This is a genomic window from Palaeococcus pacificus DY20341, from assembly GCF_000725425.1.
Taxonomy (GTDB): Archaea; Methanobacteriota_B; Thermococci; order Thermococcales; family Thermococcaceae; genus Palaeococcus; species Palaeococcus pacificus.
In genome coordinates this window covers 281103-724616 of sequence record NZ_CP006019.1, presented here as the reverse complement: position 1 = coordinate 724616, position 443514 = coordinate 281103, and the positions used below count along the sequence as shown (strand labels likewise).

Genomic DNA, 443514 nt, shown 5'->3' with positions numbered 1-443514 from the left:
TATTCACTGGAACTACGATGGAGTGAAAATTGAGGTCTATAAAAAGGATGAAGAAGAAAAGCTTGCTAGAGCTATGGAAGAAGTAGAAGAGCGTGAAAAGGCTTTAGAGATAGCAATTGAAGAGCTAAGCAGGCTTTCTAATAAATTAAAAGAACTCAGTGAAGAGATAACCAAAGTCGTGGAGCGTATTAAGAGAGAGCATACTGGATTAGAGCTCAATTTTGAGAAAGAGTGACTGAGAGGCTTTTATTTATTGATCTTGAACTTAACTATATGTAGGTTAGCCCGAATGCAATAGAGACCAGAAACACTAATATACGTGCTGAAAGGGATTTAAGATATTCACGGCAAGATTATTATATGTGGGCTGCGTTTTAAGTTTATCAAGGTCAAGGTGATGAAGATGAGTGAAGTCAAAGAAGTTAAAATCCTTGAAAAACCGTGGGTTGAGAAGTACAGGCCTGAAAAGCTCAACGATATCGTAGGTCAAGAGCACATAGTCAAGAGGTTAACGCATTATGTTAAAACAAGTTCCATGCCCCATCTTTTATTCGCCGGGCCCCCCGGTGTTGGAAAGACAACTGCAGCTTTATGCTTAGCTAAAGAGATATACGGCGAGCACTGGAGGCAGAACTTTTTAGAGCTAAATGCCAGCGATGAAAGAGGTATTAATGTTATTAGAGAAAAAGTAAAAGAGTTTGCGCGCACTAAACCTATTGGAGGGGCAAGCTTTAAGATAATCTTTCTCGATGAGAGTGACGCTTTAACACAGGACGCCCAGCAAGCCTTAAGGAGAACCATGGAGATGTTCTCGAACAACGTTCGCTTCATCTTAAGCTGTAACTACTCCTCAAAGATTATAGAGCCTATACAAAGCAGATGCGCTATTTTTAGGTTTAGGCCCCTCAACGACGAGGACGTCGCGAAGCGCTTGAGGTATATAGCTGAGAACGAAGGACTTGAACTTACAGAAGACGGTCTTCAAGCACTCCTCTACGTTGCCGAAGGCGATATGAGAAGGGCAATAAACGTTCTCCAAGCTGCTGCTGCATTGGACACTAAAATAACTGATGAAAACGTCTTTATCGTTGCAAGCAGGGCTAGGCCAGAGGACGTTAGAGAGATGATGGTGCTCGCTTTAGAGGGCAACTTCCTTAAGGCAAGGGACAAGCTCAGGGAAATACTCCTCAAGCAGGGCTTAAGCGGAGAGGATGTTCTAATTCAGATGCATAAGGAAGTGTTTAACTTGCCAATAAGCGAACCCAAGAAGGTTAAGCTCGCGGATAAAATAGGTGAGTACAACTTTAGGCTTGTTGAAGGGGCGCACGAGATGATTCAGCTTGAAGCCCTTTTGGCGCAGTTCACGCTTTTGGGGAAGTAATTAGGTGAGCGAAATGCTACCATGGGTGGAAAAGTACCGTCCAAAACGGCTCAGTGAACTTGTGAATCAAGAGAAAGCCCTCCCCAAGGTTAAGGCTTGGGTAGAAGAGTGGCTAAAGGGGAGACCTAAAAAGAAAGCCATCCTCCTATACGGTCCTCCGGGAGTAGGAAAAACCGCTACAGCTTATGCTTTGGCTAATGAATATGGATTTGAGGTTATAGAGCTTAACGCAAGTGATGAGAGGACTTACGAAAAGGTGAGCCGATACATCCAAGCGGCATATACAATGGACGTCTTTGGACGAAAAAGGAAGCTTATTTTCATGGATGAAGCCGACAACATGGAGCCAAGCGGGGCATATGAGATAGCCAAGCTTATAGAGAAAGCGAGGAATCCAATAATACTCTCTGCGAACAAGTATTGGCAAGTCCCCCAAGCCATTAGAAGCAAAGCAGAGCTCATCGAATACAAAAAGCTCACTCAAAGGGATATTATGGCCGGACTGTGGCGCATTGTTAAGGCCGAGCATCTTGAGGTGCCAAAGGAAGTTATAAAGCTAATAGCCCAAAGGGCGAACGGTGATTTAAGGGCCGCTATTAATGATTTGCAGACAGTAGCAGTTAGTCCCGAGGATGCAGAGCAGCTTTTGGCTTATAGAGATGTTGAAAAGAGCGTTTTCCAAGCATTAGGTGGAATATTCGCAAGCGACAGCACCAAAAAAGCGAGGATGGCAATGTGGAACGTGGACAAAACACCAGATGAGCTTTTGCTTTGGATAGATGAGAACATCCCCTACATATACACTAAGCCCGAAGAGATAGCCCAAGCTTACGAAGCCATAAGCAGGGCCGATATATACTTTGGAAGAGCCAATAGGAGCGGGAACTACGGCCTTTGGAAATACGCTATAGATATGATGACAGCGGGGGTAGCTGTTGCGGGCACCAAGAAAAAGGGCTTTTTGAGGTTTTATCCACCGAAGACACTTAAGATACTCCGTGATTCCAAGGAAGAGCGCGGGATTAGGGATTCAATAATCAGGAAGATTATGAAAGGGATGCACATGAGCAAGCTGGAGGCTATTGAGACGATGGCTATTTTCAAAGGAATATTCCAGTACAATCCAGAAAAAGCCGCACACATTGCTGTTTTCTTAGAGCTTGGAGACAAAGAAATTGAGTTTTTAACGGAAGATAAAGAAAAGGCCAAGAGCATAAAGGGCAAAATGATGGTCATACATAAAGAGCTCAAAAAAACCGAGCCGGGAGAGGAGGTAAAAGTCGAGAAAGAGGAAAAAGAGCAAGAAAAAGTCAAAGAAGTCGAGGAAACCCAAGAGACCGTAGGAAAGAAAGAGCCTAAAGAGCCCAAAAAGGAGATTGAGGAAGAAAAACCCAAAGAAGAGGAAAAAAGCGAAGAAACAGCAAAAGAAGAAAAGAAGCCAAAGCAGGCCACGCTCTTTGACTTCATCAAGAAGAAGTGACGCCATTTTTCATTTTATATTCTGGGGAATATAAATCTCGACTAAATTTATATTCTGTAGAATGCAAATCCTCTGGGGTGAGAGGGATGAAGACTGAGATGAGTAGCGTTGACATAAAGTATATCGTGGAAGAGCTGCAGTCACTCGTAGGTGCGAGAATTGATAAGGTCTATCACGATGGAAATATTTTAAGGGTTAAACTCCACAAGGCAGGCGAGGGGAGGAAAGATTTGCTCATTCAAGCTGGCAAGAGGGTTCATCTAACGACATACATCAAGGAGAGCCCTTCCCCTTCATCGTTCGCGATGCTTTTAAGAAAGCACCTGAGCGGCCGCTTCTTAGATGGAATAGAGCAGTACGACTTCGATAGGATTGTTAAGCTCAAGGTTGGTGAGTACACACTCATAGCGGAGCTCTTTAAGAGGGGAAACGTTGTTTTAATTGATGGTGAGAGCAAAATTTTGGGAGCTTTGAGGTATGAGGAGTTCAAAGATAGAGCTATAAAGCCCGGACACGAGTACAAGCTTCCTCCGGCTAGGGAGAGCCCTGTAGACGTGGAATGGGAGCGCTTTAAGGAGCTGCTCCTCGAAGAAGAGGTGGAGGTAGTAAGGGCCCTCGCCAGAAAGTTTAACATGGGCGGCCTTTTTGCGGAAGAGATTCTCCTCAGGGCTGGAATTGAGAAGACGAGAACGGCCAAAGAGCTAAGCGAGGAGGAGCTCAAACTCATCTTTGAGAAGATGAAAGAGGTGTTCAGCGCCCCCAAAAAGGCCCAGATAGTCTACAAAGATGGTGAGCTCTTTGATGTCCTCCCAATCGAGCTGAAGCAGTACGAAAGCCTGGAAAAGAAGTACTTCGAGACGTTCAGCGAGGCATTGGATGAATACTTTGGAAAGATCACCGTTGATGAGGCAAAGAAAGAGCTCACAAAGAGGCTTGAGGATAAGAAGCGCTCTCTTCTGCACACACTTAAGCGCCAAGAAGAGATGATGAAGGGCTTTGAGGCACAGGCTGAGAAAAACCAAGCCCTTGGGGACTTAATATATGCAAACTTCATGCTCGTTGAGAACCTCCTCAGTGAGTTTAAAAAAGCCGTTGAAAAGCTCGGCTGGGACGAGTTTAAGCGCAGAATAGAAGAGGGAAAGAAGGCGGGCAACAAAGTGGCCATGATGGTGAAGGGCGTTAATCCCAAGGACAAGGCCGTAACCATAGAGCTCAATGGTCAAAAAATCACGCTCTATCTCGACAGGAGCATAGGGGAAAATGCGGAGCTCTACTACGAAAAGGCTAAAAAAGCAAAGCACAAGCTTGAAGGTGCCAAAGAGGCATACAAGAAGACGCTCAAGAAGATTCAGGAGGTCGAGAAGCTCATAGAAGAGGAGCTTAAGAAGGAGATAAACGTCAAGAAGCTCGAAAGGAGAAAGAAGAAGTGGTTCGAGAAGTTCCGCTGGTTCATAAGCAGCGAAGGCTTTTTGGTGATAGGTGGAAAAGATGCCACGACCAACGAGATGGTGGTTAAAAAATACATGAGCGAAAACGACTGGTACTGTCACGCCGACGTTTACGGTGCTCCCCATGTGGTTATTAAAGAAGGAAAGAAAGCGAGCGAAAAAACGCTTTTTGAGGCCTGTCAGTTTGCTGTTTCAATGTCAAAGGCATGGTCGAGGGGAGTGTTCAGCGAAGATGCCTATTATGCAGACCCGAGCCAAGTAACAAAGCAAGCGCCGAGCGGCGAGTATTTGGGTAAAGGGGCCTTTATGGTATACGGCAAGAGAAATTGGATGCACGGACTTCCCCTAAAGCTCGCCGTCGGGATAGTGAAGTATGAAGATGAGGAATTACCAATGTGCGGGCCCGTTGATGCCGTGAAAGCTCACACGAACCGCTATATTGTGATAAGGCCCGGCCGCCTGAAGAAGAGCGAGCTCGTGAAGAAGCTCAAGCATATTTTGGAGAAGTGGGGCTACAAGGTGAGCGAAGAGGACTTGATGGCCATTCTACCGCCGGGGAATGGGGATGTGGAGGAAATCAGGGAGTAAAACACTCTCCTCTTGCCCCAAGCATCTCTTTTACCTTTTTGCACGCTTCTCTAAGCTTTTGGGCGTTCTCCTCGGGAATCCCATCGTAAGTGAACTCCCAAGTACCCATTTCAATTCCAGCCGCATATTTAAGCTTGTCTTTGTCCCTCAGCATGGGATAAAACTCGATGTGCAGGTGATAAAAATTATACTGGCCCTTAAACGGTGCTTGAAAGATGTTCATAACATAGGGCATCTGCCTGTCAAAGAGAGCGTTAAGTGTTGCCGTTGCAACCCTCAAAACATCCGCTAAATCTTCAATCTCTTCTTTATTCAATTGTGTCAGCCACTGTATATGACACTTAGGATAAATGTGCACCTCAAAAGGCCAGTTCGCATAGAATGGCATGAAGAGAACAAAGCTTTCGTTCTCGTAAATAACCCTCTCCCCTTTCATCTCCTCCTCCAGGATGCGGCAAAAGAGGCACTCGTTAAAGCGCTTGTAATGTTTCCTTGAGTTCTCAATTTTCAAACGAACCTTTAGAGGGATGAATGGCAAAGCATAGAGCTGGCCGTGAGGGTGAGTTAAGCTCACACCAATTTCTTCGCCTTTATTTCGAAAGATGGCAAGATAAGCAACGTGGGGATTATCCTTTAATTCCATAGTTACACTTTTCCATAATTCAACAACCTTAACCATCTGCTCAGGAGAAAGCTCGTCCAAATCCCTCAAATTATGCTCCGGCGTTTCCACTATAACGCTGCACTGCCCAATCGCTCCCGCTTTTTTGTAAAAACCTTCATTTTGAGGCTTTTCCGCTTTGAAATCAAGCATTGGGAATCTATTTGGCAAAAGCAGAACTTCCCAGCCAAAGCCCGTTTCTTCACTTCCCGGACAAAAAGGACAAAAATTCTTAGGGCGCCAGGGTCTCTTTTTTCTCACAGCAGAAACCATTATCCATTGGCCTGTTAAGGGGTTATAGCGGAGCTCTCTCATTCTCTCACCAAAGAAAAAATATTGGCTCGGGCTTAATTTTTCTTTCGGTGCAAAATAAAAAAGTCAGCCAAAGAGGTCTCCTATGACCTCCACTACTCTGTACACTTTTATGACTATCTTCACTGCAAAAACTCTTAGAGTTCTCCTAAATCCAACGCCGCTGTATCTTATCTCGCCCATTTTTAGGGCGTTTACTCCCGTGCTCACGGGGTCTTCAGAGTTTATGATCCTCCTGGCAACATCTTCGCTTGTCCATGCCCTCATCGTCGGCTCTGAAATTTTGCCTTTTGAAAATTCCACTATGCGGCCATTTTCCGTCACGACGCCTATGGTGAGGATGCTTTCGTTTTCAAGCGTTATCTCGAGGTCTATCCTCTCATTTCCAGCTATTCTTTTGATAAATCCTGGCAGATTATCGGCATTTTCATTGTATATGGGCACATATTCTCTCAGAAGGTCAAAGAGAGTTTGCTCCTCAACAACTTCAATGAGTTCAGGTTCAAGCTCATTTATGCCTCCTGTGCTTATCATGAGCCCCATTATATTGTACTCAACGAACATTTCTGCATCCCCTGACCATTCAACCTCAATGAGGTTTTCTTCTCCCAGAATCCTCTCATCCACAAGATACACAAGTTCATAGGCATCCAAATCCGGTTCCTCATCATATGCAATGATGGGCTCGATTAGCTCTAACTCCAACTCGTTCTCATTTACGTAGAGTTTTATATTCTCAAGGAAATACTCTCCATATTCAATAACCACAGGAGTTGCTTCAACGAGTATGCTCACATAAGGCTGGTTGTTCGGATCGAGCTTTATCACTTTTAAAAATTCCTCATCCAGATCCCAAGAAATTTGTCCGGTTCTTTTGGCAGTCTCTCTTGGGGGCACCGTCTGCTTTACGGGATCTTTTATCGCTTTATCAAGGGCTGTTTCTGTCCTTTCTCTATTCCCATGATCAGAGACCCAAAATATGAGCTGCTCGTTTTTGTTCATTTTTTTGCTTACATTTATAATAGCCTCAAAAAGGGCCTTTTTTGTACCTGGTCCATCCACATAGTTTGGGACATTTGTACCGTCTGGCATGGTTTTCCCATTTCCAGCCAGAGCTATTATGTCTCCATCGGTGAAACCCTGCTTTTTAAGTGCTTTATATGCCCTATCTAGATTGTTCCAGTGTCTTTTGCTGTCAGCATCTCCAGCAAAAAGGATGGCATGCTTGCTTGCAACATCTGAACCATCAACTTTCTTTCCTATCTTAATATTATCTCCATTTCCCACCGAAGTGTACTGAGGGGTTTCCTTGAAGCCCAACCCGTAAGGGCCACGTGCATCCTGTTGCTCGGCTCTTTTGGCCATCTCTTTCATTGTGGGGGCATCTTTACCTGTCCTTTCTAACTCCTCTCCAACTTCCTTTGGGTAGTAGCCTTCGGGCCGGGTGAATCCCCTTTTCCCCATTTCAGGCCAGCTGGCTGGTGTGTAGCCATCAGCAAGACCCCAAGATGTTTCATTATGCTTGGAAGCGCTCAAAAAGGCCGCATCCCCCGTCCCTTTTAGCTTTTCTTTAAGGTCATCAATCATTCCTCCGCCAAAGCACTGGTTGAAGATGAAGACCATATTCGCATAGCCCGTTCTGTTGGCTATCCACATCTTCATCATGTTTGCAAGTTGCCAGTCGTAAACATACCCCCCAGAGCTTGTCACAATGCTGCTCGCATAGTCCTCTGGCTGGTCGTAGAAGTAGGAGCATTTTTCAGAGTACAGAACCGCAGGAGTCACTTTGACCTCTATGATAGCCTTCCCCTTATCCAGTTTTATCTCATATATTCCAGGTTTTGTGATCGTTATGGAGCCCGAGCCGAGCTGTGTGTTTGAAAAAATGGTATTGTACTCCTCCATGCTGACCTCAACATTTATCGGCGTCACTGGGGAGCATTCCTTATGGCTGTACAACAGCTGCTTTTTTATATAGCCCGCCTGTCCCTTCAATGTGTCCCAGTCGTAGTAGAACATGCTGATTTTTCCGTCTCTGGTACTGTGCCCGCTGTGCGTGACCTTATATCTGCCGATTATGTCCGCGTATCCGTTTGCACCGTCGTCCATATCCTCGCTCAGGGACATGCCTATAAAGTACACATTTACCTGAACCGCAGGCTGACCGGGCGGGTCAAAGTGGGCCTCCATAAAAGGCGCCGCCACCACAAGACCAGCCAGAACGGCCAGCAGTATCAAACCTCTTTTCAACCTTCTCACATCCAAAATTTTCCATAGAACAATTAAAGTCCCCAAAACTATTGACTAAAGCAAAGTCAATGGTTTCTATTTGTTTATATTCCTGTGCCAAAGTTTATTAATATATCGCCACATATCTGGGTAATGGGTGTCATGCATGTTCAGATTTCCCCGGAGTTTCCTTTTTGGGACTGCAACCTCCTCCCACCAAATTGAAGGGAACAATATCTTCAATGATTGGTGGTTTTATGAGCAGAAGGGAAAGCTAAAATACAAATCTGGAAAAGCCTGCAACCATTGGGAGCTCTACAAAGAGGATATTGATCTTATGGCCATGCTCGGCTACAACGCTTATCGCTTCTCCATAGAATGGAGCCGTATCTTTCCGAAGGAGAAGGAGTTCAATGAAAAAGCCCTCCAGAGATATCAAGAAATTGTAAATCTGCTCAATGAAAGGGGCATTACTCCAATGGTTACACTCCACCACTTTACAAGCCCAATGTGGTTCATGAAGAAAGGTGGCTTTGCGAAAGAGGAGAACTTGAGGTACTGGGAAATCTATGTAAAAACAATAGCCGAGAACTTGGAAGGTGTTGAGCTAATAGCAACCTTCAACGAGCCTATGGTATACGTTATGATGAGCTACATCCAAGGGTATTGGCCGCCTTTCGTTAAAAATCCCCTAAATGCTGGAAAGGTTGAGGCAAATCTGCTTAAAGCCCACGCTATAGCTTATGAAATTTTGAATGGGCGAAACTTCAAAGTTGGAATCGTTAAGAACATTCCGATTTTCATTCCTGCAAGCGAAAGCGAGCGTGACAAGAAAGCGAGAGATAGAGTAGATAATCTCTTCAACTGGAACTTTCTCGATGCGATTTGGAGTGGAAAAGTGAAAACCCCTCTAAAAACTTATGATGTCCCGAAGAGCGATGTCGACTTCATCGGAGTTAATTATTATACAGCATCAGAAGTCAAGCATAGCTGGAATCCCCTAAAGTTCTTCTTTGAAGCCAAATTGGCCGATTTAAGCGAGCGCAAGACGTTGATGGGCTGGAGCATCTATCCAAAAGGCCTCTATGAAGCGATAACAAATGTTCAAAGCCGCTATAAGAAGCCTATTTACATAACTGAAAATGGCATAGCTACACTCGACGATGAGTGGCGCATAGAGTTCATAATTCAGCACCTTCAATACGTCCACAAAGCTTTAAAAGAAAGCTACGATGTTAGAGGTTACTTCTACTGGTCGCTCATGGACAACTTCGAGTGGGCAGAGGGCTTTGAGCCGAGATTTGGGCTTGTTGAAGTTGACTACAAGACTTTTGAAAGAAGGCCGAGAAGGAGCGCATATATTTATGGAGAAATAGCAAAGAGCAGGGAAATAAGTGATGAGCTGATTGAAAAGCATGGATTGGAGAATCTTTAGCTCTTTATTATTCTCTCTATTTCCTCGATATCCCTCTCGTCAAACTGAGGCAGCATATCCAAATGAACCTTCATCAGCTCAGCCATCGCCCTAAGTCCATTCTCCGCATTGTTCACGACAGGGTCGAGAAGAACTGCTTTAGCAACTTTTTCTATGCTTCCCTCGCCTGCAGCTTCTGCGCTAAGTTTTTGAATCTCTGCTTGTGTTCTCAATAAGGCTATTATCTCCCTTGGGAGCTCAACTCTAAGGGGCTTTACCCCCTTAGGTGAGGTTTTAGCCGGAACTTCAACTATGGTGCTCTTTGGAAGGCCGTTTATGTGGCCATCATTTGGGACGTTTATCGCCTCTTGAAGCTTTTCTTTGCCTTCAAGCCCCTCAACGATGCTCATCGCAACGTCTGGGTTTTTGATGAACTTATTGAAAGCAAGCTTCGGCACTAAACCTTTTAAAAACAGCCTCAAGAGCTTCCTAACCTCTTCCCCTTCTTTTCTCGTCCGCTCAATCCACTTTAAGCCCTTCTTTTCCTCAGGCACTAACTCCCAAGCGAATGGTAGGTATTCACCTATGTGGTTGTCGCTCGGCGATGGAAGGAGACCATAGATTTTGTAGAGGAGCTGGGAAAGTGGTTCAAAGGAAGGGCTCTTCTTTAGGACTTCATCCAAGATTGGATAGCCATCTTTCCCTTTAACGCTAAGCTCTTTAAGCCAAGTGAAGTGATTAAGCCCAGCGGCAGTAAAGGTTATCTCATTCTCCTTAACGTTTAAAAGAGTAGCTAGGCTCTCTTTACGCTCTAAGTAACCAGTACACAAACCATAAACGTTCTTTAGCTTTGCGTAGTTGTTCACAGCATAGGTAACCCTCGGCTCTGGATTTGAATAGATAAATGTATAGGCATCTTTGTTTATGTCTCCAATAACCTCAGCGATGCTTAAAACCAAAGGAACGACCCTTAAAGTGTGGCTAAGCCCACCGATGCCGCCGTTCTCCCCTAAGACCTGCTTTATGCCGTATTTATGTGGGATTTCAAAATCCAAGTGCCAGCGCTTATACCTCTCCTTTTCCACTGAGATAACAGCATAGTCAATACCCACATTTTGTAGATTTTTTACATCTGTGAAGGCTTGAATTTTAAGCTCCTTTTTGAAAATCCTGCCTATTTTTCTCCCCACAGCTTCAATAAACTTCAGCCTCTCCCCATCCACATCAATGAGATAAATTTCTGCATCAGCCAAAACATCGCTGTTCGCTACTGTGTAGAGGGCTAAAGGAGTGAAGATGCTCCCTGCACCGATGAAGGCTATCCTCATCAAATCACCTCAGCGAAGGGAGTGATGTGAAGGAGCATTTTTGGAAGGATTTTAAGTCCCTCCCCATACATCGCATTTATCCTTTTGCCATAGAATAGAGCCATAGATTTGAAGAAAATCTCCCACTGTTGCCAATTAGCTTCGAACTGACTTTTATGCTCTCTTAAAGCTTTGAGCTTGACTTCAAAGATGTCCGTTATATCCTCAATGTAGTTAGGTCTCGCTGTGTAGTAAAGCCCAACTAAAGGAACATCGTGCGGCTTTAGGCCGTTCTCCAGGTCGCCTTTGTTTATATGTGGGAAAGACGCGAAGAATGTGGCTTCCATCGCTAAGAGGCCAGCGTTTCTGTGGTCAGGATGAACTTCGTAGGGAAGCCAAGGGTCAGGGGCTAAAACCATATCTGGCTTTTCTTCTCTAATCGTGCTTATTATTTTGTTCCTCACTTCTGGGGAGTATGGAAGCTCTGTATCCATATAATCAAGCCATATAAGCTTTTTCACGCCAATTATCTTTGCAGCTCTCGCCTGTTCCTCCTTCCTAATCTCCGCAAGAGCCTTTGGCTCTAAGCTTATGTCGTGGCTTCCCATAGAGCCATCAGTTAGTGTTAAGTAAGCTATATCCTTTCCTTCAAGATAAAGCTTTGCTAATATTCCCCCAATTGCCACTTCGCAGTCATCTGGATGCGGTTGAACACAGAGAACCTTTTTAACATCTCTAAACGGATCATCGAAGTCTATACCAAAGAACCTTTGGATTAGTGCCTTGAGGGCGTCCAAGTCATCTAAACTCCCCAACATCTTGTTTAGCATTTCAAAAGGCATCATGCGCCTCCCTCCGCAGAATTTCCTCCGCTCTTTTCCTTAGGATTTCTCCAATATTTTCCCTATCCTCAGGGTACTGCTTTCTTATCCAAATCCATACGAGTGCACAGGGCAGCCAAAAGAGCGAGCCTATTATAATGGCATACTCATAAGCGAGCGTATTTGTATAGCCCGCACTTCGCAGGGTCTCTATTAAAAAGCCCCCCAATAAAGGCCCAAAAGCTTTTCCAACGTTATCTATAATGTTGAAAACCCCAAAAACAGTTCCTCTGTCTTCAGGGAGATTAACTTGTGAGATTATTGCAGTTACATTGGGACCCGCAAATGTTACGAGCTGGAGAAAGAGGAACGAGTACACTGCGAGAGCAATCCAGCCTTTAGCGGTGAGCTCACTTGGCAGGGGGTATATTACTATTCCTAAAGCAGCGAGCATGCCTAGGAATACTGCCAGTCCCGTTGCTACTGCCCTTCCTCCCTTCATCCTCTTTTCGAAGTAGTCTCCAACGAATCCACCGAAGAGCGTTCCTATAACCGTCGCTATCCCCAGAATTAAGAGAACAAATGTAGCGGTGTCCTTGGCCATACCTCTGGATACGATAAGGAACGAGACGAGCCAGTACATGAGCACTCCCCATGGAACAGTGCCAAAGAGGCCTTGGATAAATATTAATATGTTTGTCCTCGTTTGAAAGGACTTCTTTACAGCATCCCAGCTTAAGCGATACTCATATTCGTAGCCTTTCTCAAGGACTTCTTTAAGCTCCTTTTCGCTTTGACCGCGCTTTGGCTCTTCTGCTATCAAATAGAATAGAGGTGCGAGGATAAAGTTTGGGACAGATGCAATTATGAAAGGAGGCCTCCAGCTCACTATTAATCCTGCGATAACCATGCCAAAAAGCGTTCCAAAGCCAAAGGCTGTTTGTATGTAAGCGTACCCTCTTCCCCTGTGCTCCTCTTCAAACATATCTGCTATCAAGGAGTATCCAATTGGAATTATTGAGCCAACTCCAATGCCCGTGAAGAGGCGCATGAGCAAAAGTTGAGGATAGCTTTGGACGAACGCCGTTAAAAAACATGGAATTTCTCCTAAAAGAACGCCAACCACCAACAGCTGCTTTCTCCGCTTAATGTCCGATAGAAAACCCCAAATTAGGGTTATCAAAGCACTTGTAGCAACGAAAATCGTTGAAACGAGACCCATTTGAGTTTCGCTTATACCAAACTCGGCCATAATCTGCTGATAGTTGGGAGGTAGAAGATTTTGATCAGCCATCAAAAAAGCAGCCATCAAAACCAGTAAAACAATCGATGCTCTGCGCCTTAAATTCTTCACTCTTCATCCCTCCAAGCGTTATAAATAGCTTTAAAAGCATCCAGCCTGCGCTCCGCTAAAGGCTCCCATCCACGGGCGTCGCTGTTTTCAGCCAAAAATGCGTTTTCTCCATTTAACTCATAAGAGAGCGTGTTCAACCTCCGATTACCTTCGTCTTTAGTCCAAATATTAAGGCTCTTATCAGGTGCCCAGCTCGAAGTCCTTAGGTAAAGTTTTCTTCCACTATGCTTTAGCTTACTTGGGAAAATTATATCAGTGTTGAGTTCCTCTATGAGCTCGACAATTTTCCTGACCTCCAAGGTATAGCCCGCCAAATCACGGTATCCGAAGAACTCTATGTCCGTGCCGTAAAGAAGAACATTGTCCATTCCTCTTAGCCACTTTGCAGCTTTTTTAACGCTCATCAAGGGAAAACCGCCAACTCCAAGCATGGCGATTGTATTTACGGCCACCCATACAGGAATAGCGTTTATAGTTTTAACTGCCTTAAGAGTAACCTTTCCGCCAAAAGTCAGCTTTAGTGCTTTTCTAAGCTCTCTAAGACCCCACAAATAGTTGAGATAAACGAGGCCTTCTCCCCTTTGCGCTTTAATTAAGTGTGGATAAAGTGGCTTTATTGGCTTTATCTCAGAGTTCAGGTGATTCGAAAAGAGTAAAGCCTCACCATCAATGAACACTTCCTCATAGCCGCAGTCCTTTAAAATCGCGGGGATTATTGGGTCATAAGCCAGCTCAGGAAGCCAAAAGCCTTTAGGAGAGACCTCAAAAATTTCCTCTTTTAATGTTCTGTCCCTCACCACTTGAGCTTCAACCCTATCAAGCGGCAAAAGCGGAAGGATTGCATGGGTATACGCAGTGCCAGTAATTTCGATTAATCCACTTTCAATGCCTTCTTTAATGGTGTTTATAAGCTCCTGCGGCAGAAATTGGAGGGAAAAACCAGTTATATTCAAAGCAAATGGAATCTCGCTTTTCAAAAGCTCCCTTATCGTTGGGAAGTATGATTTTTCAATCACTCTCGAAATTTCACCCTTTGGAATCTCAGCATACTGCAGATTGCCGTGAAAAACAAGGGCGTGCAAGAGTTCACCCCCTAAAAACTTCAACGCCCTGTGATGCCTCAACTAAAAAGTATTTAGCCTTCCACCTGAATGCCCTAGAGTATTCGAGCAAAAGCCTATCGCCAATCTCTTTCCCTTTCTCTCTATCTACAACTGCTATAGCGGCACCTCCAAAGCCCGCTCCCGTCAGCCTTGCCCCATATGCCCCAAATTCAACAGCTTTCCTTACGATGTAGTCAAGCTCCCCGCAGCTTACCCCATAGTTCCTCGCTATGTCTAAATGGGCCTCAGTTAGAATCTTCCCAAAAGTTTCTACGTCTCCTGATTTTAGAGCATCCCGAGCATTCAATACGCGCTTATTTTCCCTTATTATGTAACCAAAGCGCCTTTTGTATATCCCAGGGAGACCTTTAAGGTCTTTTTCTTCTACATGCTTTGAGGACTTCTTGCTGATTCTTCTGAGAACCTCCACTACCATTTTCCGCCTATCTGCATAAGCAGAGCCGGTTAACATCCTCCTAACACCAGTGTGAAAAACCAAAATCTGGATATCCTTTGGAATCGGAACATACTCATATTCAAGCGTTTCAGTGTCTAAGAACATTGCATGATCTTCTTTTCCCAAAGCAATTATGAACTGATCCATTATACCACAAGGAACTCCAATAAATTCGTTTTCAGCTCTCTGAGCCAAAAGTGCCATGTCCTTAGGAGAGAGCCCCAGCTTATAAATTTCGTTCAAAAGAGATATTACAGCGAGTTCAAAGCTTGCAGAAGAGCTTAAACCGGAGCCAATGGGCAAATTTCCACCAATCCTCCCTTTAATACCTTTTGGGGTCAGCCCCTCCCTAATAAGCACCCAATAAATGGCCTTGACGTAATCTATCCACGAGTCTTCTTTTTTGATTTGGTCAAGCTTGAAGGACTTAGTTTCTTCAAAGTGCTTCGAATAAAGTTCAACATGCTCAAAAGCGTCGCCTTCAATCTGTGTATAAAGGTTCACAGCCATTGGCATCACATAACCAAAGCTGTAATCAGTATGCTCACCAATGAGGTTGACTCTTCCTGGAGAAACTGTAGTGTACATCTCAATCCCTTAATGTTATAAGGTGAACTTTACTTATATTCTTTGCTAAAATGCTAAGAAAAATGTTTTAAGCCCTTACCTTCTTTACAGTTTTTAGGTGAAAAAGATGCTGAGTCTGAAGCTTATCCGTGAAAACCCCGATATCGTAAGGGCTGACCTTCTTAAGAGAGGCGAAATTGAAAAGCTCAAATGGATAGATGAGATTCTTGAGCTTGATGCAAAGTGGAGGGAAAATTTGAAGCAAATTAATGTCCTTAGAAGGGAGCGCAATAAGATAGCAGTTGAAATAGGGAAGAGGAAAAAAGCTGGAGAAGACGCAAGCGAGCTTTTTAAAAAGAGCAAGGAAATAGTTAAGAAGATTGAAGCAATTGAGAAAGAAAACCAGCTCATTGAAGAGAAAATCAATTACTACCTCTGGCGCTTGCCTAACATTACCCACGAAAGCGTACCAATTGGCAAGGATGACACTGAGAATGTCCCAATAAGGTTTTGGGGTAAGGCAAAGGTTTACAGAGGAGATTTGGAGCGCTTCCTTGAACAGAGCCAAGGTAAGATGGAATACGAGGTTATAGAGTGGAAGCCAAAGCTCCACGCTGATTTATTGCCCATAATAGGCGGTGCCGACCTCGAAAGGGCAGCAAAAGTCAGCGGTTCAAGATTCTTCTACTTAATGAATGAGCTAGTTATACTCGACTTAGCTTTGATAAGATTCGCTCTCGACAAGCTCATTGAGAAGGGTTTCACACCAGTAAATCCACCCTATATGGTGAGGAGCTTCATTGAAAAGGGTGCAACGATATTCGATGACTTTGAGGATGTCATTTACAAGATTGAAGGCGAAGACTTATACCTAATCCCAACAGCCGAACACCCCCTAGCTGGACTTCATGCGAACGAAATACTTGATGGAAGCGATTTACCACTCCTTTACGCAGGTGTCAGCCCCTGCTTTAGGAAGGAAGCGGGAACGGCTGGAAAAGATACTAAGGGAATCTTTAGAGTGCACCAGTTCCACAAGGTAGAGCAGTTTGTCTATGCAAGACCAGAGGAAAGCTGGGAGTGGCATGAAAAGCTTCTCCAAAACGCAGAGGAGATATTCCAAGCTCTCGAAATCCCCTACAGAGTGGTGAACATTTGTACGGGAGATTTGGGCTATGTCGCAGCTAAAAAGTACGACATAGAGGCGTGGATGAGCGCCCAAGGGAAGTTTAGGGAGGTAGTGAGCTGTTCAAACTGTACGGAGTGGCAAGCTAGGCGTTTGAATATAAGGTATAGAGACAAGACGCATGAGAAGCCGAAGTTCGTGCACACGCTTAACTCAACAGCAATAGCCACTTCAAGAGCAATGGTAGCAATCCTTGAGAACTTCCAAGAGGAGGATGGAACCGTTAAGATACCAAAGGCCCTCTGGGAGTACACAGGCTTTAAGGAAATTTTACCTGTTGAAAAGAGAGAAAAGTGCTGTCAAAAGTGAGCTTTTCTTTTTTCACTTTATCTTTGGGAGCAATTTAAGCATAAAAAGGGTTAAAATCTTTTTAAGTGGGTTCTCTTTCGAAAAAATCAGCATCATTTGGAAAATACAATACTGATAGCATTCGACTTATATTAAGTGTTTTAGAAACGTTTTAGTGGCCGGCGGCGTCCCCGGCTTCCCGCCCCCTCTCGGAAGGCAGTACAACCGGGATCGCTGGCGGGCTTAACTTCCGGGGTCGAAACGAGTCCGGGTGTGGCCCCGCCGCTGTGACCGCCGTGCCGATACATACTCTCAGTGAAGTATTTATAAGCTTTTCGGTTGAGGCAATGATTAAGTTCTCTGCCCAGAGGAGTGAATATCAAAGTACCCTAGCTTTTTTCTGTACTCGTCAACTACATCTTTAAAGTACTCTAACACAAAGACATAATCTACATGGGAACCCTCAGGATGATCAATTCCAGGACAGTCTGTGTCTCTAACATAAACATCTATGACATTCCCATGCTTAACGAGCAGGAAGGGGTATAGCTTGCAAGCTAAAGGCCTGTGAGCGTAGATTTTACATCTCCCGTCATCCATGAGGAAGGGGCATCCACCATCGAAGGGCCGCTTTTTAAGGGCATAGCCGACAAATTTGTCTCTCTTATAGAACATTTTGCTGTAATCCACGAACTCCCAGGCATTGTAGCCGAGATCTTCGATTTTTATAATATCCTCATCCCTTAGTGGGATATCAAGCTCAAAACAGCACTTCGCACAGTTTTCGAGACACTTAAATTTAAAATGGGGGTCAAAATCGACCCTCAAAGTGTCCAAATGAATCGTTGCGACGAGCTTCTTCGCGTCTCTTATGCCCATCGCATCACCCCTTCACGGTGTAAGAGCTTGCTATTAAAGTTTCTGTCATTTCTACTTCTCTAATCTTTCTCAAAACTTTATCATGAAAGTCATCCAATTCCTTAATATTTCCAACTTCGACTCTCACAATTATATCGTATTCCCCATAGACCTTGTAGATCTCTTTAACTTGGTGATGCCCTTCCAAAGCTTGATAAACTCTCTCCTCATTTCCAGGTTTTACTATAATCAAAACAAAGGCCTCCATCATATTCCAAACCCTCCAAAGTTCATTCCACCAAGCTTCTTAGCCAATCTGGAGAGCTTTCTCTTATTCATACCCTTAAAGAACTTCTTCATTTGATTGTATTGTTGTAAAAGTTCCCTAACATCTCTAACGGAGGTTCCTGACCCCCTTGCAATTCTCTTTATCCTTGAGTAGTTGATAATATCAGGCTTTTCCAGCTCTTCTTCAGTCATCGAATCCATTATGACCTTAAACTTCTTAAGCCTTTGCTCCCCAACTTGGACGAATTCATCAGGAAGCGAATATCCCATACCGGGAATCATTTGGAGTATCTGCTTTAGAGGCCCCATCTTTTGCATTGCCTCCAATTGGGCATACATATCCTTGAGGTTGAATTTCCCTTTGAGGAACTTTTCCATATCTTCTTCCTTAAACTCATGCTCTTTGCTAAGCTCCTCAAACTTCTCCAGAAGGCCTTGTATATCTCCAAGCCCCAAAAGCCTCGAGACAAAGCGCTTTGGATCAAAGGGCTCTAAGTCTTCTACTCTCTCACCAACACCTATGAATTTTATTGGAGCTCCTGTGGCTACAACAGCTGACAAGGCACCTCCACCTTTAGCGCTACCGTCGAGCTTTGTAACAATTATAGAGCCTATCGGTGTGGCCTCTTTAAATGCCAGAGCTTGATTATAAGCCTGCTGTCCGATAGTCCCATCTATGACAAGTATCACTTCGTGGGGGTTTATAGCCTCACTTATCTGCCTCATCTCCTCGATTAGCCCTTTCTCCTCCTTGTGCCTTCCAGCCGAGTCCACTATAATGATATCAACGTTCTTCTCTTTGAAGTAGCTCACTCCCTCTCTCGCAAGCTTTATGGCATCTTTCTCCTCTGGATCCCCAAACACCTCAATGTTAAAAGGCTCGACAAGCTGCTTTAGTTGGTAATAGGCTCCAGGGCGCCAGGTGTCAGTACAGACGAGCCCCACATTATAACCCCTCTTTTGGAAATAGCGGGCGAGCTTGGCAATGCTTGTGGTTTTACCTGAACCCTGAATACCAACAGTTAAGAGGACTGTGGGCTTTTCTTTAATTTCTATGGACTTGGCCTCCTTTCCGAGGAAGTTGGTAAGTTCCTCATAGACTATTTTTATGATGTGCTCCTTCCTTGAGATTCCAGGAGGGAGTTTCTCCTCTAAGGCTCGCTTTTGAATCCTTTTTGTCAAATCAAGGACTAAGCGAACATTAACATCACTCATGATTAAGGCTCTTTGAATATCTCTCACTACCTCTTTTATTACGGCCTCATCGACAACGTTAGATCGCGCAAGTTTTTTTAGGGCGCTATTCAAAGCCTTTCCTAAATTCTCTAATGCCACTTTCACCACCTATTAAAAGACTGAGGCAGAGGTTTATAACCCTTAGGTAGAGTGTTTTAGGGGCGACTTTACATTTGACAAAAAGATTTCAGTGTTCAAATGCACACATCATAAAAAATTAGACGGAAATAGTTCCTTCCCTATGTAACGTTATGTACATCAATTTTCAAAAAGCAGCATTAGACCGTTTTTAAACGAATTCTGTCCTAAAATTAGCATTTACAATCATAGTAGAGCTCACAAAGCTTTTAAATCCCACATTAGCTTAGGATATAACGAAAAAGATTAATTAAAGAGCGGAGGTGGGAGAAATGGAATGGCTAGTCATGCTTCATGGTTATATGCATGTCATGGAGTTTGAGAGGAGGAGAAAGAAACCAGTTGTTGAAGAAATGGAGCTTGTTGAAGAGCTCAAAAACAACGCATAATCGCTTCTTTTCTTTAGAATTTTCAAAATAAAGATAAAAAGAGACATCAAAGCTTTAACGCATGCAAAACTTTCAAAGTGTTCTTTAAGCTTTCTAATCCAAGCTCTAAGTAAGTATCTCCCTCGCCTTTGTAGCCATCTGCATAAGCACTCCATGCCCTGTTTAACCTTCTCTCAGCACTGCTGAATGCAGTCATAATCTCACCATAGGCTCTCATTCCCTCAATCCTTAGTGGTTGTGCCTTTTCTGGGAACTTCTCGAGCTCTTCGAGGATTTTGTCCAACCTGGCTCTAAGAGTCTTGATGTCCAATGAATCCCTTGCCTCAACCAAAGACTCGAGGTCATTTAATGCCGTCTTGAGTATTCTCTCAAGTTCCTCTTTTCCTCCGGTTCCGCTTTGCTTTGCCTTGTGGAGCTCTTCCTTCTCACCCTGTCTTCTTAGGAAGATTCCAACCCCCATGACGGCGAGGGAGCCAATGACTCCGCCCCACATTGGAGGTATTCTCGCTGCGCTTATAGCTCCTCCAATCAAACCTATTGTAAGTAAACCGTTTCCAATGAGCTTCTTCATTTTCATCACCTCATGGGTGTAGCACTCCAGCTACGGTGAGCACTGCGAAGAGCAGCGTCATTGCAGCTTCTCCAACCATCAGTCCAGCGGCGAATGGCAATACCTTCTCTGTTATGAACTCGTGTCCCTTCCTCTTCTTTGTTATCTCATTGACAACACATCCGATACCGTATGGGATGATGTAGAGTATTGGTAGGTACATTGAGAGACCAACTAAAACTCCTAATCCTGGAACACCGCTTAGTGAAAGTGCAAATCCAATGAGTCCTCCAGCGAGGAACTTGTCAACTGGAACGCTTCCTCCCAAGATAGCGTCAACCATTGACTTCAATGCCATTGCTTGCGGAGCTGGAACCATATCGTTTCCAATTCCGTATGCCTTCCAAATGAGCCCAACGACTGTGATTGCTATGAGTGGGCCAATCCAGGATGTTAGTATCTCCACCTTTTGCTGCCTTGATGGAATTCCACCCACTAAGTGACCTGTCTTGAGGTCTTGCATCATATCAGCTGCACCTGAGATAGCGACACCAACTGTAGCACCCAGCAATATTGTCAATGGGATGTTCTTGCTCGTTAGGTAGAGGAGGATCATGACGGACACCAATGAGAGTCCAGAGACAGGGCTCCAATCGGTCATTCCTGTGGACATTGCTACTAAGAGTGAGGCTATGAATATCCAGATGACACCGACTAAAGCGGTGAGCAAGCTCCTTCCGACGCCAAGGTTGCCAAGCTTGTATGTTGTTATGAAGAGCAACAAGAATGCTAAACCAGCACCGATGTAGAGGTATTTGACTGGCAACTCTTCATTACTGTTGCTGTCAGCACCTTTGCTCGCTTGTGCTAGGCTTTTTATGGCCACTGCAATAACTGGGAGTGAGAGCAACAACCCAGCAATTGAACCTCCTAAGAGCATTCCAATACCCAAGGGCCTTGTCATGTTACCGTAGACGAATGAGCTTATTGCAGCGCCTTGCACATCGCTTGGGATCCACCCTAGGGCCTTAACGACTGGAGTGATGATGTAGTATGAGAGCACTCCACCAGCTAAGACTATTAAACCGTTCCTTCCTGTAATGAGACCCATACCAAATACCATTAATGAGAGGGCAATTGTTAAGTTAATCCATGATGGGAGGTGTAGCATGCTGCCCAAATCAACTACTTCTGGAATTATGTGTGGAAGTCCAAAAACTGGGAACTGCTGTATCAAGTAAACCACTGCACTCAATATCATACCCGCAAAGAGTATCCTTGCCTTTTCAATACCGCTTCCGGGTGTTTTAAGCACTGTAGCAACAGCTGTTCCTGTTGGGAACTTTAGTCTGTCAATTTCAATCATCTGCTTCCTAAGTGGAATCATGAAGGTTATTCCTAATAGAGCACCAGCTGCAGTTGCCAAAACGAAGTAGAGTGTGTTTATCTCCTCGTGGAGGCCCATTATATAGAGTGCTGGAATTGTGAATATAACACCTGAAACTGAGATGTTCACTGCTGATGCTATTGTTTGGACAATGTTGTTCTCAACAACTGTTCCTTTCTTTAGCACTCCTCTCAAAATTCCCCAGCCAACGATGGCGGCAATTGCTGAACCTCCTGATGTGAATCCCATTATCATTCCAGCATAGGTAAAGCTCGCTGCCATAAAGGCTCCCCAAAGAACTCCCAATATCACAGCGGCAGGTGTTATTTCACGGTACTTTTCCTCTATTCCACCCCTGCTGACGCTTGGAGCAACTTCTTGATATTTTTCCATCAAAACACCTCCTTTTTCGCGATACACTATTCTTTACGTATGTCAACACCTTGTTCTCAAACGCGACTTCTTGTAGCTCCTCTGCACATATAAAGTTTTTTGGAGCGAAAAAATTCAAAAAAGAACCTTAATATACGTTAGAATTCCAAAAATTTCCCCCATGATGCCTTTTGATTTCTAGTGAGTTGAAAGATACTTCATATTATGTGTTTAATTCGTCCACGCTCTTTAGTGAACAAAAGTGCACATTTGGCATTCAAAAAGTAAAAAATGTTTCTGAACTTTTGGGTTATGTACATCTCATGGTCAATCAGGGACTCTAGGACAACAAATGGAGTAGTATAAAAATAGCCAAAACTATGGTGATACTCAAAACACCGAAACATATTTATACATTTTCTTGTCAATCATATCTTTAAGGAGGGATGAAAAATGAGCCAAATTGAGGCTGTAAAAGAGAAATTGAGAGTTGTAAGAGTACTTAAATTATTGAAAAAGACTTATACTTACGAAGAATTATCAAAAATGACAGGACTCCCAATTACTGTGCTAAACAGATATGTTAGAGGTAAAGTTCTTCCAAGCACTAAGAGGGCTAAAGAACTTCTTCAAGTGCTCGCTCCATATGTAAATGTCGAAGAAGAAGTTAAGAAGAGGATTAAGTTTGATGAACACGGATTGTTCGACAACATGTCTATTCTCAGCGATACCGCATTGATGACTCTCATAGCTGAGAATATTGCATCGAGATATCTAAGCAAAGATATCGACAAGGTGCTAACAGCAGCTACCGATGGTATTCCCCTAGCTGTCCACATAGCGAACGAGCTTAACATCGACATTATTTACGCCAAAAAGAAAAAAGAGGTGGGCATAGAAAAGTTCTACGAAGTAAACTATATCCCAAGTGCCTCCGGAAGTGTATCCACCCTTTATCTGCCGCATTGGGCCTTAAAAAGAGGAGAAAAAGTGCTAATAGTTGATGACGTAATAAGGAGCGGCGAAACACAGAAGGCGCTTATCGAATTATGCAAGCAAGCGGGAGCAAAACCTGTAGGAATGTTCTTCCTCATCAGCGTTGGTGATAACATTGAAAAGCTGAAGGAGGAATACAACATAGATGTCGATGTGCTCATACAATTGTAATTGCTATAAGGGGAGTCCTCAATGAAGTGCCCAATTTGCGGGAAGGAAACAAAAGACCTCACCCAGCATTTAAAAGAGCATGTAACCTTCGAGAGGGTACTTAGTGCGGATGAGCTTAGAGAATTAGAAAAAATCGATAGATTTATGATTTATAACGTCAACGGAATGAGCATAATGGTGAAAGCACTTCTAAACCACCATTTTACATTTTTTTGTTCAGAAGAAGAGTGCAAAAAAGAGATTCATTTATCTGGAGTCATTAAGGTGGTAAGCTTTAGGGAGTATATAGTTACAAAGGCTCTAGCTTTTGGAGCTCTTTCAGAATTTGAAGCATTTCTCGAAGAATCCAAGGAAGATAAACCACTAATATTTGAAGGTTATTTGAATGGAAAAAGAGTAAAACTACCTGCTGAGAGCATGAAAGACTTTTCAACGAGATTTCTCTCCGTAAACGGCTCCTACTATGTAATCCATTAAGGCTCGAGTGTAAACTCTTCTTTAACAATCTGCATTGCCACGTGTGTGGTAGTCTTCTCAACGCCATCTATCGCCAAAACACTCTTTACAAAGCGGTTCATGTCCTCTCTATTCCTAAACTTCGCCACGATAATTATATCGTAATCCCCCGTGACGTCATAAACACACATTACATGAGAATCCTTTGCGATTTGCTTTTCAATTTCCACTATCTTTTTTCCCTGTGCCTGTATGCCTATTATCGCTGTTAGTCCATAGCCTATTTTTTCATAATCTACTTTTGGATAGAAGGCTTTAAGAACACCATTTTCTTCCATACGCTTTATTCTATTGTGCACCGTACCAACAGCAATATTCAGCTCCTTAGCAATTTCTCTGTAAGATAACCGAGCGTCTTTTTGAAGTAGCCTTAAAATTTTCCTATCCAACTCATCTATCATCTCCTTCCCCTCATCGCTACTCAACCGTAAACTTTAAATATCCTTCTCTTTTCACACAATCATGGCCACGAGTTGTGGACCGGTAGCCTAGCCAGGATAGGGCATCGGCCTCCTAAGCCGAGGGTCCGGGGTTCGAATCCCCGCCGGTCCGCCAAAATTTTCTTCCAGCCTTTTCTAACCTAAAGTAATAGTCGCTTTTCCCAACCTTTTGATATACATAGAAGTCATAGAAGCTTAAAATACATAACAATACCAAGAAATGTGAGCTTGCAAGGGTAAGAGGAGAAGTAAAGTCCTCAACGCAGGAACTCCGTGATATTGAGTTGACCATCTTTTTTGGAGCTTTTTTGGAGCTTGGGTTTTAACTTCTCTTCAAGCTTTTTTAGGGTTTTCCATGTTCTCCTAGCTATCGGGGGAAAATCGCCATACTTGAGGTAATATTCTTCCAAGAACTTCCTTGTTCTTGGATCGCTTGGATATCCACTGCCAATCTCCCCATACTCTTCTTTCAGTTTTTCAATTGCCCTATCACGAGTTACTTTAGCTAAAATAGATGCAGCGGAAACCGGCAGGTACTTATCATCCGCTTTGTGCTCCGAGACTATCTTTGGAGAAAAGTCCAGCTTCTTTTTAATCACTTCACCAAACCGCTCTTCCTTGACGTCAGCTGCATCTATATATAGCACCTCTGGTTTAATCTTTAGCGAATTTAGAGCTTTTATGAAGTTCTCAACTTCAAACTCGTTTAAAGTGCCATTCCTATTATCAATCTCCTCCGGCCATAGTTCAATAACTACATAATCATCCAAAATTTCAATTATTTTATTAAAGAGCTCTTCCCTTCGTTTGGGGCTTATTTTCTTGGAGTCTCTCACATTGAGTTCCCTAAGTCTGTCTAAATTCTTTTCATCCACCACTACCGTAGCAATAACCAATGGCCCTATAACTGGTCCTCTCCCAGCTTCATCAATTCCTCCCAACTTCATAGCAATCCCAAAGCATATAAGCCGAGAGGGAATTAAAAGCTTTGGTGGTTAAAATGAAGGTTCACTATGAGTGCCTATCATGTATGATTACCCAAGCTCAAAAAGCTAGTGAGTTGGCAACAAAGGATATCAAAAAGAGAAGAGAAGCTATGCTAAACGTTGCCCAGCTAGTTGGCAAATATTATAGAGAGGAGTCTATTCCTGCTATAGATGCCAGCCTCTTATTTTTGGAGATATATAAGTTGTTAAACAATGATGATCCATTCAAAAATTATAAAGAAGTGTCAAACTCACTCGCAAAGCGCGTGGTTGAGGATCTAAAAATGACTCTCCATATTGATCTGAAAACCGCCTTAAAACTAGCCATCGCAGGGAACTTAATAGACTTCGCTGTTGGATATGACCCGCAAAAAATTGAAGGGGATATAATCTCACTCCTCAATGAAAATCTCTATATCGACCATAGTGATGAGCTTTTCAGTGCCCTTAACAATGCCAGTGTTTTGTTATATCTAACAGATAACTGCGGGGAGATATACTTCGATAAGCTATTTTTGGAAAAGATAAAGAAAGAATATCCTCAGTTGGAGATATATATTGCTGCAAAAGATGGAGCAATAATAAACGATGCAACAATAGAAGACCTCAAAGAAGCGGGACTTCAAGAAGTCGGCAAACTAATCTCAACGGGCTCTAGGATTGTGGGAGCCCCATTGGAGTACGCTAATGAAGAGTTTAAGAGGATATTCGAGAGAGCGGATGTTGTTATAGCAAAAGGTCAAGGGAACTTTGAAGTCCTGAGCGAGCTTAAGGATGATAGGATATTCTTCCTGCTGAAAGCTAAATGCGCACCTGTCGCTAGGGAACTCAATGTTCCGCAAGGTTCTATGCTCTGCACAAGACTCTGATGTTTTTCACAATTTTTGTTATGCTTTTTAATCGACAATTGACGATATTATCTTTAACGAAAGACGATTAGAAAGCCTTTTATATTTTGAAGTAGTATATTATAATGGTGATGTCTATGACAACGATAGTTAAGAAAGATGTTAAGAAGTTTATGAGAGGATTACGGAGATATTACGACGATGTCTGGAGACTTCCAAAAAGTCAATACTTAAAGGAGCCTGATTTCGTCGTTATAGATCCAAAAACAGGCAAAAAAGTTAAGGTCAGTTTTGTATCACTTGACGATGGAGAAGTTGTTAGTGTAGTATATGATGATATAAGCTAATTTCGTTTTTACGCGAAGTTTTTTACTTTGACATTCTATTTTAATTTTGCATCATTCCTTGGAATTTCTATCGAACGCATCATTAACTTCCAACTATGTCTCAGGTAGACAATAGTTAAATAGTTCTGAGAGCTAGTTACAAAGGGATGCCTATGGAAATCATTCCAGACCATGTTATTAATGAATCATTTAAAGTGGCGAGTATAATCAGAGACCCGTATTTTAGATCTATAGCGTATGCTAAAATGGCATATGAGCTTTATGGAGTTCAAAATAAGAGATACAAAGAGGCATTTACAAAAGCAGTTGAAGCGACGAAGGAGATAGACAATCCTCAGGCGTTAATTAGGAGTTTGATTGAAATAGCTAAATACCTCGCAAAATGCCGTATTCCGGCTTATAAAAAAGTTTTCTACCAAGCTTTTGAGATGACAAAGCAATTTTCTTCATCACTCAAAGATGAGCTTACCGAAGAGATTATTCAAACGCTTATAGAGCTGAAAGAATATGACGAGGCCCTCTACTATGCTATAGAGCTTGAGGACAAAATCAAAAGAAACGACAATTTTCTAAAGCTCTTAAACTATTACTTGAAAGTAGGGAAAATGAGAAAAGCGCATTTTATCATAAACCACCTTGACGATGAGCCTTGGAGATCAATAGCTGCTATTGAAACTTTAAAGGTACACTTAAAAAGAGAAGAATACGGAAGTGCTATAAAAGTTCTGAGCACCATAAAAAATCCCTACTGGCTGTCAGAAGGCATGAGAGAAACTGCAATCTATCTAAAAAAGCAGGGAGCTCCTAGAGCAACGTTAGAGAAGTTTATATACATAGCTAAGAATATGTCAGAAAATTATGGGGAAGAGGTTCTTAAAAACCTTCTAATTGGATTTGGCATTGTAGGGGAAGTTGAGTTTGCCTTAAACATTCTGTACTCTCTCCCCCTAAAAAAGCGAGCTTCAGTGCTCATAGAGCTTACAGCCAGAGTCATACACGAACCAAAGATCCTTAAAGAAATCATGAAAAACATCGACGACGAACTCTTCGCTAAAGTAGGTAAATTTGTGATGGATAGGCTTTTGGAGAATCCTGCAGAGGAATACCTCGGAGTAGTTGAGATTGTAGGGAGCAAGAGCATGGATGAAGCCCTTTTGACAAAAGTTGTGACATTCTACTCAAAGCTGGGGAAGTATCAAAAGTCCATCCATTTAGCACAGCGCATAAGCGACAACTATCTGCGCTCTCTCGCATTTGGAAGCATAGCCGTGAATCTTCTAAAAGAAGGCAATGTGGACAGGGCGTTAGAAATAGCCCTCGAGGTAAAGCATCCAAAGTGGAGCTCTTGGCTGATGGAAGAACTGCTGATAAAGATACTCGAAATGGCTAAGGAGCAGGAAATAGAAAACGACCTCGAGAAAAAGGCAAAAGAAGAAAAAACACTGTGGGAAAGCTAAGCTTTCTTTTCCAAATATTTTTCTAAGCTCTTGGCTGGAATGTCAAGGTTTAGCCCAAGTTTTTCGAGGAATATCCTCAAAGCATAAACTTTAGCATGCTCCACAAATTCCTCCGGAGCATAGTTCTCCCCTTTAAAGTGGAGATACTTCTCCACAGCTATTCCGAGTTCATCCCCCTTTGTTTTCTTGCTGATGCCCTTGAAGTAGCTGCTGATCCCTTTCACATCAATCCCTGCATAAGCAGCAATCTTTAATGTAGCCGTCTCATTTATGCTCGCCAATATTCTTGCTATGTCTGCCATTGGAGTTTTATCATCAATCATCAAGCGCTTAACCACTATCCACTTTCCGTATTTGGCCGTGAAGTTTATATGCTCACTTTGGTACGGGAACACCACCCTCAACTCGCTTATTGGCTCCTCAGGATAGTCTATCTTAAATTTGGCCCTAACGAGGGTTTCTCTAACCAAAAATGCCTTTGCGACATCAACTACAAGCTTTTTAGCTTTTTTATCGGTTTCAAAAACCAGTTTGCCGAGTTTTCTTGATGCACTTGGCGATTTAAGAGCTTTAAAAACTTCCTTAGGGTCATCTTTTTCTGCAATTTCCTCAGCAAGCGAAATAATTCCCGGGACGTTCATAATATTCCCCAAATATTCACCTATTTTCCCATTAACTGTGTTGGAGACCCTCGCAAGAAAGTGTGCGACGTGCTTGTCATCCATCACTAAGAGCTTTTCTCCAACTTCCCATTTTCCATGCTTTGCCGTGAACATTACGTGGTCTTCAATCCTCATTTCCTCACCTCTACCCTATTTTACTCCTTAAGCTATTTAGCTTTTGCGAGGTTTTAAACCCTTAGTTTGGGTTTAACTTTTAAAGGATTAAGCTACACTTAGAGTGGTGGTGCTATGAAGATTAAGCTTGAACATGGCGCTGGCGGAGAGATGATGGAAGAGTTAATTAGGGATGTCATACTAAAAAGCCTCACTTTAAAATCTGTTGGAGGAATTGGGTTAGATGCCCTTGATGATGGAGCATCAATCCCCTTTGGAGACAAGCATCTCGTTTTCACAATAGATGGCCACACCGTAAAGCCAATATTTTTCCCTGGTGGGAACATAGGGAGGCTGGCAATTAGCGGAACTGTCAATGATTTGGCAGTAATGGGCGCTAAACCTTTGGCATTAGCAAATTCAATGATAATCCAAGAAGGATTTGATGGAGAGAGCTTTGAGGCTATCCTTAAGGCTATGGACGAAACAGCCAACGAAGTGCCTGTTTCAATTGTAACCGGTGACACCAAAGTAGTAGAAGACAACATAGGCATCTTTGTAATAACCGCTGGTATAGGCATAGCTGAGAGACCAATAAGCGATAGCGGTGCTCAAGTGGGTGACGTCGTTCTTGTAAGCGGCACCGTTGGAGACCACGGCATAGCCATAATGAGCCACCGCGAGGGGATAGCATTTGAGACAGAGCTGAAGAGCGATGTTGCGCCTATATGGAGTGTTGTTGAGAGTGTTGCAGATGCAATAGGGTGGGAAAACATACATGCCATGAAAGACCCAACCCGCGGTGGGCTCAGCAATGCACTAAACGAGATGGCTAAAAAAGCGGATGTGGGCATTTTAGTCAAAGAGAGCGACATTCCAATAAGGTCTGAGGTTAAAGCGGCAAGCGACATGCTCGGTATAAGTCCATACGACGTTGCTAACGAGGGTAAGGTTGTTATGATAGTAAAGCGTGAATATGCTGAAGAAGCTCTTGAGGCAATGAAGAGAACAAAGTATGGAGAGAACGCGGCAATAATTGGGGAAGTCGTTGAACAGTACAAAGGAAAGGTCATTTTGGAGACGGGCATTGGAGGAAAGCGCTTTTTAGAGCCTCCTTTGGGAGACCCTGTTCCAAGGGTCTGCTGATTCTCTTCTTTTCTATTGTTCCAGCAAAAGGTTTAATTATTTCTTTTTATAAATTTACATTAATACAGCTTTTGGGTGAAAATAATGACCCAAAGTCCAAAACTTAGAGCTTTGTTAAAGATGATTGAAGATTTAGGTGAAGATGCGAGCTGGCCGTTAATTGTCAACAGGGCTAGCGACTATGGCCTCAAGTTTATAGAGCTGAAGCCTCTAATAAAGCTCGCTGAAAAGAGGGGCTATATCATAGAAGAAGGCGGCTTTTACAGGCTCAATGTGAAAATAAAACGAAAAGGGTAGGGAATCACTCCCTCTTGTAGGGCTTTCCATCTGCCTTTGGTGCCCTCACTTTTCCTATTATACCAGAAACTACTATTAGGGTCACTATGTATGGAAGCGTTGCTATGAACTGCTCTGGGATGACTTGTTTAATGCTTGGGTTAGTGGCCACCCACGAGGATAGGTAGTCAAAGAATCCAAACATGAAGCCTCCTCCAAGGGCTCTTAGTGGATTCCAGCCGCTGAAGACCATGTTTGCCAGAGCTATGAATCCTCTACCGTTTGAAACCGTTTTTGTAACCGTACCCAGCCAATCCACACTCATATAAGCTCCGCCAATGCCGGCTAACACCGCACCGTAGACTGTGGCTAAAAATCTGTATTTCTCTACGTTGAGACCAAGAGCATCAGCTGCTTCTGGATTTTCACCCACCGCACGAATTCTTAGGCCGAGTGGTGTTCTAAAGAGCACCCAGTGGGTTACGAGGGTTATCAAAATTGTTACAATCACCATTGGACTTAGAGAAATTCCCTGTGCCAAACTTATTATGGGTTCTATTCTTACAGTGTTTGGAACCACGTGCTGTCCAGCAGTCCCCCAGTAAGCGGGAAGGCCAAAGGCAACAACACCTAAGGCGAGTAGGTTAACACCTATACCCGGAATAACGTGATCACCTTTTAAGTAAACTGTAATAAATCCGTGGAGCATGCCTAAGAGCATCCCCACAAATGCTCCCCCTAACAAGCCTATCCACGGATTTCCGCTCATCTCTGCGAACATTGCACCAAAAAATGCACTCATTAAGAGTATGCCCTCGTAACCTATGTTAACTATACCAGCTCTCTCGCTTACTGCAGCTCCTACACTCGTCAAAACTACTGGAACCATTGCAGTCAGGGCACCAAATATGAGGGCGAGTATTGTCTCCATCATTTTCTCACCACCTTTCTTAGAAGGTCAAGAATTCCGGGGATAGCAACAGCCACGATTATGACTCCTTGAACTACTTTAACCATCTCCAATGGAACATCTGCCTCAAACTGCATGGCTGTAGCTCCTGCTTTAAGCATTCCAAAGAATATTCCACTCAAAATTACGCCCAAGGGGTGATTTCTTCCAACTAAAGCTACGCCTATTCCATCGAATCCATAGCCGTAGACGTTCCCAAGTCCTTGAGTTATCGCGTAGGATGGTGGCTTGCCCATGACTTCAAGCGCACCTGCTAGTCCGCTTGTGATTCCTCCAATAATGAAGGACCACATGACAGCCTTTTTCGGGTTTATTCCTCCATACCTAGCTGCACTCTCGTTAAGTCCGCTAACCCTAAGCTCATATCCTAAAGTTGTGTGCCAGAGCAGGTAGTAAGCTAAAACAGCCACTAAAACAGCTAGTATAAAGGCTATAGAGAGCTCACTCTTTGATACAAGGAGAGGAAGCCTTGCTCCCTCTGGGACGGATATCGTTTTGTATGCACTCTTTGGGTCTTGGAGCCTGAGGAGGAGGTAAAGTCCAACGTTCCAAGCTATCCAGTTGAGCATGATGGTGGAAACGACCTCATTGACACCTCTAACCACTTTTAGAACCGCTGGGATTGCCATCCAAACAGCACCAGCTAAGATTCCACCTAGAATTCCCATTAAGACGTTTCCCCACACATTAGTGAGCACAATGGCCATTATAGCTCCGAAGTAGACTGTACCTTCCCCTCCTATGTTGAAAAGGCCTGTCCTTGCTCCTAAAGCAAATGTAAGGGCAGTGAGTATTATTGGAGTTGCTTCAGCTAGAGCCCTTGCAAAGCCATCCACGGTGAAAGCTTCTCCAAAGAGCGCTAAATAAGCTTCAACCGGATTATAGCCTGAAAATATGAGTATCAAAGCTCCTACAATTAGACCTATCAAGATAGCCGCGAGACTCTCCACAAAAGGCTTCATGAGTGATTTAGTGTTTTTCATGCTTTAACCCCTCCCATCATAAGTCCTATCTGCTCTTCGGTAACCTTTTCTGGCTTTACTATATCCACAAACTCACCCTCATAGATTATTGCCATCCTATCGCTCAGTTGCGTAACCTCATCTAAATCAGCAGAGACCAAAAGAACGGCCTTGTTCTCATTCCTGAGCTTGACGAGATAGTTCCTTATGTACTCCGTCGAAGCGACATCAACTCCCCTTGTAGGTTGCGATGCGAGTATGAATTCCGGCTCCTTGCTCACCTCTCTCGCCACTATGAGCTTCTGCTGGTTTCCTCCACTCAAACTCTTAGCTGGGGCTTCCAAACTCGGAACAGATACTTCAAACTTCTCCACCAAGGCCTTTGCGTGCTCCCTCACTTTGCTCCATTTTATTGAGCTCAATGGACCCCTAAACTTTTCTCTCCAGTGAAGCCCTAGTATAGAATTCTCAGTTACGCTCATGTCAACAACAAGACCCAATCTTATCCTATCCTCTGGTATGTGAGCCATTCCCAAGTCGTAGAGCTCCCTTGGTGACCTATTGGTTATATCCTTTCCATTGAGGAAGATTTTACCTTTTTCAACCTTCCTTAGTCCGCTTATGGCCTCTATTAGCTCTGTTTGTCCATTACCCTCAACACCAGCTATACCAAATATCTCCCCTGCTCTGACCTCAAAGCTCAGGCCTTTGATAGCATCTTCTCCCCTATCTCCCTTTACCCAGAGGTTTTCGACTCTTAGGACGGGCTCTCCAGCTTCTTTTGGAGGCTTCTCTATCCTAAGAACAACATCTCTACCAACCATCATTCTAGCAAGCTCCTTTGGAGAAGTTTCGCTTGTATTCACTGTGCCTATCAGCTCTCCTTTTCTAAGGACGGTTACTCTGTCCGTTAATTCCATAACCTCTTTGAGCTTATGGCTTATGAAAATAATCGTTTTACCTTGGGATTTAAGCTTCCTAAGAACTCCAAACAGCTCTTTAACCTCAATAGGGGTGAGCACAGCAGTCGGCTCGTCCAAAATTAAGACATCTACCTCTCTATAAAGGGTCTTCAAAATCTCAATCCTCTGTTGAACTCCCACAGGGAGGTTCTCGACAGGAACATCAAGAGGCACTTGGAAGTTGAGCTCATCCATAAGCTTTTGAAGCTTTTCTTTCGCTTTCTTAACATCTATTTTGGAAAATGGACCGTGTCCCTCCATTCCCAATATAATGTTGTGAAGTCCATCAAAAACCTCAACGAGCGTGAAATGTTGGTGAACCATTCCAATACCATTAGCCAAAGCGTCAGCAGGACTTTTAAACTTAACCTCCCTGCCGTTGATATAAATCGCACCCTCAGTAGGATGAATCATTCCAGAAAGGATTTTCATTAACGTACTCTTCCCAGCTCCATTCTCACCTAAAAGACCGTGAATCTCACCTTTTTTAACCGAAAAATCTACTCCTTTTAGAGCTCTAGTGCCGTCAGAGTATACCTTAACGATACCTTTCATATCTATTATTGGTACCTCTTCCATCGTTGCTCCCTCCTTATCTTTAGTGAAAAATTTGAAAAGAAAATAAAGGGATCAGCTGCTTTCCCATTGCTCTGCAAGGTCTTGCATTTCTTGCCAGGTCTTGGCGTTCCTAATGGCCTCAATTTGGTCTGTAGTGGTGGCCATTGGAACCTTAACCTCGCCGTTCTTGATCTTCTCCTCGAGCTCTTTAACAGCGTCCCAGATCCAGTCTGGAACCTGCTTCCTTGTCTCCTCAAGCTTGGCAAAGAGCTCATCAGCACTGTTGAAGCCCATTTCTTGGAGTTTCTGCTGTTGAGTCTCCTCTGGTAGTGAGTTAAACATCTCTTTAACATCCTCAATGCTGCTCACTCCAACACCGCCTTCTTTGAGGCCGAGTTCGACTATTCCACCTTGGAAGTTGCCGTTAACTACGCTCTCAACGGCCTTGTAAACACCAACATCAACTCTCTTGGTCATGCTTGCAATTATAACACCTGGCTTAATCCAGTCTTGTGCTGAATCAACACCAACGGCAAATGGTGGGCCGAATTCTTTTCCTTGGCTTTCGAGATATTCACCAACAGCTTCAAAGACTCCAAGACCAACAGCACCGGCTATTTGGTAGATAACCCATGCACCCTGTTGGAGTTGGGCTTGAGCAGCAGCCTTACCCTTTGCAGGGTCTGTGAATGAGCCGGTGTACGTATAGAGGAGGTCAATGTTAACGTCGTTTCCAGTCTTCTGCTTGTAGTAGTCCTCAGCCCAATCGATACCAAATCTATATCCACCCTCGAACTTATAGAGAACTGGAATTTCAATACCAAGAACAGCTCCTACTTTATCCTTTCCATCGTTTGCCGCGATTAAACCTGCCAAAGCGCCGATTAGAGCAGAACCCTCGTTTTCCTTAAAGAGTATCGCCATAACGTTTGGCTTGTCTGGAATGAATCCATCAACAATTGCGAACTTTTGGTCTGGGTATTCATCGGCAACTTGGCTAACAGCATCGGTCATCATGAAACCGACAGCTATGATGAGGTCGTACTCACCGCTCTTTGCGAGCGTCCTCAAGTTTGTCAAGTAGTCAGACTCACTGTTGCTCTGCATTTCCTTGAGCTCCAAGTTAAAGTCCTTAGCTGCTTTTGAAGCACCAAGGTATGCCATATCGTTGAAGCTCAAGTCACCCCTTCCACCAACGTCGTAGACAACGGCAATCTTACCTTGGGTCTTCTCCTCTCCTCCTCCGATACAGCCGCTTGCCACTACAGCAAATGCCATTAGGCCGATTAAAAACATTCCCACTATTGACTTCCTCATTAGCTAACACCTCAAAGGGTTTATCAAGCCTAAGATGGCGTAATCAATGTTATATACCTTACGGTTTAAAAGGGAGACCAGCGGTATTCTCTGAAATTACGATTAAATTTTTTGAAAAATTTTCACCGCTGAATTTAAAACCCCCTAGTAATATTCAAAGTTAGGGGATGGAGGATGCTTACAGAAATAGCAAACCTTGAAGAAGGTGTTGTTCTTCTAACGGGAGATGCAAAAAAGCTTGGAAGGATATATCTCAAAGCATGGCTCTCAACAGGAAAAACATTCCTAGCTGAGGCCCTTCCTTTTGAAGTTGATGAGTTTCAGGAACAAATCTTTATAGGCTCCCCTTTTGAGGGCTTTGAGTTCGACGGTTACATTATTTTAAATCCTATCTCAAGACCAAAGTACGAAAGGGCAAAGCTATACAATTGGATAAAAGAGAACAAAGATAGACTCATACTCCTATATGATCACCGCTATGTTAAGGACTCAATAACACGCTATGGGATCAAGGAATTAATTAATTATTTAGTCGCATACAAAAGAGAGACTATGGGCTTTGAGAGGATCGATATTTATAAGTTCGAAGACGGGAAAGTAACGGAAAAGAAAACCTATATGCGTCGTAAATGAAGCCAAGCAATTGGATCCACGGGGCACTCCCCTTTTCCAACCTTTGAAGCATACTTTATGGCAATGCTTATGAACTCCTTTGATACGGTAATGGCTTCATCCAAGGGCTTTCCTTTAGCCAAGTTTGCTGTTATCGCCGCGGACAGTGCACAGCCAGTCCCATGAGTGCAACCCCTCACAAAAGGGTGTGAATAGAACTTAACTCCTCCTTTATAATAGAGCACATCCACCGCTCGGGCCCCTTTGAGGTGTCCACCCTTTATCAGTACTGCCCTAGCCTTTAACTCCTTCACAATATAAACAGCAGCTTCCCTCATATCTTCAACACTTTTTATAGACAAACCGCTCAAAACCTCTGCCTCTCTAATGTTGGGTGTCACCAGGAATGCCTTTGGGATTATTTCCTTTTTGAGGAGCTCAATGTCGTCATCACTTAAGAGTTTAGCCCCACTCGTGGATTCTATAATTGGATCCACAACTAAAGGAACTTTAACGTCCTTAAGCGCCAGAGAGACAGCTTTAATTATGCCTTCATCGGCCAGCATTCCTGTTTTAATTGCTCCAACATGAAAGTCATCCAAAACAGCCCTGATCTGATTGTAAACCTCTATCGGAGGAAGAGGAAAAATAGAAAGAACTCTCAAGGTGTTTTGGGCCGTTACAGCAGTTATGGCACTTGTACCGTGCACACCAAAAGCGGCGAAGGTCTTTAAATCGGCTTGTATCCCCGCACCTCCTCCGCTGTCGCTCCCAGCTATTGTTAATGCAACCTCCACGCTACTCACCCAAAACTTCATTTATAATCGTCTTCATCTCTTGGGTGGCTTTTTTCACGTCTGGGGCACCTATTATGGCGGAGATTACCGCCACTCCATCGACGCCGAGCTTTAGCACTTCCCCAACGTTTTCATGATTTATGCCCCCAATAGCCACAATGGGAATTTTAATGCTCTCAATCATCTCCTTAAGTCCTTCGAGCCCTAAAAACCGTGCATCCTCTTTACTCTTCGTTGGAAAAACACTTCCGGCTCCTATGTAGTCCGCTCCTCCTTTTTCAGCTTCAATAGCTTCTCTAAGGTTCGAGGCAGATACGCCGACGATTAAGTTTGGAGCTATCTCCTTAACAATCTCAACGGGCATGTCCTCCTGCCCTACGTGAACGCCATCGGCATTAACTGCCAGTGCAACATCTAAGCGGTCATTAACGAAGAACAAAGCATTGTATTCCCTCGTTAGCTCCCTGATTTTCTTTCCAACCTCAATCATTTCTCTCGTTGGAGCATTCTTAATTCTAAGCTGTATTGCTGTTGCTCCACCTTCCAATGCTTCCCGTACACTGCTTACCTCGTCCTTAAACCTTCTGTCAGTTATAACATAGAGCCTAAGTCTCTTTTTAAGGTTCAACTTCTCTCACCTTTGCTCTCTCTTTTATTATCTCCCCATCAATCCTGTACAACCAGTCGTAGAGCTTAATGTGGAAGCTTCCGGGATAAGGAGATTCCTCATACGCTTTTTCAGCAGCAACTTCAAAAGCAACTAACGCACTCACAGCAGCCCTTAAAGGCTCTTCCACCGCAACAAAAGCGCCCATAATTGATGTTGCCATACATCCTGTCCCGGTAACCCTTCCCAACATTGGATGGCCGTTCTCAACGGCATAAACCCTCTTTCCATCGCTTACATAGTCAATAGGACCCGTGACTGCGACAACTGTATTGAACTCTTTAGATGCCTCCAAAGCTAAGTTCTTTGCCTCACCTGCATCATAGCCCGCGCTGTCGACTCCTCTCGTCTTCCCATGCTCCCCTAAAAGAGCTTTAATCTCTCCAAAGTTTCCTCTTAGAATTGTTGTGCCGATATCAAGCAGGTCAAGTGAGGTTTTAGTCCTAAGCCTCGTTGCTCCTGCTCCGACGGGGTCTAAAACTATTGGTTTTTTCATCTCCTTCGCTATCCTCACAGCTTTTTCCATTGAAGCAATCCAGTGCTCATCAAGCGTCCCAATATTAACGACGAGAGCGTCGGCTATTTTAAGCATGTCCTCAATCTCATCTACTGCATGTGCCATAACAGGTGAAGCACCTATCGCCAAGAGTGCATTCGCGGTGGTGTTCATCACTACAAAATTGGTAATATTTTGAACAAGGGGCTTCTTTTCCCTAAGCTTCTCCAAGCTTTGGACTATCCACTCCTCACTCATCTGGCTCACCACATCCACATTTTCGCTTAAGTTTTATAACTGTTTTGTTAAGTTTTAAAACTTAGTTATAACAACCCTTAAAAGCCCTCCCAAAGAGTTAAAATTGCCCGATGAAGAGCGGTTTCGGAACTGAGACATGATGATACCAGCTATCGCTGAGGGTTATCCTTTTATTCTCGATGCATCTACATAATTAGGGTGGTAAAATGCAGTTCTTCAGCTTGAAGACCCGCATAATTCTTGGAGAAGGGAGCTTGAGCTATATTAAGAGCGTTTCAAAGAGACATGAAAGGGTTTTAATCTTTGCAAGCAAGTCAATGAGAGTCCATGGATTTCTCAACGAGGCAATGAACTACGTTGAAGACGCAGGAGCAAACGTTGATGTCATAGAGCGTATTCCTGCAGAGCCCACCTATGAGCATGTAGAGAGCGTTCTCCCCAGGGTGAGGGAATATAAGCCCGATCTTTTAATTGCACTCGGCGGTGGAAGCGTTATAGATGTGGTAAAAGCTATCAAAGTCTTTTATGATGCTCCGGAGCTCAGGTTTGAGGATGTGGCTTTCCTTGACCGCTTTACAAAACCCCCGAAGGTTATCCCTAAGCTTAAAACGCCTCTAGTGGCAATTCCATCTACAAGCGGCGCTGGAAGTGAGGTTTCAGCCGCTTCAGTGCTTAAGAAAGGCGATGCGAAGTACAATCTTGTCTCATTTGAAATTGCACCGGAGTTCGCTATCCTTGACCCCCGCCTTCCGAGGACAATGCCCAAAGAAGTTGCGAGGAATTCCGGGCTTGATGTTCTCGTTCACGCGATTGAGGCCTACACTACCAATGTGACAACACCTTTCAGCGATGCCTTTGCTATTAAAGCGGTAAAGGCCGTTTTCAAGTGGCTCCCACTTTCTGTTAAAGGCGATGAGAAAGCAAGAGAAGAGATGCACTACGCAGCAACTATGGCGGGAATAGCTTTCTTAAACGCTCGTCTTGGCCTCTGTCACAGCTTGAGTCACAAAGCCGCTTGGATTGGTCCACATGGCTTGCTCAATGCTATATTCCTCCCATACGTGATGGAGTTCAACATGAGGAGCGACTATGCAAGGAAGCGCTATGCCGAGATTGCCAAAGAGCTTGGCTTCAATACTCCCCAGGAGCTAATTGAAGTTGTTAAAGAACTCAACGAGATGCTCGATGTCCCAACGTTAAGCAAACTTGTAAGTGAGGAGGAGTTCAATGAAAAGCTTGACGAGATGAGCAAAAAGGCCTACGGAGATCCTTTAATAAACTTCAATCCAGTTGAGCCGAGCGTGGAAGAGATTAAAGAGCTCTACAAGAAGGTGTTTTATGAATAGTCCAAATCAAGCCTCACTATACTTTATTTTTTCTCACACATCTTGAGTTAACTTTTGGTTGCTAACTGTCTGTTTTAAAAAGTGTTAAAAATCGATATTTTGAGCCTTCTATGATACTACTAAAATCAAAATTAGTAGCACAATTGGTGGTGAAATTTATGAAAAGTAGCAAGATGTTGTTGGCGCTGCTTGTAATATCTATCCTAGCATTCAGCAGTGCATGTGTCCAAAAGACTCCAATGGAAACAACATCCACTTCAATCATCCAAGAAAAGACAACAAGTACATCTCATGCTCAAACAGAAATTCAAGAAAAAATAATGGTTACAGATTTTGCAGGAAGGGAAGTGACTTTAGAGAAAGTTCCCAAACGAATAATTGTTTTAACAGGCTATTGGACCGAGATTCTTCACATACTTGGTTTAGATGATAAAATCGTTGGCATTGGAAAGTACGTTCCAAATAATCCATATATCCCCGAGGAAGTTAAGCAAAAGCCAGCAGTGGGGAGTTCATTTAAAGGTCTTAATTGGGAAAGTGTTGCAAGTTTAGAGCCAGATTTAATAATCGTTGACTGGTATGGTGGCAAATACAAGGACAAGGAGACGATTGAGAAAGCAGAAGAAATTGGCATTCCAGTTATAGCATTAACTGCCAAAAGTGTGGAGGATAACGTTAAAGTTGTAGAGCTTTTGGGGAAAGTTTTTGGGAATGAAGAGAAAGCTGAGGAGCTTTCAAATTGGATGGAGAGCAAGTTGGAAGAAGTGAACAAAATAGCCAGCCAAATTCCAGCGGATAAAAAGAAGAACGTCATTATCATAAATGCTCCCAAAGACATAAACGGCCCAATCACAGTTTATGCAAAGGGAAGTGCTTGGGCAAGCATCGTTGAGCTCGTTGGTGCTCACAACTTAGCCTACGACAAAGAGTTCGACACCCAGTGGCCGAAGCTTGATTTGGAGAAGATAATTGCATACTGGGGAGACAAAGCTGATGTTATAATCGTAACCTCCTTCAGTCAGGATACGCTTGAAAAAGCTGTGAACGACATAAAAAACGACCCAAGATGGAGAGAAATTAAAGCAGTTAAGGAAGGGCATGTTTACGGAATTTTGGCCGGTTCTAAAGGATTCTTAGACTGGGGACCAAGGATAGTCGTGGGAGTCTACCAAATGGGCGGACTAATTTATCCGGAGTATTACCCAGAGTGGAAGCCAGTTGCAAAGGAATTATTTGAGAAGTTCTATGGGCTTAGCTATGAGATAAAAGTGGAGGTAATGGACTCTGCTGGAAGAAAGGTGACCTTTGAAAAGGTTCCCGAAAGAGTCATCATTACAAGCAGTTATTGGGCTGAAGTTTTACATTGCTTAGGCTTAGATGACAAAATCGTGGGAATTGATAAGTACACGCCAAAGGACCAATTCTTACCAGATAGTGTTAAGCAAAAGCCGCAAATTGGCTCTGTTTATAAAGGCATTAATTGGGAAACTGTTGCAGGCTTAGAGCCAGATTTGATCGTAATGGGCCTGTGGTGGGGCTCATTTGAGCCAAAGGAAAAGGAATTATTTGAGAGAGCAGAAGAGCTTAACATTCCAGTTTTAGCCTTTGGAATTCCTGATTCAAACAAGACAGGAACAGAAATGCCATATGAGAACATTAGGATAATAAGAGTGCTTGGAAAGGTCTTTGATAAAGAGAGGGAAGCCGAAGAACTGGCAAGCTTCCTGGAGCACTATTATAATCAAGCTCTTGAAATAGCGAGCAAAATACCAGAGGAGGAGAAGAAAAACGTGCTTATAGTTTATGGCTCATCAATTACTGGTAAATACGCAACAGGGACAATAACTGTCTCTACAAGAGGAAGTGCTTATGCTGAAACCGCTGAGCTTGTTGGGGGACACAACTTAGCCTTTGACGTCAATGAGGGAGGACCTTACCTAAAGCTTGACTTAGAAAAGCTCATAGCATACTTTGGAGATAAAACCGACATTCTAATTGTTGTTGACTGGGAAGCAGAGAGGCTTAATGAAGCAGTTGAGAAAATCAAGAGCGATCCAAGTTGGCAGGAGATTAAAGCAGTTAAAGAAGGAAACGTCGTTGGCATATTAGTGAGCTCATATAAGAAAGATGCAACTGCTCTTTATGGACCAAGGTTCATAACGGGAATTTACGCCTTTGGTCATGCAATTTATCCAGAATACTATCCCGACTGGGAGCCAATCTACAATGAGATACTCCAGAAGTTCTACAAGATAGAGGGGTGAAAGGATGAGAAGATTTCTCTTTCTTTTTCTTTTAGTCTCTCCAATCTTTGCATTCTTCATAAGCCTGTTTATTGGGGCATATCACATGCCGATGGTTGACATAATAAATATGGTGCTCTTAAAATCTCTCCAACTTATTTCAGGTGTTTTGGCTAAAATAACCCTTGGAAAGCTTTATTTTGATGTTCAAATTCCATATCCAAGCGTTTATCAAACGGTTCTCTTTAAAATAAGACTTCCCCGAGTTCTTTTAGCCATGATTGTTGGCTCAGCTTTAGCAGTCTCTGGAGCAGTTCTGCAGGCAATATTTAGAAATCCCCTTGTCAATAGCTATATTTTAGGGATTTCCTCTGGGGCAGCTTTTGGAGCTGCATTAGCCATAGGACTCTCGTTAGGTTTGGGCGTTACTCCCTTAGCATTTGTTTTTGCTCTGCTTGCAGTGTTTTTGACAACGTCTCTTGCTAAAATAGGTGGGAGAATAACTCCAGTATCACTAATTTTGGCCGGTGTTATAGTTAACGCGTTCTTTTCCGCATTAACTTCACTGTTGAAGTTTTTGATGGAGCACGAAAAATTGGCGAGTGTGGTTTACTGGCTTATGGGGAGCTTTGCCAATGCCGATTGGCATTCTGTTAAAGTAGCATTTCCAATTATTTTTGCTGGATGCATTATAATATCTCTAATGCGCTGGCAGCTGAATGTTTTATCCTTTGGAGAAGAGGCCAAGCTCGTTGGAGTTGAGACTGAAAAGTTGAAGTTTGCTTTTATCTTAATCGTTTCACTTATAACAGCCGCTTCTGTCGCTTTTTGTGGAATAATTGGATGGGTTGGCTTAATGATTCCCCACATGGTTAGAATGGCTTTTGGACCCGACCATAAGAAGTTAATCCCCCTCTCAATAACCCTCGGAGCTTCTTTTATGGTTTTGGCAGACACCCTAGCGAGATCAATAACCACTTATGAGATTCCAATCGGGATATTAACCACATTACTTGGGATACCCTTCTTTGCCTATCTATTGAGAAAGACGGGCGGTGGTTGGCATGCTTAAAGTTAAAGGATTATCATTCAGTTATGGCGATTTCAGCGTTGAAAATGTTTGCTTTGAGGTTAAAGAAGGCGAGATTTTAACTTTATTGGGTCCAAACGGCAGTGGAAAAACCACGATTTTGAAGAATGTCTATGGATTGTTAAAGCCAAAGAAAAAGTGCGTCTTCATAGATGGCAGAGATTTTCACTCTTTATCATTAAAGGAGAGGGCTAAGTTAGCTGGTTATGTTCCTCAATCCCATTATCCTCCTTTCCCGTACACAGTTTTAGATGTCGTCGTTATGGGCTTGGCATCTCAGCTCAGCGTTTTTGAGAGTCCAAAAGATGAACATTATGAGAAAGCTCTCGAAAAGCTCAGGCTTTTGGGAATGGAGAGTTTTAAAGACAGACCATATACCCAGCTGAGCGGAGGTCAATTACAGCTGGTCTTAATAGCGAGAGCATTAGTCCAAGAGCCAAAAGTCCTTCTTCTTGACGAGCCCACCGCTCATTTGGATTTCAAAAATCAGGTAAAAATCCTTGGGATTATTAAAAAACTCGCGAGGGAAGAGAGAATTACAGCAATTCTAACACTCCATGATCCAAATTTGGCTTCAATTTATTCAGATAAGATAGCTTTGGTTAAGGAAGGAAGGATCCGAGCCGTTGGAGAGTCGAGCGAGATTTTGAGAGAGGAGATACTTGAAGAGGTTTACGGTGTTCCAATTCACATCTTGGAGTTCAATGGATTTAGAGTTATCATGCCAAAAACGGAGGTAGTCTAATGCTGAGCTTGATAATAACTTCAACGGAAATAGCATTTAGCTTTTTAAAACGCTCTGTTCCCGGGTTATTGATTGGTATATTCATAGCTGAGCTTTTAATTGAGAAAGGAATTATTAACAAGTTTTCTCCAATAGGGAAACCCTTTGTTAAGCTCTCAAATCTCCCAGAGGAGTGTGCTTTAGCATTTGCAACTGCATTTTTAAATACGAGGGCAGGAAATGCCATGCTTATAGATTTTTACAAAGAAGGAAAAATAGGCAAGAAAGAACTCTACATTGCCTCTCTTATGAACGCATTTCCTGCAATGGTTAGGCACTGGAACTCATTAATCCCAGTTCTTTTGGCAACGCTTGGAACATTTGGCTTACTTTATTTCGGGATCTTAGTTCTTATTGGATTTATTCAAACAACGGTTTTTGCATTCGCTGGGAAACTCTTAATTAAGAGTCCAAAACAAATAAAAAATGTTCAAAAGCACACCAAAAATTCCCAAGAGCCATTTAAAAAAGTTTTAAGAAAGGCTTTAACAAAAACTAAAAGGCACTCAATCCCAATTTTAAAAACTATGGTTTTGGCAACTTACATAACCGCCTTGCTCATAGCAGCAGGGTTTTTTGAGTATTTAACCTCTCTCGTAAAAGATTTTGCAGCTTTCCTTCCTCTTTCACCAGAAGAAATAAGTGTGGCATTAAGTGCAATGGCAAGCAGTATAGCGGCTTATACTCTCGGTGCAAACCTCTTAAAAGCCGGATTAATAAGTGAAAAAGCTCTAATAAGGTCTCTCCTTCTTGGATCAGTTCTCGCGAATATAACTTTCCTAAGAGTGCTGATTCCCTATTATGTTGGTCTGTATGGAGCTAAAGATGGAACGAAGATTATGCTCATCTCAATGGCAACACGGAGTGCCATCATACTGTGCCTTATACTTGTGATGGGGGTGGTTTTATGATCTGCTTCATATTGGGTTACGGTGCAAGACCTTTACATTTGCTTGAGAAAATATTGAAAGAGGAAAAAATCGATGGGATTGTTTTAACAGAACAGAACTGTGAGAAAGAGCTCGAAAAAGTTGAAATGGCAGAAGTAATTTTCATTTATGCCCACGAACTTCCGGATGTTGTTGTAGAGACGCTAAAAAAGAGCAGAGCAAAAATTGTTTCAATGGACAACTTAAACAACGTTCCGCAAGAGATTTTAGTTAAAGCTAAATCCTACTACGTCCTCGGTGGTGAGGAGAATCTAAGGAACTTAGCTAAGTTTTTAGCAAACTTGGCAGGTGAAAAGAGGGAATATGAAGAGCCAAAAGAAGTTCCAATGCATGGGATTTACCACCCAAATTTTGGGGTTTTTGAGAGCTTAGATGAATATTTGGAGGTTTATGATAAGAGACCACTTGTTGGAGTTCTATTCTGGAGGAGTGCTTGGCTTTACAGAGAATTCAGCCCGATTGAGGAGCTCATCAAAGCATTTGAAAGTGAAGGGTTAGGAGTCATTCCAGTGTTTACCTATGGGAAAGACTCAACAACAGGGCTTGGAAGGGAGAAGAGTGAAGCAGTTGAGGAGTTCTTCATAAAAGATGGGAAACCAATTATTGAGGCACTGGTAAGTTTAATCTCCTTTGGCACCGTTGATTTAAAGAATTTGAAAAAGCTGAACGTCCCAGTATTTGCTCCAATTCGCTCTTATTATCAAAGCCTCAAAGAGTGGAAGGGGAGAGAAGGCGTTGATTACATGACGCAGGTTTATGGGGTGATAATTCCAGAAGTTGCAGGAGCGATTGAACCGATATTTATAGCTGGAACTGAAAACATTGAAGGCTACAAAAAAGGCGAGCCATACGAAGAACACATAAAATATCTCGTCAAAAGAGTGAAGAAGTGGATTGAGCTAAGGAAAAAGCCAAAGAAAGACGTTAAAATAGCGATAGTTTTGATAAATCCGCCTTGTAAGGGACTTGAAGCCAGCATTGCAGTGGGAATGGGATTAGATGTTCCAGAGAGCATAGTTAGACTTCTGCACAAGCTAAAAGAAGAAGGCTACTATGTTGGTGAAGAGCTTCCAAAGAATGGAGAAGAGCTAATAAGAATGATTTTGGAGAGAAAGGCAATAAGCGAGTTTAGATGGACAAGTGTGGAAGAAATTGTCAAAAACGGTGGGGCAATTGACTTCGTAAGCTTGGAGGATTATTTGAAGTGGTTCAATGAGCTTCCCGAGGACTTGAGAGAAAAAATAGTCAAAGATTGGGGAAGACCAGAGGAGGTATTAGCTGAGAAAGTGGACAAAACATTGGTTGGAATGATTTATGATGGAAAGTTCGTTGTTCCTGGAATAAGGTTTGGAAACGTTTTCATTACTCCGCAGCCAAAGTTCGGCTGTGCTGGGGCGAGGTGTGATGGAAAAGTTTGTAGAATCCTCCATGATCCGACTATAACTCCTCCTCACCAGTGGTGGGCTGTCTATAGGTGGATAACGAGGAAGTTTAATGCCAATGTTATGATTCACTTTGGAACTCACGGTTATTTAGAATTTAGACCGGGGAAAAGCGTTGGGCTTTCTCCTTCATGTGTTCCCGAGGCAAGCTTAGATGATGTTCCCCACTTATACGTTTATGTAGTTTCAAATCCAATGGAAGGTGTCATAGCCAAGAGAAGAAGTTATGCAACGCTAATAGACCACATTTATCCACCAATGGCAATAGCTGAAGTTTTGGATGATTTGGATTCGCTCTTGAATCAATATGCAAAGGCAAAGAGCTTAGGAGATGATGCAAGAAGAAAGAAGATTTACGAGCAGATTTTGGAGAAAGCTGAAGAAAACAAGATAAGAATAGCGAACCCTGAAAATGAAGAGCAAACGATAGAGGAAATCCACCGCTACGCTGATTTAATGAGAGGTTCTCAAATTAATCTCGGTCTTCATATCTTTGGGTATCCACCAAAAGAACCCGAGAGATTGGCGGAATATATTGCCACGGCAATGACCTACGATTCCTACGCTTCCCCTTCGATTAGAAGGGCGATAGCTGAGGCAATAGGCTTAGACTACGATGAGATAAGAAAGAACCCCTTAGAGACTACAAATGGATTTACGAACAGAGAACTGTTGGAGATTTTCCACAAGATAGCAGTTAAAAGCTTAGAGCGTTTGCTTAATGGCGAAGGCTTTGGGGTTATTAAGGAAGAAATTGAAAAGTTTGGATTCAAAGTTAAGGAGAAAGAAAAGCTTGAGGAAACGTTTAGAAAAGCCCTTGAAGTTGCTCAAAAAGTTGTTGAGTGTGAAAGGGAATATAATAGCTTTTTAGAAGGCGTGGAAGGAAAATATGTAGAACCAGGTCCTTCAGGAGCCATAACGAGAGGGAAGTTCGAGATTTTGCCAACGGGAAGAAACTTCTATGCAGTTGATCCAAGAACTTTGCCAACCAAAGCAGCTTGGCAAATTGGAGTTGAAACTGCTGAAAAGCTCTTGGAGGAGTATACAAAGAAGCATGGGAAGTATCCCGAAAGCATTGGGCAGGTTCTCTGGAGTATAGACGGTTATAAGGCAGATGGCGAACAAATAGCTCAAATTCTCTATTTGCTTGGAGTTAAGCCCATCTGGAAAGGAGATGTAGTTTCTGAACTTGAGGTAATTCCCTTAGAAGAGCTCGGAAGACCGAGGATTGACGTTCTAGTTAGGATAAGTGGAATTGTTAGAGATACTTTGCCAAATTACATCTACCTGATTGACGAGGCAATAGAAAAGGTTGTTACCTTGGATGAGCCGTTAGAAATGAATTACGTTAGAAAGCACTACATTAGGCATATTAAAAAACTGATTGAATTAGGCAAAAGTTTTGAAGAAGCTCAAAGGTTTGCGAGGTTTAGAGTTTTCTCTGCTCCTCCGGGAGCTTATGGAGCTGGTGTAAACTTAGCTGTTGAGTCATCGGGCTGGCAGAAGGATGAGGATTTAGCAAAGGTTTGGGTTCAGTGGAGCGGCTACGCTTATGGAAAAGATGCCTTTGGAGTTGAGGCTCATGAATCTTTAGTTTTGAACCTCAGAAGCGTTGACGTAATCAATAGAAACCACATAAGCGATGAGCACGACTTAACGAACTGCTGCTGTTATTTTGCCTATCACGGTGGATTTAAAACAGCAGTAGATGCTCTAACTGGCAAAAACGTGGATATAGTTCAAGTTGACACGAGGGACATAAGCGATACTAAAATTGTTGATATTAAAGTCGAGATTGAGAGAATAACAAGGACAAAGCTTCTCAACGACAGATGGATTGAGGAAATGAAGAAGCACGGCTACAGAGGGGCGAGCGAGTTCTCAAAGAAGATTCTTCACATCTATGGCTGGGAAGCAACAACAAAACTCGTTGAAGACTGGATTTTTGATGAAATAGCACAAAAGTATGTTCTTGATGAAGAGATGAGGAAATGGTTTGAGGAGCACAATCCCTACGCCATTGAGGAAATTGCAAGGCGCTTGATTGAAGCCTATGAGCGCGGCTTGTGGGAGACGAACGATGAGCTCATTGAAAGGCTCATGGAAGCTTACTCTGAAATTGAGGGGCTTTTGGAGGAACACCTTGGTGAAGGGGAAGTTCAAGGTGGAACGATTGAAATCTACACTGCTGAGGATGATGAACACTGGAGTGAAAACATTGAGGAGGTGGATAAAATATGGAAGCTCGTGAAAAACGCTTAATCTTCCCATTTTCTGCAATAGTCGGGCAGGAAAAGGCTAAACTAGCTTTGCTCTGTGTAGCGGTTAATCCGCTAATAGGTGGAGTTTTATTGAAAGGAGACAAAGGAACGGGGAAATCAACCTTAGTTAGGGCTTTGGCTAACGTTTTGCCCGAAATTGAAGTTGTGGCAGATTGTTCGTTCAACTGCAATCCAATGAACCCCTTAGAGATGTGCGACAGCTGTTATGAGCGCTATAGAAGAGGTGAGAGCTTACCAATTGCCAAAAGAAGAATGAGAGTTGTTGATTTGCCTTTGAGCGTTACCATAGATAGATTGGTTGGAACTGTGGATGTAGAGCGCTTTTTAAAAGAGGGCAAAAAAGCTTTGCAGCCGGGTATACTAGCGGAAGCTAATAGGGGAGTGCTTTACATCGATGAAGTCAACCTCTTAGATGACTACATAGCCGATTCACTCTTAGATTCCGCTGCAATGGGATGGAGTACGATAGAGAGGGAAGGAATCTCGTTTAGACATCCAGCCCGCTTTATCTTAGTTGGGAGCATGAACCCAGAGGAAGGGGACTTAAGACCCCAAATTCTCGATAGATTTGGTCTATGCGTTGAAGTCTCAGCACCAATGAACCCAGAGGATAGGATAGAGATAGTTAAAAGAGTAGAAGAATTCCATGAAGATCCAATAAGCTTCTACAAGAAGTTTGAGAGCGAAGAGAAAAAGCTTACAGAAAAGATTGTTAAAGCGAAGGAGCTTTTGCCTAAAGTTGAAATAAGCGATGATTTGCTAAAGCTTTTAGCTGAGACTGTGATTAATTTAGGTATAAAGACCAATAGAGCTGAAATCACTACAATAAAAACTGCAAAAGCAATAGCTGCTTTAAACGGAAGGAGAAGGGTTTCCCTTGAGGATTTGGAAAAAGCTATGGAATTAGCTTTACCGCACCGCTTGAGGGACAAGCCCTTCCAAAAGCCACCTCAAATGAAGCCCCCAAAGCCTAAAGATGATAAGGAGCACAATCATGATCATAAGCACGACCATAAGCATGAGCACAAGAAGGAAGAAAAAAGTGAAAGGAGAAACCAAGAGTCTCGAAGTCAAGGAATCGGAAATTTAGAGCAGAATTTTCGCTCAAGCGAAGCTAAAATCCCAAGGATAGAGAGCAAAAACTTTGATGGAAGCGAATTCACAGGCTACCGCTCCTCAAGAGACGTCAGCGTTACAGTGATAAACTTTCCAAAGGGGATTCCTGTCTCATATCTACCCTCAAAAGGTGAAATAAGGGATGTTGATTTTTACAATTCGACTATTTGGGCAGTGTTAAATGGAAAAAAGCCTCCGATAAAGCTTGAGCTAAAGGATGTCCGTGTTAGGGTTAGGAAGGCAAAGGCTCCTACGCTCTGGGTTTTGCTCTTAGACTCAAGCGGAAGTATGGCGGTGAAGAGAAGAATAAGCATTGCAAAGGGGATAGCGGAAAAGCTGGTTGAGAACGGCTACATCAAGAAGTCAAAGATGGCTTTGATAGTTGCAAAGGGCAAAGAAGCAGAAGTTTTTGTTTCGCCAACTAAGAACTACTGGGAAGTGTTTGAAAAAATAGAAAGTGTTCCAACTGGAGGAAGGACTCCTCTCAGCTCTGCTTTATACAATCTTTTGCTTTTAGCCAATAGAGAGAGAATGAAAGACAAGTCCGTCAAAGTTAGAGCATTTCTAATAACCGATGGAAAAGCAAACGTTCCCCTCTTTGGCAAGAGAATTAAGGATGAAATCATTGAGCTTGCAAAAGCGTTGAGAAAGAAGGGCATTGAGCTTAACATTTACGATACAAATGGCAAGGGAATAAACCCGGGGATTTCCTATGTTCCAGTTTTGAAGGAAGTTGCGAACGCTAAAGTGTTTAGGGTATAACTTTGTCTCTTAATATCTCCTTTTTGTCCCCAAAAAGTATTTAATATACATCAGCGCATATTTTTGTGCATTATTGAAAGGAGGGCTTAAAATGAATGGGGAGTTCAGCTATAAGAGGATATTCCTCCTTGGGTTTGGATTCTTTGGAATAAGCATCATATGGTCTCTCTACAACGCTTACGTGCCCATATTCTTGAAGGACTTCGCTTTAAGCTCGTTCCTGATCGGAATTGTGATGGTCATCGATAATATTTTCGCGATTTTAATGCTGCCATATCTAGGAGCATTGAGCGACAAAACGAGGACGCGTTGGGGAAGAAGGAAGCCGTACATAATGATAGGGGCACCTTTAGGAATGGTTTTCTTCATGCTGATTCCTTTTGCGAGAGAGCATGAGAACTTAGCTCTAATAATGGGAACGATAATTTTGATGAACTTTTCAATGGCGCTTTTTAGGTCTCCAGTAATAGCATTCATGCCTGACATAACACCATCGGAGCTTAGGAGTCAAGCCAATGGAATAATAAACTTCATGGGTGGCCTTGGAGCTCTCTTCGTCTACTTCGGCGGAAAGGTTCTTTACGACATCAACTATGCTTTACCCTTTTACGTGGGCGGAGCACTTATGCTTTTAGCAAATCTCCTTGTTATACTCTTCGTCCCTGAGCCGGAAGAGTTTAGAAAACCCTTAGGGGAGAAAATAGCTTTTAGGGAGCTCCTGAAGAAGACGAGCAAGGAGAGCTTTGGTGAGCTCAAGGAGAACCTTAAAGATGTCTTTGCAAGCCATGAGAAGAGTTTGCTCTTCATGTTGCTGTCAATATTTCTATGGTTCATAGGATTTAACGCTTTGGAAACGTTCTTTACGAGCTATGCGAAGTTTGAGCTCGGCATAAAAGAGAGCACGGGAGCACTAATAATAGGCTTCGTGGCTTTAGGTTTCCTGCTGTTCTCAATTCCAGCAGGATTCATCGGCGGGAGGATAGGGAGAAAGAGAAGCATGACAATTGGCCTTATAATGATAGCGCTCGCAATGGTTGGCGGCTTCTATATAGGCATGAACTTGAGCGGCAACACTTTAGTAATGGCCTACTCGGCACTCTTCTTCTTAGGCGGCATTGGATGGGCATTAGTTAACGTAAATTCCCTCCCAACGGTTGTAGATATGACGACTGAGGAAAAACTTGGTGGCTACACTGGTTTATACTACTTCTCATCACAGGCAGCAAATATTTTCGCCCCACCATTGGCGGGAATCTTCATTGACCATCTCGGCTACAACTCTCTCTTAGTGTTCTCAACCGCGTTCTTCGTCCTTTCACTGATAACACTGCAGTTTGTTAAGAGAGGAGACATAAAAGGTAAAGTAGGGGACATATACGAGCTGATTCCAGATATGGACTAAAGGTTTTTATTTTTTCCTTCCAAATTTTCTCCGGTGGTGCTTATGCTTAGAGAAATACTTGAGATGTTTAAGGATGAGCTCATAGTCATCGAGGAACCAGTTAGCAAAAAAGTGGAGATTACAAAGTATATGCTCAAATATAAGGATAAACCGCTTCTCTTTAAAGATGTGGATGGCTGGGAGGTCGCAAGCAACATATGGGCCACGAGGGAGAGGATTGCCAAGTATCTCGGCATTAAAAAGGAGGATATAGTTCACTTCCTGGCCAAGGCGAGCGATGAACCTAAGCCCTATAACGTAGTTGAAAAGGCCGAATTCATGAAGAACTCAACGAGAGACTTCTCCCTTAGAGAGCTCCCAATTCCCCACTACTTCCCAAAAGATGCCTCCCAATACTTCACCTCAGCAATAGTTGTGGCAAAAGATAAGGACGGCTTTGTAAACCTCTCGTTCCACAGGATGATGGTGCGCGATGACAAAAGCGTCACAATTAGACTTGTGCCAAGGCATTTATATGCCATGTGGCGTGAAGCTAAAGAGCACGGTGAAGAGCTTGATGTTAGAATAATCGTTGGAAATCCAATTCACGTCCTTTTGGCTGGAGCAACGAGCGTAGCTTATGGAGTGAGCGAGCTTGAGATTGCCTCGGCTATGAGTGAGATGGCCTTTGGAAAGCCGCTCGAAGTCGTCAGCGTGGGCGGCATTGAAGTCCCGGCTATGAGCGAATTCGTGTTTGAGGCAAAGATTCTGCCTGAGCTTGACAAGGAAGGTCCCTTCGTTGACATAACAAGCACCTACGACATAGTTAGAGAGCAGCCTGTTGTGGTCTTTGAGAGGATGTACCATGTGGATGAGCCAATTTTCCATGCTTTGCTTTCAAGCGGCTACGAGCACTACATGCTCATGGGTCTTCCAAAGGAGCCTCAAATTTACAGAAGTGTTAAGCAGGTCGTTCCAAAGGTTCACGGAGTAAGACTAACGGAAGGTGGAGCTATGTGGCTTCATGCCGTTGTAAGCATCACAAAGCAGCACGACGGCGATGGTAAAAACGCTATTTTGGCTGCCTTCACAGGCCATCCTTCGCTAAAGCACGTTGTTGTGGTGGATGAGGATATAAACATATACGACGATCGCGAGGTGGAATGGGCAATAGCTACTCGCTTCCAGGCGGATAAAGACCTCGTTGTAATCCCAAATGCGAGAGGTTCTTCCCTCGATCCCTCGGGGGAGAAGGGCTTCACCACAAAGTGGGGCATTGATGCCACAAAGCCCTTGGATAGAAAGGAAGAGTTTGAGAGGGCGAGGCTGGAGTGAGCTCCTTTTACCCTTTTTTGTAGGTGAATGTGCCGTTGTAGATTCCTGTGCCTGTGTAGAGGCCGAAGGTTGAGTATCCTTCCTCATTAATGCGCCCCCAACCAGGAATCACATAACACAAACAGTTCGGATCATAGGGGAAGGTTTTATCAAAAATAACCTCCGAACCGTTAAAAATTAAAACCCTCCCATATGCGGGAGAACCATCTCCCTGAGGTTGCTCAAACCCCAAAATAGTGTAATTCCCGGCTGATGATATGAAAACATTCCTCTTCGGCCAGGGATTCTTTCCAAGGCTCAATTTTTTAACGAGCCCTCTCTCACCAAATACGTAAACCCAATCTTCACCAACCCAACGCCTGACAAAAGGCACCTCACGCGGAGCCGAATGAACCTCAACAATGAAGAGATAACTGCTCGTGTTTGAAACCATAATCAAGGGCTCGGCAAATCCGCTTTTTCTGAAAATTACATCATCTATCGTCTTCCACAAGTAGGGAGTGATTGAATCGTACTCCCAGAGAGTTTTACCATCCTTGGAGAAGGCTTTAAAGTGGACTACCACAGCCTTTGCAGTCCTGTTTTTGGTTATCGGCGTTACTTTAGAAGAAATCTTTAAAACGACTTCTGGGATTACAGTCTTTTTTACGATGGTGTCGGCTTTTACAGTTCCCCAGCTGAGGTTGTATGTTTCGTGAAAATCATAAGAACCAATAACAGGCTGATGGAGTATCTTAAATGCCACAACCACACTTAAAAGGATCAAAAGGACTAAGCGGGACTTCCTCACCACCAATCACCCACCCATGAGTTATGTTTTCTCATCACCACCCTTACAAAGGCGATAAAAGCTCACAATTCCGCCGGCTATTGGGACAAGATTTGCAGATATCACGATTAAATTATTAACAGCATTAGGGAGGTACCTGCCCAGCTTGAAAACCCACCAAACTGAAAATACACTTATACCATAAGTCAATCCCAACAAAAATGGAAAAAGAACATAACGCTTGTTTTTCATGAATTTCCCCCCTAGTAGATTCCGCATCATAATAAGCTTTCAACCATTATAACTTTTTCCATGCTGCATGGTAATTTTACTTCCCTGTGATTTTAATAATTTTCAACCACATAATTCCAGTTGATTTAGCAAAAAGCAGCGGAAACAAAAGAATGAATCTAAAGAAAAGGTTAAGATTAGCATCTATTTTCCAATCTCAAGCGACAAAATCTTCGACTTCTTCGTCGCGGCATCCACGGCTTTCATTATTGCCGTCCTCACTCTGCTATCTTCAAGCTCAAAGATGCCGTCTATCGTAGTTCCTCCTGGAGTTATCACCATATCCCTTATCTGAGCTGGATGGAGGTTGGTTTCAAGCAAAAGCTTTGCCGTGCCTAAAAGTGTTTGAGCAGCCGCTAAAAGTGCAGTGTCCCTTGGGAGACCCACCTTTAATCCGCCATATATCAACGACTCAAGAAATACCGATGCATAGGCCGGCCCGGAACCGCTCAATCCGGTTATAGCATCCATATACTCTTCGTCAACTCTAACACACCTGCCAAAGGCATTAAATATCTTTTCAACAAGCTCAATTTCCTTTTTACTCAAATCATCAGCTGTATATGCGGTAAAAGACTCCTTCACGACGATTGCTATGTTTGGCATTGCTCTCACAAGTTTTGCAGCTGTCAGCCTCTTAAGGAAGTTCAGCGAGAGACCCGCGGCAAATGAAATGAGAATTTTCCCTTTAACAGCAGGATTTATTTCTTCAAGGACTTTCCTGACCTTGTTTGGCTTTACCGCGAGAATAATTACATCCGCTTTTTCAGCAGCGGCTTTATTATCATTCGAGACCTCAATCCCGTAATTCTCAAGCCACTTCACCTTCTCGACCTTCCTCCTTGTTGCCACCACTCCATACCCCTCTTCAGCCAGGGCTTTTGCAACGGCACTCCCTATAGTTCCAGTTCCTATCACGGCTATCCTCATAACTCACCACCTAGTGTCAGCTTAGTGGTGGCATTTTGTCATGGTTTATAACATTTTTCGGAATGTTTTTGGATTTCTGACAATATGGCCTTAAAAAAGAAAGGAGATAAGTCAAGCCTTTGCTTTCTTCAGATTCTTTACAGGCTCTGTTATTATGGAGCTTTCCCTGAGGATGCCCTCCGGTCTGTGGTGGATAACCATCAGTGCCAGCACTCCAAAGAGAACGTATTCAAGCCACACCGCCTCAAACGGTAAGTGTAGGAATGCCTTTATCTGGAACTTGTATGTTTCTATGAGCACTTTCATGAGAATGAAAGCAAATGTTCCAAAGGCAACTCCCCTGTTGTTTCCTTTTCCACCTACGAGTATCATAAGGAACGGGTAGAAAGTCCACTCGATCCTTGTAAATGCACTCCCTATGATGTTTGCTGAATAAAATCCATACAATGCCCCAGCCATTGCTGCTATTCCTGACCCTAATGCCACGGTTTTCATTCTAATGCGCATGATGTCCCTTCCAAATGCTATTACAACGTTTTCGTTTTCTCTCATGGCTCTTATTAACCTTCCATAGGGGGTGTTGATGAGCCTCTCAACGAGGAAATACACCAAGAGTGCTATAGCTAAGATTATGACTACAAATACTAGATCTCTCTTTTCTCCTGGGATAAATGCTAAGATGTCTGGTACTGAGGCACCGTAGTAGCCTCCTATTAGTGAAGGTGTGTAGTATGTCACAAAGAATATGACCTCACCAATTGCCAATAGCGTAACACCTAAGTAGTCCTCCTTGAGCTTTGCACTTGGCAATATAAACACTGACCCAGTAAGGAATCCAATTATGAATGCTAAAGCTAATGTAAAGATTAGTAATCCAAGGCCATAGATTGGATGCTGTGCTATGACTTCATTTGCCTTTGCGCTCACTTCGGTACTCGCATCTATTATATTTCCATGAACTCCAAAGACGAGCATTAATAACCTGTTCACTATTCCTCCCAAAGTTATTGCACCAATGATGACAGCGAAGTGCCTTCCAAAGTTTGGTATTCCTCCGTTACCGAACTCCATGTTAAGGCTTAAGTTGACAATTAAGTATATGCCGAACCACACGAGTATCAGCTGAATCAACTCGCCTATCACTTTACCAACCTCCCCCAAAGCTTTGTCCCTGTTATTCCCTCAGGCGTCATCAGCAAGGTGGCTATCATTATCAATAGTGAAACAACCTTTCCGTAAACTAACACTCCAGTACCAAAGATTGAGGAAAGTCCATAGGTTATTAGAGACTCTGAGAGTCCAATAACGTAACCTCCAACCAATGCACCTGCAATGTGGTGTAGACCACCTACTATACTCGCGGCAAAGATTGACACTATTATGAGACCTCCTGTTGCTGGAACTATCTCTTGAAGGAAGGGCAAAACTGAACCTGCCGTTCCTGCAAGTGCCCCCGCCAAGAACCATGAAAACAACCTTGTGCTCTCAACATTGATACCCATCGCCTCTGCAAGTGCTGGATTTTCCATTGAAGCCCTCAATGCTATTCCGAACTTCGTTTTGTAGAGTAGTATGTACAATCCAAAGAGCGTCAGTAGGATTAGCAGAGATGACACTATTAGCCTTCCAGGAATTCCTCCAATAGTGAAATCAAGGTACGTGAAGACGAATTGTGTCGCAGAGCTCTTGACCACAGTGCTTATGCTTTCAGCAAAGGCCCCTATAACTCCAAAAAGTATTATGTCCCAGGCAAGTGTTGCTATCATCAGCATTTCAAGTGAGGCGTTTCTTTTTATGAGAGGCTTAAGTATGATCGTGTATGTTACAACCCCAACTATTCCCCCCATGATGAAGGATAGCGGAATCGCAAGATAGGGGTTAATGCCGAGCAGTTTAAACACGGTAAATGCAAAATATGCACCAATGACTGCGAATGAGCCATGAGCAAAGTTGGGGACTCCAGTGGTTATGTAGGTAAGCGTTAAACCCAAGCTTAAAAGCACCAGGAGGTTTGCATAGGTTAAGGCTCCTTCAAGCACTCCCATCTATTCCACCTCCACCAATCCCAAGAAGTAGCTCTGGAACTTCTCATGCTCAAGCAGGTCTCTCGCTTTACCCTCAAACGCGACCCTCCCGCTTATGAGCATGTATCCCCTATCGCTTATCTCCAAAGCTCTCTTTGCATTCTGCTCGACTAGGAGGATCGTCAGTCCATAATCATCCCTGAGCTCCACTATTTTGTTGAATATAGTCTCAGCTAGCTTAGGGGATAACTGTGCAGTTGGCTCATCGAGCATCAAAAGCTCGCTCTTCCTAACTAAAGCTGTGGCCATAGCTAAGAACTGTCTCTGTCCACCACTCAAAGTTCCTGCTTTTCTCTTGAGCAATCCTTGTATCTCCGGAAAGACGCTTAAGGCCAAATCTACCCTGTCTTTGAGCTCTTCATCTGGAACTGTGTATCCGGCCATCTTGAGGTTCTCTTCTACAGTTAAGTTTGCAAAAACGTTGTTTGTCTGAGGGAGATAAGCTATCCCAAGACAGGTCTTCTGATATGGTGGAACATTGGTAATGTCTTCACCCTTGTAGTATATTTTGCCTGAATAGATTGTCGTCAGTCCGAAGAGGGTCTTTAGGAATGTTGATTTTCCACTTCCATTAGGCCCCACGATTGTTGTAATCTCACCCTTTCTCACGCCCACATCAACCTCAAATAAAATCTGCAGCTTTCCATAACCGGCACTAAGCTTTTTTGTCTCAATCACCTATGTACACCTCCACGACCTTTGGATCGCTCAAAACTCTCTCTATTTCCTTCTCGCCCCTACCTTCCGCTATAACGCGACCATTGAACATGACGTAGAGATAATCAATATACTTGAGAACTATATCTAGCCTGTGTTCAATTATTAAGAGCGTGATTCCCTGCTTCTTCAGCTCTACGAGCTTGTTAAATATCTCGTGAGCTAAACCAGGAGCAACACCCGCAATTGGTTCGTCCATAACTATTAGCTTTGGGTTCGTCATTAACGCTCTCCCTATCTCAAGGAGTTTCATCTGTCCACCGCTTAGAGAGCCGGCTTTGTGATCCCAAAGATGGTCAAGCTTGAGGAACTTTAACAGCCCATATGCCCTTTCAACGAGCTCTTCTTCCTGCCTTAGCCACTTTTTGTAATTTAAAGCAGTTCTGATGTTTTCTCCCACGTGCCTCTCCGCTATTAACAGGTTCTCTAAAACAGTCATCTCTTTGAGCGGCTGTGGCGTTTGGAAAGTCCTAACTATTCCATAGCTGTAGATTTCGTTTGGGGATTTGTTTGTTATGTCCTTTCCCTCAAATACCACCTTCCCGCTGTCAGCCTTCAAAAAGCCTGAGATGACGTTGATTAAAGTTGACTTCCCACTACCATTTGGACCTATTATGAGCGTGAGCGCGTGTTCATCAACGGTTATACTAGCATTATCCAAAGCTCTCACAGCACCAAATGACTTTGAAAGGTTCTCAGTCCTTAGCAGCGCCATAGAAAACACCTCATAAAATAGTTTAAAAGAAGAGAGAAAATCAAGGCTTCTCAAACCACTCGATTTTGCCGGTGTCTGACTTCCATGCCCCAATAAGCTTCCATCCGCCCTCTGTAACCCTGTATATTGTATAGTCACCGCTTGCCCTGTCGTTCCATTCGTCAAGCTCTATGGTTCCCGTCACAGGCTCAACACCATAGGCACCGCTGTTGTACTTCTCAAGGACTTCCTTAATCTTTTGAACCATCAAATCCGGATCGTAGCTTCCTTTCTCCTTAAGTACCTCAACATAGGCCAATACAAGCACCCATGTGGCATCATAAGCATTCAATCCGTACTGATCTGGCTCCCCTCCAAACTTTGCCTTAAACGTCTCCTTCAGCTTTGTAGTTTCATCACTCTCGGAATAGAACTGGGTTGAGAACAATCCAACCTTTACTGCTTTGCCTTTAGTCTCTTCAATTATCTTTTGGTTTCCGACCATTGCATCTGTGCCAATCCACTTAACTTGGAGGAGGACTGAATCATCTGGAATCTGGGTTAATAGCGTTGCAACTTCGTCAAATCCAACTGCCCAGACTCCAACATTGTCCTTTCCATATTTGCTGATGAGCTCCTTAACTCCGTCTTCGAGCTTGGATATATATGGTGACCAGTCTGCAGGTGTTGGATTACTTGGATATTCAACGTTGACCCCTATCTCTACTTTGCTTTCAATTTCCCCTACAAGTGCATCCCGGAGTCCTTTACCCCACGCATCTCCTCTGTAGGCTATCACTATTCCCTTGAGCCCTAATTGCTCGATTTCTGTGGCAATCACTTTGCTCTGGAAGAGGTCTGTTGGAACAAACCTGAAGATGAACTTCTTCTCCTCTGGCTTTGTAAAGCCTATAAGCTTTGGAGGTGCGGTTGATGAGGGGGATATCAGTATAATCTTATTTGAAGTTGCGTATTTCTGAACATTTCTGACTTCGTTTGAGTAGAGTCCAACCGCAGCATTAACACCCTGCGCCTTGAGTGTTTGAAGCTTTTCGAGTGCAGCTTTTGGGTCTGCTCTTGTGTCCTCGATGAGTACCTCCACCCTATACGGCAGTCCTTTCTCTCCAAAGTATTTGTTTATGTTTTCCTCCGCTAGTTCGACCGTGTTTCTGACAATCTGACCTTTTGATGCTGCAGGCCCCGAGAGGTCAGTCAGGAGGCCGATCTTTATAACCTGAACATCACCATCCTTCTGTGCACCGGTTAATGTCTCTGTCTGCGTTTTTTCTCCTCCCCCTATGCATCCAAGGGAAAACACAATCAAACCAACCACCAGTATTGCCAATACCTTTTTCATGACCATCCCTCCATCTTTGTACTTTGCCCTCTCATGTACATTGGGAAGGCTTTATATATTTTTCGACATGTTTTTTGGTATTAAATATTCCTATTGGTTATAAAACTTCGAGGAGTAATTATAAAACAGACCGCCCCTACCTTATTTTGTCCGCTGTAAACACATAACAACACCTTATGACAATAGAAACTGTTAAAACGGCATAAGTATAAAACAATGCTGTAGTAGCCAATCATTTTCTTAAAGGGCCTGAACGTGCACTTTTAGCGTTCCTCCCTCAAAAGGCGGGGCAACATTTTTAGACTGTCCTCAATTATACGCCACCATGAGGAGAAAAATAGCCGTTATTGATATCGAAGGGACATTAACTCCTTTTGAATTCTGGAGGGAGATTTCAAGGCTAGTTGGGAACCCAAAAATCGAAGAGCTCTTAGAAAAAGGCATTTTGGGAGAGGTTGAATGGATTGACAGCCTGCTGAAAAGGGTGGAGCTTATTAAAGGGGTAGATGCTGAGACGTTCCTAAAACCTAAAGCTAAAGTGAATCCGAAAGCTGAGGAACTTATACGGATTTTAAAGGAAAAGGGCTTTTTTTATAGTCCTAGTGAGCGGATGCTTTGAGAAAGTTTTGGCGGAGTTTAAAGAGATGGCAGATATTTTTATTGCAAACAAAGCACTTTTTAAGAATGGTAAATTTGAAGGCATCTCCCTTTGCTTCAAAGATAAAAGCGAGATTGTTGACAGGTTTTCAGGAAGTTTTGTGCTGGCAATTGGAGATGGACATAATGACGCCGGAATGTTCGATAAAGCAGATCTGAGCATTGCGGTGGGTAGAGAGGTAAAAAATGCAGATATCTACGCAAAAAACATCAACGAGCTGGTCGCTCTTATTAAACCTCTCCACCTCTAACTCTTCAACAGCCTCTCCATCGCCTCATTTACATCCCTTACATCCCTGCCGATCATCATAAACCCAAAATCCTTTCCATATTCCTTTTTGTAATTCTCCACCAGAAGGCCATCGTTTACTGTATCCCCAATATAAATTCCCTCCTCACCTTTTGTGAGATGCCAGAGGGCTTTTGGATCCGGTTTAACATAAAACTCTCTCGTAACGGCGTTCTCAAAGTGGAAGCCAATGAGTTCCTCGGCTAATTTAAGCTCAAGTTTATTCCTTCCCGTCACAACGCCGAGCTTAAACCTTTCTCCGGCTTTTTCAAGGAGCTCCTTCCTGACTATCGGTTTCTCCTTCTTCCAGAGGCCGTCAAACTCAAAAGCTCTCTCTTTATAGTGTTCGCCCAGGTAAAAGGTGTTGAAAATTCTTTCAATTTCTTCCGGCTCAACAATAGTCCCAAACCTTTCCCTGACCCATTTTATTCCTTCTCCTTCTGGAAAACGCTCAACGAACCCTTCTACATCACCGTTTAGAGCAAATAATATTAAAGCCTCACTGACTTTAAAATCATCTCCAAATGCTCCTTTTCTCCTCAGCTTCCTTATAATTTCCACGTCAATAGCTTTTTCTCTGCCGAGCTCCTTTAGGAAGTATTCCACCGTGAACTTTGTCGCCAAGTCGTAGCTCTCGCTCACGTCAATTAAAACGCCGTCAACATCAAAGATTAGCCATTTTAGCTCCTTCATTAGTTAACCCCCCTAAATTATAGCTCATGCAGGCAATCAGTACTCTTTCTCCAAAAACTCCTTCAATGCTTTAATCAACTCGTCGTTTTCCTCCTTCTTGCCGATGGTAACTCTTATGTGGCCGTCCAGCCTTCCGCCGAAATTTCTCACTACAATGCCCCTTTCAAGAAGGAATTCATAGGCATTCAAGCGCATAAGCAGAAAGTTTGCCTCGCTTGGATATGCGTAGTCTTTGAACTCTTTATAGATGCGCTCGCGCTCTTTAATTATGTAATTGATGTTTTGTTTAACTAAATCATAGTGGTCAAGCATAAGCTCTGCTATCCTCATTGAAAGAGAGTTCAGCGCAAAGGGGGGCTTAATCCTGTTAAGGTAGTCTATTATCTCTTTACTTGCGACTGCATAGCCAACCCTAATCCCGGCAAGCCCAAAAGCCTTTGAGAATGTCCTCAGAACTATTAAATTATCATACTCACTGACCAAATCAACGTTGCTGCTCTCTGCAAACTCTATGTACGCTTCATCTAAAACCACGGGAGCGCCGGTTTCAAGGACGCTTATTATCTTTTCCCTCTCTTGAGTGTTGCCCGTGGGATTGTTTGGAGAGCAGATAAAGATAGCCCTGGCATTTTCTGCGTAGTCCTCGACGTTCTGGAGCTTAAAGCGCCCATCCAATGGCACATCAACTAAATCAATCCCCTCAAACTTCGCAAAGAAGCTGTACATCCCAAAGGTCGGGGAGCTTATGACTATGTGGTCACCTTCAAAGAGCTTCAAAAGTAGACTTATCAGTTCGTCGCTCCCGTTTCCAACGATTACGTTTTCCTTTTCAAACCCCAAAAACTCGGCTATCCTCTCTCTTAAAGGATCAGCGGTGATGTGTGGATAGCGGTTGAAAGAGATATTTTTAAGCTCTTCGAAGATCTCTTCCTTAATCTCTGTCGGAATATCAAAGGGGTTCTCGTTCTTATCGAGCCAAATCCTGTAGTTTCCCTCTAAAACCTTATACGGCTTAAAGTCCTTAACTATCTCACTGACCTTCACCTTCTCCTCCCCCTAAGCTCCTTCATAACTTCACCTAAGCTTATCCCATTATAAGCGAGCAAAACTAAGAGGTGATAGAGTAAATCAGCCGTTTCGTAAATTATTCTCTTTCTTTCTTCAGCGACCAAGACTTCCACTGCTTCTTCCCCAAATTTCTTGTATATCTTCTCTTTCCCCTCTTTGAAAAGCTTTGAAGTATAAGAGCCTTCTTCTGGATTTTCTTTGCGCTGCTTTATGACCTCCTCAAGCTCCCTCAAAACTGTCAACGAATAGTCAATCCCGCCAACTTCCCTCTCTGGTTCTCCCAATTTCCTGTAAAAGCAGCTCCTATTGCCGGTGTGGCAAGCTACGCCAACCTGCTCAACTATTAAAAGCAAAGCGTCACTGTCGCAGTCTATCTTTATTTCCTTAACTTTTTGAACGTTCCCGCTAACCTCACCCTTCATCCTAATTCTCTTTTGACTCCTGGAATAATAATGTGCATAACCTGTCTCTAAAGTTTTTCTCAGCGCCTCCTCATTCATATAAGCCAAAGTCAAAACTTCTCCATCAACGTTCTGCACGATAACTGGAACTATTTCGCTTTTCTCCCAGTTGACCTGTTTTATAAGCTCATTCAAGTCTGACATTCACACCCCTCCTCGCTAAATACTCCTTAAGCTCTCTAACGGTGTACTTCCCATAGTGAAAGATTGATGCAGCTAAAGCCGCGCTTGCACCAATTTCAAATGCATCATAGAAGTGTTCTGGACTTCCAGCACCTCCAGAGGCAATAACGGGAATGTCAACAGCCTCGACTATTGCTTTAGTTAGGGGTATGTCAAAGCCCTCCTGCGTTCCATCCGTGTCCATAGAAGTGAGCAAAATCTCACCAGCTCCCAAACATTCGACCTCTTTAGCCCACTCTACTGCATCTATCCCTCTCGCTTTTCTTCCTCCGTGAGTATAAACCTCCCAAAACTTCCCATTCCATTTAGCATCTATCGCTATTACTAAATTTGCTGAACCAACAACTTTTGCTACTTCACTTATAAGCGTTGGATTGTCAACAGCCGCCGTGTTGAGGAAAACCTTATCGGCACCGCTCTTTATTATTTCTCTAATCTCCTCAACGCTCTTAATCCCCCCACCAACCGTGAAGGGAACGTAAATCTCCTCAGCTATTCTCTTTACCAGATCGAGGAGAATTTGCCTCTTTTCGTATGATGCTGTAATGTCGAGGAAAACTATCTCATCTATTCCCTCCTCCTCATAGCGTTTTGCCAGCTCTATTGGATCTCCGGCATCTCTGATATTCTGAAACTTTATCCCCTTTACAACTCTCCCCTCTTTTATGTCCAACGCAGCGATAATCCTTTTAGCGAGCATCACAATACCTCCAAAATCTCTTCTAAGCTTATTTTCTCCTCATAGAGAGCTTTTCCAACTATTGCTCCAGAAAACCCAATTTCTTTGAGCTTTAGGATATCTTCAACGCTTGAAACCCCACCGGCATAGATGAACTCCTCTCTGCCCCAGAAGCGCTCTATCTTTTCAATTCCCGTCAATGTGCCGTCCTTTTCTATTGCCGTGTAAATGAACCTATTAACGTACTTTTTGAGCATCTCGTAAGCCTCTTCAACGGTTATAGAGCTCTCCTCCTCCCAGCCTTTTACAGCTATCCTTCCGCCTCTGGCATCTAAGCTTACAGTTATTTCTTCAAAATCCTGCGTTACCTTTTCTAAAAACTCCAAGTCAAAGGCTTTCGTGCCTATTATGACGTTCTCAACGCCAGTTGAGTAGGCCTTTGCTATGCTCTCATAGTCCCTGAAGCCCCCACCTACTTGAACATTCAGCCCCGTCTCCTCTATTATCCTCCTCACGACGTCGAGATTCTTTGGCTTTCCCTCAAAGGCTCCATCCAAGTCCACTATGTGGATTTTGTCCACAAGCTTGGCAAAATCCTTAGCTATCTCTACGGGATCTCCATAAACTTTCACTTTATCCTTTCTTCCTTTATAGAGCCTCACAGCTTTCCCGCTCATTAAATCTATTGCAGGGTAAACCCTCATCTCACAGCCTCCTGAAGTTTTCTAAAAGCTTCAACCCATTTTTGCTCGACTTTTCTGGGTGAAATTGAACTCCAAAGACGTTATCTTTGCAAACTGCTGAAGGAAAGACTACTTTATTCCCCTTTGACTCATAGTCCGTTATAGCTGCAATCACTTCTTTGTCTTGGGGATTTACGTAGTAGGAGTGCACAAAGTAGAAGTAGCTCCCGTTCTTGATTCCTTCAAAGAGCGGGCACTCTTTAGCAGGAAAAACTTGATTCCAGCCTATGTGGGGAACTCTAACACCTTTAAACTTCACCACATTGCCCTTAAAGACTTCCAAGCCCTTCCCTTCGCTTTCTTCGCTCCACTCAAACAAAAGCTGCATCCCTAAGCATATACCAAGGAATGGCTTCCCTTCATTGATCGCATCTAAGATCGTCCCTTTTAGAGGCTCAAGCCTTTTCATCACTGCTCCAAAGTTCCCTACCCCCGGGAGCACAATCTTATCAGCCCTCTCAATCTCATAGGGGTCACTCGTGATTACTCCACCCAAGGCTTTTCTAACATTTGCCAGGTTCCCAATCCCTAAATCCACTATTGCTATCATTTACAGCACCCCCTTGGTGCTCTCCAAACGCTCGCTCTCTCTCAAAGCCTTTCTTAAAGCGACGCCGAGTCCTTTAAATGCCGCCTCGATGACGTGGTGGGCATTAACTCCGCTCAGCTGCTTCACGTGAATTGTAGCATTGAGAGTCCTCGCTAAAGCCCAGAGGAACTCCCTAACTAAAGTGAGCTCAAATCCCTCTTCACCCTCATCCGGGGCGAGCTCGAGGTTTAGGTAAGGTCTTGAAATGTCAACGGCGACCAGGACTAACGCATCGTCCATTGGAATTATTGCATTTCCAAAGCGCGCTATTTTCCTGCCCTTAATTTTCTCCCTAAGCTCCTCTCCAAGGACTATACCCAAATCCTCCCATAGGTGGTGCCTTAAGTCCCACTCAGCGCTCACACTAACCTCCTCACGCATGTAAAAGAATAAAGCAGTGAGGAGGTGGTCAAAGACTTTATCGCCAGTCTTTATTCCTCCCTCACTGCCGAGCTCGACAGTTATGTCCGTTTCTCTTGTTTTGCGCCTCATCAATGCTACCTCCTTATCTCCATGCTCCTCTTGTGTTGTTCCATGCCCTCGATCTCCGCTAAGCGAATCCCTAAATACCTCTCTTGCAAAAACTCCTCCCTGCTCACGTAGGCTAAGCTTATCCGCTTCATAAAGTCCATAACCGTTAAGACCGAGCCAAACTTGGCCGCTCCACCCGTTGGAAGGACGTGGTTTACGCCAAGGAAGTAATCCGCTGCTGGGACTGGTGTGTATTCTCCCAAATAAATCGCCCCAGCATTTTCGATTAAGTCCACCAACTTCAGAGGCTCTTTTGTGAGTATCTCCAAGTGCTCTGGAGCAATCTCATTGACCTTTTCCGCACACTCCTCCAAGCTTTCGCACAAGACAACCTCAACGCCTTCCTTGTTACAATATTCTGCTAACTCTTTTGAAGTCGTGAGGAGCCAAGCCTTTGAGTCTTTCCCGTGCTCTAGTTGGGAGAGCAAGTCTGCAAGAACATAATCTTTATTTGCACTTTCATCGGCTATTACCGCTATCTCCGAAGGACCAGCTAAGCTGTCAATCCCAACAGCACCAAAGACTTGCCTCTTCGCCTCATTCACGAACTTGTTACCTGGTCCAAAGATTTTGTCCACTTTCTTCATTCCAATGCCGTAAGCCATTGCTCCAATCGCTTGGATTCCACCGAGCTTGTAGACCTCTTTAATGCCGAGGAGCTTTGCAACGTAGAGGACGTATGGGTTAACTTTCCCCTCTTTCGGCGGTATGGTAACGACTATCTCCCTAACGCCAGCTATCTTAGCCGGAACTCCAGCCATTATGAGCGATGATGGGAGAGGCTTTCCTCCCGGGACGTAGATTCCTATCCTCCTAATTGGCTTGTAGATTATGCCGTAAAGCGATGCGTTCTTTATGTAGAGCTTATCATTTTCAAGCTGCTTCTCGTGGTATTTCCTAACACGCTCGATAGTCCTCGCAATTACTTGTTTATCTTCCTCTGGAATCAGCCTCTCAGCTTCTTCAAACTCCTCCTCTCTCACCAAGAACTCTCCATCGTAGCCGTCAAACTTCCTTGAGTACTCTCTAACGGCCTCAATGCCTCTTTCTCTAATATCCTTCAAGACTTCTCCAACATATTTCTCCAAATCAAATGTCATTCCTACCAACCTCCTTAAGCTTTAAAACGAGCTGGTTTATCTCCTCAAACTTAACCTTTTGAGAGACCCTATTGACCAAAAGCAGGGCGGAAACGTCCATTATCTTCTCGACTTCAACCAAACCGTTTGCCCTTAGCGTATTCCCTGTCTCGACTATGTCAACTATAGCATCGGCTATGCCCACTTTAGGGGCGACCTCAATCGAACCCGAGAGCTTAATGACCTCCACATCAACGTTCCTGCGCTCAAAGAACTTCCTAGCTATGTTGACGTACTTCGTTGCAACCCTATAACCTTCCATCTCCTCCGGCCTAACTACGCTCTCTTTGGGCATAGCCAGGCTTAAGCGGCAGTTTCCAAATGGGAGTTCCAGAGGTACAAACACGTCACTCTCCCTCTCCTCAACAACATCGCTCCCTGCTATGCCTATATCTATCCCATGCTCAACGTAAACGGGCACATCAAAAGACCTCGCCAAAATGACCTCGTACCCATTAACCCTGCTGATTAGCTCCCTCTTTTCAGGAGGTTCAATGGCTAACCCCGCTCTCCTTAAGATTTCCACTGAATCCTTAAACAGCCTCCCCTTAGGAAGTACTATCCTCATTCTCTCTCACCTCCACTGGAATGCCGAGCTTCACAAGGCGCCTTGCTTCTCTGTAGGAGTCCAGCCCCTTGAGGACTTTCCTACTCTTTTCGAACTTTCCTGTGTAGAGCTTAGCTAAAGCTTTCAAATTAAAGGCGAAGCCGAAGGCACTTAAACCACCAATTTTGTATCCTCCTCCACCGCCGATTGGCTTTCCAAGCTTTGGAGAATAGACCTCGAAGATTACATCATCGTAGTAGGGAAGGGGTCTTATTGTGCCAAAATCAATGAACACTCTGTCATCCCCTAAAGCTTCAACTATCCTGTCAACCTTTTCCACACCGCTCTTCTTTCCCCTGAAGTTAAAGAGACGCCAGAGCTCTTCCTTCTTTTCTTCACTTATTGGCAGAGATTCAATTATTCCAAAGTTTCTCTTGGCTAATGCTTCGAAGATGCTTTTCTCAAATTTCTCCATTCCGCTCAATGCATTTCTCCAAACAGCCAAGCTGCCTACATCAATGTAAAAGTCCTGAATATTGAGAGCTTCGAGGGACGTTATCACAACGCTCAAAATCTCAACAGCCATGTATTCCTCGCTCCCACCTATAAACTCCAGCCCAGCCTGCCACTTGCCCCGAATATCGTTTAGGACTTCGCTTATGTAGTAAATTTTCATGGCTTTCGGGGATTTCATGTTAAAAGCTATTTGCGACGTCATATCCGGCTTTACTAGGTAAAATTCGTTGTTGTAGGCTATTTTAAGGCCTCTCCTTAAATTAGGACTGTACTCTTCCACACTCGGCAGGAAAATCTCTTTGTAGCCCCAAAGCTCAAAGGTTCTCCTCAGGTATTTGCTTATTTCAGATAAGCGCTCAGACTCGGAAAATAAATCCTTCTTCAAAATAACCCCTCCAATGAGTTGTTGATTAAAAACCATCCACTAACTTGAACATTTCTAGGAGAAAAGCCTTCAATGATGATGGCAGTAGCTCACCCTAAGGGCGATAGAAGAGAATGTTCTCAACGTTGTTCCTTGGTTCTCTGCTTTTTTATTTAACTTATACAACATTTGGCTATCACCGCTCTCAGGTCTTTCGTAGGGTATAAAAAGTTAACGGAAAAATTTCGACAAGATGGGAATTTAACTAAAGCTCAGCAAGCTTAAAAACAAGCTCCGCTTTTTCGCAGTATCTCTTTAAGCGCTCCTTAATTTCATTATGGCGGCCCAAAACAGGCCAGATTATTGAATCAATGTGAAGTGGAGGGATGCCAACTTCCTCCGCTATTTTGCTCCAAAAGCTTGCTGGAGGCTCGTTGGTAAAGCGTTTAGTGTAGGCATTTATTCTAACGTCCTCTGGAATGGCAATCTCCATTGGATACGGCCTAAACTCCTCAAAAGCTATCCTGGCAGCGTAGCCGAACATCTTAACGGCAAAGACTATTGTTTTAGCCTCTCTCTTGGAGTTTAACGCTTTTGCCAAATCATCCCTCAGCTTGAGCATATTATCATAATATACTCTAAGGTTATCCAAAGTCATTCCCTTAAGAAATGGCTCGAGCTTTTCTAAGCGCTTGATCTTGGCCCCAACCAAGCGCCTGTTCGTCCTTGAATTGGGCAAAAAGTCGGCATAAGCTTCTTTTATACTCCTTACATCTCCATTGGTAGAGAAGTAGTGAGAGAACTCCCACCACCACTCTTCGCCGGTTGCTGAAAGCTGGTAGGAGACGATAGCATTAGCAAGCACGAGTTTAATGAAAAGCTCATCATTGTTTAAATTCTTGTGAAGATTTTCCAAAGCGGAAAACTGGAGGTCAACTTTTTCTTCTATAGTCCGAGCACACTCTAAGCCGAGCTCACTCAAAATTTCTTTAAGCTTCTCGATTCTTTCTTTATCCTCCGAGTATTTCACCTTAATGAAGCGGTCGAGTGTCATAGGCTCACCTTTTTGCCACGTTGTTTATGAGCTTCATTATGTATACATTTCCCTCAACTATCTCAGCTCCCCTGTTCCTTGGAACTCCAAGCTCTATTTGAGCCTTTATTCCATACTCTTTGAGGAAGTCGTGGGCTTTGGCGTTTAGGCTTTGATACTCACTTCTCTTTATTAGACCGTAGACCGTCGGTCCCCAGGAGCTCTGGCCAAACCCATAAGTGTTTTCTCTCAAAAACTCCAAAACCAGCTTAACGTCCTCCCTAAATTCACCACCTTGATAGTCCTCAAAGTGCTTGCCGACCAAAGTTTGGATCTCGCTTAAGTGCCTTCCAAAGGTTTTTATATCGCGCTCTTTGAGTGCTGGAAGAAGACCAAGCAAAATCCTGTGGGCGATTTCTTTTGCTACTTCTGGTTTTCCCATTACTCCCTTCATAATAGGCTTCTCCTCTTCCTCATCAAAACCACGCTTAGCTTCGGGAGTTATTAATAAAAATGCCCACTCTTCTGGAAAGTCTTCCCTAAATATGAGAGGTGCAATGCCTTCTTTAACACCTCCGTCGAGAATGAAGCCACCGTACTTGAAGGCATAGATGCCTGTCCCGGAGTTCCTTCCTCTCTTTAAGATGCGCGCTAGCTCTTCAACCTCCATATTTAAACCGTTGAGCTTCGCTATCCCCATTCCAACGGCTAAACTCAGCTGAGTGGTCGAACCTAAGCCAATGTGCCTTGGGATAGCTTTTTCAATTTCTACCATGTAGTTAAACCCTGTCCTAAAGTGTTCATTCATTTTTGCTACCACAAATTCAATGGTCTCCTCGTCTTCGTGTTGCCCTTTGACTTTCAGCTCATCGTGAGGAACAAGCTTTATTTTATATCCTCCTTCGAGTGCAACCCCTAATGCCCCAAATCTTCTCCCAAGAGTGGCAGAAGGATCAATCAAACCCAAGTGCAGCCTTTTTGGTGTTTCGATTATCATGACCATCCCTCCCAAAGATAGTAGAACTTAATTTATAAATCACCGAAAACTTTATAAATACTCCTATTTCCTAATATCTATCGGCGGCAAGCGCGGTGGTAGTCTAGCCTGGCCTAGGACTGCGGCCTGCCACGCCGCAAGCCCGGGTTCAAATCCCGGCCACCGCACCATTCTAAAAACCTTTTATGGAGTGTTTTGCTCATAGATAACCTCCCCTATGGTGTTTTATTACAAACGCCATAGCATGAAAATTTAAAAATCAAGGAGCCTTTTTAAAAATAGAAGCAAAAATGGTTTTTCGTGTCTCTCTTAAGCGAATTTAAAACAAAAAGAAAAAATCAGACCCTCTCAATTACACCTTTGATAATCTCAAGAGGCTCTTTGATGAGCTCCACTATCTCTTCTGGAGTGTTGAGGGCAAAGTAAACCTTACCTTCTTTTTGGTAGAGCAGCACTGGGCATGGAGCAAATGAACCGATTTCATAATTTTCCTTTGTAAGCTCATAGAATTTCTTTGGGTTGCAGACGTACATTATTTTATAGGGTTCCATTTCGACGCCAACTTTGTTCTTGATGATTTCACTCGTCGGAAGCTCTAAAACTACTTTGAAGCCTTCCTTCTCGAGCTCTTCTTTGAACTTCTTCTCAGCGTCATCAAAATTCATACTAACTTCCCTTGCAAACCTAATCATATCTGTCACCAAAATATACACAAAAAGGAAGTTTTTAAAACATTATTGGTCAAAAGCATGAAATATTATTCACGTTTAACACACTTTATTATATCACTAACCACAGCAGAAGCAGTTTCTTTTACACCCGCACCTGCCCCTCTAAGCACAATTTCCCCCATTAAATCGCTCTTTATTACCGCAACGTTCGATGTGCCGTAAACTGCCAAAGGCGAAGTCTTAGGAATTTCAACAGGCTCTACAGAAACACGCTTCTTCTCGATTTTAGCGACCAGACGAATAACATTCCCTTGAGCTTTAGCCCTTTTTATATCCTCCGGAGAAACGTCGTCTATGCCCCTAATCTCTACTTTTTTAAAGCTCATTGGCTCAAAGGCCACGTTGTGAAGAATTGTCGCTTTGTATGCTGCATCAAAACCCTTTATATCCACATCAGGGTTTGCCTCCGCTATTCCAAGAGCCTGTGCTTTTTTAAGCGCTTCATCAAAAGTTAAACCCTTCTCCATTTCGCTGAGAATAAATGTCGTTGTGCCGTTAAAAACGCCCTCTATAGAATCAACCTCATCCCCCAAAAGGCTCTCCTGGAGAAGAGTGATTATTGGCGTTCCAGCCATTACGGTTGCCTCAAATCGGTAGTTGACGCCTCTCATCGCGGCTTCCTGAATTAACTCGACGTAGTGAAACACGAGGGGAGGTTTATTCGATGTAACCACGTGCCGCCCCATCCTAAAAGCTTCCATATACCACTTATATGCCTCTGGATTCGCTGGAGTAACATCGATAAAAACATCGCTTTCAACTTTCCTAGCAACATCTATTGGACTTAAGTGGTAAATGCTATATTCATCGCCCCAGTAGCTTAACGAACCAAAGGTTTTTTTGACTTCGAGAGCCTCCATAAGGTCTATTCCACTTTCGTCCCAAATTGTAGCAGAAGAGTCGGAAATGCTGACAACTCTAAACTCAAGTCCATACTTACGCCTAAACCACTCCTTCTTTTCCAAAAGAACTTGAGCAACTCCCCTTCCAACGTTTCCAAAACCCAAAAGAGAAAGGGAGATTAGCATGTTACCTGCGCCTCGGCTTTACTAAGGCTTTGAGAAGATCAATATCTCTGATCATACCTACAAGCTCGTCTTTTCCTCTAATTACAGGAAGTTGCTCTATGTGGAATTTAGTCATTTTGTTTGCTACCTCATAAATACTCATTCCTTCTGTCGCAATAACAATCTCTTGCGTCATTATCTCCTCAACAGGCTTGTTTGGAAGCTTAAGCTCCTTCTTTTCAAAGAGAAGCGTTGGGTGGCTCTCCAAAATCCAATCTTCTTCGCTTGAAGCAGTTAAACTTGAGCTCTTCATAGTTCTAACCACTTCGCTATCCTTAAGTATATCCGTCTCATCGATAATTCCTACCAAGTTTCCTTCGTCGTCAATAACCGGCAGTGCCATTGTATTCGCCAATAATAGGGCCCTCAGAGCAGCTTTTAATGGTGTCCCCTTCCAGATAACGCCAGTATATTTCTGATAGTATGGAGCTATCTCAATATCCCTCATCTTATCATTCTTTGATAGATAGCGTCTTACGATATCGCCAACTGTCAAAATGCCGACTACTTTATCGTCTTCTACAACAACTACTCTCCTATAGTGGTTTTCAATCATTAACTTCGCAGCTTTTTTAATATCATCATCTGGCTTTACCACCGGCACGTCCCTTTTAACGAGCATTGCCAATTGATCCTCGTCAGGGTGGAGAAGTACACGCTTTATACTAATTATGCCTACAAGCTCTCCAGTGTGCCTTCTAATCACAGGAAAAGACCTAACTCCATGCTTTTTAAAAAGCTCTAGAGCATAGCTCCTTGTTGCTGGGAGCTCTATTACTACTGGATTTTTTGTCATTAAACTCTTAACCCTCACTTTCACCACCGCTTTAATGTTAAACGCCACTCAAGTATTTAAGCTTTTCAATCAACAAATTGTAAAAATGATAGGGGGCAAACTTTTTAAATGCTCCGTACATACCACCTTCGACGTTCCTATTAGGGGCGGCTGGCGATAGCTGGCCGTCACCATGGAGGTGAAAGGAATGGTAAGGTTGCACACATACAAAAGAGGAAAATCCGGTTCAAAGAGACCACCAAGGACTGCCCCACCAACTTGGGTGGAGTATACTGCTGAAGAGGTTGAGAATTTAGTAATTCAATTTGCAAAGCAAGGTTATTCAAGTGCTATGATTGGCACTGTTTTGAGGGATCAATACGGTATCCCGAGCGTTAGGCTCATCACAGGGAAGAGGATCACAAAAATACTTGAAGAGAACGGCTTAGCTCCACAGATCCCAGAGGACTTAATGTTCCTAATCAGGAAGGCAGTTAACTTAAGGAGACACCTCGAAGAGCACCCCAAGGACCTACACTCAGCCAGGGGACTCCAATTAATCGAGAGCAAGATTAGAAGGCTTGTTAAGTACTACAGAAGAACAGGAAAACTACCCGCAAAGTGGAGATACGACCCAGAGACTGCAAAGCTTTTGGTACGCTGATTTCTCTTCCCTTTCCTTTACAGGTGATTAGATGGATAAGAGTGCTTTCTTAGAAAAGGTTCGTGAAGGAGCAGACCTAATTAAAATGCACATCGAGTTAGGGCACACTATACGTTTGATTTCTCACAGAGACGCGGATGGAATCACAGCAGGCGCTATTTTGGCAAAAGCTGTAGCTAGAGAAGGTGCTAACTTCCATTTAAGCATCGTGAAGCAGCTCAGCGAAGACATAATAAAAGACCTAGCAAGGGAGAACCACAAAATCTATGTCTTCAGCGACTTAGGAAGCGGCTCCATAAAGCTCATAGAAGACTATTTAAGCGATGCCACTGTTGTTATAGCCGACCACCATCCACCGGAGGATGGTGAGATAACACAAGAAAACCACCTATTAATAAATCCTACACTCTTTGGAGCAAACAGTGTCCGTGATTTAAGTGGTTCTGGAGTTGCATATTTTGTAGCTAAGGCTATGGACAAGAAAAACATGGACTTGAGCCCACTAGCATTAGTGGGTGCCGTTGGAGATATGCAAGAAATAGACGGTACTTTTCACGGCATGAACTTGGACATCATAGAAGACGCGAAGAGCCTCGACTTGGTGGAGGTTCGCAAGGAGATCAGACTCTTTGGAAGGGAGACGAGAACGCTCGCTCAAATGCTCACCTACGCCTCGAACCCAGAGCTTCCTGGAATCACGGGAGATTTTAGGAACGCCATAGAGTTCCTCCGATCCAAGGGTTTTGACCCCGATATGAAATACTGGCAGCTTCGTGAGGAAGAAAAGAGAAAACTTCACGACGCTTTGGTGATACATCTAATCAAGCACGAGGTTCCAAAGGAAGACATCGACAGGCTCATTGGGGATGTGGTTCTAATCAAGCTTTACAGAGAAGGCGACCCAAGACACGAGGCCAGAGAATTCGCAACTCTACTCAATGCCACTGGAAGGCTTAACATGGGAACACTTGGCGTTGCTATATGCCTTGGCGATGAGAAGGCTTACAATGAAGCAGTCAAGCTTGTTGAGGAGTACAAGAAAGAGCAGATAGAGATGAGGAGTTACCTCATCAAAAACTGGGGCAGTGCTGTCGAGAAGGAGCACGCTTACATCTTCTATGCGGGCAAGAACATAAGGGATACTATGGTGGGAATAGCGGCGAACATGGCCATAAATGCTCAACTGGCCAGCCCCGAAAAGCCGGTAATAGTCGTCGCCGACAGCTTGGAAGACGAGGAGCTTGTCAAAGGCTCCGCCAGAACAACGGAGAGAGCTCTGGCAAAGGGATATAACCTTGGAGATGCTCTTAGGGAAGTTGCGAGTGTTCTAGGAGGCGAAGGTGGAGGACATGCAATAGCCGCGGGAATTAGGTTCCCCAAGAGCAAAATAGACGAATTTGTAGAGCTCATCAACAGGGCACTTGGAAAGCAGCTGAAAGAGAAAAGAGAACAGGATAAAAGTGAAAACACAGTTTCAATGGAGGCAAGCGAATGAAGATCAAAGCAAGAGCAGTGATAGAGTGGGAATATGGAGATAGAGAGAGAGCAGAGGCCATAGCGGAAGCTGTGGATGTTGACAATCAAAACCTCCCAAAAAATTTAAATTTCAAAACATACTCGAAAGAGGGGAGGGTAATAACAAAAGTTAAATACCTAGGTGAGATTGAAAGCTTTATAGTGGCTATGGATGATTTGGTGTTTTCAATCAAGATTGCCGAAGAGGTAACGTCTCAAAATAATACCGGGAAAGATGAAAAAGTGGAGGTGTGAAAATGGCAAAAGCAAGATCTAAGAGGCAAGCTGCTGCCGCAAGAGATAAGTGGAAAATGAAAGAGTGGTTTGTAGTTTATGCTCCAGACTTTTTCGGAAACAAAGAGATTGGATTAACTCCCGCTGACGACCCAGAGAAGGTTAAGGGTAGGGTCATTGAGACAACACTCAAAGATTTGACCGGTGACTTTACCAAGGGACAGGTCAAGCTCTACTTCCAAATCTACGATGTTAAGGGCCAAAACGCCTACACTAAGTTCAAGAGCCACAAGCTCTCAAGGAGCTACATTAGGAGCCTCGTTAGGAGAAGAACCACTAGGATAGATGGAATATTCAACGTCACCACAAAGGATGGATACAAGCTTAGAGTAATGGGAATGGTTGTAGCTATCAGAAGAATCCAAACGAGCCAAGAGAGAGCAATTAGAGAAATAATGAAGGACATCATCTACAAGAAGGCTGAGGAGATGACATTCTCAGAGTTTGTCCTCAATGCAGTTAACGGTAAAATCGGCGCAGAGATTGCCAAGGAAGCTAGAAAGATATACCCACTTAAGAGGGCGGAGATTAGGAAGATTAAGGTCCTCGAAGAGCCAAAGGCTTGATGCCTTTTTCTCTTATTATTCTACGGCAAGATTTAAATTTCGCAGTTTTTTGAGAATTTATGGATGACGAGATGGCGGATTGCTGAATCGTGATGAGGACCTTAGGGGCCGACTTTCTCTTTTTAATACCTTTAAACAATCAAACCCAAAAAATAAGGGAGAGTATAAAAAGAGAAAGCTCTTCACCACTTGCTTGTATCTAATTCCCCTTCTGTCTTTGCAACTATAGTGGTTCCTGCCAGATCTCCCGTAACGTTTACCATAGTTCTTCCCATGTCAAGGATTGCATCAATTCCCAAGATCATTGCATAAGCTAATGCTACGGCTGTTCCAGGCTCTAATGGCAATCCAACACTCTCCAATACCATGGCGAGCATTATTGCTCCAGCACCAGGGACACCTGCTGTTCCAATTGAAGCTAAAACAGCTGTTAAGACTATCACCAGCTGCTGGCTAAATGGTAGAGGTTGTCCAATTGCGTTTGCAATGAACAATGCACAGACACCTTGATATAAAGCTGTTCCATCCATGTTAATCGTTGCACCTAACGGAAGTGTGAATGAGTAAATTGACCTTGAAACCCCCATTTTTTCATCGGCAACACGCATTGTTACGGGCAAAGTTCCACTTGAACTCCTCGTGACGAAGGCAGTTATCATAGCGTCTTTAGCCCTGCTTAGGAACTCCATCAAGTTTATTCCAAAGAGCTTTAGCAAAATGCCATAGACAAGTCCTATTTGAAGTATCAAGCCTAAGTAAACCGCTAATGTGACTTTTGCTAATGGGCCCACAACTTTCGTGCCTTGGACTGCCATAATGTAAGCGATCAAAGCAAAGACACCTATTGGAGCGTACTGCATGACACCTCTAACCATGAGATACATAGCCTCCGCAAGACCATCGAAAACTCTGTAGAGGGTGGTAGCTGAGTTCTTAATCCTCTCATCTTTGCTTTCCATTAAATAGCTTAATGCAACTCCAAGAACTATCGCGAAGAATATTGTTGGGAGGACTTGGCCGTCAGACAACGCCGCGAATGGGTTCTTTGGAACTATATTTAAGAGCGTGTCCACGAGTGAAGGTGCTTGAGCTTGAATTGCTTTTCCTTCTCCAACCCCCAACTCCATTCCAAGGCCTGGCTTAAATATGTTCCCCATTAGCAGACCAAAGAACACGGCGAATGCTGATGTAGCGAGGTAATAAACGACGATTTTAACTCCTACTCTTCCGAGTCTTGCTGGGCTGATGCTTGCTGAACCAACCACTAGAGACGCTAAGATTATTGGCATCACTAACATCTTCAGCAATCTAATAAATAAATCTCCAAGAGGCTTTATCTTTGCTATCTGATCTCCGTATCCAAGGCTTCCAAAAACCAAACCAACAATAGCACCCAAAATCAAACCAATCAGTATTTTCTGCAAAACTGGGTATTCTAAATAGCTCTTGAGTATGCCTTTCGCCATTTGGGCGTCACCTCCAGATGTTGGACATCAGTGCACTTAGGCATATCTTAATGATACATCCCCGTATATTATCTTTTCCCTTTTGCCGGTTGATGTTTCGACAATTAACGCCCCAAGTTCGTCAACACCCAAGGCGACGCCCTCAATCTCCCCCTCTTCCCGGATTATTCTAACTTTTCTTCCTAAAATAGCATACTCCCTCCACTTTTGGAGTATATCTTCATACTTCTCTTCCTTAAAAACGGCATACCAGTGCTCGAGTCTGCGAATTAAAACCTTAAAAACTTCTTCTATTGGAATTTCTGCACCTAAAACCTCTTTCAAAGATATAGAGTGCATCCTAATGTTTTCAGGCAAATCATTTTTATCTATATTGACGTTTAGCCCAATGCCCAAGACTACATAGTCTATCTCACTTTCAGAATATTTTCCTTCCGCTAAAATACCACAGACCTTTTTTCCTTCAATAAGAACATCATTAGGCCACTTTATTTTAGCCTCAATCCCAAAGGCCTCTAAAGTCTCTACGACAGCAAGTGCCCCTATAAAAACAAGTTTCGTTAAATGCTCAGGATGCAGCTTTGGCTTTAGTATGACGCTCATCCACAAACCGCCTTTAGGAGAGACCCACATTCTAGCTTTTCTTCCATGTCCTCTGCTTTGAATATCCGCAACGATTACAGTGCCTTCTTCTTCGTTCATAGCTATATTTTTAGCATATTCATTTGTAGAACTTATCTCTTGAAAGTAAATCACTTTCTTGCCCAAAACACGAGTTGTTAAACCAATCATGTGACCACCATTAGATATTTTGTGGGTCCGGTTATTTTATATTAACGATAAATTTAAATCCCATTACAGCAATGTATCACCAGAGGTGGTTAATATGGAGACATACAACAATATTGGCATCCAAAGGAGGTTGAGGCGCTTCTTTAGAAGAGATGGAAGAGCGTTGATTTTTGCTATGGATCACGGATTTGAGCACGGCCCTACAGATTTTGAGGAAACATGGGAGCACATTGACCCAAACCTCATATTAAAGAAGGTCATTAAGGCGGGTATAGACGGTGTGATGACACTCCCAGGAATAGCAAGGATAGCTGGAAAGCAGTTTTACGGTAAGGATGTAGGGCTAATGATTAAGCTCACAAGCAAGACAGAGCTTAGGCCTAAAGAGGATCACTTCCTTCAAAGTCCTTTGGGGTTCGTTGAAGATGTTATAAAGCTCGGTGCTGATGCTGTGGCAGCAACCGTCTATTGGGGCTCTCCCTATGAGGATATAATGATGAAACAGTTCGCAGAGATAGCAAGTATAGCCCACGACTACGGCTATCCCGTTGTGCAGTTCTCTTATCCAAGAGGGCCATATATAAACGAGCGCTATGGGAAAAAGGAGGACTATCGTGTTGTCATGTATGGAGCGAGAGCAGCGGCTGAGATGGGCGCGGATATGATTAAAACCTATTGGACCGGCTCAAAGGAAACTTTTAAGAAAGTTGTTGAAGCAGCGAGCGGTGTTCCAGTCCTTTTAAGTGGAGGAGCCAAGACTGACAATCCAGTAGACTTTCTAAAGCTTGTGTGGGATGTCATGGAAGCAGGAGGAAGTGGTGCAGTCGTTGGAAGAAACATATTCCAAAGAAAAGATCCAGAGCCAATGATTAGAGCCATACTTAGGGTAATCCACAGGAACGAAGACCCAGAAGAAGCTGCTAAGGCTGAAGGTTTGGTTTGAGCTCTCTTCTTCATCTTCAATCTTTAATGTACATTTCTACTCATTAGTGTGTAGAAAGCCCTATATATGTGATATGCATATTTCTGGACAGTGAGAGGTGATAAAGATGGTCGAGATTATAGACACAACATTTAGAGATGCTCATCAGTCCCTCATAGCTACAAGAATGAGCACACAGGATATGCTCCCAATTGCCGAAAAAATGGATAGTATAGGATTTTATTCTATGGAAGTCTGGGGAGGAGCAACTTTCGATGCTGCGATGCGCTTTTTGAGGGAAGACCCATGGGAGAGACTTAAGCTTTTACGCGAGCACATTAAAAAGACTAAGCTCCAAATGCTCCTTAGAGGGCAAAATATTGTAGGATACAAGCACTATCCAGATGATGTTGTGGAAAGGTTCGTAGAGCTAGCTTACAAAAACGGCATAGACATCTTCAGAGTTTTTGATGCTTTAAATGATGTCAGGAATATGAAAGTGGCAATTAAAAAGGCTAAAGAAGTCGGTGCAGAGGTGCAGGGATCAATAGCTTACACTACCGGACCAATATTTACTCTCGACTACTACATGAAGCTTGTCGATGAGCTCATAGCTTTAGATGTGGACTGCATAACAATCAAGGACATGGCAGCCCTCTTAACGCCGCAAAAAGCCTACGAGCTAGTTAGAGAGATAAAAGAGCGCTATGGCATTAAAGTTAACGTTCACACCCATTCAACGAGCGGTTTGGCAGTTGCCACCTATTTAAAGGCTGTTGAAGCTGGAGCCGACTTTATAGACACTGCTATAAGTCCATTGGCATTTGGGACAGCTCAGCCAGGGATTCAAACAATATATCATGTCCTTCCCAAAGAGTTAAGGCCAAAAATAAATTTGAAAACGATTTACGAAATTCACCTGTATCTCAGGGAACTTTTAGAGAAAAAGTACGACCACCTGCTCAATAAGAAGGCCCTAACGGTAAATACTGATGTCCTTGTTCATCAGATTCCTGGAGGGATGTACTCCAACTTAATAAATCAGTTAGCTGAAATGAAAGCTCTCGATAGGCTCGATGAAGTTCTGGAAGAAATTCCAAAGGTTAGAAAGGAGCTTGGCTATCCCCCGCTCGTCACCCCAACTTCCCAGATAGTTGGAACCCAAGCCGTTCTCAACGTGCTCTTTGGAAGATACAAAAGGATTACACAGGAAACTAAGAACTACGTTAAAGGTCTTTATGGAGAGCCTCCTGCAGAGATAAGTGAAGAAATTAAAAAGCTCATAATTGGAGATGAAAAGCCAATAACAACGAGACCAGCTGACCTTCTTGAGCCAATGCTTGAGAAATGCAGAAAAGAGCTCGAAGAAAGAGGTTACCTCCAAAAAGAGGAGGACGTTTTAACCTATTGCCTCTTCCCACAGGTTGCTTTAGAGTTCTTTGAACTTAGAAAACAAGGAAAGCTCAAGCCCCTCAAAGAAAAACCAAAAGGGAAAATCATCAAAATCTACATTGGTGGAAGAGAGTATGAAGTTGGCATTGAAGGCGTTAAGCTCGAAAGCTTAGCCATGCCAATGGCACAAGCTCCTGTTGAGGTTCAGGTGCCTTCTGTGCCGTCTTCGGTTTCGAGTGTTCCTGTTTCGGCGCCTAAGCCTCAGGTTGTTGCTGGGGAGGGTAGTGTTACTGCGCCGATGCCTGGTAAGATTTTGAGGATTCTTGTTAGGGAGGGCGAGCAGGTTAGGACTGGTCAGGGTTTACTCATTTTAGAAGCAATGAAGATGGAGAATGAAATACCTTCTCCGGTGGATGGTGTGGTTAAGGCAATCCACGTTAAAGAAGGCGACACCATCGACACAGGACAACTACTAATCGAGTTATCTTAAATTTAACTCGACAGCGTTGTTTTTCATCCTCTTCATTTTTGTCAAAATAGAGTAAATTTTGGTACAATTATCTAAATCTTTGTACATGTTTATGTCAATTACTGCTTGAAATTTTTGGAATTTGTTCAAGAAGTTTTCGAAAACTCTTATATATTTTATGCACACAAATGAACAAATGAAAACTCTCTTACATGGAGGTGTGCCTTGATGAACTCAGCAGCTATTATATTAGCGGCTGCCATTATCTATGTGGCGCTGTATTTTAGTTATGGAAGATCCCTGCAGAGCAAAGTTGTTAAAGCCGATCCAAACAGGCCAACACCCGCACACAAACTCTACGATGGCGTTGACTACGTTCCAGCGCACCCATTGGTTCTCTATGGTCACCACTTTGCAAGTATAGCAGGTGCAGGACCTATCGTAGGTCCAGCATTAGCAATGGCGTGGGGATGGATTCCATCACTCCTCTGGGTTTGGTTTGGAAACGTCTTCATTGGTGCAGTGCACGACTATTTGGCATTGATGGCATCCGTTCGCTATGATGGTAAGTCAATACAGTGGATTGCAGGTAAAATCATGAGCAGGAGGACAGGTATTGCCTTTGAGGTTTACATATGGTTCGCCCTTCTCCTCGTGGTTGCGGCATTCGTTGCGGTGGTATCAAAGCTGTTGACAACGACTCCACAAGCAGCTACCGCTACACTATTGTTCCTCATCGTCGCCGTGATTCTAGGATGGCTGATGTACAAAGTAAAGCTCAACTTTTATGCATCTACTGCAATTGGGCTGATTCTCTTGATAATTGCAGTCTGGCTTGGATTAAACCATCCGCTCATTCTCGTTCAAGGACAGACAGATGCTGCAAGCGCAGCTTATCTAAAAGCATATCACTATTGGAACATAATCCTTTGGATTTACATCATCGCGGCTTCATCACTACCAGTATGGGTGCTCTTACAGCCAAGAGATTACTTGAACGCTTACATCTTATGGTTTGGTCTCTTAATTGGAGGTATAGCATTCATAGCATTAGCAAAGCCATTTGAAGCTCCAGGCTTTACAATGTGGTCTGCAAACGTCGTAGGTGGACAGCCCTCACCGTTCTGGCCGACAATCCCATTAGTTATTGCATGTGGTGCTTTGAGTGGATTCCACTCTATAGTAGGCTCTGGAACGACATCAAAGCAGCTTGACAGTGAAATCCATGGTCTGATGGTGGGTTATGGTGGAATGTTCACCGAGGGATTCCTCTCAACAATCGTTATCACTGCCATAGCAGTCTATGGAGTTAAGCTCACAGGGCTTAGCGCAGAGGCAACAACTTGGGGAACTCAATACATCACCAAAGGTGGTCTTGGAACATTCATTGCAGGTTATGCCCAAGGATTGACAGACTTCTACGGCTTAGACTTAACATTAGGTAAGACCTTTGCAACCCTCTGGGTCTCAGCCTTTGCTCTAACTTCATTGGACACCGCTACAAGGCTTGGAAGGTTTGCATGGCAAGAAGTCTTTGGAATGGTGACGGACACAAGCCAAGGCATGTGGAAGACGATAACCAATAAGTGGGTCGCTTCATTCATCATAGCCTCACTTGGAACGTACTTGGCTTGGGGCTCAGGTTATAAAGTGCTCTGGCCAGCGTTTGGTGGTATGAACCAGCTATTAGCATCAATTGCTATGATGACCGCTGCTCTATGGGCATACAAGATTCAAAAAGCTGGAAAGTGGACTTATGCTGTCTTAATCCCAGCGCTCTTCCTTTGGATAACAGTTACCGCAGCAATTATATGGTACATCATGTACATTCCACTGCCCAACGTGACAACCACTATTGGAGCAAAGGGTGCATTGTTAGTCGGCCTTCTCTTGAACATCCTCTTAGCTTATGACTTCTACTTAGCGTGGAAGAAGCCAGAGGAGGAGTATGAGGCCGTAGCAGCTTGAAGCTTTTTTTATTCCCTTTTAAATCTTTTTGAGGTGAGTTAATGAACAAGAAGAGGATTTTTAAGAAAATTTTGTATTGGATTTCTGCACCGATTAGAATTCTATGGGAATTTAACGAAGGTTTTAAGCTTCAATACATTAGAGGTCTCCAGTGGGAGCTTGAAGAATTGGAGAATATTTTTGCACTGCTCTTACTGGGGAGCTGTATCGGCATTCCAAATCCCCCGATAGATTTAAGCTACCGCTTATTACCTCACATGATTAGGGAGATTTATGTAATGCAGGAAAAGTCACTCAACCCTCTAACAATTAAAACGGGGTGGTTAAATGTTTGAAGAATTAAAAAAGTTCTTAAAAGGATTTTTTGGTTCATTTAAAGCTCGTTCTACGGAATATATTGAGTTTGAAGAAAGGGAGCTGGAAAACGTCTTTGCGCTCGTGCTTATGGGTTCCTTCGTTGGAATACCATCTCCACCGACTACGCTCGTTATGCGCTTAATGCCTCACATGGTGCGCGAAATATACGTTATGCAGAGGAGAGCAACGGATATGGACGATATCTTTGGTGAAATCGCTTCAATGTTTGAAATAACGTGAGGTGAGGTTATGAAGGAGTACTTAAAGCCAAAAAGCGGCTTTAGAACGATATTCTTCATTGGTAAGGGTGGTGTTGGAAAAACGACAAGCTCAGCAGCGGTTTCTATAGCACTGGCTAAAAAAGGATACAATACACTAATAGTCTCCACTGATCCAGCGCACAACCTAGGGGACGTCTTTATGGTCAAACTCAATGATAAGCCAAAGAAAATTATGAAGAACCTCTATGCTATGGAGCTTGACATGGAGAAGCTCATAAAGAACTACCTCCGGCATTTGGAAGCGAACTTAAAGCACATGTACCGCTACCTGACGGTCATAAACCTGGAGAAGTACTTTGAAGTTTTGAGCTTTTCGCCCGGGATAGAGGAGTACGCAACGCTCGAGGCAATTAGGGAGATTCTCCAAGAGGGTGAAAAGTGGGACGTTATAATCTTCGACACACCTCCGACGGGCCTTACTTTGAGAGTCTTAGCCCTGCCGGAAATTGCGCTAATATGGACGGACAAGCTGATAGACCTTCGGAGGAAAATTCTGGACAGGAGAAAAGCTATAGAGAAGATTCAAGGAGAGAGGAAGTTTGTAATAGATGGCGAAGAGTACAAACTGCCAAGCGATGAAAAAGAGGATGCAGTAATGAGAGAGCTCCTAGCATATAAAAAGGAGATTGAGTTTGTTAGGGAGATAGTGACTAACAAAGATAGGACGAGCGTTGTCGCGGTCATGAACCCTGAAATGCTGCCTCTTTACGAAACAAAGAGAGCATATGATAGCTTGAGGAAGTTTAAGATTCCATTTAACATGATAGTTATCAACAAAGTGATTGAGCTCGAAGAGATGCATCCAAAGCTAAAAGTAAGGATGGAGGCACAGGAGAGAGTTTTAAAAGAGATAGAGAAGGAGTTCAAAGGTATCGATATCGTTAGAGTGCCTATGTTTGAAGAAGAGCCTAGGGGCCTTGAGTGGCTCGAAAAAGTCGGGGGGCTAATAGTTGGAAGTTGACGAAATCTATGAGGAGCTCAAAAAAGTGAAAGAGCCTATAAGCGGTGAGGACATAGTGAGTTTAGGTATAGTTAGCAGAATCATTAAAGAAGACCACAAAGTCTTAATATTCCTCAATTTAGTGAGGAGAACACCAAGGGGCCCCTTTGGAATGGCCCTCCACTGGCCTGTCTACGCAAAGATAATTAGGGAGATAGTAAAAGTTTTAGGGGAGAAGCTCCCAGATTTTGAAATAATTGATGATGTAAGTCTTCAAAGATACTACCCATTGGAGGAGGTATAATCATGGAGGTTAGCCCTGAATTTTTGCTCGCTTTGATGATTTTGGCTGGAATTGCAACTTTTCAGTTTTATAAAGGTAGAAAGCTGAACTTGGCTATAATGCAACACTATTTGAGAAGTATAGAAGACGTTGTCAATCCGAAGGATAAAGAATACATTTGGGTTGGCGGCTATGTAGGCTTTAGAGCGTACTACAAAGTTATGGAGAACAACATAGACAAATTTGAGTATACTTTAACGCTCCTTCCGAGGCAGAGCATCCTGTACTTTCCGATTTCAAAGCTCATCAACAGACACGACAAGATTTACTTCGTCATTCACCCCTACTCAAAGATAAAGCGCGAGGCCCATTTAATCCAAAAGGGCTACTACAGGATTAAACCCAAGATAGAAGATGAAGAAATGCTCCAAAAGGAGATAATCGAAGTGAACGGCAAAAAATACGAGGCACTCTTTGAGAAAAGGAGGGACGTTGAGTTATTAAGGGAGTTCCTCCAGGGTTTTTCAAAGCTTGAAAACGTTAAGCACATTTCGATGACGCCAAAGACAAACGTTCTCTACGTCTTCATGAAGCCAGAGCTTGAGACAATAGAAGATGACACAAAGCACATCGTAAGGTTTGTAAATGAAAGATTAAAAGAGAGCCCCTTCGGGAGCTAAACAATCTCTTTCGCGTATAGATAAGCCTCTCCGAGGTCTTCCCTTTCTTTTATGAACCTCAAGATGTACTGGCCGCAGTTGGAGCCTATGAGGTTTTCTTTGGTGTCTCCGACTGAGAGAATTACATCATAGCCCTTCTCTCTAAGAGCATCGACAAACTGCCTGTGCTTTATTGGCATGCCCGTCTCTAAATCAACGTCGTTGGTGAGCTTGTTCTTCTTCACGCTGACCGTCGGGTTGAGAGGCGTAATCTTAATTAGGAAATACTCTTTGGGGAAGTGTTCCTCTATTACATCCGCATCAGCTATGTTTTCAGCAGCTAAAGCGAAGTTGAGTGTTATCTTCTTACCTCCCTCATCGTAAAACCTAGCTCCATAGTCGGCTATCCTTTCGAAGTCCCACTTCTTAATGGGTATTATCTCGTCCCTCTGCTTCTCATCGGTTGAGTGTATTGAGAACTGGAGCTGGAAGTTGTCCTTAAACATCTCCTTCTTGAGCTCCAAGAGCTCCTCGAAGAACTTGTCCGTACCTATGGGGGCAACGGTTGAGAGGGATGGATGAAAGTTCTCGTACCGCTCCCCTAGAACACGCAGGGCATCAATGACGGCCGGGTTAAATGCTGGCTCCCCCATCCTCGCGAACTGGATTTTAAACTTCTTTGTCTTGACCTTTCCATCGGGGAAGCGCTTTCTTATGGGGTACTCCACCTGTTCCAAGAGCTCATCCAATGTCAGCTTGCCCTTGTAGAAGAAGCCTGCATCGCACATCTTACAGCCAACTGGGCAGCCGTTGAGCGATGAGATGATGAGCACCCATTTCTCGCTTATGTCCTTCGTTGGGATTGACTCCACGAACTCAACTATGTTTCCCCTCGAGGTCTTCCCAATGTAGACCTTTGCAACGCGCTCATCGCCTATTTCACTCAGTATCTCCATATCTCTCCCTCCTCCAAATGATCATGGCCGTTTTAATGCCATCCGCTATGCTCAAAGCAGTCTGTCTATAGATACCGTTCTTAACATCGCCAACAAGGAAGAGATTGCGCTCATTCAAAACTGCTTTCGCAAACTCCAAGTTGGGCTCTCTTCCTATCGCGGCTAATATCACATCTACCTCAAAATCTCCAGCAGTGGTTTTAGCTAAAAGCTTTTCCCCTTCCTCAACTTCCCAGACCTGTCCTCTTAGGAGCGTGATATTTGATTTTTCTTTCACGTACTCCTGGAGAAGGGGCAAGGCTTTTGGCTCGCTCCTCATTAGGATTATTACTTCCCTCGTGCGCTTGCTCATCGTTAGGGCATAGTCAAAGGCTACATCGCCGCCGCCTATTATTAAGACTCTCTCAAAGCGACCTTGTGGGACATCAACAACATGGTAGAAGAGCCTGCTAGCATTAATGCTCAATCTTTTAGGCCTAGTGCCGCTCGCCACAACGACGTATTTAAAGCTGTACTGTCCCTTATCCGTGGTCACCTTAAACTCCTCGCCACTCTTTGAGATATCCCTAACTTCTTCACGCAGAATCTTTAAGTCGTATTTCTTAACGTACTCCTCAAGAATTTCAACGACTTTCTCCCCCTTAATTCCATTGGGAAAGAACATCGTGTTTTCAACGGAGTAAGCGTTCCTTATTAAGCCTCCAATTTTATTGCGTTCGAAGATGACGCTCTCAATCCCATAACGCTTTAATTGAACTGCAGTGGCTATCCCCCCAATTCCAGCACCCACTATTCCGACGAGAGCCATTCCTTCACCTCCTCCAAAAGCGGCGTAGCGGCAAAACCGTGAGCTAAAGCCCTTATCGTTCCCTCATGGAAGGCTCTATTCTGCGTTAACGTCCCGTCTATCGGAAAGACCACCTTAAAGCCCCTCACAAACGCTTCCCTTGCGGTGGTCTCGCAGCATAGGTGTGTCATCACGCCTGTTATTATTACCGTCTCGATGTTAAATTCTTTTAAAAGCGCTTCAAGCGTTGTATTGTAAAAGGCATTGTAAGTTCTTTTGTCTACAATGCGGCGAGCGAAAGGCTTTAGCTCATCAACGATTTCAAAGAGCTCATTTTTCTCCATTTTATCGCCCCACCAGAACTCCATCATATCTCCAGCATGGTGGTGGCGCGTGAATATTATCGGGATATCAACACTCTCGTAAAAAGCCTTCAAATGCTGGATAAATCTCCCAGTGGAGGGGAGGTAAGCTTTGGAGCGTTCGTCTAAAAAGTAGCGCTGCAAATCTATAGCTAAAACCGCTGCGCGCTTAAAGGGCTTTATCTTAGTCCATTTGCTCGCTCTAAAGTACTTTCCCTTAAGTTCAAGCAAAAAATTTTCGGTAAAGTAATCCTCCTTCATGATTGGAAAAAAGGAGTGAGGGGTTAAAACTTTATCCTCTCGACCTTGTAGTAAACGATGTCGTTGTCCTCGTCCACAACGGCCATTATCATGTTCTTCCTAACGCCATGCGCTACTCTCACGCGAGCAGTCAGGTCGTTTGGGAGCATCTTTTGATTTTCGCTCACCACCCAAATCAGCCAGTCAGCATGCTCATCCAGCCCCTTCCTATAAACGCGAAAGTGGGAGCCATACTTTAAGGCGGTCTTCACTATATAGCCACGCTTTCTAAGGTCTCTGTAAACCAAAAACTTCAAGTCAAATTGCTCATCTTTCTTCCTTCCCAAGTCAAAGAGTTCCCTAAGCGAAAGCTCCCTATTGCCATCGAAAACCTTAATCTTGCCCCACTCCATCAAATAGGCCGCCTCTATAAGCGAGAGAAAAAGCTTACCTTCAACGACCTCGCCATAGTAGCGCTTGTTGTAGAACTGGTTTATCGCCTTTTCTCTATCACTAAACACTCTATCCCCGCTCAAGTAAAATGCTATTGGCTCCTTCATGCTCTCACCTCAGCTCTCTTTGCCCCATTCACTTGCGTTGAGCACCATGTAATAAGCGTCTTCACCATCCGAGTAGTACTTATGAACACGCTTCACTTTCTTGAAGCCCAGCTTTTCATAAAGCTTTATAGCCCTTTCATTGCTCACTCTAACTTCCAAACCAACATATCTTGCACCGAGCCTAATGAGCTTGTCAATAACAGCAATCATTAAAGCTCTTCCTATTCCGTTTCCCCTATAGAGGGGATCAACAGCTATGCTCATGACGTGGCCTTCTAAGTCAGGCCTTAAATAACCCATGACATAACCTATTACCTTACCGGTGTACTCAGCAACGAGAAAAGTCTCTGGATTGTTTTCTAAGAACATTAAAAAAAGTCCTCTTGGGTATTTTTCCCGGAATGAGCTGTGTTCCACCCGCATTATTTCGGGGATATCAAAAAGCCTAGCCTGCCTTATCGTAACTAAACTTACGGGTACTTTTTTAATAAACGGGATATCTCTTGAGGATATGCTCATATTTTAAAATTCGCCCGCTGTACTTATAATTTTATTGTCCGCTTTAACACCACCAAAAAGCATAAATAAATAACGAGCATCAATAATAATCATGAGGAAGCTGAAAGAGCTGCATCAGGAGGAGCTCGAAGGTCTTATTCACTATGTATGTGAGCTTAGAGAAAAGGGGCTGAGCTATTCATCCATAACCTCCACTATAGCCAAAGAAAAAGACATTAAAGTTTCGAAGGCTACGGTTTTAAGATGGTGCAAAGGACTGCACAGCCCATTTAATAAGACCAAGGCATTGAATCTTCATCCCTCATCAGCGCTGGCATATATAATCGGAGTTTACTTTGGGGATGGGAGCATATTAGCGACCGGCTACAAGTACAGATTCAGGCTTAAAGCCATCGATAAGGAGTTTGTTGAGAAAAGCGCGGAATATCTGAGAAAGATAGGTGCAAATCCCACCAGGGGGTATGAGGAAAATAAAAGCAGGAGTGACAGGTGGTATGTTGAAGTTGCAAGCAAAAGCCTATACAAATTCCTAAAACAGCCAAAAGAAAAGCTGTTTGATGTCGCTAGGGAATATCCAGAGGAATTTTTAAAGGGATTCTTTGATAGTGAGGGAACTATCTCTTGGAACAGAAAACACCAATCATTATTCATAAGTGCCTCAAACTATGACCTTGAAGTCCTAGAATTGTGTAGAGAGCTGTTAGGTACTATTGGAATATATTCGAAGATATACCTATCCAAAAAAGCGGGGACTCCCGTTAAAATACGAGGAGAAAAATATCAATACCGACAGAACTTTTACGAGATCAGGATATATCGGAGGGACAGCATTGTAAAATTTTACTCCCAGATTGGTTTCACAATCACCAGAAAGCAGGAAAAGCTGAAATCAATCCTCCAAGAACTTGGAAAAATCTAGTGGACATAAAAGAACACCAATGCACAAAAATGAACTGGTAGCGGGGGGAAGATTTGAACTTCCGACCTCCGGGTTATGAGCCCGGCGGGCACTCCTAGCTGCCCCACCCCGCTGCTCAAGCCCGATACATACTAACCCAAGAAGGCTTTATAAGCGTTGCGGTCTCTTCACTACCCACTATTGAGCATTTTTGAATAGAAAAAACCATTTAAAGTCCTTTGATAAGACTACTTACAGGTGGTGTTATGTATCTCACAAAAGAGGAAGAACTCACACTTGCAGGCCAATATGGGTATGCACTTCAAAAAGCCATGGAGATTTTAGTAGCTCTGGGAGAGATATACGGTGCAGATAGGCTAATCCCCATAAAGAGCGCTCAAGTAGCAGGGGTTTCATATAAAAACATTGGCGATGCAGGGATTGAATTCTTAAGTGATTTAGCCGATGCCGGAGCCAAGGTAAGCGTCTACACAACATTAAACCCTGCAGGAATAGGGAATGAGAACTTCATGGAAAAGCAGAGGGAAGTTTTAGCTATTTACAAAAAAATGGGTATTGAAGTTACATCCACATGCACCCCTTACTACGGCGCCAACCTTCCAAAGTTCGGCGATCACTTAGCTTGGAGCGAAAGTTCCGCCGTATCCTTTGCCAACTCCATCATAGGGGCACGCACCAATAGAGAAGGTGGTCCTTCAAGTTTAGCAGCAGCAATAGTGGGAAAAACTCCCAACTACGGCCTTCACCTAGAGGAAAACAGAAAAGCAACCATTATAGTTGAAGTTCAAGCTAAGATGAAGGACTTTGTCGATTACAGCCTCTTGGGTTATTACCTTGGAAAAGCTCTTAAAAATGACGTTCCCTACTTTAAAGGGCTAAAAGTCAGCAAAATGGACTATTTAAAAGAGCTTGGAGCTTCAATGGCTGCTACCGGTTCCATTGCTTTATATCATGTAGAAGGTGAAACTCCAGAGTACAAAGGAGCTATTGCTGACAAAGTTGACGTGCTTCAAGTCGATGAAAAAGAGCTCAAAGATGTGAAGGAACGCTTCAACGCTGAATGGGCAGAGATAGATGCAATTTTAATCGGCTGTCCACATGCTTCTATTCAAGAGATAAAAGAGATTGCTGAGCTTTTAGCTATGCGTGGAAAGCCTTTGAAAGTGCCCCTTTACATAACAGCGAGCAGAGCAGTGAAGTATTTAGCCGACTCATTGGGCTACACTGATGTGATAGAGCGCTATAACGGCAGGATATTAACGGACAGCTGCTTAATTGTTTCTCCGATCGAAATGTGGTATAAAGGCATTGCAACAAATAGTGGGAAAGCAAGCTTTTACTTCTCCTCCGCCGGGTTGAAGGTCATGCTTGAGGACACAGAAAAGCTGATTATGGAGGCGCCGTGAGGTGAGGGGCATGATTTTAAAAGGGCGAAAAATCACCAAAGGAAAAGCGAAGGGCGTCGCTCTTGTCTCTAAAAAACCGCTCTCATTTCTTGGAGGAATTGACCCAAAAACAGGCGAAGTTAGGGATGTGGAAAGCGATATTAAAGGAGAGTGCATCAAGGGCAAAATTTTAGTTTTCCCTCGAGGAAAGGGTTCCACTGTTGGCTCTTACGTTATATACCAGCTCAAAAAGAATGGTGTCGCTCCTAAAGCTATAGTCGTGGAAGAAGCTGAAACCATCGTGGCAACGGGAGCAATAATAGCGGACATCCCAATGGTGGACAGGATTGATGTGAGCAAAATAAAAAGTGGACAAACTGTGGAAGTAGATGCCGATAGTGGAGAGGTTGTGGTACACAAGGAATAGATATTTAAACTCTCTTCTCCCACTTATTTTAGCGGTGAAAGAGATGCCTAAGGGAATTTATGAGTGTATAAACTGTGGACATAGAGAAGTAAAGGATTCAAATGAAGCTCTCCTCGAAAAGTCCTGTCCAAAATGCGGGGATGACATGCTTTTAGTTGGCTTTGAGCTCAGCGGGGAGGAGATTCAATCAGAGGAAGCTGTGAACGAGGGGCTCTATAAAAAACTCATGGAGTTCTATGAATTTGGCGAGATGAGGCACGAAGGCCAGCTTACGGCTTTTGAGGTTGTTGCAATTAAAGAGGAGAACTTTGAGAAAGTTCTGAGGGAATTGGAAAAATTTGGCTACTGGGCAGCTTTAAAAAAGCGCGACGGTAAAATAGTCCTCTACGTCTTCCCAGCTCAGCCTATTAAGAAGGACAACCCTTGGATAGGAATAGCCCTCTTTATAGCGACTGTAATAAGCACGTTTTTCGCTGGGTATTGGCTCTCCCTCAACTACGTTGCCTTTTTGGATGAGTTTAATCTCCCAGGAATAAGAAACGTGTATCTAAACGCTCTGGCATTTTCAATAAGCATCTTGGCAATCCTAGGAACGCACGAGATGGGACATAAAATAGCCGCCACTATCCACGGCGTAAAATCAACGTTCCCCTACTTCATACCTTTCCCAAACATTTTAGGAACAATGGGTGCGGTAATTAGAGTAAAGTCACCTATTCCAACGAGAAATGCGGCAATAGCTTTAGGCGTCAGTGGTCCAATAGCGGGCTTTTTAGTAGCAATACCCGTTTCAATAATAGGCCTAAAACTTTCGGCAGCCATTCCTATGAGTTTAGCGCCCCCCATGGAGGGTGGAATATACTTTGGGCAAAACTTACTCTTCATGATCTTATACAAAGCTTTCTTTGGCAATCAAGACCTTCTAGTGCAGCTACACCCAGTGGCAATAGCGGGATGGGTTGGCGTTTTGGTGACATTTTTAAACTTAATCCCTGCGGCCCAGCTCGATGGAGGTCACGTAGCAAGGGCATTCATGGGCGAAAAGCTCCACTATTACTTTACAATGGCAATAGGTTTCGCACTGTTCATGTTGGGCATATTGTGGCCAGTTTGGATACTTTGGGCACTCATAATACTCTTAATAGGCAGAATCGGGAATCCAGGGGCTTTAGACGAGGTTAGTCCGATTGGACTAAAAGAAAAGATTTTGGCGCTAATAGTCCTGATAATATTTTTACTCTCAGCCACCCCAGTACCAATAAGCACGAATATTGGATAAGCAGGTCTTTGAAAAAAATTCAACTTTTTCCTTTTTCTTTTAAAATTTGCTCAATATCATAGTATATTGAATCCCTTGATACTTTAAACATTCTAGCGAGTTCCGAGATGTTTAAAGCCTTTGGATTATAATTAAAGAGCTCAAGAGCTCTTGCCAGAATTTCCCTCCTCTCTTTTAGCCCTAAAATATGAGACTCCTCATTTCTCCTAGGAACATTGTAAACTACAACTCCAACTGCGTAAGTTCGCCTTGTTACAGGAGTCGTATATGTTCCAAACTCAAAGTCAACTATCTGATAGTAATACTTCAGATATGAGTTAATTTTGTTTTGGATATTTTTTATTGCCTCTTCTTTGTTTTTTCCTGTAGAATATTCCACAATCACACCTTTGTCCATCATTAGCGAATTATCAATAGTCAGGACCAACCTCAAGTTCATAAATGCACCAAAACTCAAGGAAATCTTCGATTTAGTAATTTTGCCCGGCCTCGATGCCAATTCTTTTATTGATTTTTTTCTAATCATGTTTACACAATCTTCAACATTTGAAGATTCGTGTTGGATAACAATCAATACCATACACTCACCCTTGCCAATACTACATATTGAGTATAATTCACTCAAATTTGGGGAGAAAGTTATATATAAATCTTTCACTCTTAAATAAATATAGAAAATTTTGGGGGTGTGTTTAAATGAAGAGAAAAGCCCAAGGAGCAATTGAGTATTTGTTCATGATTGCGGCCGCTTTGATCATCGTGGCCGTTGTGATTAGATACTTGAGGAGCACTGGAAGCAGTGCAGGAACACAAGCCGAACAGACAGTTAGTGATATAGGAAGCCAAATCTCAAGCGCAATTAGTAGTGAGATTTCAAACGCTACAGGTTGAGATTTGAGGGTTACGTTTTGAATTATTTTTTATTGTTTTTGGTGATTGCAATGAGACGCAGTGCTCAGGGAAGCCTTGAGTATCTCCTACTTTTGGGTGTTTCTATAGTCATAATCATGATAGTTGTAGGATATGTGGCGAAGTTTTCTCATAGTGAAGCAGAAATGATTACCGAGATGAATAACAAGAACGTAAACAGCGTAATGAATGCAATTAGCAATATATCCAGTGGAGAAATAAACAGCTAAATTTTTGTGATCTTAACAATAAAACCAGTGATTCTTAATTTTCCAGTGTCAATTAATGTAATATTGCTGCCCACAATCCTGAGAACAAATTTTGGGGTAGCAATTGTTACAGGTCCTTTAACACTTTCGTTGCACTTTATTATGCCTCCATCCTTAATCAAAACAGCGTCGCTTTCAAAATTTATAACTAAAGCCATTTCTTCTGGAATAACTATTGTTGCTTCATCATTCTTCAAATCCAAAACATATCTAATCGTGGCATTTTCAGAACTCTGCTCAACGATATAAGAACCATTTTTCAGAGATACCTTTGTTTTTGTATTAAACTTGATATTTCCATCAGCGATGTAGATATTTGCGATCTTTTCTCCATTGACAGCCAAAGAGAGCATTCCCTTAGAGCTTGTAATGCTGAGATTCTGTATGTTCGCTCCTATTTTGTAAAGCTCTATAACATCGCCAGTGCTGTATGACTCCGCAAACTCCAGTGTGAAGTTTATTAGGGCCTCTTTTTCTATAGCACCATAGTTTTCCTTAAGGAGCTTGTCGGAGCTTTTTATGACATACATCCATTTGCTGAGTATAATGCGCGAGACATTATTTTTCTTTAGTGTTTCCATCAGTGAGCCTGCATCTTGGTAAGCTAGATAGAAAAGTCCAAAGTTGTCTAGCGTATAAGGATGAATGCTTAGGTTTAAATAATAAGCGTTCATTGGATTAACCGAAAAATACACTTCCTGCTGGATCCCATTACCCTTAATATATGCTCCCAAGTCATTCCTAAGGTCTTTTGAATGAATTGCCCATCCAAGTTTAAGCTCGCCTTTGGGATAGTTTACTACTATGCCAAAATCTACCGTAGCCAACAGCATCACTGCCATAAGAGCACCAGTCATAATCTTCTTTTTTGGCATGGAGACTCCTAATAATCCATCAAGAAGAAGCAGATAAAGCACTAAAGCCATTGGATACATAAACCTCATATTTGGGAGAATAGGAGCTATAAAGAAATAGACAAAGAAGTTTGTTAGAGCTAGGCCTTTTAAATATTGATTGAGCTTCACACTGGTTTCTAGAGAGGTCGCTAAAAAGTACAGGAAGATTAGTACAAGGATGGGAGTGTAGTAATATAAAAATTCAGGGTTTCCATTACGAAGCGCCCCCAAAAAGTCGCTTATAAGTGAGAAAAGGTTGATTATGGGGGAGTACCTGCCCCCCTGAGCGAAGTATGTCTGGTTTAAATAATCTCGGCTAACAAGAAAGCCCAATGGGAGCTCAACGAGAAGCTTTGGAGTTAAAACAGCCAATGCAAGCTTGAACTCAATTTTCCAGTTTTTAAGGAGAATCATAAGGGATTCGTAGAGCTTTTTGATGTAGATGACCTTAAAGAGATATATCGTGAATATCCCCCAGAAGATAATAATCAAGGCCACTGCAAATTTCTGCCCGACAACAGTTATTGGATGAATTCCCGGAACAATGAAGAAAAGCCTTGCAAGTTTCGAAGGATATAGCATTATTGCAGAAATCACTAAAAGGATCATAGCCATGTAAGCCAACCCAATGGCCAAGCCCTGCTTGCGGGTTAATAAAATGTCAGAAGCTCTTTTTAAGCATTCCCAGAGCTTTTTGTCCAGTGAAAAGACTATAGTGATGTATAAAGCTAACAGGTAGGGCAAAATGGTAAACTTGGATGTACTTCCTAATCCAGCAACGAATAATGAGGCATATGCATATCTCATGTTTTTAGACTTGAAGTATTTAACAGCGAAGTAGAGGGAAAGGAGTGTAAAAAACTCTATTGAAGTCTCATGGTACACAAGGGAGTTCATGTGCACTAAAAGGGGATCCATAGTTATGAGGGCCATAAAACTCACACCGAGCTTCCAATCTCTAACTTCTTTCCCCACTAGATAAGCTATGATTATAGAGCCCATACCTAGGAGGAGGGAGAGGGCTCTACCTACGACATAGCTGTCCCCAAATACTCTAAGCCAAAGAGCAAGCATATAATAATAAAGAGGTGGATGAACAGCATAGATATCCCTATATGGGAGATAACCCTGATTAATGAGCCGAGCAATCATTAAGTAGGTTCCTTCATCATAGTCCATATACTCGTTCATGTACCCCGCTATCCCATAGAGTCTAGTGAAAAGATAATATACACTAATAAATCCCATTAGGAGTAACGCATTTTTGTTAAGTTTCTTAAGACGTTTCAACGTTCCTCCCCTTGTATTAAACGAGAAAGAAGCTTTTAAATTTTCGCTTCTTATTAATTATTACACCCCATTTACAGTAAATCTGCAATTATCTTTATTCCTTCTCACACTTACACGGCTTTTTCCCACAATAAGGACAATTGTTTGGATACTTCTTCAAAGCTGCTTCTTCTATATCTACGTCAACAATGTTGGCTAGGCTCACAAGCCATGCCAAAACATCGGCGAATTCTTCTTCCATTGCCTCTCTGTCGCCTTTTCTTAGAGCTTCTGCAAGTTCCCCCACTTCTTCTGTGAACCACAAAAACGTCTTTTCAAGGCCCCTTTTCGAGTCTCTGTGAAAGTAAATCTCCTTAATCATCTCTTGGAATTCTTTTATGTGCATTTGGGTTCACCTCTATTATGGTAACATTGTTCATCCTCCACACCACTTTCCCAATACCATTAAAATCACTTACTGTTGTGTTCCACTCTTCCTGTGCAAAAGGCTCCACAACAATGAATCTAACATTGTATTTATAAATAATTTCTAGTTTTCTCGCCGTGTCTGACGTAAAAAGGATCTCAAGGTCTCTGCGTCGTTGAATATTATCCAAAAAAGGATTTCCATGCCCATACATTGTGGCAATTATAGGCCTCCCTGTCAGCGAGTTGACCATCATGCCAAAGTTCTCATGACATGCTATTATATCATCCCTTTTAGTATTGCGGACAATCCAAATGGCCACATCACCAAAGTGTTCCTTGGGGAAATATTGATTGATGTTAATATAAGAGACCGGTACAAACCTGTCATTTATTTGAGACTCAACAAAATCCACTGCTCCTGCAGTTACAATGAGTATTAGAATCGGTAATAAAAGCCATTCACGTTTCTTAGCTTTCAGCAAGGAGTAAAGTTCCCGAAACGAGAATGCCAGAATTAGCAGGTAGATATAAGGAAGCATATATGAAAAGCGAGCTGAGTAGAAGTTGAAACCAAGTGGTCTGGTGAAGGAAGGTAATATGCGGAAAAAAGCAAAAACAAGAAAGAACTGTAGAAGAAATATCAAAGTTTGATTGTTTCTTCTTAGCCCTACATAAACACCTAAAATAATCATGGGAAGTAATTCGAACGGAGGCAGTATGCTCTTTAACTGAGTGCCTATTGTATCGTTAGCCCAGTAATTATAAATGTCCTCCACATCGACATTATTAGATTCGCTGTGAAGTGCAACATTAACCATAAAGGGAGAAAAAATAATTAGCGCTGTTATAAGCGACACCAAAGGGCGGATATCCATTTTGTACATTGATACAAAAAGTAAAAATGCCAAAATTGGAAGTGCGAGAGAATGAGTAAACAGAGAAAAACCTACAAGAATGCCAGAGAGGACAAATTTTTTTATATCCTCTTCAGCATATGCAGTCACAAAGCAGGAAAAGCTTAATAGAGCAAGTAATGGTGCCAGTTCTTTTGGATTGGGATATATATGATGCTTTAGAAGCAATACACTTAAATAAGCCGAGATCACTCCCCCAGTTTTGTCCATTATAACCTTCCCGGTATGATAAAACACCAATACCATCAGTACCGAAAACATGACAGGGGAGTATATGGTGATCTTCTCCATGGGCTGGTTAAGAAGTTTTGAAACACCAGCAATGAGGATATGATAAAAGAAAGGATACCAGTTTGGATAGATATTGTAAGTTTGATCCAAAAAGGGACTTCTACCAAGAAGGATTCCCCTAGCAATTGCAGTATGAACCAAAGTATCTCCTCCAACAATATAGCCAACAGGCATTTGCCTTTGGAATGCATAGTACAGAGGGACCAGAGCAGCAACTAAGAGCGGTAGAGTAAGGTGTCCCTCATTTATTTGTATACCCTTTCTCAAGCTCAGCCTCAACCTATCATCACCCTTCAGCGCAATTCGCTGTCATCATCGCCAAAGATAACTCAACTTTAGAAATTTAAAGCTTAACCATCAAAAAGGATTTAACCTATGACACTAATACTTACTATCGGCTAAAAAATCGGGTGGTAGTTATGCCCCTATTTTCTTTTGGCTCAAAAAAGAGCAAAGTAAGAAAGATGATAGAAAGTGAAGATATTGAGAGGGCTGTGAATCAAGCTCTAAGCGATAAAAAGTTCCTAGAAGCTTTGATTGAGCTCCTAGAGGATGACGTTCCGGGTATTAGAGGAGATGCAATGCTCGTGCTGAGCGAAGTCATCTCCAAAGAAAGCAGCACATTAAAAAACAAAATCAATGATAAGTTCATACTAAAGATAATTGAGCTATCCTCTCAGAGGAACTCCTACGTGAAGGATAATGCCATGGTCCTTTTAAATGCCATGATCCAAAACTATCCAGAGGCTATGAGCAAATACAGAGATAAAATTGCTCCAAAGCTAATTGAAATGCTTGAAGTTGGAGATAAGAACGACAAGGCCTTTGCCCTGCTGATGATAAAAGAACTTAAGATTAAAGAAGCCATGCCAAAAGTTGAAGAGCTCTTGGAAGTGCAGGACAAAGTTATCCTTCCATTCGAGGGCAGAAAGTGGGTCCCTCTTGGAGAGATTGCGAAAGAGGTTTTAGAAACGTTGGGAGGTGAATAGAGTGCTCGAAGGGTTAATACTCTTAATCATGTTTGTCCTAGTCGGCTACTTAGTAGCAAAGCTCACAATGGCAATTTTAAAGTGGCTCGCAGTGAACACAATAGTCGGACTCATATTAGTAGGATTGCTCAACTTCTTGGGCGTCGTCCACATAGAGCTGAACCTAATAAACTTCCTAATAATCGCTGTTGGTGGAGTCATAGGGGTGTTTATCTTAATTTTGCTATCCCTCTTTTAGCCCTTCCACTTTTTTGATTGACCAAACTTTTATAAATTGCATTCTTTAAGTGTTTAAAGGAGAGAAAAAGGTTCTTGAGGTGATGCTCATGTCTCACACTTCAGCTGAGATGTATGAACTAAAGAAAAAAGTGGAGGAGCTAAAGAAAATAAGAGGAAGAGCAACGGAACTCGTTTCCCTTTACATCCCCGCAGGATATGATTTGAATAAGGTAATGCAGCAGCTTAGAGAGGAGTATGGAACTGCGCAGAACATCAAGTCAAAATCAACGAGGAAAAACGTCCTTGGAGCATTAGAAAGGGCAATGCAGCACTTAAAGCTCTACAGGCAGACACCTCCTAATGGTTTAGCCCTTTTCGTTGGAAACGTGAGCGAGCAAGAAGGTGTTAGCGACATCCAAGTGTTCGCAATAGTCCCCCCAGAGCCCATCAACGTTAGGCTCTATCGATGTGATCAAACCTTCGTGACGGAGCCCCTTGAAGAGATGCTCCGTGTTAAAGAGGCTTATGGGCTTATAACCGTAGAGAAGAACGAATCCACAATAGGTATTTTAAGAGGGAAGAAAATAGATGTTGTGGACGATCTGAGGTCAACGGTGCCAGGCAAAACGAGAGCCGGTGGTCAGTCCGCTCGAAGATATGAGCGTATTAGGGAGCAGGAGACGCACGAATTCATGAAGCGCATTGCGGAGCACGCAAACAATGCATTTTTACCCCTCCTCGAAAAGGGAGAGCTCAAAGGCATTATCATAGGCGGGCCAGGGCCAACAAAAGAAGAGTTCGTTGAAGGTGATTATCTGCACCACGAGCTTAGAAAGAAGATTATCGGAGTGGTTGATATAAGCTACCATGGAGAATACGGTTTGAGGGAGCTCGTTGAAAAGGCGAGCGACATTTTGGCAGAGCAGGAAGCTGTTAAAGAGAGAAAGCTCATCCAAAACTTCTTCAAGCACCTCGTTAAGGACACGGGCTTGATAACCTACGGTGAGAAGGAGATAAGGAAAGCTTTGGAGATGGGAGCAGTTGACACACTCCTGATAAGCGAAGGATACGATAAGATTAGGGCAAAAGTAAAGTGCAACGCCTGCGGCTGGGAAGAGCTCAAGACAATGAGGGAGAGCGAATTTGATACCTTTAAGAAGCAGATTAAAACATGTCCAAAGTGCGGAAGCCAAAACTTGAGCTTCGAGAAGTGGGAAGTTGCAGAGGAGCTAATAAAAATGGCAGAGGATATAGGAGCGAATGTTGAAATAATTTCCCTCGACACCGACGAAGGCCAGCAGTTCTTCAGAGCATTTGGAGGCTTAGGAGCATTCTTGAGGTATAAGCTTCAATGAAGGCCTACCTCCTTTAATAGGCCCTTTATCTTTTCTTTGACATCCTCCCCATCCATGAGATATGGCGGCCTCAAGACCGGCTTTATTGAGAAGCCTCTTAAGTCCATAGCGAGCTTTATCGCCGAACCGAAGGAAGAGGCTAAATCATAAACCTTTGCAAGTTTTGCAAGCTTCTGAGCATGCTCGATAGCGTCGTCAAATCTCTTATCTTCAAAAGCTTTGAACAGGCTTAGGTGAAGCTCTGGTGCAAAGTTTGCACATGCCATTATCCCGCCGTCGCCTCCTAATATGAGCGTATTCAGGAAGTGCTGGTCTAAGCCGGTGAACACTTTAAAGTCCTTTCTCTCCCCTTTAACTTCAAAGATTACATCCCTAACGTGGTTTATGCTGTCTATCGTTTCTTTAATACCTGCTATGTTTGAGTACTCCAAAGCTAAGCGCTTTATAAGCGGAACGCTTAGGGGATTGGCACAGCTTGGGATGTTGTAAAGGATTATTGGAATATCTGTTTTTTCGGCAATTAAAGTGTAGTGCTTAAACAAAGCATCATCGCTCAGTGGGCAGTAGTATGGGGGAGCGATAACTACGTAATCGGCTCCAATGTCTTGGGCGTGCTTTGTGAGCTCAATCACCTCGAAGGTGTTCGTTGAGGCAGTACCAACCAAATAAAAGGCGGACTGGACGAGCTCTCTTCCCTTCTCTGCTAAGAGCTTCATCTCTTCTTTGCTTAAGCTCGTAAATTCACCTGTTGTGGCGTTAACAAAAATGCCATGGACTCCAACTTTTTGGAGATGTTCAATGTGCTCCTCAAGAGCAGGGAAATCAATCGAATAGTCTTCATTAAAAGGGGTAACTAAAGGCACTACAACTCCTCTCATGGAACCACCAAAGAAGATAGATTCAAAAATATAAAAAGGTAGCTAATAGCTAACCTCGTACTCAAATGTAACGCTTTCCTTTTCTCCAGGCTTCACCGTAACTTTAAAGTCCACGTAGTTGGCAGTTTCTTCTATTGGACTTTCGCTTGAGCTCAAAATCTTTCCACGCCACTTGTAGTGCCTAATTATTACTTCCTTCTCATCCTCACCAAAGTTCTCAATGGTGACTTGAATCTTATAATAGGCCCCTCTATCGTAGTGTCTTTCGTCCAAAACTTTGGTTTCGCCCTTTAAGTCAATGTCCTTTCCGAGCTTGAGCCTAAGCGTATCGCCTTTCGGCGTGTGGTCAATCCACTGCTCACCAATTAAAACGCTTTTGCCCTCCATCTCTTTGTAAATTTCCACTATTCCAGCGGGGAGAACTTTGTCGGCCTTGAGTGAGATTATCTCGTAAATGTCGCTGCTTCCACCGTAAGGATAGCTCTCATACAAATACTCGCGCTCGAATGGGCTCTCTTGGGCCACGTAGGGGATAAGCTTCTTCTCAAATGAGTTCACATCTATCTGGCCCAGTTTGTACAAATAGAACGCCTCAAGTTTTTGGGGTTCGCTCACTTGAGCTCCTACTACTTCCTCAGCTTTAGCCATCGTCACGAAATCTCTGTAGTAAATGGGTGGCTGGTAGAAACTAACGTCGCCTGAAACTAAGAGCACGTCTATGTCTTCAAAGCTCTTGTTGGTAGGATTGTCAATTAAAACGTAGCCCTGCAAAAAGGCGCTATCGCTCAGGTAGAGCTTGTACCTTGAGCTCCATCCCATAGAAGAGACCCTATAAATGAGCTTAAACTTATATTTACCGTCCTCATTTGCTTTTATCACTGCGTAAGTCCTCGCTTTAGCTTCACCGTTGAGCTTTGAGACTTTGAAGTAAGCCATCTCTTGAGGATCGATTAAGTAGTATCCATCCCCTTCAATCGCTATTTTGCCGTCCTTGTAGCCCAAAAACTTACCACTTATCGTCTCGCCGCTTTTGAGCTTAACCTCTACGGTTTCGCCGATGTTGGCATCGAAAACACTCTTAACGTCGAAGCCTTGACTAACTACTCCAAGAACTTCAACCCCCTCATCCACAGGCTTTAAAGTGAGTTCAGCGATGTTTAGTCCATCAAGCTCTTCCAAGGGGACTTCATTTATACCCCTCTTCAGCTCAAAGCTAATCTCCTTCTCAACAACCCCTATCTTTGCTGAGTCGTAGAGCACCAAACTCCCGCCTTCCCCTACTGCTTTGCTTCCTTGAAAGATCACCATCGCCAAGAGAATCAAAACAAAAGGCAATGTAATCAAAATCTTCGTTTTTCTTTTCATTGTTTTCACCAATTAATAACTAGGCTCTCATGTTATTTATAATCACACGACCGCTTCAAGGGAGCTTGAAGTGATACGCAAACTCTTTTAAAACACCTGCCGATTTTAACATGGTGGTGCTAATGAAGGTCGTATTGGGAAGCGGTGCTCAACACATGCGTGATGAGTTTTTAGCTAAGGCTAAGGATTACGGTAAAGAAGTCATTGAAGTTGAGATTAAGACATTCCCCGATGGTGAAAAGTACGTTAGAATTTTAGGGGACGGAGAAGAGGCAATAGTCGTCCAATCAACCTTTAAGCCCCAAGACGAGCACTTAATCGAGCTTCTCCTCTTGGGTGATGCCCTCAGGGAGAAGGGCTTTAAGCACTTAAAGGCCGTTGTCCCATACTTGGCCTACTCAAGGCAGGATAGAGTGACAAAAGACGGAGAATCAATTAGCGTTAGGGCAATTTTAAGGGCTCTCTCACTCTACTATGACGAATTTTATGTCTTTGATTTGCACAACCCCAAGACCCTTGAATTCTTCCCAAAGAATGCCGTCAACTTAAGCCCAGCAAATGCAGTAGCAAAATACTTCAAAGAAAAGCTCGGTGAGGGAGTAGTTTTAGGCCCAGATAAAGGCGCCTTGGAGAGAGCTAAAGCTGTTGCCGAGATCTTGGGCTTAGAGTTCAGTCACTTTGAGAAAAAGAGAATCTCTCCAACGGAGGTCCAAATGACACCAGTTGACATAGACGTGAGAGGAAAGAACGTCCTTATCGTCGATGACATAATAAGCACTGGTGGGACGATGATTAAAGCGGCCAACTTGCTTAGGGAGATGGGAGCAAAGAAGGTCTTCGTTGCAGTAACGCACGGCGTTTTTGCGGAAGGAGCGATAGAAAGGGTAAGTAAAGCGGTCGATGAGTTGGCGGTGACGAACAGCATTCCAACGCCCGTTTCAAAGATAAGCCTCGTGGAGGAAATTTTGAAGCTTTAATTACTCTCTTTTTTGATTCATTTCATTGACGAGCATTGAAGTTGCCCAAGTTTTAACATCCTCGTCAATGATGTCATTGATTAAGTTTAGTGCTTCAGATATCTTCCCCTGCCGGGCCAGCCTCAAAGCAACTTCTGCTTTAATTTTTGATTGGTTTGAGACATCAAGAATAAACTCACTTAGCTTTAAGGCATCTTCAAACTTATTGAGATCCATTAGATCAAAGGCTAAGCTCATTAGCGTTTTAGTCCTCGCATCAGGGTTGAGATCCAAAATTGCTTCAAGAGCCTCTTTAAAAGCATTCTCATAGTCAACTCCTCTCTTTGCCATCTCTACCACAATCTTAGAATACGCAGTGGCTTTTATTCCCTTGTCAGGTATTCCGCGAACAACTTGAAGTGCCAGTTCAAAATCACCCCTCTTTAAAAGCCCACCTATAGTTTCATAAAGAGCCCTGGATTGGTACCACTCCTGCATCTTCCCACCACAAAGATTATGCTTTCCTAAAACTTAAACTTTTTGAAAAGTTGAGATAAAAAATAGCAAAATCAAAAGGTTATTAGCGCTTCATAAACCAGCTCTCCAAAGTCCTTTGCTTTCCTTTTTTCACTGCCTTCCTTAGTCTTTCAAGTCCGTGCTTTACTCTCTCCTCGCTGAAGTCGTGCTCGTCGCATAGGAACTTTAAGATGCCCTCCTCATCAGGCATCTTCCACTCGAGCTTGTAGTCATCGGTAACCGGAGGATTTAGGAAGAACTCTTTTATCTCATACAAATCAACATCGCTCTCTTTGTTGTATCTCGCTAGAACATCTTTCTTATACTTCACAAGTTCTAAGGCCTTTTTCGGCCCAATTCCCTTTATGCCACCAGGGTTGTAGTCTGTGCCAACGAGAATCGCCATCTCAATGAGCTTTTCCCTGTCGAGCTTTAGGGTCTTGAGCACTTCCTCCAAGACTATCAATTCAGGCTTAACTTCCACATAGATGTTCTTTCCGGGAAGTTTCCTCCTCCCGGTTATGGTTACATTTCTCACGAGTCTCGGTGCGCCGAAGAGCAGTGAGTCGTAATCTTGAGATGCGGAAGCCCAGACTTTGCCCTTAGCGGCCATATAAGCAGCTTGGGCTTCTCCCTCACTCGGCGCTTGAATAACAGGGATGCCCATAAGTTCTAGGAGGGTTTTGGCATCGCTTATGAGTTGCTCATTTACGCGCGAAGCCCTTTGAGCATATTTCTTAGCCTCCTCCAGCTCGCCCCTTTCAAGGGCAGCTTGCCACTTTTCCTTTGCCTCCTCTCTAGCTTCAGCTCTCTTTTTAAGCTCCTTCTTCTTAAGTTCGGGCGGCTTTCCGTCGAAGATGTAAGCAGGTTTAATTCCACTTTCCATTAGGTTTATCGTCCTGTAGAATAAGCCCGAGAGGTGGGAAGTAATCCTCCCCTGCGAGTCCATTAAAGGCGTTCCATCCCTCTGCCTAATAGTGGATAGGAATTGATAAATAGCGTTGAAAGCGTCTATCGCGATTTTCCTCCCGTTGAGCTTTTCGAGCTCTATCTCTTTCCTCGGAATTATCTCTCCAATTTGAACTCCCATATCACTCCCCCACCTTTATGTATAAGTATCCCAAAACGAATATAAGGACAGCTATAGCAAAAAGCTTTATGGCATCCAGCTCCTTGAAGTCCGATGCAACTACAAGTTTTTGGATTAAGGCCACTATTCCAACCTCAAGGATGTGTGTTAAGCTCACCCTGTGCTGTTTTAAGTAGATTATCAAGATGCGGTATGTCTCGATGAGGATAATCGTCACGAGAACGTTTGCAACTAAAAGCTTGGGCTCCGTAATGTTGTATGTCAGCTTGAAGTTCAGATAGATTGAGTACACCGTGAGATATAGGATGAAGAACAGAAATACCATGATGACTAAGTCAAATGAAATCTCCAGCACTCTTCTAAAAAGCCTGTGGATTTGAGTATACTGGGCGATTTTTTCCTCCTCGATCTTTGTCATTGCTATCACCAAAAGCCACTAGTTTTATTCTCTTTTTGTATTCTTTAAGATTATGGTCCAATACATTTCACATCCAGCCTGTGCTCATTCAACAAAAGTTAAGCACCTTTTGTTAATTTAACAAATGACGATTGTAGTATCGGCAAATGGATAAGAGAAAAGTTATAACCCTCTTCTTCGACTTAACTTTGTAAAGTTTATCGAGGTGGAGAAAATGAGCATAGAGGCACTTTTCAAGCCAAGGAGTGTTGCCGTTATCGGTGCTTCTGGAACTCCGGGTAAGATAGGATACGCAATCATGAGAAACCTTATTGAGTACGGCTTTGAAGGAAAGATTTATGCGGTAAACGTCAGAGGCGGCGAAATAGAGATAAGCGGAAGAAAGTTCGAAGTTTACAAGAGCGTTCTCGATATTCCTGATGAAGTTGATATGGCAGTTATCGTTGTTCCGGCTAAGTTCGTTCCTCAAGTTGTGGAAGAGTGCGGTAAAAAGGGCGTTAAAGTGGCTCCAATCATAAGCTCTGGATTTGGAGAGGTCGGCGAGGAAGGAAAGAAGGTTGAGCAGCAATTAGTGGAGACCGCCCACAAGTATGGGCTTAGGATTCTTGGTCCAAACATCTTCGGTGTTGTTTACACACCAACAAAGGTGAACGCTACTTTTGGTCCCGTTGATGTCCTCCCAGGTAAGTTGGCTTTGATCTCTCAAAGCGGTGCTTTGGGAATTGCTTTGATGGGATGGACAATCCTCGAGAAGGTTGGCCTTTCAGCAGTTGTTAGCATTGGAAACAAGAGCGACATAGACGATGCAGACCTCTTGGAGTACTTCGAGAATGATGAAAACACAGGTGCAATCCTCATCTACATGGAGGGCGTTAAAGAGGGTAGAAAGTTCATGGAGACCGCTAAGAAAGTGTCAATGAAGAAGCCAATCATCATCATTAAAGCCGGAAGGAGTGAGAGAGGAGCCAAAGCTGCAGCTTCCCACACAGGTTCTCTCGCCGGCGCTGACAGCATTTACACGGCTGCATTCAAGCAAAGCGGTGTTTTGAGGGCTTTAACAATTGGTGAAGCCTTTGACTGGGCAAGAACACTCTCAAACCTCCCTGAGCCGAAGGGAGATAACATCGTTATCCTCACAAACGGCGGTGGAATAGGTGTTATGGCCACAGATGCAGCTGAGGAAGAAGGATTAAAGCTCTACGACAACCTTGAAGACTTGAAGGTCTTTGCCAACCACATGCCACCATTTGGTTCATACAAGAACCCGGTTGACCTAACAGGTATGGCCGGTGCTGAGAGCTACGAAGGAGCAGTTAGAGATGCTTTGGCCAATCCAAACATGCACGCCATAGCTGTGCTCTACTGTCAAACAGCTGTCCTTGACCCAAGAGACCTCGCAAAGATTGTAATTGACGAATACGAAAAGAGCGGAAGGGAGAAGCCTCTCGTCGTAGCTATCGTCGGTGGTGTCGAGGCTAAGGAAGCCATTGATATGCTCAACGAGAAGGGTATCCCAGCATATCCAGAGCCTGAAAGGGCCATAAAATCATTAGCCGCTCTCTACAGATGGGAGCACTGGAAGAAGAAGCACAAGAAGGAGTGAGCTTTCTTTTTTTCTTCTACCAAAATCCTTATTTCTCTTTAACAGCATATTTCTTTTGATGCCACATGCTCATAGCCCTTATAAGCGACATTCATTCAAACCTTGAAGCTCTCGAAGCTGTTTGGCATAAGGTAAAAAAAGCCGACGTAATTTTTTGCTTGGGCGATTTGGTGGGTTACGGAGCTAATCCAAATGAAGTTGTAGAGTTCTTCAAGGAGCAGATGGAAAAAAGGGAAATTTTATGTGTTAGAGGCAATCACGACAATGCAGTGGCATTTGGCATAGATTGGGGCTTCAACCCCTATGCAAGGGAGGCGATTAAGTGGCATCAAAGGGTTATGAGCATAGAGAATCTGGAATTTTTGCGCCAACTGCCTGTTAGACAGCTTTTCATTGACAATAAAAACAGCAGCTATCTCTTAATCCACGGCTCTCCAAGGGCACCTTTAGATGAGTATCTCCTCCCATGGCTCCCGGACAGTGAGTTTAAGAGCGTTTTGAGTTATATAAAGCAGGACAACCTAATAGTGGGACATACTCACATGCCTATGCTGAGGGAAATTGAAGGAAGGAGAATTATAAATCCTGGTGGGGTGGGGCAACCGAGGGATGGCGATTGGAGAGCGAGCTACGCTTTCATTGACACTGAAACAAAAGAGGTGTATTTTGAGAGGGAAGAATATGATGTGGATAAGGCCGCGAGAAAAATAATAAATGCAGGATTACCCAAATTCTTGGCTTACAGATTATATGAAGGGTATTAAAATAGAAACCTCAACCCTGCTGAAGCTTCTCTTTTATCATGCTGACCCTTCTGAGCTTTGATTTTACAGCGAGCTTTGTGGAGTCAATGATTATAACTTCTCCAATGCTCTTGACTGCATTAACTGGAATTAGTAAAAGACCCTCGTGATCTGTAACAAACTCACTAACATCCAAATCCTCGTCTGGTTCTGCCACAATAACGAGGATATCACCGGTTTCCTCATCGAAGCTTAAATCATAGACCCATCCAAGCCTTATACCCGTATCTGTGATTAGTTCAACATCCCTAAGCTTTGAAGCTTTAATCTTTACCATCTTTGCCACCTCATATCGCTAAATTAGTCTAACAGTTATTTAGTCCACTTTTCATATATAAATCATTTCCTAAAAAGGAAAATAAAAAATGTGAAAGTTCAGCCGGTAAAGTAGTCTATTCCCCTATACTCTTCTTTTTTCTCAGTCTTTCTGCTTTCCTCAAAGCGCTTATAGTATTCGAGCATGTACTGTGTTATGCTAGGTTTAATCTTCTTCATGGCTTCTTCAAAATCTTTCTTCGTTACATAGAGATTCTCCAAAAACTCCTCGCTTAGCTCTTCAAGCTCTTTCTTTGATACAACAGATCTTCTTAAAGCCGTTAAAGCTGCTTCCCTAACCAGCGCCTCTAAATCAGCACCGCTGTAACCTTGGGTCTTCTTAGCAAGTTCTTTAAGGTCAACATCTTTAGCCAATGGAACGTTCCTCGTGTGAACTTTTAGTATCTCAAGCCTTGCTTTCTCATCAGGTGCTGGCACCAAAATAAGCCTATCGAACCTTCCGGGTCTTAATAAAGCAGGGTCTAGTATATCAGGCCTGTTCGTAGCCGCTATAACCACCACACCACTGTTCTCCTCAATACCATCCATCTCCGTAAGCAATTGATTAATTAGCCTATCCGTAACCCTTTCGCCTTCCATGGCACCTCTCATCGGCGCTATTGAATCTATCTCGTCAATGAATATCACTGTTGGGGCTGCTTGCCTGGCCTTCCTGAAGATCTCCCTAACGCGTTTTTCACTTTCTCCCACCCATTTGCTTAAAACTTCAGGCCCTCTAATACCAATGAAGTTAGCTTCACTCTCGTTTGCAACAGCTTTAGCTAATAGCGTCTTACCAGTTCCCGGTGGACCATAAAGGAGGATGCCCTTTGGAGGATTAACACCGAGCCTTTGGAATGCCTTTGGGTACTTGAGAGGCCACTCAACGGCCTCCTTCAAGGCCTGTTTTACATTTTCCAAGCCACCAATGTCCTCCCAGCGAACGTTGGGCACTTCAATCATGACTTCTCTGAGTGCTGAAGGCTCAACCATCTTCAACGCTTCGTAAAAGTCATCTCTAGTTACTTTAAGCTCTTGTAGGACTTCTGGTGGGATTTTCTCTTCCTCCGGATTTATCCTTCTCTCTTTAATCAAGCGTCTCAAAACAACCATTGCTGCTTCTCTCGCTAGGGCAGCTAAGTCAGCACCAACAAAACCATGCGTCTTCTCCGCAAACTCATCGAGCATCTTATCAATGAGTTTAACTTTAACTTCCCCGTAAATTTCGCTTTCTCCTTTCAAGATGCTTTTAATCTCTTCCTCGTCCTTAGCTGTTTCAACCTTTTTGATCAAAGCCTCAATTCTCTCTTTCTCAAAGCGTCCTTCTTTTAAGAGAGTTTTTAGGATTTTTAGGACGTCATTCCTGTTGTATTCGGCCTCTAACGGCATTCCTCTTGTGTGGATTTGGAGGATCTCTTTGCGCCCCTGCTTGTCAGGAACTCCCACCTCTATTTCCCTATCAAATCTACCGGGTCTCCTCAAAGCTGGGTCTAGAGCATCAGGTCTGTTAGTGGCTGCTATCACTATTACCTTGCCCCTTGACTTTAGTCCATCCATTAAAGTTAAGAGCTGACTGACGACTCTCTTTTCAACCTCCCCTGTGACTTCTTCTCTCTTTGGAGCGATAGCATCAATCTCGTCAATGAATATAATGCTCGGTGCATTCTCTTCAGCCTCTTTGAATATCTCTCTTAAGCGCTCTTCACTCTCTCCATAGAACTTGCTCATTATCTCTGGTCCGTTAATGGCTATGAAGTGAGCATTAGCTTCGTTTGCAACGGCTTTGGCTAGCAAAGTCTTACCCGTTCCCGGTGGACCGTAAAGGAGGACGCCCTTAGGCGGCTCTATGCCTAAGCGCTCGAAGAGCTCTGGATGCTTTAGCGGAAGCTCTACCATTTCCCTAATCTTTTGAATGGCATCTTTTAGACCGCCTATATCTTCGTATGTAACCTCTGGTAGAGCTTCCTCCCTAAGCTCGACTGCTTGGGAAAGAACTTCTACCTCAGTGTTGTGCGTTATTTGGACTATTCCCTTTGGAGCAGTGCTTACAACGACAAATTTGAGCTCGCCAAAGCCTACTGGAAGAAGGCTCCTAAATATTTCCTCAAAGGGGCTTGCAAAAAACTCGTCCTCAATTCTTCCGCTCGCTATGATTAAATCACCTTTAACAACAGGCCTTCCAAGAAGGTTGTTCTTTACAAGTTCGCCTGGAATTTGGATTAAAACTCCCTTTTGAGCTGGGGCGAGAGTAACTTTCCTAGCCTCCTGAACTTCTGCCCTTCTAAGAGTCACAAAATCGCCTATGCTTACGCCAGCATTTTTTCTAATATATCCGTCTATCCTGATGATGTCTATTCCCCTGTCATCAGGGTGAGGGTTGGCAACTATTGCGGCCGTAACTTTTTCCCCTCTAAGCTCCACTATGTCCCCCGGCTCTACACCCAGCTGTCTCTGGAATTTTCTATCAAAGCGTGCTATTCCCCTTCCAACATCTCTCTTAAGTGCTTCAGCAACCCTAAGCTTAATTTCCTCCTTGGTTTCTTCTCTACCAAATATCATTTTTCTCACCCTTTATCCTCTTTTTATGAACTTCAATAGCTTCATTTAAACTCATATTACCTTTAGCAACCTCCCGAGCAAGCTCAGATGAGATCGTTATTTTACCTCCGCTGAGCTGCCTACTCTTATGCTTTATATGCTCGATTTCTCTTTTACTCGGTTCCTTAGTTTTTAACAGCTCACTGATTTTAACTTCCACTCCATCTCTTAAAGCTATGTTGATCGATGCCACTATGTCCTGAACCTGAGAAACCTCAACCCCGCCTATTTTTGGGGTGGTTCTTTTCTCATTGACGAGTATTATCGGATAATCCTCCCCCAAAACTTGAGCAAGTGCTTTTAGGGTTAATATGCGGTGCCTTCTTGCTCCATGCCCAATTTTAATCTTTGCTGTTGGATACTTCTCAAGAAGTTCTAAAATTGTATCCACATCGTTTGGGTTCTTAAGGTGGTAAACCTCGATAATCCTATTGTCTCCCACCACAGAAACACCCGGTCTTTCCCCAGGATCTATCCCTATATAGATCGTTTTAAATCTCTTTCTTCCTTCAAGTCTGATTAAAAGTTCGTCTATAAAATTCTCATCCCTTACTATAACCTTCACAGGAAAGTCAATCTCTTCTACGTCTTTCTCTCCTGTTAAGACTACCTCAACATCAAAGGGGATTTTATCGTCAAGTTTAAGACTATGAAAGGGGATTTTATACTCTTTAAGAACCTTCGAAGCTATATAGTAAACCCTTGCATCAGAGGTCATTATAGCAACTCTCATGTTCTTTAATATATTGCAGGATATTAAAAAGTAACTGGTTGCTGCACTGAATTATTGAAAGACCTCCCCAAGACAAATCAATAAAAGAAAGCTCCAAAACCTTAAATGCCGCATTCATCTGCGTTAAATCACTTAAGATAAAGCTTATAAACCTAGAGTATAAGACTAGAATGCTCTCCTGGGGCGGGAGGTGTTTTGATATGCAACCTCCAAAGAAAAAGAAGAAAGTTGAAGAGCATGAAGAAGAGTTCTTTGAAGAAGAGGAAGAATGGGAAGAGGAGGACTTTGAGGAGTGGGAAGACGAATTTGAGGACGAGGATTGGGAAGAAGACTGGGAAGACGAGGAGGAATGGTAAGCTAATCCTTCCAAGGAACTTCTGTTTTGATTTTCCAAATCCCTAAGAGCTTTCTTGAACCCCAAGTAGCTTGAATCTCAAAGGCAACTACCATTGTTGGGTATATGTCTATCAAATTAAAGGAGTTTCCAAAGGGATTTCTATGAAGCTCCCAGCTTATTGAGCCTGAATTCACTATTGGTGTATTTTCAACTTTAATAGCCACTGCATTTCCTCCGTGTCCTGTTAACACCAAATCAGCTTCGTGGGAAGTTAAGATCTTAAGGACGTTGCCCCCATCCTCTAAAAAGCCGAGCTCCCTGCTACGGGGAATGGGAATAATGTTGTGATGCATCAAAACCGTTACAAACTTGTCTCTATACTCATCTAAGTACTCTCTTAATATCTTCTGCCCAATTCTCCCTACCACACCTATGGGAGTTTCATACTGTGCAGTCAAAATAGGAATAAAAACAAAATCCCCCATCTCTTTAATCTCGGGTTCTCCAAAATATGACTTGAAGAGATCGTATCCTAAGTAGGTAATATCACTATGGCCGGGAATTACAATTTTATCTCCCCTAATCTTCTCGTAAAACTCCATAGCCTGTTCATAGTATCGCCCTATTCCAACATCCACTACATCCCCACAGTGGATAACTAAATCGGGTTTATATTTCTCGTTTATTGCTTTTATGGCATTTTCGAGAATCCTTTCCCTAAAGTAAACCCTGTCAGAGACTTTACTTTCACTAAGTTGAACTATTCTTAAAATTCTCTTTCCCTTTGGAATAAATATTCTCTGTTTTGGAATTTCAAAAAGGCGCTCGGCTCTGTCTCCCGTTACTCTTTTTATCGTAACCTCAACCTTGCCATCCTCATGTATCTTTATTATATTGTAACTATTTACATCCCCCTTTCTCGTCTTCCTGCAAGAAGTGCATCCTGCATTTACAACAATCAAATTTTCGATTTTATACACATTTGGGACATGCTTGTGTCCACAGATGTAGAGGGTAACATCATGCTTTAGAAGCAAATCTAAAACATCACCAGCATTAAAGAGAACATTTCGCTCCCTTCCAGTATCCGGAAGAGGTACGAGGTGATGGTGAGCAGCAACTATCTTGACCTTTTTATGTGAATACTCTTCCAGCTTTTCCTTCAGCCATCTAAATTTGTAGCCTCCTACTCTACCATCGCTTAAATCTGGAATCGTGGAATCGAGCCAGATTACCACCAAATCATCTTTTTCATAAACCCCATTTAGAGGGCCAATATACTTTTCAAACAGCTCGTAACCAACGTTCCTAGCATCGTGGTTGCCCGGGAGCACAACTAAAGGCTTTTGTATTCTTTTTAAGGCATAACTTGCATGCTCGTATTCTTCCCTAAGACCCTGATTTGTGACATCTCCCGTATGAATAACAAAATCGAATTTTTTTAGATTTATCTCATTAATTATCAAGTCGTAGGCATATGATTTAAAAGCAGCATCTGTCGTCACGTGAGTATCACTGATATGAGCTATCCTCATCATGGCAATCACTCTGTTGCAATTGCTGTTTCAAGCTTTCTTCTACTTGCTTCAAGCAAATCGCTTAAGGTGAATATTCCAATTATCTTTTTATTGTCTTCTACAAGTATGTGCTTTATCCTGTGCTCCGCCATAATCTTTAGGACTTCTTTAAGGGGCGTAGTAGAGCTAACCGTTATAAGTTCCTTAGTCATTATCTCTTTTACTGGGGTTTCATATGGCAGACCTGGAACAATTACCCTTCTTATTATATCGCTTTTTGTAAAGAACCCAATGACAGACTCGTTCTTATCCACAACCACCAAAGAACCTATATCAAAGTCGACCATGACTTTACATGCCTCTTGGATCGAATCATCTGGATTCACAGCGATAAGCTTTTTTACCATATAAACCTTAATTGGAGCATTTTCATCCATAGAATCACCATACCTATTCTTTGTTGTATGAGGGTATAACTTTTTCGCATGGTCAATTAGAAAGCTACAAAGGCAATTGGATATTATCCTTTATAATATTCTCACTTTTCTTTGAAAAACGATAAACGCTACCAAAAAGATTATAAACCCACCTCCCATTTTTTAATTGCCAATATTCGTTTGGTGGTGTCTGAGTTGGAAGGAAATAAATTTGGTGATAGGAAGTTTGGAGACAGACCAAGAAAAAGGTTTGGCCCACAACCTCCAGTAAAAGTTGGTGAAAGATATAAGGTTAAGATTGAAAGTCTCGGCAAAGGCGGAGATGGAATTGCCAGAATTAAAGGATTTGTTATTTTTGTCCCAAAAACCAATGTTGGGGACGAAGTAGAGATAGTGATAAATTCCGTGAAACAAAAGTTTGCCTTTGGGGAAGTTGTTGGGTGAAAAATTTGTAGTTTCCCCTTTTTCCTTAATTATTACCAGATTAATCGTTGACGTAAAATTAAAATATCCGTTTTTGAAAATCTAAGTGAAAAGGCTTTATTTTTAGAAAAATTTATATTCCGAACCAATCAAAGAAGTTTTTAGGCAATAATGTTTTAGTCAAATCGATGGGGTGCACCTAATGGTAGTGACTGTTGTAACAGGAAGGGGTGGAGCAGGAAAGACTACCACCACAGCCAATCTCGGTACTTATTTTGCTCAAAGAGAGTTTAGAACCCTTCTGATTGATGGTGATTTATATCTACCAAATCTCGGCTTCCACTTCTCCCTTGAAAACATTAAGTATACGCTCCACTCTCTTTTAAAGGATCCTAATTTGGACCCAGAATGGGCAATTTATAAGCACCCCCATTCGGGAGTGTTTGTAATGCCTGGAAGCACAAACCTTCAAGATGTTTTAGGGATTTCTACTGCACAATTAAGGGACATTGTGGAGAACATGAAATATAAATTCGGCATGGTTTTTGTTGATTCACCTACGGGAATACCCTTTGATACGCTCCCAACGTTCGAAGTTGCAAGCTATCAAATAATTGTTGTAGAGATTGAAAGATCTCCTATTTATACTTTAGAAACAATGGTAGAAAATGAAGTGGAAAAGCTAAAAGCATTGGGAGATGAATATGGCCTTCAAGAGGGAGTTATTCTTAACAAAGTTAGAGAATCTGAAGACGTCGTGGATAAAATAATTGAAGTAATAGAGGAAGATGTTGGAATACCAGTTCTCGGTGTTATTCCATTTGATGAAAGTGTTCCTGAGTCAATTAATGTGGGTGTGCCGATATTAGTGTATAAGCCACGCAGCGATGCTGCGTTAGCCTTTAAAGAAACGGGTCAAATTATTGAAGAGTGGATTTTTGGAAAGAAAGAAGAAAAATTCCGCTTTTGATAACTTTGGCAAGGAGGGTTAGTCATGGAAATTGAGGAGATTATTGAGAAAGTTGTAAATGGAGAAATTAAGCTTCACCAGGTTGAAAAATATGCAAACGGGGATAAAAAGCTCGCGACTGAGATTAGAAGAAGAGCATTGGAGAAGAAATTTGGAATAACCCTTGAAAACATCGGCCACTACTCACTTGATCCAAACCGTGTTATAGGGAAGAACATTGAGAACATGATTGGAGTCGTTCAAATTCCTATGGGAATTGCTGGACCCCTCAAGATAAATGGTGAGTATGCAAAGGGTGAATTTTACATCCCCTTAGCCACAACGGAGGGAGCTTTAGTCGCGAGTGTCAATAGGGGTTGCTCCGCCCTAACTGCTGCTGGCGGAGTTAAGACTACAATCATAGGCGATAAAATGACGAGAGCTCCTCTATTAAAGTGTCCCGATGCAAGAAAAGCTAGAGAAGTTGCTCAATGGGTGATGGAGAACCTTGAATATCTCCAAGAAAACGCCGTCTCAAAGGTTACGAGACATGGAAAGCTTAAGGGAGTCACGCCCTACATTGTTGGTAACAACTTATACCTGCGCTTTGAGTTTGAAACGGGCGATGCAATGGGTATGAACATGGTAACGATTTCGAGTGAGGAGATAATGAAAGTAATTGAAGAAAAGTTCCCGGATGTGAAGTATCTCGCCCTATCGGGGAACCTCTGCGTTGATAAGAAACCCAATGCCATGAATTTCATAAATGGAAGGGGAAAAACCATTATAGCCGAAGCTGTGATTCCAAGAGAGATAGTCGAGAAGAAGCTTAAAACAACGCCTGAACTCATAGCTGAAGTCAATTATAGGAAGAACCTCGTAGGTTCTGCACAGGCAGGAAGTTATGGCTTTAATGCTCACTTTGCTAATATAGTGGGCGCGATATTCTTAGCCACGGGGCAAGATGAGGCACAAATAACCGAAGGTTCACACGGTATAACTTTAGCGGAGGTCACGGAAGAAGGCGATCTTTACGTGAGCGTGACTATGCCAAGCCTCGAGATAGGAACAATCGGGGGAGGAACGAGAGTTCCGACCCAAAGAGAAGCTTTGAGCATAATGGGCATCGCCGGTGGAGGCGAACCAGCAGGAACAAACGCCAAGAAGTTCGCGGAGATTATAGCAGGTACAGTTTTAGCAGGAGAGCTTTCGCTTTTAGCAGCAATAGCAGCGAAACACTTAGCTAAAGCCCACAAGGAGCTGGGGCGCTAGCTTACTTTCTCTTTATGTTCTAGACGCTCTTTTCTACACTTTCAATATCCGCTCCTTCTCACTAGTTAGTGAGTTAATGTTTTAGCCAATTATTTAATTGTTCAATTAATTGTTGTCCTAACCAATATCCCGCGTCATATTTTCAACCTTTGAAGTTATTTCATTCACGTTGAGGCTTTTTACATCGATCTGAAGCTCGCCTCTCTCCGAGGGGATATAGTGGAGAATCTTCGCTTTAATGCGGACAACCTCATTCATAATCTTCGAGAGAGCAGGGTTTTCTCTGACAACTTTGTACTCTTTAATGTGCTCTGCATTGATGAAAAGCCATATAAGCAGCAAAACTGCTAAAACCTTCCACCAGTCCTTTGAATCCATCGCTAGGACAATAAGGGTTCCAAACACGAAAATCAAGCTTGGAAGAATCATGAAGAAGAATATCTTCCACAGCATGCAGCTTCCCTCCAATACAGTATTAATCAATCTCGTATTCTCTCTCCTTGTATCCCTTTTTTAGGCCCTGAATTAGGAGGATCAGCGCAAAAATCATCGTTATTACATTGGAGATTCTCAAAATATCTTCTCGATACCGATAAACAAGAAAACCCCCCGCAATTCCTAAAACTCCTTGAAATACCTCAAGAATCTTTTGCACCCTGCTCTTTTGTTTGACACCCTTGTTTACAATCCTCTGAACAATCTCCTCCAAAGCATCTTCATTTTTAGGTAAAAACACTATTAATTTATCTTTTCTCTCAAATCTAATCCTCTCCTCGCTGGGTACTATGTAGAACCATCTGCTGGTCCCATCATCGAGTTCCACTACATAAATTCTCCAGTGTTTGGAGAGCATGTTCTTAATATGACTCAGAAGAGAAAACTCATCCACATTCGTGAGTCTTGAAAACGTGCGCCCTCTAAAGACAGCTTCAACTTCTTTAGCTTTTTCACTTATGAATTGGTTTTCTTTGACTTTGATTAAAACATAGACTAATCGCTTTTCTTTTTTGCGCTCAATTTTCCTGGGCTTTTCTTTTGCATGTTTTCTTGGAATTATTATAGAGCCCGGTACAAAAGTCATGTTTACTCTTAACTAATTTGAAAAAACTACTTAAAAAAGTATCGAGAAAGGAGAAGGTAATTAAGAAGACAACTCTTGGATCTTTTTCCTCACGAGCTGATTGACAAGCTTTCCATCTGCTTTACCTCTCAGCTTCGCCATTGCCCTTCCCATTAACATGCCCATAGCACCCATTCCCTTAGCTTTAATGACCTCTATGTTCTGCTGGGCAATTTCTTCAATTATGCGCTCCACTTCCTCTTCACTTAAAAGTGTCAGACCTTTTTCCTCGGCCACTTGAAGCGCTGACTTCTCGGGATTTCTAGCAAGCTCTTTAAATATCTCCTCAAAGGCCTCCTTTGCAATTTTGTTTTGGAGCAATAGGCTGAAAGCATCTTTTATGTGTTTATCGGTTATGTTCTCAATTGGCACCTCCTTCTTGAGCCCCTTGAGAACTACTACCAAAGTGGAGGCCACTATCGAAGGCTTAACTCCCATTCTAATGAGCTCCTCAAAGAGCTCATCCCTCTCATCATCCACAAGCGTTTTTACCAACGCTTTATCTAGCTTGTACTCTTTAGCTAAGCGCTCTACTCTCTCCTGCGGGAGCTCTGGGAGGTTTGCCAAAATTTCATCCTTAAGCTCGGGTGTAACCAATATAGGCGGAATATCTGTCTCAGGATACATCCTCGCCTTTCCTGGGAGCGGGCGCATGTATTGGCTGTTGCCATCTGGTAGAGCCTTTCTTGTCTCCTCTGGAACACCTTGCAAAGCCTCTTTGGCCCTCTTAATGACCTCTTGAAGCGCTTTCTTGGCTATATCCTCTTCCGCTGCAACGAGAACAAATGCATCTTGCTCGCTGAGGTTGAGCTTTTCAATAACTGCATTAACCTCCAATTCACTAATTCCATAATTAGGCAGTTCATCAATGTGGAATATTCCTTTAACATACTTTTTAGCCCTATCCGCCATTTCGGTACCCAATCTCCTTCCCGGCTGTACCTCAAAGCCTATCAATCCTTTAAACTTAGGGAGCTTTACGGCCAAAACTTTGCCGCCTTTTTTGAGTGTTTTGGCAATTATTTTTGAACCCGTATTCTGGAATATCTCACTCACGTCATAGAACTCTTCCTTAAGCTCTTCCTCCTTTGCTCCCCTCTTCTCGAGTTCTTCTTTAATCTTGAGGAGATTAACTTGTCTTATAACTTCGCGCTCAATGATAAGAGGAATCATGTCAAGCTCTTGAACACCTTTAATCTCTATCCTCGCACCGCCCCTAATTGAAACATTCAAATCCTGTCTGATTGTTCCTAAACCTCTTTTTACTTTACGCGTTGCCCTCAAAGCATCGCCTATGTACCTAGCCACAACTTTAGCCTGCTCTGGGTGGTGAATATCTGGTGTCGTTGCAATCTCTATGAGAGGAATACCCAAACGATCCAGCCTATAGATAACCCGCCCATTCTCACGTTCTACAATTCTACAAGCGTCTTCCTCTAAGCAAATCGTTGGGATTCCAACGCTTCCCCAAGGCGTATCAACTTTTCCATTCATCGCTATTATAGCAGTTCTCTGGAAGCCTGAAACGTTTGAGCCGTCTATGACGATTTTTCTCATAAAGTGGACTTCATCAACGGGAGTAGCATTTAATAGGTAAGCTATTTGAAGTGAGACCTTAAGGGCTTCATCATCAGGAGCGTGTGGAGGCTCTTCGTCCATATAAACTAAATCACTGTATTTATAGTTCCCCTCGTAAACGAACGTTCTTCCTCTCTTAAACTCCTCAAGAGCAGCTTGATCAATCTCTCCGAGTTCGCTCATCGTCGGCCTAAGCTTTCTTTGGAATGTGAAGTTCACTTCATCATGAAGCTCACTTGGCACGGGTGAAAAGAGCTTTTTAGTGTCCAACTGTCTGTGAATCTCTAAACCTACTTTTAGTCCGAGTTCTTTATAGTTGGGCATTTTCATCACCTCAGGTAAGCATCAAACCTTGTGTAAGGTGTTATCTCGCCTGCATAGTTTGTTAACATCATTTTCTTGACTTCTTCAAGGTTCTGCGTCTTTCCGAGAACCCACATTAGCTTAACGTAGGCCGTTTCTGGGAGCATATCCTCACAAGGAATAACTCCTGCCTTAATGAGTTCCCTTCCAGTTGAGTACACATTTAAGTTAACTCTCCCATAGAGGCACTGGCTTGTCATGCACACTGCAACTCCCTCTTCAATTGCCCTTCTAATGGACTCAATTACATAAGTTGGAGTGTGCCCAAGACCCGTCCCTTCAATCACAAGGCCCCTGTAGCCTTTATCTACAAAGAAATCAATTATTTCTCCGCTCATTCCCGGAAATGATTTTATTAATGCAACCTTCTCCTCCATTGTATCATCTACCCAGACTTCGCTTTCACTTCTTCTCCTGTAATCTTCCCTTAAAAATTCAATTTCTCCGCTTGTCCATATTTTAGCTATGGGAATGTCATTTATGCTCCTAAAAGCATCTCTTCTTGATGTGTGCATTTTCCTAACTTTTGTGCCCCTATGGGCAAGGCAGTATGTATCACCCGTCTCCCCGTGCATCACAACCGCAACTTCTCCAAAGTCAGCGGTGGCCATTCTTGTTGAGCATATCAAGTTCATCGCTGCATCGCTACTTGGTCTATCACTACTCCTCTGAGCACCCACCAAAATTACAGGTTTCCCTAAATCTTTAAGCATAAAGCTCAAAGCTGCTGCTGTGTAACCCATAGTATCTGTTCCATGCCCTATAACAACACCATCTTCACCGTCGTTCAAAACTTTAGCAACTTCATGAGCAATTTTTGTCCAATACTCCGGCTTCATGTCCTCACTCAATATGTTCAAAAGGAGCTTTGGCGTTATGTTTGCTATATCAAAGATCTCAGGGACAGCCATAGCTAGCTCTTCAGCAGTAAAAGCTGGATGAACAGCACCAGTTTTGTAGTCTATTTTTGAGGCTATAGTTCCACCAGTTCCAAAAATAGTGACATTTGGAAGGCCTTCCTTTTTTGGGAGAACTGCCTTAAACTCCCTCAGCTCCTTTGGCTTTGCCTTCTCAATTATTTGAATCTCTACTATCTGATCCACAAGAATTCCAATGTTGTATCCATTATCAAGCTTTAACGTGAGGGTTTCTCCACTTGAGAGTTCATAAGGCATCATCACGACTCCTTCGTATTCTGCCGTGCTCCCGTTCTCCCTTTCAATAACCCTGATGTAATCACCGACATTAATTCCCTTCTCCTTCATAAAGCGCTCAACTTTCCTCATGTTCCTGACCTCCATCGATGAGACTAATTAGCGTGCTCCGCCAATAGTTTATGCCCATTTAATATAAACCTTAAGGTTGAATTAGTGGCAAAAATTGCAGTTAAAACAGAGAATAGTTTGAAAGAATGACAAAACTATTTCACCGAAATTTTAAACCTCGGCTCCTCAATCCAGCTGGAACGGCACTTTGGACATTTGGATGGGATTTTTATTTCTGATTTAAAGACAAAGCCGCAGTTCTTACATTGGGCCGGCTGTATTAAAAGGACTTTCCCCTCACGCTTTAATGCCCTAGCAATTGCCCTCAGGTCTTCAAGAATAATTTTCCCGCTTCCCCTACCCCGCATGTCCAATAGTAGGGCAAGCTCGCTCACACTGTAGTCCCTCTCCTCCAAAAGTTTTATTATCTTCTGCCTTCTTGTCATCATAGGCATCACAATTAGTTTGCGAGAGTGATTATAAACTTCACTCTGAGGTGAGAGCATGATAATCGAAAAAGCCGAGAGGATACTTGAAAATCACGAACTGTGCAACAACTGCTTAGGAAGATGCTTTGCCAAGTTGGGAAAAGGAAAAAACTCCGAGAGGGGAGAGGCAATAAGGAATGTCCTTAATATGGAGCGGGAGGCTAATAAACAATCCCCAATAAAAGAGCCCCAAACATGTGAGCTGTGTGGCAATATATTTAAGAAACGGGACTATTTCGCTCAGAAGTGCTATGATAAAGCGCTAAAGCTTGGTCTTGAGTTCGATAGCTTTTTAATTGGTTCAAGTTTTCCAAAAGATATACTCGAAAAAGAAAGGGCTATTGTAGAGGAGTTTGAACTGGACTATGCAGAGCCCATAAATAGAGAGTTCAACCGTGAGGTAGGCAAGGCTTTAGAATTGCTCTTCCAAAAACCAGTTAATAAAAAGAATCCAGACGTGATCTTTATAATCGAGCCATATACCGAAGAGATCAAAATTCAAAGCAAGCCCATTTACATTTACGGCCGCTATAGAAAGCTTGTTAGAGGAATCCCCCAAACACCTTTTAAGGGCTACAAAGAAAGCGTTGCCTCAATAATATGCAGGCCCTTTGCAGAGGCATTTAGAGGAAAAGCTGTTTTTCACGGTGCTGGGAGAGAAGATATCGATGTGAGGATGCTTGGAAGCGGAAGACCGTTTATCGTCGAAATTAAGAACCCGATAAAGAGAAAAGCGGTGTTGGAAGATCTCGCTAAAGAGATAAACAGCAGCGAAAAAGTTGAGGTTTTTGGTCTGCGATTCGTAGACTATAAAACTATGGAAGAGATTTTGACTCAAAACCACAGGAAGGAATATGAAGCAGTAGTTTATGTTGAAGACGGCGTTGAAGAGAAGGATTTGGATAAAATCGTCAAAACTCTTACTAACGCGACCATCCACCAAAGAACTCCAAGAAGGGTTTTACGGAGGAGAAGCGATTTAACGAGGGTTAGAAAAGTTTATAAAGTGGACGGCAAAGTGATTGATGGAAAACATATTAAGCTGAGAATATTTTGCGATGGTGGATTGTATATAAAAGAGCTTATATCTGGAGATATGGGGCGAACGACCCCTTCCGTATCCGAAATAATTGGTAAACGCGCGATTTGCGAAGCTTTAGATGTGATAAATGTAGAGGTGATTGAAAATGGTGCAAAAAGCCCACACAATAAGGAGAAAAACAAGGGGTAAGCTCAGTAAGCACCCAAGGAGAAGAGGACTTCCCCCACTAACTAGATTCCTCAAGGAGTTTGAGGTTGGCCAAAAGGTTCACATAGTTATCGAGCCAAGCTATCACAAGGGTATGCCGGACCCAAGGTTCCACGGAAGGACAGGAACAGTAGTTGGCAAGAGAGGAAACGCTTACGTCGTCCAATTAATGGATGGTGGAAAGACTAAGACATTTTTCATCCACCCAATTCACTTAAGACCACAAAAGTGACCTAAAATGATAGGGAGAAAAAAGATTAATGAAAAATATCTTACCATTGCAGAGGCCCAGGTAATCTTAAAGAAGCAGCTTGAAGAAGGGCTCAAGATTAACCCAGAGGAGCCTCTAAACTATGAGGCTAAGTTAAGCTTGGAGCACACGGAGAGGTTCTCCAAGATAGAGCCCGAAAAGGCTGACGAAGCTAAACAAAAACTCATGGAAGCTTTTGAATGGATGGACGAGAGAATTGCCACTAAAATCCTAGACATAATGCCTGAGGACTACTTTGACATTCGCGTTATCTTTGCTAAAGAGGAGTACATGCCTACAAAGGAAGAGGCAGAGAAAATTGTTGAGATTTTAGCTCCATACAAAAAGGAGTGACCCTCTTTTAATTTATATTTTTATGCTCCACTTCTAAGCACAAAAGTATAAAAAGCGGTAGAGGGTATATTTTCTGGGGGAGTGACAATGAGAGGATACCCATCTTATGGACGTAACACGCATAAGAGAAGGCCCAAACATGTTGAGTATGAGGATTATGCTTACGTGTTAGACTACCTGCCGCTGGGCTATGTGGATATAGACCACAACAGAGTTATCGAGAAGGAGCCGTTAGCCCAAGTTATAGGCGAAAAGGCATTTACCCTTCTTGAAGTTGTACCCAAAACAGATTTGATGCTCTATGAGAGAGTGTTCATAGGAAAAGGAGTTAGAGATAAAATTCTCAAAATAAATAGAAAAATTCACTTCGATGACTTAACACCTACGGCTAAAGCAGAGCTACACTATGTGGTGGAAGAGATAGTTAAGAACAATGAAGAGCGTTTTATTAAGTTCTTCAATATGGCGCCCCCCATAACTAACAGGCTGCACAGCTTAGAGCTCCTGCCGGGAATAGGTAAAAAGCACATGTGGGAGATACTAGAACAGAGGAAGGTCAAACCCTTCGAGAGTTTTGATGACCTAAAGCACAGGGTCAAAGGACTGCCAGACCCAATAAAGATGATATCAAAGAGAATCTTAGACGAAATCGAAGGAAAGGACAAATACAGGCTTTTCGTGGGGCATAACAGGCTCTTCCGCGCATGATTTCTTTTTTGGTGATTTTTATGCTCAATCCCAGAGTTTTTGAGCTCCTCTCCAAATATGGAATAAGGCCAAACACAGATTTAGGGCAAAACTTCTTGATAGTTGAAGATATTATTAAACGTGAAGTTGAGCGAGCCGAGATAAAAGAGAACGAGACTGTTCTAGAGATTGGCCCTGGTTTGGGTGTTTTAACTGACGAACTGAGCAGGGTGGCGAAAAAGGTATATGCAATAGAAAAAGACTCGCGAGTAATTGAAATCCTAAAAAACGAGTATAAGTGGAGTAACGTCGAAATTATCAATGCAGATGCTTTAAAAATTGAGTTTCCTCCTTTTGATAAGATAGTTTCAAATCTTCCATACCAAATTTCATCCCCAATAACTTTCAAATTTTTAAAGTACGACTTTAAGAAGGCCGTTCTAATATATCAGCTCGAATTTGCCCAAAGGATGGTGGCAAAGCCAGGGGATAAGAACTACTCCCGCTTATCCGTAATGGTTCAAGCGAAAGCCAACGCTGCGCTCGTGGAGCGTATTGGGAAGGGGGCATTTTATCCCAAGCCCAAAGTTGATTCAGCTGTCATAATTATGGAGCCAAAGCCAAAAAAGGAGCAAATAATTTTAAATGAAAACCTAGTTAAGGCCCTCTTTCAGCACAAGCGCAAAATAGCATCCAAAGCATTGAAGGACTCATACCACATGTTCGGCCTAACAAAGGAAGAGTTTAAAAAGGTTAGAAAAATCTTTGACAGAGTCCCTCATGCCAAGAAGCGGGTTTTCCACTTAGACATAATAGATATCAAGGAAATTGAGGAGTTTTTGAAGGAAAATGGGATTATCGAGGCTTAGAGAGTTTTGCACTAACTATTTCCGCTGAATTTTTAAGCTCCAACTTTAAGGTGATATCATGATAGTCGCTATAATTGATGGTTACACAGATGAGCCGGCTGGCCTTGGAGTGCCTCCTTACTTAGGAATATACCCCCGCTATGCCTATGGGGCAATAAAGAAGGCTAATCCTAAGGCTAATGTCTTTTATTTGACCATTGATGACTTGAGATTTACGTTTGAGGGTGAGCACGGGATAAAGACGAGAAACAAGACTCCAAATGTATTTAAAACTAAAGAAATTCTCCAAAAAGCAGAGTTGATAATTTACATAGGAGGTTTGCATACACCTGGGAAATACCTATCCGCGGTTCCTTCTCAAGTTGAGGAGGTAGCTAAGTTTCTAAAACCTTTTGAAGGCGTCAAGATTTTGGGCGGGCCAGCTTTTATGGGCTCTGCTCACGAAGGAGGAACTAAGATAGGGTCAAGAGAGCTCATGCTAGCCAATCAAATTTTCGATTACATAGCTTATGGGGATTTGGAAGCTTTTCTCTACGACTACCTAACCAACCCTAAAGATGCCAATCCCTTCCGCTTTAGGACTTATGAAGAGCTTAAAGACTATGCTCTTTTAGGAGCTGAAGTGGTTAAGCAGTTCCCGGATTATCCAAACTTTGTTATAGTGGAAATCGAGACTCAGAGAGGATGCCCTAAGGCGGCGGGAATTGGAGGATGCTCTTTTTGTACAGAGCCTTTGAGGTACAAACTCATCGCGGACAGGCCCATTGAGGACATAGTAAAAGAAGTTGAAGCTCTCTACAAGTTAGGAGTTGTGCACTTTAGAATCGGCAGACAGAGCTGCATCTTTTCATATATGGCAAAACCAAACGGAAGAGTCCCAATCCCGAATCCCGATGCACTAGAGAAGCTCTTTAAAGGCATAAGGAGCGTCGCCCCAGATGTTAAAACTCTACACGTTGATAACGCAAACCCGGCGGTAATAGCAAACTATCCCGAGGAAAGCACAAGAATAGCCAAAGCCCTCATAAAGTACGGCACACCTGGCAATGTCGTTGCCTTTGGCCTTGAGAGTGCAGATCCAAAGGTAGCGAAGAAGAACAATCTTAATGCCACCGCTGATGAGACGTACGAAGCTGTTAAAATCCTAAACGAGGTTGGGGCTAAGAGGAGCTATAATGGAATGCCCTGGCTGCTCCCGGGAATAAATATTCTCTTTGGGCTTCCAGGAGAGACTAAGAAAAGCTATGAAATAACGTTCCAATTTTTAAAGCGCCTCTTAGATGATGGACTCTTGGTGAGAAGGATAAACATAAGGCAGGTTGTAGTCTTTCCGGGCACTCCTTTGTGGTACCTGAGGGAGAAAGTAAAGACCGAAAAGCACAAAGCGCTCACCAAACACTACAAGTATAAAATAAGGCACGAGATTGACTTTCCAATGTTAAAAAGACTAGTCCCCGTAGGGACGATTTTGAGAGATGTTAGAGCAGAGGTTTATGACAACGGATTAACTTACGGACGTCAAATAGGGAGCTATCCTCTAATAGTGGGGATTCCAAAAGAAATCGAGCTAAACCGTTTTTATGATGTCTTGATAGTGGGACATGGATTTAGGAGTATAACAGGAATTCCAATACCTATAAACGTGAACAAAGAGAGCTCAAAAGTTCTCAGTTATCTGCCGGGGATAGGAAAGAAGAGAGTAGTAAAAATCCTCTCAAAGAGGCCCTTTAAGAGCAAGGACGAGGTTTTGACTATCGTTGAAGATCCAAAAAATAGGGAAATGCTAAAGGATATAATCAGCCTTGAGTAGTCACGGGCTGGACTTGAGAGTTTATTATTGACTTTAATAGCAAAACCTCCACAAAGAGCGTTTGCTCATCCGTTGCCTCTAAAACCACTATTCCCGCTTTTGGTACGTAAATTCTGTTTACCTGACCCCCTTCTTTAGGACCAATTAGTACCACGAGGAGATGCTTCTCATTGCCTATCCTTCCAAGACCTATCATAGCCTTTGGTAGGAAAGCTATATAACTCGTATCGACCCTTGCTTGGGCTTCTTTTGCAGCAATCTTCTTAGCCGTTTGATTGTCCTTACCTTCCTTTACTATAGCCTCATAGTAGTACTTCCTACCCATTAAAGCTCCAATTGTAGCAGCCAACTCCAAACCAGTTCTGGTTCTCCAAACACAAGCCTCTCCTTGACAGTTTTTAAAGCTTGGATCCCCCAGCAAAAGTGTAGCTCTTTCGTAAGTAATGCTTCTCAGAGTTATGTTTAAATCTACCATAGGATTTCCGGTTATATAACTCTCTAGGGTTATGGTGTAGTCATTTCCGCCATAGGGAACTACAACTTGAGTTGAGGAGAGAGGTTTTTTTATAGGGCTGATTTGTGATGAGTAGTTAGAATAACCATAAGAAAATGCCCCAACAGGTGCAAGAACTAGAACTCCAATTAGAACTACAATTAAAACACGCTTGTCCAACTTCAAAACCTCCAGAAAAGCAATTAAAAAGAAGGGAAGAGAAATCAAGCCAAGTCCTTAAGGTAGGCCATTAACTCTTCAGCAGCGGCCTTTGTGGCCTCTCTGTTCTTACCGGCGACGATTAAGACATCGTAGTCGCCGAAGGCGTCCTCGAGGTACTCAATGTCACCGTCGCTGTTGTACCAGTCGATTGTGCTTACGCCTTGGTCGACCAAGTAAGCTGTAACGCTGTTTGCAACTGGTCCACCAACAAGGATCAAGTTGCTGTCAACGTTGTTGAGGTCAACTTCGCTGTCGAGCACTGTGATTGGCTCGGCTGGTGGCTTGACTGTGATCTTGGTGTAGGTGTCGCCCTTGATTTGGTCAATTGTCCAGCCCTCAAGCTCGTCGCCGACCTTAAGCTCTTGGGTGTCGTAGACCTTCTCTGTTGGCTCGATGACTATCCAAGCTCTAGCTGTGTATCTTGTGTCGTCTTCTTGTCCATCATTGTCGAAGTCTGCTGTCTTTGTGTCGCCCTCAAACTTGTAGTAGATCTTGTATTTGCCGAGGATGTCAAGGGTGCTTCCTGAGAGCTCCTTCTTCAAGATGATCTTCTCAATTGTGTCACCAGCAGCGTTTGTAACGAATGTTGTGGTCCAGCCTGAGACTAACTCGCCACCGCTTTCAATTGTCTTGACATTTGTTTGTATTGTAACTTGGGCGATCAAGTTTCCGTCGATACCGACGAATGTGTTCTCAAGTGTGAGTAAGATTCCACCATCGCTAAAGACGTCTGTTGCTCCAGCAGTTGACTCAAGGATTACGAGATCGCTTTGTCCATCTGGGGCAGTGACCTTAACTAATGCTCTGTTCTCGTTAATGCTTATGTCCAAGACTTGGACCTTGTAGCCGTCGAACTCCATCTCATCGCCGACGTGGAACCAGTTCTCGCCGTGGTCGTTACCGTAGGTCAAGGTTGTGTTGGTAACATCGAGGACGTAGTACTCGTTTCCGAGGAGTGTGAAGGTCATCTCTTTGGTAATACCGCTGTAGACATCCTCGACGAAATTTCCACCTGAGGGTTGGTCATCATCAATTGTTGTGGTTGTGGTTGTTGTGGTTAATCCCCATTGGTCATCTGTATCGGAGGTTGTAACCTCCCACTTCTTAATAACATAGTTGAACTCGACTGTAACGTTTGCGGTTAAGGTAGCACTCTTTGGAGCCTTGGTTGGAACATCCTCAGTGTCAGCATCAGTAATCTTCAAGTCTTCAACTGTAATATCCCAATCAATTTGCTTGTCGCCCTTAATTGAGTCCATATCCTCAATCTCAGTAATCCATGGGTTAGCAGCGTAGTATGCTTCCCAGTCTGTGTAAGCACCGTTGTAGTAGCTGCTTCCGTTGTACCAAGCGTTGTCTGGTAGGCTGTCATAGTCAGTGGCACTTGGGATTGTATTGTTCCTGTCAATGTACCAGTTGCTGTAGACTAACAAATCGTCTGGGTCAGTTGTAACATCCTTCTTAACAATTACACTAACACCATCGGCTTGAACTTCCTCAGCGGTGTAGAGCATGCTTCCCAAAGCAACAGCAATGTCAGCTGCGCTGGCAACATCCATAGCAGCAGCGTTGCTTCCAACCACGATTTTAACGTTTGGAGCACCGTCCTTAACAAAGAAGTCCTTTGGAACGTTCAACTGTGCGCTGGCATAACCCATGGTTGCACCAATCATTGCGGCACCAACAGCGATTGCCGCGATCTTCCTTACCTTCATTTTTCACACCTCCAACTTTTTGGGCAAAGCCCACAATAAAGTCTTGTCACTACCTACATCAGACCTTAGGGTATATATACTTTTCGCTTTCAGACCCTTTCTAACGATTAAAAAAGCTCGATAATTGCCGTAAAAATTGAAAGGGGATTAATTAAATGCCTATGCAAAATTCGCTTTTTGCCGATAATATCTCTCGAAAGATTGCCTCATTTTTGTAATGAAAACCTAAACGTGTCCTTCTCTATAAGCTTTTTCTTTATTGGCCTATGGACAAGCTCGTAAACAAAGCCCGCTAAGTCAGTTAGAGCGTTTTGAAGTTCTGTTGCAGTTATATCCACTATTTGGGGCTCTTCGATCGAAATAGCCACAGGAGCATATTTGGCATTTAGCTGGAACATCGTCTCAAAAGGTGACAATAACTCAGCGGCAACGAGCGTATAATAGCGTCCATCCTTCTCCTCGCCCTTTATGGCTATTTTATTAATTTTGCATCCTTCGATGAAAAAGGCCTTCAGCATAGTCTTCTTTATTTCTTCTTCATCTTCTCCGAAGGCTTCTATGATAAACATGTACTTTATGTTCCTCTCATCAAGGATAAAGTCTTCAAGCTCCTCTTCTGTATAGCCTATCTTTGGCAGGGGAATCTCCTCCAGTGAGGGATACGCCACTAAACCTCCGAACTTTTCCATTAGCTGTCCCATGAACAGGGAGATCTCCCCCATCACCTTCATGAGCCTCTTAGCATCTATCTCCAGCCTCCCTGGGCCGAGCACTTCAACAACTGCTGGCGCGTATTTTAAAACAGCCCTCACGATTCCCTCCAAATCGCCTTCCAGCTCTGCCTCAATCATCCCAGAATATTTGAGCTCTTCAACGTCATTCTCGATAACATCTTCAACGCTCACGCGCTTTACTTTGACAAGTTTTTCGTTTCTAAGGTTTTCAGCAGTCTTTGCTAGAGCCCTTTCTAAGGCTTTCTTCTCGTTCCCCATACCTTCAATGTAGAAAACAACACCAATCTTCTCCAATTTTACCACCACATACTTTTATACCGCTTTTTGTTGTATTCACCAACTATCGGAATCGGTTCACCACAGTACTCACACTTTCCATCATCTATATGATACTCCTCAATCGTAAACCCCCACCTCACTATTAAAGGTTTTCCACATCTCGGACAGTAGGTGTTTTCCCCATTATGTCCGGGCACATTTCCAATGTAAACAAACTTCAATCCTTCTTCCTTTGCTATACTATATGCCCTCTCTATTGTCCCAATTGGGGTTGGAGGCAATTTTGAGAGCTTGTAGTGTGGAAAGAAACGTGAGAAGTGAACCGGCGTATCGTCACCAAGTTCTTCAACAACCCATCTAGCAAATGCCCTAAATTCCTCCTCGCGGTCGTTGAAAGTCGGAATTATCAAATACGTTAGCTCAACATGAATGCCAAACTCCTTTTTCGCTATTTGTGCTGTCCTCTTGCTCGCCTCCCCACTGGGCACACTTGCAATTTTCATGTAGAACTCATCATCAAAGGCTTTGATATCTATGTTCATTGCATCTATATATGGAGCAAGCTTTCTGAATGGCTCTTCATTTATGTAGCCGTTAGTAACCAAAATATTGTTCAGTCCAGCTTTCTTAGCAAGCTTGGCTGTATCAAAGACGAACTCATACCAAATCATTGGTTCGTTATATGTGTAGGCTATGCTCTCACATTCATAGTGCTTAGCCAACCTAGCTAGCGCATCTGGTGTGGCATCTTGTAAATAGGGAAAGCTTTCATCAGCTTGACTTATTTCCCAGTTCTGACAGTGCTTGCAGTGCATGTTGCATCCAACAGTGCCTATAGAGAAGGCACAAGACCCAGGATAGAAGTGAAAGAGGGGCTTTTTCTCTATAGGATCTGATGCAATGGAAGAAACTTTTCCATAGTTAAGCGCATAAAGCTTCCCGTTAATATTTTTTCTCACTCTGCATGACCCTCTTTTTCCTTCATCAATAATGCAGTTTAAAGGGCACAAGTGGCATCTCACGCGCTTTCTCTCAAGAGGTTCCCAATACATAGCTTCACGCATAGTCTCTCACCTATATTAAAATTAGGTTCTTATAGTTTAAGCTTTTGGTCAAAAAGAAAAGGTCAGAGAATCTTTCTCCTAAACAATAAAACTAGCGGAAGGAGCCACGCTACATGGACAAGGAGTGCTGTTGGAAAGTCACTGTAATTATTGAAGGGAATCCCTTCAAAGATCTTGTAGGCCCAGTATGTCGGTAAAAACGCGGTGAACTTGCTCCAGTCTGTTGAGAGGTTCCTCCAGAGCACAACGAGCTTTACCGCTGGTGGCAGGATGAGGAGCCAGCCAATTACCTTGGAGACCGTTAATGCTTGCATCCTCGACTCCGAGAGGACGGTGATAATCAGCCCGTAAATCCATACCTCTAAGAGAAATAGTACCATGAGAGCCAGCAAACCCTTTTGGGGGACCTCCACATCAAGGATATATGGAGCAATTGCCGTGAGAACTAGAGTTATTAAGGAAGCCCATGTAAGCCGATACACGAGAAAAGCCTCACTGGAAATTGGGATAACTTGGAGTGCCTGTATAGTTTTGTTCTCCTTTTCGTCCGCCATCATAAAGCCGGGTATCATGCCGAATATCATGGGTATGAAGATCAGTGTGAGGAGCGCCATTACGGGATAAAGTATTCCCATTCTGTCCTTGAAGTAGCGGACGATGAGCAAAAGCACCAAAGCCATTGCTACGCTGTAGAGGAGCATAGGGTCCCTTCTCAATAACTTAAGATCCGTTTTGTAGATGGCGGCAAATTTTCTCACGAAGCTCATCTCAATCCCTCCACCGCATATTTGTAAAAGCGGATTCTAGCAAGGTGATATGCTATACCGCTCCAGATTATCAAAGCAAAACCAGACCACATCAGGGTATTCATTGAAATCTCCTCGAAGGGTGCTTTGAAGAAGTAGAGTGCCGGGTAGCTTGGGACAGCGTAGAGAACCTTCCATATCTCGTTGGTGAGGTAGCCGTGGTAGTGAGCAAAAGGGAGGAGCGAGAGCACCATGACCCCCAGCAAAGGAACGAAGTAGTCATCTAAGTCATGGTACTTTGAAGATACGGCAATGCCGAGGAGTGTGTAAACTATGGAGACAAGAAATGTGCCGGCCAAGACGTATGAAAGCCCATTGAGGGATCTTGTCCCAATTCCCATTATGAGCGCCGCCGCCGGGAGAGAAACCAGCACCATGAGGAGCGTCTTGGCGAGGATGTAGCTCCTCCATTCGAGTGGTGTAACTGCTAAAGCACCTATTGTTCCATCCTTTTTCTCCGCAAAAATACCAGTCCCCACGAACATAAAACCAACCAGCCCGGGCTCAATGAGGACGAATATAGGCACGATTATCGGATGGTACTGCTCCGGAAAAGCCATCACCACAAGACCATAGGCTAAAGCTATGAGGAGATATATCGGGTAGATGTAGCCCCGCGTCCCGACTTTGAAGTCTGTCCTAACAAGTCGACCTATCATACAAGTCTCCTCCCCGTCACTTTGAGGAATATCTCCTCCAGTGTAGGCTCTTCGGTGTTTATCCTCCTTATCTCGTGATTTTTGATTATGTTGAGGAACTCCTCGTTTTTACCAAGATCCTCGAGCGGAAATTCCTTAACCTCAACGCTTCCGCTGGTAGCGTATTCAACTTTAACCAGACGCTTCCCCATCTTGACCTTAAGCTCCTTTGGATTGTCAACGAGCCTTATAGCCCCCTCCACGATGAACCCTACCCTATCACACAGCTCATCCGCAACGTACATGTTGTGCGTCGTAAGGAAAATCGTCTTTCCATTCTCGCGCATTTCAAGGAGCAGGTCCTTAATTTTCCTTGCACTCGCGGGGTCGAGGCCTTCAAGGGGCTCATCGAGGAAGAGTATCTCGGGATCCGGGAGCAATGCCCTCGCAAGATCGAGTTTCTTTTTCATTCCCTTTGAGAATTCCGTAACTAACTGATTAGCCTCTTTATCAAGACCTACCATCTTCAAGACTTCTATTGGGTCGAAGTGCTTTTTGTAGAAGGATGCAAAGAACTCAAGGTTTTCTAGTGCAGTGAGCTTTGAATATACCGCAGGAAACTCAAAGGAAACACCTATCTTCTGATAGTAGTCTTTGCCCCATTGCTTTAAATCCTTACCGAAGACCTTAATATTACCGGTATAATCTTTGATTATTTTCACTAAAATTTTCACCGTTGTAGTTTTTCCAGCACCATTAGGGCCCAAGAAGCCGTAGATTTCTCCTTCCTCGACTTCGAAGCTTAAATTCTCTACACCTCTGACATCGCCATAATACTTTTTGACATTTTTAACCTCAATAACCGGCATAGCTTCACCCAAGTAGAAATAAGCTCTTGATGTACTTATAACTGATGCCGCATATGTGCGGGTTAACCCTCAATGGTTTCTTCTAAAATTTTTCTCTGCGCCTTCCTTAAGTGCTCCTTGACCGTTGAAGGGCTCAAATCAAGCATCTGGGCGAGCTCCCTAAGCGTTACACGCCTCGGCTCATCGAAGTAGCCGCTCTTATATGCAAGAAGAAGAACCTCCGCCTGCCTCCCGGTGAGCTTTGAGAGGATGCTATTGCCGGGGGCGTGATCCTCGACGCTTATCACGCGGGCATGGTAAACCTCCTTAAATCTCCTTATGACCTCGCTCACCAGTCCATCTTCACATAGAACGCTTAAGACACTTTCTCCAGCCGAAAAGGTTCCGCTCTCAAATATCACCAGGCCCTTCCTCTGGAGCTCGAAGAGCCGTTCCGCCTCCTCCCTCCTGGGCCCGAGTGAGGCCCGAAGGTAGATGAGATAGTGGTCACCTCGTGGAAATAATTTAACGTCCCTTGTCTCAGGCAGTGCGCGAAGCTTTTCGATAATATCATCGACATTAATGCCCTTCCTGAACTTTACCTCAACGAGCTTGACTATGTCCGTGCCTATTGTGAAGTAGGTATCCCCATAGGCCCACTCTATCGCTTCCACCAGCCACTCAAACCCTTTAAAGAGCTCATGGCTGTGAGGAATCCCAATCTTTACCCTTTTCATACGCATCAAGAAGAATTGGTGCAGAAAGTTATTAGGGTTTCGTTAGATGCTCCCATCCCAGAACCGGCATCCTCGTAAGCTCTTCGTCCCGCTTTAAATAAACCCCCTCTCCTTTTTCAACCCTTCCAATCACTGTGAAATCAAAGTCAAGCTTATCCAAGTGCTCCTCAGGAACGGTAAAGATGAGCTCAAATTCTTCTCCAGACGCTAAGGCAATCTCAATTGGGTCTAATCCCAGAAGCTCAGCAACTTCAAAGACCTCCTTTTGTATAGGCAGCTTTTCTGAATCGATTAAAATTTTAACGCCGCTCATCTCCGCTATCAGGTGCAATTCTTTACTCATGCCGTCACTTATGTCTATAGCGGAGTTTGCATACCTCCCTAAAACAACTCCCTCTCTAACTCTCGCCTTTGGCTCCAAAAGCTTCTCGTAAAGCGCTTTTCTTGTCCTCTCTCCCACCTCAAGGTTCTCAAAATATACTTTAAGCCCAGCTAAAGCCCTTCCGATGTCCCCCGTAACACAAACTAAGTCGCCAGCATTTGCCCCGCTCCTTGTGAGCAATCTTTTGGTTTTTCCCAGAGCTATTCCGTCAATTATCAAATCGCATGCCTCATTTGTATCGGCACTTATTATTGGCGTACTGTAAAACTCAGATGCTTTAGCAATGCCCTTTGCTATTCCTTCTAAATAATCCATATCAAAGTCCTTAGGAACACCAAGCGAAAAGAGGAATGCTATCGGCTCAGCCCCCATCGAAGCGACGTCGCTGATGTTCATCGTGAAAACTTTAAAGCCGACCTGCTCCGGTGTCATTATTTCCGGAACATCCGTACTTTTCACGAGCATGTCATTAGTTGCCACCAACCATTCATCGCCGAGCTTTAATGCTCCAGTATCGTCTCCCAATGGAAAATCACCCTGATTTTTAAAATGCTTCATAAAGAGATTTATTATTTCGCGCTCCATTCAATCACCTCTTCAAAAAGCTCAAAATTGAAGCCTGCTTGGGCTTATAGTAAACTTCTTTACTCTCAACTTCAATGCTCTCCAAATCTTCAAGCTTTGCCTTCTTTATCTCTTCTGGAAGCTTTATTTCTCCATATTTTCCTCCACCGCCAGGGATTACAATCAGCTTCTCATTTCTAAAGGCCCAAATTGCTTTAGCGATGTCCTCACCAATTATCTTTGCTATAGCTTCAATTGGAGCATCAACTAAAACATTAATCTCACTTCCGAACTCTCTCAAAAGCCTTTCCCATATTGCTTTGACACTCTTCGTTTCAACGCCTTTTCCAATTACCATTGAGATAATCTCAGCGAGAGGGGCAAGGTGGAGATAGGGTGGCCTGTCTTTGGGCCTCTCGTTAGTATCAGCCAATTCCAAAATCCTATCGTGAACGCCCTTTTTTATAATGCCGCCGCAACGCTCGCATCTCCACCCCAATCTTTGGGCATCTTCAAGCTTATACTTAGTGTAGCAGCGAGTGCATGCGGTTAGGTGGTATTTTCCTAAGCGCGGGTTTAAACCTGCGTTGAGGATCGCTTTCCTACCGCTGCGCTTTAGAATGGCCTTTTTAACTTCTTCAAAAGTTGCCTCTTGGATTTCAAAGCGGTTAAACTCCCTTCCGAGGCGGTGAGGGTGGGGGGAATGGGCGTCGGAGTTTGAGAGATAAGTTAAACGGTGGTGGGCTTTAATTTTGTCAGCCATTTGAGAATCAGCCGAAAGACCAAGCTCAAGAAAATGAATTTTAGCGCTGCCATAGCACTCCTTAAGGGAATCATACTCCTTATAAAGTGCTGTCCATGGCGTAAAAGCGTGTGCCGGACCGATTAAAACGTCCAACTCGTTAGCTAAGTCAGCAATTTCAGCCCCAGTTAAGCTCAGATGGGGCCTTCCCTCGCTTTCTATATCGCTAGAATAGCGCTTTAATCTCTCACGCATCTCTCTAACTGCATCAATGCTCGGGAAAATCAACACATGATGGACTCTCTTAGCGTCTTCAACTTCAGCTGTAAGGAGGAATCTAATTCCCTTGCGCTCATAAGTGCCGTCCTCAACTCTCTGAGTGTATTTTAAAAGCTCTTCTTCCCATTGTGGATTTAAGATGTCTCCCGTGCCCACTATGTGGAGACCTTTGAACTTTGCATTCTCAGCCAGCATTGGAATCGTCATGAGCTTCGAAACTGCTTTGGAGTACCGTGAATGGATATGCAAATCAGCATCGATTAGCATGAGACCACCAAAAAGAAGCTCGTATTATTAATTTAAAAGGGATTCCCTAAGATAAAAGAAAAAGGAGGCTCACTCACAGATACCCTCTATCTTCCTCCTCGGTGCTGGGTTGCGGCATCTGTTGCTCAAACATTGCCTTCTGCATCTCTTGGACTTTCTTTAGGATTTCCTCAGTCTCTTTAGCTCTCTCGTCTAAATCGCTCATGTCTATCTCAAGACCCAAAATTTGAGCAACGACGCTTAAAACTGCCTTTGCAGCCTTTGCATCGACGACGTAGCCTAAGCTCTCTCCGAGAAGGCATATTCCCTTCATTCCCCTTAGCTTCCCAATGCCAAGCAACAAGCCCGCAGCTCCCACTATTGCTCCACCTTCATCCTCTCTAAAGAATATTGGAAAGTCCTTGTACTTCTCCTTGAGCTCTAAGTGTGTAACTGAACCCAAGACCTTAGGCTCTCCTTGGAGTTCGGGAACTTGGAAGCCACCCATAGTGATGATTTCCCTCGCCCCAAACTGCTCTACAAAGTCAAGCATCTTTCCTACAACCTCAAAGTGTCCGTAGCTGTCTGTCGGGGGCACTTGAGTATCTCCTGTGATAATGATTAGATCTCTGTGCTCCTCATCTGGGCTCTTCCAATAGTAGAACTCGTTTTTCATTAAGTCAACCGTTGAGTCCTTCTTTACCAACACTTGATGCAAGAAGTGAGGTGAGTATAAATCAGCGAACTTCTTAGCCCCTAACTCCTTGATTAAGTGATCCGCAGCTAACTTTCCTACTAACCCTATACCCGGGAGCCCCTCGATAAAGATGGGGTCATTTAGCTCAGGCCTTTCATAAACTATAACTATACTTTCTTTCATGCTTTCACCTTCCCTATGCCTAAAAGTTCCCTCTTAAGCCGCCTCCTGTACTCTCCGTAGGGGTCTTCAGGAGAGAACTTTGGAGGGTGGGCTATTTTAGTCTCGTTACCACAAACGGGACAAGTCTCCTTGAGACTATAGCGCCCACATCCTGGACATTTTCTAATGCGCCATCTCATGCTTCTCTCCTCTTTATCTTCTTTATCCTCTTCTCCTTCCTAATGAACGTTGCCTCTCCACCAGCTTTCTTTATGACACCTAGAATCTCACTCGCTATGTCCTCCATAGCCTTTTCAGCCGTTACATAATCCGGAGCTGTAATGTCAATTCTATATCTTGGTGATCCTACATAGGTTATTTTCGCATCAACTTCCTCAATTTCATTTATCCTGTTCCTTGCCCTAATCAATGCCTCTCTAATCACTTCTACACCGTTTGGAGTTGGCACGGTTATTTCAAGCTCCGCATCAATTGTAACCCTCGGAACCTCAACATAGCTCGCTATAACCTCATACAATGGGTCAAGCCACTCCTTTGGTATCAAATCCTCAAGAACTTCTTTTCCATTTTGAGCAGCGTCTTCAAAGGCTGCGTAAACTTCGCCATACTCCTCCTCAAGAGGAACCCAAACTTCCTTCCAAGCATTCTCGAAGTCTTTTCCAATTCTCTCAGCCACCATCTCTAAGAGCTTCTCCGCTTTTTGTGCTCTCTTATACTCCTGTATCTTAGCCTTTCTCTGCTGCTGATTTACACGCTTAAGGCTCAAATCAATGTGGCCCCTCGACGGGTCAACCCTAATGACCTTAGCTACAATTTTTTGTCCTTCTTTTATGTAATCCCTGATGTTCCTAACCCATGTAGGAGCAACTTCGCTTATGTGCATGAATCCCTCTTTCCCGGGATATTCATCCAATGATAGGAATGCACCGTAGTTTTGGATGTTCTTAACAGTTGCAATAACAAATTCTCCCTCTTCGGGATACTCTCTACTTTTCCTCGGCATCTCCACCATCTCCTTAATATTTTAGTCCTAAGAGTATCAATGGAAAAGGAGTTTAAAAATTAATCGCATTTAGTTAAATGAGCTTTATTAAAGAGTGAAACGCATAAGAAGGATAAAAAAGGAATCACTCCAAGACTTCAACGATCTTGGCTTTGATGATTCCCTTACCACCTGTTGGCTCAACCAAAGTAGCCCCACAAACGTGGCACCTAACCTTTGTGGCTGGCTTGTTGAAGACTATTTGCTCGTTTCCGCAGTCAATGCACTTGACTTTTATGAACCTTGAGCTTGGCATTGGAATTAATCCCTTTGGAAGCTCCATGCATCACACCTCCACCAGCTCGAACTTCTTAACTCTAAATCCTTCTCCCTTTATGTGGGCCTTACCGCACTCTGTACATCTGTATCTCAAGTCGAGCTTTCTGACTGGCTTTTCTCTTCCTTCTGGCTTTGGTCTTGGGAATCCTCTGTAACCCTTCATGATTCTCCTGAATCTTCTTTGACCTTGCTTGAGCTCGCTCCTTGGTCTCTTCTTAACCTTCTCGACCTTGTGGACAGTGTGCTTCTTACAGTATGGACAGTATGTCCTTATTTGCTTTGGAAACTTCATTCTTTCCACCTCCACCGATAGCCCAGTAGGCTCCTACCGGACACCCCTGAGCCATGAACTTATGATAGTTCGAGAACCCCTAAGACTGAACCCTTTAAAACGTTTTTGATTATGTGAACTGTTGCATAACAATTTATAGATGAGTTATCATAAAGACCAATTAAGATTATTTAAGTGAAAGGAACTATAAAGTAAAACTCCAATAATCCAGCTCTGCTGGTGCTATACAATTGAAGGAGTTTCTTGAGAAGTGATTCATGCAAAAAATATCTGCATATCTTTAATAATCGATTTTAACTTTTAGAATCATAGTTTTTGTTAATGTTGTCTTTAAACCAGATAAAATCTACCAAAAGGTTTTAAAATATGAAAAATATTTAACATTTAGTGGAGGGAAAAAGAATGGAGAGTCCATTGGAGCAATTTATGAAAAGAGCTGAGATTGAAGAAAAAGTGAAAGAAAACTTGAAGAGAGTGACCAAATTGCCTTTTAAAGACATCCTCAGCTATACCTTCAAAGGCGAGAAGGATGCAACAGCAATGTATATGTTTCTTTATGAAAATGTGCCAATGTCATATGCAAAAGAAAAGTTTGAACAATTTATTGAAATTGAAAAATCCCACGATGAAAAGATTTACAAAATATTCAAAGCCCTCTTCCCAACTGAAGAGCCGAGAGAGTTTGATCTTAAGAGCTGGAGCAGGATTTTCATAGAGCGAGAACATAAGCTTAAGACGGTAAGAGATTACCTTAAAGTTCTCGAGATAGCAATGGAAGCGGAGAGGCTGTCTGAGGAGGTTTATATGTTCTTAAAGAAACACGTTAACGATCCAGACCACAAAAAGATTTTCCTAGAGCTTGCCCATGACGAGAGAGAACATTATAATTTCGTTGCAAAAGAGTACGATTTCTATTCAAAGGTTGAGGCTGAAAAGGAGTTACAAGAGTTAATAAGGGAGCTAATAAAAGATAGGGAAGCTCAATCCAAAACTAAAGCTGAATTATAAGCGAAATCAAGAAAGGTGCTAATGCCGTGAGGATGAACCCATGAACAAAGGCTATCAGCGTTATTTCCCTTCCTCCAAACTTGACCAGCACAGGTAGCGTTGAGTCCATTGTGGTTGCTCCCCCCATCGAAACTGCCAGCTCTTTTGGCACTTTTTTTATCACTAGAGGATAGAAAATTATCGTCAAGACTTCTCTTGTTAAATTGGCTAGAAAACCTATGACTCCATAAATTGGTGAGTATTGAGTTAATAGTGGACCAGTTAAGCTGTACCATCCAAAACCTGCAGAGATGGCCAGCCCCCACTTTAAGGAAAATCCAGCCAGAAGAGAAGCCAAAAGACCCCCTAAAAGTGAGCCAAATACTGTAGCTACAGGAAGAATTAGAGCAATTCTGCCAAGCTTTTTGATTTCTTCTCTTAATCCCTTGCTCCTCCCGACATCGAGACCTATTATGAAAATCAGGAGGTAAAGCATTATACTCGAGAGATTGCCAAAATCGAGCGTGGTATACTTACCTACCAGCAGGCCGAGGAAGAGAGACGTTAATACAAGGTAAAGAAAGCTCATCTCCTCACCCCCAGGAGGATAGCAAAGGCTAAGCTCCCGCCTATCGTCAGGGTCGCAAAGAGGAGCGAGAGAATTAGAACGTTTAAGGCGTTAATCTCAACCCTACCAGCCTCAACACCCATAAAGAATATGAGCAGAAGGAGGGTGGCACTCATAGGTCTGTCAAGATTAATTTCGGGCCTTTTTTGGAGTATCAGCTTGCCGAGGAGTACACCTGCAATCAGGGGGATAAATATGTTCATGGACTCACATTGGAGCTTTGAGATAATAAACTTAACGCTTCGTTAGACTTTAATTCGAGTTAAAAGTATTTAATTGCTAGAACTTCAACTGAAACTAGAAAAAATAGGAGAACCCCACTGAAATACATAAAGTCGCTTAGTATATATAACCTTCCTAAAAATGCCACTGTACTAAGAAGAATAAATATCGAGGAGGTAAAAAAGATTTCTCTATGACTCCATCCAAAAAGCCCAACATTTTGTCCAATTCTAAGTGTTACTACTGCAAAGATCGCTAGAGTGCCTACATGAGCATATTCCAAGCTCCCTCTTAGTATAGAAATCAGACCGATTACAACACCTAAAAGAATGCTATAGTAATTGAATTTTTTCCTCGTGTTTTCACCTATGAATTTTTCTATCATGAGTAAGATAGTTAAAGCTCCAAGGAATTCAAGTATGTTGGATAAGTCCCCAATAAAGATATCAGCCAGAGGCTCTATCACAAAAAATATGCCTATGATCAAAGCAAATGGAGACTTATATAAAATGGGGACTATTCTAGAAAAAAATCCCAATAATAAGCCGATACCAATGAGAATTTCCACAATTTCATGTATTACAACGCATACCATCACAGCCACCTCGATAGGTAGTTGTAAACTACCATAGCTGAGAAGAGCCAAAGCAGAATGAAAGTGAGATAGATAATGAGGATTAGATGGTAATTACAGGTCAACGGCCCCCTAGAAACAGGGGGCAATATCCAAGCATAAATAACCAAAAGCCACGAAGATAAGCTGAGTGTAAAGCGCAAAAACGGACTAAGTGCTTTTATTGAACTGAGAGAATGGATTAGAACAAGTATGGACAAGAGGGCAATTGTCCGTAGAGATCCAATAAGAGTTATGTTGCGAAAGTAACTGAACAAACTTGCCAAAACAACTAAAGTTGCTTGAATGAGGATAATCCGGTTAATACTAATTAGCTTATATCGTATTGGGGGGTACACCATCATAAAAGCACCAAGTATGCCAACAACAGCAAAAGAGATACCTAATGTGTGATTATTTATGCTCATTCCAGAAAAGCCAATAGCAACTAAAACACCTCCAATGGTTTGGATAAAAACTGTTCTCTGACCTCCTTTCAAGTATTTACCTAAGATGTTAAATATCCTCCCAGTGTAGGCAATATCAACTATGATCACACTGCCTAAGAATGCCCTTATCAAGAAGTATTCATCCAAGGGACTCACCTATGATAACTTTTCCCTCTTTGAGCTCAAGATGATAGTAACCAGAGATTTCCTTTGGAGACTTCTTTATTCTTATCCCCCTCGTTATTTTGAAGCCTTCAACAACCTCAACAATGTCGATTACGTGAGTTGACGCGTCTTCAAAGGTCGCAAGGGTTTTATCGCTCACCAGCCTTTTGTCTACCAATGTCATTAAAACTAATCCGCGCTCTCTAGCAATATCAGAGAGCTCCGAGAAGAAGCGGTAAACTGTTTGAGGAGGATGGAAAACTAGAAGAGGTTGGAGGAAAAAGACGCCGAGAAAACGATCATTTGGTAACTGTCTTACGCTGTGAGTTATTTTAAAAAGCTCCTGCGGAGCAAAGTCCTCCCCCAAAGTTAAGTATATCAAGCCATTTAATGCAGGTGTTTTCTCCATCCGTCTTTTAAGTCGGGGTGTAACAAAAGCGGCACTTTTCCCCTTGTTTTCTATAAGAGTATTTATTATTATTTCAATTCCGAGCTCTCCAACAGTTTCGATTAAAACTACACTTCCCGGCTCAACATCCCCTAACAGGTCATCAAGCTTGGGAATACCTGTTTTCATTAACTATCCCTCTTGAAATACAATCTCTTCACTATAAACTTTAATCCCTTTTTTAGTAATCTTATACGGTCTCATCTGTTCGTCAAACATACTCCCCCTAAATTTTGTTATTTTGACGCCTCTAATGGTCTTTCCCCTAACATCCAAGCTCCTGAGCTCTATCACGCCGCTTACGAGATAGTCTTCTATGCTGGCGTTTCCTATCTCAGATATTAAGAGCACTGTAGCTTTTTGACCTGCAAGATTCTTCAAAAATGAGATAAACACCCTCCTATATTCAAGTTCATTGGGGATTGTGAGCTTGAGCATAGTTACCGGGTCAATCACAATTCTCGTATAGTTTTCTATCGTCAGCTGCTCTTCAATTGCTCGAGTGAGCTTTTCAAAGCTCTTTCCAAAGTCCTCATAAAAGGTGTCTTGGAAGAAGTAAGTTTTCTCTCCTATAGGAGTCGCATCGATTGTCTTCAACTTAGGATTCTCCATATCAAAACCGAGCTTTTCCATGTCCACTTTAATTAACTCAAGGGGTTCCTCGAGGGTTATATATAAAACATTCTCTCCATTTCTCACTCCTTCCATAAGAAAGTGCATAGCAAGAGTGGTTTTTCCGCTCCCGGGACTTCCTTTAATAAGGTATGCCCTCCCGGGAATTAAACCTCCCATCAGCATTTTATCCAAACCCTTCACGCCAGTTGATACACGTTTCATAATACATCACTTTCGTGTATATTCTCTACGTTTAAAGTATATAACATTTAAGTTTTACATCCGCAAAATAATTCTTATTCAAGCAATTTTTTCCAAATACATATCAAAAGTTAAAAGGAACAAAAACCATTCACAAATACTCCCAGACACCATAACCCTTGTAGTTCTTGACTATCGTTTTAGTCGTCGTTAGCTGCCCAATTGAATATCCTATCCCCTCTCTTCCCATTCCACTGTCCTTCATTCCTCCGAAGGGATAATATCCTATTCCATGTCTTGGGAATTCGTTTATAAAGACAGCTCCAACCTCCAACTTCCTCGCAACTTTCCTCGCCCTCATTTCGCACTCAGTAAAAACAGCTCCATCCAGACCAAACCTTGAAGAATTCGCTATCTCCACAGCTTCATCTTCGTCTTTAACTTTGATTAAAAGCGTTAAAGGCCCAAAAACATCCTCCTGAAATGCCCTCAAACCCTGCAATATATTTTTGTTAACCTCAAGCAAAGCCGGAGATACATAATTCCCATTGCGCTTAAGCTCAACGAGAGGCTTTGCACCATTTTCCACAGCATCTTTGTAAACTTCCTCAATATACTTTGCACTTTTCTCGTCAATCAATGGCCCCATAACGGCATTTTCATCCTTAAGAGGATTCTTCGGCTCAATCTTTTTGAGCTCATCAGCTAACCGTTTCTTCAGCTCATCATATATCTCCTCTTCCACCAAAATCAGCCTTATAGCGTCACATCTCTGCCCAGAATAACTTACCATGCCTTTTATGAGCTTTTCAATGGTCATTTCTAAGTCTGCATCAGCCAATACTATGGCAGGGTCTTTACCTCCAAGCTCCATGTGGTAAGCTTTTATTCCTCCAGTTTTTAGTACTTGAAGCCCAACTTCCGTGCTTCCAGTGAAGGTTATTGCCCTTATTCTTCTATCTGCAACCAAGGTATTTGTCTCTCCCCCACTTATAGTTAGCGTTGCAAAGCTCTCTTTTGGGAATCCTGCTAACTCAAGTATTCTCGTAAACAAAAGAGGCGCAATCGGATCAGCTGATGCAGGCTTCAAAATTACAGCATTTCCACTTAAAAGAGCGGGAATTATCTTCGTTGCCGAGATGAAGAGAGGATAATTGAAGGGACTAATTGCCAAGATGACACCATACGGCTCCCTCTTAACTATGCCTTCACTCTCAAGAGTTTCCTCACTCCAGTCACCGGGTATGTAATCCCCCAGCATCCTCCTTGATTCTACAGTAGTTTTTTCCAAGCGCTCAATTGTGGCTTTAGTTTCACCTTTAGCATTTCCCTTTGGTTTTCCTGCATCTAAGATTAGGACATTAACGAAATCATCAAAAGCCTCTCTCATAAGTTCAGCAGCCCTAAGAAAGCTTTCAATTCTTTTTTCTCCAGGATAGTTCCTAATTTCTTCTTTTCCTTTTTCATAGACTGTTGTGATGACTTTTTCAATTTGCTCTCTGCTTAATCTTGAAACTCTTGCAATTATTCTTCCGTCGATTGGGCTTGTAATATCCGTAAGTCTCTCCCCAAAGACCCATTGGCCAGCCAAATATGCTTTAAACTCTGGGATACCATCGTCTCCAATCTCATAAATTTCTTTAAAAATTTCACTTTTTATCAGCATTTTGACCACTCCTAACCAAATCTGGTTAATGATGTCCACTATTTTAGAATTGCAACTACCAATATATAAATTCTTTGTTTAACAAATGCAAAAGTATTTGCTTTTTTATCTTCATTTATGTTAAAAAATATTAAAAGTAAAGAAAACATAATCCAGTTGGTGATTCCCTATGAATGTGTCTGATAGAGAAGTTTTTGAAATTGCTTTAAACTCCGAGATTAAAGCAAAAGAAGCGTATGAAAAAATGGCATCGCTGACAAGGAGTGAGATTATTAGAAACGAGCTGCTCTTTTTAGCCAAACAGGAAGATGAACACAGGCTGATTATTGAGAGGATGATGAAAAAGTTTGGCTCAGGGGAAAGGAAGCCCGTCCAGATTGAACTTAAGAGCATAAGTGAGTTCAAAGTTATAGCCGAAAAAATGAAGGAAATAATTGAGAAGCCAGATCTAAATCTCGATGAGGTTTATGAAATTGCTATGAATGCCGAAAAGACAAGTGAAGCTCTTTATAGGGAGCTCGCTGGCTATGCTGCAAATGAAGAGACAAAGCTTCTCTTAAATATGCTTGCTGACATGGAGGTTGCGCATTACAATATTCTAAAGAGGCAGTACGACTATATGATGCAGTACCCCGATGTGTATAAAGGAGAGTTCTACGAGCAGCTTATGAAGGATATAAACTTCAACTTCTGAGTGCTTTGTTCTTTGCTTACTTTTTGCTAAACTTCAAAACTACAAACTCCTTGTACTCCTGAATTTCTCTAAATCCTTTTCTGAGATAATACTGATACGCTTCCAAATGCTTGAATGTTATTAAATACGCTTCCTTTTTGAGCTCTTTAAGTCTTTCTATAGCGAATTCCAAAAGTTTTGAGCCGTAACCTTTCCCTTTATACTCGGGATCAACCATGAAAAATTCGAGTAAACCTACTTTTTCATTCCTGAGGTTCTCAGGAACCCAATGCATTTCTTTGCCAGCAAAGTTGTAAACCAATGCAATTGTTCCAATTATTTTACCATTCTCATAACCCAAATAAAGCTCGTCAAATTCTTCGCTGAGCCTGAATTCCAAAAAAGGTTCATACACTTTCTTAAACCCTTCAAAATCATTTAAATCCGGCTTCTTTTTCACCCATTCCAGTGCAGGATAACCTCCTTTAGTGCCTTGGTAAACTCTAAAGACAAACTTTAAGAGCTCGTCCTTCAGTTCAATAGGCCTTTCAACCTTTACAATCTCCATCTTATCACCAAAATTAAGTTTAAGCACAATATTTAATAAAAATTTCCCAAACTTGCTTAGGAAGGCTTATATTCCTGAAATGCGCAGTATTATTAGGTGATATTATGAAGATTAGCGAACTCGAGGCTTTGGCCACTGCTCTAAAAGTTGAAAAAGCTGAACTTATGTTCTATATTGACATGGCAAAAAAAGCCAAAGACGAGAAAGCAAAAAAGATGTTCCTATTTTTAGCGAGAGAAGAGGCCGAGCATTGGGATATTTTTGAAGAGAGACTTATTGAAAAAATGACTGAGAAGTGTAAACACCCTCACGTTAACAAAGAGGTTCTTGAAAAACTGACACCAAAATATGAAGGAGAAATAAGTGAAGTTAAGGCTGTTGAGATTGGTATGAAGCAGGAAAAGCTTACTTGGGAGTTTTATGAGAAAGCAGCAGAGGAAGCTGAGGATGAAAAGGTCAAACACATTTTTAGAGAGTTAGCTAAGGTTGAAGAAGCACATTATGAGCTGCTTAAGGCCCAGTACGACTCAATATCAAAGACTGGCATTTGGATGGATTACCAAGATTTTAGCCTTGAAGTTGATTGATTACATTTTTCAAACTTTTTCTGTTCTTTAGAAAACTTTATTACTATGAAAGTCAAACATTAAGGGGTGGTTTTGAATGTTAGGACTAAATCCCATTTCCATAAGCAGAGAAAAGCCTCTATCTAAAGAGGAAGTTGCCCAAGCTTTAAGATGGGCTATAATGGCAGAGTTGGATGCGATAAATTTCTATAAGCAGTTTGCTGAGTTTGTCGAAGATGAGAATATCAGAAAGATCTTCTTAGATATTGCGAGAGAAGAAAAAGCCCACGTTGGCGAGTTTATGGCCCTCCTCTTGCATTTAGATCCAGAGCAGGTGAGCGAGCTTAAAGATGGTTTTGAAGAAGTTGAAGAGCTTACCGGCATTAAGGTCAAGTTGGGAGAAAAGTAGCACTCTTTCTCTTCTCTCCATTTAATGGATTGACTTAAGTGAATGTACAAAATGAAGGAGCACATAGACTTTGAGCAAGCTGATAGAAAGGTATAGAAAGTAAAATTTCGAAAAATTTTTTTCTTTTGTAAGAGATTATACAAAAGTACTATATACTTTATCTTTACATATTACTAATGAGGGAATCACAATGGTAGAAAAAGATATGTTAGAGGTATATGAACTTGAAAAGAAAGCATCTAAAAAGTATATGCAGGAAGTCAAAAGACTTAACGAAGAGAAATATCGGCCAATTAGGGCCCTTTTAGTCAAGCTTGCAATTGATAGCGTGATACACAAGCATTTAATGGAAGCTCTTTTGAAGTCGTATAGGGAAGTTAGAGGGTTAGTAAAAGAAATTGAAGCATACAAATATATCGGGCCTGAAGAGTTCGTTATATTAAAGGGTTTTGGAGAAGTCATCTTCCCGATGCCCCAAGATCCCAGAAAAAAGATGGGCATCGATGAGCTGGTAGACGAGTATCTCACTGAAGCGCTGGAGGCACCTCCTCTTTCGGAAGAGTATACCACCGCGCTTGAGATGATAGCACAAATTCATCTCGAAAGCGAGAAAAAAATGAAGGAAATCTATGCTAGCTTGGCTAAAAAAGAGCTACATCCCATTTTTAGAGATATTCTAAGTTGCATAGAAAAGGATGAAGAACAGCACTACAGGATATTAAAAAAGCTCACTGAGATCTCAAAAAAAAGAAGAATAGCAATCTTAAGGACCTATGTGCATCATTTGAGAGTACATCTCCCAATCAAGCAAAAGTTCATAGTCTGCCTTTAGAGTAAAGTAGTGTGCACTTTCCATATTTGCTAAGGAGCGGAGAATTCTCTTTGTCTTTTCATCATCTACTCTATCTTCCAATTTTAGATAGAACTCGTTGGCAATTTTTTCGGCTTCCATTGCCCATCTGTATAAGTCTATTACATCCTCAATCTCCTCAAGCTTCCTAGCAACAGGTTGGAGCTCTGGACCTATATGCTCTTTTGGAAAAATAATCTCTTTATCAGGAAATGTCTCGCGGTACATCTTCCTCAAAAAAGCCTCATGTTTCTTCTCTTCCTTCGCCAAAAATCTAATCTTTTCCTTTAACACTTCTATATCAATGTTCTCCGCCAGGCTTTCATAGAACTTTGCAGCCCCAATCTCGGCCTTAATTGCCATTCCCAAAAGCTCCTCCAAAGAAAATTCTTCAATTTTTTCAAGGGGCAAGCCCCTATCAACTTCGACCATATTTTTCACCCCATTCTTCAAGCAAAAGCCCTATCTCATTATACACCTCGATTCTATTAAAACCTTCCTTTTTAAGGGCCGAGATAATGTCTTTCAAAATTCTCCTTTGAACATTCATAGCTATAGCTTGACAAAAATGACATTCAGGGGTTGACCTCGCAAGGAAAAGCCACACCATGACCTTTTTACCTTCAACCGTTAAACCATAAACCAAGCCTTCTTCCACAATGTTTAAGCCTGTTTCAGGGTCTTTAACCTGCTCCAGTATAGAGACCACCCGTTTTACCTCTGGTGGCAGGTTTTCATTAACCCCCTTTCTCTTCTTATCCTTTAAAAAATCTAAAAAGGCCATTGCTCATTCCTTCTTTTCAAATTTTCCAACAATATTGTTCCTTAAATCGTAAACGTAAACATTAGCGAATTTCACCAGCGCAAAGCGCTCCATTATATTGCCTATTATCCTCGAATATGCTATGGCAGAATTTCCCGTAATGTTGTATTCAGCATAGCTCTCAAAGTTGAGCCATATTTTTAGTGTATCCTCTTTAACCTCAAGCCCTGCTATAACCCCCGAATCCAGTATATCACCACCAGTCACAGGGTCAATTATCTTTTCTAGCTCCCTCAAGACCTCTTGATACTCCTTAGGATACTCTCTATCCTTTGCATAAATTCTCATTCTACCACCGTTTTAAACTCAGCATGGATTATTAAAAATCTTCTTGGACAAAAATGGATAAAAGCTAAATGGCAGAGATGTTGAAGATTGCTTCCATGAGCCGGCCAAAGAGGTAGGACACAAAAGCAGCTCCTAACCCTGTTGAGACCATCTCAAACACCTTCTTTCTAATTGAAATTCCCGAAAGGATTGAAATCATCGTCGCAACTACCGCTAAAGCAGTTCCAGCTAAGAGGACTGAAAAGGGGAGCGCCCTTAGTGAAGATGTTGCTATGAAGTAGGGAAGCACTGGAAAGGCAACGCCCATTAAATATGCCAACCCCGTATATAGGGCAGCTCTAATCTCGTTTTCGTCCTCTTCATGTATCAACAGCTTTATTAAGGCCTCTTCTTTGGTTGAAAGCTTTTCCGCAGCTTCTTCCGCTATTTCCTTAGGCATTCCGCTTTCTAAGAGCTTCCCCATGAGTTCATCTTTAGCTCTCTCGGGAGAAACCCTAAAGAGAACCTCCATCCTCTGCTTTAGACTTTCATTAACTTGCCTTTGAGAGCGAACTGAAATAAAGGAACCAATTGCCATGGACAAAGCTCCAGCTACACCCACTATAAGGCCGCTTATTCCAACTATCCGTGGATTATACATATAAACAGCGGATAAACCTGTTACAGCACCAAGTATCTCAACTAAGCCATCGTTCATTCCTAAGACAAAGTCTCTAATATTCTCAACATGAAACCTCTTTTTGCTCTCATAAAAAAAGCGCTCATGCTCGAGCTCATCAAGTATAACCTTAGAAATTTCCTCTTTTTCATCTTTACCTAACTCATAACCAGTTAAGAACTTAAAGTACTTCTGGATAGCAGAATTCTCTCCCATTTCCAGAAGAGAGGCCACTGCTCCAGGCCCTAAAATTCTCCTTAGTGTTTTAACCGCAAAAAGTTTCATCTTCCCGACTTTAACCTTTGGAACCTCAACGCCTCTTCGCAATAAAAAGTCGTGCCAGAACTTAGCATGCTTTGATTCGATATGTGAAAGTCTCAGAAATTCCTCTCTCAACTTTTCATCTTGCTCAGTTCTTGCAAGCTGGGCATACAAAACAGAATCGGAGTACTCATCCTCGTAAAATTGTCTTGCAAGCTTTACTATGTCCTCCATGGTATCTCCCCCTTCGGTTTTGTGAACTTTAGAAGTTATAATCATTTCCAAAACAAAAAGAGAAGAGTTGGAATAGAGATTCATTCAACCGGTGCGTAGTAGCACCGCTTTGGAGAAGTTATTTTTCCCTCTTTTTTCAGAGCTTTAATTGCTTTATCAACATCTTTTTTCGGAAGACCTGCCAATTCAGCTATCTCTGCACTCTTTAATGGCTTTCCAGCCTTCTTCATAATTTCAAAAACCATTTCTTTAGCGTCCATATCCATCCCCCTTCAAATAAAAGATGCTCACTCAACCTTAATTTCCTTTCTGTTTTCCCAAAGCCCGTGTAAATTACAATAAGCAACTGCATAGATTATTCCACTCTTTTGGAGCTTAATCTTGAGCTTTATTTCTGGCTCAACATAGCCGGGCTCGAAGTGGACTCTTGAGAGGATTATTGGGTTGAATGCCCTTCCTTCCTCGTAAAAGTAGACCTCAATCCACCTAATTGAGTGTTCCGGCGTGTTCGGGTGAGGTCCAACACTCACTTTAATCTTATAGTAGTCCTCCTTCTTCTCGATCTCAATTTTCGGTGCGTGGCTCTCTTTCTTGGCAGCCGCTGGGCCTTCCTCAACCTCAGGGGTGTAAATTATCTCCCCAAACTTCATATCAACCACCTTTATTCCTCCATCTTTTCAAACATATCTTTTGGTGCACCGCAGAGCGGGCAAACCCAATCGTCCGGGATGTCCTCAAACTTTGTTCCAGGGTTTACCCCGTTATCCGGATCTCCAGCTTCCTCATCGTAGATATAGCCACAAACTATACATTTCCACTTTGCCATACTACCACCATCCACATATTTTTATCAAACCTTATAAGTTTTATGTCAAAAAATAAAAGATCGAAAATTAAACCATTCACTCAAAGATTACAAACTTATCTTTTGGGACTCCACAGACAGGACACTTTTCTGGTGCTTCATCGATTGCAGTGTACCCACAAACAGGGCATATGTAGACTTTCTTAACATCAATATCCTTCTTTTCCTCTGCCAACTCTTTAGCTTTCTTGTAAAGCTCTGCATGGATTTTTTTCAGCTTCAAGTGCATAGTGCGTACTCCTTATTGCTTCTTTCTCATCTTGGAGCTCTGCTGTTGCTTTGTAAACAGGATACATCTCCTCAACTTCAAAAGTCTCTCCATCTATAGCCGTTTGGAGGTTTTCTACAGTATCTTTTATGTTGCCTAAAGCTTGATAGTGATTCTTCGCATGAACGAGCTCAGCAAAAGCTATCGCCCTAAAAAGCTTTGCAATATTTGGAAATCCTTCTTTTTCAGCAACATCTGCAAAAATTAGGTATTTCATGTGGGCCTGACTTTCCCCAGCATAGGCCTCTTCTAAGAACCTCTTCGTCATTTTTTTCCTCACGACCATTGACACCACCCCTTACAGTTGTCCATATTAATTCCGAAAAAGAAATATAAAAAGTTTTCTTATTCAACCAAACTCTTTCAAAGAAAGACCATTTTTTATAAGTTTTTCGAGCCTCATTGCCTCTTTAAGATCCTCCAAAACAACTGCACCAACTACCATATTGTTTTCTAGAAATACCTTTATATTTTCGTCCACCCACCTGCTTTCATTTTTTACTCTCCCGATTATAGTTATAGGCAAGTCGCCAAACTTAAAGACTATTGAGCGAAAGTTAAAGTCGTAGAGAGCCTCTTTTCCCCTTAAAATATTTGCTAAAGTCCTAGCGTGCTCCATTGAAGTTTTGGCTGTCCCGCAGATTATACCTTCATACTCAGCGCAGTCCCCAATTGCATAGACATCCCCTGCAGAAGTTTGGAATCGCTCATCTATCAAAACGCCTCTATTAGTTTTTATTCCGCTCTTTTCTGCTATCTCCTTATTTGGTACTATGCCGATAGCACATATCTTTGTCTTGCTCTTAATATATCCTTTATCCGTTAAAATCCCCTTCTCATCTGCTTTCATTAAATTCGCATTTAAAAGGAAAGAAACCCCAGCATTCTCAAGCTTTTCCTTTAATATTCCGCTGAGCTCCTCATCGAGGCCAAGAAACGTTGCCCTTCTATGAACTACTCTTGGTTTAAATCCAGCCTTCGCTAAATTGGATGCCAATTCCAGCCCTATAAACCCACCACCGATAATAACAGGTTCATCTTCGCTTTCCAAACTTTCCTTAATCCTTTTTGCGTCTTCAAAAGTTCTGAGTGTCATTAGGTGCTCCTTTCCCTCTACTTCTGGCTCCCTAGCTCTTGCCCCGGTAGCCAAGACCAAAGCATCATATTCAAATTCCCCGTTAGTGGTCACAAGCTTTTTCCTTGTTTCATCAATTCTCTCTGCCTCAACTCCAAGGTTCAATTCTATGCCGTATTTGTCATACCATTCATGAGAATACCGGAAGAGAGCCATTTCTCCAACAAATCCTGCTATATAGTGGCTCAGCATAGGTTTGTTATAGTAAAGAGAATTTTCTTTTTCAATTATCGTCACATCAAAGTCCTTTGAGAGCTCCTTAGCCAAAGTAAATCCAGCAGGACCATTTCCAATAACCAAAATTTTCACCGAGCCCACCCAAAAACGCTTTATGAAGTTTAATACCTAACCTCTGGCTTGTGGTACTTTTCTATATCAAGGGAGATCCGGGCTTCAATAGGAGCCATATGAAGTTCCGGTTGGCTTTCAATCTTTGTTTCCATGTAGTCCTTATGGACTTTCAGTGCCTCCATGTGGGCCTTTTCCTGCATGGCTAGATACTCAAAAATTTCGCGGTAATCTGGCTGTTTTTCTGCCAGCATCTTATAAACCCTGTAAGCGTTTCTCTCATTTGCCATAGCCGTCTTTAACGCTTCAACAAGATTTCCCAGAGTTTCTATTTTTATCATACTTTCAGAGAAGGGAATGTCTTGGGGAGTCTCGTAGTCTACATTCCCAAAAAGCTTCTCATGAAGTTTCAAAAGAATATTTTTATGGGCTTCTTCACTCATTGCAAGCATTTCAAAGAAGTTCGAGATAAGCTCTCCCTTACCTTTTGCAAGCTCGAGGTAAAAGCGCTTAGCATCTTCTTCAGAAGCAATTGCATAGCCTAAAACTTCCCTCGAGCTTAAACTTTTTAATTTTTCAACAATTTCACTTTGGTCCATAAGAACCACCATAAATATTTTTTCGTTATTGATATTTAACACTATCTAAGAATATCATTCATATGAAAAGTTTATACATCTACATCCATACCAATTACACAACATAAAAAGAAAAGAAGTCATTTTATGCCCAAAAGTTTTCCAACTCCTTCTCTAACCTTCTTTTCTAGACCTTTCTGCAAGAGGCCCTTTATTTCCATGGTCTCTATGACATTAAACTTGGTCTTTGAGAACAAAGATTCAATTTTTTTACCTGCAATGCCGCCCCATCCAAAGGTGGTCAAAACCAAGACAGGCTTTTCGTAATTGGCCTTATCAAGGATTTCATCGAGAGTAAAGCGCATCATTGGAAAGATATCCGCTTCATAAGTTGCCGTGCCTATGATTATTGCCTCGCTGTCTGGGACATCTCCAAGTATGTCGCTTATGTTTGCCCTTTCTGTATCCGTAAACTTGTAAACTACCGGATTGTAACCGAGCTTTTTAACCTCATCAACTGCAACGCTCACCGCTTTTTCAACGAAGCCATACATCGAAGAGTACACAACCAAAACTTTGCCTTTTGTCGGAATTCCCCTCCCAACTTGTTCATAGAATTCAATGATTTTCGCTGGATTCTTTCTCCATATCAATCCGTGGGCCGGAGCTATGAGTTTTAAATCCAAATTAAAGCTTTTAATTTTCTCTATGTTCTGGTGAATGTACTTCTTGTAGTGGCCTATCACGTTTATGATGTATTTCCTAACGTGAGGAAGGTAGTTTTGAACAACTTCTTCATCGTCATCAAAAAGCGCAGGTGGAATTGAATAGCCTCCACACACATCTCCCCCAAAGAATATGCCGTCTTCAATGACATAAGTTATCATTGTGTCAGGCCAGTGAAGCCACGGGACGTGGATGAACCTGAATGTTTTCTCTCCAATTTTAATTTCTTCTCCATCCTTTACAGGCCTAAAGTTCACCTTAATCCCATAGAACGCTTCAATTAGTTTTTCTACAAAGGTTGTCCCCAAAATCTGAGCTTTGTATCCATTGAGCTCGAGGACTTTTGGCAGTGCTCCGCTGTGGTCTGGCTCCATGTGGTGAACCACTATGTGAGTTATTTCTTTGGGATCAACTATGCTTGACAAAGCTTCAATAAACTCCTTTTCATAGGTTTTCTTCCAAGCATCAAACAAAACAACGGCATCTCCAGTTTTCATGAGATAGGCATTGTAAGTAATTCCCTCAGGGATATCCCACATAGCCTCGAAGTATTTAGTTTGGTCATCATCAACCCTCAGGACGTAAAGCCCATCACTTATTTCCTCTATCCAAACCTTTCCCATTTTTATCACCTAATCAAAAGTATGAAAAGCAAAGATAAAAATGTTTTCACATTTTCTCCAAAACCCTAATTAAGTTTAAAAAAGAAAGCTTCAAAGTCTCCGTTTGGCGTCCAAAAATGCCTTTATAACATCGAATTTTGGTTCTCTCTGCCACAGTGGTGTTTTATCCTTCTTATAAGCAGGAACCTGCTCCTCAAATGTGGGTTTCTCGTGGATATAGAAGATGCCCAAAGGATAGGGATCTCTCTCCAACGCTCGCTTAAGAGCCTCTTCTCTGTTGTAGGGGTCGTGGTTTTCCAGCCAGTAGGTATGCTTCCTATACCATTGGTAAGTGTTCACTTTGTTGAATGAGACGCAGGGGTGAAAGACATCCACGATCGCAAGTCCTTTGTGCTGTATGGCCTTCTTTATAATCTCCACAGATTCCTTAAAGTATCCCATGAACGTCCTCGCTACGAATGAAGCATCCAAAGCTATTGCCATCGCTATTGAGTTTAAGGGTTCTTCAAAAACTCCCCAAGGCTGAGTTGGAGTCTTCATTCCAAGCATTGTGGTCGGTGAAGCTTGTCCTTTGGTCAGCCCGTAGATTTGATTGTTGTGGATGAGGACGGTTATGTTTGGATTCCTTCTTATAGCGTGTAGGAGATGATTTCCACCTTCAGCATACATGTCACCATCTCCACCCTCAGCAATGACTGTTAGGTTCGGGTTCGCTGCTTTGACAGCAGTTGCTATGGGTATAGACCTTCCGTGGAGCGTATGATAGCCGTTAACGTTTATATAGTGGGGCATTTTTGCAGCCTGGCCGATACCACTTATAATCACAACTTCCTGTGGAGTTAAGCTAAGCTCCTCAAAGACGCGCATAAGGATGTTCCTAATGCCGAAGTTACCACATCCCGGACACCAGGCAACATCTTGAGAGCCCGGCCTTTGGGGCTCAAAAAACCTAACTTTCATTCTCTCCCCTCCAAAATAGCACTAAGCTTTTCAACCAATTCCTCAACGGAGAAAGGCCTTCCGTTGTATTTGAGAACCGTATAATCAACGCTGATACCAAACTCCTTCTTTAAAAGTTGAGCAAACTGAGCAGTGACGTTTAGCTCGACATCAATGAGAACTTCAGCTCGTTCAAAATACTCCTTTGATTTTTCGCTCAATGGATAAACCTGCTTGAAGTGGAGAAACGCCACGTCGTCTCTTTCAAGCCTCTCCAGCGCTTCTTTAATGGCATAATAAGTTGAACCCCACCCAATTACCAAGTACTTATAGTCCTCGCTTCCAATAAGCTCAGGTGGAATTGCTTCTCTTTTTATAGCTTCGAGCTTTTTGTTCCTCTTCTCCTGCATTAATGCATTTAATTCCTCATCCTCCGTTATATCCCCATACTCATCATGCTCATTGCCGTTTGCAAGAACTATCCCCTTCCCATATCCGGGAATTCCCCTCGGAGAAACTCCATTTTCTGTTAATTCGTAGCGCTTGTAATCTTTGGGAGTTTTGATTATGTGCTTTTCCACCCTTATTTTCTCCAAATCAACATCCGGCAGGTTGTAGTAGCTGTCCATTAAGTACTCATCCGTTAAAATAATCACAGGAACTTGGTATTTGTCGGCCAAGTTAAACGCCATCTGCGTTAAGTAAAAGGCATCCTCTATCGTTCCAGGTGCAAATATAATTCTTGGGAACTCTCCGTGGCCCGCATATAGAGCGAGATTTAAGTCGCTCTGCATTGTCCTCGTAGGCAAGCCCGTTGCAGGGCCAGGCCTTTGGGCGAGGTGAATAACCACCGGATTCTCGGCCATTCCGGCCAAGCTTATTGCCTCTGTCATTAAAGCGAAGCCACCGCCAGAGGTAGTTACCATTCCTCTAGCTCCAGCAAACCATGCTCCCAAAGCCATGTTTATAGCGGAAATCTCATCTTCCACCTGCTCAACTATTATATCAAAGTCCTCAGCATGCTGGGCCAAGAAAACCGCCACCCCAGTTGAAGGCGACATTGGATAAAAGCTGAGGAAGTTCATACCCCCAGCTAAAGCTCCTAAAGCAACAGCTTCCGCTCCACTGAGGAGGATCTCGTCTTTAACCTCTTCCTTTTTTGCGACACTAATACCAATTATACCCTCTTCACACAGATTCTTTCCGAACTCGTAGCCCTTGAGTGCGGCTTCTACATTCTTCTCCACCACATTCTGCCCTTTTGATGCAAACCTTTTGGTCAAGTAATCCTTGAGAATCTCCACTTCCCCATAAAAAAGCCCAACGACTATGCCGGCGGCTATTGTGTTAAGGTACAGAGTGTTCCCAACTTCCCTGGCCATTTTAGTAAAGGGCACTTCAATAAAGTTCACCTTTCCTAAAAATTCCTCCTCAACATTCTCCCTTTCGCCAAGAACTACAGTGTTCCTTGAGATTCTTCCTTCAACCCATGGGAGAACGCCACGCTTGAATGGAATGAGAATGTCAATTTTTCTCACAAAAGTCCTAGCCCTATCAGAAGAGACCCTAATCTCCGTTGTGTTTATCCCTCCCCTAACGCGCGACATATATTCTTTGTTTGCATAGATGTTGTAGCCCGAAAGCTTTAGAACACGGGTTAGAATTTCTTCAACAGTCTGAATACCCTGACCAGCAGCACCACCTAAAATAATAGAAATGTCGTCTTCAAACTCAACCATAACATATCCCTCTACTAAAGTTTGATTTTCGTCATAATAAGGTTTGTGAATTAGGTTTATATAATTTTCTTTTGGATCCCTAATGGTAACTATTAATCACCTGTCTTATAGAGAATAGGATTGAAGATATTCACCCAACTGGGATGTTCAGGGATTACTTTTAAGCTCTTTTCTTCTCTCCTCTAGCTTTTTCTCCAGAGCCTCTATCTGTGTATTTAGAGTCTCGCGGATGTTCTCAAGGAGTTTGAGATATTCCTCTAGGATTTCAGTTTCTATTTCACGTCCGTAACCCATCGTATCTAACTTTTCTCTCAGCATTATAAGGTACTGAACAGCCATATAAAGGCCCCTGAGTGCAATTTCGTTCGCTTCTTTTAGACATGTCCAGCCTTTATCAGTTAGAGAGTATTTTACCAGCCTTCTCTTCCCCCGATACTCTTCATGAGGTTCTATAAAACCCTCCTCAACCATTTTGTTTAGCATAGGGTAGAGATTGCCATAACTCGGCTTCCACACGCCGGAGGTAATGTTCTCTATCTCCTTGATTATCTCATAGCCATGAGCTTTCCCCTTAAGGGCAATTATCAGGAGTATCATGTTCCTCATGGGCACCGTAAACATGTTCCTCATGACGCTCGCTTTGGATGACATGGGCAACACCCGCCGAAAGGCTTATAATCTAAACAAATATATCTAGAGTAGATATATTGACTTTGGATGCATCCTTAATATGTTGAGCGATGGGCCTTAAAAGGGTTTGGGGAAGCAGATTGCAGGGACTATAAAAAGAACTGGCTAAGGGTAAAGAATAGCAAAAATCACATAACCTATCAAATTATTTGAGTTAGGGGTGTGAGAGATGACCAGTCTAAAAATCAAGCTCGTCAGAAAATTCGTCTCTTTTGTCCTCCCTGACGTTAGAAAGCTTGTACCTCTTGAAACACCGGTGATTGAGCCTTCCTCTTCTTCCTTCGATGGCAGAACTGTCCCGGAAATTGTTGCTGTCTATGGCCGTCCCGGAATTCGCATCCTAGAGATGCTCATTGTCATCCCATATCTTATCAAAACTGCATATTACGCACGCAAAAGCATCAAAAGCATCTGCAAAAACCCTAAAAATCCGAAGAGAGTAGCCGATGAGGAGTTTTTTCGCGAGCTTGAGGCGTATGCGAAAGAGCTCGGCGTCTCGGCCATCGGCTATACTGAAGTTCCGGTAGAGTACATCTTCAAAAACAGGGCCCTTCTCTTCAAGAACGCTATTGTCCTTCTAATGGACATGAGAAAGGAGCGTATAGAGAAGGCTCCGAGTTTGGTTGGTGGTATGGAAGTGTGGAGAACATACGCCGAGCTCAGCAGAGTGGTCTACAAACTCTCCGAGTTCATGAGGAAACGGGGCTATGCCGCTCAACCCGACCCTCCGATAGGCGGGAGCACCAACTTTCCCCTCCTCGCACAGAAGGCGGGCCTCGGCTACATAGGGAAGCACTCCCTCCTTATATCGGAACGGAATGGTCCATCCCAGAGGATAGCGGCAATATACACGAGTATAGAGAATCTTCCCCATACCGATGATAGGGTGGATCTTTACTCGTGGATTCCTGAGTTCTGCGAGGTCTGCAACCGCTGCGTCTCGGCCTGCCCAGCAAACGCTATTTACCTAAAACCAAAAATTCTCGAGGATGGCCGCAAACAGTACATAGATTATACGAAATGTGCGGTAGTGTTTTCCAAAACTCTTGGATGTGGTATCTGCATTAAAGAGTGTACTTTTTTCAAGGGGGAGTTTTTCAGGATAAAAAAAGCCTATGAGCGAATATCAAGCAGAAAAACTCAGCAGTCCTCTAAGTAGAAACTACCTTAAGCCATTACCTTAGAACTCCCCTATGTTTTGTTTGAAAACTTTGGTGAAATCTCTGTTTTAACATTCAAACACTCAGAAACGATAAACAAAGAGAAGGAAAGGAACTCACCCGTGCGGCCAATGGCACTAAAATAAAGCTATGGAGAAATCCTAATCCTCTTAGCTGCTTTTCGTTCGAGGAGGATAGCTGCTATTTGTAAAGGAAGAACTACCAAATCACCTTTTTTAAACGGCCCGTATTCATTTAAATCCGCATCGAGCACCTTTGGAATGTCTATCTCAATGAGGTAAGCTTCTCTTACAGCACGCTTAGCCTCAATCTTCTCCTCTTCAAACTTTTTCTCAACGATCTTTTCCTCCACGTGAATAGCCACTGGCTCACGATTTATGAATGAAACCAGCATATTGAACACTTTATGCTCATCACCAGGCAGAGAAGCAGGAACTCCTTTAACTGCAAGATCCACAATCTTATGAAGCCTTATCCTAATTATCTCCCCCATAAGCTCCTTGGCAATTTTGAGTTCTGCTAAAGAAAGCCTCTCTTCAATCTCGTCTCCTCGCTCTTTCGAAGAATCCGCTTTAAACTCTAAGGCTTTGACTAGGCTGTCAAATTCTTTATAAAACTCATCATCTAATGGTTCGAGCTCGTTACTTGCCAATTCCCTCTCCAAGAGTTCTCTGAGCCGTAATATATCCAACGTTATCACCTAAAAGATGTAAAAGGAAGTCAATCCTCAACTCTTGGGGCCAATAGGAATGTTAAGCGCCCTTCGTCTCTAACAGGATAGTCCATTTGGAGTGGCATCTCCGTGCCGAGTCTTAAGATGACTTCATCGCTCTTACCAATGCCTTTGACCATATCTGCTAGATAGCTTATTCCATAAGCGCTCTTAGTCTCTTCCTCCACTTCGAGGTCTAAAAGCCCCTCATCTTCAAGGGTAAGCTTGGTTTCAACTTCTTGGATTTCCCCTTCAGCCTTAAAGATGAGCTCATTCTCCTTCGCAATAATCTTGATGCTGTCACTCACGAGTGAAGCATCCTTAACGGCTTCCTTTATCACTTCACCCAAAATAACAGCCTTAGCTGTGAATGGAAGCTCTGGGAGCTCAAGCTCAAGTTCCTCAACATCAATCAGTGGAAGCTTAAACTTTCTTGTGGCTGTACCTTGAAGGATTATCTCGAGGTAGTTCTCTTCACCTTTTTTCAATATGAGCGTATCTTTCCCCTTAGCTCTCTTGAGTATCTTCTTAAAGTGGTCAATGTTCACTCCCACAGTTTCCGTACTTTCGACATCATATTTTGAGAATATGGTATTGGGCAAGTCCAAATCAATTAAAACAACCCTGCTCGGATCCATAGCGCGCATTGAAATGCCTTCATTCGTCACTTTAAAAGCTGCCTCATCAATCAAGTTGCTTGCTGTAGCTATTAAATCGGCAAAATCCTTTGCACCATCAAAAACTATCTCGAACATCTTCACACCTCCATCCTATTGAGAACGTCAATCAGTAATTTAACTCTTTCTTTACCTCTCCATAAATAAGTTTTTCCATTGTCCGTCTCAGGTACCCTCTTATATGCCTCTTCCAACTCTTTCAAAGCCTTCTCGGCCAATTTTTTTAAAACTTCATGTTGAAGCTTTTCCTCCACGCTCTATCACCCAAATGGAAAAGTAAAAACAAGGAGCTCACTCATAGCTCCTCCATGTGTGCCCACACTTGGTACACTTGTAGAATATAGTCGAAGGCTCATCACCAGCCCTCGTTTGGAGCTCCCACCAATAAGCTTCTTCATTGTCGCATTTGGGGCACTTAATTCCTTTAGCTATTGGCAGGGTTCTAACATCTTGCTCAACTACAATAACCCCCTCATCAGGGGCGTGTTTAATCTTCTGCTTGACTTGATAAGCTTTAGCTGTTTCCTCTTCTAATGGCTCCTCATGACCACAGCGCCTGCATACTAATATTTTTACTCCATCTTTGACTTTAGGAACCATTATGCTCCCGCATTTTGAGCAAAATTTGACCATGTCTCTCACCTCCATATCTAAAATCATTTTAGCCTAAGAAAAGGATGAGTGATACGCTAATAAAAGCTTAGCGGTTGGAGAAATAAAAGACGAAGAGAAAAAGAAAACTTCTTCATTCTGGAAGTCCATAGTCGAATGAGTAATAGACCTTTTGGTAGTTGCTCCTGAACTCGAAGACTTCCTTCTCGACCTTCTTGGGGTCTTCCTTGTCGATGAGGACCTTCTTTATGAATCTTGCAATGTCCTTCATTTCGTCCTCTTTCATTCCAACTCTTGTCATCTCTTGGACACCGATTCTCAAACCACTTGGTGTGTTGACCTTTTCAAGTGGGTCCCATGGGAGGAGGTTCTTGTTGAGGATTATTCCAGCCTCCTCTAAGAGTGGAGCAGCCCATCCGCCGCCAGCCTCGTGGAGATCGCTCACATCAACAATTACTTGGTGGCTCTCGGTGTAGCCTTTGTGCTCACCTATGACTTTGAATCCTTCCTCAGCCATTGCCTCAGCCAAGGCTTTGGCGTTCTTAACTATTTGTTCAGCATAGGCTTTACCAAACTCAAGCATCTCAGCAGCTGTTATGGCCTTTCCAGCCATGTGGTGGAGGTGGTGGTTGCTCAAGACACCTGGGAATATAGCCCATTGAAGCTTAGCTACATCTTCGCCGAAGTTCTTGTAGATAACGACACCACCTTGGGGACCTGGGAATGTCTTGTGGGTTGATGAGGTTATTATTTCGGCTCCTTCTCTAAGTGGGTCTTGGAACTGACCGCCAGCGATGAGGCCAAGAACGTGAGCGGCATCGTACATCACGTAGGCTCCAACTTCCTTGGCAACTGGAGCGAGCTCCTTAACTGGGTGCGGGAATGGGTAGAGTGAACCTCCAAAGACAACTAACTTTGGCTCCTTCTCCCTAATGAGCTGAGCAGCTTTGTCCACATCAATGTTGAACTCCTCGTTATCGAATGGCCATGTCTCAACTCTAAGGCCTCTCATACCGGCACTTCCAAAGCCAGCGTGGCTTATGTGGCCGCCGTGAGATGTGTGGAGTGAGATTATTAAGTCGCCGGGCTGTGTTAGTCCAAAGAATACAGCTTGGTTAGCGTTTGTACCTGAGATTGGCCTCAAATCAGAGAAATCACTCTTAAAGAGCTCACAGAACAAACCGATACCAATGAGCTCGACTTCATCGACGAACTTACATCCTTGATAATACCTTTGCTTTGGCCAGCCTTCAGCGTACTTGTGCATAAATCCAGAAGCAACAGCCCTTGTAACAGTTGGGGAAGTTATGTTTTCACTTGCAATCAGGTTTATTGTTGAACTTCTCCACTTCTCGTGCTCCTCAATGAAGCCCAAAATCTTATCCTTCTGTTCAGCATAGCTCATATTATCACCTCAACGTTTACTTGCATTGAAAGGTTTTACACTCATATAATTTAAACCTTGCTTTAAGCCCTTCCAGCACATTTTTATACAAATGTAAAGATTTTCATACTCCCAGCCAGCTTTTCTTTGGTATGAAATTCGAAACAAATTTTTTAAATTTCAAAACCCAATTAATTTTGGTGAGAACATGGAGAAGCTCAAAAAAGTTATCGAGGAGTTCAATAAATACCATGGAAGCGAAGCCGAAGCAAGAATTGTAGGAGTGAGTGAAAATGAAGTTCTGGTAGATTTCAAGGGTTCATTCTGCAAAACCTGTGGGTTATACGACTACTTTGATGACTTAAAGTGGGAAGCGATTGATTTTGGACTTAATATCGAGCCTGTAGAAGTTTTAGAGAGCGAAGAAACGTTTGAGAAAGGAAAATATGTGGTGAAGTATAAGATCAGGCAGTAGCAATCTTCTCAACAAGCTCCACAACTTCCGACACAGCTTTCTCAACTTCCTCGCTAAGCTCCATCCCCAGCTCAACTTCTTTCGCAACAACACCTATGAAGTGCAGTTCAGCATTTTTCAAACGTTCATCTAAAGCCATCAAAAGCTTCAGACCATCAATAGCCCCCATGAAGTGAGCGCTCCTAATTTCTGCTTTCAGCTTCTCAAAAACCTCCTCACCGCTGAGGTGAATGACTTCACCCGGCGTGAACTCCTCGCTCAAGATGGCGTCGATGATTATTAATCGCTCTTCTCCATTGTAGTGCCTCTGGAGCCTGAATATGTCCGTGCCGACCTCAATGACATTGTATCCTTTTTGAGCTAAGATTCTACCCACTTTAAGACCAACACCGTCATCTTTCATGAGTTCGTTTCCTAAAGCTAAAATAAGTGTTTCCATGCTCTAGACCTCCAAAGAGAAAAGGGAGTTAAGGAATATAAAAAGGTAAAGTCAGAGCTTAACCACGTGTACTGAACATGAGATACATGGGTCGTAGGCTCTAACTGTCATCTCTGTCAAATACTTCAAGCGCTCTGGATCGTCTTGGTAGTGCTTCTCAGCCATCATCCTAACGTGGCGCTCCATTATAGCCAAGTTCATTGCTGTTGGTGTGATTATGTCTGCATATGCAACCCTTCCGTCTTTGACCTCAATTGTGTATGCCACGAGTCCTCTCGGGGCCTCTGTGATGCTGACACCACGACCATCTCTTATCTCCACCTCGTCCCTCGGCCTGATTGGCCACTTTGCGAGAGTATCATCAATTATGTCTATAGCCCTCTCTATGAAGTAGACAAGTTCAAGTGCTTGGGCAAAGTTGTTGGCAAAGCAGTTGTCATAGCGAAGGAGATCCTTGTACTGTGCATAAAGTTCTTTGGCCCTACCATAGAGCAGGTCAGCATTGTTAACTATTCTTGAGATTGCACCGACCATGAAAGGCTTATCCTTGTAGAATGAGTGTTTGGCAAAGCTGTGCTCCACAACGCGCTCAACGATGTGCTTTTGATAGTCCTCAACTGGGAACTCAAAGCCATCGCTGACCTTAATGTAATCTCCAAAGATGCCGTAAACGCCGTTCCTCGGCTTAACTGCCATATGTATCATTTCCTTGTCTTCGACCTCTTTGTACTGCTCGAGCTTTGAGAAGAGCTCCACTGTATATTCCGCCATCGGGAGAGCCTCTTTAAGTTCCCTCTTAAGTTCTTCAAACTGGGCTTTTGTTGGGAGCTTTCCAAAACCTCCCATTATGGCGTTCTCCTGATGGATCGGTCTTGAGGCTAAATAGTCCATTATCTTAGCACCGATATTCTTTAGGGCCATCGCGTACTCGATTTCTTTCTTGTACTTGTCGAGCATGCTGAGTGGATTGGAGTAACCGAGGTAGTCCGGGAGGACGAGCAAGTAAAGGTGAAGTGCATGGCTTTCAATCATGTCGCCTATATACAGGAGGTCTCTCAAGTCCTGTATCTCTTCCCTTGGGGTAAATCCAACAGCCTTCTCAGCTGCTTCTACGGCGGTGAGTTTGTGAGCTGCTGAACAGAATGAGCAAATTCTTGGATAAACGGCCAAGGCTTCTTCAAGCTTCTTGCCAATTGTTATAGCCTCAAAGAACCTTGGACCTTCAATGATGTTGAGCTTGACCTCCTTAACGCCTTCGTCGCCCATGACTATCTCAATTCCGCCTTTTCCCTCTACACGTGCAATGTGATCAACAGTAATTGGTATATACATCATTCTCCCTCCTCAAAGATTTTGTTAACCATCTCTTCAAGCTTCGGGTTGTGGGCGTTGAATATTCTCATTCTCTCAAGGATTTCCTCCTTTGTTAGACCCTTCTCTTTGAATGTCTTAGCTAGTGAGTCGAACCATGCAACGTCGTAGCCTATAGCACCTCTACATCCAATGCACGCTATGTTGTAGCTTGGACATCTTGCATCACATCCAGCAACAGTTAATGGTCCAAGGCATGGTTCTCCCTTTTCGATGAGTATACATGAATTGCCCTTAAGCCTACACTCGACACATACTGGATAATCGATATCCTCAGGCCATGAACCGATTAGGAATGTTCCTAAAGCGTAGAGGAAGTCCTTCTTCTCCGGTGGGCAACCATAGAGCCTGTAGTCAACTTTAATGTACTTCTCAACGGGCTCTGCCATTCTTGGCTCGAATTTGACTTTACCATCACCATAGACAGTCTTCCAGAGCTCTTCAAGCTCCTTGTCGTTGCCCCAGCTCTGCACTCCACCGTGGACGGCACATGAACCAACAGCTATGACAATCTTCGCCTTCTCTCTAATCTTCTTTACGAGCTCGACTTCCTCCTCTGTTGAAATGCTTCCCTCAATGAACGCTATATCAACTTCCCTATCCTCATCGCTATCGCGTTCAACCATGAACCAGCACTCAATGTTAGCCTTATCGAGGAGCTGAATTATTTCATCCATCATGGCAAATTGTAGTTGACAGCCATAGCATGATGTGAGAGCGTAAAATCCAACTCTAACTTTTCCGTTCTCCATTTCTACCACCTCAGTCCAACAACCCTGGTGTTGATACTATGTCGAAGTATGTAAACACAGGTCCGTCCTTACATATGTATTTCCATGAGGTGCTTGTTCCAACGTTACAGTGCCCGCACTTTCCAATACCGCACTTCATCTTTCTCTCTAGTGTAACGAAGATGTTCTCTGGTCTGTATCCATAGTTGATGAGATACTCAAATACAGCCTTATACATTCTTGGTGGACCACAAACTGTCACTATAGTGTTCTTTGGATTTGTGTTTGCCTCAACTATGAAGTTTTGAGGTCTTCCCTTCCTTCCGGGCCACTCCTTATCACGTGTAACGCTTTGTATTATCTTTATGTTCTCAGCCTCAGCTAAGTCCTTCATAGCCTCAAGCTCCTTGTAGAAGAGCAAGTCCTTTCCATAACGGGCGGTGTTGATGAATGTGATGTTTCCAAACTTCCATCTGTTGTCCACTGCGTATAAGAATACGCTTCTTAGGGGAGCTGTTCCAAGACCAGCTGCTATTAGGAGTAAGTCCTTGCCTTCCCACTCCTCAACTGGGAAACCGTTTCCATATGGCCCCCTAACAAGGACGGTGTCTCCTGGCTTTAGTTTATGAACTACATTAGTTACTCTTCCAATTCTTCTAATACAGAGCTCAAAGAATCCCTTCCTCATTGGAGAAGAACATATACTAATTGGTACTTCTCCAACACCGGGGATTGTTAATTGGACGAATTGACCGGGCTTAAATGTCCAGCTCTCAGCTATCTCTGGGTTTTCAAATCTAAAGAGGAAGAGTTTTTCTGTTTCTGTTAAAGTGTAAACTTTCAAAACTTTGGCTTTTTCTAATGCGTAAGGGTTGTCGTTCATATGTCCTCACCTCTCACATCACTTGCGTAAGCAAATCCCCTCTTTGGAATTTCCTCACTAATCTCTGAGGGACAGCTCTTATCTTCAATCCCCATTATTCTCCTCAAGTTCTCAACAAAGCTTATACCAGCAGGGCAGAAGTATGTACACCTTCCACATCCTACACAGAAGCTCATACCGAGCTTCTCGTTGTAAGAGTTCTTACATAGGTAGCGGTTCATGAAGCGATCCTTCTTTGTGGGCCTGAAGTTGTGGTTTCCAGCAACTAAGCCGTGGCTTCTTAATTGACAGGAATCCCATCTTCTCTCCCTATATCCTGTATCGCCATCAAGGCTTGGAATGTCTTGAACCTCGTAACATCTACAAGTTGGGCATGTAGTGTTACAGTTACCACAGGCTAAACAAAGCTCGCTCTGCTCATTCCATATTGGGTGCTCCATTTCGAGCTCGAGCAGATAGCGAAGGTTGCCCCAGTCTTCATGATACTTAAATGCCTCAGCTCTCTTCTTCTCAAGGTCTCTAAAGTTGCAGACGTCCTGAGTGGTGACTTCTTCAAAGAGCTTTATGTTTTTATCCACAATTCTGTGGCCTATTGGGGTGCCAACTCTAACGAGCCATCCATCTGGGAGCTCATGTAAAAAGAGATCGAACCCATCGTCCGCAAAATCTGTCTCTCTGAGGTTACAGAAACAGTATTCATCAGGCATACAGCTAATTCCGATGATGATGCCCTTTTCCCTTCTTACTTTGTAGTACTTGTCTGGGAATTCGTCTAAATAGACAGTATCAAGTATCTTCAGCCCAAAGATATCACATGCGTGAAGTCCAAAGAGTACAAATGGCTCAACGTTTTCAATCGTTTCTTTGTACTCTGCTTTTGAAATACTGAACTCAAAGAGCTTCTCCCTTGGAAGGAAGAAGAACTTCTTTGGCGGCATTATAGTCCTGTTGTAATGGAACTCAACCTTTTTGACGTCATCGACTTCCCTGAAGTCATAAAACTTTTCTGAAATTTTGACGGGAGCGTAAAGTGTCCCGTATTCCTTCAAACGACCAAGGAATTCGTAAATATTTTCTTTTGGAAGCTTAACATATCTCACTTTTATCACCCCAGTAGATGTATATCCTCGTTCATATGCTCAATTCTATCCATCCCTGAGACTAGCTCAATTGAAAGTTAAAAAAGCCTTTCTAAATCCTTAGTTTATCAACCTAAGGTTAAGAATGCGTTAATTGCGAAAGATTTGGTGCTACGAATTTAAAATCAGATAACGCTAAATTTATCACTGGAAGTTAATATATGCATAAATGTATCATTAATGCATATAAAATTACTTCAAAGATTCAAATTCAACGTTAATGTTCTCTATTTTGCTAAACAAGCAATTATGCACCTTAGGTTGAACAAAGGGCGTTTAAAAAAGGCTTTTAAACGGAGATGTTTAAGAGAAGAATGAATACAATAATACATTTTCAATTGAGGTGGTCATCATGGAAGATAATTGTACATGTGTCCTATATAATGTGCATGAAGGCGTAGATGCTTGTTCCAATATAGGATACACTAAAACCAAAGCCACACCCTCAAAGCTCCTCTTTGCAGGCTTCATGGCCGGTGCCTACATTGCTTTCGGATTCATGCTGGCGATAGTGGCCAGTGCAAGCTTCCACTCAAAGTTTGGGACATTTCCAAATACATCGCTATTCAAGCTCCTCTTAGGTGCAGTATTCCCTGTGGGACTTATAGCCGTTCTAGTCGGTGGAGCCGACCTCTGGACAGGCAATGCCCAAATTGTGTCTATATCCAAGCTAACAAAGAAGGTTGAGATTAAGGACGTCCTTTACAATTGGGTCGGTAGCTATGCAGGCAACTTTATAGGTAGCGTATTTTTGGCGTTCTTAGCAATCTACGGCACAGGCTTATTCGCAAGTGGACTCTTCAAGGATGTTCTTGTGGGCATAGGAGCATACAAAGTTAACATAACTCCTTGGAAGGCGTTTTGGCTTGCTGTAGGCTGTAACTGGCTTGTTAACGTTGCCATATGGCTCTATGTTAGAGCAAAGGACACTGCCGGAAAAGTCCTCGTCACATGGTTCCCAATATTTGCATTCGTTGCTATTGGATTTGAGCACAGCATAGCAAATATGTGGGCTATTACGAGTGCTATATTTGCAAGCAACTACGCCATTACATGGCTCGACTTTTTCAAGAACATAATACCCGTCACCATTGGAAACGCCGTTGGGGGCTTTCTCTTTGTTGGATTTTACCACTGGTACTTAGCTGATGGTGAGAATGCATTCAAAGAGATCACTGACTTCCTGACACTCCTAGCAATTTTCGCCGTGCTCATGGTCTTTATACCTGCAGGAATAGCTTACGTGCTAAATGGCTTTGGAAAAGTAGCTCTCTGGGCAGTACCCCTAGCTATAAGCATTTACGGAATTGGCGTGACATATACAGTGAGGAAGAGAGTGGTTTAACATAAACTTGTTTAAATTTTTCCAAAACTTTTTAAATTTTAACATAAAAATGCAAATGGGTGGTGAAGATGGAAAAGCTCACAATTGGTCTGTGCCCCTACTGTGGGATGGGGTGTAGGTTTTACATAAAGACCCTCAACGGAGAGCCCGTAGAGGTAGAGATTTACGAGGGTGGCGTTAATGAGGGGAAGCTGTGCCCTAAAGGCCTAACCGCTTTAGACTTCCTCAGACATAACGATAGACTTACAAAGCCGCTAAAGCGCACCGAAAACGGCTTCGAGGAAATAAGCTGGGAACAGGCCATAAAAGAGATTGCTGAGAAGATTTTAGAAATCAGAGATAAATACGGCCCAGATGCTTTAGGCTTCTTCTCTAGTGCAAGATGTTCAAATGAAGAGAACTACCTCCTCCAAAAGATAGCACGTATCCTCGGCACAAACAACGTTGACCACTGTGCACGGCTTTGTCACGCTTCAACCGTAGCAGGCTTAGCTCAAACTGTTGGGGCAGCAGCTCAAAGCGGTTCCTATGATGACATACCAAAGGCAAAAGTTCTCCTTATTTGGGGCTACAATCCAGCAGAGACCCATCCTGTTTTGATGCGCTACATTTTGAGAGCAAAAGACAACGGTGCTAAAATAATTGTAGTTGACCCGAGGAAGACGAAAACAGCATGGTTCGCTGATATGCATCTCCCACTAAGGCTTGGAACCGATATAGCTTTAGCGAACGCCATGATGCACGTCATAATAAAGGAGCGCCTCTACGACAAGAAGTTCGTGTTCTCGAGAACTAAAGGCTTTGAGAAGCTCATTAAGGTTGTTGAGGAATATACACCAGAGTATGCCGAGAAAATCACTGGAATTCCCGCACACTTAATTAGAGAAGCCGCCGTGACGTTTGCAACCGCAGGAAGAGGAATAATAATGTGGGCCATGGGGCTTACACAGCACATAACGGGAACTGGCAATGTTAAAGCTTTAGCTGACTTGGGACTAATATGTGGCTATGTGGGCAAAGAAGGAACCGGCTTATTCCCAATGCGCGGCCAAAACAACGTGCAGGGAGCTTGTGATATGGGCGCTTTGCCAAATGTCTTGCCCGGCTACCAAAAGGTCACCGACGATGAGAAGAGAAAGCGCGTGGCAGAGATTTGGGGCGTCGAAGAGCTCCCAAGCGAGCCAGGTTTAACAATTCCTGAAATAATAAACAAAGCTCATGAAGGTGAGATTAAGGCACTCTATATAATGGGTGAAAACCCTGTAGTGAGCGACCCCAACACAAAGCACGTGATTGAAGCTTTGAAAGAGCTCGAGCTTCTCGTCGTGCAGGATATCTTTCTAACGGAGACTGCTAAATACGCCCACTATATTCTACCTGCAGCCGCTTATGCCGAGAAAGAGGGCTCCTTTACAGCGAGCGAAAGAAGAGTCCAGTGGAACTTCAAAGCTATCGAGCCACCAGAGGAAGCTAAACCCGATTGGGAAATACTAACAATGCTCGGCAAAGCTCTTGGCCTAAAGTTTGACTACGAGAGTGTCGAGGACGTTACAAGAGAAATAGCATTAGTGGCACCCCAGTACAGGGGAATTACCCCCGAGAGGCTCAAGCGCGATGTTGAGGGAATTCAATGGCCATGCCCAAGCGAAGACCACCCCGGAACAAAGCGCTTGCATGTGGAGAGCTTTGCCACACCAGATGGAAAGGCAAACATAATTCCTGTGGAATTCAAGCCACCGGCAGAGCTCCCCGATGAGGAATATCCTTTCATGCTGACGACTTTTAGAGTTGTGGGACAGTACCACACGGTCACAATGAGTGGAAGGAGTAAAGCACTCACCAAAAGATGGGGCGAAGCTTACGCGGAAATTAATCCAAAAGATGCCCAAAAGCTTGGAATTGAGAGCGGGGATAAGATTAGGATTGTGACGAGGCGCGGTTCTTATGAGTGCAAAGCTAAGATTACGAAGCGCATTGGCGAAGGTGTAATTGGAGTACCGTGGCACTGGGGAGCCAACGTTCTGACAAACGACGTTCTTGATCCCGAAGCTAAGATACCCGAACTTAAGGTGAGTGCATGTAGAGTGGAGAAGGTGATGTGAGATGAAGCTCTTCATAAACTTGGGAAGGTGCATAGCCTGTAAGGCGTGTGAGGTAGCCTGTGAAAAAGAACATGGAATTTCCTTCATAAGTGTTTATGAGTTTGAAGATATGGCCGTTCCGCTGAACTGCCGCCACTGTGAGAAAGCCCCATGTATAGAGGTGTGCCCAACAAAGGCCATAAAAAGAGACGGAGATGGCGCGGTAATAATCAACGAAGAGAAGTGTATTGGCTGCTACATGTGCTCAGCCGTTTGTCCTTACGCCATTCCAATAGTTGACCCGATCAAGGAGCTTGCCGTCAAGTGCAATCTCTGTGCTGACAGAAGAAAGGAGGGGAATCTCCCGCTGTGTGCAAGCGTTTGTCCAACAGATGCACTCGTATTTGGTGAAATAAATGAGATCATGGAAGAAAAGAGAAAGCGCAAAGCAGAGCGTATAGTTGAAGCTCAGAGAAAGGCCATAGAAAAAATAGCACTCTTCGGGTGAGGGGCATGCTAAAAGAAAGCCTCTGCATTGGCTGCGGCATCTGCGCAAAGGCGTGCCCCTTCAACGCCATTTCAATTTTTGAAGAGGAGGTTAGAAAGATAGTCTTTGAGCCCGCGAAGTGCGGCGAATGCGAATACGAGTGCAACGATGCCTGTCCTACCCATGCAATAGATGGAAAGCCCGATGATGCCACATTACTCTTTGAGTATGCACACTGCGCAAGATGTGGGAAGAAGCTTAAGCATGTGCTTAAAGAAGCTGAATATTTATCGAAAAAGCTCGAAAGTATGGGAGAGGACTCACAGATAGCTTATTTATGTGATGAGTGTAAAAGAAAGAAGATTTTTGATGTAGCGACAAAATATGAGGGTTATTTGGGGTGATGGCTATGAGTGGAATGAGATTTGCATTTCTATGTAGGGAAAAACCAAAACCTACTGGGAAAAAAGTCGCCATAATTGGTGGTGGTCCAGCTGGACTCAGTGCGGCTGGCTATTTAGTGTGTCACGGTCATGAGGTTCACGTTTATGACAAGCTTCCAGAGCCAGGTGGCTTAATGCTCTTTGGAATCCCTGAATTTAGGATTCCCATCTATCGTGTTAGAAACGGATACAGGGAGCTTGAAAACGTCTTCGAAGTTAAATTTTACCCAAACACGAAAGTTGCCTTTGGAAACGAAAAAGAGGAAGGAGACGACTTTGTTGAAAACGTCGTGAATTTCAATGAGCTCGTTGAAAGCTATGATGCCGTTCTAATTTCAACAGGCACTTGGAAGTCAACAATTCCAAAAATAGAAGGAGCCGAGTTAGAGGGAGTTTATCCCGCTTTGGGCTATCTCTTCAGGATAAAAAGCGCAAAGCTCGGCCACTTGAGCTGGGACAATGTAACGCCTGTGGAAGGAAAGAGAGTAATGGTCATCGGAGCAGGCCACACAGCTGTTGATGCCGCCATGGAAAGTGTGCTTCTCGGTGCGGAGAAGGTTTATTTGAGCTATAGGAGGACGATAAGAGAGGCCCCAGCTGGTCCCTATGAGATTAACCTCCTCCAAAGGAGGGGGGTTAAGTGGCTCGAGCTGACTATGCCAGTTCGCATTATTGGTGAGAACGGCAAGGTTAGGGCTATTGAACTGCAAAAGTGTAAGCTAAGTGAGCCAGACGAGAGCGGAAGGAGAAGGCCCATACCCATAGAGGGCTCAAACTTCCAAATAGATGTAGACTACGTTATATTCGCCGTTGGACAAAAGCCCACACCCCCATTTAGCGAGCAAGCGGGAATAGCTGTGGACAAGTGGGGGAACATACTAGTTGATGCAAGGCATATGACGAGCAGAGAGGGGGTCTTTGCGGCTGGAGATGTTGTTATGGGACCATCAAAAGTTGGTAGGGCAGTTTTAGATGGTCTCTTAGCGGCTGAAAGCATACACCTTTGGCTTGAGGGGAGGTGATTGGAATGAAGAGGGTCCTTCACGTTGACTACAGCTTGTGCATAGGATGTGAGACATGCCAAGGGATTTGTGAGTTCCTTCACCACGGGAAGCCCAACATAAAGATTTACTATACCATGAGCGGCCTTCCAATTCCAATAAACTGCCGCCACTGTGAGAAAGCCCCATGTATGGATGTTTGTCCTTCAGGAGCGATATATAAAGACCACGATGGAGCTGTAATAATAGACCCGGACAAGTGCATTGGCTGTTATATGTGCTTGGCGGTGTGCCCCTTTGGAGTCCCAAGCTTCGATGTGAAAGTAAAAGCGGTTACAAAGTGTAATATGTGTGCCAATAGGAGGGAGCTTGGCCTAGCACCAGCGTGCAGCGAAATGTGCCCAGCCGAAGCAATATTCTTTGGAAAGCCTGAGGAGGTCGAGGAAAACATAAGGAAGAGGACCGCGGAAAAAATAGCGAGGGAGAGAATTTCACTGGAAGCTTTTGAGAGCGTCGGAAAGATGCTTTAGAGAAAGTGCTCAAAAGCTTCAATCAGCTTTTCGTTTTCTTCCTTCTTTCTTACGCTGAAGCGCACATATTCTGGGAGCCCAAATGATGAGCAGTCCCTCACTAGGATTCCCTTTTTCTTCAGACTTTCGGCGAAGGTTTTAGCATCCCCAACGTTCTTGATGAAGTAGTTGGCGTCGCTCTTGACGTCCAAAGCTTTCTCCATCCGCTCCTTTTCCTTCCAAATCAAAGGCATAGTCTCTTTCAAAAAGCGGGACTCGTCTTTTATGATGAATTCGAGGAAGGCGTAGCCGAGAGACCCAATGCTCCAAGGCATTCTAACGCTCTTAAAAGCTTCCTCAAAGCCGATGACGTAGCCAACCCTGATTCCCGGGAGGCCATAGCTCTTCGTGAATGTTCTCAGCTTTAGGATGTTCCCTCCTTCCGGGCTTTTGGCATTTTTGACGAAGTCTATGAATGCTTCATCAAGAAGGAGGAGAGCTTCTTTATCCTCAACGGCATCGATAAGCGGTTTAAGCTCTCTTGGGGAATAATAACGGCCGTCAGGATTGTTTGGGTTGCAGAAAAAAAACTATACTCCCCTTCTCCACGAGCTCAGCAAGTTTCTTCGGCTCATTTGGACATTTGATAACTTCGGCATTAAAAATTCTAGAGATTCGCTCGTACTCCTCATAAGTGTGCCTTGGAATTATCACCCTGCGCTTTTCCCTCATGGCGAGGATGCCAAGCAAATACAACGCCTCAGTGATTCCAGCCGTTATCGTTATGCTTTCGCCAATCAGGTTTGAAAGCTCTTCCTCAAGCTTTTCCCAATAGAGGTAGCGGCTTGAGAGTTCCTTAGCCCTTTTAAACATCTCATCAAGCCATGGAGGAGTATAGGGATTCAGTGAAGCCGAGAAATCCAAGAGGCCTTCCTCACGAGAGCCCCCGTGGTGGGCTTTGAATTTCACCGGTTTTAGCATAGGAGCACCTCCAAAGCGAGTATTATCATGCATGCCAAAATCCACTCACCAATGAGGATCCAATAAACCCTAAGAGCCCTTTTTATGTCATCAAGCGTTGGTTCTACTCCATCAAACCTATAAAGTCCCTCCTTCTCGAGCCAAACGCCGAGGACGGCACTCATAGCGGCTATCGGTTTATCGGAATTGAGCTTAAACTTTGCCCTTTTGTAGTATTCCAGCACTCTTTTTGGATTAAATGGAAGGAAGAGGAAAACCGTTATCCTAGCCGGAATGAAGTTGAGCAGGTCGTCCAGCCTGGCTGCAAACTTGCCGAAGTAAAAATAGCGCTCATTTTTGTAGCCAATCATTGCATCAAGAGTGTTTATTGCCCTATAGACAAGGGCACCGCTTAGGCCAAAGAGTAAGTAATAAAAAAGAGGAGCAACTATGCTGTCCGTTATGTTTTCTGCCAAGCTTTCAATTGCCGCTGAATTTAAGTGAGCCCTATCGACCCTTTTTACGTCTCTACTCACAATCCAGCTGACATATTTTCTCTGCTCCTCAATATCCTCGCGGATTGTATTCCCTACGTGCTCCGCTAGGCTCTTAATTGCGAAGGAGCTTTTGAGGAGGTAAACTCCCAGAACAAAGCTAAACCATTTTGGTAAAAATTCTGGGAGCTTTGAGAGTGCAAAGGCAAATGCGATCACAAACAGGGAAGCAAAAGCTCCCCCAATGAAATCTAAAGTCGGGCTTCTCCTTTTGTAATGCTTATCAAAAAAGCCAATCAATTTTCCAAACCATACCGTGGGATGAACTAGGGCGGGAGGTTCTCCCAAGATTAAATCCCAGAGAATAGCGAGAAAGAAAGTAGTGATGGCACTCATTATCCAATGACCTCCATTATCTTGCTGTACTCCTCCAGCATCTCCCCACTTGGCTCCCTCACTCCACGCCGCACATACCATGCTGGGTGTTTGAGATACATTGAGTCAAAGCCGAGCTTTTTCAAGGCTTTCTCCGCCGTTCTGCCGATGGCGAAAAGGGCTTTGGGCTTCAGAATTTCAAGCTCCTTCTTAAGGAGTGAAAGCTCCCTTTCATCGAAACCCTTAAGCTTGTTCCCCGGCGGATTGCACTTAACAACGTTGGTGATGTATAAAAAATCGGGGTTTATTCCGAGAGAGAATAGAGCCCTTCTAAGCAGCATTCCGGAGGCATCCCTGTAAAAGCAGATGCCCATTAACCCACATCCCTTCCTTCCCGGTGCCTCGCCGACGAGAACGACTTTTGACCCAACCCAGCCATTTGCAAAGGGGAGACCCTCAAAAGCCTTAACTTCAAGCTGATATTTGTAATACTCCTCATGGCAAAAGCGAAGAGGGTTCTGGAGGAGCTCTCTATAAAGCTCATCCAGTTTAAGAGCTTTTTCTCTGTCTTCTTTGTTTTTAACTAAAAATCTCTCCTTTGGGTTGTAAATAGTTCTTGCGTAAATTCCATACGTCTTTTCATCCAGAGAGAGCAAATCTTTCCAGGTTCTCAGAGACAGAGGCATAATTTTGAAATTTCTTGGGTTTATGTAAATTTCGCCGACCCTCTTTAAGCTCTCAAACATCAGCAGCATAAAGGATAAAACGTCCAACGTGTTTATAATTTTGGTGGTGTTATGGAGGCGAAAAAGTGTCCTTTCTGCGGAGGAACTATGATAAAAGGGAAGAGCCCGCAAGAAGGGTATGCGGTGTATTTCTGGAAAGCTCCCTGGAAGCATGGTTTAAAAGCGGCATTCACTGGCACGGTTAAGGCTTATCCCTGGCTCTGTCTCAGCTGTGGAGCGATAATCCCATATGTTGATGAGGCCGAGCTTCAAAAGATAAGAGAGGAGTATGAGCAGGCAAAGTTGGAGGGAAGCTTTTGAGAGGTATAGCTTTCTTTTCAGGCGGCAAAGATGGGCTTTATGCCGCGTATCTAGCTGAAAAGCAGGGGATCAAAATACCCTCTCTCTTAGCCCTAAAAACCACCATAGGAGTTTCACCCCACTACGAAAACTTAAGCGAACTCAAAAAGCTCGTCGATGCGATGGGAAAAGAGCTTCTCATCTTTGACATGGGGAAAGGAAGCGAGGCTTTAGCGGAATTCATAAGCTCTCTCGATGTTGATTACATCATAGCCGGGGATGTCCTCCTCGAAGACCACTTTAAGTGGATAAAATGGCTTGCCGAAAGAGCAGAGGTTGAGGCTTTAGAACCTCTCTGGGGAAGGAACACGCTTGAGCTGGCTAAAGAGATGCTCAATGCTGGCTTTGAGTACGCAATAATCTCTGTAAATAAGGAAAAGCTTTCAAAAGAGTGGCTCGGCTACACATTCTCTTCTCTCGGAGATTTGGAACTCTTCTTAGAAGCGAACCCGGAGATAGACCCCATCGGAGAATTTGGGGAGTTCCACACTGTAACGCTCAGCGCCCCTCTCTTTAAGGCAAGCTTTAATCTGGAGCCATTGAAAATTGAAGAGAGCGAGAGATATTGGTGGTTGAAGCTCAGGCTGGTGAGAAGATGATTGAGGAACTCGAAGCTAAAGGCATAACCCTTGAGAGAATGCTCGATACCGCTTTGGAACTTTACATTGGAAATGATGCGGAAAAAGTTAGAGGACAGCTTAGAGAGATTATACTCCACTATCTAAACGACATCAACGTCCAAGCCCTTCTAAAAGCCGCTCTACTCTTAGAGGAGAACTTTAAAGTTGAAGGAGATCCCGTAAACCTCGTGGCGGATGAGCTCATAGGAATTGACATAGCCGAGTACATTGGTGGGAAGATGGCGCTCTTCAACTTCTTCTACTATGACACCAAAAAGCCGGGGATTTTGAGAGAGCTGCCGCCGTTTTTGGACGATGCCGTTGGGGGGTTTATAGCTGGATGCATGACAAGGCTATTTGAGCCTCTTCTGCCATCGGAGGAAGAGGAACAGGAATACGAAGAAAATGGTGATATAATAGCTGACAACAAAGGGAAGCACACCGACTAAGCCGAGAGTATACAAAACAGTCAGGATTAAAACAAGCACAAGCAACATCCTATAGTGTTCCTTTTTCATAGTTGGCAGTTTGGAGGTAGTCTTTTTAAGCGTTTTTAACGTTGGATTAATTAGCCGAGGTGAAAATATGAAAAACCTCATTCCATTCATGACAAGGATTCCACTCAAAGGGGATTTTGAAAAGGCACGACATGAAATGTGGGCCTTTCCCCTGCTGGCACCCATAACATCAGCCTTACCCGCCTTAATCCTGTATTTTGACGTCCCTCTAAAAAATGTGCTCGCCCTTCTGCTCCTGTATTTTACCATTGGCTTGCTCCACCTTGATGGTCTAGCTGATTTTGCCGATGGGGTAATGACCAAAGGCGACCGCGAAAGGAAGATTAAGGCAATGAAAGACTTAAACACCGGCATAGCGGGAGTTTTTGCCGTTGTAATGATTCTCTTCCTCCAGATTTATTCTCTTCAGCTCCTCCCGTTCTACGCCATCTTTTTAGCAGAGCTCAATTCCAAGTATGCAATGCTCCTCACTTTAGCCACGAAAAAGCCCCTTGGAGAAGGCCTTGGCTCTTACTTCATGAAAGCCATGAATAAAAAGCAGCTCCTCGCCGGGAGTGTGCTCTATTTGACTCTCCTCCTTCCCGCTGTAGTTTACAGTCCAAAAAGCATCTTCTCGGTTTTGGGGCTTTTAATTGGAGCTTACACCATAAAGCTCAGCCTGGATAATTTTGGAGGGATTAACGGCGACTGCATTGGAGCAACAGCTGAGATAACAAGAGCTGGAACGCTTTTGACTTTGGCTTTCATTTGGTGGTATCTATGATAATCATTCTCGCAGGTGGGAAATCAACACGCATGGGTAAAGAGAAGCCGGTATTGAAAATAGCAGGTAGAGAGATGCTCCTCTGGGTATATGAACAGGCCTCAAAGGTCGGTGAAACCCTTATTGCACTCTCGAAGAACACGCCAAAGACTAAAGAGCTGTGCCTCAGGGAGGGTATACATTTCATAGAAACACCCGGCAACGGATATGTGCACGACGTCCAGTGGCTTTTGCGCGAGTTGGGCACCTTCGTGAGCGTTGCAAGCGATATACCCTTCGTTAGAGCCTCTGACCTTGCTTTAATGATGAAAGAGCTCGAGAGGAGAAAGCTAAGCCTCACAGGGGTTTTACCGCTCTCAAGGGTTCCTAAAGGCCTGAAACCTGCTGTTTATCGCGGCTATGCTATAGTAGGCCTAAACGCCGTTGCCGAGGAGGGAGAAGAGTTCTTTGAGCTAACCAATCCACTCTTAGCTTTAAATGTGAATACTCCTGAAGAGCTCGAACTTGCAAATAGGATTGCCAAGTTGTTGAGGTCTAAGTTTTTATAGTCCAAGCTTGCCCAAAATGTAATCCACGTCGATGCTCTTCTCCACTATTTTAGCAAACCTCTCGATTTCTTCTTCAAGGCTCCATCTGCCTACACTTATGGGTTCAAGACCTTTCTCAGCCCTGAGCATGTTCAAAAACCTTTCCGTAAAGTCGAAGTTATGGAAGATGCCGTGCAGATAAGTCCCAAAAGCTCTCTCGCCGATGGCTCCATCATACTCAAAAGTTGGCCTCCCGTTGATTTCGTGGATTACCGAAAAATGCCTTTCCGAGGTAGAGCGTCCCATCCTAATCTCATAGCCCTCAACGACCATGCCTCCAAGAGGTTTCCACAGAATTTGTGCTTTTAGGTGGTTAGTTCTTTTGGTTCTGGCAAAGAAGGTTTTAGTCTCTAAGAGCCCAACCCCATTGATTTTGCCTCTCTTAGACTCGACCTCGTCGATTATCTTTTTCCCGAGCATCTGGAAGCCGCCACAGACACCTATAACAAAAGCTCCATCTTTGTGTGCCTCAAGTATAGCGTCTTCAATTCCATTTTCTCTCATCCAGAGCAAGTCTTCAACAGTATTTTTGCTCCCTGGAACGATTATAACATCGCCCTTAATTTCTTCAGCGTTGCTCACGTAATCAATCCCGTTCGCCCAGTGGAGGGGCTCAAAGTCTGTAAAGTTGCTTATGTGTGGGAGCTTGACAATTTGAATGTGTAGCTCACCCTTAACCTTCGGGAACTCTGTTAGAGAATCTTCTTCTGGAATTTTATGCTCCGTATAAGGAATTACCCCTAAAACTTTCTTCCCGTACCTTTGCTCCAAATAGTCTAAGCCGGGCTTAAGGAGAGAGGCATCACCGCGGAACTTGTTGAAAATGAAACCCATTACGAGTTTTCGCTCCTCCTCGCTTAAGAGCTCCATAGTCCCTACTATTGAGGCAAAACTTCCTCCCCTGTCTATGTCCGTGACTAAAATGACCTTAGCCTTGGCGTGCTTGGCAACACGCATGTTAGCAATGTCGTAATCTTTGAGGTTGATCTCTACCGGAGAGCCAGCACCTTCGATTACAACGATGTCGTGCTTCTCCAGCAGCTCATCCAAGACTTTCATGGCTTTTGAAAAGAGCTCCTCCTTCTTGGAGAGCATATATTCCTTAGCGGAAACACTTCCTATAGGCTTTCCCATAAACACAACTTGGCTCCTCATGCCCCCCTCCGGCTTGAGAAGGATAGGGTTGAACTTCACGGAGGGCTTCTTTTTACATGCCAAAGCCTGTAGATACTGTGCTCGGCTAATTTCTCCACCCTCTATGCTTGGAGCGGAATTTAGACTCATGTTTTGGCTCTTAAAAGTCACAACATCATATCCGAGGTTTGAGAAGATTCTGCATAATGCGAGGGCTAATAAAGACTTTCCAGCCCCTGAAGACGTTCCCTGAATCATTAAGGCTTTTCCCATCCTCATTCCCCCATGAAAATAAAAGATAAAGCTCAAAGGTTCAAAAAGGGAAATTGCTCAGCCGGTGGCCTCGCACGCCACAGGCTGGAAGCTGTATCCAAAGGCCTCGGGGTGGATAAACAGGGTAAGCTCCTCGAGACCTTCAACTATCCTCGGCCCGGGCCTTGAGATGGCGTTGTCGTCGCTCACCACGTATATCCTTCCCTCTTTAACCGCGCTCGTCTTTGCCAGCTCGCTCTTGCATATTTCCTCGGGAGTAACGCCCGCGTGAGCGGAGAGAATTATCACATCGGGATCCCTCGCGAGCACACTCTCGAGGTTAACCTGAGCCCAGCCATTCAAATCATTAAAGATGTTCTCACCGCCTGCAATCTCTATCAGGTCACCCTGAAAGGTGCCACTTCCCGGTGTGTAAATTGGGTTCCACCAGCTTATGAAGAAGACCTTCGGCTTTTCCTTGCCCTCAACCTTGAACTTAACGTCCTCAACTTCGGCCTTCATATAGTTAACAACTCCTTCAGCTTCCTTTTCCTTGTTGAGGACCTTTCCAAGAAGCATTATCTGAGAGTATATCTCATCGATATTCTTGGGGTCGACGATTATGACGGGGGCTATTTTTTCAAGCTGCTCGAGGTACTTAAGGTGCATGGATGTTCCTATGATGAGGTCAGGCTGGAGTGAGGCTATGACCTCAATGTTGGGATCGCTGAAGCCGCCTATAATTGTCCTCCCATCCTGAACATTTGGAGGATAGTCATCAAACTGCGTAACGCCGATGACCCTATCGAGGGCACCAAGGAAGTAGAGCGTCTCAGTTATGCTTGGTGCGAGCGATACTATTTTCTGGGGTTCCTTCTCAATTTTAACCTCTCTATCAGCGAAGTCTTTTATCATAAGCGGATAGTATTCGGGCGCTTTGGTAATGGTCTCGGTAGCTGTGGTCGTCATCGTTTGAGTTATGGTTTCTGGAGTTGGTTGACTTATACAGCCGCTGACGAGGACACCTATCATCAACACCACAAACAGGTAGGTTACCTTTCTCATATTACCACCTTGGATTATTTATCCACCAATGGTAAAGGGCGAAGGGTATATAAGTCTATTGGATAAAATTGCCAACGGTGGTATTTATGATGCTCGTAGTTTTGGGCAATACAGAGGTTTCTACAATACCTGGAATAAGCGTTGCCGGAGCAACTCCTGAGCTAACAAAGCTAACGCCCCCAGCTGATGCAGAGTACCTTTTCCACGAAAAGCCTAAAATCATTGATGTGATACCAGTTACTCCCGAAGGGCACCCAACGCCAGCTATAATCACTAAAGCTGCAAAGGAGTTGGCTGATTTTCCAATAATTATCGTTAGAGGCGGAACTTATTTAGCACCTCTCGTTCCGTACGTGCATATAAGCGATGTTGTAGGGAGGGACTTTAGAAAGGAGAAAGCCCTGCCTGAAGCGAGGGAAATCATTGAGAAGGCTAGGCTCTTTGGAGAACAACTTAATAAGCTCGGCTTGAAAGAGGTAGTCATCGGAGAGTCCACACCAGGAGGAACGACCACAGCTCAAGCCATTTTATGGGCTCTTGGCTATGAAGCAAAGACTTCATCAGCAGCTCCAAACAATCCTCAAAACCTTAAGGCACAGGTGATTGAAGAAGGCTTCAAGAGAGCTGGCATAAATAAGGGGGATTTAGCTAACGAACCTCTTAGTGCTTTGGAAGAGTTTGGAGACCCAATGATGGCAACTGTAATAGGGATTTCTCAGGAATTTAAAGGCGAAGTGGTTTTAGCTGGTGGAACTCAAATGCTCTCAATATCTGCATTGTTAAAGGCTTTAGGCGAAGACTTAGGCAGGTTTATGATTGCAACCACGAAGTGGGTTGCCAACGATGAGAGCTCCACGTTTAAGGAGACCGCAAAGGGGATTGGGATTGCCTACTATTATGCGGAGCTTGACTTCTCAAGGAGCAGGTTTAAAGGACTCCAAGACTACGAGAGGGGCTACGTTAAAGAAGGAGTCGGCGCTGGAGGTGCTGTCTGGCTCGCGGTGAAGAAAGGCTTCACAGTCGAAGATGTTGCAAAGAAAGTTGATGAGCTCTATGAGAGGCTGATGGAGCTTTAGTCCTCAAACTTTATATTTTTAGCTTCAACTAGAAGCTGGAAAATTTAAATCAGCTGAAGAGTATTTTGAGCTCTTTGGTGAAGATTTTCCAGTTCATCATGAGGTGGATGGTTATTAGTACCATCATCATTATTCCATACTTGCTCCTGAGCTCCATAAACTGAAGCTTGGTCAATCCGAGGAAGCTGCCGTTCTTAGTGGCCAGTATGGTGCCCACCGTTATGAATATCACACCAAAGAACAGCACAAGCAGGAGCAGCGAGAAAGCGGCTTTTATTTTGAGCTTTTTCTTCATTTTAGGGTTCTTAGCCATCTCATCGAAAATCTTTTCCATTGGATCCATAGGCATCACAAAAACAGTTTATTAAAAATATTTAATAAGGATTCCGAAAATAGAAAATTTTTGCATAGAACTTAACTTTAAGCAAGTTATTAGTGGAATATCAAACAGTGAATTGGAGGAATACAGATGCACTACATTCACTCCTTTGATGAGGAGATGCTCGCCCTAAGCAATGCTCCGCACAACGGCGGCCTGTTTAAAGCTAAAGGCTTCTTCTTCATGCACGTCCACAAAAACTACGACGGCGATTATAAAAAGGACTGCCTTGAATTTGAGCGGAAAAATGGATTAAATAACTTCGTGGGCTTTATGACCGCAGCAGAGATTCCTAAAGTTCTAAGCGCTGCCAAAATAGGAAGCGTTGAGGCTTACGTCACCGCTGGGATTACCAACCCGGCCATAGCAGGAGAAGAGCCGCCGAAGTTCGTAAGTAGGACCATAAACATAGCCCTCGTCATAAATGAAGGCCTAACTGTTGGAGCTTTGGCAAACGCCATAATGACTGCAACAGAGGCGAAAACATACACACTCCTAAAGCTCGGCTATGAAGCTACGGGCACTACAAGCGACGGTATAGGGGTTTTCGCTAATGAAGGGGAGATAGAATGGGCTGGAACCGCCACCAAATTGGGCATCAATATAGGAAAGGCCGTTAGAAAAGCTTTGAAAGAGAGCTTGAGAAAATGGGAAGCTTCACTGTAGAGACCTGAGAACATCAACCACATCGCTGAGCCCTGCGTTTGTTTTTATGCCCGTGGGTGAGATATGTGTCCTGCTCGCTAAAAAGCCCCTCTCCTCGAGCGCTTCAACTATGAGGTCTGGCTTTCTGACTTCGAGCTTGTTCCTCTTTGCCACCATCGAGAGCTCATAGAACAGCGGTACGTCGAGCTCTCCCCTAACCCTCTCCAAACACTCTAATACCTTGCGCTTTTTAGCGAGCTCGGCTTTTTGGGCCTCATTATAGAGCGCCTCCACGAACTTCTCATCTTTAAGTTCGCCAAGCCACAATGGGCCGTAAGCGCCTTTACGGCTGGGCAAAAAGGCATTCTCAACTTCAAATTTGCCAGTTTTTTGGTCGAAATAAACATAGCCAAGCTTTTCTACAGTCTCATCACCCTTCTTAGCACCGTCCTCGAGCTTTAGGAACACTCTAAAGTAGTGATCTTTGTAGTAAGCGAAGAGAACTCTAAATCCAAGGTCGTACTTTCCAATATACCTCGCCACAGCGCCGATTAAAATTCTCAGTCCGGTTTCGTGGCACAGCTCACCCCTTAAAGGTCTCGCATTGTACTTCCTAAGGCATGCATTTTTATATGCCCCGCAGAGAACACCCGTATCTGTTGCTGTAATGCCCAAAAAGCCCTTTCTCTTGACAGCTCTAAGTGAAGCATCCAAAAATGGCATTGGAGAGCCAAAGGGGTCTAAATCTACGAAGTCGAAATACCTAAATGCTTCGTCCATTAATAGATTGGCATCTTTGTTGGTTGATATGAGTCTTTTATCTCCCTCTAAAATAGCCTTTTTTTCTTTTACTTCGAGAGCTCCATCAAAATTCAGCTTAATGTTCTCAACGATTAGATTGAAGGCCTCAGGATTTATATCATTCATCCAGACCTCTCTCACGGGGGTCTCAAGGGCATAGCGAATCCCCCTAACACCTGTCGCGCTGAGAGCATCCAACGCTTCTTTAGGTTCTAAAACACGAAGTGCTAAAACACTCAAATCCCTATTAAACGCCATAACCGGATTGTAGAAAACGGGAGCATCATAAATGCGCTCGGCTTTCGGCACCAAAATTTTAGCTTTGCCCTCTCTCACCTCTTTAAACTCCAAGGCACCCACCGATAAAAGGTTCAATAATCTTCTTTTAAGCTTATCCATCCGGACAACTCTGCCTTTTCTAACCTCCTTCGTGTCCCCAGAGTAAACTTCCTCTAGAAAAAAGTGAAGTTCAAGAAACGAAAAGCAAGAGGCTCACCTTATGAGAACCTCATCGCCCAGAGCTTGACCTGGAAGCCCAATATCAAAGCGCGCCCTAACGACGCCTTTCTCACCATGGGGCTTTACTATTTTGCCCATAATCTTTTTCCCAGTCTTGCTCTTCCAAATAACTTTTCTTCCAATGAAGCGAGAGGCTTCTTCTCTGCTCTTCACTCCCTCAATCTCTATCAGCATGTGGTGATTTCTTTGGTTGTGCTTTCCCCTGGCGTAGTTTAGGATTATACCCTTCATCACTACACCACCTCGAAAATAACCTATGGAGAGGAATTTTTAAATCTTGCTCTGGGGGGCACAATTCTGGTTCTTTTCTGACATTATCCGTGCCCCTCAAGTTCCCCCTTATTCAACATTTTGGCTGAAAGAGTAGACAAAACTCAAAAAATTAGCCAGTTTCAGTGCATTGGAAGTTCTACAAACCCCCATTTGTAAAAAGCAGAGGGATTAACTTAAAGAGCACCAAGAAATGCTGAAGAAACTACAGCCCCAAACCTTTTAAGCCCTCAAGATTAGCTTAGTCCAGCGGATGACGACCCTTGCCCAGTCTGATGGGTGATGACGTCGGTATTATCTGACGCAGGGGAGGTGCTCGCCACACCTTAAAGCACCTCCCCGTTCTTTATCCTGTTCTACAGACCCATCACAAGGTTTATTAAATCTAAAAATAGCATTCTCAAAAGTATGATGATGGCCACTATCCTGAGCTCAGCGATGATGAGCGGATTCCTGTCTGATATGACCAAAAATAACTAAATAATCACGCAATCACATAAGCAAATAGTCAAATAATCCCCTCAGCATAGAGCTTGTGATATGCATCTAAAACAGCTTTTTTAACTCTCATTGGGCCGTAGCGCTTTAGGGCGCTTTTAAGGCCATTTTCGTAAATGTGCTTGACTATCAAATCAACATCTCTAGAAGCGCTCACGCCACTTTCCACATAGAGCTTTGCAACTTCATCCGGCTCTTTGTAGTTGAGCCCTTTCAAAAGCTTCAAGGGAATTCCTTCGAGAGGCTTTATGAGCTCAAACTCTATTATGCTCACCTCATCGTCCTTGTGCAACTCGCCGTAAATTTTGTTCAATGCTCTCATTAACTCCCTAACATCGCTGAAGCCGTCCTTTTTGGCGTCTTCATTTGTGAGCTCTCCAACTTTTTTCCGTGTTATTCCTTTAATCTTTGCTTTAGCTATTGCAGTATCGCTGGGCCTAACTACAATGTAAATCTCGTTGCCGGGCTTTGCTTCGTATTTGCCGAACCGTATTGTAGTGGTTTTCTTACCCTTGAGTATCTTGCTTTTGTATGCACTATCTATGAGCATGAACTTCCTTATTTGAACTTTCCTCATTTCTGAGCCCCTCCAAGAGCTTTGGAAGCTCAAGCAAATCGTGAATCTCAAAGTCCGCATATTCTCTGTAGTCCAGATCGGAGTTTTTCCTCTTACCGTAGCGGAACCAAACGGTGTGCATCCCAACGTTTTTGGCTCCATATATGTCAGAATAGAGCCTATCGCCAACCATAACGGCCTCTTCTGGCTCAACGCCAAAGAGCTTTAGCGCCTTTTGGTATATCTTTGGATGGGGCTTTTTAACACCTTCAAAGTCAGATATAATGACGTGTTCAAAAAAGTCTTCAAGTTCAAGCCGCAAAATTTTTTCCCACTGCTTTATTGGATCTCCATCCGTCACTATCCCAAGCCTGAGTCCCATTGAGCTCAGCTTTATTAGGGCTTTTTTCGCATTCTTCACATCCTTCAGCTGCGTAAACTTTGTGTTGTGATAGCCAATAACCCCAGCAGCTACCCACTTAGGATTGTAGGACAAATCCAAACGCCTCAAAAGATAATCGAAATGACGAGAAAAGTTGCTTCCGTATTCGTTAATCAAGTCTAAAAGCTCATTATAAGCGGTTTCAAAATCAACAGGTAATCCATGCTTAACCATATTTTCTACGGCGTTTCGCCTAGCCCTCTCCGCCAGTTTAGTTGTATCCACCAAAGTGTCATCCAAATCAAAGAGCACTACTTTGATCATACTTCTCCCCAACTTACTTTTATCTTAATGATATTTAATCCTTCCCTATATTCAAATCTAGATAGACCCTACTGGCTTTCCTCTTTTCAAGCTCCCGGAAGTGTTCATCCTCTTTAATCAGCTCCCTCATCAAGTCCTCCAGCGTCCAAGTAAGTGATGTTGGTGTCGTAGTCGCAAAAATTATCCTGCCCATTTTTAAAGCCTTTACCTTTTCTAAAGCTTCCCTAACTTGAGTATCTTTTAGCCCATGCATTAAAAAGAACTTTCTCACATGCCAGTTGCCGCTCCCCTCAAGCTTCTCGGCTTTTTCAACTATCTCCTGAAGCACCCAGTCTCTACAATACTCAGGAATTTCATAGATACGATACTCGTTTAGAGTATCCCTAAGTGCTTTAACTTCGCCCTTATCAAAACCTATCAGAAGTATCATTTAATCACCTCTAACACTTGTCCAGACACTCCCAAATCTTCCTTAAAAGTTCTTCCATGACTTCTCCTGCTCTTCCCCTCAAAAAGATGTCCGCTATTGGAGTTATGCCGCTCTCATGAGGATTAATTTCTATGATACTTCCTTTATTGTCCTTAACTATGTACGGAATGTAAGCTGCTGGAAAAACTTGACCACTCGTACCTATAACCAAACAGATATCAACTCGCCTCGCTAGGTTAAACGCGTTATTTAAAGCAGTCTCAGGCAGGGGCTCTCCAAACCACACCACATCGGGTCTCAAAAGAGAGCCGCACTTGGGACATTTAGGCAGCTCATCCTCATCCAAAAACTCATCCAATCGACCGCTTTCCTTTAAGTTCTCCTTGTAATCACAGGAAGTGCACTTAACACGGTAAATGTTGCCGTGAAGTTCTATTACGTTTTTACTCCCTGCTTCTCTGTGGAGGTCATCTATGTTCTGGGTGATGACTCCTTTAAGGATTCCCTTATTTTCAAGTTCTGCCAAGGCAATATGAGCTTTGTTGGGCTTCGCTTTTCGCATCTTCCGCATTCGCATTTTATAAAACTCCCAAACAAGCTTGGGATTCCTCTTAAAGGCTTCAGGCGTTGCTACCTCTTCAACTTTGTAGTTCTCCCAAAGCCCACCATTTCCCCTAAAAGTTGGTATTCCACTTTCAGCACTTATGCCTGCCCCTGTGAAGGCTATTAAAAACCTCGAGTGAGCTATCAGTTTTGCGGCTTCCTCTATCATCTTGGCCCCTATTAGACTAGCTTTCCAAACTTAAAAAGCTTAGCTGCGCAAGTGTTATTACCTCAAAGCAACTACACTATAGGGGTGTGAAGTGTGAAGTATAGACGGGGTGCCAGTGCCGAGAGGGAACTCATAAAAAGGCTTGAGAAAGAGGGGTTCGCTGTTGTGAGGTCAGCTGGAAGTAAGAAAGTTGACATAATAGCTGGAAACGGTAGGAAATACCTCTGTATAGAGGTTAAGAGTACAAAAGGGGAGAAGCTCTACTTGAGCGGAGAAGACATCGAAAAGCTCACCTCCTTTGCCTATAGATTTGGTGGAGAGCCCATAATCGCGGTCAAATTCATAAACAACGGTTGGCACTTTTTTTCGCCCCAAAGTCTGCCAAAAAGCGGTAAAAACTTTAAAGTGGATTTGATTCTAGCTAAATACAAAGGAAAGAGTTTTGAAGAAGTTGTAGGGAAACAGAGGAGTATTTTAGAGGTGGTTAAAGGTGAAGAGTAAGGTTCTATCATTCGTATTATTTGCAGTTATGCTCGCAAGTATAATGCTCCCACCAGCTAGCGGGCAGCCAGTTATCATGATTTCTCCCGAGAAGAATACTTTTAGTGCAAATCCCGGCGATATCGTGGATATCTATTTCAACATAACCAATTTGGGAAACGAAAGTGCCAAAAATGTTTTTATAACAATTGAAAAGCTCCCTAAAGGAGCAACATACACTCAGGAAATAATTCAAGAGCTGAGTCCAAATCAAACTTATGAAGGGCATGTGCAGATTATACTGAATGATGTTATAGCCGGCACATACAACCTCAATCTCGTTGCTAAAATGAAAGACTCCCCTATAATTGTAAAAGTGCCCCTAACTCTTAGAGTTCTCACGAAAGTGGATTACTACCTCAAAATCTCCTCTCAGGACAAATACGTCTACGGAAACGATGTCACAATAACCTGCGAGGTCAGATCAAAGGCAAACGGCATTTTAAACGGCATTGTGGAGATAGAGGTTTACAGGGGAAGTGAACTCATTAAGACTATAGCTGAGAGCACATACATAACCGCTTATGGCAAGAAGAGCTATGAGATAGTTCTACCGAGACCTGAGGTCGGGCGCTACTTGGTTATTATGCACACAAAATTTGGAGGGATTTCAAAAACAGAAAGCAAAAGCTTTGAGGTCTATCAGAGAGAACTAACCTACGATGCGAAATTTGAGAATGGGGTTATTACAGTTCAAGTTAAGGACGAAGAAGGAAAAGGAGTCAGCAATATCCCAGTTACAATAAATGGACTCCAATTCAAAACTGACAATCTGGGGTTGGTACAGATTGAGGCAAGAAATCCAGGAACGTATAGAATAACATTCAACTTCGATGGAAAAATCGTCGAGACCATTGTTGAAGTCAAAAAGCTCTTCTTGGACTACAAACAGCAGAATGAAACTCTAATAGTCTATGTGAGGGATTCAAGTGGTAAAGGAATTGCTAATGTAAGTGTCGTAGCCGAAGGAGCCAAAGGCAGGGCCTACGGAGTAACGGATGAGAGCGGAAAAGTTGAAATAGACCTCAACGAAATAGGCTTTGGTGTTTTGAAGCTTAAAGCAGACAGCTCAAAATACTTAGGAGACGAGAAAACAGTGAGCGTCGAAAAGCCCACGCCGACCCAAACGTCCATCACGACTACCACCACTACCACAACAACCACCATAAGCTATGTCCAGAACCAGACCGTCCCAAAGCCCCCAAAAGACTACGGCAACCTGCCAATAATCCTCATACTCTCAGCAATACTCTTTGGGAGCACATCATACTTAGCGTTTTTCAGGCCAATCATACTCGAAGAGCAGCTCGATAAATACTACTTCATAAAAGTCAAAGCTCCAAAGCTAAGGAGCCTCGAGAACTTCGTAGTCGAGAGAAACATCAATGCTGCCGATGTTAGAGCCACCAAAGGAAAAGTAAAAATCGAGGGTACTAGAGTGATATGGGAAATAGAAAAGCTTGAGCCAGAAGAAGAGGCGTTTTTACAGGTGCTTCTTTGAGGCTTTTGCCATTTTCATCTTTCATCTAAAAATTTAGTGAAAAAAAACAATTAGATACTCCAGCTGCCTTTTTTCTTCAGCACTTCTCTAGCCCTATAGAGTCCCTGCTCTATGCACTCCTCCAAAGGTTTATCTTTAGCATAATAGGCCAAAAATCCTCCCGCAAACGCATCTCCAGCCCCAGTTGGGTCAACCATTTCATCATCACTTATTGGGAGTGCCGGAAACTCTTTAAATGAGCCGTCATAAACCAAAACTCCCTTCTCACCGCGCGTTATTACAACGAGCTTGGCTCCCCACTCGTGCATTTTTAGAGCTGCCTCACGAATGTCTTTGGCCTTTGTTATGGTCAAAGCTTCGCGCTCATTTGGAAAAACCACTTCAGCTCTTGATACTACTTCCCTCATCAGCTCAGTTTTTGTATTATAGTCCTCCATGTACGTGGGGTTAAAGTCGAGACTAATACGTCTCCCCTCCAATCGTTTGGCCATTTTAAGCTGCTCTTCGGGAGGAATAGGAGCAATGTGAAAAATCTCAGCACTTAAATACTCCTCGGGAATCTCAGTCTCGCCCATCCTTTGGGCCACACCCATATCAACGGGAGCATCAACACTTCCATCCTCACTATAAATCATATATATGTGTATAGTATTGCCCTCTAAGATGTGAACTCCTTTGATGTCTAAAATCTCCCTCAGCTTCTCGAGCCACTCTTGTGGAAAGTCGCGTCCTACTTTAGTAACTAAGCCAACTTTAGCGCCGCTTAGAGCAGCGGCTGTTGCTACAGCTGCGGCTGCTCCTCCTGGTTGGAGGACATCTTTTTTGTTTGGAAAAATGATGTGGTCAATAGCGACATGCCCTACGACTACCAGATCCATTTTTCATCCCCTGCTCAGTTTTTTAAAGAGTATCCTTTGAGCATTTAAAAAGATTCTTATCGTTCCAAAGTACAGTAAAAAATGCGTAAATGCCCAAAAGCTTTAAATATTTTGAGAAAAAGAGAGTTTCATAGAATGGAACGTTCCGAAACGTTCTTTTCACCGGGTTCCTAAAATAAGAGCAACGTCATATTCACAATTGGTGATTGGCATGAAGTGGAAGGTTTGGGCCTTGGTGCTGTTGTTGGTTGGAAGTGTAATACCAGCAGGAATAGCCTTGGCAGATGAGAACGGCACACAGAGCTTGGAAGAATACAGTCTAAGTCTTGACAATTCTACACAAGAAGAGATAATTGCAGAGCGTTTAATTAACCAGCTAACTAGGATAAGCGAGCTTACAGAAAGCCACATTGAAAAAATAAGAGACAAACTACCAGAGAACTCAACAATATTGGAGAATTATGAAACTGCTGAAGCATATAAAGAAAAAGCCATTCAAGAGTATGAGGCTGAGGATTACTATAACTCAATTCTCGACAGCTTAACCTCAATGCACTACTACAAGATAGTTTTAACCCAGCTTAAAGAGGGTAAGGAGAGAATTGATGAGCTTAGAGATAGGCTACCAGAGGAAATCAAGAGAATGCAGGAGTACTTTGGAGTGGTCGAGCGTACGATTAGGATTGCAGAAAATCAAGGAATAGATGTTTCAAACTTAACCCTACTTTATAACGAAACCAAAGATGCATATAAGCAGGTATTGGATGATCTAAAGGCCAAAGACTTTGAGAAGGCCAAAGAAGACCTCGAAATAGCGAAGGAAAAGAAAGCCGCTTTGGATGAGGAGCTCATGAAAGTTAGGGAAGAGCTCGCATATATGAATGCGGATAAGATAGTTAAAGACTTCCTCATCAAGACAGAAAAGGGAATAACATTTGCAGAACGCGTAATTGAAGAGGCTAAGAACAGAGGTATCGATACGAGTGAGGCAGAGGCTAAGCTTGAGGAGATCAAAGTGGTTTATGAGGAAGTAAAAGGGCTTGCAGCTGAGGAGAAGTGGGAAGATGCACTCGATGTAATAAAAGAAAACAGGGGCAAAATTGAAAGATTCTTCAAAACACTCGACCAGATACACGAAAAGATAGCCGAAGAAAGGATGAAGAAAGATCTCAGGGTATTTTTAAGAGAAGTCGGCGACAGAATAAGGAAGGATGCAAAGGCACTTCAAGTACTCAAAAATAGAGGTGTTGATACAAGAAGAGCTGAGTTGGAGCTCAGAACAGCCGTTCAAGAAGTGCAGCTTGGCCTTAGACTCGCTAAGGAAGGCAGGATAGCACAAGCAAAGATGCACTTTGGAATTGCTTTAAGACTACTCTACAGCGTTGACCAGTTTATCTTAAGACATGCCTGATCTCTTTATTTTTTATTTTGGAGGTGATAAAGTGAAGAAAGCTCTAATCATGGTCGTGCTCCTTTTAATTCCTTTGGTTAGTGCCCAATATACTTATGATTTAACGCTCACCGTCTATCGTGACGGCTATGTTAATGTAAACTATCAGATAGTCCCCAATGAGTTCACATCTCAAATAAGTTTGAAGCTTTTGGGGAGCAACTACGAAGATTTGTTTGTAACGGATGAGAGCGGAACTCCATTATCGTATGAACTCAATGACGATGAGATTTTAATAAACGTTGGAGACGCTCAAATCATTGAAGTAACTTACAACACTCCTGATCTGACAAAAAAAGAAGGTTTGGTCTGGAGTATAAGCGTAGAATCGGACATGCCTGTTAAAATCATCCTCCCAGAAGGCTCCACCATAGTTGATTTGAGCGACATACCCATGTCAATCCAAGGTGAAACTGTAGAGATGCCATCAGGAAACCAGAGCGTGAGCTACGTCTTATCTTCAAGCGTCAGTGGAGAAGTAGGAGACTCGGAAGAGGAAAAAACGAGCTACAGCCTCATAGGTGTAGCTATCATCCTAATAATAGGTGTAGTGGCAATGGCTTCAAAGCTCCTGCGGAAGGGCAAAAAAGAAGTTAAGCTCGACAAAGAAGCTTTCCTAAAAAAGATGGAGCGCTTTGAGCTCAATGATGAAGAGAGAAAAGCCTTGCTCTACATTCTTGAGAAGGGAGGAAGGGCAAGTCAAGCAGAGGTTAGAAATGCCTTAGGTATTCCAAAGACAACCGCATGGCGTATGTTCCAGCGCTTTGAAAAGAACGGGCTTGTGAAGATTATTAGAGGCTCAAAAGAGAACTGGATTGAGCTTAAACCCTAGTCTACCACCTCCACCTCTACCTCCCTTCCATCACTTCTGTATGCTTTTATGCTCCACTCTTCAAAGGGATAGGCTATTATTATGTGAATTCCTCCAAACTTGGAGAAAAAATGCAAATCCGCTTTTGAAGGTCGTGTATAGGGCGCTGGGTGAGAATGTACAGTCCCTTTAATGTCTTCATCATGGGGCAATAGGTAAGGATCAAAGAAGATGGAACCTTTGCCATAGTGACCTTTTGGAATTATAAGCACTTCCTCAAATATGCCGTTTTTCTCCCGTAAAAAGCCGCCGAATTCGTTTGGGTAAAAACTCCGCGCCATCTCAAGCAGATACTCCAACAACTCACGCCTTATTTTCACCTTCATTTTTCTCACAATTCCCAATTGAGCAGATTACCTTAAATGGATTTGGGCGAAACTATAAAAATGAGTATATCACCTTGCCTCAAGCATATCTAAAGGCGTGTAAAGCATTATTCCTTCCTTTCCCTTGCACATGTCCATAGCCCTCTCAACGCTCTTAACGAATAGCTTCCATCTTTCTTCATCTTGTTTGAATTCATCCAAGAGCCGCTTAAGGTTTTCTTTCTCATGCTGAAGCTCTAGGCTGTTGTGGAGGGCCTCGAAATCTTCCCCTTTTAGATCGTGCATTATGATGTAGCGTGAAAGTGCTTGAGCAGGCAACGAAGATATTGGGATTGAGAGGAACAAGGCCGCCTTGAGCTCGACTTCGTTGTAGAGAGAGATTGACTGCATTCCCCTTACAATCACGCCGTATTCTTCTGGTATATCGGCCCTTCTCACAAAAAATAGCTTTTTCCTCCCAAAAAACCCCTTCTTAACTTTTAGTTCGATTTTTCCTTCCCTAATGAGCTTCGCTATTGTAACGCCGAACATAGCGCAAGCGGTTTCAAAGGCATCGTATCTCTTCTGCCAGTCAAAGTATTTAGCACCCTTCTTAAGCGAGCGGTTTTCTTTTGCAAAATCTTCTACAAACAGGAGTACAATTGAGGCCGGACTTACCATTTTAACCACAAGAAGAATTAGAGCACTCCAAAATATAACCTTTATCCAAAAATAAAAAGCACTCAGAGAAAAGCAATAGCTTCAATCTCTATCTTGACATCTTTTGGAAGCCTTGCAACTTCAACCGCAGCTCTTGCGGGCTTTGACTCCCCAAAGTACTCTGCATAAACCTCGTTCATGGCTTGGAAGTCGTTCATGTCTTTTAGGTAGACGTTTACCTTTACGATATTATTGAGGCTTCCTCCCGCGGCTTCAACAATGGCCTTGATGTTCTCCAAAACTTGGCGTGTTTGGGCTTTAATATCTCCTTGAATAAGCTCTCCAGTCTCAGGGTTTATTGGAATCTGCCCTGAGATAAAGAGGAAGTTTCCAACTTTCACAGCTTGGCTGTAGGGGCCGATTGGCTTTGGAGCCTTTTCAGTAAATATTATCTCCTTCATAGCACCACCTCCAAAAGAGGATTGGAAGAGGAAAATAAGAGGCTTTCGCTCAAGCCTCAACGTAGTAGTATTCACCCCTCTCCTTCTGCTCTCTATCTTTGACGCTTCCCTCTTTGTTGGCCCTTGGCCTTCCTGTTTCAGGATCTCTTCTAAACGTAATACCCACGTTTGCCAAAAAGCGGTTCATTCCTTCTCTCATTGGCATTGGCCTAAGGGCTTTACCCTGCTTTCCTGGCTCGCCTTCGAAGACTATTAAGCGGTCGCTTATGTAGTCAATCATGAGGACATCATGCTCTACAACTAAAGCGGTCTTATCGTTCTTCGCCATCAAGCTCCTTATGGCCTTTGAGACCGCTAAGCGCTGCTCAACGTCAAGGTAAGCGGAAGGCTCATCTATTAGGTATAGGTCGGCATCTTTGATAAGGCATGCTGTAATGGCAACTCTTTGCAATTCTCCACCGCTCAGCTCGTTCACATTTCTATCGTAGAGGTCAGGGATACCCAGTGGGTTTAAGAGCTCCGTCTTGTACAGGTTGCTCATAAGCTTTGAGGCATCTATCTTGCTCAAGAGTTCAAAGACAGTCCCCTCGTACTCCGCCTTGATATATTGGGGCTTGTAACTCACTTCTAAGGACCACTCCACTTTACCCTCAGTAGGTTCCTCTACTCCGGCTAGCATTTTAACGAATGTTGTCTTACCGATACCGTTTGGACCTACGATGCCGATAACTTCTCCCACGTGGAGTGTTCCACCCTCAGCTTCGAGTTTAAAGCCTCCATAATCCTTAACCAGCCTCGGATATTCAACCAAAACATCTCCGATTTGGGCTTTTCTTTCGCTGAATTTTGTAAACCTAATCTCATAAGGCCTAAAGCGGACGTTTTCATCTGGGAGATAGCCATTGAGGAAGACGTTTATTCCTACACGTGTGCCCTTCAAAGCGGAGAATATACCATAAGCACCGGGCTTACCATAAACCACGTGGATATTATCACTCAAGTAGTCAAGGACTGCCAAATCGTGCTCAACCACGAGAACAGCCTTTCCTTCTTCCGCCAGCTTCCGAATGGCTCTAGCTACTTTGAGCCTCTGTCTTATATCCAAATAGGATGAAGGTTCATCGAAGAAGTAGAAGTCCGCTTCCCTCGCCATTGCCGCAGCTATCGCTACCCTCTGCAGTTCTCCACCACTGAGCTGCTGAATTTCTCTATCCAAAATGTTTCTAAGCTCAAGCTCATCTACAAGCTCCTCTAAAACTCCCCTCTGGTCTGCCTTTTTGAGCAGATCCCTAACCTTCCCTTTAACTACCTTTGGAATTAAGTCAACATACTGCGGCTTCACAACGGTTCGTATCTCCCTGTTCTTGAGCTTCTCAAAGTAGTTTTGGAGCTCATTTCCTCTAAAAGCCCTAATAACGTTGTCCCAGCTGTCGTTGAAGCCGCAGAGGTTTGGCAAGAGTTCTCCTGAAAGGATTTTAACGGCTGTTGTCTTACCCGTTCCGTTTGGGCCCAAAATACCGGTCACACTTCCATTTCTCACCACAGGAAGACGGTATAAGACGAAAGCATTTACTCCATAGCGGTGCACACAGTCTTTATCGAGCTCCTCCGGCAGGTTCACGATGGTTATTGCATTGAAAGGACACTTGTGAATACATATTCCACATCCCGTACACGATGCTTCTTGGATTACAGGCCTGTAGTTGTCCTCATCTATGATAATGGCCTCTCCACCCATTCGATTCACTGGGCACACCCTTTCACATAAGAAATGCCCGCACTTATCTGGATTACACTTATCATAATCAATGACCGCAACCCTCGTCATTAACCTCACCAAGAAAAGCTTAGGGGAGCTACTTTAAAATCTTGTGGAAAAGATAAAAAAGAAACCTCAGCTCAGGTCAGCAAGGGCCTTGTTGAGGAGCTCAACGGCGTGCTTGAGGTTTAAATACGCCCTTCTAATCTTCCAAACGATTGGAAATCTTCCTGTTTCTGGTGTTCCGAAGGCAACTGCCTCTTCATAGTCCTTTGTAGCATTCTCCTGTAGCTCCAGTGCAAGGGTTAAAGTCTGGTTGTCAACACCTATCTGGACGGCTTTGTCATAGACTTCTGTGAACGTCTTGTTCTGATTTAAATATAGGTAGTACCATATCTTACCCGAGGCATAGTATGTACCAGCATAATCCTGACTGCTCTGGGCACTTGCAAGGCCAACACCCAAGAGCAAGGCCAAAACGGCAAGGGCAGCTAATTTTAGTCCCCTCATGTTTAGCACCACCAAAAACATTTCTACATGCAAATTTTTAAGATTTTTCGTCAAATTATTCCATTTTGATGCAAAAAGAGGATAAAATTGAATTTATTCCAAATTAAAGGGATAATATCTCTCGAATGGTCAAATCCTCGAGAAGTTCCTTCACCCAAGGTTTCCTCGTTCTGCTTGAAAGGTGTATTATACCCTCAACGTGAACTCCATAGCGCTCCTTCATTTCCTCCCTGCTCATAGGCTCTTTGAAAATGAAGGGCTTTTCTATAGTGAATGCATATCCAAAATCTCCCACATATTCTTTAAGCCATGCTTTGCCCTTTTCTTCCCCATAGACAAAGCTCAGTCCACTTGTATCCTTGGTTATCTGCCATAGAGTTTCAAAATCCGCTTTTATTACCTCTCCAACTTCAAAGCCTCCCGCTATGGTGCCCCTCTGCGTTAAAAGCTGCTCCTGACTAAGCCCAAGTTTTTGAAGAGTCTCACGGAGAACATGAGGATTTCCTCTAGCAATATAAAGAAAAACGATATCTCCCTCCCCAAATTTATTAGAGCGTCGTATCTCGTGACTCTTTAGTCCTCTGAAGATTAATTCTCCATAAACTTGGTGAAGGGCTATTATGTGATACATAAGATCACCACAAACGAAAAGAGAAATGGGACTTATAAAATTTATACCCCACCTAATGCAAGAAAGATTAACGCTCCGATTAAAGCCCCAACAGCAGTTGCAGCAAAGTTCGTTAGGTCGTTGTTGAACCACCCTCTATTCTCAATCGTAGCACCTATTACGCTGTCCGCATTGCATCCTAAAAAGCCACCCAATGTTATTGCAATCAGCGCAAAAAGCTTATTTTGAAATAGAGGAAGAGCTATTAAAGCAATTATGAAAGAGCCAGCAAATGCAAAAAGCTCACCCTGTAAAGTGACTCCCCCATTAGCCCCAGGTTTGACCTTTTCTCGTAAGTTAGTTATAAGCCTTGGATTCTTACCAAAGACCTTTCCAAGCTCACTAGCTAGGGTATCAGCATTTGCCGTTGCTATTGAGCTAAATGCAGCCGCCCAAACGATATCCTGTTTTGTCACGTATTCAACAACTATCAGCAAGGCCGCTATAAGACCGTTGCCAAAGACGTTGCCCCAGCTCCTTGTTCCTCTCATCCCTTCCGCAATTTTCATCTTTGCCTTTTCTTTGAAGCGATATTTGGTAGCTAAAGTCCCAATTCCAAGAAAAGTGGCCAGTGCTAGGAATGGTATTATTCCCCCAAGCTCAAGAGTCACTAAACCAACTAAAAACGCTGCCAAAACACCCTTCAGATCCAGTGCATTCCTTTTGTATGCCATAATTGCAGCCGCTGAAAGCACTGCTATATTTATGAGCAACATTCAATAGCCCCCAAGTTTGGTAATTCTCATGACCCATAAAACAAAATGCTTTATTATTCTTTCTTTCGATAATTGACGAAAAATAAAAAGGTCATAGGATGTCAAATTTCACAATGTCTGTAATGAAGGTTATGTCCATTTTGTCTATTCCATCGATCTTTGTGGATAGCTCATTGATCTTCCTCTCAATGCCTTTCATGTCCTTGGGGACAACTAAGTGTATTACGATGCTATGAGCACCAATTGCCCTTTCAATTATCTTAACGTCGTCCTCCTTCTTCAATTTCTCGATAACCGGCTCAATCTGTACTCCTGGCTTTAAAGTAATTCCGAGAATAACATACACGTATCCAAGCCTATCAAAGTCGGGAATGACAGTATACTTCTTTATAACGCCCATCTTCTCGAGCTTCTCCATTCTCCTTGAGATTCTCTGTCTAGTTGTATTCAATCTTTCAGCAAGTTCTTTATATGTTAGCCTTGAGTTCTTTGATAATAACTTTATAAGCTGTATATCAATCTTATCAATTTTTGCCCTCATTATTAATCACCTAACAGTTTTAACAGTAAAATCTTATAAAAATATTTCGGACAATATCCAAACTTCTGGAATAGCTTTGTTGCACAAAGAACATAAAGTATCATTTAGATATCAATATCTCCTACTAATATCGAACTATTGTTAACTCTTTGTTATAAAGATCTTAAAGGAGTAACAGTCAAAAAATCAAAGTGAGTAAGTAATCATTTCCACAAGTTCAAGTCCCTATTTGCATATTTAGAGATGCTCTTCCGTAAAGCCTCTTCGCAATCTATGCCGTAATAGTTTGCTATGCACACAAGCGCGAAAAGTACATCACCAAACTCTTCAATAAGCTTTTCTTTACTATTCTCCCCTTTAATACCTTCAAACTTCAGCATTTCTTTAGAAAACTCTCCAAGCTCTTCAATCAACGCAGCAAGCATTTCAAATGGTTTCCAGTATCCCCCTAACTCATTTACAAGTTCATCAACTTCACTTTGTAGTTTTCTCATTCAACCACCAAAAGAGATAATAAAAAAGCTGTAAAAAAGTTTTACCAATTAATTCCAAATCCCTCAGAAAGCTTTTTTAGATATTTAGCGAGCTCTTCTGTATTAGTTTTGTAGAATTTAAGCTTCCCTTCTCTTCTCTCGTATACAAGGTTCATCTCTTTCAATGAGCGCAAGTGATGGCTAATTAGCGTTTGATCCTGTTCGAGCCCTTTAGAAATTAAACAAACACACATCCACCTGTTTTTTAACATTTTAAGGATACCAAGCCTTATAGGGTTTGAGATGATCTTTAAGAATCTCACAGTTTCTTCGTCCATCTCAATCTCAATCTCCTCATTTAAATCCACTATCTCACACTTGCTTAAACAACGTTGAACTGTCTTCTTCTGCTTATCATTTAGCTTTTCTATTAACTCCGCAATCTTCATGGTATCACCTAAAGGAATTTACTTATTTTGTTATATAAAAATTTTCATGTGAATTTAACTTTAGTGGTTTGAGAAAACATTTTAAAAAATGAGATTATAATAAGATTTAGTTATTAAAGGGGGTGAAAGCATGGATCCACTAAGTGGCTTTTTAGGATCACTAATTTGGTGGCTTCTAATATTTTACATGCTGTTAGCCCCCCAAATCCAGTATAAACAGCTGCAACTAGCGAGAAAAAAAGTGCTAGAGCGCTTATCAAAAAAGATGAACTCAACAGTGATAACCATGATTCACAGACAAGAAAGTGTTGGCCTCTTCGGAATACCATTTTACAAGTTCATAAGCATTGAAGACAGCGAAGAAGTGCTGAGAGCTATTAGAGCAGCACCTAAGGATAAACCAATAAACTTAATACTTCATACACCAGGCGGTCTTGTTTTGGCTGCAACTCAGATAGCTAAGGCCCTGAAAGACCATCCTGCAAAAACAAGGGTGATAATACCTCACTATGCAATGAGCGGGGGAACATTGATAGCTCTGGCCGCTGATGAGATAATAATGGATCCTCACGCGGTTTTAGGACCCATAGATCCCCAGTTAGGGCAATATCCTGCACCAAGCATAATAAAGGCTGTTGAAAGGAAAGGAGCAGATAAAGTAGACGATCAAACCCTAATCTTGGCAGATGTTGCAGAAAAGGCCATTAAACAAGTTCAAAACTTTGTATATGACCTGTTAAAGGACAAATATGGGGAAGCAAAAGCTAAAGAGCTAGCCCAAATATTAACTGAAGGCAGATGGACTCATGATTACCCGATCACCGTTGAAGAAGCCAAAAAGCTCGGATTGAACGTTAGCACAGATGTGCCAAAAGAAGTATACGCTTTAATGGATCTCTATAAGCAGCCGATGAGGCAAAGAGGAACAGTGGAGTTCATGCCATATTCCGTTAATCAAGAAAACAAACACTGAACTTTCTTTTTTTAAATTTTAAAAAGAAAAGAGGTCATCCAACTCTTGCTCCAGGCTTTAGATCCTTATCAGGCATGAGCAAAGCGACTCTCTCTCCATCGTCAGCTGCCAATAACATTCCCTGGCTCTCAACACCTCTAAGCTTCTTTGGTTCAAGATTTGCAACAACCACAACGTAGCGGTTCAAGAGCTCCTCAGGCTTGTAGTACTTCTTGAGGCCAGCGACGAGCTGTCTGACCTCGTCTCCGAGATCAACTTTTAATAGATAGAGTTTATCAGCATTTGGATGGTCTTCAACGCTTATTATCTTTCCAACTCTAAGGTCAACCTTCACAAAGTCTTCAAACTTAATGTATCCCATCTCTGTAACCTCCGCCTTTTCCTTTTCTTTAGATTTCTTCTTTTTAGGCTCCTCCTTTTTCTTAGCCTTAACTTCTTGAGGGAAGTACTTTTCAAGGAGCACAGGTAGATACTTTTCCAAGTAAGCTTTAATTTGCTCGTCTTCAACTTTTCTAAACAGTATCTCAGCTTTTCTAACTTTGTGTCCAGGTGAGAGTGGAGTGAACTCCCATTTCTTGACTTCTTCGAGGTTTAATAAGTGCCATATCTTTTCGCTGGCATCAGGAATAAACGGCTCGGTTAAAGCACCTAGAGCCTTGACTATTTGGAGTGAAACATGTATAGTGGTCGCTGTTCTAACCCTATCTGTCTTTGAAGTCTTCCACGGCTGCTTGTAGTCGAAGTAGCGGTTTCCAAAGGCCGCTAAAGCCATCACTCTCTTTAGGGCATCTTTAAAGCGATATTTTGAGATTAGCTCTCCTACCTCGTTGAATGCCTTTTCAATCTCCTCAAAGGCTTGCTTATCAAGTTCATCTAATTCGCCAGCTTCTGGAACTTTTCCGTCGAAGTAGCGGTTTGCAAATGTTAAAGCTCTGTGCACGAAGTTTCCGAGGACATTTACAAGCTCCTCGTTTATTTTAGCCTTGAAGTCCTTAAAGCTGAAGTCAGCATCCCTTGTCTCGGGCATTATGGCCGTTAGGTAGTAGCGTAGATAATCCGCAGGGAACTCATCTAGGAACTCATGAACCCAAATAGCCCAGTTCCTGCTTGTTGAGAACTTCTTTCCTTCGAGGTTTAAGTATTCGTTCGCGGGAATATCATATGGAAGTATCCAATCTCCACCGTGTGCCATTAGGAATGCAGGCCAAAAGATGGCGTGGAATGGGATGTTATCCTTTCCGATGAAGTGAATTATTTTAGTCTCATCATCTCCACTAATCCAGTATTTCTTCCACTCCTCTTCCTTTCCAAGACGCTTAAAGTGCTCTATAGTTATTGAAATGTAGCCTATTGGAGCTTCGAACCACACGTAGAGAACCTTGCCCTTAATGTCTTCATCCTCTAATGGAACTGGGATACCCCATGCCAAATCCCTTGTTATGGCTCTCTCCTCAAGTCCCTCGTTTATCCAGCCCAAAACCGTGTTTCTAACGTTAGGCTTCCAGTGAGCGTTCTTCTCAATCCACTCCTTAAGCCTCGTTTGGAAGTCCTGCATTTTAATATAGTAGTGAGCGGAGTCTTTGAAAGTGATTGAACCTCCACAAATATTACATCTCGGGTTCACCAGCTTCTCGGGCGTTAATGGGTGCCCACACACCTCACACTGGTCTCCCCTTTGCTCTTCAGCACCGCAGTAGGGACAAGTTCCAATAACGTATCTATCAGGAAGGAACATTTTATCGTGCTCACAGTAGGCCTGCTTCTCAATTTTTTTAACGAGGTGTCCGTTTTCAAGAGCCTTTAAAAAGAACTCTTGAGAGACTCTGTAGTGGACCGGCAGCTCAGTTCTTCCAAAGTAGTCGAAGCTTATCTTTGCCCTTTCAAACGTCGTCTTTATGTGCTCATGATAGTAGTCAACAATCTCCCTTGGGCTTCTATTCTCTTTAAGGGCCCTAAAGGTTATAGGTGTCCCGTGCTCATCGGTTCCGCATATGAATATAACGTCGTCACCCTTGAGCCTTAGGTACCTAACGAATATATCAGCTGGTAGATACGCTCCGGCCAAATGTCCGGCGTGAATTGGCCCGTTAGCGTAAGGCAAGGCTGATGTTACCGTGTACCTCACTTTTTCTCACCCCCACATGATTGAACTTTTAGGGGTATAAGGACTTTTTGGATTTAAACATTACGGTTAGTTATTTTATAGCCTACAAAATATGCACAGTTTGATATAACTCCTAATTTTCGCTTTTAAAAACTCCGAAAGATATTCTAAGAAGGTATTTTCAGCTAAAAAAGAGAAATTAAAAATAGGCTCAAATATTGAGCTTAATTCCGAGCTTATCCACAAGCTCTTTATAGCGATTTCTAACTGTGACCTCTGTAACGTGAGCAACCTCTGCAACTTCCCTTTGGGTTCTTTTTTCACCTTCAAGGACACTCGCTATGTAAAGGGCGGCAGCAGCAACACCCATTGGCCCACTTCCACTCGTTAAGCCTTTCTTTATAGCTTCCTTCAGAATCTCAATAGCCTTTCTCTTAGTCCTCTCACTCAGTCCCAGCTGGTCGGCAAATCTTCCAACGTAATCTATTGGGTTAGTGGGCGGTAATCTTAAGTTAAGCTCTCTCGCAATGAAACGGTAACTCCTTCCAATTTCCTTCTTATCAACCCTAGCAACCTCTTCTATCTCATCGAGCGTTCTTGGAATTTTTGCCATCCTACAAGCCGCATACAAGCAAGCAGCCGTCACACCTTCAATAGAGCGCCCCCTTATGAGATGCTCCATAACGGCCTTTCTGTAGAGAACTGCCGCCATCTCTTTGAGGTTTCTTGGCAAACTTAGCTGAGCAGCCATTCTATCGAGCTCGCTCAAAGCGAATGCTAAGTTCCTCTCTGCAGCATCGCTAACTCTTATACGCCTTTGCCACTTTCTCAAACGATACATTTGAGCTCTTGTTGTGGCGGAAATGTCGTGACCGTGAATGTCCTTATTACGCCAGTCAATCATGGTTGATAATCCTTTGTCGTGGATCGTAAAGGTTACAGGGGCACCAACTCTTCCTCTCCTAGCCCTTTGGTCGGCGTCAAAAGCTCTCCACTCTGGACCGCTGTCCACTATGTTTTGAGCAACCACATAACCGCACTTGGCACAAACTATTTCACCCCTCTCGGGGTCGTAAATTAACTTTTCACTCCCACAAATTGGACACTTCTTAACATCCTCAGCTGAAGCCAAAATAAATCACCCCCTCTTTTTGGGGCTGGGGCGTCTTTTACCTCTCGCACCCTTAGCCTTGCCCTTCCCGCCTTTCCTACCCCTCTTGCTTCTCTTTCTTTCGTCCAAATACAACATCTTACCAACATACTCCTCAGGTCTCTTAACCTTTGGTTTAACTGCAATGTAGGGCATTTTAACAGGACCAAAAACATCCTTTACAATACCGACAACTTTAAGATCTTTGTCAACGATGACATCATTCAAAGATGGTGCCCAATCTGAACGTACTACCAAGAAACCCTGCTTAGCATAATGAGAAACCTTGCCCAAACGTTTCATGCCCCCACCCCTACAAAACTCTTTTTAAACTTTTCGATTCATCCTTTATAAATCTTTTGCTTTACACGCGGGAGTATTAAAAAAGATGGGTAAATCTTATATAGAATGCTGAGAAAAATAAAAAATTAGATACCTGAACAAAAGTGATATTTTCCAGCAGCTGCCAAGACTTCTCTAATAATTTTCGCTGCCACAAAACCGCTTATCCCATTATAGTCGTATTGTGGCGCTAATTCTACAATATCAAAACCAATAATCTTTGTATTGATTTGATAGACTACTTCCAAAAGCTTCCTAGTAGACAAACCACCAGGCTCAGGATTTCCTACTCCCGGACAGTAAGCGGGGTCTAAGACATCCATATCAAAAGACAGATACGCCCTTTTAAGCTTAATTTTAACATTGGGTGACTTATACAACTCTCCAGCACTTATGATTTTTATTCCGTTTTCCTCTGCAAATTCAATTTGCTCTTTAGTAGGAGCTCTTATTCCAATTTGAATTACGTTCTTCGGATCGACTACCCCCTCCTCTACTAACCGCCTAACAACGCATGCATGAGAGTATTTGCTACCATCATAAGCATTATAAAGATCAGGATGAGCATCAAAGTATATCAAACCAAAATCTTCATTCGAAGCCTCTTTTATTGCCCTAACCGAGTGATACGTTATTGAGTGGTCTCCTCCAAGAAATAGAAACAGCGCCTCTCTTTTATAATTCTCTTTCACAGTTTTGCGAACGTCTTCGTAGACATCCATAAATGTTCTGCCTTCTGTCTCAACATCCCCCAAATCTTTGTATCTCCAGAGCTTGCTCAAGTCTATTAGACTTTCAGAAAAGCTGTTGTATAGTAGTCCTGTAGTACTCGCTCTTATCGTTTTTGGCCCTTCTCTTGCTCCCCTTCTAAAAGAAGAGGAAGCATCCCAAGGTATGCCCAAGACATAAAGGTTAGGATCCTCAGATTGCGGAATGCCAAAAAACAGTAACTCATCCATAAAAATCACCAATAAACATTATAGCTTTTCATGTATTTAAACTTTGGAACAGGATTTTAGGATTGAGTGGATATATTTTTAACTGCATACAAAGTAGAGTTAAGTGGGCAATGACGAGATTCATCCCTCCTGAAGAGGTGATGACGCGGTCCCCGATGGAGCCCTTAGGTGGTGATTATGATGATTCCAGTTGAGATTCCCCCAAACACCATCATGTTTAGGGGTATAAGTTTGGATTCGAATATATATTTAGTTAAAGATGGAAACGAAGGATTGATGATAGACACTGGGACTGGGAGCTTTTTCAATTCCTATAAAGAGATTATGGAGAGAGAAGGTTATCTTTATGGAATAGACAAAATGACCATATTAAACACCCACGAGCATTTTGATCATGTCGGAGGAAATTTGCTTTGGAGAGACTATTTTGAAAGCTTAGGGATGAAGGTTATCTTCGCTTCACATGAAAACACTTCAAAGAGCCTCGAAGAAGGCGACGACCGCACAATTCTCTCCTACTACTATGGGGTACCCTACCAGCCCCACAAAATAGATATAAAGCTCAAAAATGGCGACTCCTTAAGAATAGGCTCCCTCGAGTTCAAAGTCATCCATACTCCCGGCCATACAAGAGGGAGCATATGCTTATATGAGCCGAAGGAGATGCTTCTTTTTACTGGGGATACCGTCTTTTATCACAGCGTTGGAAGACCCGATATGCCCACAGGAAACTTTGAAGAATTGATAGAGTCCATAGCCCGTTTGGAGAAGCTTCAAGTCTACCTAGGACTGCCTGGCCATGGCAAGATAATACAACACTGGGATAAAAACATGGAAATAATCAAAGACCTTATGCAAAGATATATCTGAGGTGCTTTTATGAGAAAAGGCTTCGTTAAAGAAGTTCTATCAAAGATTAAGTACGATCCACGAGAAAACGAGGAGGACTACTACATAATCATCGAGCATAGAGGGGCTTTTGGAAATGTGAAAAAAATCCCTGTAAACCTAATTGAGCTTGGACACGGCTACTTTTTCATTGAGGATACACAAATACCCTACCACCGAATTTTAAAGGTGGTTCGGATAGATGGAAAGGTGATTTGGGAAAAGCGTCAGTGACAGCTAATTCCTCCCCCTTCCTTACCTGTCCAAGAGCAACTATCCGCGAGGGTGCCGTTTGAAGCATAGAGATACGCGGTGTCTCCATTGTTGTTCCATACAGGGCTTCCACGACCCCAATAGAGGTCTTTATCTGTGTTAGTGCCTTTTCCCGTGTGGACGGTTATTAATGAGCCTGGCTTTATCATAACGCTCGGAAAGACGTAAGTGTGATTGACTTCATCCGTGAGCATCCATCCTCCCAAATCAGCTTCACTCCCTCCAATGTTTGCTATTATTACATACTCATCGTTTAAGTTGAGTCTATCCCAACCCTCGGCATCGTAATGGACATAGGATATCACAATCTTAGGGGCTGTTGAATTTGTTTGATTAAACTCGCGATCTATTTGTATGGAAATTTCCTGAAAAATCGTCTCGTAACTTGTGGTGATGCCAAATAGGTAATTATAAGCAACTCCCGCCAATATAAGCCCAGCAGCAAGTAGGAATAAATACTCCAAAGCACTCTTTCCTCTCTTCATGCCTCCTCACCCTAATATCAAAGCTCTAAATAAAAGTTCTGACTCACGGAATATCCTTTAATTCAACAACTCACACCCAACTAAGTCTATATATTAAAAAGCTTTCCTCGCTTCATCAACACCTTTAAAAACCCATGGGAAAACCCAATAACGGCGAGAGAAAAAGAGGTGAGTGAGATGAAAAATCCATTTGAAAAAATGCCTACAATACTGTTCCCGGACGAGCTCATTGATAAAGCCTTTAGGAGAGCTGAGAAAGCCGCGAGTGCGGCCACTCCTAGAGGCAAACCCTTCCAAAAGGCGAGAGAGAGGGAGGAGCTTAGGATTAGAACTGTCTCTCAAGTTTTGAGAGATAACTTAAGGAAAGTTTTAGACAGAACTCCAGGTGTTTCTACCCTACCGCCTTTCTATCAAGAACTCTTGGACACACTCGTGGATAGGGACATGTTTCACAAATCCCTAGCTTCGATAAATTGGGCAATTAAGACCATTAAAATGCTCGAGGACAGATACGTCGAGAAAATAAGATATTCAAGAGACCCTGATGAGATGGCAAGACTTAGAAGACAGTTCTATGGAAGGGTTGCGAGCATAATAAAGGACATAGGAGACAGATTGGAGTATTTAAACAAAGCTAGAGACGTTTTGAAGGACTTACCTATCATTGACCTTAACCTTCCTACAATAGTCATAGCGGGACATCCAAACGTCGGGAAGTCCACGCTCCTGAGGCAGCTTACCAATGCGAAGCCCGAAGTAGCGAGCTATCCTTTCACGACAAAAGGGATAAACGTCGGCCAATTCGAAGAACACTGGCTTAAATACCAAGTTATAGACACACCCGGTCTATTAGATAGACCTTTGAGCGAGCGCAACGAAATAGAGAGGCAAGCAATTCTAGCTCTAAAACACCTAGGGAAAGTGATAATCTACATCTTCGACCCATCAGAGTACTGCGGCTATCCAATTGAACATCAAATGCACCTCTTCGAGGAGATATATGAGGAGTTCAAGGAGTTCCCATTTATAGTCGTGCTTAACAAGACGGACATAGCAGATGAAGAGAAGATTCAGAAAGTAGAGAGCTTCTTGAGGGATATAGGCATAGACCCAATCAGGATAGTCGCAAAAGACGGCACCGGTATTGATAAGCTAAAGGAAAGACTAATTGGAATAATAAAACCAGAGATGGAGGCTATTGTTCTCCACAATATGGGCAGAAGTCTAAATGGATAGGCTTCATAGCTCCGCAGTTCTCACATTTTTCTTTTAGTTTTATCCCGCAGTTCGGACAAATGATATAATCGTCTTTTATTGGAAAACCGCAGTTGTAGCACTTGTTTTGGGCTATCCTACGCTTGTGAACTCTCTCGGGCTTTAAGTACTCCCGTCTAATGTAGTAAAGTGCTAGAGCCGTTGCTACAGCCCCAAATAGACTCAATCCAATTACCTGAAGGGAGCTCCATACAGCCTCTACAGCGAGATACGCTAAGAGCAGAGAGGAGTATGCTATTAAGGATGCAGCGTAGATGTTTTTGTAGCGCTTGTAGAGGAGGAAAGATGCCAAGAATGCTGGGAGCACAAAGAGAAGCTTTAAGAGCAAAACCTTTATTCTATACACCGAATAGGCATTCCTATATTCTCTCCATGCCATTTCATTAAGCTCTTGGATTTGATTGTTCAGCTCGTAGAGCTGGTTTTCCACTTCCTTGTAAGCTGCCTCTACTGCACTAAATTCTAAAAGGGCTTTTTCATAGTCTTTCTTAGCACTTAAGTACTCGTTTTTGAGATCTTCCGTAACATTGTTACTTTCCAAAGCAACCCTATACTCTTCCCTTTTAAATACGTAGAGCTCCTGAGCTTTTGTTAAGTTATCCCTCATCTCATCATAGCGGATACGAAAGTTCCTTGAGAGTAAGCTGAGTCTGCTTTGATTCTCCAAAAGCTCACTTGGCACGTATTTTGACTCGTAATCATGAAAGTCTGGCCTTTTTGGAATGTCTTCCAGCTCATCTAAGAAGTTTATGCTTGCTAAAAGTAGGAATAGAACAAATGCACTCGCCAAAATTTTCTCAATCCTGCTGTACTCCAAAAGGCTCACCAATTAATGATCAGCACTCATAGTATATTAAGGCTAAGGTGCTGGAGAGATAGAAAAACAAAAAAGAAAAATCACTTCCTGTGCTTCCTTGACCAGCTGTACTTCCTCATCCTGCTGCTCTTACCAAAGCCACAGGCAGCACAATAGCCCTTCTTCCTGTTAAAGGATTTCCTACCGCATCTCCTGCACCTAATGTGGGTCTCCTTCTTATTCCTTTGTCCCATTGTAGCTGTTCCGCTTCCCATGAGAATCACCTCTTAAAGATTCACTCAGTCTCGTAGTCAACAGGGGAAATTGCTAAAACGTTGTCTCCCCTAATAACAATGCGCCCGTAGCTCTTCACAATCTCCCCATTCTCGACGAGTTGAGCATCAGCCAAGACTATGTTCAAGTGAATGTCATAACCCTTAAGCTTCCCTCTAACTTCCAATCCTCTCTTCAAGATTACTAAAACGTCCTTCTCAAGTGACTTGTGGATAACATCAAGTGGTCTTTCCGCCATTCTTCTTCCCTCCTAAATAACCAAAGATAGTTGTTGTTCACATTGATAACGGGGAGAAGCCTTTATAACTCTTTCGTATGCTTCAATCCCTTCGATATCAAGCCTTTTTCAATAGCCTCCTCAACTCTTTAACAATCTCCTTCTCATTCAAGGCGGCCCTATTGATACAGCCTTTCTCTTTAAGACGGTGTCCTATTTTAACGCTTGTTGGAATTTTTATCCCAAGCCTATTTAAGAGTTCAACTTCCTCAAAAACCTGCCTGGGCTTCCCCTCCAGTATTATCTCACCTTTATCCATTACAATAACCCTATCGGCGAAGTTCAAAAGATAGTCCGTGTTGTGCTCCACCATTATTGTTGTAATTCCCTGCTCTTTGTTTAAAAGTGTGACCAGACTCAAAACTTGCTCCCGTCCTAAAGGATCAAGCTGCGAAGTTGGCTCGTCCAAAACAAGAACTTCAGGCTTCATTGCCAAAACGCTCGCTATAGCCAAGCGTTGCTTTTGACCGCCGCTCAAATTAGGAGGAAATTCATTCTCAAGCCCCTCCAAACCCGCCAGTTTTAAAGCCCATTTAATACGGCGCTTAATCTCCTCCACATCGAGGCCCAAGTTTTCTAAACCAAAAGCCACTTCCTCCTCAACAGTCATGTTGAAAAGCTGAGAGTCAGGATTTTGAAGAATCAATCCCACAAGAGTAGAAAGCTCTGCAACGCTCGTATCCTTCGTGTTGTATCCCTTCACATAAACGTTCCCCTCAAACTCACCCGAAATTGAGTGGGGAATTATCCCGTTAAACGTTAAACAAAGAGTTGACTTACCGCTTCCGCTTGCCCCTAAAATCCCCAAAAATTCCCCTTTCTTAACTTTTAGATTAATACCCTTCAATGAATAATCCTCAGAGCCCAAATATTTGAAGCTTAAATCCTCAACCCTTATCAGCGCCATGGATTAATCTTGGCGGTGAAGGTTTAAAAGTCTTAAGCGCTATTTTTCTTTGGTGGTGAGTGTGAACAGAGAGGATGTTTGGAAGTATCTTAGTTTTATTCTCACGCTTTTACTTGCGCTGGCAATAGTCTCAAATGTGCTCTTATACATGCAGACGGGAGAGCTGCAAAAAGCTCTAACCGAAGAAAATAAAACTTACAGGTTTGAGGTGCAAGTCCCAAACGTCACTATCATAAGCAACGATACTGCGCTACAAGCAAAGATAACGGAGCTTCAGGGAGAAATTGAATATCTTAAAGAGCTGCTTAGAAAGGAGAAGCCAAAAGAAGCCAATGGCACCATAGTCATTCTACCTATAATGGGGCCCATCGATGATTACATGGCAAAAGACATAATTACCAAAATCAAAGAAATCGAGCAGAACCAAAGTATAGGTGGAGTTTTGCTGTGGATAGAGAGCCCGGGAGGATATGTTGGCCCCGTGAGGCTTATCTATAAGGAAGTTAAAAAACTAAGCTATAAAATACCTGTGGTTGCTTATACAGGTTCACTGGCCAATTCTGGAGGATATTACATAGCATGCGCTGCAGACAAGATAATAGCAGATCCCTTGGCTGATGTTGGAAGCATAGGTGTTATTTACGTGCACTATGATCTAGAGCAGAATTATGCTCAAAATGGGATAAAAGTGAACGTTTTCAAAACAGGCAAGTACAAAGATATGGGAGCGGAATGGCGGGATTTAACGGATGAAGAGAAAAAGATGATAACGGATATGGTAAATGTCTACTTTGAGGAGTTTTTAAACGTGGTCAGCGAGGGAAGAAAGCTCGACATGAACACAACGAAAGAGTATGCGACAGGAAGGAGCTGGTTCGCCACGGATGTTAAAGGCGTTTTAGTTGATGATTTGGGAGACTTAAACTACGCTATAAAAACCCTCGAGAACCTTATGAACGTCTCAAGCGCAAAGGTAATATTCTATGATGCAAATAAAATAGATTTTGGGATATATCAAAGCTCTTCACTATTTATGCCCGCAAAGTACGCTATCTCGTACACTCGGGGGTGAGCCAATGCAGTGTGAGGAGGAGCTTGAAGTGTTTGAGAATGGCTTCGATGACGGGAAGTTCAACCTTAGGATAGAGTTTTATGGTGAAGACGCTCGAAAAATTCTGTTGGCAATTATTTACGAGCTCTACCTCCCTGACTATGGAGAGGCTTATGTATACCCATTTGAGTGCGCCAAAGAGTTTTGGGGCATTTTTATGGACGGAAGCGAAGTTAAAGGGGAGGAGTTAAAGCTCAGCAAAACCAAGTTCGTTAACCGTTCCCTAATTGATAAGCTCAAGGGAGCTTTGGAAAGCATTGATGCTCCTAAGGATGTTAAAGCCATCATTGAAAAAGAGCTCGAGAAGAGCGAAATTTACAAACTCAAAGATGGCCTTTTGGCCTTGGGTAAAAACTTTATCCTTGATGAGGGCAGCAAAAGGCTCTTCCTCTTCAACAAGCCGGGTGCAAGGGAATTAATCCTCAAATATCTGCGGAAGTGGTAGAATGCAGGGAGAGTCTATAGCGTGGCTTGTTCTTTCTGCAATCATTCTCTTTTTGGTTTGGAAAACAATAGAGCCCTTCGTAACGCCCCTCATTTTTGGAGCTGCCATCGCTTACATCGTCCTTCCTGTTCACCACAGATTGTCTAAAAAGATTGGAGAAAAAAGCTCAGCAATAGCTTTAACTGCTATAATGGGCATAGTTTCTGTTCTCTTTGTCATTGGTGTTGTAATGTGGCTCCGCGGCACTCTTCAGTATATCTACATCTATGTCGCAAATGCTTTGAAGTTCATAACACGCCCTGATCTCCCCTTAGGAATCAGCGAAACTTTGAACTCACTTTCAACGTCAATACCCGAAAGAATAAAGGATTCACTCTTGAACTACACCCTCTCAATTCCCCTTTTCATACTGCAGGTCATGGTCTTCTTGGGGATTTTTTACACCACCCTCAGCAACACCCGCTTTTTGACCCTTGAGCTCTACAGGCTGATACCTCAAGACAACCGCGAGCTTGGGGAGGCACTAATAAAAAGGGCTGAAGCAACGCTCAGCGCTCTCTTGAGAACATGGCTTTTGCTGAGCACCATAAAGGGAATCTTCTTAGCCGTAGGGTTCATAATCTTCGACATAACGAACGTCACGGGTGCAATGGCTGCTGGAATTCTGTGCATAGTCCTTGAGCTGCTTCCAGTTATAGGAGGATGGGTAATGTGGGTAGCAGGAGCCCTCTACCTAATACTAAACAACGATGCTGTACTGGCAGGGATACTGTTTGGGCTCTACGGTGCTATCTTTATTTCTCCAATTCCAGACATAACAATTAGACCAAAGCTCATAGCAGAGGGTGCAAAAATAAACGCCGTAATAGCGCTCATCGGAATATTTGGGGGGTTAATCGCTTTTGGATTTAAAGGTCTTATCATTGGTCCAGTCAGTTTGGGACTTCTGCAGACGCTCGTGGAGGAATGGAAAGTAAGGGAGAAAGAAATAATAGCTGGCTAAAAGAGCTTCCAGAGCTCATCGGTCTCAGGCTGTTCAAGGGGCTGTTCTTTCCCATTCTTTATGAGGACTCGAGTTTCTTTTTCTCCAAGGAACTCCCCAATAATCGAGGCCTTGATGCCCTCCCTTTCAAGTGCCTCCACGATTTTCCCAGCATTTTCTTTGGGAGCTGAAATCAAAAGTGCTCCAGAGCTTATCAATGCAAACGGATTTAATTCAAAATATTCACATATTTTCCTCGTTTCCTCTGCTATAAGGAGCTTTTCCCAATAGACCCTAAAACCCAAGCCTGACGCATCAGCCATCTCGTGCAGTCCGTTGGCAACACCTCCCTCCGTTGGGTCGTGCATAGCGCTAACCCCGATTTCACTCGCTATTAGTGCATCTTTTACAACGCTTATCTTCCAGAGAAATGCCTTTGCTCTCTCTACGAACTCCTCTCCAAACGCATTTTTAAGCTCCTCTTCTCTTTCGCTTGCTATTATGGAAGTTCCCTCTATCGCAAGTCCCTTGGTGAGGATTATTTTGTCACCCGCTTTAGCGTTTGCGGCTGAGGTAAGCTTCTCTTTAGTCGTCTCTCCTAGCATAGCCCCCATCACTATAGGTCTGTCTAGGCCCACAGTGACTTCCGTGTGGCCGCCTATAATAGCGATTCCCAACGCCTTAGCGCTCTTATCCAAGTCATCCATTATTTCCCTCAAAAGCGCCTCATCTGCGTTTTCAGGGAGCAAAATCGTAACTAAAAACCATTTTGGTTTAGCGCCCATTGTGGCAATGTCGTTTGCATTCACATTGACAGCGTAAAACCCTATGTGCTTTGAAGCACCGGTTATGGGGTCGCTTGTAGCCACTAGGACTTTATCACCAAACTCTACCGCTGAAGCATCAACTCCCACACTAGGGGGGATTAAAATTCTCTCACCTTTCGCTCCTAAGTGATTGAAAACTATCTCCTTAAGCTTTTCTGGTGGAACTTTACCCGGAAGCATTTTTCATCGCCAGAGGAAGTAGGGCTTGGGGATTAAAAGCTTGTCGGAAGATATATAAACGATGTGAAGTAGCTTAACTTGACCGATGATTGGAACAAGAGTGAGCTGACGGGTGATGACCGACTTCTCGCTGAGGTCATGAATATGGAAATAGCAGAGATAAACGGTTTCAGCTTCCAAATACCCAAAAACGTGAAGTACAGCTTCTTCAATAGCCCCTATCATCCACACCGCTTAGGGACTGGAATAGATGTTTATTTTGAAGAGAAAGCACTGTTCCCCTTTGAAGAGGGAATCGTTGAGGAAATTAAAAAGATTAGAACACCAAAATACGTCCCTGTTCGAGAGGACTACCTGGTGATTCTCAATGTTCACGGCTTCTGCTTAAAGGTGCTCCATGTTAAGCCCAGCGTTGAGGTGAATGAAAAGCTCTATCTCGGCGACGAATTTGGCAAGTTGGTGGTTTCCGGCTTCTTCAGGCCTTGGAGCGATAGACATGCGCACTTTGAACTCAGAAACTGCACCGATAGGTATAGAGCAAGGGGAGGACTTTTAGTTAAGCCAAAGCTCTTAAAGCTCGTGCCTATAGCTAAAGGAAATAGATTCGAAGTTGTGGAAAAGGAAGAGAACTACTACTGGTTAAAGCCCCTAAGAAGAGCAGGCAAAAGCTTAACTCCTTTAACCTTCCAAAACGCCCCTCTCGAAGGGGGTTTGCCTCATTATCACTACGGGGCAGTTTTTGAGAGCTTTGATAAAGTTGAGCTCTTTGGGAGAGAGATTTACATCAAAGAAAAGCTTGCCAATGGCGTTGGAATTTTCGATGCAGATTTTGAAATTTTTGTAAATGATCAAAAAGTGAAGGGAATTGGGATCTACTGCAACGAGGAGAGGATAAAGCTCATTGGTGGTGAGTTTAGAGAGAGGGATATTGTTGAGATTACGATTGTATAATAGCCATTATAATAACCGCGATTACACATCACTTCATTTCTTAAACACCCTCAAGTCAAGAACGACGTGCCAAACTCCTGGGGCATAGCGCTTTATTACGTGCTCCTCTAAAAGCTCCACCTCGTAGCCGTGCTCCCTCGCTGTTTTTTGGAATGTTGCGAATGGTTCTTTAGGCATCAAGCGCTCGGGGACCGTGTTGTGGTAGTGGATTACCGCCTCGTCCTTCGCTATCTCCAAGGCTTTTGGTATAAACTCATGTGTGCTTATAACATATCCCATCAAAATTCTGTCCGCTATGTTTTCGCCCTTGAACTCGCGGTTGTCAATATTGTAAGCAGTCATTCTATCTTGGACCCTATTGAGCTCTATGTTCTCCACCAAAAAGCGGAAGGTGTAAGGGCTCTTCTCTATTGCAATTACCTTCGCCTTACAGTGCTTTGCTATTGGCAGTGAGAGATGGCCTATGCCCGCGAACATATCTACCACGAGTTCGTTTGGCTTTGCTATACTCGCCATCCTCACCCTTTCCTTGACGTTGGCGGGAGAGAACATTATTCTTGAGGCATCGAGCTTGTAGAGGATGCCGTTCTCCTTATGAATTGTTATTGGGTCATGCCCATAAATTATCTCGTAGTGAGGCTCTCTAAACTCCCCCAAAATCCAGCCTTTCCTAAGAACGGTCTTAACCTCGAGGACTTCAGCATAGACTTTTGCTATCTCATATTTATATGGGAGAAGTTCTTCCCTAAGAGGAAGAATTAAAACATCACCAATCTGAACCCATCGCTTCGGCAGTTTATCAACTAACCCACTGGGCAGTGTTTCGCTTAAAATTTCTTTTATGCGGGGCTTTATTACTCTGGTGCTTCTCCTACTCATCACGTAGGAGTTTAGGAGAACCCTTTTAAACATTTTTACTCCCTCGTCATTTCGGCAAAAAGCGATGAGAAAGGCTTAAAAATGGGAAAGACAAGTTAAATTATGAAGACTTACTCGGAGGTAGAAGAGTACTATGGAGGATGAATCCTCGAGTTTTAGTGGCAGTTCTTGGTTTAATCGATTGTTTAAAAAGGACAGCGGCATCTTGGAGCAGGAAATAACGGAAGATGCATATAATGACTTGAAAAGGCTTTTAATGAGGGCAAATCCAGAGACACGTGGCGATAAGGTAATTCTGAGACTCCCAAAGGGAGAGGTGGTTTTGAGTAGAACCAAGCTTAAAGTTGTAGCTCCCAATAGGAGAGAGGCCGAGAAGATTTTGAGGAATTTACACCACTATTCGTTGCCCCCCGGATTGTGGCCTTCCTACGGCCTCAGCTACTCCATAAAGAGGAGTGCCATGAAAATAAGAGGGGGATGATTTCTTTTCTTTCCCCTCCAATGCTGACCTCCTCTTGGAAATCATAACCCCTTAAAAAACAGGGCTTTCGAATGGGGCAAAGCTTATAAACAAACTTTTTGAATATGCCTTGTGATTAAGCTCATCAGGTGAGGTGAGATTATGGCGATTTGGCAAGGAAGATCATTAAAGAAGCCTTCAGGTGGAAAGATTATAATCGCTAGAAAGAAGAGGAAGAGGGAGCTCGGAAGAGAGCCAGCTATGACAAGGGTCTCTGATGAGGAAAAGAAGAAGATTATTAGAACCTACGGTGGCAACAGAAAAGTCAGGCTCGTTGAAGCCGTTTATGCCAACGTCTTTGAAAGCGGTAAGGGCAAAAAGGTTAAGATATTGAGTGTTATTGACAACCCAGCCAACAGGCAGTACATTAGAAGAAACATAATAACAAAGGGAGCCATAATTGAGACTGAGGCTGGAAAGGCCATCGTTACTTCAAGACCAGGACAAGATGGCGTTGTTAACGCTGTTTTGATTAAGGAAGAAAACGCTTGAAGCACTTTTTACTTCCTGCAACTCTTTTTCTTAATTTGCTTTAAATTTGTGGTATCTGTCACTCTCAGTTAACAGAAAGAGTTTTATTCTATTTACGCAAACCATTGGCGAGGTGGAGATTATGAAGTCCAGGATAGAAAAAGTTCAAGCTTACCTTTCTGAAAATGAAATTGATGCCGCACTAATAACAAGAAATGAAAATTTGTTTTATTTTACGGGAAGTTCACCCGTTCTAGGGGGTTACTTAATCATAACTCCAGATGAGAGCACTTTTTTCGTTCCAGAGCTTGAACACGAACAGGCAAAAGAGGAATCCTCCGTTCCTGTTGAGAAGTTTAAAAAGCTCGATGAACTTTACGAACACTTTAAGAGATTCAAAGTTTTAGGCGTTGAAGGTTCCATGAGCTTATCTTTCAGCAACCAGCTTAAGGAAAAAGCCGAGATTAAGGATTTAAAGATCATAGATGAGCTTATCAAAGAGTCCAGAATAGTAAAAACTCCTCAAGAGATAGAAGTCATTGAAGCTGCTTGTAAAATAGCAGATATGGCAATGATGGTCGCATTGGAGGAAATAAGCGAAGGAAAAACAGAGAGAGAAATAGCGGCTAAGATGGAGTATATAATGAAAACACATGGCGCCGAAAAGCCTGCTTTTGATACGATAATAGCGAGCGGCTGGCGTTCGGCCTTGCCTCACGGAGTAGCTAGCGATAAGAGGATTGAAAAAGGAGAGCTTGTAGTCATTGATGAAGGAGCATTGTATGGGCACTATCACTCTGATATAACAAGGACTATCGTAGTCGGCTCACCCAACGAGAAACAAAAAGAGATTTATGAGATAGTCTTGGAGGCTCAAAAGGCTGCTGTTGAAGCTGCAAAACCCGGAATGACGGCCAAAGAGCTCGATAGCGTTGCAAGAGATATTATAAAAGAGTATGGCTATGGAGATTACTTCATCCATAGCTTAGGACACGGAGTGGGTTTGGCAATTCACGAGTGGCCTAGGGTTAGTCAAGCAGACGAAACAGAGCTAAAAGAGGGTATGGTTATAACCATCGAGCCCGGTATATACATTCCAAAGCTTGGCGGCGTTAGAATTGAGGACACGGTCGTTATCACAAAGAACGGCGCAAGAAGGCTAACAAAAACTGAAAGAGAACTAATTTAATCCTTAATCTTCCCTCTTTTTTAAAGGTCAGATTTATAAATGCTCCCTCATATTTGTGAATGAAAACATTCAGGGGTGGTTTTAATGCCAGTTTATGAACTGAATGGTAAGAAGCCTAAAATTCATGAGAGTGCTTTTGTTGATGAGATGGCCTCAATCATCGGGGATGTTGTTTTGGAGGAAAAGGTAAACGTTTGGCCTTCAGCAATTTTAAGGGGAGACATAGAACAGATTTATGTTGGAAAGGGCTCAAACATCCAAGATAACGTTAGTATACACACCTCTCCCGGAATGCCAACCATAATTGGAGAGCACGTCACAATAGGCCACAACGCCGTTGTCCACGGAGCAAAGATTGGGGACTACACAATCATAGGAATGGGTGCTGTAGTTCTCGACGGTGCAAAGATTGGAAAGCACGTTATAGTTGGCGCAGGCGCTTTAGTCCCACCAGGAAAGGAGATACCCGACTACAGCCTTGTTGTAGGCGTTCCAGGAAAAGTCGTTAGGCAGCTCAGCGAAGGCGAAATTGAAATGACTAAGAAGAACGCCGAGGTTTATTTGGAACTAGCAGAGCTCCACTTAACTAAGAGAAAGAAGATAGAGTGAGGTTCGATGATTTATAGAGTTGTCTCTTACATTCCTCATATTTTATTTAAGCCCCTCTATGACCTATATGAGGGCTATCTATTCGAGAGGGTAAAGTCTAATGGAAGAATTCCAAAGCATGTAGCTATTATAATGGACGGCAATAGAAGGTGGGCACGCAAATTGGAAAAGCCCCCCTGGTATGGTCACCTTTTCGGCTCCCAAAAGCTTGAGGAGATTTTAGACTGGTGCAGAGAGCTTGAGATAAGAACATTAACTGTTTACGCTTTCTCAACGGAGAACTTTAAGCGAAGCGAAAAGGAAGTAAATGCATTGATGAATCTCTTTGAGAAAAAGTTCAGGGAGTTAATAGAAGACGAAAGGGTGCACCGCTATGGGATTAGGGTGAACGTTCTCGGGAGAAAGGAGCTCTTACCAGAAAACGTGAGAAAAGCGGCTGAAGATGCTGAAAGAGCGACCAAAAAGTACAGTAACTACTATCTAAACATAGCTCTCGCCTACGGCGGGAGGAGTGAAATTGTAGATGCAATCAGAAAAATAGTTGAGAACTTGGAGCAAGGAGAGATAAGGAAGGAAGATATTAACGAAGAGCTCCTTAAAAAGTATCTCTACGTCCCAAATATGAGCGATCCTGATATCGTAATAAGGACTGGAGGAGAGATAAGGATAAGCAACTTCCTTTTGTATCAAATAGCATACAGCGAGCTTTTCTTTGTCGATGTGTACTTCCCAGAGTTCAGGAAAATCGACTTTTTAAGGATAATAAGAGAATACCAAAAGAGGCAGAGAAGGTTTGGACGCTAAGCCCTCTCAATTAAAGCCCTAATATGAATCTCTGCGGTGTCCAAAACTTCAACGCTTACATCACCTTGTTTTATTGCTAAAGGAAGCTCAGTGCAGCCGAGGATTACCCCTTCAATTCCCATCTCCTTCGCATACATTTCTATAAGCTCCACGAGATAAGACTTGCCCTTAAAGTTTTCAAACATGAGCTCTTCAAAGATTATCCTGTTTATCTCCTCAATCTCTGCTTCATTTGGTGTTACAACCCCAAAGCCCCTCTCTTTGAGCGCCTCTTTGTAGAAGGGCATGCTCATAGTCGTTTTCGTTCCAAGAAGAAGGAGCTTTTTGAGGCCTCTCCTCCTGGCTTCTTCTGCAACAGCATCTATTATGCTTACCATCTCCACATTAATGGCCTTTTGAACCTCGGGAAACACTATGTGCGGCGTATTTGCAGAGATTCCAATGACCTCAGCGCCTGCTCTCTCCAGAGCCTTTGCCGCGTTTATTAGAATCCTCTTCCTCCCTTCCCAGCCTTCGGGGTTGTCTTTAAACTCCTTGAAGTTTATGCTGTATATCACAAACTCTGGATAAAAGTGGGGCTCAAACTTCTCCCTTGATACATGAATAAATTTTTTGTAATAGTAGAGTGTTGATTCCGGACTCATTCCCCCAATTATGCCTATCTTTTTCATCGTATCACCAAAAGAAAAAAGACATTAATATTTATGAGCTTTTTTAGTGAAGAAATATTCATAAAAAACTAAAGAATCCCGACTATCTTGTCCCAAATCTTCTCTGCCAGCTCGCGCTTGCTCATCAGTGGAAGCTTTTCATAGCTTTCTCCCGTAATCCAGTAGACTTCGTTCACTTCACTTCCAAAGGCCACTTCTCCCCTGTTGGCAATTACAACGTCGCTTTTAGCCTTCTCTATCTGTCTCCTTGCTTGAGCTATTAGCTCCTCTTCACCAACACCATATTCTGCTTTAAATCCTACCAAGAACACGTCTGGAGCAATCTCCTTAACCCTTTGAATTATCTTTGGCGTTGGCACAAGTTCAAGAATTAGTTCCTTTCCGCTCTTTATCTTCTTCTGGGCTTTTTCTTTTGGAGTGAAGTCGCTCACAGCAGCTGCCAAAATCACAATATCATATTCCTTGCTCTTAAGCTCACTTTCAATTGCTTGGAGCATCTCTTCAACCGTCTCGACTTCGATTTGGTTCTCAACAAAGCTCGGCACACTTCCCTTGGTTTTTATTAAAGTAACCTCAGCACCTCTGAGCTCCGCCTCTTCCGCCAAAGCGACCCCCATTTTTCCGCTGCTCTTGTTTGTGATGAAGCGTATGGGATCGAGGTATTCTCTTGTGGCTCCAGCAGTAATTAAAACCCGCTTGCCTTCTAGGTCTTTCTTGTGGAGCTTTTTAATGACGTAGTAGATAATCTCATCAATGCTCGCAACTTTAGCTTTTCCCTCCTCAAAGCGCGGCCCTATGAACTCTACTCCAACTCTCTTAAGCTTTTCAATGTTCTCTTTGACTATGGGATGCTCGTACATTGTTGCGTGCATCGCTGGAGCTATCATTATTGGCGTGTGGGCAAAAGCCGTTGTTACAACCGTTGTTACAGGTGTATCATCAATGCCACAGGCTATCTTTGAGATTGTGTTAGCAGTTGCTGGACAAACTAAAACGAGGTCCGCTTTCTTATCATGCTCACCACATAGCTCAACGTGCTCGATGAAGCCCGTGATTTCTGTGACAACTTTATTCCCCGTTGCAAACTCCATTGCGTATGGGTGCACTATCTTTTGGGCGCTCTCGCTCATAACAGCGTGGACCTCAGCGCCATGCCTTATTAATTCGCGCGCAAGCTTTACGCACTCTACTGCCGCTATGCTCCCCGGAATTGCCAAAACAATTTTCTTTCCCAAGAGCTTTTTACTCTTTGTAGCATGAATTAATTCAACGTGATGGAGCATTTTTAATCACCATAAAAGAATGAGCATCAGCTTAAATAAAGCTTCCTTTAATCAGCACTTAAGCACATACCCAAGAATATTGAGTTGCTTTTATCGAAGACTACATTAGGGGAACAAATTATTTTAACTACTTCTCCCTCACAGCATCTTCCTCAAGCTTTTCTACCTCCTCTCTCGTACCAACCCAAACCACTATAACAGGCTCGACTGTTATCATGCCGTCCTTTATCATAGGCTTAATCTCATTAACAGCCTTCTCTATCTTGTATCCCTTATCGACGACCTCTATAACTATAGGTAAGTCTGCTGAGAGCCTTAAAACCTCTGCTGAGTGCAGCTTACTCTTCTTGCCAAAGCCGAGTATGCCCCTATAAACAGTAGCCCCAGCCATGCCCATCTCTCTAAGCTTTTCGACTATGGCCTTGTAAAGAGGCTTTCCCTTGTAAATGTCGTTTTCTCCAATATAAACTTTCATCCTAAGCGTATTCCAGTGCTCAATTTCAACCATAAGCTCACCTCCTCGCTAATAGGAACCCTAAAAATACTAAGCTAAGCGTGATTATAACGTTTGCTGAGATGTTTAGAAATGCTAAAGGATATTCCCTATCCCTCAAAAGCTCAAATGTCTCATAGGAGAAAGTTGAGAAAGTGCTCAAGCCTCCACAGAAGCCAGTTCCTAGGAAAACCCTCCAGTTGGATGGAATTTCATATCCAAAAAACAGCAGGCCATAGATATAGCCCAAGATAAAGCTGGCTAAGGCGTTCACCATAAGAGTACCTACAGGAAAGTCTTTGTAAACAGGCAGTATTCCCGAAATTCCATAACGAGTTAAAGCTCCAAGTGCACCTCCTAATGCCACAGCTAATGCTATCCTAGCATTCATACTCATTCCTCCTAAGTATTTATCTCTTTTATTACTCAAACAGTTCATTTAACCTCCCAATCAGATTTCAAGAGCTTAACTAGAGATTTCAGAGCCCTATAGCTATTTTGAAAGTTCGAAATGCCCATTTCCAAGGATCGCCTAAATCCCCCGTTGGAGTTTTGGAGAGCTCTTATAAAGTTGATGTGAGCTCTTATGTATGTGGGTGCATCCCCTATCAGTTCCAGTCCGAAGATTGCATAAAAGGTGGGTTCCAAATAAGGTGGTAGTGAGAGCGGAACCTCTGTAAAGCCACCGTAAACCTCACACTCTTTAAATAAGTTCGTTTTCTGGACTTCAAAACCCAAGCGACTTAAGGAAGACAACGCATGATACGTCATCGTTGTGGTGGGCTGCTTAACTCCATATCCTTCCCTCTTTTTAAAGCCATTAATGAACTCTTTAATAGAGTTTTTTACCTCATCATCAAGCTCATAATCAAGCGCACTTAAAGCTTTCAAAACCCAATAAGTCGCCTCTAAAGGCGTTGAAGCTCCAAACTCCTCACTTCCACCCAAACCTACAGCAAATTTGCCCTCTATAGGATTGTACTTCTCAAAGAGTAAACCGAGCTTTTCCTTTGCGAGATCTTTTGCTCCTAGAATCGCCAATCCCTCAACTGCCATAGCCAAAGCTACTGTGGCCTGCTGCGGCTTTATAGAGTTATACAAAAATTCAACAGTCTCATCTTTATTTGGAACATCCAATCCAAGGAGATCATAGATTTTAACTGCATGGTAAGTATCGTTTATATTTGTCTCTGCCAAGAGACTCACAAAGCAGTAGCCCCCATCCTCATGCCTTCTCTCTTCAACGTATCTCAAAAGGGCATCCACGTTAATGTATCTTTTCAACTCATGAAGCTCCGAGCCCATTCTACCGCCTCCCAAACTTTTTTTCCTAATCTTAAACCAACGCGGTGAGAACAGGCGTCATTAGCCCATTGCGGGCGGTTTGGGCTCGAAGCCCAGGCGGACGCCATCGCCCAGCTTAGGTAGCATAGCTCCATTTAAAATATTTATGCATAACTTTTATCAATAATGGTAGAGATGAATTTCTATGCTCATCAACAAAACCAAAAACAAAGTATGGCACGGTAGGGTTAAATTAGCGGACAGCTTCTTCAAGCGCTTTAGAGGACTAATGCTAAAGCCCAAGATAAACTACGCTCTGGTTTTCATACTTCCAGCCGAAACTAGGCTTAACTCATCTATCCACATGTTCTTTATGCTCCAAAGCATAGATGTTATATTTTTGGACGGGGATAAGAGAGTTGTGGACGTGAAAAGAGCTAAACCATGGCGGATTTACGTGCCAAAAAAAGCCGCTAAATATGTGATAGAAACCCCAAACGGCGTAGCTGGATACTTAAGTATCGAAATAGGTGATAAAATAGACTGGACTATTGAGGATGAAAAGAAAAAAGCCGTTCCAGCACCTATAGAAGCCATAAACAAACTTGGAGTTAAAAACATGAACAGCTCAATAAGCTTAGCTGAGCCAAAGCCTAAAGTAAAAGAACGCTAAAATACTCTAAAATCGATAGCTACGTTGTACTGATAAGGGGCATACGGTCTAACCACTCTCTCGTCAATTACCTCAACACTCCTCCCAAGCTTTTCAGCAACCCGTTTAATATTCTCCTCGTGCACTTCAAAGAGGTTCTCTTCATGAGAAAAACCGTAGTAGTGAATTACTCCCCCACTTTTAGTGCTTAAAATAGCCTCCCTCAAGAATTCATGGGCAAATTTTGGAAGATTCATTATCACCCTATCGGCCTTAATCTGACCAGCAACTTTTCTCACATCTCCCAAGATTGGTATAACATTCTCAACCTTGTTGAGCTTTTTGTTCTCTTCGAGGTATTTAACGGCCCACGGATTTATGTCGCAGGCAAAGACGAGCCCAGCTTTCTTTGCTAATAGAACTGCATAAGGGCCAACACCCGCAAACATGTCAAAAATTATCTCGCCTTCCTTTGCTTTCTCAAAAACCCGCATTCTCTCAGTGGCCAAGCGTGGAGTGTAGTAAACTCTCGCAACATCCAGCTTGAGCTTTATGTGGTTTTCTCTATGGATAGTCTCAGTTCTCTCCTCTCCCGCTAAATGGAGCAGCTCTCTAACCCTAAAAGTTCCGGAAACTTTGCTTCCCTTCATAAAAACCGCTTTTATCCCTTTGTGGACTTCAAGAATAGCTTCTCCTATATTTCCACCATAAGAAACGAGCTCAACAGGAAGCTCAATAATCGCTATATCTCCTATTATATCAAAAGAGCTCGGTAATAGAGTTCTAAGCTCATTAGGAACCTCAACAACTTCTCGATAGCTTGAGGGCCTCTTTTTAACTGGCTCAAACTCACTTTCTACAACTTCAAAGCCTTTAACAGGCGATTTAACCGGAAAAATTAAGAATTTCCCATCTTTTTTAATTTTATAGTCCGTAGCCAATACTCCTAACTCCAAAAGCTTCCTTCTAACTTTTTCTCCCTCTCTAAGTGGAACCTTAATTCCCAACATGGGCATCGGAGGTAGTGCTCAATGGAGGGATATAAACGTTTTCCCAGACTTTAGTGTTTTTATATTTTGGATCTTTATCTCAAAGAGTTCTCCCTCCTGAATAGAAGCCACTATCTTAACAGTTCTACTGTCTAAAGGAAGGTATTTTGAGAGTCTCTTCACGCTGACATTTGCTGTAATCTCTAAATTGTCATTAAACGATACTTCTTCCACGAGAACACTATCAAACTCTCCTATCATTGGAAGTGCTTCATTAATGAGAAGTTTAATGTCCTCCCTAGATGAGATTACTTTTTTATCAGTATAAATTGAGACTTTTGATGGAAGAGGGAAATTGTTCTTATATAATTCCATTAAAACTATCGGGACTTCTTTTCCGCAAATTCGAGCAACTTTCAGAAAAGCATTGCTTATTTCAATTTTATTCCCAAACCCCTCAATTAAAACTACTTCTGTGGGCAGTTTTATCATTCTCGCAAGCTTTACTAGTATAAAAGGAAGATTCTCATAATATGATTTTCCGCGAAGTACTGAAACTTCTGCTTTGGAATCAGAAAAAGTTTCTCTAATTCCTAAGCACAACCCACTAATCCTATGTATGACCTCCCGAGATAAAGACAGGGGAAGTTGGAATTCAAATTCCAACATCCTCTCCATTTTTATGTTCCCCCACATTGAAGTATATTTGCCTTAGATTTCACATTTAAATGTACTGTCGAATTGACTAACTTAAACGTTTGTGTTATAATTTAAGAACTTGTTCCTAATAAGCATTGTGGTAGTAATATGTACAATAATACACTATTTTGTTTCCACATACTTACTAAAAGCAGAGAACTAATTAGAACTCCAAACGTATAAACAAAGACGCCGTGTAATATTAATCCCAGAATATTTTGGTGCCCCGGCCGGGATTTGAACCCGGGGCGCGGGCTCGAAAGGCCCGCATGTTTGACCGGGCTACACCACCGGGGCTCAATATGCTTAAGCTTGAGAATGATTTAAAAACTTTTCGGTCACTAGACCGCAAAAGTTTTTTAGGTTTTGGTTTTATGCCCTAAAAGGTGAGAGAAGTGAAGAAGATAGACAAATATGAAGTTTTGCAGGATTTAATGAGGCGGAGAGGTTTTGCATGGGGGAGTTATGAAATTTATGGTGGTGCAGCAGGTTTTTACGATTACGGCCCTCTTGGAGCCACGATAAAGCGTAAGATTGAACACAAGATAAGGAAAGCCTTCCAAAGAGAGGGTTTCTTTGAGCTCGAAACCCCCACAATCACTCCAGAGGCAGTTTTCATAGCATCCGGTCACGTTGAGAAGTTCGTTGACCCATTGGTAGAATGTAAGAAGTGCGGCTCAAGATTTAGGGCCGATCACTTAGTGGAGGAAGCTTTGGGTGTGGATACCGAAGGAATGAGTGCAGAGCATTTAACAGAGCTCATTAGAGAGCACGGTATAAGGTGCCCCGAGTGTGAAGGAGAGCTCGGTGAGGTTTGGTACTTCAACCTAATGTTTGAGACATATATTGGTCCATATAAAGATAAAAAAGGCTATTTAAGGCCCGAGACTGCTCAAGGACTTTTCATAAACTTTAAGAGATTAAACCACTTCGCGAGGAACCAGCTTCCATTTGGTGTCTTCCAAATCGGGAAGGCCTATAGAAACGAAATTTCGCCAAGACAGGGTATGATAAGGCTTAGAGAGTTCACACAGGCAGAGGCGGAGATATTCTTTAATCCAAAGGAAACTGAGCATCCACACTTCGATGAAGTTAAGGATGAGGTTTTGAGATTATACCCAATAGAGCACCAGCTCAAAGACTTGGGAATGATTGAGATAACTCTTGAAGAAGCTGTTAAAAAAGGCCACATAATGAACACATTCTTCGCCTACTACATGGCTATGGTTAAACGCGTCCTGCTTGACATAGGCATTCCAGAGAAAGCAATACGCTTTAGACAGCAACTGCCAGAGGAGAGAGCTCACTATTCAAGCGACACATGGGATGTCGAGATTTACAGCGAGCGCTTCGGCTGGATTGAGTGTGTGGGTATTGCCTATAGAGGGGATTATGACCTGAGCAAGCATATAAAGAAAAGCGGCGAAGACTTGACTGTAATGATACATTACAAAGAGCCTAAGATCGTTAAGAAGCTCAAAGTCTCGCTCAATATGGGACGCGTTGGGCCGAAGCTCAAAGGAGATGCCAAGAAAATCGCCCAAAAGCTGAAGGAGATGAGTGAAGAAGAGCTTAGAAAGATAGTTACGAGCCTTGAAGAGACCGGTAAGGTTATTATAGACGGCTACGAGCTTGAGAAGAATGATTTCATAGTCAAAGAAGTAGAGGAGAAAGTTACAGGAGAAAAGATAGTTCCGCACGTCCTAGAGCCGAGCTTCGGTATAGATAGGCCCTTCTATTTGTTGCTTGAAAACTCCCTAACGATTGATGAAGATGGAAGAGCTTACCTCAAGCTCAAGAAGGACATGGCCCCCATAGAGGTTGCTGTTTTGCCATTGGTGGCCAAAGAACCGCTCAAGAGCATAGCTTATGATGTCTTTAGAACCCTGCAAAAGGCAGGCTTTATAGTGGTTTACGACGAGAAAGACACCGTTGGAAGGAGATATGCAAGGTACGACGAGATTGGAACGCCCTACTGCGTAACCATAGACAACCAAACTCCAGAGGATAAAACGGTCACAGTTAGGGATAGAGACACGAGGGAGCAGATAAGGGTTAAGATTGATGAGCTTCCAGAGAAACTTAGAGAGCTCATCTTCGGCTGATTTCTTTTTATTTTCTAGGGGGTCGCAGATGAAAGTTCACCTCATATATAAAAGAGTTCCCAACCGTGTATTGGAGAGGGACGACGAGCTTATAGTGGATTTGGGGGATGTGATAATAGCCAAGTCTGAGTTTAAAGGCATGCTCACTCCACTTAAGGTAAATGGAGTTAAGGTTATCGACAACAACTACAAAATGCTCTACTTTGCCTTCGTTGGAAAGAACTACGATGTTTTGAAGGTCTACGATAGAGAAGGGAATTTTAAAGGCCTATATGTTGATGTGTTAGCATATACAAAGCGATATGAAAATACGCTGGAGATGCTCGACCTGTTTTTAGACATCTTCATATTCCCCAATGGAGAGCACTTCCTATTAGACGAGGAAGAGCTCGAGATGGCACTTAACTACGGCATAGTTGATAAGGAGACTGTTGACTTCGCTTATAACATAGCAAGGGAAATAATGGAAAAAATTGAGAAAGGAGAATTCCCGCCTAAGATTGTGTGGGAGTACTCACTTTCTGAGCATTATGAAGCGGAGGAAGATACACATGATTAAGGAAACCAAAGATGGAGTAATTTTGATGCTCTACGTTTCACCAAAGGCAAAGAAGAACGAGATTGATGGGATAGATGAGTGGCGGAAGCGTTTAAAGGTCAAAATCAAAGCCCCGCCGGTTGAAGGCAAAGCAAACAAGGAAGTGGTAAAGTTCTTCTCAAAGCTTTTTGGGCGAGAGGTGGTTATAATCCGGGGGGAAACCTCAAGGGAGAAGGACCTGCTCATTAAGGGGGCTAGTAAAGAGGAAGTCAAAGAAAAACTCAAGATTTAGCGGTATTTCAGGAAAGCAAGATAGTAAAAAGCCATCCCTATGAGCACGACTCCAAGAATGAAGAGATATAACGCTTCTTCTGGTTTTCTTCTGACATTTAAAGTGTAGCAGCCATTTGAGAAAGAGTAGTCCAATTCAATCTTCTTTAAGATAACGTTCCTTCCCCTCGCTACAAAAAGCTCTTGACTATTGCTAGAAACCATTAAAAACCCATTTTGAACGCTGATGTAATAATCACCCAGCGTTCCCCTATCACCGTCGCAGAACATTCCACTAAGGTTTTCGCTTGGGAAGAGAAAAAAGCCCACTATGAGAAGAACTCCAAGGATGATTAGATACTCCTCCTTCTCCACGCTATCACAAAAAAGAATCGATTTAAAGACATTTAAAATTTAGGGTGGAGAAAAGAGAAATGCTTTTCACTTCAAAATGCCCAAGCTCTTGTTCGTCTTCTTTATGCTCTCCCATTTGTCCGCTAACTCGAACATGGCCCTAATTGCGTCGATGTTTTCCGGGACAACATCGCTCTCTTGGTGGACAGCTTGGATGTAGAACAGGCGGTTTCCTTTAACATTAATGCTCTCCTTCCAAACCGCTATCTCATAGAGGTTGTTCCACTCCCTGTGCATGTCGCGGGCGAACTCAATCAGCTGGGCGGTGCTTGAGAAGCCCCTACCCTCTTCGAAGAGAAGCACACGAGTGGTACCTTCAAAGATATCCACAACATCTCTGGCTTCTATAGGCTTCTTGAGCTCCACCATCACGCTGTGAACGTGCATTAGAGTTGTGGGAACAACAAAAGCTGTTGTCTCAATGTTTATTGGAATCACCGTCTGCACATCTGGACCGTGGTGAGAAGGCACTTTAACACTCGGCTTTATTGCGTTAACTGGACCGCGCTTAATATCATTTGGATCCGCTGCCCTTCTAATCATTACGGCATAAACATAGTCAATGTAATCTTTTATGGCATTTAGCGTCCTTGTAAGGCCCGTAGTGTTGCATGAGACAACTCTAACGTAGTTCTTACCCAAAGCGTTTTCATAGTTTGCTTGAGCGACGAATGAGGCCTCGGCGACCTCAGCTTTTTCTCCACCTTGGAAGATAGCTTTAACGCCATGCTTCTCATAGAGAGCTTTGTTTTTAGCACCCATTCCTCCGGGGGTAGCGTCAACAATTACATCGACTTTTTCGAGAAGGTCTTCGAGAGTCCCTTCAACCTCAAATCCTGCTTTTTCGAATCTTGGAATGAACTCCTCACTTGCCGCATAAACAGAAATACCAAGCTCTTTTGCCCTATACGCTTCAAAATCCGGTTTTGTCTTTGTAACACCGATGAGCTCCATATCGTCCTGCTTTGTGACGGCATAGGCTACTCTCTTTCCAATAGTACCGTAACCGTTAATTCCCACCTTAATCTTCATGTCACCACCAAAGTATTTTACGCTTATGAAATTATTAAAGCTTTGTTTTCACTACTGGTGTTAAGCAAAAATATGTAGAAAAGTTCACATTTTCAACAGTTTTTAACAAAAAGAAGTTAAAGGAAAGCAAAGTTTGTCACATTCCCATGTCCATGCCGCCCATTCCGCCGGGCATTCCGCCAGAGCCACCCTCCGGCTTTGAGATCTTAGCTGCTATAACGTCGTCAATTCTGAGTATCATTATTGCAGCCTCGCTGGCACTCTTGATAGCTTGCTTCTTAACCCTCAATGGTTCTATGATGCCCTGCTCAAGCATGTCAACCGGCTCACCCTTGAACACGTCAATACCAATGGCCCTACCCTTGGTCTTGTGTTCACTGACGACCTTAACGAGTATGTCGATGGTGTCAAGACCTGCGTTCTCAGCGAGGGTCTTGGGGATTATCTTCAAAGCGTCGGCAAAGGCTTCGATGGCCAAAGCTTCCTTACCGCCGACCTCCTTAGCGAACTCGTCGAGCTTGATAGCCAATTCGATTTCTCCAGCACCACCAGCTGGAAGGATGAAGCCGTCTTCCATAACGTCTTTAACAACTTTTATTGCATCTTCTAAAGCTCTCTCGACCTCGTCGATAACGTGCTCTGTTCCACCTCTAATGAGGATTGTTACAGCCTTGGGGTTATTGCAGCCCTCGACAAATATCATGCTTTCGCCAGATATCTTCCTCTCTTCAACAAGCTCAGCAAAGCCAAGGTCTTCGCTCGTGAGGTCTTTAACGTTTGTAACAACTTTGGCGCCTGTGGCTTTGGCGAGTTTCTCCATGTCGCTCTTTTTAACTCTTCTAACGGCTAAGATGCCGGCCTTGGCAAGGTAGTGTTGAGCCAAGTCATCAATACCCTTTTGAACGAAGAGAACGTTAGCGCCTGTGGCAGCTATTTGCTCGACCATCTCTTTGAGCATTCTCTCCTCTTGCTCAAGGAATGAGTAGAGCTGCTCTGGGGCGGTGATGTTTATCTTAGCATCCGTCTCAGTCTTCTTAACTTCAAGAGCATCGTTGATGAGGGCAATCTTAGCATTCTCTACGCGCTTTGGCATCCTTGGGTGAACCCTCTCCTTATCAATGACAACACCCCTAATGAGTGTGCTTGCCTCAACGCTCTCTCCTTCCTTCTTCTCAATCTTTATGTTATCGATGTCGACTTCAAACTTGTCGCCAACCTTCTCAGCGACTTGCTTAACGGCATCAACGGCCAACTTGGCCATCTTCTCCTTGTGGCTCTCGGCGCTCTTTCCAGTGATTGAGGTCATAGCTATCTTCGTGAGTGTCTCTTCGTTCTCTGGGTCCACTTTGATAGCAATCTCTTCAAGAACCTCTTGGGCTTTCTCAGCGGCCATTGTGTAACCCTTAACGATAATGCTTGGGTGAATGTTTTGGTCAAGCAACTCCTCAGCCTTTCTTAAGAGCTCACCAGCAATAACAACAGCAGTGGTAGTTCCATCTCCAGCCTCCTCATCTTGGGTCTTGGCAACTTCAACCATCATCTTAGCAGCTGGGTGCTGGAGATCAATCTTGTCGAGAATTGTGGCACCGTCGTTTGTGACAACGATGTCTCCGAGGCTGTCTACGAGCATTTTGTCCATTCCTTTTGGTCCGAGAGTGGTTCTAACTGTTTCAGCAATTATTCTTGCAGCAAGAATGTTCAACCTTTGGGCGTCCCTACCAACATATCTTTGGGTCCCCTCTGGAAGAATAATAACGGGTTGTCCGCCTTGTCCAACTAATTGAGCCATTTGGCATTCCTCCTAAATTTTATTTTCAAAATCCATACGTTAGTGCTATATAAAAGCTTTTTGTTCAAAAAGACAAATATTTACAAAATTATTTGAAAAAATACCAAGATAGAGATGGATTAAAACGAAAAATGCTAACTCAGTGAACGGCTGGAAGAAGAGAGTTTTTAAAGATAAATAGATAATGAGTGTCAGAGATTAAAAAGTTGAGGGTGAGAATATGGAACTCATAAAGCAGGGAGCAGAGGCTAAGATTTACCTGGCGAGCTTTGAAGAGCTTTATTTTCCACTCAACGATGAAAAAGTCATTGTAAAGCACCGCATATCAAAGCGCTACCGCATTAAGGAAATTGACCAAAAGCTCAGAAAGGAGAGAACCGTTAGAGAAGCGAGAATTTTATACAAGGCAAAAGAATTTGGTGTAAATGTTCCCCGTATCTATGAGGTCGATCTTAAGGATATGAAAATCGTAATGGAGTTCATCGAGGGAGAACGCTTAAAGGAGCTCCTCGAGAGAGTGCCAATGAAAGAACGCTTGGAGCTGTGCAAAGAAGTTGGAAGACAGCTTGGAAAACTTCACGAAAGCGGAGTGGTTCACGGTGATTTGACGACGTCAAATATGATTTTCAAGGATGGAAAAGTTTACCTAATCGACTTTGGTCTTGCAGACTTTGACCCAACGTTAGAGGCCCAAGGCGTTGATTTGCACCTTTTAAAGCGTGCTATGGAGAGCACCCACTATAAATGGTTCGATAAGGGATTTGAAGCTGTCCTTCAGGGCTATGCAGAGGTTAGAGGCGGGGAGAAAATGGAGAAAGTAAAAGAGAAGATAGCGGAGATCGAGAGCAGAGGGAGATATGTGAGGGAGAGGAAGTGGATAAAGTAAAGAAGGCGGTTGGATGTTTGGAACAACACACATTCTCTTAGGTTTTATATTTGCCTATTTTTTAAACCTTGACAGAAAAAGGAGTGCAAAACTAATAGTGGGGAGCTTAGCGCCAGATTTGAGCTATGTCCAGGCGATCATTGTCCATCCCTCTTGGAGCTATCTCACTAGAGCATTCTTCAATCACTCTATTGTGTCCTTTGCTTATGTTCTCCCGTTTGGTTCATACGGGCTTTTAGGAAACGCACTCCATTTACTCTGCGATTTCTATGCTCGTGGAATACCCCTATGGAGTGATAGAATTATAGGGCTCAACCCCCATCCCTGGACTTTTTATCTTGCGAACAGTGAGGTGATGTTTTATCCACTTGAACTCATAATAAGTCTAATAGGGCTCTACGCTCTCATAAAGCTTGGAAGGACGTATCTCTTCGAAAGCTTAAAGCTATTGTTGGCCGCTGTCCCAATATTTGCACTTTTTACTCCGCTCTATATGGTGAGCCCATACCTCTCAACACTGGCTTCATTTTTAGCTCTTTACTACATATCAAAACACAGAAAATGGCTTTAAAAGAGCGGTGGGATTTCAGCTTCTAAAAGCTCCCAAAACTCTCTCAAAAATTTCCTTTTCCTTGCCTCTCTTTTTATGATAGAGCCTTTGGACTATCAGCTCTGGAGTGCTCTTGCCCAAAACGCCAAACTTTGGCTGTCTATCGACTATTAGGTTTAGATGTTCATCGAGTCCCTTTGCCTCGATGCCGTCCACTCTTGCAAAGGGGAGAATCTTCATCAAATCCTCACCTAAGTGGGACACAATGACAACATAAAAGCCTTTTTCATGGGCAATTTTCAATAGCTCGCCAATTATCTTGACAGCTGCACCGGGTTCGGTTATTGCCTCGAACTCGTCAATAAGGATCAGCTTTTTTCCCTCGCGAACAAGAGAGCGTGCAAACCCTCTAAGGGCTGTTTCAAACGCTCCAGCACCATAAACACTTTTCTTACGCCTAAAGAAGAAAAGCTCATCGAGAGGCTCAACATAAGCATTCTCAGCATTTACAGGGAAGCCCATGTGAGCCAAGATAATTATTTGAGAAATAAGTTCAAGCAATGAGGTTTTACCACCGCTGTTTGCACCGGTTAGGATAAGAACCTTCTCTCCATTGGTTCCATCAAAAGTCACTTTAACATTGCCAACGACGTAGCTTACAGGTTGAGGGCGCTCAATGAAGAGGTGCCTCCCATTGATAAAGGCTATGCCTCCTTCAACAATCTCTGGAAAAGTAAATCCTTCAGTAAATTCTTTCACTGCCCTGAGGAATTCCAACTCATAAGCTCTCTTAAGCTCTTCCTTAAGCTTCGGTAGGAGAGGTTTAACTTTCTCCAAAATCTCGCGGCTCTTCAAGTAGAGCTCTACTTTGAGTTCCTTCTCAAGCTCATGCCTCAAAAGCTCGATTTGCTCCGCTGATACTTCAACGGGGTAAAGATTCTCTCTCGAAAAGAGCTCTACTGTAAACCCAAGCGTCTCACTCAGCTTTTTTTCGCTCTCATTTATCTCGCTCAATATATCCCCTTCAACCTCTGAAAAGTGGGCGAATATTGCTTCGTAGTTGCCACTTTTAAGCTCATTCAAGAACTCTAAAAGCTCCTTTCCACTCAAAGTTAAGCTGAACTTTTCAAGCTTTTCTGCTATCTTCTCGTTGAGCCTCTTCTCTTCAGAGGCTATAAGCTCATCTAAGTCCCCTATTAGCCCTTTCCGCTTCATTACTTCATCAAGCTCTTTAAGACCCTCAAGGATTTCTCCCGCGACACTTCCTTCCCCAGTAAGCTCTCCAATTCTTGCAAGGGCTTCAAGAGTTTCTCTGTTCTCCCAGAGAGGCATTATGTAGAGCTCGGGGGCAATATCCCCAACGCTCAGATCAACATCAATCCCATACCCTATCGTGCTTAAAATTAAATCGTACCCTTCTAAAGGCTCTGTAGAGACTTCACAAACCCCCAACGCTTGAGCTTTTTCAAGTTCGCTTTCATCAACAACCAAAAGCCTGTCGTAAAGAAAGTTTTTCCTAAAACGTATTGGTTTGATTTTCAGCAGAAGATTCCTCATTTCGGGCTTAACTAGTTTAAGATTCTCTTTGAAGTAGGCTTGGCGCTTTAGTATCTCCCTCTTATCGTTTGTGGGAGAAAAGCGCTCTAAATAGGCCAAGCTCTCTTTTAAGATAATTCTTTTCTTAATCTCGCCGGCGATTTGATTGTAAATCTTTTTGGCTTCACTGTTGAGCTTCACTTCTCCTTCACCTTCTCCACGACCCTCACATCGTAAATCATCGTAGCGGGATATTGTCCTTTCTCATCCTTCTCAACAGCCTTCACCATATCCCAAATCGTCAATAACGCAACGCTTACGCCTGTTAGGGCTTCCATCTCGACGCCTGTTTTGTAATAGGCTCTAACCTCACAAGTTGCTTCAATGTAGTCCTCGCCGAACTCAAAGCTTATATCCACACCAGTAAGGGGAAGCGGATGACACAATGGGATAATCTCCCAAGTTCTCTTTACAGCCAGGATTCCAGCTATTTGCGCACTCGCAATAACGTTTCCCTTCTTGGTCTTCCCCTCCTGAATGAGTATAATCGTCTCCGGTTTGAGCTTTATCTTTCCCTTCGCCACGGCTTTTCTAAAAACTACTTCCTTGTGTCCAACTTCCACCATCTTAACACCCTTCTCATCCACATGGGTGAGCTTCATGGAACCACCTCCCAATTATTGCACGGAAAAGTATTTAAGCTTTGAAGTCCAAAATACATCGAAGTCCGAGGTATGGGGTGGTAAATATGGAAGAATTTATCGTCACTACAACCGAGCACGTACCAGGGTATAAAGTTGTTAAAGTGCTCGGTATTGCAAGAGGAGGAACCGCAAGGGCAAAGCACATTGGAAAGGATATTCTGGCGGGCTTGAGAAACCTCGCAGGCGGGGAAGTTAAAGAGTACACCGAGATGCTCGCCGAGTCAAGGGAAGTTGCTATACAAAGAATGATACAACATGCGAAAGAGATGGGCGCTAATGCAATAGTAGGAGTTCGCTTTATGACCTCAGGAATAGCTTCAGGCGTTGCAGAGATATTTGCCTACGGAACTGCAGTGATTATTGAGAAAGAGTGAGATTCTTCTTTATTTTTTGAGAGTTATAGGCAATTATTTAGTCTAAGTGGGGTGGTGGTGTGAACCCTATTCTGAATATTGCTCAAAAAGAAGTTTATACTCAGCTGAAAACTAAGAGATTTTACATAATTTTAGGTGTATTCGCTCTCATGGCGGTTGGAGGAGTTTATCTAATAAAATGGCTCTTATCCCAGTCGTTAGGATTTGAAAAGCTCTACGAAGGAGCGTCTCCATTTCAAATTATGTTCACATCCTCATTCTCCAACGCACTCTCCAATTTGCTTCCCTTTTTGGGAGGCGCTTTAGGGTACGATATGATTAATAGAGAGGTTAAAGAGGGCACGATAAAGCTTACACTGAGTAGACCTCTCTACCGCGACCAGTTTATAAACGGCAAGTTTTTGGGCTCTGCGGCAACGATAACAATTGGACTTCTAATGTTCTATACCATGACTTTAGCTCTCTCCTTAATCTTTGGAATACCAATCCAAGGGAGAGACATCGTAATGCTCCTCGTAACTCTACCATTCTCTTTAATCTACGCGCTGGTTTTCCTTGGGATAGGCATGGTAATCTCCACCATAATAAAAAAGCCCTCCACAGCACTTATAGCCGTTATAATCCTGATAATTTTCATCCAAATCATCTACCCGATGGTTGCTGGAATCGTGGCTTTCTTAATGCACAAAGAGGAGATTATAAGCGCGAGTATGAGCTACGCAAACAACGAGACCTACACCGCCCAACCGCTCCCAGAGGGATATTACAAGTCTCTCTATGGAATGCTCTATATCATCCCCTCAACTCATTATGGAGTAATTGTAGGAGCAATATTTGGCACAAAAACGGATTACGCCGAAGTAAGTGGAGCAGCACTGTTCGGGGGTAGCATCTTTGAAGAGCGTTCAATTTTAGAAAGCCTAAACTTAGTGTGGCAGAATATTGTAATTTTAATCGTTATGCTCCTCCTGCCTTTTGCTATAAGCTATGCAAAGTTCATGAGGATGGATCTGAGGTGATTTTATGTACGACATTGAAATTGAAAACTTGACTAAAAAATATGGTGATCTTAAAGCTGTCGATAATCTAACGCTGAAGGTCGAGAAAGGCATTACGTTTGGCTTTTTAGGGCCCAACGGCGCTGGAAAGACAACCACAATCTTAAGCATGCTCGGCTTAATAATTCCCGACAGTGGAAGCATCAAGATTTTGGGAAACGACGTCTTTAGAGAGCCCGTTAAGGTAAAAGAGAGAATAGGCTACCTCCCAGAGAACGCCACCGTTTACGAAGAGCTAACAGCTTGGAAAAACCTCGAATTCTTCGCAAACTTTTACAATGTGAGCAAAACTGAAAAGGAGAAAAGAATAGAAGAGCTCCTCAAAATGGTCGGCCTCTGGGATGTTCGCTACAGGAAAGCCAAGACATTCTCAAAGGGAATGAAGCAGCGTTTGCTTTTGGCTCAAGCACTCATCAATGACCCTGAGGTTTTGATTTTGGATGAGCCTACGAGTGGCCTCGACCCCGAGGGAGCATTCTTGGTTAAAAGCATAGTCAAAGAGGAGCGCAAAAAAGGAAAGACTGTCTTCTTCTCATCCCACATACTGAGTGAAGTTGAAGAACTAAGCGACAAAGTTGGAATCCTCGTGGATGGAAAGCTTATGGCACTGGGGCCTCTCGATGATATAAAAAAGCAGTTTATGGAGCTTGAAGGGTATGAGATAAAGATAGAGGCTAAACACCCCCTGCCGGAGCTTGATTTAGAAGGAATCATAAGAGTTGAGAGGATAGGGAATAACAAAGCGATAATATTTGCAAAAAATGATATTAGAGAGCAGATTTCGGATTATCTTACCCAGAAAGGTGTTACACTCATAAGCCTCGAGATAGAGGAGCCGAGCTTAGAAGATGTATTTCTCAAAACGATATATAAGAAGGAGTGAGGTGGTAGGGATGAAAAAAGCAGTTTTTGCGCTCATTGTGCTTTTACTTGCTTCAACAATACCTTTTAGCACTTCTCAGCCTTGGGTAGAGGTTTTTGAAGGAAAAGTCAAGATTGGGGAGACTTTGATTGTAGGAGGCTACCAAATTAAGATAACTCAGGGATACACAAACAATTCGCAAGTGCCAGAAACCTATGCAATAATCTACAAAGGTGAGCAAATTAAAGAAGTGGCAAAATTAGGCTTTAATCCTATTGAGGTCGAGAATGTTAGAATAATCCCCGGCAGCTTCAACGACGAAACTCAAGAGATTTTTATAGTTCTCCAGTACAAGCCAAGCCTTGTTAAAGAGATAACACCTAAAGAAGGCGTCTCCTTCAGCGTTAATGACTATTCAATCGAGGTAATCGCGTCAAGTAATGAAAGCGTTTCTCTATCAATCAACGGAAATGAGATTAGTATAGGAAACAACTCTTCGAGAGTTTATGATAGGCTTGCCTTTGAGTACAATGAGGGAATCCTAAAAGTTTACTCTGCAGATGTCCAAGTAAAGCGCGAGGAGATGAGGGACTACGAGATTTACTATCCTTTTGGATCCCTCAAGGTTGAAGCAGGAGACAAGGTGCAAATTCCCATTACCGTAATCAACAATGGTGTGGAGGACATAACGCTCGGCTTGAGAATAATTTCAAAGCCTCTAGGATGGAGCGCCAAACTTTTGGAAGCAGGAAGCAATTATGAAATTAGCGAGATTAGTCTGAAAGCCAAAACTTCAACAAATCTAATCCTCCTCATTGAAATCCCTGAAGACGCTGAGGGATTGAATATCATAAGGTTTGCTGTTGGAGATGAGGTCGGAGAAGTTAAGCTCGATGTGGCTGGAAAAGAAGGACTGGAAGTCAAGACACCCATTCTAGCTCTAGAAACAGAAGCAGGCCAAGCTGTGAGCTTTCCAATACAGTTTATCAATTATGGCGACGAGAAGATCGTAGAGCTTGAGATAACGGAAAAACCAAGCGATTGGAACGCTTATTTTACTCTGAACAACCAGAGAATAAAATCCTTCCTGCTTGACAAAAGCGAACAGGTGAACTTAATTGTAGAACCTCCCAGGAACGCGGAGTTAGGTGAGCATGAGATAAAGTTTTTGGTTAATGGTGTTGAGCACAGCGTTAGTGTCTACATATACAAAACACACAAAGGAGAAAAGGCAACTCTCAAAATTAGCGTTTTAGATGATGAATCAAAGCCCATAGCAAGTGCGGAAGTTCTTATAGGAAACGAAAAATACCTAACGGACGCCCAAGGGACTTTGGAAGTTGAGCTAAACCCTGGAGACTACATGGTGGAAGTTAAAAAAGAGGGTTTTATAAGCCATAAAGAAGAAATCAGCCTTTCAGATGGTGAAGAAAAGTCGTTAATCATTAGGCTTACTAGAGTAAGCTACTATTTTACTGCTGAGATTGAAAGCGACCATCTGACAGTTCAATTTGAATATCAGATACCTTATGCAGTCACACTGGTAAATTTAGGAAAGCTCGAGGATACATACAGCCTCGAGTTAAAAGGCCTACCCTCCGATTGGGCATATATGTTCTTAAAGGACACCCAAAGCAACATCCAGGTACAGAGCATTAAGCTTGATAGTGAGGAATCCAGGACAGTGTACCTTAAAATAATCCCCTCCTACAACGCTGAACCGGGCACATACAATGCCACGCTAATCATAACCAGCTCTTCGGGCATCAAGTATGAGAGGAGACTCGAAATAGAGCTAGTAGGTAGCTATGAGCTCTCCGTAAGCTTGACGAGCTATCAGCTTTCAATAAAAGCAGGTGACGAAAGCAGCACAACAATGCTCTTGAATAACTATGGAAGCGCCCCAATAACAAACATAAACATCGAAGCTGAGGCTCCAGAGGGGTGGGAAGTCGAAGTAGTGCCATCAAAAATAGCAAAGCTTGAATCGAATAGAAAAGGCCTCGTTGGTGGAGGGAGCAATGAAGTGCTTCTTAGGATAAAAGTCCCTGAGACTACCCCAGCTGGAGAGTATAGGGTAACAATAAGGGTGAAATCTGATCAAGCAGAATGGGAAGACAGCTTGAGAGTGAGGGTTCGCCAAAGCTCAAGCTCTACTTACATTGGAATATTAATCTTAATCGCGGCATTTGGAGGACTAATCTTAATGATGAGACGCATAGGACGGAGGTAGCATCATGAAGGAATTAAACATAGCATTCAAGGAGTTCTACGTGGCAGTGAAGAGCAAGCGTTTCATAGGCCTCCTTCTCTTTTACATTCTCTTAATATTCCTCATCAACTACGCTGCAAAAGACCAGATAATAGATCAAGCGGGCCGGATAAGTGTTGAGAGGCTAGAATTGTATGGTGTTAAGGGCGAGGTCGCAATGACGCCCGTCTCAATGTCCATAATCACAAATCTAATGGCACTCACAATCTTTGGGGCGCTCATTGGAATAACCCTAGGGGCCGATGCCATAAATCGGGAGATAGAAGAGGGGACGGTAAAAGTGCTCCTAAGCCATCCAATCTACCGAGATCAGGTGATAAATGGCAAATTCATTGGCAACGGATTTGCATTAGTGTTCATGATTTTCATTGGCTACATCTTCTCAATAGCGTATCTCTTCATAATTGGAGTTCCAATAGACGGTGCCTCGATAACCAGAGCCCTTTTAGCATCAATTTACACGCTTATCTATATGCTTACGTTCTTAAGTCTCGGGATACTACTCTCCACGCTTTTAAAGAAGGCAGAAACAGCGATGCTCCTTGCAATAATCCTAACCATCTTCCTTACAATAGTATACCCAGTTATCGTCAACGTTGCAGCATACAAAATAGCCGGTGATATGCCCTACTGCCCGCCAAGAATTGAGACGGTTCAAACACCCAACGGTCCTCAGCAGATTAGAGTGGATGACTTCTCATGTCCGGCGATGGAAGAGTGGATGAACAAAATGGAAACTTGGAAAAGGAGGCTCTACTTTATAACTCCCGCTCACCACTATACACAACTAATAGTAGGAGCTTTCGCGGGCGATAACTTCGCTCAGGACTATCTACCCCTGGATGAATCCCTACCCTTAACTATAAACAGTTTTGCCATAATAATGGTGCAGCTTTTGTTGCCTTTCAGCATAGCTTATATGAAGTTCATGACAAGCGACTTAAGATAGTTCTTTCTCTTTTTAAAAAGGTTAAAAAAGAAAGAGAGTTCATCCCTTAGCAACACCCATAGGCCTCATTCTTGCAACGAGCTTGGCTATCCCTGCTTTATGGACGACGTTAACGACGTTGTCAACACTCTTGTAAGCCCCGGGTGCTTCTTCAGCCACTACTCTCTTGCTAGCCGCCCTAACGTAAATTCCCCTTTGAAGGAGCTCTCTCTCAACTCTATCTCCTCTCCATGTTCTAGTTGCGGCATGTCTGCTCATCAACCTGCCGGCACCATGGCATGTTGAACCAAAGCTCTCTTTCATAGCTCCTTCAGTTCCTGCTAAAATATAGCTTGCCGTTCCCATTGAGCCGGGTATTAAGACAGGCTGACCAACATCGCGATAGGCCTTTGGAACGGACTCATGTCCAGGTGGAAAAGCCCTCGTAGCACCTTTTCTATGGACAACGACTTTGACCTTCTTTCCGTTAATCTCATGCTCTTCAAGCTTTGCTATGTTGTGGGCGACATCGTAAACGATGCTCATCTCCAAATCTTCTGCCTTCTGCTTGAAAACCTCTTCAAAGCTCTCCCTTACCCAGTGAGTAATCATCTGTCTGTTGGCCCAAGCATAATTAGCGGCGGCTTTCATAGCGCTGAAGTAGCGTTGTCCCTCTTCACTCTCAAAAGGTAAGCTAACTAATTCTCTATCAGGCCATGGAATGTTGTACTTTCTATTTGCCTTCTCCATTATTCTGAGGTAGTCGCTCGCCACTTGATGGCCCAAACCTCTTGATCCTGTGTGGATCATGACAACTACTTGTCCCTTAAAGAGGCCGTAGGCCTTTGCTACCTCCTCATCGTAGATTTCATCAACATACTGCACTTCTAAAAAGTGGTTTCCTGAGCCTAGAGAGCCCAATTGTGGAGCCCCTCTTTGCTTGGCCTTTTGGCTTACGTAGCTTGGGTTTGCACCTTCCATTCTTCCGCCTTCTTCTAGGTGTTCTAAGTCTTCATTCCAACCGTAGCCGTTGTCAACAGCCCACTTTGCACCATCTGCCAAGACATCGTCCAGCTGAGTCCATTGAAGCCTTACTCGTCCCTTACTACCAAGGCCACTTGGAACATTCTTAAAGAGTGTATCGATAATTTGTTTAATTCTCGGCCTAACTTCATCTTTTTTTAGGTTTGTTCTAACCAAACGTACACCACAATTAATATCGTAGCCAACTCCTCCAGGGCTTATAACTCCCTCTCTAGCATCAAAGGCCGCTACACCACCAATTGGAAAGCCGTAGCCTTGATGACCATCAGGCATTACTATTGAATGCTTATAAATGCCAGGAAGCATTGCAACATTGGCTGCCTGTTCCAGAGTCCTGTCCTGCCTCATCTTTTGAATTAAAAGATCATCCGCATAAACCTTTCCGGGGACTCTCATCCTTTTGTCAAACTTTGGAATTTCCCACCTAATCTCATCGATTCTCTTCAGCGGTATCATATTCTCACCTCCATATTAGATTAGTGTAGAAACTTAAGAGGGTTGCGCTGAAATCCAAACTATTCCAACTTTATCCTCCTATCCTTAGAAATATAGTTCTTTACAATCCCATTCTTTGCCTTTCCTCCACCTAGGAAGTACTCCCCCCATTTAAGTATGACCCATCCTTCCCCTTCTGCTTCAATGTCCTCTCCGCTCATCCACTTCAGAGCTTTTTCTTCATCTATCTCTATGACATTTTTTGTAGCATTAGGGCCAACCAGAAAAGCACCCTCAATCGTGAGTCTTATTCCGTCTGCTTCAACTCTTCCGAAGTATATCCCCTTCTCTACGTGAGCTTTAACATCAAAGGAGCAATTCTTGTAAGCATAAACTTTCCTACCTCCCCTCATCTCAAAGATCAGCTCCGGTGCATAGCCGTACTGCTCGATTAGAGCATGTTTAATCCTTCCGGTTGTCTCCTTTATGGCTTCCTTATTTTCGCCACGAAGAATGCCTCCGTGTTGTTGTCCTGTGGATGGAGCCTCAGGCATTTTTTCACCTCCTCCGAGTATTTGTGCCCATCAAATTCTAAAATTGGCGGAGTTGATTTGAGGGGAAGTTTTATCTTCTCAAGCTTTGCATCCGTTTTCATCAATAGAAAATCAACCACTTCCTCATTTTCAAATGGATCGACAGTGCATGTTGAATAAACCAACGTCCCACCGGGTTTCAAAGCTTTATATGCTGCCAGTATGAGCTTCTTTTGGATCTTTGAGTACATGTAAACTCTATCGATCTTCCAATCTTTTGCGAACTTAAAGCTCTTTCGCACCATCCCTACGCTTGTACAGGGCGCATCGAGGAGTATCTTATCAAAAGTTTCTTTAAATCTCCCGAAATAAGTTCCATCTTTTTGGGTAACCAAAGCATTCAAAACGCCAAAACGATTTAAATTTGAGCGGAGAATGTTAACGCGCCACTTTTTCATATCATTCGCCACCAAACACCCTTCATTCTCCATGTATTGGGCTATTTGCGTCGTCTTGGCCCCTGGAGCTGCAGCCATATCCAAAATCAATTCTCCAGGCTTGGGGTCTAAAACAACAGGCGGTATCATGGATGATGCCTCTTGGGGAAATACTAAGCCGAGAGCGTGCTCAATCATCGTGCTGAACTCTCTCGTGTTTATAAAGAAGCCTTCCTTAACCCAAGGTATCGGCTCGAGCTCATACCTTTCCTTCAAGCGCTTTACAATATAATCAAAAGGAGCTTTTAGAGTATTGATTCTTATGCTCTGCCTTAATGGGGCCTTCATCAGTTCCCAAAACTCTTTACTATCGTCAAGTTTTGAATAACGCTTATAAAACTTGAGATTTACCTCTCTAAATAACTCCTCCATTTAACCACCTCATATATCCGGAACAAGCTGTGCCACCCAAGTGCCGCCCTCAAGTTGCTTGATTTCCATCTCATGGTATGTTATCGCCTTGACCTCTTCCTTGGGCTCATGCTTCTCTAAGTCTAAAGGCTCTCCATAGGCCTTTGCCTTAAGTTTGTAGCCATCAAGAGTTTTCTCAATTCTAACCTCAAAGTCCGAGAACACGAGTCCTTCTGTATCGTGAAGGATTAAAAGCTCCTCCAAGAAGTTGTAGAGCAGTGCCTGCAAATCTTCCCCCTCTGCTTCCACTTCCCTCACTTCACGCTTTTCTACTCTGTTTGTATCCACCATGATCTCAAAGAGCGCTATTGCAACGTTTTCGAAGGCTTCCTCAAGCGTTTCCCCATATCCTCTTATACCGACGTCAGCGGTGTGAGCATAATGCTCCCACTTTCCCATTTCTCTCACCCCCGATAGGTTAATATTTCATGAGTGTTTATTAGCCTTGGGGGTTAAAAATGAGAGAGATAACTCCAAGGAAAATACTAGAAATGAAAGGAAGAGAGAAAATCGTGATGGTTACAGCTTATGATTATCCATCAGCTCTAATAGCCGACAGAGCAGGCATAGACATAATCTTCATCGGCGATTCCTTGGGAATGGTAATTTATGGAGAGCAGAACACCTTGAACGTCTCCATGGAGCAAATGGTCTACCATACAAGGGCCGTTTCCAGAGGAGTAAAAAGAGCTCTTGTATTGGCGGATATGCCATTTATGAGCTATGAGATAAGCGTTGAAGAGGGAATGAAAAACGCAGCACGCTTGATACAAGCAGGTGCCGATGCCATCAAAATTGAAGGCGGCTATGACCATAGAAAGCTCGTTAAAAAGCTCGTTAAGAGCGGCATCCCTGTAATGGGTCACACGGGTTTAACCCCTCAAAGGTATTTACGCTTGGGTGGATACAGACTGATGGGAGAAACAGAGGAGGAGATAGAAGAAATACTTAGGGATGCAAAAGCGTTAGAAAAAGCGGGAGCATTCGCTCTTGTCATAGAGTTCACTTTGGCTGATGTTGCAAGGCTCGTAACGGAAGAAGTTAAAATTCCCACGATAGGGATAGGGAGCGGTCCTTACTGTGACGGACAGGTTTTGGTATGGCACGACCTCTTAGGCCTCTATGAGAATGTTCCCCCCTTCGTTAAGAAGTACGCCGATCTGAGAGACATGATAGGACTAGCGTTGGAAGATTACAAAAATGAAGTCAAAGAAGGCAAATTCCCGGCGCCGAAGCATTATTGGGAATTTTTAGATAAGGATGACTTTGAAAAGAAGAAAAAGAAAGTTCTTGAGCAATTCCTAGAAGACTCTGATGATTAACGTCTCTCGCTTTTTATTTTTGTTATTTTCAGGGTTCCAAGGGCTATCAAAAGAAAACCAATGGCATGGTAAGGGGTAAACTCTTCTCCCAAAAGCAGCGAGAGAGCTATTGCAACAGCAGGTGCAGGGGTTATTATGGCGGTTGCTTTTGAAAGGTTGATGCGCTTTATGGAAAGGTACCATATCACCTGACCGAGGGATATGATTATTCCTTCCACAAGGGCAAGCTTTGAGAATTCCAAGCCCCTAGGGAGGGCCAGCAGAAATAGTATTATACCTCCAAATGTATTTCTAAGGGTGGCGATTAAGTAGGGGTTATAAGGGATGTTCTTTGCTATCACATGACCAATCTGCCAAAAGAGAGGCACCAAAAGAAGGAGAATATCGCCTTTTTCAGGAACTATGAGTTGACCTTTAGTTATCACTAGAAACAGCCCAAAAAGTATGAAAAATGAATAAAAGAGCTGATTTTTTGTTATTCTCTCCCTTAATAGCACGTAAGATAAGGCAAATGAGAACAGCACTTCAGCGCGCGTTATTAAGGAAGCGTTTATGGCCGTACTCATCCGGGCACCGTAGGAGTAAGCTAAGTATGCAAGCGCTGTCCCAAAGAGTCCAATTAAAAAGGCCTTTGGTAAATGGTGAGGCTCATCCTTTAAATCATGCCATTTTTGATTTGATATCACAAAAATCCAGAGGAGCAAAGAGGCAAATAAAGCGGAAAAAGCCGCAAAACTTAGAGGGTTGGAAGGGTTTGATTTAATGACTACGGGCTCTAAACCGTAGAGGAACATGCCAATGAAAGCAAATAATGTTCCTTGAGATTCTCTATTCATTAATTCCACCTAAAGACACAAGGTTTCTCTTATAAAGCTCCAAGATAAACGTTATTAAGCGCTCATAAAGAGGTTCAGCTTCTTTTCCAAACTTTTCCTTCAGCTTTTTGCCTATTTGCTCTATTGTTATAGTCCCATCACAGAAGTTCCAAACAAAAGCTCCTATTTCATCGAGCTCGAGTTTACGGTAATCCCCATGAAGCCTCTTAGCTAAGAAGTCCAATGGGGAATCCATTGGGATTAAGAGATAGTATTTATCATCAAGTTTTTTGAGCTGGATCTCATCGTTTCTCTTTGGGATGAGTCTTAAGTATTCCTCCATTAGCAACACCAAGAAAAGCTTGGATTAAAGGTTTAAAGGGGTTTTGGCGCCGGGGCAGGGATTTGAACCCTGGCGGGCTAGACGCCCACGGACTCTCCAGGCCCGCGCCTTCCCGAGCTAGGCTACCCCGGCGCTAAAAAGGGAGAGAATCATGAAATGAGCTCAATCTCGATAGTGACATCCTCAGGAACGCGAATTCTCATAATTTGCCTCATAGCTCTCTCATCAGCTTCAATGTCAATTAGTCTCTTGTGAACCCTAAGCTCAAACCTATCGAAGGTAGCTGTGCCTTCGCCGTCTGGGCTTTTTCTCGTTGTAATTCTTATCTTTCTTGTTGGCAGGGGTATTGGGCCGCTCATTCTAACTCCAGTTCTCTCTGCAATCTGCTTGACTTGGTTACAAACATCATCCAATGACCTTACATTGGTGCTTGCCAGCTTAATTCTCGCCTTTTGCATTCTAGACACCTCTTGAAAATTTAGAATTTAAATTAAAGAGGAATTAAGAAAAAAGGCCTTCACTCGGCCTTTTGAACTGAAATAACCATACCTGCAGCGACTGTTTGACCCATGTCTCTGATGGCGAATCTTCCCATTTGTGGGATCTCTTTGACTGGCTCGATGACGAGTGGCTTGGTTGGTCTCAAGAGGACAATAGCTGAGTCACCGGTCTTGATGAATTGTGGGTTCTCCTCAACGACGTTACCAGTTCTTGGGTCAAGCTTGGCCAAGAGTTGCTCGAACCTGACAGCAACTTGAGCTGTGTGGGCGTGGAGAACTGGGGTGTAACCGATTGTAATAGCTGTTGGGTGGTTGAGGACGATGATTTGGGCCTTGAATGTGTCCTTTGGCCTGACAACTGTTGGGGCTGTGTCTGGGTGTCCAGCAACGTCACCTCTCTTTATGTCGTTCTTACCGACACCTCTGACGTTGAAACCGATGTTGTCACCTGGAACAGCCTCTGACATTGACTCGTGGTGCATCTCAATGCTCTTAACTTCACCTTGGATGGCCTTGTGGAAGATTGTTGAAGCTGGCTCGAAGATAACGACATCTCCGACCTTCAACTTACCTGTCTCTACCCTACCAACTGGAACTGTACCAACACCCTTAATTGAGTAAACATCCTGGATTGGGATTCTCAATGGCTTGTCAATTGGCTTTGGTGGCTCTTGGAGCTTGTCAAGGGCCTCAAGAAGTGTTGGGCCTTTGTACCAGCCCATGTTCTCGCTCTTCTTGGCGACGTTGTCGCCTTCCCAAGCGCTAATTGGGATGACTGGAACGTTCTTGTAGCCAAGCATTGCTAAGAGCTTTGTAACTTGGTCAGCAACTGCCTTGAACTTCTTCTCGTCGTAGTTGACCATATCCATCTTGTTGACGGCAACGATCATTTGGCCGATACCGAGTGTCCTGGCAAGGAAAGCGTGCTCCTTTGTTTGTGGCATGACACCGTCTGTAACGGCAACGACGAGAATAGCTGCGTCAGCTTGTGAAGCACCGGTAATCATGTTCTTAACGAAGTCCCTGTGACCTGGGGCATCAATGATTGTGAAGTACTTGGTTGGGGTCTCGAACTTCATGTGGGCAACGTCAATTGTAATACCTCTCTCCCTCTCTTCCTTGAGCCTGTCCATAACCCAAGCGAACTTGAATGACTTACCCTTTTCACCCATTTCCTCGAACTTCTTGATGACTTGCTCTGGAATGTGGCCGGTCTCGAACATCAATCTACCGACTGTTGTACTCTTTCCGTGGTCTACGTGTCCGATAAACACAATGTTAATGTGTGGCTTTTCCTTAGCCATCTTCACACACCTCCAAATTTTTGCCTAACCCATATTGATTGGGATTGGTTTTTAAATCTTTCTGTAACCTCGGCTCTCTCGAGCGGGAAACCCGCTTTTTTCAAGAGAGCCTCATGAGTCCAATGGAGAATATCAACAAAGGTTTAAAAAGTTAACCGTTGCGGTCACACAACTTAAGAGACTACGTTACATAAACAATAAATACAAGATTAGGCAATATCCCAGACAACGGTAAACATCATTAGGGAGGTACCCTACGTGAAAGTTCTAAGCACTGGGATAAAGGAGTTGGATAAAGCACTTGGAGGAGGAATAATTGAAGATGGAATCCTGCTGCTGATCTACGACTCTTACTCGTGGGGATGGCTTTTAGGCTTTGAAATACTAAAGAACAGGATAAGACAGGGGGATTTTGGCCTTTTGATGAACTATAACTTACCGGTTAATAGGCTGGGAATAAGGATGGATATGGCAGGAATAGAGATGATCAGAGAAGGTCAGAAAAACAATTTGGCAATCATTGACTTTTTTGGCTCTCGCTACGGCATATCCTATCCCTACAACTTCGTCTACGTGGTTGAAAATTTCGACGCTCACACATACATGCCAAAGTTCGTGCAGGTTTATTCAAAGATCATGAAGGAAAGAATCAAAAACAGACGACCAATTGGATTGAACTTTACAGTTGACGGCATGGCATTTGAGATAGGGGAAGAGACGATAATTAGAATTTTGAGGAGCAATTTAGCCAAAAAAGAGCTTGCAATATTAGAAAAATCCCCTGAGAGAAAGCTCCCGATTAACATAACTAACGTCAACATGGATAGGGTTTCAGAGAAGTTCATAGCCTGGCTTACTGAGATGAGCGAATATGTAATTGAGTTCTCCACTAAAATCACTGAATCAGGTTTGGATGAAACAATGCACGTTATAAAATCGCCTCTACCCGATTTTGAGCCCAAAACTTACAAGTACGGGATAGAAAAATCCAAGATTAAAATAGAAAGAATTTAGAAAAGAGCTCATTGAGCTGGACAGACATCTTGCTCCTTTGGTGGGTTTGGATCAAGGCCTTTCCTTTGTCTTATTTGTCTTATTATGTTTATAGCAAGTTCTTGTGGAACTCTCTCGAAACCAGCGTGCTCTGTGCTCCATAGAGCCTTACCACTTGTAGCACCTCTAAGGGCTCCAGCAAATCCGAACATCTCTGCAACTGGAGCCTTTGAGATGATGGTCATTACTTCTCCTTCTTGCTTCATGTCAATGAGCTGTCCTCTTCTTTGGTTCATCTCTCTGCTAACTGAACCCATGTACTCGTATGGAACGTTGATAATAACCTTTTGGTATGGCTCATAGAGGACTGGTTTTGCCTTCATCATTGCACAGTGGATAGCGGTTCTAATTGCCGGATAGACTTGTGCTGGACCTCTGTGGACGTTGTCCTCGTGTATCTTAGCATCGACTAGTCTAACTAAGACCTTCATGACAGGCTCTTTAGCAAGTGGTCCCTCATCCATAGCTTGGTGGAAACCGTCAACCAAGAGATCCATAACTTCGTTCAAGTACTGGATACCCTTGGTGTTGTCTAGGAACATGTTGCCTTGGTAGATATCGACGATACCTTTAGCCATTTCGTAGTCCATTCCAAGCTCTGCAAGCTTCTTGGCAACTTCCTTTGGATTCTTTGGCCTGCCTTCTGGGAGTTCGCCCTCTTTAATAGCTTGGTATATGCTGTCTGGCAATGGCTCCACTACGATGTAGAACCTGTTGTGCTTGTTTGGTGATTTACCCTCAACTATTGGGCTTGTCTTGGTTATGCTCTCTCTGTAAACAACGATTGGCTCTGAGACCTCAACATCAATTCCCCAGTCTTCCTTGAGCTTGACGAGCTTAACTTCAAGGTGAAGCTCACCCATACCGCTGAGGAGGTGTTGTCCGGTCTCCTCGTCAATCTTAACGTGGAGTGTTGGGTCTTCCTTAGCGAGCTGCCTCAAAGCTTCGATAACCTTTGGCAAGTCCTTAACGTTCTTAGCCTCAATGGCAACGGTAACGACTGGCTCGCTTGTGTAGTGGAGAGCTTCGAATGGCTCAATTAGCTCCTCACTAACAGTCTCACCGGCCATAGCATCTCTCAAACCAGTAACTGCAACGATATTACCAGCTGGAATGGCCTCCATGTTAACTCTCTCGGGACCCATATAGATACCGACTTGTTGGATTCTAGCTTTTCTCTTAGCTGTGATGAGGTGAACCTCTTGTCCTGTCTTCAATGTTCCACTCCAGACTCTACCTGTTGCAACTTCACCAGCGTGCTTGTCTATGATGATCTTAGTAACAACCATGGTCATCTTTCCTTTTGGATCAAGGTTAACCATGGCCTGTCCTATTGGTGAGTTCACATCTCCTCTCCAGAGGTGTGGAATTCTGTACTTTTGAGCTTGTGCTGGGTTTGGTAGGTGCTTAACAACCATATCCAATACAACTATGTGAAGTGGAGCTTTCTTTCTAAGTGTCTTAAGGTCGCCAGCGTTTGTTAGGTCTATAATGTCCTTGAAGGAAACGCCTGTCTTCTTCATGAATGGGACACTCAAAGCCCAGTTGTAGTAAGCACTACCAAAGGCAACGCTACCGTCGTTAACGTTAACAAGCCACTTGTCCTTGAACTCCTCAGGAGCATACCTCCTGATGAGCCTGTTAACATCCTTGATGACCTTAACGAAGCGCTCTTGCATTTGTTGTGGGTTGAGCTTAAGCTCTTTGATAAGCCTATCAACCTTGTTGATGAAGAGTACTGGCTTAACATACTCTCTCAAAGCTTGCCTAAGGACTGTTTCAGTTTGTGGCATGACACCTTCAACAGCGTCAACGACAATGATTGCTCCATCAATAGCTCTCATTGCCCTTGTAACGTCACCACCGAAGTCAACGTGACCTGGAGTGTCGATGAGGTTAATTAGGTAGGTTTGGCCTTCGTATTCGTGAATCATTGAAACGTTGGCTGAGTTGATTGTAATACCTCTTGCTTGCTCTTGCTCGTCGAAATCAAGAACGAGCTGCTTACCAGCAAGCTCCTCACTAATCATTCCCGCTCCAGCCAACAGGTTGTCGCTCAACGTAGTCTTACCGTGGTCAATGTGAGCGGCAATACCCATGTTTCTAATTCTCTCGGGCTGAACCATCAGTTCTTTAATTTGCTTAATCATCTCTTCCCTCTTTCCCATTATCAATCACCTCAAATTATACTCTCGTGAGCTTGTCATCTTTCACTCTAAAAGTTGAGTTATAAATCTTTCCCTAAAAGAAACGGGTAGGAAAAGAGAGAAAGATTCTCCTAAGAATGATTCTCATAAGAATTACCCCCGCTGGAATGACTAAGAGTTTACGGTAAAACTGGTAGCCTAATATGAGAGGGATATAAAAGAGTATTATGGCATGTAATGTAATATTAAGAACAAAGGAGAGAAAAGCACAGACAGCCCTCACCTTGAGGACTGAGCAATCCTCTCGATTTCTTCCTTCTTGCTGTATGCAAAGCTCTTTGTGTCCCTGTTTGCAGCAGCGATTAATTCCTCGGCCAAAGCCTCTGCAAAGCTGACCTTGGTTCTATAACACTTAGCGCTTGCTCCAAGAGCAATGTTCTTTAAAGCTATGTCAAGTCTCCTCATTGGGGAGACATCAACGGCCATATGGTACCTGATACCACCAAATGCGATTGTTGTAGTGTCTTCCCTTGGGGCGGCGTTCTCAATAGCCCTAACAAGGATTTGGACTGGGTTTTGCTTTGTCCTCTTCTCAATTATTTCAAAAGCCTCTTTAACAACCGCATAAACCTTAATCTTTTTGCTCATTACTGATCTGTGCTCTCTTCTCATGAAGTGACCGCCAACCTTGTGGCTTGAAGCACCGCTCCTCATGAGCTTGTTAATCAAGCGCTCGACGATGTGAACGTTAGCCTTTCCAAAGGCCTTCTTAGCGTGCCTGCCGTGTGAGTGTGGCAAGAGAACTGGCTTTAAAGTAATGTAGGGCTTTAAGGAGGGATCGCTAACTTCGACGTCTTCAACGCTCCATCTTCCAAAGACCTTAATTTCCTTTGGTTGGTAAAATCTCCTTTCGATGCTCTCCATGTTCATGCTATCACCTTCTTGGCTTCTCCTTTCTACCCTTAACAAGCTCCTTTAGTGATACCCTATTAACCTTAACGACCTTGTACCTAATTCCTGGGATATCACCGACTGGACCTCCCTTGGCACCACCAATTCCCTCGATGATAACTTCGTCGTGCTCGTCTATGTGGTTGATAGCACCGTCTCCCGGTGTGAATGCTGTAATAACCTTACCGTTCTTGATGAGCTGCACTCTGACGGCTTTTCTCATTCCTGAGTTTGGCTGCTTAGCTTCAACGGCAATCTTCTCTAAAACGATACCCTTGGCTTGTGGTGAACCTTCAAGTGGGTCGCTCTTGACCTTAAGGTTCAAGACCCTTCTCTTGTATGTTATATCGCTCCACCTAAACTTTTTCCTCTTGAGCTTGAGCTTCCTTCCAGCAAATTCTCCATATGGGGCTTTCTTACCAGCCATGATCATCACCTCAAATTATTACCACATCTTCAATACCGTGGTGTCTCTCCATTAAGTCTCTAACTAAGTTTATGGTTTGACCCCCTCTTCCGATTGCTTTTGGTTTTTCCCTCTGGTTAACATCGAGGAGGGCAACCTTTTTCCCATCTCTCTTTTCCGTGATGTGGACTTTTTTAACCTTTACGCCCACTATCCTATAAATGTTTCTAAGGAACTCTTCGGGATTCTCTGAGAACTCAATGAGATCAATGCCCTTTCCAAGCATGTTCTGGATTTTCTTAACGTTTGCTCCCCTCTTTCCGAGGGCCAAACCCATCTCACCCTTTTTTATGACGTAGATGAGTCTGTTCTTATTTTGATCAATAATGCAGTCTAGAGCTGTAGCTCCTGTCATGCTCTCAAAGAGTGCTATGTACCTTATTTGCTCTGTGTTTAGCTTTAGTGGCATTACTCCTTACCCCCGGCAAGGGCTAAAATGTTGCTCTCTCCTGGCTCCACTATAGCTAGTGATGCAACCACAAAGGGCTTACCCAAAGTGGTTCCAAGCTCCACACTCGTCCCTTCAAACTCATAGACTGGAATGCTGCTGAGCTTGGCGTAGTAGGCCAAATCCTCCTTGAGCTCCTTCGGAGCATTTCTGGCAACGATAATGAGCTTAGCTCCTCCAGTCTTAGCCAAGTTTAGTGTTTTGTTTGAACCGATGACAACTTTGCCCGTCTCCAAAGCCTTCCTAAGCTCGTAAGCTAAATCCATTAACTACACCTCCTCCTCTATTCTTTTTCCTTTGGTTGGATTGGTAACTTCATTGTCAATTTAACCATGCCCGTTCCAACGGGCACAGGTTGCCCTATTAGGACATTTTCAACTACGCCGCTTAAGGGATCTGCTTCTCCCCTTTCGGCCGCTTCAAATAAGTGTTGAGTGGTAATCTCGAAAGCAGCCCTTGCGAGCACGCTTGCTTTTCCACCAACAATACCGTGCCTTCCAATGGCCTTAACATTACCATCAATTGTCATCATATCGGCGACGAGCATGATGTGCCTTACATCAACTTCCAAACCCTGCTCTTGCATCGTGTTTACAATTTCCTCAACGATGGCATTTCTCGCTGCTTCAATTCCCAACACTGATGCTATTTCATGGATATTGTTTGTTCTTGTTCTGCTTGGGTCAATACCCTTAACTTTGAGCACCTGCTTGAAGTTTGAGCCTTCAGTGTAGATTACGTACTCCTCTCCTTCCTTTCTTATAATTGTTTTACCCACACCGGAGAGACCTTTTAAGCGATGACTTTTAACCTTTTCGGCAATCTTCCTTAAGTCCGAAAGCTTCTCAGCTTTCTTAGGTCTGACAGTTAGTGTGTAGCCATTCACTTCAAACTCAGCAGTTTTAAATGAGCTTTTAAGCTTCTTTTGGATGTCTTCCATTGTTAAGCCAGCTTTTTCCAAGCGCTCCGGCTCAAGCTCCACTATAATTTCCATGTTGAGTATGTCCGTTGTTATACTTTGAGCCAAATTTTTAATGGTGGTACCCTCTATCCTCCTCGCTACCTCCATTGCTTTTTCCTTGTCATACCTGTGCTCTTCATCGAGATAAACTGTCATAATTGGTGTTGAGGGGTTCTTTCTTGCATCAACAAGCTCTATAATTCTCGGCAAACCGAGGGTAACGTTAATTTCAGCAACACCTGCGTAGTGGAACGTGTTGAGTGTCATCTGTGTTGAAGGCTCACCCATAGACTGAGCGGCCACAGTTCCCACAGCTTCCCCAGGCTCTATAAGTGCCTTCTCATACTCCTTAACGGCTTCTTCCACAATAGCCTCAACTTCTTTCTTCTTGAGCTTGTATTTCTCGTGATATTTAATGAGCTTTTGATAAAGCTCTTCTCTAACCTTAATTGGCAAGATACTGCCCTTCTTCTCGACTATTGATTTAATAGATTTAGGAGAAAGGGAAGCCATATCACTCACCCCTCATCTTTAGTAAAGTTCTCACAATAACTCTATCCACATCTACCGTCTTTCCGCTCCAGCTCCTCATTGGGTCTACTCCATCCTCACCATAGCGGAATTGGACGATTATTCCTGTTGGATCTCTCACTGTTCCATCATAGTCAACCTTGAGGTCTTGGAGTGCGTTTATAAGTCTACGCTGCATGTAACCGCTTTGGGCTGTTCTAACTGCTGTATCGACGAGACCTTCCCTACCACCCATTGCGTGGAAGAAGTACTCCGTGGGTGTTAGACCGCTCTTGTAGGAGTTTACAACGAATCCTTTAGCCCTAGCTCCCAAATCGCTGGGCTTGAAGTGGCTCGTAACCCTTCCTCTATAACCTCTGTACAGTCTCTTACCTCTAATTGACTGCTGTCCGAGCATAGCGGCCATCTGCGTGATGTTAAGTATCTTACCTCTTGCTCCTGTCTTGGCCATGATCACCGCGTGGTTACCCATACCCAAGTATTGGGAAGCTATGTCACCGGCTTGGTCTCTCGCCTCAGCAAGCTTTTGCATAATGAGACTCTCCAAGGTTTCCTCTAAGGTCTTACCTGGCAGAGCATCTAGCTCTCCCATCTTGTATGCCTCAATGAGCTGGTTAACCTTGTTCTCTGCTTCTCTAATTATCTCCCTAATCCTCTCAATAGCTTCTTGTGGCAGGTCTTCGTCATCAATAGCTGTCGTGAATCCTTTGTGTGTAATTGTCCATATGGCGAGTTTAGTAACTTGGTCAAGGAACTTCCTTCCAGCTTCAACGCCGTATTCCTTGACTATTAGGTTCAAGAGCCTACCGTCTTCCCTACCATAGGCCTTCTTGTCAATTGCACCGCTCAAGAGCTTGCCGTTCCTTATGTAAACAAAACCATCGTCTGCTAGCTCTCTAATATCATCATCGCTTAATATGAGCTTCTCTTCAATGGCTTTCTTTAGCTTCTCGCATTTCTTCTTATCTTGGCAGCCTAATTTGTTCTCGTACCAAATCGTCAGGTCTTTTGGTAAGATTAGTGAAAATACTGTTTTGCCGCTCCAAAATTCGACCCCATTCTCTACCTTGTCAGGCTCTGGAAGCTCGTCAATGTCGACGCCTGCAAATAGGAGCATCTGCTCAACTTCAAGCCTTGTGAAGTATGCTCCCTCCTTAGTTAAGAGGTATCCACCTGAGATGTGATCTTGGATTCCTCCAATGAGAGGTCCACCGTATCTTGGTGAGATGATGTGGTTTTGAACTTCCATTAAGATTCTAGCTTCTGCTTGAGCTTCCTGTGTTTGAGGCACGTGTAAGTTCATCTCATCTCCATCAAAATCGGCGTTGTATGGTGGGCAGACTGACAGATTAAGTCTAAACGTCTTGTATGGCATTACCCTTACGCGGTGAGCCATGATACTCATTCTGTGGAGAGAGGGCTGTCTGTTGAAAAGGACAACATCCCCATCCATTAGGTGTCTCTCAACTGTCCACCCAATATCAAGCATTTCGAGGATAGCTTCTCTATTAGTTTCCATTATCTTGATTCTTCTTCCGTATGGATCCAAAACATAGTTAGCTCCTGGGTACGTTTCAGGACCGTTCAAAATAAGCTTTTTAAGCTTCTCGATGTTGAACTCTGTTACTTTCTCTGGCACTGTGAGCTCCATTGCTATAGCTAAGGGCACACCAACTTCGTTAATGCTAATCATTGGGTCTGGACTAATAACAGTACGTGCTGAGAAGTTAACACGCTTACCGCTCAAGTTACCCCTGAACCTACCTTCCTTACCCTTCAATCTTTGAGAGAGCGTTTTGAGTGGCCTTCCGCTCTTGTGCTTTGCTGCTGGGACACCTGAAGTCTCGTTGTTTATGTAAGTGGTGACGTGGTATTGAAGGAGGTCCCAAAGGTCTTCAATAATGAGTTGCGGTGCACCTGCTTCAATGTTCGTCTTTAGACGGTTGTTAATCCTAATGATATCAACGAGCTTGTGTGTCAAATCGTCTTCCGCTCTTACACCGTTCTCCAAAGTAATTGAAGGTCTCGCGGTAACTGGCGGAACTGGGAGAACTGTGAGAACCATCCACTCTGGTCTTGAGTTCTCTGGGTGGAAGCCAAGTAAAAGCAAGTCCTTGTCAGGGATCTTCTCAAGTCTGTCCCTCACTTCACTTGGCATCATTCTGTGCTTGTACTCGTTGCCTTCCTCATCCTTTCTGATCTCCCAGTATATTGTAGGCTTCTCAAACTTTAAGGGGAATTGAGGAGCACCACAGTGAGGGCAGGTCTTTCTCTCCTTGACTTTTTTGTGTATCTCTTTAATGAGCTTGTTTATCTCGCCTCTCCTGCCCTCTGCAAACTCAAATTTCCTTGTATACTCCTCAATCTCCTCATCCGTGAGCATTATCCTTCCGCACTCTCTACAAGTGCTTTGCAAAACTCTGTAGAGGGTCTTTGCAAATCCTACGTGTATTACGGGTCTGGCAAGCTCAATGTGTCCAAAGTGACCTGGACATTCACCCGCTCTAGCCCCACAGGTTTCACATCTCAAACCGGGGTCAATGACACCCAAGCGTTTGTCCATTAGGCCTCCATCTATTGGGTAACCATCATCATCGTAAGTGTCAGGAACAGTGACTTCTACAGCACTCATCTTGCGTATCTCTTGAGGAGCAAGGATACCAAACTCTATTTTGCCAATAACCTTCTTAATTGACTGCATGGCTCTCACACCCTATCCTTCAATCTTAATTTTGGTCTTATTACCATAGCCTTAAGCTCATCCAGGAGCAATTTGAATGCATAACTCATCTCTACTTTGCTTATGCTTTCTGTTTCACCGCATACTGGACAGTAAACTTGGTCCCTTCTCTTGTCCTCCAATGCTAAGTGACCGCAGTTCTCACATACCCACACTTCGCTCTTATCGCTCTCCTCAAGGAGACGCTCTACTATGAGCATTGCTGCACCGTGGCCTATTAGAACATCACGCTCCATCTCACCGAATCTAAGACCTCCCTCTCTTGCCCTTCCTTCGGTTGGCTGCTTTGTAAGGACTTGCACTGGACCTCTTGAACGAGCGTGCATCTTATCCGCAACCATGTGGTGGAGTCTCTGGTAGTAAATAACACCCACAAATATATCGGCCTCTAATCTTCTACCGGTTATACCATCGTAGAGAACTTCCCTTCCGTTGTGCTTGAATCCAAGCTCTTCAAGCTCTTTCCTAAGCTTCTCCTCTGGCTCACCAATGAAGGCAGTTCCATCGATTCTCCTTCCCTTGAGTGAAGCAACTTTTCCACCTATAGCCTCTAAGAGCTGTCCAACAGTCATACGAGATGGGATACCGTGTGGGTTAACGATTAAGTCGGGGACTATACCGCTCTCTGTCCATGGCATGTCCTCTTGTGGAACTATCAAACCAATGACACCCTTCTGTCCGTGTCTTGAGGCGAATTTGTCTCCAATCTCTGGTATTCTTAAGTCCCTAACGGTTACCTTAACGAGCTTGGTTCCATCTCCACTCTCCGTAACGATAACCTTATCAACTATACCTTTCTCGCTGTGTCTAACTGCTTCACTTGTCTCCCTGCGCTCTTGGAGGATTATTCCGCCCAACCCAGTTTGCTCCTCAAGGAATCTTGGTGGAGATGTCCTACCAACCAAAACATCTTTACCTCTAACCTTTGATTCTGGGAAGATTATACCGTCCTCATCCAAGTGTCTGTAGTATTGCTCTCCTCTATATCCTCTAACTGTTGGGTCGGGGATCTCAAAGTGGTCTGTTTGTCCACCTAAGTACTTCTTCTCCTCTGATTCATAGGTTCTGAAGAAAGTGCTCCTTGCTAAACCCCTATCGATTGAAGCCTTGTTCATGATGATGGCATCTTCCATGTTGTATCCTTGATAGCTCAAGACAGCAACGACAAAGTTCTCTCCAGCAGGCCTCTCCTCAAAACCGACGGCACCCATGACCCTTGAGTTAACTAATGGAACTTGTGGGTAGTGCATTAAGTGACCTCTTGTATCTACCCTAAGCCTAAAGTTAGCCCATCCCAAACCAAGGCTCTGCTTTGCCATACCGGCTCCATAGGTATTTCTTGGAGCGGCATTGTGCTCTGGGTATGGAACTAGAGATGCTGGGAGACCTAATATGGCTGCGGGCATCAACTCAAGGTGAGTGTGCTCTTCGGTAATTTCCCACGGCCAAAGGGCCACATATGCGTTTTCTTCTTCCTCTGCATCGAGGTACTCTATGATGCCCTGCTTAACTAAGTCACTCCAAGTGAGCTTTCCATTCTTAATTGCCTCAACATGCTCCTTCTTGAGCTTTGGCTCTCCCTTCTCCACTATGATTAGGGGCCTTCTGACTCTACCGTCATCACTGTTTACATAAACTTCCTTAACATCCTCATAGTAGGCAACGTTGATGACGTCATTTATCTTTCCTTTTCTCCTATCTTCCTTAATCCTCGTAACCAGCTCGATGCCGTCCTCAATTGTGCCCATTAAAACACCGTTAAGGTAAACTCTCCAAACGTGTGGATTTGGCCTTCTCTCCAGGATTGTCATAACCCCAAGCTTCCTCAAGTACTCGAGGACTTCTTCCTCAGGCACAGCAGTGGTTATTTGAGACATTAAAGCTAAGTTCTTAACGAGACCACAGTTTGGACCTTCGGGTGTTTCGGTAGGACAAATTCTTCCCCAGTGAGTTCCGTGCAAATCACGAGCTTCGAAGTGTGGCTGCTCTCTGCTCAAAGGTGAAGTAACCCTTCTCAAGTGTGAGAGCGTTGACATGTAGTTTGTTCTATCCAATAGCTGGCTCACACCCGTCCTTCCACCCGGCCAAGCACCTGTGGCCATTGCGTGCTCAATTCTCTCACTTAAAACGTCTGGTCTAACGGAGTGCCTAACAAACCTCTGCACATTCTCAAAGACATACTTCTCGCCTTTTCTTTGGTATGTTTTTGTTAATTGGTACTGCATGTCCTTAACCAATTGGCCAAATGCAACTCTAAAGAGATCCTTTAGCAAATCACCAGCGAGCTTTAATCTCTTGTTGGCGTAGTGATCCTTGTCATCTTCCCCTCTCAAGCCAAGTGAGAGCTCGAGAACCTTTAAGGCCATCATTCCTAAGTAATAAGCTTTTTTAATCCTGTCTTCGGGTGAAACGCCCATGTGCGGGAGAAGGTTGTTGTCTATGATGTTTTGAGCTCTCCTAATCCTGTACTCCCTTGGCTGCCCTGGCAAAGCTTTCTTTCCAATAAAGTCCAAAGCCTCCTCTTGGGTCAGGATGTCAGAAGCATCGTCCAAGTTCTCCAAAAGCTCCTTTTGAATTTCAGGATCATCAGAAACAGCTTCAACGATTTCTTTATCACTTTCAAGACCCAAAGCACGCATCACAACAACAAACTTCACAAGACCAGGGACGTTCGGCATAGAAACGTATACAATTCCATCCTTCCTCTTCTCAACTTGAATTAAAGCCCTGTATCCATGCCTGTATGAGAAACACTTAGCTATATAGCGGTTGTTTGACTCGTCCTTTTCAACCAGAGTCCTATTTGGTGCTAAATCCTCAATGGACACTATAACTCTCTCTGAACCATTGATAATAAAGTATCCTCCCGGGTCTTTTGGGTCTTCTCCAATTTTCCTCAACTCGTCGTCGCTCATACCGTGGAGCCTGCAAGCTTTAGATTTGAGCATTATTGGGAGTTCGCCAATCCTTACCTCAACAGACTCCTGCTCAATGCCGTTGACAACAGGTATCATTTCTAAGAACACTGGGGCTGCATAGGTTAAGTTCCTAATTCTAGCATCCAAGGGATAAAGTGGCTTTCTTTGTCCTTGTGGCTCTTGAAACTCTGGTTCTCCAATTCTAATCTTTCCAAACTTAACCTCAAAGTTAGGAATATCTGGCTTTACTCCACCAAACTCGTTGACTACGTCTTGAAGCCCGTGGTCTAGGAATGCATTGTATGAATCTAAGTGCTGTCTAACAAGACCTTTTTCTTGCCAATAGCTTTCCATAACATACCAAAGGTCATCCGGATTAACCTCAACAACAGTAGGACCCCTCATAATCTCACCTCACCAAAAAATTCAATCCTCAACCACTATTCTATAATAATAGTAGATTCCAGCAGTTGGACTCTTTCTTTTAATCTCTATGATATCCCCAATTTTTGCCCCTAAGGCCTGCACCGCAGGGTCACTTGCGCGAATTTGCGGTAATTGAGAAAGCTTTATGTTGTATCTTTTTAGCAATTCGGCCTTCTCCTCTTCGCTTAATATTCTATGCTCAGGAACTAGCTCATGATCAAATATATTAAACTTTTTCTTCGCCGCCACAGAGAATTGCCCCCTTAACATTTTTAGAATTTAATATGAACATGCTAACCTCAACCTTCAACTTTGGGTATATAAGCTTTTCGTGGACTATCGCAAGTTACTTTGAGTTTTTCATTTATATGGCTTGCGTAAAGTTTAAGAAGGAAAAACAAAAGTGCGAGAGACCTTAAAACATCATTAACGTACATAATCGTGCATCGTGTTGATGCTGAAATAGTGTGATAACAATCGTTGTTATCGCAATACTGAAAGTAAAAATAAAAGTTCTGGAGCTTCAAAATATTCTTATAAACATTCTGCCAAGAACTTTTTTATAATCGAAAAACAATAATGCTCTACGGTGATAATATGCCGGATGGAATAAACCGTGAGGAAATAACACTCGCGAGTGAAAAACTGCTCTTAATGTTGTTCGATTTTCTCGACGAGCATTATGGGGCCAAAGAAAGAGATTACCTGCTACTGGGAGGTTGGGCAGTTTATATTTACGCCGGAGGCGAAAGAAGCGAGGACATCGATATTTATGTTTCCAACAAAGAACTTGAAGACACCATCCGGGCCACCATCGAAGAAATAAAGCCAAAAATCAGAAGCAACCACATCGAGGAAATATCTATCGACTTTTTCAACTCAGAGTCCGTCTTCAAGTATATGGGTTTAGACCATTCAGACCTCCGGAATACTGCCAAGATTGTGGAGTATGGAGGGGTCAGATTCCCCATTGTCGATCCCACAATACTCGTTGCAATGAAGTTCATCTCTGCTCCCGGAAGAGGCCTCGGCACCCAAAGAGGCATCCGGAAGTCCATCAAGGATATAAACGACATCTTTTACCTAATGGAGTCTGACACGATACACGTGAATATCCCCAGAGTTAAGCGGTATTTGAAAAAGTATATATTGGGGAAAAGCAAAACATATATAGAATTTGAAGAGTTGATTGAAAACACATTAGAAACCTTGGATGACCTTTCCAGTTTCCTCTATGATGAAGACCAAAGGGAAACCCTTAACCTAGTGCGTGAGAAGTATCTGGAAGTGCGGGATGAAATCAAAAACATTAAGCAGTTTGTATGGGGGTGAAGACGCTCGAAGTCATATTGAAAGGTCTGGTGCGTGCAAGCAAGGCCGGGAAAACGCGGGAGTATATATCTTCACTCGATAGGGATAGACGGGTATCTCTTAAAGAATTCTTACAGAGAGCTGGCGTTTTTACACTACACAACAACATCGAGCCGGATGACCCAACGCTTTTCGAGACCCTGTACAAGATATACAGGTTGAACCTCACGGACAACTTTGTGAATGACTACTCCAAGTATCTCAGATACCTGATACACGTGGAACTCGACGGGAACAACGTTATCCCTAGAGATAGGGTTCTCGAGAGAATAGGCGCCGGGGAAAGAATTTCACAGAACAGAACGGAAATTATCAGGCCTCTCGTACTCCTTTACGCTCTGTATGTTGTGAGGAAGCTCGTTGGTGATGTAGTGGTCAAGAAAACATCCCTCCCCATTGACGAAGTAGTCGAGAGACTAAAGGAAAATGGTGCGCTCTTCACGGGGAACAGTGGTGCATACTACTATTACCGGATAACTTACTACGTTCCCCGCAGGAACCTGAATGTGTACGTTCGTGAACTTCCTGACCTCCCCGAGGGTAAAGAGACCAGAGTTCTCGTATACCGTCCACTCCAATTTGATGCGGAGAAAGTCCCCCTTGTTGTCCTATTCCTCGACAGTTTGTTCGATGTTTACTCAGGCATCGTAGCTAACGATATTATCTTACCGAGGTTGAAGAAGATATTTTTCGACGTTTCTTCAGAAGCAACTTCAATAGTTTAAAGTGGCGAAATTGGAGCCCCGGGCGGGGTTTGAACCCGCGGCCTGCCGCTTACCAAGCGGCCGCTCCACCAGGCTGAGCCACCGGGGCATGGTGGGGCCGCCGAGATTTGAACTCGGGTCACGGGCTCCCAAAGCCCGCAGGATAGACCAAGCTACCCCACGGCCCCATGAAAACTGGAGCCCCGGCCGGGGTTTGAACCCGGGACCTGCGGATTACAAGTCCGCCGCTCTACCAAGCTGAGCCACCGGGGCACCGTTTGAAAAGGTGTTGAACAGCATTTATAAAGTTTTCGCCGTGGTGAACCGTAAGATTTATAAATCAATCTGCACTCCCTATGAATGGGCTTGTGCCGCCGTAGCTTAGTCGGCAGAGCGCCGGACTGTTAATCCGGTGGTCCCCCGTTCAAGTCGGGGCGGCGGCGCCATATTGCTTTCATATCTCTCATGGGCCCGTAGCTCAGCCTGGTCAGAGCGCGCGGCTCATAACCGCGTGGTCGGGGGTTCAAAGCCCCCCGGGCCCACTTAACAAGTATGACTGGATGTCCTTCTCTCCAAGCTCCTTTTCATAGATTAGCCATCTTTCTAAGCTGTTTTCGAGATAGATCATTGCTTTATACTTATCTTCTCTGCAAATTACTAAAAACACGATGTGGAACCTCTTTTTTCTGTTTAAAATCCTATCGTGGACTTCATAAGGCAAATTCTCGCCCTTAATAGGAATTAGCTCTCCTTCAGCGTAAACACCTGCTAAAGAGCCATTTTTGAATAAATATCCGTTCACATTAAAAGTCTCATAATAAATAACATTGCCCGGCTTCGCCTCAAGCATAGAGGAACTTTGGTTTAACACTTCCATCATTTCAACCACTGCCATAATCTAAGATAAAGTACTATTTTAGGGAAGCGGTGAAAAGAACGTTTCAGGACGTTCCATTTTAAATAAAACGAACTAAAATGCGAATATTTAACAAAAATTCCGAAATTAGTTTGTTATTCTTCAAGCATCAACTTTTTAAGCTTTTGTCCAAAGTCCCGAGGGGGAATACTATGCTACCGCTTGGAAAAGTGCGAAGTGAGATTTTAAATGAAATCATCCTAAACAATGTTGGTATAGAAGACCTCAAAATAGTGATTGGGCCTAGAGAGGGCTTTGATTCAGCCGTACTTGAATATGACGAGGAGAATTACTTAATAGTGGCAACGGATCCAGTGTTAGGAGTTCCTAGAGAGCACTTTGGATTTTTCACCTATCACTTCGCCTCGAGCGATGTTGCTGTTTTTGGAGCAAAGCCAAGGTGGCTAATCGTTGATCTGCTCCTTCCTATGGGAACCACAAAAGGAGAGTTGAAAGCACTCATGGAGGAGCTAAACGGTGAGTGCCTCAAATATAACACTTCCATATTAGGCGGTCATACTGGAGTTTACTCTACAATAAGGGACATTACTGCCACAACAACCGCTTTAGGCCTAGTCAAAAAGGAGGAGCTCAAATTACCCATAGCAAAGCCCGGAGATGAAATCATAATAACCAAAGGCATTGGAATTGAGTTCGCTGTAGGAGTAGCGTGGTTTAAAGGGCAAGAGCTTAAGAAAAAGCTCTCCCAACGTGAGGTCTCTCAACTCAAAGAAATGTACAAGCTAGAGACTGTTGTGAGAGATGCCCTGACAGTTAGAGAATTGGTTAGGGGAATGCATGATGCAACAGAAGGCGGTTTAACAGCGCTTCATGAAATAGCGGACAATTCCAACGTTGGCTTTGTGGTTTATGAGGACAAAATCCACTCGCCTCCGCTCGTTAAAAAAGTTCTCGATTTTTATGGAGTGAATCCTCTAACAGTCTCATCAACAGGTGCTCTAATAATAATCTCCCCCAAAGAGAACACGAATAAAATAATCGAAGAACTGCACAAAGCTGGAATTGAGGGATTCGCTATTGGAAAGTTCACGGCAGAGAAGGAGAGGCTTTTAATAAAAGGAAAAGATGTCGAAGAGTTCCCGAAGTTTGAAAGTGATGCGTATGCAGAGATATACTGAAAAGGAAATAAAAAGACAAATCTCTAATAATCAACTTCCCCTTTTTCTTTGAGCTCCTTGTACATGCGCCACGTAACTATCGGCTTCTTTGTTGCTGTTACGTCATCCACCCTTCTAACAGCTGTATTGTGGGGTGCGTTCTTAACTATCTCGGGGTTGGTGTAGGCCTCTTCACTTATCTTCTTGAGCGCATTAACATAAGCATCGAGCTCCTCCTTTGAAACAGTCTCTGTTGGTTCAATCATCAAAGCCTCATGCACAATAAGCGGGAAGTAAATCGTTGGGGCGTGCAGGCCAAAGTCGAGTAGGCGCTTCGCGACGTCCAATGTTTTAACCCCTGTCTCCTTTTTCATAGGCTCTGCGCTAAAGACTGCCTCGTGCTTCCTAAGCTCCTTGTGAGGTAGTTCGTAACCTCTCGTTCCCTTGAGCTTTTGAGCTAGGTAGTTGGCATTGAGAACTGCTATTTCACTTGCCTCTTTAAGCCCCTCACGACCCATCGTCTTAAGATAAACTAAAGCCCTCACGAGGACTGAAAAGTTGCCGTAGAACTCCTTAACCTTGCCGATGCTCTTTGGAAGGTCGTAGTTGAGGTAGTATTTCTCCCCATCATACTCCACAACTGGGACAGGCAAATATTGAGCGAGGAACTCTTTTACACCAACTGGTCCGGCTCCGGGACCTCCGCCACCGTGAGGCGTTGAGAATGTTTTGTGCAGGTTGAGGTGAACAACGTCGAAACCCATGTCTCCGGGCCTAACTTTTCCTAAGATACCGTTTAAGTTTGCACCATCATAATAGAGCAGTCCTCCAGCATCGTGGACTATCTTAGCAATCTCCAAGATGTCCTCCTCAAAGATGCCCAACGTGTTGGGATTTGTTAGCATTAAGCCAGCAGTCCTTTCACTCACAGCATTTTCTAAAGCTTCCAAATCAACCATTCCTTGCTCATTTGAGGGTATTTCAATGACCTTAAAGCCTGCCACAGCTGCACTCGCGGGGTTAGTTCCATGAGCTGAATCTGGGACTATTATCTCGTTCCTTTGAGTTTCTCCTCTATCAAGGTGATAAGCGCGAATTACCATAACTCCCGTGAACTCACCATTTGCACCAGCCGCTGGTTGTAGGGTAAAACGATCCATAGCTGTTATTTCCTTAAGCCACTGCTCGAGCTCATACATTATTTGTAGAGCCCCTTGAATCGTTTTCTCGTCCTGATATGGGTGAATAAAGGCAACTTTTGGATGGTTGGCAATTTCTTCATTTATCTTTGGGTTGTACTTCATGGTACATGAGCCGAGGGGATAAATGCCGTTGTCAACGCCGTAGTTCATCTCGCTTAAGTTTGTATAGTGCTTAACTACCTCCGGCTCGCTGAGCTCTGGGAGCTCTAAGCTCTTCCTCTTGAGCTTTTCAGGAATTTGGACGTCAACATCTTCAATTGGCTCAGGGAGCGTAAATCCTATTCTTCCCTTACCACCGAGCTCAAAAATTAGAGGTTCGTTCCATTTAGCTTGTCTGAACATCTTTACCACCTCACAGCTCAGCCTCTCCTATTATCTCTCCAATCGCTTCCACCAGTGCATCTATCCATTCCTTCCTTGTTGTCTCTGTCACTGCAAAGAGAGCGCTTTCACCCAGCTCTGGGAAGTGCTGCTTTAAGTAATAGCCGCCGTGAATATTCTTCTCAAGAAGGCGCTCGTGAATAACATCATAGGGAACCTCAAATTTAACGAGAACATCCTTGAAGTTTATTCCGTTAAATGGAATTTCAGCGACCTCGCTTATGCGCTTCTTAAAGTAGGCTGTGTTTTTGAGAATAACCTCACCAAGCCTCTTGAGCCCTTTTGGTCCAAGAGACGCTATGTGAATTGCTGCCGCAACAGCTACTAAGGCCTCATTGGAGCATATATTCGATGTTGCCTTAGCTCTCCTTATGTGCTGCTCTCTGGTTTGGAGCGTCATAACAAAGGCCCTCTTTCCATCAGCATCTTTTGTCATTCCTATTATTCTTCCAGGCATCTGCCTAATGAGTTTCCTGTCGTTTCTAACGGCAAAGATTCCAGCCCTTGGTCCACCGAAGTTCATTGGATTACCAAAGTGTGCAGCTTCACCTATAACAATATCGGCACCATAATTGCCGGGCGCATCTAAAACGCCAAGGCTCGTTGGATCAACACCGACAACGAAGAGTGCTTTATTCTCGTGGGCAATTTCTCCAATCTCAGCAATATCCTCTTCGATAAGTCCGAAGAAGTTTGGCATCTCTACATAAACACCAGCGGCTCCTTGAGCTTTCTCCTTTAAGTCCTCCAAGTCCATTTGTCCATTTTCATTCCAATCAACATACTCTATCTCAAGACCTGGACCATCGACGTAAGTCTTCAAAACACTCTTTTTCTCAGGACTTAAGTGCTTTGGAACCACAAACTTCTTTTTCTTGGTAACTCTTGCGGCCATTAGTGCTGCTTCACCTAAAGCAGTCCCCCAGTCATACATCGAAGCGTTAACCACTTCAAGCCCAACTAGCTCCGCGATTAGGCTTTGATACTCAAATAGAGCTTGGAGCATCCCCTGGCTGATTTCAGCTTGGTAGGGTGTGTAGGCGGTTAAGAACTCGCTTCTTTCTATTAGATATTTCACGTGAGCTGGCACATAGTGGAAGTAAGTTCCAGCCCCTAAAAATGTGGGCACTTCCAAAGCGGTTTTGTTCTTGCTCAGCATCTCGTTCATTTCGAGGAATACCTCGTATTCGCTCTTTCCTTTTGGCAAGTTAAACTCGTATGAAACTTCCTTTGGAACATCGGAGAAAAGTTCATCAATGCTACTGAAGCCGATTTCTTTGAGCATTTCCTCTTTATGCGCCGAATTTGGTATGTAATGCTTTCCCATAGGCATCACCTTTTAAATCTGCATCTAAACATTTCTCGTCTATGGAATATATGCTTTGCGTTAAAAAGTTTAAAGAAAAGCTTAGAAAACAAAGGTATATAATGCAGAGAGTATCTGTAAGGCAAGCAAAATCAGAGCTCCGATAGCTAATGCTCTATGTTGTCTCCTTGCAATTTTGCCCCTTAAGAATAACTTTCCGCTAAATGCAGTGACCAAAACGTAGAGGTATACTCCAACCCCAATTCTTCCATGGAGTGAAGGAATCCCACCTGTGGTGTAAACCATATAAATCACTGCTATCGTCATTAAACCTACTGCAATGTAAATAAAGCGGTGGTGCATCTCCATATTATGAGCTTTAGCGTAGTAAACCGCAACGAGTAGGAAAAGAAAAGCTAAAATTTGAAGGACAGCATGTATTTGATAGGGAGCAACCATCTAATTATCACCCTAGGAATATCAATCAAGTACTAGTTCTCCACTGCCCCTCGCCACATTGTGTTTTAAAGTAAACTCGTCATCATCTGCCATTGCAAAGATGAACTTTATCGTCTGCCCCCTCACAAAGGCTTTATCGTACTGATCTCCAGTATTCAATTTGCGCTTAAATTCTATGATTGTATAACCACTTTCTTCTTTCCCTGCGTACTCTAAAATGTCGTTAGTCCCTCCAAGATTCTCATCGGGCGGATGTGGACCATATGTGCCGGTGGAGTATAGGTCCAAAACAGTTACTTCCCCATCTTTTACCCACCCAAAAATCATATCCGCATCTTTCATAGATTGTGTAGGCTCAAATCCTATGGCAACCCATCCAGTGGTTTGCCCCTTTAAAGCCATGTATAAATACTCATCATCATTTCTCCAATAAACGATGAGCTTTCCACCAGCTAACGAAAGTTCGTGGGCGTATTCTTTTTCATCTATGATGCCATCAGCTTTCCACTCCCCTAACTCTTTGGGAGATTCTTGAATCGATGTTGTTGGAGACGTTGTTTCTGAGCTATAGCTTGTGCATCCACTAAATGCGACCACTGCCAAAAGCAGGCCCAGTAAGACAAGAACCCTTCTTTTCATTAAGTCCCCCTAATTAAAGTCATGCCTTGAAATATTTATAGATTTTGACAATTTTCACCTTAGTTTAACCCACAAAGTGATGAAGAAAGACCAGTAATCATTTACATGCTGAAATTCCAACAGAGCTGTAGATTGGGCACCGTCTAAGAGAACGCAACTAATCATTTTTCATAAACAACAACTATGAAGAACTTTTAAGAAAAAGTTAAATATTTACATTAAAATGTTACCAGTGGCAAAATTAGGTGGTGCCTATGATAATTGCCTTTGACTACGATGGAACACTGGTGGACAGCTATTCTGTGATAGAGGGAGCTTTTAGGGGAGCATTAGAGAAACACTTTTCCTGGCTCCCGCTTAAGGGATTTTGGGCTAAAATCCTAACGAAAATTGAGCTGTATTTTGAGAAGCCAAAGTTTGGAAAGCACAGCGGAAATGTTAAGCAACCATTTTTCTTTAAGTGGCGCTTTTTTAGGACTTGGTTTGAGGAGAGGGCCAGGTTAACGAAACCTTTGGATGATTCAAAAGAGCTCTTAAGGCGGCTTAAGGAGGAGGGACACATTGTTATTTCCTTCTCAGCTGAGGACTTCGTGGACGGGATGAAGGAGCACAGACTAAAACTCAACGGCTTTTATAAGCTTTTTGACGATGTAATAGTCTTTGGGAGAGAGATAACGCTTTGTGAGGCATTTCAAATTGTTAGAGAAAAATACGGTGATGAGATTTTTATCTGGGTGGATGATAAACCGTGGCGCTTCATTGGAAGGGGGGATGAGAACACCGAATACGTGTGGTACTACTTTCCCATGACAGGAAAATACGTGGATGAAAGGACTTTAGATGAAATTCCACACCTGCATGTTATCCAAGACTTGTGGAGTATCTTTGATGTGATAAAGAGAGTAGAGGCAGAAAGAGCTAATCACAGCTCAAATACTCAAGAAAATCCTCAATAACTCCATCCAGAGTGTAATCTCACAGAAGCATTGGACATTACACCCGTTTATTAATCACAAAAAAGAATCCCCTTGATGTGATAAGGCATGATGTGTACTCTTCTAACTGTTAGGCTTTTCTTTTTATTTAATTTCAACAAAGCTTAAAATCCAAAAGGCCATAGTTCTTTTTGGTGGTAGTATGGATGTACTCAGTATGATAATCTTCTTTGCCTACGCACCTGCATTAGCACTGCTCTGGTATTTCTACCATGAGGATAAATACGAGCCAGAGCCAAAGAAATATGTTATTGGGACATTCCTATTGGGAGCAACGCTTTCTGTTGGAATTGCAATGATTTTAGAGGCTTTCTTGGTGGAAGGAGAGTTTGGATACTCTTTATTACCGGCGACGGTCTTTTACATGGCATTAGTTGCAGGGGTAGTTGAAGAGCCTGCAAAGGCTTTGGCAATAAGGCTCCCATTCAAAGCTAATCAAATGGACGGCATTATGGACGGCGTCGTTTATGGCGTTGCTGCAGGCTTAGGGTTTGCAGCCACCGAGAACTTCTTATATGGACTGGGCTATGGTGTTGGGAGCACAATAGTCAGGGCATTCCTAACGCCTTTTGCCCACGCAACTTGGAGTGCAATAATAGGAGTCGGCTATGGATTAAAAGCTGAAGGAAAGATACACTCAGTAACAAGCTACTTCACTTTAGCAATCTTCCTGCACTTCCTTTGGGACTACTTCGCATTTATGACGCTAAAGATTCCTGCGTATTATATATTTACAGTGCTTTTAATTTTCATAAACGTCGCTTTGATAAGGTACTTTGTAATGGCAGGCCAAAGGGAGGATTTGGAAAGAATGTGGTGGTATTGGTTTGTAGGAGGGAGAAGATATGAATGAGAAAATCGAAAAGGCACTTTTTGAAGCAAGACCTTATGTAGAGTATTTTGAGGAGCTTAAGACTAAAGTTAATGAACTCTACTCAAAGGCTTCGGATGACAAAGAATTCAAAGCGCTCATTGAAGAGGAAATATCAAAGGCAAAAGAGCCCTTTAAGACGGATTTAAGGATTTTTCTTCAGAAGTTCGAAGCATTTTGATCGTTTAATTCTCTTTTGCCATTTTATAAACGGGCACAATAGAGGATTTGCTTCTTTTGAAACTTAATCATTTTCCTAATGTGACGCAAAATATAAATATTTCCATTTCATAGTAATCTTGGTGACCATTGTGAGAAAGGTCTTCATTATGGGAGTGCTGGTGTTATTGGTTGTTTCCCTTGGGTGCGTTTCTCAAGAAGAGGTGCCGACAAAAGAGGGCATCCTCAACGCCATCGACCAGATCGACGCTTATACCTATGAGATGACGGAAGTGCAGGAACTTGTGAGTGGTGATGGCTCAAAGAGGACCTATACTCTTTATACTCTGGGAGGTATCGACAGGAAAAACAAGGTATTCTTCTCATTTGGGGAATTTAACGCGAGCCATGACAGCTCCCACGAGGGCACCAGATCCTGGGGATACTTCGATGGGGCCAGATTCTATCTGAAGATTGAGAAAAACGATGGTGGGGTGGTGTTAACAAACACATTAAGCTACACCCTGGATGAGCTCTATGAGGAGACCGGGAAATACCTCGGCACGAACCTGACAAAGGAGGAGTACCTTGAGATGGCCTTAGAGATACACGACATTTTGGGGAACAAACTGAAAGCCATAATCTCGAACAGCACGGTAACCTCCGTTGAAAGGGATGGAAAGCTCTACGTCCTCACCATCGAGGGTCACATTGAATACGATGAGTCCCCAAAAGTGCCCCAGCAGGCCATGGAGGATTATGAAAAATCCCTGAAGAGAGGGGTTTCTAGCAATGTAACGGGCAGGATATGGGTTGACGATAAGATGAGGCCCGTAAAGGCGGAATTCAAGAAAAAGGTGAGGACGACTTTTGAAAGCTCCGGAGAGGGCTATGAGAAGGTCAGTACTTCAACAATAGTCTTCAACTATGAGTTCGCCCTTCCCTCTTGGGTGGAGGAACTAAAAAGTGAAGCAGCGGAAGAGGGCTAAGCCTCCCTCGTTGCAACTATTTTAGTGTCCAAACCAAGAGGGTTCTCAAGAATCACTTGGCCCACTTTAACAGGGCCCTCAACTTCCAAATCCGCCAGGAGCTTCATGAGCTCAGGGATTTTAGCTTTTGGTATTGGCTTATCGGTTTTAACGCTCACCGTTGGTAGCTTACCATTTTTTACCTTAATCACACTCATAACAACACGCTTAGGATTTGTGACCTCCTCAATCGCCCACTCCTTCCCTTTCGGACAGGTATATCCTTTGACTTTTCCGTTTTCAATTTCAACTTCTAAGGTACAGCCGAGAGGGCAGACGATGCACGTGAAACGGTAAACCTTAGGGCTCATTGAACCACCTCCATGGTAATCCTGTCCCCTGCTTTTGCTATCTCCTCCTTCTTGAGCCTTATTCTGAGCATCTCTGCAGGCTTCACAACTGGAAGATTAATTTTTTTATTAATTTCAGGGAATCTGAGCACCGCATCCTCCATGGGCTTTTTGACCCTCGCATAGATGTAAACGTCCCTCTCACCGCTGAGGTAGTGTGGAGCGAGCAATCTTATATTTTCGCCTCTCTCTATCTTTATCCACCTTTTGCTTGGAATTCCACCGCTTTCAATGAATATCTTTGCTCCATATGCTGCTAACTCACCTTGTTCTGCAACATAATCTACGAGATCATTTATGAGCAACGTATTTCCTGCAGCAAATATCCCCGGAACCGTGGTCTCTAAAAGTTCATTCACTATAGGCCCTCCAGTTGCCGGGTCTATTAAAACGCCTATCTTTTTCAATGGCTTTACTTGAGGAATAAGCCCTGCTGAAATAACTAGTGTATCACATTCAATCTCAAATTCAGTCCCGGAGATTTCTCTCAAGTTCTCGTCAACTTTTACAACAACAGCTTTCTCTACTCTTCCTTTTCCTTTCACTGCTATGACTTTATGGCTCAAGAAGAGGGGAATGTTGAAATCTCTAAGAATCATAACGTTTCTCGCCAATCCTCCTGGATATGGCATTAGTTCAATCACTGCCTTAACATTAGCACCCTCTAATGAAAAGCGGCGTGCCATTATTAAACCAACATCCCCAGAGCCAACTATAACGACCTCTTTGCCCGGCATTACACCATAAATGTCCATGAGCGTCTGTGCTTCTCCTGCTGTGTAAATCCCAGCAACTCTGTCTCCCGTGATTCCAATTTCAAACTGATGTCTCTCCCTCGCTCCAGCCGCGTAAATTATCGCCTTTGTCCACACTTCAAAAACTCCCTTTGGAGACGTAAATAGAACGACCTTTTCCAAGTTTGAATAGTTCCTTATCTCCAAAACTCTCGCGCTAGTGAAATATTCAACTCCAAGCTGCTTTACTTTTTGAACAAATCGATGGGAAAATTCAGGACCTGTTAGCTCTTCTCTAAAGTAGTGAAGACCAAAGCCCGGGTGGATGCATTGGGGAAGTATTCCACCTAGATATTCATTTTCATCGAGAAGAAGAACATTTAAGCCGAGCTCTTTAGCCTTAACTGCAGCAGCTAAGCCAGCTGGGCCACCTCCAACGACAACGACATCATATTGAAGAGTTTGAGTCATTGAACCTCACCCCTTAAGAGGACTTTAACGTCTCCAATCCCAATCTCGCTTCCTTTCCCTTTGAGAGTGACCTTCCATGGAGGAACTCCGTATTCTCTTGCCAGCAATTGGACTATCACCACTTTGCAGAAGCTTCCTTGGCAAGTTCCACTTGTAGCTTTCGTTCTGAACTTAACTGAATCAACTGAGGGAGTTTTAACTCCAATAAACTTCATCCTTTTAATAGCCTCTAAAACATCCCCTTCGCTAACCTTGTTGCACCTACAAACGATTTTACCATAAGCTGGGTTCTTCTTGACGAGCTCATTGATTTGGCTCGGCTGAAGCATGAAAAAGTGTGTAATCTCTTTGCGATATGGGTTCCATTTTTCTTTCTCTTTCAGCCTAACACCTAAATCGTTAGCTATTATATCCCTTACATAGTATGCAATTGCCGGAGCAGAGGTTAATCCCGGTGAGCGAATTCCAGCGACGTTTATGAAGCCAAAGACTTCATCCTCTGCTTTTATTATGAAATCTCCCTCAGCTGGTTCTGGTCTCAAGCCAGCGAAAGTTCTAATGACTTTGCTCCTTGGGGGCAACTTAGGCCAGAGCTGCTTAGCTTTTTCCCACACTTCTTCAAGACCTTCTCTCGTTGTGCCCGTGTCGCTCTTATACTTCCTGGGCAAATCTTGAGCATTTGGGCCAATCATTAAATGGCCGCTTATTTCAGTTGTAACAACGACACCCTTGCTTATTGGGGTGGGAGTTGGGAAGAGAACTCGTTTAGGTTTGGGGCCAGCATCTTCATCAAAAATCCAGTACTCACCTTTTCGTGGATGAATCTCAAAGTAGTCAATTCCAGCCATCTTTGAGATTTCATCTGCATAGAGTCCAGCTGCGTTGATTACAATATCAGCTTCAATGAAGCCATTATTAGTTTCAACACCTTTAACTTCTCCATTCTCAACTTTTATTCCCCTGACTTCTGTCTCCAAATGCAGTTTTACACCGTTAGCGACAGCATTTTCAACAATCGCTATAACCGCTGGAATTGGACCTATTTGACCGACAATTGGCACCCATAGGCCGCCAAGAGCATTGGGATTTAAGTTTGGTTCTAAAGCCAAAGCTTCTTCTCTACCAACCATTCTCATTTCAGGAACGCCGTTCTTTTGTCCCCTCTCAAGGAGCGTTTCGAGCTCATCAAAGTCCTCCTCTTTGAGAGCAACTATTAAAGCACCGTTCCAAATATGGGGAATTTCCAGCTCTTTAACCCATTGGTGCCACAAACGATTGCCTTTTATACAAAGCTCTGCTCTTAGTGGATACTTCTCAGAATCATCGTCATAACCTCCATGAATAAGAGCCGTGTTAGCTTTGGTGACGCCCCAACCAACGTCTGGAGACTTTTCTATTAAGTGAACTTCAAGATTTTCGTACTTGCTGAGAACTCTCGCAATGCTTGCACCGCTTATTCCCGCACCGATTATAGCCACTTTGGTTTTCATAATTACACCCCCAACCTAACTCTAATGTTAAATGAACCGTAGTTTAAATATTTTCCTGCACTCTAGAGGCACTAAAGGCTAATTTTTCAATAAGAGTCAAAAAGCAGAAAACGAAGAAAAACTACACTCCAACTACTTTGGCCCATCCCAAAGCCCTCTTTACCGCCTCTTTCCACCCTTTGTATAAACGCCCTCTTTCATCTTCGCTCATCTTAGGCTCAAAGACTTTCTCAGCCTTCCAAAGAGCTTTAATTTCCTCCAAGCTCTCCCAGTAGTCAACGGCTAAGCCCGCTAAATAAGCAGCTCCTAAAGCTGTTGTCTCCTGAACAACTGGTCTTATGACCCTTTTTCCTAGAATGTCTGATTGGAACCGCATTAAAAAGCTGTTTCCCGTTGCTCCACCGTCAACTCTAAGCTCCTTTATGGGAACCTCTTCTTCCATCTCCTCCACAACGTCCCTTGTCAAGTAGGCTATAGCTTCAAGCGTTGCTCTCACCAAGTGCTCCCTCGATGTTCCGCGCGTTATTCCAATGATCAAACCCCTCGCAAACTGATCCCAATAGGGGGCACCAAGTCCAACAAATGCTGGCACAAAATAGAGGCCTTCATTTGATGCAAGCTTTGAGGCAAGTTCCTCTGTCTCCGCTGCGCTTTTAATGATTTTTATTCCATCTCTAAGCCACTGCACAGCTGCACCTGTTATGAACACGCTTCCTTCAAGTGCATAAGTTACATCTCCACTAAAGCCCCATGCAATCGTTGTTAGCAGGTTCTTTGAATAGCGGAGCTCTTTTCCAGTGTTCACCAAGATAAAGTTCCCGGTGCCATAAGTTGCTTTTACCATTCCTTCATCAAAGCACGCTTGGCCAAACAAAGCAGCTTGCTGGTCCCCTGCATCTCCACTGACAGGAAGTTCCTTTCCAAAAAGCTTCGTGTAGCCATAAATTTCACTCGATTCTTTTACCTCTGGCAGAATAGCATCCGGAATCCCGAATATCTCTAAAAGCTCCTCATCCCACTCAAGCTTTTTAATGTTGAAAAGCATTGTACGAGAAGCGTTTGAATAATCCGTGACATGCTCACCCGTGAGCTTGTATATTAAGAATGTGTCAATCGTCCCAAACATCACTTCTCCTTTCTCTGCTTTTCTCCTCAATTCCGGGACGTTGTCAAGAAGCCACTTTATCTTCGAAGCTGAGAAATAGGCGTCCGGTATCAGGCCCGTCTTTGCCTTTATCATCTCTCCATAGTTCCTCTTTATGTCTTCTACCATTTCAGCGGTTCTCCTGCACTGCCATACTATTGCATTGTAAACTGGTTTTCCATTTTTGTCCCATATTATTGTTGTTTCCCTCTGATTTGTAACTCCAATCGCAGCTATCTGCTCGGGGGAAACTTTTGCATTCTCAAGGGCTGCCTTTACTGCTTTGAGTTGAGCTTCCCATATCTCCTCTGGATTGTGCTCCACCCATCCAGGCTTTGGATAGTATTGGGGAAACTCATATTGCCCCACTCCAAGAATATTGCTCTCCCTGTCAAAGATTATAGCTCTCGCACTTGTTGTTCCTTCATCGAGAGAAAGTATAACCTTGTCCATCAATGACCACCAAAAGAAAGAGATGTACAGAGAGTTATATTAAGGCTTCGCCCAAAAAGGAAGAAAAAAGAGCTATCTCAACCCCAGGCTCTTCAGATAGTTAACCATTCTTTCAACATCGTCCGTAATAATAACATCAAAAATTCCAATCAAGCGTTTTAAATTGTCGTTTTGATAGTAAAGATCATCGATTTCTGTCCAAAGAACAATCTTCAGCCCTAAGCTCTTCGCCCACATTAAAGCTTGCTTGAACTTATTAAAGCCAATAATTGGAATGGCTTCCATCGGGACATTTGCTGAATATAAGTTGAGCTCTTCCTTAAGCTTTGGAATCCGAGCAACTATTCCTTCATCACCAATTAAAAGACCCAAACGAACATCTTTATCATATCCCCTGACTTTTCTAAGAGCACCAACATTGAAAGATGAAATCATGACCCTATCATGAGCATCAAAGGCATGAACAACTTTAACAGCTTCCTGGGCAGCATCAATGTCCTTAATTTCTATGTTTATTAAAGCATCTTTTGGAAGGGCTTCAAAAACCTCTTCAAGCGTTGGGATTCTCTGCCCCATTCCTAAATCCGCTTTTTTAATTTCTTCAATGGTCATATCCTTCTGCTTTCCACTTAAGTTAGATGTCCTATCAATGCTCTCATCGTGCATGACTATTGCCTTTCCATCTTTTGTCAGCCAAACATCAAGCTCTATTCCATCCGCTCCCGCTTTCATTGCCTCTTGAAAAGCCAATATACTATTTTCAGGATATCTTGACATGAAGCCCCTATGTCCTAAAACTAAAATGCCCTTTTCATCCCATCTCGGCATTTTAATCGCCCGGTAAAAAGTGGCATTTCAAACTAAAAAGCTTTTTTGTGCTTTGTGTTTATTGAAGAGCGCTGTTCATGCATGCGAAAATTATAAAACGCCAGCATGCAATAATAAATGTTTAGCTAAAAACAGCACGCGATAGCATGTAGGTCACAGGGGCGTTGTTCTTGGGTAGCACCCCTTGAATTCAGCAAGGTATATGGGGATTTGCTCACAAAGTACGAGAAAGAGGTGAGTGAACATGATTATGGAGTTGCTGTTTGCTTTGATTTTAATTTTCCCTGCTTTTGTAGCATTTGTGGGTTATAAGATGGTGAAGCCCTCACGCTTGGTCGGGGAGTGGACTCCTAAAGATGTTGGCTTAGACTATGAGGAAATCACCATAACCACGAGAGATGGACTAAAGCTGAAAGGCTGGTGGATTGATAGAGGAAGTGAGAAAACAATTTTGCCGCTTCACGGTTATACATCGAGCAGGTGGGGCTTTTACATCAAGCCCACGATTGAAATGCTCGCTAAGGCTGGCTACAACGTCTTGGCCTTTGACTTCAGGGCCCATGGAGAGAGTGAGGGGAAGTACACTACGGTTGGGGACAAAGAACTCATTGACCTAATGTCCGCTGTTGACTGGCTCAAGAAAGAAAAACCCGAAAAATCGAAGCGCATCGGTTTAATAGGCTACTCGATGGGTGCTATGGTGACGATTAGGGCTTTGAGCGAGGATGAGCGTGTGGATGTTGGTGTAACGGACAGCCCGCCAATGTATCTCAACAAAACAGGTGCTCGAGGTTTAAAGTACTTCGCAAACCTTCCTAAAGGATTACACATCTTCGTCAGGCCATTTACAAAGCTCTTCAGCGGCGGCAAGGAAGTTAATCCAATAGAGTATGCCAACAAAGTCAGAAAGCCCCTCCTACTCATAGCGGGCAAGAAAGACGTCCTCGTCAAAGTTGAGGAAATCAAAGAGTTCTACGAGAAAAACAAAGCTGTAAATCCAAACGTCGAGCTCTGGATAACTGAGGCAGCCCACGTTAGGACAATTGAAGCTACTCCAAAAGAATACAAAAAGAGAGTTTTGGAGTTCTTTGAAAGGTACCTGTAATTTCTTTTTTCCAAAACTTCTCTGACTGAAGTTCGTGCATCTTCAAAAATTAGCGCTTTAGGGTTTGTTTTTGGCGAATTGAAGAATGAAAACCGCAGGCAAAAGAAGGAAATTAAAACGGATGCACAAACCTTGATCAAACTTCACGAAGGTGAAGTTTGTTATTCCAGCCTCTTAACTGCCCAGTTGTAAAGTGCCACCGCAATTACCAGAGTACCAAGTGTTGCTAAGGCCAACCCCAAGACATCGGGTATTATTTCACTCACTGGTCTGTGATAAATTTCTAAGAGGCGGAAATCCTTTAAAGCCCTGCCAAGAGGGAAATAGTTCACTATGGGCTTCGCCCATTTTGGAAGGACGCTTTCCGGAACAACTATACCAGCTAAAAAGAGCAGAGGCATTGATATAAAGTTCACCACTGCTGTCGTTGACTTTATGCTCCTCGTTCCCATTGCGATCGCTAAGCCAAGGCTCATAGAGAAAAGCGAAGCGATGAATATTATGATCCATCCGAGGGCACTCGGCACTATGGTTTCGCCAAACACAGCTTTAGCATAAGTCAGCCCCACAACTATGCTGATCATTATAATTAAAAACGTGGAGAGCATCTTCCCCATCAGGAAGTCCCATGCGGTGGCAGGTGAAGCGGCTATTCTCCTAAGTGTACCCTTTTCAATTTCCTCCAGTGTCCCAGAACCTACAGTTAGCATCGTGGCAAAGAGGAACTGAATCCCTATGAAGCTCGTTATGTAGAACTGTATCGGCGTCGCTGTTTTACCTTCCACCTCTTTCTCCTCTATCACAATGGGCTCAGCGCTCGCGAGCATGTACTCCCTGATCATCTCTGTGGTGAGATTATACTCTGCAATAAGCTCTTTTGGAAGGTATGACTCCATATATTCGAGCTGCATCTCAAGGTTTCTGCGCTTCATCTCCTTTTCCATCTCTCCAAAAAAGCCTTTAACAACACCGCTCACTATTTGGTAGTCTTGGGGGTCACTCTTATCAAAGTAGAGATAAACTCTCGCCTGCTTACCGCTCGTGAGGTTTGTCCCAAACCCTTTGGGAAAAACTACAACGGCATCTATCTTTCCGCTTTTGAGAGCTTCAACAGCACTGGTTTCGTCTTCAAACTCGAGTACGTTGAAGAGGTTTGTCTCCTCAAGTGTTACGTTTCTCATTATCTCAATTATATCATAAGCTGTAAATGGGGCGCTTTCGTTTGTGTAAACAACTCCAACGTCCACAGTAATCGGTGGGCTCTCACCGCCCCACATTGTTCCAAATAGGGTAATCCACATGAGCGGAAATATGAATATCCAAAAGAGAGCCATCTTTTCCCTGCGGAGCTCTTTGAGATCCTTTAAAACTATGCCCTTAATGGCCCTAAACTTCATCCAAAGCCCTCCCTGTCAGCTTTAAAAATACATCTTCCAGAGTGGGCTCCTCCACTTTAATGGCCTTTATCTCGCTTCCGGCAGAGATCAAAAGCTCGACAATCTTCGGTAAAGCTTCCCTCGAGTTCTTCACATGAATCCTGAGAGTCCCGCTTTTCTCAATAAGCCTCGGGGATATCTCTCTAATTCCTTCGACTCCTCTTAGAACACCTTCAACTTGGATAATGCTTTCCTCCCCTATCAGGGCTTTCAGCTCATCCGCTGTACCGACAGCCACAACTCTTCCTTCGTTCATTATTGCTATCCTATCAGCTAACGCCTCGGCCTCCTCCATGTAATGTGTGGCGAGGAGTATTGTTTTGTCCTCAGCCTTAAAGCCTTTTATGAGCTCCCAAAGCTGCCTTCTTGATGGAACATCCAGACCCGTCGAAGGTTCATCCAAAATCAGGATTTTGGGCTCATATAAAAGTGAGATAGCTAGGTTTAAACGCCTCTTAAATCCTCCACTCAACTCTTTAGCTTTCTTTTTGGCTGGCAGATCAAAACGCTTGATGAGCTCCTTGACCTTCTCCCTAGGTGCATCGTAGAGATCCGCGTAAAAGCCAAGGTTTTCCTCAACGGTCAGCAAATCATAGGAAATGCTTTCTTGGGGAACATAACCTATTAAACGTGCTGTTTTCTTACTCAGCTTTTTCCCAAATACCTCAATCTCCCCACCGTCAAACTTCAGGCCCTCCGCAAGAATCCTTATAAGCGTTGTTTTACCAGCACCATTTGGCCCTAAAAGGGCAAAAATCTCGCCCTCCTCAACCTGCAGGTCTATTCCCTTCAGAGCAAGAAAATTACCGTAGGATTTTTTCAAGCCTTTAATTTCAAGAGCATGCATTGAACCACCTAAATAAAACTACTGCCCATAATTATTTAAAGATATGTCGCCCTCTTTAATTGGGGGATGATGAACGTTAGCCACTCTGAATGGATGAAGAAAAGAGGGTTAACTGACCAAAGATGTTAAATAAAACGTGCTATCGCTCCTCTATTCTTCTCAAAACTTCATGCTCCACTAACGCCACTATATCGTTGTGTATATCCTCCATTGAAGCTAGAGCATTTATTATCCTGATTTCCTCGAAGCGCTCTGCTAATGTGAGATAGTTCTTTCTAACTTTCCTCTGAAGTTCCGCAATTTTATCAAATTCTGTCTTTATTTTACGACCGTTTATCCTGTTCATACTCTCTTTAACCGGCAAATCTAGGAGAATAGTCAGGTTTGGACGAACTGCAAAGCGGTTTAAATCTACAAGCCAATTCAAGTCGAGTCCACGAGCCCATTGATAAGCCAATGAAGAATAGAAGTACCTATCGGAGATCACAACTTTTCCCTGCTCTAGAGAAGGCTTTATCAATTTATGGACGTGCTCAGCCCTATCAGCTGCAAAGAGAAGAGCTTCAGCCTCGTGGCTAATCCTCGCACCATCTATAATTCCCTCCTTACCTCCAGTGAGAACGAGCCTTCGAATTAGCTTTCCAAAAGCAGTGTCTGTAGGTTCTTTCGTTAAAACGACCTCATATCCTTTTTCTTCAAACCATTTTGCCAACAGTTTCGCCTGTGTAGATTTTCCGGCGCCATCAATGCCCTCCAACACTATAAAGATACCCATGATTGCACCCCCAAAATCGAGATGATGGTATAATTAAGTGGGAGTCCTTTAAACTCTTTTTTAGGCAAAAATTTGTAAATGAAGTCACTCGGAGATGGACTTTAAGTAGTCCAAAAACTTCCAAGTGCTTGTGAAAATCTTCTTTTCCTTGCCGTAGAACTCTATGATGCCTTCAGGTTTGAACCTCAAGCCAAAGAGATAATCTCCTTTCTTTAAGCGCTGCAGAAAGACCTCCTTAGGTTTTGGTGGGACATAGCTTGTTATCATGTCATTGAGTATCTCTACCTCAAAGCCAAAGTGCTCGTTGAACCTGGGGAAGAGCAGAGCAGCGGGAGTGTTCATGCAATCAACCAAGACCTTTCCTTCAATGTTAAAGTTGTGATATTTAAAGATGTCATGCAAAAAGTCATCCAGAGCGTTTGGATAGTATATAGCAGCGCCAATATCATTTGGATGAGCCTCTATGAAATTCTTGCTGTCCAAGATAGCCTTCACTTCATCTATGTCCATGCCGCTCACTTCTACTTTAACACCTTGGTTGTAATAAACGTAAGCCAATGGGAGACCTTTCTTATGGGCAAAATCTCTGAGAATCACCAATGGAATGAGCCTAACATCCATAACAGCAGTTCCAGTACTGACGATTCCAACTACCATAGCTCTTTTTCCATACCTCGATATTGCTCTTCCATCCCTTCCAACTATTATTGTCCCTTGAACTACAGTTCCAATAGCTCTTCCAAGCAATGCCAACTCCTCGGGATTAAATTTCTCTGAAGAGTATATCTCCATCTTTCATCACCTCAATCAGGCAAGATTATACTTTCCTTACCAATTCTTGACTCAACCCAAATTTTAACGTTTGAGCCAATTTTACTAAAGTCCTCAATAACGCTGTTATCGCCTATAACGCTTCCCTCTTTTATTAGAACACCTTTTCCTATATAGACATTTTCCCCAATTATCGCCTCCTTAATCTCAGCACCTTCTTCTATCACAGTATTTGAAAAAATCACAGAGTGCTCTATTTTAACGTTTCTCCCTATTTCTACGTTATCCCCTATCACAGCGAAGCCTCTAACGTTGAAACGTCTAATCCTGCATCTCTGCCCGGTAAATATCGCCCCTCCATACTCCACATTACCCTTTAGAGTATCCACTCTAGCTTCTGGAAGTTTTAGCTTGCCCAAGAAAACATCATTAATAGCCTGCAAAAAGCTCGAAGGTCTTCCAACATCGTTCCAATACTCTTTAAACGGGAACCCGTAAAGGGGCAAGTTCTCATCGAGCATTTTCGGAAACAGGTTTTTTGAGTAATCAAACTCCTGGCCCTTTGGCACTAGATCAAAAACCTCCGGCTCAAATACATATATCCCAGCGTTCACTAGGTTGCTGAATGCTTCTTCAGGCTTGGGTTTTTCTTTAAAGTGTGTTATTCTGTTTTTGCTATCCACTATGGCTATTCCATACTGTGTTGGATCTTCAACTTGGGATAGAGCAATTGTAGCCAAAGCCTTCTTTTTCTTGTGGTATTCATACAGGGCCTTCAAATCCAAATTCGTCAGAACATCGCTGGAAACCACCATAAAAGTGTCATCTATCATATCAACAACTTTCCTAGTTGCTCCTGCAGTTCCGAGCTTTATGTTGTCCTTATTTGAATAGTGTATCTCTATCCCAAGCTCACTTCCATCTCCAAAGTAGTCCATTATTCTCTCCTTCAGGTAGCCAACGAGAATAAAGACCTCATCAACGCCCATCTCAACTAAGCTCCTGAGGATATACTCAACCATTGGGCGGTTGAAAAAAGGAATCATCGGCTTAGGTCTGTAAACCGTGAGAGGCAACAGTCTCGTCCCTTTTCCACCCGCCATCAAAACCGCTTGCATGTATCCACCCAAAATAAGTTGCTTCCCGCTCCTAATATATTTTGTGGACACCCAAAGGGGATAAAAAGGAAAAATCATTCTTTGCTCATTGCGCTCTCCCATGTCTTTATGTCCTTTAGGCCATTGCCTGTAGCAACCACAACGACACTCTCTCCTTGGTCAATAATGCCTTCTTCCCTCATGTGTTTTGCCAACGCCAAAGCTGTTGCTGAAGAGGGCTCAACGAAAAGACCTTCCCTACCAAGCATAAGACCTGCTTCCATGGTCTCCTCATTGGAAACGCTCCCCAAATATCCGTGGCTCTCGTTAATTGCGTTTATAACATTTGCACCATCAACAGGGGCTTTAACCGCTATAGCAGTGGCAACGGTGGGCACTTTTTTCCTTATCTTTTCTATGGGCTTGTTTTCCCTCCAAGCCCTGACCACAGCGTCGTATCCTTCCACCTGAACGCCAGCAATTTTTGGAAGTTCATCTATCAACCCTAATTTATAGAACTCATTAATCCCCTTCCAGATAGCCCTTAAGTGAGTACCTGCACCTATTGGAACCACAATCCAGTCAGGAGTATTAAAGTGCAGTTGATCAAGGATTTCAAAGGCTGTTGTCTTCTGCCCCTCAACTCTAAAGTGATAGTTACCCGTTAAGTGGTAACCTTCTTCGGCAGCCATCCTTTCACTTTCCGCCAAGGCTTCATCATAAGCTTTCCCAAAGACCTTTATTTTAGCACCATAGGCCATTGCTTGGACGAGCTTTCCAATCGGAGTACCTTCGGGGACCACTATATTAACTTCTAAACCAGCTTTTGCACCATAGGCACTTATTGATGCAGCCATATTCCCGGTTGATGCCACCACAACTTTTCTAGCGTGGAATTCCAAGGCTTTGGTTATCTCGACGCTCGAGCCTCTGTCCTTAAACGCTCCCGTTGGATTTTCCCCCTCATTTTTAACATAGAGCTGCGAAAATCCTAAGTCTTTCTCGAGGCGCTTTAAGCGATAAAGTCTCGTACCCCCTTCATTTAAGCTAACAACTTTTCTCAAGTTTGACACGGGCAAAAACATCCAGTACTTCCATACGCGAGGAGCTTCCCTAAACCATGCATCGTTGTCCTCAACGACCTCTCTAATGCCTTCATAATCATAGACAACATCCAGAGGAGAGCCACATTTGGAGCATTTGTAGATTTTATTAGCTAAGGAATATCTCTCCCCACACTTTGTACACACCAAGTGAATCGCGAACATGACCACCACCCCTGGGGCACTATGAGGCTGAGCTTAAATACTTTTAGAATATGTGTGAGATTTTTCATGCTTCTATTATGAATAAAGCACAAATATGTGATGTGAAAGTGCACACTCGTTCAAGAAAATACGGAAAAATTGACGGGCTGCTTTAAAACTTCCGCACAAAAAGTTTATATCAATGTAGTCCTTTAGATAGGCATGTAAGCGTTTTATGGAGATGATACGCATGGATGAGAAGATGGTTGCTATTATGAAAGCAAAGCCTGCTTACGGTGCCGAGCTCGTTGAAGTTGACGTTCCTAAGCCAAAGGAAGGAGAAGTTCTCATCAAAGTTTTAGCGACTAGCATCTGTGGTACCGATCTGCACATCTACGAGTGGAATGAGTGGGCTCAAAGCAGGATTAAAACGCCTCAAATAATGGGCCATGAGGTTGCAGGTGAAGTAATAGAAGTAGGTCCTGGCGTGGATGACATCCAAGTTGGTGATTACATCTCAGCTGAAACACACATCGTTTGTGGTACATGCTACCAGTGCAGAAATGGCCAGTATCACGTTTGCCAAAACACCAAAATTTTTGGAGTTGACATGGATGGTGTATTCGCCAGCTATGCTATAGTCCCAGCCCAAAACGCTTGGAAGAATCCAAAGGAGATTCCACCAGAGTACGCTACACTCCAAGAGCCTCTTGGAAATGCTGTTGATACCGTTTTAGCAGGCCCAATAGCTGGTAAAACCGTCCTAATAACAGGCGCTGGACCATTAGGTCTCTTAGGAATCACAGTGGCAAAAGCGAGCGGTGCTTCCCTTGTCATAGTGAGCGAGCCAAGCGAGTTTAGGAGAGACCTGGCTAAAAAGGTAGGAGCAGACGTAACTATAAACCCAATTGAAGAAGATGTCGTTAAGGAAGTTAAGGACTTAACCGACGGAAACGGCGTTGATGTGTTCCTCGAGTTCAGCGGTGCACCAAAGGCTTTAGAGCAAGGCCTTCAAGCCGTGACACCAGCTGGAAGGGTAAGCCTTTTAGGGCTTTTCCCAGGAAACGTTAGCTTCGACATAAACAATCTTGTAATATTCAAGTCCCTCGAGGTTCACGGAATCACTGGAAGGCATCTGTGGCAAACTTGGTATACCGTTTCAAACCTTCTAAGAAGCGGAAAGCTTAACCTCGATCCTGTTATAACCCACAAGTACAAGGGCTTTGATAACTTCGAGGAAGCTTTTGAGCTGATGAGAGCCGGAAAGACTGGGAAAGTTGTCTTCTTCCCCAAGGAATGATTGCCTTTTTACCTATTCTTCTCCTTTGTTTTGTCTAAATTACAAATATATGTAAAATCATTGGATTGATGCCACATTTTAGCCCAAAAATCAACACATTATCGTCAAAGTGACAATCAGCACAGTAAGGTTATTAAACGTATACTGTAATTCATTTCATGAACATGAAACCTTTCGAGTGTGGTGGTAAAAATGAACGCCCTCGAATACCTCGAGAAGAGGCTCGAAAAAGAGCAATTTGAGAAAATCAGGGAAATTGATAATCCTGAACTTCACGAGTTTTTGGCTAAATACATAGAGCATTTAAATCCAGACAGGGTTTTTGTCGCTACTGACTCTCCTGAAGATGAAGAATACATAAAGCGGAAGGCCATAGAGTACGGGGAGGAAATGCCCTTAGAGGTAGACGGACATACGGTGCACTATGATGGTTATTATGATCAAGCAAGGGACAAAGCGAGAACCAAGATTTTAGTTCCAAAAGGCATGGAAATCCCGTTCATAAACACCCTAGATAGAGAGGAAGGCCTAAAGGAAATTCATGAAATTATGAAGGACATAATGAAAGGAAAAGAGCTTTTCGTGTGTTTCTTCACCCTCGGACCTCAGAACTCAATATTCACTATTCCAGCTGTCCAGCTCACTGACTCTGCTTACGTTGCCCACAGTGAGTTCATCCTCTATAGAAAAGGCTATGAAGAGTTCAAGAGGTTAGGAAGACAAGCTAGGTTTCTCAAGTTCGTGCACTCTGCTGGTGAGCTTGATGAGAGAAAAACAAGTAAGAACATTGACAAGAGGAGGATTTACATTGATTTGATGGGCGAGACAGTTTACTCAGCCAACACACAATACGGCGGAAACACAATAGGCCTCAAAAAGCTTGCTTTCCGCTTAACAATTAAGAGGGCTGTCGAGGAAGGTTGGCTCTCAGAGCATATGTTTCTAATGCGTGTTAACGGACCAAACGGAAGGAAAACATACTTCACCGGGGCTTATCCCTCAATGTGCGGTAAAACCTCAACTGCTATGATCTCATGGGAGAACATCGTCGGCGATGATTTAGCATTTATCGTAGATATGAAGGGAGAAGCGAGGGGAGCAAACGTCGAGAAAGGCGTTTTTGGAATCATCCAGGGCGTTAACAAGGTTGACGACCCTATAATCTGGGAAGTTCTCCACTCACCAAACGAGATAATATTCTCAAACGTGCTCGTTAAGGATGGGAAGCCCTACTGGAATGACATGGGTGAAGAAATTCCAGAAGAAGGTGAAAACCATTCTGGAAAGTGGTGGCGCGGCAAGAAAGACGCTGAAGGCAATGAGATTCCACCTTCACACAAGAACGCTCGCTTTACAGTAGACTTAAAGTCCTTCAAGAATCTCGATAGGGAAGCTTTAGATGCTCCATGTGGCGTAAAAGTGGGAGGAATGATTTTTGGAGGCCGCGATAAGGACACCTGGCCGCCAGTTAGGGAGTCCTTTGACTGGGCGCATGGCGTAATCACGATGGGAGCCTCACTAGAGTCCGAGACTACAGCAGCAACGCTTGGCAAAGAGGGAGTTAGGGCCTTCAACCCAATGGCTATACTCGATTTCATGAGTGTCCCCATTGGGAAATACCTCAAAAACTATCTCGAGTTCGGCGAACGCTTGAGAGATGCGCCAAAGATATTCGCAGTGAATTATTTCCTAAAGGATGGCGATAGATGGCTCAACCACAAGCTCGACAAAGCTGTCTGGTTGAAGTGGATGGAGCTTAGAGTCCATGACGACGTTGAAGCGATAGAAACACCAATAGGCTATATTCCAAAGTATGAAGATTTAGCGAGGCTCTTCAAGGAAGTGCTAGACAAAGAATACTCAAGGGAGGACTACGAGAAGCAGTTTATGATCAGAGTACCGGAGCTCTTGGCTAAGATTGAGAGAATTGAGAAGATTTACCGCGAAGTTGGCAACATCCCACAGGAGCTCTTTGACATTCTTGAAGAGGAGAGACAGAGGCTCCTCAAGGCTAAGGAGAAGTATGGGGACTACATATCACCCTTCGACTTCGAGAACTGAGTCTCTCTTTTTTAAACATTTGTCAATTTTTCTCAATTATTTTTGTCAGCCTTATTCTATTATTCGGTGAAGTTTTGAACATCCACATCTTAACGCTTTTATACTCATAAAACGTTATTCATAACCGGTGGTTCTTATGGCAAAGTTAGACTGGATTACCGAAGAGTTGAAGGAGCTTAAGGAAAAAGGGCTTTATGTGACTATTAGAAAGCTTGAGAGTGCTCAAGGCCCATGGGTTGTCGTTGATGGCAAAAAGGTTCTCAACATGTGTTCAAACAACTATTTGGGCTTAGCTGCCCACCCAAAGATTAAAGAGGCCGCAATAAGGGCTATTCTCGACTACGGTGTTGGTGCCGGTGCTGTTAGAACAATCGCCGGAACTATGGAATTACACGTCGAGCTTGAGGAGAAATTAGCAAAGTTCAAGAAGAGAGAGGCAGCAATTCTATTCCAGAGCGGCTACAACGCCAACCTCGGTGCAATTAGCGCACTCATAAAGAAGAACGAGGATGCAGTCTTTGTGAGTGAAGAATTAAACCACGCGAGCATTATTGACGGTATGCGCTTAAGCGGAGCACCAAAGGTCATCTACAAGCACCTCGATATGGAGGACCTCAAGAAGAGGCTTGAGGAAGTTAAGGACAAAAAGAAGAAGCTCATCGTTACAGATGGTGTCTTCTCAATGGATGGTGATTTAGCTCCACTCCCAGAGATTGCCGAATTAGCGGAGCAATATGATGCTATGGTCTACGTTGACGATGCCCACGGTGAAGGTGTCCTCGGTGAGCACGGTAGGGGTATTGTTGATCACTTCAAGCTCCATGATAGGATTGACTTCGAGATGGGTACTCTTAGTAAAGCATTCGGTGTCATCGGAGGCTATGTCGCTGGACCAGAAGAGGCTATAGATTACCTTAGGCAAAGAGGAAGGCCATTCCTATTCTCAAGCGCCGTCAACCCACCGGATGTTGCCGCTGCAATAGCTGCAGTTGAAATACTTCAAAAGAGCGATGAACTAGTTCAAAAGCTTTGGGACAACACAAGATTCCTCCAAAACAGCTTGAGAGAGCTCGGTTACGACTTAGGCAACACCAAGCACCCAATCACACCTGTCATGCTCTATGATGAAAAGAGGGCTCAAGAGTTCAGTAGAATCCTCTATGAGGAGTACAACATCTTCGCCCAAGCCATAGTCTACCCAACCGTTCCAAAGGGAACTGCAAGAATAAGGCTCGAGCCTTCTGCAGCCCACAGCAAGGAAGACCTCCAATATGCAATTGACGCATTCGAGGAAATTGGAAAGAAGATGAAGTTTATTTAAGGCTGTTTATCCTTTTTATTATTTGTACTTCCCTTGTTATTTATCGTTGCCATACTACAAGAGAAAGATTTATAGATAAGCTTCTCTAAATATAATTTGGTTATATCAAACTGCCTGCAGAGGGGACAAACATGGAGGTCCCCGTGGCGTTAATAGTTGCATTCTCCATTGAACTTGTATTATTAGTGACATTGATTATAAGTCTCAAGTATAGGCGTTCATTTATCCAGCATTATCCTCAACTTGAAAGAGCTTACGATTACATGATGATAGGCTGGTTTTTTGCTATCCTAGCAAGGTCTGTGTTCTTATCACTGGACATAAGAGATGTAGGAAATATCTCCATTGATGAGCGCATATATACTATTCATGCCCTCGGTAATATCCTCTTTCTCATTGCACTGATGTTTCTTCTAGCCGGATGGCTCAATATTATAAACTCGGTTTTAAGGAGATATGAGCTAATACCGGTAGTTGAATTTGGGGCCGGAGAAATGGCAAAAATCAAAGCCCCCACAGGCGTGTATATATGCAACAACCGAAGAAAAGCCTATGCTCTCTTTTTGAGACTTCTTCACGGAAGAGCCGGTTTAATAATTTCAAGAACACATCCGGCACAGATTAAGAAAGAGCTGAAAGTTGAAAAAACGCCGGTTTTGTGGATTACTAAAGTGGAAGGAGAAGGGAACATCCATCCAACAAGGCTCCCGTATTTGATTTCCCTCCTAGTTAATTTTATGAAAAAAGATGAAACAAACAAGATTGTACTATTCGACGCCTTTGAATACTTAGCTCTAGAGAACGGCTTTGAAGCCATGTTCAAATTCATAACAACCCTTAAAGATTACGCCTTAACAAACAATGCCACAGTGCTTTTAGTACTAGAAGAGGAGTTTTTAACTAAAAATGAGGTGGCACTACTCAAGAGGGAGCTCCCGTTGATAGATGAAGTGAGTTAATAGAATCGGAATGCTTTTAACCTATCTAAAACCATGATTTAGTAGCCAATGACGAAGGATTAACCACCGGACTTGATGAAGATACCGGCCTTGTCTGAGGCTCTTCTTTTTGTTTAATGCAATACGAGCATTTTGAGTTTTTGTCATCTCATCCTAGTCTCCCAAAATTCCATATTCTGAGATAAACTTAAAATTTAGCATTCCAAAAACTCAATGGGTGGTGATTATAAAGGGCATAATTTTTGACGTCGATGAGACTCTCGTTTACTACGAAGGCTACAACTCAAGGAAGTGGTTCGAGAAGTGGGGAAAACCCGAGATAGCAGAGCTCGGCCTAGACTTGGACTTCGAAACATACCGAAAAATGGTTATAGGAGAGCTCCCAAGGAGCTATGTTGAAGTATTTGGAGTTAACCACGTGGAATTTTGGAAGGCCATAGATGAGGCAAAGCTCAAATATAGAAAGGCAGCTGCGAAAGAAGGGAAGATAAAGACATTTCCTGATGTTGATGCCCTCGGAGAGCTTAAGAAGTTCGGATTAAAATTAGCGGCTGTTAGCAACGCTTCTCAAGAGTGCACGGAGTTCGTTTTGGAGCTCTTTGACTTGAAAAAATACTTTGATGTGGTGTTTGGCAAGGACTACTCCTACTTAGATGGTGCTAAGCCCAACCCGTACCTCATAGAAAAAGCCCTCAAAGCCCTTGGAGTGCAACCAAATGAGGCGCTAGTTGTTGGAGATTCATACTCGGACGTTCTAGCAGCCCACAGAGCGAATGTGAAGGCAGTGCAGGCCTTAAGATTTGATAACTTCATTGGAGAAGCGGATTATCACGTTAAGGATTTGTGGGAGCTTTGGGAGCTTGTGATGAAGAAAAATTCAAAGAATAAACTAGACAACACTATTTAACCGCGACTAGCCAAAATCTCCCCGCTTTCTTTCCAAGCTTCCTCTTCAAATCGCCATAAATCTTAATTTCGTTGAAGTAATCCTTTGCCAACAGCCTCATCTCCCTCGGTGTATAAACATTTAGAATGTCGTGCACATAAAAGGCCCTAACTTCTCCGTTCGGCTTTAAAATCTGCACCACCCGTTTAAAATGAAGCTTTTGAGCTGCATTCTCCAATTCACGCCAGTCAGTTATAATTAGCCTCTCATCCCCGTTTTCAACATCCCACACATAGGGCTCTCTCCTTGGTATAAACCAATATGGAAAGTCCGCTATGAAAACGCCTCCCTCTTTTAAGGCCCTATTCACGGAAGCAAAGAGCTCTCCAATTTTTTCCTCGTCAAAATAGGTTATGCTGGAAAAGAACATAGTAATAGCATCGAACTCCTCTCTAAAGTCCAGCTTAGATGCATCCCCTTGGATAAACTGAACGCTCAAACCCAATTTTTGGCTCTTTTTCTTCCCAATCTCGAGCATCTCCTCATGAAGATCCAATCCAACAACATCGTAGCCTCTCTTTGCCAGTTCAAGAGTTGGGATTCCCGTACCACAGGCTAAGTCTAAAATTTTCCTAACTTCCCTTTTGGCATCCTTTCTAAAGACTTCTTCAACGAAAATTATTGTTTCGGGAATTCGCTCAGCATAGTCCCTATAAATCACATCATAGTATCTGGCCAAAATAGTATAGAGCTCGTGCATGGCACCACCATGTAGAATGATGCAAAGGACACTTAAAAGTTAACGCTTATGAGAGCCTTCAACACTAAGAAGAGCGTCAAGACTAAAAGAGTTAGAATAACCGTAACACCAATTGCCTCCTCTTCCCTAAGCCTGTATCGAGCCAAAATAGCGTTAGCCATTATTGCAGGAGGCATTGAAGCTTCCACTAAAATAGCGTAGAAAATTTCTCTCGGCGAATTAAGAGTTAAGAACACAAAGAGGAATGGAACTGCAACTCTAAAGAGCCCGACTTCTCCCAGCTTTCTCCACTCAAACTTTTGGAGGTTTATGCGTGAGCCGAAGTATATCAAGAGAGCGGGGATGCTCCACCAGCCGATTTTGTTCAACAGCGTTAAGAATCCGTCCGGAAGTCTAATCCCAAGGAGAACCAAAGCCAGAGCTAATAGATTGGCGCTCGTTGGTGGAAACTTTAGAGCTTTTAGAAGGCTTTCCTTTAAGGAGGCTCCTCCCGTGGAGTAGTGTGCCGCTATAAAAGTTGCCACAGGGAGAACTATGAGAGTGTTCGTGCTCGCATAGAGGATTACGGGCGTTAAGTCCTTCAAAAAGAGGCTCGCTATTGGAAAGCCTAACGCAACGGTATTCGGATAAATTGAGAGGATTATGAGCGCGCCGCGCCACTTCTCATCTTTAAGCTTGAGGCCGTAGAGATATGAGGCAACGAGGCTTAAGCCGATTACCAAGAATACGTAGATAAAGACGATTTTTATCCTCAATAAGTAGGCTAAGTCTTTAGAAGCTACATTCGAGAACACGAATAGCGTAAGGAGAAAGTTATTTGATAGCTCTTTAAGCCAAATAAATGGCTTATCTTCTTTTAAAATCTTTTTTAAGGCAAATCCCATTGTTATTAGGAACAACATCTCATAGATGTTCATGGTTAAAGCTCACATCTAAACGTTTAAAAAAATTTGCCGTGGAAAATCCTTAATACTTTAAGCTCCAATTAAAAGGCGGTGGAAAAATGAAAATAGCGGCCCTCTTTTCAGGTGGCAAAGACTCTACGTATGCTCTCTATTGGGCGATGCAGATGGGTTTCGATGTGAAATACTTAGTGAGCATGCACTCCGAGAGCGATGAAAGCTACATGTACCACGTCCCAAACATCCACCTAACGGATCTCCAAGCAAAGGCAATAGGTATACCTCTCATAAAGGGCATAACAAGCGGTGAAAAGGAGAAGGAAGTCGAGGACCTAAAGCGCGTTTTGGAGCCTTTGGATATCGATGGAGTAGTCGCCGGAGCTGTTGAAAGCGAGTACCAAAGGGTGAGGATTGAGCGCGTTTGCGAGGAGCTCGGTCTGAAGAGCTACACTCCGCTTTGGCACAAGAATCCAAAGACTTTGCTGGAGGATATGGTTATAGCAGGCTTTGACGTCGTGATAGTAGGCGTTTACGCATACGGCCTCGATAAGCGATGGCTCGGCAGAAGGATAGATAAAAAGGCAATAGAAGAGCTCGAAAGGCTTCATGAAAAGTATAAACTCCATATAGCTGGTGAAGGGGGAGAGTTTGAGACGTTCGTTAGGGATGCGCCATTTTTCAAAGCTAGAATAGTTTTTGATGAAGTTGAGAAAATCTTTGATGAGTATTCTTACTCCGGCCTTTTGAGTGTTAAAAAAGCCCATTTGGAGGCGAAAGAATGATTGAGAAAGTTGAGTTTGGACGAATTTGGTTCGATGGTAGGGAATATAAGTACGACATTGTTATTTACCCTTCTGGCAGCGTGGAGAGAAGGAAGAAAGAGATATCTAAAGGAAAGCACGGCACAAGCCATAAGTTCGATCCTGATGAACTGAGGGAATACTTAAAGGAAGAATTCGACGTTTTGGTAGTCGGCACTGGCATGTACGGAGCTTTAAGTCTCCTACCAGAGAGTAGAGACCTTGTAAGGGACAAAGAAATTGTAGAAAAACCAACTCCCGAAGCAATAAAGCTCTTCAACGAACTTAGAAAGGAGGAGAAGAAAGTTTTGGGAGTGTTTCACATCACTTGCTAACGCCTCATTGAAAAGAGAAGCAAGCCTAAGAGCACTGCTGCAATGGCATAGCTTACAAAATAGCCCAGTGGCGTAGCTATTAGGAGAGGAGGAATGCCTATGATAGCAAAGAGCATTCCTACAAGTATAAAGAGGAGTATTATGTGAGCAAATGTCACTTCAGGGACACCTATTTCATTGCCCTCATAATGGAAGAAGTAGAACATCGTCGTGAGTGAAGCTGTCAAAGGAAGCAGGAACGTATAGGGAAGCAAATAGAGTGCTTCGCTTCCGTTGAAGTAGTACGCAACAGCAAACACTAAGAGAGTAATAGCTGAAGGGACTACACTCATTGAGAGGGCTTTACCGACGGCATAGGCGTTCTTATCAAGTGGGAGAGTCCTTAGAAAGTCCAAAACTTTTCCTTCAACCTTTAAGACGGCATCTGCTCCCGCCGTGGTAAAAAGGCCAACCGCAAAGAAGAGCGCCATCGCATGGGTTACCGAGAACTTTCCTTCTTTTATAACAATGAAAAGTTGGGGCATAACAATGTAGAGGGGAACTAAAAAGCCCGTGAGCATTGCTGTTTTCCTAAAAATTATCCTCAGATCCTTTAGGAGCAGCGTAAAGACTTTTCCTCCAGCTGATGCTTTAAACTTCGCGCTTTTCGCTCTTTCGGATATGAGCTGAGGCTCCAAAACTCTTTCCCAAACTTTCTTAAGTGTGAAATAGTAGATAGGAGCCAAAAAAGCTGCATAACCTGCCAGAAGAAGGAAGCTTTTAATGGGCTCAAAAACCGAGGCTACCGTAAAAGGATAGGCGAGGGAGTACCTTCCAATTATCGCCGCCACTTTTTCGCTGTTCTCCACTAGGTATTCCTGTATATAGTAGAGGGCATAGAACAGGCTCATGAAGAGGAAGAGCGCCACTATTTTCAAAAAGCTTTTTATGGAGTGTCCTCTGCTCTTTCCCACACTTATTCTCAAGCCAAAGAAAGTTAATATGACCAATCCTATTGTGTGACCTGCGAGCACTCCCATAAGCATCCAAAGCAACACTAAAAATGCACTTACTGGAAACTTAACAGCAAGAACGGCTACGCTAGGCAAAACAATTGCCATTGCAGGGATTAGATCCAAGAACAGAAGTTCGCTTAAGTAGAGAGCTCCTACCCTTATTGGGAGCGTTTTTAGCGGCTCAAAGAGACCCACCGAAAGCACATAAGAAGATTGGACTGCCGTCACATAGAGCGAAAATATGAATGGGATTAACGCAAGTGAAACCAGAAGGGAAGCCATAACGTATTTGTTCGATGAAAGAGCTAAGCTAACAGCAGAGAAAGCACCAAAGGCCAAGAAGGCCAAGGATTGGAAGCCAATGTTGCGCTTAACGCTGAGTGCGGTTTTAAGCTGCTGCTTGAACTTCTTCTCATCATTTGCCACAATCGGGTTCCGCTTTACAATTTGATAGTGAAGCTCTTTGTAAAGTATCCGCACGATTTCGAACATTCTCCCACCTACAGGCTCTCTTTTAGAGCTTGAACTATACCATAGATTTCATCTTTGCTCTCTGTTAGCTTTAAAAAGATGTCCTCCAGGTTCTCCTCGTGAGCTTTTTCCTTCAGCTCGTTTATCGTCCCTTCAGCTATTATTTTTCCCTTGTAAATCACGCCAATTCTATCGCATATCATTTCGGCCAAAGGCAAAACGTGCGTCGAAAATACTATACTCCTTCCCTCACGCTTAAACTCGAGCAAAAGCTCCCTCAAAATCCTCGCCGTTTTTGGATCCAAACCGTTCATAGCTTCATCCAAAATCAACACATGAGGATCATGAAGGAGAGCAGTTATTAGAGAGACCTTCTGCTGGGTTCCAAAGCTCAAAGTGCCTATAAACTGCTCCAGATACTCCTCTATGCCAAAGGCTTTAACGAAGTAGTTCACCCGCTCTTCGAGTTTATTCTTTGGAATGCCCCTAATACTGCCCACAAAATTGAAGAGTTCGCTTGGTGTTAGACTCTCGTAGAGGATGGGCGTCTCTGGGACATAGCCAACTATTTTCTTGACTTCCAAGGGGTTCTTTGCAACATCTATCCCCCCAACGAGAACTTTTCCTTCAGTCGGCCTTAAAATTCCAGAGAGAATTTTCATTGTGGTGCTTTTACCGCTTCCATTAGGCCCAAGAAGACCATAAATCTCACCATCGTAAACAGTGAAGCTTATTCCATCGATCGCCAAGGTATCCCCAAACTTTTTAACGAGGCCATCAACTTCAATCATTCTACTCACCATAATTAAGTGATGAAGTTTTATTAATAAACCTTGCTTTTATGTTACTACCCTAACTCGGGGAAGCGATAAATTTTTATATACCAATCACACTAGTTTAGTACAGAAAATTGTACTACAAAAGTTTGTACCGTGGTGAAGATGGAGGATTTGAAAAGGCAGCTTGAGGAACTTAAGAAGCGTTTGGAGGTGCTTGAGGAGAGTATAGAGGAAAGCCCAGTAGATGAAGTAATGATTTCAATAAAGCAGCGCCTTAGAGAGAAGCTTGAAAAAGGAGCCCTTGAACTCGATGAGGAAAAAGCAGCAAAAGTCCTCAAGAGCTTAGCCAATGCGGACAGAATTAAAATTTTGAGAATGCTCTCAAAGAGGCCAATGACCTTCAAGGAGCTTAAAGAAGCTTTAGGCGTTGAGTCTCCGACGGTTTCTCATCATCTCAAACTTCTCAAGAGGACGAGGATGGTTAGGAGCAGGGAGGCTTATGAAATTACGGAGAATGGAAGGCTTTTGCTCAGGCTTTTGGAGATTATAGTCGCTTTAGGGGAGGTGGAAGAATGAGCGTTATGTGGAGGTATGTAATGGAAGAGGACAGCCTCAGATTCAGGCTTAAAGAATATGTGAGGTCTTTCACGTTCATAGTGCTCGTGGTTTGGCTTTTAAAGGGATGGCTGGATTTGGAAAAGTACGACTATCAGCTGACGCTTGCCATAATAGGCCTCATAGTTTTGGGTGAGCTATTGGGAGCAGGGAAATGGTTTGGAATTACGGTCTCGTCGGTAATATTTGCCTTAGCTAAGGGAGCATTTCTCGTGGCGGTGTTCCTGTTCTTCGCGAAATACATTGGATTAAACCCTGCTTTTGAAGGCTGGGCTGGAAAGGCATTTGCCTACTCGGTAGTCCTTGCTTTAGCGGGATTCTTTGTAGGAAAAGTGGATGTTGAGAGATTCGATATCCGGGTGGATAAGAAGGCCTACGCTTTTGATGAGACAGAACTGGATGGAGTCATCCTCAGAGGAGAGGGAAAAGCATATCCAATAAAGTTCGGAAAAAAGAGAGTAGGCTATGTTATAGACGGAGAAGTTGAGGTTGAAGCGGAAACGCCAATAGGAAATATAAAGCGCTCCCTTTCTTCACCAGTAGCAGTATGGACAAGGGAGGAGCTTGGAGGCAGGAAAGTGGAGGGCGATAGGGAATTTGCCAAACGTATGGAAAGGTTACTCAACCCGAACAGGCTGTACAGGGGATACAAGAGAGGAGATGTGGTTGACCTCGGAATAATAAAGGTCTATGAAAGTGAGGACTTCACGTACGTTAAGATGCCCTTCTTGGAGGTTCTCGAGACGCCAGAGGGAAGCAATGTTAAAATCGGCCCGATGAAGATTAAAGAAGGAAGTCCCGGCATAATCAAAGGGGAGGGCTTTACAATAGCTGAGCTAAACAACGGCTTCAGACTTTCCAAGTTTGGGGATAGGATGACAATAAAAACTGAGGAATTCACGCTGAAGGTTTCTCCTGAGTATGTCAAGTACACGAGCGGAAATGAAAGCCTGACCGTTGGAAGAAAATACGTGTCATTGAAGACCAGTGACGTGGCTATTACCGTCGGCAAAAGGAAGGCAAAGGTTTCGATAGAGGACATAGTTATCTCAGCCCGCGATGGTAAAGTGAAGATAAGGAGCGGTGGAAGGAGCTACACGATAGAAGATGAGCATGCCTTTAAACTAGTTCTTGAAAAGGCGAAGGAGATAGCGGACGAGCAGAGTGCGGAGCTGATTGACGGGCTCGGCATAGACAAAATAAGGGTTGCCAAGAAAGTCAAGGAGCTCTTAGATGAGCTCATGACATTCATAGGATGAGTATCATAGAGTTCAACGGCGTTAGCGAGGTAGTGATAAACGTCGCGAATGGTGATTTAGAGATGTTTAGTCTGATCACCACTGCGCACAAATGTAATTGCAACTGACCACTCTAACATGGAACCGGTGGTAAAAAATGCTCAATAAAAACTTCTGGCTCTATGCAGTTGGCAGATGGATATCTCAGGCAGGCTGGGTTATTCAAGACATAGCTGTGCCGCTCTATGTCCTCGATAAGACCGGCAGCGGGACGATGATGGGCCTTTTCGTGATGGCGGAACTCATTCCGAGGCTCCTCGTAAACCCCATCGCAGGGGTAATCGGAGACAGGTACAACAGAAAAGCGTTAATGGTGTGGCTTGACATTGCGAGGGGTGTTCTGCTCTTCGGAGTTATCACCCTCAATCTGCTTGACTTAAGGAGCCTCCTCGTGGTTCAGGTTATCATGAGCATAATGGGCTCATTCTTCGCAGCGGGCATATCAGGGATGTTCCCCGACCTTGTGAAAAAGGAACAGCTGGCCCAAGCCAACTCAATGCTCCAGAGCGGGGGACTCATAATCCGCATGGTAGGACCGGTTGTTGGTGGACTTATCTATGCTCTTGGAGGAATAAAATTAGCAATTATGATAAACGCCGCCAGCTTCTTAGGCTCAGGGCTGTTCGAGACACTCATTGAGTACCGCTGGGAAACAAAGGAGCTCTCAAGCCTGGCTGAAGTCTGGAGTGAGATGCGTGAAGGATTTAGGTTTATAAAGGACTCCCGGAGCCTTATGATCCTCGTGAGCTTTGCAATAATCCTAAACACCCTCCTCAATCCCGTGTTTGCAGTCGTTCTCCCCTATGTATCGCGGGTAGTCCTTGGCTTTTCATCCGTCCAGTTCGGGAGCATCGAGACTGCTGCAACAGTTGGAGCTTTGGCAGGAAATATCATCATAGCTGGAAAGCTCAAAGAGTCCTCCGAGAATCTATTGTTTAAGGCCCTCCTCGCACAGCTCCTGTGCTTATTCGTCCTAGCAGCAGCGGCACATCCGTATTTCAAAGGAACTGCATATCCAATGCTCATCGGGACATTCACCGCTTTTGGCTTTTTCAACACCATGGTAAACGTCCCCATTACCACAAAGCTCCAGAAGGCCGTCCCCAACGAAGTTCGTGCTAGATTTTTCTCAGCATTTGAGACGGCGATACTTGCGACGACACCACTTGGAATGGCACTCATCGGACCCCTCCTCGACATCGTCGATGTTTCAAACCTCGTGGCTATCTTAGTTATCCTAAGCCTCATTGCCTTGGCCTATTACTACATCAACTTCAAGGAGATTGTTATGAGCGTCGGCACCGAAGCTGGGGAAGCAACGGTCTGACCTGTTTCGTAAGTAGTGAAGCTTTTTAAGTCGTCTCTTCTATTTTTTATCATGATGGATTTGCACACGCATACTAAGTTTTCAGACGGCATTGGGGATGTTCTGGACAACGTGGCCTACGCCGAAATGCACGGCATTAAGCTTGTGGGAATAAGCGACCACATCCACTACTTAAGCTTCACAAACCTAAACCACTACCTGAGAGATATAAAACGGGCTAAAGAAGAGAGTGAGATAGTGGTTTTAGCCGGGATAGAGGCAAACATAATGGAGACGGGTGTTGATATAACCGATGATATTAGGAAGAGACTCGACTACGCAATTGCCTCAGTCCATTTTTGGTTTGGAGTTGGTGAATCCTGGAAGTACGTAGAGCTTGTAAAGCTCGCTATTCAAGACAAAAATATTGACATAATAGGTCATTTCGGTAACGTATTTCCATACATAGGCCATCCAAGTGAGGAAGAGCTCAGAGAGGTAATAGCACTTGCAGAAGAGCACGGCAAGGCCTTTGAGATAAGCTCACGTTATAACGTTCCTGACTTGGATTTCATAAAACTCTGCATTAAGCGAGGGGTTAAGTTAACTTTTGCAAGTGATTCTCATGAGCCTAAGAGTGTTGGGAAAATTAGATGGAGCGAAAAAGTTTTTAAAAAAGCAGGAGGTAAAAAGGAAGATTTACTATTCGGGGAGCTATTATGAGAGCTTCTCATTAATAAGGGGAAATATATAAAGTGTGCTGAAAAGACCGAGGTAGTGAAGCACAACATCAACAAGACCAAAGCTTTCTGTAAGCTGTTTGGGGAAAGCTCCCCATATCACAGGCAAACTAACACCCATAGAAAGCAAAATAAAGAAAAATACTGAACACTTAAACCTTCTTGCATTCTTACCAAACATTTTATCATACTCTTCAAAAGCAGTTTTTACTGGAGCAACGAGCATTGAAAGTGTGCCTATCAGAAGAGCAACCCATACAACAACCATCCCATAAATATATGCAATCACTGCTGTGAAAAACAGAAGGAGAGATTGCGTTAATAAAATCGGGGAAACATCAAAGTTCAGCTTCCTTTTAAGATAGCGGCCAGTGAAATAAGGTAAAGCACCAACAAAAGCCATATCTATGCCCGAAAAACCCATTCCATATACGAACCCATATGCTCTTAGGATTGGAAGGTCTACGAGAGCCAACACTGGAGGAAGAAGCACGAGCGTGAAAAACAGAAAGCGCTTGAAGGTTATTAAATCATCACTAGCCTCTGCAAGATAATAAAGCATGGGAAACACAACGATAAAGGGTATGAGATTTCCCAAAAGATGACGGGCTTTTTTATGAACAAAGTGCATTGTATACAGTCGCAAAAAGTCAAACGAGTTCAAAAAGGAAAACGTTCGGTAATTGAGGGCCAGCTTTCTTTGAACCCAATCAGGCGCCAAGTAAAAGAGTATCATAACAATGATAATAGATACAAAAATCTTAGCAAAGGGCTTTCTCTTTTCCGTTAACACTGACATAAGTATATCTCTGTTTCAGAATCCATATATATTTATCGTTATGTTTCTTGTTAAAAAGAAAATAAAAAAGTAACCCCTCATTTCAGCCAGACGCTATCATCGCCAGAGTAGTTTAGCTTGACCACAAAGAGCCTAAAAGGTTCGTTGCTTTCATTAGCGACCCAGTGAATAGTTCCCGGCTTCACCAGATATATATCTCCCGGCTTTGTCTCATACGTCTCTTCACCAATCCCAAGCTTTGCCTCGCCGCTTATAATGTAGAAGAGCTCATACTGTTCTTTATGATAATGCCTTGCAACAGTTTGTTTTGGCTTGATCTCAACTATTTGGGCGAAGCTGTTATCCGGAAGCTCCCCTTTGAATAGAGGGCACTTTCTATAAGTTCCCCTGTCAATAAATTCACCACAGTTAGCTTTCATCTTTTTTCACCATAAGTAACTCTTTTTTACTTCTCTAAAAAGGCTTCGTTAAGACGGACATTTTAGTGTTCAAATTTGCGCAAAACCCTTTTATATCTGGAGAACGCTAGAATTTAGAGAAGGATTCAATTTAGAATTTTAGGTGATAGCTATGCACGAAAGATTGGAAGACGCCTTAAATTGGGCGATGGACAATTTAAAAGCCGAATACATTGAGCTGAGATACGAAAGCATCAAGAAAAACACATTGGAGCTCAAAGACGGGACTTTTACCACATTTACAGGCAAAGTTCAAAGAGGAGTTGCTATTAGAGTTTTAGCAGATGGGGCGTGGGGTTTCTCTTCAACAAACCGCTTGGATGACTTAACCAAAGCTATTGAAGAAGCCTACAAGCTTGCAAAAGCAACAGCACAGTCCAAAAAGGAAAAAATTCAGCTGGCAGAGATAAAAACATACGAAGACTTCGTCAAGAGCAAGATGAAAGTTAAACCTGCCGAGATCAGCATAGATGAAAAAGTTGAGCACTTAAGGGAATTAGAAAAACTCCTAAAAGAGGATAAAGCCATTAAATCAACACAGCTCAGATATGAAGACGCGAGCGGCGAGAAAATTCTCCTAACAAACGAAGGGACAAACATCACTTGGGAGCTCAACTATGTATGGCAGTACGTCTGGGCAACAGGAAAAGAAGGAGACAAGCTTGCAGCGGCGAGAGATGAAGTAGGAGCAGTTGACTTTGGATGGGAGCTCTTCAGCGAGAGGGAGCCAAATGATGAAGTTGCCAAGAGAGTTTTGAGGAAGGTTCACTCTCAGCTTGACGGAGTCGCTCCAAAGAGAGGAGAATTCCCAATAGTTGCGGGGCCAATAGTAGTTGGAATTATAGCCCACGAAGCTTTGGGGCACTTAGCGGAGGCAGATTTAACCATAAACTCACCTTTCAAAGAGCTGATTGGAAAACAAATCGCCCCTGAATACGTCACCATGAGCGAACGCATCGTTGAGGGAGGCTTTGGAAACGATAAGTACGACGATGAGGGTGTTCCGGTTAAGGACATACACATCATAGAGAACGGGATTTTGAAAGAGATAATGCTCAACCGCGAATATGCTCATAAGTGGGGAATGGAGCCAAACGGCCACGCTAGGGCCGAGAACTACACTTATCCGCCAATAATTAGGATGCGCAACACAATCTTTGAGCCCGGTGATCACTCCTTTGAGGAACTCATAGAGAACATTAAGTTCGGCTACTATGTGGTTGACTTTAGAGGAGGACAAGCACAGCTCAACTCAGCATTCCAAGTGGGAGTACAAGAGGGATACATCATAGAGAATGGCGAGATTACGAAGCCTATAAGGGATACCTCCATAAGTGGGATTGCTATCGAAGCTTTGAAGGAAATTAGCGCTGTTGGAAAAGACTTTGGCCTCGAGATGGGTCGCTGTGGCAAGGGACAGAGTGCTTATGTAAGCTCTGGTGGGCCTCATATGCGCTTTGATAAAGGGATTATAATCGGGTGATTGAAATGGAGGAGCTTGTTAGATACGGTGAAAAGTTTTTTGACGAGCTTGAGATTGCCATTTATAGAAAGAGAGACGTAAGCGTAAACATCGAGCTTAACGAGCTTTCTCTCTCGAGCGTTAGGCAGAGGACAGTTGCTGTTATTAGGGGTATTAAAGATAAGCGCTTGGGTTTGGCAATAATTGACAGTGAAAACAAGGAAGAGATAAAGAAAGCTATAGAGCAGGCATACAAAATGGCAAAGCTCAACAGCAGAGATGAGCAGTGGGACTCCCTCCCGGGGCCCGGAAAATATGCCAAGCCAAAAAAGATTGACACTGCGCTAAAGGAAGTTTCCCCCGAGTACTTTGTCGAGCTTGCTAAAAAAGGCATTAAGCTGGCTTTAGAAGAGGACAAGAACATAATCGTTGCAGGTGGTGGCGGGGGAGTTGAGTGGAGGGAGAGCCAAATCCTAAACTCCCAGGGAATCAACGTCGTTCAGAAAGGGGGCGGTGCTTACATCTACTTTGAGCTCGTTGGGATGAAGGAAGGGAACGTCACCCCAGGAATTTTTGACCTCGATGCAAAGCTTAGCTTGAACTTAGATGTAGAAAAAGTTGTAGAAAATGCTGCGCAGAAAGTAAAATGGGCCTATAAAGTTGAGAAGAGCAGAACAGAGGAAGCTAAGGTGATTGTTGAGCCGTGGGCAATCTCAATGCTCCTGAGCTTTGCACTCTTTCCGGCATTTAAGGGTGAACGCCTAATCAAAGAGACAACGCCCCTAGCCAACAAAATCGGTGAAAGCGTGGCGAGTGAACTTTTAACAATTTACGACGATCCATTCCATGAGCTCAGCTTAAACCCTGTTATAGCTGATGATGAAGGCGTTCCAACGAGGAAAAATGCGCTAATTGAGAATGGAAAGTTCAAAGGGTTCATATGGGATAACTACTGGGCCAAGATTTACGGAACTGAAAGCACGGGCAATGGCGTTAGGAGCTTAGCCACAGGGGGAATAAGCATAGGCATGCACAACACGGTTATCGAGAACGGTAAGAAGAGCTTGGAGGACATGATACGCGAGATAGAGCACGGCTACCTCATTAATAGCTTCCAAGGGGCCCACTCAAGCAATCCAGACAACGGAAACTTTGCCGTCGTTGCGAATCCAGCGTTTATAATAGAGAACGGTGAAGTTAAAGGCTCAACAGTCTTCATGATGAGCGGCAACATCTACGACCTCTTAAACCAAGTATATGACATAAGCAAAGAGCAGAAGGTAATTCCATTCATGGGTACTGTGGTATCTCCATCCATAGCCTTTGAGAACGTAAGGATTGCCGGAAAATGAGTTTTCCCATTTCCCTTTTTTTTATAACGCTTAATTTTTTAAAGAAGAAGTGCTAATATCCATTGGTGGGAGCATGAAGATTGTGCGCTTTGGTGTTTCAATTCCTGAAGATTTGCTAAAAAAGTTCGATGATATAATAGAGGAAAAGGGCTATGCCAATAGAAGCGAGGCCATTAGAGACTTAATTAGAGATTTTATAGTGAGGCACGAGTGGGAAGTCGGGAACGAAGAGGTGGCCGGGACGATAACAATAGTCTACAACCATGATGAAGCTGATGTCGTTGAAGAGCTCCTTGAAATGCAGCATGACTACGTTAATAATATAGTCTCGAGCGTCCACGTGCATATGGATGAGCACAACTGTCTTGAAGTAATAATTGTTAAAGGGCGCGCCAGCGATGTGAAAACTATAGCTGAAAGGCTCATTAGCCTAAAAGGAGTTAAACACGGAAAGCTCGTTATGAGCACTACTGGGAGAGAGCTCGTCTAATTTCGAAAAAGTTATAAACTCTCTACCATCCTAATCTTTTGGGTGCCGGGGTAGCCTAGCTCGGTAGGGCGGCGGACTCGTAATCCGCAGGTCCCGGGTTCAAATCCCGGTCCCGGCTCCAACACATTCAATGCCACAGAGATGCAGAGAAGGGGCGGTGCTTTTGAACCTCTTTTCCGTGTGTTTGAATTGCCGTGGAGGGGCATATAATGTGGAACTTGGTATATGGTAATTTTGAGCACCTTCTCTCAATTCCATTTAGTTTGGTAATTGGAGGCGTATTGATCACTTACTACCTTAAATACAGAATAAAGGCGCTGTTCTACTGGGGAATTGCGTGGTTCTTCAGTGCATTTGAGAACATATTTGAGATTCTCGGGATTGGAGATGCCGTAATCTTAGGCTATACTGCCTTTGCAATGTTGATTTACTACGGTATGGTAACTTATATCACTAAACATGACCTGCAAGAGAACATACCACCTATCTATGTTCCCCTTGCCTTGATAGCATTCCCTGTTTATACCATCTCTCTAAGGGTACTCGGAATACCTGTAGACTGGCATTTTGTTGAGATGATAACGATAGGTCTAGCTGGATTTTACGTTATGGGGAGTGGTGTTATCTTCATTGACTTAAAAAATAACTTAGGAAAAAATGCTCTCTTTTTAGGTCTGTCGCTGATAGCGTACGGGTTATTCTATATGGTGATGAGACCAATCGCTTTAATCGCAGAACCCATTAACAACATGATAGAAATTCTTGAAGTCACTGCCCCAGTACTTTCAGCATATTTCATGTTAAAGCTTGCGATTTCGAGAGAGTTCCTCTTCTTCAAAGGAAAGGTCAGGGTGAAAGTCCAGCTCAAACCGGGTACGAGGTTTGTCAGCTCTGAGGAGTACAATGAGATTAAGGAGGAGCTGAAGGACTTCCCTGTGCTGGCTTTTGTGAGAAACCTGAATGTGCCGGAGGCCTGGAGGAAGTACTTCATCACGAACACACAGGGAAAGGACACGATCTCCCCCACAAACCTCCCGTACATGCTTGAGCTGGCCAACAAGTACCTGAGAGAGGGCCGGGAAAAAGGTATCAGGGGCGTTGTGGTGATTGACTGTCTCGAATACCTTGTGGTGTACAACAATTTTGAGACAATAGTGAGGTTCCTTTCTACCCTGAGGGACTTCGCTCTTATAAACGATGGGGTCGTGGTTATTGCACTCGATGAGAAAAGCTGGAAGAAAAAAGAGATGGCAATACTAAAGAGAATCCTCGGGTGAGGTTTTTAGGTTAAAAATGAAAGGGTCAACTCACATCATCCGCCTAAACTGCAGAGCGTCTTTTTGAGCGTAGGCTCTCACAACTTCACTCTCATCTTTGCTCACTTTCTTCCAAAACTTCAAGCTCTTAACATCAAACATCTCACTCACCTCGATATCATATTAAGTGCTCACTCTACAACAGAATGCTGGTCAAAAATGCACATATTAAAATAAAAGAAAAAAGCAGACTAATGTGCCAAAGCCTTCCCAAGCCACTTAGCTAAACGCTGAACTTATGAAGATTTTTACATGTTTCGTTCATACATCCCGTTTAAAATCTCTATGATTGGGTTTCATTTTTAACGTTCCTAACAAATCTTAAGGATAGTATTATATAGAATCAAAAGAAAGTATGATCATACAAGTTTGGAGGGGTTAAAAACGACAATTGCGAAAGGTTGGTTTAAATTTACTAAAGAAGACATATTTAGAGAGGCTGTGAATCTTTATGGGGTCTACGAGCTTATAAGTGGAAATGGAGAGATTTTATATGTAGGAGTAGGGAATCTTAGGGATGAACTTTTAACGCATCTACCATCTGGCTCTGATCCAATAATGGGAGCATCGTATTTTCGGTATGAAGTAACAGAGAACATAGATGAAGCGGAAAAAAGGCAAAAAGCTCTTTTAGATGGATATAGTAAAAAGCATGGTGAACTGCCAAGATTTAACCGAAAGATCAGGAAGAGAAAAAGTTAATGAGGAATATCTACAGCTCTTTGGGCGGCACCAAAATCCCCAGCTCTGTTATTATACCTCTTACATAACGCCAAGGAGTCACATCAAAGAGGTAATTTCTTATCAAGAAGTGGTTTCTTTTAAACTTTCTCTCGACTATTTCAACTTCTCCAGCTTCTAACTCTGGATGGATTTTAAAGCTCTCCGCTGCCGCATAAAAGGGAACACCGTTGTCGTGGCAGGCTAAAGCTAAAAGATATGTGCCCGCCTTATTAATAACGCTCCCATCTTGAGTAATATTGTCTGCACCTACTAGAGCGAATGTGGCATTTTTCGCAAACAAGCCAAGCTGGGCATCGGTGATTACTTCAAATGGAACTCCAATAGCTTCAAGCTCCTTAGCTAAAGCTAAGCCCTCATAGTCAGGAGCGCTCTCCGTTAGGATAACTTTAAAGCGCTTGCCTTTTTTGATTGCAACCTTAAAAATCTCCAAAACCGTCGAAGAAAATGAGTGTGTGATTATCACATCTCCTTCATCTATAAGCTCGCTCCCGATGTTGCCAATCTCTCTCTTAGCTTCATCGCTCAGCTTTATAAACTCCTCAGCCTTGGTCTTAACAATCAACGAGTTGGGAGAATGGGGAATAAAGCGCGTTAGGTTGTAAAGTGAAGCCATCGCCGGATTAACTCCTTTTATCTCTCTGCTAAGCTCATTAAGAGCCTCTAAAAGTTCGTCGCCACTTAAAAGCCCGGCCAGCGTTATGTATGCCTCCGCACCTTTTTTAGCCAGATATGAAGCACCTCTAACCCTTTCCTCTCGCATCTCTTCAAGTATAGCTTGAACCTCAGATGGAAGCATTTAATCACCATCCCTGCTCAAATACTATGCCCTTTTCCTCCATGAACCTTTTAGCATTTTCTATAATCTCTTCATTCTCACCAAAGATTATTATCCCGATGTATCGCCCAAAGCCCTTAGGAGAGGAGTGTATCCTAACTCCAAACTTTTCTATGGCCTCGCTTAATATTGGGGCGAGCTTTGATTCGTCCGTAATCTCTGCCAAGAGTTTCTTTTGGATGAATCTTTTTCCTGCTATCCTGGGGAGCACTTCATTCTCAAGCATCGCCTTCATTTCCTTCGGCATCCCTGGGAGCACAAAGATTTTAGTAGGGCCTTTTTGGATGTAGAAGCCTGGAGCAGCGCCTACCTCATTTCTCAAAAGCTCTGCCCCTTCCGGAATGTAGGCCATCTTTCTGCGCGCATCATTTAAGTCGGGATCATCAATTAATCCCCTTTCATAAAGGCTCTTATAAAACGATTCAATTCTTCTCAATGCTTCTTCATTTAAAAGGAGTTCCTTCTTTAGAGCCTCAGCAACGGCCAAAGCGGTTACATCGTCATGCGTAGGACCCAATCCCCCAGAGATAACTAGCAACTCTGGCCTTCTTTGGAGTATCTCACTCACAGCGGCCACTATCTCCTTTACATCATCACCCACGGTAGTTTTTCGCTTAACCCAATACCCTCTCTCCGTAAGCTTTTGAGCTATGAAAGCTGAGTTACTATCAATTGTGTGACCGCTTAAAAGCTCATCTCCAATGGTTAAAATCTCGGCGAACATGGCTCCCACCATAGAAAGTTCCTCCATTGAAACTTAAAATCTTTAGCCATTAAATAATCATGAAGCGAAAGCTTAAAGAATTTCTGCCATCCCTAAATTCCTTTTTGTGCCTTTAAGTTTGTAAAGACACGAAAAAACTAAGGAAGTCCTCTCCACGTCATTTCCAAAACCCTTTTAATGTATCACTGCCAATGAGTATATAGCATGTAGAGGTGATTCGTATGGAAGAGATAAAGAGCAAGATTGAATCAAAGCTCCCTGAAAATATTAAGGGTCTACTAGAGTTGGCTTATAACTATTGGTGGAGCTGGTCTAGGAGAGCAACTTCACTGTGGGGACATATAGATTCCGAGCACTGGAGGGAATATAAAAATCCTGTAAAGCTCCTCCTCGACGTTGATGAAGAGCGTTTAAATGAACTTGCAAAGGATGAAAAGTTCATAGACCTGTACGAATTTGTGATGGACAAATTTGAGAGGTACATGAACGAGAAAAACACTTGGTTCTCTACCAACTACCCAAAGTGGGACAAACCCATAGTCTATCTCTGTATGGAGTACGGCATAAGCAAAAGCCTGCCAATTTATTCAGGAGGTTTAGGAATTCTCGCGGGAGATCATGTTAAGACGGCGAGCGATTTGGGACTACCGTTCATTGCAATAGGACTCCTCTACAAGCATGGATACTTCAAACAAGAAATAGACAAGGATGGTAAGCAAATTGAAGTGTTCCCCCTTTACAACCCCGTAGAAATGCCAATGAAGCCAGTTCGCAAAGAAAATGGAGAGCTGCTTTTGATTGAGGTTCCCATAGACAACAAAATCATTTATGCAAGGGTTTTCGAAGTAAACGTGGGTAGGGTAAAACTCTATCTTCTAGATACTGACATCGAGGAGAATCCTCCAGAGGACAGAATTACCTGCGACTACCTCTACAACCCAGAGATGAACAACAGAGTCAGCCAAGAGATTCTTCTTGGGATAGGAGGAATGAAACTTTTGGAGGCTTTAAAAATTGAGGCTGGAGTAATCCACTTAAATGAAGGCCATCCCGCCTTTGCAAACTTTGAGAGAATAAGGAGATACATGGAAGAAGGCCTAACTTTCGAAGAGGCTTTAGAGGTTGTGAGGGGGACGAGTGTTTTCACAACCCATACTCCCGTTCCTGCAGGTCATGATAAATTCCCCATTGAACTCGTGGAGAAAAAGCTTGAGAAGTTCTTTGAAGGACTTCCAAAGGAAAAATTCCTGTCTCTAGGCAAAACCGATAAAAACGACAAAGAATTTAACATGACGCTTTTAGCCATAAGAACCTCAAACTTTGTGAATGGTGTCAGCAAACTCCATGCAGAGGTCTCAAAGAAGATGTGGAAGAACTTATGGAAAGAGATCCCACTAGATGAAATGCCTATAGAAGGGATAACAAACGGTGTGCACACGTTAACTTGGGTTCACAATGCCATAGCAAGGCTCTACGATAGATACATGGGCAAAGTTTGGAGGGATCATATAAACTTAGAGGGCATTTGGTATGCTGTTGAAGTTATCCCCGATGAAGAGCTCTGGGAGGCTCACTTAAAAGCAAAGAAGGATTTCATTAAGCTCATACAGAGGAAGATAATGAGAAGGAATAAGCGCTTAGGTATAAATGAACCAATTCCCGAGATAGATGAAAACGCCTTGATAATAGGCTTTGCGAGAAGGTTTGCAACTTACAAAAGAGCCACGCTGTTATTAAGTGACCTTGAGAGGCTTAAGAAAATAGTTAACAATCCAGAGAAACCCGTCTACATCGTCTTTGCCGGAAAAGCCCATCCAAGAGACGACGCTGGGAAAGAATTCCTTAGGAAAGTCTATGAAGTTTCACAAATGCCCGAATTTAAAGGGAAAATAATTGTCTTTGAGAACTATGACATGGGCTCCGCAAGATTGATGGTAGCTGGAGTTGATGTTTGGTTAAACAATCCCAGAAGGCCGCTAGAAGCAAGCGGAACGAGCGGCATGAAAGCCGGACTCAACGGTGTGCTTAACTTAAGTACATACGATGGCTGGTGGGTCGAGGGATATAATGGAAAGAACGGATGGGTGATAGGAGACGAAACAACAGAACCTGAGAGTGAAGAGGACGACTATAGAGATGCCCAAAGCTTATACGAGCTCCTAGAAAAGGAAGTAATCCCAACATACTACGAAAACAGGGAAAAATGGACAGAGATGATGAAAGAAAGCATAAAGACTATAGCACCTCTCTTTAGCACCCACAGAATGCTAAAAGAGTACATGACAAAATTCTACACAAAGGCTATGGAGCACGGAATTTGGCTTAAGAAAGATGGGTTCAAGTGGGCTAGAGAGCTGGCGGAGTGGAAGGAAAAAGTCTTCTCATCGTGGGACAGAGTGAAGATAGAGGGCATTACCACACAAAATGCAAGAAGCGTTGAGGTTGTGGTCAATCTCGACGGGCTAAGCCCAGAGGACGTTAAAGTTGAGATGTACTATGGAGTTAAAGCGGAAGGATATATGATAGAAAAGCCCTACATAATAGAGCTCAGACACCCTCAAGAGCTCGGAAATGGCAGATGGAAATACAAATACGAAGGAAACGCTCTCAAAAACTTAGGAAACCCGTGCTGGCACTACGCCATTAGAGTGTACCCACACCACGACAAGCTGCCCTACAAGTTCTTGCTTGGGTTGATCAAATGGAAGGGCTTTTTTGAGTTCTGACTTTTGATTTTTATTCCATTTTTGCGGGTATTAATTTCGTTTTTCTAATGCTAAAACAGGTGAACTAAATACCAAGAGAGGAAAATTAAAGAAAATAGGCCTTATTAGGCACTTTCCTCTTTTTTCTCCTCATTCTTTGGTGTCGGAGGGTTTGGAGGCTTCATTCCGTAGCCCAATATCTTAAACTCAAAGACTTCGCCGTCTCTAAGGGTGTACCTAACCACGCCGTCCTCAAGCTTTTCTATCTTTTCCACTGGGTGTCTGTAGTCCTTGAACTTCCTAACCTTTTCCTCAGGTAATGGAACCCAGTTGAACATCTCAAGCTCTTCCTCACGCCATGGCTTCGTTAGCATATAGTGCTCCACAAAGCCCAAAGCCCCTGTTGGACACACATCCACACAGAACTCACAGAACGTACACCTTCCATAGTCTATCTTTGGATGGGCCCTCTTCTCACCTTCAATCCATGTCATCTCTATTGCCCTGGCAGGACATATCTGACCGCACATGTTACACCCTATACACGTCTTCCAGTTGAGAGTGTGGAAGCCGCGGTACTTCTCGGCTATTTGAGTCTTTTCTTGAGGGATTTTAATCGTAACCGGCTTCTTGAATAAATACCTCACTCCAAGCCAGGGTTTGAGGAATGAAGGCTTTTTCTTAACCTTTTCCTCTGGAGCAACCTTAATCTTAACTTTCTCCATGAGCATCACCTATCTATATCTGGTGGACAGTTTCCTAAGCTCATCAATATAACTGGAACATCTGCTATCCTCGCTCCTTCGACGAGCTGCTCTAAAACTCTAATTCCATGAGCTATGCTTGGACCTCTAATCTGCACTCTGTAGGGCTTATTCTTGCCGTCGCTAACCACATATGCCCCAAAGTCACCGACGGTTGCTTCCACGTGAGCGTAGGCATCTCCAGCTGGCACTTTGAGCCTCGGCAGCGCCTTGAGTCTTGGGTCGTTAACCTTGTAATCGCCGCTCGGCGGCCCCATTTCGAGGAGTTGTTCTAATATGTACAAGTCTTGCTCAAGCTCAAACCTCCTCACCAAAGCCCTCGCAAGAGCGTCTCCCTCTTTAAGGACAGGCACTTCAAAGTCAAGCTCTGGGTAAAGCAAGTAGGGATCGAGCTTTCTTACATCGGCCGCAACGCCTGTAGCTCTTAAGTTCGGCCCTGTTACGCCTTCCGCTAAGGCGAACTTCTTGTCCATAACACCAATTCCCTCAAGCCTTCTGTAGGTTACGTAGTTCTCAAAGACGAGGTGGTCAAAGTCCTTGAGCTTGCTTTTTATGTACTCAACCGTATCTTTGAGCTGCCTCAACCACTTGTCGCCCGGGATGTCTCTTCTAACTCCTCCGGGGATTGTGTAAATGTGGTAAACTCTACCACCAGTGAGCTGCTCAAAGAGCGCCATTAATCTTTCCCTATATGCAGCGGCCCATTGTCCTGCAGTGTAGACACCAAGCTTAAATGAGAGTCCCATTGTCCAAAAGAGGTATGAGCTTACCCTTGCCATCTCAAGGACTGTTGTCCTAATCCATTGAGCTCTCTCGGGGACTTCCCATCCCATAAGCTCATCAACGGCCATTGAGTATATGTTCTCTGGGACATCTGGTTCAGGGACACATATTCTCAAGAGCATGGCTATGTTTGTGTGCCAAGGCCTAAACTCCGCGAGCTTCTCAAATCCCCTATGGAGGAAGCCTGGATTTGCTATCGCCTTAACTACCCTATGACCGTCCATTTTGAGGATTAAGCTAAAGTTCTCGGTAGCCATGTGCTGTGGACCAAAGAACAATTCGTAGGTATCCTTATCTATGGGGAGGAGCTCCATCCCATTCTCTCTCGCTTCCCTAATTAGTTCGTTCTCCATCCTTCTCACCTCAAATCACATAGTTGTCCTTATCCTCATCGAATCTGTCTAAGATTTTGTACTTCTTCTTCACATAGCCAATCCAATCGAAGTCTTTTCTGTAAGGGAATAGGCCTTGCTCTGTATCGTCGAGAATCCAAGGCATCTCCATCTTGTCATTGCCTTCAAAGTAGACGCCAAAGAAGTCGTGGGCATCTCTCTCATAAGTCTCTGCTACGGGATAGATGTCTCTAACTGTTGGCATCCTCGCTTTATCTAAATCCCTTGGAATTCTCGTCTTAACGAAGGCGTGAACTGCATGGGTGTAGCTCCACATTTGGTAGACCAGCTCGTATTCGCCATCGTTTGGCCAGTCCACCACCGTTATCTGCATCATGCTTTCGAAGTCCTTCTCTTTGAGGAGCATGAGGAAGTCCCTTATCCTTTCAGCCGGGATTTTAAACTCAATTCTCCTCTCTCTCCTAACTTTACCCTCAGCATAAGGGGCCTTTTCAAGGATTTTTTGGATAATAGTTTCTTCCCTCATAGTCTTCACTCCTTCTTCTTGTCCATCAGCCATGGGAGCCACCTCCTTGCTTCTCTTTCCCTCCAGCCTTCACCAAACAGCTCATCCTGGTTTTTCTTATACCACTCATAGTTCTCCTTGTAGCGCTTCCATCCATCCGCAGTTCCGTTCTCAATCATTTCCATCATCTTGTTTATTCCATCCATGACAGCCTCTGGCCTTGGCATACATCCCGCTATAACAACATCGACAGGAATGTACTTGTCGAGGTGTTTGATTGCGTTGTAGGAGTCCCAATAGGGACCGCCGTTGAGTGGGCATGAGCCGTGGGCCATAACGTACTTTGGATCGGGCTGCATCTCGTAGGTTATGATGATTCTCTTTAGTGTCTTTGGAGTTACATATCCCGTGATTAGGAATAGGTCGGCCATTCTAGGTGCTGGATTGGGCATCATACCGAAACGCTCTAAATCATATCTTGACGTCATTAATGGGGGCATTTCAATTCCGCCACACCCAGTACAAAATGCCACAATCCACATGCTCTTCTTTCTCGCATAATTAAATAAAGGTTCAAAGAGACGCCAATCAACCATTTTTTCACCCCCTAAAGGCTTGCTAACACAGCTCCTAATGCGGCTAATATGGTGGGCCACTTCCAGTAGAACTTTGCAGCTTGGTCAATCGTGAACCTTGGGAATATGGTGGCCATTAGAGTGGCTATTAGGAGCACGGCTATTTGCTTAACGAGGAGTATTGCCAAGCTCGCTATTGTGTTGAGTATTGGGCTTGCAAACACTGTAACAACTGCTCCTCCAAGGAATATGTTCGCGAAGAACAGTGTCTCAGCGAAGAGTGCTATGGCGTGCTGGATTTGGAGTATCCCCATGTGCTTTCCACCAAACTCGACCATTGGACCAAGGGAAATCTCACCAGGAGCAATCATTATGTCGAATGGCTCCTTTCCAAACATTGCTTGGAGCACTAAGTCATATGCTATTGCCGCTAAGAGCAGTGGAAGATGAGTTATACTCCATCCCATAGCCTGCTGGGCTGCAACTATTTGATAAGTACTGAATGTGCCGTAAAATTCTGCTAAGGCAACTATTGCAAAGCCAAGTGGTACTTGAATTGCCAAGAGCGTTAATAGTGCTCTTTGAGCACCTAAGCCCGCCCATGGATTTCCTGAGCTCATTGCGGCGAACATTATTCCAAGCATGGGTATCTCAAGGAGGAACGTAATTAGGATTAAGTCTCCATAGGCCCTCAAGATTCCAACGCCACCTAGAGGAATGAACATTAGGGCTAGTATTGTAGCTCCTAAGGCATAGATTACACCGAAGTCGTAGATTAGACCGTGAGTAATGTTCTCTTTCTTTCCGAGGAGTTTGAGAGTATCCAAAATGGGCTGGTAGATTGGAGGTCCAACCCTCCTGTGAACCCTAGCAGTCACTATCCTAATTATTCCCATGAACATGAATCCAACGAATGTCGCATAGAGTAAAATAAAGAGAGCTTTTAAAGCAGTCTCTATCATCCTTCACACCCCCCATAATGCTAGGATTAAGAGCACTATGGCCAAATACCATGCATAGCTTTGGACATTTCCGTTGTAGATGTAGCTCCTCAAAGTTTCGGCTAAGTCTTCCACATACCTTCCCACATCCCTGTAGAGCCTGTCAAAGCTCATCCTAAGCCAGAAGGCCAACGTTTCTTTAAGCGGAAGGAAGAAGTTCCTCCTTATCGTTAAGTTATAATCCATGGTTATCGGGTTACCTGCTTGGTAAGTGTCGGTAACGGGAATTCTTCTAACCTTTGCACCCATGAAGTACACGATTCCTGCTATTATTATGCCTATAACGAGCCAAATCGTCAAGAGCAATGCGTTGTACTTTCCAAAGCCGAGGTCAAGCACGTAGAGCGTCCCTCCTATCACTTCCCTTCCAAAGATTTTGTTGAGCTCTCTTGCTACTAATCCTGGCGCAATTCCAAAGAGCACGTTGCCGAGGGCTAATATACCCATCGCTATGGCCATTGGAAGTGGAGCGTCCTTAGTGTCGTCCAAGTCCGTAGGTCTTTGGCCAAACCAAACGGCATAGGTGAACCTAATGAGGTAAACGAAACCTATTGCACTACCAAAGAACACGAAGCCGCCCAATATTGGGAGGTTTTGACTTATTACAGCCTCAAAGAGAACCCACTTGCTCGCGAATCCAACCAATGGCGGAATTCCTGCCAAGCTTAAGATGGCTATGAATGCCATTGCAAATGTGAAGGGCATCTTTTCAGCCAAGCCGCCCATGTCCTTGAATTCCGTCTTTCCAGTTCTGTAAACAATTGTAGCCACTATTAGGAAAAAGAGGCCTTTGAATAGGGCGTGGCTCAAAGCATGGAATAATGCTGCCTGCATGCTCAAAGCCGTTCCAACGCCTATACCTACGAGGATATAACCGAGCTGGCTTATGCTCGAATAGGCAAAGAGCTTCCTTATGTCCTCTTGGAGGGCTGCGAGTAGTCCCCCTACGACGATTGTTAGGCCTCCAATGAATGCTATTATATAGCCAAACTTTGTGGTGCTCCTAAACGCTCCGAACTCATAGGTGAGCTTGGCACCCATTAGGATGTACATTAAGATGAAGCCGTAAACTCCCGCCTTGCTTAGAGCACCGCTGAAGAAGGAAGTATAGCTCTGGTTCGTCTCGCTATAGGCATCAGGTGCCCACACGTGGAGCGGAAATGCTCCGGCCTTTACACCAAAGGCTATTATGAAGAGCAGGTATATCAAAGCGGTTTCACCTTTGGTAAAGAGACCCTGGCCTCCGAGCATTACAGCGTAGGCATCTCTATACATGGCCTGCTGCACTGCCGAGAACTCAAAGGTTCCGAGCTTTGCGTATATTATGCCTATCGCTATTAGCATTGCGTAAGCGCCAAAGACGCTCAAGAGGAAGTACTTGAGTGATGCTCCCTTGTTGTACTTAAGCACCATCATGAAGGAAGCGAACGTCATGATTTCCCAGAATATGAAGAAGGTCATCAGGTCATTCGCTAGGAATACTCCGAGCACACCGCTTAAGCTCATTAATGCAAAGAGCCACTCGTAAGAGCTTTTAGCTGTTGAAACCATTGCGAGCACTGCTGTAAAGCCAACCAATGCAGCTATTCCAATGAAAAACCAGCTGAGCTGGTTTAATGCGAATGTAATTTGAAAGCCTCCCAAAGTGTAAGCAACGTTAATTCCTTCTCCCGCTCTCTCGTAGAGCACTGCAGCATACCCCAATGGGACAGCAGCACCTAAAACGCCAAGCGCTTCTTTAATGCCCCTCACATCTAAGAGCCAAGCAAGTACTCCTGCTAAAAGGGGCGCGATGACCATTACAACTAACTCGTTCATGGGCTCACCCCCATTAGTGGAACATTTTTAACATAGCTCGCGACATCGAAGATGTCCTTTCCAGCTTTTTGGACTATCTGCCAGACCGCGTCGGGATAGATTCCTATTATGATAACCAATGCCACTAAAAGCAGCATAATTGTGCCGAGTAATGTGTCTTCGCCGATTTTCTCTCCCTCGCCTTCAAACCACATTGTGTGTATCAACCTTATGTAATAGACCGCCTCCACCAAGCTCGCACCGAGGATTAATGCAATTACTCCCGTCTTGCCAGCTTCCAATGCAGCCATAACCAACTGCATCTTGCTCCAGAAGACGTTAAAGAGTGGAATTCCAATGATGCTTATCGCTCCAACAGTTATTGCGAAGGCTGTTAATGGCATCCTCTTTCCTAAGCCTCTGAAGTCTTCTAAGCTTACTCCTCCAAGCTCGAGAGCAACGTAGCCAACCGCTAGGAACATAAGAGCTTTCACTATCGCATGGTTCACCATGTGGAACACGCTAGCATTTACACCTGCTTGAGTCCCAAGGGCAAAGCCAACTGCTATAAAGCCCACTTGGGCTATACTCGAGTAGGCGAACATTCTCTTAACGTTGGTCTGCCTCAAAGCCGAAAGCTCACCGATAATTACCGTTAGAGTTCCGAGAATTATTAGTAGGTTTAAAACATTACCCCAAGAGCTCACTGCGCTTGTTAGGTAGAGTATTCTCGCCATAGCATATAGTGAGGCCTTAACAACAAACGCTGAGAACATTGTGGTGATTGGGTGTGGAGCTGCTTGATAGGCATCGGGTGCCCAAGCGTTTAATGGGAATATCTCTGCCTCAACAGCTAAGCCAAGGACTATCAAACCTAAAGCAACCTGTGCTACTGTTGGGTCCATTAATTGGGCAAGCTGGCCAATTTGAGCTAAGTTGAGCGTGCCGAGGCTTCCGTAGAGTAGGGCTATGCCGACGAGGAAGAAGCTTGAACCTATGCCCCCCAAGATTATGTATTTCATTGCAGCATCGCTAGCTTCTCCACTCTTATTATAGGCCGTTAAAGCGTAGGCACTTATTGCAGTTATCTCCATGAAAACGAAGAGGTTGAATATATCTCCAGTTGCAATCATTCCCGTTGCTCCAAGCATGAGCAGGAGGAAGAGCATCGCATACTTGTCCTTTGGCTCAACTTTAATTGATTTCATGCTGAATATAACCATTAGGAATGAAACTAAAGCCACTATGAACACGAAGAGTGAAGCAAAGTGTCCTATGTATAGGTTGATTCCAACAGGTGGCCTAAAGCCTCCAGCCATGATTATTATTGGTTTTCCTGTTGTGTAAACCTCTTTAAACACCCAAGCTGCTATCCCTGTCTGCACTAATGTGACAAATGCTAAGAAGGGCATTATAGCACTCCTGCTGATTTTTTTGAGTATTGGAATAAGGAATGCACCCATTAGCGGTAGAGCAATGAGAAGTGCAGCGTACTGACTCATCCTCTCAACCCCCTAATTTTTTCAACGTCGAGTGTCTTGTATCTCTCATACAAGTTTATAGCAACGCTCAAGGCCAAAGCAGTTGTAGCAACGCCAATAACGATTGCCGTGAGAACTAAAGCTTGAGGAATTGGGTCAACGGCTTGGTTAGCACTTACACCCTCGCTCAAAATTGGAGCACTTTTTCCTCTAACATAGCCAACGCTTATTAGGAGCAAGTTAACTCCAGTCTCCATTATGCTCAAACCTACTAACATCTTCAGTATGTTTCTCTTCGTTAAGATTGCATAGAGACCGATTAGGATTAGCGAGATCGCACCGAAGTAGTAAACGCTAATCATTGCCCTCCCCCCTTGGGCTCTTCTTTAATCATGTTGTCAACAATTCCCGTAAGCTCAGTTCCTACCTTTATTCCAATTAGTGTGTAGATTATTGGGATAAAACCAGCACTGAAGAGCCTTCCTATGTTTTCGTGGCCGAACTGCCAAGTTTGCCATATCCAATCGAAGAGGAAGTAGCCACCTATTGCTAAGCCTATGAGACCAACGGTGACGTAGCCAACACCAGCAAGTCCTTCAAGTGGCTCAAAGACCTTGTGGTCAATCTCATACTCCTTAAAGGCCAAGTAGAGCATTAAGAATGCTGTAGCTACCGTTGCACCGCCTGGGAATCCCCCTCCAGGGGTTAAGTGACCATGGACAAATATGTATGCACCAAAGAGCATTATGAAGGGCAACAGCATCTTAGCCCCTGCAGTTAATACTACGCTTCCTTCGCTCTTAGCACTCCTCTCTTTCTTTCTTCTCCATAGTAAAGCACCAACGCCTGTTGAAGCGATGAATAAGACGGTAACTTCTCCAAGAGTATCAAAACCTCTGTAGTTGACGACAACAGCTGTCACAGCGTTTACAGCACCTGTTTGCTCTTTAACGTTCTCTAAATAGTATTCACCGACCAGCATTTTATCCTCGCCAAATGGAACTCCCACAAGCCCCTTAGCGAGCCAAAAACCGATGAGCAGGAGTGTTATTATGGCTAAAGCCCTCTTCACCATCTTACCCACCATCCTGTGCCTTCTTCTTCGCTCTCATACCTTTGAGTCCTCTTAATTGCGAATATGAATACGGCAGCACTCATTGCCGCGCCTATAGCTGCTTCAGTCATTGCCACATCCGGTGCTTGAAGGAAGAAGAACGCTATTGAAGCGAACAAGCTTACAGCGGCCATTCCAACAACTGCCGCTAACAAGTCCTTCCATTCAACGGCAAATATTGCGGATATAATCATGAGGGCGACTATAAAATAGGACACCCACTCTATCATTGCTCTCCCTCCTTCATCTCCTTACCCTCTCTCTCCAAAGCCTCCTTGTACTTGTCCACTACGCTCCTCTCCCAAAGTGGAATGCCGCTCTTGTAGGCTGCTCTAATCAAGGCGTGAGCGCTTATTGGGTTGGTCAAGAGCAAAAACACTGCTATAACTATGGTCTTTGGAAGCCATGCGTAGCTGTTTACGTTGGATATAGCCCAAATGCCAACTCCCACTATGACGCCGAGTGAACCTAAAGTTGCGCTCTTAGTAGCAGTCTGCATTCTATTGTAAACATCGGGCATTCTAATGAGACCGAGCGATGAAAGGACATAGAATATTGCTCCGAAGAGCACCAAAAACTCGCCTATTATTGCAGCAGCACTCATAGTCCTCCCTCCAAGTACCTTGCAAACGCTATCACTCCCAAGAATGCCAACACAGCGTAGACTAAAGCCACATCAAGGAATATTGCCCTCTTGTAGTAGAGCGCAAAGAGAACCATCAGTCCCGTGGTTATTGTGGTCATGATATCAACAGCTACTAAGCGGTCAACTGTCGTTGGCCCCTTGAAAAAGCGATACATGCTTAAGAGTGTCGCTATGCCTATTAGCACGAGATAAACTTCAAGTCCTATCATGGGAATATCACCTTCAAGAACTTTTCAAAAGGTTCTGTGATTGCCTTAGAAGCACCTTCAACACTCTCATCCGTTACATCGATCCAGTGGATGAAGTATCTATCTTCTTTAACATCGAGCGTTATCGTTCCTGGTGTTAGAGTTATTGAGTTGGCCAAAGCGAGCTTTCCAAGGTCGTTCTTTAGAACAGTTTTTGCCTCAACAATTCCTGGGTTTATTGGCCTTTTAGGGTGAAGAACTCTGTAAGCAACATCAAGGTTTGCCATAATCATAGCCCAGATGAAGTAGGGTATGTAAGCTATGGCATAGGCAACCCTTTTTGGATGGAGGTTGGCCAGACCCTTTTCAGTGAAGACTTCGTACGTTAGCGCTCCCACGATTAAGGAAAGTATCAATCCAATTTCAAGTTCCTGTGGGTCTAAACTGCTTGTTAAGAACATCCAAATTATAAAAAGCACGATTACGGTGTAGAGATAGCGGCTTATTTTGCTTGCTTCTCCCATTCATCAACCCTCCGTAAATTCAAATTTGAAACTTTTTACATTCAACCTCTTTAACCTTTGATTTAGAATATATGTTTATAAGCTTTATTAAAAGAACATTAGGTTTAAAACAAACAGTTTTGAAGCTTTTAGACCTTTAATGTCTTTTTATGTGGAATAATGTCCAAATATAAAATATCAAGCATAGATCAAGGGTTTTAGAAACGAACAAAAAGCATAGCAAATTAAAACCAAATCAAAAAGAAAATAGAAGGGTTACATTCCTCCACTTACCGCCAGCTCGATTATCTTCCTTATCTCGACAACAAACTCCATTGGGATGTCCTTAAGGAGTGGCTCAAGGAATCCCCTAACGATAAGCTGTGTCGCTTCCTCTTCGCTTAAGCCGCGGCTCATTAGGTAGAAAAGCTCCTCCTCCTTTATCTTACCAATAGCAGCCTCGTGGCTAAGTTCGGCATCGTCCACTCTCGATACAAGGCCGGGATAAGTCTCCATCTTTGCCTTATCGCTCATGAGCAGAGCGTCACAGCTTATGTGCCCTTTTGTCTTTGGAGCTTGGGCATGAATGATACCCCGCGTAATCACGGTTGACTCGTCCATTATCACAGCTTTGCTCGCATTTATTCCCCTCGCACCCTTACCTTGGAGGTACATCTCTCCTCCCAAATCGACGTAGAAGTCTTTTTGACCTAAAAGTATGCCGTTGAGCTCTACATAACCCCCTTCGTCGACCCAGTACTTGGGGTTGGCTATGTTGGACTTTCCGCTTCCAAGACCAACGGTGGTGTTTATGAACTGGGCGTTTTTTCCTATCTTAGCCCGCGTCATTGGTCTTGTGTGGACATACTCTGGCCAGTTCTGGAGGACACTGAGCTTTACACTTGCTCCCTCATGAAGGTAAGCTTCGGTCATGTCCAAGTGAAGCGAATGCTTAACTAAAACGGGCGATGTACATCCTTCAATTAGGTGAACTTCACTGTTTTTCTCAGCGAGGATCACAATGTGAGGTGCTTGGGCTAAGGAGCTCTCTTGGATTAGGAAGAACAGGTGAAGTGGGAATGGAACTTTGAGGCCCTCTTTAACATAGAGGAAGACACCACCGTTCCAAACGGCCGTGTGGTAAGCTGTAAGCTTGTTCTCACCAGGGCTGAAAAGCTTCATAAAGTGCTCCTTGACTATTGGAAATCTCTTCACAGCCTCCTCCATAGAGGTCATGATTAGTCCTTTCTTCTCCCACTGCTTTAAGAACTCATTGTAGATAACACCCGTGTCGCTTTGAACCGCCAGGCCCGCGATGTATTTTTGCTCGACCTCGCTTATACCCAATCTATCCAAAAGGGCTTTCATCTCTGGTGGCAAATCCTCTAGGCTCCTAATTTCAGAAATTGGAACTTCTTCAGCTTTGGCTATAAAGTCAAGTAGATTTGGAAGCACTGGATCACTGTAAGGAGCGGTCTCAAAGGCTTCCAAACCTTTATATCTGAGCTTAGTCACCCACTCCGGCTCTTTATTCCTTTTTGCGAGCTCCTCAATTTGGTTTTCTATAATGGCCTTCGCATCTTTAATCGTTAAGGTTTCACTCATCGCATCCACACTCCTCAAAAATCTTTTGGAAGCCCCTCTCCTCAATCTCACCTATAAGTTCGGCCCCGCCGCTCATCACGATCTTTCCATCCTTCACAATGTGCACTCTAAGGATGCTTGGATCTAGGTGTTGGAGAATTCTCCCGTAGTGCGTTATCAAGAGAACTGACGTCCCTTTTTCGTAAAGCTCCTCAATCTTTTTCGATATTACGCTTAATGAGTCAATATCGACGCCGCTGTCGGGCTCATCCAAAATTAAGAGCTTCGGCTCCAAAAGAAGGGCTTGGAGAATTTCAAACCTCTTTCTCTCTCCCCCTGAAAAACCGACATTTATGTATCTTGCAAGCATATCCTCCCTAAACCAAACATCTTTGAGCTTTTCCATAATCATTTCGTAGGCCTCTGCCAAGTCAACGCCTTTAACCTTGTTGAGCACGGTTTGAAGGAACTCCACAATTTTAACACCTTCAACTTCCTCAGGATGCTGAAATGCCAGGAATATGCCTCTTTTTGCTCTCTCATTTGGCGACAGTGCAGTTATATCCTCCCCCTCAAAGTATATTTTGCCATTTTTTACAGTATATTTTGGATGGCCTGCTATTGTTAGGGCTAAGGTTGACTTTCCGCTTCCGTTAGGACCCATGATGACGTGAAACTCCTTTCTTCCAACTTCCAAGTTCACACCTTTAAGGATATCCTTACCCTCCACAGTGACATTGAGATCCTCAACTTTGAGCATTACTCCACCTCCGTGAGTAGCAGATGAGTAAACAATTTTTAAGCATTTCTGGACAAAATTGGGAAGTGAATAAAAGACGAGGAGAACTAAAATTTCGTAAAATTATAGCTAGTTGAGAAAGGAAGTTCTCACAATTTCAACTGAAATGAAAAAAGAGAAGAGCTCACTTGTGGGCAAATACTGCCTTGATTTTCTCTCCTTCTATGGCGTCAATCCTTACGAAGCCAAAGCGTTCGAACTGCACTACTTCGTCCACCTTAACATCAGCATCGCTTTCGAGTAGCCCCTCTTTAACAATCAGCTCGTCCCCGATTGGTATTAACACCTCACAGGGCTTTCCTTCGGGAACCCAGTGAATCATGTGCCACCTGTTCTCCCTGGCCTTCTCATACTCAACGCTGTCAAACTCCGCAACTATTTTCTCCTCGCTTACCTCTATGAGCTTAACGTTGAAGAGGTCTTTCAAGCGGATATACTCGCTCTTCTTGAGCAATTCTAGGTCATCCTTCGAGATGTAGATTGGCTTTCCTGGGGTGAACTTTAGCTCTCTAACACCTCTCTCAGGGTGGTCTGGGTGGAGCGGAATCTTCGCTATGAACTCTTCATCGAAACCTTTAACCTCCATTGGAATAGGCTCCGCAACGAAGAAGTACCTATTCGCCACTGGATCGACAAGCTTTCTGTTGATAGCCGCTAAGTTGTCCCAGCTTATTGTTGTATCACTCCTCTTGAGGCCTACTTCAATGATTATCTCTTTAATTGCTTCAGGCTTAATGCCTCTCCTCCTCAAGGCTCTAATCGTTCCAAGCCTTGGATCATCCCAGCCAAGATATTTTCCTTCTTCAATTCCCTTTCTCGTCTTGGACTTGCTCAAAACAACGCCTTCAATGGATAATCTTCCGTGATGAACCGCCTCCGGATACTCCCAACCAAGATACTCGTAAAGATATCTTTGGCGTGTCTCGTTTTCTGCATGCTCTTGGCCTCTAAAAATGTGTGTAACACCCAGCTCGTGGTCATCAATAGCTGAGGCAAAGTTGTAGAGGGGCCAAACCCTATACTTATCTCCCGTTCTCGGATGGTTTGGATTGTCAATGATGCGCAAAGCGGGCCAGTCCCTAACCGCAGGGTTTGGGTGGCTTAAATCGGTTTTAATCCTAACTACCGCATCTCCTTCCTTGTATGTGCCATCAAGCATCTTCTTCCATTCCTCAAGCTGAACTTCCGGAGGAAGCTCGCGGTGGGGGCAGGCTTTTCCTCCGTCCCTAAGCTTTTTGTATTCCGCAGGGTCGCAGGTACAGACGTAAGCCTTTCCCATCTTTAGGAGCTTCTCCGCATACTCATAATAGAGCTCAAGCCTATCGCTCGCACAGTGAATCTCATCCGGCTTCATGCCGAGCCACTCTAAGTCCTCGAGAATCCACTCATAAAAGATAGGCTCGGGTCTCTTGACCTTCGGATCTGTGTCATCAAAGCGAAGAATAAACTTTCCGCCATATATGCGTGCATATTCATGGCTTAATATAGCCGCTCTCGCATTGCCTAAGTGAAAAACACCATCAGGATTTGGAGCAAACCTTGTGATCACTTTTCCTTTCTCCGCCTTTGGTAGCGGTGGCAGTCCCTTTTTCTCTTCCTTTTTCTCCTTCTTTACCTCAAAAAACTCGGGATAAATTTCTTTAAGCTTTGCCTCCTGCTCTTCCCTGCTCATGGCGTTTACTTTTTCAATTGTCTCATTAACGAGGGGGATAATCTCTCTCGCCTTTGGCCTTAACTCAGGATTTTCTCCCAAGACTTTGCCTATCACTGCTTTGGGATTAGCCTTCCCATCGTGCTGAACGGCATTGATGAGCGCATACTTCAATATAAGCTCTTCCACACTCATTTTCCTCACCTAATTGGAGAAAGGGATGGGAAGTTATAAACCTTGCCCAGCTAACCTTCTTCGCTTGAAGTTTCTACAGCACCGAAAAAGGCAAGTATAACCCCAAATGTAGAAACAACTACGCCCAACAAGCTACGGTTGGAGAAAGGAGCCAATTCTAGACTTATGCCAAAGAGAATTAAAGTAATACCCAAAAGGAGGAGCTTGATATCTTCGTTTTTCATGCAATAATAGACCATTTCGAATTTAAATTTTTTCAGAAAAGATAATGAAGTATAAGAAAAGAAAGGTACTCACTCAGCAAAAGTGAGTATCTTCAAATCTATGGGCCTTCTAACGACGTTGGCCTTTCTGGCGCCGATGAGGTACTTAACGCCCTTCTCACTGACCAAGTCTATGAGCCTTTGAGTTATTATTCCGTTGAATACTACTGTGTTTATGCCTTCTTTTTCGTTTAGGGTTGATATTAAGTCCCTAACAGGTATCTCTGCCAGCATGTTGTTTTCCTGATCCAATAGGATTGCAACTGAATCAGTTTTGACCTTCTCTATGTACTCCTTAAACTTGTCAAGCTCTGAAGGCTTTGAAGCGCGCTGGATTGGTTTAACAAAGCGCTCTTGCTTTTCTTCTTTAACTTCCGCCTTTGGTTCTACTCTAACTTCCCTAGCAGGCTGTGGGTGCACGAGCTTTTGCGGCTTCTCTACTTTAGCCTCATAGCTTGCCCTTTCTTTCTCGCGATTCTTCTCTTTGATTACTTCATAGAAGTTCTTCCCCTTGTAGAATATGTCGTTAATGACCTGCTCTGCTGGAACTTTGCTCCTAAGGGACTTAACAATCTCCTTCTTAGTAAGCTCTTCCACTTCTTTTCCTTCAGGAGCTCTTGCGACATAGTCCACATCAGCAACTTGGAGGAGTTCCTTAAGGATCAGCTCTCCACCTCTATCCCCATCAGTGAACGCCGTGACGATTCTCTCCTTGCTGAGTTTAATTATTGTCTCCGGTATTGATGTTCCCTCAACGGCTATTGCGTTTTTAATTCCGTGCTTGAGGAGGTTCAAAACGTCCGCCCTACCTTCAACAACTATAATTGAGTCAGAGAACGGTACATGCGGACCCGCTGGGAGATTTTCTGGACCATATTCGATTAGTTCTTTGGCTCTAACTGCTTTCTTAACCTCGTCAGTAAGCTCTTGGCTCTCTGGAATTTCCTCCTCCATGAGGCTCTCGAGTATTTCCTTAGCTCTCTCAACTATGTACTTTCTCTTGGTTGCTCTTACATCCTCTATTCTTGTGACGCTTATTCTCGCTTCACATGGCCCTACTCTATCGATAGTCTCAAGTGCAGCTGCTAAAATAGCGGTTTCAACTCTATCTAAGCTTGAAGGAACAGTTATTGTTCCATAGGTTTTTCCGGATTTTGTGTGAACATCAACCTTTATCCTACCAATTCTTCCGGTTTTTTGAAGCTCTCTTAAATCTAAATCATCTCCAAGCAGACCCTCAGTTTGACCAAAAATAGCACCAACAACGTCGGGTCTTTCAACAACACCGTTAGCTTCAAATTCGGCGTAAACTACATATTTTGTCGTTCCAAATTCATCTTTTCCTGCCATGATAGCACCACCCTCTTTTTTTCTTGCATGCTTAGCGGTTTTTTCAAGTAAGTGCTGCATTACCACCTTTTTCCTCTTCAATTTAATCCCTCCTAAAGGGGGTCAGAAACGGGAATTTATAGCCCTTATATACAGGCCATACAAGTCTTCTATGCCCTTAATGTCCTTTTTTGCAATTCTCTTGAGCTCTTTTCTTGTCTCCATGTCTACTCTACACTTGTATCCTTCCAAATAGGAAGCCAATTTTTTTGCCAACTCTTCACCTTTTCTATCCAAATCCGTTAATATCATGACTTCGTGATGTTGCGAAGCGATTAAGGCAATTTCAGACAGTGGTAAGCGGGAAAGCTTTATTATCCCCGTTTCGACCCCCAATTTCCTTAAAGCCACCTCGTCTCGCCTTCCTTCAACAATGATTACGCCACCAAAGTCTCGCAATTTTTCTATAAGGAGTTCAAATCTTTTATAGTTTTCGGGCAACATAGCCGTCATGATGAAGGGGTTTAAAAGAGCTTATAAACATTTTGTCATTCAATCATATCTTTAAACACTGACATGTCTAAACCTTTGTCAATGCCATAGAGGTAAGCTACAAGCTTTTTATCCAAATTTCCATAACGCTCTGCAAATACATTTATTTCTTCAAGAACTTCTTCCTTATCCCAGCCCAAAGCTTCAGCAATGTAAGTAACCATCTCTTTGAATACATCCCTCTTTTTTTCTTCTGCACGCTCTAAATGGACAACAAGAGTATCATCCCTAACTTCAATGATGCCATCTTCAATAGCGGAACTAATGAGCTCCTTCGCTTCCTTCGGAGCCATTAGGCCGAGTTTGAATGATAAAATTGCCACAAGCTCCTGCCTGCCAAACTCGTTTGAGCCCTTTAGGGCAACAGCTTGCTTAAGACTCTCCACACTTTCACCACACTAAACTTGTCAAAAAAGGATAAAACCTTTGTGCTTCGACGGGAGTTAGAGCTTTAACCTCTGAGGTAGAGTACTGTTGGGTGATGCTATGGAGCAGAGAACACACTTGATGACATCCAAAAGCTTGGTCGGGGAGCCCTTGAAAATCGAAGAGGGCTATGCGGAGATTAGACTAAAAACCATGAAAGAAATGACGGTCGATGGGTATGGCCTTGTACACGGGGGCTTCACTTTTGGATTGGCCGATTATGCAGCAATGCTGGCCGTTAACGAGCCTACAGTAGTGCTTGGAAAGGCGGAAGTAAAGTTTACCAAGCCCGTGAAAGTTGGCGATGAGCTTTTAGCCAAGGCAAAAGTCAAAGAGGATTTAGGAAAGAAAAAGCTTGTTTTTGTTGAAGTTTTCAACCAAAGGGACGAGAAGGTCTTTGAAGGAACTTTCCACTGCTATGTTTTGGAAAAGCATGTGCTTGAGAGTTAATTTTCCTTTTTATCAACCCATTGGCTAGCAAACTTTTTATACCTCAATATCGAAATTCGATATCGGTGTTCGATATGATTCGCCAAATTTTAAGAGGATTCATGGGTCTCCATATACTCCACCATGCAAGCAAAGAACCAATAAGCGGCGTTTTCATGATGGAAGAACTTAGGAGACACGGATATAACGTGAGCCCTGGAACTCTCTATCCCCTACTCCATAAAATGGAAGATATGGGCCTTTTAAAGAGCTGTTGGAAAGTAGAGAACGGGAAGAGGGTTCGCTTTTACGAGATAACACCCAGAGGGCGTGAAGTGCTAGAGGAAGGCAAAAAGAAAGTTATGGAGCTCTCAAAGGAGATTTTGGGTGATTGTGATGAATAAAGAGAAGAAAATCCTTGGAATAAGCTGGAACGTCTTTTTGCTCGGAATTGTCAGCTTTCTCAATGATATGAGCAGCGAAATGATTGCACCTATAGTGCCCACTTATCTCACAGACATCTTGAGGGTTGGAAAAGTGATGAGTGGCTCGATAATGGGCCTCATAGAGAGTTTAAGCTCACTCTTTAAGGTGCTCTTTGGCTACATAAGCGACCGCTTTAGGGAGAGGAAGTTCTTTGTTGCGCTCGGATATACTTTATCGACAATCTCGAAGGGTGCACTGGCATTTACGAGAGGGTGGCTCGGCTTCCTTTCACTTAGGGTCCTCGATAGAGTGGGAAAGGGCATTAGAACTGCACCGAGGGATGCACTGATAGCGGAGTCAAGTGAAAAAGGGAAGAGCGGCAAATCCTTCGGCTTCCACAGGATGATGGACACCCTAGGAGCAGTTGCTGGGCCCTTGGTCGCGATTGGACTCTTAGCTTGGCTCTCAAAGTACTCTACTCTTGAAGCCTATAGAAGAGTGTTCCTCATCTCCGCTATCCCCGGGCTTTTAGGAGTTTTAATCGTGCTCCTGCTCGTTAAAGATACAGGAAAAGAAGTTAAAAAGAAGATAAAGGGGATTTCCGCTTTAAAGAGCAGGAACTTAAGGCTGTTTTTAGTCGTCATTGCCATTGGTGCGTTGGGAAGGTATAGTTATGCGTTTACACTCTGGAAGGCAGAGGAACTCGGCTATTCGATCGTGCAGAGCTTGGGCTTTTATGCACTCTTCAACGCAATTTATGCATTCGCCGCTTATCCTATCGGGGTTTACTCGGACAGGGTGAGCAAAAAGAGCGTAATCACTGCTGGATTTGGCGTAGCTACGCTAGCCGCTCTGACGTTTGCCTATGCCAAGGACTTGCCTATGCTTTTGCTCGCCTTTGTTCTTTACGGCCTTTACATGGCGATAGAAGACACCATACCAAGAGCTTACATGGCAGACCTTGCTAAAGACTTCGAGAAGGGCACTGTAATAGGAGCTTACCACACCGTCTTTGGCGTCTTTGTGTTCCCAGCTTCAGTTATAGCGGGATGGCTGTGGCAGAGTTTTTCGCTAAAATACGCTTTCCTCTATGCAGCACTCATGAGCTTTTTGGCGATGCTGCTTATGATAGGGGTGAAAGAAGAGAAAAGCTAAGCTTTCTCAAGTTTCTCTACCATCTCTTTTGTTATTGTAAGCGGCTTTTCAAGCTCGTAAACATCGTTGAGCTCCCACTTTACCTCGCCCTTGTTGATGCTCTTAACATAACGCTCCGCTAATTGCTTTGCTTCTTCAAGACTTTCAGCCTCGACAACCCTTCTAACATACCACTTTCTTGAGCCAAATCTAAGTTTAAACTCTGCCATGAACATGGCTACCACCAATGAGAATTTTGGGTTAAACGTATAAAAGGGTTAAGTCCCCAAATCAAAATCCCAAAGAAGTTAGCTCATTTCCAAATTATTCATTAATTAGAGAATAAGCAAAAAGAGAAGAGATGCTATTGTCTCTTAAGCTTCACAACCTGCTTAGCAAACTCTTCTAACACTTCCTTCCTCTTTCCTTCGAAGAACTTTATTGATCCTGCGAAGCTGTGGCCTCCCCCTTCAATACCTGCATCTGGGAGCTTCTCTTGGAGTGCAGGAATTATGACGTTTAAGTCGAAGTTGTATTGTGCCATTCCATCGCTTGCACGCACAACGGCAAAGTCTGGGCCATAGGCTAAAGTGAGTATTGGGCTTTCTTCGCCGTATTTCTCTTTGAAGTGGTCGTGGATCAGTCCGCTCAGCTTTCCTGGGGCGGGATATTCAAACTTTGGCGCATACAATTCAATGTCAATCGTGTTGAAGCGTATGCCGTTAGGCAGTACAACGCTCTTGACGTGTGGGAGCGAGGCTTTCAATGCCTTCTCTTGCTTTGCCTTGACCTCTGGGTAGATTGCATCTATTAACCACCTATGCCTCTGCAAGTTCCCGCTCAAAAGGAGGAGCTCTTCTATAATGCCTTTTCCATCCATGAACTTCCAATAATAAGCCTCGTGGTCTATTACCTCAGCAATCTTCTTGAGGTCATCATCGTCTAAGCCCTTGGCTTCCTTTGCAATCCTCTTGTACTGCTCAAACTCAGGTGCATCGCTCCTATCACCTGTTCCCGCTATCGCGGGCAAATGTTTAATCTTGTCCTCAACGGGCGGGTAGATGAAGCGCGCGAGCTCCGTGGCAATCATTCCCGCTGTTAGCTCATAGTAGCCGCGCTTAACTAAATGAGGATTGACATGCACATTCACATACTCATCTACAGCGGCTTTGTCCTCAGCAATAAAATCGCGCGGGTCGTGGTGATCTACCACAACTATTGGGACTCCATAGGCTTTTAAACGCTTGTACGCTGGTATATCTTCTGTTGTCCCACCGTTATCAACTATAACGACTAAAGGTAACTCTTCTCCGAACTTCTTTGAGTCCTCAACCGCGAAGATTATATCCTTTAAGACGTCTTCGAGCTCATAAAACGGTGCTTTAGAGGGCCTGCGCTTAAAGAGGTGCCACTCGGCATCGGGATCCGGAGAAACCTCCTTAAGGAGTGGTATTATAGCGCTCTCCAGAGCTAAGCCTGAAGTGTAGCCATCTGCATCCGCGTGGTGCCTTAATAGGATAGGTCTTCCCTCATAGATAGCCTTTCTAATCATAAAAGCAGCTTCCATAATCTTAGGTTTCAGCTTTTCCAGCACTTCGCTCTTCACGAGGAAGCCAACATCTTCTGGCTTCGCCTTTTCATTAAGCGCTTCCTCAATTCTGCGCTTTACTTCTGCTGCCTCTGGCCCCCAAAGCCTGATCATGTCGCTAACTTCGATTTGGATTTCTCCAGCGTGGAAAGACACTTTTCCAATGACCTCCACTATGTCCCCAACTTCTATCTTGGGATACGCTCTAACACCAGGAGCCTCAAATGCTGCAGCCCAGGTTATGCCCGTTCCATCACTTATTGTGAATACCGTCGGACCGCCTGTGACTTGAATTTGTGTTACTTTGCCCCTAAACCTAACGGTTCTACCTGCCATGTCTTTGCTCAGCTCACCTATATCCATTAAGGGGAGTTCTTTCTTAACGAGAACCTCACGATACCTTTTTAGAGCAGATTCAATTAGATCGACCTCATTTCTATCGGGCCTAACGTCGAGAGCTTGAACGAGTATCTCCTCGCCGGGTTTATACTCCTTCCCACCAAGAAGGTCTTTCCGCTTCACAAGACCTACAACATGCTTGTTTAATTTAACAAAAACACCAAAGCGCTCTACTCTATCGATGATCCCTTTATACGCGTTGCCCACTTCAACATCTTCGTAGTCGCAGGTGTTGTCAAGGACATAGACAATCTTAAACTTCCTCTCGCACTCTGGGCATATCCAAGTAGTCTCCATTCCAGGCTCCCACGCCTCTTTAACTTTTCCACAGACGTCACAGGCCAAAACTCTGCCCGTGCCTCCACACGTTGGGCAATCACTGTAAACTGGAACAGTCCCTTTGCCATGGCACTCGGGGCAAGGAATTTCATCAACTTCATCATCAACTCCAAAATAATCCAGGTTCCTATACCCCTTAAGCTGCTTATCGAGCTTAAAATCAGCAGGAACGTAACCCCATCCCTCACATACTTTACACTCTTCCTCGCCAGTCTTTATCTTTCCACTTCCATGGCACTCTGGACATTCTTTAACTACCATATCTCACACCTCCAAATAATTAGAAGTAGTCACTTAAAAAAGCATGATGCTTAGGAGTTTAAAAGCTTATGCTCAGCAGACTTCGTTAACACTACCAACGTAGCTCATAGGTTCTTCATAAAACTCTTCAATTAAGCGCTGAAGCTTCTTTGAGAGCTCAATTTGAGTTCCCCATGAGCCCTCTATTTTTCCTTTAGCAGCCATCTGGCCCAAAAAGCGCTTCATCTCCTTGCTTAGTGGTGAAGGCTTGCACCTAGCAAATGGTGTTCCCGGCAGAGGCATGAAATAATGGGCTCTAACCTTCCCCCCTTTGCTCATAATCCATTTCATGAATTCAATGCTCTTTCTCTGGCTCTCCTCACTCTCACCGGGAAGGCCCACTATAAAGTCCACAACTGGTTTAAGTCCATACTCAAGCATATACTCCACAGCCTCAGCAACGTGAGAAACCGTGTGAACACGGTGAATCTTTTTAAGCATCTCCTCATCGCCCGTTTGAGCTCCAATGGCAAGCCTACGGTTGTCCGCATACTTGATGAGGAGCTCGAGAGTCTCAGGCTTTATAAACTCAGGCCTTACTTCACTTGGAAATGTCCCATAGAAGAGCCTACGACCTTCTTTTCTAAGCGGTTGAAGTGCCTTTAAAAGGGCCTCAAGCTTGTCAAGCCTTAAAACTCCTCCAGGCGAACCGTATGCGAAAGCATTTGGGGTTATGTAGCGCATATCCCGCATTCTCCTCGAATACTTAACTATTTGATCTATTGGCCTGTGGCGCATTCTAAAACCTTTAAGATAGGGCGTTTGGCAATAGTAGCACGCGAATGGGCATCCCCTACTTATCTCAATTGGAGCTATGTATCTCAAGCTCTCTGCAAAGGGAGGAAATTTAGTAAAGTCGTCTACTTTAGCAAAGCCAGTGAACACGAATTCCCCCTTCAAATAAAAGGCTAAACCTCGTACATTGAGCAAGTTTTCTGTTATCCTAAACTCACTTTTCTTTAGTGTGTTTAAAAGCTGAAAAATTACTTCCTCCCCTTCTCCAATGACAGCAATGTCAAAGAACCTCAGAGTGTGCTTAGGCATTGCTGTGGCGTGATATCCACCAGCTATTAGGAGAGCATTTGTTTTCTCACGGAGAATTTTAACCTCTCTCTCAACATCCCAGATCTCCTCAGTATAGAATGAGTATAGAACCACCTTCGGTCTGGCATTCAAGATGTCCTCAAAGTTCTTCGTGACTAAAATTTCACCTAGGTCAAAACCCTGACTTTCCAGAGCTCCCAAAAGATGAACGAAGGCATTGTGATTCCTTTTGGTCATTCTTATAGCTATTTCATGCATGTTTTAAGAGTCCAGAAAAGGGCTTAAAAATGTTTAGGACTTTAAAAGCAAGATTAGAAAAAGGACAAAAGGAAGAGAAATCAGGCCTTGATGGCCAACTTAATGTCCTCGGCCTTAACGGTCTTCCTTCCGGCGTGTCTAGCGAACTCGTTGGCCTTCTTAGCGAGTTCAATAGCGTAGTCCTCCAAGTACTCAGCCAAAATCTTAGCGGCGTCTTCGCTAACCCTCTCAGCGCCGGCCTTCCTAATCAACCTATCAATTGGGGCAATTGGTAACTCCATGCCTCAACACCTCCATCTAAAGGTTTTTCAATACCCTTTTTAGATTTAAAGATATATAAGCTTTTTGGTTAAATTAGCATTTTACGGGCTTCTTGAGGCTTATGGGCGGATTAGTATAATTGAGTAAACAATCGCAAAATTTTCGGTAGGTGCATAGATAAGTTACCCACATACAAAAATAATCTTGGACATAGAAGGCCCTATCTAGATGAGGCCTTTAATGATGGAATATGACGTATATCAAACTTTAAACGATTGTCGAAAATTTAAGGATTTGAAGTACCAAGAATGGAGGTGCTACAAAAGGAGTTGGTGATGCAGAGACTATAAAAATAGTCCAAAAATAAGAGTTAAAAAGAAAAATCTTGGATTTTAACGACCAATTACGAGAGATTTTTAACAGCTTAGATGTGCCAAAATTTTAAAAACAGCCAACACATGCTCTCAAGCACTCACAGTATGAGAGAAATTGTAAAAAGAAAAAGTGATTCACTGAATTCCTGGTGGATGACCTTCTATAACAGGTACTACAAGCACATAAAAGGGCGTCGAAAAATACGCCTTGCCCCTAATAACTAACAAATCCTCGTACACATAGTATTCCCCTTCCTTTGTTATCGGATTTACTACTCGGTTTTTTCTAGTAAAATAAAGCGGAAGCTGTATCCCACCTATTTTCACATAATACTTGTTATTATAGTGATAGACATCAATGCTCGTTGTGGATACACTCTCAAACTCATTTTCAAAGCTCCAATTAAAATATTGAGGTACAACCCAAGCATAACCTCCCTGTAAGTAGTCAATTTGACCTTTCTTAGGGTTATACACAATAATACCAGTGTTGTTGGACTCTATGATTTTTACATTTCTGTATCTAACTGCGTTTACGTCACTCGTGATATCGGCGAGCTTTTCAAGCCTAAACATGGGGATGCTATCTGGAGCAAATGCTTTGTACTCCCCTTTGTAAACAGCGATGTTATCGTATCTTATTGGGTGAAGCGGATCTCGCTGCCTTGTTGGATCAAGAGGATACCAACCTACGTTGGGATCATGAACTAAAACCCACGCGTGTCCGAAGCCTGTGTGGGTAGAAAACTTGATGAGCTCTGAGATGGTATCAAGTTCTTCAGATGGTATAAACTCATGTTCCCCCTGAATCGTGGCTAGAGCATAACCTCCAACATACTCTGCCTCAACGCCCACATATTCCAGCATGCGAACCATAAGTAAGGCCTTATGTCTACAAACGCCTTTTTTCTTTTGCCAGATTTCTTGCAATAATTTGTCTTGGTGGTATTTGTCAAAGTCAAATATAAGCCTTCTTTCGGCGGAAAAACGTTGGTCACTGTATGTAATGTTGGTGTGTACAAACCACGAGACCTTCCAAGCGAATTCTGCGATAGTATCGCTGGTTTCTGCGAGTTCTTTAGTAATGTTTTTCAAGTCTTCCGGCAGATACACCGAGTCATTGTATTTTGGTATTAGTTTTGAGGAGTTCATTGGTGGAGCCCAAATTATTTTCCTTTGTCCTTCATAAACTGCATAAGTTACTTTATAGTCCTTTAGAGGGGTGTAATATGCGGTTGTGATGTTTACGGCGTAAAAGGTAGTTATAGGAACATCTATGTTTATACCTGTGTTGGTGAGTTTCATAGATGCTGTTGATAAGACAATATATTCTTTTTCAAGAACTCCAATTTGGACTTCTTTTGCTTCTACGGGTATTGTTAGAAGTAATAAAATTAAGCCAATTATTCCAGCCCATTTTGTATTCATTTTATCACACCTCCTAAGTCTAGAAGGCACTGATTTACCGAAACAGAGGCAAAACAGCTCTTAAAGGTTATGTTTCGTTTTATAGGAGAAATTATGGAGCTTATTAAGTGCATAAACCTCAAATTCATTAGAGTAGTATAATCTGGCGGGCCCGGCGGGATTTGAACCCGCGACTACCGGCTCCGAAGGCCGGCGCCCTATCCAGACTAGGCCACGGGCCCGCAAAAGAGTTATAACCTTAAGCTTTACATAAAGCTTGCGGTGGTAAAATGATTTTGCCGGATCATAAAATATCAAAGGAAATTTTAATTGAGCCGTTCAATGAGAAGTCTCTCCAACCTGCAGGCTACGATTTGAGAGTGGGACGAGAAGCAATGGTCAATGGAGAGTTCATCAACGTTGAGGAGACGGGAAAAGTGGTCATACCTCCAAAAGGGCATGCGCTAATTTTAACACTTGAGCGAATTAAGCTACCTGACAATGTAATGGGGGATATGAGGCTGAGGAGTACGTTTGCGAGGGAAGGAATTCTTGGGAGCTTCGCGTGGGTTGACCCGGGATGGGACGGGAACCTAACGCTAGCGCTCTTCAACTCCTCGGAGGATGAAGTTGTCCTTGAGTATGGCGAGCGCTTCGTCCAGATAGCTTTTCACCGTTTGGAAAGCCCCTCAAGCAGACCATATAGGGGAAGCTACCAGGGAAGCCAGCACTTAGCTTTGTCTAAAAGGAGGAAGGCTTAACGCTGCTTTTTTATTGTTTTCTATTCAATTCCACCTAGAAATTAAGGAGGCTAAAGAGAGGATATTAAAGCCCCAATGTGATATAACTAAATTAATAAACAACCTCCTCGCTGGCTTTATGGTCTTTCTCCTTCCAATCTTCATAAAGCATGGCGTAAACTGCTGTAAATGCGGGGAGAACTATTAGAAAATTGAGCAGAGAACCAGCGACTGGGATTAAAGACTGTGCTGCAGAGGATATTAAAGAATAGAGAACTCCCAAAATAATGCTATCCCTAAAGGTGTTTTTGTAGATAATGAAGACATCTAAAACAACGAAGGATTTCTCCACTATCAGAGCGGGAAGGAAGAAGATGGGCGGCACTGCCAAAATAGATATCAAGAGGGAGATAATTATAATAAGGGCGATGGACTTGATGAAAACCAAGACGCCAAATGGGAGCATAAGAAGTACTATTAGAACTATCAAGTTCAAGAGAGCAATTGGAAGCTTCCCAAGCCCTGCTTTGAAGGCTTTATTATAATCCGCCTCTTTTAAGAGGTAGTAAGCTATGGCGACCATGCCTATTAATGAGGATATGGTAACGAATAAAGCGACTACTATTGACCAAAATATGAACGACTTTGAGGCAAAGAAGATTAAAGCCTCTGAAGTAGGACGAAACAACGAAGCTACGCTTGGAAGAGCTTTAAAAATATACACCAAATAAGCAAGAGTGGCTAAAATCCCCGGGACAAATGGAGCTAAAATTTTAGGGTGGGATATTACGAAGTCAAAACCTTGAGAAAGATACTCATCAATTCCTTTTTCCCTCTTCTTCTGCAAATCAGGAGGCAGAACTTCATCCATAGCTCTCACATAAGAAAATACAAGCACCTCATAATAAGCTTTGCGATTAAATGCTCAGAAAAGTTGAAATAGAGAGGAAATAAGGAAGAGCCCTTCAGCCGAAGAGGGCTCCAAGTCCAGCGAGAGCCTCTTCTTCCTTCTCCTCTTCCTCTTCTTCTTCCTCTTCCTCGGCAGCTGGTGCCTCTTCAGCTGCAGCTGGAGCAGCAGCTGGAGCTGCGGCAACTGCTACTGGCATGGCAGCCTTTTCAATAACCTCTTCGATGTTAACGCCATCAAGAGCTGCAACTAAAGCTTTAACTCTAGCGTCGTCAGCCTCAACACCAGCAGCTTGCAAGATAGCCTTGATGTTCTCCTCGTTTATCTCCTTACCAGCGGCGTGTAATAACAAAGCAGCATACACGTACTCCATCTTTTGCACCTCCAAATTATCTTTATTTTTCACTTATTCTCGATACGAGGGAAATGGAAAGGGAATCAACCAAACAATGCCCCCAATCCTGCGAGGGCCTCCTCTTCCTCTTTTTCTTCCTCCTCTTCCTCTTCAGCTTCCTCAACCTTCTCCTCTTGTGGTTGAGGTTGAGCGGCAACAGCTAATTGAGCTTGTTGGTTTAAAAGCTCTTTGGTCTTCTCGTCAAGCAAGTCCTCTGGCAACTCTTGAGCTATGAGCAAAGCAACCCTGAATGCCTTGCCAAGTATGTCGCCAGCAGTGTCTTTCGTAATATAGTTTGCTTCCACTGCAACGTTCTTTGCGCCCATGAATGCCTTTTGTATAATAGCCTCGATGGTTTGCTTTGTTGGATAGGCAACGTTAACTGACAAGTTGAATGCGTGCATGTAGGCTTGTTGGAGCATTTGGATGTATTGCTCCTCATCAATAGCCAAGACATCTGGGCCGTAAACTAATCCATCCTCGTAAGCTGCCAACAGCTCGAGACCTACTTCAAGAGGCTCTATACCGAGCTTGTTCAAGATGTTGGCTAATTGAGGAGTAATAGTCTCGCCAGCTTTTAAAACGACTGTCTCCTTTTGAATGCTAACCTTACCCTTTTCAATCCTTGCAGGGATTCCTAAAGCTTGCATCTCACCAACAACAGGACCGGGAGCTAATGATGTTGGCCCTGCGGGAATAACGACATCTTTGTTTACCACTGCACCAGGCTTAGCAGGAGCTGGCTTCTTGCTCTCTTGGAGGAACTTGTAGAGCTTGAATGGGTTTATGTTCGTTGCAAGGATGGCAGCTCCACCTTGGATGTGCTTTGCAAGTTCTTCAAGCTCTGGTTTTCCAATATCCTGAGCGGCTTTCTTGATTGCGAGATCAATGAGTGTGTTCCTTGAAACCCTGAGAACACCTTGCTCCTTAAGGGTCTCTCTCATTTTGGACAATGGGTAAGCTGGAACATCAGCAACGTTAACCAAAGCTATCACTGGATAGCTTTTGATGAGGTTAGCCAACTCTTCAACTTCCTTCTTTTTCCATTCAGCTACGTGGGCCATTTACCTCACCTCTCTACCTTTACAGCAGGCCCCATGGTGGTTTTGACGTACACTGACTTTACTTGGTTCTCTCCTCTCTCGAGCTTGTTGAGGATTGCAGTTATCACTGCCTCCATGTTCTCAGCCAATTTGTCATCGTCCATATCTTCCATACCGATTGGAGCGTGGATAACTGGGTTGTTCTTCAATTGTATCCTCACTGTCTTCTTAAGCTTGTTAACTATTGGCTCTAAATTAGTCATGGTTGGTGGGACTACTACTGGCATCTTGTTTCTTGGACCCAAGAACCTACCCAAGTATCTACCAATCTTTGGCATCAATGGTGCTGCAGCTATGAAGAAGTCGTACTTCCTTGCAAGTTTCCTAGCCTCTCTTGAATTGCTACTTAATTCCTCTAACTTCTCTCCACTAATCACATCGAGCCCGAGCTTTTTAGCCGCCTCGGCAACGGCTCCATCAGCGATGACCGCGATCTTAACTTCCTTACCTCTCCCGTGGGGCAGCATAACCTCAAGCTTAAACCTATTCTCAGGCTTCTTTAAGTCGACATCCTTGAGGTTTACTGCCACTTCGACGGTCTGCGTGAAGTTACGCGGCTTGGCCCGGGCTTTAGCCTCCTTCACCGCTTCCGCGAGTTTTTGCCTTTCAAAGGCCATCTCTTAGACCTCCCAACTTTTTTATGATTTAAGTTGAACCAAAAATCAAAAGTTTCGTAAAAAGAGGAGATTTTTAAACTTTTCTATTGCTCCTCCTTTGCAAATACCTCATCGTAGAGGCCTTCGTCAATCTCTTTTTGAACTTGCTTTGGATCTTTACCATCTACAGTGACACCCATGCTTAATGCTGTTCCAATGACCTCTTTGGTAGCTGCTTTCAAGTCAGTTGCAAGCATTTGATCCATCTTTGTCTTTGCGATAGCTATTGCCTTCTCGATTGGCAAGTCGCCAACTATGTTGCTCCTTGGAGCATCTGAACCTTTGGCAAGTCCAAGCTCCTTCTTTATGAGCTGGCTAACTGGTGGCTTACCCACTTCAATCTCAAATGTCTTCTTCTTTGGGTCCGTGACTATGACCTTCACTGGAACTTGCATTCCCGCAAAGTCCTTTGTTGCTTCGTTGATCTTTTGAACGACTTGCATGACGTTTAATCCTAATGGACCAATTGCAGGTCCTAGTGGTGGACCAGGAGTAGCTTTACCACCCTCAACTAATACTTCAACTACTTGTGGCATTTAACTCACCTCTGGCTATTGGTTTGAACGTTTGCTTATAAGTCTAACGTATTCACCCTTCACGGTAACGGGTATTGGGACTATTGCACCTATAAGCTCAACGACAATTTCATCTTTGGCCTCATCAACACGAACGACTTTAGCTTTTTCGCCCTTGAACGGGCCGGCTATGAGCTCAACAATATCTCCAGGCTCAAACCCACTGACGCTTGGCCTCTCCTCAAGGAAGTGTTCAATTTCACCAAAAGACACTTCTCCGGGGAGAGTTCCCTTAGCGTGCCTAATACCCTTAATCGCCTCATCAACGGCGCTTTTACTCTCAGCTTCAATAAATATATAACCTTTAACCTTGCTTGGGGCTAATATTGCAAATACCGGAATGTTGTATGTTTTGGCCTTACTATAAATCAAGCTAGCCACATTCTCCTCCTGACCGACAGTGACCCTTACTGCAAAGATCTTGCTCATTTTGATCACCTAAACGTTATTTAGCTACCGCCAGTTATTAGCGTCCCAACAATTCTAATTATCATTCCGATAGCACCAATTAACAGCATTCCAAGCCCAGTGATTTTTGCTGCCATTTTAAACTCTTTGGTGCTCGGTTTTTTTGTAACTAACAAAACCCTTTTGGACTCTCCTAGGAAGTTTTTAAGTTTTTCCGTGAACCCTTCTTCTGCCATGCTCACCCCTCCAAAAATCATGAAAGAGATTAAAGCTCTTCAATATCTAATTTAATTGCCCTTCTTTCTCCTTCTTCCTCAATGAGCATTGGTTTTTCCTCTGTAACGGCATATGGTGAATTGACACCGCTGACGACAATCATGACCCTAATTGTCTTTGAAAGTTCTGGATCAAGCTGAATTCCCCAAATCATTTGAGCCTCTGGATCGAGTTTGCTTGTAACTTGCTCTATTATCTGTTGTGCCTCTTCAAGCTTAACATCACTACCGCTTATGCTTATCAAAGCTCCCTTAGCACCGCTAATATCAACATCTAATAGCGGGCTGTTCAAAGCTTGTATTGCTGCTTCTTGAGCTCTCTTCTCGCTATCACTTTCGCCAATGCCTATCATGGCAATTCCGCCGTCCTTCATGACTGCTTTAACATCGGCGAAGTCAAGGTTGACTAGACCTGGTTTTGTGATGAGCTCGGTTATACCTTTGACTGAGTGAACGAGTATTTCATCAGCAACCTTGAATGCCAAGTGAATTGGTAGATTTGGAGCGACTTCCATTAGCTTATCGTTTGGAATTACAATTACAGTATCGCTGTTCTTCCTAAGTCTCTCAAGACCATACTCAGCGTTCTTTATTCTCCTAATTCCCTCAACGGTGAATGGGAGTGTTACGACAGAAACTGTTAAAGCGCCCATTTTTTTGGCGAGCTCTGCCACGACAGGAGCAGCACCGGTTCCTGTTCCACCACCCAAACCACAGGTTATGAAGACCATATCAGCTCCTTCTAATGCGTCTCTAATATCTCTCTCACTTTCTTTAGCAGCTTCTTCACCAATTTTTGGATTGTTTCCAGCGCCTAAACCTCTTGTTATCTCTTTACCGATCAATATCTTTCTGTCAGCTTTAATTTTAAGCAAATCTTGAGCATCGGTGTTAATACCTATTATCTTCGCTCCTTCAACACCAACTTCCATCATTCTATTGATTGTATTACAGCCAGCACCACCAACGCCGACAACATATATTTTTGCTTGTGTTTGCTCCAATAGCTTTTTAAGCTCCTCATCTATATCGGAGGTTGGAACTTGCACCTCGTTAACTTTCTCTTCGGCTTTGTTAGCCTCTCCAGACGTTCTTTCAATCACACCTTCAACCAGCTTTAACATCTTCTTCACCCTCCAAGGGAAATCATAATTTAAAATTCTGGTAAATTTTGTTGCAAAGCAATATATAAACTTAGCTAATCCTTAATAAATTCTATGCCAATCTCCCCAGCAAGTGCTTTTGCGAGCTGTCGAGTTTCTCCTCTGCTGCCCTTCCAATCAACATAAATCGCCTCGACTTTTCCATCTGTTCGTTCAATTGCCTTTAAAAGCATTTCTTTTGACAACGGATGGGCATATTTTGGGGCTATGTGTGAAAATGCTAGATCAGTTTCAAATGCCACTTTTGTTTGCTTTGGTGCATAGTGCCCACCGCCGATTCCAATCGCAGTTTTGTTTTTAGACTTTTTATAATTATCGAGAACATAAACTATCGTTTCAGCCAGGATTTCACCGGCTTTATCGTTTTTCCACTCTTCTTCACTACTCCCAATCTCTATGAAGAATGACGGAACATTCAGCTCACTCGGGCCGTGGTGGGTAGATTCATAGCAAACGGTCCATCCAAGATCATTAAGCTCATTCATCTTTAAAAGGGCAAGCTTCATTGCGTTAGGTTCTGCAATTGCCAAACTTTGGTCTTTTCCTCCAAACATTGCATTTCCCCAATTACCAGTTACATGTGTTGTCAAAGTAGGTAGCTTTTGCTTGCTTGAGTGCCTCGAAGCAAATGCAATTATTTCAGGCTTAATACCTAACTGCTTTTCAATCTCAAGATCCAGTCCATCGTAATAAATCATCTCATCGTTTGTTGTCAAGATTAAAATGTTGTTCTTTTTGTATACTTGGTTTCCATCAAAAATCATCTCGTTCTCCCTAAATCCAAAGTTCTCAATCAGTTTTTGCTTAATATTCATCGAAGCTATATCCACTTTTGTCGTCATTACAACTTTCATTGGCAACCCCACATCAAATTCTAGCCATCAATAAAAAAGTTTGCCCTTCAAATAGACATTATAATGTCAATTTATATGGCATATTTGGCGAAATTTTTGAGAATTTTTGCCGCTTTAAATCGAAAACCAAACATTTATTTGCTTGTAAAAGTTTACAACCGTAAAATATATAACGAAAACCTGTGGAATATGGAATTATGGTAAAATAAGACAAATGTATAAATTGAAAAATTTGTAAGAGGGAACCGAAATGAAGTGGAAAGCATTGGCTTTGGTTTTTGTGTTGGCCCTTGGTTTGGTTGTTTCTGGCTGCACACAACAAGGAGAAACCACAACGAGCTCCGTTGAAAAAACGAAAATTACAATCTACACCGGTGGTACTAGTGGTGTTTACTTCCCACTTGGCTCAAAGTATGCAGAGCTTTTGAATAAGTACGGAACAGTTGTCAGTGGAGAGGCCGTTACAAGCGGTGCAAGTGTTGCAAATGCAAAGGCCATCGAGGATGGAAATGCCCAAGCAGCTATTCTCCAAAACGATGTTGCATACTATGCCTACAACGGTTTGTACATGTTTGACACCTCAATTAAAAAACTAAAGGGTGTCGCCGCTTTATATCCTGAGACAGTACAATTTGTAGTTAGAGCTGACAGTGATATTAAGAGCTTAGAGGATCTAAAGGGTAAAAAAGTTGCAATTGGCGCTCCAGGAAGTGGTACCGCAGTTGCAGCCGAACAGATACTAAAGGCTGCAGGCGTTTGGGACAGCATTGAAAAGGTCAACCAAAAGTTTAGTGAGGCCGCACAAAGCTTGAAACTCGGCCAAGTTGATGCTGCTGTTATAGTTGCTGGAATCCCAACTCCAGCCGTTAACCAAATCGCAGTCCAAACACCCGTGAGGGTTCTCCCAATCTCAGATGACATATTAAACAAGCTCAAAGATGAGGGCTACATATTCTATGTTAGGCAAATAGTTCCAAAGGGCACCTACAATGGTGTGGAGGAAGACACACCAACAGTCGCCGTTAAAGCTATGCTGGCTGTAAGCGCTGACTTGCCAGAGGATGTCGTTTACGAGATGACAAAGATACTCTTTGAGCAAGTTGAAGACTTAAGAGCCGTTCACCAAAAAGCTCAAGCAATAAGCCTTGACACAGCATTAGACGGTATGAGCATTCCGCTCCACCCCGGAGCAATTAAATACTACGAAGAAAAAGGCTTAAGCATTCCAAGCGAGCTCAAAGGGTGAAGCCTTTGAGTAAATATCTCATTTTTTTCTTTTTTACACTGCTGATAATTATGATTCTTCCATTTAATGTACTCATCATTAGTAATGGAGATTCATCTCATACTTATCTTTTAGGGGAAAAAACAGTAACCATATCCTATATTCACAGCGTTCAGCGGAGCGAAATAGTCGAGGTTCTTAAAGCTAACGGCAGCGGCCTATACGCGGTAGAGATGAAGTGGAAGGACTTTGGAGCTGGGCTTCCAGAGGACATTCAATACACAGAGGACGGGTATTATGTGAAGAGAATTAACATATACCTTGGAAAAAGCCTCAGTTTTTGGTTTATCCCCTTCAATCAAGCTAAAATAAAAGTAGGCAGCAAACTCGTGTTTGCGCCTACAGAGGAAACTGTTATGGAGTTTAAAGTCAAAAAGTGTTTATTCTTATTCGCCATACTCGGGAGGTGCTAAAATGGAAGAAGAAAAAGTAAGTGTGGTATTGGAAAAAACGAGAACCCTTACCCCAACGCTTGAACTGATCATAAAAATAGCAGCAGTCCTAATTGGTATCTACGAAATACTGTTTATCTTCAACTTTAACTATACACTCTACGACTTATTTTCAAGGCTGGGACTGGAAATTGGAATACTCAAGACAACTTTCCAAAGCAAGCAGGGACAAGCATTTGTTCTAGCCATGATCCTCATAATAACCTACCTCCTCTATCCAATGAGAAAAACAGAGAAACACATCAAAAAAGTGCCCTTTTACGACTACATACTCACAATTTTGAGCGTTATATCTATGTTCTACATCTTTGCTGTATACAATAGGTACGCACAGTTTGCAGAGGTTTACATGCACGATGTGGTCTTCGGAATCTTGGCAATAATCCTCGTGCTTGAGGCTACAAGAAGAGTGCTTGGATGGGTTTTGCCATCAGTTGTCACAGTGTTCTTGATTTACGGAATCTACAGAGTCGGCTTCAACTGGATACGCTTTACCCAGCAGCTCTACTTTGATGAGGGAATATTCGGAATTCCCCTATTCGTCATGACAATCTACGTCTTTGCCTTCGTGTTCTTTGGAGCATTCCTCCTCAAGATAGGCGTGAGCGATTACATCACCGAGTTCATGATATCCCTCTTCGGTGCCCGCCCAGGTGGACCCGCAAAGGCAGCTGTTGTTTCAAGTGGACTTATGGGTACGGTGAGCGGTTCGAGTGTTGCTAACGTCCTAACAACCGGAACTTTTACAATCCCTCTAATGAAAAAAGCCGGCTATCCCAAAGAGATAGCAGGAGCGGTTGAGCCCGTTGCATCAACCGGAGGCCAACTAATGCCCCCAATCATGGGTGCGGCGGCATTCATTATGGCGGAGTTTTTAGGGGTGCCCTATAACAAACTCATCATCGCTGCGGTTTTGCCCGCTTTGGTATACTATGCAGGAGTTTATCTCTTCATAGACCTTGAAACAAAGCGCTTAGGATTAAAAGGAATGCCCAGAGAAAACTTTGCACCCCTGAGGTACTTTATGAGGAAGCTCTACATACTCTCACCAATACTGGTAATCACCGTGGCCTTGGTTTGGGGTATAGCCCCTCACATATCGGCAATCTCCTCCTTAGGAATAGCAATTTGGGTGTCATGGATTGCAAAGGACAAGATAGAAGGACATGAGATGTTCTACGTTGGTGTGGCGTTCCTTACAACGGTGCTTATGTTCACTGGAAGGGAAATAGGAAAGCCCGTAGCATTAATCCTGCTCCTGCTCGCTATCCTCCTCGTTGCCCTCTCATTCGTCTCAAACTTAACGAAGAGGAACGAAAAGCTCTACATAAGCTTACTCTTCATACTTTTCATCGCAATGACAAAATATCTGGGCATGAGGAAAGAGCAGATACTCTTAATGACTGGAGTCCTAGGAATAGTCTTCTCATTAATAGTGGGCTACTTTTCAAAGACTGAGGAAGGAAAAAAGATGTATTCTGCCACATACGAATCAATGATAGACGCTGGAAAGACAAGCTCAAGTGTTATGCTCGCAGCTGCAAGCGCGGGCTTAATACAGGGAGTTCTCACAATGACAGGACTAGTGACGAGCTTAGGATACCGCTTGGTTGACCTCACAGCCGGGAACTTATGGCTTTTGCTCGTGCTAACCATGATATTCAGCCTGATACTGGGCATGGGTGTTCCAACAACGGCAAACTATATTATTACCTCCCTCGTAGCAGCTCCAGCAATATACAATGCTGTTTTAGGCTTACAGCCCTACAGCTCTCCAGTGCCAGGATTTGCAACACCTATCGCTCTCTTAGCCGCCCACTTCTTCGTGTTCTACTTTGGGATACTTGCAGATATAACACCACCTGTAGCTTTGGCCTCTTATGCAGGTTCAGCTTTAGCTGGAGGAGACTTTTGGAAGACAGCCCTAAACGCGGTTAAGTACGCCTTAGCGGGATACATAGGACCTTACATCTACTTCACACACCCAGAGATGTTCTTAATAACGGTTGAAAACTGGACATTGAGCACTGCCCTCACAGTAATCTATGACCTAGCAGCAACGCTCCTCGTGATGTACATACTTGCAATAGCACTAACCGGATGGTTCAAGAAGAATCTAAGGACAGAGATTAGGGGAGTTTTAGTTATAGTGGGCATATTATCAGCCACACTTCACCCAATACCAGTAGCAGTAGGAGCTGCAATTGTAGTTGCGCTCAAAGTCTTTGGAGATAAAGTTTGAGTTTCCTCTTTTCTTACTTTCTTTAGCATTTTCTATCAATGAGGGTAGAGCTTTTAAGCAATGCTGACAAAAATATGGAGGTGGTTGCATGCGTGGTGTTCTTCCCCGTGAACCTGAATCAAGATACAAAGCTAAAGAAGTCGAGAGAAAACTCGCCATAATGAAGGCCCAGCAAGAGAGGGCACTTGGAGAAAAATATGAGAAGGTCTCATTATCCACAAGGATTAAGCGCTTTTTTGCCAGAATATTAAGAAAATGAAAAGTCAGTAGAGCATAACCTCAAAGCCGAGCTCGCTTAAAAGGTCTGCCAGCTCCTCACTGTCCACGTAGATTAAAAGGTGGTGGTTTCCTAAAGTGCCATCTATGAACTCCCTGGCGTCTTCTATCCTAAGCTTCATCTGCGTTCTGCACCTGTAGTTGCTCCTCTCCCTGTCCACAACTTCCACACCAGCAACTACCGCTTTTCTACCGTTAATCTTTAAGATGGACGCCCTACCTCTTGGAAGCTCGACTTCAACACCAACGCCTATACCGCTCTCAAAGTGAGACCTTAAAACATACGAAGATATCAACGGAGCTGTGCAGTGAGCTAAAATTATGTAATCTTCCCCATAATCTGCTATATTGCCCATAAAAGCCGGCTTGTTGAAGAATCTGCGCGCTATCACCATGCCCAAGAGCGAGTTTAGCTCACCCTCACACGCTGCAGGGATTCCCTGGGCGTTGAACATAGCCAAAGCCAAGCAAGGAGTACCCTTAATTTTACCTATAAGGTCAAAGCAACCAATCGCGAATCCATCAAGTTTGTAGTCATCAATTATGTTTTTCAATGCCACATAGATTCTCCCTGCTTTGATGAGGTCTTCTCTGCTGGGCTCTTTAATATTCCTAGCCCTAGCGACTATCTCCTCGACGACCTTCCACCCTTCTGCGTCGGTAACTCTATCGTAGTACTCGTAAAACTTCTTCAGGCTTATATGGACATAAGGGGGATTAAAGCTCTCGTTTATGAGCCAAGGCGAAGCGCGCCCAATGAGGCCTAAACGCATCTTCAAGAACTTTCCTAAGAGCTCCTTCATATCTTCGTAGCCGAGAAGAGCGGCCTTAAGCTCATCGAAGCTCTTAACCATCGTAGTAGGTATCAAATGCTCCCTAAAGTACTCCCTAAGCTCAACAGCAGCAGCTATGGAGTTGTTGAAAGCATCCCCAAAGAGAACAATGGGCTTTCTATAGATAGAGAATTCCTTTAGAGCATTTTCAGTCCCACCGGTCAAAGGATACAGGAGGAGAACATCAACTTTGTTAAAATCTATTCCTTCCTCTCTAGCATCCTTAACATCCTTCTTAATTGATACAAAAATGCCGCCTTCAACATCAAACTCATTAGCCAGTTCAGTTAAAAACTTTGAAGTCTTCTTCTCGAAATCCTTGGGATTTGCGAGTTCGCTGACTCCAAAAACGACTCCAACTTTCATAAGCATCACCAAGTATTTTAAACTTTAAAGCCCTAAATAATCTTGTGGTTGCAATGATTAGGTTTGTCCTCGATACGAGCATTTTCGTTAATCCCGACGTGAGAGCAAAGTTTGGGAAAAATCCAACAGAGGCGATGAAAACTTTCCTAAACTATGCTGAGAAGCTTTTTGGGAGCGTTGAATTCTACGTTTCTCCCGGCATTCATAGGGAGATTATGAACTTTGTTGAAGAGGAAGAAGTTTCTCCGGATATTGAGATTTATATAATCAAAAAGCCTCCAAACGTTCACGACATTAAAATCCCGGCATTTGTGGTTTACGAACTAATAGAAGACATTAGGAGGAGAATTGACAAAGGCCTTAGAGTAGCGGAAACTGCCGTTAGGGAAAGCGTAATCGATACAAGCAGTGTAGACAGAATTATCCAAAAACTAAGGCGCAACTATAGACGTGCTCTGAGAGAGGGGATAGTAGACAGCAAAGAAGACTTTGAGCTAATCCTTTTAGCCAAAGAGCTCGATGCAACGATTGTATCTGCCGATGTAGGCATTTTAACGTGGGCTCAAAAAATGGGGATTAAGTGGGTTGATGCTGTGAAGTTTAAGGAAGTTTTAGACGAGCTCGTTGAAAAATGGAGCTAATCAACGAAAGCATGCCCGTTCCAAAGTTCCCTCATCTCTTTTGTTGCATCAGGATAAACACGTTTGAATGTTATCCTCCAGTAACCATTGTCAAGAACTTCTATGTCGTCTATGTGAATTTTTAAGCGCAGTCTTTCGAAGTGAGTCACCATTTTATGAGCAGTTTCAAGCTTTTTGACCCGAACAGTGAAGAGTTCCGCTATTTCATCGTCACCGCTCGAAATATCCCATATGCTCTCGACAAAGGGCTCTAAGAGAACTTTTCCCAATGCTCTAGCGTACTCATCAAACTCTTCTCCTCTAATCTTCCTCTCGGCAAGGTAAAAAGCCAGCCTCTTAATACGTTGCATGAAGTAGCCGTGAGGCAAATCGAAGAAAATCCTCGCGCCAATTTTGATATCATTAATGTTTGCATAAGGAGTAACGTATTTGACGATTTTTTTCATGTCCGGACTCTTCATCACTATACCTTCTCTCTTCTCCTTGGTAAGCCGATCAATGAGCGCATGAAGCTCGTCTATCCTACTTAAATCATACAAACCAAAGACTTCAACGCTCGGAATTCCATACTCCTCGGCCAATTTTAATCGCTCCTCTACAGGAAGAGAGCGTCCTGTTTTCTTCTCTTGGATGTCAAAGAGGAAAAATTGAATGTCCTCTTTAACGTATGGAGGGCCTTCCACTAAATAGGGACTTTCAGGCCCTGCCATTTCACCGCATAACACCATGTTAGGATAATCCTTAAAGAAATCCAAAGTTATGAAGTCTTCAATACGCTCCGTCGTAAAGGGGCAAACGAATCCTCCCCTCGTAAACACCAAGATCTTTTCTCCAATTTTAGCAACCCTAACGTTGTAGCCATCAACTTTTTCCTCGACGTAGAAGGGTTTTCGTTTAAACGCCCTCCTTATGCCATTCTCAAGCTGAACAACCCGTTTTATATGAGGAAATCCTAAAATTATGTTGTGTTCATCAAAAACAACTGTGCCCCTTCGCAAACTCCTCGCAGAATCCTTAAGCCTGAGGTATCTCATTCCTTCAAACTCATCCTCTACTATACCCCCTTTATTTTCAAGAACTTCAATACGCTCCTCATCCAAGCCAAGATTGAGGAGAATGCCCTTAAAGTATGAACTCACCATCAGCGCCACCTAAATTTAATTGGTTTTCAAAGTTTATAACAATTGACGCATAGCTTTTGTAATGAACAACTTAGCGTTTAAATGAAAACTTAATAAGGATAGGAAAAAACTTAGTTTCAGGTGAGAGCTGTGAGAAGAGTACCAATTTTTAGAGACCTTAAGAGGATTGGTGAAGACAAAGTTTCGGCAATTGGACTTGGTACTTGGGGAATCGGGGGCTTTGAGAGCCCTGACTATTCACGAGATAGAGAGAGTATTGAAGCCCTGCGATATGGCCTCGACTTAGGGATAAACCTAATTGATACGGCCGAATTCTATGGCGCAGGTCACAGCGAAGAGCTCGTTGGTGAGGCAATAAAAGGGTATGAGCGGGAGGACATCTTCATCATAAGCAAAGTGTGGCCAACACACTTTGGCTATGGGAAAGCCAAAAAAGCTGCAAGGGCAAGCGTAAAGCGGTTGGGGACTTATATTGATTTATACCTCCTCCACTGGCCAAGAAATAGCTTTGAAAAAATAAAAGAAACACTATACGCTCTTGAAGAGCTGGTTGATGAAGGCATAATAAGGTACATAGGAGCGAGCAATTTTGATTTGGAACTGCTGAAGAGGTCTCAAGAAATCATGAAGCGGTATGAGATAGTGGCAAACGAGGTTAAGTATTCGCTCAAAGATAGGTGGGTGGAAGGAGGGCTTTTAGAGTATATGGCAAATGAGGATATGGCTTTAATCGCTTACACTCCCCTAGAAAAGGGAACACTAGCTAGAAATCAATGCTTAAGGGAAATAGGAAAGCGATACAATAGAACTGCCGCCCAGGTTGCCCTAAACTGGCTCATATGGAAGGAAAATGTGATAGCAATTCCAAAAGCCGGAAGCAAAGAGCACATAAGGGAAAACTTTGGAGCAATGGGGTGGCGGTTGAGCAGGGAGGACTACGAGAAATGCTTAGAGTGCCTTTGACAACGAGTGGAAAGAGAAAAGAAAATCACGCCTTCAAAAAGGCTTCCACTAAATTTCTAGCCTCGTTGAGGGCCTCCAAGGGTATGCCCTTTGGAAGTCCGCCGACTTCGCCCTTAACATCCTTTAACACGCCTTCTCCAGCCCCCAAAAACATTCCCTCGCTTGTTATGCCCCTAAAGTTGGCTGGCGGCAACAATGCTACAGCTACTCTATCGTTGTCTTTAACGCTCAAGTCATTCGTAACGACTGTAATTGCCCTCTCACCAATGTTGACATTGCATACAAGAAGCTTGTCAGCGTTGGGGTGCTTTCCTACACTCATAACTTCACCGACTTTGATGTCTATGCCTATTATCGGGTCGTTGATCTTGCCTAGAGCTAAGCGTTTGTCGAGGTTTAGTATTGTATTCAGGAAAAAGCGAATTTTAGCTATTGCTTCTTCCACATTCTCACGTTCATTTCTATCAGCAAGATCTAAAAAGCGGTGGTACCAATCCTCTCCTCCAAGGGCTTCAATTATTCCTTGAGCTTTCTCCTTGAGTGCTTTCATCTGCGGAGCTTCCACCAATGCACTTGGCTCAAGATAGGAGTACCTAAGAGCCTGAAGCTCTGGTATCATCTCCTTTCCAAGCCTCACGGCGTTCTTTTTATCCCATTTGCCTTTAAATTTAGCACCTTCAATTGTCTTGAGGAAGAGCTCTACCGACTTTTCGGCAACCAGTAAGCGGTAGTCCTTACTCGTATCCCACATCTTCACCACCCAACCTCTTTAACAGCTTTTTCTTAATTGCCTCATTTTGAATAGCCTCAGCAATGCTTAAGGCTTTGTTTTCATTTCCAAAGCGTGCGTAGGCCAACGCAATCTCAGAGAGTATCTTTGATGCCTCATCCACATCCTCAATAACACCCGCTACTGTCAAAGCTTCATCGAGAAGACCAATCTTAATAAACTTGTATGCAACTACGAACAGCTCCAAATCATTAGGCTTAATTTTTTTAATGAGCATAATATCAAAGACATCCGAGAGCAACGTCCTAGCTAAGTCCTCTCTTTCATGAAGGAAGAGCCAATAGGAGATATCTAAAAGAGCCGCGACCTTCTCCTCTGGGGACAGGTACTTAACAATTGCAATAGCCCTGTCAATATCCCCCTTTTCAAGAGCCCTTTTAACAGCTAAACTGCCCTCTTTGAAGGCCTCTTTCACCATGTGGATTTTTTCTTCAACTTGAGATGCACTGACGAATTTCTTCATTGACGTGTATATCTGTCTTGATAGTGAATAGAAGTCAATAGCTTCTTCAGTTTCCAGCGAGTCCCCAACTTCAAGCGATAGGTCAGCAATTAGCGACATAACTGGCAGAACAGCCGAATACACCTCATTTGACTTTTCAAGAGTCTCCAAAGCTATGTTAAAATAGTAAAATGCACTTTTTGTATCTCCGATAAGACCCAAGTAATAAGCTACATATGCCAAAGCTTCGGCTTTCCATATGGGATAGTATATCTTTTTAGCAACGCTCAGTGCTTCTTTAATGAACTTCTCGGCTTTTTTTTCATCGCCTGCACTAGCCAGAGCATAGCTCAACAAGGCCAAAGCCTTAACTTTATCTCTATCCTCTGCGAGGGAAGCTATTGTCGCTAAGCTCTCAGATAGCAGAATTGGATATTCTACATAATCCTCACCAAGCTCCTGAATCATATATGTGAGGAGCTCCATCTTTAGCATCCTATCTTTTAAGGAAAGCACCAGCTTAAGTGCCCCATCAACATCGCCCTTTCCCAAAAGAGCCTTAATATTATCCAACATCATTTTCCTCGCCCTACTCTCTTATCCCACTCCTCAAGCATAACATCTAGAGCAATGAGGTTGGTGAGCTTTAATTTAACCTTACCTCTCTCATAGTCTATGCTCCCTTTAAAGTCATTCAAGAGCTCAAAAACTCTGCTGGCTTCCTTCATATCCAAAGCCTTTCCATAAAACTCCTCCTCACAATGGGGGCACTTAAACACAAACTCACTGAGGGTACTTAAAAACGCGTCCTTGTCATCCAAAAGAGCTTTAAAATTATCCAGCACGATCATCTGCTCCATCAAATCCTCCCACTTCAGAGCCTCTCCGCATATTGGACATCTTGCCATACTACCACCTTAACTAAAGTTAGTCGTTCACCTTAAAAATCTAAAGCTTCCATGCACTAAGACAAGGCCTTTAAAAACTTCTCAATTTCACTGACCAAAAACTTCATAGCCTTATCAAGATTTTTCTTACCGTTAGCACCGGCAGCACCTGAGTGGCCGCCTCCAGAGCCCTCAATGATTGGGCCAACTTTCTCCATAAGCTTTCCCAAGTGAAGGCCTTTCTTAGTCAAATACTCCCTGGCCCTCGCAGATATCCTAACCCCCTCTTTATCGCTACCAACTATAGCTACATCTGCTCCAAGCTGAAGGAACGTTTTGCATGCCAGCGACTCATAGGCTGAGACTCTGGATGTGGCTATTATGTAGCGCTTGAACTTTTTAACCTCCATCCTCTGGCAGGCCTTTAGGATGGCCATCCTTTTAGCGGTGTCAATGTTTTCATCGCTCACTGGAGCTACAAGATTATATATTTCTCCCATAGGTATTTCAAAGGTGCTCTGAATCTCACTTAAAGTTTTGAATGTTTTTGCATTAGCAAATCTAAAGTTTGCGGTGTCGGTAACTATACCAGCCAAGAGGACCCTAGCAGCGGTTTCATCATAAAATTTTAGATACTTCAAAAGCTCCCAAATGATTTCAGCTGTGGACGTTCTTGAGGAATCCATTATACTTATGTCGGCTTTTATAGGATTTTCCTTCTCAATATGGTGATCTATGACTATTACAAACTTCTCCTTTCGCTTTGGAAGAGCTATCGGCTCCAACTGCTCAGCTGAAGACGTATCAAAAATTACCACAACATCTTCTTCAATTTGGGGGTTTTTCTCGACATCTGCAAACTTCAAAAGGCGCTTAGCATAGGAAGACACGCTCTGAGCAACCCCTATTCTATACTCTAACCCCACGCTTTCCAAATACCTAGAAAAAGCGATGGCACTACCCAATGCGTCAGGATCTGCATTGTGATGACACAGCAATAGAAAAGAGTACCTCTTATCTTTCGCTTCATTTAAAAAACGCTTGAGCTTTATTTTGCCTTTCATCAACACCACCAGAACTCCAAATAAAAATCAATCTTTCTTTGCAATTTCCCTCAACTTTTCCTCAACTCTTTGGTATGCCTCGTCAAGGGCATCCTCAATGAGCCTATCCACATCGACTTTAACAAAAATTGGCACCTCTATGTAAGCCTCAACCTCAAGGTCGAGCGTCTCGCCCTTGTTTATTCTCGTGGTAATCTCCAAATCCTTAACTTCACTCTTATGTAGAACACTGAATATGCGGCTTAAAACCACATCTTGGGCTAAGTCGCCGAGCTTTATTATCTCTTCCTCGCTCATCTCCGGAAGTCCAATGTGTATAACGCCCCTCTTTTCCATAAGACCACCTTTAAACGTTAAAGAAAAAGGAATCAGCCAGCAACGCCTGTGAGAGAGCTTTGTATCTTCTGGGTCAATGTCTTTATAGCTTCATTTATCTTCTGCTCCTGCCTTTCCAGGGCTTTGAGCCTAACTTCAAGGGTCTCAATTTTTTCCTTAAGTTCCTCAACCGCTTTGGCCTTCTCTGTCTTGACTATTAGCGTTCCAACAGTCTTATACATCGCTGTTCCCTCTTCAGCTTTCTCAATTTCCTCTAAAGCCTTTTTAGCATCATTCAAATCCAATTGAACCTTTTGCTTTTGTTGAACTACCAATTGGAGCTGCTGTTGGTAGCTCTCAAGCTGTCCCAACATCTGTTGAACTTGTGGTGGAATGTTTTGCATATCAACACCTCCATAATCGTAATTCCATGCCATAATTTGCTGGCGTGTTTAAATAGTTTTACCCGTCGCTGACGCCATTAAATCGTAAATGTTATATACTATGCAATGGTACCATGTAGGGTGATGTTATGGGAGAAAGGATTGAAGCACTCGTAAGATTGCCCTTAGCAATACTCTACAGCATTATCCTAGGGATATGGGGATTTGTCGTTGAGATTGTTGTTATATTCCACTGGTTTTACGCGTTGATCTTTGGAAAAAGAAGCAAAAGCCTAGCAGATTTTGCAAACACGTATGTGACATATCAATATGATGTCAACCGCTATCTCTATTTGGTCACAAATGAAAGGGCTTGGCCCGCTGGAAAAGAGTTAAGGACTCTCGAGCCAACAGATTTAGAGCAAAACGTTAAAGCTCCACAGCATCCATCGCAACTTTAATCCAGCGCAAATAGGAGTTGAGCGTCCCTCTTAAAGCAGAATTGTCTTCCGCAGTGAACTCTATCCTGATCTTTTTTCCTTCAAGCTCAAGCTTCGTTTTTGTTCTCCTATAAGGAACAGTTCTATCCTCAATGATGACGCTCTCATAAACCACTTTTGCAATATCCTCACTCGGGAACTCAATCTCAATCATGCCTTGTATTGGTGCTTTTTTCATTTTGTCCACCCCTCTCTCCTCCCTTCAAGATAGTTTATCACGCGTCCTATGCTTGCTGAGACAAAGATTCCCATTATGCTCGCAAGGGATGCTAGTGCATACATGTGCTGGCTTAGGACACCAAACTCATAGCCCACCTCTCCAACAAGCAAGCCTAAGACACCAAAGCTCGAAACCCCTGTAGACCTTAAAAGAGACGTCTTAATGTCGTCCTTCCAGACTAAGCCCATCGTTAGGAGAACCCTAATAAGGTATATCAGGACGAAGAAGTAAACAACCTCCAATGAGAATTCAGTCTCAAAGTTTATTCCCCTCCAAGCAAAAAACACTGGAGCGAATATTCCATAAGTGACACCTGAGATTATGGTGTGCACCCTTTCATACTGCTTAGTTCCCATTAAATCGCTGTGCAGCAGTAAACCAACAATAAACGCCCCAATGCTGAAGTGTAAGCCAATTTCCTCACTGATCAACGCTAAAGATGTCGCTAAAATCATTACAATGCCAAAGACCGCCTCATCACTTTGAAGCTTCCTAAGTGCCCTGATTATCCAGATTTTATGCTTAATGCTAATGAAGTAGTTAATCCCAAATACAATTCCTAAGAATGCCCCATCTTTCAACAGCTCAAAAAATAATCCCCAATAGCTCAAATGATAGAGCTCAAAGTTTATTAAAAGGTAAAGTATCACAAGAGCCCCTACTTCACTGATAACCGCATAGGATAGAGCAATATGGAGGAAGTCACTACCAAAGTACCTCGTTAGTCTGATCACAATTGGGGCAGATGCTACGGATAATATAGCGGCAACTATCAAATTATCCGTTAATATAGTGTAGTTTGTGAAGGGAAGTGTTAGGAATAGCATTGCCGCATAAGTGAAGATGTAAATAGGTATACTCTTCTTTCCGCCGATGTGAACCTCTTCAGGAGTGAGCTCTAAGCCAGCATACATCATAAGGAAAAATACTCCAAGCTCAGCTAAAAGGTTTAAATCTTCCCGGGGAAGCTCTTGTAGAAACACACCCAGCAATAAACCAGCCGATATCTCTCCAAGAAACCCAGGATAGCCTAAGCGCTCGAAGATTTCAGCAAAGACCCTAGCAATTGCAATTATTATGAAGACATAGCCAATGACATCAAATGGCAACGCTGCACCTCCAAGCATTTTAGCCATAGGCCCATTAAAAAATTTTTGTATGTGGGGCATTTTTGTGCAAAATTTGTTGTTGGCTTTTGCTAAATGTCCAGGAATGATTAGCAAGGCTTTTATTGATCTAGACAAAGATACAGTTGAGGGCTATGAGGCACTACGAAATCATTAAAATTAAGGAAAATGGGAGAGTAGAAATTCCACTAGAATATGCTTATGAGACCGGTCTAGTCAAGGACGCCTATTTCTTAGTTGAGATTGACACGGACCTAAAAGAGATACACCTGGAGAGGATAGCATTACCAGGAAAGAAGCTCGTAGAGGTAGAATTTGTGGTGGAGGACAAGCCGGGTGTTTTGGCAAATGTAAGCGGCCTTTTTGGAAAGCACAAAGTGAACATACTCTTCAATGAGAGCGAAGAGCTAAATGAGATAGGGTTAGCGGCAATAGTTGCGGTTGTAGATATGAGCAAATCAAACATCCCTCTCGAAAAACTAGAAAAAGAACTCCTTAGCATAAAAGAAGTAAAAGAGATCACCTTAAGGGAGCTAGAGTAAAAATAACACAAGGAAAAATGCGAACAGGGCAGAGTAGAAGTTCACTTCCACCCCAAGCCCTTTCATATTTTCCTCAAACTTTGGCTTTAGTTGAAGCTCAAAAACACCAAGCTTCTTTAGGGAGATAAAAACCACCAAAGCCCCAATGATCGCGACAAAGTCTTCCTTTAGAGCTAGACTCATTCCAAAATAGAGTCCAAACGCGAGGGTTAAGATTGCCATAGCGAAAGAGACCATCCGTCGAGGCAGTGTGCTCCATACTTCCCCGGGCTTCATCATGTAGTAATTGAGTTTCATGAATGAGATAAGCGTTCCAATTCCAGCAGCCTGGAAAAGATATGCCCAGCTCCTGCTTAAACCCACTAAAAGTTCCTTCTTGCTGAATGCACCTATAAAGGGCGATATCCCTCCAATGGCCAAGCTCAACATTAATATAGAGAGCATTAGCACTTTGTCACCTCTATAGCTCAGCTTATCTAAGTCCTTCGTTTTTTGGGCAGTTACTATAGTGCCAACGCTTAGAAAGAGTCCTCCTTTAAACAGAGCATGGGCAAAGGCATGGTAAATTGCACCATGGAAGTTGAGTGTTGCCATTCCAAGGAGAATATAGCCCATTTGGCTGACAGTGTGGTAAGCCAAAAGCTTTTTAGCGTTTTTCTGCAGGAGCGCCATCACAATGCCAAAGAACATGGAAAAGAATGCAATTACAAAGAGCATGGTCTTTAGAGCATGGTTTAGAGGAAAGGTCAATGCAAGAAGGAGCATGCCATAAATTGGAGCTTTAACTACAATTCCCGACAAGAGGGCGCTTATTGGAGTCGGAGCCTTTGAGTGGGCATCAGGAAGCCAGAAGTGGAGAGGAAAGATGCCCGCTTTTAAGAGCAAAGCAGTGAAAGCAACGCCTAACGCCGCACTTATTTCTTTTGACGGCGTAGCAATGTCTTTTATAAGCGTCACGTTTAGATAACCCGTTTTTAGATAGATTATGCCCACAGCAAATATAAAGAAATATGAAGCTATAAGGGAGAACATCAGATATTTATAGGCAGCCCTCTTCGCACCTTTTTCGCTTGAGAGTCCCACTAAGGCAAAGGCAGCGACGGAAGCTATCTCCAAGTAGATGTAATAGTTGAACAGATCGCGGCTTATAAACGCCCCTAAGAGGCCAGCATGCATTAAGAGGATTAGAGAGTATATCTTGTTTATGTCCCTGTGCTCAAAGTAACTTAAGGAGTACAGAGAGACAAGCGAAAATAGGATGAGCTCTGCCAAGATGAAATAAAAGTTGTAGGCATCCAATGCTACTTCAATGCCCGAAACTCTGCTCCATTGGCCCACAATCTCGCTTATAGGCATCTCCTTTGCACTTACAACAAAAAAGAGCCAAGGCGTAAAGATGCCTATCAAAAAAGCAGGCTTATTTAGCTTTCGCTGTAGTCTAAGGGCAGGAATTAGAGATACAACAAATGCAAAGAGGAGAGGAAAGGCAACTATCAAAGGAATCACGGAGTTTCCCTCCTAATCCGCATTATCAAAGCCAGTGCAAGGGATGTTATCGCAACATCAACAACTAGGGTAGTGAGCATTAAAGTTGAAGGCAACGGATCAACTACCTTCTCCTTCGGCAGTATAGGAATCTCACCGCCCTCGACGTATCCCGTCCCAACAAAGAACAAGACTAATCCTGTTGATACTATGTTTATTGCCAAAACTTGCTTAATCAGGTTCTCTTTTGTTATCAACCCGTAGAGTCCAATGAGCATGATTACTATTCCAGCAGTTTCCACGTTAATCACGTTCAACCCACCTCAGCAGTATGTAAAATAAAAACGTGAAAGCTGCCCCAACCTTTAGGGCAACGCTTATGTTAAAAAGAGGAACTATGCCTCCGCTAATTAAAGAACCAAACCGCCCGCCTTTGAGGAAATTGTAGAAAAAGCCTCCAAAAAGCGCACCTATAACTGCCAACGTTATTAAGAAGACGGCGGAAGCTCCTTCAATGAGCTGAACTTCCCAAAACTTGAAAGTCTTTTTAACCTTCTTATAGCCGTGCGATGTAGTGAGTAGTATAACACTCACAGCCAAGATAACTCCAGCTTGGAAACCCCCTCCAGGGCTTAAATGTCCGTAGACCATTAAATATGCCGCATACGTCACCAAAAATGGACTTATGAGCTTCGTCGTTGTCCTCACTACTGTAGTCATCTTCACTTCTTCTTCCCTCCCAAAAGGAGATAAAAGCCTACCACCGAAGTGAACAGGAGTGTGGCTTCACCCAAGCTATCGTATGCCCTCCAATCTGCTAAAACAGCCGTTACCAAGTTTGGAACTCCCACTTCCTCCCAATGAGAAACGTAATACTCATAACTCCCCTCTCGATCTTTAGAGTAGTCAAGCTGGAGCAGGGTCAATGCGAGGGCGAGGACAAGGAGGACTCCCAAGATGCGCTTCACTCCTCCACCTCCTTTATAGTGTAAAGGAAAATTCCAATTATAACAGCACCCACAACCACTGCAGAGAGGGCTACATCGGGAGCTTTAAGTTGGATCAGCACCAATACGAACACTAAGCTCATAAGTGCGTATTTAACAACAGCACTAACCAAATCCTCATCTTCAACCACAGATACTGCAATGAGTATCATAACCACAAGGAGGAGCTCATGGATTATCCCAAGCATACATATCCACCACTACTTCTGGTTTAATCCCATATTTATACGCACCTCTAGCTATCGCGTGGGAGACCATAGGGTTTATCATAGCTATCAGAAAAGCCAAGACAAGAAACTTTAGCTTTATTAAAGTAGAAGTATCTGCATATATCGCCAAAGCTATGAGTATATTCATTGCCCCACCCGTGTCGCACTTTGTCGCAGCGTGTAGCCTAGTGTAAACATCGGGAAATCGGAGGATTCCCAAGGCTCCAAACACCATTATAGCCTCACCTAACAGCAGAAATAGATACTCAATCATCTTTCTACCTCCATGTACTTCGCCAATATCAATCCGCCAACTGCGTTTACCATGAGGAGAACAATAGAGAGGTCTATCAGTGCATATTCCTCACTTATTACCGCCAAAATTGCGATTATTACAACAACTTTTGTGGTTATTGTGTTGAGGCCCACTATCCTATCAGCCAAAGTGGGGCCTCGAATAATCCTATACGTCAATAATAAGCTTGTAAGCATTAAAACCAGAACTCCCCATCCAAATGGAGTCACCAAAAGACTTTCTTTAACCATTCCTCTATATCCCCCTTTATGCTCTCCCCAGCTTTTTCCCTATTTAGGGTCTTCACATCAATCCAATGGACATAAAGATAAGCCTCTCCAAGCTTCCTATCAACATCAAGCGTTAAAGTTCCCGGGGTTAGTGTTATGGAGTTTGCTAAAATCGTTATTCCTGTGTCCGAGTGTAGATCAGTTTTTATCTTAACTATTCCCGGGTTTATGTCCATCAGCACTGCATGCTTAGCCACTTTAAAGTTGCTTTCTATAATTCGAAAAATCATTATGAATATGTACTGGGGCATGTAAAAGAACACTATGTAGAATATCTTCTCTACCAAATGGCCGCTGTGCCTTATATCGTCCGTCAGCATGTTGTACATAAAAGAGGAAATTATTAAAGTTGCCAGCCCCCCAATTAGTAAGTTTTCCAATACAATACTGCTGCTAACGATTATCCAAAATATAAAGAGCATCATCCACGTCAGCACAATTCGCTCCCATTTAGGAAGCTTTTGAGCTTCATAACTTTCAAGTAGAACCCTGTGCCTAATTTCTTTAATTCGCTCTTTAAGATAAAAGGAAATTCGGCTCATATAGAAATTTAGGTTTTCAAGGTTAAAAACCCTTTCGAAAAGACTATTCTCTCTTCTTGGATTTAACAAGTAAAGCCTCTTTATAGTCCCATCTTCTACCGTCTTCCATTATCCAAATCTTGACGCTTATTAATGGACCTACAGCCCTCTCTTTATCCACGTCAAGGCGGTGGAAGTTGATTGCCATTCCCCTAGGATGTCTCTCCACAACGCCTATAATATCCGTGTTGTGCTTGTCGGCTATCGTTTGGAGGCTCATATCCCTCCTTGGGACGAATTCTCCATTCGTTAGCTCAGCAAAAACTTGGGCAAATGAAACATGGTCCGGCCCTGTTCTCTTAGCAGTTGTTATAACAAAAGGCATATCCTCCCTAATAGGCCTTATTTCTCTAAACCCTATCTCTCTTTGGAGTTTAATACCGTGGAGGTAGAGATAGCCAAGATAGCCCCAATCATTTGGAGAAACTTTGATAAAAGTCATTTTAAGGGGATTCCCTTTCCAGACATTGATTATCAAAAGCCTCTCATAACCTCTCTCATACGCTTCCATGAGGAGGTCTTGGAGAGTCTTCTTTCCTCTCGTTAGATATGTAGAGTTGGGGAAGACCTTCTCTAAGTCATGTCCAAAACTTCTAGTTCTTCTTGTAGGCCTGTGTGAAGTCGTAATCAGCATCATCGCTTGCACCGCTTAAGTTTTGATTTAAACGAAAGCAAAACAACTAAGGCAATCAGATAGCCTTAACTCTTCTAGCTACCTTTGGCCTTGGTTTGTAGAGTATTTTGCTGCCGCAGTATGAACAGCGGACTTCCCTAACAGTTTCCAAATCAAGTTTAAACTCCTTTCCACATTTAGCACATCTATATACTGCCTCAACCATTTTTCTCACCAAAAAGAGTTTTTAGGGGATTAACCCCTTGCTTTGCTCTCTGTAACTCTCAAAGCAACCTTTCCAACAGGTGTTGATGGCAAGTAAGCACCGCCAGCAAAAGTTGCGCCGCACTTTTGGCATTGCCATATTCCAGTGCTTATTCTCTTTACACCCTTTCTTCCACAGACTGGGCAGATGTGCTTTTGCTTCATCCTTGCCTCAACGGCGGCAACTCTTCTCCTAATCTTGAGACCATACCTTGGACCAAACCTTCCAGCGGAACCAACCTTGCTTATCTTCCTTGTTTTCTTTTTAGCTTTAGCCATATGAGCATCACCTCTAATGATGATTATGCTGAAGACCAATATGCACAGGCCATTTAAAAGGCTTTTCCTTAAAATTTGAGTGGTTTTTATTTTTACGTCTTTAGGTCTAACCTGCCATTTATAAGCCTTTTGATGTAGCTCTCTTCTCAAAGGACAAGGTTTCCAAAAGAGATGGAAAAAAGGAAAGCTCACTCCTCTTTAATGGCATCGAGGACAACTTGTCTAATTTCGCCTGCCCTCTTTAGGGCGACGTCAATAGCATACATGATTTCCTCGAGCTTGAAGCTTCCACCCTCACTCTTCTGAACAGCAGAGATGTATCCATTCTCATCCGTTGTTATAGTTAGCTTTCCATCCATAACCTGCTCTTCCTCGAGGTTCGGGTCAACTAAGAGGTTGTCCCTTATCTTAACGAAGCTTACTGGAATTGGGATTTTTGTTACTGGGAGCGGTTCATATTCATCTAATTTAGTTATTTCTCCTGTTTCCTCATTATACTCGATTTTTGGAAGCTTCGTGCTCAAGAGAGCTGCTATTGCTCCAATTCCACATGCATCCACTAGATTTCCGTCATGGTCTAAAACGTGGATGTCTATGAACACGACCCTAACGAGCTTCCCTGGAACTATTACGAGCTTTTCTAAGTCTATAGTTTGGCTTTCTCTAATTCCTCTATCAACAACCCTCGCTAGCTCTATGGAGCGCTCGTCTGGTGGGCCTGGCTCAAAGGTTGGTGAAGCTAATGGAACAAGCTCAACGTTTGTAGTTATGACACCCATGTTGGGCAAATCTGGGAAAGGCTCTCCAACATCCGCCTTTATACCTACGAGAACTTGGGTATCTCCCAATCTCACCCATGCTGAACCTTCTGCTTTTTTAATTACATTAGTCTTAATCTCCAATGATCTGTAGTCCTCTAAGCCTCTTCCATCGACTCTCTTTCCTTCCTTAAGCAACTCCATAATATAATCCTTCATGATTGATGCTACAATCTCCATCTCTCATTCCTCCTCCTGAAGAACATTGAGGTATCTTTCCTTCAAAGCCTCTCTCTGCTTTTGGTACACTGCTTTTGCGCCCTTTATTGCTAATCTAACTGCTTCCAAAAACTCCTCCTTGGTCAAATAACCATCCATTTGGAGCAGAGTTATGTCGTTCTTGATTGGCATTATGGCAACTGGGACATCAGCGGTTCCATAGTTGTCCTCCTCCTTGTTCAGATCGAGGACTATTTCATCCTCTATCTTCCCTGCCGCACATGCGGAAACTAAATCCTTCATTGGAATTCCTGCATCGGCCAGCGCCAGAGAAGCTGCCACTATTCCAGCCACTCTAGTTCCAGCATCAGCTTGAAGAACCTCTATAAACACATCTATGGATGTTCTTGGGAAGAGCTCTAAAATTACAGCAGGCTCTAAGGCTCCTCTAATGACTTTGCTAATCTCAACGCTTCTCCTATCCGGCCCAGGCTTCTTTCTCTCCTCAACACTAAATGGTGCCATGTTGTACCTAACACGAAGAATGGCTCTATCGGGCCTTTGAAGGTGCTTTGGGTGAATTTCCCTAGGGCCATAAACTGCAGCCAAAATTTTATTTTTACCCCATTCTACGTAAGCTGAACCATTTGCATTCTTTAAAACTCCTACTTTCATATTGACTTTTCTAAGCTCGTACTTTTTCCTACCATCAATCCTATACCCATTCTCATCTATTAACTTCAATTCTTCAGGCTTTTCCATCATTGTTTTCTCCTCCCTTCACTTCAAATTGGGGGATCTCTTCAATTACTCCTTGCTCTTTCAAAGCTTCCAGCCTCTTGAGAAGGTAGTCCTTCACTCTATCTGTCAATCCTTGAGTGTGGCTTTCCCTGTTCACTTTTAGAATAGCCTCTATCGCTAAGTTCTCAAGCTCCTTCTTTCTTCCGCTCACCCATACCCAACCGTTCTGACCAACGATTATACGAGTGTTAGTTAGGCGTTTAATCATGTTTATCATTGAGCCGCCCTTTCCTATAAGACGGGGCACCTTCGAGGGAGTTATCTGCACTATCTGCCCTCCTCTAAGCGGGCCGCCGTTGAATGGCATTCCTTTGGTTGCAAGGTCTATTTGGTTGACTTCATTGAAGGCTTTGACCTTTGCATATATTATGTCTCCAATATCGAATATTTTCCTCAAGTCAGTTTTTGACAGGTCTACTCTCTCGTCAGTGACATCCTGTATTCTCAATCCCGCTTGATATGGGGCCCCAATATCAACGGCCCAGTTAGAGAATCTGACGTCCACAATCTTTCCTATTACGTTGTCCCCGACCTCTGGAATATAAGGTCCTTCTAATGGTATTACTCTTATCATATCTCCTCTAATTTCTACCAAGCCTATAACTGCCGCGTAAACTCTATTGCCCTCTCTAAATGTCCCTTTGCCTGGTTTGTATGGTCCCTGTGCTATTAGCGTCCCTGGAACCACTAACTCCTTACTATTAACAAAAACCTTCTTCATAGTCCCTTCCTCTCTATAAGTTTAGTCATAGCAGTGCCCTTTGTAAGGGCATTAAGCTTCTCATAAAACTCTTCCTCAACTCCACCGGGAATTTCGATTAAAAACATCCATGAGCCATCCTTTCCCCACTCTTCCTTTTTAATCGTACCGAACTTCCTAACTTCTCCAAATGCTCTTCCTGTGTAGTCAGAGGGTATTTTTACAGCTATTACTTTTGTCTCGATCTTTATTGGTAGGATTCTTCTTATGGCCTTTAAAATGCTGGGTACTTGAGCTTCAGCATCTTTGAAGATGTCCACATGAACCCCTGCCTCGTCCATAGCTTTTAGTATGCGCTCTGGTGGGTGTGGATAGCCCGTTCTCGGATCAACTCCATTCCTATGGATTATCGTGGCCACTTGTTTCCTCTTCTCCTCGAGCATCTCTCTTCTCTGTTGTGCTGTGAGCTGAACATCTCCTTTCCTCAAAATAACTTTGGCCACTTCATAGGGATCGCTTGTCCCAAAAATCTTTTCCATTTCGTGTTCGCTCGCCTTATCCCCCTTATGAGCATCCTTAAAAATGTAAGGGGTAGCGAGAATCTCATCTATTGGGACCTCTTTACCTTCCTTAAAGTCCCTTGCCAGATAAGGATCAACTAGTATCTCAAACGTCTCACCGTGAGTCTTCAACCGCGCAATTACTGCCTTATCAACGTCAATTGGCATAAACGCCACCTCAATAGTTGTTGTCTAAGTCAGAGTAATCCATATTTTCCTCTTCAACTTCTGCTTCCTCTGCTTCTTTAATAGCCTCTTCCAAACATTTAGCGATCTTCTCTGAGCTTACTTTCTCAAACCTCTTGTTCTCCAGAGTTATCACCGCAACCTCAATGCTCTCTGGAGTTGGGCTCTCCATTGTCTTAGCCAAAGCAAATATTGCCAGCTTTATGGCCTCATCCATGTCCATATCTTCACGGTACTTCTCCTCGAATATTGCCATAGCTATGTTTCTTCCACTTCCTATTGCAACAGCCTTCCACTCGAAGTAAGCGCCGCTCGGATCGGTCTCAAAGAGCTCGGGTTTTTCATTAACACCTGCCATCAGCAGGGCGGCACCAAAAGGTCTTACACCGCCGTATTGAGTGTGCATTTGCTTCAGGTCGCAGATCTTCTTAACGAGAACTGTTAGAGGAACAGGCTCACCATAGGTCAACCTGTAGATTTGAGCCTCTAAACGGGCTCTATCGACTAAAATCCTCGCATCGGCTATTATACCACTTGAAGCAGCAGCTATGTGCTCATCAATTTGGAAGATCTTCTCATAGCTCTCGGGTTCTATTAAACGGCTCGTTACTCTTTTTTCAACGGCCAAGACAACACCCTCTTTGCATTTAACACCGACGGCCGTTGCTCCCCTCTTGACGGCTTCTCTTGCATATTGTACTTGGAAAAGCCTCCCATCTGGGCTGAAGACTGTTATGGCCCTATCATATCCCGCTTGTGGTGGTACAAACGCCATTTTACATCACCTCATAAGTTATCGCAATCTTTTATAAACAAGCTTAATTTTTTGCCTTTATATACTCTCCGATAGATAGAATTGATGAGTTGATAATTAAGCTTTTCCCCCGGAGGCACGTTTCTGTTTTCATTTTGACATCCCTCTAATAGTAATGCAAAAAACTAAGAGACTACTTCAATCAAAATGAGCATGAATACGAGAATTAGCAGGACAGCTATGGTTCTCTTAGTGTACATCCTTGCCGCTCTCTTTTCGTAGTAGCTCCTTGGGCTGACATTCAAAATGTAGAGGGCCAAAATGGAGCCTGTGAGGAGTCCAACAACGTTTTCCAAAGTAAGTGTAAGAGAGCCCAGCAGAACTTCTCGCCATCCCATCACGAGAGACACTCCAATAACCGTAGTGGGAGGTACTAATGCTGCTGCTATTGCTATACCCGCGAGTATCTCAGGAATTTTACTCACTATGGCTACTACACCAGCGTAGCCCAGCAAAACTGCCATTAGGATAAAAATTATTCCAGTGTTTGCCCTAGCGAGTATCTCTCCCGTAGGCTCTACGGGAATTAAACTAAAGGCCTTCAATACTAAAGACATGAGCGTTGAGGTTAAGAAAATCGTTATTAAAAGCTTTAAAATTGAATACAAAGAAGAAAAAACCCATTTTTTCTTTCCCATTATTACGTTTATAGAAAATCCATAAAGCGGACTTAATATCGGAGAGAGGAGCATCGCAGAAATTATTAAAACGATGTTGTCGTTTACAAGTCCAATCAAGGCTATTATTGACGCAACAGCACCCAATGTAAGCTCTATAGGCCCCACTTTGGCTTTGGAAGCGGCGTCTTCCGTCAGCTTTTCAATTGTCTCTTTGCTCCAAGTTGATGAATATTTCTCTAAGCTTTTCTTGGACGTTTGGTACTTAATGGACTTTCCTGCACTAATTTTCTCCCAAACTATCGAATTTTTGCCCTTTCTTAAGTCTATTGAGCCTACCAAATCATTTACGAGCTCATTTATCACATAGTCAGGAGCGTAAATTTCAAGCTTGTACACATCTTCCTCCCCAAATAGCACTTTAGAAGAGTAAAAGAGTAAATCCCACTTATTCAAGGCATTTAAAACTTTCTCGTACTCTTCTTTGCCGCAATAAACTTCCACCCTAAACATGGCCATCCCTACTTCCAGCCGAAGTCTTTTAGAAACTTCATCTTAAGCCTTCTTATAGTCCCCGAAACTCCCAATGTTCTCACTATTGCCTTTGAACCGTTTATTTGAGTGAGCATAGTTAGGGCAAACCTCATCTCTTCCACGTACTTCCTATCACATCTCAAGATGCCCGTTTGACTTTTTTCGTCAAATTTTATGAACCATACTTTGGCTTTAGCCGTCCCAAGCTCTCCCAAAGTTTTAAGAGAAGCATCCCAAATAGCCCTTTTTATCTCATCTTTTTTAAACGCCCTCTCCCCAATAACTTGAAACGCTATATACCTCTGCTTGTCTCTTAAAGTTGGCGGAAGAGTTTTGGGTCTCTCACTCACTTTTCAAGCCTCCCTAAAATCCCTTCGGGATAAAAACTTAAAGAAGCCTTAGCCTGAGGAATATCCATCCCCAAAGCTATCCCTAGGCTCATCAAATCTCTTGGAGCCCTTATCTCCCACATATTCTCGGCAGATGTTGTAAGAAAGCGCGGAGCTTTGTACTTCTCAATCAAACGCCAGTTCCTCATCATAAACTTCAAGATATTAGCGCGCTCATAGGGATTAGCCCTCAAAAGGGGAGCGAGAGAAAAACCGATGGCAACGTTGTTTTTAGCTGCTAGCCTAGCAAGGATATGATCTAAGCCCGAATCCTTTCTCCCAAGCTCTGGACTTATTAAAGCATCAACCTTGCTCTCGAGAGCAAAGCGGTTTATCCTCAAGTTGCCTCCTTGGACATAAATTAAGGCCTTTAAATGCTTGTTCTTAACTTCCCTAATAAGCGAGGGCTTTTTTGTTATCAGAAGAAGGGCAACTTTTCCGTACTTTTCTCTGAGCTCTTTTAGCTCTGCCTTAAGCTTCCCATAGTCAGGACTCCTATCTAAAACAAGCTTCTTAGTAAAGACTACATCATCGTACCACTCTTTTGCTAATTCATAGGCTTTCTCATCCCTCACATCAAGCTCAATCATTCTCGTAACCACTCCTCAACGGCTTTAACTACGCTTTCTCTCCTCATTGGAAAAGCTTTAACCTTTATCTTGACTTGAATGACATCTTCACCTTCGCCAACTTCAACCTCGCCCAAATAAGCTTTCTGCTTGTTGAAGCGGATGTAAAATGTTCCCTCGTCATCAACTTTCTCATCAAGATGCTCCAAAAGATATTCCTTATCCTCGTCGCTTAAGAGAGCTTTTAAGTTCTCGAGAAAAGCCCTAACATTCCTGCTCCTCTTTAGCTCAGCGTTGACAACTTTAATCGGGTTCCCAAAGAAGCCTTCAGTATTGATTATTTCAAATTCTATATCCTCTTGAGAAATGCTTTCCGGAAATATTGTTTCCAAGGCCTCTAAAACCTTCTCAGGCTCTTCGGTTGCGTGAATGAAAGTACTTACCCTAATGTGATGAGCTTGAAGTTTTGCCATGTTAATCACCGTTTAAGAACTCAAAATTTAGGTTTAAAAGGTTGATGCAGAGAGAAAAGAAGGAAAAAATCACTTACCTCTTCTGCCGTTGGCCCTAATGCTTGGCCTAATCTTCTCAGCACCCTTACCCTTGTTTCTAAGACCTCTGCTCTTCTTGCCGGCTGAGGTAAGACCTCTAAAGACTCTACCCTTGTGGGCCCTTCCGGCAATCCAAGCGATCTTTGGATCGCTCTTAATAACAGGGTGGTGTGGGTCGACCAGTATAACTTCAAACCACTTGTACATTCCATCCTCGCCAACCCAGTAGGAGTTGAGAACCTCAAGGTTGGGGAACTTTCTCGCGGCCTTCTCTTCAGCAATCCATTGAAGGCTCTTCTTTGGTGAGTACTTAACTTGACCCATCTTACTTGGCTTTCTTCCGGCCCTCCACCTTGGCCTCTTTCTTCCTCCTCTCCTAACTCTAACTCTCACAACGACATAGCCTTGCTTTGCTTGATAGCCGAGGTTCCTAGCTCTATCCAATCTGGTTGGCCTCTCAATCCTAATAACACTTGGCTCCCTTCTCCACTTAATCATTCTAATTTTCAACAAGTCTTTAACATAGCTCTTCTTTGGAGCTTTCCAGGCTTCTCTTATGTATTTGTACATTCCCATCTTTTTCACCTCGTTTTTGCTGTTTATGGTTCTCCGCTTAGCGGAACATCCCGCGGGTTTCCCCCGCCTAGTCGTGGTGAGTTTAGAGTTCTAGTTTTTAAAGGTTGCGGAAGAGTTAATACATCCAAGAGATGAGGTATTTAGGTGGTCGAAATGAACAGGCTTGATAAGCTCGTTGGGCTTATGGACGATTATATGGGAGCACTGATAACGCCGGGCACGAACTTTTATTATTTGACGGGCTTAAATCCCTCTGCCACAGGCGAAAGGCTATTTTTATTAGCTCTAAACAGGGAGGGAGAAAGCGTTATCATAGCCCCCAAGCTCTATGAAAATGAAGTAAAAGAGAACTGGGAGGGAAGGGCTATTTTTTGGGGTGATGATGAAAATCCCTACCTCATTTTAAAAGGCGTTTTAGATGAGCTCAACTTGAGGAGGGGAAAAATTTTAGTGGAAGACACTATGCCAGCGATGATGCTCGTTAAGATTGAAAATATCCTCATGGACTACGAGCTCGGCCTTTTGAGTGCTCTAACGTCAAAGCTGAGGATAAAGAAGGACAGAGGAGAGCTCAAGCTAATGGAGAAAGCGGCACAAGCTGTGGATGAGGTATTCTATGAGCTCATCGAGAGAGACTTGGAGGGAATGAGCGAGAAGCAGGTGGCGGCGCTCATAGAATACCTCATAAATGAGAGAGCCGATGGAATATCATTCGAGCCAATTGTGGCAGCTGGTGAAAATGGAGCCAACCCACACCACACACCGAGCGATAGGAAGCTCAAGAAGGGGGATTTGGTAATTCTCGACTATGGAGCTAAGTACAAGGGCTACTGCTCCGACATAACGCGCACCATAGCGATTGGAAAACCTTCTGAGCTAGCTTTAGAAGTTTATGACGTCATTAAAGAAGCCCAAGAAAGAGCAGTCCAAGCTGTTAGGGAAGGAATCACTGCAAAAGAAATAGATGCTGTGGCAAGAGGGGAAATCACGAAAAAAGGTTATGGAAAGTACTTCATCCACAGAACCGGCCATGGCTTGGGCTTAGATGTGCATGAAGAACCATACATAGCGCAGCACAGCGAGACCATATTGGAAGAAGGCATGACGTTCACGATAGAGCCTGGTATTTATATTCCTGGCAAAGTTGGGGTTAGAATCGAGGATGACGTTGCTATAATCAATGGAAAAGGAAAGAGGCTCACAAAAGCAGGGAAGGAGTTAATAGTGCTTTGAGCCTTTGATTATTAAGCGCTCATTTTCCTTTACCGCCACTAAATATTCAATAACTCTAAAGAGGTGGTGGAAGCAAAACAAAAGTTATTGTACCAGTTAATATGCTAAAGGAATATGCCAGTAGCGTATTGCCAAGTTGTTCATTGATATTTTTGCTTAGCAGGTAATAGGAGAAAATCCATGCCATAATCACCAGAATCTGCTCAAAGATTCTACGATAATATAAAAAACCACCGAACATAAAATAGTCGAGTAATCTCAGGAAAAAAACTAACCAACCTCCAAAAGCTAACGGCATAAAATTAAATAGTTTACTGATATTCAGTTTTGATCCTGACTTTGGTATAGTAACAATTTTAAGCAATATTATCTCAATTGCAAACCATAACGTCACTCTAATAAAACCTCCTAGTAATAAAACAGATAACAGCTGAGTGTAACCTGCCATCAGAACTGAAAGGAGATAAGGCGCGTAGAGGCTTGCGGAAACAATAAAAAGTTTAACAACAACCGCGGAGAAATTAAGAGTGAAATACCCGAGTGCACATAGAAAAATCAAAATCCCTCCTTTTTGATAAATGTCTATATTCAACGCATATAAACCTGAAAAAATTGAGAATAGATAAAGCATGATAGTACTAAATATTACCGTATTGTAATAGCTGACACTCTTTTCCAAGGACATGTTAATTTCGAGATTGTTTTTTTGTTATTTTTTTGATCTCATTTTTATATTCTCTCCCTAAGAAAACAATAAGCGGCAATACAAGGTATGTATAAACAGAAAAATATGTAAAAAACAAGGGCAAAAGGTATAATATGAGGGTAGTAAGTTCAACTACCAAGAGGAGTCTGTTGCGACCAGTCCATCTCACGAATTTCCCTCCAAGTTTAGCTAAACTTCAGTTATCTTGACATAATCATAGCTTATTCCTGAACCTGCTAGAAGCCCTAAAATTGCACCTGCAACTCCCGCTACGATTGCTCCGATTAGTGTTGTGCCAGCATTTCCTATAAACGAGTCTATCTCATCATAGCTTTGAGCTCCAAGTAATAGAATCCCATAACTTTTGTCCTTTCCTACTGTAAACTTTATGGGAACACTGAATGATGACATCGCCCATCCGCTGTTTTGGATATCAAATTTGTGAAAAGTAATACCCCACTTTTTTGTAGTTCCTTCGTATTTTACAGGATTGGATCTCCATTGTAATCTTGATGGTTCAATCTGCAACTGATCTGGCACGGATATCCATACTTTATACCCTCCAATAGGCAGTTTTCCTATTCCCACTACAATAGATCCCCAAGTATTATGCTTCACTTTATAGTGTTTATAGTCGTAGAATATTAGATGGATAATTGTCTTATCAACAATATCCCCTGTGATATATGCCTCAAGAGCTGCTGCAACCACTGCCTGCGGTTCTATTGAGCTTTGCGATGGTTTTGCAGTTACCAATCCAGTACTCAAAACGAGTAGACTAAGCATCAATCCCAACAATTTCCTCCACACCGTAATCACCTCAATGCAACCAATTTTAGGTAAATTAATACAACTTAGACATATAAAATTTACTATTTTCCACAATAGAAAGTGGAATCATTAAACTTACAGAGACATGTACAAAAGGCAGAAAAGAGCGAGAGTAAAACTTCAAAATTCCTCTCCGCCCACGTAAGTGCCAAGCACCCTTATGCTCCTCAGCTCTTTTTCCTCCACCTCGAATGGATCTCTATCCACGACTATGAAGTCGGCCAGCTTACCTTCTTCCAACGTACCGAGTTCGCTTTCTTCTCCCAAAATGTAGGCCGAGCCATGTGTATAAGCGTGCAGAGCTTCCTCTAGTGTCAAAGCTTCATTTGGAGTGTGCTTATATAAGGGAACTTCTTCATACTTTCCACGCGTTACCGCGGCATAGACTGTCTCCCAGGGGTTAATAGACTCTATTGGAGAATCCGTGCTCAGGCCGAGCACAATGCCCTTTTTCAAAGCACTCTTAAATGGATATACCCACTTAGCTCTCTCCTCGCCAACGCGCTCTAAAACCCACCAGTCGGTTATGATAAAGTGGGGCTGCACTCCCAGAACAACGCCAAGCTTTGAAATGCGCTCAATTTGATCTTCCCTCAAAATAGAAGCATGCTCTATGCGGTGTCTCAACTTTTCTACATTTTCGAGGTGCTCGTACACATCGAGGATCATGTCCATTGTGGCATCTCCTATGGCATGAACCGCAACCTGGAGACCAGCCTCATGAGCCTCTTTAACGATGGTTTCAAGAGTTTCCCTGCTTATGTTTGGGTATCCCTCTGTTTGAGCATCGCTATAAGGTTTAGATAGCCAGGCAGTTCTCGCACCTAAGGAACCATCCGCCAGGATTTTGATGCCATTTAGTTTGAGCTTTTCCCCGCCAGAGCCCCTTCTAATCCCCAACTTTTTGAGAGCCTGGAGGATGTCAGTGTTGCCATACATGCCCCTTTCACTAACTTCCCTTCTCCCAGGGTCTAGATAAGCTCTAACCCTTATTGGGAGCCTTCCTTCGGCGTTTAATTCACCCAAAGCATTTATCGAGCTTTCCTCAACACTCACAAAGCCCACTGTGGTAACCCCATTTGAGAGGGCAAACTTAGCACCATCTTCAATAAAGCGCTTGTAGTCCTCCAAAGTCAGCGTTTCCTTAAACTTCTCCCTGGCGAGCTCAAAGGCTTCTTCCTTCACAACTCCGGTTGGTTCTCCCTCCTCGTTTCTCATGATGCCTGGAGAATCCAAATCCAAAAGCCCTGCCATTTCCATGGCCTTTGTGTTGAGAACAGCAGCATGAAGGCAAACACGTGAGAGCATTACGGGCTTGTCTCTAACCATTTCATCCAAGTCCCAGCGCGTGGGCCACCTTTTCTCTTCAAAAAGCTCTTGATCCCAGCCGTGGCCGAGAATCCACGTTGTGCTTGCATTGATGGCATACCCCTTAACCCTCTCCTTAAGCTCCTCTATGCTTCTAACGCCCCTCAAATCCACCATATTGAGAGACATGCCGAGCTCATCGAGGTGCATATGAGAATCAATGAACCCTGGAAGGACAACCTTACTTTGAAGATCAATGATCTCCCCACCGAGCTCTTGGGCAATTTTCTCCACTTTTTCACTGGAACCCACATAAAGAACTCTACCGAAAGCCACCAAAAGGGCTTCAGCGGTCCTCTTAGGATTAAATGAGACGTAGATTTTCCCATTCACGAATGCCCTAATCAACCCCTTCACCCCTCTTCTTATCCAAAAGGAGCTCACCATCAATGCCGACATTTTCGGGCGGATTCTCTTTTATTAGAACAGTAACATGGGGTATTTCATACACCTCTTTAATGACCTCTGTTATTCTCCTAACGAGCTCCCTCTTTTTCTCAACATCTATTTTTGGACCTTCAACAATAACCGTGGGCATGTGATCACCATTAAGATTTGCATCGAAAGGATATAAAAAGTTCACGAAGAAATCCAAAACTTTTAAATACTAAAACCTCAAAGTAAGGGCGATGCCTATGAGGGGGGAGGGAGTTCTCCAGAACTTGGCATTATTCTTATGCTGAACCCCCTAGTTATGATTATGGACTATTTTTTGAAAGTTTTGAAATCCCAACTCTTTTAAGTCCCCACTTTGACAAAATTGCGGAGGTTAGAGCATGGTAGATTGGAAAGCTGTTGAAGAAAAGTGGCAAAAGAAGTGGAGCGAAGAGAAGGTATTCGAACCTCAAATCGATGAAAGACCTAAGTTCTTCATAACCGTCGCATTTCCATACCTATCAGGGCACTTGCACGTTGGACACGCAAGGACTTACACAATCCCAGACGTTATCGCGCGCTTTAAGAGGATGCAGGGTTATAACGTATTGTTCCCAATGGGGTGGCACATAACAGGTTCTCCAATAGTTGGAATTGCAGAGCGCATTAAAAACCGCGATCCCAAGACCATTTGGATTTATAAAGACGTCTACAAGGTCCCAGAGGACATCCTATGGACATTCGAAGACCCAAAGAACATAGTTAAATACTTCATGAAGACCGCGAGGGAGACCTTTGAGAAGGCAGGCTTTTCTGTGGACTGGACGAGGGAGTTTCACACCACAAACCTGTTCCCACCATTCAGCAAGTTCATAGAGTGGCAGTTCCTAACGCTAAAGGAGAAGGGCTTAGTGGTAAGAGGAACGCACCGCGTTAGGTGGGACCCTGTTGTAGGAACAGCCCTAGGAGACCACGACATAATGGAAGGTGAGGATGTTCAAATCTTAGAGTATATTTTGATTAAGTTCATCCTTGAGGAGAATGGGGAAGAGGTTTACTTGCCTGCAGCCACTTTAAGACCCGAAACTGTTTACGGCGTAACCAACATGTGGTTGAACCCCGAAGCAACGTACGTTAAGGCCAAAGTAGATGGAGAAACGTGGATAATAAGCAAAGAGGCCGCTTATAAGCTAAGCTTCCAAGACAAGGAAATTGAGGTCATCGAGGAGTTCAAAGGGGAGAAGCTCATAGGAAAATGGGTGAAGAACCCAGTGACGGGCGATGAAGTAATAATATTCCCAGCAGCTTTTGTTGATCCCGATAATGCAACGGGCGTAGTTATGAGCGTTCCATCTCATGCCCCATTTGACCACGTTGCTTTGGAGGACTTGAAGAAGAACACCGAGCTTTTACTCAAGTATGACATAGACCCAAGGATTTTGGAGGAAATTGCTTATGTCTCGCTGGTAGAGCTCGAGGGCTACGGCGAGTTCCCAGCAGTTGAAGAGGTAGAAAAGCTTGGTGTTAAAGACCAAAAGGACGAAGAAAAACTTGAGCAGGCTACAAAGAACATCTACAAAGCGGAGTTCCACAAAGGAGTCTTCAAGATTGAGCCCTATAAGGGCAAACCTGTCAGGGAGGTTAAAGAGCTGATAGCCAAGGACATGAAGGAGAAGGGCATAGCTGATGTAATGCACGAGTTTGCCGAAAAGAACGTCATATCTAGGTTTGGAAATAGAGCCGTCATCAAGATACTCCACGACCAGTGGTTCATTGATTATGGAAATCCAGAGTGGAAGGAGAAAGCGAGGGAAGCTTTGGCAAACATGACGATTTATCCAGAGTCAAGGAGGAACCAATTCGAGGCCGTTATTGAGTGGCTCGACAAGAAAGCCTGTGCGAGAAAGGTTGGACTGGGAACTCCTCTCCCATGGGATAAAGAGTGGGTAATTGAGAGCTTGAGCGACTCAACCATCTACATGGCCTACTACACAATCTCGAGAGCTATAAACAAGCACGGCATTAAGGAAGAGCAGCTAATTCCAGAGGTCTTCGACTACATATTCCTCGAAGAGAGGAGCGAGGAAAAGGAGAGAGAGCTGAGCGAAAAGACGGGCATTCCAAAGGAAGTGCTAAGGGAGATGAAGGAGGAGTTTGAGTACTGGTATCCGCTCGACTGGAGATGCTCCGCCAAAGACCTGATTCCAAACCACCTGACGTTCTTCATATTCAACCATGTGGCCATCTTTAGGAAGGAGCACTGGCCAAAGGGCATAGCGGTGAACGGATTTGGAACCCTCGAAGGAACCAAGATGAGCAAGAGCAAGGGTAACGTGCTCAACTTCATAGATGCCATCGAGGAGAACGGCGCTGATGTCGTTAGGCTCTACATAATGGGATTAGCGGAGCACGACAGCGACTTTGATTGGAGGAGAGCAGAGGTAGGAAAGTTAAAGAAGCAGCTTGAGAGATTTTACGAACTCATAAGCGAGTTCGCCCAATATGAAGAAAAAGATGTTGAGCTGATGGACATTGACAAGTGGTTATTGCACAGGCTAAACAAAGCAATCCAAGAGAGCACGAAGGCCCTTGAAGAGTTTAGAACAAGGACTGCAGTGCAGTGGGCGTTCTACAACATTCAAAATGACCTGAAGTGGTATTTAAGGAGAACCGAAGGAAGGGACGATGAAGCAAAGCGCTCAACACTCAGAAAACTAGCGGAAATTTGGGTTAGACTAATGGCACCATTCACACCACACATAGCCGAGGAACTTTGGGAGAAGCTTGGAGGAGAGGGCTTCGTGAGTTTAGCAAAGTGGCCCGAGCCGAGAGAAGAGTGGTGGAACGAAACGATAGAGCTCGAGGAGAACCACATTAAAGCGCTGATAGAGGATATCAAAGAAATCATAAAGGTGGCGAAGCTTGAAGATGCAAAGAGGGCGTACATCTACACCGCCGAGGAGTGGAAGTGGAAAGTTGCCCAAGTGGTTGCGGAGAAGAGAGACTTCAAAGCCTCGATGAGTGAGATTATGAAAGACCCAGAGATGCGCAAGCGCGGTAAGGAGGTCTCAAAGCTAATCCAGAAGCTGATTAAGGACAGAGCCTTTGACTTCAAACGCATTGACGAGGAGAAGGCCCTAAAGCAGGCAAAGGACTTCATCGAGAGTGAAATAGGCTTGGAGATCATCATCAACCCAGATGAGGACAAAGGAGGAAAGAAGAGACAAGCTATGCCCATGAAGCCTGCGGTGTTTATTGAGTGAGTAGTCCTGTCCTTATCTTTATTCTTTTAACTTCAACATATGTAGTATTTCCTATCGCAACAGTTATATAACACTAACTAAAATTAGCATAATGGTGATTAGCATAATGAAAATTATTGAACGTCGCGAGCTTAGGGATGTTCTGGATGCAAAATGGTTGCTGGTGTATGGAAGAAGAAAAACGGGAAAGACCTTCTACATCAGGGAGAAGGCAGAATACTCTCATTATTTCATTGTAACGAGCGGTAGGGAGATATTTGAAGTAAAACGCGGTGAAATACTTTCATTCTCGGAGTTCATGCGGGTATTCTCACTCCTTCTGGGTCAGGGAAGAATAGTCATTGACGAGTTTCATAGACTTGGCGAGCCCTTCTTCTCAATCCTTCAGGGATTGTCGGGGAGGGGTGAGCTCACCCTCATAACTTCAACAAGGCACTATTTCAAGAAGTTTATAGGAAGCAACAGCCCTTTGCTGGGACTTTTCTATCTGAGAGAGCTGGGCTTGGTTGATCCAAAGGATGCCCTTAACTTTGTTAATGAGTTAGGCTATAGCGGAAAAGCCATGATAGAACTCGCCGTTCTTGTTCAAGAACCTTGGTTAGCTCCAGCCATTGAAAGTCTCGGCGTAAGCGTTTTTTCAACCTTTGGATCAACTTTGAAGGGGAACGTTCCCAGCTTAATTGGCGAGATATTCACAGAAGAGGAGAGAGAGTTAACAATGAGATACTCCGCAATACTTGAGACCGTTGCAGATGGGAAGTCAAGTTCGGGAGAGATAGCTAAGGAGCTGTATTCAAGGGGGCTCATAGAAAAGGAAACCCACAGTGCAGTTGCCCCTTACCTTGAGACACTTGTCAACATGGGAATCCTTGAGAGAATTCCACTCTTCGGAAAGAGGAAGAAGATATTCAAGTACAGACATTTGTCCCCTGTGGTGGATTTCGCATATTATCTGAACGCCAAATATGGGTTCTTTGAAACCGAACTTCCAGATGAAACCGTAGAAAGGGTTTTTAGGGAGAAAATGCCGCGCTACGTTGAGAGGTTCTTTGAAAGATTGCTGACAAAACATTACTCCCTCCAACCCGTCAGGATTGAGATGCCCGATTTAGAAGTAGATATTGCATTATTGAGAAATAAAAAGCTGCACTTGGTTGCCGAGGTTAAGTGGAAGGAGAAGGTTAAAGAGAAGGACATTAGGAATGTGGAAGAGAAATTTGAAAAACTTAACGCCAAGATAAAGCTCCTTATAGTTCCGGACAAAGAGGTCTTGCCAAGAGCTCCAGAAAATGCCGAAGTTCTTGACTGGAGGAATGTGATAAGGCTTTGCAAGACCCCGCCTTAGTTACGCTCTCTGTTGTATTTGTTGAGTATCTATCTTCTCCACCGATTTTATTCTTGTTTTTGTTTCCAATACAGAGCTCCTGCAGTAGTAAGGGCGAATATCCCGATGAAGAATCCTATAGCCCCAATAATATTCCCCATATCCTGAATTGTCGATAATTTAGGAAAGAGCATTTCAAATTTCTCCAATGCTGGCCCTGTAATCGGCAATTGAGAAGGATCACTAACGTTAGCCGCTTTTAGAAGCACTTGAAGCACGACACCAGTCACTATCATTAAAAATGGGATCATCACTCCCTTCATAATATCTTGAGACGATTCATTAAAATTACGGTTCATTAGCATCCCATAATTAATACGTTGCATCTGCTTAAAATCCTTCTTTTTTGTTGTCAACTTTGATGAAACTTTGCGCAGGCAAAGTTTCTTTGAAGCCCTTTTCGGGAAAAAGGATGACCTGCATTATCTTCCGCTGGAAAAGCTGGAAGAGTTGGTGGAGAAAGCCGGGGGACATATCATCAAAAGTGGAACCTTCGAGCCGGCTTTGCCGCACTACCTCGCATATATTCCAAGGGAGTATGTGGCACAGATAAAGGATGAGAAAAAACGTGTCGAACTCCTAGAACGCCGGGATAAAGCACATGAAAAGTGGAAGAGAGGAACAGAACATCCTCCCGTGGGATGGCTTTTAGTTAAACCCTAATACTCCCTCTCGACTATGAAGTCCGCCAAGAGCTCTAAGTTCTTCCTTGCTTCACTCTCTGGGAGGATTTTAAGAGCTTCCTTCGCTTCATTGGCTAAATCTTTGGCGAGCTTTGCAGCATAGTCAATGCTTCCATACTTTTTGAGGAGCTCTATAGCTTTCTCAACTTCTGCCTTAACATCTTCTTCAATGACTGCGTTGCCCTTTACATCGCCCGCATATTTTCCAAAGACCTTGAAGAACTCTGCCTTATCCTCTTCGCTTGCATGCTCAAGGAAGTGCGCCACAATTATAGTCCTCTTGCCCTTTCTTATGTCGCTTCCAACTGGCTTTCCAAGCTTTTCCTCATCAGCTATCAAGTCGAGAACGTCATCCCAAATTTGGAAGGCTATTCCCACGTTTCTTCCGTACTTTGAGAGCGCTTGTATATACTCCTCGTTGTCCGTTCCAATGATTGCCCCAATTGTAGCTGAACCGTCTATCAACGCTCCTGTTTTGCCGCTTATCATCGTCATGTACTCCTCTACAGTGACGTCGTTTCTCGTCTCAAAGTCTATGTCCATAGCTTGGCCTTCGCAAAGTTCGTTTGAAGTTGTGGCCATGACGTCGAGAATTCTAACTACTTTTTTAGCATCTACAGGGATCTTCGCTATCGCTTCAAAGACCTTTGAGAAAAGCAGGTCTCCGGCTAATATGCCCATGTTTACGCCCCATACCTTATGGACAGTTGGTTTGCCCCTTCTCTTTTCGTCCATGTCCATTATATCATCGTGCACGAGGGAGTAGTTGTGGAGCAATTCAACGGCCACTGCCCCGTAAAGAGCTTTTTGCCAATCTCCACCAACTGCCTCTGCAGCGCTTAAGACTACAAAGGGCCTTACCCTTTTTCCGCCTGCTAATGGGTAATGCCTTGCCGCATCATAAAGTTTCCTTGGCTCCTTTTCAGGGATAAGCTCAAATATGGCCTCATCAACAAACTTAGCCTTTTCCTTCATGGCTTTAAAGAGTGGGTCGAACTTCATGATACCACCTCATTTAATCTCAACCTTATATCCATTTCTTGATACAAATACATCCCTTCCAATTAAATAACCTTCCTCTTCAGCAAGCTCGGCATAGTGGGTGAGCATTCTAAACTCTCCATGAGCTGGGACAATGTTCTCGGGATTTAAGAGCTTAATTAAATAGCGGTGGTCTTCTCTTGATGCATGACCTGATACGTGTAAGTCCTTGACCAGTCTAACCCCTCTCATTCTAAGCTTTATCTCTAAAGCGTAGCGCTGCGCTATGTTGAGGGGATTTGGAATAACTCCAGCGGAGAATACAACGGTGTCTTCCTTTCCTATGTTGTAGAGCTCTCCGTTAGCCATTCTAGTTAAAACAGCGCCGGGCTCCCCTTGATGACCCGTGACGATAAGCAGATAGTTTTCCTTCGCTTGGGAAACTTCCTTTAACGTGTTTTTGACAGCATTTGGACTTCTAACAGCCTTTGCTCCCTTCATTTTAATGAGGCCAAGCTGCTTCGCTATTCCCGTGTATTTTGAGAGTGACCTACCAACTAAAACAGCTTGTCTGCCCATCTTGTTTGCAATCTCAATGAGTTCTTGCAAACGGGCGATGTGGGAAGCAAATGTCGTTGTAATTAGTCCCTTCTCCTCCATTCCTTCATAAAGGAAGAAGTCCTCCAAGAGAAGCTTTGCAGCGGCTTCGCTTGGTGTCTTCGTCTGTTCGGAAACACGCGTAGACTCAGGGACAAACACTTTAACTCCTTCTTTGCCAATCTCCCTCAGACGCTTGTAGTCGGGCTTTTCGCCAATGGGATTGTTGTTATCAAACTTGTAGTCGCAGGCATAAACTACAGCCCCTTCAGGTGTATGTATTACAACTATAGAAGACTGTGGAATTGAGTGAGTAATTTGGACAAACTCTATTGCGAGGTTCTCACTAACTTGGACTATCTCGCCGTAGTTCGTCTCGTACATAGGATTCTTTACCTCAAAGTACTGCTCACCCCTAACCTCATTTTTAGTGAGCTTTATCGTATATGGCGTCCCGTAGATAGGAACGTCTGGATAGTGGGGGGCTAATTTAGCAACAGCTCCAATGTGGTCTAAGTGTCCATGCGAGAGGGCAATTGCCACCACTTTCTTATTCCTAATCGCCTTATCATCGGGTATCGCACCCAACTTTCTAAGGTCTCTCGAACTCATCTTTTGAAAGTTCACATCCTCATGGATTAGAACACGATCGAGCCTTATTCCCATATCCACTATAACGACTTCACCGTTGTATTCCACAGCGGTCATGTTTTTGCCCACTTCTTCGTAGCCGCCTATTGTGTAGATTGTTATCATTTCCTTTCCTCCATTCATTTTATCGAGAGGCGGACTTTTCGTCGGCCTCGGCCCTTTAAGTGATGAGGCGGAACCTCATCGGGTTAATCTATACTTGTAGGAGAGGTTTAAAAAGGTGTGCATTATCAAATATAAGAAAAGTCAAAGGATCCTTCTCCTCTCCCTCAAAAACTCCCATAACTCTATCCTCTGCTCAAGCCACTCCCTCGCAAAGCCTGTAACCACGAGGGGCACTTTTCTAAGCTCGACCACATTCTTTGCACCAACGAGGAACATGGCATTCCTGAGCTCGTTTATGTAGCGCTCAAGAACCTTTATAACGCCTTCAACATCACCCTTTGCCGCAGGCTTTAAGAGAGGTAAAGCTACACCGGCCAAATTAGCTCCCAAGGCTAAGGCTTTGGCTATTTGAATGCCATCCCTAATGCCACCCGTTGAAATTATTGGCAAATCTGTTGCATACCTAACTTCTGCAACGCTGAGAGCTGTTGGAATGCCCCAGTCCCAGAACTTCAAAGCTAGATTTTTGCTCCTCTCATCTTTAGCTCTATAATACTCCACACCGCTCCATGAAGTCCCACCGAGGCCACCTACATCCACAGCATCAATCCCAATGCTCTCAAGCTTTACAGCAACTTCTTTGGAAACCCCTGCGCCCGTTTCCTTAGCTATTATTGGATAGGGAAACTCACTCTTAAGCTCAGCCAAAGCATTCAAAACGCCCCTGTATTGGGTATCTCCTTCTGGTTGGACACTCTCTTGGAGAGGATTCATGTGAAAGGCCAAAGCGTCAGCTTGAATTGTCTCGACAGCTTTGATGGCTTCCTCAATACCATAGCGATTGGGCATTGTTTCGGAAAACTGGGGTGCGCCTAGGTTGCCGACGAGAAAGACATCGGGAGCTACATCTCTAACGTAGTAGCTTTCCCAAGTCTCAGGCTTTCTAATCATTGCCCTTTGACTGCCAACACCCATTGGAATGTTGAGCTCTTGGGCAGCTTTAGCTAAGGTCTTGTTTATCTTCCCCGCAAGCTGCGAACCTTTAGTTCCTCCTGTCATTCCCGCAATCATTATCGGATAATCAAACTTCCTTCCGAGGAACTCTACACTTAGATCAATCTCCTCCTTGTCTATCTCAGGCAATGACATGTGGACAAAGTGTATATTCTCAAATTGAGCACTCACATGAGCTTCTACCTCTTTCTTTAAGCAGTGCTCTATGTGCTCGAACTTTCTAATAACCGTGAGCTCTTCCTTATCGAAATAATCCATAAGCACCACCAAAGAAAAAAGGGAAGAAGAGGTTAATAGGTTTTTGGATGGCGCAGTGATGTTGAGTTCATCATTGCTTTTGGTTAAGAAAAGCTATTAAAGCCCCCAAAAGTACGCTTGCTGAAGCGTATTGGTCAAAATAGAAGAGCAGTGCAACCCCTGTTATGAGAGAGGCCAATAAAGCGTAATTTACACGCTTGCTCATGTGAAAGCTTTCGGAGATTTCAAAGGCTCCTGAGCTGAATACTAGTGCAGAAACAACAGCGAGAGTTGAAAAGATGAGGGCCTTTCCGAGTTTTGCCGCGCCGATATATGTAGCTATTTCATAGAATAATGCACCTATAACAGCTGAAAGGAAGATTATCACAGCTAAATCAGCTATTAGCCCAAGGAAAATATTAGAAAAATCCAAAGAGTGTTTTTTTATACATAGCAACCACTACTAGTTAACTTATGAGTTAATCTATTTAAAGTTTTCTATTCACAGGAGTAGTTTATTATTTATCGTCTAGAGTTATCATTTGGCAGAATCTCCTTATCTTGTAGAATCAGTTTGCCAAAAAAGTCTGATAAAATAGGGATAAAAAATGAAAGGCCACAACCTAAGCTTTAATCCTCGTGCCAACCTTTTCCCCTTTAAGTGCTTTGGTCAGGTTACCCCTAACTTTCCCGTTTATGAAGTAAACCTCCGAATAGCTAGAAATCTTGAGGGCTTCGCGGAGCTTGTTTCCAATTCCACCCGTAACATCAATTCCTGAGGATTCTGAGCTTTTGAGGAGATGCTCAATCTCTTCACTGCTGAGCTCTTCTATAAGCTTAGCATCCTCTCCCTTTGGGTTTTTGTTGTAGATTCCGTCAACATCCATAAGGAATATAACTTTGCTCGACTTGAGCATCTTCGCTAGATAGCTGACTATCTGGTCTCCAGAGAGGATGTCTATCCCCTTGTCGAGAGCTATTGCTGTGTCTCCGAACAAAATTGGAATAAAGTCCTTCTCAAGGAGCTTCCTCAAAATCTCAAGCTCTCCGTAGACTATATCACCTTTTTCTATCAGGAATATCGAAGAAGACGAGACAGAGTAAGCGGGCAGTCCTTCTTCAAGGAAAACATTGATTATCAAGTCGTTGAGCTTCAGCATCGCTTGGTGGGTCTTTGAGAAGCCTATCCTCTTGCGCTTCACATCCTTAGTAAGGCCTTCCCTAATGCGATATTCTTTTGCATTAGGATGTCCAAAGCTGCCGCCGCCGTGAACAAGAATAAAGCCCTCCTCGGGATAAAAGCCGGCAATTTCTTTCGCTATTCCCTTAACGATGTCCTTGTTGAAGGAATAGGGAGTTTTCTTGTCACTTATTACGCTCCCACCGAGCTTGATAATTATCATTCGACGACCTCCTCAATCCTAACTCCTTCGCGGCTTATCTTAGTTATCATCGGCATTCCACCGACAATCCTTATGGCCGTTGCAACTTCACTCTGCTTCCCAGGTGCGAGGGCGTACATGCATCCTCCTCCACCAGCGCCAGTAATTTTGGCACCAATTGCTCCCGCCTCCCTCGAAGCATAAACGAGGTCACTTAAACCTTTAGTTGAGACCCCTATTGCATCTAAGAGACCGTGGTTGATGTTCATTAGCTTGCCAAGCAGCTCAAACTTGATTCTGCTGTCATAGTTGGCCAAAATAATCTCCTTCGCTCTCTCAACAACCTTCCCCATGGAGTCAATTATGGGCTGCATCACATCAGGCATGTCGTTGAGGTTCCGCCTGACCTTTGCTACGAGCTCCTTTGTTGAACCGCTCGTGCCGGTATAGCCCACAACCATAGGGAGCTCAACAACAGGCAGCTCTTCAAACGAGCCCTTTTGATAGTAAAGAAAGCCCCCAACAGCTGAAACTGTGGGATCGATTCCACTAGAAGCGCCTTGGACGAGGAGTTCAACCTTATGACCGAGCTTTGCCACTTCTTCAGGTGTAAGCTCCAAACCAAAAAGCTTAGAAACCGCACCTATTGTGGCAACTGCCACAGCCGCTGATGAGCCCAGTCCAGCACCAACAGGTATTTGTGAAGTTATCGAAACGGTTATGCCCTTACCGTTTTTGTCTGCCTCATCTCTTACGATTTCAATAGCCTGCTTAACATAGCTCAAAACCTCAGCGGCTTTTCCATAGTCACTCTCAAAGTAAATCTCGTTTTCGGAAAATGAGACCGTCAAGCCAGGAACTTTAATATCCTTCGCCTCAATTTTAATAGCTCTTTTTTCATTAAATGATGCCCAAACGTAAGTCCTCAAGTCTATTGCCGCTGCAATAGCAGGCTTACCGTAAACAACGCTGTGTTCACCAAAGAGTATAATCTTAGCAGGTGCAGATGCAAGGACTTTCATTTTAGCTCCCTCCAAAAGTTAAAAGCCGAGAGAAGTTAAAATGTTTTGGCTATCTCCTCATTACAATCGAAGCATAACCTACTATTGCATCTGTGCTTCTGCTCACGTCAAAGCTCGTTGTGTAGTATAAAAGCTCTGCTTCAACAGCTTTAGCTAAGCGAGAGTAAACTATTGCAGTTGCAACTCCTCCAGGGCCGCACATCGTGTGATCCATCTCCTTAAGTTCTTTGAACATTTCTTTGTAATCCAAGTTTAGGATTTGTCTTATTATCCTGAAGTCCCACTCCTTTATCCTGCCGAGCAAATCATCCGCTCTCGCCCTAAAGGGCACATATCCGTAAACAGGGCCGTAGTGCATCATGTCCGTACTGGCTATGACAACGACATCCCTTCCCAACTCTTGAGAGGCTTCAAATATAGCTTTACCCAAATCCTCTGCAATTTCCTCATCTTGAAGCCCTAAAGTGATGGGCACTATTTTTACTTCACTTCCTGCTTTTTCTGCTATGTATTGAATGAAAGGTAATTGGACTTCAATTGAGTGTTCATACGTATGTGCCGTCTCATCTAGGTCTGCCATCTGAGAGTGTTTTGCTATTGTCTTGGCAAGTTCACTATCAACATTAATTTCCCCTAAAGGTGTTGCCCATTTTCCTTTAGGGTAAATTGCTATAGGTGAACCTAAACCCGTGTGATTTGGTCCAATTATCACGAACGTCTCAGGAAGGCCGTCTTCATAAATCGCTTTAAAAATTCTAGAGGCAGTGTAGCCGGAGAAGATATAGCCCGCGTGAGGTGAAACCCCAGCAGTTATTTTTCTCTCACTTCCAACCTCCCCCAAATCTCCAAAAAAGCTCTCAAGCATCTCTTTTAACTCTTCACCAACTGGATAAAAACTTCCCGCAACGGCTGGATACCTCATGGTCATCACCAAAAGAAATTAGCATTTGAAGTTTATAGACTTTAAGATAAAGTCAAAAATCTAAGAAGCAGAGAAAACAGAGAAAACGGGGATCATCCCCTAATAATCCTCATCTCGAAATCCTCAACTGTGACGTTAAAGTCTTCCCTGCTTTGGATTTCTCCTCTGTTGAAGAGAACTTCCCTAGCGAGTATCCAGTAGATTAAAGCTAAGGCCTTTCTACCCTTGTTGTTTGTTGGGATTGCCAAATCAACGAAGCTCAAGAGGTTCTCTGTATCAACAAGAGCAACTATTGGGATGCCTATTTCCTTGGCCTCTTTAACGGCTTGGTGGTCTGCTCTTGGATCTGTAACAATCAAAACATCTGGCTCGATGAAGTTCTTAACTTGTGGGTTTGTCATTGTTCCTGGGAGGAATCTTCCTGGGATAGACCTTGCACCTGTAACTTCACCAAACTTTTTAACGGGCTTTTGACCGTAGAGCCTAACGCTTACCGCTAAGATGCTTTCAGGGTCGAACTTAGCTAAGAACTTTCCTGCAGCCCTTAACCTCTCGTCTGTTTTCCTAACATCCAAAACGTAGAGGCCATCTTGTCTGACCCTGTATATAAAGCGCTTCATATCCTTCGTCTTTTGTTGAGTTCCTATGTGAATACCAGCTGCCAAATATTGGTCAAGTGGAACCAAATACTCTTCCATTTCTTTCACCCCTCAAATGTTATTATCCTTGCTCTTTCACCTAAATCCTCGGCAATTCTAATGAGCTCGTTCATTTTAACGAGCGAGTCTTTATTCAAGATGACCGCCGGGCTTTTAAGCCCTACGGCCAAGTGCACCAAAGCCTCATCAGCCGACTCAAAGGTGGCTTCCGCCATTATAGGCGTTATCTTCTCCGACTTAGCGTCGTTAACTATGTTGTAAACGTCGGTGAGCGTTCCAAAGTTGATTGGCTTTATGGAGAGCGCATTGTAGTAGCGCCTATCTAAAATATCCTTCGCTCTAAAGAGGTTTTCTCCATCTATGAATACCCCATGAGTTTCAGCCATAAGCTCGAGATAAACCTCCTCTTCGTCGCTCAAAGGCTTAATGTAAGCAACGTTGTTGTTTTCAACTATCCCCAAAAGCTCTTCCAATTCAAACGGTTTGAGCTGGACTAAACCCAATCCCACATCAATTCCAAGCTCTTCACTAGCCAGCTCTGATGCTTCTGATAGCTCTTCCAAAGTACATGTCTTTGCAAACTCCTCAATCTTCACTATTCCATCCAAAACGTCCCTTATTTCTGTGATATCCCTCACTACTGCCAAGTATCTAAAGTTCTCATCCCTTCCAAACTCCACCATAGGGACGGGGATTTCAGTGCTGAATGTTCCTCCAATGTAGCGGTAAAGCGGGATTCCCTTTGAGTTTGAGGCTGCTTTTGCAACTGCTATTGAGATTGCCAAAGCCGTATTTGCGCCAACGTGGCTGAAGTCTTCTGTTCCATCAATTTCCCATAGATAGCTGTCTATGAGCTCTTGATCTTGAGAATCAAAGCCTATTAGCTCGGGCCCTATAATCTCATCCACTTCGCTAACTCCTCTATATGCCTCAACCAGATAGAGCATTGGATCTGCTTCTAACGGTGAAGCAAATCTACCAAAGCCCGAAGGCGTTATGACATCTACTTCAATTGAGTATTTTCCGCCTTTGAGTATCGAAATCCTTGCAATTATGTTGTTTATCACTGTGTCCATAGCGTCACCTTCAGCTCGGTCTTATAACGGTTATTGGAATTACTCCTTTTTCAAACTCTAAGATAGCCGCATCCAAAGGGGTTATGTTCTTTGGGACGTCAATGAGGACTGGAGCACCCATGGCTATCTGCAAAGCCCTTGCCCCTATAACTCTCGCCTTTTCAAACCTCGTGTACCTAAACATTAGTCATCACCTTTGCAAATTTTGGTGGGGCCGCCGGGATTTGAACCCGGGTCTCCGGCACCCCAAGCCGAGAGGATGGACCAAGCTACCCCACGGCCCCAGCCAAGAAATGTGGTTTTTAATATATCCTGTAGTGCATCACATCGTCGATGAGTTCAACGTGACTTAGGATCATCCTTCTACAGCAGTATCTCTCTAACCCAAGGTCGTCCAAGACCTTCTCGGGGTCTTCCCCTTTCTCTACGCGCTCTTTGAATATATAATATTTGTCCCCTATGACTTTGCCACAGGTGAAGCACCTTACGGGTACTATCATGTTTACACCTTCCAAATTTTTAAATTAAACAAAGGAAAGGCTCAACGGTAACTCTTTTGCCTCTTTGCTCTTGGACCCTTTGTTGACCTGTTTGGCTTGTGTGGCTCTGTCCTTCTTGAGTCTCCAACGAGCATCGTTCTATCGTATTGCATATAAGTATCCTTCAAAGTCATGTCGTTTGTCCACTCTACTAAAGCCCTAGCTATAGCAACTCTAGCAGCCTCGGCTTGTCCCACTATTCCTCCACCTTGAACCTTGACGTCTATGTCAACCTTGTTAACGATTCCTTCACCAGCTAAGACTAATGGCTCGATGATAACAAACCTGATCATTTCAGGTTCGATTATCTCAACAGGTTTTCCGTTGATCCTAACCCTACCTTTTCCCTCTCTAATTGTAGCTCTCGCAATCGCGCTCTTCCTCTTTCCAGCAGTTTGAATAACCTTGGTCATTTATACCACCTCAGAACTTTCCACCCAAATACTTTGCTACTTCACCAACTGTAACGAACTTAGGTGTCTTGAGCCTTGATATGTGCGCTTCACTTATTGTTTCAAAGTCTTTGCCTTCGAATTCCTTTGGAACGCCAGCGTAAACCTTCAACTTTCTAAATGCCTTCCTTCCTTTGTCTGTCTTCCATGGAAGCATTCCCCTAACTGTTCTCCTAACAATCTCATCGCTCCTCTTTGGATAAAATGGACCTTTTTGTGGGTTTGAGATTGATCTGAACTCTGTTTTGCGCTTGTACTTGGCAAAAATGTACTCCCTGTTGCCAGTGATGATAGCTTTATCAGCGTTAACTATGATGATGTCCTCACCTTCAAGGAGCATCTTGGCAATCTTTGAAGCCATCCTACCCAATATGAGACCTTCAGCGTTAATAATCCTCATGGCTCATCACTCCATTATAATTACTCCACTACCTTTGGGGTTTCTCTCAATCAACTCTTCGATCTTGATGGCCTCTCCACCAGCCTCTGCTATCTTCTTCTTTGCCTCTTCGCTAAAGCTCCATGCTGCAACTATTACTTTGTGGTTAATGCTTCCTGCACCGAGCACCTTACCTGGGACAATAACAAAATCGCCCTCTTTGGTGTACCTGTTGATTTTGCTAACGTTAACTTCTGCTCTTTGCCTTCTTGGCCTCTCTAAGCGCCAGGCAACGTCTTTCCAAATATTTACGTTTTCTTCATTAGACTTTTTCTTTAAATACCTTATGAGCCTTCTCAAATTAATGTCAGTTGGGCCTGTTCTCTTCATGAACATTCCTCCATAACAGTTTTTTCATTCTCGCACCGAGGGACGGGGTGATCATGATGGTGCGGGGGACGGGATTTGAACCCGCGAACCCCTACGGGACGGGACCCTAAATCCCGCGCCTTTGGCCAGGCTCGGCAACCCCCGCGTGGCTATTCCGCTAATCTATGAAGTTCGCTTATAAATTTATCGCCTTTTCTCATGAGCAACTTTAAGGCAATGCTGATGATTTCTTCTACAGGAAGTTCGCCATTGCTCTCGACAGTAAACACAAAGGTGTTTGGAACTACCTTTTCAACTATTAGGTTGCCAATGTACTCATCGAATTCTCTTGGCAAATAAAATGCCTTTTCAGTTTTAATGATCAATTCATTTTTGTTCTCCTCAACTGGCAAACCCCTCTTCTCAGCAAGATCTTTTATCTTTTCCCAATTAGGAACTTCTTTGCTAACATGGATTTTGGTTAGGTACTTATAGTATGCCAATCCGGGTTGCCATTTTGCGTGGTCTTTTCCTCTACCAAGCCTCGCATATGCATTAAAGACGAGCCTCTGTCCTTCGGCAAGCTTAACTATAGGGATGTTTGGATTAGCGGGCTTAATATCCGGATCATCACTCTTTAAATCGCCGGAGTAAATTACTCCAGGTCCTTCAGCCTCTAAAGAGAGTGTTACCGTATAATCATCCAACTCCAAAGCATCGAGCTCAAACCTATCCGCAGGTGTGGTTAGTGGTATCAAACCTAGACGGTGGGATATCATCTCATCAAACAAAGCAGAGTTGTTTTCGTAAAACTCTACCTCATCCACCGCAAATGTTGGAACTTCGCTGATAACAGTTCTCCTTAGGGCGTTTGCAAAGGCTATATCAACGCCTTCAATTATGAAGCGAATCGCATCCTCTCTCTTTTCAAGAATTTTAATTTTCATTGCTCTCACCAAAAAAAGAAGTTGTAAAGAGAGTCAAACCCTTCTGCCTCTCCTACCGCCCTTTGGCCTTGTTCCATCGTGCGGTATTGGAGTTGCATCTTCAACTCTTCCTATCCTAAGGCCTGCTCTAGCCAAAGCTCTAATAGCTGCTTGAGCACCTGGCCCTGGAGTTTTGCTCTTGCTTCCTCCTGGTGCTCTGACTTTAATGTGAACACCTGTGATGCCTTTCTCCAAAGCCTCTTCCGCAACTCTCTTAGCAGCGACCATAGCTGCGTATGGAGAGGGTTCATCTCTATCGGCCTTGACTACCATACCACCGCTGCACTTAGCGATGGTTTCAGCACCGGTTAAATCCGTGATGTGGATTATTGTGTTGTTGTATGAGGAGTAGATGTGGGCAACTCCCCACTTCTCCTTCTTTTTAATGTTAACCTCATTACTCATTGTGCCTCACCCTTTTGAGCTTGTTCAATAACCATCCTCTCCGGGTGTTGGGAGTTAGCAAATGGGGAGTTCTTGGTGTATGTTATTGTCTCTTCCTCCTCCTTGAGCACGAGGTAGCTTGGGGATCTTATGAGCTGACCGTTCACTTCAATGTGACCGTGGACAATCAACTGCCTAGCTTGTCTTGGAGTCCTAGCCAGACCTCTCTTGAAGACAATTGTTTGAAGTCTCCTCTCTAAAATGTCCTCGATGACAAGTGAAAGAACGTCATCAAGGTGAGCGTTCTCTGGGAGGATTCCAAGCCTCTTTAATCTTTGGAGCAATTGCTCCCTCTCTACCTCAGCTTGCTTACCTCTAGCTGCGAGCAATCTTCTTGCCCTTCTTCTAAAGTTTCTAAGCTGAGTCTCGTGCTTCCAAAGCTCCTTCTTGTTCTTCAAAGCATACTTTTGCACCAATACCTTTTCTCTCTCAATTCTCTCCTTAATCCATGGGTGAGAGGGAGTCTCATACCTCTTCCTTTGCCTCTTAGGGTCTCCCATTTATACCACCTCACTTCTTCCTCCTGCTAACACCCAATGTAGCGCCGTGCCTGAAGTGTGCTTTAGTTCTTTGCCCTCTAACAGGCAATCCAAGCTCGTGTCTGATACCTCTGTATGACCTTAGTCTCCTTAGCCTGTTGAAGTCCTCTCTCCAGTACATAGCCAACTTGGCACCAATGAGGTGCAAGTTTCTTCCTGTCTCGTAGTCCTTTGGCCTGTTTACTGCCCACTCAGGAATACCGTGAGCTAGTGGGTTCTCTAAGACAGCTTCTATCTTTTTAATTGACTCCTCGTCCATGTAACCGAGTTTTTGGAATGGGTCAATACCAGCTGCTCTGCACACCATTGTTGCAAAGTTTATTCCAATACCTTTGATACCTGTTAATGCCCACCTAATTTGTTTATTTCCGTCTAAATCCGTTCCAGCGATACGCACTATGTGCCTAAAGTCTGCCATTATAAGTACACCTCCAAAGAGTTAATCCTTCAAGAGGATTTTGGCGCCGGGACGGGGATTTGAACCCCGGCGGGCAAACGCCCACGGGCTCTCAAGGCCCGCGCCATCCCAGGCTAGGCTATCCCGGCATACACTCTATACCCGCTACCCTTCGATAGCTCCCGCACATCTTTAAAGGTTTGCTCCATCAAACCCTTAATATATTTTGCGCCTTGATTTGTGCGAATGACGAGTTGAAGTAAACCTCCATCGTAGAGATGCTTGGGAGCATTTATAACTATTTCCCTCAGCACTTCTTTGCCTGCATGCACGGGAGGGTTGGTTATTATGGTGTGGAACCTCTTACCCTCAACTGGTTCGTAGAGGCTCCCCCACCTCACCTCAGCATTCTCCACGTTGTTGATTTTTAAATTTTTCTTCGCTATACTTACAGCCCTCTTATTGATGTCTACCATGACAACGCGCTTAACGAAACGTGAGGCAACAATTCCAATCACACCGTAGCCACAGCCCAAATCTAAAACTTCCCAATCCTTATCTAATATGACACTCTCAATCAAGAGCTTAGTTCCTAAATCAAGCTTTCCAAAGGAAAAAACTCCGCTCGCTGTGATAAATTTAAAGCGCTCTCCTCTAAGCACTACCTCAATGGTCTTTGTCCTTAGTGGTGTGCTTGGGCTCTCGGAGTAGTAATGACTCATGGGTTATGCTTTGGGGAAGGGGTTTAAAAAGGTTCTCAGATTATGACCGAAATGAAAGACCGGCAAATGCTCTTTTTCAATGACATTCACTCCCTAATTATACATTTGAAGTAAGATTAAACACTTGTAACGGATTTTTACCGTATTTTGTGTCTGAAATGCGTCAAAAAAGAGTGAATCCAAAATTGATGTACTTGTTCACGAAATTCCACACAAATTGGCAAGTAAAAAAAGAATGCCATTAAAGATGTAAAATGAAGGAGTTAACCCATTTCCGCCGGCGCTTGCGTCAGCAAGCAATTTGCAAGGCAAAGTTTGATCAAAGGGTAAACTTCCCAAAAAGACCAGAGCGAGTTTGCATGTCTTCTTCAAGTTGAATCTTTGAATTGGATTTCCAACTTCAAGTCCCTTTTGGAAGTTGTTTTTGCCTTTTTAACACCCAAAGGACGCTGATGAGAGTAAAATAATGTAAAAAATAGCCAAAAGAAATCCACTGAAAAACAGCTAAATTTAAAGGGACATGTAAACCTTGATCAAACTTCGCGAAGGCGAAGTTTGCTACCACATCTTTGGATACCAATCCCTAGGCATGAACACCTTCTCCACATCGACCGCTATACCCTTCTTTTCGTTGAGCATCTCGCCGCTTGTCATAATAGCTTTGCCCAACGCGACAAGCTCATCTTTGAGCGTCATTATGGCCACGAGGTCACCGCGCTTAATGCCTTTATGAAGCTTAACGATTCCGGGAACTGCTAGGTCTGCCCCATAGGTTACGGCAGCAACCGCTGAGTCCCTAATCCACACCTTGGGCAAGTGCTCAACCGCTTTCTCCATCGGTTGGATTGCTTTTCTAAAGTAATCCTCTATTCCATCGTCCTTCCAAAAGTGATAGGCATCAATCAAATCGTGAAGCGTTACGAGGGTTTCATCCTCCTTGAAGGGTCCGCTCCTCGTCCTCCTAAGCTCGGCCATGTGAGCGCCTACTCCCAATGCTAAGCCTATATGGTGGATGAGCGACCTTATGTAAGTCCCAGCCTCAACACCAACTCTAAAAAGGACATCCCTACCATCAATCTCCAAAACATCAATGTAGTAAACCTTTCTGGTTCTCAATCTCCTTTTAACAGCACTTCTCAAAGGCGGCCTCTGAATTATCTCACCTTCAAACTCGCTCATTACTTGAAGTATTTTCTCCTTCTTAACATCACCGTGAAGATGCATTAAAGCCACATACTCTTTTCCCGCTGGCAAAAGAGCTTGAACTACTCTCGTAGCATTTTCCAAAGCTGTTGGAAGGATACCGCTCACCTTAGGGTCAAGGGTTCCACCGTGGCCCGCCTTATTTAAGTTTAAAATTCTCTTAACCCACGCAACAACCTCATGGGAAGTAGGTCCCGGAGGCTTGTCCAAATTGATAACCCCATACTTTATGTGCAAATCTATTGGCCTTTCATATGGAGAAAAGCCCCACTTAGGATTCGTTTCGGCCTTATCATCTTTTATCACAATCTCTCTCTTAGTATCCGCAGGCAAAAGGTACTTTCTCTCCCTCTTTTTCTTCTTTACCATAGCTATCACCTAGCGAGCGTTATATTGGAGAGTTCACTGCGAAGCTTATAAAGGTTTAGAAATGTCAAAGCATGTAGAGGATGTCATAAGAACTCGTTGGATAGGAGTAATAGCGGTGCTTTAGGTCTTGAGCAGTTAATCCTAGTTGGATTGCTAAAGCAAATATGTTTATCACTTCATCAGCGTTGTGCCCCAACAAGTGGGCGCCTAGTATTTTTCCTGTCTCTTTTTCTATCAATATCTTGAATGCAGAGTGTTTGAGGTTTATCCTCTTAGAGGTATACCATCTCGATGTGTCCCCTTGTTTTACAGTGAAGTTTAGACTATCTCTCTTAGCATCTTCTTCTCTCAAACCAACTGAAGCCATAGGAGGTATTGTAAAAACTGCTGTAGGGATTCCCTTGTAGTTTATTTTCCTATTGTTGCCTTTTATAATGTTGCTCGTGGCTATACTTGCCTCGACAGCAGCAACAGGAGTTAAAGGTAAACCTCCCTTGGCAACATCGCCTGCAGCATAAACCCTTGGATTAGAAATGCTTTGCATGTATTCGTTCACTATAATGCCCCTACTATCGTGCTCGATATTAGCATTTTCTAAGCCAAGACCATCGATGTTTGGCACTCTCCCTGCTCCATGAACAACTAAGTCAGCTTCAAATTGTGCTTCATTTTGAGCCGTATTGACAATGAACCTGTTCCCTTTCTTCTCGACTCCCACCACGGGGGTGTTTAAAATAACTTCTATCCCCTTCTCTCTTGTCGCCTCTAAAAGTTTCTCCACCAAGTAGGGTTCAAAGTTCTTTAAAGGCCTCTCACTGCGATGGAGTATCTTAACCTTAGCACCTGCACGCGAAGCTATGTGTGCAAGCTCAAAGGAGATATATCCTCCACCAACAAAGATAATCTCTTCGGGAAGATTATCAAGCTCCAAAAACTGGTCGCTCGTTATAACATATTCTTCTCCGAGAATATTAAGCGTTCTCGGCCTTGCTCCCGTTGCAATTAAAAAGAACCTCGCTTCAAGCTTTTCCCCATCTACTTCAAGAGTTCTTTCATCTAAAAAGCGCGCATGAGCATGAAAAGTCTCTATGCCTGCCTTCTCAAAGCCTTGTTCAATCCTTTTTGACATCTCCTCAGTAAATTTCCTCTTAAACTTCATTAGTTCCTTCCAGTCTATTTTTATTTCTCCGTCTATTCCATTTCCTTTCATTCTCCTTGCCCAATCCACAAGCTCAGCCGCACCGACCAAAATCTTCTTTGGATCGCAGCCCCTTAATGCACAGGTACCTCCAAAAGGGCGCTCATCGACTACAGCAACATTCAAACCTGCCTGCTTAGCCTTGTGAGCGGCTAAAGTCCCAGCCACACCACTCCCAATTACGACTAAATCAAAATATCTCACCACAGTTAATCCCTCATTCATCTATTATTTCCACTCCTTTCCAAAAAGCCACGTAGCCTTTTATGTGCTTTGCAGCATCTTTAGGTTCAGGATAATACCAAGCAGCATCTTTATTCACCTTGCCATTAACGACAATATCATAATAGCTCGCTTCCCCTTTCCAAGGGCATGTTGAATGAATATCGCTTTCCTTGAGGTATTTTTTATTCACTGAGTCAGGTGGGAAATAAACGTTTCCTTCCAAAAGGATGAGTCTCTTTTTCTCAACTTCTGCAAGAACAGCTCCATTCCAAACTGCTTTAACCATAAAACTCATCCCCAAATGCTCTATACAAATTACGCATTGAAAAGCTAAATAGTTATTGATTTTCAAAATGAAAAGTGAAATCCAAAAAAGTTTGCATTATTTAAATAAAATTCAGGGATAGAATAAGGGGCTAAGCCCCTCACCGCAAGCGTGCGCTTATTTAAAGAGTTCATTCAAGTGTTATGCCGGCAGCTTCAAGGGCTTGCTTAACTTCCTCGTCGCTGGCTCCCCTTTGAATGTCAATCTTTTCGGGGAGTGGCTCGATGTGCTTGATGTTCATCCTTCTCCTCTTAACACCGTTCCCAGCGCCTGTAACGAGGACGAAGTTCCTGTCTATAACGTCAACGACGACGACTTTCTTACCAGCCCTTCTACCTGCAAGGATAACACCAATCCTTCCAACATCCATAGCTACCATTCATTCCACCTCCTTAGTTTTTCCCGCTCCCGAGTCACCTTCGGGAGCAAGGTGGTCGATGGCTGCCTTCACAATAGCGAAGACGCCATCAGGCTTCCATTTTGAAGTGTTTATGACCAAATCATAAATTGAAAGGTCATCTATGTCGATACTATAGAGGTTTAAATATCTTTTCCTATTCTGCTTCTCCCTCTCGACAGTCTCCATGAAGGCAATATCGTAGGGCTTCTTTTCCCTACGGGCAACACGCTCAACCCTTACTCTCAAGGGAGCGTCGAGCCAAATCTTTAAGTCAGCGTCTTTAACCATCCATCCAGCCAAACGACCCTCAATAATAACGTTCCCCTCTTTTGCAGCTTCGATTTGTCTCCTGTCCACTTCCCTATCCACTTCGGGATGGAGCTCTGCATACTCTTGAAATTCGTTTAGAGTCATGCCCATTTCTTGGGCCATTTGGCGGAATATCAAACCCGCATAGATATGCTTAAAGCCATAGTGCTTCGCTATATTTTTGCACAGGGTAGTTGTCCCACTACCTGCCAAGCCGCTCACTGTTATTACTAGTCCTCTCTTTGTCATTTTCATCCGCCAAGATGATTTTTTCAGAGGGCAATTTGAGCTCTAACTTGGGCTTTCATGACCTTCCTCATGCAGCTTGGGCAGAGGTGTGGCATTGGTCTCTCCGGCCTCTTTTGGGTCTTTGCAAGCTTCCTAATCTCGCTTGGCCTTCCCCTTGGAACACCGTTCAATGGCCTTCCGCACATTGCACAGTGGGCTATCTTTGGCTTCTTCCTCTCAAAGTGTATGGTCACCCTTCCTCCAGGTGTCCTAACGTACTTTCTTCTCCATGACCTTGATCTATACATTGGTTTCATTCACAACACCTCCTGCTAAGCTTTGTTTTGCCAATGGCTTTTTAAATTTTAGCTTTAGCTCATGCCATGTCAAGTATCTTCCTCAATATCGAACCAACTATGTATGTGGTTAGGAAATACCAGCCAAGGAATCCCAACTCGTTTGCTTGGAGAGATGAGTGGTACATTCCGTGGAACCAGTCAACAAGGAAGAAGTTAAAGGGTATTTTAACTATTGCGGTCTCAACGTAATACCTCGCAAGCCATCCATAGAAGATTATGAACATTGGAAAACTTATGAGCATTGGCTTGAACATTGAATCCTTCATAACCTCGTTTTGAAGCTTTAACATCTCTATCTGCTTTTGTTGGAGCTTCTTCATCTTCTTCTCATCTTTATTTTTTTGAGCCTCTTTCCATTCCTTTTGGAACTGCTTGTTCATTTCTTGGAGCTTCTTCATCTTCTCCTGATCAACAAATTTGCGGTTTACCAAAGTGTAGAACACACCCATTATCGCTCCAAATATTGTAGCCACCCATATGGGTTGAAGACTTAAAATGATGCCTCCAAATGCGGCATCAAGTGCATTATGGATTACTTCAATCATTTTCCCTCACCGCCAGATCGAGTATTTTAACCAACTCTTCAACAGCTTCTTCTAAACCTTTATCCTCATGATTCTCAATGATTTTTATTAAAGCGTTTGAGTACATTGCATAAACAATTGCAGCCGCCCTATTTAAATCTTGGTGTCTCTTTATCTGCTCTTCAGTCTCAACATCCCTGTCTCTCTTTAAGTCTCTAAGTCTCCTTCCAAGAATTTCACTCGGAAATGCTTCTATTATAACGACAAAGTTTGGACTTATTGTTTCTATGACATCTCTTGGGAGACCTAACAGATATCCAAGGGGAGTTTTAATCGTACAGTGAGTATCCAGTAAAATCGGTTCCCTCTTCGCTAGATCCGCTATCTTTTGTGCTGCCTTTAGCTGGAGCTTTTTTTGGGTTTGTAAGCTGAGTTTTCTCATCTCATCCCTATGCCTGACTAAGCCTATTCTCACAGCCTCCTCGAACATCAGGTCTCCAAAGTTTAGTAACCTAAACTTTGCCCTCGTCCTCTTTAGGGCAAGCCTTGTTATTGTACTCTTCCCAACTCCAGGAATACCAGTGATAACGACTACAAATGGCATTAAACTCACCTAAGAGCAGTCATTGAAAATGACTATATTTTACACTTGTCAACAGATTTGAAGAAAGCATGCTTTTAAAAGTTTTCTATCAAAAGTTGGGAAAACAAGAGAAAAAGAAAAGCCGTCACTGGAAGAGTTTACGTAGCATTGGGAACATTTCGCTTACTTGTTCTCTTGCTATTTCCTCGTAGAACCTATAGAGGATACCTACCGTCAGCAATATACCTGTTCCCGTACCTAAAGCACCGAGTAGGTCTGCAAGTACTGCAATCGATGCAACAGCGAAAGAGCCCATTACTGTGACGTATGGGATGTACTTGTTCAAGACACGTTCAAGGATTCTCGGGTCTCTTCTAAATCCAGGTATTTGCATTCCAGCTCTCTGGAGTTGCCTTGCTATGCTCTTAGCATCTAAGCCTGTAAGCTCAACCCAAAGCCATCCAAAGAGCAGGCTGAAGCCTATGGTCATTAGTGCATATCCAAATAAGTGCGACCAGCTTGCTATGCTGAAGATATCCCTTGGTGGTCTCGTAAACATGATGAATCCACTAACAGGAGCCCCTGTATTTGGATCAAACGTTCCAAGCCATGGGTGCCCAATTCTTACTAACAACCTAGCCCAAAGTTGGAAGTTTGCATAGAGGGCGAATGTCAAGATGATTGGTATGTTCGAAACGTAAAGGAATCTAATTGGATACCTTCCTCTCACTGTAACTCTTCCATAGCTCAACGGTATCTCTACACGCATGCTCTCGAGATAGACGACTATTACAAATACTATGAGCGTCGCCAACACGTTCCATATAGCTGGCAAGCTGCCCCTATAAAATGCTCCTCTAATGTCGCCGTTCATTAGGTACTGGAAGAACGCTGGTATGGCACCTATGAATGCCTCCTCTTGGGTTCCTGGAAGGAAGTAGCCTGGTGCTCTTAATGGGTTGAAAGTTTGGGTAATCACTTGCTGTGAGACTCCGGCAGCGATGAAGAGACTTATACCACTGCCTATTCCCCACTTGCTCACAAGTTCGTCCATTATCATGAGCATTATCCCACCGAAGGCTAATTGGAAGAGCAACAATATCGCTATGCTCATGGATATATCGACGCCTACTTTACCGAATGCTCCTGCGAAGACGTAAATAGCAGCCTCAAAGAAGCACATGAATACGGCGAACACTTTTTGGAGTGCTTGATAAAATCTTCTATCATCTGGATTTGAAAGATCCAAGTTCACAATCTCAGAACCGACCAACAATTGCATAATGATACCAGCGGTGACAATTGGACCTATACCCAATGTTAGAATTGAACCGCTTCTACCAGCCAAGACAACCCTCAAGGATTCAAAGTAGTCTTGTATTTGTGCTGGCAATCCAAAAAGAGGTATCTCTGCCAATATGAAGTATAGCAACAAAACAACTCCGGTCCATGCAAGCTTTTCCTTTAAAGGTACGTGCCTTTTAGGCCTATCAATTTCTGGAAACGCCCTCTCGATGGCATAGATTATATCCCTTGCACCCATAGGTTACACCTCAAAAATTGTTGAAAAAGGAAATCAAGTGAGGAGAGCCTCTCCCCCAGCGGCTTCAATTCTCTCTTGAGCCTTAGGGGAGAAGGCTTTTGCCTTCACAACTAAAGGCTTTGTGAGCTTTCCAGTTCCCAAAACCTTGTCGGCAAATTGGGTTGTGTCAACAATTATCTTTCCTTCTTCCTCGTATGCGATGCCCATTTGCATGAGCTCATCTAAGTGCTCGTCAATGAACTTTAAGTTAACAGCTATGACTTCCCTTTGAACGGCCTTTGGCCTGTGGAAGCCGTGCTTTCCGAGGTGGTCTGGCATGTACTTGATGACCCAAGTCCACTTGGCTTTGCTTCTCTTACCAGTTCCAGCCATACCTCTACCGCCCTTGTGACCGCCGCCGCGGTGCTTCTTCTTACATCCCCATCCGTGAGTGTGAGAGCCTCTAAGCTTCCTCACCTTTTTCTTTTTCCTGATCATCTTTAGCACCTCACAACATTCTCTCTATAAGCTCATTAATCTTCTCGCCTCTATAACCCAAGGCTCCGCCGTCCTTGAATGGCCTCTTTATTGTCTTGTGGCCTCCCCTTGGTGGGTGGAGTCTAAAGACAGGCTTTAAGCCTTCGAGGTCTTTTAAGCTCTTCTCACCGTTGATGACTGCTTGGGCAAACTCTTCAATGCTCATGCCGAGCTTCTCTTGAACATATTCTTCTGTAAGCTTCTTGTTGCCTGTGAGTCTTCCCCTCTTTTTGAGGAGCTTTGCGAGGGTTTCAGCATCGATTTCTCCCCAAGTGATGTAGTCCTTAGCCTTTTGTATCATGCCCTTGTATGATGGTGTGTCGTCAATTATGACCAGGTGGTTAACTTTGTGGAGCCTAAGCATTGCGAGAGTGTCCTTCACTTCTCTTCTAACGCCAACTCTTCCCCTAACTCTAATTATAGCCATCTTTGCCATCTTTGCTCACCTCAAAGCTCAAAGTTTTGCGGCATCTCCCTTCCCACTATAATACCATACCTCTCAATCATATCTGGCTGGACTGCAACCCTGTTCGTGTTGTAGAGTGCGTCAAAGACTGCATGGGCGAAGTTCACTGTTGTTCTTGTCTCACCCAATGTTTGTGACCAAACGTCCTTAACTCCTGCAAGTGTGAGTATCTTCTTACCAACGTCACCTATGACCAATCCCAAACCTCTTGGTCCTGGCATTAGCTTAACTTTAACGCTTCCAGCCTTTCCTTCAACAGCGAATGGAATTGAGTGTGGCCTCCTGCACCTGCACTCCCAAGAGCCACAGCCTCTCTTGATTTCGATGATGTTCATCTTAGCATAGTTGATAGCCTTCCTAATGGCAATACCAACTTCTTTACCGTGCCCTATTCCAAGACCTACGTAACCATCTCTGTTTCCGACAGCGGCTAAAACCCTAAACCTAATTCTCCTACCGCTGTCAGTCATTCTAACGGTCAAAGCTATGTCGAGGACTTCTTGGTTTTGTCTGTCGTTGACTTCTGGTAAGAGGACATCAACTATCTCGGGCTCCTTGATTTGGTAACCCTTTCTAAAGACTTCGCTAATGTCTGTGATTTGTCCTTCCTTGACGAGCATACCCAACTTGGTCTTGGGTTGCCATTCCTCTAAAACTCTTTGAGCGTACTCCTTCCAGTTTTGGCTCATCTCTCATCACTCTCCAAACTTTTCCTCTATTCTCGCTTTTACCTCATCAAAGTGCTCTGGGAGCTTTTCGGGTTCTAAACCCTTAACGATGTAACCGCTAAACTGCTTCCTGTACTTCTCTTCGCCCTCCTCCCTGAGAGCCTTTGCGTACTCGGCTATTACTTCTCCTCTAATCCTCTCGTCGCTTGGGTATATCTCCTCACTGTGTGGTATCTCCAATCCAGCGTCAATTGCACCCTTAAGCACTGCGAATATGCTTGAACCCTTTGTGGGTGGGTGAAGTCCTATGTCAAGGATAGCCTCTTCAATGCCCGCTTTCTTAGCTTTGTAGCCTATGAGCAAACCGAGGAGGTATGCACTTGGAGTGTTTCCGCAGTGACCCTTCCACCCAAAGTCTCTCACTAGCTCCCTTGTGTGAGCTGAAACGAGTGTTTTATCGCCGTTTGGATCATAAACTACGATTTGGGCAACGTGATGGTTTAATGTTTTTCTCACAACTAATCTTGGCTTGCCTGACTTGAGTAATGCAAGCCTCTTGTGATAGTTAGTCTTACCACTTCTTCTCCTCCTAAAGGGAACCCTATATCTTGGTCCGTGAGCCATCTATATCACCTCTTTAATATTCCCTTCTCTTCCATGAAGAGGTACAATTGGTGCTTGCTCTTGAATTGTCCACCCTTTGCCCTGATGTACAAGCGGCGGTAGGTGTGTGCGTCAAGCTTACCCTCTGCTTTGAGCTTCCTAAGCTCCTTTCTCAAAGCCCTTATTGTCATCATCCATCTCTCTTTCTTACCCATCCTTGCAGTCTTCTTACCCTTCCTGCTACCGTGTCCCCTGTGTCTTCCCTTCTTCCTTGCTTCCTTCCTTATCTTAGCCCTGTATGAGCTTTGTCCTTTAATGGCTTTCTTCTTAATGACTCCCTCATCTATGAGCCTTCTTATGTCCTCCCTTGTGATTGCAGCCTCGACGTCTTCAATTCTCTCTGGGTCTATCCAGACCCTGTTCTCGCCACACTTTAAAAGCTCGGCAGCAATTCTCTTTTGCATCTTAAGCATAGCTCATCACACCCTCGCATTCAATACTTTAATTCCCAATTCTTTAGCTCTCTCAATAATCATGATCCTCTTCTTCTTACCGACAGCGGCTGCGATTCTAGCTGCTTGTCTCTCTGGGTTCAAAGCTTCGAGTTCCTTGACGTTGTGGACTAACACTTCTTCATATCCGCTTGGGTGCAAGCCTCTGACGAGCTTTGGTGACCTCCAGCCTATTGATACCACGGCTGGCTTGCCCTTCCACCTCATCCTCATTTTGCTGTCGATTCCCTTTGGCCTTCTCCACTTTGGATTGTTCTTAAAGCGTGGGTACCTCCACCACTCTTGCCTGTAAAAGTCAGGCTTTTTCCTCTTGATCCTAGCCCTTAATCTTAAGAGTCTCGCTTTTTCGTTCATCTCTCACACCTCAGAGTTTTATAGGTTTACCAGCCTTATCAACTATGTAAATACCATCTTGGAAGACTCTTCTATCTCTACCCTTAACTCTCGTGGCTTGCTCAATGTTTGCCGCTGTTTGTCCGGCTTTTTCTTTGTCAATGCTCTCAACGATTATTTCTGATCCCATGACTTTAACGGTAACACCTGGGAGTATTTTGGCCTTTCTTGGAGCTTTTTCACCGAGGAAGTTCTCGATTAGGACTGTATCTCCTTGAACTTTAACAGTCATTGGGAAGTGGCTGTAAACTACCTTGAGTTTGTAGGTGAAGCCTTCTGTAACGCCCTTTATCATGTTGTTCAAGTGAGCCTTGTAAGTTCTTGCGATTGCAATGTCCTTCCTCCTTGGGAACTCCTTGTAGACTATTAGCTTTCCATCCTCTTCGAGGATCTTAACTCCAGGATAATCAAAGACCCTCTCGAGCTCTCCCTTTGGACCTTTAACCTTCACGAGGTTACCGTTAATCTCGACAGTTACTCCCTCTGGAATCTCAACCTCTTCCTTTACCCATGCATCAACTGGCATTTTTCTCACCTCAGTAGACGTAGGCTATCAACCTTCCACCAATGCCCTTTTCTCTAGCTTCTTTGTGAGTCATAATACCTTGAGATGTGGAGACAATGAGTATACCGAAGTCGAATGCTGGCAAAAAGCGCTTCTCCCACTTCTCATACTCCTTCGCCTTAACTGGGAATCTTGGCTTTATAGCTCCAGTCTTGTTTATCTTACCTTTCAATTGAACCCTGTATATTCCAGCCCTTCCATCATCGATGAATTCAAATTCACCGATGTAGCCGTTCTGCTGCATAACTCTAAGGACTTCTCCAATAAGTTTTGAGGCAGGCTTTATGTAAACCTCACCCTTTCCAACCTTCTCGCTGTTCGTCATATGTGATAATGCATTTGCCAATGGGTCAAGTAAAGTCATCTTTTACCACCTCACTCGTACTTCTTAAAGCCCAACTTAGGAGCCATCTCTCTAAAGCAGTGCCTGCACAACATCAAGCCTTGAATTCTAATAACTGGGCCAAATTGGCCGCACCTAACACATCTTCTCGCGCCCTTACCAAACTTTCTGGGTTTCCTCTTGTTGTAGTCTGCCTTAGCCATCTATCATCCCTCCACAACCTGGACGCCAAACTCCTCTTCTATGAAAACAATCCCTTCATCCTTTGTGAGCTTGTGCCTTGTTGGAATGTGGTGCCTTCTCCTTCTCCTCTTTGCAACCCTGAATCCTGGTCTTTCAAGTGTTACACACACGTCCATACCAAAGATACCAATCTCTGGGTCGTATTCGACACCGGGTATGTTTATGTGCTCGTTGACACCGAAGCATAAGTTTCCGTGGTTGTCAAAGTTTGAAGCCTTTACTTTGTTATCAACTGCTGCAAAAAGCCTCTTTAGCATCTCTCTAGCCTTCTCGCCTCTAAGGGTGACCTTAACAGCGATTGGCTCTCCTCTCCTAATTCCGAAGTCCCTGTTGGTTTGCTTGGCCCTTCTCCTAATTGGCTTTTGGCCGACTAAGTCTTCAAGCATTTTCTCGGCTTTAGTTAAGCGCTCTCCGCTCTCGCCAACACCTATGTTTATGGTAACTTTAGCCACTTTGGGCCTCCTCATTGGATGAGCTTCCCAGTCCTTTAAAATTGCCTCTCTATTCATCTCGCTTCACCTCATGGTAACGAAATCTTTGGTGACTCCTTTCCAATAACGATTGCATACTCCTTCAATGTATCGAAGAGCTCTCCCTCTTCATCCTCGATTGTGATGACATCTGGCCATCCCATTGGGAAGTGCCTCACTTCAACTATCTTACCCTTCCTTGCGACGTTCTTACCTTGGGTAACGAAGACATAGGTTCCAACTTCAAAGGGGATGACCTCAACGATCTCCCTCTCAGGCACTTTCATGAGGATTGTGTCGAACGTCCTAAAGCGATCCTTTGTCTCATCTGTTAGTGAGCTGAGCTTGATGAGGTGGTTGCTTCCGTCGTGAAGGTTCAATTGGAGGTTTCCTCCCTTAACCATGCGCTTGTTGTTGATCTTCAATGGCTTAACCTTAGCCTCTTCCTCGCTTATCTTGTGGAGAATGAGCTTTCCAAGCCTGTTTGGTATTACTCTATAGTGCTCGCCTAATGCTGGGATTGAGACAACGTCCATAATACCAACTGGGAACCTGTAGTCCTTTCTTATCTTTCCATCAACGAGAACTTTGCCTTCGTTGAGGATCTTCTTAGCTTCTCTTCCTGTCTTTGCATAGCCCAAGTAGTCTCTAACGATGTACAGCAGAGGAATTGAAGTCCTCATGTTGTGTGGACCCGGAGATGGTCTCACAGCCCACTTGTATGCCTTTCTCTCAATATACCATTGAGTTGGAGCGGCTAATCTCTTAAGATGTCTCCTTGCTCCTTTCTTAGCCATATTCAAGCCCTCCTCTCAATTATTCTTTCTCTTCTCTCATCTTCCAAATTAAGCTCAATTATCATAACGTTTGAGGGGTGTATTGGATAGAAAACCTCTGTTCCGTTAACTTTCTTTTGTGTTGCGCCTTCAACATGAATTCTGTAGCGTTTCAAGTCGATCTCCACGATCTTTCCTTCATGTCCCTTGAAGTCTCCCCTCATGATTTTGACTTTATCGCCTTTCCTAACTGGCATTGTCCTGAAGCCGTACTTCTTCCTGAGCTCGCTTGAAAGCGTTGCACTCATTATCTTTTGTCTCAAGTGTAGAGGAGCGTTATACAAAAACTTCCTCTGCTTCTTTGGTTGCTTACTCTTAATCTTCATTCTTCTCACCTCACAATATCGTGCTCGCTATACTTCCCAACCTAACCCACTTCTCAGCAGCTTCCCTCGCAACTGGGCCTCTAATTTCAGTTCCTCTTGGAACACCTTCTTCGGTTGTCACCACAGCAGCGTTGTCCTCGAACTTTACACGCATGCCATCCAAGCGCTTGTATTCCTTTCTTTGCCTAACGATAACAGCCCTAACAACTTGGTGCCTTATGTCTGGCCTTCCTTTCTTGACCCTCGCTATAACCATGTCTCCCACGCCTGCTGAAGCAAGCCTTCTCCTAGTTCCCTTGTAGCCAACAACACCTATAATCTGCAATATCTTAGCACCTGAGTTGTCGGCGCACTTGAGGTAGGCACCAATTGGGAGAGCCCTTGTTGGCCTGATTGGGCTTAATCCTCTCGTAGCACCAGCACCCTTCTTTGCCATTCTTATCACCTCTCACCGGCTTTTTGTGTTATGGCCACTACAACAAAGTTCTTCGTCTTGCTCAATGGCCTTGTCTCTGCAATCAAAACCTTGTCGCCGGTTTTTGCGTCAATGCACTCTGGATTGTATGCGTGTATTCTGCTCTTTCTAAGCTCGTAACGCTCGTACTTCTTAAGGTAGCGATAGTGCTGCATCTCAACTGTCACGCTCTTCTTTGCCTTGTCGCTTACGACTATTCCCTCGAATACTCTACCGTGAATCCTTAACTTTCCATGCCATGGGCATTTTGGATCATTGCAAGTTTGTTCTGGGGGCTTTACACCCAATCCAATGTCTCTCATCTTCTCCACCTCTTTTTCAATCTCATCTCGGGTCTTCCAATCAACTCCTTCCCATCAACTATGACTTTTTTATCGCCGATCTCAAACTCAATCTCAACTTGATCCTTGGGGATTATGTAGAGCTTATCCCCCAAGATTTTGAGGGTGTTCTTTGTCTCGTCAATCACGTATCCCTCTATATGCATAAACCCCTGATGAGGGCTTTTTATGATTTTTGCTTTCAGTCCTATGAGTTCATGCCATATTATGGTTTTCCTGGTCACTCGATTTCTATTAAGTCCCCTGAAAATCCAAGATCTACCAACAATTTCTTGACCTTGTCCCTGTGATCTCCTTGAAGCTCTATCCTTCCGTTTTTTGCTGTTCCTCCGCATGCCAGCTTACCCTTTAGTTTTTTTGCAATTTGGTCGAGATCAAACTCCCTCTCATCTATGCCATCGATTATTGTTTTGAGCTTTCCATAGCGCCCTTTCTCAAGGTAAACCTTAATCCTCTGTTGCTCTTTAACGACCTCCTTAAAGAGCATCTCATCTATGGGGTTTACAATTCTCGGCATTATCTACCTCACCTTTTTCCTCTAACCTTCTCATTTCTGATTGTAAGCAGCCTGGCTAAATCCCTCTTAAGGGATCTAATCTTCATGGGGTTCTCCAAGGAGGTCCCCATGGTAAGCATACCCCTCTCCTTAGCAAGTTCCATTCTGATTTCCTTGATTTTTGCGTCTATCTCTTCTAAGCTCATCTCTCTAATTTCACTTGGCCTCATTGCTCGCTCACCTCTTCAACAATCTCTTCTTGCTTGTCAACAATTTCAATTTCATCTGGGAGCTTTGCGTCTGGTGGAAGTATGCTAACCTTCACACCCATGACACCGAGCTTGAGGATTGCTTGAGCATAGCCCTTTGAGACTAGTGTTTCAGCTGGGTTTCCAACCTTAGCGAGATAGCCTTGGTAGAACCTTACGCTCTTAGCTCTCTCTCCTGTTAGCTTTCCGCTGATCCTAATCTCGACACCTCTCGCGCCGCCCCTGTTCATTATAGCCCTTATAGCTGAGTATGCAGCCCTTCTAAAGTGTATACCCCTCTCCAAGGCTTGAGCTAACCTTACAGCTTGGACTTTAGCGTTTAAGTAGGGGTTCTTAATTTCCTCAACCTCAATTTGTGGGTTCTCCAAATTAAATCTTCTCTCGAGGATTCTTGTAAGCTGTCTTATCTTTCTTCCACCCCTGCCGATGACGTAACCTGGATTAGCGGCAAATATGATGACCTTTGTTCCTAAGGGTGTCTTTTTGATGTCCAAACCTCCGTAGCCAGCTCTCCTTAATTCTTTTTCTAGGTATTCATCGATGAGCATTTCCTTAACTGCTTCCTTAACGAAATATCTCTCTATTGCCATTCACTCACCCCCTAATCTCCTCAACTACAACTTCAAGGTGTGTTGTTTGCTCATTGAATGGTGTAGCCCTACCGAAAGCTCTTGGGATGTATCCTGGGAGCTTTGGTCCTCTATCAGCCTTTATGTGAACTATCTTAAGCCTGTCTGGGTCAAGGCCCTTTTGCTCAGCGTTGTTCTTAACGTTGTGGAGGAGCTTTAGTACGGCCTTTGAGACCTTAACTGGATATCTACCTGGACCAAAGCCTTTACCCCTCTTGTGTCCTTGTGAGTCGTGGAATCTCCTAAGTGGAACAGGTCTCTTTAGCTCGATGACTTCCTCAAGGAACCTGATTGCATCATTGAGCATCATACCCTTAATAGCATTGCACACCTCAATTGAGAGCTTGGGTGACATCCTAAGATCTCTAGCTTGAGCCTTTGCCATCCTCTCTGGATCAAAATTTTGGAAAGAGTAGTAGCGCTTAACCATCTCCACTCACCTCACTTGACCGCTACGAACATTGATGACCTCGTAGCACCCATACCAGGTGAACCGTGTTGGACTATCTTTCTCGTTAGGGCAAACTCTCCCAAGTAGTGCCCTATCATCTCAGGCTTAATCTCGATTGGGACGAACTCTTTACCGTTGTGGACGTGGATTGTCATTCCAACCATCTCTGGGAGGATAACCATGTCCCTGCTGTGGGTTCTAATTGGCTTTTTATACTTACCCTTCTTAGCAAGTCTAATTTTTCTAATGAGTTTCTTCTGGTCTTGGGTAAAGCCCCTCTTAAGGCTCCTCCTCTGCCTTGAGGGAAAGAGCTCAGCTACTTTGTCAAGGGGCATGTTCAAAAGTTCCTCAAGCTTGTAACCGCGATAAACAAATTCCTTCTTGACCATTTTCTACCACCTCACTTCCTCACTCCAGTTCTTCTCGCAGCTATATGACCAACCTTTTGACCTGGGGCAGCTCTCCTTGCAACTGTGCTTGGCCTTCCAATGTGGTGCTCCTTACCACCGTGTGGGTGGTTGACTGCGTTCATCTTGACACCTCTTGGCTTTGGCCAGAACCTGTTTCTAGCCTTCATGATGTAGTAGGCCTTACCGGCTTTAACTATTGGCTTCTCTAACCTTCCACCGCCAGCAACAATACCTATTGTTGCCCTACAGTTTGGCTTGAAGTGCTTGAGCTCACCACTTGGAAGTTGGACTATTACCCTATCGGCTTCCCTTGAGACTACTAGAGCGTATGTTCCTCCAGCCCTCACATACTTTCCTCCATCACCTGGGACGCCCTCAATGTCGTAAACGTAAGTTCCCTCTGGTATCATAGCCAATGGAAGTGTATTTCCTATCTTAACCGGAGCGTTTGGCCCAATGTAGACCTCTTCTCCAACCAAGAGGCCCTCTGAAGCTATTATTAGCTTCTCCATGCCGTTCTCAAACTTAACCCTTGCAACTGGAGCTGTCCTTCCAGGGTCGTGGAGTATCTCAACTACCTTGCCTACCAAGGTCTTTTCCTTGGTTATGTTGAATGGGATGTACCTAATCTTTCCCCTATACCTGTGAGATGGAGCTCTAAATGTTGGGCTTCCTTTACCTCTCCTTTGTTGAATCAAACTCTTACCCATTCTCACTCACCTCAGAATAATCCTATCCTTGCGGCAATTTCACTTGCGTTGTATTCAGGCTTCAACTTAACGTAAGCCTTCTTTTCTCCTTTCATTGTGATTAGTGTGTTTATCTTGTCTACCTTGACACCGTAAATTTCTTCCACGGCTTTCTTGATGTCGCTCTTTGTAGCTCTTCTGTCGACTATAAATGTGAGCTTGTTCTCGGTTTCGATTAGTGAAACCGCCTTTTCTGTAACTACAGGTCTTACAATAACCTTATATGGGTCCATTTATCTCACCTCAGCCGTAAATTTCTCTCAACCTCTCTATGGCACCCTTAGTCCAGATTGTCAACCTTCCTGGGTGTGTACCTGGAGCTAGGAACTCAACACCTAAGTTGTCCACTAATACGACATCAACACCTGGGTGGTTCCTTGCACCTTGTATGATTCCCTCGTTCTTTGCAACAACGATGAGTGGTCCCTTACCCTTCTTGTATCTCCTTCCTCTCATCTTACCCTTACCAGCTCTTATCTTGGTGTTCTTCTTTGCCCTCTCTATGTCCTCCCAAACGCCGAGCTTCTTGAATATCTCTCTTGTTTGAGCAGTCTTGAAGACCTTCTCAAGCTCATCATCAACTACTAGTGGAACTTGAGGAAGGCCGTCTATGATGTGACCCCTTGCCTTGACGAGGTCTGCATTAGCTGTTGCTGCTATAGCACTCATCAAAGCCAATCTTCTCTCCTTCTTGTTTATCTCTTCCCTAATGATTTTCTCAACCTTTGGTGGGTGAGCCCTTCTACCGCCCCTAGCGAATGGGACGAATGCAGCGAACCTTGGGGCTGTCTTCATCCTCTTAACTCTAGCCATTCCATGGCCCTTTCCTATTGACTCAGCGCTTGTTCTCTTACCTGCCATTGGGTCGGTTCCCCATGGTTGAATCCTGTGAGTCCATGAAGCTATTACAGCCCTCCTAATCAAATCGGGCCTGAATGGTGTTTGGAAGACCTTTGGAAGCTCTATCTCCTCAATTGGCTCGCCATTTAAAGAGTAAACGTGAACTTTCATTATCCCTCACCTCATTGCTTTGACTCCCTACTAACGTAGGTGATTTGTGGAGCTTCAACAGGTGGCTTTCTTGCAGGTGGCCTAATAGCTGGCCTAAACCTAATTATTCTCTTTATTGATCCCGGAAGTGTTCCTGCAACCATCAAGAAGTCACTCCTAATGATTCCGTAGTGTGGGAAGCCACCCTTTGGTGTAATCTCTATCTCCTCGTCGCCGAGCTTGAGAACGCCATTCTCACCTATTCTCAAGAGCCTCTTGTTGTACTCTGTTCTTGTGTGGAATCCCATTTGACCTGGCATTGGAACTGTCCACATGACCCTAGTTGGGTGCCATGGACCTATTGAAGCGACCTTCCTTCTTGCCTTGCTGTCCTTGTGTGACCTGAGCTTGACGCCAAACCTCTTGATAACGCCTTGGAATCCCTTACCCTTAGTAACGGCTATAGCATCAAGGAGCTCTCCTTCCTTGAGGACTTCGCTAGCCCTTATTTCGTTGCCTATCTTCTCCTTGAGATAGGCAAACTTCTCCTCAACACTGCTTCCTCCAACGGCGTACTCCATGACGTCTGGCTTCTTCTTGAGCTTGATGAGCCTTGGTTGGGTGTGAACCAAAGCCCTGACCTCGACTATTTCTCCCTCTTTAATCATGTCCTCGAGCTCTCCAAGCTTTTGTTGGAATGCTTCCTCATTGTAGTTCTTTGGAAGAGTCTTTATCCTTCTCTTGAGGTCGCCGTTTAGGTTTGGAGCCCAAACCTCAGTAGCTGTCTCTAAGCCAAGGTAGCCTTGCTTGTAGGCCCTAATTCCATAGACCACCATTGGTGGGACTTCCACTACAGTCACTGGAACGAATATCTCCTTGCCGTTGGTGAGCCTTCCTGGCCAGTCGTCAATCATTAAGACGTGGGTCATTCCGGCTTTGTAGCCTGCAAATCCTAATATTCTGGTCTCATCTGTTTGTGGCCAACTCTTAATCCTTGGGACTATCTTCTTTGCTCTTTTCCTTGGAGCATAGCCCAATGAACCTCTCCTTGGTCTACTAATTTTTCCCATCTCAATCCCTCCTTATGAAATTAAACACCGCCAAAGTTGCCAGCACGGCTTCTTCCGTTCTAACGGTTTGTGTTTTTTGATTGGGAATTGTATTGAGGATTAAATCAAACTCGTAATCCTCATTAAAGTCTCTCAATATTTCTAACACACCCTTTCTGGGGGATCCAAACACGAAGCCTATATTTCCTTCAAACTCGGGGAGTTTTACTCTCCTCACATCCTCCCCTTTACGGGAAGTTGCTATTGCAACATCAAGCCTTGCCTTTTTAAGTGTTTTTGCAAGGCTTTTTTTAGTTAGATGGACTTTATACCCCCAGTACTCCTCTGGTTGTGCCAAGACAACCTTTAAAGGCTTCGTGGAGACAATTCTAAAAGTATGCCTTCCTTTCAATCCCTTGCCGTCCTCCACAACGGCAAGTTCATCGAGACCAATGTCCGCGTACATTCTTCCCTTTTTAACTATTACGCCTTCGCGAATTTCGCCGACTTTTGGTTTGCTCTTGAGCTTGTGGTGAGGTGTTCTGAGTGGAGGTATGACCCCAGCGTATCTAAGCTCGTCCCTGAGGGGGAAAAGGTGCCTTCTTAGGTACTGAGGCGTTTCCGCGTACTCAAGGATTAGCTTTATGAACTTCCCATCTTTTCCGCCTGCCCTGTAAATCCAGATGTGTTCGACGCCAAATATTGAAGCTGCCCTAGCTATCTGCCCTATTTTGTAGGTTCTAATTTTTTGGTCTTTGCTCTCCTCGAGGAGCGAATCGGGGATGAATATGTGCCATGTCATCACTGGTCACTACTTACTCTATTATCAAAGCTGATGTTGAGTAAAAAAGATTGCTTTAAAAGGCTTTCGAACTTTTCCACCCTCACAGCCTTTCCACACCATACAAAATTTTTGCAATGTGTAACCCTTGCTTGTAAACTCAGGTAAACTATAAAACACAAAACCACAAAAGCATTAAAAACATAAAAAGAGCACAGAATTAAAGCTTTAGCCAAAAAATGCTCCCATCATATCCATCTGCTCTTCACTGAAGCCCTTGACCTTAAACTCGGGCATCTTCTCAATCAAAGCCTCGTACTCATCCAATTCAATCTTCCTAGTCTTTCCGTCTTTAACATGGAATGCCTTTGTTATCTCCTCGCTTTTGTATGCTATGAGAAACTCCTTGCTCTCAATGTTTTCAAACTTTACAAATATGGCATTTCCACCCGTGTAGGGCTTTTTGCACTTGAATGGAAAGCTTGCAGAGTTGAGCATCGCATCGCCTAAAACTAGGTTGGCTTTCTTCCCATTTACCTCTGTCCAAAACTTGGTTCCCTCAAAATCGCCTTCAACGACGATAAGGAATCTCTCACCGCTGAGCTCCGCCACTGGAGCGCCTTTATCCTCCAAAAGCTTGAAGAGCTCCCCTATACTTTCCGCATTTCTCAAACTTGCAACAAATCCTTCAACTTTCATTCCAAAGCCTCCAACCTTCACTTCGAGCTTTGGCTTAAAAAGTTGGCGATTTTTGTTTTTGCCTCTCCTATGTCCTTTGGAACATCCAAACCCAGACTTAAAAAGAGCTCAATTAGGGGAGGAACGTCCAGATTATGTGATTTTAAAAGCTCCGCATTGCCGAAGACTTCCTTCGGAGTGCCAACAGCTATTACCTTCCCACCGTCCATTAGAGCAACCCTGTCGCACATGGTCAGGTACTCAGCTTCATGCGACGCTAAAATTATGGTTCTTTCACCTCTAAAGCGCTCGATTAACTCTCTAAGCTTTCTTTTCCCCTTAAAGTCCAAGTTTGCAAAGGGCTCGTCAAATACCAAAACCTCGGGCTCCATCGCTAAAACCGTTGCTATGGCAATCCTCTTCTTCTCACCAAAGCTGAGCCTCTTTACGTCCCTATCTGCATAACTTTCCATGCCCACGAGCTTTAACGCTTTAAAGACTCTCTCCTTAAGCTCTTCTCCTCTAAGCCCGAGGTTATAGGGACCAAAGGCAACGTCCTCAAACACCGTAGGGGAAAATAATTGGTCATTTGGGTCTTGGAATACTATACCCACTTTTTTCCTCACTTCTCTGGGGCTCCTAGCAGCATCAATGCCATTCACTAAGACTTTACCTTTTTGAGGCCTCAAAACACCATTTAGGTGCATTATTAAAGTGGATTTACCTGCCCCATTGGGGCCCAATAGGCCAAAAACTTCTCCCTGCTCAATTCCAAGAGTTATACCCTTTAAGACCTCTCTGCCGCTATAGGAAAAGTGAACATCTATGAGCTCAATCATATCAAAACACCCAGCAGGGTCACTAAAGCGAGAGCGAAAGGCGTTAAGCTTATCTCCTCCTCAAGCTTCGGAAACTCTCCAAATCCCCTTGAGAGCATCGCCATATAAATCTTTTCATTCCTTAAATATGCTCTGACGAAGATTTCACTTATCAAAGCCCCAAGCTTTTTGTAGTACTCTCTCTTGCCAATCCCAAAAGTCCTAGAGTCCAAAGCCCGCTTCATCCTGAGTGCCTCATCCTTAAACAAGTCCAAGTAGCGGTAGGTAAACGCTAATGTCAGCACTAAAATGCGAGGGAATTTTAAAGCTTCCATCTCCGCCAAAATCCGCGGAAAGCCGATGGAGTTTGATACAACTACGACAGCGGAAGAAGCTAAAAACGCCCTCGAGAATAGGAGCACAAAGGAGTAAACTCCCTCTCGAGTTACAACTCCAAAGGGAGTATTCAAAATGGGCTGTCCTGGATTGAATAGTGCTAGTACAAACAAGAGGCCCTCAAAGCCGAGCAGAAAGCCCAAGTGCTTGAAAATACTCCTCTTTGGCTTGAGTATAATGATTAACCCAATTAAAATTATTCCAAAGTAAGCCAGCTCCATTAAACTTCTCCTAGTCGCCACCAAAAAAGTGTAAACTAAAATGAAAGGGAGGTACAAACTCAAACCCCCTTGAAAACCTTTGTCAGACCGTAGCTAAGGGCGAAAACTAAAACTATACCCAACATTCCCATGACCAAGCTCTGTCCCCATGTTTCGCCGTAGTCCAGGGGAGCTTCATAAAATGCATGCTCCTCAAGGCCCACTTTTTCCATCGTAGCCTCTAAGCCGTCGGGGTTTTCTGATGCGAATGGAAGTGCAATGGCAAGTAATACTATAATAATGATTAAGCCCTTTAGTATAGCCCTCATGCAGGCACACCCCCCACCTCAGGAAGCCTCGTCCTAACGGCTTGTACGATAATTACGGTCAATATGGCCTCTCCAATTCCTATTATGGCATGATAACCGGCCATTAAGGATATGACTTTTCCAAAGGGAAGGCTTTTGCTCAACCCTATCTCCACCGCAGTCAAAAGCGCTCCAGTGAAGACAGAAAGCCATGACGCAATTGCTATTGCAAGGGCCTCATTGGTCTTTTTAAGCTTTGTGTAGACTGCATATCCCAAAAATGCTCCAACGATACCCATGTTCAAGATGTTTGCTCCTATGGCAGTAACTCCACCATCCCCGAAGAGGAGCGTTTGAACTAAGAGGACTGCAGTCATCACAAGAACAGCTGCGTATGGCCCTAGTAGGATAGCTACGAGCGTTGCCCCTAAGAGGTGTCCGCTAACTCCACCTATAATCGGGAAGTTCACCATTTGAGCTGCGAAAACTCCCGCTGCAAAAAGTCCCAAGAGTGGGATTTTATCCTCCGGGAAGTCCTTAAGCTTCCTTGTGGAGTATACTACTCCGAGGAGAGTAATCAAATAGGTCACCGCTATCATAGGCGTGCTCAACAATCCATCAGGTATGTGCAACTTTCTTCACCTCCATTGCTAAATGATGCTATCGAATTTTGATCAAGTAGCACCATATAAAAGGGTTTTCAAAACAACTTTTTTGCAACCAATGGTTAATTACAACCCTGCACTTGAAACTTAGAGTCATTACAAAATTACAGAAATCTTATATATAATTGAAACATATCTAAAGATAGTAGAATTTCTTAATTTGGAGGTGAACACATATGCGATTTGATAGGGTTCTTGTAACAATAATGATCTTTTTATTAGTGGTTTCATTAGCCGGCATTAGCAATGCCGCACCCTTAGAAAAAGTCCGCGTGATAATAACAATTGATAGAGGGAACTTCAACGAAAACTCGGTTAGAACACTTGGAGGAAAAGTTTTAGCAAAAGGCAGGCTCTTTCCAATAGTCATTGCAGAACTTCCAGCTCCCGCAGTAGAGCATTTGAAGAAAGCCAAGGGAGTCGTGAGAGTAGAGTATGATGCAGAAGCACAAATCTTGGGTAAGCCCCCGGGCAAAGGAAAGCCCAAGCGGCCCCAACCACCACAGGAAATTCCTTGGGGGATTGAGAGAATAAACGCAACAAATGCTTGGAGTATTACAACTGGTTCAAGCGGTGGAGTTATAGAAGTTGCCGTTCTAGATACTGGGATAGACTACGACCATCCAGATTTGGCTCAAAACATCGCTTGGGGAGTTAGCACTCTTAGAGGCAAAGTTTCAACTAATCCAAGAGATTACAAAGATAAAAATGGCCACGGTACACATGTAGCGGGGAGTATAGCAGCATTAAACAACGACATCGGCGTCGTTGGTGTCGCGCCTAACGTGGAGATTTACGCTATTAAAGTTTTAGGCAACGGTGGAACCGGTTTCTACAGCGACATAATATTAGGAATTGAGCAGGCTTTGCTCGGTCCCGACGGAATCCTCGATGCAGACAATGATACGATTGTTGTAGGCGACCCTGATGACGACACTGCCGAAGTAATCTCAATGAGCCTCGGTGGCTCAAGCGACGTTCAAGCCCTTCATGATGTCATTATACAAGCTTATGACTATGGCGTCGTCATAGTTGCTGCATCCGGAAATGAAGGTTCTTCGAGTCCAATTTATCCGGCGGCTTACCCAGAGGTAATAGCCGTTGGGGCAATGGACAGCAACGATCAAGTGCCATGGTGGAGCAACAGAAATCCGGAAATAGCCGCTCCGGGAGTAGACATACTAAGCACTTACCCTGATGACACTTACGAGACCCTAAGCGGTACTTCAATGGCCACACCACATGTTAGTGGAGTCGTTGCATTAATTCAAGCCGCTCACTACAACGAATATGGAACCGTTATTTCCGTGGGTACTTTCAACGACACCGAACCAAATACAGTTAGAGGAATACTTCACTCAACAGCTGATGATAAAGGAAGTTCAGGATACGACATCTTCTATGGATATGGCATAGTTAGAGCAGATTCAGCGGTGCAAGTAGCGAGCTAAAACTTTAAATCTTTCTCTTTTTAAATTTTTTAGGTGATCGCCATATCAAGAGAAAAGTTTGTTCTTAATATATCTCGTTTTATTGTTTTCATCGGCTTAATAAGCGGCCTCATGTATTGGCGCATAGACCACATCTATCGTTGTTTGGTGGCCTTAATTGGTCTCTATATCCCTGATATAGTCCAAAATAAGTTTCCACACCCACCAGATAAGCTTAAACATATCTTAAAGCCCATCTACAACGATAAAACAATGGCGGTTTTAGGAGTTTTTATAGCAGTTCATGTTTCTCTTGTAAATGTACCCTTCACAACCATAGATCTCTTTCACAAGGAATGGAGAGATGCTGACATGATAAGCCACTTTTTGGGTGGCCTGACCGTTTGGCTCATCACAGCTGAGGTAGTAAATGAGTTTTCAAATCACCTCAGCTTAAAAAAGCGTCAATTTATCCTTTACTCCTTCCTGCTTTTCTTCACTCTCGGAATAGGATGGGAGATAGCAGAAAAGCTTAGTGAAGGTGAGATTTCTTTTATTCGAGAAACAGCAGGCAATAAAGTAAGAGACATAATCATGGACACGCTAGGTGCCCTTTTTGGCTTATATCTTGTAGAAGAGAAGAGATTTCCATTTAGGCTAAAACTTAATAATGGATAAAAGCATACGTTTGAACATGAAGTGGGAGACCACGAAGTACATTAAAAAGTGGGCAGTAGTTCTGAGCTTTTCAGCTGTTGCAGGGATAGTTGGAGGACTAGGAGCAGTTCTCTTCAGGGAGTTAATAAAGTACACCCACTCGATTTTCTTTGAGATGGTTCTACCGATAATAACCTTTGAGTTCCACGGCTACAACCTTGGCTACATTTTCCTCCCTGCCCTCGGGAGCATCATAGTTATTCCGATCATAAAAAAGTGTCCGGAACTTAAAGGGAATGGGATTCCAGAAGTCATAGAAGCCGTGATATTTAAAGAGGGCATTATTAAGAAAAAGTTTGCAGTTTTAAAAGTTATAGCCACCTCAATAACTATTGGCTCCGGCGGGAGTGTAGGTAGGGAAGGCCCTATAGGATTTATTGGAGCTTCATTAGCCTCCATGCTGACTCAAAAGTTTAAACTTTCCCCCGAGATGAGAAAACTCCTGACCACATGTGGGCTTGCCGCGGGAATAGCAGGAACTTTTAATACTCCTCTCTCTGGGGCCATGTTTGCCCTTGAAGTGATATATATGGGTGCTTTTTCAATAAATCTCGTTCCTATTGTCATAGCTGCGGTTGTAGGAAATGCTGTAACACTACTCATGCTAAAAAGAGCATTTGAAGTATCAATCCCCTTAAACACCGGACATGCCTTGGTTGAGCTGCCCTTCTTCTTTGCTATGGGACTGCTCTTTGGAGTTTTAGCTGCAGCCTACGCGAAGTTCATTTACCTGCTGACCGATGTATTTGAAAAACAAGCTAGAGCATGGAACTTAGTTCTTGGAGGACTTGGAGTTGGTTTGATAGGAATGCTCTTTCCAAAGTACGGCATTTTTGGGGTTGGCTACAGCGGAATGGAGATGGCTGTAAGCGGACTCCTTCCAATAGGCCTTTTGATATCACTTGGACTCGCCAAGATGCTCGCAACATCTTTAACAATATCTTCAGGACACAGCGGTGGGATATTCGCCCCAAGCCTTTATATAGGAACCATGTTTGGAACAGCTTTTGGACTAATTTTAAGTGTCCTCTTTCCGGACTTGGGGATTAACCCCTCTTCTTATGCACTAGCTGGAATGGCAGCATTCTTCAGCGGGTTAACACAAGCACCAATAACACAGATACTTATGGTAACAGAGTTAACAAAGAGCTATGCTCTCCTCCCTGCAGTAATGACCTCCTCCACCGTGGGCTTTTTAACAGCAAGGTTCTTCCTCAAAGGCTCTTCAATATACACATTGAAGCTTGAGAAAAAAGGAATCCACATAAGAACAGGAAAGCCAATAGTCTTGGAAATGATATCTGTCAAGGAAATAATGAACAAGGAGCCTGTCTTCGTGTATGAAGACACGCCACTCATAGATGTGGAGCACTTGGTAGCTGAAACAGGTCACGACTGCTTCCCCGTTGTTGATAAAGACTTTAGGGTCTTGGGTATTATTGGAGTAAAGGACTTCTTAAAGCGCTCCTCAAGGATTAAAGCCCTCCCGGTGAAGCGTTTTCTCAACAGGCCCTTTGCCATCGCATGCTTAAATGAAACCGCCCAAAGTGCCTTTGAAAAGCTAGTTGAGTATGATCAAAACCTTTTGCCTATCGTTGAGGACTTAGAGAGTAAAAAGCTCGTTGGAGTTGTGACTAAGAGGGACATCTATAAAGCATACTACAAGGGGCTTGAGGGGATGTATATAGAGTGAAGGAAGAAGTGTTCAAAAGATAAAAATTAAGGCTTCCCAAACTTTTCCATCATGCCGATGAAGTAGAAGAGGAGCTTTGCACCTGTAAGGGCAGTAACATCACCAATCTCCATCCCTGCGACTTCCATTATATCGAAGCCCACTATTCTCTTGTTTTTAACAAGCCACTCCAGTGCCTCTATGACCTCCCAAAATCTTAAGCCACCTGCCTCTGGGGTACCGGTGCTTGGCACCATGGAGAGATCGAATGCATCTATATCGATTGAGACGTAGACTGGCTCCGGCAAGTCTTTCACCACTTCCTTAAAGCGCTCAACGCTGTATTCCCTTGCGTGGACCCAAGTTATGCCCTTCTCCTTGGCATATTCTACTTCTTCTCTTATGCCGCTCCTTATGCCGAACTCAGCAATTTCAACGCCAAGCTCTGAAATCCTGCGCGCAACGCAAGCGTGGTTCCATGGGTTACTTTCATACTCATCCCTTAAGTCGAGGTGGGCATCAAAGACGACGTAGCTCTTTGGCATTAATGCCTTCACAGGGGCGTAGGTCATTGAGTGCTCACCGCCCAATATTATTGGAATAACATTCGGGTTGGCCTCTTTGAGCTCTCTTATGGTCTCAATGCCCATCTTTACTGTCTGCAAGGGATTGCCGGCTACGACCTCAAGGTCTCCAATGTCCGCTATGTTAAGCTCTGCTAAGTCTATATCATAATCTAATATATAGCTCTCGAGGTTCACTGTACCCTGCCTAATGAGCGTTGGGCCGAACCTTGCCCCGGGCTTATACGAGGTCGTACCGTCAAAAGGAATACCCAATATCGCGAATTTTGCATTCTCAACATCAACTAAAGGTAAAGCCGTCTCTATGCTCTTGTAAGTGTAAAAGAATTCCACACTCTCACCTCAAGGAGAGTGTTGAGCTCAAAGTTATAAAAATTGCGAAAGTGAACTACCCCGCCCTTACGGACAGGGCTATATGATAATTTCCCAATTTCTAAGAATTAAAAACAAAGGAAGGCTTCAGCTGCTTTCTCCTTTGAGCTTCATTATCTTAATCCTACCTAATGTCTCCCAGTACTCAACGTTTATTCCTTCGGTAAGCTTGTCTTTAATTTCGTCGTCAACACCTGTGGCTCTTGGAACGTCGAATATCTCGTAGGTCTCCATATCCATAATTTGCACTGTATCTGGGGTCATAGAGATTATTTGTCCGGTTCTTTTGTCAATTATTGGGACATCAATTTCCGCGCTCGTTGGCTTAACAATGCTCCTAGCCTTCCCATCGAAAATACCCACTGCAGTGATCCTAGCTTTAGCTGAACCGTGCTTTCCTGGTGAAGATACCGTAATGTTGGCAATTCTGCATGGCTCATCATCTATGAGAACATACCTTCCGGGTTTAAGCTTACTTACCTGAATCTTTGTCTTATCTCCCATTTTCATGCCCCCTTTTAATGCTCATTTCACATTTCGAAAAATCATTTATTAGGTTTTTGTTGCTCACCCTTTCGGCTTGAGTAGCAGGTTGTTGAATGCTATGGGTATAAGCAGTATCAAACCTATCACTGCCCCAAGCTTTACATACAGTGTTCCCTTTATGAATGCAAAATAAAGCCCAAACAATCCGAGGAGTAAAAACAAGCCAAAGAGGATTTCCACTAATCCCCTAACTGATTCATCAAAGACTCTTCTCGAGGTTATTATGGGTAAAGCCTCCATCGCAGCCATTATCAAAATAATGCTAAAGGGTACTCCCAATATAACTGCCTTTATGGGCTGTATGTACATTAAAGCAACTAACAACATGCTCAAGAGAGAGATGGCAAATATGCCCCTTTTCCTTCCAAGCTGCATGATCTCAGAGGCAGCGTGGCTTCCAATTTCCATTAAAGGAATTATCGTCGTCAATCCAGCGAAGTATATCGATAGCATTAGGAGCCATATAATTTTCGAAGCCCCCTCTATCCCACCTTCTTTCAGGATAATAGGAATGCTGTAAATTGCGTTAATCGACTCCAACGGCGTAGCAGTGCTATTCCTTGTGTAAACCAAAAGCATGTTGAACTGCCTGTACATCTCAAAAGATTTCTCTGGAGACTCTGCTAGGTTTGTAAAGCTCGCCCTATAACTTTGATGGGCAAAGCCAAGAGAGTAAACCACAATCAAAGCAGCCACAAAGCTCAAAAGCACCTGCAAAACCAATACACCAGCGATAACTTTCTTTGTATCCATGTCTTCAGGTATAAAGCTTCCTAAAACATAGTAAAAGCCCGCACCCAAACCGAAGCCCACTAGCGTAATTAAAAGCAACTGAACAATGCTTGCAAAGGTCATTTTATGGTCAAACGACTTTAATGACTCCATAGTCTGAGTTAAGTATAGAAGAGAATCCTTATTTGTAATTTGTGCTGTAGCTTCGCTTCTAATCAAAATAACTGTCACGATGGAGAATATTATGAAAAGCACTGAAACTGCAGATATAAACTCCAAAGTCTTCCCTTTAGCTATTAAAAGCAGCAATGCAGACGCTAAGAGCGTCAAAATTGCCAAGAGAACTATATAAAATTGCCCCAAGCCAGCAGCTCGCGATATGGCAAAGCTTGAGTAGTAGGCCGTTACACTGAGCATTATTGTCAAAAACAGTAACAATGTCAACGCAACGCCTGGAGTTCTCGACGCTTTAACAAAGAACTCATACATGAGGTATTTTGTTCTCTTTGTGCTCTCCATTTCAAAGTATATCAAAGCCAATGCAAGTGCCATTGGAATGAGAGATACTATCAGCCCCTTCATTCCAAAAACTATTATGTATTTTGGAGTTAGTATGAAGTTCCATATGCTCAGCATATATCCCACGATTAAAAACGCTATGAGTACATGCACTCTCCTCATTGATAACCCTCCTGATTGCGCTCTAAAAAATTAAGAAGCCATGCTATAAAAAACTAATTGTGGGCTGTAAGTGTTTAAATGCGGAATTGTTAAATATTAAAAAAGGGCAAATCTCTCGTAGTTTACGAGAACTTCACTAACAACTGCCCATGCTGTGAGAGAAGCGCGATAAATGCTAATCTTCTCCCCCTTAAGGCTGCTCTTAAAGTCTCCGTGGGGAAAACCTCCTACTATAACCGCAGGATTTTCGTATTGAGCAAGCACTTCCCCAAATTTTGGCGGTGTTAACTGCATCCCATCCTCGTGCATTATAAAAGTTTTATCAGCGCCTACCTCTTCCAAGAGCACGCTTAACGGCTTTTCCTTCAACTGCAGCAGCTTCAAGCCTTTTGGAATTGCTTTTTTCTCAAAGAGATCCTCTATCAAACCTATAAACCGATTGTAGTTCTTTGGAATCCTCGTCTCAGGCTTTATGTAAATCACCTTATTATTCCGCGTGTGCACGTAAACCCTGAGTTTACCCTCTTTATTCAATATGCTCTCTAAAGCATTTATGAGGCAAAAATGCACTATATCAGGTCTTCCCCTTCTTTCACCATCTTCAATCCTTCTCAGAGCCCTGTAATGATAAGTGGCATCTAAGATAACCTGCTCCGGCCGCTTTTTTCTCCTCTTTGCATAGCCAACAACATCCGGATGATTGGTTATCTCCTTTGGAACGAGCTCGAGCTCACTGTCCGCTATTATGAGGTGGAGCATGCTCACACCTCTTTCACTATCCTCCGGCTTTCCTCTATGTGTATTCCCCGCTTTTTAAGCTCACTCACTACGTACTCAAATGTATCTTTTCTCATGCCTACAATCTCAGGCGGGATTACTCCAAATGTGCACGTCCCCTCCGCCACCAAGCGGGCCATCACAGCCGCTGTGAAGCCAGTAACCCTTGCCATAGATGAGAATTCCTTAGCTTCATCATACATTATGTACTCAATTTCCTCAGTAACCCCATCTTTAGTACCTCTTCCATAAACCTGCATTATAGAAAAGTCTTCGCTTTCATACTGCATCAGAGGTGCGATAACGTTCAAAGTGAAATCGATGTTCTCTTTTTCAAAAAAGCCTAGCTCCCTAAGGACTTTCATCTTTTCAAGATGTCCCCTCCACCTCAATGTCCGTTCTTCCAATGTCTTTGCCTTTATTGTCTCCAAAAGTGTTCTTAAACCATCGCTTGGAAATTCCTCAAGCTCGAAATTCTTCAGTTTCACCACGTTAATCTCGCTCAGAGGGTCTATCTCAACGAGCTCGCCATCTCTAACCAAGCGTGCCGGTCGGGTATACTCTTCTATTAAATCATAAGGCGACCATGTGATTTTATAATAGAGCGGCGGCTTCGGCTCCTTTGGAAGCCCCCCTACCCTCACCACACCTTCCTCGAGAATGTCAAGCTCTTGATAAATCCTCCCAAGCAAAACGTTGCTCAGTCCAGGGGCAAATCCAGCATCAACGATTATAGTAACTCCCGCATCCTCAGCCTCTTCATGAAGAACCATAGGGTTCTCAGGCATAAAAGAGATATCCACCAAATCTTTTTGGGCTTTTATGGCAGCTTGGAGTGTTTTAAACCCAAACCTTCCGGGGAGAGCTCCAATTATAAGGTCAAACTTCCCCATAACTTCCACGAGCTCACCCATATTTGAAGCATCAACTTCGATAGGGCTTGCAAACTCCTTTATATCCTCGAGTCTTTCTTTGCTTTTATCACCTACCCAAACTTCAAAATCCCTACTCAAATCGTAGGCAATAGCTTTCCCAACGTTTCCAGCACCTAACACAAGAACTTTCATATTACCACCTGCGTTATTTCATCCAAACTTATATAAAGAATTTTTGAAAAAGATACATTAATGGTATCGTTCAACATCTCTAGGTTCTTTAGAAAACGCCACATCCCAGATGAGCTTTTAAAAAGCGGAGAAGCTAAGCTAATGCACATCAGCGACACCCCCGACAACATATACCCCTTCATCCTGAATATCATAGAGAAGATTGAGCCAGAATACATAATTCACACGGGGGACTTAGTGGATAATATAAAACTCGAAAGAAAGCCCGAATTAAGGTATAAATATGAGAACTCATTAAGGCATCTTTTGAACATCTTGGAAAACTCGGACGCTAAAATTTACATTATTCCTGGAAATGAAGATGATATAGACATTCTAAAAAAGATCACCACAAAAAGCCGGATTTTAAGGCCTAGGAGTATTTTAGAGATTGAAGGCCTTAAACTAGCACTCGCCCATGAGCCGAAAGACTTGCTGGAGCTCAACGATGTGGATCTAAAGCTCTACGGCCACAGCTTTAAAATAATCCCTAAAGGATTAAATGGCCTCTTGAATGTTAATTTCATACTCCTTCCCAGCAGAAAGATTTTGAAGGTTAAATATCCCGACGGCACAAACTTTGAAAGAGGATATAAACTTATGAGGGGATTGTAATGAGATTAATACGTTTTGGACCTTCACTTGTGTTTCTTAGAGTATCCAATGTGGAGCAGGGAGAAGAGTTTTTGAGCAATCTCTTCGGAGTTCAAAAACTTTCTGTGAATGACGCAATGGCCAAAAGCGAAGAATTTCACACAATAGTATTTGTGACACCCCCGGAAGAGTGGAAAACCACGTTGAATCTTAAAAGAGGGGCCTTTTTGGTAAGTATGCGCTGTGACAGCGTTTTAAAGGAACTTCTAAACTCAAAGGCCCCTGTTGAAAGGGTTAACTTGGGCCCCCATATCCTAGTGCTCAGGCTTCCCAAAGGTGCAGAAAGTGCTTCGTTGATTATCTCAAATAGGTATGGTGGTCAAGAAACAAGCTTTGCCAGAGGAGTTAACGAAGGAGAGGAAAATGATACCCTGCTATTAATTACCGATAAAAAATTAAGCAACCCCATTGGGCTGAGCGATTTAAAGGGAGCATTTTTAATTCAAAGGGACTTCATTGACTTTTACAGAACGCTTAGTCTGGATTTGCCCGTTTTGCTTTACAAAACACTTCCAAAAGGATGGGAAGAAGTGGTAATTAGAATCTACGACACAGAAAAAAGATACGAAGAAAATATAGAGCGCTTGCTGCTCGTTTTGGAGGACTTGGACTTGGGTTTTGTTGTGAGTGAAGGCTGGGACTGGGACTACCCGAGACCCTTTATGAGAATAAAAGTTTACAAAGTGAAGCTCATAACTTGGGAAGACCCTCTAAAAATCAAGTTTCTGCTCAAAGGTCTGGAGTATAGAGGGTACAAGCGCTTTGCTGACATAGATGTGTTCATCGAAGGGAAGAAGATATCTTGGGCAAAAGTCGCAGAGGGCTTCGATTCTAAGTTTGAGGTTGCAGAAGCGGCAAGAAAAGAGCTTGAAAGCCTTTTAAGCGAAGAAGCAAAGGAAAAACTGCATGAAATAGAAGCTGCCCTTTTGGAAAGAGAAAAAACATCTTAGAGTTTGCCTAAAGAGTCCACCAAAAATTACTCATTCTTTTTAATTTTCACAACAAAAAAGCCGCTTGTCTCATGCTTATCAGGGAAAAACCTTCTCGCCTTTGCTATCTCCTCACTCAGCTCAATTCCAAAGGGCTTAGTTAGAGCAGGCTCGCCGTACCTTAAGGGCAAAATCTCCACATTAAAGTTATCTAAAATCCACTGGACGACGAATTCATTTTCCTCCGGCTCAAGTGAGCAAGTTGAATAAACAAGAATTCCCCCTTTCTTCAGGTTTTCTAACGCTACTTTAACCATCTGCATTTGGAGGTTTTGACAGAATTTCACGTCCTCCATTGTTCTGCTCGATTTTCTCTCTGGGTTTTTGTGTATCGTCCCGCTCCCAGTACAGGGGGCATCGAGGAGAATTTTATCAAATTCAATGCCAAGCTCGTCCATATAGAGGGAGCTCTTATGGAAGATTATTGTGTTTGTAACGCCTAGGCGCGAGATGTTTAGGCGCATTTCTTTAAGCCTTTCTCCCCCAACATCGAAAGCATAGATTATGCCCTTATTCTCCATGAGCTGGGCCAAATAAGAAGTCTTTCCACCTGGAGCGGCGGCCATATCGGCAACAACCTCACCAGGCTTTGGCTCTAAGGCCACCGGGGGATACATGGACGATGCTTCTTGGATATAAAGAAGGCCGCTTAAGTACTCGGGCGTTGAGGTTATAGAAAACGGCTCCCTCGTTAAGCAAAAGCCCTCCCTCGCCCAGGGGATTCTTTTAAACTGAAAGCCTTTCTTATTTAGAATTTTGGTAAGCTTAGGAACTTCAACCCTAAGCGTGTTCACCCGAAAGCATCTTGGAAGGGGCTTTTCCATAGCTTCAGCTATCCTTAAGGCTCTCTCACCCCAGAGCTGGTAATAGCGCTCGGCAAAGTCTTTTGCATAACCTAAGCTAAAGAGTTTTTCAAGCATGACTTAAGCTACTCAAAGAGGATTTTAAAGTTTGCCAAAGGTTTACCCTATGACTTTTTCAAACACCCGCTCAAAGTTCTTAAACTTCACAGCATCAAGCTCCTTTTTGCTCATTCTCTCTCCGAGAACTTCTATAAGATTTGGAATTTTGCTCTCATCTTCAAAAAAACTCTCTACTCTTTTGTCCCTCCCTCCACCAAGGTAGTAAACGAAGTCAAAGCCAAAGCCTACATGCTCATATCCAGCTAAATCCACCATGTAAAGAATGTGCTCTACCATCTTCCCCAAGGTCGGCTTCTCCTTGTCGACAAAGATTGGAATTGCGTTTATGCCTATGACCCCTCCTCGCTCGGCTATGGCCTTAATCTGCTCGTCCTTTAAGTTGCGCGGGTTGTCGCAGAGAGCGTAGGCATTAGAGTGAGAAGCAATTAGAGGAAAGGCAGTCGTATTGATGGCATCCCAAAAGCCTGCCTCATTTATGTGGCTCAAGTCTACCAGTATGCCCAACTCCTCACACTTCCCTAAAACCTCGACACCGAAGTTCGTTAGGCCCCCGTTTGTTCTTTCAAAGACGCCGTCACCTATGGCATTCCTGAGGCTCCACGTTAAAGTTAGCACTCTAAGGCCGAGCTTATAGAACACCTCTAAGAGGTCTAAGCTATCCTCGATGGGCTCCCCTCCCTCAAGGCCAAGCCAAAGTGCTACTCTTCCGCTTTTTATTGCCTTTCTCATGCCATCAACACTCGTTACTATAGAAAAGCTCTCGCTCTCCGACACGTCCTTGTAAAAGGCGTTCAAAACTTCGAGGGCATATCTTAAGGCGATTGATCTTTTATCTGCCCTAGTCCAAATTGCCATTACTCTGCTAGTCACAACGTTGCCAAAGAACTTCTCAAAATTCTCCTCAAGAACCTGATTTTTGCCTTTTTTCCTCATGTCGTAGATGTAGGTTGGCAAATCTGAGTGTGCATCAAATATCATGGCTATCCCGCAGAAATAAAGGAAAAAAGAATATTTAAACTTTTACCGGCTCAGGATTATTTTCTTTAATTCATTCATAGCTTCATTTCTAATATCGGGATCTGGTATTTCCTTTATTATTCTTTCAGCCTCTATAAATTGTCCATTCCCTGCAAGAGCTAATGCTATCCCTTTAAACGCCTCACTCTGCTTCTCCACATTGGATATATTTACCGCTAATTTCAAAGCATGTTTTAGTTTGCCCAGCTCAGTTAGGAGTGTTGCAACATGCTCTAATTCCTCACCAGACAACTCTGAGATGTCCATTAACTTCAAAGCTTCTTCTACCGTATCCTTATATGTAAGAATATTCATCTTTTTAAGCCAGAGTGCAATTTCTAAAAGAGCTATCAGCTTATCTTTGTTTGACATGTCCGATTGTAGCACTTTGGTTGTTATATACGCATATCTACCCTCTTTAAGAGCTTTTCTAACTTCAGGAGTGCCGGAATAAGGAAGGGTTCTGCATAGGTATATCTTCTTTTCAACGTCCGCAGCCCTATCACTCACACGCAATTTATCAAACAAATCATAAGCCCGTTCATAAAAGTACAAAGCTTCCTTTGATTGTAAGTAGTCCCCGCTATTAACCATCAAATCCCCGAGCTTTATAAGCAAGTCCAATTTCTGGACATATTCTATCTTCGAGTTTACTATTAAATCAAAGGCTTCCTCAAAGTATTCGATGGCATCCTCTATCATCCCAGCCATTCCTAAATACTGAGCCACAATTCCCAGAACTTCTCCCTTCTCTGCCATCTTGTCCAGCTTGTCCACATTATCAAGTGCCCGGAGAAATAACTCCCCAGCACTTTCATAATCTCCAAAGAGAGAATAGGCAAAGCCCAAATTTGCGTAAGCTATGGCCTTTCTAGCGGGCGCTTTTATTTTGTTGGAATAGTATTCCGCATCCCCAAGGATTTGAAGCGCACCTTCAAGATCACCATGATGTGAATACAGCTCAGTGCCGATAAAAATTAGAACTTGCACCTTATCTAAGTTATTCTCCAGCTTAGCAACTCTAGAAAGAGCTTCATCCCACAGTCCCTTCTTAATGAGCGTTATCATCTCATCTAAATCGGTCATGGATTTAGATTAGCCTCCATTCTATATAACCTTTTTTTAAAATGTGAATCTTAATACTAGGGCCACTCCAAGAGGTACGGTAAAATTATCAAACGCCCCGAACTTCCCAACGCTCAGCAGCTCAAAAATAGTCCCTGAAATTGAAGATAGGAGAGCTACGCTGAGTACGTCATTTATGGAAGAGGACGTGAAGTAAGCCCAAAGTGTATAGCTAAGTGTAACTCCCAAGAGAGAAAAGAGTAAAAACGCTAAGCTCCCCTCCAAGGTCTTACCATTGATAATTCTTCTTTTTCCAAATTTTCTACCCATCAATGCAGCAAAACCATCCCCCCACGCCATTACAAATGTGGCCACTATAGGGATAAAGCTCTTCGTCCCAAAAATCCCTACAAGTATCCCAATGCTTATTATGTAGTAAACTGGGCCATAGGCATGAAGAGGATCATCTCCCTCTGGAACCATAGCATGTTTAATAGGAAGGCCAAGCATAAATGCCACCAAAACGATAACAGCTAATCCCAATGGAATAGTCAAAACCCACTTCAAAGAAGCGAAGAGAGGAAGAACAACGATTATATCACCCGCCAAAATATGCACTATTCTCCTAGTCGTATCGGCGGAATATCCCTTCCTCAAATACTGTCCAAGCCAAATAACGGAGAATACATAAATGTAAACTATCAAAACTAAATCCCACGTGCCCCTCATTGCAACACCGCATTATTTAGGAGTTTTTGGCTTATAAATCATTCTCTTCTGCTCTCTCCGCACATAACGGCACTTGCTACCATGTGTGCAAGCCTTAACGGCTCTGGAATCAAAGAGCTCTTTTGGGTGACTTTTATCACCTCCTCTGCCTGCCCATAGTCCATGTTGAAAGTTTGATAATAAAGCTTCCCTTCAATGAGCACCCTTACTTCGCCAGCTTTTTTGAGGAGCTCAATTCTCTCATCTGCATCAGAGAAGTGCTTCCTTAAAGCACTCTCCATGGCTTTTAAATCAGGCCTCTTCCTTATCACAACTATTACAGGCAAACCTGTCTCCTCGCTGAGCCTTTGAATATCAACTATATTGAAACCGGCGTAGGTTATCCCCTTAAGCATTATAACTCTCAAATCTTTAAAACGGCTATTATTTATGGCATCGATCATTTTATCCGTCGCATCCTTTCCATCCACATCAATCCAGCGGGTAAGAACACCTAAGACATCTTTATTTCCCTTCATGACCACTCCAACGAGAATAGTCCTCCCTCGCCCTTTAAAGCGGAAAGTCCCATCATCAAACCCTATAACCCTAATTTGGGGCTTTATTTTGTAGAACCTCACTTAAATTCCCCCAAAATAAAAAAATCATGTGACATCGATCAGCCATTGGAGGTACTCTTCGTTGACCTTATCCACATCAATCCTAACTATCACAGGCACATCATATGGATGCATTTCCTTAATAACCTCCTTCACCTTCTTCCAGTGGTCTATCCTAGTCTTTAGGACAGCCCCAACTTCACTATCCTCCTGAATTTCTCCTTTCCACCAGTAAAAGGCTTTATGCTCCCTCAAGTTTGCACATGCAATCAGCTTTTCTTTTAAGAGGTGCTTTGTTATCCTCTCCGCACTCTCCCAATCCGGAAAAGTTGTGTATATCAATACCATCTCGCTCATAGATACCACCATGAAAATTTCAGCCGAGAAGAGTTTAAACCTTTCGAAAGTGTGAAACCTTTGGTTTAAGCCTCTCAGTTTAAAATTTCTTCTTTAGTTGTTAACTTTTGGTTTTGGAAAGGTATAAATGCCTTTCTTCAGATTTAAGGGTAGGTGAGAGGATGAAAGCATATCATATTCATGTTGAAGGAATCGTTCAAGGGGTTGGATTTAGACCCTTCGTCTACAGAATCGCCCATGAACACGATCTCAAGGGTTATGTGAAAAATCTTGGCGATGCCGGTGTAGAAATAGTAGTTGAGGGAAAGGAGAGAGATATAAATGCTTTTCTCCATGACCTGAAGTACAAAACACCTCCTCTATCTAAAGTAGAGCGGATTAAAAAGAAAGAAATTCCTCTCCAAGGGTTTGATACATTTTACATAGAAAAGAGCTCAGCAGGCGGAGGCGGCGGAGACTCTATCATTCCTCCAGATGTGAGCATATGTGAGGATTGCATTAAAGAGCTCTTCGACCCAAATGACAAACGCTACATGTATCCTTTTATAGTCTGCACCAACTGCGGACCGAGGTTTACAATAATTGAGGATTTGCCCTACGATAGAGTCAACACCACCATGAAAGAATTTGATATGTGCGATTTCTGTGAAAGCGAGTACACAGATCCATTGAATAGAAGGTACCACGCAGAGCCAGTATGCTGTCCCGTATGTGGTCCAAGGTATATGCTCTTTGACCGCGATGGGAGAGAGTTAAGCGGAGACCCAATAAAGAGAACCGCTGAACTCATAGACAAAGGATACATAGTTGCAATTAAGGGAATAGGAGGAATCCACATAGCCTGCGATGCGACAAACGAAGAAGCAGTGGAGGAGCTTAGGAGAAGGATATTAAGACCTCAACAGCCCTTTGCACTAATGGCAAAAGATCTAGAGACAATAGAGCAGTTTGCAGTTGTTAGAGAAGATGAGAAAGAGGAGCTTTTAAGCTACCGCAAGCCTATAGTCGCTCTCCAAAAGAAGGAACCTTTCACGCTTCCTGAGAGCCTAGCTCCAAACCTGCACACAATAGGAGTTATGCTCCCCTATTCAGGCATCCACTATTTATTGTTCCACTACTCAAAAAGCCCTGTTTATGTCATGACCTCCGCGAACTACCCCGGACTACCTATGGTTAAAGACAATGATAAAGCCTTCGAGGAGCTTAAAGATTTAGCCGATTACTTTTTGCTTCACAACAGGAAGATACTCAACAGAACCGATGATAGCGTCATAAGGTTTGTAGACGGGAAGAGAGCGGTAATTAGGAGGAGCAGAGGCTTCGTGCCTTTACCTATTGATATCCCATTCGAGTTTAATGGTCTGGCTTTGGGTGCAGAGCTCTTAAACGCTTTTGGCTTTGCAAAGAACGGAAGAATTTACCCAAGCCAGTACATAGGAAATACATCAAAGCTTGAGATTTTGGAGTTCATGCGCCAAGCAATAGCTCACTTCAAGAAGCTCCTCAGAGTTAAAAGCCTAGAACTGGTTATAGCTGACCTCCACCCACTCTACAATACGACAAAATTAGCTATGGAGATAGCAAATGAAGAAAACGTCGAGCTCCTCCAAGTCCAACACCACTACGCACACATAGCATCAGTAATGGCTGAAAATAAGCTCGATGAAATTGTAGGGATAGCTTTAGATGGGGTAGGCTATGGTGTTGATGGAAAGACATGGGGTGGAGAGATAATATACATGAGCTACGAGGATGTTGAGAGATTAGCGCATATTGATTACTACCCCCTCCCAGGTGGTGATTTAGCGAGCTACTACCCATTGAGAGCTCTAATGGGAATTTTAAGCAAGGTCTACGATACGGGAGAACTGAGGAGTATCATAGAGAAGTGCTGTCCAAAAGCTATCGAGAGCTTAAAATACGGTGAGGTAGAGTTTAACGTTGCATTGAATCAGCTCGTAAGAGATATAAACGTGAGCTATGCCTCGTCAACGGGAAGAGTGCTTGATGCAATGGCTGTTATGCTCAACGTTGCATATAGGAGAACCTACGAAGGAGAGCCCGCTATGAAGCTCGAAAGCTTAGCGATGAGAGGAAAGCACGATTTAGACTTTAGGATTGAGCACAACGGAGAGAACATAATGGTAGAATCCCTCTTCACGCAGGCACTTGAGAGCAAAGCTAATCCAGCGGATATAGCATACTCCACGCATTTGGCGTTGGGAAGGGCCTTTGGTGAGTTAGCTGTGGAGAAGGCTAAGGACTTTGGAGTAAAAAACGTCGGAATAAGCGGTGGTGTTGCATACAACGAGTTAATTGTTAAAACGATAAGGAAAATAGTGGAAGCCAGCGGTCTGAAGTTCTATGTAACTCAAGAAGTCCCAAGAGGAGATAATGGAATAAATGTCGGGCAGGCTTTCCTAGGAGGCCTCTACTTAGAAGGCTACCTGAGCAGAGAAGACTTAACGATGTAGCTGGGGGCACAATTCTGGTTCTTTTCTGACATCATCCGTGCCCCCTAAGTTACCCCCTTAATCAGCATTCTCTCAGTTGTGTTCAGAGAACACTCTGAATACACATTTTCGGATTGTTTTCTGTTGTCTTGAAAACTGCTGAAAGGATGAGAACTTGGGGGAGCTCTGAAGGAAGACAGGGGAAAACAGAACAACGCTCCCAGCTAGGGGACACAATTCTGATGTTTTTATATCATCTTTCGTGCCCCCCAAGTTTTTTCAGTCTGCTGTTGTGAGTGCGGAAAACCTAATAAAAAGAAACGCCCAGATTTTATTGGGGAGTGGTATGGAGAAAGTTAGGGCACGCCTTAAAATTTACGGCAGGGTTCAGGGAGTGGGTTATAGGTGGAGCATGCAACGGGAGGCTAGAAAGCTTGGCGTAAGCGGGTGGGTGAGAAACCTACCGGATGGGACTGTGGAGGCCGTAGTTGAAGGGGATAGAGAAAGGGTAGAGGCCCTAATAGGGTGGGCTCATCAGGGGCCAATAATGGCAAGGGTAACAAAAGTTGAGGTAAAATGGGAAGAGCCCCAAGGGGAGAGGGGCTTTAGAGTGACGCACTAAATAGCGCTTCACTGGACTGTCATTTTTTCAAATAAGACCCGCTTTGGACAATATCGAACCTCACAGTAGGAGCACACTAAGTTCTCTTTTCTTTTCTCTGGCGTGTGGAGTATCAATCGTTTAAATCCTGGTATCTCTTTGAGCCTGACAAAAACATCTACAGGTATCGTGCCATCTATGATGATGTAGGCACGCGCTTCTTCATAGGAAAGATTTTTGCTGAAAATCTCCATTATGGGTATCTTGTTCTCCGTTAGGAGCACTATAAGGGCTGAAAGTGCTGGGCCGTAGAGATGCTTCTCCAGTTCAAGCTCGAGAACCTCCCATCCCATTATTGGGGCCACTTTAACGAGGCTCGGGAAAGGCTGGAGATTCTCAAAGATAAGCTTTAGCGGAGGCGTCTTCTCTATGTATTCTATGGTGTGATAGACTATCTTTCTGTTGACACCGATTACTCTAGAAAGTTCACTTATTGGAATCTCAGCGCTCTTTAGGTATATTTTACCGTTTTTAACGCTTAAGCCATTCTCAAATAAAAACTCCGCAACTTTCTTCCTTGCGGGATAGTTCTTAAAATATTCTTCCAGTATGAGCATCATTTTTGCCACCTCTTATACAAATATGAGTAAAAGTGGATATTTAAGTCTTTCGATAAAGGCTTTTAAAGTCTTGCTCCGTTTAAACATGGGGTGAGAAGATGAGGTGCAAGTTCTGCGAGAGTGAAGCGTACATAAGATTGCACTATCCAAAGATGCTCCTCTGCAGGGAGCACTTCATTGAGTACTTCGAACGAAAGGTCAAGCGCACGATAGAGAGATATAAACTGCTAAAACCAGATGAAAAAATATTAATTGTCATCAGCGGAGGAAAGGACTCGGCTGTAACAGCTTACGTCCTCAAAAAGCTCGGCTACAACATAGAGTGCCTCCACATAAACCTCGGCATAGGAAAGTATTCAGAGGAGAGCGAAGCCTATGCAAAAAGGCAGTGCGAGCTCATCGGGGCAAAGCTCCACATTGTTAGGGTTAGAGAACTCTTGGGAGCAGGGATAGGCGAGCTTAAGACGCGTAGACCAACCTGCTCCTACTGCGGCATAACGAAACGCTACATCTTCAACAAGTTTGCCTATGAGAACGGCTTTGACGCTATAGCAACAGGACACAACTTGGACGATGAGGTTTCTTTCATCTTCAGCAACATAATGCACTGGAACACGGATTATTTGGGCAAGCAGGGACCACTTTTACCAGGTGAAGGCAAGTTCGTGAAGAAGGTTAAACCATTATACGAGCTCACCGAGAGAGAAGTAGTTTACTATGCTCTGGCCGTTGGTCTGGAGTACATCGTCCACGAGTGCCCACATGCGAGAGGAGCAACGACCATAGAGTACAAGGAAATCCTAAACGCCATGGAAGAGAAAAAGCCAGGCACAAAGATAAACTTCATAAAGGGCTTTTTGAGGAAGAAGCACCTCTTCGAGCGCGAACTTAAGGAGGCCCCTCTTGGAGAGTGCAAAGTGTGTGGAATGCCCGCTCAAGGAGAGAAATGCTCCTTCTGCAGAGTTTGGGGGCTAGAAGAGGCTGTGGGGCTGAAGATTAAGTAAGTGTTTATTCTTTTATTTCAAATTTGAATGCTGTCGAAAATCTCCTTGAATGTATAGTCCCACATGACTCAACATGGAAAATTCCATCAGTTGCTCTCTCATCAGTGAAAAAATTTTAAAATAACTACAACCAATAGTTCTATAAAAACCTCTGAGGGAAAGTTTATGAGACGGTTGACAATACTCCTCATCATTGTCCTGTGCATTGCGGCGTTCTTGTATTGGGCCCCAATAGACCAGCATACACTCATCATAGAGAATATCACTTATGAAAAAACAGATGATGTCCTCAAAGTCCACAAGGACGACCTTCCGGAGCCAGAGGGCTTGCTTTACAATATCACAATGAACATTAGCTTAAAAGGGGAATTACTCTCAATAGATGCCATAGAAGAGATAAAAATAAGAAGCAATCGAACGATTACCAATCTCTTAATATTCAAGAACACCAGCGTAGCTCAAAAGCACATAGAAAGGATTGTCGTGGAAAGTGCCTCTGCAGATGTCCGAGCATTTTATGACAGCTCACTCTACGCGGTCCTGCTTAACATGACCCCCGAGAGTGAGTGGATGAGTGTGAAAATATACTACCACTCCACTTATGACCCGCTTCAAGATAAGCCGCAGACATACATTGAAAACCATTTGAATCAAAACCCTGCGGATTTCTACTACCTTCCACTTCGAGCTTACGTGATAGATGATATGCTGCCATCGAAGAATCAGAGCGTACTCATTACCATAAACCCCCCCGCGAACTATACTCTGGCAGTACTGGAGGAGGTCAATGCGTTCTGGAGTTATAGAGCCATCTTACCAGAAAATGGTGCATTCAAGACAGATGGCCACAAACCCTTCTATATCCTCCTGAGCAGGAAGAAACTATACAACACCACCATCAGGATTGGAAATAAGACCGTGTCCATAAGAGCTTTAACCGACGAGCCATATGCAGCCAATAAACTCAAGGACATTATTGAGTTTTACTCACATGTTTTCATGCCATACCCCTATGAAGACTTCACGTACATTAAAATCAAGGGGAGGCGCAGCAACTACAAAGGGCATGGACTGTACGGGGGCATAATTGCGAGCCAATTTAAAACAGGTCTAATCGCCCATGAAACCGCCCACAACTGGTTTGGGATATATGCAAACTTTGGAGCCCTCAACGAACCCCTCGCCACGTATGCGGACATACTCTATGAAAATAATTCACGGATTATTGACCTCCTTGAGGTGCAGTGTATATCCTCAAAGGACAGGACTCCCATAGCGAGTATAGATATGAACAATGGCAAACACTACACCAACCTGTACTTAAGGGGTGCATTCATATTCCGCTCTCTCCAGTTCACAATAGGGGACGACGCATTTTTCGATGGCATTAAAGAGCTTTTAAGAGAGTGCAGAACGCTCAACTGCTATACCACAACGTCAAAAACCATTAAGATTATGCAACGCGTTTTTGAGGAAACCTCAAACCAAAGCCTCGGCTGGTTCTTCGATGAGTGGTTCTATAGGAGCGATTATCCTAAATTCGTGGTTACAAACGCCACAATAAAAGAAAAAGGAGACATGTACATCCTCACCCTCAATATCACGGAAGAAAACGGTTTCATGATGCCTCTTGAAGTGATGGTGGAGGACGAACGTGGCAGCACTTTATTGAAAAAGGTTTTTGTAAACGGAAGTGCATCAATAAGATTTGAACTCAAAGGCAAACCCAAAAGGATAATCCTAGATCCCAACGACTGGATTGCGAACAAAATAAGTGATGGAAACACCACAAACCAGGGATTGTCGATAAAAGAAAAAGGATATTATGTCAACGGGATATTCGTGCTCATCAATTGATTTTTTCTTTTTCTCATGCAGAATGGAGAGCAATATGGGTAGCTTTTTCATGTTAATCCCAAAGTAACTTTCACAACTGAATGTATCATTTTTGTAAGTTTACTCAGATGATACTAAAAAGATAAAGAAGAAATGCTCAAAGTTTAATGCCACCCATGACCAAAGCCATAGCGGCCTTTTGAGCGTGGAGCCTGTTTTCAGCCTCGTCGAAGACGACGCTGTTTGGTGAGTCGACGACATCGTCGGTGACTTCCTCGCCCCTGTGGGCTGGGAGGCAGTGCATGAAGATGTAGTTTGGCTTTGCGTGCTTAACTAAGTCCTTGTTGACTTGGAATGGAGCGAATATCTTTCTCCTCTCCTCTGCCTCAGCCTCTTGACCCATTGAGGCCCAAACGTCCGTGTAGATGACATCGGCATCTTTAACGGCCTTGATTGGGTCGTGAAGGAGCTCGAAGCTTCCTCCACTCTCAGCAGCATTAGCTTCGGCCCACTTGATAACCTTCTCGTCCGGCTCGAAGCCTTCTGGTGTGGCAACAACGACATGAGCTCCAAGCTTAGTTCCCGCAATCATGAGGGAGTGGGCGACGTTGTTTCCATCGCCGACATAAACGACCTTAAGCCCCTCAATTTTGCCCTTCTTCTCCTTGATTGTCATGTAGTCAGCCAAGGCTTGACATGGGTGTGAGAAGTCGCTAAGTCCGTTGATGACTGGGACGCTTGCGTATTTAGCGAGGTCTTCAACATCCTTGTGGGCATAAACTCTCGCCATAATACCGTCCACATAGCGGCTCAAAACTCTTGCAGTGTCGGCTATTGTCTCTCCTCTCCTAAGTTGGAGGTCTTGAGCGTTCAAATAGAGACCATAGCCACCGAGTTGATATATACCTACCTCAAAGCTTATCCTCGTCCTTGTGGAGGGCTTTTGGAAAATCATGGCCAAAGTCTTACCCTCGAGAACGCGGTGTGGCTTGCCTATTTTGTTCCAAATCTTCATCATTTCAGCTGTCTTAAGAATTGTCTCAATCTCTTCCCTCGTAAAGTCTTGAAGGCACAAAATATCCCTTCCAGCTAAGCTAACTACCATGTGCATCACCGTCTAAAGCTTGACGTTGGTTTTAATAACTATTTCGCCGCTGAAAAATAGGTTTTAGCGAAAGTTTTCGAAGATTTCGAGAAAAAGACTTTGCAAATATAAAATTTTAAGGGTTTTTAATTTGCTTAACTTTTCGAGTAAGGCTAATAAGGAAGGTAAGCCTTCAAATGTTGGGGATTCTCAATGGATGGAATAAAAGTTAAGCTCATAAACTACACAAAGAGACCGTTGGAAACAATAACATGGGCAGCTCTAATAAGCTATTGGGACGAATGGGAAAGTGAGGCCTTTGAGAGGACAACGATGAGTGATGTGGAAAAGCATTTGCCGAGGGTTCTCGGCTATGGACATGAAAGCATTTTAGAGCATGCGGTTTTTACTTTCGCGATAGAAGGCATATCTCGAATTGCATCGCACCAGCTTGTTCGCCACAGGATAGCAAGCTATACCCAGCAGTCACAACGCTATATCAAGTTAAACCTTCAGGATGTTGAGGAAACCTTCGTCATTCCTGATGAGATAAAGGAAGACCCCGAGCTTTTTGAAGAATGGCGGGAAGTTATGAAAAAAACTATTGAGCTCTATAAAAAGAGCATTGAGAAAGGTGTCCACCAGGAAAACGCACGCTTCATTCTCCCCCAGGCTGTCCGCACAAAAATCGTCGTTACCATGAATCTAAGAGAGCTTAAACACTTCTTCAAGCTTAGGGCGTGTGAAAGGGCCCAGTGGGAAATAAACTACATCGCCTGGAAGATGCTTGAAGAAATAGCAAAAATTGATGAACTCAGACCAATAATAAGGTGGGCTAAGCTCGGACCCTCATGCATAGGGCTCGGCTACTGTCCAGAAAGGGAGCTAATGCCAACGGGATGCTTAAAGAAGACAAAGGAGGAGTGGAAGAAGGTAGCAGAAGGGTGAAAAATTCCAATTTTAAAATTCTTTTAAACCGGATGGATCAGCTTTTAGTAGGTGGAAACATATGAGTGAGGAGAAGAAAAGTATAACAGACATTATACGGGATGAAATAATGAGAAGGCCATTTGTAAAGGAATGCATGAGCCTAGGGATTATTAACTACAGCGCCCTCGCAAGGCTCCTTATCGAGGAGCTCAGCCTGAACTCCTCAACTCCCGCTATTAAAATGGCACTAATAAGGCTTAGCGAAGAGCTCAAAAGAGAAAAATCCTTTCTAGAAGGTCGAGTGAGAGATGTTATCGGGGACAGCATTATAGAGCTGCAGTCTGATGTGAGCGTAATAACGATTTCAAAGGAGCGTATTGCTAAAGTAATGAAAAATATCCCCGGGATAATGAGCGAATCCAGGTTTTTTCAGCTGACTCAGGGGAGGGAAACATTTACGATTGTTATTGCAAGTGAGGATGAAGAAAAAGTACTCGATCTTGCAAAAGAAGCCGTCAGCATACTGCGGGATCAGACAGCGGTTACTATAATAAGCCCAGAAGAGATAATCGAAACTCCCGGCGTAGTGGCTTTCATGACCTCAGCACTCTCCTCAAACGGGATAAATATAACTCAGGTAATTTCCTGCTACAAAGACACAATCTTTGTAATTAATCGGAAAAATGCCCCCAAGGCATACCAAATTCTCGAAGAACTGATAAGAAGGATGCGGTAAATTGTTCCATTTGGAACAAAACTTAGCTATTTTGATATATTTGTTACAAAAAACATAAAAACGTTCTAGTTATTCCTCCCCAGGGGTGCTTCCATTTCAGGAACACACCACCCACAGTAAAACAAATGGTTGTTAATAATATACGGAGGGATAATCATGTCAGACTTTGGTGCACTATCCCTTTTGCCACCTCTAGTGGCTATAGGCTTGGCAATACTCACCAAAAGAGTTCTGTTTGCTTTGTTTTTTGGAGTTTGGGTTGGGGGTCTTTTAGTTGCAGGAGGAAATCCAATAGGTGCAACGACGCAGACTTTAAAGTGGATAGTTTTTAATATTGCCTCTGCTTGGGAGGAAAACGGCCAAATAATGACTGATCTGTGGAATACAAGGATACTTCTCTTTGATGCACTCATAGGTGCGGGTGTAGCTTTAATATATAAAGCAGGCGGGATGAACGCCATTGCAAAGGCAGTTACAAAGAAAATTAAAACGAGCAGGGCTGCATCCATTATGGCGGCCATCTTTGGGACAATAATCTTCTTTGATGACTACACCAACACCATTATCGTCGGAAATACTATGAGGCCAATTACAGATAGAGCAAGAGTTTCCAGAGAATTCTTAGCCTATGCAGATGACTCTACAGCCGCTCCAGTAGCGGTTTTAGCTGTGGTCTCAACATGGATAGGTTACGAGCTTGGCCTCCTCAAGGATGCTATTGCAAGCATTGGTGGAAATATAAGCGCATACTCTGCTTGGTTTGCGAGCTGGCCGTACAGGTTCTACCCAATACTTGCGGTGCTCTTGGTTTACATCGTGGCCATTACAAACAGACACTACGGCCCAATGCTAAAAGCGGAGTACAGAGCAAGAAAAGAAGGCAAAGTGATTGGAGATGGTGCACACCCAATGATGACCACAGAGACTGACGTTGGAATGCCAATAGAAGGGAAAGAGAGTGTTTGGGTATTTATATTACCCGTGCTTGCTCTCGTAGCGGTAACATTCTTAGGACTTTGGATTACCGGAGGAGGAAGCGCAACTTACGTCGAAGGGGGTATTCAAGAAGTTCTTTCAAACGCCGATTCAACTTGGGCTCTCGTTTGGGGCTCATTTGCCATGGTTGTAGTTGCAATGGCATTAGTTATTGGTATGAAAATTATGGATTTAAAAGACGTTGAAGAAACAGTAGTATCAGGAATGAAGCAGATGCACTTTGCTATGATGATCCTCATCCTCGCTTGGAGCATTAAAAGCGCCAGTGATGCTGTTGGAACTGCAGAATATGTTGTAAGAGTCGCATCAAAAGTACTGACTCCCGGGTTGGTTCCATTTGTGATCTTCATAATCGCAGCGTTCATATCGTTCACAACAGGAACCTCATGGGGAACCTTTGCCATAATGATGCCAATAGCGGTGCCTTTAGCTTATGAATTGAGCGGAAGCTTCGGTCCAGTAGTCTATGCGAGCATAGCCTCCGTATTTGCTGGAGGTGTCTTTGGCGACCACTGCTCCCCAATTAGTGATACAACGATTATGAGTTCAATGTTCTCCGGCTGTGATCACATGGATCACGTAAGCACTCAAGTGCCATATGCATTAACAGCTGCAATAGTAGGGGCTCTAATGTTGCTCCTATTTGCCGTTGGCTTAACCAGCGGATGGATACTGCTTATAATGGCAATACCTCTGCTCATAGGAATCCACTACCTCCTCAGCGAATGGTACGGCAGAAAGGAAGGAATTCCTCATGGAAAAGTGCCTATTTACGTTGTCGAAAGCGAATGGAGAGCAAAAGGAGGAGCAGTTCCTCGTGGTGTGGCGCTAACTGAGGAATGATTTTTATTTTTCTCTTTTAAGATCCTTCGGCAGAGCTTTAAATTGGTGCATTCAAAATTACTATATTGTCAATAAGGATTTTTTCATAATTTTATATATCTCCAATATTGAATGAAAGTTTTATTCTTTTGTTGCTAACATTAGCAAGTTATTTAAACTTGAAAGTAGGAACATATTTGGGTGAAGTTATGCAGTTTCACAAATTAATTGAGAGCCTAAAACCCGGTGAGACTGTACTTATTGAGTATGACTCCAAGACGTTTCCTATTTACGAATTGTACAGCGCTGTTAAGTATGCCAGGGAAAAAGGATTTAAAATACTCATAGACGACTATCTCGATACGCTTTATATCTATAATGTCCACCTCGAACTCTCAAAGCTGGACACATCCATTTTTGATAACGTGAGCGTAATAAAAATCGGAGGCCATAGAGGAGTTGGAAATGTTTTAGAGAGTATAAGTCTTCGCAGTGGCCCTATAATCAAGAAAGAGTATGAAAAGGCATATAAAAAAGCGATAAAAGAAAATGAAGGAATATTTTTAAACCCTGTTCTAGGACTGGAAAAGTTTCTGCTGCTGAGCGAATCAAAGCTGGATATACTTGAAGAAATAGGGGATATATCCCTCTATGTTGGAGATAAAAGAAGGATAGCTATCTATTTCATTAACAAACACGTTTTAGAAGGATTAGAATTCAATCCCCTCCCAATACTCGAAGCCATAGCAACAACAGTAATAAATATCAAAAAGAAAGGGCGAATACATCAATTCAACGTCATAAAGTCAATAAATCCTGAAATCGACGACAAGGCCTTTGACTATGACTTAGATAGTTTAGAGGAGTAAGCTACTCCTCATTCAAAACTTCTCTTAGAGCCTTCTTGAGCTCATCGTAGCTCTCTTGTATGGCTTGAGGAATCACTTTCGTATCGCCTATAACTGGCATGAAGTTTGTATCCCCGTTCCACCTCGGCACTATGTGCAAATGGACGTGACTGTCTATTCCAGCTCCCGCCACTCTTCCCAAGTTAACACCCATGTTGAATCCGTCTGGATTCATAGCTCTCTTTAGAGCCTTAATCATTAGTTGAGAAAGCTTCATTATCTCCAAGAGTTCTTCATCATTCAGTTCCTCCCACTTCCCAACGTGTCTGTATGGAGCTATCATGACGTGTCCAGGGTTGTATGGATAATTGTTCATTATTATGAAAGCGTGCTCTCCCCTATGGAGAATTAGCCTATCTTTATCATTATTCTCCTTTGGAAAGTCGCAGAAAATACACCCATCATGCTTCGGTGAGCGTATATACTCGATGCGCCATGGTGCCCACAGTGTTCTCATTCTACCACCTCTATTCTAATCCCTTTCTGTTTCAGTCTCTCTGAGAGCCTCTTCATTAAGTCCTCCATTATTAAGTTTACTGTTTTATCAACCTCTATGTTTTCTATAATAGGCACCCCCTTTTCCCTTGCTCTCTCAACTATGAACTCCTGAAGTCCCATAATTTCATCCAAGTGATCCGTATAATAATTGGCAGGCCTCAAACTCTGCAGACCCCTCGCATAAAACCTAGCTCTCAGAGCCTCTTTACTTTCCACAGTAATGATATACATGAAGCTCATGTCCGTGAGGCTTATATATCCCGGAACTAGGTGAATGCCCTCAAGTATTGCATTAAATCCCTCTTTCGTAGCTCTCTCAATCAGAGCGTTTATACCAACGGCTACATGACTAACCTGTCTCTCAAAACCGTAGATTAAAGGAGAAATGCCCTTTAAGGGTGCGTTAATTGCTTTCCAGGCTAGAAACGAAGAGGCATGTATTGTCGGCAAGAGTTCTTTACTAATCATCTTCCTCATTACTTCTCTAATTGTATCCGTGCCTATAACACTTCTAATGCCCATTCTAAAGGCTAATTCCGTTGCTATGGTTGATTTTCCAACGCCCGTAGTACCTCCTAAGAGCAGCATCATAGGAATGCCCTTTCGTCTAATCTCACTCCAGAAGATATACCTTCTCGCTGCCGTTTTATAACCATGCTCAAGGAGCTTCCTATAAGTTGTTTCCCTAATTTCATCTTTAGAAACGATTCGTTTCTTCTTTTTTTGAAGATCCTTCATAACTTCAGCAGCTATGGAATAAGCAACACCAACATCTACACCTGCGGAAGTTATGGAGCGAGTAAGTATGCCGCGTGAGAATGGAAGCCTCATATTGCCGTCTTCAACAATAATCATCACACCACCAATAAAAGTTCACAGAGAAAAGGTATAAAGTTTATGGAAAAGAAAATGGCTCAAAGCCTTGAGAGAACTTTAGTTGTAACGTCATTTCCTTCCTTGTCGTATATCCTAAAGTAGGTCTTTGCTGGAACCTTCATGTTGGCCCTTCTCATAGCTTGGAGAGCAAACTTCAAGTGCTGCTTGTTGAGCCTTACTGTCAAGAGCTTTTGATCCTTCTTTAATCTCGCAGCAAGCCCGATTGGCTTTCCAAAGGGCCTTCTCATACCGTTACCGTAACGGTCAGCCTTTCTTCCTGTAGCCATTGGGTTCTCCCTAAGGACTTGGAATGGGTAAACCCTAATCTTAAAGTGGAAGTTTGCTCTACCAACGTTCTTTGTGAGGTATCTGTTGAGCTGCTGTCTTATGGCCTCGAGAGCGTTTTGTCTAACTTGGACTGGTTCTCCAACGTGTAAGCTTACCTCATACTCAAAATCT

Annotated in this window: 509 protein-coding genes, 15 tRNA genes, 1 rRNA gene, 2 pseudogenes and 1 riboswitch (2 of these 528 running past the window's edge); of the genes and pseudogenes, 168 read left to right on the top strand and 359 right to left on the bottom strand. The window is 43.4% G+C overall.

All coding sequences use genetic code 11. The features are described 5' to 3' along the window. From PAP_RS04135 to rqcH, 4 genes are all read left to right on the top strand, one after another. Positions 1–235 carry the 3' portion of a single- stranded DNA-binding family protein gene (locus tag PAP_RS04135; RefSeq protein ID WP_048164829.1) on the top strand. The gene continues 218 nt to the left of window position 1, outside the view, so only the last 235 of its 453 coding nucleotides appear in the window; its start codon lies off the left edge, out of view; its stop codon occupies positions 233–235. A 168-nt stretch (positions 236–403) separates the two neighbouring features. Next, complete coding sequence (locus PAP_RS04130; protein ID WP_048164828.1) at positions 404–1381, top strand: replication factor C small subunit; 978 nt, start codon at positions 404–406, stop codon at positions 1379–1381. A 13-nt stretch (positions 1382–1394) separates the two neighbouring features. Continuing rightward, entirely contained in the window at positions 1395–2861 is a 1467-nt protein-coding gene (locus tag PAP_RS04125) for a replication factor C large subunit (RefSeq protein ID WP_048164827.1), read from the top strand. Between the two features lie 86 nt (positions 2862–2947). Then, positions 2948–4897, top strand: coding sequence for a ribosome rescue protein RqcH (gene rqcH / locus PAP_RS04120; protein WP_048164826.1), 1950 nt, complete (start codon positions 2948–2950; stop codon positions 4895–4897). Here the strand turns inward: rqcH and galT are convergent. Further along, a complete protein-coding gene (gene galT / locus PAP_RS04115) occupies positions 4887–5873 on the bottom strand; it encodes a galactose-1-phosphate uridylyltransferase (RefSeq protein ID WP_048164825.1) in 987 nt (328 codons plus the stop codon). The two genes, rqcH and galT, sit on opposite strands and share 11 nt — an antisense overlap. Before the next feature lie 63 nt (positions 5874–5936). Next, positions 5937–8120 (bottom strand): hypothetical protein, encoded by a 2184-nt coding sequence (locus tag PAP_RS04110; protein ID WP_048164824.1) that lies wholly within the window; start codon positions 8118–8120, stop codon positions 5937–5939. 145 nt (positions 8121–8265) lie between these two features. On the opposite strand from PAP_RS04110, the gene PAP_RS04105 reads away from it, so the two are divergent. Further along, the gene (locus tag PAP_RS04105) at positions 8266–9534 is read left to right on the top strand and encodes a glycoside hydrolase family 1 protein (RefSeq protein WP_048164823.1); all 1269 of its coding nucleotides are present in this window, start codon (positions 8266–8268) and stop codon (positions 9532–9534) included. On the opposite strand, the gene PAP_RS04100 is transcribed toward PAP_RS04105, so the two are convergent. Genes PAP_RS04100 through PAP_RS04080 form a run of 5 tightly spaced genes read right to left on the bottom strand, consistent with a single transcriptional unit; the run spans position 9531 to position 15149 of the window. Then, a complete protein-coding gene (locus tag PAP_RS04100) occupies positions 9531–10841 on the bottom strand; it encodes a family 4 glycosyl hydrolase (RefSeq protein WP_048164822.1) in 1311 nt (436 codons plus the stop codon). The two genes, PAP_RS04105 and PAP_RS04100, sit on opposite strands and share 4 nt — an antisense overlap. Next, positions 10841–11665: a PIG-L deacetylase family protein gene (locus tag PAP_RS04095; RefSeq protein ID WP_236627010.1), complete on the bottom strand. Its 825-nt coding sequence runs from the start codon at positions 11663–11665 to the stop codon at positions 10841–10843. Before PAP_RS04095 ends, PAP_RS04100 begins: the two co-directional genes overlap by 1 nt. Then, positions 11652–12995: an MFS transporter gene (locus tag PAP_RS04090; RefSeq protein ID WP_084177530.1), complete on the bottom strand. Its 1344-nt coding sequence runs from the start codon at positions 12993–12995 to the stop codon at positions 11652–11654. The genes PAP_RS04095 and PAP_RS04090 overlap by 14 nt, the downstream gene beginning before the upstream one ends. Continuing rightward, entirely contained in the window at positions 12992–14077 is a 1086-nt protein-coding gene (locus PAP_RS04085; protein ID WP_048164821.1) for a glycoside hydrolase family 57 protein, read from the bottom strand. Before PAP_RS04085 ends, PAP_RS04090 begins: the two co-directional genes overlap by 4 nt. Before the next feature lie 4 nt (positions 14078–14081). Next, a complete protein-coding gene (locus PAP_RS04080; RefSeq protein WP_394296788.1) occupies positions 14082–15149 on the bottom strand; it encodes a galactokinase in 1068 nt (355 codons plus the stop codon). Between the two features lie 100 nt (positions 15150–15249). On the opposite strand from PAP_RS04080, the gene serS reads away from it, so the two are divergent. Next, the gene (gene serS / locus PAP_RS04075; RefSeq protein WP_048164819.1) at positions 15250–16617 is read left to right on the top strand and encodes a serine--tRNA ligase; all 1368 of its coding nucleotides are present in this window, start codon (positions 15250–15252) and stop codon (positions 16615–16617) included. Positions 16618–16773: 156 nt separating this feature from the next. On the opposite strand, the gene rrf is transcribed toward serS, so the two are convergent. The 6 genes from rrf to PAP_RS04045 form a co-directional block, all read right to left on the bottom strand. Beyond that, positions 16774–16895 (bottom strand): 5S ribosomal RNA (gene rrf, locus PAP_RS04070). A 52-nt stretch (positions 16896–16947) separates the two neighbouring features. Next, a complete protein-coding gene (locus PAP_RS04065) occupies positions 16948–17475 on the bottom strand; it encodes a YkgJ family cysteine cluster protein (RefSeq protein WP_048164818.1) in 528 nt (175 codons plus the stop codon). A 4-nt stretch (positions 17476–17479) separates the two neighbouring features. After that, positions 17480–17725 (bottom strand): Lrp/AsnC family transcriptional regulator, encoded by a 246-nt coding sequence (locus PAP_RS04060; RefSeq protein ID WP_048164817.1) that lies wholly within the window; start codon positions 17723–17725, stop codon positions 17480–17482. Then, positions 17722–19077: a signal recognition particle protein Srp54 gene (locus PAP_RS04055; protein WP_048164816.1), complete on the bottom strand. Its 1356-nt coding sequence runs from the start codon at positions 19075–19077 to the stop codon at positions 17722–17724. Before PAP_RS04055 ends, PAP_RS04060 begins: the two co-directional genes overlap by 4 nt. Positions 19078–19551: 474 nt before the next feature. After that, complete coding sequence (locus tag PAP_RS04050) at positions 19552–20076, bottom strand: type II toxin-antitoxin system RelE/ParE family toxin (protein WP_048164815.1); 525 nt, start codon at positions 20074–20076, stop codon at positions 19552–19554. Positions 20077–20086: 10 nt separating this feature from the next. After that, complete coding sequence (locus PAP_RS04045) at positions 20087–21835, bottom strand: OPT family oligopeptide transporter (protein WP_048164814.1); 1749 nt, start codon at positions 21833–21835, stop codon at positions 20087–20089. Between the two features lie 432 nt (positions 21836–22267). Here PAP_RS04045 and PAP_RS04040 point away from each other — a divergent pair, with 432 nt between their 5' ends. Continuing rightward, entirely contained in the window at positions 22268–22981 is a 714-nt protein-coding gene (locus PAP_RS04040; RefSeq protein ID WP_048164813.1) for a phosphoribosyltransferase family protein, read from the top strand. Positions 22982–23002: 21 nt separating this feature from the next. After that, positions 23003–23458 carry a hypothetical protein gene (locus tag PAP_RS04035; RefSeq protein ID WP_052649064.1) on the top strand — a complete coding sequence of 152 codons (456 nt, stop codon included), beginning with the start codon at positions 23003–23005 and terminating at the stop codon, positions 23456–23458. Here PAP_RS04035 and PAP_RS04030 read toward each other — a convergent pair. Beyond that, the gene (locus tag PAP_RS04030; RefSeq protein ID WP_048164812.1) at positions 23455–23898 is read right to left on the bottom strand and encodes an Lrp/AsnC family transcriptional regulator; all 444 of its coding nucleotides are present in this window, start codon (positions 23896–23898) and stop codon (positions 23455–23457) included. The two genes, PAP_RS04035 and PAP_RS04030, sit on opposite strands and share 4 nt — an antisense overlap. 76 nt (positions 23899–23974) lie before the next feature. Here PAP_RS04030 and PAP_RS04025 point away from each other — a divergent pair. Continuing rightward, a tRNA-Arg gene (locus PAP_RS04025) sits at positions 23975–24052 on the top strand. A gap of 142 nt (positions 24053–24194) precedes the next feature. Here PAP_RS04025 and rnhB read toward each other — a convergent pair. Then, a complete protein-coding gene (gene rnhB, locus PAP_RS04020; RefSeq protein WP_048164811.1) occupies positions 24195–24884 on the bottom strand; it encodes a ribonuclease HII in 690 nt (229 codons plus the stop codon). A 53-nt stretch (positions 24885–24937) separates the two neighbouring features. On the opposite strand from rnhB, the gene PAP_RS04015 reads away from it, so the two are divergent. The 3 genes from PAP_RS04015 (at position 24938) to PAP_RS04005 (ending at position 27575) form a co-directional block, all read left to right on the top strand. Next, positions 24938–25792, top strand: a complete 855-nt coding sequence (locus tag PAP_RS04015; protein ID WP_048164810.1) for a damage-control phosphatase — start codon at positions 24938–24940, stop codon at positions 25790–25792. A gap of 116 nt (positions 25793–25908) precedes the next feature. Continuing rightward, positions 25909–26118, top strand: coding sequence for a hypothetical protein (locus tag PAP_RS04010; protein ID WP_048164809.1), 210 nt, complete (start codon positions 25909–25911; stop codon positions 26116–26118). A 146-nt stretch (positions 26119–26264) separates the two neighbouring features. Next, positions 26265–27575, top strand: a complete 1311-nt coding sequence (locus PAP_RS04005) for a hypothetical protein (protein WP_236627009.1) — start codon at positions 26265–26267, stop codon at positions 27573–27575. Here PAP_RS04005 and PAP_RS04000 read toward each other — a convergent pair. Further along, positions 27572–28372, bottom strand: a complete 801-nt coding sequence (locus tag PAP_RS04000; RefSeq protein ID WP_048164807.1) for a DUF2666 family protein — start codon at positions 28370–28372, stop codon at positions 27572–27574. The two genes, PAP_RS04005 and PAP_RS04000, sit on opposite strands and share 4 nt — an antisense overlap. 114 nt (positions 28373–28486) lie before the next feature. Here PAP_RS04000 and hypE point away from each other — a divergent pair, with 114 nt between their 5' ends. Together hypE and PAP_RS03990 are read left to right on the top strand one after the other, a co-directional pair. Continuing rightward, positions 28487–29497, top strand: coding sequence for a hydrogenase expression/formation protein HypE (hypE, locus tag PAP_RS03995; RefSeq protein WP_048164806.1), 1011 nt, complete (start codon positions 28487–28489; stop codon positions 29495–29497). Between the two features lie 84 nt (positions 29498–29581). Beyond that, on the top strand, positions 29582–29794 hold the full coding sequence (locus tag PAP_RS03990) for a hypothetical protein (RefSeq protein WP_048164805.1): 213 nt from the start codon (positions 29582–29584) through the stop codon (positions 29792–29794). A 4-nt stretch (positions 29795–29798) separates the two neighbouring features. On the opposite strand, the gene PAP_RS03985 is transcribed toward PAP_RS03990, so the two are convergent. Genes PAP_RS03985 through PAP_RS03970 form a run of 4 tightly spaced genes read right to left on the bottom strand, consistent with a single transcriptional unit; the run spans position 29799 to position 34542 of the window. Then, on the bottom strand, positions 29799–30707 hold the full coding sequence (locus PAP_RS03985) for an ABC transporter permease (RefSeq protein ID WP_048164804.1): 909 nt from the start codon (positions 30705–30707) through the stop codon (positions 29799–29801). Continuing rightward, a complete protein-coding gene (locus PAP_RS03980) occupies positions 30704–31726 on the bottom strand; it encodes an ABC transporter permease (RefSeq protein WP_048164803.1) in 1023 nt (340 codons plus the stop codon). Before PAP_RS03980 ends, PAP_RS03985 begins: the two co-directional genes overlap by 4 nt. Next, positions 31723–33246: an ABC transporter ATP-binding protein gene (locus tag PAP_RS03975; protein WP_048164802.1), complete on the bottom strand. Its 1524-nt coding sequence runs from the start codon at positions 33244–33246 to the stop codon at positions 31723–31725. Before PAP_RS03975 ends, PAP_RS03980 begins: the two co-directional genes overlap by 4 nt. A gap of 51 nt (positions 33247–33297) precedes the next feature. After that, positions 33298–34542, bottom strand: a complete 1245-nt coding sequence (locus tag PAP_RS03970; protein ID WP_052649062.1) for a BMP family lipoprotein — start codon at positions 34540–34542, stop codon at positions 33298–33300. Positions 34543–34716: 174 nt separating this feature from the next. Between PAP_RS03970 and PAP_RS03965 the strand changes: the two genes are divergently transcribed. Beyond that, complete coding sequence (locus PAP_RS03965; RefSeq protein ID WP_048164801.1) at positions 34717–35175, top strand: hypothetical protein; 459 nt, start codon at positions 34717–34719, stop codon at positions 35173–35175. On the opposite strand, the gene thiD is transcribed toward PAP_RS03965, so the two are convergent. From thiD to thiM, 3 genes are read right to left on the bottom strand one after another with little or no spacing between them, the layout of a single operon-like run. Next, positions 35157–35951 carry a bifunctional hydroxymethylpyrimidine kinase/phosphomethylpyrimidine kinase gene (thiD, locus tag PAP_RS03960; protein ID WP_052649060.1) on the bottom strand — a complete coding sequence of 265 codons (795 nt, stop codon included), beginning with the start codon at positions 35949–35951 and terminating at the stop codon, positions 35157–35159. The two genes, PAP_RS03965 and thiD, sit on opposite strands and share 19 nt — an antisense overlap. A gap of 1 nt (position 35952) precedes the next feature. Further along, positions 35953–36579 carry a thiamine phosphate synthase gene (gene thiE / locus PAP_RS03955; protein WP_048164799.1) on the bottom strand — a complete coding sequence of 209 codons (627 nt, stop codon included), beginning with the start codon at positions 36577–36579 and terminating at the stop codon, positions 35953–35955. Continuing rightward, positions 36569–37372 (bottom strand): hydroxyethylthiazole kinase, encoded by an 804-nt coding sequence (thiM, locus tag PAP_RS03950; protein WP_048164798.1) that lies wholly within the window; start codon positions 37370–37372, stop codon positions 36569–36571. The genes thiE and thiM overlap by 11 nt, the downstream gene beginning before the upstream one ends. A 206-nt stretch (positions 37373–37578) precedes the next feature. On the opposite strand from thiM, the gene PAP_RS03945 reads away from it, so the two are divergent. From PAP_RS03945 to PAP_RS03905, 9 genes are all read left to right on the top strand, one after another. Next, complete coding sequence (locus tag PAP_RS03945; protein ID WP_048164797.1) at positions 37579–38718, top strand: iron-containing alcohol dehydrogenase; 1140 nt, start codon at positions 37579–37581, stop codon at positions 38716–38718. A 158-nt stretch (positions 38719–38876) separates the two neighbouring features. Next, positions 38877–40982: an ABC transporter substrate-binding protein gene (locus PAP_RS03940; protein WP_048164796.1), complete on the top strand. Its 2106-nt coding sequence runs from the start codon at positions 38877–38879 to the stop codon at positions 40980–40982. Positions 40983–40986: 4 nt separating this feature from the next. Further along, the gene (locus PAP_RS03935; protein ID WP_048164795.1) at positions 40987–42033 is read left to right on the top strand and encodes a FecCD family ABC transporter permease; all 1047 of its coding nucleotides are present in this window, start codon (positions 40987–40989) and stop codon (positions 42031–42033) included. Next, positions 42026–42796 (top strand): ABC transporter ATP-binding protein, encoded by a 771-nt coding sequence (locus PAP_RS03930; protein WP_048164794.1) that lies wholly within the window; start codon positions 42026–42028, stop codon positions 42794–42796. The genes PAP_RS03935 and PAP_RS03930 overlap by 8 nt, the downstream gene beginning before the upstream one ends. Beyond that, positions 42796–43746, top strand: a complete 951-nt coding sequence (locus PAP_RS03925; protein ID WP_236627008.1) for a hypothetical protein — start codon at positions 42796–42798, stop codon at positions 43744–43746. The genes PAP_RS03930 and PAP_RS03925 overlap by 1 nt, the downstream gene beginning before the upstream one ends. Beyond that, positions 43743–47489: a cobaltochelatase subunit CobN gene (gene cobN / locus PAP_RS03920; protein ID WP_048164793.1), complete on the top strand. Its 3747-nt coding sequence runs from the start codon at positions 43743–43745 to the stop codon at positions 47487–47489. Before PAP_RS03925 ends, cobN begins: the two co-directional genes overlap by 4 nt. Then, positions 47465–49387, top strand: a complete 1923-nt coding sequence (locus tag PAP_RS03915; RefSeq protein ID WP_048164792.1) for an ATP-binding protein — start codon at positions 47465–47467, stop codon at positions 49385–49387. Before cobN ends, PAP_RS03915 begins: the two co-directional genes overlap by 25 nt. A 91-nt stretch (positions 49388–49478) precedes the next feature. Then, the gene (locus tag PAP_RS03910; RefSeq protein WP_048164791.1) at positions 49479–50789 is read left to right on the top strand and encodes an SLC45 family MFS transporter; all 1311 of its coding nucleotides are present in this window, start codon (positions 49479–49481) and stop codon (positions 50787–50789) included. Between the two features lie 42 nt (positions 50790–50831). Continuing rightward, positions 50832–52103 carry a UbiD family decarboxylase gene (locus PAP_RS03905; protein WP_048164790.1) on the top strand — a complete coding sequence of 424 codons (1272 nt, stop codon included), beginning with the start codon at positions 50832–50834 and terminating at the stop codon, positions 52101–52103. A 7-nt stretch (positions 52104–52110) separates the two neighbouring features. Here PAP_RS03905 and PAP_RS03900 read toward each other — a convergent pair whose 3' ends face one another. The 8 genes from PAP_RS03900 to PAP_RS03865 all read right to left on the bottom strand — a co-directional run bounded on the left by PAP_RS03900 (position 52111) and on the right by PAP_RS03865 (position 58945). Continuing rightward, positions 52111–52893, bottom strand: coding sequence for a hypothetical protein (locus PAP_RS03900; protein WP_201769543.1), 783 nt, complete (start codon positions 52891–52893; stop codon positions 52111–52113). 21 nt (positions 52894–52914) lie between these two features. Beyond that, the gene (locus PAP_RS03895) at positions 52915–53124 is read right to left on the bottom strand and encodes a hypothetical protein (RefSeq protein WP_048164789.1); all 210 of its coding nucleotides are present in this window, start codon (positions 53122–53124) and stop codon (positions 52915–52917) included. Between the two features lie 183 nt (positions 53125–53307). Next, positions 53308–54093 carry a pyrroline-5-carboxylate reductase gene (gene proC, locus PAP_RS03890; RefSeq protein WP_048164788.1) on the bottom strand — a complete coding sequence of 262 codons (786 nt, stop codon included), beginning with the start codon at positions 54091–54093 and terminating at the stop codon, positions 53308–53310. A 111-nt stretch (positions 54094–54204) separates the two neighbouring features. Next, positions 54205–55236 carry a branched-chain amino acid ABC transporter permease gene (locus PAP_RS03885; protein WP_048164787.1) on the bottom strand — a complete coding sequence of 344 codons (1032 nt, stop codon included), beginning with the start codon at positions 55234–55236 and terminating at the stop codon, positions 54205–54207. Next, complete coding sequence (locus tag PAP_RS03880; protein WP_048164786.1) at positions 55233–56138, bottom strand: branched-chain amino acid ABC transporter permease; 906 nt, start codon at positions 56136–56138, stop codon at positions 55233–55235. Before PAP_RS03880 ends, PAP_RS03885 begins: the two co-directional genes overlap by 4 nt. Beyond that, positions 56139–56855 carry a branched-chain amino acid ABC transporter ATP-binding protein gene (locus PAP_RS03875; RefSeq protein WP_048164785.1) on the bottom strand — a complete coding sequence of 239 codons (717 nt, stop codon included), beginning with the start codon at positions 56853–56855 and terminating at the stop codon, positions 56139–56141. It lies immediately after the preceding gene. Further along, entirely contained in the window at positions 56848–57609 is a 762-nt protein-coding gene (locus PAP_RS03870) for an ABC transporter ATP-binding protein (RefSeq protein ID WP_048164784.1), read from the bottom strand. The genes PAP_RS03875 and PAP_RS03870 overlap by 8 nt, the downstream gene beginning before the upstream one ends. A gap of 40 nt (positions 57610–57649) precedes the next feature. Then, a complete protein-coding gene (locus tag PAP_RS03865) occupies positions 57650–58945 on the bottom strand; it encodes an ABC transporter substrate-binding protein (RefSeq protein ID WP_084177529.1) in 1296 nt (431 codons plus the stop codon). Between the two features lie 325 nt (positions 58946–59270). On the opposite strand from PAP_RS03865, the gene PAP_RS03860 reads away from it, so the two are divergent. Together PAP_RS03860 and PAP_RS03855 are read left to right on the top strand one after the other, a co-directional pair. Next, positions 59271–59564, top strand: a complete 294-nt coding sequence (locus tag PAP_RS03860) for an HAD family hydrolase (RefSeq protein ID WP_048164783.1) — start codon at positions 59271–59273, stop codon at positions 59562–59564. Positions 59565–59589: 25 nt separating this feature from the next. Further along, complete coding sequence (locus PAP_RS03855) at positions 59590–59853, top strand: HAD hydrolase family protein (RefSeq protein WP_048164782.1); 264 nt, start codon at positions 59590–59592, stop codon at positions 59851–59853. Here PAP_RS03855 and PAP_RS03850 read toward each other — a convergent pair. From PAP_RS03850 to PAP_RS03795, 12 genes are all read right to left on the bottom strand, one after another. Then, positions 59850–60584: an HAD family hydrolase gene (locus PAP_RS03850; protein WP_048164781.1), complete on the bottom strand. Its 735-nt coding sequence runs from the start codon at positions 60582–60584 to the stop codon at positions 59850–59852. The genes PAP_RS03855 and PAP_RS03850 overlap by 4 nt on opposite strands. 36 nt (positions 60585–60620) lie before the next feature. Further along, positions 60621–61628, bottom strand: coding sequence for a histidinol-phosphate transaminase (gene hisC / locus PAP_RS03845; RefSeq protein ID WP_048164780.1), 1008 nt, complete (start codon positions 61626–61628; stop codon positions 60621–60623). Further along, a complete protein-coding gene (gene hisIE, locus PAP_RS03840; RefSeq protein ID WP_048164779.1) occupies positions 61625–62257 on the bottom strand; it encodes a bifunctional phosphoribosyl-AMP cyclohydrolase/phosphoribosyl-ATP diphosphatase HisIE in 633 nt (210 codons plus the stop codon). Before hisIE ends, hisC begins: the two co-directional genes overlap by 4 nt. After that, positions 62241–62996 carry an imidazole glycerol phosphate synthase subunit HisF gene (gene hisF / locus PAP_RS03835; protein ID WP_048164778.1) on the bottom strand — a complete coding sequence of 252 codons (756 nt, stop codon included), beginning with the start codon at positions 62994–62996 and terminating at the stop codon, positions 62241–62243. Before hisF ends, hisIE begins: the two co-directional genes overlap by 17 nt. After that, entirely contained in the window at positions 62996–63679 is a 684-nt protein-coding gene (gene hisA, locus PAP_RS03830; RefSeq protein ID WP_048164777.1) for a 1-(5-phosphoribosyl)-5-((5-phosphoribosylamino)methylideneamino)imidazole-4-carboxamide isomerase, read from the bottom strand. The genes hisF and hisA overlap by 1 nt, the downstream gene beginning before the upstream one ends. 1 nt (position 63680) lies before the next feature. Next, the gene (hisH, locus tag PAP_RS03825) at positions 63681–64268 is read right to left on the bottom strand and encodes an imidazole glycerol phosphate synthase subunit HisH (protein ID WP_048164776.1); all 588 of its coding nucleotides are present in this window, start codon (positions 64266–64268) and stop codon (positions 63681–63683) included. Next, a complete protein-coding gene (gene hisB, locus PAP_RS03820; protein ID WP_048165926.1) occupies positions 64269–64799 on the bottom strand; it encodes an imidazoleglycerol-phosphate dehydratase HisB in 531 nt (176 codons plus the stop codon). It lies immediately after the preceding gene. Positions 64800–64804: 5 nt separating this feature from the next. Continuing rightward, positions 64805–65938 (bottom strand): histidinol dehydrogenase, encoded by a 1134-nt coding sequence (gene hisD, locus PAP_RS03815; RefSeq protein ID WP_048164775.1) that lies wholly within the window; start codon positions 65936–65938, stop codon positions 64805–64807. Then, positions 65928–66545, bottom strand: coding sequence for an ATP phosphoribosyltransferase (hisG, locus tag PAP_RS03810; RefSeq protein ID WP_048164774.1), 618 nt, complete (start codon positions 66543–66545; stop codon positions 65928–65930). Before hisG ends, hisD begins: the two co-directional genes overlap by 11 nt. Then, entirely contained in the window at positions 66526–67425 is a 900-nt protein-coding gene (locus PAP_RS03805) for an ATP phosphoribosyltransferase regulatory subunit (protein WP_048164773.1), read from the bottom strand. The genes hisG and PAP_RS03805 overlap by 20 nt, the downstream gene beginning before the upstream one ends. A 244-nt stretch (positions 67426–67669) precedes the next feature. Next, a complete protein-coding gene (locus PAP_RS03800; protein ID WP_048164772.1) occupies positions 67670–68458 on the bottom strand; it encodes an N-glycosylase/DNA lyase in 789 nt (262 codons plus the stop codon). 4 nt (positions 68459–68462) lie between these two features. Continuing rightward, complete coding sequence (locus PAP_RS03795; RefSeq protein ID WP_048164771.1) at positions 68463–69434, bottom strand: beta-ribofuranosylaminobenzene 5'-phosphate synthase family protein; 972 nt, start codon at positions 69432–69434, stop codon at positions 68463–68465. 92 nt (positions 69435–69526) lie between these two features. Here PAP_RS03795 and PAP_RS03790 point away from each other — a divergent pair. Then, positions 69527–69604: transfer RNA gene (locus tag PAP_RS03790), tRNA-Gly, on the top strand. A gap of 168 nt (positions 69605–69772) precedes the next feature. Here the strand turns inward: PAP_RS03790 and PAP_RS03785 are convergent. The 3 genes from PAP_RS03785 to PAP_RS03775 all read right to left on the bottom strand — a co-directional run bounded on the left by PAP_RS03785 (position 69773) and on the right by PAP_RS03775 (position 72046). Next, a complete protein-coding gene (locus PAP_RS03785) occupies positions 69773–70126 on the bottom strand; it encodes a DUF302 domain-containing protein (protein ID WP_048164770.1) in 354 nt (117 codons plus the stop codon). A gap of 65 nt (positions 70127–70191) precedes the next feature. Then, positions 70192–71193: a homoserine dehydrogenase gene (locus PAP_RS03780; RefSeq protein WP_048164769.1), complete on the bottom strand. Its 1002-nt coding sequence runs from the start codon at positions 71191–71193 to the stop codon at positions 70192–70194. Position 71194: 1 nt separating this feature from the next. Beyond that, positions 71195–72046 carry a CBS domain-containing protein gene (locus tag PAP_RS03775; protein WP_048164768.1) on the bottom strand — a complete coding sequence of 284 codons (852 nt, stop codon included), beginning with the start codon at positions 72044–72046 and terminating at the stop codon, positions 71195–71197. A 169-nt stretch (positions 72047–72215) separates the two neighbouring features. Here PAP_RS03775 and PAP_RS03770 point away from each other — a divergent pair, with 169 nt between their 5' ends. From PAP_RS03770 to PAP_RS03755, 4 genes are read left to right on the top strand one after another with little or no spacing between them, the layout of a single operon-like run. Continuing rightward, the gene (locus PAP_RS03770; protein ID WP_048164767.1) at positions 72216–72671 is read left to right on the top strand and encodes a 30S ribosomal protein S15; all 456 of its coding nucleotides are present in this window, start codon (positions 72216–72218) and stop codon (positions 72669–72671) included. A gap of 31 nt (positions 72672–72702) precedes the next feature. Then, positions 72703–74166 carry a single-stranded-DNA-specific exonuclease RecJ gene (locus tag PAP_RS03765; protein ID WP_048164766.1) on the top strand — a complete coding sequence of 488 codons (1464 nt, stop codon included), beginning with the start codon at positions 72703–72705 and terminating at the stop codon, positions 74164–74166. Beyond that, on the top strand, positions 74163–74441 hold the full coding sequence (locus PAP_RS03760) for a KEOPS complex subunit Pcc1 (RefSeq protein ID WP_048164765.1): 279 nt from the start codon (positions 74163–74165) through the stop codon (positions 74439–74441). The genes PAP_RS03765 and PAP_RS03760 overlap by 4 nt, the downstream gene beginning before the upstream one ends. A gap of 2 nt (positions 74442–74443) precedes the next feature. Next, complete coding sequence (locus PAP_RS03755) at positions 74444–75046, top strand: 30S ribosomal protein S3ae (protein WP_048164764.1); 603 nt, start codon at positions 74444–74446, stop codon at positions 75044–75046. Between the two features lie 182 nt (positions 75047–75228). On the opposite strand, the gene PAP_RS03750 is transcribed toward PAP_RS03755, so the two are convergent. Then, positions 75229–76512: a dicarboxylate/amino acid:cation symporter gene (locus PAP_RS03750; RefSeq protein WP_048164763.1), complete on the bottom strand. Its 1284-nt coding sequence runs from the start codon at positions 76510–76512 to the stop codon at positions 75229–75231. Positions 76513–76548: 36 nt separating this feature from the next. Beyond that, positions 76549–77304, bottom strand: coding sequence for a biotin--[acetyl-CoA-carboxylase] ligase (locus tag PAP_RS03745; protein ID WP_048164762.1), 756 nt, complete (start codon positions 77302–77304; stop codon positions 76549–76551). Positions 77305–77398: 94 nt separating this feature from the next. On the opposite strand from PAP_RS03745, the gene fba reads away from it, so the two are divergent. The 8 genes from fba to PAP_RS03705 all read left to right on the top strand — a co-directional run bounded on the left by fba (position 77399) and on the right by PAP_RS03705 (position 84596). Continuing rightward, the gene (gene fba, locus PAP_RS03740) at positions 77399–78247 is read left to right on the top strand and encodes a class I fructose-bisphosphate aldolase (RefSeq protein ID WP_048164761.1); all 849 of its coding nucleotides are present in this window, start codon (positions 77399–77401) and stop codon (positions 78245–78247) included. 106 nt (positions 78248–78353) lie between these two features. After that, positions 78354–80108: a pyruvate/oxaloacetate carboxyltransferase gene (locus tag PAP_RS03735; RefSeq protein WP_048164760.1), complete on the top strand. Its 1755-nt coding sequence runs from the start codon at positions 78354–78356 to the stop codon at positions 80106–80108. Between the two features lie 207 nt (positions 80109–80315). Beyond that, positions 80316–82055, top strand: a complete 1740-nt coding sequence (locus PAP_RS03730; protein ID WP_048164759.1) for a carbon starvation CstA family protein — start codon at positions 80316–80318, stop codon at positions 82053–82055. Positions 82056–82096: 41 nt separating this feature from the next. Beyond that, complete coding sequence (locus PAP_RS03725; protein ID WP_048164758.1) at positions 82097–82390, top strand: hypothetical protein; 294 nt, start codon at positions 82097–82099, stop codon at positions 82388–82390. Next, on the top strand, positions 82383–82652 hold the full coding sequence (locus tag PAP_RS03720) for a hypothetical protein (protein ID WP_048164757.1): 270 nt from the start codon (positions 82383–82385) through the stop codon (positions 82650–82652). The genes PAP_RS03725 and PAP_RS03720 overlap by 8 nt, the downstream gene beginning before the upstream one ends. Positions 82653–82661: 9 nt before the next feature. Next, complete coding sequence (locus PAP_RS03715; protein ID WP_048164756.1) at positions 82662–83654, top strand: ArsA family ATPase; 993 nt, start codon at positions 82662–82664, stop codon at positions 83652–83654. Beyond that, on the top strand, positions 83644–83937 hold the full coding sequence (locus tag PAP_RS03710) for an iron-sulfur cluster assembly protein (protein ID WP_048164755.1): 294 nt from the start codon (positions 83644–83646) through the stop codon (positions 83935–83937). Before PAP_RS03715 ends, PAP_RS03710 begins: the two co-directional genes overlap by 11 nt. Before the next feature lie 2 nt (positions 83938–83939). Beyond that, positions 83940–84596 carry a hypothetical protein gene (locus PAP_RS03705; protein ID WP_048164754.1) on the top strand — a complete coding sequence of 219 codons (657 nt, stop codon included), beginning with the start codon at positions 83940–83942 and terminating at the stop codon, positions 84594–84596. Here the strand turns inward: PAP_RS03705 and PAP_RS03700 are convergent. The 5 genes from PAP_RS03700 to rimI are packed head-to-tail and all read right to left on the bottom strand — an operon-like array spanning position 84593 to position 87999. Then, on the bottom strand, positions 84593–85531 hold the full coding sequence (locus tag PAP_RS03700; RefSeq protein WP_048164753.1) for a radical SAM protein: 939 nt from the start codon (positions 85529–85531) through the stop codon (positions 84593–84595). The genes PAP_RS03705 and PAP_RS03700 overlap by 4 nt on opposite strands. Beyond that, the gene (locus PAP_RS03695) at positions 85515–86339 is read right to left on the bottom strand and encodes an NAD(P)/FAD-dependent oxidoreductase (protein WP_048164752.1); all 825 of its coding nucleotides are present in this window, start codon (positions 86337–86339) and stop codon (positions 85515–85517) included. The genes PAP_RS03700 and PAP_RS03695 overlap by 17 nt, the downstream gene beginning before the upstream one ends. After that, positions 86321–86941 (bottom strand): isochorismatase family protein, encoded by a 621-nt coding sequence (locus tag PAP_RS03690; protein ID WP_052649056.1) that lies wholly within the window; start codon positions 86939–86941, stop codon positions 86321–86323. The genes PAP_RS03695 and PAP_RS03690 overlap by 19 nt, the downstream gene beginning before the upstream one ends. Positions 86942–86964: 23 nt before the next feature. Next, a complete protein-coding gene (endA, locus tag PAP_RS03685; protein WP_048164751.1) occupies positions 86965–87480 on the bottom strand; it encodes a tRNA-intron lyase in 516 nt (171 codons plus the stop codon). A 9-nt stretch (positions 87481–87489) separates the two neighbouring features. Beyond that, positions 87490–87999: a ribosomal protein S18-alanine N-acetyltransferase gene (gene rimI / locus PAP_RS03680; protein ID WP_048164750.1), complete on the bottom strand. Its 510-nt coding sequence runs from the start codon at positions 87997–87999 to the stop codon at positions 87490–87492. Positions 88000–88090: 91 nt separating this feature from the next. On the opposite strand from rimI, the gene PAP_RS03675 reads away from it, so the two are divergent. Beyond that, on the top strand, positions 88091–88918 hold the full coding sequence (locus PAP_RS03675; protein WP_048164749.1) for an LAGLIDADG family homing endonuclease: 828 nt from the start codon (positions 88091–88093) through the stop codon (positions 88916–88918). Positions 88919–88953: 35 nt separating this feature from the next. On the opposite strand, the gene PAP_RS03670 is transcribed toward PAP_RS03675, so the two are convergent. Further along, positions 88954–89031 (bottom strand) — tRNA-Met (locus PAP_RS03670). 132 nt (positions 89032–89163) lie between these two features. On the opposite strand from PAP_RS03670, the gene PAP_RS03665 reads away from it, so the two are divergent. From PAP_RS03665 to PAP_RS03655, 3 genes are read left to right on the top strand one after another with little or no spacing between them, the layout of a single operon-like run. Next, complete coding sequence (locus PAP_RS03665; protein ID WP_048164748.1) at positions 89164–90324, top strand: aconitase X catalytic domain-containing protein; 1161 nt, start codon at positions 89164–89166, stop codon at positions 90322–90324. A 10-nt stretch (positions 90325–90334) separates the two neighbouring features. Then, positions 90335–90730 (top strand): DUF126 domain-containing protein, encoded by a 396-nt coding sequence (locus tag PAP_RS03660; protein WP_048164747.1) that lies wholly within the window; start codon positions 90335–90337, stop codon positions 90728–90730. 43 nt (positions 90731–90773) lie between these two features. Continuing rightward, positions 90774–92009 (top strand): site-2 protease family protein, encoded by a 1236-nt coding sequence (locus tag PAP_RS03655; RefSeq protein WP_048164746.1) that lies wholly within the window; start codon positions 90774–90776, stop codon positions 92007–92009. Between the two features lie 19 nt (positions 92010–92028). Here the strand turns inward: PAP_RS03655 and PAP_RS03650 are convergent, their stop codons facing one another. Next, a complete protein-coding gene (locus PAP_RS03650; RefSeq protein WP_048164745.1) occupies positions 92029–92589 on the bottom strand; it encodes a hypothetical protein in 561 nt (186 codons plus the stop codon). Between the two features lie 116 nt (positions 92590–92705). Here PAP_RS03650 and PAP_RS03645 point away from each other — a divergent pair, with 116 nt between their 5' ends. Together PAP_RS03645 and PAP_RS03640 are read left to right on the top strand one after the other, a co-directional pair. Then, entirely contained in the window at positions 92706–92900 is a 195-nt protein-coding gene (locus PAP_RS03645; RefSeq protein WP_048164744.1) for a class III signal peptide-containing protein, read from the top strand. Positions 92901–92950: 50 nt separating this feature from the next. Further along, a complete protein-coding gene (locus tag PAP_RS03640; RefSeq protein ID WP_048164743.1) occupies positions 92951–93148 on the top strand; it encodes a class III signal peptide-containing protein in 198 nt (65 codons plus the stop codon). Here PAP_RS03640 and PAP_RS03635 read toward each other — a convergent pair. The 3 genes from PAP_RS03635 to PAP_RS03625 all read right to left on the bottom strand — a co-directional run bounded on the left by PAP_RS03635 (position 93145) and on the right by PAP_RS03625 (position 97265). Then, positions 93145–95331, bottom strand: a complete 2187-nt coding sequence (locus PAP_RS03635) for a glycosyltransferase family 39 protein (protein WP_144367987.1) — start codon at positions 95329–95331, stop codon at positions 93145–93147. The genes PAP_RS03640 and PAP_RS03635 overlap by 4 nt on opposite strands. 136 nt (positions 95332–95467) lie before the next feature. After that, a complete protein-coding gene (locus PAP_RS03630; RefSeq protein ID WP_048164741.1) occupies positions 95468–95758 on the bottom strand; it encodes a MazG nucleotide pyrophosphohydrolase domain-containing protein in 291 nt (96 codons plus the stop codon). Beyond that, complete coding sequence (locus tag PAP_RS03625) at positions 95727–97265, bottom strand: glycosyltransferase family 39 protein (RefSeq protein ID WP_052649054.1); 1539 nt, start codon at positions 97263–97265, stop codon at positions 95727–95729. The genes PAP_RS03630 and PAP_RS03625 overlap by 32 nt, the downstream gene beginning before the upstream one ends. Positions 97266–97450: 185 nt before the next feature. Between PAP_RS03625 and PAP_RS03620 the strand changes: the two genes are divergently transcribed. From PAP_RS03620 to prf1, 3 genes are all read left to right on the top strand, one after another. Beyond that, positions 97451–97975 (top strand): hypothetical protein, encoded by a 525-nt coding sequence (locus PAP_RS03620; protein WP_236627007.1) that lies wholly within the window; start codon positions 97451–97453, stop codon positions 97973–97975. Position 97976: 1 nt separating this feature from the next. Continuing rightward, entirely contained in the window at positions 97977–98213 is a 237-nt protein-coding gene (locus PAP_RS03615; protein ID WP_201769542.1) for a pro-sigmaK processing inhibitor BofA family protein, read from the top strand. A gap of 88 nt (positions 98214–98301) precedes the next feature. After that, on the top strand, positions 98302–99549 hold the full coding sequence (prf1, locus tag PAP_RS03610; RefSeq protein ID WP_048164739.1) for a peptide chain release factor aRF-1: 1248 nt from the start codon (positions 98302–98304) through the stop codon (positions 99547–99549). Here prf1 and PAP_RS03605 read toward each other — a convergent pair. Beyond that, complete coding sequence (locus tag PAP_RS03605; protein ID WP_048164738.1) at positions 99543–100427, bottom strand: dihydrodipicolinate synthase family protein; 885 nt, start codon at positions 100425–100427, stop codon at positions 99543–99545. The genes prf1 and PAP_RS03605 overlap by 7 nt on opposite strands. A gap of 42 nt (positions 100428–100469) precedes the next feature. After that, positions 100470–101792: a DUF4139 domain-containing protein gene (locus PAP_RS03600; protein WP_048164737.1), complete on the bottom strand. Its 1323-nt coding sequence runs from the start codon at positions 101790–101792 to the stop codon at positions 100470–100472. A gap of 122 nt (positions 101793–101914) precedes the next feature. On the opposite strand from PAP_RS03600, the gene PAP_RS03595 reads away from it, so the two are divergent. Then, positions 101915–102769 carry a ribose-phosphate diphosphokinase gene (locus PAP_RS03595; RefSeq protein WP_048164736.1) on the top strand — a complete coding sequence of 285 codons (855 nt, stop codon included), beginning with the start codon at positions 101915–101917 and terminating at the stop codon, positions 102767–102769. Here PAP_RS03595 and PAP_RS03590 read toward each other — a convergent pair whose 3' ends face one another. The 3 genes from PAP_RS03590 to PAP_RS03580 all read right to left on the bottom strand — a co-directional run bounded on the left by PAP_RS03590 (position 102770) and on the right by PAP_RS03580 (position 104772). After that, on the bottom strand, positions 102770–103246 hold the full coding sequence (locus PAP_RS03590) for a tetratricopeptide repeat protein (protein WP_048164735.1): 477 nt from the start codon (positions 103244–103246) through the stop codon (positions 102770–102772). It lies immediately after the preceding gene. 82 nt (positions 103247–103328) lie between these two features. Further along, positions 103329–104354, bottom strand: coding sequence for a flap endonuclease-1 (gene fen / locus PAP_RS03585; RefSeq protein WP_048164734.1), 1026 nt, complete (start codon positions 104352–104354; stop codon positions 103329–103331). A gap of 1 nt (position 104355) precedes the next feature. Beyond that, positions 104356–104772, bottom strand: coding sequence for a phosphate-starvation-inducible PsiE family protein (locus PAP_RS03580; protein WP_048164733.1), 417 nt, complete (start codon positions 104770–104772; stop codon positions 104356–104358). Positions 104773–104986: 214 nt separating this feature from the next. Here PAP_RS03580 and acs point away from each other — a divergent pair, with 214 nt between their 5' ends. After that, positions 104987–106375, top strand: coding sequence for an acetate--CoA ligase alpha subunit (acs, locus tag PAP_RS03575; protein WP_048164732.1), 1389 nt, complete (start codon positions 104987–104989; stop codon positions 106373–106375). Between the two features lie 65 nt (positions 106376–106440). Further along, entirely contained in the window at positions 106441–107139 is a 699-nt protein-coding gene (locus PAP_RS03570; RefSeq protein ID WP_048164731.1) for a metallophosphoesterase family protein, read from the top strand. 10 nt (positions 107140–107149) lie between these two features. Here PAP_RS03570 and PAP_RS03565 read toward each other — a convergent pair whose 3' ends face one another. From PAP_RS03565 to PAP_RS03555, 3 genes are all read right to left on the bottom strand, one after another. Then, positions 107150–107455 (bottom strand): PRC-barrel domain-containing protein, encoded by a 306-nt coding sequence (locus PAP_RS03565; protein ID WP_048164730.1) that lies wholly within the window; start codon positions 107453–107455, stop codon positions 107150–107152. Between the two features lie 98 nt (positions 107456–107553). Next, positions 107554–110052, bottom strand: a complete 2499-nt coding sequence (locus tag PAP_RS03560; protein WP_048164729.1) for a CDC48 family AAA ATPase — start codon at positions 110050–110052, stop codon at positions 107554–107556. Then, the gene (locus PAP_RS03555) at positions 110039–110824 is read right to left on the bottom strand and encodes a hypothetical protein (RefSeq protein ID WP_048164728.1); all 786 of its coding nucleotides are present in this window, start codon (positions 110822–110824) and stop codon (positions 110039–110041) included. The genes PAP_RS03560 and PAP_RS03555 overlap by 14 nt, the downstream gene beginning before the upstream one ends. A 200-nt stretch (positions 110825–111024) precedes the next feature. On the opposite strand from PAP_RS03555, the gene PAP_RS10310 reads away from it, so the two are divergent. Then, positions 111025–111180 (top strand): hypothetical protein, encoded by a 156-nt coding sequence (locus PAP_RS10310; protein ID WP_162472310.1) that lies wholly within the window; start codon positions 111025–111027, stop codon positions 111178–111180. A 1-nt stretch (position 111181) separates the two neighbouring features. On the opposite strand, the gene PAP_RS03550 is transcribed toward PAP_RS10310, so the two are convergent. Next, positions 111182–112696 carry a metallophosphoesterase family protein gene (locus tag PAP_RS03550; RefSeq protein WP_048165922.1) on the bottom strand — a complete coding sequence of 505 codons (1515 nt, stop codon included), beginning with the start codon at positions 112694–112696 and terminating at the stop codon, positions 111182–111184. A gap of 8 nt (positions 112697–112704) precedes the next feature. Next, positions 112705–113115, bottom strand: a complete 411-nt coding sequence (locus PAP_RS03545; protein WP_048164727.1) for a CBS domain-containing protein — start codon at positions 113113–113115, stop codon at positions 112705–112707. Positions 113116–113310: 195 nt separating this feature from the next. On the opposite strand from PAP_RS03545, the gene PAP_RS03540 reads away from it, so the two are divergent. The 3 genes from PAP_RS03540 (at position 113311) to hmgA (ending at position 115759) form a co-directional block, all read left to right on the top strand. Next, positions 113311–113559, top strand: a complete 249-nt coding sequence (locus PAP_RS03540) for a TRAM domain-containing protein (protein ID WP_048164726.1) — start codon at positions 113311–113313, stop codon at positions 113557–113559. 181 nt (positions 113560–113740) lie between these two features. Further along, complete coding sequence (locus PAP_RS03535) at positions 113741–114508, top strand: MinD/ParA family ATP-binding protein (RefSeq protein ID WP_048164725.1); 768 nt, start codon at positions 113741–113743, stop codon at positions 114506–114508. A 24-nt stretch (positions 114509–114532) separates the two neighbouring features. Beyond that, positions 114533–115759 (top strand): hydroxymethylglutaryl-CoA reductase (NADPH), encoded by a 1227-nt coding sequence (gene hmgA / locus PAP_RS03530; protein WP_048164724.1) that lies wholly within the window; start codon positions 114533–114535, stop codon positions 115757–115759. A 117-nt stretch (positions 115760–115876) separates the two neighbouring features. Here hmgA and PAP_RS03525 read toward each other — a convergent pair whose 3' ends face one another. The 5 genes from PAP_RS03525 to PAP_RS03505 all read right to left on the bottom strand — a co-directional run bounded on the left by PAP_RS03525 (position 115877) and on the right by PAP_RS03505 (position 120534). Continuing rightward, positions 115877–116212 carry a hypothetical protein gene (locus PAP_RS03525; RefSeq protein WP_048164723.1) on the bottom strand — a complete coding sequence of 112 codons (336 nt, stop codon included), beginning with the start codon at positions 116210–116212 and terminating at the stop codon, positions 115877–115879. 22 nt (positions 116213–116234) lie between these two features. Then, the gene (locus PAP_RS03520; RefSeq protein WP_048164722.1) at positions 116235–116840 is read right to left on the bottom strand and encodes a hypothetical protein; all 606 of its coding nucleotides are present in this window, start codon (positions 116838–116840) and stop codon (positions 116235–116237) included. Between the two features lie 60 nt (positions 116841–116900). Then, a complete protein-coding gene (gene gatE, locus PAP_RS03515) occupies positions 116901–118781 on the bottom strand; it encodes a Glu-tRNA(Gln) amidotransferase subunit GatE (protein ID WP_394296784.1) in 1881 nt (626 codons plus the stop codon). Between the two features lie 5 nt (positions 118782–118786). Further along, positions 118787–120106 carry a Glu-tRNA(Gln) amidotransferase subunit GatD gene (gene gatD / locus PAP_RS03510; RefSeq protein ID WP_048164720.1) on the bottom strand — a complete coding sequence of 440 codons (1320 nt, stop codon included), beginning with the start codon at positions 120104–120106 and terminating at the stop codon, positions 118787–118789. Positions 120107–120240: 134 nt separating this feature from the next. Further along, positions 120241–120534, bottom strand: a complete 294-nt coding sequence (locus PAP_RS03505; protein WP_048164719.1) for a transcriptional regulator — start codon at positions 120532–120534, stop codon at positions 120241–120243. A 55-nt stretch (positions 120535–120589) separates the two neighbouring features. Here PAP_RS03505 and PAP_RS03500 point away from each other — a divergent pair, with 55 nt between their 5' ends. The 6 genes from PAP_RS03500 to PAP_RS03475 all read left to right on the top strand — a co-directional run bounded on the left by PAP_RS03500 (position 120590) and on the right by PAP_RS03475 (position 125792). After that, on the top strand, positions 120590–121804 hold the full coding sequence (locus PAP_RS03500) for a tRNA pseudouridine(54/55) synthase Pus10 (protein ID WP_048164718.1): 1215 nt from the start codon (positions 120590–120592) through the stop codon (positions 121802–121804). After that, positions 121761–122054, top strand: coding sequence for a 50S ribosomal protein L21e (locus PAP_RS03495; RefSeq protein ID WP_048164717.1), 294 nt, complete (start codon positions 121761–121763; stop codon positions 122052–122054). The genes PAP_RS03500 and PAP_RS03495 overlap by 44 nt, the downstream gene beginning before the upstream one ends. A 6-nt stretch (positions 122055–122060) precedes the next feature. Further along, on the top strand, positions 122061–122426 hold the full coding sequence (locus PAP_RS03490; RefSeq protein ID WP_048164716.1) for an RNA polymerase Rpb4 family protein: 366 nt from the start codon (positions 122061–122063) through the stop codon (positions 122424–122426). Positions 122427–122513: 87 nt separating this feature from the next. Further along, positions 122514–123134 (top strand): DUF655 domain-containing protein, encoded by a 621-nt coding sequence (locus tag PAP_RS03485; protein WP_048164715.1) that lies wholly within the window; start codon positions 122514–122516, stop codon positions 123132–123134. A gap of 20 nt (positions 123135–123154) precedes the next feature. Further along, positions 123155–123982 (top strand): 16S rRNA (adenine(1518)-N(6)/adenine(1519)-N(6))-dimethyltransferase RsmA, encoded by an 828-nt coding sequence (gene rsmA, locus PAP_RS03480; RefSeq protein WP_048164714.1) that lies wholly within the window; start codon positions 123155–123157, stop codon positions 123980–123982. 58 nt (positions 123983–124040) lie between these two features. Continuing rightward, a complete protein-coding gene (locus PAP_RS03475; RefSeq protein WP_048164713.1) occupies positions 124041–125792 on the top strand; it encodes a radical SAM protein in 1752 nt (583 codons plus the stop codon). Here PAP_RS03475 and PAP_RS03470 read toward each other — a convergent pair. The 15 genes from PAP_RS03470 to PAP_RS03400 form a co-directional block, all read right to left on the bottom strand. After that, positions 125779–126465: a hypothetical protein gene (locus PAP_RS03470; RefSeq protein ID WP_048164712.1), complete on the bottom strand. Its 687-nt coding sequence runs from the start codon at positions 126463–126465 to the stop codon at positions 125779–125781. The genes PAP_RS03475 and PAP_RS03470 overlap by 14 nt on opposite strands. Positions 126466–126509: 44 nt before the next feature. Then, the gene (locus PAP_RS03465; protein ID WP_048164711.1) at positions 126510–128222 is read right to left on the bottom strand and encodes an S-layer protein; all 1713 of its coding nucleotides are present in this window, start codon (positions 128220–128222) and stop codon (positions 126510–126512) included. Positions 128223–128428: 206 nt separating this feature from the next. After that, complete coding sequence (locus PAP_RS03460; protein ID WP_330217312.1) at positions 128429–129259, bottom strand: hypothetical protein; 831 nt, start codon at positions 129257–129259, stop codon at positions 128429–128431. Beyond that, on the bottom strand, positions 129253–130299 hold the full coding sequence (amrS, locus tag PAP_RS03455; RefSeq protein ID WP_048164710.1) for an AmmeMemoRadiSam system radical SAM enzyme: 1047 nt from the start codon (positions 130297–130299) through the stop codon (positions 129253–129255). The genes PAP_RS03460 and amrS overlap by 7 nt, the downstream gene beginning before the upstream one ends. A 62-nt stretch (positions 130300–130361) precedes the next feature. Further along, positions 130362–131066, bottom strand: coding sequence for an ABC transporter permease (locus PAP_RS03450; RefSeq protein WP_048164709.1), 705 nt, complete (start codon positions 131064–131066; stop codon positions 130362–130364). Further along, positions 131063–131764: a fluoroquinolone export ABC transporter permease subunit gene (locus tag PAP_RS03445; RefSeq protein ID WP_048164708.1), complete on the bottom strand. Its 702-nt coding sequence runs from the start codon at positions 131762–131764 to the stop codon at positions 131063–131065. Before PAP_RS03445 ends, PAP_RS03450 begins: the two co-directional genes overlap by 4 nt. Further along, entirely contained in the window at positions 131761–132612 is an 852-nt protein-coding gene (locus tag PAP_RS03440) for an ABC transporter ATP-binding protein (protein ID WP_048164707.1), read from the bottom strand. Before PAP_RS03440 ends, PAP_RS03445 begins: the two co-directional genes overlap by 4 nt. Positions 132613–132674: 62 nt before the next feature. Then, entirely contained in the window at positions 132675–133334 is a 660-nt protein-coding gene (locus PAP_RS03435) for a helix-turn-helix domain-containing protein (protein WP_330217311.1), read from the bottom strand. A 25-nt stretch (positions 133335–133359) separates the two neighbouring features. Then, the gene (locus tag PAP_RS03430) at positions 133360–134295 is read right to left on the bottom strand and encodes a thiamine-phosphate kinase (RefSeq protein WP_048164705.1); all 936 of its coding nucleotides are present in this window, start codon (positions 134293–134295) and stop codon (positions 133360–133362) included. 4 nt (positions 134296–134299) lie between these two features. Further along, entirely contained in the window at positions 134300–135562 is a 1263-nt protein-coding gene (locus PAP_RS03425; RefSeq protein ID WP_048164704.1) for a TIGR00375 family protein, read from the bottom strand. A gap of 73 nt (positions 135563–135635) precedes the next feature. Beyond that, positions 135636–136421: a proteasome assembly chaperone family protein gene (locus PAP_RS03420; RefSeq protein WP_048164703.1), complete on the bottom strand. Its 786-nt coding sequence runs from the start codon at positions 136419–136421 to the stop codon at positions 135636–135638. Then, positions 136418–136600 carry an RNA-protein complex protein Nop10 gene (locus PAP_RS03415; RefSeq protein ID WP_048164702.1) on the bottom strand — a complete coding sequence of 61 codons (183 nt, stop codon included), beginning with the start codon at positions 136598–136600 and terminating at the stop codon, positions 136418–136420. The genes PAP_RS03420 and PAP_RS03415 overlap by 4 nt, the downstream gene beginning before the upstream one ends. Continuing rightward, on the bottom strand, positions 136597–137424 hold the full coding sequence (locus tag PAP_RS03410) for a translation initiation factor IF-2 subunit alpha (protein ID WP_048164701.1): 828 nt from the start codon (positions 137422–137424) through the stop codon (positions 136597–136599). Before PAP_RS03410 ends, PAP_RS03415 begins: the two co-directional genes overlap by 4 nt. A 124-nt stretch (positions 137425–137548) precedes the next feature. Then, positions 137549–137746 carry a 30S ribosomal protein S27e gene (locus PAP_RS03405; protein ID WP_048164700.1) on the bottom strand — a complete coding sequence of 66 codons (198 nt, stop codon included), beginning with the start codon at positions 137744–137746 and terminating at the stop codon, positions 137549–137551. A 3-nt stretch (positions 137747–137749) separates the two neighbouring features. Continuing rightward, a complete protein-coding gene (locus PAP_RS03400) occupies positions 137750–138034 on the bottom strand; it encodes a 50S ribosomal protein L44e (RefSeq protein ID WP_048164699.1) in 285 nt (94 codons plus the stop codon). Positions 138035–138436: 402 nt separating this feature from the next. On the opposite strand from PAP_RS03400, the gene PAP_RS03395 reads away from it, so the two are divergent. Beyond that, positions 138437–139042, top strand: coding sequence for a ferritin-like domain-containing protein (locus tag PAP_RS03395; protein ID WP_048164698.1), 606 nt, complete (start codon positions 138437–138439; stop codon positions 139040–139042). On the opposite strand, the gene PAP_RS03390 is transcribed toward PAP_RS03395, so the two are convergent. The 7 genes from PAP_RS03390 to gapN all read right to left on the bottom strand — a co-directional run bounded on the left by PAP_RS03390 (position 139026) and on the right by gapN (position 144028). Beyond that, complete coding sequence (locus PAP_RS03390) at positions 139026–139610, bottom strand: lysine exporter LysO family protein (RefSeq protein ID WP_048164697.1); 585 nt, start codon at positions 139608–139610, stop codon at positions 139026–139028. The two genes, PAP_RS03395 and PAP_RS03390, sit on opposite strands and share 17 nt — an antisense overlap. Continuing rightward, entirely contained in the window at positions 139607–139852 is a 246-nt protein-coding gene (locus tag PAP_RS03385) for a hypothetical protein (RefSeq protein ID WP_048164696.1), read from the bottom strand. The genes PAP_RS03390 and PAP_RS03385 overlap by 4 nt, the downstream gene beginning before the upstream one ends. A 59-nt stretch (positions 139853–139911) precedes the next feature. Continuing rightward, on the bottom strand, positions 139912–140466 hold the full coding sequence (locus tag PAP_RS03380) for a hypothetical protein (RefSeq protein WP_048164695.1): 555 nt from the start codon (positions 140464–140466) through the stop codon (positions 139912–139914). Beyond that, positions 140466–141080, bottom strand: a complete 615-nt coding sequence (locus PAP_RS03375) for a hypothetical protein (protein WP_048164694.1) — start codon at positions 141078–141080, stop codon at positions 140466–140468. Before PAP_RS03375 ends, PAP_RS03380 begins: the two co-directional genes overlap by 1 nt. Beyond that, positions 141073–141675 carry a hypothetical protein gene (locus PAP_RS03370; RefSeq protein WP_048164693.1) on the bottom strand — a complete coding sequence of 201 codons (603 nt, stop codon included), beginning with the start codon at positions 141673–141675 and terminating at the stop codon, positions 141073–141075. Before PAP_RS03370 ends, PAP_RS03375 begins: the two co-directional genes overlap by 8 nt. 3 nt (positions 141676–141678) lie before the next feature. After that, on the bottom strand, positions 141679–142383 hold the full coding sequence (locus PAP_RS03365) for an RAD55 family ATPase (protein WP_048164692.1): 705 nt from the start codon (positions 142381–142383) through the stop codon (positions 141679–141681). 130 nt (positions 142384–142513) lie between these two features. Beyond that, on the bottom strand, positions 142514–144028 hold the full coding sequence (gene gapN, locus PAP_RS03360; protein WP_048164691.1) for an NADP-dependent glyceraldehyde-3-phosphate dehydrogenase: 1515 nt from the start codon (positions 144026–144028) through the stop codon (positions 142514–142516). Between the two features lie 169 nt (positions 144029–144197). Here gapN and PAP_RS03355 point away from each other — a divergent pair, with 169 nt between their 5' ends. Continuing rightward, entirely contained in the window at positions 144198–144722 is a 525-nt protein-coding gene (locus PAP_RS03355; RefSeq protein WP_048164690.1) for a ferritin-like domain-containing protein, read from the top strand. Between the two features lie 16 nt (positions 144723–144738). Here the strand turns inward: PAP_RS03355 and PAP_RS03350 are convergent, their stop codons facing one another. Continuing rightward, positions 144739–145269 (bottom strand): GNAT family N-acetyltransferase, encoded by a 531-nt coding sequence (locus PAP_RS03350; protein WP_048164689.1) that lies wholly within the window; start codon positions 145267–145269, stop codon positions 144739–144741. A 110-nt stretch (positions 145270–145379) separates the two neighbouring features. Here PAP_RS03350 and PAP_RS03345 point away from each other — a divergent pair, with 110 nt between their 5' ends. The 3 genes from PAP_RS03345 to PAP_RS03335 all read left to right on the top strand — a co-directional run bounded on the left by PAP_RS03345 (position 145380) and on the right by PAP_RS03335 (position 147076). Then, entirely contained in the window at positions 145380–145856 is a 477-nt protein-coding gene (locus tag PAP_RS03345; RefSeq protein WP_048165920.1) for a ferritin family protein, read from the top strand. Between the two features lie 76 nt (positions 145857–145932). Beyond that, a complete protein-coding gene (locus PAP_RS03340) occupies positions 145933–146244 on the top strand; it encodes a ferritin family protein (RefSeq protein ID WP_048164688.1) in 312 nt (103 codons plus the stop codon). 190 nt (positions 146245–146434) lie between these two features. After that, on the top strand, positions 146435–147076 hold the full coding sequence (locus PAP_RS03335) for a ferritin family protein (RefSeq protein ID WP_048164687.1): 642 nt from the start codon (positions 146435–146437) through the stop codon (positions 147074–147076). Here PAP_RS03335 and PAP_RS03330 read toward each other — a convergent pair. The 14 genes and pseudogenes from PAP_RS03330 to PAP_RS03265 form a co-directional block, all read right to left on the bottom strand. Further along, positions 147008–147526: a ferritin family protein gene (locus PAP_RS03330; protein ID WP_048164686.1), complete on the bottom strand. Its 519-nt coding sequence runs from the start codon at positions 147524–147526 to the stop codon at positions 147008–147010. The genes PAP_RS03335 and PAP_RS03330 overlap by 69 nt on opposite strands. Continuing rightward, a complete protein-coding gene (locus PAP_RS03325) occupies positions 147513–147878 on the bottom strand; it encodes an iron-sulfur cluster assembly protein (protein WP_048164685.1) in 366 nt (121 codons plus the stop codon). The genes PAP_RS03330 and PAP_RS03325 overlap by 14 nt, the downstream gene beginning before the upstream one ends. A 3-nt stretch (positions 147879–147881) precedes the next feature. Next, the gene (locus PAP_RS03320; RefSeq protein ID WP_048164684.1) at positions 147882–148205 is read right to left on the bottom strand and encodes an iron-sulfur cluster assembly protein; all 324 of its coding nucleotides are present in this window, start codon (positions 148203–148205) and stop codon (positions 147882–147884) included. 64 nt (positions 148206–148269) lie between these two features. Then, complete coding sequence (locus PAP_RS03315) at positions 148270–149358, bottom strand: VIT1/CCC1 transporter family protein (protein WP_048165919.1); 1089 nt, start codon at positions 149356–149358, stop codon at positions 148270–148272. Between the two features lie 80 nt (positions 149359–149438). Further along, positions 149439–149618 (bottom strand): helix-turn-helix domain-containing protein, encoded by a 180-nt coding sequence (locus PAP_RS03310; protein WP_048164683.1) that lies wholly within the window; start codon positions 149616–149618, stop codon positions 149439–149441. Positions 149619–149645: 27 nt separating this feature from the next. Beyond that, complete coding sequence (locus PAP_RS03305) at positions 149646–150008, bottom strand: class II SORL domain-containing protein (RefSeq protein ID WP_048164682.1); 363 nt, start codon at positions 150006–150008, stop codon at positions 149646–149648. Positions 150009–150019: 11 nt separating this feature from the next. Further along, positions 150020–150184 (bottom strand): rubredoxin, encoded by a 165-nt coding sequence (gene rd, locus PAP_RS03300; RefSeq protein ID WP_048164681.1) that lies wholly within the window; start codon positions 150182–150184, stop codon positions 150020–150022. Positions 150185–150260: 76 nt separating this feature from the next. After that, positions 150261–150777: pseudogene (locus PAP_RS03295) on the bottom strand (rubrerythrin family protein). A gap of 63 nt (positions 150778–150840) precedes the next feature. Further along, positions 150841–151935: an NAD(P)/FAD-dependent oxidoreductase gene (locus tag PAP_RS03290; protein WP_048164680.1), complete on the bottom strand. Its 1095-nt coding sequence runs from the start codon at positions 151933–151935 to the stop codon at positions 150841–150843. A gap of 29 nt (positions 151936–151964) precedes the next feature. Next, complete coding sequence (locus PAP_RS03285) at positions 151965–152513, bottom strand: ferritin family protein (RefSeq protein ID WP_048164679.1); 549 nt, start codon at positions 152511–152513, stop codon at positions 151965–151967. A 119-nt stretch (positions 152514–152632) separates the two neighbouring features. After that, positions 152633–153841, bottom strand: coding sequence for an FprA family A-type flavoprotein (locus PAP_RS03280; RefSeq protein ID WP_048164678.1), 1209 nt, complete (start codon positions 153839–153841; stop codon positions 152633–152635). Positions 153842–153931: 90 nt separating this feature from the next. Further along, on the bottom strand, positions 153932–154801 hold the full coding sequence (locus tag PAP_RS03275; RefSeq protein WP_048164677.1) for a thiamine pyrophosphate-dependent enzyme: 870 nt from the start codon (positions 154799–154801) through the stop codon (positions 153932–153934). Further along, entirely contained in the window at positions 154798–156519 is a 1722-nt protein-coding gene (locus PAP_RS03270) for a 2-oxoacid:acceptor oxidoreductase subunit alpha (protein WP_048164676.1), read from the bottom strand. The genes PAP_RS03275 and PAP_RS03270 overlap by 4 nt, the downstream gene beginning before the upstream one ends. A gap of 147 nt (positions 156520–156666) precedes the next feature. Continuing rightward, positions 156667–157170 (bottom strand): PadR family transcriptional regulator, encoded by a 504-nt coding sequence (locus PAP_RS03265; protein WP_048164675.1) that lies wholly within the window; start codon positions 157168–157170, stop codon positions 156667–156669. A 208-nt stretch (positions 157171–157378) separates the two neighbouring features. Between PAP_RS03265 and PAP_RS03260 the strand changes: the two genes are divergently transcribed. After that, entirely contained in the window at positions 157379–158368 is a 990-nt protein-coding gene (locus tag PAP_RS03260; RefSeq protein ID WP_048164674.1) for a 4Fe-4S dicluster domain-containing protein, read from the top strand. Between the two features lie 149 nt (positions 158369–158517). Here the strand turns inward: PAP_RS03260 and PAP_RS03255 are convergent, their stop codons facing one another. The 5 genes from PAP_RS03255 to glyA form a co-directional block, all read right to left on the bottom strand. Continuing rightward, complete coding sequence (locus PAP_RS03255) at positions 158518–159090, bottom strand: DNA replication complex subunit Gins51 (protein WP_330217310.1); 573 nt, start codon at positions 159088–159090, stop codon at positions 158518–158520. 20 nt (positions 159091–159110) lie between these two features. Next, the gene (locus tag PAP_RS03250) at positions 159111–159857 is read right to left on the bottom strand and encodes a DNA polymerase sliding clamp (RefSeq protein ID WP_048164672.1); all 747 of its coding nucleotides are present in this window, start codon (positions 159855–159857) and stop codon (positions 159111–159113) included. A gap of 2 nt (positions 159858–159859) precedes the next feature. Then, complete coding sequence (locus PAP_RS10325) at positions 159860–160033, bottom strand: hypothetical protein (protein WP_169738670.1); 174 nt, start codon at positions 160031–160033, stop codon at positions 159860–159862. A gap of 37 nt (positions 160034–160070) precedes the next feature. Continuing rightward, positions 160071–160412, bottom strand: a complete 342-nt coding sequence (locus PAP_RS03245; protein ID WP_048164671.1) for a transcription factor S — start codon at positions 160410–160412, stop codon at positions 160071–160073. 112 nt (positions 160413–160524) lie between these two features. After that, positions 160525–161796 (bottom strand): serine hydroxymethyltransferase, encoded by a 1272-nt coding sequence (glyA, locus tag PAP_RS03240; RefSeq protein ID WP_048164670.1) that lies wholly within the window; start codon positions 161794–161796, stop codon positions 160525–160527. Positions 161797–161983: 187 nt separating this feature from the next. Here glyA and PAP_RS03235 point away from each other — a divergent pair, with 187 nt between their 5' ends. Beyond that, entirely contained in the window at positions 161984–162250 is a 267-nt protein-coding gene (locus PAP_RS03235; RefSeq protein ID WP_048164669.1) for a hypothetical protein, read from the top strand. Here PAP_RS03235 and PAP_RS03230 read toward each other — a convergent pair. Genes PAP_RS03230 through hydB form a run of 5 tightly spaced genes read right to left on the bottom strand, consistent with a single transcriptional unit; the run spans position 162240 to position 166774 of the window. Further along, complete coding sequence (locus PAP_RS03230; protein WP_048164668.1) at positions 162240–162689, bottom strand: hydrogenase maturation protease; 450 nt, start codon at positions 162687–162689, stop codon at positions 162240–162242. The genes PAP_RS03235 and PAP_RS03230 overlap by 11 nt on opposite strands. 51 nt (positions 162690–162740) lie before the next feature. Continuing rightward, positions 162741–164021 carry an NADPH-dependent hydrogenase/sulfhydrogenase 1 subunit alpha gene (gene hydA / locus PAP_RS03225; RefSeq protein WP_084177568.1) on the bottom strand — a complete coding sequence of 427 codons (1281 nt, stop codon included), beginning with the start codon at positions 164019–164021 and terminating at the stop codon, positions 162741–162743. Then, a complete protein-coding gene (gene hydD / locus PAP_RS03220) occupies positions 164021–164812 on the bottom strand; it encodes an NADPH-dependent hydrogenase/sulfhydrogenase 1 subunit delta (RefSeq protein WP_048164666.1) in 792 nt (263 codons plus the stop codon). Before hydD ends, hydA begins: the two co-directional genes overlap by 1 nt. Before the next feature lie 10 nt (positions 164813–164822). Then, complete coding sequence (locus PAP_RS03215) at positions 164823–165674, bottom strand: hydrogenase subunit gamma (protein WP_048164665.1); 852 nt, start codon at positions 165672–165674, stop codon at positions 164823–164825. Next, positions 165671–166774: an NADPH-dependent hydrogenase/sulfhydrogenase 1 subunit beta gene (hydB, locus tag PAP_RS03210; RefSeq protein ID WP_048164664.1), complete on the bottom strand. Its 1104-nt coding sequence runs from the start codon at positions 166772–166774 to the stop codon at positions 165671–165673. Before hydB ends, PAP_RS03215 begins: the two co-directional genes overlap by 4 nt. A gap of 391 nt (positions 166775–167165) precedes the next feature. Here hydB and PAP_RS03205 point away from each other — a divergent pair, with 391 nt between their 5' ends. From PAP_RS03205 to PAP_RS03180, 6 genes are all read left to right on the top strand, one after another. Continuing rightward, positions 167166–168158, top strand: a complete 993-nt coding sequence (locus PAP_RS03205) for a formate/nitrite transporter family protein (protein WP_052649050.1) — start codon at positions 167166–167168, stop codon at positions 168156–168158. Positions 168159–168226: 68 nt separating this feature from the next. Beyond that, positions 168227–170260 carry a formate dehydrogenase subunit alpha gene (gene fdhF / locus PAP_RS03200; protein WP_048164663.1) on the top strand — a complete coding sequence of 678 codons (2034 nt, stop codon included), beginning with the start codon at positions 168227–168229 and terminating at the stop codon, positions 170258–170260. 1 nt (position 170261) lies between these two features. After that, positions 170262–170747: a 4Fe-4S dicluster domain-containing protein gene (locus tag PAP_RS03195; RefSeq protein ID WP_048164662.1), complete on the top strand. Its 486-nt coding sequence runs from the start codon at positions 170262–170264 to the stop codon at positions 170745–170747. A 5-nt stretch (positions 170748–170752) separates the two neighbouring features. Beyond that, positions 170753–171130: a 4Fe-4S dicluster domain-containing protein gene (locus PAP_RS03190; RefSeq protein WP_048164661.1), complete on the top strand. Its 378-nt coding sequence runs from the start codon at positions 170753–170755 to the stop codon at positions 171128–171130. Positions 171131–171135: 5 nt separating this feature from the next. Next, positions 171136–172191 carry an FAD-dependent oxidoreductase gene (locus PAP_RS03185; RefSeq protein ID WP_048164660.1) on the top strand — a complete coding sequence of 352 codons (1056 nt, stop codon included), beginning with the start codon at positions 171136–171138 and terminating at the stop codon, positions 172189–172191. A 5-nt stretch (positions 172192–172196) separates the two neighbouring features. Next, positions 172197–172700 carry a 4Fe-4S dicluster domain-containing protein gene (locus PAP_RS03180; RefSeq protein ID WP_048164659.1) on the top strand — a complete coding sequence of 168 codons (504 nt, stop codon included), beginning with the start codon at positions 172197–172199 and terminating at the stop codon, positions 172698–172700. Here PAP_RS03180 and PAP_RS03175 read toward each other — a convergent pair. The 3 genes and pseudogenes from PAP_RS03175 to PAP_RS03165 form a co-directional block, all read right to left on the bottom strand. Then, positions 172697–173660 (bottom strand): annotated as a pseudogene (locus PAP_RS03175) (aminotransferase class I/II-fold pyridoxal phosphate-dependent enzyme). The gene PAP_RS03180 and the pseudogene PAP_RS03175 overlap by 4 nt on opposite strands. Beyond that, complete coding sequence (cbiB, locus tag PAP_RS03170) at positions 173654–174529, bottom strand: adenosylcobinamide-phosphate synthase CbiB (protein ID WP_048164658.1); 876 nt, start codon at positions 174527–174529, stop codon at positions 173654–173656. The pseudogene PAP_RS03175 and the gene cbiB overlap by 7 nt, the downstream one beginning before the upstream one ends. Next, positions 174529–175263, bottom strand: coding sequence for a uracil-DNA glycosylase family protein (locus PAP_RS03165; RefSeq protein ID WP_048164657.1), 735 nt, complete (start codon positions 175261–175263; stop codon positions 174529–174531). The genes cbiB and PAP_RS03165 overlap by 1 nt, the downstream gene beginning before the upstream one ends. 42 nt (positions 175264–175305) lie before the next feature. Between PAP_RS03165 and PAP_RS03160 the strand changes: the two genes are divergently transcribed. The 5 genes from PAP_RS03160 (at position 175306) to PAP_RS03140 (ending at position 178042) form a co-directional block, all read left to right on the top strand. Further along, complete coding sequence (locus PAP_RS03160) at positions 175306–175554, top strand: PF20097 family protein (RefSeq protein WP_048164656.1); 249 nt, start codon at positions 175306–175308, stop codon at positions 175552–175554. Continuing rightward, the gene (locus tag PAP_RS03155) at positions 175551–176192 is read left to right on the top strand and encodes a PAB0415 family putative ATP pyrophosphatase (protein WP_048164655.1); all 642 of its coding nucleotides are present in this window, start codon (positions 175551–175553) and stop codon (positions 176190–176192) included. The genes PAP_RS03160 and PAP_RS03155 overlap by 4 nt, the downstream gene beginning before the upstream one ends. Beyond that, positions 176189–176662, top strand: a complete 474-nt coding sequence (cobZ, locus tag PAP_RS03150; RefSeq protein ID WP_048164654.1) for an alpha-ribazole phosphatase CobZ — start codon at positions 176189–176191, stop codon at positions 176660–176662. The genes PAP_RS03155 and cobZ overlap by 4 nt, the downstream gene beginning before the upstream one ends. A 136-nt stretch (positions 176663–176798) precedes the next feature. Next, the gene (gene cobS, locus PAP_RS03145; RefSeq protein ID WP_048164653.1) at positions 176799–177494 is read left to right on the top strand and encodes an adenosylcobinamide-GDP ribazoletransferase; all 696 of its coding nucleotides are present in this window, start codon (positions 176799–176801) and stop codon (positions 177492–177494) included. Then, complete coding sequence (locus PAP_RS03140; RefSeq protein WP_048164652.1) at positions 177491–178042, top strand: NTP transferase domain-containing protein; 552 nt, start codon at positions 177491–177493, stop codon at positions 178040–178042. Before cobS ends, PAP_RS03140 begins: the two co-directional genes overlap by 4 nt. On the opposite strand, the gene PAP_RS03135 is transcribed toward PAP_RS03140, so the two are convergent. Both PAP_RS03135 and PAP_RS03130 read right to left on the bottom strand, forming a co-directional pair. Beyond that, positions 178037–179488 carry a cobyric acid synthase gene (locus PAP_RS03135; RefSeq protein WP_048164651.1) on the bottom strand — a complete coding sequence of 484 codons (1452 nt, stop codon included), beginning with the start codon at positions 179486–179488 and terminating at the stop codon, positions 178037–178039. The genes PAP_RS03140 and PAP_RS03135 overlap by 6 nt on opposite strands. Positions 179489–179545: 57 nt before the next feature. After that, the gene (locus tag PAP_RS03130) at positions 179546–180532 is read right to left on the bottom strand and encodes an ABC transporter substrate-binding protein (RefSeq protein ID WP_048164650.1); all 987 of its coding nucleotides are present in this window, start codon (positions 180530–180532) and stop codon (positions 179546–179548) included. A gap of 86 nt (positions 180533–180618) precedes the next feature. On the opposite strand from PAP_RS03130, the gene cobT reads away from it, so the two are divergent. Next, positions 180619–181608 (top strand): nicotinate mononucleotide-dependent phosphoribosyltransferase CobT, encoded by a 990-nt coding sequence (gene cobT / locus PAP_RS03125; protein WP_048164649.1) that lies wholly within the window; start codon positions 180619–180621, stop codon positions 181606–181608. 49 nt (positions 181609–181657) lie between these two features. Here cobT and PAP_RS03120 read toward each other — a convergent pair whose 3' ends face one another. Further along, positions 181658–181951: a hypothetical protein gene (locus tag PAP_RS03120; protein WP_048164648.1), complete on the bottom strand. Its 294-nt coding sequence runs from the start codon at positions 181949–181951 to the stop codon at positions 181658–181660. A 126-nt stretch (positions 181952–182077) separates the two neighbouring features. Here PAP_RS03120 and PAP_RS03115 point away from each other — a divergent pair, with 126 nt between their 5' ends. Further along, positions 182078–182653, top strand: a complete 576-nt coding sequence (locus PAP_RS03115) for an adenosylcobinamide amidohydrolase (RefSeq protein WP_048164647.1) — start codon at positions 182078–182080, stop codon at positions 182651–182653. Here PAP_RS03115 and PAP_RS03110 read toward each other — a convergent pair. The 6 genes from PAP_RS03110 to cobB all read right to left on the bottom strand — a co-directional run bounded on the left by PAP_RS03110 (position 182645) and on the right by cobB (position 187184). Further along, positions 182645–183784 (bottom strand): tRNA (guanine(10)-N(2))-dimethyltransferase, encoded by a 1140-nt coding sequence (locus PAP_RS03110; RefSeq protein WP_048164646.1) that lies wholly within the window; start codon positions 183782–183784, stop codon positions 182645–182647. The genes PAP_RS03115 and PAP_RS03110 overlap by 9 nt on opposite strands. A 141-nt stretch (positions 183785–183925) precedes the next feature. Next, positions 183926–184183, bottom strand: coding sequence for a 50S ribosomal protein L35ae (locus PAP_RS03105; RefSeq protein WP_048164645.1), 258 nt, complete (start codon positions 184181–184183; stop codon positions 183926–183928). A 547-nt stretch (positions 184184–184730) separates the two neighbouring features. Next, the gene (locus tag PAP_RS03100; protein ID WP_048164644.1) at positions 184731–185297 is read right to left on the bottom strand and encodes an ASCH domain-containing protein; all 567 of its coding nucleotides are present in this window, start codon (positions 185295–185297) and stop codon (positions 184731–184733) included. Continuing rightward, positions 185257–185982, bottom strand: coding sequence for a TIGR02253 family HAD-type hydrolase (locus PAP_RS03095; protein ID WP_048164643.1), 726 nt, complete (start codon positions 185980–185982; stop codon positions 185257–185259). Before PAP_RS03095 ends, PAP_RS03100 begins: the two co-directional genes overlap by 41 nt. 34 nt (positions 185983–186016) lie before the next feature. Then, complete coding sequence (locus PAP_RS03090) at positions 186017–186412, bottom strand: DUF3783 domain-containing protein (protein ID WP_048164642.1); 396 nt, start codon at positions 186410–186412, stop codon at positions 186017–186019. A 10-nt stretch (positions 186413–186422) separates the two neighbouring features. Next, the gene (gene cobB, locus PAP_RS03085) at positions 186423–187184 is read right to left on the bottom strand and encodes an NAD-dependent protein deacetylase (protein WP_048164641.1); all 762 of its coding nucleotides are present in this window, start codon (positions 187182–187184) and stop codon (positions 186423–186425) included. A gap of 93 nt (positions 187185–187277) precedes the next feature. Here cobB and hjc point away from each other — a divergent pair, with 93 nt between their 5' ends. Then, positions 187278–187685, top strand: coding sequence for a Holliday junction resolvase Hjc (gene hjc, locus PAP_RS03080; protein WP_048164640.1), 408 nt, complete (start codon positions 187278–187280; stop codon positions 187683–187685). Continuing rightward, positions 187675–189225 carry a COG1470 family protein gene (locus tag PAP_RS03075; protein ID WP_144367984.1) on the top strand — a complete coding sequence of 517 codons (1551 nt, stop codon included), beginning with the start codon at positions 187675–187677 and terminating at the stop codon, positions 189223–189225. The genes hjc and PAP_RS03075 overlap by 11 nt, the downstream gene beginning before the upstream one ends. A gap of 50 nt (positions 189226–189275) precedes the next feature. Here the strand turns inward: PAP_RS03075 and PAP_RS03070 are convergent, their stop codons facing one another. Then, the gene (locus PAP_RS03070) at positions 189276–190103 is read right to left on the bottom strand and encodes a carbohydrate kinase family protein (RefSeq protein WP_048164639.1); all 828 of its coding nucleotides are present in this window, start codon (positions 190101–190103) and stop codon (positions 189276–189278) included. 211 nt (positions 190104–190314) lie between these two features. Here PAP_RS03070 and PAP_RS03065 point away from each other — a divergent pair, with 211 nt between their 5' ends. Beyond that, positions 190315–191514: a hypothetical protein gene (locus PAP_RS03065; protein ID WP_048164638.1), complete on the top strand. Its 1200-nt coding sequence runs from the start codon at positions 190315–190317 to the stop codon at positions 191512–191514. Between the two features lie 31 nt (positions 191515–191545). Next, entirely contained in the window at positions 191546–192385 is an 840-nt protein-coding gene (locus PAP_RS03060) for a helix-turn-helix transcriptional regulator (protein ID WP_052649048.1), read from the top strand. On the opposite strand, the gene PAP_RS03055 is transcribed toward PAP_RS03060, so the two are convergent. The 10 genes from PAP_RS03055 to PAP_RS03010 form a co-directional block, all read right to left on the bottom strand. Next, positions 192382–192750, bottom strand: coding sequence for a Mov34/MPN/PAD-1 family protein (locus PAP_RS03055; protein WP_048164636.1), 369 nt, complete (start codon positions 192748–192750; stop codon positions 192382–192384). The genes PAP_RS03060 and PAP_RS03055 overlap by 4 nt on opposite strands. Before the next feature lie 69 nt (positions 192751–192819). Beyond that, positions 192820–193410: a hypothetical protein gene (locus tag PAP_RS03050; protein ID WP_048164635.1), complete on the bottom strand. Its 591-nt coding sequence runs from the start codon at positions 193408–193410 to the stop codon at positions 192820–192822. Between the two features lie 62 nt (positions 193411–193472). After that, positions 193473–193850 (bottom strand): RidA family protein, encoded by a 378-nt coding sequence (locus tag PAP_RS03045; protein WP_048164634.1) that lies wholly within the window; start codon positions 193848–193850, stop codon positions 193473–193475. Positions 193851–193899: 49 nt separating this feature from the next. Next, positions 193900–195678: a ribosome biogenesis/translation initiation ATPase RLI gene (locus PAP_RS03040; RefSeq protein WP_048164633.1), complete on the bottom strand. Its 1779-nt coding sequence runs from the start codon at positions 195676–195678 to the stop codon at positions 193900–193902. Between the two features lie 66 nt (positions 195679–195744). Next, positions 195745–196119 carry a hypothetical protein gene (locus PAP_RS03035; RefSeq protein WP_052649045.1) on the bottom strand — a complete coding sequence of 125 codons (375 nt, stop codon included), beginning with the start codon at positions 196117–196119 and terminating at the stop codon, positions 195745–195747. A gap of 103 nt (positions 196120–196222) precedes the next feature. Then, positions 196223–196750, bottom strand: coding sequence for an ASCH domain-containing protein (locus PAP_RS03030; protein ID WP_048164631.1), 528 nt, complete (start codon positions 196748–196750; stop codon positions 196223–196225). Positions 196751–196791: 41 nt separating this feature from the next. Further along, positions 196792–197505: a DUF92 domain-containing protein gene (locus PAP_RS03025; RefSeq protein ID WP_048164630.1), complete on the bottom strand. Its 714-nt coding sequence runs from the start codon at positions 197503–197505 to the stop codon at positions 196792–196794. A 91-nt stretch (positions 197506–197596) separates the two neighbouring features. Next, entirely contained in the window at positions 197597–198046 is a 450-nt protein-coding gene (locus PAP_RS03020) for an Lrp/AsnC family transcriptional regulator (RefSeq protein WP_048164629.1), read from the bottom strand. Positions 198047–198249: 203 nt separating this feature from the next. Continuing rightward, positions 198250–198540, bottom strand: coding sequence for a MazG nucleotide pyrophosphohydrolase domain-containing protein (locus PAP_RS03015; protein ID WP_048164628.1), 291 nt, complete (start codon positions 198538–198540; stop codon positions 198250–198252). A 41-nt stretch (positions 198541–198581) separates the two neighbouring features. Beyond that, positions 198582–198968 (bottom strand): ArsR/SmtB family transcription factor, encoded by a 387-nt coding sequence (locus tag PAP_RS03010; protein ID WP_048164627.1) that lies wholly within the window; start codon positions 198966–198968, stop codon positions 198582–198584. A gap of 130 nt (positions 198969–199098) precedes the next feature. Between PAP_RS03010 and PAP_RS03005 the strand changes: the two genes are divergently transcribed. Beyond that, positions 199099–199941 carry an SDH family Clp fold serine proteinase gene (locus tag PAP_RS03005; RefSeq protein ID WP_048164626.1) on the top strand — a complete coding sequence of 281 codons (843 nt, stop codon included), beginning with the start codon at positions 199099–199101 and terminating at the stop codon, positions 199939–199941. 34 nt (positions 199942–199975) lie between these two features. Here PAP_RS03005 and metG read toward each other — a convergent pair whose 3' ends face one another. From metG to speB (PAP_RS02985), 4 genes are all read right to left on the bottom strand, one after another. Continuing rightward, entirely contained in the window at positions 199976–202066 is a 2091-nt protein-coding gene (gene metG / locus PAP_RS03000; RefSeq protein ID WP_048164625.1) for a methionine--tRNA ligase, read from the bottom strand. A gap of 190 nt (positions 202067–202256) precedes the next feature. Then, on the bottom strand, positions 202257–203177 hold the full coding sequence (locus tag PAP_RS02995; protein WP_048164624.1) for a transcription initiation factor IIB: 921 nt from the start codon (positions 203175–203177) through the stop codon (positions 202257–202259). A 6-nt stretch (positions 203178–203183) separates the two neighbouring features. After that, positions 203184–203498, bottom strand: coding sequence for a Gar1/Naf1 family protein (locus PAP_RS02990; RefSeq protein WP_048164623.1), 315 nt, complete (start codon positions 203496–203498; stop codon positions 203184–203186). Between the two features lie 125 nt (positions 203499–203623). Then, positions 203624–204496 carry an agmatinase gene (gene speB / locus PAP_RS02985; RefSeq protein WP_236627005.1) on the bottom strand — a complete coding sequence of 291 codons (873 nt, stop codon included), beginning with the start codon at positions 204494–204496 and terminating at the stop codon, positions 203624–203626. 180 nt (positions 204497–204676) lie between these two features. Here speB (PAP_RS02985) and PAP_RS02980 point away from each other — a divergent pair, with 180 nt between their 5' ends. Together PAP_RS02980 and PAP_RS02975 are read left to right on the top strand one after the other, a co-directional pair. Then, positions 204677–205366 carry an MBL fold metallo-hydrolase gene (locus PAP_RS02980; RefSeq protein WP_048165915.1) on the top strand — a complete coding sequence of 230 codons (690 nt, stop codon included), beginning with the start codon at positions 204677–204679 and terminating at the stop codon, positions 205364–205366. 9 nt (positions 205367–205375) lie between these two features. Next, positions 205376–205618 (top strand): DUF504 domain-containing protein, encoded by a 243-nt coding sequence (locus tag PAP_RS02975; RefSeq protein ID WP_048164622.1) that lies wholly within the window; start codon positions 205376–205378, stop codon positions 205616–205618. Here PAP_RS02975 and PAP_RS02970 read toward each other — a convergent pair. After that, positions 205612–206142 (bottom strand): lamin tail domain-containing protein, encoded by a 531-nt coding sequence (locus tag PAP_RS02970; protein WP_052649042.1) that lies wholly within the window; start codon positions 206140–206142, stop codon positions 205612–205614. The genes PAP_RS02975 and PAP_RS02970 overlap by 7 nt on opposite strands. 177 nt (positions 206143–206319) lie before the next feature. Here PAP_RS02970 and PAP_RS02965 point away from each other — a divergent pair, with 177 nt between their 5' ends. Further along, positions 206320–207378, top strand: coding sequence for an NOG1 family protein (locus PAP_RS02965; protein WP_048164621.1), 1059 nt, complete (start codon positions 206320–206322; stop codon positions 207376–207378). On the opposite strand, the gene PAP_RS02960 is transcribed toward PAP_RS02965, so the two are convergent. From PAP_RS02960 to PAP_RS02945, 4 genes are all read right to left on the bottom strand, one after another. Then, positions 207338–208234, bottom strand: a complete 897-nt coding sequence (locus tag PAP_RS02960) for a zinc ribbon domain-containing protein (protein WP_048164620.1) — start codon at positions 208232–208234, stop codon at positions 207338–207340. The genes PAP_RS02965 and PAP_RS02960 overlap by 41 nt on opposite strands. An 80-nt stretch (positions 208235–208314) precedes the next feature. Beyond that, positions 208315–208488 carry a 50S ribosomal protein L37e gene (locus tag PAP_RS02955; RefSeq protein WP_048164619.1) on the bottom strand — a complete coding sequence of 58 codons (174 nt, stop codon included), beginning with the start codon at positions 208486–208488 and terminating at the stop codon, positions 208315–208317. Positions 208489–208508: 20 nt separating this feature from the next. Then, positions 208509–208745, bottom strand: a complete 237-nt coding sequence (locus PAP_RS02950) for an LSM domain-containing protein (protein ID WP_048164618.1) — start codon at positions 208743–208745, stop codon at positions 208509–208511. A 97-nt stretch (positions 208746–208842) separates the two neighbouring features. Beyond that, complete coding sequence (locus tag PAP_RS02945) at positions 208843–209691, bottom strand: energy-coupling factor ABC transporter ATP-binding protein (RefSeq protein ID WP_048164617.1); 849 nt, start codon at positions 209689–209691, stop codon at positions 208843–208845. Between the two features lie 61 nt (positions 209692–209752). On the opposite strand from PAP_RS02945, the gene sppA reads away from it, so the two are divergent. From sppA to PAP_RS02930, 3 genes are read left to right on the top strand one after another with little or no spacing between them, the layout of a single operon-like run. After that, entirely contained in the window at positions 209753–210763 is a 1011-nt protein-coding gene (gene sppA / locus PAP_RS02940; RefSeq protein WP_048164616.1) for a signal peptide peptidase SppA, read from the top strand. A 4-nt stretch (positions 210764–210767) separates the two neighbouring features. Further along, on the top strand, positions 210768–211247 hold the full coding sequence (locus PAP_RS02935; RefSeq protein ID WP_048164615.1) for a PH1570 family protein: 480 nt from the start codon (positions 210768–210770) through the stop codon (positions 211245–211247). 1 nt (position 211248) lies between these two features. Continuing rightward, entirely contained in the window at positions 211249–212250 is a 1002-nt protein-coding gene (locus PAP_RS02930; protein ID WP_048164614.1) for an AI-2E family transporter, read from the top strand. Here the strand turns inward: PAP_RS02930 and PAP_RS02925 are convergent. Beyond that, on the bottom strand, positions 212247–213236 hold the full coding sequence (locus tag PAP_RS02925) for an AIR synthase family protein (protein WP_048164613.1): 990 nt from the start codon (positions 213234–213236) through the stop codon (positions 212247–212249). The genes PAP_RS02930 and PAP_RS02925 overlap by 4 nt on opposite strands. Positions 213237–213314: 78 nt before the next feature. Here PAP_RS02925 and PAP_RS02920 point away from each other — a divergent pair, with 78 nt between their 5' ends. Further along, positions 213315–214187 carry a hypothetical protein gene (locus PAP_RS02920; RefSeq protein WP_330217308.1) on the top strand — a complete coding sequence of 291 codons (873 nt, stop codon included), beginning with the start codon at positions 213315–213317 and terminating at the stop codon, positions 214185–214187. Positions 214188–214220: 33 nt separating this feature from the next. Here PAP_RS02920 and taw2 read toward each other — a convergent pair whose 3' ends face one another. Continuing rightward, on the bottom strand, positions 214221–215066 hold the full coding sequence (gene taw2, locus PAP_RS02915; protein ID WP_048165913.1) for a tRNA(Phe) (4-demethylwyosine(37)-C(7)) aminocarboxypropyltransferase Taw2: 846 nt from the start codon (positions 215064–215066) through the stop codon (positions 214221–214223). Positions 215067–215199: 133 nt separating this feature from the next. On the opposite strand from taw2, the gene PAP_RS02910 reads away from it, so the two are divergent. The 5 genes from PAP_RS02910 (at position 215200) to uppS (ending at position 218659) form a co-directional block, all read left to right on the top strand. After that, positions 215200–215547, top strand: coding sequence for a hypothetical protein (locus PAP_RS02910; RefSeq protein ID WP_048164611.1), 348 nt, complete (start codon positions 215200–215202; stop codon positions 215545–215547). A gap of 141 nt (positions 215548–215688) precedes the next feature. Next, a complete protein-coding gene (locus PAP_RS02905; protein ID WP_048164610.1) occupies positions 215689–216078 on the top strand; it encodes a 30S ribosomal protein S8e in 390 nt (129 codons plus the stop codon). Between the two features lie 121 nt (positions 216079–216199). Further along, positions 216200–217246: a Xaa-Pro dipeptidase PepQ gene (gene pepQ / locus PAP_RS02900; protein ID WP_048164609.1), complete on the top strand. Its 1047-nt coding sequence runs from the start codon at positions 216200–216202 to the stop codon at positions 217244–217246. An 84-nt stretch (positions 217247–217330) separates the two neighbouring features. Beyond that, positions 217331–217855 carry a gamma carbonic anhydrase family protein gene (locus tag PAP_RS02895; RefSeq protein ID WP_048164608.1) on the top strand — a complete coding sequence of 175 codons (525 nt, stop codon included), beginning with the start codon at positions 217331–217333 and terminating at the stop codon, positions 217853–217855. A gap of 6 nt (positions 217856–217861) precedes the next feature. Beyond that, complete coding sequence (gene uppS / locus PAP_RS02890) at positions 217862–218659, top strand: polyprenyl diphosphate synthase (protein WP_048164607.1); 798 nt, start codon at positions 217862–217864, stop codon at positions 218657–218659. Here the strand turns inward: uppS and PAP_RS02885 are convergent. The 5 genes from PAP_RS02885 to PAP_RS02865 form a co-directional block, all read right to left on the bottom strand. Next, a complete protein-coding gene (locus PAP_RS02885; protein ID WP_048164606.1) occupies positions 218656–219330 on the bottom strand; it encodes an aspartate/glutamate racemase family protein in 675 nt (224 codons plus the stop codon). The two genes, uppS and PAP_RS02885, sit on opposite strands and share 4 nt — an antisense overlap. Before the next feature lie 68 nt (positions 219331–219398). Beyond that, a complete protein-coding gene (gene coaBC / locus PAP_RS02880; RefSeq protein WP_048164605.1) occupies positions 219399–220613 on the bottom strand; it encodes a bifunctional phosphopantothenoylcysteine decarboxylase/phosphopantothenate--cysteine ligase CoaBC in 1215 nt (404 codons plus the stop codon). A gap of 127 nt (positions 220614–220740) precedes the next feature. Continuing rightward, positions 220741–221121, bottom strand: coding sequence for a DUF190 domain-containing protein (locus tag PAP_RS02875; RefSeq protein WP_048164604.1), 381 nt, complete (start codon positions 221119–221121; stop codon positions 220741–220743). Between the two features lie 4 nt (positions 221122–221125). Continuing rightward, positions 221126–221497, bottom strand: coding sequence for a fluoride efflux transporter CrcB (crcB, locus tag PAP_RS02870; RefSeq protein WP_048165912.1), 372 nt, complete (start codon positions 221495–221497; stop codon positions 221126–221128). 44 nt (positions 221498–221541) lie between these two features. Beyond that, positions 221542–222411, bottom strand: coding sequence for a prenyltransferase/squalene oxidase repeat-containing protein (locus PAP_RS02865; RefSeq protein WP_048164603.1), 870 nt, complete (start codon positions 222409–222411; stop codon positions 221542–221544). Between the two features lie 44 nt (positions 222412–222455). Next, positions 222456–222531: riboswitch (Fluoride riboswitch) on the bottom strand. Between the two features lie 64 nt (positions 222532–222595). Between PAP_RS02865 and PAP_RS02860 the strand changes: the two genes are divergently transcribed. Beyond that, on the top strand, positions 222596–223063 hold the full coding sequence (locus PAP_RS02860; protein ID WP_048164602.1) for a DUF192 domain-containing protein: 468 nt from the start codon (positions 222596–222598) through the stop codon (positions 223061–223063). On the opposite strand, the gene trm5b is transcribed toward PAP_RS02860, so the two are convergent. The 3 genes from trm5b to PAP_RS02845 all read right to left on the bottom strand — a co-directional run bounded on the left by trm5b (position 223060) and on the right by PAP_RS02845 (position 225027). Then, positions 223060–224052 (bottom strand): tRNA (guanine(37)-N1)-methyltransferase Trm5b, encoded by a 993-nt coding sequence (gene trm5b, locus PAP_RS02855; RefSeq protein ID WP_048165911.1) that lies wholly within the window; start codon positions 224050–224052, stop codon positions 223060–223062. The genes PAP_RS02860 and trm5b overlap by 4 nt on opposite strands. An 18-nt stretch (positions 224053–224070) precedes the next feature. Beyond that, positions 224071–224709 carry a hypothetical protein gene (locus PAP_RS02850; protein ID WP_048164601.1) on the bottom strand — a complete coding sequence of 213 codons (639 nt, stop codon included), beginning with the start codon at positions 224707–224709 and terminating at the stop codon, positions 224071–224073. 240 nt (positions 224710–224949) lie between these two features. Then, positions 224950–225027 (bottom strand) — tRNA-Glu (locus PAP_RS02845). Between the two features lie 137 nt (positions 225028–225164). On the opposite strand from PAP_RS02845, the gene glyS reads away from it, so the two are divergent. The 3 genes from glyS to PAP_RS02830 are packed head-to-tail and all read left to right on the top strand — an operon-like array spanning position 225165 to position 227665. Further along, positions 225165–226835: a glycine--tRNA ligase gene (gene glyS / locus PAP_RS02840; protein WP_048165910.1), complete on the top strand. Its 1671-nt coding sequence runs from the start codon at positions 225165–225167 to the stop codon at positions 226833–226835. 28 nt (positions 226836–226863) lie between these two features. Continuing rightward, positions 226864–227394 carry a DUF402 domain-containing protein gene (locus PAP_RS02835; RefSeq protein ID WP_048164600.1) on the top strand — a complete coding sequence of 177 codons (531 nt, stop codon included), beginning with the start codon at positions 226864–226866 and terminating at the stop codon, positions 227392–227394. Continuing rightward, the gene (locus tag PAP_RS02830) at positions 227387–227665 is read left to right on the top strand and encodes a DUF167 family protein (protein ID WP_048164599.1); all 279 of its coding nucleotides are present in this window, start codon (positions 227387–227389) and stop codon (positions 227663–227665) included. Before PAP_RS02835 ends, PAP_RS02830 begins: the two co-directional genes overlap by 8 nt. Here PAP_RS02830 and PAP_RS02825 read toward each other — a convergent pair. From PAP_RS02825 to thsB, 3 genes are all read right to left on the bottom strand, one after another. After that, positions 227662–228018 carry a hypothetical protein gene (locus PAP_RS02825; protein ID WP_048164598.1) on the bottom strand — a complete coding sequence of 119 codons (357 nt, stop codon included), beginning with the start codon at positions 228016–228018 and terminating at the stop codon, positions 227662–227664. The genes PAP_RS02830 and PAP_RS02825 overlap by 4 nt on opposite strands. Before the next feature lie 66 nt (positions 228019–228084). After that, positions 228085–229089, bottom strand: a complete 1005-nt coding sequence (locus PAP_RS02820; RefSeq protein ID WP_048164597.1) for a phosphorylating glyceraldehyde-3-phosphate dehydrogenase — start codon at positions 229087–229089, stop codon at positions 228085–228087. A gap of 136 nt (positions 229090–229225) precedes the next feature. Continuing rightward, complete coding sequence (gene thsB, locus PAP_RS02815) at positions 229226–230878, bottom strand: thermosome subunit beta (RefSeq protein WP_048164596.1); 1653 nt, start codon at positions 230876–230878, stop codon at positions 229226–229228. 220 nt (positions 230879–231098) lie between these two features. Between thsB and PAP_RS02810 the strand changes: the two genes are divergently transcribed. Together PAP_RS02810 and PAP_RS02805 are read left to right on the top strand one after the other, a co-directional pair. After that, a complete protein-coding gene (locus PAP_RS02810) occupies positions 231099–231764 on the top strand; it encodes a Kae1-associated kinase Bud32 (protein ID WP_048164595.1) in 666 nt (221 codons plus the stop codon). 13 nt (positions 231765–231777) lie between these two features. Then, positions 231778–232335, top strand: coding sequence for a hypothetical protein (locus tag PAP_RS02805; RefSeq protein WP_048164594.1), 558 nt, complete (start codon positions 231778–231780; stop codon positions 232333–232335). Positions 232336–232350: 15 nt separating this feature from the next. Here PAP_RS02805 and PAP_RS02800 read toward each other — a convergent pair whose 3' ends face one another. Both PAP_RS02800 and moaC read right to left on the bottom strand, forming a co-directional pair. Next, the gene (locus PAP_RS02800; RefSeq protein WP_048164593.1) at positions 232351–234051 is read right to left on the bottom strand and encodes a DNA mismatch repair protein; all 1701 of its coding nucleotides are present in this window, start codon (positions 234049–234051) and stop codon (positions 232351–232353) included. After that, a complete protein-coding gene (gene moaC, locus PAP_RS02795) occupies positions 234048–234512 on the bottom strand; it encodes a cyclic pyranopterin monophosphate synthase MoaC (protein WP_048164592.1) in 465 nt (154 codons plus the stop codon). The genes PAP_RS02800 and moaC overlap by 4 nt, the downstream gene beginning before the upstream one ends. A gap of 86 nt (positions 234513–234598) precedes the next feature. Here moaC and PAP_RS02790 point away from each other — a divergent pair, with 86 nt between their 5' ends. The 5 genes from PAP_RS02790 to PAP_RS02770 are packed head-to-tail and all read left to right on the top strand — an operon-like array spanning position 234599 to position 240069. Then, the gene (locus tag PAP_RS02790; protein WP_048164591.1) at positions 234599–234928 is read left to right on the top strand and encodes a YbjQ family protein; all 330 of its coding nucleotides are present in this window, start codon (positions 234599–234601) and stop codon (positions 234926–234928) included. A 59-nt stretch (positions 234929–234987) separates the two neighbouring features. Next, positions 234988–235947: an ABC transporter permease gene (locus PAP_RS02785; RefSeq protein ID WP_048164590.1), complete on the top strand. Its 960-nt coding sequence runs from the start codon at positions 234988–234990 to the stop codon at positions 235945–235947. Positions 235948–235951: 4 nt separating this feature from the next. Beyond that, positions 235952–236869 (top strand): ABC transporter ATP-binding protein, encoded by a 918-nt coding sequence (locus PAP_RS02780; protein WP_048164589.1) that lies wholly within the window; start codon positions 235952–235954, stop codon positions 236867–236869. Between the two features lie 10 nt (positions 236870–236879). After that, the gene (locus tag PAP_RS02775; protein ID WP_048164588.1) at positions 236880–239081 is read left to right on the top strand and encodes an NEW3 domain-containing protein; all 2202 of its coding nucleotides are present in this window, start codon (positions 236880–236882) and stop codon (positions 239079–239081) included. 4 nt (positions 239082–239085) lie between these two features. Next, positions 239086–240069 (top strand): ABC transporter permease, encoded by a 984-nt coding sequence (locus tag PAP_RS02770; RefSeq protein ID WP_048164587.1) that lies wholly within the window; start codon positions 239086–239088, stop codon positions 240067–240069. Between the two features lie 39 nt (positions 240070–240108). On the opposite strand, the gene PAP_RS02765 is transcribed toward PAP_RS02770, so the two are convergent. The 4 genes from PAP_RS02765 to PAP_RS02750 all read right to left on the bottom strand — a co-directional run bounded on the left by PAP_RS02765 (position 240109) and on the right by PAP_RS02750 (position 243367). Further along, positions 240109–241365, bottom strand: coding sequence for an RtcB family protein (locus tag PAP_RS02765; protein WP_449295438.1), 1257 nt, complete (start codon positions 241363–241365; stop codon positions 240109–240111). A 242-nt stretch (positions 241366–241607) separates the two neighbouring features. Then, positions 241608–241940, bottom strand: a complete 333-nt coding sequence (locus PAP_RS02760; RefSeq protein ID WP_048165909.1) for a methyltransferase RsmF C-terminal domain-like protein — start codon at positions 241938–241940, stop codon at positions 241608–241610. 71 nt (positions 241941–242011) lie between these two features. Next, positions 242012–242929: a tRNA (cytosine(49)-C(5))-methyltransferase gene (locus tag PAP_RS02755; RefSeq protein WP_048164585.1), complete on the bottom strand. Its 918-nt coding sequence runs from the start codon at positions 242927–242929 to the stop codon at positions 242012–242014. A 9-nt stretch (positions 242930–242938) separates the two neighbouring features. Then, complete coding sequence (locus PAP_RS02750; protein ID WP_048164584.1) at positions 242939–243367, bottom strand: archease; 429 nt, start codon at positions 243365–243367, stop codon at positions 242939–242941. A gap of 59 nt (positions 243368–243426) precedes the next feature. Here PAP_RS02750 and panB point away from each other — a divergent pair, with 59 nt between their 5' ends. Beyond that, positions 243427–244290 carry a 3-methyl-2-oxobutanoate hydroxymethyltransferase gene (gene panB / locus PAP_RS02745; protein ID WP_048164583.1) on the top strand — a complete coding sequence of 288 codons (864 nt, stop codon included), beginning with the start codon at positions 243427–243429 and terminating at the stop codon, positions 244288–244290. On the opposite strand, the gene PAP_RS02740 is transcribed toward panB, so the two are convergent. The 5 genes from PAP_RS02740 to tuf all read right to left on the bottom strand — a co-directional run bounded on the left by PAP_RS02740 (position 244287) and on the right by tuf (position 247252). Then, the gene (locus PAP_RS02740) at positions 244287–245126 is read right to left on the bottom strand and encodes a DMT family transporter (protein WP_048164582.1); all 840 of its coding nucleotides are present in this window, start codon (positions 245124–245126) and stop codon (positions 244287–244289) included. The two genes, panB and PAP_RS02740, sit on opposite strands and share 4 nt — an antisense overlap. Continuing rightward, positions 245119–245448 carry a PqqD family protein gene (locus tag PAP_RS02735; RefSeq protein WP_048164581.1) on the bottom strand — a complete coding sequence of 110 codons (330 nt, stop codon included), beginning with the start codon at positions 245446–245448 and terminating at the stop codon, positions 245119–245121. The genes PAP_RS02740 and PAP_RS02735 overlap by 8 nt, the downstream gene beginning before the upstream one ends. 44 nt (positions 245449–245492) lie before the next feature. Then, positions 245493–245580, bottom strand: a tRNA-Ser gene (locus PAP_RS02730). A gap of 17 nt (positions 245581–245597) precedes the next feature. After that, positions 245598–245906, bottom strand: coding sequence for a 30S ribosomal protein S10 (gene rpsJ, locus PAP_RS02725; protein ID WP_048164580.1), 309 nt, complete (start codon positions 245904–245906; stop codon positions 245598–245600). Between the two features lie 59 nt (positions 245907–245965). Beyond that, a complete protein-coding gene (gene tuf, locus PAP_RS02720) occupies positions 245966–247252 on the bottom strand; it encodes a translation elongation factor EF-1 subunit alpha (RefSeq protein ID WP_048164579.1) in 1287 nt (428 codons plus the stop codon). A 258-nt stretch (positions 247253–247510) separates the two neighbouring features. Here tuf and PAP_RS02715 point away from each other — a divergent pair, with 258 nt between their 5' ends. Then, on the top strand, positions 247511–248266 hold the full coding sequence (locus PAP_RS02715; RefSeq protein WP_048164578.1) for a hypothetical protein: 756 nt from the start codon (positions 247511–247513) through the stop codon (positions 248264–248266). Positions 248267–248274: 8 nt separating this feature from the next. On the opposite strand, the gene PAP_RS02710 is transcribed toward PAP_RS02715, so the two are convergent. The 9 genes from PAP_RS02710 to PAP_RS02670 form a co-directional block, all read right to left on the bottom strand. Beyond that, on the bottom strand, positions 248275–250473 hold the full coding sequence (locus tag PAP_RS02710; protein ID WP_048164577.1) for an elongation factor EF-2: 2199 nt from the start codon (positions 250471–250473) through the stop codon (positions 248275–248277). Positions 250474–250731: 258 nt separating this feature from the next. Then, positions 250732–251376 carry a 30S ribosomal protein S7 gene (locus PAP_RS02705; protein WP_048165908.1) on the bottom strand — a complete coding sequence of 215 codons (645 nt, stop codon included), beginning with the start codon at positions 251374–251376 and terminating at the stop codon, positions 250732–250734. A 10-nt stretch (positions 251377–251386) separates the two neighbouring features. Continuing rightward, entirely contained in the window at positions 251387–251830 is a 444-nt protein-coding gene (locus PAP_RS02700; protein WP_048164576.1) for a 30S ribosomal protein S12, read from the bottom strand. A gap of 10 nt (positions 251831–251840) precedes the next feature. Further along, complete coding sequence (locus PAP_RS02695) at positions 251841–252278, bottom strand: NusA-like transcription termination signal-binding factor (RefSeq protein ID WP_048164575.1); 438 nt, start codon at positions 252276–252278, stop codon at positions 251841–251843. After that, positions 252278–252583 carry a 50S ribosomal protein L30e gene (locus PAP_RS02690; protein ID WP_048164574.1) on the bottom strand — a complete coding sequence of 102 codons (306 nt, stop codon included), beginning with the start codon at positions 252581–252583 and terminating at the stop codon, positions 252278–252280. The genes PAP_RS02695 and PAP_RS02690 overlap by 1 nt, the downstream gene beginning before the upstream one ends. Before the next feature lie 17 nt (positions 252584–252600). After that, positions 252601–253791, bottom strand: a complete 1191-nt coding sequence (gene rpoA2 / locus PAP_RS02685) for a DNA-directed RNA polymerase subunit A'' (RefSeq protein ID WP_048164573.1) — start codon at positions 253789–253791, stop codon at positions 252601–252603. Position 253792: 1 nt separating this feature from the next. Further along, complete coding sequence (locus PAP_RS02680) at positions 253793–256510, bottom strand: DNA-directed RNA polymerase subunit A' (protein ID WP_048164572.1); 2718 nt, start codon at positions 256508–256510, stop codon at positions 253793–253795. 5 nt (positions 256511–256515) lie between these two features. Next, positions 256516–259872: a DNA-directed RNA polymerase subunit B gene (locus tag PAP_RS02675; RefSeq protein ID WP_048164571.1), complete on the bottom strand. Its 3357-nt coding sequence runs from the start codon at positions 259870–259872 to the stop codon at positions 256516–256518. A gap of 21 nt (positions 259873–259893) precedes the next feature. Then, on the bottom strand, positions 259894–260142 hold the full coding sequence (locus PAP_RS02670) for a DNA-directed RNA polymerase subunit H (RefSeq protein ID WP_048164570.1): 249 nt from the start codon (positions 260140–260142) through the stop codon (positions 259894–259896). 330 nt (positions 260143–260472) lie between these two features. Between PAP_RS02670 and PAP_RS02665 the strand changes: the two genes are divergently transcribed. Together PAP_RS02665 and PAP_RS02660 are read left to right on the top strand one after the other, a co-directional pair. After that, a complete protein-coding gene (locus tag PAP_RS02665; RefSeq protein ID WP_144367983.1) occupies positions 260473–261225 on the top strand; it encodes a hypothetical protein in 753 nt (250 codons plus the stop codon). Continuing rightward, positions 261222–261989, top strand: a complete 768-nt coding sequence (locus tag PAP_RS02660) for a hypothetical protein (RefSeq protein WP_144367982.1) — start codon at positions 261222–261224, stop codon at positions 261987–261989. Before PAP_RS02665 ends, PAP_RS02660 begins: the two co-directional genes overlap by 4 nt. An 11-nt stretch (positions 261990–262000) precedes the next feature. On the opposite strand, the gene PAP_RS02655 is transcribed toward PAP_RS02660, so the two are convergent. The 3 genes from PAP_RS02655 to PAP_RS02645 form a co-directional block, all read right to left on the bottom strand. Next, a tRNA-Thr gene (locus tag PAP_RS02655) sits at positions 262001–262077 on the bottom strand. Position 262078: 1 nt separating this feature from the next. Next, a tRNA-Pro gene (locus tag PAP_RS02650) sits at positions 262079–262156 on the bottom strand. 8 nt (positions 262157–262164) lie between these two features. Further along, positions 262165–262241 (bottom strand) — tRNA-Thr (locus PAP_RS02645). 97 nt (positions 262242–262338) lie between these two features. Between PAP_RS02645 and PAP_RS02640 the strand changes: the two genes are divergently transcribed. Both PAP_RS02640 and PAP_RS02635 read left to right on the top strand, forming a co-directional pair. Beyond that, positions 262339–262414: transfer RNA gene (locus tag PAP_RS02640), tRNA-Asn, on the top strand. Positions 262415–262435: 21 nt separating this feature from the next. Continuing rightward, positions 262436–262510 (top strand) — tRNA-Ile (locus PAP_RS02635). Here the strand turns inward: PAP_RS02635 and PAP_RS10170 are convergent. Next, entirely contained in the window at positions 262492–262848 is a 357-nt protein-coding gene (locus PAP_RS10170; RefSeq protein ID WP_084177524.1) for a hypothetical protein, read from the bottom strand. The genes PAP_RS02635 and PAP_RS10170 overlap by 19 nt on opposite strands. A 188-nt stretch (positions 262849–263036) precedes the next feature. Here PAP_RS10170 and PAP_RS02630 point away from each other — a divergent pair, with 188 nt between their 5' ends. After that, positions 263037–264023, top strand: coding sequence for an AIR synthase family protein (locus PAP_RS02630; protein WP_048164567.1), 987 nt, complete (start codon positions 263037–263039; stop codon positions 264021–264023). Positions 264024–264046: 23 nt separating this feature from the next. Here the strand turns inward: PAP_RS02630 and gcvPB are convergent, their stop codons facing one another. From gcvPB to PAP_RS02610, 4 genes are all read right to left on the bottom strand, one after another. Continuing rightward, positions 264047–265546, bottom strand: coding sequence for an aminomethyl-transferring glycine dehydrogenase subunit GcvPB (gene gcvPB / locus PAP_RS02625; protein ID WP_048164566.1), 1500 nt, complete (start codon positions 265544–265546; stop codon positions 264047–264049). A gap of 10 nt (positions 265547–265556) precedes the next feature. Continuing rightward, on the bottom strand, positions 265557–266912 hold the full coding sequence (gcvPA, locus tag PAP_RS02620) for an aminomethyl-transferring glycine dehydrogenase subunit GcvPA (RefSeq protein ID WP_048164565.1): 1356 nt from the start codon (positions 266910–266912) through the stop codon (positions 265557–265559). Positions 266913–266993: 81 nt separating this feature from the next. Further along, a complete protein-coding gene (locus tag PAP_RS02615) occupies positions 266994–267350 on the bottom strand; it encodes a hypothetical protein (protein ID WP_048164564.1) in 357 nt (118 codons plus the stop codon). A 21-nt stretch (positions 267351–267371) separates the two neighbouring features. Beyond that, a complete protein-coding gene (locus tag PAP_RS02610) occupies positions 267372–267989 on the bottom strand; it encodes a DOMON domain-containing protein (RefSeq protein ID WP_048164563.1) in 618 nt (205 codons plus the stop codon). A 254-nt stretch (positions 267990–268243) separates the two neighbouring features. Here PAP_RS02610 and PAP_RS02605 point away from each other — a divergent pair, with 254 nt between their 5' ends. From PAP_RS02605 to PAP_RS02590, 4 genes are all read left to right on the top strand, one after another. Beyond that, a complete protein-coding gene (locus PAP_RS02605) occupies positions 268244–268945 on the top strand; it encodes an HAD family hydrolase (protein WP_048164562.1) in 702 nt (233 codons plus the stop codon). A 181-nt stretch (positions 268946–269126) separates the two neighbouring features. Next, complete coding sequence (locus PAP_RS02600; RefSeq protein WP_048164561.1) at positions 269127–269837, top strand: PrsW family intramembrane metalloprotease; 711 nt, start codon at positions 269127–269129, stop codon at positions 269835–269837. Next, positions 269830–270036, top strand: a complete 207-nt coding sequence (locus PAP_RS02595; RefSeq protein ID WP_048164560.1) for a hypothetical protein — start codon at positions 269830–269832, stop codon at positions 270034–270036. Before PAP_RS02600 ends, PAP_RS02595 begins: the two co-directional genes overlap by 8 nt. Positions 270037–270157: 121 nt before the next feature. Beyond that, a complete protein-coding gene (locus PAP_RS02590; RefSeq protein WP_144367981.1) occupies positions 270158–271003 on the top strand; it encodes a hypothetical protein in 846 nt (281 codons plus the stop codon). On the opposite strand, the gene PAP_RS02585 is transcribed toward PAP_RS02590, so the two are convergent. The 5 genes from PAP_RS02585 to PAP_RS02565 all read right to left on the bottom strand — a co-directional run bounded on the left by PAP_RS02585 (position 271000) and on the right by PAP_RS02565 (position 276512). After that, positions 271000–271353 carry a DUF1667 domain-containing protein gene (locus PAP_RS02585; RefSeq protein ID WP_048164558.1) on the bottom strand — a complete coding sequence of 118 codons (354 nt, stop codon included), beginning with the start codon at positions 271351–271353 and terminating at the stop codon, positions 271000–271002. The genes PAP_RS02590 and PAP_RS02585 overlap by 4 nt on opposite strands. Further along, complete coding sequence (locus PAP_RS02580) at positions 271350–272597, bottom strand: NAD(P)/FAD-dependent oxidoreductase (RefSeq protein WP_048164557.1); 1248 nt, start codon at positions 272595–272597, stop codon at positions 271350–271352. Before PAP_RS02580 ends, PAP_RS02585 begins: the two co-directional genes overlap by 4 nt. After that, on the bottom strand, positions 272594–274087 hold the full coding sequence (locus tag PAP_RS02575) for an NAD(P)/FAD-dependent oxidoreductase (protein WP_048164556.1): 1494 nt from the start codon (positions 274085–274087) through the stop codon (positions 272594–272596). Before PAP_RS02575 ends, PAP_RS02580 begins: the two co-directional genes overlap by 4 nt. A 121-nt stretch (positions 274088–274208) precedes the next feature. Then, entirely contained in the window at positions 274209–275684 is a 1476-nt protein-coding gene (gene glpK / locus PAP_RS02570) for a glycerol kinase GlpK (protein WP_048164555.1), read from the bottom strand. Positions 275685–275756: 72 nt separating this feature from the next. Next, on the bottom strand, positions 275757–276512 hold the full coding sequence (locus PAP_RS02565) for a glycerophosphodiester phosphodiesterase family protein (protein WP_048164554.1): 756 nt from the start codon (positions 276510–276512) through the stop codon (positions 275757–275759). Positions 276513–276756: 244 nt separating this feature from the next. Here PAP_RS02565 and PAP_RS02560 point away from each other — a divergent pair, with 244 nt between their 5' ends. Beyond that, the gene (locus PAP_RS02560) at positions 276757–277617 is read left to right on the top strand and encodes an alpha/beta hydrolase (RefSeq protein WP_048164553.1); all 861 of its coding nucleotides are present in this window, start codon (positions 276757–276759) and stop codon (positions 277615–277617) included. 161 nt (positions 277618–277778) lie between these two features. Here PAP_RS02560 and PAP_RS02555 read toward each other — a convergent pair whose 3' ends face one another. The 6 genes from PAP_RS02555 to thrC form a co-directional block, all read right to left on the bottom strand. After that, a complete protein-coding gene (locus tag PAP_RS02555) occupies positions 277779–279014 on the bottom strand; it encodes an ABC transporter permease (protein WP_048164552.1) in 1236 nt (411 codons plus the stop codon). Beyond that, positions 279004–279900: an ABC transporter ATP-binding protein gene (locus PAP_RS02550; RefSeq protein WP_048164551.1), complete on the bottom strand. Its 897-nt coding sequence runs from the start codon at positions 279898–279900 to the stop codon at positions 279004–279006. The genes PAP_RS02555 and PAP_RS02550 overlap by 11 nt, the downstream gene beginning before the upstream one ends. A 139-nt stretch (positions 279901–280039) precedes the next feature. Beyond that, a complete protein-coding gene (tmk, locus tag PAP_RS02545; protein ID WP_048164550.1) occupies positions 280040–280675 on the bottom strand; it encodes a dTMP kinase in 636 nt (211 codons plus the stop codon). 84 nt (positions 280676–280759) lie between these two features. After that, on the bottom strand, positions 280760–281467 hold the full coding sequence (locus PAP_RS02540; RefSeq protein WP_048164549.1) for a phosphohexomutase domain-containing protein: 708 nt from the start codon (positions 281465–281467) through the stop codon (positions 280760–280762). 11 nt (positions 281468–281478) lie between these two features. Then, positions 281479–282564, bottom strand: coding sequence for a nucleotidyltransferase family protein (locus tag PAP_RS02535; RefSeq protein ID WP_048165907.1), 1086 nt, complete (start codon positions 282562–282564; stop codon positions 281479–281481). Positions 282565–282638: 74 nt separating this feature from the next. Further along, positions 282639–283811: a threonine synthase gene (gene thrC / locus PAP_RS02530; protein ID WP_048164548.1), complete on the bottom strand. Its 1173-nt coding sequence runs from the start codon at positions 283809–283811 to the stop codon at positions 282639–282641. A gap of 229 nt (positions 283812–284040) precedes the next feature. Between thrC and tdh the strand changes: the two genes are divergently transcribed. The 5 genes from tdh (at position 284041) to PAP_RS02505 (ending at position 290338) form a co-directional block, all read left to right on the top strand. Then, a complete protein-coding gene (tdh, locus tag PAP_RS02525) occupies positions 284041–285090 on the top strand; it encodes an L-threonine 3-dehydrogenase (protein ID WP_048164547.1) in 1050 nt (349 codons plus the stop codon). 192 nt (positions 285091–285282) lie between these two features. After that, positions 285283–287151, top strand: a complete 1869-nt coding sequence (locus PAP_RS02520) for a phosphoenolpyruvate carboxykinase (GTP) (RefSeq protein ID WP_048164546.1) — start codon at positions 285283–285285, stop codon at positions 287149–287151. 136 nt (positions 287152–287287) lie between these two features. Then, on the top strand, positions 287288–288472 hold the full coding sequence (locus tag PAP_RS02515) for a glycine C-acetyltransferase (RefSeq protein ID WP_048164545.1): 1185 nt from the start codon (positions 287288–287290) through the stop codon (positions 288470–288472). A gap of 131 nt (positions 288473–288603) precedes the next feature. Next, a complete protein-coding gene (locus tag PAP_RS10090; protein WP_052649040.1) occupies positions 288604–289431 on the top strand; it encodes a DUF835 domain-containing protein in 828 nt (275 codons plus the stop codon). Positions 289432–289654: 223 nt separating this feature from the next. Further along, positions 289655–290338 (top strand): HAD family hydrolase, encoded by a 684-nt coding sequence (locus PAP_RS02505; protein ID WP_048165905.1) that lies wholly within the window; start codon positions 289655–289657, stop codon positions 290336–290338. Here the strand turns inward: PAP_RS02505 and PAP_RS02500 are convergent. Both PAP_RS02500 and PAP_RS02495 read right to left on the bottom strand, forming a co-directional pair. Next, positions 290331–291077, bottom strand: coding sequence for a class I SAM-dependent methyltransferase (locus PAP_RS02500; RefSeq protein ID WP_048164544.1), 747 nt, complete (start codon positions 291075–291077; stop codon positions 290331–290333). The genes PAP_RS02505 and PAP_RS02500 overlap by 8 nt on opposite strands. Positions 291078–291109: 32 nt before the next feature. After that, complete coding sequence (locus PAP_RS02495; RefSeq protein ID WP_048164543.1) at positions 291110–291994, bottom strand: AEC family transporter; 885 nt, start codon at positions 291992–291994, stop codon at positions 291110–291112. 86 nt (positions 291995–292080) lie between these two features. Between PAP_RS02495 and PAP_RS02490 the strand changes: the two genes are divergently transcribed. Together PAP_RS02490 and PAP_RS02485 are read left to right on the top strand one after the other, a co-directional pair. Next, on the top strand, positions 292081–292761 hold the full coding sequence (locus PAP_RS02490) for a diphthine--ammonia ligase (protein WP_048164542.1): 681 nt from the start codon (positions 292081–292083) through the stop codon (positions 292759–292761). Then, positions 292758–293114 carry an Mth938-like domain-containing protein gene (locus PAP_RS02485; RefSeq protein ID WP_048164541.1) on the top strand — a complete coding sequence of 119 codons (357 nt, stop codon included), beginning with the start codon at positions 292758–292760 and terminating at the stop codon, positions 293112–293114. The genes PAP_RS02490 and PAP_RS02485 overlap by 4 nt, the downstream gene beginning before the upstream one ends. Here PAP_RS02485 and PAP_RS02480 read toward each other — a convergent pair. Beyond that, positions 293111–294601 (bottom strand): hypothetical protein, encoded by a 1491-nt coding sequence (locus tag PAP_RS02480; RefSeq protein ID WP_048164540.1) that lies wholly within the window; start codon positions 294599–294601, stop codon positions 293111–293113. The genes PAP_RS02485 and PAP_RS02480 overlap by 4 nt on opposite strands. Before the next feature lie 8 nt (positions 294602–294609). After that, positions 294610–295371 (bottom strand): ABC transporter ATP-binding protein, encoded by a 762-nt coding sequence (locus PAP_RS02475; RefSeq protein WP_048164539.1) that lies wholly within the window; start codon positions 295369–295371, stop codon positions 294610–294612. Positions 295372–295521: 150 nt separating this feature from the next. Between PAP_RS02475 and PAP_RS02470 the strand changes: the two genes are divergently transcribed. The 4 genes from PAP_RS02470 (at position 295522) to PAP_RS02455 (ending at position 299301) form a co-directional block, all read left to right on the top strand. Further along, positions 295522–295935, top strand: a complete 414-nt coding sequence (locus tag PAP_RS02470) for an ArsR/SmtB family transcription factor (RefSeq protein ID WP_048164538.1) — start codon at positions 295522–295524, stop codon at positions 295933–295935. Continuing rightward, positions 295932–297233 (top strand): hypothetical protein, encoded by a 1302-nt coding sequence (locus PAP_RS02465; RefSeq protein WP_048164537.1) that lies wholly within the window; start codon positions 295932–295934, stop codon positions 297231–297233. The genes PAP_RS02470 and PAP_RS02465 overlap by 4 nt, the downstream gene beginning before the upstream one ends. 136 nt (positions 297234–297369) lie before the next feature. Then, entirely contained in the window at positions 297370–298599 is a 1230-nt protein-coding gene (locus PAP_RS02460; protein WP_048164536.1) for an MFS transporter, read from the top strand. A gap of 54 nt (positions 298600–298653) precedes the next feature. Beyond that, complete coding sequence (locus tag PAP_RS02455) at positions 298654–299301, top strand: PHP domain-containing protein (protein ID WP_201769547.1); 648 nt, start codon at positions 298654–298656, stop codon at positions 299299–299301. On the opposite strand, the gene PAP_RS02450 is transcribed toward PAP_RS02455, so the two are convergent. Beyond that, positions 299296–299880 carry a hypothetical protein gene (locus PAP_RS02450; protein ID WP_144367980.1) on the bottom strand — a complete coding sequence of 195 codons (585 nt, stop codon included), beginning with the start codon at positions 299878–299880 and terminating at the stop codon, positions 299296–299298. The genes PAP_RS02455 and PAP_RS02450 overlap by 6 nt on opposite strands. Before the next feature lie 314 nt (positions 299881–300194). After that, positions 300195–300536, bottom strand: a complete 342-nt coding sequence (locus tag PAP_RS02445) for a cupin domain-containing protein (RefSeq protein ID WP_048164533.1) — start codon at positions 300534–300536, stop codon at positions 300195–300197. Between the two features lie 151 nt (positions 300537–300687). Between PAP_RS02445 and PAP_RS02440 the strand changes: the two genes are divergently transcribed. The 6 genes from PAP_RS02440 to PAP_RS02415 all read left to right on the top strand — a co-directional run bounded on the left by PAP_RS02440 (position 300688) and on the right by PAP_RS02415 (position 305897). Next, entirely contained in the window at positions 300688–302058 is a 1371-nt protein-coding gene (locus PAP_RS02440; RefSeq protein WP_048164532.1) for a TldD/PmbA family protein, read from the top strand. A 5-nt stretch (positions 302059–302063) separates the two neighbouring features. Next, positions 302064–303389: a TldD/PmbA family protein gene (locus tag PAP_RS02435; RefSeq protein ID WP_048164531.1), complete on the top strand. Its 1326-nt coding sequence runs from the start codon at positions 302064–302066 to the stop codon at positions 303387–303389. A gap of 73 nt (positions 303390–303462) precedes the next feature. Beyond that, positions 303463–303879, top strand: coding sequence for a nickel-responsive transcriptional regulator NikR (nikR, locus tag PAP_RS02430; RefSeq protein ID WP_048164530.1), 417 nt, complete (start codon positions 303463–303465; stop codon positions 303877–303879). 44 nt (positions 303880–303923) lie between these two features. After that, positions 303924–304000, top strand: a tRNA-Thr gene (locus tag PAP_RS02425). A gap of 88 nt (positions 304001–304088) precedes the next feature. Continuing rightward, positions 304089–305156 (top strand): DUF835 domain-containing protein, encoded by a 1068-nt coding sequence (locus PAP_RS02420; RefSeq protein ID WP_048164529.1) that lies wholly within the window; start codon positions 304089–304091, stop codon positions 305154–305156. A 408-nt stretch (positions 305157–305564) separates the two neighbouring features. Beyond that, complete coding sequence (locus PAP_RS02415) at positions 305565–305897, top strand: DUF7508 domain-containing protein (protein WP_048164528.1); 333 nt, start codon at positions 305565–305567, stop codon at positions 305895–305897. 10 nt (positions 305898–305907) lie between these two features. Here the strand turns inward: PAP_RS02415 and PAP_RS02410 are convergent, their stop codons facing one another. Further along, on the bottom strand, positions 305908–306735 hold the full coding sequence (locus tag PAP_RS02410; RefSeq protein ID WP_048164527.1) for a translation initiation factor eIF-2B alpha/beta/delta subunit family protein: 828 nt from the start codon (positions 306733–306735) through the stop codon (positions 305908–305910). 4 nt (positions 306736–306739) lie between these two features. Beyond that, the gene (locus PAP_RS02405) at positions 306740–307498 is read right to left on the bottom strand and encodes a molybdopterin-binding protein (RefSeq protein WP_048164526.1); all 759 of its coding nucleotides are present in this window, start codon (positions 307496–307498) and stop codon (positions 306740–306742) included. Between the two features lie 221 nt (positions 307499–307719). Between PAP_RS02405 and malP the strand changes: the two genes are divergently transcribed. Further along, entirely contained in the window at positions 307720–310224 is a 2505-nt protein-coding gene (gene malP, locus PAP_RS02400; RefSeq protein ID WP_048164525.1) for a maltodextrin phosphorylase, read from the top strand. 104 nt (positions 310225–310328) lie between these two features. Here the strand turns inward: malP and nuoI are convergent, their stop codons facing one another. The 20 genes from nuoI to PAP_RS02305 all read right to left on the bottom strand — a co-directional run bounded on the left by nuoI (position 310329) and on the right by PAP_RS02305 (position 326672). Beyond that, complete coding sequence (nuoI, locus tag PAP_RS02395; RefSeq protein WP_048164524.1) at positions 310329–310928, bottom strand: NADH-quinone oxidoreductase subunit NuoI; 600 nt, start codon at positions 310926–310928, stop codon at positions 310329–310331. A gap of 5 nt (positions 310929–310933) precedes the next feature. Continuing rightward, positions 310934–312103, bottom strand: a complete 1170-nt coding sequence (locus PAP_RS02390) for an NADH-quinone oxidoreductase subunit D (RefSeq protein WP_052649038.1) — start codon at positions 312101–312103, stop codon at positions 310934–310936. 10 nt (positions 312104–312113) lie between these two features. Further along, positions 312114–312662, bottom strand: a complete 549-nt coding sequence (locus PAP_RS02385) for an NADH-quinone oxidoreductase subunit C (RefSeq protein ID WP_236627004.1) — start codon at positions 312660–312662, stop codon at positions 312114–312116. Next, positions 312635–313204, bottom strand: a complete 570-nt coding sequence (locus PAP_RS02380; protein ID WP_048164522.1) for a NuoB/complex I 20 kDa subunit family protein — start codon at positions 313202–313204, stop codon at positions 312635–312637. Before PAP_RS02380 ends, PAP_RS02385 begins: the two co-directional genes overlap by 28 nt. 11 nt (positions 313205–313215) lie before the next feature. Further along, on the bottom strand, positions 313216–314145 hold the full coding sequence (locus PAP_RS02375; RefSeq protein ID WP_048164521.1) for a respiratory chain complex I subunit 1 family protein: 930 nt from the start codon (positions 314143–314145) through the stop codon (positions 313216–313218). A 3-nt stretch (positions 314146–314148) separates the two neighbouring features. Continuing rightward, positions 314149–316002, bottom strand: coding sequence for a proton-conducting transporter transmembrane domain-containing protein (locus PAP_RS02370; RefSeq protein WP_048164520.1), 1854 nt, complete (start codon positions 316000–316002; stop codon positions 314149–314151). Further along, on the bottom strand, positions 315999–317483 hold the full coding sequence (locus PAP_RS02365; protein ID WP_048164519.1) for a proton-conducting transporter transmembrane domain-containing protein: 1485 nt from the start codon (positions 317481–317483) through the stop codon (positions 315999–316001). Before PAP_RS02365 ends, PAP_RS02370 begins: the two co-directional genes overlap by 4 nt. Continuing rightward, positions 317480–317824 (bottom strand): NADH-quinone oxidoreductase subunit K, encoded by a 345-nt coding sequence (locus PAP_RS02360; RefSeq protein WP_048164518.1) that lies wholly within the window; start codon positions 317822–317824, stop codon positions 317480–317482. Before PAP_RS02360 ends, PAP_RS02365 begins: the two co-directional genes overlap by 4 nt. Continuing rightward, complete coding sequence (locus PAP_RS02355) at positions 317821–318537, bottom strand: Na(+)/H(+) antiporter subunit B (RefSeq protein WP_048164517.1); 717 nt, start codon at positions 318535–318537, stop codon at positions 317821–317823. The genes PAP_RS02360 and PAP_RS02355 overlap by 4 nt, the downstream gene beginning before the upstream one ends. After that, positions 318531–318806 (bottom strand): DUF4040 domain-containing protein, encoded by a 276-nt coding sequence (locus PAP_RS02350; RefSeq protein ID WP_048164516.1) that lies wholly within the window; start codon positions 318804–318806, stop codon positions 318531–318533. The genes PAP_RS02355 and PAP_RS02350 overlap by 7 nt, the downstream gene beginning before the upstream one ends. After that, positions 318803–319180 (bottom strand): monovalent cation/H(+) antiporter subunit G, encoded by a 378-nt coding sequence (gene mnhG / locus PAP_RS02345; RefSeq protein ID WP_048164515.1) that lies wholly within the window; start codon positions 319178–319180, stop codon positions 318803–318805. Before mnhG (PAP_RS02345) ends, PAP_RS02350 begins: the two co-directional genes overlap by 4 nt. Next, positions 319177–319431, bottom strand: a complete 255-nt coding sequence (locus tag PAP_RS02340) for a monovalent cation/H+ antiporter complex subunit F (RefSeq protein ID WP_048164514.1) — start codon at positions 319429–319431, stop codon at positions 319177–319179. The genes mnhG (PAP_RS02345) and PAP_RS02340 overlap by 4 nt, the downstream gene beginning before the upstream one ends. After that, complete coding sequence (locus PAP_RS02335) at positions 319428–319934, bottom strand: Na+/H+ antiporter subunit E (RefSeq protein ID WP_048164513.1); 507 nt, start codon at positions 319932–319934, stop codon at positions 319428–319430. The genes PAP_RS02340 and PAP_RS02335 overlap by 4 nt, the downstream gene beginning before the upstream one ends. 255 nt (positions 319935–320189) lie before the next feature. Further along, positions 320190–321518 carry an SUF-like minimal system protein SmsB gene (locus PAP_RS02330; protein ID WP_048164512.1) on the bottom strand — a complete coding sequence of 443 codons (1329 nt, stop codon included), beginning with the start codon at positions 321516–321518 and terminating at the stop codon, positions 320190–320192. Next, positions 321511–322257 carry a Fe-S cluster assembly ATPase SufC gene (gene sufC / locus PAP_RS02325; protein WP_048164511.1) on the bottom strand — a complete coding sequence of 249 codons (747 nt, stop codon included), beginning with the start codon at positions 322255–322257 and terminating at the stop codon, positions 321511–321513. Before sufC ends, PAP_RS02330 begins: the two co-directional genes overlap by 8 nt. Positions 322258–322420: 163 nt before the next feature. Further along, positions 322421–324142 (bottom strand): glutamate--tRNA ligase, encoded by a 1722-nt coding sequence (locus PAP_RS02320; RefSeq protein WP_048164510.1) that lies wholly within the window; start codon positions 324140–324142, stop codon positions 322421–322423. Between the two features lie 50 nt (positions 324143–324192). Beyond that, on the bottom strand, positions 324193–324366 hold the full coding sequence (locus tag PAP_RS10260; RefSeq protein ID WP_158442499.1) for a hypothetical protein: 174 nt from the start codon (positions 324364–324366) through the stop codon (positions 324193–324195). 69 nt (positions 324367–324435) lie between these two features. Continuing rightward, on the bottom strand, positions 324436–325836 hold the full coding sequence (gene dnaG, locus PAP_RS02315; protein ID WP_048164509.1) for a DNA primase DnaG: 1401 nt from the start codon (positions 325834–325836) through the stop codon (positions 324436–324438). A 21-nt stretch (positions 325837–325857) separates the two neighbouring features. Next, entirely contained in the window at positions 325858–326238 is a 381-nt protein-coding gene (locus PAP_RS02310) for a toprim domain-containing protein (RefSeq protein WP_048164508.1), read from the bottom strand. A 44-nt stretch (positions 326239–326282) separates the two neighbouring features. Continuing rightward, on the bottom strand, positions 326283–326672 hold the full coding sequence (locus PAP_RS02305) for a DUF2240 family protein (protein WP_048164507.1): 390 nt from the start codon (positions 326670–326672) through the stop codon (positions 326283–326285). A gap of 100 nt (positions 326673–326772) precedes the next feature. Between PAP_RS02305 and PAP_RS02300 the strand changes: the two genes are divergently transcribed. The 3 genes from PAP_RS02300 (at position 326773) to PAP_RS02290 (ending at position 328722) form a co-directional block, all read left to right on the top strand. Then, positions 326773–327162: a PaaI family thioesterase gene (locus tag PAP_RS02300; protein WP_048164506.1), complete on the top strand. Its 390-nt coding sequence runs from the start codon at positions 326773–326775 to the stop codon at positions 327160–327162. A 74-nt stretch (positions 327163–327236) separates the two neighbouring features. Further along, positions 327237–327545 (top strand): PadR family transcriptional regulator, encoded by a 309-nt coding sequence (locus PAP_RS02295; protein ID WP_048164505.1) that lies wholly within the window; start codon positions 327237–327239, stop codon positions 327543–327545. Then, positions 327538–328722, top strand: coding sequence for an MFS transporter (locus tag PAP_RS02290; protein WP_048164504.1), 1185 nt, complete (start codon positions 327538–327540; stop codon positions 328720–328722). The genes PAP_RS02295 and PAP_RS02290 overlap by 8 nt, the downstream gene beginning before the upstream one ends. Here the strand turns inward: PAP_RS02290 and PAP_RS02285 are convergent. From PAP_RS02285 to PAP_RS02260, 6 genes are all read right to left on the bottom strand, one after another. Then, positions 328719–328937 (bottom strand): hypothetical protein, encoded by a 219-nt coding sequence (locus PAP_RS02285; protein WP_048164503.1) that lies wholly within the window; start codon positions 328935–328937, stop codon positions 328719–328721. The genes PAP_RS02290 and PAP_RS02285 overlap by 4 nt on opposite strands. A 128-nt stretch (positions 328938–329065) precedes the next feature. Next, positions 329066–331288 carry a DHH family phosphoesterase gene (locus PAP_RS02280; protein ID WP_048164502.1) on the bottom strand — a complete coding sequence of 741 codons (2223 nt, stop codon included), beginning with the start codon at positions 331286–331288 and terminating at the stop codon, positions 329066–329068. A 72-nt stretch (positions 331289–331360) separates the two neighbouring features. After that, positions 331361–332629 carry a TIGR04013 family B12-binding domain/radical SAM domain-containing protein gene (locus PAP_RS02275; protein WP_048164501.1) on the bottom strand — a complete coding sequence of 423 codons (1269 nt, stop codon included), beginning with the start codon at positions 332627–332629 and terminating at the stop codon, positions 331361–331363. A gap of 80 nt (positions 332630–332709) precedes the next feature. Then, positions 332710–332910: an archaeal histone HpkA gene (gene hpkA / locus PAP_RS02270; protein ID WP_048164500.1), complete on the bottom strand. Its 201-nt coding sequence runs from the start codon at positions 332908–332910 to the stop codon at positions 332710–332712. A 489-nt stretch (positions 332911–333399) separates the two neighbouring features. Then, positions 333400–334692, bottom strand: coding sequence for a transglutaminase-like domain-containing protein (locus tag PAP_RS02265; RefSeq protein WP_048164499.1), 1293 nt, complete (start codon positions 334690–334692; stop codon positions 333400–333402). Between the two features lie 143 nt (positions 334693–334835). After that, positions 334836–334913: transfer RNA gene (locus PAP_RS02260), tRNA-Arg, on the bottom strand. A 48-nt stretch (positions 334914–334961) separates the two neighbouring features. On the opposite strand from PAP_RS02260, the gene dcd reads away from it, so the two are divergent. Further along, the gene (dcd, locus tag PAP_RS02255; protein WP_048164497.1) at positions 334962–335432 is read left to right on the top strand and encodes a dCTP deaminase; all 471 of its coding nucleotides are present in this window, start codon (positions 334962–334964) and stop codon (positions 335430–335432) included. A 91-nt stretch (positions 335433–335523) separates the two neighbouring features. Here the strand turns inward: dcd and PAP_RS02250 are convergent, their stop codons facing one another. From PAP_RS02250 to PAP_RS02210, 9 genes are all read right to left on the bottom strand, one after another. Continuing rightward, entirely contained in the window at positions 335524–336291 is a 768-nt protein-coding gene (locus tag PAP_RS02250; RefSeq protein ID WP_144367979.1) for a hypothetical protein, read from the bottom strand. 85 nt (positions 336292–336376) lie between these two features. Continuing rightward, positions 336377–336691, bottom strand: a complete 315-nt coding sequence (gene rpl12p / locus PAP_RS02245) for a 50S ribosomal protein P1 (RefSeq protein ID WP_048164494.1) — start codon at positions 336689–336691, stop codon at positions 336377–336379. A 65-nt stretch (positions 336692–336756) separates the two neighbouring features. Beyond that, positions 336757–337776 (bottom strand): 50S ribosomal protein L10, encoded by a 1020-nt coding sequence (locus PAP_RS02240; protein ID WP_048164492.1) that lies wholly within the window; start codon positions 337774–337776, stop codon positions 336757–336759. Between the two features lie 5 nt (positions 337777–337781). Next, positions 337782–338432, bottom strand: a complete 651-nt coding sequence (locus PAP_RS02235) for a 50S ribosomal protein L1 (RefSeq protein ID WP_048164491.1) — start codon at positions 338430–338432, stop codon at positions 337782–337784. Between the two features lie 83 nt (positions 338433–338515). Beyond that, positions 338516–339007 carry a 50S ribosomal protein L11 gene (locus PAP_RS02230; RefSeq protein WP_048164489.1) on the bottom strand — a complete coding sequence of 164 codons (492 nt, stop codon included), beginning with the start codon at positions 339005–339007 and terminating at the stop codon, positions 338516–338518. A gap of 15 nt (positions 339008–339022) precedes the next feature. Beyond that, positions 339023–339475: a transcription elongation factor Spt5 gene (locus tag PAP_RS02225; RefSeq protein WP_048164487.1), complete on the bottom strand. Its 453-nt coding sequence runs from the start codon at positions 339473–339475 to the stop codon at positions 339023–339025. 20 nt (positions 339476–339495) lie between these two features. Next, a complete protein-coding gene (locus PAP_RS02220; protein WP_048164485.1) occupies positions 339496–339690 on the bottom strand; it encodes a protein translocase SEC61 complex subunit gamma in 195 nt (64 codons plus the stop codon). A 29-nt stretch (positions 339691–339719) separates the two neighbouring features. Beyond that, positions 339720–340853, bottom strand: a complete 1134-nt coding sequence (gene ftsZ / locus PAP_RS02215) for a cell division protein FtsZ (protein WP_048164484.1) — start codon at positions 340851–340853, stop codon at positions 339720–339722. Positions 340854–340927: 74 nt separating this feature from the next. Beyond that, positions 340928–341746: a D-aminoacyl-tRNA deacylase gene (locus tag PAP_RS02210; RefSeq protein WP_048164482.1), complete on the bottom strand. Its 819-nt coding sequence runs from the start codon at positions 341744–341746 to the stop codon at positions 340928–340930. Between the two features lie 250 nt (positions 341747–341996). On the opposite strand from PAP_RS02210, the gene PAP_RS02205 reads away from it, so the two are divergent. The 4 genes from PAP_RS02205 to PAP_RS10255 all read left to right on the top strand — a co-directional run bounded on the left by PAP_RS02205 (position 341997) and on the right by PAP_RS10255 (position 345984). Then, positions 341997–342992, top strand: a complete 996-nt coding sequence (locus tag PAP_RS02205) for a TAXI family TRAP transporter solute-binding subunit (protein ID WP_048164480.1) — start codon at positions 341997–341999, stop codon at positions 342990–342992. A 50-nt stretch (positions 342993–343042) separates the two neighbouring features. Next, the gene (locus PAP_RS02200) at positions 343043–343444 is read left to right on the top strand and encodes a DUF1850 domain-containing protein (RefSeq protein WP_236627003.1); all 402 of its coding nucleotides are present in this window, start codon (positions 343043–343045) and stop codon (positions 343442–343444) included. A 1-nt stretch (position 343445) separates the two neighbouring features. Continuing rightward, positions 343446–345725 carry a TRAP transporter permease gene (locus PAP_RS02195; protein WP_048164477.1) on the top strand — a complete coding sequence of 760 codons (2280 nt, stop codon included), beginning with the start codon at positions 343446–343448 and terminating at the stop codon, positions 345723–345725. 88 nt (positions 345726–345813) lie between these two features. Further along, entirely contained in the window at positions 345814–345984 is a 171-nt protein-coding gene (locus PAP_RS10255; protein ID WP_158442498.1) for a hypothetical protein, read from the top strand. A gap of 4 nt (positions 345985–345988) precedes the next feature. On the opposite strand, the gene PAP_RS02190 is transcribed toward PAP_RS10255, so the two are convergent. Continuing rightward, positions 345989–347200 (bottom strand): hypothetical protein, encoded by a 1212-nt coding sequence (locus PAP_RS02190; protein WP_048164475.1) that lies wholly within the window; start codon positions 347198–347200, stop codon positions 345989–345991. Positions 347201–347253: 53 nt separating this feature from the next. On the opposite strand from PAP_RS02190, the gene PAP_RS02185 reads away from it, so the two are divergent. Next, entirely contained in the window at positions 347254–347841 is a 588-nt protein-coding gene (locus tag PAP_RS02185; protein ID WP_048164473.1) for an RNA ligase partner protein, read from the top strand. Here the strand turns inward: PAP_RS02185 and PAP_RS02180 are convergent. Further along, positions 347838–348983 carry an RNA ligase gene (locus PAP_RS02180; RefSeq protein ID WP_048164472.1) on the bottom strand — a complete coding sequence of 382 codons (1146 nt, stop codon included), beginning with the start codon at positions 348981–348983 and terminating at the stop codon, positions 347838–347840. The two genes, PAP_RS02185 and PAP_RS02180, sit on opposite strands and share 4 nt — an antisense overlap. A 129-nt stretch (positions 348984–349112) precedes the next feature. On the opposite strand from PAP_RS02180, the gene PAP_RS02175 reads away from it, so the two are divergent. Then, a complete protein-coding gene (locus tag PAP_RS02175) occupies positions 349113–349946 on the top strand; it encodes an aldo/keto reductase (protein WP_048164470.1) in 834 nt (277 codons plus the stop codon). Between the two features lie 25 nt (positions 349947–349971). Here the strand turns inward: PAP_RS02175 and PAP_RS02170 are convergent, their stop codons facing one another. Genes PAP_RS02170 through PAP_RS02145 form a run of 6 tightly spaced genes read right to left on the bottom strand, consistent with a single transcriptional unit; the run spans position 349972 to position 353848 of the window. After that, the gene (locus tag PAP_RS02170) at positions 349972–350697 is read right to left on the bottom strand and encodes a tRNA-binding protein (protein WP_048164468.1); all 726 of its coding nucleotides are present in this window, start codon (positions 350695–350697) and stop codon (positions 349972–349974) included. After that, positions 350681–351757: a hypothetical protein gene (locus tag PAP_RS02165; protein ID WP_052649036.1), complete on the bottom strand. Its 1077-nt coding sequence runs from the start codon at positions 351755–351757 to the stop codon at positions 350681–350683. Before PAP_RS02165 ends, PAP_RS02170 begins: the two co-directional genes overlap by 17 nt. Beyond that, on the bottom strand, positions 351754–352086 hold the full coding sequence (locus PAP_RS02160) for a hypothetical protein (protein WP_048164466.1): 333 nt from the start codon (positions 352084–352086) through the stop codon (positions 351754–351756). The genes PAP_RS02165 and PAP_RS02160 overlap by 4 nt, the downstream gene beginning before the upstream one ends. 56 nt (positions 352087–352142) lie before the next feature. Beyond that, complete coding sequence (locus tag PAP_RS02155) at positions 352143–353129, bottom strand: DHH family phosphoesterase (protein ID WP_048164465.1); 987 nt, start codon at positions 353127–353129, stop codon at positions 352143–352145. A 27-nt stretch (positions 353130–353156) separates the two neighbouring features. Next, entirely contained in the window at positions 353157–353465 is a 309-nt protein-coding gene (locus tag PAP_RS02150; RefSeq protein WP_048164464.1) for a DUF3194 domain-containing protein, read from the bottom strand. 32 nt (positions 353466–353497) lie between these two features. Further along, positions 353498–353848 (bottom strand): prefoldin subunit beta, encoded by a 351-nt coding sequence (locus tag PAP_RS02145; RefSeq protein ID WP_048164462.1) that lies wholly within the window; start codon positions 353846–353848, stop codon positions 353498–353500. A gap of 128 nt (positions 353849–353976) precedes the next feature. On the opposite strand from PAP_RS02145, the gene PAP_RS02140 reads away from it, so the two are divergent. Then, entirely contained in the window at positions 353977–354288 is a 312-nt protein-coding gene (locus tag PAP_RS02140) for a DUF4389 domain-containing protein (RefSeq protein WP_048164460.1), read from the top strand. Here PAP_RS02140 and pcc1 read toward each other — a convergent pair. Both pcc1 and PAP_RS02130 read right to left on the bottom strand, forming a co-directional pair. Beyond that, positions 354257–354505 carry a KEOPS complex subunit Pcc1 gene (pcc1, locus tag PAP_RS02135; protein WP_048164458.1) on the bottom strand — a complete coding sequence of 83 codons (249 nt, stop codon included), beginning with the start codon at positions 354503–354505 and terminating at the stop codon, positions 354257–354259. The two genes, PAP_RS02140 and pcc1, sit on opposite strands and share 32 nt — an antisense overlap. Next, the gene (locus tag PAP_RS02130) at positions 354502–355683 is read right to left on the bottom strand and encodes a cation:proton antiporter (protein ID WP_236627002.1); all 1182 of its coding nucleotides are present in this window, start codon (positions 355681–355683) and stop codon (positions 354502–354504) included. The genes pcc1 and PAP_RS02130 overlap by 4 nt, the downstream gene beginning before the upstream one ends. 125 nt (positions 355684–355808) lie before the next feature. On the opposite strand from PAP_RS02130, the gene PAP_RS02125 reads away from it, so the two are divergent. Further along, positions 355809–356216 (top strand): ACT domain-containing protein, encoded by a 408-nt coding sequence (locus PAP_RS02125; RefSeq protein ID WP_048164457.1) that lies wholly within the window; start codon positions 355809–355811, stop codon positions 356214–356216. Here PAP_RS02125 and PAP_RS02120 read toward each other — a convergent pair. From PAP_RS02120 to PAP_RS02020, 21 genes are all read right to left on the bottom strand, one after another. Next, the gene (locus PAP_RS02120; protein ID WP_048164455.1) at positions 356208–357722 is read right to left on the bottom strand and encodes a proton-conducting transporter transmembrane domain-containing protein; all 1515 of its coding nucleotides are present in this window, start codon (positions 357720–357722) and stop codon (positions 356208–356210) included. The genes PAP_RS02125 and PAP_RS02120 overlap by 9 nt on opposite strands. Continuing rightward, entirely contained in the window at positions 357719–358012 is a 294-nt protein-coding gene (locus PAP_RS02115; RefSeq protein ID WP_048164453.1) for a cation:proton antiporter subunit C, read from the bottom strand. The genes PAP_RS02120 and PAP_RS02115 overlap by 4 nt, the downstream gene beginning before the upstream one ends. Further along, entirely contained in the window at positions 358005–358427 is a 423-nt protein-coding gene (locus PAP_RS02110; protein ID WP_048164451.1) for a Na(+)/H(+) antiporter subunit B, read from the bottom strand. The genes PAP_RS02115 and PAP_RS02110 overlap by 8 nt, the downstream gene beginning before the upstream one ends. Then, entirely contained in the window at positions 358424–358669 is a 246-nt protein-coding gene (locus PAP_RS02105; RefSeq protein WP_048164449.1) for a hypothetical protein, read from the bottom strand. The genes PAP_RS02110 and PAP_RS02105 overlap by 4 nt, the downstream gene beginning before the upstream one ends. Continuing rightward, positions 358666–358896, bottom strand: coding sequence for a hydrogenase subunit MbhD domain-containing protein (locus PAP_RS02100; protein ID WP_048164447.1), 231 nt, complete (start codon positions 358894–358896; stop codon positions 358666–358668). The genes PAP_RS02105 and PAP_RS02100 overlap by 4 nt, the downstream gene beginning before the upstream one ends. Next, positions 358877–359191 carry a monovalent cation/H(+) antiporter subunit G gene (gene mnhG / locus PAP_RS02095; protein ID WP_048164445.1) on the bottom strand — a complete coding sequence of 105 codons (315 nt, stop codon included), beginning with the start codon at positions 359189–359191 and terminating at the stop codon, positions 358877–358879. Before mnhG (PAP_RS02095) ends, PAP_RS02100 begins: the two co-directional genes overlap by 20 nt. After that, positions 359188–359463: a monovalent cation/H+ antiporter complex subunit F gene (locus PAP_RS02090; RefSeq protein ID WP_048164443.1), complete on the bottom strand. Its 276-nt coding sequence runs from the start codon at positions 359461–359463 to the stop codon at positions 359188–359190. The genes mnhG (PAP_RS02095) and PAP_RS02090 overlap by 4 nt, the downstream gene beginning before the upstream one ends. Further along, positions 359439–360044 (bottom strand): Na+/H+ antiporter subunit E, encoded by a 606-nt coding sequence (locus PAP_RS02085; RefSeq protein ID WP_048165901.1) that lies wholly within the window; start codon positions 360042–360044, stop codon positions 359439–359441. Before PAP_RS02085 ends, PAP_RS02090 begins: the two co-directional genes overlap by 25 nt. A 43-nt stretch (positions 360045–360087) precedes the next feature. Further along, entirely contained in the window at positions 360088–360720 is a 633-nt protein-coding gene (locus tag PAP_RS02080; RefSeq protein WP_048164441.1) for a ribosomal biogenesis protein, read from the bottom strand. Between the two features lie 52 nt (positions 360721–360772). Further along, entirely contained in the window at positions 360773–360922 is a 150-nt protein-coding gene (locus PAP_RS02075) for a DNA-directed RNA polymerase subunit P (protein WP_048164440.1), read from the bottom strand. Between the two features lie 29 nt (positions 360923–360951). After that, positions 360952–361239 (bottom strand): 50S ribosomal protein L37ae, encoded by a 288-nt coding sequence (locus PAP_RS02070; protein ID WP_048164438.1) that lies wholly within the window; start codon positions 361237–361239, stop codon positions 360952–360954. 188 nt (positions 361240–361427) lie between these two features. Then, entirely contained in the window at positions 361428–362237 is an 810-nt protein-coding gene (gene rrp42, locus PAP_RS02065; protein WP_048164436.1) for an exosome complex protein Rrp42, read from the bottom strand. A 3-nt stretch (positions 362238–362240) separates the two neighbouring features. Continuing rightward, a complete protein-coding gene (rrp41, locus tag PAP_RS02060; RefSeq protein ID WP_048164435.1) occupies positions 362241–362981 on the bottom strand; it encodes an exosome complex exonuclease Rrp41 in 741 nt (246 codons plus the stop codon). Continuing rightward, positions 362965–363738, bottom strand: a complete 774-nt coding sequence (rrp4, locus tag PAP_RS02055) for an exosome complex RNA-binding protein Rrp4 (protein ID WP_048164433.1) — start codon at positions 363736–363738, stop codon at positions 362965–362967. The genes rrp41 and rrp4 overlap by 17 nt, the downstream gene beginning before the upstream one ends. After that, complete coding sequence (locus PAP_RS02050; RefSeq protein WP_048164432.1) at positions 363735–364445, bottom strand: ribosome assembly factor SBDS; 711 nt, start codon at positions 364443–364445, stop codon at positions 363735–363737. Before PAP_RS02050 ends, rrp4 begins: the two co-directional genes overlap by 4 nt. A gap of 10 nt (positions 364446–364455) precedes the next feature. Further along, a complete protein-coding gene (gene psmA, locus PAP_RS02045; protein WP_048164430.1) occupies positions 364456–365238 on the bottom strand; it encodes an archaeal proteasome endopeptidase complex subunit alpha in 783 nt (260 codons plus the stop codon). A gap of 164 nt (positions 365239–365402) precedes the next feature. Further along, complete coding sequence (locus PAP_RS02040) at positions 365403–366407, bottom strand: TIGR00341 family protein (RefSeq protein WP_048164428.1); 1005 nt, start codon at positions 366405–366407, stop codon at positions 365403–365405. Positions 366408–366415: 8 nt separating this feature from the next. Then, complete coding sequence (locus PAP_RS02035; RefSeq protein WP_048164426.1) at positions 366416–366778, bottom strand: ribonuclease P protein component 2; 363 nt, start codon at positions 366776–366778, stop codon at positions 366416–366418. After that, a complete protein-coding gene (locus PAP_RS02030; protein WP_048164424.1) occupies positions 366775–367407 on the bottom strand; it encodes a Ribonuclease P protein component 3 in 633 nt (210 codons plus the stop codon). The genes PAP_RS02035 and PAP_RS02030 overlap by 4 nt, the downstream gene beginning before the upstream one ends. Beyond that, positions 367404–367859, bottom strand: coding sequence for an RNA-binding protein (locus PAP_RS02025; RefSeq protein ID WP_048164422.1), 456 nt, complete (start codon positions 367857–367859; stop codon positions 367404–367406). Before PAP_RS02025 ends, PAP_RS02030 begins: the two co-directional genes overlap by 4 nt. Positions 367860–367928: 69 nt before the next feature. Further along, positions 367929–368513, bottom strand: a complete 585-nt coding sequence (locus tag PAP_RS02020) for a 50S ribosomal protein L15e (RefSeq protein WP_048164421.1) — start codon at positions 368511–368513, stop codon at positions 367929–367931. Positions 368514–368666: 153 nt separating this feature from the next. Between PAP_RS02020 and PAP_RS02015 the strand changes: the two genes are divergently transcribed. Continuing rightward, positions 368667–369746, top strand: a complete 1080-nt coding sequence (locus PAP_RS02015) for an aminopeptidase P family protein (protein WP_048164420.1) — start codon at positions 368667–368669, stop codon at positions 369744–369746. An 895-nt stretch (positions 369747–370641) separates the two neighbouring features. On the opposite strand, the gene PAP_RS02005 is transcribed toward PAP_RS02015, so the two are convergent. The 3 genes from PAP_RS02005 to dmpI form a co-directional block, all read right to left on the bottom strand. Then, the gene (locus PAP_RS02005; RefSeq protein ID WP_048164417.1) at positions 370642–371262 is read right to left on the bottom strand and encodes a hypothetical protein; all 621 of its coding nucleotides are present in this window, start codon (positions 371260–371262) and stop codon (positions 370642–370644) included. A gap of 141 nt (positions 371263–371403) precedes the next feature. After that, on the bottom strand, positions 371404–373008 hold the full coding sequence (locus PAP_RS02000) for an amidohydrolase (protein ID WP_330217307.1): 1605 nt from the start codon (positions 373006–373008) through the stop codon (positions 371404–371406). Further along, a complete protein-coding gene (gene dmpI / locus PAP_RS01995) occupies positions 372992–373189 on the bottom strand; it encodes a 4-oxalocrotonate tautomerase DmpI (RefSeq protein ID WP_048164413.1) in 198 nt (65 codons plus the stop codon). The genes PAP_RS02000 and dmpI overlap by 17 nt, the downstream gene beginning before the upstream one ends. 238 nt (positions 373190–373427) lie before the next feature. On the opposite strand from dmpI, the gene leuS reads away from it, so the two are divergent. Together leuS and PAP_RS01985 are read left to right on the top strand one after the other, a co-directional pair. Next, on the top strand, positions 373428–376289 hold the full coding sequence (leuS, locus tag PAP_RS01990; RefSeq protein WP_048164412.1) for a leucine--tRNA ligase: 2862 nt from the start codon (positions 373428–373430) through the stop codon (positions 376287–376289). 91 nt (positions 376290–376380) lie between these two features. After that, entirely contained in the window at positions 376381–377634 is a 1254-nt protein-coding gene (locus PAP_RS01985) for an ATPase (RefSeq protein ID WP_084177522.1), read from the top strand. Between the two features lie 47 nt (positions 377635–377681). On the opposite strand, the gene PAP_RS01980 is transcribed toward PAP_RS01985, so the two are convergent. After that, the gene (locus tag PAP_RS01980) at positions 377682–377978 is read right to left on the bottom strand and encodes a hypothetical protein (protein WP_144367978.1); all 297 of its coding nucleotides are present in this window, start codon (positions 377976–377978) and stop codon (positions 377682–377684) included. A 64-nt stretch (positions 377979–378042) separates the two neighbouring features. Here PAP_RS01980 and PAP_RS01975 point away from each other — a divergent pair, with 64 nt between their 5' ends. Continuing rightward, complete coding sequence (locus PAP_RS01975) at positions 378043–378336, top strand: hypothetical protein (RefSeq protein ID WP_236627001.1); 294 nt, start codon at positions 378043–378045, stop codon at positions 378334–378336. Here PAP_RS01975 and PAP_RS01970 read toward each other — a convergent pair. The 61 genes from PAP_RS01970 to PAP_RS01675 form a co-directional block, all read right to left on the bottom strand. Continuing rightward, on the bottom strand, positions 378333–379358 hold the full coding sequence (locus tag PAP_RS01970; protein ID WP_048164407.1) for a polyprenyl synthetase family protein: 1026 nt from the start codon (positions 379356–379358) through the stop codon (positions 378333–378335). The two genes, PAP_RS01975 and PAP_RS01970, sit on opposite strands and share 4 nt — an antisense overlap. 9 nt (positions 379359–379367) lie before the next feature. Continuing rightward, complete coding sequence (locus PAP_RS01965) at positions 379368–380690, bottom strand: RNase J family beta-CASP ribonuclease (RefSeq protein ID WP_048164405.1); 1323 nt, start codon at positions 380688–380690, stop codon at positions 379368–379370. A 141-nt stretch (positions 380691–380831) separates the two neighbouring features. Beyond that, positions 380832–381962 (bottom strand): type 2 isopentenyl-diphosphate Delta-isomerase, encoded by a 1131-nt coding sequence (fni, locus tag PAP_RS01960; RefSeq protein WP_048164404.1) that lies wholly within the window; start codon positions 381960–381962, stop codon positions 380832–380834. Positions 381963–382032: 70 nt separating this feature from the next. Continuing rightward, positions 382033–382374 (bottom strand): hypothetical protein, encoded by a 342-nt coding sequence (locus PAP_RS01955; RefSeq protein WP_048164403.1) that lies wholly within the window; start codon positions 382372–382374, stop codon positions 382033–382035. Between the two features lie 190 nt (positions 382375–382564). Next, complete coding sequence (locus tag PAP_RS01950) at positions 382565–383344, bottom strand: isopentenyl phosphate kinase (RefSeq protein ID WP_048164402.1); 780 nt, start codon at positions 383342–383344, stop codon at positions 382565–382567. After that, entirely contained in the window at positions 383341–384345 is a 1005-nt protein-coding gene (locus PAP_RS01945; protein ID WP_048164400.1) for a mevalonate kinase, read from the bottom strand. Before PAP_RS01945 ends, PAP_RS01950 begins: the two co-directional genes overlap by 4 nt. Positions 384346–384394: 49 nt before the next feature. Then, positions 384395–385273, bottom strand: a complete 879-nt coding sequence (locus PAP_RS01940) for an MEMO1 family protein (RefSeq protein ID WP_048164398.1) — start codon at positions 385271–385273, stop codon at positions 384395–384397. Positions 385274–385359: 86 nt separating this feature from the next. Next, positions 385360–385965 (bottom strand): 30S ribosomal protein S2, encoded by a 606-nt coding sequence (rpsB, locus tag PAP_RS01935; protein ID WP_048164396.1) that lies wholly within the window; start codon positions 385963–385965, stop codon positions 385360–385362. Between the two features lie 5 nt (positions 385966–385970). Continuing rightward, positions 385971–387002, bottom strand: a complete 1032-nt coding sequence (locus PAP_RS01930; protein WP_048164395.1) for a hypothetical protein — start codon at positions 387000–387002, stop codon at positions 385971–385973. Between the two features lie 10 nt (positions 387003–387012). Further along, on the bottom strand, positions 387013–387186 hold the full coding sequence (locus tag PAP_RS01925) for a DNA-directed RNA polymerase subunit K (protein WP_048164394.1): 174 nt from the start codon (positions 387184–387186) through the stop codon (positions 387013–387015). A gap of 22 nt (positions 387187–387208) precedes the next feature. Continuing rightward, positions 387209–387286 (bottom strand) — tRNA-Pro (locus PAP_RS01920). Between the two features lie 18 nt (positions 387287–387304). Beyond that, positions 387305–387502, bottom strand: coding sequence for a DNA-directed RNA polymerase subunit N (locus PAP_RS01915; RefSeq protein WP_048164392.1), 198 nt, complete (start codon positions 387500–387502; stop codon positions 387305–387307). Positions 387503–387543: 41 nt separating this feature from the next. Beyond that, a complete protein-coding gene (locus PAP_RS01910) occupies positions 387544–387954 on the bottom strand; it encodes a 30S ribosomal protein S9 (RefSeq protein WP_048164391.1) in 411 nt (136 codons plus the stop codon). A gap of 10 nt (positions 387955–387964) precedes the next feature. Further along, on the bottom strand, positions 387965–388393 hold the full coding sequence (locus PAP_RS01905; protein ID WP_048164389.1) for a 50S ribosomal protein L13: 429 nt from the start codon (positions 388391–388393) through the stop codon (positions 387965–387967). A 6-nt stretch (positions 388394–388399) separates the two neighbouring features. Then, complete coding sequence (locus tag PAP_RS01900; RefSeq protein ID WP_048164387.1) at positions 388400–388762, bottom strand: 50S ribosomal protein L18e; 363 nt, start codon at positions 388760–388762, stop codon at positions 388400–388402. Between the two features lie 57 nt (positions 388763–388819). Then, positions 388820–388907, bottom strand: a tRNA-Leu gene (locus PAP_RS01895). A 4-nt stretch (positions 388908–388911) separates the two neighbouring features. After that, positions 388912–389697: a DNA-directed RNA polymerase subunit D gene (locus PAP_RS01890; RefSeq protein ID WP_201769540.1), complete on the bottom strand. Its 786-nt coding sequence runs from the start codon at positions 389695–389697 to the stop codon at positions 388912–388914. Between the two features lie 24 nt (positions 389698–389721). Continuing rightward, a complete protein-coding gene (locus PAP_RS01885; protein ID WP_048164384.1) occupies positions 389722–390132 on the bottom strand; it encodes a 30S ribosomal protein S11 in 411 nt (136 codons plus the stop codon). Next, positions 390129–390671 carry a 30S ribosomal protein S4 gene (locus PAP_RS01880; protein ID WP_048164383.1) on the bottom strand — a complete coding sequence of 181 codons (543 nt, stop codon included), beginning with the start codon at positions 390669–390671 and terminating at the stop codon, positions 390129–390131. Before PAP_RS01880 ends, PAP_RS01885 begins: the two co-directional genes overlap by 4 nt. A gap of 10 nt (positions 390672–390681) precedes the next feature. Continuing rightward, positions 390682–391128: a 30S ribosomal protein S13 gene (locus PAP_RS01875; protein WP_048164382.1), complete on the bottom strand. Its 447-nt coding sequence runs from the start codon at positions 391126–391128 to the stop codon at positions 390682–390684. Positions 391129–391169: 41 nt separating this feature from the next. Then, positions 391170–391256, bottom strand: a tRNA-Ser gene (locus tag PAP_RS01870). After that, positions 391242–391829: a class I SAM-dependent methyltransferase gene (locus PAP_RS10165; RefSeq protein ID WP_084177521.1), complete on the bottom strand. Its 588-nt coding sequence runs from the start codon at positions 391827–391829 to the stop codon at positions 391242–391244. Before PAP_RS10165 ends, PAP_RS01870 begins: the two co-directional genes overlap by 15 nt. Before the next feature lie 558 nt (positions 391830–392387). After that, complete coding sequence (locus PAP_RS01865) at positions 392388–393401, bottom strand: RNA-guided pseudouridylation complex pseudouridine synthase subunit Cbf5 (protein ID WP_048164380.1); 1014 nt, start codon at positions 393399–393401, stop codon at positions 392388–392390. A gap of 64 nt (positions 393402–393465) precedes the next feature. Next, a complete protein-coding gene (locus tag PAP_RS01860; protein ID WP_048165899.1) occupies positions 393466–394806 on the bottom strand; it encodes a dihydrolipoyl dehydrogenase family protein in 1341 nt (446 codons plus the stop codon). Positions 394807–394816: 10 nt separating this feature from the next. Further along, complete coding sequence (locus tag PAP_RS01855; protein ID WP_236627000.1) at positions 394817–395119, bottom strand: DUF427 domain-containing protein; 303 nt, start codon at positions 395117–395119, stop codon at positions 394817–394819. Between the two features lie 160 nt (positions 395120–395279). Continuing rightward, on the bottom strand, positions 395280–395528 hold the full coding sequence (locus tag PAP_RS01850) for a 50S ribosomal protein L14e (RefSeq protein WP_048164377.1): 249 nt from the start codon (positions 395526–395528) through the stop codon (positions 395280–395282). Further along, positions 395529–396107 carry a (d)CMP kinase gene (gene cmk / locus PAP_RS01845; RefSeq protein ID WP_048164375.1) on the bottom strand — a complete coding sequence of 193 codons (579 nt, stop codon included), beginning with the start codon at positions 396105–396107 and terminating at the stop codon, positions 395529–395531. 23 nt (positions 396108–396130) lie between these two features. Then, positions 396131–396403 carry a 50S ribosomal protein L34e gene (locus PAP_RS01840; RefSeq protein ID WP_048164374.1) on the bottom strand — a complete coding sequence of 91 codons (273 nt, stop codon included), beginning with the start codon at positions 396401–396403 and terminating at the stop codon, positions 396131–396133. 59 nt (positions 396404–396462) lie between these two features. Then, the gene (locus tag PAP_RS01835) at positions 396463–396990 is read right to left on the bottom strand and encodes an EMC3/TMCO1 family protein (protein ID WP_048164372.1); all 528 of its coding nucleotides are present in this window, start codon (positions 396988–396990) and stop codon (positions 396463–396465) included. Beyond that, the gene (locus PAP_RS01830) at positions 396983–397573 is read right to left on the bottom strand and encodes an adenylate kinase (protein WP_048164370.1); all 591 of its coding nucleotides are present in this window, start codon (positions 397571–397573) and stop codon (positions 396983–396985) included. Before PAP_RS01830 ends, PAP_RS01835 begins: the two co-directional genes overlap by 8 nt. A gap of 124 nt (positions 397574–397697) precedes the next feature. After that, positions 397698–399095: a preprotein translocase subunit SecY gene (gene secY, locus PAP_RS01825; RefSeq protein ID WP_048164369.1), complete on the bottom strand. Its 1398-nt coding sequence runs from the start codon at positions 399093–399095 to the stop codon at positions 397698–397700. 33 nt (positions 399096–399128) lie between these two features. Beyond that, positions 399129–399572, bottom strand: coding sequence for an uL15m family ribosomal protein (locus tag PAP_RS01820; RefSeq protein WP_048164367.1), 444 nt, complete (start codon positions 399570–399572; stop codon positions 399129–399131). Positions 399573–399582: 10 nt separating this feature from the next. Beyond that, entirely contained in the window at positions 399583–400047 is a 465-nt protein-coding gene (locus PAP_RS01815; RefSeq protein WP_048164365.1) for a 50S ribosomal protein L30, read from the bottom strand. 11 nt (positions 400048–400058) lie between these two features. Next, a complete protein-coding gene (rpsE, locus tag PAP_RS01810) occupies positions 400059–400766 on the bottom strand; it encodes a 30S ribosomal protein S5 (protein ID WP_048164363.1) in 708 nt (235 codons plus the stop codon). A 6-nt stretch (positions 400767–400772) separates the two neighbouring features. Next, the gene (locus PAP_RS01805) at positions 400773–401369 is read right to left on the bottom strand and encodes a 50S ribosomal protein L18 (protein ID WP_048164361.1); all 597 of its coding nucleotides are present in this window, start codon (positions 401367–401369) and stop codon (positions 400773–400775) included. 5 nt (positions 401370–401374) lie between these two features. After that, complete coding sequence (locus PAP_RS01800; protein ID WP_048164360.1) at positions 401375–401821, bottom strand: 50S ribosomal protein L19e; 447 nt, start codon at positions 401819–401821, stop codon at positions 401375–401377. 6 nt (positions 401822–401827) lie between these two features. Next, positions 401828–402214 carry a 50S ribosomal protein L32e gene (locus PAP_RS01795; RefSeq protein ID WP_048164358.1) on the bottom strand — a complete coding sequence of 129 codons (387 nt, stop codon included), beginning with the start codon at positions 402212–402214 and terminating at the stop codon, positions 401828–401830. A gap of 10 nt (positions 402215–402224) precedes the next feature. Beyond that, the gene (locus PAP_RS01790) at positions 402225–402779 is read right to left on the bottom strand and encodes a 50S ribosomal protein L6 (protein WP_048164357.1); all 555 of its coding nucleotides are present in this window, start codon (positions 402777–402779) and stop codon (positions 402225–402227) included. 10 nt (positions 402780–402789) lie between these two features. After that, positions 402790–403182 carry a 30S ribosomal protein S8 gene (locus PAP_RS01785; RefSeq protein WP_048164355.1) on the bottom strand — a complete coding sequence of 131 codons (393 nt, stop codon included), beginning with the start codon at positions 403180–403182 and terminating at the stop codon, positions 402790–402792. Positions 403183–403193: 11 nt separating this feature from the next. After that, the gene (locus PAP_RS01780) at positions 403194–403364 is read right to left on the bottom strand and encodes a 30S ribosomal protein S14 (protein ID WP_048164352.1); all 171 of its coding nucleotides are present in this window, start codon (positions 403362–403364) and stop codon (positions 403194–403196) included. 3 nt (positions 403365–403367) lie between these two features. Further along, entirely contained in the window at positions 403368–403913 is a 546-nt protein-coding gene (locus PAP_RS01775) for a 50S ribosomal protein L5 (protein ID WP_048164350.1), read from the bottom strand. Positions 403914–403924: 11 nt separating this feature from the next. Further along, entirely contained in the window at positions 403925–404671 is a 747-nt protein-coding gene (locus tag PAP_RS01770; protein ID WP_048164348.1) for a 30S ribosomal protein S4e, read from the bottom strand. A 2-nt stretch (positions 404672–404673) separates the two neighbouring features. Next, positions 404674–405036: a 50S ribosomal protein L24 gene (rplX, locus tag PAP_RS01765; protein ID WP_048164346.1), complete on the bottom strand. Its 363-nt coding sequence runs from the start codon at positions 405034–405036 to the stop codon at positions 404674–404676. A gap of 10 nt (positions 405037–405046) precedes the next feature. Then, entirely contained in the window at positions 405047–405472 is a 426-nt protein-coding gene (locus tag PAP_RS01760; protein ID WP_048164345.1) for a 50S ribosomal protein L14, read from the bottom strand. Between the two features lie 5 nt (positions 405473–405477). Beyond that, the gene (locus tag PAP_RS01755; RefSeq protein ID WP_048164343.1) at positions 405478–405813 is read right to left on the bottom strand and encodes a 30S ribosomal protein S17; all 336 of its coding nucleotides are present in this window, start codon (positions 405811–405813) and stop codon (positions 405478–405480) included. After that, complete coding sequence (locus PAP_RS01750; protein WP_084177520.1) at positions 405810–406187, bottom strand: ribonuclease P protein component 1; 378 nt, start codon at positions 406185–406187, stop codon at positions 405810–405812. The genes PAP_RS01755 and PAP_RS01750 overlap by 4 nt, the downstream gene beginning before the upstream one ends. After that, entirely contained in the window at positions 406073–406372 is a 300-nt protein-coding gene (gene yciH / locus PAP_RS01745; RefSeq protein WP_201769546.1) for a stress response translation initiation inhibitor YciH, read from the bottom strand. Before yciH ends, PAP_RS01750 begins: the two co-directional genes overlap by 115 nt. 5 nt (positions 406373–406377) lie before the next feature. Continuing rightward, complete coding sequence (gene rpmC, locus PAP_RS01740; protein WP_048164337.1) at positions 406378–406578, bottom strand: 50S ribosomal protein L29; 201 nt, start codon at positions 406576–406578, stop codon at positions 406378–406380. Beyond that, entirely contained in the window at positions 406575–407207 is a 633-nt protein-coding gene (locus PAP_RS01735) for a 30S ribosomal protein S3 (protein ID WP_048164335.1), read from the bottom strand. The genes rpmC and PAP_RS01735 overlap by 4 nt, the downstream gene beginning before the upstream one ends. Before the next feature lie 4 nt (positions 407208–407211). Next, positions 407212–407676 carry a 50S ribosomal protein L22 gene (rplV, locus tag PAP_RS01730; protein ID WP_048164333.1) on the bottom strand — a complete coding sequence of 155 codons (465 nt, stop codon included), beginning with the start codon at positions 407674–407676 and terminating at the stop codon, positions 407212–407214. A gap of 11 nt (positions 407677–407687) precedes the next feature. Continuing rightward, on the bottom strand, positions 407688–408086 hold the full coding sequence (locus tag PAP_RS01725; protein WP_048164332.1) for a 30S ribosomal protein S19: 399 nt from the start codon (positions 408084–408086) through the stop codon (positions 407688–407690). Between the two features lie 11 nt (positions 408087–408097). Beyond that, positions 408098–408817, bottom strand: coding sequence for a 50S ribosomal protein L2 (locus PAP_RS01720; protein WP_048164330.1), 720 nt, complete (start codon positions 408815–408817; stop codon positions 408098–408100). 11 nt (positions 408818–408828) lie between these two features. Next, positions 408829–409089: a 50S ribosomal protein L23 gene (locus tag PAP_RS01715; RefSeq protein WP_048164329.1), complete on the bottom strand. Its 261-nt coding sequence runs from the start codon at positions 409087–409089 to the stop codon at positions 408829–408831. Positions 409090–409099: 10 nt separating this feature from the next. Beyond that, positions 409100–409867, bottom strand: a complete 768-nt coding sequence (rpl4p, locus tag PAP_RS01710) for a 50S ribosomal protein L4 (RefSeq protein ID WP_048164327.1) — start codon at positions 409865–409867, stop codon at positions 409100–409102. Positions 409868–409878: 11 nt separating this feature from the next. Beyond that, the gene (locus tag PAP_RS01705) at positions 409879–410916 is read right to left on the bottom strand and encodes a 50S ribosomal protein L3 (protein WP_048164325.1); all 1038 of its coding nucleotides are present in this window, start codon (positions 410914–410916) and stop codon (positions 409879–409881) included. Between the two features lies 1 nt (position 410917). Then, a complete protein-coding gene (locus PAP_RS01700) occupies positions 410918–411697 on the bottom strand; it encodes a putative RNA uridine N3 methyltransferase (protein ID WP_048164324.1) in 780 nt (259 codons plus the stop codon). A gap of 207 nt (positions 411698–411904) precedes the next feature. Beyond that, complete coding sequence (locus tag PAP_RS01695; protein WP_048164322.1) at positions 411905–412375, bottom strand: hypothetical protein; 471 nt, start codon at positions 412373–412375, stop codon at positions 411905–411907. A 17-nt stretch (positions 412376–412392) separates the two neighbouring features. Further along, positions 412393–413193 (bottom strand): energy-coupling factor ABC transporter ATP-binding protein, encoded by an 801-nt coding sequence (locus PAP_RS01690; RefSeq protein ID WP_048164320.1) that lies wholly within the window; start codon positions 413191–413193, stop codon positions 412393–412395. Next, positions 413190–413846 (bottom strand): energy-coupling factor transporter transmembrane component T family protein, encoded by a 657-nt coding sequence (locus PAP_RS01685; RefSeq protein ID WP_048164318.1) that lies wholly within the window; start codon positions 413844–413846, stop codon positions 413190–413192. The genes PAP_RS01690 and PAP_RS01685 overlap by 4 nt, the downstream gene beginning before the upstream one ends. A 2-nt stretch (positions 413847–413848) precedes the next feature. Continuing rightward, a complete protein-coding gene (locus PAP_RS01680) occupies positions 413849–414097 on the bottom strand; it encodes a PDGLE domain-containing protein (RefSeq protein WP_048164317.1) in 249 nt (82 codons plus the stop codon). Beyond that, positions 414094–414708 (bottom strand): energy-coupling factor ABC transporter permease, encoded by a 615-nt coding sequence (locus PAP_RS01675; RefSeq protein WP_048164315.1) that lies wholly within the window; start codon positions 414706–414708, stop codon positions 414094–414096. Before PAP_RS01675 ends, PAP_RS01680 begins: the two co-directional genes overlap by 4 nt. Positions 414709–414917: 209 nt before the next feature. Between PAP_RS01675 and PAP_RS01670 the strand changes: the two genes are divergently transcribed. Genes PAP_RS01670 through PAP_RS01660 form a run of 3 tightly spaced genes read left to right on the top strand, consistent with a single transcriptional unit; the run spans position 414918 to position 418581 of the window. Continuing rightward, positions 414918–416192 carry a S8 family peptidase gene (locus PAP_RS01670; protein WP_048164313.1) on the top strand — a complete coding sequence of 425 codons (1275 nt, stop codon included), beginning with the start codon at positions 414918–414920 and terminating at the stop codon, positions 416190–416192. A 33-nt stretch (positions 416193–416225) separates the two neighbouring features. Next, positions 416226–416849, top strand: coding sequence for a hypothetical protein (locus PAP_RS01665; protein ID WP_048164311.1), 624 nt, complete (start codon positions 416226–416228; stop codon positions 416847–416849). Positions 416850–416865: 16 nt separating this feature from the next. Then, positions 416866–418581, top strand: a complete 1716-nt coding sequence (locus PAP_RS01660) for a chloride channel protein (RefSeq protein WP_048165898.1) — start codon at positions 416866–416868, stop codon at positions 418579–418581. Positions 418582–418607: 26 nt separating this feature from the next. On the opposite strand, the gene speB (PAP_RS01655) is transcribed toward PAP_RS01660, so the two are convergent. The 5 genes from speB (PAP_RS01655) to PAP_RS01635 form a co-directional block, all read right to left on the bottom strand. After that, positions 418608–419477: an agmatinase gene (gene speB / locus PAP_RS01655; RefSeq protein ID WP_048164310.1), complete on the bottom strand. Its 870-nt coding sequence runs from the start codon at positions 419475–419477 to the stop codon at positions 418608–418610. A gap of 126 nt (positions 419478–419603) precedes the next feature. Further along, positions 419604–420020, bottom strand: a complete 417-nt coding sequence (locus tag PAP_RS01650; protein WP_048164308.1) for a translation initiation factor IF-5A — start codon at positions 420018–420020, stop codon at positions 419604–419606. Positions 420021–420083: 63 nt separating this feature from the next. Further along, a complete protein-coding gene (locus PAP_RS01645) occupies positions 420084–421475 on the bottom strand; it encodes a sodium-dependent transporter (RefSeq protein ID WP_048164305.1) in 1392 nt (463 codons plus the stop codon). Positions 421476–421571: 96 nt separating this feature from the next. Next, complete coding sequence (locus PAP_RS01640; protein ID WP_048164304.1) at positions 421572–422234, bottom strand: 16S rRNA methyltransferase; 663 nt, start codon at positions 422232–422234, stop codon at positions 421572–421574. A gap of 2 nt (positions 422235–422236) precedes the next feature. Then, positions 422237–423319, bottom strand: coding sequence for a saccharopine dehydrogenase family protein (locus tag PAP_RS01635; protein WP_048164302.1), 1083 nt, complete (start codon positions 423317–423319; stop codon positions 422237–422239). 60 nt (positions 423320–423379) lie between these two features. Here PAP_RS01635 and PAP_RS01630 point away from each other — a divergent pair, with 60 nt between their 5' ends. Both PAP_RS01630 and PAP_RS01625 read left to right on the top strand, forming a co-directional pair. Further along, positions 423380–423973 (top strand): metallophosphoesterase, encoded by a 594-nt coding sequence (locus PAP_RS01630; protein WP_048164301.1) that lies wholly within the window; start codon positions 423380–423382, stop codon positions 423971–423973. Continuing rightward, positions 423973–424962 (top strand): hypothetical protein, encoded by a 990-nt coding sequence (locus PAP_RS01625; protein WP_048164299.1) that lies wholly within the window; start codon positions 423973–423975, stop codon positions 424960–424962. The genes PAP_RS01630 and PAP_RS01625 overlap by 1 nt, the downstream gene beginning before the upstream one ends. A gap of 26 nt (positions 424963–424988) precedes the next feature. Here PAP_RS01625 and PAP_RS01620 read toward each other — a convergent pair whose 3' ends face one another. Genes PAP_RS01620 through cutA form a run of 6 tightly spaced genes read right to left on the bottom strand, consistent with a single transcriptional unit; the run spans position 424989 to position 429682 of the window. Continuing rightward, positions 424989–425921: an NOL1/NOP2/sun family putative RNA methylase gene (locus PAP_RS01620; RefSeq protein WP_048164297.1), complete on the bottom strand. Its 933-nt coding sequence runs from the start codon at positions 425919–425921 to the stop codon at positions 424989–424991. A 42-nt stretch (positions 425922–425963) separates the two neighbouring features. Then, positions 425964–426902 (bottom strand): dipeptidase, encoded by a 939-nt coding sequence (locus tag PAP_RS01615; protein WP_048164295.1) that lies wholly within the window; start codon positions 426900–426902, stop codon positions 425964–425966. 42 nt (positions 426903–426944) lie between these two features. Next, positions 426945–428027 (bottom strand): tetratricopeptide repeat protein, encoded by a 1083-nt coding sequence (locus PAP_RS01610; protein WP_048164293.1) that lies wholly within the window; start codon positions 428025–428027, stop codon positions 426945–426947. Between the two features lie 36 nt (positions 428028–428063). Next, on the bottom strand, positions 428064–428735 hold the full coding sequence (locus PAP_RS01605; RefSeq protein ID WP_048164292.1) for a diacylglycerol/polyprenol kinase family protein: 672 nt from the start codon (positions 428733–428735) through the stop codon (positions 428064–428066). Positions 428736–428773: 38 nt separating this feature from the next. Further along, the gene (locus PAP_RS01600) at positions 428774–429355 is read right to left on the bottom strand and encodes an endonuclease dU (RefSeq protein WP_048164290.1); all 582 of its coding nucleotides are present in this window, start codon (positions 429353–429355) and stop codon (positions 428774–428776) included. A 24-nt stretch (positions 429356–429379) separates the two neighbouring features. Then, positions 429380–429682, bottom strand: coding sequence for a divalent-cation tolerance protein CutA (gene cutA, locus PAP_RS01595; RefSeq protein ID WP_048165897.1), 303 nt, complete (start codon positions 429680–429682; stop codon positions 429380–429382). Between the two features lie 170 nt (positions 429683–429852). On the opposite strand from cutA, the gene hypF reads away from it, so the two are divergent. Together hypF and PAP_RS01585 are read left to right on the top strand one after the other, a co-directional pair. Further along, entirely contained in the window at positions 429853–432165 is a 2313-nt protein-coding gene (gene hypF, locus PAP_RS01590) for a carbamoyltransferase HypF (RefSeq protein ID WP_048164288.1), read from the top strand. 325 nt (positions 432166–432490) lie between these two features. Then, positions 432491–432766 carry an acylphosphatase gene (locus tag PAP_RS01585; RefSeq protein WP_048164286.1) on the top strand — a complete coding sequence of 92 codons (276 nt, stop codon included), beginning with the start codon at positions 432491–432493 and terminating at the stop codon, positions 432764–432766. Positions 432767–432774: 8 nt separating this feature from the next. Here PAP_RS01585 and PAP_RS01580 read toward each other — a convergent pair whose 3' ends face one another. Further along, complete coding sequence (locus PAP_RS01580; RefSeq protein ID WP_048164285.1) at positions 432775–433365, bottom strand: regulator of amino acid metabolism, contains ACT domain protein; 591 nt, start codon at positions 433363–433365, stop codon at positions 432775–432777. 98 nt (positions 433366–433463) lie between these two features. Here PAP_RS01580 and ttuA point away from each other — a divergent pair, with 98 nt between their 5' ends. Together ttuA and PAP_RS01570 are read left to right on the top strand one after the other, a co-directional pair. Beyond that, positions 433464–434369, top strand: a complete 906-nt coding sequence (gene ttuA, locus PAP_RS01575) for a tRNA-5-methyluridine(54) 2-sulfurtransferase (RefSeq protein ID WP_048164284.1) — start codon at positions 433464–433466, stop codon at positions 434367–434369. Positions 434370–434534: 165 nt separating this feature from the next. Continuing rightward, a complete protein-coding gene (locus tag PAP_RS01570) occupies positions 434535–436226 on the top strand; it encodes a hypothetical protein (protein ID WP_052649034.1) in 1692 nt (563 codons plus the stop codon). Positions 436227–436362: 136 nt separating this feature from the next. On the opposite strand, the gene argF is transcribed toward PAP_RS01570, so the two are convergent. After that, complete coding sequence (gene argF, locus PAP_RS01565; protein WP_048164283.1) at positions 436363–437310, bottom strand: ornithine carbamoyltransferase; 948 nt, start codon at positions 437308–437310, stop codon at positions 436363–436365. Positions 437311–437502: 192 nt separating this feature from the next. On the opposite strand from argF, the gene thyX reads away from it, so the two are divergent. The 4 genes from thyX (at position 437503) to PAP_RS01545 (ending at position 441642) form a co-directional block, all read left to right on the top strand. Further along, positions 437503–438237, top strand: a complete 735-nt coding sequence (gene thyX, locus PAP_RS01560) for an FAD-dependent thymidylate synthase (protein ID WP_048164281.1) — start codon at positions 437503–437505, stop codon at positions 438235–438237. Positions 438238–438298: 61 nt separating this feature from the next. Next, the gene (locus PAP_RS01555; RefSeq protein WP_048164280.1) at positions 438299–438955 is read left to right on the top strand and encodes an ACT domain-containing protein; all 657 of its coding nucleotides are present in this window, start codon (positions 438299–438301) and stop codon (positions 438953–438955) included. 156 nt (positions 438956–439111) lie between these two features. After that, complete coding sequence (locus tag PAP_RS01550; RefSeq protein WP_048164279.1) at positions 439112–440794, top strand: Na+/H+ antiporter NhaC family protein; 1683 nt, start codon at positions 439112–439114, stop codon at positions 440792–440794. Positions 440795–440982: 188 nt separating this feature from the next. Further along, the gene (locus tag PAP_RS01545; protein ID WP_048164278.1) at positions 440983–441642 is read left to right on the top strand and encodes a DUF257 family protein; all 660 of its coding nucleotides are present in this window, start codon (positions 440983–440985) and stop codon (positions 441640–441642) included. 1 nt (position 441643) lies between these two features. Here PAP_RS01545 and PAP_RS01540 read toward each other — a convergent pair whose 3' ends face one another. The 3 genes in view from PAP_RS01540 to PAP_RS01530 are tightly spaced (at most 59 nt apart) and all read right to left on the bottom strand, a layout consistent with a single transcriptional unit that may run on beyond the window. Next, on the bottom strand, positions 441644–442138 hold the full coding sequence (locus PAP_RS01540) for an HIT family protein (protein ID WP_048164277.1): 495 nt from the start codon (positions 442136–442138) through the stop codon (positions 441644–441646). Beyond that, positions 442135–443034, bottom strand: a complete 900-nt coding sequence (locus PAP_RS01535) for a 2-phosphoglycerate kinase (protein ID WP_048164276.1) — start codon at positions 443032–443034, stop codon at positions 442135–442137. The genes PAP_RS01540 and PAP_RS01535 overlap by 4 nt, the downstream gene beginning before the upstream one ends. Positions 443035–443093: 59 nt before the next feature. Further along, on the bottom strand, positions 443094–443514 hold the 3' portion of the coding sequence (locus tag PAP_RS01530) for a 50S ribosomal protein L16 (protein WP_048164275.1). The gene runs 122 nt beyond the window's last position; only the last 421 of its 543 coding nucleotides appear in the window; its start codon lies beyond the right edge, outside the window; the stop codon is at positions 443094–443096.

Coding starts and splice junctions, on each gene's coding strand:
- PAP_RS03340 (WP_048164688.1), top strand. CDS start 145,933: ATGTTAGGACTAAATCCCATTTCCATAAGCAGAGAAAAGCCTCTATCT.
- PAP_RS02495 (WP_048164543.1), bottom strand. CDS start 291,994: ATGAACATCTATGAGATGTTGTTCCTAATAACAATGGGATTTGCCTTA.
- PAP_RS03475 (WP_048164713.1), top strand. CDS start 124,041: ATGATAGTCGCTATAATTGATGGTTACACAGATGAGCCGGCTGGCCTT.
- hisA (WP_048164777.1), bottom strand. CDS start 63,679: ATGAGGGTTTACCCTGCAATAGATTTAATGAGCGGGAAAGCTGTGAGG.
- PAP_RS01660 (WP_048165898.1), top strand. CDS start 416,866: ATGAAGTGGGAGACCACGAAGTACATTAAAAAGTGGGCAGTAGTTCTG.
- PAP_RS02790 (WP_048164591.1), top strand. CDS start 234,599: ATGGAAGAATTTATCGTCACTACAACCGAGCACGTACCAGGGTATAAA.
- prf1 (WP_048164739.1), top strand. CDS start 98,302: ATGTCTCACACTTCAGCTGAGATGTATGAACTAAAGAAAAAAGTGGAG.
- PAP_RS03695 (WP_048164752.1), bottom strand. CDS start 86,339: ATGGCTCTCGTCGGAATAGTGGGTGCTGGAATTGGGGGGATAGCCACT.
- PAP_RS01915 (WP_048164392.1), bottom strand. CDS start 387,502: ATGATAGTACCCGTAAGGTGCTTCACCTGTGGCAAAGTCATAGGGGAC.
- PAP_RS01775 (WP_048164350.1), bottom strand. CDS start 403,913: ATGAATAGAGAGGCAATTTTAAAGGACTGGGAAGCTCATCCAATGAGG.
- psmA (WP_048164430.1), bottom strand. CDS start 365,238: ATGGCGTTTGTACCACCACAAGCGGGATATGATAGGGCCATAACAGTC.
- PAP_RS03065 (WP_048164638.1), top strand. CDS start 190,315: ATGAAGTGGAAGGTTTGGGCCTTGGTGCTGTTGTTGGTTGGAAGTGTA.
- PAP_RS02895 (WP_048164608.1), top strand. CDS start 217,331: ATGCCAGTTTATGAACTGAATGGTAAGAAGCCTAAAATTCATGAGAGT.
- PAP_RS02820 (WP_048164597.1), bottom strand. CDS start 229,089: ATGAAGATTAAGGTGGGAATTAACGGTTACGGTACTATTGGAAAGAGA.
- PAP_RS01790 (WP_048164357.1), bottom strand. CDS start 402,779: ATGCCAGTTGATGCATGGGTAAAGGAAGAGGTTGAGATTCCAGAGGGA.
- PAP_RS02560 (WP_048164553.1), top strand. CDS start 276,757: ATGATTATGGAGTTGCTGTTTGCTTTGATTTTAATTTTCCCTGCTTTT.
- PAP_RS03795 (WP_048164771.1), bottom strand. CDS start 69,434: ATGATAATCGAAACACCAAAAAGGCTGCACTTGGGTTTGATTGATCCT.
- hisG (WP_048164774.1), bottom strand. CDS start 66,545: ATGAGGATAGTACTTCCTAAGGGGAGGCTGTTTAAGGATTCAGTGGAA.
- PAP_RS03780 (WP_048164769.1), bottom strand. CDS start 71,193: ATGCTAATCTCCCTTTCTCTTTTGGGTTTTGGAAACGTTGGAAGGGGA.
- PAP_RS03350 (WP_048164689.1), bottom strand. CDS start 145,269: ATGGAGATTGTAAAGGTTGAAAGGCCTATTGAACTGAAGGACGAGCTC.
- PAP_RS03725 (WP_048164758.1), top strand. CDS start 82,097: ATGAACAAGAAGAGGATTTTTAAGAAAATTTTGTATTGGATTTCTGCA.
- amrS (WP_048164710.1), bottom strand. CDS start 130,299: ATGCGTGAAGCTATGTATTGGGAACCTCTTGAGAGAAAGCGCGTGAGA.
- PAP_RS02090 (WP_048164443.1), bottom strand. CDS start 359,463: ATGGTTAAAGAAAGTCTTTTGGTGACTCCATTTGGATGGGGAGTTCTG.
- sufC (WP_048164511.1), bottom strand. CDS start 322,257: ATGCTCAAAGTTGAGGATCTCAATGTCACTGTGGAGGGTAAGGATATC.
- PAP_RS03905 (WP_048164790.1), top strand. CDS start 50,832: ATGCTTAGAGAAATACTTGAGATGTTTAAGGATGAGCTCATAGTCATC.
- uppS (WP_048164607.1), top strand. CDS start 217,862: ATGATTTATAGAGTTGTCTCTTACATTCCTCATATTTTATTTAAGCCC.
- PAP_RS02410 (WP_048164527.1), bottom strand. CDS start 306,735: ATGCTTCCATCTGAGGTTCAAGCTATACTTGAAGAGATGCGAGAGGAA.
- PAP_RS02125 (WP_048164457.1), top strand. CDS start 355,809: ATGAGGCACTACGAAATCATTAAAATTAAGGAAAATGGGAGAGTAGAA.
- PAP_RS03140 (WP_048164652.1), top strand. CDS start 177,491: ATGATAATCATTCTCGCAGGTGGGAAATCAACACGCATGGGTAAAGAG.
- PAP_RS01865 (WP_048164380.1), bottom strand. CDS start 393,401: ATGGTAAAGAAGAAAAAGAGGGAGAGAAAGTACCTTTTGCCTGCGGAT.
- cobT (WP_048164649.1), top strand. CDS start 180,619: ATGATGCTCGTAGTTTTGGGCAATACAGAGGTTTCTACAATACCTGGA.
- PAP_RS03700 (WP_048164753.1), bottom strand. CDS start 85,531: ATGGAGATACTGAGTGAAATAGGCGATGAGCGCGTTGCAAAGGTCTAC.
- PAP_RS02290 (WP_048164504.1), top strand. CDS start 327,538: ATGAATAAAGAGAAGAAAATCCTTGGAATAAGCTGGAACGTCTTTTTG.
- PAP_RS02275 (WP_048164501.1), bottom strand. CDS start 332,629: ATGCATGAAATAGCTATAAGAATGACCAAAAGGAATCACAATGCCTTC.
- PAP_RS01835 (WP_048164372.1), bottom strand. CDS start 396,990: ATGATTGAAGTAATCCATAATGCACTTGATGCCGCATTTGGAGGCATC.
- PAP_RS02520 (WP_048164546.1), top strand. CDS start 285,283: ATGAACGCCCTCGAATACCTCGAGAAGAGGCTCGAAAAAGAGCAATTT.
- PAP_RS02950 (WP_048164618.1), bottom strand. CDS start 208,745: ATGGCGGAAAGACCACTTGATGTTATCCACAAGTCACTTGAGAAGGAC.
- rimI (WP_048164750.1), bottom strand. CDS start 87,999: ATGAGCATATCCTCAAGAGATATCCCGTTTATTAAAAAAGTACCCGTA.
- PAP_RS03390 (WP_048164697.1), bottom strand. CDS start 139,610: ATGAGCTTTCTTTACCTTGTATTAACGTCTCTCTTCCTCGGCCTGCTG.
- rpmC (WP_048164337.1), bottom strand. CDS start 406,578: ATGAGGCCAAGTGAAATTAGAGAGATGAGCTTAGAAGAGATAGACGCA.
- PAP_RS03245 (WP_048164671.1), bottom strand. CDS start 160,412: ATGGTCAAATTTTGCTCAAAATGCGGGAGCATAATGGTTCCTAAAGTC.
- PAP_RS01535 (WP_048164276.1), bottom strand. CDS start 443,034: ATGATTATTGTTGAAGACGGCAATATGAGGCTTCCATTCTCACGCGGC.
- PAP_RS02955 (WP_048164619.1), bottom strand. CDS start 208,488: ATGGGAAGCGGAACAGCTACAATGGGACAAAGGAATAAGAAGGAGACC.
- PAP_RS02485 (WP_048164541.1), top strand. CDS start 292,758: ATGATTGAGAAAGTTGAGTTTGGACGAATTTGGTTCGATGGTAGGGAA.
- PAP_RS02965 (WP_048164621.1), top strand. CDS start 206,320: ATGAAAAATCCATTTGAAAAAATGCCTACAATACTGTTCCCGGACGAG.
- PAP_RS04050 (WP_048164815.1), bottom strand. CDS start 20,076: ATGAAGAAGCTCATTGGAAACGGTTTACTTACAATAGGTTTGATTGGA.
- thyX (WP_048164281.1), top strand. CDS start 437,503: ATGGATGGAATAAAAGTTAAGCTCATAAACTACACAAAGAGACCGTTG.
- PAP_RS02830 (WP_048164599.1), top strand. CDS start 227,387: ATGATTAAGGAAACCAAAGATGGAGTAATTTTGATGCTCTACGTTTCA.
- PAP_RS02595 (WP_048164560.1), top strand. CDS start 269,830: ATGAATGAGAAAATCGAAAAGGCACTTTTTGAAGCAAGACCTTATGTA.
- PAP_RS02020 (WP_048164421.1), bottom strand. CDS start 368,513: ATGGGAATGTACAAATACATAAGAGAAGCCTGGAAAGCTCCAAAGAAG.
- PAP_RS03500 (WP_048164718.1), top strand. CDS start 120,590: ATGATAATCGAAAAAGCCGAGAGGATACTTGAAAATCACGAACTGTGC.
- PAP_RS01735 (WP_048164335.1), bottom strand. CDS start 407,207: ATGGCAATAGAGAGATATTTCGTTAAGGAAGCAGTTAAGGAAATGCTC.
- PAP_RS02665 (WP_144367983.1), top strand. CDS start 260,473: ATGCTCTACGGTGATAATATGCCGGATGGAATAAACCGTGAGGAAATA.
- PAP_RS03015 (WP_048164628.1), bottom strand. CDS start 198,540: ATGAGAAAACTACAAAGTGAAGTTGATGAACTTGTAAATGAGTTAGGG.
- nuoI (WP_048164524.1), bottom strand. CDS start 310,928: ATGGAGAAAGTTAAGATTAAGGTTGCTCCAGAGGAAAAGGTTAAGAAA.
- rpsE (WP_048164363.1), bottom strand. CDS start 400,766: ATGAGCCAAAACTGGAAGGAGTACGCTCAAAGAGTTTTAGAGGAATGG.
- PAP_RS01630 (WP_048164301.1), top strand. CDS start 423,380: ATGGTATCGTTCAACATCTCTAGGTTCTTTAGAAAACGCCACATCCCA.
- glpK (WP_048164555.1), bottom strand. CDS start 275,684: ATGGACAAGGTTATACTTTCTCTCGATGAAGGAACAACAAGTGCGAGA.
- PAP_RS02210 (WP_048164482.1), bottom strand. CDS start 341,746: ATGAAAGTTGTAATGACGACAAAAGTGGATATAGCTTCGATGAATATT.
- PAP_RS03910 (WP_048164791.1), top strand. CDS start 49,479: ATGAATGGGGAGTTCAGCTATAAGAGGATATTCCTCCTTGGGTTTGGA.
- PAP_RS02335 (WP_048164513.1), bottom strand. CDS start 319,934: ATGGGAGAAGCAAGCAAAATAAGCCGCTATCTCTACACCGTAATCGTG.
- PAP_RS03705 (WP_048164754.1), top strand. CDS start 83,940: ATGGAGGTTAGCCCTGAATTTTTGCTCGCTTTGATGATTTTGGCTGGA.
- PAP_RS03425 (WP_048164704.1), bottom strand. CDS start 135,562: ATGCTAATCGATGCTGATTTGCATATCCATTCACGGTACTCCAAAGCA.
- rpl4p (WP_048164327.1), bottom strand. CDS start 409,867: ATGAAAGTTCACGTTTACTCTTTAAATGGCGAGCCAATTGAGGAGATA.
- PAP_RS03235 (WP_048164669.1), top strand. CDS start 161,984: ATGGAGAAGCTCAAAAAAGTTATCGAGGAGTTCAATAAATACCATGGA.
- PAP_RS02080 (WP_048164441.1), bottom strand. CDS start 360,720: ATGATGCTGATTACGACTTCACACAGGCCTACAAGAAGAACTAGAAGT.
- PAP_RS03050 (WP_048164635.1), bottom strand. CDS start 193,410: ATGGTAAGTCCGGCCTCAATTGTACTCCTGTTTGTAGAAGATTTTGCA.
- PAP_RS01605 (WP_048164292.1), bottom strand. CDS start 428,735: ATGAGGGGCACGTGGGATTTAGTTTTGATAGTTTACATTTATGTATTC.
- PAP_RS01950 (WP_048164402.1), bottom strand. CDS start 383,344: ATGATAATTATCAAGCTCGGTGGGAGCGTAATAAGTGACAAGAAAACT.
- PAP_RS02190 (WP_048164475.1), bottom strand. CDS start 347,200: ATGAAAGTTGGAGTCGTTTTTGGAGTCAGCGAACTCGCAAATCCCAAG.
- PAP_RS03850 (WP_048164781.1), bottom strand. CDS start 60,584: ATGAAGGAGCTAAAATGGCTAATCTTTGATGTTGACGGCGTTTTAATT.
- PAP_RS02905 (WP_048164610.1), top strand. CDS start 215,689: ATGGCGATTTGGCAAGGAAGATCATTAAAGAAGCCTTCAGGTGGAAAG.
- PAP_RS02605 (WP_048164562.1), top strand. CDS start 268,244: ATGATAATTGCCTTTGACTACGATGGAACACTGGTGGACAGCTATTCT.
- PAP_RS02735 (WP_048164581.1), bottom strand. CDS start 245,448: ATGGAGGAATACTTAAGACTCATCCCAAAGAGAAACGATGAGATCCAG.
- PAP_RS02350 (WP_048164516.1), bottom strand. CDS start 318,806: ATGATAGAGTGGGTGTCCTATTTTATAGTCGCCCTCATGATTATATCC.
- PAP_RS02490 (WP_048164542.1), top strand. CDS start 292,081: ATGAAAATAGCGGCCCTCTTTTCAGGTGGCAAAGACTCTACGTATGCT.
- ftsZ (WP_048164484.1), bottom strand. CDS start 340,853: ATGTTAAAGCTGGTTGAAGGTGTGATTGAAAGAACGTCTGGAGAGGCT.
- PAP_RS03645 (WP_048164744.1), top strand. CDS start 92,706: ATGAAGAGAAAAGCCCAAGGAGCAATTGAGTATTTGTTCATGATTGCG.
- PAP_RS03325 (WP_048164685.1), bottom strand. CDS start 147,878: ATGGCCTTTTTAGATTTTTTAAAGGATAAGAAGAGAAAGGGGGTTAAT.
- ttuA (WP_048164284.1), top strand. CDS start 433,464: ATGAGGTGCAAGTTCTGCGAGAGTGAAGCGTACATAAGATTGCACTAT.
- hisF (WP_048164778.1), bottom strand. CDS start 62,996: ATGCTCGCTAAAAGGATTATCGCTGCGTTGGACATAAAAGAGGGGAGA.
- PAP_RS01640 (WP_048164304.1), bottom strand. CDS start 422,234: ATGCTCCACCTCATAATAGCGGACAGTGAGCTCGAGCTCGTTCCAAAG.
- PAP_RS03305 (WP_048164682.1), bottom strand. CDS start 150,008: ATGAAGTTTGGGGAGATAATTTACACCCCTGAGGTTGAGGAAGGCCCA.
- PAP_RS03400 (WP_048164699.1), bottom strand. CDS start 138,034: ATGAAGTTTCCAAAGCAAATAAGGACATACTGTCCATACTGTAAGAAG.
- gatE (WP_394296784.1), bottom strand. CDS start 118,781: ATGCCCAACTATAAAGAACTCGGACTAAAAGTAGGTTTAGAGATTCAC.
- PAP_RS01750 (WP_084177520.1), bottom strand. CDS start 406,187: ATGCGGAGGAACAGCAAAAAACGGAAGGATAGAGCTTCAAGGAGATCA.
- PAP_RS02300 (WP_048164506.1), top strand. CDS start 326,773: ATGGAGCAGAGAACACACTTGATGACATCCAAAAGCTTGGTCGGGGAG.
- PAP_RS03525 (WP_048164723.1), bottom strand. CDS start 116,212: ATGCTGTGGAAGATATTCTTCTTCATGATTCTTCCAAGCTTGATTTTC.
- PAP_RS02170 (WP_048164468.1), bottom strand. CDS start 350,697: ATGTGGGATACGAGTAAGGACTACCGCTTACTGGTTGCCGAAAAGTCG.
- PAP_RS01690 (WP_048164320.1), bottom strand. CDS start 413,193: ATGATTGAGCTCATAGATGTTCACTTTTCCTATAGCGGCAGAGAGGTC.
- PAP_RS02780 (WP_048164589.1), top strand. CDS start 235,952: ATGTACGACATTGAAATTGAAAACTTGACTAAAAAATATGGTGATCTT.
- PAP_RS02585 (WP_048164558.1), bottom strand. CDS start 271,353: ATGAGCCCTAAGGTTTACCGTTTCACGTGCATCGTCTGCCCTCTCGGC.
- PAP_RS01720 (WP_048164330.1), bottom strand. CDS start 408,817: ATGGGTAAGAGTTTGATTCAACAAAGGAGAGGTAAAGGAAGCCCAACA.
- PAP_RS02320 (WP_048164510.1), bottom strand. CDS start 324,142: ATGAGTGTGGAAGAGCTTATATTGAAGTATGCGCTCATCAATGCCGTT.
- PAP_RS01800 (WP_048164360.1), bottom strand. CDS start 401,821: ATGCTTAAGATGCAAAAGAGAATTGCTGCCGAGCTTTTAAAGTGTGGC.
- PAP_RS02360 (WP_048164518.1), bottom strand. CDS start 317,824: ATGATTAGCGTTTACTACTTCGGTGCGATCTCGCTAATCCTAATCGGT.
- tmk (WP_048164550.1), bottom strand. CDS start 280,675: ATGGGTATCTTTATAGTGTTGGAGGGCATTGATGGCGCCGGAAAATCT.
- PAP_RS03415 (WP_048164702.1), bottom strand. CDS start 136,600: ATGAGATGGCGCATTAGAAAATGTCCAGGATGTGGGCGCTATAGTCTC.
- PAP_RS02975 (WP_048164622.1), top strand. CDS start 205,376: ATGAGAAAAGGCTTCGTTAAAGAAGTTCTATCAAAGATTAAGTACGAT.
- PAP_RS02465 (WP_048164537.1), top strand. CDS start 295,932: ATGAGCGTTATGTGGAGGTATGTAATGGAAGAGGACAGCCTCAGATTC.
- PAP_RS03550 (WP_048165922.1), bottom strand. CDS start 112,696: ATGAGGATAGCTCATATCAGTGATACTCACGTGACGACAGATGCTGCT.
- PAP_RS01805 (WP_048164361.1), bottom strand. CDS start 401,369: ATGGCTCACGGACCAAGATATAGGGTTCCCTTTAGGAGGAGAAGAAGT.
- PAP_RS04125 (WP_048164827.1), top strand. CDS start 1,395: ATGCTACCATGGGTGGAAAAGTACCGTCCAAAACGGCTCAGTGAACTT.
- PAP_RS02675 (WP_048164571.1), bottom strand. CDS start 259,872: ATGAGGGGTCCTACTGTTGTTGAGGTTAATCCGGATGACCTTTGGTAT.
- PAP_RS02600 (WP_048164561.1), top strand. CDS start 269,127: ATGGATGTACTCAGTATGATAATCTTCTTTGCCTACGCACCTGCATTA.
- PAP_RS01880 (WP_048164383.1), bottom strand. CDS start 390,671: ATGGGAGACCCTAAGAGGCAAAGGAAGAGGTATGAGACTCCCTCTCAC.
- PAP_RS02235 (WP_048164491.1), bottom strand. CDS start 338,432: ATGGCCTTTGAAAGGCAAAAACTCGCGGAAGCGGTGAAGGAGGCTAAA.
- rpl12p (WP_048164494.1), bottom strand. CDS start 336,691: ATGGAGTACGTGTATGCTGCTTTGTTATTACACGCCGCTGGTAAGGAG.
- cobS (WP_048164653.1), top strand. CDS start 176,799: ATGAAAAACCTCATTCCATTCATGACAAGGATTCCACTCAAAGGGGAT.
- tuf (WP_048164579.1), bottom strand. CDS start 247,252: ATGGCTAAGGAAAAGCCACACATTAACATTGTGTTTATCGGACACGTA.
- PAP_RS03980 (WP_048164803.1), bottom strand. CDS start 31,726: ATGAAAAACACTAAATCACTCATGAAGCCTTTTGTGGAGAGTCTCGCG.
- PAP_RS02070 (WP_048164438.1), bottom strand. CDS start 361,239: ATGGCTAAAGCTAAAAAGAAAACAAGGAAGATAAGCAAGGTTGGTTCC.
- PAP_RS03560 (WP_048164729.1), bottom strand. CDS start 110,052: ATGATATTTGGTAGAGAAGAAACCAAGGAGGAAATTAAGCTTAGGGTT.
- PAP_RS01700 (WP_048164324.1), bottom strand. CDS start 411,697: ATGACATGGCACATATTCATCCCCGATTCGCTCCTCGAGGAGAGCAAA.
- PAP_RS02865 (WP_048164603.1), bottom strand. CDS start 222,411: ATGGGCTCGGAGCTTCATGAGTTGAAAAGATACATTAACGTGGATGCC.
- PAP_RS02630 (WP_048164567.1), top strand. CDS start 263,037: ATGCTACCGCTTGGAAAAGTGCGAAGTGAGATTTTAAATGAAATCATC.
- PAP_RS03215 (WP_048164665.1), bottom strand. CDS start 165,674: ATGAACGACAACCCTTACGCATTAGAAAAAGCCAAAGTTTTGAAAGTT.
- PAP_RS02690 (WP_048164574.1), bottom strand. CDS start 252,583: ATGGATTTAGCTTACGAGCTTAGGAAGGCTTTGGAGACGGGCAAAGTT.
- fni (WP_048164404.1), bottom strand. CDS start 381,962: ATGGATTATTTCGATAAGGAAGAGCTCACGGTTATTAGAAAGTTCGAG.
- PAP_RS03650 (WP_048164745.1), bottom strand. CDS start 92,589: ATGGTATTGATTGTTATCCAACACGAATCTTCAAATGTTGAAGATTGT.
- PAP_RS02085 (WP_048165901.1), bottom strand. CDS start 360,044: ATGAGCCGAATTTCCTTTTATCTTAAAGAGCGAATTAAAGAAATTAGG.
- PAP_RS02030 (WP_048164424.1), bottom strand. CDS start 367,407: ATGATTGAGCTTGATGTGAGGGATGAGAAAGCCTATGAATTAGCAAAA.
- pepQ (WP_048164609.1), top strand. CDS start 216,200: ATGAAGTCCAGGATAGAAAAAGTTCAAGCTTACCTTTCTGAAAATGAA.
- PAP_RS01645 (WP_048164305.1), bottom strand. CDS start 421,475: ATGAGGAGAGTGCATGTACTCATAGCGTTTTTAATCGTGGGATATATG.
- mnhG (WP_048164445.1), bottom strand. CDS start 359,191: ATGATTGAGTATCTATTTCTGCTGTTAGGTGAGGCTATAATGGTGTTT.
- PAP_RS01965 (WP_048164405.1), bottom strand. CDS start 380,690: ATGATAACAATCTACACAATAGGCGGCTACGAAGAAGTGGGCAAAAAC.
- gcvPB (WP_048164566.1), bottom strand. CDS start 265,546: ATGTTCAGACAAGCTAAATGGAACGAACCTCTAATTTTTGAGCTCGGT.
- PAP_RS02925 (WP_048164613.1), bottom strand. CDS start 213,236: ATGCTTCCGGGTAAAGTTCCACCAGAAAAGCTTAAGGAGATAGTTTTC.
- PAP_RS02370 (WP_048164520.1), bottom strand. CDS start 316,002: ATGAACGAGTTAGTTGTAATGGTCATCGCGCCCCTTTTAGCAGGAGTA.
- PAP_RS04130 (WP_048164828.1), top strand. CDS start 404: ATGAGTGAAGTCAAAGAAGTTAAAATCCTTGAAAAACCGTGGGTTGAG.
- PAP_RS04105 (WP_048164823.1), top strand. CDS start 8,266: ATGTTCAGATTTCCCCGGAGTTTCCTTTTTGGGACTGCAACCTCCTCC.
- PAP_RS01900 (WP_048164387.1), bottom strand. CDS start 388,762: ATGAAGAGAACAGGCCCAACTGACATTAATTTGAGAAGGCTCATAAGG.
- hisD (WP_048164775.1), bottom strand. CDS start 65,938: ATGACATTTGATTTGGAGAAATATGTTGGAGAAGTCTTGAAGGATATT.
- PAP_RS01670 (WP_048164313.1), top strand. CDS start 414,918: ATGCGATTTGATAGGGTTCTTGTAACAATAATGATCTTTTTATTAGTG.
- glyA (WP_048164670.1), bottom strand. CDS start 161,796: ATGAGCTATGCTGAACAGAAGGATAAGATTTTGGGCTTCATTGAGGAG.
- dmpI (WP_048164413.1), bottom strand. CDS start 373,189: ATGCCCACGGTTATTGTTGAAGGTCCAAAAATAGATGTTGAGAAAAAG.
- PAP_RS03580 (WP_048164733.1), bottom strand. CDS start 104,772: ATGACAAAGATCGAGGAGGAAAAAATCGCCCAGTATACTCAAATCCAC.
- PAP_RS03100 (WP_048164644.1), bottom strand. CDS start 185,297: ATGAGGAAAGTTCAAATAAGGAAGTTCATGCTCATAGATAGTGCATAC.
- PAP_RS02225 (WP_048164487.1), bottom strand. CDS start 339,475: ATGAGCAAGATCTTTGCAGTAAGGGTCACTGTCGGTCAGGAGGAGAAT.
- rnhB (WP_048164811.1), bottom strand. CDS start 24,884: ATGAAGTTGGGAGGAATTGATGAAGCTGGGAGAGGACCAGTTATAGGG.
- PAP_RS03330 (WP_048164686.1), bottom strand. CDS start 147,526: ATGGTCGAAGTTGATAGGGGCTTGCCCCTTGAAAAAATTGAAGAATTT.
- PAP_RS03405 (WP_048164700.1), bottom strand. CDS start 137,746: ATGGAGCTTCCAAAGGGATTAATTCCAATGCCAAGCTCAAGGTTCATA.
- PAP_RS02565 (WP_048164554.1), bottom strand. CDS start 276,512: ATGCCGAGATGGGATGAAAAGGGCATTTTAGTTTTAGGACATAGGGGC.
- PAP_RS02130 (WP_236627002.1), bottom strand. CDS start 355,683: ATGGCTAAAATGCTTGGAGGTGCAGCGTTGCCATTTGATGTCATTGGC.
- PAP_RS01850 (WP_048164377.1), bottom strand. CDS start 395,528: ATGGTAGCTATGGATGTTGGAAGGATTGGTGTTATCCTTGCAGGTAGA.
- PAP_RS03120 (WP_048164648.1), bottom strand. CDS start 181,951: ATGGATCCAATGGAAAAGATTTTCGATGAGATGGCTAAGAACCCTAAA.
- PAP_RS01755 (WP_048164343.1), bottom strand. CDS start 405,813: ATGAGAGACATTGGATTGGGTGTAAAGCCCCCAGAACAAACTTGCAAT.
- PAP_RS01840 (WP_048164374.1), bottom strand. CDS start 396,403: ATGAAACCAATGTATAGATCAAGGTCATGGAGAAGAAAGTACGTTAGG.
- PAP_RS03770 (WP_048164767.1), top strand. CDS start 72,216: ATGGTAAGGTTGCACACATACAAAAGAGGAAAATCCGGTTCAAAGAGA.
- PAP_RS03160 (WP_048164656.1), top strand. CDS start 175,306: ATGGAGGCGAAAAAGTGTCCTTTCTGCGGAGGAACTATGATAAAAGGG.
- PAP_RS03495 (WP_048164717.1), top strand. CDS start 121,761: ATGGTGCAAAAAGCCCACACAATAAGGAGAAAAACAAGGGGTAAGCTC.
- PAP_RS02755 (WP_048164585.1), bottom strand. CDS start 242,929: ATGGAGGAGTTATTTAGAGAGGTAAATCTCAAGTTTTATAAGCGTTAT.
- PAP_RS03505 (WP_048164719.1), bottom strand. CDS start 120,534: ATGATGACAAGAAGGCAGAAGATAATAAAACTTTTGGAGGAGAGGGAC.
- rpoA2 (WP_048164573.1), bottom strand. CDS start 253,791: ATGGCTTCCCTTTCTCCTAAATCTATTAAATCAATAGTCGAGAAGAAG.
- PAP_RS02205 (WP_048164480.1), top strand. CDS start 341,997: ATGAAGTGGAAAGCATTGGCTTTGGTTTTTGTGTTGGCCCTTGGTTTG.
- PAP_RS03990 (WP_048164805.1), top strand. CDS start 29,582: ATGACCCAAAGTCCAAAACTTAGAGCTTTGTTAAAGATGATTGAAGAT.
- hisIE (WP_048164779.1), bottom strand. CDS start 62,257: ATGTCAGACTTGAATGAGCTTATAAAACAGGTCAACTGGGAGAAAAGC.
- PAP_RS03965 (WP_048164801.1), top strand. CDS start 34,717: ATGCTTACAGAAATAGCAAACCTTGAAGAAGGTGTTGTTCTTCTAACG.
- PAP_RS02980 (WP_048165915.1), top strand. CDS start 204,677: ATGATTCCAGTTGAGATTCCCCCAAACACCATCATGTTTAGGGGTATA.
- PAP_RS01715 (WP_048164329.1), bottom strand. CDS start 409,089: ATGGACCCATATAAGGTTATTGTAAGACCTGTAGTTACAGAAAAGGCG.
- PAP_RS02340 (WP_048164514.1), bottom strand. CDS start 319,431: ATGATAGGACTTGAAGTTTATCTCGTGCTAATAGGCATAGCGACACTC.
- PAP_RS02540 (WP_048164549.1), bottom strand. CDS start 281,467: ATGGAGATATACTCTTCAGAGAAATTTAATCCCGAGGAGTTGGCATTG.
- PAP_RS02695 (WP_048164575.1), bottom strand. CDS start 252,278: ATGCCACTAAAGCTAAACACAGAGCAAATAAGGTACATAGCACTCTTT.
- PAP_RS03765 (WP_048164766.1), top strand. CDS start 72,703: ATGGATAAGAGTGCTTTCTTAGAAAAGGTTCGTGAAGGAGCAGACCTA.
- PAP_RS01930 (WP_048164395.1), bottom strand. CDS start 387,002: ATGGACACAGTGATAAACAACATAATTGCAAGGATTTCGATACTCAAA.
- PAP_RS10255 (WP_158442498.1), top strand. CDS start 345,814: ATGCGTGGTGTTCTTCCCCGTGAACCTGAATCAAGATACAAAGCTAAA.
- PAP_RS03280 (WP_048164678.1), bottom strand. CDS start 153,841: ATGGGAAAGGTTTGGATAGAGGAAATAAGTGATGGGCTTTACGTCCTG.
- PAP_RS03285 (WP_048164679.1), bottom strand. CDS start 152,513: ATGGACCAAAGTGAAATTGTTGAAAAATTAAAAAGTTTAAGCTCGAGG.
- rqcH (WP_048164826.1), top strand. CDS start 2,948: ATGAAGACTGAGATGAGTAGCGTTGACATAAAGTATATCGTGGAAGAG.
- rrp41 (WP_048164435.1), bottom strand. CDS start 362,981: ATGATGGAAAAGCCTGAAGAATTGAAGTTAATAGATGAGAATGGGTAT.
- PAP_RS01540 (WP_048164277.1), bottom strand. CDS start 442,138: ATGAGAACACTGTGGGCACCATGGCGCATCGAGTATATACGCTCACCG.
- cobN (WP_048164793.1), top strand. CDS start 43,743: ATGATCTGCTTCATATTGGGTTACGGTGCAAGACCTTTACATTTGCTT.
- PAP_RS03440 (WP_048164707.1), bottom strand. CDS start 132,612: ATGCCGGTTATTGAGGTTAAAAATGTCAAAAAGTATTATGGCGATGTC.
- PAP_RS02230 (WP_048164489.1), bottom strand. CDS start 339,007: ATGCCACAAGTAGTTGAAGTATTAGTTGAGGGTGGTAAAGCTACTCCT.
- PAP_RS01650 (WP_048164308.1), bottom strand. CDS start 420,020: ATGGGAGATAAGACAAAGATTCAGGTAAGTAAGCTTAAACCCGGAAGG.
- PAP_RS03690 (WP_052649056.1), bottom strand. CDS start 86,941: ATGAAGGAGGATTACTTTACCGAAAATTTTTTGCTTGAACTTAAGGGA.
- glyS (WP_048165910.1), top strand. CDS start 225,165: ATGAGGCGGAGAGGTTTTGCATGGGGGAGTTATGAAATTTATGGTGGT.
- PAP_RS02615 (WP_048164564.1), bottom strand. CDS start 267,350: ATGGTTGCTCCCTATCAAATACATGCTGTCCTTCAAATTTTAGCTTTT.
- dcd (WP_048164497.1), top strand. CDS start 334,962: ATGATTTTGCCGGATCATAAAATATCAAAGGAAATTTTAATTGAGCCG.
- PAP_RS02990 (WP_048164623.1), bottom strand. CDS start 203,498: ATGAAACGTTTGGGCAAGGTTTCTCATTATGCTAAGCAGGGTTTCTTG.
- fba (WP_048164761.1), top strand. CDS start 77,399: ATGGAGACATACAACAATATTGGCATCCAAAGGAGGTTGAGGCGCTTC.
- rrp42 (WP_048164436.1), bottom strand. CDS start 362,237: ATGGAGATTGTAGCATCAATCATGAAGGATTATATTATGGAGTTGCTT.
- PAP_RS03205 (WP_052649050.1), top strand. CDS start 167,166: ATGGAAGATAATTGTACATGTGTCCTATATAATGTGCATGAAGGCGTA.
- nikR (WP_048164530.1), top strand. CDS start 303,463: ATGAAGATTGTGCGCTTTGGTGTTTCAATTCCTGAAGATTTGCTAAAA.
- hydA (WP_084177568.1), bottom strand. CDS start 164,021: ATGTATATACCAATTACTGTTGATCACATTGCACGTGTAGAGGGAAAA.
- cmk (WP_048164375.1), bottom strand. CDS start 396,107: ATGACAAAGAGAGGACTAGTAATAACAGTGAGCGGCTTGGCAGGTAGT.
- PAP_RS02380 (WP_048164522.1), bottom strand. CDS start 313,204: ATGGTTGATTGGCGTCTCTTTGAACCTTTATTTAATTATGCGAGAAAG.
- PAP_RS01815 (WP_048164365.1), bottom strand. CDS start 400,047: ATGGCAAAGATGGCTATAATTAGAGTTAGGGGAAGAGTTGGCGTTAGA.
- PAP_RS02935 (WP_048164615.1), top strand. CDS start 210,768: ATGCAGTGTGAGGAGGAGCTTGAAGTGTTTGAGAATGGCTTCGATGAC.
- PAP_RS02705 (WP_048165908.1), bottom strand. CDS start 251,376: ATGGAGAGCATCGAAAGGAGATTTTACCAACCAAAGGAAATTAAGGTC.
- PAP_RS03800 (WP_048164772.1), bottom strand. CDS start 68,458: ATGACACTCGACCGCTTCATTAAGGTGAAATACTCGGAGGATAAAGAA.
- PAP_RS01970 (WP_048164407.1), bottom strand. CDS start 379,358: ATGAAGTTCGACCCACTCTTTAAAGCCATGAAGGAAAAGGCTAAGTTT.
- pcc1 (WP_048164458.1), bottom strand. CDS start 354,505: ATGAAAAAAGCACCAATACAAGGCATGATTGAGATTGAGTTCCCGAGT.
- PAP_RS02050 (WP_048164432.1), bottom strand. CDS start 364,445: ATGCCAATTGACGTTGATAAGGCAGTAATTGCGCGGTTGAAGACTCAC.
- PAP_RS03365 (WP_048164692.1), bottom strand. CDS start 142,383: ATGAAACGTGTATCAACTGGCGTGAAGGGTTTGGATAAAATGCTGATG.
- PAP_RS04015 (WP_048164810.1), top strand. CDS start 24,938: ATGAAGGTTCACTATGAGTGCCTATCATGTATGATTACCCAAGCTCAA.
- PAP_RS02770 (WP_048164587.1), top strand. CDS start 239,086: ATGAAGGAATTAAACATAGCATTCAAGGAGTTCTACGTGGCAGTGAAG.
- PAP_RS02160 (WP_048164466.1), bottom strand. CDS start 352,086: ATGGCAAGATGTCCAATATGCGGAGAGGCTCTGAAGTGGGAGGATTTG.
- PAP_RS03555 (WP_048164728.1), bottom strand. CDS start 110,824: ATGAGAGTTGCTATAATGACCTCTGATGCAAGGGTTTACTATATAGCT.
- PAP_RS03190 (WP_048164661.1), top strand. CDS start 170,753: ATGCTAAAAGAAAGCCTCTGCATTGGCTGCGGCATCTGCGCAAAGGCG.
- hypF (WP_048164288.1), top strand. CDS start 429,853: ATGAAAGCATATCATATTCATGTTGAAGGAATCGTTCAAGGGGTTGGA.
- fdhF (WP_048164663.1), top strand. CDS start 168,227: ATGGAAAAGCTCACAATTGGTCTGTGCCCCTACTGTGGGATGGGGTGT.
- PAP_RS03640 (WP_048164743.1), top strand. CDS start 92,951: ATGAGACGCAGTGCTCAGGGAAGCCTTGAGTATCTCCTACTTTTGGGT.
- PAP_RS01570 (WP_052649034.1), top strand. CDS start 434,535: ATGAGACGGTTGACAATACTCCTCATCATTGTCCTGTGCATTGCGGCG.
- PAP_RS03115 (WP_048164647.1), top strand. CDS start 182,078: ATGCACTACATTCACTCCTTTGATGAGGAGATGCTCGCCCTAAGCAAT.
- PAP_RS01795 (WP_048164358.1), bottom strand. CDS start 402,214: ATGAACGAAAAAGCGAGACTCTTAAGATTAAGGGCTAGGATCAAGAGG.
- PAP_RS03940 (WP_048164796.1), top strand. CDS start 38,877: ATGAAAAGTAGCAAGATGTTGTTGGCGCTGCTTGTAATATCTATCCTA.
- PAP_RS03020 (WP_048164629.1), bottom strand. CDS start 198,046: ATGAGGGCAAAAATTGATAAGATTGATATACAGCTTATAAAGTTATTA.
- PAP_RS03090 (WP_048164642.1), bottom strand. CDS start 186,412: ATGATACTTCTGATAGGTTTTGATAAGGGCGAAGTTAAAGCACTTAGG.
- PAP_RS03545 (WP_048164727.1), bottom strand. CDS start 113,115: ATGGATGAAAATGCTCCAATTAAGGTTTATATGGTAAAAAAGCTTATC.
- PAP_RS02150 (WP_048164464.1), bottom strand. CDS start 353,465: ATGGAAAAGAGGGGCGTTATACACATTGGACTTCCGGAGATGAGCGAG.
- PAP_RS03535 (WP_048164725.1), top strand. CDS start 113,741: ATGGTAGTGACTGTTGTAACAGGAAGGGGTGGAGCAGGAAAGACTACC.
- PAP_RS02945 (WP_048164617.1), bottom strand. CDS start 209,691: ATGGCGCTGATAAGGGTTGAGGATTTAAGCTTCAAATATTTGGGCTCT.
- PAP_RS03010 (WP_048164627.1), bottom strand. CDS start 198,968: ATGAAGATTGCGGAGTTAATAGAAAAGCTAAATGATAAGCAGAAGAAG.
- PAP_RS02760 (WP_048165909.1), bottom strand. CDS start 241,940: ATGAGGGGAGGTAGGAAAGTTTATGCTTACAAGAATTGCTCCTTTGAT.
- PAP_RS03930 (WP_048164794.1), top strand. CDS start 42,026: ATGCTTAAAGTTAAAGGATTATCATTCAGTTATGGCGATTTCAGCGTT.
- PAP_RS03265 (WP_048164675.1), bottom strand. CDS start 157,170: ATGTCATCCAAAGCGAGCGTCATGAGGAACATGTTTACGGTGCCCATG.
- rpsJ (WP_048164580.1), bottom strand. CDS start 245,906: ATGCAAAAGGCGAGAATTAAGCTGGCAAGCACCAATGTAAGGTCATTG.
- PAP_RS01695 (WP_048164322.1), bottom strand. CDS start 412,375: ATGAAAGTTGAAGGATTTGTTGCAAGTTTGAGAAATGCGGAAAGTATA.
- trm5b (WP_048165911.1), bottom strand. CDS start 224,052: ATGTTGGGAATTAAGGTTCCACTTAGAGAGGGAGAAAAAGTTAGAAGG.
- PAP_RS03665 (WP_048164748.1), top strand. CDS start 89,164: ATGTATCTCACAAAAGAGGAAGAACTCACACTTGCAGGCCAATATGGG.
- PAP_RS10260 (WP_158442499.1), bottom strand. CDS start 324,366: ATGAAAAACGAAGATATCAAGCTCCTCCTTTTGGGTATTACTTTAATT.
- thiM (WP_048164798.1), bottom strand. CDS start 37,372: ATGAGTGAGGAGTGGATAGTCCAAAGCTTGGAGAAGCTTAGGGAAAAG.
- PAP_RS01780 (WP_048164352.1), bottom strand. CDS start 403,364: ATGGCTAAGGCAGACTACAACAAGAGGAAACCCAGAAAGTTTGGTAAG.
- PAP_RS03855 (WP_048164782.1), top strand. CDS start 59,590: ATGGCAGATATTTTTATTGCAAACAAAGCACTTTTTAAGAATGGTAAA.
- argF (WP_048164283.1), bottom strand. CDS start 437,310: ATGGTAGTTAGCTTAGCTGGAAGGGATATTTTGTGCCTTCAAGACTTT.
- hisH (WP_048164776.1), bottom strand. CDS start 64,268: ATGATAGCAATAGTGGATTTAGGGATTGGGAACCTGGCAAATGTTAGA.
- PAP_RS02405 (WP_048164526.1), bottom strand. CDS start 307,498: ATGTTCGCCGAGATTTTAACCATTGGAGATGAGCTTTTAAGCGGTCAC.
- PAP_RS01985 (WP_084177522.1), top strand. CDS start 376,381: ATGGTGATTAGCATAATGAAAATTATTGAACGTCGCGAGCTTAGGGAT.
- PAP_RS03395 (WP_048164698.1), top strand. CDS start 138,437: ATGGAGAGTCCATTGGAGCAATTTATGAAAAGAGCTGAGATTGAAGAA.
- PAP_RS03735 (WP_048164760.1), top strand. CDS start 78,354: ATGGTCGAGATTATAGACACAACATTTAGAGATGCTCATCAGTCCCTC.
- PAP_RS02100 (WP_048164447.1), bottom strand. CDS start 358,896: ATGCTTGGGATAATCCATGAGCTCCTCCTTGTGGTTATGATACTCATT.
- PAP_RS03045 (WP_048164634.1), bottom strand. CDS start 193,850: ATGAAGGAGATAATATTTACTGAAAAGGCTCCAAAGCCAATCGGCCCC.
- PAP_RS02460 (WP_048164536.1), top strand. CDS start 297,370: ATGCTCAATAAAAACTTCTGGCTCTATGCAGTTGGCAGATGGATATCT.
- PAP_RS02285 (WP_048164503.1), bottom strand. CDS start 328,937: ATGTTCATGGCAGAGTTTAAACTTAGATTTGGCTCAAGAAAGTGGTAT.
- PAP_RS02740 (WP_048164582.1), bottom strand. CDS start 245,126: ATGAATAGAGAATCTCAAGGAACATTATTTGCTTTCATTGGCATGTTC.
- serS (WP_048164819.1), top strand. CDS start 15,250: ATGCTGAGTCTGAAGCTTATCCGTGAAAACCCCGATATCGTAAGGGCT.
- PAP_RS03520 (WP_048164722.1), bottom strand. CDS start 116,840: ATGACTTTTGTACCGGGCTCTATAATAATTCCAAGAAAACATGCAAAA.
- PAP_RS01910 (WP_048164391.1), bottom strand. CDS start 387,954: ATGACCAAGGTTATTCAAACTGCTGGAAAGAGGAAGAGCGCGATTGCG.
- PAP_RS03355 (WP_048164690.1), top strand. CDS start 144,198: ATGAATGTGTCTGATAGAGAAGTTTTTGAAATTGCTTTAAACTCCGAG.
- PAP_RS02970 (WP_052649042.1), bottom strand. CDS start 206,142: ATGAAGAGAGGAAAGAGTGCTTTGGAGTATTTATTCCTACTTGCTGCT.
- PAP_RS02180 (WP_048164472.1), bottom strand. CDS start 348,983: ATGGTGAGTTCATACTTTAAGGGCATTCTCCTCAATCTTGGCTTGGAT.
- leuS (WP_048164412.1), top strand. CDS start 373,428: ATGGTAGATTGGAAAGCTGTTGAAGAAAAGTGGCAAAAGAAGTGGAGC.
- PAP_RS03275 (WP_048164677.1), bottom strand. CDS start 154,801: ATGAAAGTTAGGTTTTTTGAGCCCCAAAGGCCGGGCTCTCAAGATGTT.
- PAP_RS03070 (WP_048164639.1), bottom strand. CDS start 190,103: ATGGATCTGGTAGTCGTAGGGCATGTCGCTATTGACCACATCATTTTT.
- galT (WP_048164825.1), bottom strand. CDS start 5,873: ATGAGAGAGCTCCGCTATAACCCCTTAACAGGCCAATGGATAATGGTT.
- PAP_RS01610 (WP_048164293.1), bottom strand. CDS start 428,027: ATGACCGATTTAGATGAGATGATAACGCTCATTAAGAAGGGACTGTGG.
- malP (WP_048164525.1), top strand. CDS start 307,720: ATGGAAGAGATAAAGAGCAAGATTGAATCAAAGCTCCCTGAAAATATT.
- PAP_RS03730 (WP_048164759.1), top strand. CDS start 80,316: ATGAACTCAGCAGCTATTATATTAGCGGCTGCCATTATCTATGTGGCG.
- PAP_RS03865 (WP_084177529.1), bottom strand. CDS start 58,945: ATGAAAAAGGTATTGGCAATACTGGTGGTTGGTTTGATTGTGTTTTCC.
- PAP_RS02195 (WP_048164477.1), top strand. CDS start 343,446: ATGGAAGAAGAAAAAGTAAGTGTGGTATTGGAAAAAACGAGAACCCTT.
- PAP_RS04040 (WP_048164813.1), top strand. CDS start 22,268: ATGAGCCAAATTGAGGCTGTAAAAGAGAAATTGAGAGTTGTAAGAGTA.
- PAP_RS04035 (WP_052649064.1), top strand. CDS start 23,003: ATGAAGTGCCCAATTTGCGGGAAGGAAACAAAAGACCTCACCCAGCAT.
- gcvPA (WP_048164565.1), bottom strand. CDS start 266,912: ATGGGAAAGCATTACATACCAAATTCGGCGCATAAAGAGGAAATGCTC.
- PAP_RS01620 (WP_048164297.1), bottom strand. CDS start 425,921: ATGCTTGAAAAACTCTTTAGCTTAGGTTATGCAAAAGACTTTGCCGAG.
- rrp4 (WP_048164433.1), bottom strand. CDS start 363,738: ATGAAGAAGGTTTTTGTTAATAGTAAGGAGTTAGTGGTTCCAGGGACG.
- fen (WP_048164734.1), bottom strand. CDS start 104,354: ATGGGAGTTCAAATTGGAGAGATAATTCCGAGGAAAGAGATAGAGCTC.
- PAP_RS03985 (WP_048164804.1), bottom strand. CDS start 30,707: ATGATGGAGACAATACTCGCCCTCATATTTGGTGCCCTGACTGCAATG.
- PAP_RS02550 (WP_048164551.1), bottom strand. CDS start 279,900: ATGCATGCTCTTGAAATTAAAGGCTTGAAAAAATCCTACGGTAATTTT.
- PAP_RS04095 (WP_236627010.1), bottom strand. CDS start 11,665: ATGATGCCTTTTGAAATGCTAAACAAGATGTTGGGGAGTTTAGATGAC.
- PAP_RS01945 (WP_048164400.1), bottom strand. CDS start 384,345: ATGAAAGTCCTTGCATCTGCACCTGCTAAGATTATACTCTTTGGTGAA.
- PAP_RS03445 (WP_048164708.1), bottom strand. CDS start 131,764: ATGATAGGTCGACTTGTTAGGACAGACTTCAAAGTCGGGACGCGGGGC.
- PAP_RS02375 (WP_048164521.1), bottom strand. CDS start 314,145: ATGATAGAGACTGCTTTAAAAGCTCTCTTTATTTTACTCTATGCGACA.
- PAP_RS01725 (WP_048164332.1), bottom strand. CDS start 408,086: ATGGTCAAGAAGGAATTTGTTTATCGCGGTTACAAGCTTGAGGAACTT.
- hydD (WP_048164666.1), bottom strand. CDS start 164,812: ATGGAGAACGGAAAAGTTAGAGTTGGATTTTACGCTCTCACATCATGC.
- PAP_RS03485 (WP_048164715.1), top strand. CDS start 122,514: ATGAGAGGATACCCATCTTATGGACGTAACACGCATAAGAGAAGGCCC.
- PAP_RS02440 (WP_048164532.1), top strand. CDS start 300,688: ATGCACGAAAGATTGGAAGACGCCTTAAATTGGGCGATGGACAATTTA.
- PAP_RS02860 (WP_048164602.1), top strand. CDS start 222,596: ATGCTCATCAACAAAACCAAAAACAAAGTATGGCACGGTAGGGTTAAA.
- PAP_RS01925 (WP_048164394.1), bottom strand. CDS start 387,186: ATGTTTAGGTACACGAGGTTTGAAAAGGCGAGAGTTATAGGGGCAAGG.
- thsB (WP_048164596.1), bottom strand. CDS start 230,878: ATGGCTCAATTAGTTGGACAAGGCGGACAACCCGTTATTATTCTTCCA.
- PAP_RS03675 (WP_048164749.1), top strand. CDS start 88,091: ATGAGGAAGCTGAAAGAGCTGCATCAGGAGGAGCTCGAAGGTCTTATT.
- PAP_RS02580 (WP_048164557.1), bottom strand. CDS start 272,597: ATGACTCAAACTCTTCAATATGATGTCGTTGTCGTTGGAGGTGGCCCA.
- PAP_RS01770 (WP_048164348.1), bottom strand. CDS start 404,671: ATGGCTAAGAAAGGAGCAAGGAGACATCTTAAGAGATTAGCCGCTCCA.
- hmgA (WP_048164724.1), top strand. CDS start 114,533: ATGGAAATTGAGGAGATTATTGAGAAAGTTGTAAATGGAGAAATTAAG.
- PAP_RS03935 (WP_048164795.1), top strand. CDS start 40,987: ATGAGAAGATTTCTCTTTCTTTTTCTTTTAGTCTCTCCAATCTTTGCA.
- proC (WP_048164788.1), bottom strand. CDS start 54,093: ATGAGGATAGCCGTGATAGGAACTGGAACTATAGGGAGTGCCGTTGCA.
- PAP_RS03785 (WP_048164770.1), bottom strand. CDS start 70,126: ATGATTAGGTTTGCAAGGGAAGTTAGTATGAATTTTGATGACGCTGAG.
- PAP_RS04010 (WP_048164809.1), top strand. CDS start 25,909: ATGACAACGATAGTTAAGAAAGATGTTAAGAAGTTTATGAGAGGATTA.
- PAP_RS02310 (WP_048164508.1), bottom strand. CDS start 326,238: ATGTTGCCCGAAAACTATAAAAGATTTGAACTCCTTATAGAAAAATTG.
- PAP_RS02710 (WP_048164577.1), bottom strand. CDS start 250,473: ATGGGAAAGAGGGAAGAGATGATTAAGCAAATTAAAGAACTGATGGTT.
- PAP_RS02805 (WP_048164594.1), top strand. CDS start 231,778: ATGTTTGGAACAACACACATTCTCTTAGGTTTTATATTTGCCTATTTT.
- PAP_RS03970 (WP_052649062.1), bottom strand. CDS start 34,542: ATGAGGAAGTCAATAGTGGGAATGTTTTTAATCGGCCTAATGGCATTT.
- PAP_RS03435 (WP_330217311.1), bottom strand. CDS start 133,334: ATGCGTATGAAAAGGGTAAAGATTGGGATTCCTCACAGCCATGAGCTC.
- PAP_RS03630 (WP_048164741.1), bottom strand. CDS start 95,758: ATGCACATAAAAGAATTCCAAGAGATGATTAAGGAGATTTACTTTCAC.
- PAP_RS01580 (WP_048164285.1), bottom strand. CDS start 433,365: ATGATGCTCATACTGGAAGAATATTTTAAGAACTATCCCGCAAGGAAG.
- PAP_RS03095 (WP_048164643.1), bottom strand. CDS start 185,982: ATGATCAAAGTAGTGCTCTTTGATTTGGATGACACTTTGGTGGATACA.
- PAP_RS03335 (WP_048164687.1), top strand. CDS start 146,435: ATGGTAGAAAAAGATATGTTAGAGGTATATGAACTTGAAAAGAAAGCA.
- speB (WP_236627005.1), bottom strand. CDS start 204,496: ATGGATGAGTTACTGTTTTTTGGCATTCCGCAATCTGAGGATCCTAAC.
- PAP_RS02165 (WP_052649036.1), bottom strand. CDS start 351,757: ATGATGTTGGATAATATTAAGGCTCTTTTGGGAAAGGGCGATGTTGAT.
- PAP_RS01625 (WP_048164299.1), top strand. CDS start 423,973: ATGAGATTAATACGTTTTGGACCTTCACTTGTGTTTCTTAGAGTATCC.
- PAP_RS01980 (WP_144367978.1), bottom strand. CDS start 377,978: ATGCTAATGAACCGTAATTTTAATGAATCGTCTCAAGATATTATGAAG.
- PAP_RS02025 (WP_048164422.1), bottom strand. CDS start 367,859: ATGGCAAAACTTCAAGCTCATCACATTAGGGTAAGTACTTTCATTCAC.
- PAP_RS03370 (WP_048164693.1), bottom strand. CDS start 141,675: ATGAAAACAGGTATTCCCAAGCTTGATGACCTGTTAGGGGATGTTGAG.
- cobB (WP_048164641.1), bottom strand. CDS start 187,184: ATGATAGAGGAAGCCGCAAAACTGATAGCTCACTCGAGGTTTTTAATA.
- PAP_RS02475 (WP_048164539.1), bottom strand. CDS start 295,371: ATGATTGAAGTTGATGGCCTCGTTAAAAAGTTTGGGGATACCTTGGCG.
- PAP_RS03465 (WP_048164711.1), bottom strand. CDS start 128,222: ATGAAGGTAAGGAAGATCGCGGCAATCGCTGTTGGTGCCGCAATGATT.
- PAP_RS02700 (WP_048164576.1), bottom strand. CDS start 251,830: ATGGCTGGTAAGAAAGCCCCATATGGAGAATTTGCTGGAAGGAAGCTC.
- PAP_RS03130 (WP_048164650.1), bottom strand. CDS start 180,532: ATGAGAAAGGTAACCTACCTGTTTGTGGTGTTGATGATAGGTGTCCTC.
- PAP_RS02775 (WP_048164588.1), top strand. CDS start 236,880: ATGAAAAAAGCAGTTTTTGCGCTCATTGTGCTTTTACTTGCTTCAACA.
- PAP_RS04060 (WP_048164817.1), bottom strand. CDS start 17,725: ATGATGGAGGCCTTTGTTTTGATTATAGTAAAACCTGGAAATGAGGAG.
- panB (WP_048164583.1), top strand. CDS start 243,427: ATGAGAGAGATAACTCCAAGGAAAATACTAGAAATGAAAGGAAGAGAG.
- PAP_RS02875 (WP_048164604.1), bottom strand. CDS start 221,121: ATGGTTGAAATTGAGCACTGGAATACGCTTAGGATGAAAGTTTATATT.
- PAP_RS03040 (WP_048164633.1), bottom strand. CDS start 195,678: ATGACGAGGGTTGCGGTCATTGATTATGATAAGTGTAATCCAGATAAG.
- PAP_RS02040 (WP_048164428.1), bottom strand. CDS start 366,407: ATGTTTAGGGTGGAAGTTTATTGCGGCAAAGAAGAGTACGAGAAAGTT.
- PAP_RS10310 (WP_162472310.1), top strand. CDS start 111,025: ATGCAACCTCCAAAGAAAAAGAAGAAAGTTGAAGAGCATGAAGAAGAG.
- PAP_RS03880 (WP_048164786.1), bottom strand. CDS start 56,138: ATGGGAGTGCTTGAAGGAGCCTTAACCTATGCAAACCTCCTGGTGCTT.
- PAP_RS03750 (WP_048164763.1), bottom strand. CDS start 76,512: ATGGCGAAAGGCATACTCAAGAGCTATTTAGAATACCCAGTTTTGCAG.
- PAP_RS04005 (WP_236627009.1), top strand. CDS start 26,265: ATGCCTATGGAAATCATTCCAGACCATGTTATTAATGAATCATTTAAA.
- PAP_RS03860 (WP_048164783.1), top strand. CDS start 59,271: ATGAGGAGAAAAATAGCCGTTATTGATATCGAAGGGACATTAACTCCT.
- PAP_RS02910 (WP_048164611.1), top strand. CDS start 215,200: ATGGAGGATGAATCCTCGAGTTTTAGTGGCAGTTCTTGGTTTAATCGA.
- PAP_RS02185 (WP_048164473.1), top strand. CDS start 347,254: ATGATTAGGTTTGTCCTCGATACGAGCATTTTCGTTAATCCCGACGTG.
- PAP_RS02445 (WP_048164533.1), bottom strand. CDS start 300,536: ATGAAAGCTAACTGTGGTGAATTTATTGACAGGGGAACTTATAGAAAG.
- PAP_RS02470 (WP_048164538.1), top strand. CDS start 295,522: ATGGAGGATTTGAAAAGGCAGCTTGAGGAACTTAAGAAGCGTTTGGAG.
- PAP_RS02365 (WP_048164519.1), bottom strand. CDS start 317,483: ATGAGTCAGTACGCTGCACTTCTCATTGCTCTACCGCTAATGGGTGCA.
- PAP_RS03260 (WP_048164674.1), top strand. CDS start 157,379: ATGACCAGTCTAAAAATCAAGCTCGTCAGAAAATTCGTCTCTTTTGTC.
- PAP_RS03310 (WP_048164683.1), bottom strand. CDS start 149,618: ATGGACGCTAAAGAAATGGTTTTTGAAATTATGAAGAAGGCTGGAAAG.
- PAP_RS02480 (WP_048164540.1), bottom strand. CDS start 294,601: ATGTTCGAAATCGTGCGGATACTTTACAAAGAGCTTCACTATCAAATT.
- rplV (WP_048164333.1), bottom strand. CDS start 407,676: ATGGTTAAGCGCTACTACTCTTTCCAAAATTTTGATCCAGAGAGGATG.
- PAP_RS03250 (WP_048164672.1), bottom strand. CDS start 159,857: ATGTTCGAGATAGTTTTTGATGGTGCAAAGGATTTTGCCGATTTAATA.
- PAP_RS01635 (WP_048164302.1), bottom strand. CDS start 423,319: ATGAAAGTTCTTGTGTTAGGTGCTGGAAACGTTGGGAAAGCTATTGCC.
- PAP_RS03315 (WP_048165919.1), bottom strand. CDS start 149,358: ATGGAGGACATAGTAAAGCTTGCAAGACAATTTTACGAGGATGAGTAC.
- PAP_RS02015 (WP_048164420.1), top strand. CDS start 368,667: ATGAACAGGCTTGATAAGCTCGTTGGGCTTATGGACGATTATATGGGA.
- PAP_RS03655 (WP_048164746.1), top strand. CDS start 90,774: ATGCCTAAGGGAATTTATGAGTGTATAAACTGTGGACATAGAGAAGTA.
- PAP_RS03380 (WP_048164695.1), bottom strand. CDS start 140,466: ATGGTATGCGTTGTAATACATGAAATTGTGGAAATTCTCATTGGTATC.
- PAP_RS03230 (WP_048164668.1), bottom strand. CDS start 162,689: ATGGAAACACTTATTTTAGCTTTAGGAAACGAACTCATGAAAGATGAC.
- PAP_RS01855 (WP_236627000.1), bottom strand. CDS start 395,119: ATGAGTTTTATGGTTAAAGCAGTTTGGAATGGAGCTGTTCTTGCAGAA.
- PAP_RS02500 (WP_048164544.1), bottom strand. CDS start 291,077: ATGCACGAGCTCTATACTATTTTGGCCAGATACTATGATGTGATTTAT.
- rplX (WP_048164346.1), bottom strand. CDS start 405,036: ATGAAGATTAAGAGTAAGCAACCAAAGAAGCAGAGGAAGTTTTTGTAT.
- PAP_RS01875 (WP_048164382.1), bottom strand. CDS start 391,128: ATGGCAGACTTTAGGCACATAGTGCGTATCGCTGGAACGGATTTAGAC.
- PAP_RS02155 (WP_048164465.1), bottom strand. CDS start 353,129: ATGAAAGGCAAAATAAAGCTCAAGCGTTTTTTAAATGAAGCGAAAGAT.
- PAP_RS03420 (WP_048164703.1), bottom strand. CDS start 136,421: ATGAAAGAAAGTATAGTTATAGTTTATGAAAGGCCTGAGCTAAATGAC.
- PAP_RS03870 (WP_048164784.1), bottom strand. CDS start 57,609: ATGGCGCTGCTAAGGACTGAGAACCTTTCAAAGTCATTTGGTGCTGTG.
- PAP_RS01705 (WP_048164325.1), bottom strand. CDS start 410,916: ATGGGAAAAATTAGTAGACCAAGGAGAGGTTCATTGGGCTATGCTCCA.
- gapN (WP_048164691.1), bottom strand. CDS start 144,028: ATGCTGATAAAAAGTGAAATTTTTAAAGAAATTTATGAGATTGGAGAC.
- PAP_RS02140 (WP_048164460.1), top strand. CDS start 353,977: ATGGGAGAAAGGATTGAAGCACTCGTAAGATTGCCCTTAGCAATACTC.
- PAP_RS10170 (WP_084177524.1), bottom strand. CDS start 262,848: ATGATGGAAGTGTTAAACCAAAGTTCCTCTATGCTTGAGGCGAAGCCG.
- PAP_RS03570 (WP_048164731.1), top strand. CDS start 106,441: ATGCTCATAGCCCTTATAAGCGACATTCATTCAAACCTTGAAGCTCTC.
- PAP_RS03450 (WP_048164709.1), bottom strand. CDS start 131,066: ATGAGCTTCGTGAGAAAATTTGCCGCCATCTACAAAACGGATCTTAAG.
- PAP_RS01760 (WP_048164345.1), bottom strand. CDS start 405,472: ATGGCAAAGAAGGGTGCTGGTGCTACGAGAGGATTAAGCCCAATCAGG.
- PAP_RS03005 (WP_048164626.1), top strand. CDS start 199,099: ATGGATCCACTAAGTGGCTTTTTAGGATCACTAATTTGGTGGCTTCTA.
- PAP_RS02240 (WP_048164492.1), bottom strand. CDS start 337,776: ATGGCCCACGTAGCTGAATGGAAAAAGAAGGAAGTTGAAGAGTTGGCT.
- PAP_RS04030 (WP_048164812.1), bottom strand. CDS start 23,898: ATGATAGATGAGTTGGATAGGAAAATTTTAAGGCTACTTCAAAAAGAC.
- cbiB (WP_048164658.1), bottom strand. CDS start 174,529: ATGAGTGCCATCACTACTTTCTTTCTCGCTATTCTCTGGGATTTAATC.
- PAP_RS03490 (WP_048164716.1), top strand. CDS start 122,061: ATGATAGGGAGAAAAAAGATTAATGAAAAATATCTTACCATTGCAGAG.
- PAP_RS03600 (WP_048164737.1), bottom strand. CDS start 101,792: ATGAAAAGAAAAACGAAGATTTTGATTACATTGCCTTTTGTTTTGATT.
- PAP_RS03605 (WP_048164738.1), bottom strand. CDS start 100,427: ATGAGAGGAGTTGTAGTGCCTTTAGTTACCCCTTTTAATGAAGACTAT.
- thrC (WP_048164548.1), bottom strand. CDS start 283,811: ATGTTCGCGATTCACTTGGTGTGTACAAAGTGTGGGGAGAGATATTCC.
- PAP_RS03715 (WP_048164756.1), top strand. CDS start 82,662: ATGAAGGAGTACTTAAAGCCAAAAAGCGGCTTTAGAACGATATTCTTC.
- PAP_RS04045 (WP_048164814.1), bottom strand. CDS start 21,835: ATGGAAAAATATCAAGAAGTTGCTCCAAGCGTCAGCAGGGGTGGAATA.
- PAP_RS02145 (WP_048164462.1), bottom strand. CDS start 353,848: ATGCAAAACATTCCACCACAAGTTCAACAGATGTTGGGACAGCTTGAG.
- PAP_RS01680 (WP_048164317.1), bottom strand. CDS start 414,097: ATGAGGGCTATACTAAAGGGCTTAATCATTATTATAGTATTACTTGCC.
- PAP_RS03135 (WP_048164651.1), bottom strand. CDS start 179,488: ATGGGAAAAGCCTTAATGATTCAGGGAACGTCTTCAGGGGCTGGAAAG.
- PAP_RS03105 (WP_048164645.1), bottom strand. CDS start 184,183: ATGAAGGGTATAATCCTAAACTACGCCAGGGGAAAGCACAACCAAAGA.
- PAP_RS01545 (WP_048164278.1), top strand. CDS start 440,983: ATGCAGTTTCACAAATTAATTGAGAGCCTAAAACCCGGTGAGACTGTA.
- PAP_RS02885 (WP_048164606.1), bottom strand. CDS start 219,330: ATGAAAAAGATAGGCATAATTGGGGGAATGAGTCCGGAATCAACACTC.
- PAP_RS02355 (WP_048164517.1), bottom strand. CDS start 318,537: ATGGTGAAGAGGGCTTTAGCCATAATAACACTCCTGCTCATCGGTTTT.
- PAP_RS02610 (WP_048164563.1), bottom strand. CDS start 267,989: ATGAAAAGAAGGGTTCTTGTCTTACTGGGCCTGCTTTTGGCAGTGGTC.
- PAP_RS03755 (WP_048164764.1), top strand. CDS start 74,444: ATGGCAAAAGCAAGATCTAAGAGGCAAGCTGCTGCCGCAAGAGATAAG.
- PAP_RS02930 (WP_048164614.1), top strand. CDS start 211,249: ATGCAGGGAGAGTCTATAGCGTGGCTTGTTCTTTCTGCAATCATTCTC.
- PAP_RS02765 (WP_449295438.1), bottom strand. CDS start 241,365: ATGCCTGATGGTCATCAAGGCTACGGCTTTCCAATTGGTGGTGTAGCG.
- PAP_RS01830 (WP_048164370.1), bottom strand. CDS start 397,573: ATGCCATTTGTAGTCGTTATCACTGGTATTCCTGGAGTTGGGAAGAGT.
- PAP_RS01885 (WP_048164384.1), bottom strand. CDS start 390,132: ATGAGTAATGAGGTTAACATTAAAAAGAAGGAGAAGTGGGGAGTTGCC.
- PAP_RS02420 (WP_048164529.1), top strand. CDS start 304,089: ATGTGGAACTTGGTATATGGTAATTTTGAGCACCTTCTCTCAATTCCA.
- PAP_RS03270 (WP_048164676.1), bottom strand. CDS start 156,519: ATGGTTGAGTTTGAAGACGACATTTCTATTATTTTAGGTGGTGCTGCT.
- PAP_RS02835 (WP_048164600.1), top strand. CDS start 226,864: ATGAAAGTTCACCTCATATATAAAAGAGTTCCCAACCGTGTATTGGAG.
- PAP_RS03660 (WP_048164747.1), top strand. CDS start 90,335: ATGATTTTAAAAGGGCGAAAAATCACCAAAGGAAAAGCGAAGGGCGTC.
- PAP_RS02200 (WP_236627003.1), top strand. CDS start 343,043: ATGATTCTTCCATTTAATGTACTCATCATTAGTAATGGAGATTCATCT.
- PAP_RS02455 (WP_201769547.1), top strand. CDS start 298,654: ATGGATTTGCACACGCATACTAAGTTTTCAGACGGCATTGGGGATGTT.
- PAP_RS03720 (WP_048164757.1), top strand. CDS start 82,383: ATGTTTGAAGAATTAAAAAAGTTCTTAAAAGGATTTTTTGGTTCATTT.
- PAP_RS03925 (WP_236627008.1), top strand. CDS start 42,796: ATGCTGAGCTTGATAATAACTTCAACGGAAATAGCATTTAGCTTTTTA.
- PAP_RS03410 (WP_048164701.1), bottom strand. CDS start 137,424: ATGCCGAGGAAAAGTAGAGAGTATCCCGAAGAGGGAGAATTTGTTATT.
- PAP_RS03595 (WP_048164736.1), top strand. CDS start 101,915: ATGAAGGTCGTATTGGGAAGCGGTGCTCAACACATGCGTGATGAGTTT.
- PAP_RS03195 (WP_048164662.1), top strand. CDS start 170,262: ATGAAGCTCTTCATAAACTTGGGAAGGTGCATAGCCTGTAAGGCGTGT.
- cobZ (WP_048164654.1), top strand. CDS start 176,189: ATGATTGAGGAACTCGAAGCTAAAGGCATAACCCTTGAGAGAATGCTC.
- PAP_RS10165 (WP_084177521.1), bottom strand. CDS start 391,829: ATGAGTCATTACTACTCCGAGAGCCCAAGCACACCACTAAGGACAAAG.
- gatD (WP_048164720.1), bottom strand. CDS start 120,106: ATGAGGAAAGTTGAGCGCTTTATGAAGGAGAAGGGAATTAATGTCGGT.
- PAP_RS02280 (WP_048164502.1), bottom strand. CDS start 331,288: ATGGTAGTTAAAGAATGTCCAGAGTGCCATGGAAGTGGAAAGATAAAG.
- PAP_RS03975 (WP_048164802.1), bottom strand. CDS start 33,246: ATGGAAGAGGTACCAATAATAGATATGAAAGGTATCGTTAAGGTATAC.
- PAP_RS02810 (WP_048164595.1), top strand. CDS start 231,099: ATGGAACTCATAAAGCAGGGAGCAGAGGCTAAGATTTACCTGGCGAGC.
- PAP_RS03895 (WP_048164789.1), bottom strand. CDS start 53,124: ATGAAAAACAAGCGTTATGTTCTTTTTCCATTTTTGTTGGGATTGACT.
- PAP_RS03745 (WP_048164762.1), bottom strand. CDS start 77,304: ATGATTGGTTTAACAACTCGTGTTTTGGGCAAGAAAGTGATTTACTTT.
- PAP_RS01615 (WP_048164295.1), bottom strand. CDS start 426,902: ATGATATTTGATGCACACTCAGATTTGCCAACCTACATCTACGACATG.
- PAP_RS04100 (WP_048164822.1), bottom strand. CDS start 10,841: ATGAGGATAGCCTTCATCGGTGCAGGGAGCATCTTCACTCCTTTAGCC.
- PAP_RS03760 (WP_048164765.1), top strand. CDS start 74,163: ATGAAGATCAAAGCAAGAGCAGTGATAGAGTGGGAATATGGAGATAGA.
- PAP_RS03565 (WP_048164730.1), bottom strand. CDS start 107,455: ATGGTAAAGATTAAAGCTTCAAAGCTTAGGGATGTTGAACTAATCACA.
- hisB (WP_048165926.1), bottom strand. CDS start 64,799: ATGAGGCGCAAAACAAGAGAAACGGACATAACTGTCGAGCTCGGCAGT.
- coaBC (WP_048164605.1), bottom strand. CDS start 220,613: ATGCTCCATCACGTTGAATTAATTCATGCTACAAAGAGTAAAAAGCTC.
- PAP_RS03320 (WP_048164684.1), bottom strand. CDS start 148,205: ATGAGAATTTATGCAAAGGATAGAGAGTATCCTAAGGAGTATCAAGAG.
- PAP_RS03055 (WP_048164636.1), bottom strand. CDS start 192,750: ATGAAGGTGAAAATAAGGCGTGAGTTGTTGGAGTATCTGCTTGAGATG.
- acs (WP_048164732.1), top strand. CDS start 104,987: ATGAGCATAGAGGCACTTTTCAAGCCAAGGAGTGTTGCCGTTATCGGT.
- PAP_RS02435 (WP_048164531.1), top strand. CDS start 302,064: ATGGAGGAGCTTGTTAGATACGGTGAAAAGTTTTTTGACGAGCTTGAG.
- PAP_RS02075 (WP_048164440.1), bottom strand. CDS start 360,922: ATGGTTGAGGCAGTATATAGATGTGCTAAATGTGGAAAGGAGTTTAAA.
- hpkA (WP_048164500.1), bottom strand. CDS start 332,910: ATGGAGTTACCAATTGCCCCAATTGATAGGTTGATTAGGAAGGCCGGC.
- cutA (WP_048165897.1), bottom strand. CDS start 429,682: ATGGTATTGATATACACAACTTTTCCGGATTGGGAGAGTGCGGAGAGG.
- PAP_RS02750 (WP_048164584.1), bottom strand. CDS start 243,367: ATGGGAAAGTGGGAGCATTATGCTCACACCGCTGACGTCGGTATAAGA.
- PAP_RS03620 (WP_236627007.1), top strand. CDS start 97,451: ATGATAGAAAGTGAAGATATTGAGAGGGCTGTGAATCAAGCTCTAAGC.
- PAP_RS02220 (WP_048164485.1), bottom strand. CDS start 339,690: ATGGCAGAAGAAGGGTTCACGGAAAAACTTAAAAACTTCCTAGGAGAG.
- crcB (WP_048165912.1), bottom strand. CDS start 221,497: ATGAATGCTAGGATAGCATTAGCTGTGGCATTAGGAGGTGCACTTGGA.
- PAP_RS01785 (WP_048164355.1), bottom strand. CDS start 403,182: ATGACTTTACTTGACCCATTGGCAAATGCATTATCACATATGACGAAC.
- PAP_RS01585 (WP_048164286.1), top strand. CDS start 432,491: ATGGAGAAAGTTAGGGCACGCCTTAAAATTTACGGCAGGGTTCAGGGA.
- tdh (WP_048164547.1), top strand. CDS start 284,041: ATGGATGAGAAGATGGTTGCTATTATGAAAGCAAAGCCTGCTTACGGT.
- PAP_RS01820 (WP_048164367.1), bottom strand. CDS start 399,572: ATGATCAGGAAAAAGAAAAAGGTGAGGAAGCTTAGAGGCTCTCACACT.
- PAP_RS03165 (WP_048164657.1), bottom strand. CDS start 175,263: ATGCTGCTGATGTTTGAGAGCTTAAAGAGGGTCGGCGAAATTTACATA.
- PAP_RS03385 (WP_048164696.1), bottom strand. CDS start 139,852: ATGAACATATTTATCCCCCTGATTGCAGGTGTACTCCTCGGCAAGCTG.
- PAP_RS03180 (WP_048164659.1), top strand. CDS start 172,197: ATGAAGAGGGTCCTTCACGTTGACTACAGCTTGTGCATAGGATGTGAG.
- PAP_RS03945 (WP_048164797.1), top strand. CDS start 37,579: ATGCAGTTCTTCAGCTTGAAGACCCGCATAATTCTTGGAGAAGGGAGC.
- moaC (WP_048164592.1), bottom strand. CDS start 234,512: ATGAAGCTCACCCATGTGGATGAGAAGGGTGTTAAGATGGTGGAAGTT.
- hypE (WP_048164806.1), top strand. CDS start 28,487: ATGAAGATTAAGCTTGAACATGGCGCTGGCGGAGAGATGATGGAAGAG.
- PAP_RS01555 (WP_048164280.1), top strand. CDS start 438,299: ATGAGTGAGGAGAAGAAAAGTATAACAGACATTATACGGGATGAAATA.
- PAP_RS02295 (WP_048164505.1), top strand. CDS start 327,237: ATGATTCGCCAAATTTTAAGAGGATTCATGGGTCTCCATATACTCCAC.
- PAP_RS02535 (WP_048165907.1), bottom strand. CDS start 282,564: ATGCAAGCGGTTTTGATGGCGGGTGGAAAAGGGACGAGACTGTTGCCT.
- mnhG (WP_048164515.1), bottom strand. CDS start 319,180: ATGAGTGCTGCTGCAATAATAGGCGAGTTTTTGGTGCTCTTCGGAGCA.
- rpsB (WP_048164396.1), bottom strand. CDS start 385,965: ATGGAAGAGTATTTGGTTCCACTTGACCAATATTTGGCAGCTGGTATT.
- PAP_RS02680 (WP_048164572.1), bottom strand. CDS start 256,510: ATGCAGTCAATTAAGAAGGTTATTGGCAAAATAGAGTTTGGTATCCTT.
- PAP_RS02390 (WP_052649038.1), bottom strand. CDS start 312,103: ATGGAGAACGAACTAATTAGGGAAGCGAGAGAGAATGGGATGGAGCTC.
- PAP_RS03635 (WP_144367987.1), bottom strand. CDS start 95,331: ATGGGATTTATTAGTGTATATTATCTTTTCACTAGACTCTATGGGATA.
- rd (WP_048164681.1), bottom strand. CDS start 150,184: ATGGCAAAGTGGAAATGTATAGTTTGTGGCTATATCTACGATGAGGAA.
- PAP_RS01940 (WP_048164398.1), bottom strand. CDS start 385,273: ATGACCATGAGGTATCCAGCCGTTGCGGGAAGTTTTTATCCAGTTGGT.
- PAP_RS02515 (WP_048164545.1), top strand. CDS start 287,288: ATGGCAAAGTTAGACTGGATTACCGAAGAGTTGAAGGAGCTTAAGGAA.
- PAP_RS02555 (WP_048164552.1), bottom strand. CDS start 279,014: ATGAAGTTTAGGGCCATTAAGGGCATAGTTTTAAAGGATCTCAAAGAG.
- PAP_RS03025 (WP_048164630.1), bottom strand. CDS start 197,505: ATGTTGCTCATAAATATAGCAGTGCTTTCAGCGGCTGCAATTATGGCA.
- PAP_RS03030 (WP_048164631.1), bottom strand. CDS start 196,750: ATGTATCACATAATAGCCCTTCACCAAGTTTATGGAGAATTAATCTTC.
- secY (WP_048164369.1), bottom strand. CDS start 399,095: ATGGGTGCAAGGGATATAATCTATGCCATCGAGAGGGCGTTTCCAGAA.
- PAP_RS03430 (WP_048164705.1), bottom strand. CDS start 134,295: ATGGAGCGCGAAATAATAAATCTCTTTATGAAGCATTTTAAAAATCAG.
- PAP_RS10090 (WP_052649040.1), top strand. CDS start 288,604: ATGGAGGTCCCCGTGGCGTTAATAGTTGCATTCTCCATTGAACTTGTA.
- PAP_RS03915 (WP_048164792.1), top strand. CDS start 47,465: ATGGAAGCTCGTGAAAAACGCTTAATCTTCCCATTTTCTGCAATAGTC.
- PAP_RS03035 (WP_052649045.1), bottom strand. CDS start 196,119: ATGAGGGGACTAAAATTAGCTGCCCTTGCCGTTTTGGCCTTGCTCTTG.
- PAP_RS03185 (WP_048164660.1), top strand. CDS start 171,136: ATGAGTGGAATGAGATTTGCATTTCTATGTAGGGAAAAACCAAAACCT.
- taw2 (WP_048165913.1), bottom strand. CDS start 215,066: ATGAGTAGGAGAAGCACCAGAGTAATAAAGCCCCGCATAAAAGAAATT.
- PAP_RS04065 (WP_048164818.1), bottom strand. CDS start 17,475: ATGGGCATAAGAGACGCGAAGAAGCTCGTCGCAACGATTCATTTGGAC.
- PAP_RS04000 (WP_048164807.1), bottom strand. CDS start 28,372: ATGAGGATTGAAGACCACGTAATGTTCACGGCAAAGCATGGAAAATGG.
- PAP_RS02450 (WP_144367980.1), bottom strand. CDS start 299,880: ATGCTTTATTATCTTGCAGAGGCTAGTGATGATTTAATAACCTTCAAG.
- rsmA (WP_048164714.1), top strand. CDS start 123,155: ATGCTCAATCCCAGAGTTTTTGAGCTCCTCTCCAAATATGGAATAAGG.
- PAP_RS02330 (WP_048164512.1), bottom strand. CDS start 321,518: ATGAGTGAAACCTTAACGATTAAAGATGCGAAGGCCATTATAGAAAAC.
- PAP_RS02385 (WP_236627004.1), bottom strand. CDS start 312,662: ATGGCTGATGGACAAGAAGAAGGAGTGAAGACTATGAGGGAAGAAACT.
- PAP_RS02575 (WP_048164556.1), bottom strand. CDS start 274,087: ATGAAAACCAAAGTGGCTATAATCGGTGCGGGAATAAGCGGTGCAAGC.
- PAP_RS02850 (WP_048164601.1), bottom strand. CDS start 224,709: ATGGAGAGGATGTTGGAATTTGAATTCCAACTTCCCCTGTCTTTATCT.
- PAP_RS01550 (WP_048164279.1), top strand. CDS start 439,112: ATGTCAGACTTTGGTGCACTATCCCTTTTGCCACCTCTAGTGGCTATA.
- PAP_RS03590 (WP_048164735.1), bottom strand. CDS start 103,246: ATGCAGGAGTGGTACCAATCCAGGGCTCTTTATGAAACTATAGGTGGG.
- PAP_RS02265 (WP_048164499.1), bottom strand. CDS start 334,692: ATGAATACAAAATGGGCTGGAATAATTGGCTTAATTTTATTACTTCTA.
- PAP_RS01905 (WP_048164389.1), bottom strand. CDS start 388,393: ATGAGGATTATTAACGCTGAAGGTCTCATATTGGGTAGGATGGCTTCA.
- endA (WP_048164751.1), bottom strand. CDS start 87,480: ATGAAGGAGCCAATAGCATTTTACTTGAGCGGGGATAGAGTGTTTAGT.